The 446,760-nt window shown below is 60.2% G+C and carries 464 protein-coding genes, 6 tRNA genes and 4 pseudogenes (2 of these 474 cut by a window edge); 238 read left to right on the top strand and 236 right to left on the bottom strand.

The window, feature by feature from the left end; genetic code table 11:
* Together HALTADL_RS05700 and HALTADL_RS05695 are read right to left on the bottom strand one after the other, a co-directional pair.
* A protein-coding gene (locus HALTADL_RS05700; protein WP_089671181.1) for a (R)-citramalate synthase crosses the window boundary here: on the bottom strand, positions 1-844 show its 5' portion. 683 nt of this gene lie to the left of the window's left edge; only the first 844 of its 1,527 coding nucleotides appear in the window; it begins with the start codon at positions 842-844; its stop codon lies off the left edge, out of view.
* Positions 845-1,040: 196 nt separating this feature from the next.
* Positions 1,041-1,409 (bottom strand): DUF192 domain-containing protein, encoded by a 369-nt coding sequence (locus HALTADL_RS05695; protein WP_089671182.1) that lies wholly within the window; start codon positions 1,407-1,409, stop codon positions 1,041-1,043.
* A 50-nt stretch (positions 1,410-1,459) separates the two neighbouring features.
* Between HALTADL_RS05695 and HALTADL_RS05690 the strand changes: the two genes are divergently transcribed.
* Positions 1,460-1,969 carry a DUF7097 family protein gene (locus HALTADL_RS05690; protein WP_089671183.1) on the top strand — a complete coding sequence of 170 codons (510 nt, stop codon included), beginning with the start codon at positions 1,460-1,462 and terminating at the stop codon, positions 1,967-1,969.
* Positions 1,970-2,031: 62 nt separating this feature from the next.
* On the opposite strand, the gene HALTADL_RS05685 is transcribed toward HALTADL_RS05690, so the two are convergent.
* Together HALTADL_RS05685 and HALTADL_RS05680 are read right to left on the bottom strand one after the other, a co-directional pair.
* The gene (locus HALTADL_RS05685; protein WP_089671184.1) at positions 2,032-2,454 is read right to left on the bottom strand and encodes a DUF2391 family protein; all 423 of its coding nucleotides are present in this window, start codon (positions 2,452-2,454) and stop codon (positions 2,032-2,034) included.
* 60 nt (positions 2,455-2,514) lie between these two features.
* Positions 2,515-3,054, bottom strand: a complete 540-nt coding sequence (locus HALTADL_RS05680) for a COG1361 family protein (RefSeq protein WP_089671185.1) — start codon at positions 3,052-3,054, stop codon at positions 2,515-2,517.
* Between the two features lie 227 nt (positions 3,055-3,281).
* Between HALTADL_RS05680 and thiL the strand changes: the two genes are divergently transcribed.
* Positions 3,282-4,148 (top strand): thiamine-phosphate kinase, encoded by an 867-nt coding sequence (gene thiL / locus HALTADL_RS05675; RefSeq protein ID WP_089671186.1) that lies wholly within the window; start codon positions 3,282-3,284, stop codon positions 4,146-4,148.
* 25 nt (positions 4,149-4,173) lie between these two features.
* On the opposite strand, the gene HALTADL_RS05670 is transcribed toward thiL, so the two are convergent.
* From HALTADL_RS05670 to HALTADL_RS05660, 3 genes are all read right to left on the bottom strand, one after another.
* Positions 4,174-5,319 (bottom strand): site-2 protease family protein, encoded by a 1,146-nt coding sequence (locus tag HALTADL_RS05670; protein WP_100190870.1) that lies wholly within the window; start codon positions 5,317-5,319, stop codon positions 4,174-4,176.
* A 129-nt stretch (positions 5,320-5,448) separates the two neighbouring features.
* A complete protein-coding gene (locus HALTADL_RS05665) occupies positions 5,449-5,718 on the bottom strand; it encodes a DUF7123 family protein (protein ID WP_089671188.1) in 270 nt (89 codons plus the stop codon).
* A gap of 318 nt (positions 5,719-6,036) precedes the next feature.
* On the bottom strand, positions 6,037-6,849 hold the full coding sequence (locus tag HALTADL_RS05660) for a molybdopterin synthase (RefSeq protein ID WP_089671189.1): 813 nt from the start codon (positions 6,847-6,849) through the stop codon (positions 6,037-6,039).
* 141 nt (positions 6,850-6,990) lie between these two features.
* Between HALTADL_RS05660 and pyrH the strand changes: the two genes are divergently transcribed.
* The 4 genes from pyrH to HALTADL_RS05640 all read left to right on the top strand — a co-directional run bounded on the left by pyrH (position 6,991) and on the right by HALTADL_RS05640 (position 10,641).
* Positions 6,991-7,710 (top strand): UMP kinase, encoded by a 720-nt coding sequence (pyrH, locus tag HALTADL_RS05655; protein WP_089671190.1) that lies wholly within the window; start codon positions 6,991-6,993, stop codon positions 7,708-7,710.
* Positions 7,707-9,374 (top strand): lysine--tRNA ligase, encoded by a 1,668-nt coding sequence (gene lysS / locus HALTADL_RS05650; RefSeq protein ID WP_089671191.1) that lies wholly within the window; start codon positions 7,707-7,709, stop codon positions 9,372-9,374. Before pyrH ends, lysS begins: the two co-directional genes overlap by 4 nt.
* Positions 9,375-9,415: 41 nt before the next feature.
* A complete protein-coding gene (locus HALTADL_RS05645; protein ID WP_089671192.1) occupies positions 9,416-9,610 on the top strand; it encodes a DUF7573 domain-containing protein in 195 nt (64 codons plus the stop codon).
* A 152-nt stretch (positions 9,611-9,762) separates the two neighbouring features.
* Entirely contained in the window at positions 9,763-10,641 is an 879-nt protein-coding gene (locus HALTADL_RS05640; RefSeq protein WP_089671193.1) for a NosD domain-containing protein, read from the top strand.
* Between the two features lie 78 nt (positions 10,642-10,719).
* On the opposite strand, the gene mutL is transcribed toward HALTADL_RS05640, so the two are convergent.
* Positions 10,720-12,381, bottom strand: coding sequence for a DNA mismatch repair endonuclease MutL (gene mutL, locus HALTADL_RS05635; RefSeq protein ID WP_089671194.1), 1,662 nt, complete (start codon positions 12,379-12,381; stop codon positions 10,720-10,722).
* Positions 12,382-12,444: 63 nt separating this feature from the next.
* Positions 12,445-15,261: a DNA mismatch repair protein MutS gene (gene mutS / locus HALTADL_RS05630; protein ID WP_089671195.1), complete on the bottom strand. Its 2,817-nt coding sequence runs from the start codon at positions 15,259-15,261 to the stop codon at positions 12,445-12,447.
* 260 nt (positions 15,262-15,521) lie between these two features.
* Here mutS and yciH (HALTADL_RS05625) point away from each other — a divergent pair, with 260 nt between their 5' ends.
* Both yciH (HALTADL_RS05625) and HALTADL_RS05620 read left to right on the top strand, forming a co-directional pair.
* On the top strand, positions 15,522-15,815 hold the full coding sequence (gene yciH, locus HALTADL_RS05625; protein WP_089671196.1) for a stress response translation initiation inhibitor YciH: 294 nt from the start codon (positions 15,522-15,524) through the stop codon (positions 15,813-15,815).
* A gap of 121 nt (positions 15,816-15,936) precedes the next feature.
* Positions 15,937-17,703 (top strand): hypothetical protein, encoded by a 1,767-nt coding sequence (locus HALTADL_RS05620; protein ID WP_089671197.1) that lies wholly within the window; start codon positions 15,937-15,939, stop codon positions 17,701-17,703.
* Between the two features lie 15 nt (positions 17,704-17,718).
* Here the strand turns inward: HALTADL_RS05620 and HALTADL_RS05615 are convergent, their stop codons facing one another.
* A complete protein-coding gene (locus tag HALTADL_RS05615) occupies positions 17,719-18,072 on the bottom strand; it encodes a rhodanese-like domain-containing protein (RefSeq protein ID WP_089671198.1) in 354 nt (117 codons plus the stop codon).
* 164 nt (positions 18,073-18,236) lie between these two features.
* On the opposite strand from HALTADL_RS05615, the gene HALTADL_RS05610 reads away from it, so the two are divergent.
* Positions 18,237-18,764, top strand: coding sequence for a universal stress protein (locus HALTADL_RS05610; protein WP_089671199.1), 528 nt, complete (start codon positions 18,237-18,239; stop codon positions 18,762-18,764).
* 2 nt (positions 18,765-18,766) lie between these two features.
* Here the strand turns inward: HALTADL_RS05610 and HALTADL_RS05605 are convergent, their stop codons facing one another.
* Entirely contained in the window at positions 18,767-19,327 is a 561-nt protein-coding gene (locus tag HALTADL_RS05605; RefSeq protein ID WP_089671200.1) for an NUDIX hydrolase, read from the bottom strand.
* Complete coding sequence (locus HALTADL_RS05600) at positions 19,324-19,728, bottom strand: hypothetical protein (protein ID WP_089671201.1); 405 nt, start codon at positions 19,726-19,728, stop codon at positions 19,324-19,326. The genes HALTADL_RS05605 and HALTADL_RS05600 overlap by 4 nt, the downstream gene beginning before the upstream one ends.
* 80 nt (positions 19,729-19,808) lie before the next feature.
* On the opposite strand from HALTADL_RS05600, the gene HALTADL_RS05595 reads away from it, so the two are divergent.
* A complete protein-coding gene (locus HALTADL_RS05595) occupies positions 19,809-20,765 on the top strand; it encodes a DUF5787 family protein (protein WP_089671202.1) in 957 nt (318 codons plus the stop codon).
* Positions 20,766-20,803: 38 nt separating this feature from the next.
* Here the strand turns inward: HALTADL_RS05595 and HALTADL_RS05590 are convergent, their stop codons facing one another.
* Together HALTADL_RS05590 and HALTADL_RS05585 are read right to left on the bottom strand one after the other, a co-directional pair.
* On the bottom strand, positions 20,804-21,169 hold the full coding sequence (locus HALTADL_RS05590) for a hypothetical protein (RefSeq protein WP_089671203.1): 366 nt from the start codon (positions 21,167-21,169) through the stop codon (positions 20,804-20,806).
* 73 nt (positions 21,170-21,242) lie between these two features.
* Entirely contained in the window at positions 21,243-22,028 is a 786-nt protein-coding gene (locus HALTADL_RS05585; protein ID WP_089671204.1) for a phytanoyl-CoA dioxygenase family protein, read from the bottom strand.
* A gap of 134 nt (positions 22,029-22,162) precedes the next feature.
* Between HALTADL_RS05585 and HALTADL_RS05580 the strand changes: the two genes are divergently transcribed.
* A complete protein-coding gene (locus HALTADL_RS05580) occupies positions 22,163-22,507 on the top strand; it encodes a four-helix bundle copper-binding protein (protein ID WP_089671205.1) in 345 nt (114 codons plus the stop codon).
* Positions 22,508-22,735: 228 nt separating this feature from the next.
* On the opposite strand, the gene HALTADL_RS05575 is transcribed toward HALTADL_RS05580, so the two are convergent.
* The 3 genes from HALTADL_RS05575 to HALTADL_RS05565 all read right to left on the bottom strand — a co-directional run bounded on the left by HALTADL_RS05575 (position 22,736) and on the right by HALTADL_RS05565 (position 26,766).
* On the bottom strand, positions 22,736-23,842 hold the full coding sequence (locus HALTADL_RS05575) for an agmatinase family protein (protein ID WP_089671206.1): 1,107 nt from the start codon (positions 23,840-23,842) through the stop codon (positions 22,736-22,738).
* Positions 23,843-24,004: 162 nt separating this feature from the next.
* A complete protein-coding gene (locus tag HALTADL_RS05570; RefSeq protein ID WP_089671207.1) occupies positions 24,005-25,054 on the bottom strand; it encodes an AbrB/MazE/SpoVT family DNA-binding domain-containing protein in 1,050 nt (349 codons plus the stop codon).
* 146 nt (positions 25,055-25,200) lie between these two features.
* Positions 25,201-26,766 carry a sodium:solute symporter family protein gene (locus HALTADL_RS05565; RefSeq protein WP_089671208.1) on the bottom strand — a complete coding sequence of 522 codons (1,566 nt, stop codon included), beginning with the start codon at positions 26,764-26,766 and terminating at the stop codon, positions 25,201-25,203.
* 456 nt (positions 26,767-27,222) lie between these two features.
* Here HALTADL_RS05565 and HALTADL_RS17200 point away from each other — a divergent pair, with 456 nt between their 5' ends.
* Positions 27,223-27,435, top strand: coding sequence for a hypothetical protein (locus tag HALTADL_RS17200; protein WP_162551675.1), 213 nt, complete (start codon positions 27,223-27,225; stop codon positions 27,433-27,435).
* 198 nt (positions 27,436-27,633) lie between these two features.
* Here HALTADL_RS17200 and HALTADL_RS05555 read toward each other — a convergent pair.
* Together HALTADL_RS05555 and HALTADL_RS05550 are read right to left on the bottom strand one after the other, a co-directional pair.
* Positions 27,634-27,707, bottom strand: a tRNA-Ile gene (locus HALTADL_RS05555).
* Between the two features lie 172 nt (positions 27,708-27,879).
* Entirely contained in the window at positions 27,880-28,455 is a 576-nt protein-coding gene (locus tag HALTADL_RS05550) for an FxsA family protein (protein WP_089671210.1), read from the bottom strand.
* Between the two features lie 417 nt (positions 28,456-28,872).
* Between HALTADL_RS05550 and HALTADL_RS05545 the strand changes: the two genes are divergently transcribed.
* Both HALTADL_RS05545 and HALTADL_RS05540 read left to right on the top strand, forming a co-directional pair.
* A complete protein-coding gene (locus tag HALTADL_RS05545; RefSeq protein ID WP_089671211.1) occupies positions 28,873-30,513 on the top strand; it encodes a DUF255 domain-containing protein in 1,641 nt (546 codons plus the stop codon).
* A 42-nt stretch (positions 30,514-30,555) separates the two neighbouring features.
* Positions 30,556-31,359, top strand: coding sequence for a TrmB family transcriptional regulator (locus HALTADL_RS05540; RefSeq protein WP_089671212.1), 804 nt, complete (start codon positions 30,556-30,558; stop codon positions 31,357-31,359).
* A 24-nt stretch (positions 31,360-31,383) separates the two neighbouring features.
* Here HALTADL_RS05540 and mptA read toward each other — a convergent pair whose 3' ends face one another.
* The 3 genes from mptA to HALTADL_RS05525 form a co-directional block, all read right to left on the bottom strand.
* Positions 31,384-32,316, bottom strand: a complete 933-nt coding sequence (gene mptA / locus HALTADL_RS05535; protein WP_089671213.1) for a GTP cyclohydrolase MptA — start codon at positions 32,314-32,316, stop codon at positions 31,384-31,386.
* A 112-nt stretch (positions 32,317-32,428) separates the two neighbouring features.
* The gene (locus tag HALTADL_RS05530; RefSeq protein WP_089671214.1) at positions 32,429-32,848 is read right to left on the bottom strand and encodes a DUF7124 domain-containing protein; all 420 of its coding nucleotides are present in this window, start codon (positions 32,846-32,848) and stop codon (positions 32,429-32,431) included.
* A 48-nt stretch (positions 32,849-32,896) separates the two neighbouring features.
* Complete coding sequence (locus tag HALTADL_RS05525) at positions 32,897-34,135, bottom strand: NAD(P)/FAD-dependent oxidoreductase (RefSeq protein WP_089671298.1); 1,239 nt, start codon at positions 34,133-34,135, stop codon at positions 32,897-32,899.
* 173 nt (positions 34,136-34,308) lie between these two features.
* Here HALTADL_RS05525 and HALTADL_RS05520 point away from each other — a divergent pair, with 173 nt between their 5' ends.
* From HALTADL_RS05520 to HALTADL_RS05495, 6 genes are all read left to right on the top strand, one after another.
* Complete coding sequence (locus tag HALTADL_RS05520) at positions 34,309-34,908, top strand: DUF6149 family protein (RefSeq protein ID WP_089671215.1); 600 nt, start codon at positions 34,309-34,311, stop codon at positions 34,906-34,908.
* 196 nt (positions 34,909-35,104) lie between these two features.
* Positions 35,105-36,631: a sensor histidine kinase gene (locus tag HALTADL_RS05515; protein ID WP_162551674.1), complete on the top strand. Its 1,527-nt coding sequence runs from the start codon at positions 35,105-35,107 to the stop codon at positions 36,629-36,631.
* Positions 36,632-36,655: 24 nt separating this feature from the next.
* Positions 36,656-37,186, top strand: a complete 531-nt coding sequence (locus tag HALTADL_RS05510; RefSeq protein ID WP_089671217.1) for a DUF5815 family protein — start codon at positions 36,656-36,658, stop codon at positions 37,184-37,186.
* A 145-nt stretch (positions 37,187-37,331) separates the two neighbouring features.
* On the top strand, positions 37,332-37,547 hold the full coding sequence (locus HALTADL_RS05505) for a hypothetical protein (RefSeq protein WP_089671218.1): 216 nt from the start codon (positions 37,332-37,334) through the stop codon (positions 37,545-37,547).
* 188 nt (positions 37,548-37,735) lie between these two features.
* Complete coding sequence (locus tag HALTADL_RS05500) at positions 37,736-38,284, top strand: GMP synthase subunit A (protein ID WP_089671219.1); 549 nt, start codon at positions 37,736-37,738, stop codon at positions 38,282-38,284.
* Between the two features lie 141 nt (positions 38,285-38,425).
* Positions 38,426-38,611: a hypothetical protein gene (locus tag HALTADL_RS05495; RefSeq protein ID WP_089671220.1), complete on the top strand. Its 186-nt coding sequence runs from the start codon at positions 38,426-38,428 to the stop codon at positions 38,609-38,611.
* Positions 38,612-38,732: 121 nt separating this feature from the next.
* Here HALTADL_RS05495 and HALTADL_RS05490 read toward each other — a convergent pair whose 3' ends face one another.
* The 7 genes from HALTADL_RS05490 to HALTADL_RS05460 all read right to left on the bottom strand — a co-directional run bounded on the left by HALTADL_RS05490 (position 38,733) and on the right by HALTADL_RS05460 (position 42,051).
* A complete protein-coding gene (locus HALTADL_RS05490; RefSeq protein WP_089671221.1) occupies positions 38,733-38,975 on the bottom strand; it encodes a DUF3194 domain-containing protein in 243 nt (80 codons plus the stop codon).
* Positions 38,976-39,365, bottom strand: a complete 390-nt coding sequence (locus tag HALTADL_RS05485) for a prefoldin subunit beta (RefSeq protein ID WP_089671222.1) — start codon at positions 39,363-39,365, stop codon at positions 38,976-38,978.
* 95 nt (positions 39,366-39,460) lie between these two features.
* Positions 39,461-39,727: a KEOPS complex subunit Pcc1 gene (locus tag HALTADL_RS05480; RefSeq protein ID WP_089671223.1), complete on the bottom strand. Its 267-nt coding sequence runs from the start codon at positions 39,725-39,727 to the stop codon at positions 39,461-39,463.
* A 4-nt stretch (positions 39,728-39,731) separates the two neighbouring features.
* Positions 39,732-39,866 (bottom strand): DNA-directed RNA polymerase subunit P, encoded by a 135-nt coding sequence (locus tag HALTADL_RS05475; protein WP_089671224.1) that lies wholly within the window; start codon positions 39,864-39,866, stop codon positions 39,732-39,734.
* Between the two features lie 8 nt (positions 39,867-39,874).
* Complete coding sequence (locus HALTADL_RS05470; RefSeq protein WP_089671225.1) at positions 39,875-40,141, bottom strand: eL43 family ribosomal protein; 267 nt, start codon at positions 40,139-40,141, stop codon at positions 39,875-39,877.
* A gap of 100 nt (positions 40,142-40,241) precedes the next feature.
* Positions 40,242-40,973, bottom strand: a complete 732-nt coding sequence (locus tag HALTADL_RS05465; RefSeq protein WP_089671226.1) for a DUF2103 domain-containing protein — start codon at positions 40,971-40,973, stop codon at positions 40,242-40,244.
* A gap of 106 nt (positions 40,974-41,079) precedes the next feature.
* Positions 41,080-42,051, bottom strand: a complete 972-nt coding sequence (locus tag HALTADL_RS05460) for an aldo/keto reductase (protein WP_089671227.1) — start codon at positions 42,049-42,051, stop codon at positions 41,080-41,082.
* A 108-nt stretch (positions 42,052-42,159) separates the two neighbouring features.
* Here HALTADL_RS05460 and ndk point away from each other — a divergent pair, with 108 nt between their 5' ends.
* A complete protein-coding gene (gene ndk / locus HALTADL_RS05455) occupies positions 42,160-42,615 on the top strand; it encodes a nucleoside-diphosphate kinase (protein WP_089671228.1) in 456 nt (151 codons plus the stop codon).
* Positions 42,616-42,630: 15 nt separating this feature from the next.
* On the opposite strand, the gene truD is transcribed toward ndk, so the two are convergent.
* Positions 42,631-44,001, bottom strand: coding sequence for a tRNA pseudouridine(13) synthase TruD (gene truD, locus HALTADL_RS05450; RefSeq protein WP_089671229.1), 1,371 nt, complete (start codon positions 43,999-44,001; stop codon positions 42,631-42,633).
* 210 nt (positions 44,002-44,211) lie between these two features.
* On the opposite strand from truD, the gene yciH (HALTADL_RS17645) reads away from it, so the two are divergent.
* The gene (yciH, locus tag HALTADL_RS17645; protein ID WP_245708367.1) at positions 44,212-44,508 is read left to right on the top strand and encodes a stress response translation initiation inhibitor YciH; all 297 of its coding nucleotides are present in this window, start codon (positions 44,212-44,214) and stop codon (positions 44,506-44,508) included.
* An 82-nt stretch (positions 44,509-44,590) separates the two neighbouring features.
* A complete protein-coding gene (locus HALTADL_RS05440) occupies positions 44,591-45,070 on the top strand; it encodes a phosphate-starvation-inducible PsiE family protein (RefSeq protein ID WP_089671231.1) in 480 nt (159 codons plus the stop codon).
* Between the two features lie 4 nt (positions 45,071-45,074).
* On the opposite strand, the gene pth2 is transcribed toward HALTADL_RS05440, so the two are convergent.
* Positions 45,075-45,413, bottom strand: a complete 339-nt coding sequence (gene pth2 / locus HALTADL_RS05435) for a peptidyl-tRNA hydrolase Pth2 (protein WP_089671232.1) — start codon at positions 45,411-45,413, stop codon at positions 45,075-45,077.
* Between the two features lie 107 nt (positions 45,414-45,520).
* On the opposite strand from pth2, the gene dcd reads away from it, so the two are divergent.
* The 3 genes from dcd to HALTADL_RS05420 are packed head-to-tail and all read left to right on the top strand — an operon-like array spanning position 45,521 to position 47,784.
* A complete protein-coding gene (dcd, locus tag HALTADL_RS05430; protein WP_089671233.1) occupies positions 45,521-46,165 on the top strand; it encodes a dCTP deaminase in 645 nt (214 codons plus the stop codon).
* On the top strand, positions 46,162-47,070 hold the full coding sequence (locus HALTADL_RS05425) for a thiamine-phosphate synthase family protein (RefSeq protein WP_089671234.1): 909 nt from the start codon (positions 46,162-46,164) through the stop codon (positions 47,068-47,070). The genes dcd and HALTADL_RS05425 overlap by 4 nt, the downstream gene beginning before the upstream one ends.
* Before the next feature lie 39 nt (positions 47,071-47,109).
* A complete protein-coding gene (locus tag HALTADL_RS05420; protein WP_089671235.1) occupies positions 47,110-47,784 on the top strand; it encodes a class I SAM-dependent methyltransferase in 675 nt (224 codons plus the stop codon).
* 47 nt (positions 47,785-47,831) lie between these two features.
* Here the strand turns inward: HALTADL_RS05420 and glpR are convergent, their stop codons facing one another.
* The 8 genes from glpR to HALTADL_RS05380 form a co-directional block, all read right to left on the bottom strand.
* Entirely contained in the window at positions 47,832-48,623 is a 792-nt protein-coding gene (gene glpR, locus HALTADL_RS05415; RefSeq protein WP_089671236.1) for an HTH-type transcriptional regulator GlpR, read from the bottom strand.
* 204 nt (positions 48,624-48,827) lie between these two features.
* Positions 48,828-49,007, bottom strand: coding sequence for a hypothetical protein (locus tag HALTADL_RS05410; protein ID WP_089671237.1), 180 nt, complete (start codon positions 49,005-49,007; stop codon positions 48,828-48,830).
* The gene (locus HALTADL_RS05405; protein ID WP_089671238.1) at positions 49,004-50,134 is read right to left on the bottom strand and encodes an ABC transporter ATP-binding protein; all 1,131 of its coding nucleotides are present in this window, start codon (positions 50,132-50,134) and stop codon (positions 49,004-49,006) included. The genes HALTADL_RS05410 and HALTADL_RS05405 overlap by 4 nt, the downstream gene beginning before the upstream one ends.
* A gap of 6 nt (positions 50,135-50,140) precedes the next feature.
* Positions 50,141-51,061 (bottom strand): carbohydrate ABC transporter permease, encoded by a 921-nt coding sequence (locus HALTADL_RS05400; protein WP_089671239.1) that lies wholly within the window; start codon positions 51,059-51,061, stop codon positions 50,141-50,143.
* Complete coding sequence (locus HALTADL_RS05395; protein WP_089671240.1) at positions 51,058-51,996, bottom strand: carbohydrate ABC transporter permease; 939 nt, start codon at positions 51,994-51,996, stop codon at positions 51,058-51,060. The genes HALTADL_RS05400 and HALTADL_RS05395 overlap by 4 nt, the downstream gene beginning before the upstream one ends.
* Before the next feature lie 23 nt (positions 51,997-52,019).
* Positions 52,020-53,318 carry a sugar ABC transporter substrate-binding protein gene (locus HALTADL_RS05390; RefSeq protein ID WP_089671241.1) on the bottom strand — a complete coding sequence of 433 codons (1,299 nt, stop codon included), beginning with the start codon at positions 53,316-53,318 and terminating at the stop codon, positions 52,020-52,022.
* A gap of 296 nt (positions 53,319-53,614) precedes the next feature.
* Complete coding sequence (locus HALTADL_RS05385; RefSeq protein ID WP_015911512.1) at positions 53,615-54,169, bottom strand: metal-dependent hydrolase; 555 nt, start codon at positions 54,167-54,169, stop codon at positions 53,615-53,617.
* 82 nt (positions 54,170-54,251) lie between these two features.
* On the bottom strand, positions 54,252-55,181 hold the full coding sequence (locus HALTADL_RS05380) for a sulfide-dependent adenosine diphosphate thiazole synthase (protein WP_015911511.1): 930 nt from the start codon (positions 55,179-55,181) through the stop codon (positions 54,252-54,254).
* Positions 55,182-55,302: 121 nt separating this feature from the next.
* On the opposite strand from HALTADL_RS05380, the gene HALTADL_RS05375 reads away from it, so the two are divergent.
* On the top strand, positions 55,303-56,313 hold the full coding sequence (locus HALTADL_RS05375; protein WP_089671242.1) for a glutathione S-transferase family protein: 1,011 nt from the start codon (positions 55,303-55,305) through the stop codon (positions 56,311-56,313).
* Between the two features lie 12 nt (positions 56,314-56,325).
* Here the strand turns inward: HALTADL_RS05375 and HALTADL_RS05370 are convergent, their stop codons facing one another.
* The 5 genes from HALTADL_RS05370 to HALTADL_RS05350 form a co-directional block, all read right to left on the bottom strand.
* Positions 56,326-58,443: a hypothetical protein gene (locus HALTADL_RS05370; RefSeq protein WP_089671243.1), complete on the bottom strand. Its 2,118-nt coding sequence runs from the start codon at positions 58,441-58,443 to the stop codon at positions 56,326-56,328.
* Between the two features lie 84 nt (positions 58,444-58,527).
* Positions 58,528-59,277, bottom strand: coding sequence for a 4-phosphopantoate--beta-alanine ligase (locus HALTADL_RS05365; RefSeq protein ID WP_089671244.1), 750 nt, complete (start codon positions 59,275-59,277; stop codon positions 58,528-58,530).
* A 61-nt stretch (positions 59,278-59,338) separates the two neighbouring features.
* Positions 59,339-60,190 carry a pantoate kinase gene (locus HALTADL_RS05360; RefSeq protein WP_245708370.1) on the bottom strand — a complete coding sequence of 284 codons (852 nt, stop codon included), beginning with the start codon at positions 60,188-60,190 and terminating at the stop codon, positions 59,339-59,341.
* A 124-nt stretch (positions 60,191-60,314) separates the two neighbouring features.
* Positions 60,315-61,619 carry an aspartate--tRNA(Asn) ligase gene (gene aspS / locus HALTADL_RS05355; RefSeq protein WP_089671245.1) on the bottom strand — a complete coding sequence of 435 codons (1,305 nt, stop codon included), beginning with the start codon at positions 61,617-61,619 and terminating at the stop codon, positions 60,315-60,317.
* 86 nt (positions 61,620-61,705) lie between these two features.
* Positions 61,706-62,125 (bottom strand): CBS domain-containing protein, encoded by a 420-nt coding sequence (locus tag HALTADL_RS05350; protein ID WP_089671246.1) that lies wholly within the window; start codon positions 62,123-62,125, stop codon positions 61,706-61,708.
* 205 nt (positions 62,126-62,330) lie between these two features.
* On the opposite strand from HALTADL_RS05350, the gene HALTADL_RS05345 reads away from it, so the two are divergent.
* Entirely contained in the window at positions 62,331-63,533 is a 1,203-nt protein-coding gene (locus tag HALTADL_RS05345) for a DUF418 domain-containing protein (RefSeq protein WP_089671247.1), read from the top strand.
* 7 nt (positions 63,534-63,540) lie between these two features.
* Here HALTADL_RS05345 and HALTADL_RS05340 read toward each other — a convergent pair whose 3' ends face one another.
* Positions 63,541-64,269, bottom strand: coding sequence for a phosphoglycerol geranylgeranyltransferase (locus HALTADL_RS05340; protein WP_089671248.1), 729 nt, complete (start codon positions 64,267-64,269; stop codon positions 63,541-63,543).
* A gap of 202 nt (positions 64,270-64,471) precedes the next feature.
* Between HALTADL_RS05340 and HALTADL_RS05335 the strand changes: the two genes are divergently transcribed.
* The 3 genes from HALTADL_RS05335 (at position 64,472) to HALTADL_RS05330 (ending at position 68,542) form a co-directional block, all read left to right on the top strand.
* Positions 64,472-67,756, top strand: a complete 3,285-nt coding sequence (locus HALTADL_RS05335) for a bacterio-opsin activator domain-containing protein (RefSeq protein WP_089671249.1) — start codon at positions 64,472-64,474, stop codon at positions 67,754-67,756.
* Between the two features lie 69 nt (positions 67,757-67,825).
* A complete protein-coding gene (locus HALTADL_RS17195) occupies positions 67,826-67,978 on the top strand; it encodes a hypothetical protein (protein ID WP_162551673.1) in 153 nt (50 codons plus the stop codon).
* Between the two features lie 192 nt (positions 67,979-68,170).
* The gene (locus HALTADL_RS05330) at positions 68,171-68,542 is read left to right on the top strand and encodes a DUF2237 family protein (RefSeq protein ID WP_089671250.1); all 372 of its coding nucleotides are present in this window, start codon (positions 68,171-68,173) and stop codon (positions 68,540-68,542) included.
* A gap of 17 nt (positions 68,543-68,559) precedes the next feature.
* Here HALTADL_RS05330 and HALTADL_RS05325 read toward each other — a convergent pair whose 3' ends face one another.
* Entirely contained in the window at positions 68,560-71,079 is a 2,520-nt protein-coding gene (locus tag HALTADL_RS05325; RefSeq protein WP_089671251.1) for a DNA topoisomerase I, read from the bottom strand.
* A 121-nt stretch (positions 71,080-71,200) separates the two neighbouring features.
* Between HALTADL_RS05325 and HALTADL_RS05320 the strand changes: the two genes are divergently transcribed.
* The 3 genes and pseudogenes from HALTADL_RS05320 (at position 71,201) to HALTADL_RS05310 (ending at position 73,700) form a co-directional block, all read left to right on the top strand.
* Positions 71,201-71,482 carry a hypothetical protein gene (locus HALTADL_RS05320; RefSeq protein ID WP_089671252.1) on the top strand — a complete coding sequence of 94 codons (282 nt, stop codon included), beginning with the start codon at positions 71,201-71,203 and terminating at the stop codon, positions 71,480-71,482.
* A 79-nt stretch (positions 71,483-71,561) separates the two neighbouring features.
* Positions 71,562-72,215, top strand: coding sequence for an NAD-dependent epimerase/dehydratase family protein (locus tag HALTADL_RS05315; protein ID WP_089671253.1), 654 nt, complete (start codon positions 71,562-71,564; stop codon positions 72,213-72,215).
* Positions 72,216-72,297: 82 nt separating this feature from the next.
* Positions 72,298-73,700: pseudogene (locus HALTADL_RS05310) on the top strand (MATE family efflux transporter).
* An 11-nt stretch (positions 73,701-73,711) separates the two neighbouring features.
* On the opposite strand, the gene gatB reads toward HALTADL_RS05310, so the two are convergent.
* Entirely contained in the window at positions 73,712-75,202 is a 1,491-nt protein-coding gene (gene gatB / locus HALTADL_RS05305; protein ID WP_089671254.1) for an Asp-tRNA(Asn)/Glu-tRNA(Gln) amidotransferase subunit GatB, read from the bottom strand.
* 207 nt (positions 75,203-75,409) lie between these two features.
* Between gatB and HALTADL_RS05300 the strand changes: the two genes are divergently transcribed.
* The 4 genes from HALTADL_RS05300 to HALTADL_RS05285 all read left to right on the top strand — a co-directional run bounded on the left by HALTADL_RS05300 (position 75,410) and on the right by HALTADL_RS05285 (position 80,791).
* Complete coding sequence (locus tag HALTADL_RS05300) at positions 75,410-75,757, top strand: DUF7518 family protein (protein ID WP_089671255.1); 348 nt, start codon at positions 75,410-75,412, stop codon at positions 75,755-75,757.
* A gap of 67 nt (positions 75,758-75,824) precedes the next feature.
* Entirely contained in the window at positions 75,825-79,451 is a 3,627-nt protein-coding gene (gene smc / locus HALTADL_RS05295) for a chromosome segregation protein SMC (protein ID WP_089671256.1), read from the top strand.
* Positions 79,444-80,346 (top strand): segregation and condensation protein A, encoded by a 903-nt coding sequence (locus HALTADL_RS05290; protein WP_089671257.1) that lies wholly within the window; start codon positions 79,444-79,446, stop codon positions 80,344-80,346. The genes smc and HALTADL_RS05290 overlap by 8 nt, the downstream gene beginning before the upstream one ends.
* A gap of 55 nt (positions 80,347-80,401) precedes the next feature.
* Positions 80,402-80,791, top strand: coding sequence for a pyridoxamine 5'-phosphate oxidase family protein (locus HALTADL_RS05285; protein WP_089671258.1), 390 nt, complete (start codon positions 80,402-80,404; stop codon positions 80,789-80,791).
* Here HALTADL_RS05285 and HALTADL_RS05280 read toward each other — a convergent pair whose 3' ends face one another.
* The 4 genes from HALTADL_RS05280 to HALTADL_RS05265 all read right to left on the bottom strand — a co-directional run bounded on the left by HALTADL_RS05280 (position 80,792) and on the right by HALTADL_RS05265 (position 84,556).
* On the bottom strand, positions 80,792-81,487 hold the full coding sequence (locus HALTADL_RS05280; RefSeq protein WP_089671300.1) for a phosphoribosyltransferase: 696 nt from the start codon (positions 81,485-81,487) through the stop codon (positions 80,792-80,794).
* Positions 81,488-81,533: 46 nt separating this feature from the next.
* Positions 81,534-82,541 carry a histone deacetylase family protein gene (locus HALTADL_RS05275; RefSeq protein ID WP_089671259.1) on the bottom strand — a complete coding sequence of 336 codons (1,008 nt, stop codon included), beginning with the start codon at positions 82,539-82,541 and terminating at the stop codon, positions 81,534-81,536.
* Positions 82,541-82,972, bottom strand: coding sequence for a histone (locus tag HALTADL_RS17920; protein ID WP_089671260.1), 432 nt, complete (start codon positions 82,970-82,972; stop codon positions 82,541-82,543). Before HALTADL_RS17920 ends, HALTADL_RS05275 begins: the two co-directional genes overlap by 1 nt.
* Positions 82,973-83,065: 93 nt before the next feature.
* A complete protein-coding gene (locus tag HALTADL_RS05265; RefSeq protein WP_089671261.1) occupies positions 83,066-84,556 on the bottom strand; it encodes a single-stranded DNA binding protein in 1,491 nt (496 codons plus the stop codon).
* A 278-nt stretch (positions 84,557-84,834) separates the two neighbouring features.
* Between HALTADL_RS05265 and HALTADL_RS05260 the strand changes: the two genes are divergently transcribed.
* A tRNA-Arg gene (locus HALTADL_RS05260) sits at positions 84,835-84,907 on the top strand.
* A gap of 138 nt (positions 84,908-85,045) precedes the next feature.
* On the opposite strand, the gene HALTADL_RS05255 is transcribed toward HALTADL_RS05260, so the two are convergent.
* On the bottom strand, positions 85,046-85,504 hold the full coding sequence (locus HALTADL_RS05255; protein WP_089671262.1) for a hypothetical protein: 459 nt from the start codon (positions 85,502-85,504) through the stop codon (positions 85,046-85,048).
* 158 nt (positions 85,505-85,662) lie between these two features.
* On the opposite strand from HALTADL_RS05255, the gene dpsA reads away from it, so the two are divergent.
* On the top strand, positions 85,663-86,211 hold the full coding sequence (gene dpsA / locus HALTADL_RS05250) for a DNA starvation/stationary phase protection protein DpsA (protein ID WP_089671263.1): 549 nt from the start codon (positions 85,663-85,665) through the stop codon (positions 86,209-86,211).
* Positions 86,212-86,318: 107 nt separating this feature from the next.
* Here the strand turns inward: dpsA and HALTADL_RS05245 are convergent, their stop codons facing one another.
* From HALTADL_RS05245 to HALTADL_RS05235, 3 genes are all read right to left on the bottom strand, one after another.
* A complete protein-coding gene (locus tag HALTADL_RS05245; RefSeq protein ID WP_089671264.1) occupies positions 86,319-86,549 on the bottom strand; it encodes a hypothetical protein in 231 nt (76 codons plus the stop codon).
* A gap of 61 nt (positions 86,550-86,610) precedes the next feature.
* Entirely contained in the window at positions 86,611-87,375 is a 765-nt protein-coding gene (locus tag HALTADL_RS05240) for an ABC transporter permease (protein ID WP_089671265.1), read from the bottom strand.
* Positions 87,372-88,361 carry an ABC transporter ATP-binding protein gene (locus HALTADL_RS05235; protein WP_089671266.1) on the bottom strand — a complete coding sequence of 330 codons (990 nt, stop codon included), beginning with the start codon at positions 88,359-88,361 and terminating at the stop codon, positions 87,372-87,374. The genes HALTADL_RS05240 and HALTADL_RS05235 overlap by 4 nt, the downstream gene beginning before the upstream one ends.
* 254 nt (positions 88,362-88,615) lie before the next feature.
* Between HALTADL_RS05235 and HALTADL_RS05230 the strand changes: the two genes are divergently transcribed.
* Positions 88,616-89,632 carry an aldo/keto reductase gene (locus HALTADL_RS05230; RefSeq protein WP_089671267.1) on the top strand — a complete coding sequence of 339 codons (1,017 nt, stop codon included), beginning with the start codon at positions 88,616-88,618 and terminating at the stop codon, positions 89,630-89,632.
* 45 nt (positions 89,633-89,677) lie between these two features.
* Here HALTADL_RS05230 and HALTADL_RS05225 read toward each other — a convergent pair whose 3' ends face one another.
* From HALTADL_RS05225 to HALTADL_RS05215, 3 genes are read right to left on the bottom strand one after another with little or no spacing between them, the layout of a single operon-like run.
* Complete coding sequence (locus tag HALTADL_RS05225; protein WP_089671268.1) at positions 89,678-89,914, bottom strand: SelT/SelW/SelH family protein; 237 nt, start codon at positions 89,912-89,914, stop codon at positions 89,678-89,680.
* A gap of 34 nt (positions 89,915-89,948) precedes the next feature.
* The gene (locus tag HALTADL_RS05220) at positions 89,949-90,629 is read right to left on the bottom strand and encodes a DUF7546 family protein (protein WP_089671269.1); all 681 of its coding nucleotides are present in this window, start codon (positions 90,627-90,629) and stop codon (positions 89,949-89,951) included.
* Positions 90,626-91,972 (bottom strand): heme o synthase, encoded by a 1,347-nt coding sequence (locus tag HALTADL_RS05215; protein WP_177171901.1) that lies wholly within the window; start codon positions 91,970-91,972, stop codon positions 90,626-90,628. The genes HALTADL_RS05220 and HALTADL_RS05215 overlap by 4 nt, the downstream gene beginning before the upstream one ends.
* A gap of 203 nt (positions 91,973-92,175) precedes the next feature.
* On the opposite strand from HALTADL_RS05215, the gene coxB reads away from it, so the two are divergent.
* Both coxB and ileS read left to right on the top strand, forming a co-directional pair.
* Complete coding sequence (gene coxB, locus HALTADL_RS05210; protein WP_089671270.1) at positions 92,176-93,063, top strand: cytochrome c oxidase subunit II; 888 nt, start codon at positions 92,176-92,178, stop codon at positions 93,061-93,063.
* Between the two features lie 117 nt (positions 93,064-93,180).
* A complete protein-coding gene (gene ileS / locus HALTADL_RS05205) occupies positions 93,181-96,339 on the top strand; it encodes an isoleucine--tRNA ligase (protein ID WP_089671271.1) in 3,159 nt (1,052 codons plus the stop codon).
* A 15-nt stretch (positions 96,340-96,354) separates the two neighbouring features.
* On the opposite strand, the gene HALTADL_RS05200 is transcribed toward ileS, so the two are convergent.
* Positions 96,355-98,115 (bottom strand): DNA mismatch repair protein, encoded by a 1,761-nt coding sequence (locus HALTADL_RS05200; protein ID WP_089671272.1) that lies wholly within the window; start codon positions 98,113-98,115, stop codon positions 96,355-96,357.
* Between the two features lie 98 nt (positions 98,116-98,213).
* Between HALTADL_RS05200 and HALTADL_RS05195 the strand changes: the two genes are divergently transcribed.
* On the top strand, positions 98,214-98,687 hold the full coding sequence (locus tag HALTADL_RS05195; RefSeq protein ID WP_089671273.1) for a DUF7575 domain-containing protein: 474 nt from the start codon (positions 98,214-98,216) through the stop codon (positions 98,685-98,687).
* A 104-nt stretch (positions 98,688-98,791) separates the two neighbouring features.
* Here HALTADL_RS05195 and HALTADL_RS05190 read toward each other — a convergent pair.
* A pseudogene (locus HALTADL_RS05190) lies at positions 98,792-98,968 on the bottom strand (arsenic resistance protein); the annotation flags it as partial.
* A 94-nt stretch (positions 98,969-99,062) separates the two neighbouring features.
* Positions 99,063-99,491, bottom strand: a complete 429-nt coding sequence (locus HALTADL_RS05185) for a DUF371 domain-containing protein (RefSeq protein WP_089671274.1) — start codon at positions 99,489-99,491, stop codon at positions 99,063-99,065.
* Between the two features lie 603 nt (positions 99,492-100,094).
* Here HALTADL_RS05185 and HALTADL_RS05175 point away from each other — a divergent pair.
* Both HALTADL_RS05175 and HALTADL_RS05170 read left to right on the top strand, forming a co-directional pair.
* Positions 100,095-101,006 carry a coiled-coil protein gene (locus HALTADL_RS05175; protein WP_089671276.1) on the top strand — a complete coding sequence of 304 codons (912 nt, stop codon included), beginning with the start codon at positions 100,095-100,097 and terminating at the stop codon, positions 101,004-101,006.
* A gap of 80 nt (positions 101,007-101,086) precedes the next feature.
* A complete protein-coding gene (locus HALTADL_RS05170) occupies positions 101,087-102,187 on the top strand; it encodes a DUF373 family protein (RefSeq protein ID WP_089671277.1) in 1,101 nt (366 codons plus the stop codon).
* A 22-nt stretch (positions 102,188-102,209) separates the two neighbouring features.
* Here HALTADL_RS05170 and HALTADL_RS05165 read toward each other — a convergent pair whose 3' ends face one another.
* From HALTADL_RS05165 to HALTADL_RS05150, 4 genes are all read right to left on the bottom strand, one after another.
* On the bottom strand, positions 102,210-102,401 hold the full coding sequence (locus tag HALTADL_RS05165) for a DUF7333 family protein (protein ID WP_089671278.1): 192 nt from the start codon (positions 102,399-102,401) through the stop codon (positions 102,210-102,212).
* A gap of 45 nt (positions 102,402-102,446) precedes the next feature.
* A complete protein-coding gene (locus HALTADL_RS05160; RefSeq protein ID WP_089671302.1) occupies positions 102,447-103,157 on the bottom strand; it encodes a hypothetical protein in 711 nt (236 codons plus the stop codon).
* A 129-nt stretch (positions 103,158-103,286) separates the two neighbouring features.
* Positions 103,287-104,123: an aldo/keto reductase gene (locus tag HALTADL_RS05155; protein ID WP_177171899.1), complete on the bottom strand. Its 837-nt coding sequence runs from the start codon at positions 104,121-104,123 to the stop codon at positions 103,287-103,289.
* 101 nt (positions 104,124-104,224) lie between these two features.
* Entirely contained in the window at positions 104,225-105,598 is a 1,374-nt protein-coding gene (locus HALTADL_RS05150) for a geranylgeranyl reductase family protein (protein ID WP_089671279.1), read from the bottom strand.
* Between the two features lie 189 nt (positions 105,599-105,787).
* On the opposite strand from HALTADL_RS05150, the gene HALTADL_RS05145 reads away from it, so the two are divergent.
* Both HALTADL_RS05145 and dph5 read left to right on the top strand, forming a co-directional pair.
* On the top strand, positions 105,788-106,486 hold the full coding sequence (locus HALTADL_RS05145) for a DUF6517 family protein (RefSeq protein ID WP_089671280.1): 699 nt from the start codon (positions 105,788-105,790) through the stop codon (positions 106,484-106,486).
* Between the two features lie 51 nt (positions 106,487-106,537).
* A complete protein-coding gene (gene dph5, locus HALTADL_RS05140; RefSeq protein WP_089671281.1) occupies positions 106,538-107,347 on the top strand; it encodes a diphthine synthase in 810 nt (269 codons plus the stop codon).
* A 41-nt stretch (positions 107,348-107,388) separates the two neighbouring features.
* On the opposite strand, the gene artA is transcribed toward dph5, so the two are convergent.
* The 3 genes from artA to HALTADL_RS05125 all read right to left on the bottom strand — a co-directional run bounded on the left by artA (position 107,389) and on the right by HALTADL_RS05125 (position 112,047).
* Positions 107,389-108,405, bottom strand: a complete 1,017-nt coding sequence (gene artA, locus HALTADL_RS05135; protein WP_089671282.1) for an archaeosortase A — start codon at positions 108,403-108,405, stop codon at positions 107,389-107,391.
* An 84-nt stretch (positions 108,406-108,489) separates the two neighbouring features.
* Positions 108,490-108,930 (bottom strand): universal stress protein, encoded by a 441-nt coding sequence (locus HALTADL_RS05130; protein ID WP_089671283.1) that lies wholly within the window; start codon positions 108,928-108,930, stop codon positions 108,490-108,492.
* A 162-nt stretch (positions 108,931-109,092) separates the two neighbouring features.
* The gene (locus HALTADL_RS05125; protein WP_089671284.1) at positions 109,093-112,047 is read right to left on the bottom strand and encodes a BGTF surface domain-containing protein; all 2,955 of its coding nucleotides are present in this window, start codon (positions 112,045-112,047) and stop codon (positions 109,093-109,095) included.
* A 620-nt stretch (positions 112,048-112,667) separates the two neighbouring features.
* Here HALTADL_RS05125 and HALTADL_RS05120 point away from each other — a divergent pair.
* Positions 112,668-113,945, top strand: coding sequence for a COG1361 S-layer family protein (locus tag HALTADL_RS05120; protein ID WP_089671285.1), 1,278 nt, complete (start codon positions 112,668-112,670; stop codon positions 113,943-113,945).
* A 27-nt stretch (positions 113,946-113,972) separates the two neighbouring features.
* Here HALTADL_RS05120 and HALTADL_RS05115 read toward each other — a convergent pair whose 3' ends face one another.
* The 3 genes from HALTADL_RS05115 to HALTADL_RS05105 form a co-directional block, all read right to left on the bottom strand.
* Positions 113,973-115,103 (bottom strand): tubulin/FtsZ family protein, encoded by a 1,131-nt coding sequence (locus HALTADL_RS05115; RefSeq protein ID WP_089671286.1) that lies wholly within the window; start codon positions 115,101-115,103, stop codon positions 113,973-113,975.
* Positions 115,104-115,178: 75 nt separating this feature from the next.
* A complete protein-coding gene (locus HALTADL_RS05110) occupies positions 115,179-115,973 on the bottom strand; it encodes a VOC family protein (RefSeq protein ID WP_089671287.1) in 795 nt (264 codons plus the stop codon).
* Positions 115,974-116,110: 137 nt separating this feature from the next.
* A complete protein-coding gene (locus tag HALTADL_RS05105) occupies positions 116,111-119,512 on the bottom strand; it encodes a carboxypeptidase regulatory-like domain-containing protein (protein WP_162551672.1) in 3,402 nt (1,133 codons plus the stop codon).
* Positions 119,513-119,821: 309 nt separating this feature from the next.
* Between HALTADL_RS05105 and HALTADL_RS05100 the strand changes: the two genes are divergently transcribed.
* Positions 119,822-120,226 carry a zinc ribbon domain-containing protein gene (locus HALTADL_RS05100; RefSeq protein WP_089671289.1) on the top strand — a complete coding sequence of 135 codons (405 nt, stop codon included), beginning with the start codon at positions 119,822-119,824 and terminating at the stop codon, positions 120,224-120,226.
* Positions 120,227-120,257: 31 nt separating this feature from the next.
* Here the strand turns inward: HALTADL_RS05100 and HALTADL_RS05095 are convergent, their stop codons facing one another.
* The 4 genes from HALTADL_RS05095 to HALTADL_RS05080 form a co-directional block, all read right to left on the bottom strand.
* Positions 120,258-121,523 (bottom strand): hypothetical protein, encoded by a 1,266-nt coding sequence (locus HALTADL_RS05095; protein WP_089671290.1) that lies wholly within the window; start codon positions 121,521-121,523, stop codon positions 120,258-120,260.
* Positions 121,524-121,919: 396 nt separating this feature from the next.
* Positions 121,920-122,795 (bottom strand): hypothetical protein, encoded by an 876-nt coding sequence (locus HALTADL_RS05090; protein ID WP_089671291.1) that lies wholly within the window; start codon positions 122,793-122,795, stop codon positions 121,920-121,922.
* A 57-nt stretch (positions 122,796-122,852) separates the two neighbouring features.
* Complete coding sequence (locus HALTADL_RS05085; RefSeq protein ID WP_089671292.1) at positions 122,853-123,344, bottom strand: TIGR04206 family protein; 492 nt, start codon at positions 123,342-123,344, stop codon at positions 122,853-122,855.
* Complete coding sequence (locus HALTADL_RS05080) at positions 123,341-124,450, bottom strand: OBG GTPase family GTP-binding protein (RefSeq protein WP_089671293.1); 1,110 nt, start codon at positions 124,448-124,450, stop codon at positions 123,341-123,343. Before HALTADL_RS05080 ends, HALTADL_RS05085 begins: the two co-directional genes overlap by 4 nt.
* Positions 124,451-124,608: 158 nt before the next feature.
* Here HALTADL_RS05080 and HALTADL_RS05075 point away from each other — a divergent pair, with 158 nt between their 5' ends.
* From HALTADL_RS05075 to HALTADL_RS05020, 12 genes are all read left to right on the top strand, one after another.
* A complete protein-coding gene (locus tag HALTADL_RS05075; protein WP_089671294.1) occupies positions 124,609-124,812 on the top strand; it encodes a VNG_1110C family protein in 204 nt (67 codons plus the stop codon).
* A 62-nt stretch (positions 124,813-124,874) separates the two neighbouring features.
* Complete coding sequence (locus HALTADL_RS05070; RefSeq protein ID WP_089671295.1) at positions 124,875-125,252, top strand: DUF7541 family protein; 378 nt, start codon at positions 124,875-124,877, stop codon at positions 125,250-125,252.
* A 41-nt stretch (positions 125,253-125,293) separates the two neighbouring features.
* Positions 125,294-125,698, top strand: a complete 405-nt coding sequence (locus HALTADL_RS05065; protein ID WP_089671296.1) for a DUF6684 family protein — start codon at positions 125,294-125,296, stop codon at positions 125,696-125,698.
* Positions 125,699-125,818: 120 nt separating this feature from the next.
* Positions 125,819-127,582, top strand: a complete 1,764-nt coding sequence (locus HALTADL_RS05060; RefSeq protein ID WP_100190898.1) for a cbb3-type cytochrome c oxidase subunit I — start codon at positions 125,819-125,821, stop codon at positions 127,580-127,582.
* Between the two features lie 177 nt (positions 127,583-127,759).
* Positions 127,760-128,284: a preprotein translocase subunit SecD family protein gene (locus HALTADL_RS05055; RefSeq protein WP_143054194.1), complete on the top strand. Its 525-nt coding sequence runs from the start codon at positions 127,760-127,762 to the stop codon at positions 128,282-128,284.
* A 157-nt stretch (positions 128,285-128,441) separates the two neighbouring features.
* Positions 128,442-128,822: a DUF7520 family protein gene (locus HALTADL_RS17930; RefSeq protein WP_321166919.1), complete on the top strand. Its 381-nt coding sequence runs from the start codon at positions 128,442-128,444 to the stop codon at positions 128,820-128,822.
* A gap of 333 nt (positions 128,823-129,155) precedes the next feature.
* Positions 129,156-130,130 (top strand): NAD-dependent epimerase/dehydratase family protein, encoded by a 975-nt coding sequence (locus tag HALTADL_RS05045; RefSeq protein WP_089673831.1) that lies wholly within the window; start codon positions 129,156-129,158, stop codon positions 130,128-130,130.
* Positions 130,127-130,747 carry a glycosyltransferase family 2 protein gene (locus HALTADL_RS05040; RefSeq protein ID WP_162551671.1) on the top strand — a complete coding sequence of 207 codons (621 nt, stop codon included), beginning with the start codon at positions 130,127-130,129 and terminating at the stop codon, positions 130,745-130,747. Before HALTADL_RS05045 ends, HALTADL_RS05040 begins: the two co-directional genes overlap by 4 nt.
* Positions 130,737-132,533, top strand: a complete 1,797-nt coding sequence (locus HALTADL_RS05035) for an ABC transporter ATP-binding protein (protein ID WP_089673833.1) — start codon at positions 130,737-130,739, stop codon at positions 132,531-132,533. The genes HALTADL_RS05040 and HALTADL_RS05035 overlap by 11 nt, the downstream gene beginning before the upstream one ends.
* 174 nt (positions 132,534-132,707) lie before the next feature.
* On the top strand, positions 132,708-133,454 hold the full coding sequence (locus HALTADL_RS05030) for a GNAT family N-acetyltransferase (RefSeq protein ID WP_089673834.1): 747 nt from the start codon (positions 132,708-132,710) through the stop codon (positions 133,452-133,454).
* Between the two features lie 63 nt (positions 133,455-133,517).
* A complete protein-coding gene (locus tag HALTADL_RS05025) occupies positions 133,518-134,441 on the top strand; it encodes a MinD/ParA family ATP-binding protein (RefSeq protein ID WP_089673835.1) in 924 nt (307 codons plus the stop codon).
* 61 nt (positions 134,442-134,502) lie between these two features.
* Positions 134,503-134,730, top strand: a complete 228-nt coding sequence (locus tag HALTADL_RS05020) for a hypothetical protein (RefSeq protein WP_089673836.1) — start codon at positions 134,503-134,505, stop codon at positions 134,728-134,730.
* 22 nt (positions 134,731-134,752) lie between these two features.
* Here HALTADL_RS05020 and HALTADL_RS05015 read toward each other — a convergent pair whose 3' ends face one another.
* The 5 genes from HALTADL_RS05015 to acs form a co-directional block, all read right to left on the bottom strand.
* Positions 134,753-134,971, bottom strand: a complete 219-nt coding sequence (locus tag HALTADL_RS05015) for a hypothetical protein (protein WP_089673837.1) — start codon at positions 134,969-134,971, stop codon at positions 134,753-134,755.
* A gap of 16 nt (positions 134,972-134,987) precedes the next feature.
* Complete coding sequence (locus HALTADL_RS05010; protein ID WP_089673838.1) at positions 134,988-135,452, bottom strand: universal stress protein; 465 nt, start codon at positions 135,450-135,452, stop codon at positions 134,988-134,990.
* Between the two features lie 2 nt (positions 135,453-135,454).
* Positions 135,455-137,158: a sodium:solute symporter family transporter gene (locus HALTADL_RS05005; RefSeq protein ID WP_089673839.1), complete on the bottom strand. Its 1,704-nt coding sequence runs from the start codon at positions 137,156-137,158 to the stop codon at positions 135,455-135,457.
* A complete protein-coding gene (locus HALTADL_RS05000; RefSeq protein WP_089673840.1) occupies positions 137,155-137,616 on the bottom strand; it encodes a DUF4212 domain-containing protein in 462 nt (153 codons plus the stop codon). The genes HALTADL_RS05005 and HALTADL_RS05000 overlap by 4 nt, the downstream gene beginning before the upstream one ends.
* A gap of 100 nt (positions 137,617-137,716) precedes the next feature.
* Positions 137,717-139,708: an acetate--CoA ligase gene (acs, locus tag HALTADL_RS04995; RefSeq protein WP_089673841.1), complete on the bottom strand. Its 1,992-nt coding sequence runs from the start codon at positions 139,706-139,708 to the stop codon at positions 137,717-137,719.
* 249 nt (positions 139,709-139,957) lie between these two features.
* On the opposite strand from acs, the gene HALTADL_RS04990 reads away from it, so the two are divergent.
* From HALTADL_RS04990 to HALTADL_RS17190, 3 genes are read left to right on the top strand one after another with little or no spacing between them, the layout of a single operon-like run.
* Positions 139,958-142,756 carry a PAS domain S-box protein gene (locus tag HALTADL_RS04990; RefSeq protein ID WP_162551670.1) on the top strand — a complete coding sequence of 933 codons (2,799 nt, stop codon included), beginning with the start codon at positions 139,958-139,960 and terminating at the stop codon, positions 142,754-142,756.
* Positions 142,719-143,657 (top strand): transposase, encoded by a 939-nt coding sequence (locus HALTADL_RS04985; RefSeq protein WP_015911568.1) that lies wholly within the window; start codon positions 142,719-142,721, stop codon positions 143,655-143,657. The genes HALTADL_RS04990 and HALTADL_RS04985 overlap by 38 nt, the downstream gene beginning before the upstream one ends.
* Positions 143,658-143,667: 10 nt before the next feature.
* The gene (locus HALTADL_RS17190) at positions 143,668-143,814 is read left to right on the top strand and encodes a sensor histidine kinase (RefSeq protein WP_162551669.1); all 147 of its coding nucleotides are present in this window, start codon (positions 143,668-143,670) and stop codon (positions 143,812-143,814) included.
* 22 nt (positions 143,815-143,836) lie between these two features.
* Here the strand turns inward: HALTADL_RS17190 and HALTADL_RS04980 are convergent, their stop codons facing one another.
* Positions 143,837-144,475: an FAD-dependent oxidoreductase gene (locus tag HALTADL_RS04980; RefSeq protein WP_089673342.1), complete on the bottom strand. Its 639-nt coding sequence runs from the start codon at positions 144,473-144,475 to the stop codon at positions 143,837-143,839.
* A gap of 274 nt (positions 144,476-144,749) precedes the next feature.
* Here HALTADL_RS04980 and HALTADL_RS04975 point away from each other — a divergent pair, with 274 nt between their 5' ends.
* Together HALTADL_RS04975 and HALTADL_RS04970 are read left to right on the top strand one after the other, a co-directional pair.
* The gene (locus tag HALTADL_RS04975) at positions 144,750-146,510 is read left to right on the top strand and encodes a 2-oxoacid:acceptor oxidoreductase subunit alpha (protein ID WP_089673341.1); all 1,761 of its coding nucleotides are present in this window, start codon (positions 144,750-144,752) and stop codon (positions 146,508-146,510) included.
* The gene (locus HALTADL_RS04970) at positions 146,507-147,370 is read left to right on the top strand and encodes a 2-oxoacid:ferredoxin oxidoreductase subunit beta (RefSeq protein WP_089673340.1); all 864 of its coding nucleotides are present in this window, start codon (positions 146,507-146,509) and stop codon (positions 147,368-147,370) included. The genes HALTADL_RS04975 and HALTADL_RS04970 overlap by 4 nt, the downstream gene beginning before the upstream one ends.
* A gap of 21 nt (positions 147,371-147,391) precedes the next feature.
* Here HALTADL_RS04970 and ppsA (HALTADL_RS04965) read toward each other — a convergent pair whose 3' ends face one another.
* The 6 genes from ppsA (HALTADL_RS04965) to HALTADL_RS04940 form a co-directional block, all read right to left on the bottom strand.
* Positions 147,392-149,767: a phosphoenolpyruvate synthase gene (gene ppsA / locus HALTADL_RS04965; RefSeq protein ID WP_089673339.1), complete on the bottom strand. Its 2,376-nt coding sequence runs from the start codon at positions 149,765-149,767 to the stop codon at positions 147,392-147,394.
* Between the two features lie 103 nt (positions 149,768-149,870).
* Positions 149,871-150,350 carry a PTS fructose transporter subunit IIB gene (locus HALTADL_RS04960; RefSeq protein ID WP_089673338.1) on the bottom strand — a complete coding sequence of 160 codons (480 nt, stop codon included), beginning with the start codon at positions 150,348-150,350 and terminating at the stop codon, positions 149,871-149,873.
* Positions 150,347-152,053: a phosphoenolpyruvate--protein phosphotransferase gene (ptsP, locus tag HALTADL_RS04955; protein WP_089673337.1), complete on the bottom strand. Its 1,707-nt coding sequence runs from the start codon at positions 152,051-152,053 to the stop codon at positions 150,347-150,349. Before ptsP ends, HALTADL_RS04960 begins: the two co-directional genes overlap by 4 nt.
* Positions 152,050-152,331, bottom strand: coding sequence for an HPr family phosphocarrier protein (locus tag HALTADL_RS04950; RefSeq protein ID WP_177171946.1), 282 nt, complete (start codon positions 152,329-152,331; stop codon positions 152,050-152,052). The genes ptsP and HALTADL_RS04950 overlap by 4 nt, the downstream gene beginning before the upstream one ends.
* On the bottom strand, positions 152,331-152,795 hold the full coding sequence (locus HALTADL_RS04945; protein ID WP_089673335.1) for a PTS sugar transporter subunit IIA: 465 nt from the start codon (positions 152,793-152,795) through the stop codon (positions 152,331-152,333). Before HALTADL_RS04945 ends, HALTADL_RS04950 begins: the two co-directional genes overlap by 1 nt.
* A 66-nt stretch (positions 152,796-152,861) precedes the next feature.
* Positions 152,862-154,013 (bottom strand): PTS fructose transporter subunit IIC, encoded by a 1,152-nt coding sequence (locus tag HALTADL_RS04940; protein WP_089673334.1) that lies wholly within the window; start codon positions 154,011-154,013, stop codon positions 152,862-152,864.
* Between the two features lie 413 nt (positions 154,014-154,426).
* On the opposite strand from HALTADL_RS04940, the gene pfkB reads away from it, so the two are divergent.
* Positions 154,427-155,347, top strand: coding sequence for a 1-phosphofructokinase (pfkB, locus tag HALTADL_RS04935; protein ID WP_089673333.1), 921 nt, complete (start codon positions 154,427-154,429; stop codon positions 155,345-155,347).
* A gap of 18 nt (positions 155,348-155,365) precedes the next feature.
* On the opposite strand, the gene HALTADL_RS04930 is transcribed toward pfkB, so the two are convergent.
* From HALTADL_RS04930 to HALTADL_RS17185, 3 genes are all read right to left on the bottom strand, one after another.
* Entirely contained in the window at positions 155,366-156,244 is an 879-nt protein-coding gene (locus tag HALTADL_RS04930; RefSeq protein ID WP_089673332.1) for a class 1 fructose-bisphosphatase, read from the bottom strand.
* 201 nt (positions 156,245-156,445) lie between these two features.
* A complete protein-coding gene (locus tag HALTADL_RS04925) occupies positions 156,446-156,979 on the bottom strand; it encodes a hypothetical protein (protein WP_089673331.1) in 534 nt (177 codons plus the stop codon).
* A 46-nt stretch (positions 156,980-157,025) separates the two neighbouring features.
* Positions 157,026-157,508 carry a DUF456 domain-containing protein gene (locus HALTADL_RS17185; protein WP_162551668.1) on the bottom strand — a complete coding sequence of 161 codons (483 nt, stop codon included), beginning with the start codon at positions 157,506-157,508 and terminating at the stop codon, positions 157,026-157,028.
* An 82-nt stretch (positions 157,509-157,590) separates the two neighbouring features.
* Here HALTADL_RS17185 and HALTADL_RS04915 point away from each other — a divergent pair, with 82 nt between their 5' ends.
* Positions 157,591-159,246 (top strand): phospholipase D-like domain-containing protein, encoded by a 1,656-nt coding sequence (locus tag HALTADL_RS04915; RefSeq protein ID WP_162551667.1) that lies wholly within the window; start codon positions 157,591-157,593, stop codon positions 159,244-159,246.
* Between the two features lie 9 nt (positions 159,247-159,255).
* On the opposite strand, the gene HALTADL_RS04910 is transcribed toward HALTADL_RS04915, so the two are convergent.
* Positions 159,256-161,154: a DHH family phosphoesterase gene (locus HALTADL_RS04910; RefSeq protein ID WP_089673328.1), complete on the bottom strand. Its 1,899-nt coding sequence runs from the start codon at positions 161,152-161,154 to the stop codon at positions 159,256-159,258.
* 135 nt (positions 161,155-161,289) lie between these two features.
* Here HALTADL_RS04910 and HALTADL_RS04905 point away from each other — a divergent pair, with 135 nt between their 5' ends.
* The 5 genes from HALTADL_RS04905 (at position 161,290) to HALTADL_RS04885 (ending at position 164,988) form a co-directional block, all read left to right on the top strand.
* Complete coding sequence (locus HALTADL_RS04905) at positions 161,290-161,769, top strand: Mov34/MPN/PAD-1 family protein (RefSeq protein WP_089673327.1); 480 nt, start codon at positions 161,290-161,292, stop codon at positions 161,767-161,769.
* Positions 161,766-162,203, top strand: a complete 438-nt coding sequence (locus HALTADL_RS04900) for an adenylyltransferase/cytidyltransferase family protein (protein WP_089673326.1) — start codon at positions 161,766-161,768, stop codon at positions 162,201-162,203. Before HALTADL_RS04905 ends, HALTADL_RS04900 begins: the two co-directional genes overlap by 4 nt.
* A gap of 67 nt (positions 162,204-162,270) precedes the next feature.
* Positions 162,271-162,972 (top strand): type I 3-dehydroquinate dehydratase, encoded by a 702-nt coding sequence (locus HALTADL_RS04895; protein WP_089673325.1) that lies wholly within the window; start codon positions 162,271-162,273, stop codon positions 162,970-162,972.
* Positions 162,973-163,098: 126 nt separating this feature from the next.
* Entirely contained in the window at positions 163,099-164,538 is a 1,440-nt protein-coding gene (locus HALTADL_RS04890; RefSeq protein WP_089673324.1) for a sulfatase-like hydrolase/transferase, read from the top strand.
* Positions 164,539-164,988, top strand: coding sequence for a GtrA family protein (locus HALTADL_RS04885; RefSeq protein ID WP_089673323.1), 450 nt, complete (start codon positions 164,539-164,541; stop codon positions 164,986-164,988).
* A gap of 26 nt (positions 164,989-165,014) precedes the next feature.
* Here the strand turns inward: HALTADL_RS04885 and HALTADL_RS04880 are convergent, their stop codons facing one another.
* The gene (locus HALTADL_RS04880; RefSeq protein ID WP_162551666.1) at positions 165,015-165,305 is read right to left on the bottom strand and encodes a UPF0058 family protein; all 291 of its coding nucleotides are present in this window, start codon (positions 165,303-165,305) and stop codon (positions 165,015-165,017) included.
* Between the two features lie 225 nt (positions 165,306-165,530).
* On the opposite strand from HALTADL_RS04880, the gene HALTADL_RS04875 reads away from it, so the two are divergent.
* Together HALTADL_RS04875 and HALTADL_RS04870 are read left to right on the top strand one after the other, a co-directional pair.
* On the top strand, positions 165,531-166,886 hold the full coding sequence (locus tag HALTADL_RS04875) for a protein kinase domain-containing protein (RefSeq protein WP_089673321.1): 1,356 nt from the start codon (positions 165,531-165,533) through the stop codon (positions 166,884-166,886).
* Entirely contained in the window at positions 166,883-167,635 is a 753-nt protein-coding gene (locus HALTADL_RS04870; protein WP_089673320.1) for a hypothetical protein, read from the top strand. The genes HALTADL_RS04875 and HALTADL_RS04870 overlap by 4 nt, the downstream gene beginning before the upstream one ends.
* 22 nt (positions 167,636-167,657) lie before the next feature.
* On the opposite strand, the gene HALTADL_RS04865 is transcribed toward HALTADL_RS04870, so the two are convergent.
* Both HALTADL_RS04865 and HALTADL_RS04860 read right to left on the bottom strand, forming a co-directional pair.
* Positions 167,658-168,806: an acyl-CoA dehydrogenase family protein gene (locus HALTADL_RS04865; RefSeq protein ID WP_089673319.1), complete on the bottom strand. Its 1,149-nt coding sequence runs from the start codon at positions 168,804-168,806 to the stop codon at positions 167,658-167,660.
* Between the two features lie 63 nt (positions 168,807-168,869).
* Entirely contained in the window at positions 168,870-170,492 is a 1,623-nt protein-coding gene (locus tag HALTADL_RS04860) for a KaiC domain-containing protein (RefSeq protein ID WP_089673318.1), read from the bottom strand.
* Between the two features lie 159 nt (positions 170,493-170,651).
* Between HALTADL_RS04860 and HALTADL_RS04855 the strand changes: the two genes are divergently transcribed.
* Positions 170,652-171,479, top strand: a complete 828-nt coding sequence (locus HALTADL_RS04855) for an NAD(+)/NADH kinase (RefSeq protein ID WP_089673317.1) — start codon at positions 170,652-170,654, stop codon at positions 171,477-171,479.
* Between the two features lie 208 nt (positions 171,480-171,687).
* Here HALTADL_RS04855 and carB read toward each other — a convergent pair whose 3' ends face one another.
* Together carB and HALTADL_RS04845 are read right to left on the bottom strand one after the other, a co-directional pair.
* On the bottom strand, positions 171,688-174,909 hold the full coding sequence (gene carB, locus HALTADL_RS04850) for a carbamoyl-phosphate synthase large subunit (RefSeq protein WP_089673316.1): 3,222 nt from the start codon (positions 174,907-174,909) through the stop codon (positions 171,688-171,690).
* Between the two features lie 123 nt (positions 174,910-175,032).
* Positions 175,033-175,416, bottom strand: coding sequence for a hypothetical protein (locus HALTADL_RS04845; protein ID WP_089673315.1), 384 nt, complete (start codon positions 175,414-175,416; stop codon positions 175,033-175,035).
* A gap of 224 nt (positions 175,417-175,640) precedes the next feature.
* Between HALTADL_RS04845 and HALTADL_RS04840 the strand changes: the two genes are divergently transcribed.
* The 5 genes from HALTADL_RS04840 to HALTADL_RS04820 all read left to right on the top strand — a co-directional run bounded on the left by HALTADL_RS04840 (position 175,641) and on the right by HALTADL_RS04820 (position 179,265).
* On the top strand, positions 175,641-176,681 hold the full coding sequence (locus tag HALTADL_RS04840) for a lysylphosphatidylglycerol synthase transmembrane domain-containing protein (RefSeq protein WP_089673314.1): 1,041 nt from the start codon (positions 175,641-175,643) through the stop codon (positions 176,679-176,681).
* 81 nt (positions 176,682-176,762) lie between these two features.
* On the top strand, positions 176,763-177,218 hold the full coding sequence (locus HALTADL_RS04835; RefSeq protein ID WP_089673313.1) for a 30S ribosomal protein S19e: 456 nt from the start codon (positions 176,763-176,765) through the stop codon (positions 177,216-177,218).
* Positions 177,219-177,279: 61 nt separating this feature from the next.
* Complete coding sequence (locus tag HALTADL_RS04830; RefSeq protein ID WP_089673312.1) at positions 177,280-177,636, top strand: DNA-binding protein; 357 nt, start codon at positions 177,280-177,282, stop codon at positions 177,634-177,636.
* Between the two features lie 4 nt (positions 177,637-177,640).
* Positions 177,641-178,237: a DUF7411 family protein gene (locus HALTADL_RS04825; RefSeq protein ID WP_089673311.1), complete on the top strand. Its 597-nt coding sequence runs from the start codon at positions 177,641-177,643 to the stop codon at positions 178,235-178,237.
* 149 nt (positions 178,238-178,386) lie between these two features.
* On the top strand, positions 178,387-179,265 hold the full coding sequence (locus HALTADL_RS04820; RefSeq protein ID WP_089673310.1) for a DMT family transporter: 879 nt from the start codon (positions 178,387-178,389) through the stop codon (positions 179,263-179,265).
* A gap of 56 nt (positions 179,266-179,321) precedes the next feature.
* Here the strand turns inward: HALTADL_RS04820 and HALTADL_RS04815 are convergent, their stop codons facing one another.
* A complete protein-coding gene (locus tag HALTADL_RS04815; RefSeq protein WP_015911568.1) occupies positions 179,322-180,260 on the bottom strand; it encodes a transposase in 939 nt (312 codons plus the stop codon).
* A gap of 121 nt (positions 180,261-180,381) precedes the next feature.
* Positions 180,382-180,813 carry a hypothetical protein gene (locus HALTADL_RS04810; RefSeq protein ID WP_089671601.1) on the bottom strand — a complete coding sequence of 144 codons (432 nt, stop codon included), beginning with the start codon at positions 180,811-180,813 and terminating at the stop codon, positions 180,382-180,384.
* A 222-nt stretch (positions 180,814-181,035) separates the two neighbouring features.
* Between HALTADL_RS04810 and hisS the strand changes: the two genes are divergently transcribed.
* The 4 genes from hisS (at position 181,036) to glpK (ending at position 186,298) form a co-directional block, all read left to right on the top strand.
* Entirely contained in the window at positions 181,036-182,334 is a 1,299-nt protein-coding gene (gene hisS / locus HALTADL_RS04805; RefSeq protein WP_089671602.1) for a histidine--tRNA ligase, read from the top strand.
* A 62-nt stretch (positions 182,335-182,396) separates the two neighbouring features.
* Positions 182,397-183,911 carry a TrkH family potassium uptake protein gene (locus tag HALTADL_RS04800; protein ID WP_089671603.1) on the top strand — a complete coding sequence of 505 codons (1,515 nt, stop codon included), beginning with the start codon at positions 182,397-182,399 and terminating at the stop codon, positions 183,909-183,911.
* A 103-nt stretch (positions 183,912-184,014) separates the two neighbouring features.
* Positions 184,015-184,413 carry a universal stress protein gene (locus tag HALTADL_RS04795; protein WP_089671604.1) on the top strand — a complete coding sequence of 133 codons (399 nt, stop codon included), beginning with the start codon at positions 184,015-184,017 and terminating at the stop codon, positions 184,411-184,413.
* Between the two features lie 346 nt (positions 184,414-184,759).
* Complete coding sequence (gene glpK / locus HALTADL_RS04790; protein WP_089671605.1) at positions 184,760-186,298, top strand: glycerol kinase GlpK; 1,539 nt, start codon at positions 184,760-184,762, stop codon at positions 186,296-186,298.
* 73 nt (positions 186,299-186,371) lie between these two features.
* On the opposite strand, the gene sufD is transcribed toward glpK, so the two are convergent.
* From sufD to HALTADL_RS04770, 4 genes are all read right to left on the bottom strand, one after another.
* Positions 186,372-187,580: a Fe-S cluster assembly protein SufD gene (sufD, locus tag HALTADL_RS04785; protein WP_089671606.1), complete on the bottom strand. Its 1,209-nt coding sequence runs from the start codon at positions 187,578-187,580 to the stop codon at positions 186,372-186,374.
* Positions 187,577-189,004 carry a Fe-S cluster assembly protein SufB gene (sufB, locus tag HALTADL_RS04780; RefSeq protein WP_089671607.1) on the bottom strand — a complete coding sequence of 476 codons (1,428 nt, stop codon included), beginning with the start codon at positions 189,002-189,004 and terminating at the stop codon, positions 187,577-187,579. The genes sufD and sufB overlap by 4 nt, the downstream gene beginning before the upstream one ends.
* A gap of 51 nt (positions 189,005-189,055) precedes the next feature.
* The gene (locus HALTADL_RS04775; RefSeq protein ID WP_089671608.1) at positions 189,056-189,970 is read right to left on the bottom strand and encodes an ABC transporter ATP-binding protein; all 915 of its coding nucleotides are present in this window, start codon (positions 189,968-189,970) and stop codon (positions 189,056-189,058) included.
* Positions 189,971-190,105: 135 nt separating this feature from the next.
* A complete protein-coding gene (locus tag HALTADL_RS04770) occupies positions 190,106-192,835 on the bottom strand; it encodes a DNA-directed DNA polymerase (protein WP_089671609.1) in 2,730 nt (909 codons plus the stop codon).
* Between the two features lie 140 nt (positions 192,836-192,975).
* Here HALTADL_RS04770 and HALTADL_RS04765 point away from each other — a divergent pair, with 140 nt between their 5' ends.
* The 3 genes from HALTADL_RS04765 (at position 192,976) to HALTADL_RS04755 (ending at position 194,135) form a co-directional block, all read left to right on the top strand.
* On the top strand, positions 192,976-193,149 hold the full coding sequence (locus tag HALTADL_RS04765; protein WP_177171912.1) for a DUF7331 family protein: 174 nt from the start codon (positions 192,976-192,978) through the stop codon (positions 193,147-193,149).
* A gap of 101 nt (positions 193,150-193,250) precedes the next feature.
* Complete coding sequence (locus tag HALTADL_RS04760) at positions 193,251-193,670, top strand: DUF7322 domain-containing protein (RefSeq protein WP_089671611.1); 420 nt, start codon at positions 193,251-193,253, stop codon at positions 193,668-193,670.
* Between the two features lie 27 nt (positions 193,671-193,697).
* Positions 193,698-194,135: a DUF7346 family protein gene (locus HALTADL_RS04755; protein WP_089671612.1), complete on the top strand. Its 438-nt coding sequence runs from the start codon at positions 193,698-193,700 to the stop codon at positions 194,133-194,135.
* Here HALTADL_RS04755 and rad50 read toward each other — a convergent pair.
* The 3 genes from rad50 to HALTADL_RS04740 all read right to left on the bottom strand — a co-directional run bounded on the left by rad50 (position 194,132) and on the right by HALTADL_RS04740 (position 198,438).
* Positions 194,132-196,831 (bottom strand): DNA double-strand break repair ATPase Rad50, encoded by a 2,700-nt coding sequence (gene rad50, locus HALTADL_RS04750; protein ID WP_089671613.1) that lies wholly within the window; start codon positions 196,829-196,831, stop codon positions 194,132-194,134. The two genes, HALTADL_RS04755 and rad50, sit on opposite strands and share 4 nt — an antisense overlap.
* Positions 196,828-198,069, bottom strand: coding sequence for a DNA double-strand break repair protein Mre11 (gene mre11, locus HALTADL_RS04745; RefSeq protein ID WP_089671614.1), 1,242 nt, complete (start codon positions 198,067-198,069; stop codon positions 196,828-196,830). Before mre11 ends, rad50 begins: the two co-directional genes overlap by 4 nt.
* Before the next feature lie 108 nt (positions 198,070-198,177).
* Positions 198,178-198,438: a MarR family transcriptional regulator gene (locus HALTADL_RS04740; protein ID WP_089671615.1), complete on the bottom strand. Its 261-nt coding sequence runs from the start codon at positions 198,436-198,438 to the stop codon at positions 198,178-198,180.
* 174 nt (positions 198,439-198,612) lie between these two features.
* On the opposite strand from HALTADL_RS04740, the gene pan1 reads away from it, so the two are divergent.
* Complete coding sequence (gene pan1, locus HALTADL_RS04735; RefSeq protein WP_089671616.1) at positions 198,613-199,827, top strand: proteasome-activating nucleotidase Pan1; 1,215 nt, start codon at positions 198,613-198,615, stop codon at positions 199,825-199,827.
* A 51-nt stretch (positions 199,828-199,878) separates the two neighbouring features.
* Here the strand turns inward: pan1 and HALTADL_RS04730 are convergent, their stop codons facing one another.
* Positions 199,879-200,118 carry a DUF2061 domain-containing protein gene (locus HALTADL_RS04730; RefSeq protein WP_089671752.1) on the bottom strand — a complete coding sequence of 80 codons (240 nt, stop codon included), beginning with the start codon at positions 200,116-200,118 and terminating at the stop codon, positions 199,879-199,881.
* Between the two features lie 158 nt (positions 200,119-200,276).
* Here HALTADL_RS04730 and nth point away from each other — a divergent pair, with 158 nt between their 5' ends.
* On the top strand, positions 200,277-200,963 hold the full coding sequence (gene nth / locus HALTADL_RS04725) for an endonuclease III (RefSeq protein ID WP_089671617.1): 687 nt from the start codon (positions 200,277-200,279) through the stop codon (positions 200,961-200,963).
* 120 nt (positions 200,964-201,083) lie between these two features.
* On the opposite strand, the gene HALTADL_RS04720 is transcribed toward nth, so the two are convergent.
* On the bottom strand, positions 201,084-201,566 hold the full coding sequence (locus HALTADL_RS04720; RefSeq protein WP_089671618.1) for a DUF7321 family protein: 483 nt from the start codon (positions 201,564-201,566) through the stop codon (positions 201,084-201,086).
* A 72-nt stretch (positions 201,567-201,638) separates the two neighbouring features.
* Positions 201,639-202,697, bottom strand: a complete 1,059-nt coding sequence (gene dph2, locus HALTADL_RS04715; RefSeq protein WP_089671619.1) for a diphthamide biosynthesis enzyme Dph2 — start codon at positions 202,695-202,697, stop codon at positions 201,639-201,641.
* Between the two features lie 118 nt (positions 202,698-202,815).
* On the opposite strand from dph2, the gene HALTADL_RS04710 reads away from it, so the two are divergent.
* The 7 genes from HALTADL_RS04710 to HALTADL_RS04680 all read left to right on the top strand — a co-directional run bounded on the left by HALTADL_RS04710 (position 202,816) and on the right by HALTADL_RS04680 (position 207,093).
* A complete protein-coding gene (locus HALTADL_RS04710) occupies positions 202,816-203,706 on the top strand; it encodes a DUF7319 domain-containing protein (protein ID WP_089671620.1) in 891 nt (296 codons plus the stop codon).
* Positions 203,707-203,770: 64 nt separating this feature from the next.
* Complete coding sequence (locus HALTADL_RS04705; RefSeq protein WP_089671621.1) at positions 203,771-204,403, top strand: halocyanin domain-containing protein; 633 nt, start codon at positions 203,771-203,773, stop codon at positions 204,401-204,403.
* Positions 204,403-204,792 carry a DUF7318 family protein gene (locus HALTADL_RS04700; protein WP_089671622.1) on the top strand — a complete coding sequence of 130 codons (390 nt, stop codon included), beginning with the start codon at positions 204,403-204,405 and terminating at the stop codon, positions 204,790-204,792. Before HALTADL_RS04705 ends, HALTADL_RS04700 begins: the two co-directional genes overlap by 1 nt.
* Positions 204,793-204,795: 3 nt before the next feature.
* The gene (locus HALTADL_RS04695) at positions 204,796-205,590 is read left to right on the top strand and encodes a cytochrome b (protein ID WP_089671623.1); all 795 of its coding nucleotides are present in this window, start codon (positions 204,796-204,798) and stop codon (positions 205,588-205,590) included.
* Positions 205,591-205,594: 4 nt separating this feature from the next.
* A complete protein-coding gene (locus tag HALTADL_RS04690) occupies positions 205,595-206,368 on the top strand; it encodes a cytochrome b family protein (RefSeq protein WP_089671624.1) in 774 nt (257 codons plus the stop codon).
* Between the two features lie 46 nt (positions 206,369-206,414).
* Entirely contained in the window at positions 206,415-206,825 is a 411-nt protein-coding gene (locus HALTADL_RS04685; RefSeq protein ID WP_245708393.1) for a DUF7315 family membrane protein, read from the top strand.
* Complete coding sequence (locus HALTADL_RS04680) at positions 206,818-207,093, top strand: DUF7314 family protein (RefSeq protein ID WP_089671625.1); 276 nt, start codon at positions 206,818-206,820, stop codon at positions 207,091-207,093. Before HALTADL_RS04685 ends, HALTADL_RS04680 begins: the two co-directional genes overlap by 8 nt.
* A 283-nt stretch (positions 207,094-207,376) precedes the next feature.
* Here the strand turns inward: HALTADL_RS04680 and HALTADL_RS04675 are convergent, their stop codons facing one another.
* The 6 genes from HALTADL_RS04675 to HALTADL_RS04650 form a co-directional block, all read right to left on the bottom strand.
* Positions 207,377-207,817: a DUF7313 family protein gene (locus HALTADL_RS04675; RefSeq protein WP_089671626.1), complete on the bottom strand. Its 441-nt coding sequence runs from the start codon at positions 207,815-207,817 to the stop codon at positions 207,377-207,379.
* A 68-nt stretch (positions 207,818-207,885) separates the two neighbouring features.
* Entirely contained in the window at positions 207,886-208,596 is a 711-nt protein-coding gene (locus tag HALTADL_RS04670) for an NAD(+)/NADH kinase (protein WP_089671627.1), read from the bottom strand.
* An 83-nt stretch (positions 208,597-208,679) separates the two neighbouring features.
* Positions 208,680-209,303 (bottom strand): DUF420 domain-containing protein, encoded by a 624-nt coding sequence (locus HALTADL_RS04665; protein WP_089671628.1) that lies wholly within the window; start codon positions 209,301-209,303, stop codon positions 208,680-208,682.
* A 57-nt stretch (positions 209,304-209,360) separates the two neighbouring features.
* Complete coding sequence (locus HALTADL_RS04660; RefSeq protein WP_089671629.1) at positions 209,361-210,416, bottom strand: NAD(P)-dependent glycerol-1-phosphate dehydrogenase; 1,056 nt, start codon at positions 210,414-210,416, stop codon at positions 209,361-209,363.
* Between the two features lie 80 nt (positions 210,417-210,496).
* Complete coding sequence (locus HALTADL_RS04655; RefSeq protein ID WP_089671630.1) at positions 210,497-211,171, bottom strand: metal-dependent transcriptional regulator; 675 nt, start codon at positions 211,169-211,171, stop codon at positions 210,497-210,499.
* Positions 211,172-211,246: 75 nt separating this feature from the next.
* Positions 211,247-212,440: a threonine synthase gene (locus HALTADL_RS04650; protein WP_089671631.1), complete on the bottom strand. Its 1,194-nt coding sequence runs from the start codon at positions 212,438-212,440 to the stop codon at positions 211,247-211,249.
* Between the two features lie 134 nt (positions 212,441-212,574).
* Here HALTADL_RS04650 and HALTADL_RS04645 point away from each other — a divergent pair, with 134 nt between their 5' ends.
* Together HALTADL_RS04645 and HALTADL_RS04640 are read left to right on the top strand one after the other, a co-directional pair.
* A complete protein-coding gene (locus HALTADL_RS04645; protein ID WP_089671632.1) occupies positions 212,575-213,537 on the top strand; it encodes an alpha/beta hydrolase in 963 nt (320 codons plus the stop codon).
* Positions 213,538-213,594: 57 nt separating this feature from the next.
* Complete coding sequence (locus HALTADL_RS04640) at positions 213,595-214,866, top strand: NAD(P)/FAD-dependent oxidoreductase (RefSeq protein ID WP_089671633.1); 1,272 nt, start codon at positions 213,595-213,597, stop codon at positions 214,864-214,866.
* Positions 214,867-214,872: 6 nt separating this feature from the next.
* Here HALTADL_RS04640 and HALTADL_RS04635 read toward each other — a convergent pair whose 3' ends face one another.
* Positions 214,873-215,913: an NAD(P)-dependent alcohol dehydrogenase gene (locus tag HALTADL_RS04635; protein WP_089671634.1), complete on the bottom strand. Its 1,041-nt coding sequence runs from the start codon at positions 215,911-215,913 to the stop codon at positions 214,873-214,875.
* A gap of 108 nt (positions 215,914-216,021) precedes the next feature.
* Positions 216,022-216,714 carry a metallophosphoesterase gene (locus HALTADL_RS04630; RefSeq protein ID WP_089671635.1) on the bottom strand — a complete coding sequence of 231 codons (693 nt, stop codon included), beginning with the start codon at positions 216,712-216,714 and terminating at the stop codon, positions 216,022-216,024.
* Positions 216,715-216,800: 86 nt separating this feature from the next.
* Here HALTADL_RS04630 and HALTADL_RS04625 point away from each other — a divergent pair, with 86 nt between their 5' ends.
* Positions 216,801-217,586 carry a DUF7839 domain-containing protein gene (locus tag HALTADL_RS04625; protein WP_089671636.1) on the top strand — a complete coding sequence of 262 codons (786 nt, stop codon included), beginning with the start codon at positions 216,801-216,803 and terminating at the stop codon, positions 217,584-217,586.
* A gap of 29 nt (positions 217,587-217,615) precedes the next feature.
* Here the strand turns inward: HALTADL_RS04625 and HALTADL_RS04620 are convergent, their stop codons facing one another.
* Entirely contained in the window at positions 217,616-218,350 is a 735-nt protein-coding gene (locus tag HALTADL_RS04620) for a PHP domain-containing protein (protein WP_089671637.1), read from the bottom strand.
* A 160-nt stretch (positions 218,351-218,510) separates the two neighbouring features.
* On the opposite strand from HALTADL_RS04620, the gene HALTADL_RS04615 reads away from it, so the two are divergent.
* The gene (locus tag HALTADL_RS04615) at positions 218,511-218,819 is read left to right on the top strand and encodes a DUF7565 family protein (protein WP_089671638.1); all 309 of its coding nucleotides are present in this window, start codon (positions 218,511-218,513) and stop codon (positions 218,817-218,819) included.
* A 101-nt stretch (positions 218,820-218,920) separates the two neighbouring features.
* On the opposite strand, the gene HALTADL_RS04610 is transcribed toward HALTADL_RS04615, so the two are convergent.
* The 4 genes from HALTADL_RS04610 to HALTADL_RS04595 all read right to left on the bottom strand — a co-directional run bounded on the left by HALTADL_RS04610 (position 218,921) and on the right by HALTADL_RS04595 (position 222,332).
* The gene (locus HALTADL_RS04610) at positions 218,921-219,358 is read right to left on the bottom strand and encodes a transcription elongation factor Spt5 (RefSeq protein ID WP_089671639.1); all 438 of its coding nucleotides are present in this window, start codon (positions 219,356-219,358) and stop codon (positions 218,921-218,923) included.
* Positions 219,358-219,531 carry a protein translocase SEC61 complex subunit gamma gene (locus HALTADL_RS04605; RefSeq protein WP_089671640.1) on the bottom strand — a complete coding sequence of 58 codons (174 nt, stop codon included), beginning with the start codon at positions 219,529-219,531 and terminating at the stop codon, positions 219,358-219,360. Before HALTADL_RS04605 ends, HALTADL_RS04610 begins: the two co-directional genes overlap by 1 nt.
* 163 nt (positions 219,532-219,694) lie before the next feature.
* Positions 219,695-220,873: a cell division protein FtsZ gene (gene ftsZ / locus HALTADL_RS04600; protein WP_089671641.1), complete on the bottom strand. Its 1,179-nt coding sequence runs from the start codon at positions 220,871-220,873 to the stop codon at positions 219,695-219,697.
* A gap of 79 nt (positions 220,874-220,952) precedes the next feature.
* Positions 220,953-222,332, bottom strand: coding sequence for a D-aminoacyl-tRNA deacylase (locus HALTADL_RS04595; protein ID WP_089671756.1), 1,380 nt, complete (start codon positions 222,330-222,332; stop codon positions 220,953-220,955).
* Between the two features lie 106 nt (positions 222,333-222,438).
* On the opposite strand from HALTADL_RS04595, the gene HALTADL_RS04590 reads away from it, so the two are divergent.
* The 7 genes from HALTADL_RS04590 to HALTADL_RS04560 all read left to right on the top strand — a co-directional run bounded on the left by HALTADL_RS04590 (position 222,439) and on the right by HALTADL_RS04560 (position 228,590).
* On the top strand, positions 222,439-223,242 hold the full coding sequence (locus tag HALTADL_RS04590; RefSeq protein WP_089671642.1) for a shikimate dehydrogenase: 804 nt from the start codon (positions 222,439-222,441) through the stop codon (positions 223,240-223,242).
* A gap of 66 nt (positions 223,243-223,308) precedes the next feature.
* Complete coding sequence (locus HALTADL_RS04585; RefSeq protein WP_089671643.1) at positions 223,309-224,115, top strand: helix-hairpin-helix domain-containing protein; 807 nt, start codon at positions 223,309-223,311, stop codon at positions 224,113-224,115.
* A 73-nt stretch (positions 224,116-224,188) separates the two neighbouring features.
* On the top strand, positions 224,189-225,763 hold the full coding sequence (locus tag HALTADL_RS04580; protein ID WP_089671644.1) for an anthranilate synthase component I family protein: 1,575 nt from the start codon (positions 224,189-224,191) through the stop codon (positions 225,761-225,763).
* The gene (locus HALTADL_RS04575) at positions 225,760-226,416 is read left to right on the top strand and encodes an anthranilate synthase component II (protein WP_089671645.1); all 657 of its coding nucleotides are present in this window, start codon (positions 225,760-225,762) and stop codon (positions 226,414-226,416) included. The genes HALTADL_RS04580 and HALTADL_RS04575 overlap by 4 nt, the downstream gene beginning before the upstream one ends.
* Positions 226,409-227,320: an aminotransferase class IV gene (locus HALTADL_RS04570; protein ID WP_089671646.1), complete on the top strand. Its 912-nt coding sequence runs from the start codon at positions 226,409-226,411 to the stop codon at positions 227,318-227,320. Before HALTADL_RS04575 ends, HALTADL_RS04570 begins: the two co-directional genes overlap by 8 nt.
* 64 nt (positions 227,321-227,384) lie before the next feature.
* On the top strand, positions 227,385-228,083 hold the full coding sequence (locus HALTADL_RS04565; RefSeq protein WP_089671647.1) for a hypothetical protein: 699 nt from the start codon (positions 227,385-227,387) through the stop codon (positions 228,081-228,083).
* 87 nt (positions 228,084-228,170) lie between these two features.
* Complete coding sequence (locus tag HALTADL_RS04560) at positions 228,171-228,590, top strand: Rieske (2Fe-2S) protein (protein ID WP_089671648.1); 420 nt, start codon at positions 228,171-228,173, stop codon at positions 228,588-228,590.
* Between the two features lie 64 nt (positions 228,591-228,654).
* On the opposite strand, the gene HALTADL_RS04555 is transcribed toward HALTADL_RS04560, so the two are convergent.
* Positions 228,655-229,914 (bottom strand): RNA-guided endonuclease InsQ/TnpB family protein, encoded by a 1,260-nt coding sequence (locus tag HALTADL_RS04555; RefSeq protein WP_089671649.1) that lies wholly within the window; start codon positions 229,912-229,914, stop codon positions 228,655-228,657.
* A gap of 125 nt (positions 229,915-230,039) precedes the next feature.
* Positions 230,040-230,114: transfer RNA gene (locus tag HALTADL_RS04550), tRNA-Met, on the bottom strand.
* A gap of 186 nt (positions 230,115-230,300) precedes the next feature.
* Here HALTADL_RS04550 and HALTADL_RS04545 point away from each other — a divergent pair.
* A complete protein-coding gene (locus HALTADL_RS04545) occupies positions 230,301-231,284 on the top strand; it encodes a YeiH family protein (RefSeq protein ID WP_089671759.1) in 984 nt (327 codons plus the stop codon).
* 72 nt (positions 231,285-231,356) lie between these two features.
* Here HALTADL_RS04545 and HALTADL_RS04540 read toward each other — a convergent pair whose 3' ends face one another.
* Entirely contained in the window at positions 231,357-231,623 is a 267-nt protein-coding gene (locus tag HALTADL_RS04540; RefSeq protein WP_089671650.1) for an HAH_0734 family protein, read from the bottom strand.
* Positions 231,624-231,785: 162 nt separating this feature from the next.
* Here HALTADL_RS04540 and HALTADL_RS04535 point away from each other — a divergent pair, with 162 nt between their 5' ends.
* The 7 genes from HALTADL_RS04535 (at position 231,786) to HALTADL_RS04505 (ending at position 235,761) form a co-directional block, all read left to right on the top strand.
* A complete protein-coding gene (locus HALTADL_RS04535) occupies positions 231,786-232,070 on the top strand; it encodes a 50S ribosomal protein L44e (protein ID WP_089671651.1) in 285 nt (94 codons plus the stop codon).
* 2 nt (positions 232,071-232,072) lie between these two features.
* Positions 232,073-232,246, top strand: coding sequence for a 30S ribosomal protein S27e (locus tag HALTADL_RS04530; protein ID WP_089671652.1), 174 nt, complete (start codon positions 232,073-232,075; stop codon positions 232,244-232,246).
* Positions 232,247-232,278: 32 nt separating this feature from the next.
* Complete coding sequence (locus HALTADL_RS04525; protein WP_089671653.1) at positions 232,279-233,079, top strand: translation initiation factor IF-2 subunit alpha; 801 nt, start codon at positions 232,279-232,281, stop codon at positions 233,077-233,079.
* An 11-nt stretch (positions 233,080-233,090) separates the two neighbouring features.
* Positions 233,091-233,273, top strand: a complete 183-nt coding sequence (locus HALTADL_RS04520) for an RNA-protein complex protein Nop10 (protein ID WP_089671654.1) — start codon at positions 233,091-233,093, stop codon at positions 233,271-233,273.
* Between the two features lie 4 nt (positions 233,274-233,277).
* Positions 233,278-234,045: a proteasome assembly chaperone family protein gene (locus HALTADL_RS04515; RefSeq protein ID WP_089671655.1), complete on the top strand. Its 768-nt coding sequence runs from the start codon at positions 233,278-233,280 to the stop codon at positions 234,043-234,045.
* Between the two features lie 148 nt (positions 234,046-234,193).
* Entirely contained in the window at positions 234,194-235,360 is a 1,167-nt protein-coding gene (locus HALTADL_RS04510) for a thiolase domain-containing protein (RefSeq protein ID WP_089671656.1), read from the top strand.
* Complete coding sequence (locus HALTADL_RS04505; protein WP_089671657.1) at positions 235,357-235,761, top strand: Zn-ribbon domain-containing OB-fold protein; 405 nt, start codon at positions 235,357-235,359, stop codon at positions 235,759-235,761. The genes HALTADL_RS04510 and HALTADL_RS04505 overlap by 4 nt, the downstream gene beginning before the upstream one ends.
* A 1-nt stretch (position 235,762) precedes the next feature.
* Here HALTADL_RS04505 and HALTADL_RS04500 read toward each other — a convergent pair whose 3' ends face one another.
* Together HALTADL_RS04500 and HALTADL_RS17630 are read right to left on the bottom strand one after the other, a co-directional pair.
* Complete coding sequence (locus tag HALTADL_RS04500) at positions 235,763-236,737, bottom strand: alpha/beta fold hydrolase (RefSeq protein WP_089671658.1); 975 nt, start codon at positions 236,735-236,737, stop codon at positions 235,763-235,765.
* A gap of 67 nt (positions 236,738-236,804) precedes the next feature.
* Positions 236,805-236,975 carry a hypothetical protein gene (locus HALTADL_RS17630; protein ID WP_177171913.1) on the bottom strand — a complete coding sequence of 57 codons (171 nt, stop codon included), beginning with the start codon at positions 236,973-236,975 and terminating at the stop codon, positions 236,805-236,807.
* 295 nt (positions 236,976-237,270) lie between these two features.
* On the opposite strand from HALTADL_RS17630, the gene HALTADL_RS04495 reads away from it, so the two are divergent.
* The 5 genes from HALTADL_RS04495 (at position 237,271) to HALTADL_RS04475 (ending at position 240,832) form a co-directional block, all read left to right on the top strand.
* A complete protein-coding gene (locus tag HALTADL_RS04495) occupies positions 237,271-237,636 on the top strand; it encodes a DUF555 domain-containing protein (RefSeq protein WP_089671659.1) in 366 nt (121 codons plus the stop codon).
* Between the two features lie 108 nt (positions 237,637-237,744).
* A complete protein-coding gene (locus HALTADL_RS04490) occupies positions 237,745-238,284 on the top strand; it encodes a CBS domain-containing protein (RefSeq protein WP_089671660.1) in 540 nt (179 codons plus the stop codon).
* Positions 238,285-238,376: 92 nt separating this feature from the next.
* Positions 238,377-238,955, top strand: coding sequence for a (d)CMP kinase (cmk, locus tag HALTADL_RS04485; RefSeq protein ID WP_089671661.1), 579 nt, complete (start codon positions 238,377-238,379; stop codon positions 238,953-238,955).
* A 33-nt stretch (positions 238,956-238,988) separates the two neighbouring features.
* Entirely contained in the window at positions 238,989-239,897 is a 909-nt protein-coding gene (locus tag HALTADL_RS04480) for an RNA-guided pseudouridylation complex pseudouridine synthase subunit Cbf5 (protein WP_177171914.1), read from the top strand.
* 83 nt (positions 239,898-239,980) lie between these two features.
* Complete coding sequence (locus HALTADL_RS04475; RefSeq protein WP_089671663.1) at positions 239,981-240,832, top strand: UbiA family prenyltransferase; 852 nt, start codon at positions 239,981-239,983, stop codon at positions 240,830-240,832.
* 9 nt (positions 240,833-240,841) lie between these two features.
* Here the strand turns inward: HALTADL_RS04475 and HALTADL_RS04470 are convergent, their stop codons facing one another.
* Positions 240,842-241,324, bottom strand: coding sequence for an NUDIX domain-containing protein (locus HALTADL_RS04470; protein ID WP_089671664.1), 483 nt, complete (start codon positions 241,322-241,324; stop codon positions 240,842-240,844).
* Between the two features lie 409 nt (positions 241,325-241,733).
* Between HALTADL_RS04470 and HALTADL_RS04465 the strand changes: the two genes are divergently transcribed.
* Both HALTADL_RS04465 and HALTADL_RS04460 read left to right on the top strand, forming a co-directional pair.
* A complete protein-coding gene (locus tag HALTADL_RS04465; RefSeq protein WP_089671665.1) occupies positions 241,734-242,042 on the top strand; it encodes a lycopene cyclase domain-containing protein in 309 nt (102 codons plus the stop codon).
* Positions 242,043-242,124: 82 nt separating this feature from the next.
* Positions 242,125-242,195 (top strand) — tRNA-Pro (locus tag HALTADL_RS04460).
* 74 nt (positions 242,196-242,269) lie between these two features.
* On the opposite strand, the gene gvpM is transcribed toward HALTADL_RS04460, so the two are convergent.
* From gvpM to HALTADL_RS04420, 8 genes are read right to left on the bottom strand one after another with little or no spacing between them, the layout of a single operon-like run.
* Positions 242,270-242,713, bottom strand: a complete 444-nt coding sequence (gvpM, locus tag HALTADL_RS18000) for a gas vesicle protein GvpM (RefSeq protein WP_089671666.1) — start codon at positions 242,711-242,713, stop codon at positions 242,270-242,272.
* Positions 242,697-243,527, bottom strand: a complete 831-nt coding sequence (gene gvpL / locus HALTADL_RS04450) for a gas vesicle protein GvpL (RefSeq protein ID WP_089671667.1) — start codon at positions 243,525-243,527, stop codon at positions 242,697-242,699. Before gvpL ends, gvpM begins: the two co-directional genes overlap by 17 nt.
* A complete protein-coding gene (locus HALTADL_RS04445) occupies positions 243,524-243,910 on the bottom strand; it encodes a gas vesicle protein K (protein WP_089671668.1) in 387 nt (128 codons plus the stop codon). The genes gvpL and HALTADL_RS04445 overlap by 4 nt, the downstream gene beginning before the upstream one ends.
* Complete coding sequence (gvpJ, locus tag HALTADL_RS17995; RefSeq protein ID WP_089671669.1) at positions 243,897-244,373, bottom strand: gas vesicle protein GvpJ; 477 nt, start codon at positions 244,371-244,373, stop codon at positions 243,897-243,899. Before gvpJ ends, HALTADL_RS04445 begins: the two co-directional genes overlap by 14 nt.
* A complete protein-coding gene (locus HALTADL_RS04435) occupies positions 244,370-245,374 on the bottom strand; it encodes a hypothetical protein (RefSeq protein ID WP_089671670.1) in 1,005 nt (334 codons plus the stop codon). Before HALTADL_RS04435 ends, gvpJ begins: the two co-directional genes overlap by 4 nt.
* Positions 245,367-245,894, bottom strand: coding sequence for an Hsp20/alpha crystallin family protein (locus HALTADL_RS04430; protein ID WP_089671671.1), 528 nt, complete (start codon positions 245,892-245,894; stop codon positions 245,367-245,369). Before HALTADL_RS04430 ends, HALTADL_RS04435 begins: the two co-directional genes overlap by 8 nt.
* Positions 245,891-246,142, bottom strand: coding sequence for a gas vesicle protein GvpG (gvpG, locus tag HALTADL_RS04425; protein ID WP_089671672.1), 252 nt, complete (start codon positions 246,140-246,142; stop codon positions 245,891-245,893). The genes HALTADL_RS04430 and gvpG overlap by 4 nt, the downstream gene beginning before the upstream one ends.
* The gene (locus HALTADL_RS04420) at positions 246,142-246,774 is read right to left on the bottom strand and encodes a GvpL/GvpF family gas vesicle protein (RefSeq protein WP_089671673.1); all 633 of its coding nucleotides are present in this window, start codon (positions 246,772-246,774) and stop codon (positions 246,142-246,144) included. The genes gvpG and HALTADL_RS04420 overlap by 1 nt, the downstream gene beginning before the upstream one ends.
* A 261-nt stretch (positions 246,775-247,035) precedes the next feature.
* Between HALTADL_RS04420 and gvpA the strand changes: the two genes are divergently transcribed.
* Together gvpA and gvpO are read left to right on the top strand one after the other, a co-directional pair.
* Positions 247,036-247,320 carry a gas vesicle protein GvpA gene (gene gvpA, locus HALTADL_RS04415; protein WP_089671674.1) on the top strand — a complete coding sequence of 95 codons (285 nt, stop codon included), beginning with the start codon at positions 247,036-247,038 and terminating at the stop codon, positions 247,318-247,320.
* A 73-nt stretch (positions 247,321-247,393) separates the two neighbouring features.
* Positions 247,394-248,056 (top strand): gas vesicle protein GvpO, encoded by a 663-nt coding sequence (gvpO, locus tag HALTADL_RS04410; RefSeq protein ID WP_089671675.1) that lies wholly within the window; start codon positions 247,394-247,396, stop codon positions 248,054-248,056.
* A 9-nt stretch (positions 248,057-248,065) separates the two neighbouring features.
* On the opposite strand, the gene HALTADL_RS04405 is transcribed toward gvpO, so the two are convergent.
* Genes HALTADL_RS04405 through HALTADL_RS04390 form a run of 4 tightly spaced genes read right to left on the bottom strand, consistent with a single transcriptional unit; the run spans position 248,066 to position 250,869 of the window.
* Positions 248,066-248,827 carry a hypothetical protein gene (locus HALTADL_RS04405; protein WP_089671676.1) on the bottom strand — a complete coding sequence of 254 codons (762 nt, stop codon included), beginning with the start codon at positions 248,825-248,827 and terminating at the stop codon, positions 248,066-248,068.
* 2 nt (positions 248,828-248,829) lie between these two features.
* Positions 248,830-249,474, bottom strand: coding sequence for a hypothetical protein (locus HALTADL_RS04400; RefSeq protein ID WP_089671677.1), 645 nt, complete (start codon positions 249,472-249,474; stop codon positions 248,830-248,832).
* 34 nt (positions 249,475-249,508) lie between these two features.
* Positions 249,509-249,853 carry a hypothetical protein gene (locus tag HALTADL_RS04395; RefSeq protein WP_089671678.1) on the bottom strand — a complete coding sequence of 115 codons (345 nt, stop codon included), beginning with the start codon at positions 249,851-249,853 and terminating at the stop codon, positions 249,509-249,511.
* Positions 249,850-250,869 carry a hypothetical protein gene (locus tag HALTADL_RS04390; protein WP_089671679.1) on the bottom strand — a complete coding sequence of 340 codons (1,020 nt, stop codon included), beginning with the start codon at positions 250,867-250,869 and terminating at the stop codon, positions 249,850-249,852. The genes HALTADL_RS04395 and HALTADL_RS04390 overlap by 4 nt, the downstream gene beginning before the upstream one ends.
* A gap of 259 nt (positions 250,870-251,128) precedes the next feature.
* Between HALTADL_RS04390 and tmcA the strand changes: the two genes are divergently transcribed.
* Positions 251,129-253,405 (top strand): tRNA(Met) cytidine acetyltransferase TmcA, encoded by a 2,277-nt coding sequence (tmcA, locus tag HALTADL_RS04385; protein WP_089671680.1) that lies wholly within the window; start codon positions 251,129-251,131, stop codon positions 253,403-253,405.
* A gap of 80 nt (positions 253,406-253,485) precedes the next feature.
* Here the strand turns inward: tmcA and HALTADL_RS04380 are convergent, their stop codons facing one another.
* Positions 253,486-254,559 carry a glycosyltransferase gene (locus tag HALTADL_RS04380; protein ID WP_089671681.1) on the bottom strand — a complete coding sequence of 358 codons (1,074 nt, stop codon included), beginning with the start codon at positions 254,557-254,559 and terminating at the stop codon, positions 253,486-253,488.
* A gap of 82 nt (positions 254,560-254,641) precedes the next feature.
* On the opposite strand from HALTADL_RS04380, the gene HALTADL_RS04375 reads away from it, so the two are divergent.
* Positions 254,642-256,468 (top strand): S9 family peptidase, encoded by a 1,827-nt coding sequence (locus HALTADL_RS04375; protein ID WP_089671682.1) that lies wholly within the window; start codon positions 254,642-254,644, stop codon positions 256,466-256,468.
* A gap of 29 nt (positions 256,469-256,497) precedes the next feature.
* Here the strand turns inward: HALTADL_RS04375 and HALTADL_RS04370 are convergent, their stop codons facing one another.
* Together HALTADL_RS04370 and HALTADL_RS04365 are read right to left on the bottom strand one after the other, a co-directional pair.
* Positions 256,498-256,890, bottom strand: coding sequence for a hypothetical protein (locus HALTADL_RS04370; RefSeq protein ID WP_245708396.1), 393 nt, complete (start codon positions 256,888-256,890; stop codon positions 256,498-256,500).
* A gap of 1 nt (position 256,891) precedes the next feature.
* Positions 256,892-257,158 carry an amphi-Trp domain-containing protein gene (locus HALTADL_RS04365; protein WP_162551665.1) on the bottom strand — a complete coding sequence of 89 codons (267 nt, stop codon included), beginning with the start codon at positions 257,156-257,158 and terminating at the stop codon, positions 256,892-256,894.
* A 155-nt stretch (positions 257,159-257,313) separates the two neighbouring features.
* Between HALTADL_RS04365 and HALTADL_RS04360 the strand changes: the two genes are divergently transcribed.
* Positions 257,314-258,825 (top strand): DUF7289 family protein, encoded by a 1,512-nt coding sequence (locus HALTADL_RS04360; protein ID WP_143054126.1) that lies wholly within the window; start codon positions 257,314-257,316, stop codon positions 258,823-258,825.
* A gap of 720 nt (positions 258,826-259,545) precedes the next feature.
* Here HALTADL_RS04360 and HALTADL_RS04355 read toward each other — a convergent pair.
* Positions 259,546-259,620 (bottom strand) — tRNA-Val (locus tag HALTADL_RS04355).
* Positions 259,621-259,871: 251 nt separating this feature from the next.
* On the opposite strand from HALTADL_RS04355, the gene trpD reads away from it, so the two are divergent.
* The 4 genes from trpD to trpG are packed head-to-tail and all read left to right on the top strand — an operon-like array spanning position 259,872 to position 263,798.
* Entirely contained in the window at positions 259,872-260,897 is a 1,026-nt protein-coding gene (gene trpD, locus HALTADL_RS04350) for an anthranilate phosphoribosyltransferase (RefSeq protein WP_089671685.1), read from the top strand.
* The gene (locus HALTADL_RS04345) at positions 260,897-261,544 is read left to right on the top strand and encodes a phosphoribosylanthranilate isomerase (RefSeq protein ID WP_089671686.1); all 648 of its coding nucleotides are present in this window, start codon (positions 260,897-260,899) and stop codon (positions 261,542-261,544) included. The genes trpD and HALTADL_RS04345 overlap by 1 nt, the downstream gene beginning before the upstream one ends.
* Positions 261,541-263,148 carry an anthranilate synthase component I gene (gene trpE / locus HALTADL_RS04340; RefSeq protein ID WP_089671687.1) on the top strand — a complete coding sequence of 536 codons (1,608 nt, stop codon included), beginning with the start codon at positions 261,541-261,543 and terminating at the stop codon, positions 263,146-263,148. The genes HALTADL_RS04345 and trpE overlap by 4 nt, the downstream gene beginning before the upstream one ends.
* On the top strand, positions 263,145-263,798 hold the full coding sequence (trpG, locus tag HALTADL_RS04335; RefSeq protein WP_089671688.1) for an anthranilate synthase component II: 654 nt from the start codon (positions 263,145-263,147) through the stop codon (positions 263,796-263,798). Before trpE ends, trpG begins: the two co-directional genes overlap by 4 nt.
* Here the strand turns inward: trpG and HALTADL_RS04330 are convergent.
* Positions 263,791-263,994 carry a hypothetical protein gene (locus HALTADL_RS04330; protein ID WP_089671689.1) on the bottom strand — a complete coding sequence of 68 codons (204 nt, stop codon included), beginning with the start codon at positions 263,992-263,994 and terminating at the stop codon, positions 263,791-263,793. The two genes, trpG and HALTADL_RS04330, sit on opposite strands and share 8 nt — an antisense overlap.
* 408 nt (positions 263,995-264,402) lie before the next feature.
* Between HALTADL_RS04330 and HALTADL_RS04325 the strand changes: the two genes are divergently transcribed.
* Positions 264,403-267,549 (top strand): adenosylcobalamin-dependent ribonucleoside-diphosphate reductase, encoded by a 3,147-nt coding sequence (locus HALTADL_RS04325; protein ID WP_089671763.1) that lies wholly within the window; start codon positions 264,403-264,405, stop codon positions 267,547-267,549.
* Between the two features lie 59 nt (positions 267,550-267,608).
* Here the strand turns inward: HALTADL_RS04325 and HALTADL_RS04320 are convergent, their stop codons facing one another.
* On the bottom strand, positions 267,609-267,881 hold the full coding sequence (locus HALTADL_RS04320; RefSeq protein WP_089671690.1) for a DUF7123 family protein: 273 nt from the start codon (positions 267,879-267,881) through the stop codon (positions 267,609-267,611).
* 186 nt (positions 267,882-268,067) lie between these two features.
* On the opposite strand from HALTADL_RS04320, the gene HALTADL_RS04315 reads away from it, so the two are divergent.
* Positions 268,068-268,718, top strand: coding sequence for a bifunctional 4-hydroxy-2-oxoglutarate aldolase/2-dehydro-3-deoxy-phosphogluconate aldolase (locus tag HALTADL_RS04315; RefSeq protein ID WP_089671691.1), 651 nt, complete (start codon positions 268,068-268,070; stop codon positions 268,716-268,718).
* Here HALTADL_RS04315 and HALTADL_RS04310 read toward each other — a convergent pair.
* The 4 genes from HALTADL_RS04310 to HALTADL_RS04295 all read right to left on the bottom strand — a co-directional run bounded on the left by HALTADL_RS04310 (position 268,715) and on the right by HALTADL_RS04295 (position 272,646).
* Positions 268,715-270,526, bottom strand: coding sequence for a PH domain-containing protein (locus HALTADL_RS04310; protein WP_089671692.1), 1,812 nt, complete (start codon positions 270,524-270,526; stop codon positions 268,715-268,717). The genes HALTADL_RS04315 and HALTADL_RS04310 overlap by 4 nt on opposite strands.
* Positions 270,523-270,981 (bottom strand): PH domain-containing protein, encoded by a 459-nt coding sequence (locus tag HALTADL_RS04305; protein ID WP_089671693.1) that lies wholly within the window; start codon positions 270,979-270,981, stop codon positions 270,523-270,525. The genes HALTADL_RS04310 and HALTADL_RS04305 overlap by 4 nt, the downstream gene beginning before the upstream one ends.
* 78 nt (positions 270,982-271,059) lie before the next feature.
* The gene (locus HALTADL_RS04300) at positions 271,060-271,851 is read right to left on the bottom strand and encodes an inositol monophosphatase family protein (protein WP_089671694.1); all 792 of its coding nucleotides are present in this window, start codon (positions 271,849-271,851) and stop codon (positions 271,060-271,062) included.
* Between the two features lie 99 nt (positions 271,852-271,950).
* Complete coding sequence (locus HALTADL_RS04295; RefSeq protein WP_100190868.1) at positions 271,951-272,646, bottom strand: hypothetical protein; 696 nt, start codon at positions 272,644-272,646, stop codon at positions 271,951-271,953.
* Between the two features lie 471 nt (positions 272,647-273,117).
* Between HALTADL_RS04295 and HALTADL_RS04290 the strand changes: the two genes are divergently transcribed.
* Positions 273,118-274,227, top strand: a complete 1,110-nt coding sequence (locus HALTADL_RS04290; protein ID WP_089671696.1) for a S26 family signal peptidase — start codon at positions 273,118-273,120, stop codon at positions 274,225-274,227.
* Here HALTADL_RS04290 and HALTADL_RS04285 read toward each other — a convergent pair.
* On the bottom strand, positions 274,218-275,279 hold the full coding sequence (locus tag HALTADL_RS04285) for a DUF5305 family protein (RefSeq protein ID WP_089671697.1): 1,062 nt from the start codon (positions 275,277-275,279) through the stop codon (positions 274,218-274,220). The two genes, HALTADL_RS04290 and HALTADL_RS04285, sit on opposite strands and share 10 nt — an antisense overlap.
* A 353-nt stretch (positions 275,280-275,632) precedes the next feature.
* Between HALTADL_RS04285 and HALTADL_RS04280 the strand changes: the two genes are divergently transcribed.
* From HALTADL_RS04280 to HALTADL_RS04260, 5 genes are all read left to right on the top strand, one after another.
* Positions 275,633-276,745 carry a hypothetical protein gene (locus tag HALTADL_RS04280; protein WP_143054127.1) on the top strand — a complete coding sequence of 371 codons (1,113 nt, stop codon included), beginning with the start codon at positions 275,633-275,635 and terminating at the stop codon, positions 276,743-276,745.
* 83 nt (positions 276,746-276,828) lie between these two features.
* Positions 276,829-278,235 (top strand): DUF7504 family protein, encoded by a 1,407-nt coding sequence (locus tag HALTADL_RS04275; RefSeq protein WP_089671699.1) that lies wholly within the window; start codon positions 276,829-276,831, stop codon positions 278,233-278,235.
* 71 nt (positions 278,236-278,306) lie between these two features.
* Positions 278,307-278,726, top strand: a complete 420-nt coding sequence (locus HALTADL_RS04270) for a response regulator (RefSeq protein ID WP_089671700.1) — start codon at positions 278,307-278,309, stop codon at positions 278,724-278,726.
* 88 nt (positions 278,727-278,814) lie between these two features.
* Positions 278,815-279,009: a methytransferase partner Trm112 gene (locus HALTADL_RS04265; protein ID WP_089671701.1), complete on the top strand. Its 195-nt coding sequence runs from the start codon at positions 278,815-278,817 to the stop codon at positions 279,007-279,009.
* 47 nt (positions 279,010-279,056) lie between these two features.
* Positions 279,057-279,629 carry a DUF7524 family protein gene (locus tag HALTADL_RS04260; protein ID WP_089671702.1) on the top strand — a complete coding sequence of 191 codons (573 nt, stop codon included), beginning with the start codon at positions 279,057-279,059 and terminating at the stop codon, positions 279,627-279,629.
* Between the two features lie 52 nt (positions 279,630-279,681).
* Here HALTADL_RS04260 and HALTADL_RS04255 read toward each other — a convergent pair whose 3' ends face one another.
* Entirely contained in the window at positions 279,682-280,818 is a 1,137-nt protein-coding gene (locus HALTADL_RS04255) for a DR2241 family protein (RefSeq protein ID WP_089671703.1), read from the bottom strand.
* The gene (locus tag HALTADL_RS04250; protein ID WP_089671704.1) at positions 280,819-281,697 is read right to left on the bottom strand and encodes a CbiX/SirB N-terminal domain-containing protein; all 879 of its coding nucleotides are present in this window, start codon (positions 281,695-281,697) and stop codon (positions 280,819-280,821) included.
* A 102-nt stretch (positions 281,698-281,799) separates the two neighbouring features.
* On the opposite strand from HALTADL_RS04250, the gene HALTADL_RS04245 reads away from it, so the two are divergent.
* Positions 281,800-282,342, top strand: a complete 543-nt coding sequence (locus HALTADL_RS04245; RefSeq protein ID WP_089671705.1) for a DUF7523 family protein — start codon at positions 281,800-281,802, stop codon at positions 282,340-282,342.
* On the opposite strand, the gene HALTADL_RS04240 is transcribed toward HALTADL_RS04245, so the two are convergent.
* Complete coding sequence (locus tag HALTADL_RS04240) at positions 282,336-282,740, bottom strand: DUF5788 family protein (RefSeq protein WP_089671706.1); 405 nt, start codon at positions 282,738-282,740, stop codon at positions 282,336-282,338. The genes HALTADL_RS04245 and HALTADL_RS04240 overlap by 7 nt on opposite strands.
* 159 nt (positions 282,741-282,899) lie before the next feature.
* On the opposite strand from HALTADL_RS04240, the gene HALTADL_RS04235 reads away from it, so the two are divergent.
* Both HALTADL_RS04235 and cysS read left to right on the top strand, forming a co-directional pair.
* Entirely contained in the window at positions 282,900-283,190 is a 291-nt protein-coding gene (locus HALTADL_RS04235) for a DUF7521 family protein (protein ID WP_089671707.1), read from the top strand.
* 55 nt (positions 283,191-283,245) lie between these two features.
* Positions 283,246-284,724 carry a cysteine--tRNA ligase gene (gene cysS, locus HALTADL_RS04230; RefSeq protein WP_089671708.1) on the top strand — a complete coding sequence of 493 codons (1,479 nt, stop codon included), beginning with the start codon at positions 283,246-283,248 and terminating at the stop codon, positions 284,722-284,724.
* A gap of 25 nt (positions 284,725-284,749) precedes the next feature.
* On the opposite strand, the gene HALTADL_RS04225 is transcribed toward cysS, so the two are convergent.
* The 6 genes from HALTADL_RS04225 to HALTADL_RS04200 all read right to left on the bottom strand — a co-directional run bounded on the left by HALTADL_RS04225 (position 284,750) and on the right by HALTADL_RS04200 (position 290,872).
* On the bottom strand, positions 284,750-285,034 hold the full coding sequence (locus HALTADL_RS04225) for a DUF357 domain-containing protein (protein ID WP_089671709.1): 285 nt from the start codon (positions 285,032-285,034) through the stop codon (positions 284,750-284,752).
* A gap of 63 nt (positions 285,035-285,097) precedes the next feature.
* Positions 285,098-287,161, bottom strand: coding sequence for a type II secretion system F family protein (locus tag HALTADL_RS04220; RefSeq protein ID WP_089671710.1), 2,064 nt, complete (start codon positions 287,159-287,161; stop codon positions 285,098-285,100).
* Entirely contained in the window at positions 287,161-288,894 is a 1,734-nt protein-coding gene (locus tag HALTADL_RS04215) for a type II/IV secretion system ATPase subunit (protein ID WP_089671711.1), read from the bottom strand. Before HALTADL_RS04215 ends, HALTADL_RS04220 begins: the two co-directional genes overlap by 1 nt.
* A 153-nt stretch (positions 288,895-289,047) precedes the next feature.
* Complete coding sequence (locus HALTADL_RS04210; RefSeq protein WP_089671712.1) at positions 289,048-289,407, bottom strand: DUF7344 domain-containing protein; 360 nt, start codon at positions 289,405-289,407, stop codon at positions 289,048-289,050.
* Between the two features lie 120 nt (positions 289,408-289,527).
* Positions 289,528-290,331 carry an HD domain-containing protein gene (locus HALTADL_RS04205; RefSeq protein WP_089671713.1) on the bottom strand — a complete coding sequence of 268 codons (804 nt, stop codon included), beginning with the start codon at positions 290,329-290,331 and terminating at the stop codon, positions 289,528-289,530.
* A 52-nt stretch (positions 290,332-290,383) separates the two neighbouring features.
* The gene (locus tag HALTADL_RS04200; protein WP_089671714.1) at positions 290,384-290,872 is read right to left on the bottom strand and encodes a redoxin domain-containing protein; all 489 of its coding nucleotides are present in this window, start codon (positions 290,870-290,872) and stop codon (positions 290,384-290,386) included.
* A gap of 105 nt (positions 290,873-290,977) precedes the next feature.
* On the opposite strand from HALTADL_RS04200, the gene HALTADL_RS04195 reads away from it, so the two are divergent.
* Genes HALTADL_RS04195 through HALTADL_RS04175 form a run of 6 tightly spaced genes read left to right on the top strand, consistent with a single transcriptional unit; the run spans position 290,978 to position 294,051 of the window.
* A complete protein-coding gene (locus tag HALTADL_RS04195) occupies positions 290,978-291,541 on the top strand; it encodes a tRNA (cytidine(56)-2'-O)-methyltransferase (protein WP_089671715.1) in 564 nt (187 codons plus the stop codon).
* Positions 291,542-291,598: 57 nt separating this feature from the next.
* On the top strand, positions 291,599-292,123 hold the full coding sequence (locus HALTADL_RS04190) for a transcription factor (protein WP_089671716.1): 525 nt from the start codon (positions 291,599-291,601) through the stop codon (positions 292,121-292,123).
* Positions 292,123-292,800: a DUF2110 family protein gene (locus tag HALTADL_RS04185; protein ID WP_089671717.1), complete on the top strand. Its 678-nt coding sequence runs from the start codon at positions 292,123-292,125 to the stop codon at positions 292,798-292,800. Before HALTADL_RS04190 ends, HALTADL_RS04185 begins: the two co-directional genes overlap by 1 nt.
* Entirely contained in the window at positions 292,793-293,290 is a 498-nt protein-coding gene (locus HALTADL_RS04180) for a LabA-like NYN domain-containing protein (protein WP_089671718.1), read from the top strand. Before HALTADL_RS04185 ends, HALTADL_RS04180 begins: the two co-directional genes overlap by 8 nt.
* Complete coding sequence (locus tag HALTADL_RS17180; RefSeq protein ID WP_162551664.1) at positions 293,291-293,461, top strand: hypothetical protein; 171 nt, start codon at positions 293,291-293,293, stop codon at positions 293,459-293,461. It abuts the gene before it with no gap.
* A 56-nt stretch (positions 293,462-293,517) separates the two neighbouring features.
* A complete protein-coding gene (locus HALTADL_RS04175) occupies positions 293,518-294,051 on the top strand; it encodes a PUA domain-containing protein (protein WP_089671719.1) in 534 nt (177 codons plus the stop codon).
* A 61-nt stretch (positions 294,052-294,112) separates the two neighbouring features.
* Here HALTADL_RS04175 and HALTADL_RS04170 read toward each other — a convergent pair whose 3' ends face one another.
* The 4 genes from HALTADL_RS04170 to HALTADL_RS04155 all read right to left on the bottom strand — a co-directional run bounded on the left by HALTADL_RS04170 (position 294,113) and on the right by HALTADL_RS04155 (position 296,891).
* Positions 294,113-295,093, bottom strand: coding sequence for a presenilin family intramembrane aspartyl protease PSH (locus tag HALTADL_RS04170; protein WP_089671720.1), 981 nt, complete (start codon positions 295,091-295,093; stop codon positions 294,113-294,115).
* Between the two features lie 48 nt (positions 295,094-295,141).
* Positions 295,142-295,369, bottom strand: coding sequence for an H/ACA ribonucleoprotein complex subunit GAR1 (locus tag HALTADL_RS04165; protein ID WP_089671721.1), 228 nt, complete (start codon positions 295,367-295,369; stop codon positions 295,142-295,144).
* Positions 295,369-295,644, bottom strand: coding sequence for a signal recognition particle subunit SRP19 (gene srp19 / locus HALTADL_RS04160; RefSeq protein WP_089671722.1), 276 nt, complete (start codon positions 295,642-295,644; stop codon positions 295,369-295,371). Before srp19 ends, HALTADL_RS04165 begins: the two co-directional genes overlap by 1 nt.
* 62 nt (positions 295,645-295,706) lie before the next feature.
* Positions 295,707-296,891 carry a PGF-CTERM-anchored ABC transporter substrate-binding protein gene (locus HALTADL_RS04155; RefSeq protein ID WP_089671723.1) on the bottom strand — a complete coding sequence of 395 codons (1,185 nt, stop codon included), beginning with the start codon at positions 296,889-296,891 and terminating at the stop codon, positions 295,707-295,709.
* A 59-nt stretch (positions 296,892-296,950) separates the two neighbouring features.
* On the opposite strand from HALTADL_RS04155, the gene btuC reads away from it, so the two are divergent.
* Entirely contained in the window at positions 296,951-298,048 is a 1,098-nt protein-coding gene (gene btuC / locus HALTADL_RS04150; RefSeq protein ID WP_089671724.1) for a vitamin B12 ABC transporter permease BtuC, read from the top strand.
* Positions 298,045-298,842: a heme ABC transporter ATP-binding protein gene (locus HALTADL_RS04145; RefSeq protein ID WP_089671725.1), complete on the top strand. Its 798-nt coding sequence runs from the start codon at positions 298,045-298,047 to the stop codon at positions 298,840-298,842. The genes btuC and HALTADL_RS04145 overlap by 4 nt, the downstream gene beginning before the upstream one ends.
* A gap of 19 nt (positions 298,843-298,861) precedes the next feature.
* Here the strand turns inward: HALTADL_RS04145 and HALTADL_RS04140 are convergent, their stop codons facing one another.
* Positions 298,862-299,140 carry a hypothetical protein gene (locus HALTADL_RS04140; RefSeq protein WP_089671726.1) on the bottom strand — a complete coding sequence of 93 codons (279 nt, stop codon included), beginning with the start codon at positions 299,138-299,140 and terminating at the stop codon, positions 298,862-298,864.
* Between the two features lie 95 nt (positions 299,141-299,235).
* Between HALTADL_RS04140 and HALTADL_RS04135 the strand changes: the two genes are divergently transcribed.
* Together HALTADL_RS04135 and HALTADL_RS04130 are read left to right on the top strand one after the other, a co-directional pair.
* A complete protein-coding gene (locus HALTADL_RS04135) occupies positions 299,236-300,249 on the top strand; it encodes a class I SAM-dependent methyltransferase (RefSeq protein WP_089671727.1) in 1,014 nt (337 codons plus the stop codon).
* 31 nt (positions 300,250-300,280) lie between these two features.
* Positions 300,281-300,820, top strand: coding sequence for an MOSC domain-containing protein (locus tag HALTADL_RS04130; protein ID WP_089671728.1), 540 nt, complete (start codon positions 300,281-300,283; stop codon positions 300,818-300,820).
* Positions 300,821-300,999: 179 nt separating this feature from the next.
* On the opposite strand, the gene HALTADL_RS04125 is transcribed toward HALTADL_RS04130, so the two are convergent.
* The 3 genes from HALTADL_RS04125 to HALTADL_RS04115 form a co-directional block, all read right to left on the bottom strand.
* Positions 301,000-301,239 (bottom strand): UPF0058 family protein, encoded by a 240-nt coding sequence (locus HALTADL_RS04125; RefSeq protein WP_089671729.1) that lies wholly within the window; start codon positions 301,237-301,239, stop codon positions 301,000-301,002.
* A 292-nt stretch (positions 301,240-301,531) separates the two neighbouring features.
* Entirely contained in the window at positions 301,532-301,717 is a 186-nt protein-coding gene (locus HALTADL_RS04120) for a DUF7836 family putative zinc-binding protein (protein ID WP_089671730.1), read from the bottom strand.
* An 83-nt stretch (positions 301,718-301,800) separates the two neighbouring features.
* A complete protein-coding gene (locus tag HALTADL_RS04115; protein ID WP_089671732.1) occupies positions 301,801-302,796 on the bottom strand; it encodes a transcription initiation factor IIB in 996 nt (331 codons plus the stop codon).
* A 412-nt stretch (positions 302,797-303,208) separates the two neighbouring features.
* Here HALTADL_RS04115 and HALTADL_RS04110 point away from each other — a divergent pair, with 412 nt between their 5' ends.
* The 5 genes from HALTADL_RS04110 (at position 303,209) to HALTADL_RS04095 (ending at position 306,418) form a co-directional block, all read left to right on the top strand.
* Complete coding sequence (locus HALTADL_RS04110) at positions 303,209-303,640, top strand: universal stress protein (protein ID WP_089671734.1); 432 nt, start codon at positions 303,209-303,211, stop codon at positions 303,638-303,640.
* Positions 303,641-303,663: 23 nt separating this feature from the next.
* Positions 303,664-305,328, top strand: a complete 1,665-nt coding sequence (menE, locus tag HALTADL_RS04105) for an o-succinylbenzoate--CoA ligase (RefSeq protein ID WP_089671736.1) — start codon at positions 303,664-303,666, stop codon at positions 305,326-305,328.
* Between the two features lie 55 nt (positions 305,329-305,383).
* Positions 305,384-305,851, top strand: coding sequence for a bacterio-opsin activator domain-containing protein (locus tag HALTADL_RS04100; RefSeq protein ID WP_218143654.1), 468 nt, complete (start codon positions 305,384-305,386; stop codon positions 305,849-305,851).
* Positions 305,788-306,057 (top strand): helix-turn-helix domain-containing protein, encoded by a 270-nt coding sequence (locus tag HALTADL_RS17615; protein WP_218143655.1) that lies wholly within the window; start codon positions 305,788-305,790, stop codon positions 306,055-306,057. Before HALTADL_RS04100 ends, HALTADL_RS17615 begins: the two co-directional genes overlap by 64 nt.
* 67 nt (positions 306,058-306,124) lie before the next feature.
* Complete coding sequence (locus HALTADL_RS04095; protein ID WP_089671738.1) at positions 306,125-306,418, top strand: HalOD1 output domain-containing protein; 294 nt, start codon at positions 306,125-306,127, stop codon at positions 306,416-306,418.
* Between the two features lie 18 nt (positions 306,419-306,436).
* On the opposite strand, the gene HALTADL_RS04090 is transcribed toward HALTADL_RS04095, so the two are convergent.
* The gene (locus HALTADL_RS04090; protein ID WP_089671740.1) at positions 306,437-308,284 is read right to left on the bottom strand and encodes an ATP-binding protein; all 1,848 of its coding nucleotides are present in this window, start codon (positions 308,282-308,284) and stop codon (positions 306,437-306,439) included.
* A 97-nt stretch (positions 308,285-308,381) separates the two neighbouring features.
* Between HALTADL_RS04090 and HALTADL_RS04085 the strand changes: the two genes are divergently transcribed.
* Entirely contained in the window at positions 308,382-308,594 is a 213-nt protein-coding gene (locus HALTADL_RS04085) for a hypothetical protein (RefSeq protein WP_089671742.1), read from the top strand.
* 59 nt (positions 308,595-308,653) lie between these two features.
* Here HALTADL_RS04085 and HALTADL_RS04080 read toward each other — a convergent pair whose 3' ends face one another.
* On the bottom strand, positions 308,654-309,220 hold the full coding sequence (locus HALTADL_RS04080; RefSeq protein WP_089671744.1) for an NUDIX hydrolase: 567 nt from the start codon (positions 309,218-309,220) through the stop codon (positions 308,654-308,656).
* A 76-nt stretch (positions 309,221-309,296) separates the two neighbouring features.
* Positions 309,297-309,710, bottom strand: a complete 414-nt coding sequence (locus tag HALTADL_RS04075; RefSeq protein WP_089671746.1) for an Lrp/AsnC family transcriptional regulator — start codon at positions 309,708-309,710, stop codon at positions 309,297-309,299.
* A gap of 96 nt (positions 309,711-309,806) precedes the next feature.
* Here HALTADL_RS04075 and carA point away from each other — a divergent pair, with 96 nt between their 5' ends.
* Entirely contained in the window at positions 309,807-310,871 is a 1,065-nt protein-coding gene (gene carA / locus HALTADL_RS04070) for a glutamine-hydrolyzing carbamoyl-phosphate synthase small subunit (protein ID WP_089671748.1), read from the top strand.
* Positions 310,872-311,015: 144 nt separating this feature from the next.
* On the opposite strand, the gene HALTADL_RS04065 is transcribed toward carA, so the two are convergent.
* Entirely contained in the window at positions 311,016-311,693 is a 678-nt protein-coding gene (locus HALTADL_RS04065) for a hypothetical protein (protein WP_089671750.1), read from the bottom strand.
* A 92-nt stretch (positions 311,694-311,785) separates the two neighbouring features.
* On the opposite strand from HALTADL_RS04065, the gene HALTADL_RS04060 reads away from it, so the two are divergent.
* Positions 311,786-312,178: a DUF5778 family protein gene (locus tag HALTADL_RS04060; RefSeq protein ID WP_089671751.1), complete on the top strand. Its 393-nt coding sequence runs from the start codon at positions 311,786-311,788 to the stop codon at positions 312,176-312,178.
* 102 nt (positions 312,179-312,280) lie between these two features.
* A pseudogene (locus HALTADL_RS17610) lies at positions 312,281-314,692 on the top strand (ATPase, T2SS/T4P/T4SS family); the annotation flags it as partial.
* Between the two features lie 21 nt (positions 314,693-314,713).
* Here HALTADL_RS17610 and HALTADL_RS04050 read toward each other — a convergent pair.
* From HALTADL_RS04050 to HALTADL_RS04040, 3 genes are all read right to left on the bottom strand, one after another.
* Complete coding sequence (locus HALTADL_RS04050; protein WP_015911568.1) at positions 314,714-315,652, bottom strand: transposase; 939 nt, start codon at positions 315,650-315,652, stop codon at positions 314,714-314,716.
* Complete coding sequence (locus HALTADL_RS04045; RefSeq protein ID WP_100190867.1) at positions 315,615-317,015, bottom strand: carboxypeptidase M32; 1,401 nt, start codon at positions 317,013-317,015, stop codon at positions 315,615-315,617. Before HALTADL_RS04045 ends, HALTADL_RS04050 begins: the two co-directional genes overlap by 38 nt.
* A gap of 78 nt (positions 317,016-317,093) precedes the next feature.
* Positions 317,094-318,191, bottom strand: a complete 1,098-nt coding sequence (locus HALTADL_RS04040; protein WP_089672825.1) for a M20 family metallopeptidase — start codon at positions 318,189-318,191, stop codon at positions 317,094-317,096.
* Between the two features lie 167 nt (positions 318,192-318,358).
* Between HALTADL_RS04040 and HALTADL_RS04035 the strand changes: the two genes are divergently transcribed.
* Together HALTADL_RS04035 and citZ are read left to right on the top strand one after the other, a co-directional pair.
* The gene (locus tag HALTADL_RS04035) at positions 318,359-320,206 is read left to right on the top strand and encodes a PINc/VapC family ATPase (protein ID WP_089672824.1); all 1,848 of its coding nucleotides are present in this window, start codon (positions 318,359-318,361) and stop codon (positions 320,204-320,206) included.
* 175 nt (positions 320,207-320,381) lie between these two features.
* On the top strand, positions 320,382-321,518 hold the full coding sequence (gene citZ / locus HALTADL_RS04030) for a citrate synthase (RefSeq protein WP_089672823.1): 1,137 nt from the start codon (positions 320,382-320,384) through the stop codon (positions 321,516-321,518).
* Positions 321,519-321,575: 57 nt separating this feature from the next.
* Here citZ and HALTADL_RS04025 read toward each other — a convergent pair whose 3' ends face one another.
* Entirely contained in the window at positions 321,576-322,679 is a 1,104-nt protein-coding gene (locus tag HALTADL_RS04025; protein ID WP_089672822.1) for an aminopeptidase, read from the bottom strand.
* Between the two features lie 142 nt (positions 322,680-322,821).
* Here HALTADL_RS04025 and HALTADL_RS04020 point away from each other — a divergent pair, with 142 nt between their 5' ends.
* Entirely contained in the window at positions 322,822-323,544 is a 723-nt protein-coding gene (locus tag HALTADL_RS04020; protein WP_089672829.1) for a lipoate--protein ligase family protein, read from the top strand.
* Here HALTADL_RS04020 and HALTADL_RS04015 read toward each other — a convergent pair.
* A complete protein-coding gene (locus HALTADL_RS04015; RefSeq protein ID WP_089672821.1) occupies positions 323,541-323,747 on the bottom strand; it encodes a PLDc N-terminal domain-containing protein in 207 nt (68 codons plus the stop codon). The genes HALTADL_RS04020 and HALTADL_RS04015 overlap by 4 nt on opposite strands.
* A 161-nt stretch (positions 323,748-323,908) precedes the next feature.
* Here HALTADL_RS04015 and HALTADL_RS04010 point away from each other — a divergent pair, with 161 nt between their 5' ends.
* Positions 323,909-325,237 (top strand): dihydroorotase, encoded by a 1,329-nt coding sequence (locus tag HALTADL_RS04010; RefSeq protein ID WP_089672820.1) that lies wholly within the window; start codon positions 323,909-323,911, stop codon positions 325,235-325,237.
* Positions 325,238-325,306: 69 nt separating this feature from the next.
* Positions 325,307-326,689, top strand: a complete 1,383-nt coding sequence (gene serS / locus HALTADL_RS04005; RefSeq protein WP_089672819.1) for a serine--tRNA ligase — start codon at positions 325,307-325,309, stop codon at positions 326,687-326,689.
* Between the two features lie 247 nt (positions 326,690-326,936).
* Here serS and HALTADL_RS04000 read toward each other — a convergent pair whose 3' ends face one another.
* Positions 326,937-327,305, bottom strand: a complete 369-nt coding sequence (locus tag HALTADL_RS04000; RefSeq protein ID WP_089672818.1) for an Hsp20/alpha crystallin family protein — start codon at positions 327,303-327,305, stop codon at positions 326,937-326,939.
* A 162-nt stretch (positions 327,306-327,467) separates the two neighbouring features.
* Here HALTADL_RS04000 and gap point away from each other — a divergent pair, with 162 nt between their 5' ends.
* The 6 genes from gap (at position 327,468) to HALTADL_RS03970 (ending at position 333,716) form a co-directional block, all read left to right on the top strand.
* Positions 327,468-328,520 carry a type I glyceraldehyde-3-phosphate dehydrogenase gene (gene gap / locus HALTADL_RS03995; protein WP_089672817.1) on the top strand — a complete coding sequence of 351 codons (1,053 nt, stop codon included), beginning with the start codon at positions 327,468-327,470 and terminating at the stop codon, positions 328,518-328,520.
* Positions 328,521-328,599: 79 nt separating this feature from the next.
* On the top strand, positions 328,600-329,820 hold the full coding sequence (locus HALTADL_RS03990; RefSeq protein ID WP_089672816.1) for a phosphoglycerate kinase: 1,221 nt from the start codon (positions 328,600-328,602) through the stop codon (positions 329,818-329,820).
* 72 nt (positions 329,821-329,892) lie between these two features.
* Positions 329,893-330,285 (top strand): hypothetical protein, encoded by a 393-nt coding sequence (locus tag HALTADL_RS03985; protein WP_089672815.1) that lies wholly within the window; start codon positions 329,893-329,895, stop codon positions 330,283-330,285.
* A gap of 57 nt (positions 330,286-330,342) precedes the next feature.
* Entirely contained in the window at positions 330,343-330,846 is a 504-nt protein-coding gene (locus HALTADL_RS03980) for a metallophosphoesterase (protein WP_089672814.1), read from the top strand.
* Positions 330,847-330,900: 54 nt separating this feature from the next.
* Positions 330,901-331,734 (top strand): aldo/keto reductase, encoded by an 834-nt coding sequence (locus tag HALTADL_RS03975; RefSeq protein WP_089672813.1) that lies wholly within the window; start codon positions 330,901-330,903, stop codon positions 331,732-331,734.
* 113 nt (positions 331,735-331,847) lie between these two features.
* Positions 331,848-333,716 (top strand): carbon starvation CstA family protein, encoded by a 1,869-nt coding sequence (locus HALTADL_RS03970; RefSeq protein WP_089672812.1) that lies wholly within the window; start codon positions 331,848-331,850, stop codon positions 333,714-333,716.
* 23 nt (positions 333,717-333,739) lie between these two features.
* Here HALTADL_RS03970 and HALTADL_RS03965 read toward each other — a convergent pair whose 3' ends face one another.
* The gene (locus HALTADL_RS03965) at positions 333,740-334,342 is read right to left on the bottom strand and encodes a hypothetical protein (protein WP_089672811.1); all 603 of its coding nucleotides are present in this window, start codon (positions 334,340-334,342) and stop codon (positions 333,740-333,742) included.
* Between the two features lie 76 nt (positions 334,343-334,418).
* Here HALTADL_RS03965 and HALTADL_RS03960 point away from each other — a divergent pair, with 76 nt between their 5' ends.
* Positions 334,419-334,637 carry a hypothetical protein gene (locus HALTADL_RS03960; protein ID WP_089672810.1) on the top strand — a complete coding sequence of 73 codons (219 nt, stop codon included), beginning with the start codon at positions 334,419-334,421 and terminating at the stop codon, positions 334,635-334,637.
* Between the two features lie 19 nt (positions 334,638-334,656).
* Here the strand turns inward: HALTADL_RS03960 and HALTADL_RS03955 are convergent, their stop codons facing one another.
* Positions 334,657-334,875 carry a hypothetical protein gene (locus HALTADL_RS03955; protein ID WP_089672809.1) on the bottom strand — a complete coding sequence of 73 codons (219 nt, stop codon included), beginning with the start codon at positions 334,873-334,875 and terminating at the stop codon, positions 334,657-334,659.
* Positions 334,876-334,932: 57 nt separating this feature from the next.
* On the opposite strand from HALTADL_RS03955, the gene HALTADL_RS03950 reads away from it, so the two are divergent.
* The 3 genes from HALTADL_RS03950 to HALTADL_RS03940 all read left to right on the top strand — a co-directional run bounded on the left by HALTADL_RS03950 (position 334,933) and on the right by HALTADL_RS03940 (position 335,990).
* On the top strand, positions 334,933-335,250 hold the full coding sequence (locus HALTADL_RS03950; RefSeq protein WP_089672808.1) for a hypothetical protein: 318 nt from the start codon (positions 334,933-334,935) through the stop codon (positions 335,248-335,250).
* Between the two features lie 52 nt (positions 335,251-335,302).
* On the top strand, positions 335,303-335,707 hold the full coding sequence (locus HALTADL_RS03945; RefSeq protein WP_089672807.1) for a polyketide cyclase: 405 nt from the start codon (positions 335,303-335,305) through the stop codon (positions 335,705-335,707).
* Between the two features lie 79 nt (positions 335,708-335,786).
* Complete coding sequence (locus HALTADL_RS03940) at positions 335,787-335,990, top strand: hypothetical protein (RefSeq protein WP_089672806.1); 204 nt, start codon at positions 335,787-335,789, stop codon at positions 335,988-335,990.
* On the opposite strand, the gene HALTADL_RS03935 is transcribed toward HALTADL_RS03940, so the two are convergent.
* On the bottom strand, positions 335,991-337,175 hold the full coding sequence (locus tag HALTADL_RS03935) for a CobW family GTP-binding protein (protein WP_089672805.1): 1,185 nt from the start codon (positions 337,173-337,175) through the stop codon (positions 335,991-335,993). It abuts the gene before it with no gap.
* A 93-nt stretch (positions 337,176-337,268) separates the two neighbouring features.
* On the opposite strand from HALTADL_RS03935, the gene HALTADL_RS03930 reads away from it, so the two are divergent.
* Together HALTADL_RS03930 and HALTADL_RS03925 are read left to right on the top strand one after the other, a co-directional pair.
* On the top strand, positions 337,269-337,565 hold the full coding sequence (locus HALTADL_RS03930; protein WP_089672804.1) for a hypothetical protein: 297 nt from the start codon (positions 337,269-337,271) through the stop codon (positions 337,563-337,565).
* Entirely contained in the window at positions 337,565-338,542 is a 978-nt protein-coding gene (locus tag HALTADL_RS03925) for an ArsA family ATPase (RefSeq protein WP_089672803.1), read from the top strand. The genes HALTADL_RS03930 and HALTADL_RS03925 overlap by 1 nt, the downstream gene beginning before the upstream one ends.
* Here HALTADL_RS03925 and HALTADL_RS03920 read toward each other — a convergent pair whose 3' ends face one another.
* Both HALTADL_RS03920 and HALTADL_RS03915 read right to left on the bottom strand, forming a co-directional pair.
* Positions 338,543-339,481 (bottom strand): LamG-like jellyroll fold domain-containing protein, encoded by a 939-nt coding sequence (locus HALTADL_RS03920; protein ID WP_089672802.1) that lies wholly within the window; start codon positions 339,479-339,481, stop codon positions 338,543-338,545.
* Positions 339,482-339,590: 109 nt separating this feature from the next.
* Positions 339,591-340,883, bottom strand: coding sequence for a glucose-6-phosphate isomerase (locus tag HALTADL_RS03915; RefSeq protein ID WP_089672801.1), 1,293 nt, complete (start codon positions 340,881-340,883; stop codon positions 339,591-339,593).
* 120 nt (positions 340,884-341,003) lie between these two features.
* Here HALTADL_RS03915 and HALTADL_RS03910 point away from each other — a divergent pair, with 120 nt between their 5' ends.
* Positions 341,004-341,540 carry a hypothetical protein gene (locus HALTADL_RS03910; RefSeq protein WP_089672800.1) on the top strand — a complete coding sequence of 179 codons (537 nt, stop codon included), beginning with the start codon at positions 341,004-341,006 and terminating at the stop codon, positions 341,538-341,540.
* Between the two features lie 72 nt (positions 341,541-341,612).
* Positions 341,613-342,089, top strand: coding sequence for a DUF5812 family protein (locus HALTADL_RS03905; RefSeq protein WP_089672799.1), 477 nt, complete (start codon positions 341,613-341,615; stop codon positions 342,087-342,089).
* On the opposite strand, the gene HALTADL_RS03900 is transcribed toward HALTADL_RS03905, so the two are convergent.
* Entirely contained in the window at positions 342,090-342,620 is a 531-nt protein-coding gene (locus tag HALTADL_RS03900; RefSeq protein WP_265472942.1) for a metal-dependent hydrolase, read from the bottom strand. It lies immediately after the preceding gene.
* A 39-nt stretch (positions 342,621-342,659) separates the two neighbouring features.
* Positions 342,660-342,854, bottom strand: a complete 195-nt coding sequence (locus HALTADL_RS03895) for a hypothetical protein (protein ID WP_089672797.1) — start codon at positions 342,852-342,854, stop codon at positions 342,660-342,662.
* A 613-nt stretch (positions 342,855-343,467) separates the two neighbouring features.
* On the opposite strand from HALTADL_RS03895, the gene HALTADL_RS03890 reads away from it, so the two are divergent.
* From HALTADL_RS03890 to pyk, 5 genes are all read left to right on the top strand, one after another.
* Entirely contained in the window at positions 343,468-344,625 is a 1,158-nt protein-coding gene (locus HALTADL_RS03890) for a sensor histidine kinase (RefSeq protein WP_089672796.1), read from the top strand.
* 218 nt (positions 344,626-344,843) lie between these two features.
* A complete protein-coding gene (locus tag HALTADL_RS03885; protein WP_089672795.1) occupies positions 344,844-346,085 on the top strand; it encodes an RNA-guided endonuclease InsQ/TnpB family protein in 1,242 nt (413 codons plus the stop codon).
* Positions 346,086-346,209: 124 nt separating this feature from the next.
* Positions 346,210-346,611 carry a hypothetical protein gene (locus HALTADL_RS03880; RefSeq protein ID WP_089672794.1) on the top strand — a complete coding sequence of 134 codons (402 nt, stop codon included), beginning with the start codon at positions 346,210-346,212 and terminating at the stop codon, positions 346,609-346,611.
* A 77-nt stretch (positions 346,612-346,688) separates the two neighbouring features.
* Positions 346,689-347,090 carry a hypothetical protein gene (locus HALTADL_RS03875; protein ID WP_089672793.1) on the top strand — a complete coding sequence of 134 codons (402 nt, stop codon included), beginning with the start codon at positions 346,689-346,691 and terminating at the stop codon, positions 347,088-347,090.
* A gap of 228 nt (positions 347,091-347,318) precedes the next feature.
* On the top strand, positions 347,319-349,076 hold the full coding sequence (pyk, locus tag HALTADL_RS03870) for a pyruvate kinase (protein WP_089672792.1): 1,758 nt from the start codon (positions 347,319-347,321) through the stop codon (positions 349,074-349,076).
* Positions 349,077-349,125: 49 nt separating this feature from the next.
* Here the strand turns inward: pyk and HALTADL_RS03865 are convergent, their stop codons facing one another.
* Positions 349,126-349,521, bottom strand: a complete 396-nt coding sequence (locus HALTADL_RS03865; RefSeq protein ID WP_218143672.1) for a DoxX family protein — start codon at positions 349,519-349,521, stop codon at positions 349,126-349,128.
* A 342-nt stretch (positions 349,522-349,863) separates the two neighbouring features.
* Between HALTADL_RS03865 and HALTADL_RS03860 the strand changes: the two genes are divergently transcribed.
* The 5 genes from HALTADL_RS03860 (at position 349,864) to HALTADL_RS03840 (ending at position 354,459) form a co-directional block, all read left to right on the top strand.
* Positions 349,864-350,421 carry a hypothetical protein gene (locus HALTADL_RS03860; protein ID WP_143054148.1) on the top strand — a complete coding sequence of 186 codons (558 nt, stop codon included), beginning with the start codon at positions 349,864-349,866 and terminating at the stop codon, positions 350,419-350,421.
* Positions 350,422-350,494: 73 nt separating this feature from the next.
* On the top strand, positions 350,495-351,316 hold the full coding sequence (locus tag HALTADL_RS03855) for an IS5-like element ISHli1 family transposase (RefSeq protein WP_076611425.1): 822 nt from the start codon (positions 350,495-350,497) through the stop codon (positions 351,314-351,316).
* 316 nt (positions 351,317-351,632) lie between these two features.
* Positions 351,633-352,502, top strand: a complete 870-nt coding sequence (secF, locus tag HALTADL_RS03850; protein ID WP_089672789.1) for a protein translocase subunit SecF — start codon at positions 351,633-351,635, stop codon at positions 352,500-352,502.
* Complete coding sequence (locus HALTADL_RS03845; protein ID WP_089672788.1) at positions 352,499-354,064, top strand: preprotein translocase subunit SecD; 1,566 nt, start codon at positions 352,499-352,501, stop codon at positions 354,062-354,064. The genes secF and HALTADL_RS03845 overlap by 4 nt, the downstream gene beginning before the upstream one ends.
* Before the next feature lie 104 nt (positions 354,065-354,168).
* Entirely contained in the window at positions 354,169-354,459 is a 291-nt protein-coding gene (locus HALTADL_RS03840) for a hypothetical protein (RefSeq protein WP_089672787.1), read from the top strand.
* A gap of 16 nt (positions 354,460-354,475) precedes the next feature.
* Here HALTADL_RS03840 and rnhB read toward each other — a convergent pair whose 3' ends face one another.
* Together rnhB and HALTADL_RS03830 are read right to left on the bottom strand one after the other, a co-directional pair.
* Positions 354,476-355,135, bottom strand: coding sequence for a ribonuclease HII (gene rnhB, locus HALTADL_RS03835; protein ID WP_089672786.1), 660 nt, complete (start codon positions 355,133-355,135; stop codon positions 354,476-354,478).
* Between the two features lie 3 nt (positions 355,136-355,138).
* Complete coding sequence (locus HALTADL_RS03830) at positions 355,139-356,419, bottom strand: tRNA pseudouridine(54/55) synthase Pus10 (RefSeq protein ID WP_089672785.1); 1,281 nt, start codon at positions 356,417-356,419, stop codon at positions 355,139-355,141.
* A 192-nt stretch (positions 356,420-356,611) separates the two neighbouring features.
* On the opposite strand from HALTADL_RS03830, the gene HALTADL_RS03825 reads away from it, so the two are divergent.
* The 4 genes from HALTADL_RS03825 (at position 356,612) to HALTADL_RS03810 (ending at position 360,832) form a co-directional block, all read left to right on the top strand.
* Positions 356,612-358,483 carry an L-aspartate oxidase gene (locus HALTADL_RS03825; protein ID WP_089672784.1) on the top strand — a complete coding sequence of 624 codons (1,872 nt, stop codon included), beginning with the start codon at positions 356,612-356,614 and terminating at the stop codon, positions 358,481-358,483.
* A gap of 98 nt (positions 358,484-358,581) precedes the next feature.
* Complete coding sequence (locus tag HALTADL_RS03820; RefSeq protein ID WP_089672828.1) at positions 358,582-358,977, top strand: ArsR/SmtB family transcription factor; 396 nt, start codon at positions 358,582-358,584, stop codon at positions 358,975-358,977.
* On the top strand, positions 358,974-360,026 hold the full coding sequence (locus HALTADL_RS03815; RefSeq protein WP_089672783.1) for an ABC transporter ATP-binding protein: 1,053 nt from the start codon (positions 358,974-358,976) through the stop codon (positions 360,024-360,026). Before HALTADL_RS03820 ends, HALTADL_RS03815 begins: the two co-directional genes overlap by 4 nt.
* Entirely contained in the window at positions 360,023-360,832 is an 810-nt protein-coding gene (locus HALTADL_RS03810) for an ABC transporter permease (protein ID WP_089672782.1), read from the top strand. The genes HALTADL_RS03815 and HALTADL_RS03810 overlap by 4 nt, the downstream gene beginning before the upstream one ends.
* Before the next feature lie 86 nt (positions 360,833-360,918).
* On the opposite strand, the gene HALTADL_RS03805 is transcribed toward HALTADL_RS03810, so the two are convergent.
* The 6 genes from HALTADL_RS03805 to HALTADL_RS03780 all read right to left on the bottom strand — a co-directional run bounded on the left by HALTADL_RS03805 (position 360,919) and on the right by HALTADL_RS03780 (position 365,257).
* Positions 360,919-361,203 (bottom strand): hypothetical protein, encoded by a 285-nt coding sequence (locus HALTADL_RS03805; protein WP_089672781.1) that lies wholly within the window; start codon positions 361,201-361,203, stop codon positions 360,919-360,921.
* Between the two features lie 36 nt (positions 361,204-361,239).
* Complete coding sequence (locus HALTADL_RS03800; protein ID WP_089672780.1) at positions 361,240-361,983, bottom strand: beta-ketoacyl-ACP reductase; 744 nt, start codon at positions 361,981-361,983, stop codon at positions 361,240-361,242.
* 236 nt (positions 361,984-362,219) lie between these two features.
* Positions 362,220-363,761, bottom strand: a complete 1,542-nt coding sequence (gene phaC / locus HALTADL_RS03795; protein ID WP_089672779.1) for a class III poly(R)-hydroxyalkanoic acid synthase subunit PhaC — start codon at positions 363,759-363,761, stop codon at positions 362,220-362,222.
* Between the two features lie 8 nt (positions 363,762-363,769).
* Positions 363,770-364,324, bottom strand: coding sequence for a poly(R)-hydroxyalkanoic acid synthase subunit (locus tag HALTADL_RS03790; RefSeq protein ID WP_089672778.1), 555 nt, complete (start codon positions 364,322-364,324; stop codon positions 363,770-363,772).
* A 23-nt stretch (positions 364,325-364,347) separates the two neighbouring features.
* A complete protein-coding gene (locus HALTADL_RS03785) occupies positions 364,348-364,938 on the bottom strand; it encodes a hypothetical protein (RefSeq protein ID WP_143054147.1) in 591 nt (196 codons plus the stop codon).
* A complete protein-coding gene (locus tag HALTADL_RS03780; RefSeq protein ID WP_089672776.1) occupies positions 364,931-365,257 on the bottom strand; it encodes an AbrB/MazE/SpoVT family DNA-binding domain-containing protein in 327 nt (108 codons plus the stop codon). Before HALTADL_RS03780 ends, HALTADL_RS03785 begins: the two co-directional genes overlap by 8 nt.
* A gap of 173 nt (positions 365,258-365,430) precedes the next feature.
* On the opposite strand from HALTADL_RS03780, the gene HALTADL_RS03775 reads away from it, so the two are divergent.
* The 5 genes from HALTADL_RS03775 (at position 365,431) to HALTADL_RS03755 (ending at position 367,937) form a co-directional block, all read left to right on the top strand.
* On the top strand, positions 365,431-366,060 hold the full coding sequence (locus HALTADL_RS03775; protein WP_218143671.1) for a MaoC family dehydratase: 630 nt from the start codon (positions 365,431-365,433) through the stop codon (positions 366,058-366,060).
* A gap of 150 nt (positions 366,061-366,210) precedes the next feature.
* Entirely contained in the window at positions 366,211-366,684 is a 474-nt protein-coding gene (locus HALTADL_RS03770) for an HTH domain-containing protein (RefSeq protein ID WP_089672774.1), read from the top strand.
* A gap of 218 nt (positions 366,685-366,902) precedes the next feature.
* Positions 366,903-367,163 (top strand): hypothetical protein, encoded by a 261-nt coding sequence (locus HALTADL_RS03765; RefSeq protein WP_089672773.1) that lies wholly within the window; start codon positions 366,903-366,905, stop codon positions 367,161-367,163.
* A 55-nt stretch (positions 367,164-367,218) separates the two neighbouring features.
* Positions 367,219-367,815: a tRNA (pseudouridine(54)-N(1))-methyltransferase TrmY gene (trmY, locus tag HALTADL_RS03760; RefSeq protein WP_089672772.1), complete on the top strand. Its 597-nt coding sequence runs from the start codon at positions 367,219-367,221 to the stop codon at positions 367,813-367,815.
* A 49-nt stretch (positions 367,816-367,864) separates the two neighbouring features.
* Positions 367,865-367,937 (top strand) — tRNA-Pro (locus tag HALTADL_RS03755).
* A gap of 39 nt (positions 367,938-367,976) precedes the next feature.
* On the opposite strand, the gene HALTADL_RS17605 is transcribed toward HALTADL_RS03755, so the two are convergent.
* On the bottom strand, positions 367,977-368,111 hold the full coding sequence (locus tag HALTADL_RS17605; protein WP_265472941.1) for a hypothetical protein: 135 nt from the start codon (positions 368,109-368,111) through the stop codon (positions 367,977-367,979).
* A 231-nt stretch (positions 368,112-368,342) separates the two neighbouring features.
* Between HALTADL_RS17605 and HALTADL_RS03750 the strand changes: the two genes are divergently transcribed.
* Complete coding sequence (locus HALTADL_RS03750; RefSeq protein ID WP_089672771.1) at positions 368,343-368,852, top strand: hypothetical protein; 510 nt, start codon at positions 368,343-368,345, stop codon at positions 368,850-368,852.
* A 61-nt stretch (positions 368,853-368,913) separates the two neighbouring features.
* Here HALTADL_RS03750 and HALTADL_RS03745 read toward each other — a convergent pair whose 3' ends face one another.
* The 3 genes from HALTADL_RS03745 to HALTADL_RS03735 all read right to left on the bottom strand — a co-directional run bounded on the left by HALTADL_RS03745 (position 368,914) and on the right by HALTADL_RS03735 (position 371,976).
* Complete coding sequence (locus HALTADL_RS03745) at positions 368,914-369,975, bottom strand: trypsin-like serine peptidase (protein ID WP_089672770.1); 1,062 nt, start codon at positions 369,973-369,975, stop codon at positions 368,914-368,916.
* Positions 369,976-370,244: 269 nt separating this feature from the next.
* Positions 370,245-371,768, bottom strand: a complete 1,524-nt coding sequence (locus HALTADL_RS03740; RefSeq protein WP_089672769.1) for a sodium:solute symporter family protein — start codon at positions 371,766-371,768, stop codon at positions 370,245-370,247.
* On the bottom strand, positions 371,761-371,976 hold the full coding sequence (locus HALTADL_RS03735; protein WP_089672768.1) for a DUF3311 domain-containing protein: 216 nt from the start codon (positions 371,974-371,976) through the stop codon (positions 371,761-371,763). Before HALTADL_RS03735 ends, HALTADL_RS03740 begins: the two co-directional genes overlap by 8 nt.
* 181 nt (positions 371,977-372,157) lie before the next feature.
* Here HALTADL_RS03735 and HALTADL_RS03730 point away from each other — a divergent pair, with 181 nt between their 5' ends.
* Together HALTADL_RS03730 and dnaG are read left to right on the top strand one after the other, a co-directional pair.
* Entirely contained in the window at positions 372,158-372,898 is a 741-nt protein-coding gene (locus tag HALTADL_RS03730) for a sugar phosphate isomerase/epimerase family protein (protein ID WP_089672767.1), read from the top strand.
* 139 nt (positions 372,899-373,037) lie between these two features.
* Complete coding sequence (dnaG, locus tag HALTADL_RS03725; protein ID WP_089672766.1) at positions 373,038-374,495, top strand: DNA primase DnaG; 1,458 nt, start codon at positions 373,038-373,040, stop codon at positions 374,493-374,495.
* A 9-nt stretch (positions 374,496-374,504) separates the two neighbouring features.
* On the opposite strand, the gene HALTADL_RS03720 is transcribed toward dnaG, so the two are convergent.
* Both HALTADL_RS03720 and HALTADL_RS03715 read right to left on the bottom strand, forming a co-directional pair.
* Positions 374,505-374,978 (bottom strand): GNAT family N-acetyltransferase, encoded by a 474-nt coding sequence (locus HALTADL_RS03720; protein ID WP_245708419.1) that lies wholly within the window; start codon positions 374,976-374,978, stop codon positions 374,505-374,507.
* A 1-nt stretch (position 374,979) separates the two neighbouring features.
* The gene (locus HALTADL_RS03715) at positions 374,980-376,293 is read right to left on the bottom strand and encodes a DUF92 domain-containing protein (protein WP_089672765.1); all 1,314 of its coding nucleotides are present in this window, start codon (positions 376,291-376,293) and stop codon (positions 374,980-374,982) included.
* A gap of 183 nt (positions 376,294-376,476) precedes the next feature.
* On the opposite strand from HALTADL_RS03715, the gene HALTADL_RS03710 reads away from it, so the two are divergent.
* The gene (locus HALTADL_RS03710) at positions 376,477-377,082 is read left to right on the top strand and encodes an undecaprenyl diphosphate synthase family protein (RefSeq protein WP_245708418.1); all 606 of its coding nucleotides are present in this window, start codon (positions 376,477-376,479) and stop codon (positions 377,080-377,082) included.
* Positions 377,083-377,086: 4 nt separating this feature from the next.
* A complete protein-coding gene (locus tag HALTADL_RS03705) occupies positions 377,087-377,524 on the top strand; it encodes a hypothetical protein (protein ID WP_089672763.1) in 438 nt (145 codons plus the stop codon).
* Positions 377,525-377,530: 6 nt separating this feature from the next.
* Here the strand turns inward: HALTADL_RS03705 and uppS are convergent, their stop codons facing one another.
* Positions 377,531-378,505 carry a polyprenyl diphosphate synthase gene (gene uppS, locus HALTADL_RS03700; protein ID WP_089672762.1) on the bottom strand — a complete coding sequence of 325 codons (975 nt, stop codon included), beginning with the start codon at positions 378,503-378,505 and terminating at the stop codon, positions 377,531-377,533.
* 160 nt (positions 378,506-378,665) lie between these two features.
* The gene (gene icd, locus HALTADL_RS03695) at positions 378,666-379,928 is read right to left on the bottom strand and encodes an isocitrate dehydrogenase (NADP(+)) (RefSeq protein ID WP_089672761.1); all 1,263 of its coding nucleotides are present in this window, start codon (positions 379,926-379,928) and stop codon (positions 378,666-378,668) included.
* A gap of 232 nt (positions 379,929-380,160) precedes the next feature.
* Between icd and HALTADL_RS03690 the strand changes: the two genes are divergently transcribed.
* Both HALTADL_RS03690 and map read left to right on the top strand, forming a co-directional pair.
* Positions 380,161-380,496, top strand: coding sequence for a HalOD1 output domain-containing protein (locus tag HALTADL_RS03690; protein WP_143054146.1), 336 nt, complete (start codon positions 380,161-380,163; stop codon positions 380,494-380,496).
* A gap of 80 nt (positions 380,497-380,576) precedes the next feature.
* Positions 380,577-381,482 carry a type II methionyl aminopeptidase gene (gene map / locus HALTADL_RS03685; RefSeq protein WP_089672759.1) on the top strand — a complete coding sequence of 302 codons (906 nt, stop codon included), beginning with the start codon at positions 380,577-380,579 and terminating at the stop codon, positions 381,480-381,482.
* A 32-nt stretch (positions 381,483-381,514) separates the two neighbouring features.
* On the opposite strand, the gene HALTADL_RS03680 is transcribed toward map, so the two are convergent.
* Positions 381,515-381,715 (bottom strand): DUF7835 family putative zinc beta-ribbon protein, encoded by a 201-nt coding sequence (locus tag HALTADL_RS03680; RefSeq protein WP_089672758.1) that lies wholly within the window; start codon positions 381,713-381,715, stop codon positions 381,515-381,517.
* A 124-nt stretch (positions 381,716-381,839) separates the two neighbouring features.
* Here HALTADL_RS03680 and HALTADL_RS03675 point away from each other — a divergent pair, with 124 nt between their 5' ends.
* The 3 genes from HALTADL_RS03675 to HALTADL_RS03665 all read left to right on the top strand — a co-directional run bounded on the left by HALTADL_RS03675 (position 381,840) and on the right by HALTADL_RS03665 (position 384,023).
* The gene (locus HALTADL_RS03675) at positions 381,840-382,385 is read left to right on the top strand and encodes an HIT family protein (RefSeq protein WP_089672757.1); all 546 of its coding nucleotides are present in this window, start codon (positions 381,840-381,842) and stop codon (positions 382,383-382,385) included.
* A 45-nt stretch (positions 382,386-382,430) separates the two neighbouring features.
* Positions 382,431-383,276, top strand: a complete 846-nt coding sequence (locus tag HALTADL_RS03670) for a TatD family hydrolase (protein WP_089672756.1) — start codon at positions 382,431-382,433, stop codon at positions 383,274-383,276.
* A gap of 165 nt (positions 383,277-383,441) precedes the next feature.
* Complete coding sequence (locus tag HALTADL_RS03665) at positions 383,442-384,023, top strand: DUF2150 family protein (protein WP_089672755.1); 582 nt, start codon at positions 383,442-383,444, stop codon at positions 384,021-384,023.
* Between the two features lie 89 nt (positions 384,024-384,112).
* On the opposite strand, the gene HALTADL_RS03660 is transcribed toward HALTADL_RS03665, so the two are convergent.
* Complete coding sequence (locus HALTADL_RS03660) at positions 384,113-385,366, bottom strand: hypothetical protein (protein ID WP_089672754.1); 1,254 nt, start codon at positions 385,364-385,366, stop codon at positions 384,113-384,115.
* A 345-nt stretch (positions 385,367-385,711) separates the two neighbouring features.
* Here HALTADL_RS03660 and hmgB point away from each other — a divergent pair, with 345 nt between their 5' ends.
* Positions 385,712-387,052: a hydroxymethylglutaryl-CoA synthase gene (gene hmgB, locus HALTADL_RS03655; protein WP_089672753.1), complete on the top strand. Its 1,341-nt coding sequence runs from the start codon at positions 385,712-385,714 to the stop codon at positions 387,050-387,052.
* A gap of 54 nt (positions 387,053-387,106) precedes the next feature.
* Complete coding sequence (locus tag HALTADL_RS03650; RefSeq protein WP_089672752.1) at positions 387,107-387,481, top strand: thioredoxin family protein; 375 nt, start codon at positions 387,107-387,109, stop codon at positions 387,479-387,481.
* Here HALTADL_RS03650 and HALTADL_RS03645 read toward each other — a convergent pair.
* Positions 387,478-388,185, bottom strand: coding sequence for a helix-turn-helix domain-containing protein (locus tag HALTADL_RS03645; protein WP_089672751.1), 708 nt, complete (start codon positions 388,183-388,185; stop codon positions 387,478-387,480). The two genes, HALTADL_RS03650 and HALTADL_RS03645, sit on opposite strands and share 4 nt — an antisense overlap.
* Before the next feature lie 147 nt (positions 388,186-388,332).
* Entirely contained in the window at positions 388,333-388,770 is a 438-nt protein-coding gene (locus HALTADL_RS03640; RefSeq protein ID WP_089672750.1) for a pyridoxamine 5'-phosphate oxidase family protein, read from the bottom strand.
* Positions 388,771-388,971: 201 nt separating this feature from the next.
* Here HALTADL_RS03640 and HALTADL_RS03635 point away from each other — a divergent pair, with 201 nt between their 5' ends.
* A complete protein-coding gene (locus tag HALTADL_RS03635; RefSeq protein ID WP_089672749.1) occupies positions 388,972-390,447 on the top strand; it encodes a replication factor C large subunit in 1,476 nt (491 codons plus the stop codon).
* A 116-nt stretch (positions 390,448-390,563) separates the two neighbouring features.
* Here HALTADL_RS03635 and HALTADL_RS03630 read toward each other — a convergent pair whose 3' ends face one another.
* Positions 390,564-391,502: a transposase gene (locus tag HALTADL_RS03630; protein WP_015911568.1), complete on the bottom strand. Its 939-nt coding sequence runs from the start codon at positions 391,500-391,502 to the stop codon at positions 390,564-390,566.
* Positions 391,465-394,590: a PAS domain S-box protein gene (locus tag HALTADL_RS03625; protein ID WP_100190866.1), complete on the bottom strand. Its 3,126-nt coding sequence runs from the start codon at positions 394,588-394,590 to the stop codon at positions 391,465-391,467. Before HALTADL_RS03625 ends, HALTADL_RS03630 begins: the two co-directional genes overlap by 38 nt.
* A 178-nt stretch (positions 394,591-394,768) precedes the next feature.
* Here HALTADL_RS03625 and HALTADL_RS03620 point away from each other — a divergent pair.
* Positions 394,769-395,344: pseudogene (locus HALTADL_RS03620) on the top strand (TIGR03557 family F420-dependent LLM class oxidoreductase); the annotation flags it as partial.
* 238 nt (positions 395,345-395,582) lie between these two features.
* Here HALTADL_RS03620 and HALTADL_RS03615 read toward each other — a convergent pair.
* Positions 395,583-396,311 carry a helix-turn-helix domain-containing protein gene (locus tag HALTADL_RS03615; protein WP_162551663.1) on the bottom strand — a complete coding sequence of 243 codons (729 nt, stop codon included), beginning with the start codon at positions 396,309-396,311 and terminating at the stop codon, positions 395,583-395,585.
* A 120-nt stretch (positions 396,312-396,431) separates the two neighbouring features.
* On the opposite strand from HALTADL_RS03615, the gene HALTADL_RS03610 reads away from it, so the two are divergent.
* The 3 genes from HALTADL_RS03610 to HALTADL_RS17600 all read left to right on the top strand — a co-directional run bounded on the left by HALTADL_RS03610 (position 396,432) and on the right by HALTADL_RS17600 (position 397,873).
* Entirely contained in the window at positions 396,432-397,094 is a 663-nt protein-coding gene (locus HALTADL_RS03610) for a DICT sensory domain-containing protein (RefSeq protein ID WP_089672832.1), read from the top strand.
* A 59-nt stretch (positions 397,095-397,153) separates the two neighbouring features.
* On the top strand, positions 397,154-397,621 hold the full coding sequence (mobB, locus tag HALTADL_RS03605) for a molybdopterin-guanine dinucleotide biosynthesis protein B (RefSeq protein ID WP_089672833.1): 468 nt from the start codon (positions 397,154-397,156) through the stop codon (positions 397,619-397,621).
* Between the two features lie 78 nt (positions 397,622-397,699).
* Entirely contained in the window at positions 397,700-397,873 is a 174-nt protein-coding gene (locus tag HALTADL_RS17600; RefSeq protein WP_177171927.1) for a hypothetical protein, read from the top strand.
* 13 nt (positions 397,874-397,886) lie between these two features.
* Here HALTADL_RS17600 and HALTADL_RS03600 read toward each other — a convergent pair whose 3' ends face one another.
* Entirely contained in the window at positions 397,887-398,600 is a 714-nt protein-coding gene (locus HALTADL_RS03600; protein ID WP_089672834.1) for a TenA family protein, read from the bottom strand.
* Complete coding sequence (gene tenA / locus HALTADL_RS03595) at positions 398,597-399,256, bottom strand: thiaminase II (RefSeq protein WP_089672835.1); 660 nt, start codon at positions 399,254-399,256, stop codon at positions 398,597-398,599. The genes HALTADL_RS03600 and tenA overlap by 4 nt, the downstream gene beginning before the upstream one ends.
* Before the next feature lie 458 nt (positions 399,257-399,714).
* On the opposite strand from tenA, the gene HALTADL_RS03590 reads away from it, so the two are divergent.
* The 5 genes from HALTADL_RS03590 (at position 399,715) to HALTADL_RS03570 (ending at position 404,868) form a co-directional block, all read left to right on the top strand.
* Positions 399,715-401,268 carry an alpha,alpha-trehalose-phosphate synthase (UDP-forming) gene (locus HALTADL_RS03590; RefSeq protein ID WP_089672836.1) on the top strand — a complete coding sequence of 518 codons (1,554 nt, stop codon included), beginning with the start codon at positions 399,715-399,717 and terminating at the stop codon, positions 401,266-401,268.
* A complete protein-coding gene (gene otsB / locus HALTADL_RS03585) occupies positions 401,252-402,112 on the top strand; it encodes a trehalose-phosphatase (protein WP_089672837.1) in 861 nt (286 codons plus the stop codon). The genes HALTADL_RS03590 and otsB overlap by 17 nt, the downstream gene beginning before the upstream one ends.
* Before the next feature lie 96 nt (positions 402,113-402,208).
* Positions 402,209-402,637, top strand: a complete 429-nt coding sequence (sufU, locus tag HALTADL_RS03580) for a Fe-S cluster assembly sulfur transfer protein SufU (protein ID WP_089672838.1) — start codon at positions 402,209-402,211, stop codon at positions 402,635-402,637.
* Between the two features lie 171 nt (positions 402,638-402,808).
* Entirely contained in the window at positions 402,809-403,642 is an 834-nt protein-coding gene (locus HALTADL_RS03575; protein WP_089672839.1) for a phosphoenolpyruvate hydrolase family protein, read from the top strand.
* Positions 403,642-404,868 carry a Tm-1-like ATP-binding domain-containing protein gene (locus HALTADL_RS03570; protein WP_089672840.1) on the top strand — a complete coding sequence of 409 codons (1,227 nt, stop codon included), beginning with the start codon at positions 403,642-403,644 and terminating at the stop codon, positions 404,866-404,868. The genes HALTADL_RS03575 and HALTADL_RS03570 overlap by 1 nt, the downstream gene beginning before the upstream one ends.
* A 10-nt stretch (positions 404,869-404,878) precedes the next feature.
* Here HALTADL_RS03570 and hemB read toward each other — a convergent pair whose 3' ends face one another.
* The 3 genes from hemB to HALTADL_RS03560 all read right to left on the bottom strand — a co-directional run bounded on the left by hemB (position 404,879) and on the right by HALTADL_RS03560 (position 406,999).
* Complete coding sequence (gene hemB / locus HALTADL_RS03565) at positions 404,879-405,865, bottom strand: porphobilinogen synthase (RefSeq protein ID WP_089672841.1); 987 nt, start codon at positions 405,863-405,865, stop codon at positions 404,879-404,881.
* Between the two features lie 62 nt (positions 405,866-405,927).
* Positions 405,928-406,092 (bottom strand): DUF6757 family protein, encoded by a 165-nt coding sequence (locus HALTADL_RS17595; RefSeq protein ID WP_177171928.1) that lies wholly within the window; start codon positions 406,090-406,092, stop codon positions 405,928-405,930.
* A 91-nt stretch (positions 406,093-406,183) separates the two neighbouring features.
* Positions 406,184-406,999: a PHP domain-containing protein gene (locus HALTADL_RS03560; RefSeq protein ID WP_089672842.1), complete on the bottom strand. Its 816-nt coding sequence runs from the start codon at positions 406,997-406,999 to the stop codon at positions 406,184-406,186.
* A 116-nt stretch (positions 407,000-407,115) separates the two neighbouring features.
* Here HALTADL_RS03560 and HALTADL_RS03555 point away from each other — a divergent pair, with 116 nt between their 5' ends.
* Positions 407,116-407,400 (top strand): DUF5789 family protein, encoded by a 285-nt coding sequence (locus HALTADL_RS03555; RefSeq protein WP_089672843.1) that lies wholly within the window; start codon positions 407,116-407,118, stop codon positions 407,398-407,400.
* Positions 407,401-407,417: 17 nt separating this feature from the next.
* On the opposite strand, the gene HALTADL_RS03550 is transcribed toward HALTADL_RS03555, so the two are convergent.
* Positions 407,418-408,467 (bottom strand): DUF5784 family protein, encoded by a 1,050-nt coding sequence (locus HALTADL_RS03550; RefSeq protein WP_089672844.1) that lies wholly within the window; start codon positions 408,465-408,467, stop codon positions 407,418-407,420.
* A gap of 128 nt (positions 408,468-408,595) precedes the next feature.
* Here HALTADL_RS03550 and HALTADL_RS17590 point away from each other — a divergent pair, with 128 nt between their 5' ends.
* Positions 408,596-408,769 carry a DUF5786 family protein gene (locus tag HALTADL_RS17590; RefSeq protein WP_394327359.1) on the top strand — a complete coding sequence of 58 codons (174 nt, stop codon included), beginning with the start codon at positions 408,596-408,598 and terminating at the stop codon, positions 408,767-408,769.
* 44 nt (positions 408,770-408,813) lie between these two features.
* Here HALTADL_RS17590 and HALTADL_RS03545 read toward each other — a convergent pair whose 3' ends face one another.
* The gene (locus HALTADL_RS03545) at positions 408,814-410,496 is read right to left on the bottom strand and encodes an ABC1 kinase family protein (RefSeq protein WP_089672845.1); all 1,683 of its coding nucleotides are present in this window, start codon (positions 410,494-410,496) and stop codon (positions 408,814-408,816) included.
* Complete coding sequence (locus tag HALTADL_RS03540; RefSeq protein ID WP_089672846.1) at positions 410,497-410,859, bottom strand: Hsp20/alpha crystallin family protein; 363 nt, start codon at positions 410,857-410,859, stop codon at positions 410,497-410,499.
* A 146-nt stretch (positions 410,860-411,005) separates the two neighbouring features.
* Between HALTADL_RS03540 and HALTADL_RS03535 the strand changes: the two genes are divergently transcribed.
* Complete coding sequence (locus HALTADL_RS03535) at positions 411,006-412,238, top strand: molybdopterin molybdotransferase MoeA (RefSeq protein WP_089672847.1); 1,233 nt, start codon at positions 411,006-411,008, stop codon at positions 412,236-412,238.
* Positions 412,235-414,154, top strand: coding sequence for a molybdopterin biosynthesis protein (locus HALTADL_RS03530; RefSeq protein WP_089672848.1), 1,920 nt, complete (start codon positions 412,235-412,237; stop codon positions 414,152-414,154). The genes HALTADL_RS03535 and HALTADL_RS03530 overlap by 4 nt, the downstream gene beginning before the upstream one ends.
* Positions 414,155-414,167: 13 nt before the next feature.
* Here HALTADL_RS03530 and HALTADL_RS03525 read toward each other — a convergent pair whose 3' ends face one another.
* The 3 genes from HALTADL_RS03525 to HALTADL_RS03515 all read right to left on the bottom strand — a co-directional run bounded on the left by HALTADL_RS03525 (position 414,168) and on the right by HALTADL_RS03515 (position 416,668).
* Positions 414,168-414,494 carry a hypothetical protein gene (locus HALTADL_RS03525; protein ID WP_089672849.1) on the bottom strand — a complete coding sequence of 109 codons (327 nt, stop codon included), beginning with the start codon at positions 414,492-414,494 and terminating at the stop codon, positions 414,168-414,170.
* A 69-nt stretch (positions 414,495-414,563) separates the two neighbouring features.
* On the bottom strand, positions 414,564-415,409 hold the full coding sequence (locus HALTADL_RS03520) for a cytochrome B (protein ID WP_089672850.1): 846 nt from the start codon (positions 415,407-415,409) through the stop codon (positions 414,564-414,566).
* Between the two features lie 116 nt (positions 415,410-415,525).
* The gene (locus HALTADL_RS03515; protein WP_089672851.1) at positions 415,526-416,668 is read right to left on the bottom strand and encodes a CBS domain-containing protein; all 1,143 of its coding nucleotides are present in this window, start codon (positions 416,666-416,668) and stop codon (positions 415,526-415,528) included.
* Positions 416,669-416,856: 188 nt separating this feature from the next.
* Here HALTADL_RS03515 and HALTADL_RS03510 point away from each other — a divergent pair, with 188 nt between their 5' ends.
* Together HALTADL_RS03510 and HALTADL_RS03505 are read left to right on the top strand one after the other, a co-directional pair.
* On the top strand, positions 416,857-417,762 hold the full coding sequence (locus HALTADL_RS03510) for a universal stress protein (RefSeq protein WP_089672886.1): 906 nt from the start codon (positions 416,857-416,859) through the stop codon (positions 417,760-417,762).
* A gap of 222 nt (positions 417,763-417,984) precedes the next feature.
* The gene (locus tag HALTADL_RS03505; protein WP_089672852.1) at positions 417,985-418,269 is read left to right on the top strand and encodes a hypothetical protein; all 285 of its coding nucleotides are present in this window, start codon (positions 417,985-417,987) and stop codon (positions 418,267-418,269) included.
* A 254-nt stretch (positions 418,270-418,523) separates the two neighbouring features.
* Here the strand turns inward: HALTADL_RS03505 and HALTADL_RS03500 are convergent, their stop codons facing one another.
* Positions 418,524-419,912 carry a permease gene (locus HALTADL_RS03500; protein WP_172404562.1) on the bottom strand — a complete coding sequence of 463 codons (1,389 nt, stop codon included), beginning with the start codon at positions 419,910-419,912 and terminating at the stop codon, positions 418,524-418,526.
* 7 nt (positions 419,913-419,919) lie between these two features.
* On the bottom strand, positions 419,920-420,279 hold the full coding sequence (locus HALTADL_RS03495; RefSeq protein WP_009488263.1) for an SHOCT domain-containing protein: 360 nt from the start codon (positions 420,277-420,279) through the stop codon (positions 419,920-419,922).
* Between the two features lie 739 nt (positions 420,280-421,018).
* On the opposite strand from HALTADL_RS03495, the gene asd reads away from it, so the two are divergent.
* Both asd and HALTADL_RS03485 read left to right on the top strand, forming a co-directional pair.
* The gene (asd, locus tag HALTADL_RS03490; protein WP_089672853.1) at positions 421,019-422,059 is read left to right on the top strand and encodes an aspartate-semialdehyde dehydrogenase; all 1,041 of its coding nucleotides are present in this window, start codon (positions 421,019-421,021) and stop codon (positions 422,057-422,059) included.
* A gap of 113 nt (positions 422,060-422,172) precedes the next feature.
* A complete protein-coding gene (locus tag HALTADL_RS03485; RefSeq protein WP_089672854.1) occupies positions 422,173-422,577 on the top strand; it encodes a CBS domain-containing protein in 405 nt (134 codons plus the stop codon).
* Here the strand turns inward: HALTADL_RS03485 and HALTADL_RS03480 are convergent.
* Positions 422,574-423,524 carry a D-2-hydroxyacid dehydrogenase gene (locus HALTADL_RS03480; RefSeq protein ID WP_089672855.1) on the bottom strand — a complete coding sequence of 317 codons (951 nt, stop codon included), beginning with the start codon at positions 423,522-423,524 and terminating at the stop codon, positions 422,574-422,576. The genes HALTADL_RS03485 and HALTADL_RS03480 overlap by 4 nt on opposite strands.
* Before the next feature lie 187 nt (positions 423,525-423,711).
* Positions 423,712-424,239, bottom strand: a complete 528-nt coding sequence (locus tag HALTADL_RS03475) for a PAS domain-containing protein (RefSeq protein WP_089672856.1) — start codon at positions 424,237-424,239, stop codon at positions 423,712-423,714.
* Positions 424,240-424,366: 127 nt separating this feature from the next.
* On the opposite strand from HALTADL_RS03475, the gene HALTADL_RS03470 reads away from it, so the two are divergent.
* On the top strand, positions 424,367-425,761 hold the full coding sequence (locus HALTADL_RS03470) for an NAD(P)/FAD-dependent oxidoreductase (protein ID WP_089672857.1): 1,395 nt from the start codon (positions 424,367-424,369) through the stop codon (positions 425,759-425,761).
* 164 nt (positions 425,762-425,925) lie between these two features.
* On the top strand, positions 425,926-427,836 hold the full coding sequence (locus HALTADL_RS03465; protein WP_089672858.1) for a PAS domain-containing protein: 1,911 nt from the start codon (positions 425,926-425,928) through the stop codon (positions 427,834-427,836).
* A gap of 68 nt (positions 427,837-427,904) precedes the next feature.
* Here HALTADL_RS03465 and HALTADL_RS03460 read toward each other — a convergent pair whose 3' ends face one another.
* Genes HALTADL_RS03460 through cofD form a run of 5 tightly spaced genes read right to left on the bottom strand, consistent with a single transcriptional unit; the run spans position 427,905 to position 431,402 of the window.
* Positions 427,905-428,090, bottom strand: a complete 186-nt coding sequence (locus HALTADL_RS03460; protein WP_089672859.1) for a 30S ribosomal protein S17e — start codon at positions 428,088-428,090, stop codon at positions 427,905-427,907.
* Between the two features lie 45 nt (positions 428,091-428,135).
* Positions 428,136-428,735, bottom strand: coding sequence for a DUF447 domain-containing protein (locus HALTADL_RS03455; protein WP_394327360.1), 600 nt, complete (start codon positions 428,733-428,735; stop codon positions 428,136-428,138).
* A complete protein-coding gene (locus HALTADL_RS03450) occupies positions 428,732-429,604 on the bottom strand; it encodes a triphosphoribosyl-dephospho-CoA synthase (protein ID WP_089672860.1) in 873 nt (290 codons plus the stop codon). Before HALTADL_RS03450 ends, HALTADL_RS03455 begins: the two co-directional genes overlap by 4 nt.
* Positions 429,601-430,407: a tRNA-dihydrouridine synthase gene (locus HALTADL_RS03445; protein ID WP_109561561.1), complete on the bottom strand. Its 807-nt coding sequence runs from the start codon at positions 430,405-430,407 to the stop codon at positions 429,601-429,603. Before HALTADL_RS03445 ends, HALTADL_RS03450 begins: the two co-directional genes overlap by 4 nt.
* Positions 430,404-431,402, bottom strand: coding sequence for a 2-phospho-L-lactate transferase (gene cofD / locus HALTADL_RS03440; protein WP_089672861.1), 999 nt, complete (start codon positions 431,400-431,402; stop codon positions 430,404-430,406). The genes HALTADL_RS03445 and cofD overlap by 4 nt, the downstream gene beginning before the upstream one ends.
* A 68-nt stretch (positions 431,403-431,470) precedes the next feature.
* Here cofD and HALTADL_RS03435 point away from each other — a divergent pair, with 68 nt between their 5' ends.
* Positions 431,471-432,418: a biotin--[acetyl-CoA-carboxylase] ligase gene (locus HALTADL_RS03435; protein ID WP_089672862.1), complete on the top strand. Its 948-nt coding sequence runs from the start codon at positions 431,471-431,473 to the stop codon at positions 432,416-432,418.
* On the opposite strand, the gene HALTADL_RS03430 is transcribed toward HALTADL_RS03435, so the two are convergent.
* The 8 genes from HALTADL_RS03430 to HALTADL_RS03395 all read right to left on the bottom strand — a co-directional run bounded on the left by HALTADL_RS03430 (position 432,415) and on the right by HALTADL_RS03395 (position 442,430).
* Complete coding sequence (locus HALTADL_RS03430; protein ID WP_089672863.1) at positions 432,415-432,936, bottom strand: universal stress protein; 522 nt, start codon at positions 432,934-432,936, stop codon at positions 432,415-432,417. The genes HALTADL_RS03435 and HALTADL_RS03430 overlap by 4 nt on opposite strands.
* Positions 432,937-433,328: 392 nt before the next feature.
* A complete protein-coding gene (locus tag HALTADL_RS03425) occupies positions 433,329-433,751 on the bottom strand; it encodes a transcriptional regulator (protein WP_089672864.1) in 423 nt (140 codons plus the stop codon).
* A gap of 167 nt (positions 433,752-433,918) precedes the next feature.
* Positions 433,919-434,848: an HhH-GPD family protein gene (locus HALTADL_RS03420; protein WP_089672865.1), complete on the bottom strand. Its 930-nt coding sequence runs from the start codon at positions 434,846-434,848 to the stop codon at positions 433,919-433,921.
* A 566-nt stretch (positions 434,849-435,414) separates the two neighbouring features.
* Entirely contained in the window at positions 435,415-437,742 is a 2,328-nt protein-coding gene (gene ppsA / locus HALTADL_RS03415) for a phosphoenolpyruvate synthase (protein ID WP_089672866.1), read from the bottom strand.
* Between the two features lie 693 nt (positions 437,743-438,435).
* The gene (locus HALTADL_RS03410; RefSeq protein WP_089672867.1) at positions 438,436-438,837 is read right to left on the bottom strand and encodes a universal stress protein; all 402 of its coding nucleotides are present in this window, start codon (positions 438,835-438,837) and stop codon (positions 438,436-438,438) included.
* 51 nt (positions 438,838-438,888) lie between these two features.
* Entirely contained in the window at positions 438,889-439,656 is a 768-nt protein-coding gene (locus tag HALTADL_RS03405; protein ID WP_089672868.1) for an IclR family transcriptional regulator, read from the bottom strand.
* Between the two features lie 58 nt (positions 439,657-439,714).
* Positions 439,715-441,067: an MmgE/PrpD family protein gene (locus tag HALTADL_RS03400; RefSeq protein ID WP_089672869.1), complete on the bottom strand. Its 1,353-nt coding sequence runs from the start codon at positions 441,065-441,067 to the stop codon at positions 439,715-439,717.
* 79 nt (positions 441,068-441,146) lie between these two features.
* Positions 441,147-442,430: an MFS transporter gene (locus tag HALTADL_RS03395; protein WP_089672870.1), complete on the bottom strand. Its 1,284-nt coding sequence runs from the start codon at positions 442,428-442,430 to the stop codon at positions 441,147-441,149.
* Between the two features lie 180 nt (positions 442,431-442,610).
* Here HALTADL_RS03395 and HALTADL_RS03390 point away from each other — a divergent pair, with 180 nt between their 5' ends.
* From HALTADL_RS03390 to HALTADL_RS03375, 4 genes are all read left to right on the top strand, one after another.
* Positions 442,611-443,411 carry an SDR family oxidoreductase gene (locus HALTADL_RS03390; protein WP_089672871.1) on the top strand — a complete coding sequence of 267 codons (801 nt, stop codon included), beginning with the start codon at positions 442,611-442,613 and terminating at the stop codon, positions 443,409-443,411.
* Positions 443,412-444,509: a zinc-dependent alcohol dehydrogenase gene (locus tag HALTADL_RS03385; protein WP_089672872.1), complete on the top strand. Its 1,098-nt coding sequence runs from the start codon at positions 443,412-443,414 to the stop codon at positions 444,507-444,509.
* Between the two features lie 74 nt (positions 444,510-444,583).
* Positions 444,584-445,711: a mandelate racemase/muconate lactonizing enzyme family protein gene (locus HALTADL_RS03380; protein WP_089672873.1), complete on the top strand. Its 1,128-nt coding sequence runs from the start codon at positions 444,584-444,586 to the stop codon at positions 445,709-445,711.
* Positions 445,712-445,826: 115 nt separating this feature from the next.
* On the top strand, positions 445,827-446,760 hold the 5' portion of the coding sequence (locus tag HALTADL_RS03375) for a tripartite tricarboxylate transporter substrate-binding protein (protein WP_162551662.1). 116 nt of this gene lie beyond the right edge of the window; only the first 934 of its 1,050 coding nucleotides appear in the window; the start codon lies at positions 445,827-445,829; its stop codon lies beyond the right edge, outside the window.

Genomic DNA, 446,760 nt, shown 5'->3' with positions numbered 1-446,760 from the left:
CCTTGTTCGGCGCCAGCGGGATGCCCGTCGCTTTGCTGACGGTGGTCGCCAACTCGTAGACGGCCGGTAGGTTCAGCGTCTCGATGCCGTAGCAGTGCTTGAGGGCGATGGCAACCTCCTCGATGGCGACGTTGCCGGCGCGCTCGCCGATGCCGTTGACCGTTCCGTGGACGAAGTCCGCGCCAGCACGCAAGCCAGCGTGGGCGTTGGTCATCCCGAAGCCGAGGTCGTCGTGGGTGTGGACGCTGGTCGGCCCCAGCTCGGAGAGCTTCGAGACCATTTCGTAGGTGTGTTCGGGGCTCGCGTGGCCGACCGTGTCGGCATAACAGAACCGATCAGCACCGGCCTCGTGGCCCGCCGCCGCGAGGTCGACGAGGAACTCCGGATCGGCGCGGGAGCCATCCTCGCCAAGCAGTTCGACCCACAGATCGTGGTCGACTGCGTACTCGACTAACTCGACGGATTTCTCGATGACTTCCTCGCGCGTCGAGCCGACCTTGGTCTCGATGTGTTTGTCCGACGAGGGGACCACGAGGGTGATCCCGTCGACGTTACAATCGAGTGCGTGGTCGATATCGGATTTGATGCCACGCGCGAAACTCGTGACCGTCGCGTCGAGTCCGAGATCGGCGACGCGGCGGATACACTCGCGCTCGCCTTCGGAGGTACAAGCACTCCCGGCCTCGATGACGTCGACGCCCGCTTTTTCGAGGGCGTGGGCGATGTCGACTTTCTCGTCGGGGGTGAGCGAGACGCCGGGGGCCTGCTCGCCGTCCCGAAGCGTGGTATCTAGTAGCTGTACGTCGTCTACAGGAATCGATTGAGTTGAGTGGTCACTGTACAACTCAGTGCTTTTGTTTGAATTCACGACTAAAGATGACTCAGCAGGCAATTTCACGGCCAGCCGGGTTGCCCCGACTTACTCTATCCTCGCTGGAGTGTGGGTGCTCCATTGTACCAATTGTTCACACATACAGGGAAATAAAGCTGCCGTCTCTCTCGTTGTGTCGACTGGCCTGAGCTACTGGTCGACTATTTGGTTATTCGTCGACTAACTCGACCGTATCGCCCGGTTCAATGTCATCTGCGGCCCCTGCCGGGAGTTCGATAACGGTGTCAGCTACGTTGTGGCCGAGCCCGATCCACGGTCGGAGTCGCTTGACCGCGGTAACTTCGGTACCGACGAGCCAGACCGCATCAATCGCAAACGGGACGAACACCATATGCAGATCTCGGTCTTCGGGCGTCTCGAACTGAAACACGAGCGCGTAGTCGTCGGGGATCGACCGCCGAAACATGAGCCCCCGTGCTCGGGAGAGAAACGAGTCGGCGATCTCGATTTCGGTGGCAATCGTTCGCTCCTCGGGCGAGAGGTCGTCCGGCGGACCGCGGCGGTGAACGAGACGCACAGCGTCGGATTAGTCGGCCACTATTTATATATGTAGGTCCGAGCAGAGATATGGAGCGAACGCCCGAGGGGACGCCCGTCGGCGTCGACGACCCCTACGAGATCGCCGGCGTCTGCGATCATCTCACCGGCGACGGTCGGTGTCGGCTCGCACTCCAACACGCGGGCGTCGACCACGAGTTCGCTGCCGAACGGGCAGCCGACGACTACGCGTGTCACGTCGGCGAACAGAGGGAGTGGCAGGAGTGTCGACACTATCGGTCGACGACAAACGAGCGAAACTGCGAGCGGTGTGGCCTCGAAGAAGTTCGGGTAGCCCACGACGAACGTCGACCGCTGCTCGAAGAACACCACCTGTCATACGCCGATGGCGAGGGAACGAGCCACGAGATCACGGTCTCGTTGTGTCGGTGGTGTCACGCCAAAGTCCATCAGTCGTTTGGGCGCGTCGATGACGATGCCAGCCCGGACTCCGAAGCAATCGCCGAGCGGGAGACGCGACGTGCCGCCGAGAATGAGGAACTAGGCTTTCAGTCGGCCCGAGACCGATCCGAGAAGTAACGCTCCGTCGACCGGGCGACGAACAGCGAGGGAGAAGACAGCCGGTTCGATCCACCCGGTGTTTAAAATAGACTATCGGTTGTCACCGCGCCGACGACACTGAACACCGCGCCGACGCTCAACGCACGGAACGTGACAAAGTGGCGCTCAGGTCGGGAGACGTCAGTCAAAAACAGATCGGGGGCGGTGATCGAGAACGCGAGAACTCCGACAGAGCCGAACGCAACGATTATTACCGAGATGAACCGGACGGGAACCCCAGCGACTGCGGCCTCGTAGCGGGGGTTTCGGTCGTTGTCGGCCCCGTAGAGGCCACCGTAGCCGATAGCCATGATGGCACTCACGAGAAACAGACTGTGGAACATGGTCATATTCTGTGCGAGCATCCACACCTCTTGGGTCACGACGAACGGCCCCGACAGCAGAAACCCACCCACGATCTGCTGGGCCGTGTCCGCGAGTTCGTGTTTCCGGCGTTCTTTCATATCCGTACGTCTATACTCATCACAATACCTGTTGGGGTCACCCGAGGGTCGTCGACTCGGTTAGATCACCTGTCTGGTCCGCTGGAACGTGGTGGTGTGTTCTGCTGACTCGACTGTGGTTTGAATGGTGATCCAGCCATCGTTCTCCTGAATCGTGGCTGCATCCCCGAACGAAAGCTCGATCCGTTCGGTCGTCGTGGAGGACGCGCCAGATTCGAGCGTGCCGATGGTCTCGGTTTCCTCCCAGATCCGTGCCTCGCTGTCAGTGCTGTTCTCCCCAGCATAGAGGCTGGTCGAGGCCCGGACGTCAGTTGCTGTTTCGTTTCCGGAGTTGGTCACCGTTGCGGTCACCTCTCGACAGGTCGACCCACAGCGCTCGACGTCAGCTACGCTGAAGGCGAACGCCGGCTCCGTGGCTGTCCGCTGATCGTAGGCCGGTTCTGTCGACTCTCTGTCGACCGCTCCATTCGATTCGCTCTCGCCATCCGAGTCGACGTCGCCCACGTCGACCGCGGGTTGCTGTCCGGTGCTGAGATACGTAATTCCCCCGAGAGCCACCACGACAACGGCAGTCATGACCACGATGTAGGTTCGCCTCATTAGGTGTCATTATAACTATAACAACTGTTGTAATCAAGCCTCTTGGCCTCGGTAGCGACTGTACTAATAAATTGACACTTCTTCTCAGTCTATCGGCTGGTGTCGACTGACTGTCCGCATGACACCGGTCGGTTCTGCCGGTCGCGTTCTTGGTGTCCCGCTCCCGTGGAGCGGGCGAGGATGTCGCATGCTTTTATTCACGAGGTCGCAAGGAACGGTAGAAATCGATGGACGAACGTGAGGCCCTTCGACTGCTCGCTTCGGATCTCCCACACGCCGGCGATGATGCCGCAGTCGTCGGCTCGACAGCGATTACGACCGATATGCTTCACGAGTCGACCGACTTTCCGGTCGGCACAACCCGATACACTGCGGGGTGGCGGTCGGTCGGGGCCTCGCTGTCGGATCTGGCGGCGACGGGAGCCGATCCGACCGCCGCCGTCGCCGCCTACGCCGACCAGTCGTTCGTCGACAGCGAGCTCCGGGCCTTTGTCGACGGCGCAAAGACGGTGTGTGCGTCGGTCGGGGCTGACTACGTGGGTGGTGATCTCGACAACCACTCCGAGTTCACGGTGACGACCACCGCTATCGGTGAGGTCGACCAGCCCGTTTCCCGGTCGGGAGCCGAACCGGGTGATCTGGTCTGTGTCACCGGCACGCTCGGTCGGAGTGCGGCGGCCCTCGCACTGTTCGAACAGGGTGAGACCGACCGAGCCAACGAACTGTTCCGGTTCCCGCCGCGAATCGAGACCGGTCGACGACTGGCTGGAACGGCGACCGCGTTGATGGATTCCAGCGACGGTCTTGCCCGGTCGCTCCACCAGCTCGCCGAGGCAAGCGACTGTGGCTTTGCCATCAACCGTGACAGCGTTCCGATTGACGCGAGCGTCGAAACGCTCGATCTCGACCGCTGGGAGGCCGGAGTTCATTTCGGCGAGGATTTCGAACTCGTCTGTACCGTTCCCAAAGCGGCACTCGAAGCGGTTCAGACCGACTCACCGACACCGCTGACGGTGATCGGCGAGGTTACCGACGCTAAGGCGGGCGTCACTGTCGACGGTGACCCACTCGCTGACCGTGGTTACACCCACTGAGAACCGCTGTTTCTGTCCGACCACCTCAGCCTTGTACCTGAATCGGGACCAGCATGAAACACAGCAGGCCGATCCCGAACGTGAGGAGGCCAAGCAGCAGCCGGGGCAGGCCAATCGAACTCTCGTCGACTGGCTCGGCGGGACCCTTGTATGCGATTACCAGCGCGATGCCGCCCCAGATGGTCCAGAGTATGACCGAATCGTTAAGCGACAGCTCCCGGACGAAGTAGAGATAGCCAGCAATCCCGAACAGCGCTGTCGGGACGAGGGCGGCAATCGTCTCTTGACGCTGGCCGATCATCGCCCGGACCATGTGGCCACCGTCAAGCTGGCCGACCGGCATCAGGTTCAACAGGATAAAAAACATCCCGACCCAGCCGCCGATGATCACGGGGTGTGGATTACGTGCCGGGTCGCTGTAGCTCGTTTGCTCGCCGAGTAGCGAGGCAATAATATCGAGTAGGGGCGGATTATTGAAGACGATTGAGGCGCCGGACTGGCTCCGTTCGACCACTGCGGCCGGAATCTCTATCGGCCCCAGCGAGAGGCCGATGATCGTGACGACGACGGTCGCAACCAACCCCGCAACCGGCCCGGCGACGCCGATATCAAACAGCGCTTTCCGGCTCGGCATCCGTCCGCTCATTTTGATCACTGCACCGAACGTTCCGAAATAGGAGGGAAACGGGATCACGTAGGGCAGCGAGACGTCGACGTCGTGGTACCGGCCCATCACGTAGTGGCCGAGTTCGTGGGTCAACAGGACGCCCAGCACGGAGGCTGTAAACGGCCATGCTTGTAACAGTGTGAGGGGACTTGAAAGAACCTCGTCGAGTGGCACGAAATACCAAGCGGTGGCACCGACAAACAGCGTCGACAGCACCGTGGCCGCGAGGAGCGCGATGTGTGTCCATGGGACGCCACCGGTGTCTGTCGTCTCTTCGACCGGGACCGCAACCAGTGCAGTCCCGACGCTCTGGTCGGACTGTGCGAGTTTGAGTTCGTAGCCAACGTCTTGAAACGCTGGCCAGAGCTCGTCGAGAAGCCGACGCTCGGGGATCAGCGGCTCGCCGTAGTAGATAATCCGTCCGTCCTCGATCCGAACATTAGTGAGGTGATACCATGTCTCAAGATTGTCTGGACGAGGCACGTCGGCCTCCGAGTCAGCCATCGCCCGTGCTACGTGGTCGACCCTGATAAACGCTCGTCGTCGTGAGCTGATACGCCCGCCATCGCTGTGGCTCGCGGTTTGGTGAAACGAAAGGAGTGTGGTAGTGTCGTGCCGCCTTGTCACGGCGACTTAGGCGGATTCGGTCGGTTCAACACGCCACGTGGTCGCACCCGTGTAGGACCACGGTTCGATTGAAATGTCGGTCGCTGATTCTTGAAGCCGAACGATCAGCGCGCCGATCTCTTTCGGCGACAGTTCCACATCCTTGGCGATGAACTTACTTTTAAAGTACCGGTCGCCGTCTGCAGCACGCTCACAGAGGTACTGTCGAAGGCGTTCTGCTTTCGGGTTCCCGTCGACTGGTGTCTGGCATGCGTCTGGGGGTGTGGTTGCGCTCATGGTGAACCTCATCCCCTGCTTGTTCACTGTATCCATTATATAAGGCAGACCGTTGTGGGTGATTTACCCCGATTTACCGCTGCAACGGTTCAAAATGACCGAAAAACCGATCATTCAAAACTGCCCCAAAGATTATTAGAACTTTCACAAACAGTTCTAATAGTATATTTCAGACATCTAAGACTGAGTTATACGCGCCGTATTCAGCCGCTGTTTTACCGGTCAGACGGCTATTTTTGTCGCTTGTGTCGACAGCCTGGCCGCTCGGCCGACCAACTGACTGTGGCGCGCGCGCCAGTTGGTCGACAGATGCGAGGGCTACTCGGTTTCGTGGAGCCAGAACTCCTCGTCAGTCGTCGTTTCCTTTTTAAATATCGGCACCTCGTCTTTGAGCCGATTGATGCCGTCTTCGACCGTCCGGAACGCCTCCTCGCGGTGGCCCGCCAACACGACGACGAACACGATGTCTTCGCCGTCTCGCATCAGCCCGACACGGTGGTGTAGCAGGACTTCAAACACCCCCTCTCGCTCGGTTAACTCCTGCCTAATGGCGTCGAGTCGCTGTTCGGCGACGCCCTCGTACGTCTCAAAGGAGAGATGCTTGGTTCGGGCATCTTCGGGACTATCCTTGGCGCGGACGCGACCGGTAAACGTCGCAATCGCCCCCGACCGCTCGGCCTTCGGCGAGGCTTTGGCTCGGTCGACGAGCGTTTCGAGGCTCACGTGTGGCTCGAAGCTGTCGATCCGGTCGACAATCGACTCGATATCAAGATCAGCAGCGGTCGGTGCGCTGGCGACGATGTCGGCCGTGGGTGGCGTTTCTGCATCGCCAATTACGACCGTCGGCAGGCGGTGGTGGGCCAGTCCGGCCACGACTGCGTACTCGTAGTCGGTCCCAATCGAGTCGAGGAGTTCGGTGACCGAGCGCCCGGTTCCGGTTCCGGTCCACTGTCCGTTGCTGTCGACGCGGAACGTGCCGTCGGTGTCGGATACGGCTTCGTCCTCCGCCGCGAGATCCTCAGTCGTGTAGTCGACGGTCGCAACTCGTCCCTCGCGGCTGTCGGTCAATCGCTCGACGACTGTCTGGACCGTCGATAGACACCCCTCGCCGATGATACAGAGTGTTTGCATGGATGAATAGGCGAGTTAGTCGACCTTTAGTGTTGTAGTCACTCCCTATTTTTCGGTCAGTTGGCCGTTGTTCGGACGGTGTAGGTAGCAGAGGTGGATGGTTGACAACGCTTAAGGTCAACTCGGAGTTAGCCCGTTGCAATGAGAGTCGTCATTTCGATTGGTGGCAGTATTCTGGCTCCGGAGCTTGATTCGGACCGTGTGGCCGCCCACGCGGAGGCTATCGAATCGCTCGCCGGGGAGGGCTGTGAAATCGGGATCGTCGTCGGTGGCGGTGGCGTCGCCCGCGACTATATCACGACCGCGCGGGAACTCGACGCAAACGAGGTCCAACTCGACCAGCTTGGCATCGATGTCACCCGGATTAATGCCCGCCTACTTATTTCGGCCCTCGATGTGCAGGTGAATTCAGCTCCAGCAACCGACTACGACGGGGCTGGCGACGCCCTCCAACGTGGTGACATCTCGGTGATGGGTGGCATTACCCCCGGCCAGACGACCGATGCGGTGGCTGCGGCCTTTGCCGAATACATCGATGCAGATCTGCTCGTCTATGCGACAAACACCGACGGCGTCTACGATGCTGACCCCGCGACCGATCCCGAGGCGATCAAGTATACGACGATGTCGCCGTCGGAACTCGTCGACATCATCGTCCCGATGAGCCGGGATGCCGGGGCGTCTGCCCCGGTCGACATTCTGGCGGCCAAACTCATCGAGCGCTCGGGGATGCGCTCGATTGTCTTGGATGGCTCCGATCCCGAGAACATCGAGTCCGCAATTCTCCGTGGGGACCACACCGGCACTGACATTATCCCGCCGGGAAGCAACGAGCCTGCACACTGGGTCGACAGCGAATGAGCGACGAGACCGAGCAGTCACCACATACTCTTTCGGCCGATTCCGAGGCCGAGTTGACCGACACACACCACGCTTTCTGGGCCGAGAAAATCGCCGACGAGATAGAGACCCGTGACCCGGACGAACCCATCGTCGTCAAAGGCGGCGTCTCGCCGTCGGGTGTCGCCCACCTCGGCAATGTCAACGAGATCATGCGGGGCTACTTCGTGGCGGCTGTCCTCCGGGGTCGCGGCCACGAGGTCCGCCAAGTGTTCACCAGCGACGACAAAGACCCACTCCGCAAACTCCCCCGAAAGCTTGCCAACGCTGACGGCGAAATCGTTGGCTTGGGTGAGGTCGACGCGGGCGCACTCGGTCGAAACCTCGGCAAACCGTACACCGAGATTCCCGACCCCTTCGGCGAGGCCGACTCGTATGCGGCCCACTTTGCGGCCCTTCTCGAAGCCGATGCCGACCGACTCGGCGTCCCCATCGAGATGCACTCCAACACCGAGCTGTACGCCGATGGCACGTTCGACCCCGTCGTCTCCCACGTCCTCGCGAACGCCGACACCGCCCGCAAAGTATTGTCCGAATATCAGGCCAAAGTCGACGAGGACTACGTCCCGTTCAACCCCCTCTGTGAGGAGTGCGGCAAACTAACCGAGACAGTCACGCACATCGATCTCGATAGCGAAACCGTCGACTACGTCTGCACGGATATGGAGGTCGGCGGCGACACCATTGAGGGCTGTGGCCACGAGGGAACCGCCACCTTCCGCGAGGGGAAACTACCGTGGCGCTTCGAGTGGCCCGGCCAGTGGCAGGTTCTGGGCGTCGACTTCGAACCGTTTGGCAAGGATCACGCCGAAGGCTCGTGGCCCTCGGGCGTCGACATCGCCGAAAACGTTCTGGACATCCAGCCACCCGTGCCGATGGTCTACGAATGGTTCACGCTCAACGGCGAGGCGCTCTCGTCGTCGGCTGGCAACATCGTCACCGTCACTGAACTCCTCGAACTGTTGGAACCGGAAATCATCCGCTACTTCTTTGCTCTCGATCCGAAGAAGGCACGAGACCTCGATCTCTCGCGGCTCGACCAGTTAGTCGACGACTTCGACCGGTTTGAGAGAGCCTACTACGAGGGTGTCGAGGATGAATCAATCACTGAATTCGCCGAGGCGGCGTATCTGTATGTCGTCGACGAGGTGAGCGACGACCAGCCGATCCGATTGCCCTACACCTTTGCCGCCGTGCTCGGAATGGTAGAGGAGCGCGACCTCCGTATCAAACTCGCCCGTGATGAGGGCCACATTCCCGAAGATGCCGACGAGTCTACCGTTGAGGCCGCCCTCGCCCGTGTCGAGAAGGCACGCAACTGGGCCGAGCGGATGGACAATGCGTACAACTACCGGCTCCAGACCGATCTACCCACCGTCGACCTCAACGAGTCGGTTGCTGTAGCTCTCGATGCGCTGGCCGAGGTCGTCGAAGCTGGCCACTCCGGCGAGGAGATCCAGTCGGCGATCTACGACACCGCCCGCGAGTACGATATCGAAATTAGTGACCTGTTTGAGGCTGGGTACCGCTTGTTCTTCGACGAAACGCAAGGTCCCCGGCTCGGCGAGTTCCTTGGCGAACTCGAAACCGAGTTCGTCGTGGGTCGACTCCGTCGGGAACGCTGAGCGACCGGTCGCTTTTATTGGAGAACCACCGAAGAGCGAGTATGAGCGAGGACCAGCCGTTGTCGGAGTTTTCGTCGACCGATTCGACTGCAAATGGCGACACCGCCGAGCCAGCGACCGTCACCTACCGCTGGCAGTCGGATGGCGCAGTCTGTGAGCAGTGTGAGACGTCGACTGAAAAACAGTGGCTCGACGACGCTCAGTTTGTCTGTCCGGACTGCAAATCGTGGGACTGAGTGGGCTGTCTGAGATCGTACGCCCGTAATTTGATGGGTCACACTGTCACGTCGAATACTTGTTTTAAGGTACCACATATGTACACATGTAGATATTATACAACTGTTGTTGAAGAGTAACAAAACGGGGTATCTCCATTTACTGGGATGCAATGCTACCTGACAAAACAACTCGTAGACGATATCTACGTGCTACTACCGCGCTTGGAGCACTCACGCTGACAAGTGGTGTCGCAGCTGCCGGAAACGAACCCCTTGACGACCGCAAAGAAATGGTCGACGAGATGGAAGCCGACGTAGAGGCTACCGACCCGGACGATCCAACAGAGATCAACGGCTGTACCACAATCACCGAACCCGGAGACTATGTACTCGTCGAGGATCTCGATGTCGATCTCGACTCCAACGAGGCCTGTATCGAGATCGAGTCGAACAACGTAACGTTCGACGGCGATGGATACAGTATCACTGGGTCCGGTAGTGGGCGTGGCATTGAGCCGACAGGAGTCTCGAACGTATTGGTCACGAATGTCTCGCTTGATGATCTCGATGTCGGGATTTCCGCCGAAGAATTCGTTCGCGGGCAGCTAAGCCGGATTGCTACCAGCAACTGCAGAGTAGGTATCGATGTGACCGTTTCGCGGTCAAACGTCATCCGGTTTTGTACCATCGAGGATGGCTCCATCGTCCTCGATGATTCGGCAAACGACATCGTTGTCGAAAATCAGGTGACTGGATCGCCTCGAAGCGGAATTGCTGGCTTTGAGTCGTTTGCCAACTATTATGTCAATAACGTTTCCTCGGGGAATGCGGTGGCTGGACTTCGACTCAGCGAAGCTGACCGAAACGATATTGTGAGAAACACACTCACAAACAATGATGGACCAGGACTCGATCTGATAAGTGCCGAGCAGAATCGCTTCACCGATAACGACCTGAACGATAATGGGGACGGTCCCTGCGCTGTCGACGATGATTCAGCCGATAACGTTTTCCAACTGAACGATCCCGAGTGTGAACCGGACGAGTAAGCCGACTACTCACAACTGTATCGAACACTCACAGGGTGTCCCGATCGGCGCGTCGACGCTGTCGCTGTCACCCCTGTGTCACCGAAACCGCGTCGACCCACGTTCGAACCCGGCCGCGAGTGTCGACTCATCGAGCGAACAAACGGTTGGTCGACCATGCGGGCAAGCAAACGGCTGTTCGCATTCGCCCAACCGTTCTAATAGTGCCTCGGCGTCGGCCTTCGTGAGACGATCACCTGCCTTGAGTGAGGGGTGACAGGCCAGATCCGACAGCAACTCGTCGCGCTGATCGCCCGGCTGTTGGCCAGCAGCGAGCTTATCTAGCGTTTCGACGAGCAGGTCGAGATCGGCAACGCGGCCAAGCGGAGCCGGAACCCCCGAGACGCGGAGCGTTCCACCACCGAAGCGGTCGACATCGAACCCGAGTTCGGCGAGAAGATCGGCATGCGTTTCGGCGGCTGCCGCGGCCGCAGGCGACACCGAGACTGTCTCCGATGGTTCGACCGACGCGGTTGGCACCCCTTCTTCTGCGAGTGACCCACGAAGTCGCTCGTAGTTCACCCGCTCGTGGGCGGCGTGCTGGTCGACGACAAGGAGCTCGTTGCCGTCCTCACAGAGCAGATATAGATCTCGAAACGGACCGATGACCCGAACCTCGCCAAACGGGTCCGAGCGGTCGACAGCAGCGAGTTCGGTCTCGAGGTCAGTTGCTGCGTCCTCTGTTCGGCGAATATCGGCTGTCGTCAGCGCCTTCGAGACGGCTGTTTCGACGCTTTCCTCGATTTCCTCACGGGCCGTGAGTCCAACCTCCTGTTTCGCTGGATGAATGTTGGGGTCGACCGTGCGAGCCGGTGGCGCGATATCGATTGCGGCGACCGGATACCGGGTGCCGGCGATCAGCGAGCCGTAGCCTGCGACTACCGCCCGACGGAGGCCACTGTCGGTGACCGGACGCCCGTTGACTGAGACGCGAACGTGGTCGCGGGTCGACCGGGTAACCGATGGATAACAACAGATGCCCCGAACCGAGAGCCTGCCGTCGCCGTCGACTGTCGTCGCATGCTCAATCGTGGTCGCACGGCTGGCAGTTTCGGCGTTGTAGACGCCAAGGAGAGCGTCCTGAAACCCGCCGCCGCTCGTCGAGAGTGTCTCGTTGCCATTGTGGGTCAGCGAAAATCGGACTTCAGGGCGAGCCAGTGCGTATCGGGCGACTAATTCGCTGATCCGGCCGAACTCGGCGGCTTGACCCGCCAGCGACTCCCGTCTGGCGGGGCGGTCCGCAAAGAGGTCAGTCACTGTGACGGTCGTCCCCTGTGGTCGACCTGCGTTTCGAACGGACAGATCGCCGTCTTCGACACGGAGTTCGGTACCGACAGCCTCGCCGTTGTTGGTCACCAGTTCGAGGGTCGCACAGTCGGCGATTGCTGCCAGTGCTTCGCCCCGGAAACCAAGCGTCGAGACGCCCGTCAGGTCGGTGTCGGTTCCAGTCGGGAGTTTGCTCGTCGCATGGCGTTCGATGGCGCGTTCGGCGTCGGCCTGCGAGAGGCCACAGCCGTCGTCGGCAACCCGGATTCGTTCTGTCCCGTCGCCGTCGACCGTGACATCGATCCGCCCGGCTCCGGCATCGAGTGCGTTGTCGAGAAGTTCGGCGACGACACGGGCCGGGCGCGTGATCACCTCTCCGGCGGCAATCCGCGCAACTGTCGCCTCGTCGAGTCGGTGGATCGTCGGCGCGGACATCGTAGTTGAAGCCAACGCCCCAACCCGTTTAGCGTCTTCGGGCTAGTAGGCGGTGACTAACAGCTACTCTAGTTCCGACCGCAGTTCGTCCAGCGTGTTGAGTGCTTCCAGCGGTGTCATGCTCGCAACATCGAGTGATCGGAGCGCGACGGCGACGCGGACCATCGACTCCTCGTCGAGCGGTGCGTCGACCGCGGGGTCCGGCGTTCCACCAAAGAAATCCTCTTCGGGATAGGAGGAACGGTCGTCGGCGGCGTCGTCGTTGGTCGACTCGGTTTCGAACTCTTCTTCGGGGTAGGAGACGCGGTCGTCGTCGACCGCACTGGTCTGGTCACTGTTTCGGTCGTCTGCTGTGTCACGGCTCGTCTCCGACTGTGTGTTGCTGGTGTCTGTCGGCTTGGAGTTGGGTAGCACCGTCGGCTCACCGGTTGGTCTGTTCTGGCCTTCGGTCCCATCGACAATCGACCGCGCGCGGTCGACGACCGTCTCGGGAACCCCGGCCATCCGGGCGACCTCGATCCCGTAGGACGCCGAGGAGGCCCCCGGTGCGATCCGGTGGAGGAACGTTATCTCGTTGTCCTCGCGGGTGGCCGCGAAATGCAGGTTGAACACGCCCTCGCGTTCGTCGGCGAGCCCCGTCAACCCGTGGTAGTGGGTCGCAAACAGCGTTAGTGCGCCCAGTTCGTCGTGGATGAACTCGGTGGTGGCGCGGGCAATCGCCAGCCCGTCGGCGGTGCTCGTGCCCCGCCCGACTTCGTCGAGCAACACGAGGGTGTTGTCGGTTCCATCGTGGAGGATTTCGGTGAGTTCGGTCATCTCACGCATAAACGTCGACTGGCCGCCGGCGATGTCGTCGCTGGCACCGACTCGCGTAAAGATGCGGTCGAGAACCGGGAGCTCGGCGGCCTCCGCCGGAACGAAGCTCCCGATCTGGGCCAGCACGCAGGTCAGTGCGACCTGCCGCATGTAGGTCGACTTCCCGCTCATGTTCGGGCCGGTGATGATCGCTACCTCGCCGCCTGAGAGGTCCGCATCGTTCGGCACGAAGGACTCCTGGGTGGTTTCGACGACCGGATGTCGACCGCCCTCGATGTCGATTCCGGTATTTGTTGCATCGGTCGACTCCTCGGACTCCGAATGGAACGTGGGTCGGATGTACTCGCCTTGGTTGGCGGTGATTGCAAGCGAGCAGATCGCATCGAGTTCAGCGATGGCGGTTGCCAGTGCCTGAATCCGCTCGGTTTCGGCGGCTACCTGCTGTCGGACCGAACAAAACAGGTCGTATTCGAGACTGTCAGCGCGCTCTGCGGCTCCGAAGATCTCGTCTTCTCGCTCCTTGAGTTCAGGTGTGTAGAACCGTTCGGCATTTTTGAGTGTCTGTCGACGCGTGTAGTCGTCGGGCACCTTGTCGAGGTTCGGGTTCGTCACCTCGATGTAGTAGCCATGGACCTGATTGTGGCCGACCGACAGCGAGTCGATACCGGTTCGCTCCCGCTCGGTCGCCTCTAAGTCGGCGACCCACTGTCGACCCTCTGTTTCGGTCGTCCGAAGCGCGTTGAGGTCGTCGTCGAACTCGGGACGAATCACGCCGCCCTCTGTGAGTTCTGTCGGTGGGTCAGCCACGATAGCGTCGTCTATGAGTTCGGCAAGCTCTGCCAGTTCATCGAGTCGCTCGCGATAGTCGGCGAGCGCGTCGAACTCCGAGAGGGCCTCCTTCAGCTCCGGGACAACCGACAGCGTCGACTGTAGCGACCGGAGGTCCCGCGCATGCGCTCGTCCGCGTGAGATGCGTCCGACGAGCCGTTCGAGGTCGTAGGCCTCTTTTAAGAGGTCGTGAAGCTCCGTTCGGGCCACCGACGCGTCGGTGAGTGCTTCGACGGCATCGAGTCGGGCCTCGATTTTATCTCGGTCGACCAGCGGGCGGCGGAGCCACCGTGTGAGACAGCGTCGACCGAGCGCGGAGGCCGTCTCGTCGATGACGCCGAACAGCGTGTCGCCAGCACCCGGCCCACGGTTCTCGAACAGTTCGAGGCTGCGGAGGGCCGCGGCATCGAGGCGGAGTTGGCCCCGTGGATCGTAGCGGCGGATCCGGGAGACGTATTCGAGGGTGCCATCGTCACCTTGCGTGTACTCGGCGTAGGCCAACACTGCGCCACAGGCCCGGAGTTCAGCGTCGTTTTCGACGCGCCCCACGGGATCCGAAAGGTAGCCAGCCAGACAGTCGACGGCGGCCGCACGCTCGAAGCACGCGGGGTCGACCTCGCTTTCGAGCCAGCCCGCGGTCGCGTTCGCCGGTGTGATCGACGGCATCTCGGGGCCGACCAGGAGTTCGGCGGGCGAGATACGGTCGAGTTCCTCGCTGACGTCGGCGGTGGTGGGGACGCTCGTCACGGAACATTCGCCGGTCGAGACGTCGACCGCGGCAACCCCGAACTCGTTTTCGTCGCGGACGACGCTTGCGACGTAGTTCGTGGTGCCGGCTGCCAGCAGTTCGTCTTCGACGACAGTGCCCGGGGTGATAACGCGGGTAACAGCCCGGTCGACCAGCCCGGTCGCGTCGGCGGCATCCTCGACCTGATCGGCGATGGCGATCCGGTAGTCGGCGTCTACCAGTCGCTTGAGATAGGAACTCGCGTTGTCGATTGGAATCCCAGCCATCGGATAGGTGCCGGTCGAATCCTCACGCTGGGTCAGCGTTACCTCACAGATACGGGCAACCTCCTCGGCGGCCTCACAGAAAGCTTCGTAGAAGTCACCGACCTGAAACAGCACGAGGGCATCGGTGTGAGCCTCACACAGCTCCAAATACTGGCTCAACATCGGCGTCAGCTCATCCTGCTTGTCGGCCATCGTTGATGGGGGCCCGGTCACGGTTGTCATTAGCGGTAGGGAGTCCCCAAGCGACATAAACGACTCGCTAATATCAAGAAATCGAGATATACTCGATCTCCGATATAGGCTCTCAGTTGGTAACAGGAGAACAACGTTTCTACTGTCGACTGTCTGGTGTTCGGGACGGTAACTAACCAGAGACTACCGCTGGTAGTGATTGATAAGCTGGTTCTACCAACCACGACCGGAGATGTCCACCGAGAGTTCCCGACACTGTTTAATATACCCGTCTTGTACGTCCGGATGTAATGTCGGAAGTCTGCTCGACGTGTGGATTGCCTGATGAACTCTGCGTCTGCGAAGACGTCGCTAAGGAGTCTCAACAGATCAACATCCGCATCGACGAGCGCCGCTATGGAAAAGAGGTAACGGTCATTGAAGGATTCGACCCCCGAGACGTGGACATGAGCAGTCTCTCGTCGGATCTCAAATCGAAGTTCGCCTGCGGAGGGACGATTGAGGACGATTCAATCGAACTCCAAGGCAACCACCGCGGCCGCGTGGAGGACTTCCTCCGCGACAAAGGCTTTACAGTCGCGTGACCAGCACCTAACTCCATACGTCGGGTTGCCGTTGTTTGTATTCTCCCGAGCGACTGCGTTGCTTTCGAATACCTATCAGATACCCTGAAAAGCTATCAGTGGCGCGTCCTTCGCTCCCGGTATGCGACGTCACGTTGTCACCGGATTCATTGTCGTGCTGGTTGTCGTCAGCGCGGTTGGGGTTCCGCTGGCCACCGCAACGCCGGTCGACCCGACTGCCTCCACCGCCGAACAGGTCGTTACATCGACTGGCACAACACAGAGTGTCGACGACGAGATCCGGATGACGACAACGCTCGACCGGACGCCAGACCGGACCGGTGAGATCACCGCGACGGTCTCGTTTCGGATACCCGGCCGTGTCTCAGAGCTGACTGCCCGGCTTCCTGAGGGAGTCGGTGTAACCGATACGGATGGGTTTGAACGGGATACCGAGACGGCCTACGAGTGGGACGAACAAACTGACCGGCCTTCGGTGACGTTCCGCGTCGACGCCGATAGACTCACCGACGGTGAGGGGCCGCTGGCCGAGGACGGACGGTATCTGTTTGCCGACACCGAAGAGTGGTCGCTCGTTCGGATTCCGTCTGTCGGTCTCGGGTGGCGATACACCGGGAGCCCGGGGCCGACGGTTACCCGTGAGACCGCGGTCGACGGCGACGGTGCAGTGGGCGACCGGATGGCGTTTCTCGGTCCCCACGAGGTCAAGACCCATACCGCTCATGGCCAAACGTTCCGGCTCGTCGTGCCGGATGCGGCTGATCTCACTGAATCACCCGACGATATCTTCGACTCGTTGAGCCACGCCTCCGATTCGCTCCGTGTCGGTGACCGGGATTCGGATGTGCTCGTGGTTGCTGCACCGACTGACGCCGTCGACTGGGGTGTCCGTGGCCTCCAAGTCGGCGAGAGTGATATGTGGATCCAAGACAGCGAGCGACTGGATGTTGCCACAAACGTCTGGATTCACGAGTACGTCCACACGAGACAGGCCGCTCAGCGTCCGGCCGCCGAGACACGGTGGCTCACCGAGGCAACTGCGAGCTACTACGCGGCGTTGCTCACGCTCGAACAGGATCGAATCGAGTTCGACCAGTTCCGCCGCGTGCTCGAAGAGGGCACCGTCGAGCCGCAGTCGACCGCGGTACTGAGCCAGCCCGACAGCTGGGAAAACAACGCCAACTACTGGAAAGGGTCGCTCGTCGTTGGCGAACTCGACCGACAGATTCGACTGGAAACCGGGAGTGAAGCGAGTTTCGAGACCGTCTTCGGCTCACTCAACGACCATGCCGAGAGCTCTGTCGACGATGGGACTCTCACCGCGAGCGATTTCGAGCGATCCGTCACAGCCGCCGGGGGTGACGACGTGGCAACTGAGTCGACTCGCTACACCACGACCGACGCCACGCCAACGATGTGGGACGCCGAGACACACGGCGAGGCGTTCGGACAGCGTCCGGCCCGGTTCAGTTTCATGCTCGCTGACGACGATCCGATCCGAATCTCCGGCTCCAACGGCACCAAACCGCTTGCCGGCACGTCGGGAACGCTGACCGTCGGCGAGACACTCATCGTCGACATGGTCGCCCAAAACGTCGGTGGCACAGTCGGCTCCTACGAACTCGTGTTCCAAGTTAATGAAAGCCAAACGACCGCCACGGGGCGGCTCAGGCCGAACGAAACGTCGACCCACCAGTTTAACCACACGTTCTCCGAGCCGGGACAGTACACGGTCACGGTTGGTGACGAACAGTGGGATATCCGTGTCGAAGAGCCGGAGACAGCCTCGGAGTCGCTCCCGGTCGACGTCGAAACGCCGGGATTCGGTGTGATTCCGGCAGTTAGTGCCTTCCTACTAGGGGGGCTCCTTGCGCGTCGACGGTGCTAGAACCAACCCACGGCGTCAGAACGGGGCGTCGGGTCCTTCCGTGGCGTCGGTGGTCTCGGTATCGAACTCACCGTCCCATTCGGTCAGGCCGCCGTGCATGCTCTCGACGCGTGCCGTGTCGGTCCCTTCGTAGGAGCCGATTAACCGGGCGGCCTGCACGCTGGCCTGCCCATGCGGACAGACAGTCACGATTCGGTCGGCCTCGGCCAGCGACTCGACGCGCTGTGGGAGTTCGTCGAACGGAATGTTCTCGCTCCCGGGAATGTGGCCCCGCCGAAAGGCGGCAGGTGAGCGAATGTCGACGATCCGTGGTGCCTCGGCTGTCTCCAACAAGGATTCGACCTCCGACGGGCTGATTTCGCCGTCCATACCCATCCTGACCGTCGAGTCCAAATAAGTCCCTCGTCGTATCTGTGCGACGACGATGCAGTGGTCGACCGTTCAATTCGGAACGCCGGACTGTTTGGTTAAGCTGAGAATAGACAGAACACTTATATAATTATCGTTCGTACTAGAAAAGGACGTGGTACCCCATGTACGATAACATCCTCTATCCCACAGACGGGAGTAAAGGGGCCGAAGCAGTGGTGGATCATGCTCATGACCTCGCATCCAAGTACGATGCGACGCTACACGTCCTGTTCGTCGTCGACGCCGAACACATCCAGTCAGGGATGGTGCCCCGGCATGAACGGGGCGAACATGGAGAGGGCGAAGAGCGGGTCACGGGGATGATGAAACGCGACGAGAAGACCGCTGGCGAGGGCCACATGTCGCGGCACAATGACGAGTTTTTGGAGGCGATCAAAGAGCGGGGCCACGAACTGACAGATGCGGTCGCCTCGGAGTTGGCCGAAGGAGGCGTCGATACCGTCACCGCCGTCAGGGAGGGTGAACCGCATCAGGTGATTACGGAGTACGCCGAGGAAGCAGACATCGACCTGATCATGATGGGCACCCACGGTCGACGTGGAATTCGGCGTCGACTAATCGGCAGTGTCACCGAAAAGGTGGTCAGAATCTCGGATCGACCGGTGATGACTGTCCGGCTCTCGGAGTAGCCCTACAGCAGTCCATCGTTTTTTGCCAGTAACACACCTTCGATAGTCGCATCGTTGGTCGGGTCGGCCCGTGCGACCGACACCGCCTCCTCGACGGGCACCGTCCGTGGAACGAGAAACTCGTTGGAATCGAGTTCGCGGTCGACAGGCGACAGCCCCTCGGCAAACACGAACCCACGGCGATGTCTGAGCAAGCCTGTCGAACACCAACACTCCTCGATTAGCGACGTCGAGTCGGGGTCGAAGCCGGTTTCCTCCCGGAGTTCGCGGGCCCCCGCTTCGCAGAAGCCTTCGCCGGGTTCGACGATCCCCGCTGGAAGCTCTAGCTGTGTCTCTCGAACCGTTGGCCGGTACTGCTCGACGAACAGGAGGTTGTCGTCAGTGACCGCAACAATAACGACCGCGGGCGCGAGTTCCGCCCAATAGTATTTTTTCGTTGATCCGTCGGGCTGGTCGACCAGATCGTAGCCGCCGGTGTACCAGCCGGTTTCGTACTCGGTGACCGACTCGATCACCGACCACTTCGGGTCGGCCAGTTCGGCGAGTGGGTGGGGGTCGCTCATTGAGTGACTCCCGACTCATTGACGATTGCCACGCTGTAGCGCTCTTCGTCCAGTTGTATAATCACACGGTCGCCACTGTCGCGAGCGGCCCCCGGTTCCAACTGCTGGAGCGCGCTGTGCTCGTCGAACGGGGTATGGGTAAACGCCTCCTTGAAGCCGCCGAGTCCGCGCTGGTAGCCCTCCGAGCGACCATCATCGGCAGCGAGGGCCGTCGTGAGATACGGATACCGTCGTTCGCTGATATTTCCGACGTCGACTGCCGTCTCGGTGTCGTCGGTAGCGCTGACTTCGAGATAGTACTGCTGGCCCGAGCCGAGATAGCTGGGGAGTGCCCCCAGCGCCAACAGCACGACCACTACCAGCCCGACCGCAATGAGGGCGTTTCGCATGATTCGGCGCATACCAGCGGTAAGGGCCCTTTTGGAATAGGAATTTCGACAGGAGTCGACCGGTTTATTCTGGTTGCACTCTGAGACCAACCATGGAGTTCCGGTTCGAGGTTGCGCTCTGTAGCTGGCTCGAAGCCACCACCGAGTGGCTCGTCGCCCGCCAGCTCGGTGGTGCGGTTGCCTCGCCCGGCAGCCGAATCGTCGACGTCTGCTGTCTCGAACCCGGTCCCGAGTTCGACCAACGAACCCGAATCACGAGTCAGGAAATCCCGTCGCTGGCAATCGAAAGCGATGTCGGTCTCGGGGAGGCCGTCTTCTGGCGGGATGCCTTCGACTGCAGTGCCGACCACGCCCGGAGCGTCATCGAGCGTGCGGTCGACTGCGGCTTTTTCGAGACCGAGTACCGCAACGGTCGACAGTACGTCCGCCAGACCACGCGGTACCCCGACTGGATCGGTCGACTGGTCGGCATCGAAAACAAACCGGATCTCGGTAGGCCGGGTGATCTCGACCGACAACTTCGGCTCGATGTCTCGTTGGGGCTGTTCGACGAGGTAATCCTCGCCACCAAGAGCTACGTCACTCGTGCCCATCTCAACCGACTCCCCGAGGCGGTCGGCGTCTGGCGGTTCGACCCCGATTCTGGGGAGCGGACGGTGGTTCGGGAGTCGACACCGTTGTCGACTGCGGAGCCGGGCGTCGAACTGCTGGAATCGAAGCCATTACGGACGGATATCGAGTTCGTGACGCCCGCCCAAAAGGAGGAAAAACAACGCCGGATCGCCGAACGGGCCTACGGCAAGGGGTGGCGAAATTACGAGTTCCCGGCCTGCCAGCGAATGACGGCGACTGATGACGGTCGACCTCACTGTTCGTGGTTTGACTGTGTGGTCAACCCCGCGGTCGACTGTGGGTCGAACTGCGAGGGATTCGAATCGGGTGCGTCGCCAGCAGTGGATCTCGAAGCGCTTCGAGACAGCCGCAGCCGGTGGGTCGCTGATCCCGAGGGCGTGAGTCGCACCCAAAGCGGTCTCGACCGGTTTTCGTAGCTCGTAGGAACAGCCTACCGAAGCGTCGCTCTCAGTAGTTAGGGACTATCGGGGGTGACGACGGTGTCGATCTCGTCGGCCTCGTAGGTGAGTCGGACCGGATGGCCGGTGTGGCGGGCGTGGGTTTCGGCCCAGCGTCTGGCTGGGCGTTCGTCAAGATAGGCGTCCTCGTCGCGGCACTGCTGGCAGTCGACGACCCACGGGGAGATGTCGTCGGGAAAATGGCCCGTGTGTCGTTTGTGATCGAGAGCAAACTGCTCGAACGCCTGATTGCCCGCATACAGCGTTTCGAGTTCGTATGTTAGTTCCCACGACTGGTCGCACCGCGAACAGCTGATCGTCGGCGTGTCGTCGACTGCGTCGACGGTTGGCGCGTGGTCGGTATCATCTGGCGAAGTCGGCACAGCCTCCGGTAGCGCCGCCGAACGTATATCTCTACTCACCTGTGGTCGTGGCCCGGCTTCGATGCCACCGGTCTCACACGCAGCCGGGGAACTCCTCGCCCCGAATGTGGACCGCGTCGACCCACGCTGGGAGTTCCTCGTCCGACTTGGTGAACCGCGAGCGGGCATCCATGTAGGACATGATCAGCGCCCGTCGCCACTGGTCGGTCGTGTTCGGTGCGGTATAATGTGGGGTTAAACAGTGGGTAAACAGCACACTTCCGGCGTCCATCGGGATCTCGACGAGATCTTCCTCCGAATAGTCGGTGTCGTTGATCACGGTATCGGTATCGTATTCGACGGCCTCGTGGGTGAGAATGCCGTCCTTGTGTGCGCCCGGAATGACGGTCATACAGCCGTTTTCGGGGGTCGCGTCGTCGAGTGCAATCCACGCCGTGAGGTGATCCATCGGCTGGATGGGATAGTAGGCGGCATCCTGATGGAGGCCCTTCTCGCTCCCCACGGAGGGTGGTTTGAACATCGCCGCGCTCCGCAGGAGTTTGAGGTTCGGTCCCAGAAGCTGGGTGGCCACCTCGGTGATCGTTTCGTGGTTCGCGATCTCTGCAAAGACGTCGTCTTCTTGGACCATGCCGAGGCCCTCGAACTTTCGGACGGCGTCGCCCGGTTCGTCGACGTCCAGTTCGCCGCGTTCGACGCGTGGTTCGAGCTGCTTGTTGAACGTCTCGGGCTCACGGTCGCCGTGGGTGTACTCGCGGAGGCGTTCTTTGACGCGGTCGACGGTCTCTGGAGAGAGGGCGTCGTCGTCGACGAGATAGCCTTCGGTCTGGTACTGTTCGAACTCTGCATCGGAGAGTTGCATACTGAGTACGAGGTGGTATTTCCAACTAATAGTTTCTGTCTCAGTCCGTGCATAGTCAGCGACCGTCGACTGTAGCTATTGGCATCCATCTCGCCATAACGCCTGTGATCGCATCCGTGGATGTATGGTCTGCGATGGCAATTCAACAGCTCCAACAGCAAGATAGCGACATCAGCGAGTGTATCGATCTCTGCTCGGAGGCTGCCCAAGCCTGCGAGATGTGTGCGGACGCCTGCGCCGAAGAGGGCGAGGAGATGGCGCGGTGTCTCCGCCTCTGTCGGGACGTTGCCGACCTCGCCTCACTCCACGCCCGGTTTATGAGTCGTGAGTCCGAGTTCCACGCCGAACTGGCCGGTATCTGTGCCGATGCGTGTGAAGCCTGCCGCGACGAGTGCGAGCAACACGACATGGACCACTGCCAGACCTGTGCCGAAGTCCTCGAACCCTGTATCGAAAGCTGTCGATCGATGGCTGCCTAAGATCTGGACCGTGTAGTAGCCGACTAACAATTACTTTCGGTCCGGTTTGTCAGGGTGCGCGACGGTGGTGTAGTAGAATCACACGGTCGTTCCACGACCGTAACGCAGCGTGCAACTCCTGCCCGTCGCATCGGTCGACTTCGCCGTCGACGTCATATTTTGTCGGACAGTTCGAAACCAGCAGCTGCCAGCTTTACAAACAGACTCTCAAAAAACTGAAATAATGCGTTAGTCGTCGGCCGGCTGGACCGGTTCTGTCGGACCGAGCGGCTCTTTCGGTTTGATCGGTGAGCCTTCTTTGAGTCCTTTTTTAGCGAGTGCCATGCTTCCCATGACCTCGATAATGAGACGATTGGCGAGCCCACTGGTGACACCGCCGTTGTACGAGTTCGAATCACTCGTGTCGTAGGCCGGTGAAACCTCGACCACGTCGAAGCCGAAGTTCTCGGGATCGAGTGCTTTGACGACCTCACGAACCATGTAGATCGCCTCACGAGGAACGAGTCCACCGGGTTCGGGTTCACCAGTTCCCGGTGCATAGGCAGGCTCCATCACGTCGACATCGAATGAGACCCACACTGCGTCGGTGCCATCAGTCGCACGCTGGACTGCATCGGCGACGATGTCATCGAGGTCCATCCCAGCGACCTCCATTGAGGTGTACCACTTCATGTCGGCCTCGCGCATCTCCTCGTAGGTGTCGGGACCGGGCCAAAAGCCACGCGGACCGATCAAGGTGTAGTTCTCGCCACCCATGATCCCCTCGTCGTAGACTCGCTTGACCCACGCGCCGTGATCGTACTCGAAGCCGGTCAACCCTTCGTCGCCCGTGTCGGCGTGACAGTCGAAGTGGATCAGGCCGATATCCTCGTAGCCGTTGGCCTCGGCCCAGCCCTTGATATCCGGGTAGGAAATCGAGTGATCGCCACCGATGACGATCGGGGTTGCCTGCTCGCTTACCTCGGCGACAGCGTCCTCGATGTTCAGTTGACTCTGTCGGGTATCACCGGGCGACACCGCCGCATCGCCAGTATCGGCGACTTGGAACGTATCGAATGGGTCGACGCCGGTTTCGATGTTGAAGTGTTCGTACGGCGGCGAGGGAACTGTCGAGGCCGCACGAACCGCACGTGGCCCGTAGCGAGTGCCCGGACGGATCGTCGTCGCAGTATCGAGCGGGGCACCGATAATCCCGATGTCGACGTCCTCCTCGCTCAGCTGATCACGGTCGACTTCCGGGAGCTTCAGGAAGGTTGGAATCCCACTAAAGATGGGTTCGTTCGATTCTTTGTACTTGTCGCCATACATCTCTTCTCCAGATTTTTCGTCGCTCATGTGTTTGTTTATCCGCTTTTAGCGCGTTTTTGAGTATGTTCGAGCTCTTTTGCGCTTATTTAATCAAAATACGAAGAACATACTAAAGGCTTTCTTGGGGGTGGTTCAAGTCCTACCGAGGAGTGAGTGTACGTTCGAGCAGTACCAGTATCCTAAAACACCTTAATGATGATTGTGGGTGACAACATCGGGACTCTCTCGAAACGCGAGATGGGTCGCCACATCGAGGGTGTCGCGAGCGTGGCATGCGCTTCGCTCGAAAAGGAAGTGAATTCGACAGAGCGAAACAAGTGGTTCGGGGCGTTCGTTCTGGAGGCGGTCTGTGACTGTCGAAGAGCGTTCATCGAACTGTGCGAGGCTCTCTCGGGCAGCAATTACTTGCTCATAATCCGGCTCAATCACCGCCTCACGGACCGTTTCGGCCGCTGTATCGAGTGCTTCGTGGACCAACTCGATGTCGTCTCTCACCGCCGGTTCGAGTGGCTCAGTTACTTGCTCGGCAGCGATCGTCGCAATATCATCGGCGATGCCGGCCATCAGCGAAATGTCTTGGGCTGCAGACCGGTAGCCGATAAGTGGGAACCCCGTCCCGACTCCTACTGACTGATTGAGCCGGGGGTTCCGATAGGTCGTAAAGACGAGCCGCAAAAACAACGAAAACAGTTTTTCGAGCTGTGGACTCCGGTTGCGTACCCGACGGGCTGCCTCAGAGTTCCCATCCAACAGGGCCTCGACAGCGCTCGACCGGATCGTGGCCTCTGTACGTCCCAACCGACCGAGGAGGGTTGGAAGGTCGAAGTCGTCGGGGTCGACCGAACAGCGAATCGTGATATGGGTCGAAGACTCTTCGACGATTCCAAGCCCCATCAGGCGGCGTTCAGCGTCGAGAATAGCCTCATAATGAGTCGGATCAAGCGTCTCTGTGGCCTCGATACGGACGAACCCACGCCCGAGAACGTACTGGGTGACGACCGCCCGCGAAAGGGCGTCGGCGCGCATTGAATCAGCAGTAATGACTGTTTCGGCGTCGTTGCGTGTCGGTTGGTCAGGGGTTATCAAAAGCGAGTTGCCGTTCTCGTCGCGTTGGACGACCAGATCGTCTCCCTTCGAGAGCTCGTGGCGACGAGCCCACTCGGCGGGTACCGTGACTGCGAGTGTCGACGAACCCAACTTCTGGGCTTTCCGGCGGATACGCAGGTCATCTCCTTTCATCGACGATACCTCGAAAGTTGAGTAACCGAAACCATATGGACAAATAACGAGACGTTCCTTGCCCGTATAAACATGTAGGTGCTGTTTCAGTATGTATGTGCGGATAAAAGAAAACAATACCCACAGACAAAAGAAAACAGAACTTGCTATTCGTCTTCGCTGTCGCCGCCCGCAACGATCGTCCGTCGACCGTCTCGGGTGAGCGTCCGAGCGCTGTAGGAGTCCTTTGTGGCATAGGCGACCGCAACGAAGGTTACGAGACTCACTCCTGCGGCGATGAAGGTCGGGAGCCCATCGAAGGCCGCCGTGAAGATGTTGTTCGGGATGTACAATAGGGTGTTTTCATACGCGTACGTCGTCGGGACGAGCACGAACAAAATGAGACGGGTCGCCGATCCAGCGACCATCGAGGAGAGTGCCGCAGGTGTGTTTGCCATATCCGACCAGTAGAGCCCTAACACCAACGGCACGAACGCACCAGCAAGCATAATATCGAATGCTAACACGAGCAGCATCCCGGTCGCAGAAATACGGAGCGCAAAGAAGATTCCAAGGAGTGTGATCGGCAGTGACATCAACCGAGTAACAGTAAGTAGTTTATCACTGTCACTGTTGGTGTCGAAGAGCCCTCCTTGGTCCACACCACCGTCAGTCGTTACGGAAGTGCTCTCGTCGACGCGGATGCCGCCAATGTTCCGTGCGAGAACTGAAGAGGTACCCAGTATCGCACCGTCGCTTGTCGAGAACGACGCGGCGAGAATGCCCGCGATGACGAGTGCCGCGAGCCATGGTGGGACTGCATTCTGCAACAGCGAGTAGAGAACTGCTTGATTGCCGGCTTCGACGCCTAACGACGCGAGGATCGGGTTCGCTGAGAGGGCGATAATCGAAAACGGGATCCCGATAATAAGGGTCCCCGCGGAGCCGATAAAACAGGCTTTCCGGGCAGTTTCGGGGCTGTCGGCCGCAAATACCCGCTCCATGAAGTCGATGGCAACGATATCACCTAAGCCGAGAGCAACAATGGTAGCGAGATTGATATATGCACCCTGGCTTGGATCGGTAAGCTGTCCGAGATTTGTCGGGCCCATTCCCGCAGGGATCGTGATCCCGTACTGTGATGTCACAAAGATAATGAGTGCAATCGAACCGACGAACGCGACACCAGCCTGAAGGAAATCAGTATATGCGACCGCAAACAGACCACCAGCGACGGTATACGAAAGCACGAGGGCGGCGATAATCACAACTCCGAGTTCGAAACTCGTCCCAACAAAAATCTCGAACAAGAAGCCACCAGCGACAAGGTTGCCTGCCAACAGGAACGCGTAGGCAACCGACATAATGACGCTTGCAAGTACTTCAGCAGTCCGACCGTACTTTCGGCGGTAGAAGTCGGGAAGCGTTGTGAGGTTCATTCGATTCATCGGCTTGGCAAAGAACAGCCCTGTGAGGAACAAACAGAGTGCCAGCCCAACAGGCAGTGCGGCCCCAGCCCAAAAGCCGAACGAGGAGACCAGATCCGTGTTTCCGAGCGTCGCATTCGAATCGAGCGATTGAGCCATTAGCGTCGCCGCAGCCAGCGGGAGAATCAGTCCGCGGCCTGCGACGATGTAGTTGATGCTGTCGCCTTTGATTTTCCGGGAGACGTAAAACCCGATAGCTAACATCGTAATGATAATCGCCGCGATACCATAGACGATTATACTCATTGTCTATCCCCACCTATGTGACCGATTATTAGAGCGCGTTTGTCTACTGTTTCGGTAAAGAGGCGTTCTTTCGTTTGCATATTATCGACAAAGTTTGAAAAACAGTCGGTAATGAAAAGTCCTGGCCTGTATTTGTATAATTCAATTGTGCAACGGGAATGTGCGTACGAACAGTATCTGTTCGTAGATAAATGTATATACAGTATGTACAGTATATACGTCGCCAACTGTCGACAGATGCAGTCGACTCTAAGAGCGGATTACTAGTCAGAGACGTGCAAGCCGGGTTTGGTCGGTACTCGTTTCGAAACGGATTTCATGCCAACGGAGTAGTCTGCGTTTGAACCCACGATAGCTGAGTACTGTTCGGTGGGGTGCAAAAACGACGAGTGCGAAGGGTTCCGGAATAGATCGTTTGTCGACCCGTGTGAGCCCGGAGGGAGAACTCGCGCTCGTATGCGAGTGGTAGAACACTCGCGGCGGTGGTGGCACACGGTCGTCGACAGTCGTCTCGAAGCGGCGTTTTGGGGTCGACGATTCGTTCGAAAGCCGAACGTGATGGGTCGCATACAGTCGGTTCCCACGGCGGACACATTTAAGAAAGCCACCTGCTTCCCGTGGATGATCGGCAGCGACGTGGCTGGTGATCGAACGGCGTATCTCTGGTGAGATGACAACCGCCTGTATCGGCCACGGGAACATGGTCACACATATCACGAACCGCGACGCCGATACAGTCCTTTCGGCTCACAAACGAATGAATTGCTCCGAAAAAAGCCTCTCTGAGTGTTATTGAAAGCGCGAAATTAGTTGGCTGGGGAGGCTGCGCCGTGATTTCGAACGACCGTAGGCCGCCGAATTCTGAAGTGGGCCGACACGGATTTGAACCGCGGGCCTCCCGGTTATCAGCCGAGCGCTCAACCTAACTGAGCTATCGGCCCGGAGTGGCGCATTTCCTGATAACCGCGGGTTCTGTTTAACAGTTTCCTTTTGCCACCGTTGCGTCAGTCGATTCCACGGTGCAGCATGCCAGTCGACCTGGTGCTAGCTCCCCATTCCAATTACCCAGAGCGTCGACCAACCGAACACCGCTTAAAAACAGAACTGTAGGCCTTACGAATCCGAACGCTCGTCCTCGTCGGCGCGTTCGAAGTCGACGTCGACGATATCATCCTCACTCTGATCGCGCTGGCTCTGTTGGGTTTGCTGGGTCGTGCCGCCAATATCGAAGCCGTTCCCACCGTTGCTGGCCTGCTCGGGGTCGGGGAACCCGAAGGTCCAGACCTTCCCGGTGCCGAGGCCGCCGGTCTGCTTGTCGATGTAGGGAATGACGACCCAGCGCTTGAGCGCCGCGCGGATTGGATACCGTGTGATCGGGATCGCCAACAGGAAGCCGATCAGGTCGGTGACGAGGCCGGGCGTGAGCAGGAACGCTCCGGCGGCGATCAGCAGTCCGCCGTCGAGCAGCTCATCCGTTGGTGGCGACCCGGAGGCCAGCTTGCGTTGGAACCGAGCCAGTGTGTTGCGACCCTCCGCACGGACGAGGATCATCCCAAGCAGGCCAGTCAGGACGACCAGTGCGACCGTCTGGAGCAACGTCAACAGCCCCCAGCCGACGATTGCCACGAGGACAAACGAGTCGACCAGCGGGATGAGAAGCAACAGCGCGATCAGATAGCGCGTTCGCATGCATACTCGTTGTTGGCGACCGTCTATAATCTCTTCCGTCGACTGACGCTGGTATGTGGGGGTGGTGGTGGCTACTGGAGTGGGATTGAATACGAGATCGTGGTCTATTGCAAGAGTGGAAACGTGAACGCCCAGAAAGCCCCGGCAGGCTCCAGTCGAGGGCTTCGCTGCGGTCCTCGGCCTTCGGCCTGCGGTCCTTGTGTCAGCCGTCTTCCCGGAGCCTGCCGCCCCTTTCAGTCCCGCCCGATAGCGGGTGGTCCACCTGCTGTGGGTGGGGCTTTCTGGTTGTTCACAGCCACTATTCTGTGCCCACACACGCATACAGTCGACCCCGCAAACTCAGACACACTACCCCATCCAACCACTCTCACAACCTAGTGCCGAAGGTCTTAGGCAGAGCCGCCTCCCAGCCCATATATGAACGAGTCGACCCGAGTCGAGTGGCGGTCGTGGGGGCCCGACGCCTTCGCGGAGGCCGAACAGACTGCCACCCCCATCCTGCTCTCACTCACCGCAACGTGGTGTGGCGAGTGCCACGAGATGGATGCCCGCACCTACGCCGAGCCAGCTATCGCCGCCAACATCAACGACAGTTTCGTCCCGATCCGCGTCGACGTCGACCGACACCCACGCGTCCGGGAACGCTACAACATGGGCGGCTTCCCGACCACCGCGTTTCTCACACCGCAGGGTCGCCTGCTCAGCGGCGCGACCTATCTCGGTCCCGACGGGATGCGACAGGTCGTCGACCGAATCCGTGACGTCTGGGCTGAAAAAGGATCGAGCGCAGGTCGCGTTCCCCGCGCACTTGCCGACGAACCGACCCCCGCGGGCGACCTCGATAGCCGAATCGAGGAACACATCGCCGGCCAACTTACCGAAAAGTTCGATCCACAGCACGGCGGCTGGGGGACCGACGCCAAGTTCCCCATGCCGCGAACCATCGAGTTCGCGCTCAAACGCGAACAGGGACAGGCGATCCAGACGCTCGACGCTATCGCCCAGCATCTCCACGACTCGGTCGACGGCGGCTTCTTCCGATTCGCCACCAGCCGCGACTGGTCCGACGTGCGCTACGAAAAGGTTCTCGACACCAACGCCGCACTCCTGCGGGCGTTCGCCAACGCCTACCTCTACACCGGCGACGAGGCCTACCGACAACCCGCGGCTCGCACCGTCGACTACCTGACCGACACCCTCTGGACCGGGATTGCCATCGGCGGCAGTCAGGGTCCCGGCCAAGGGGCGGCCTACTACACCCTCTCGGCCGACGAGCGAGCCGATCACGAACAGCCACGTACTGACCTCACAGTCTTCGCCAGCAGTAACGCCCAGGCCGTCGACGCGCTGCTCACCTACGCCGCCTACACCGACGACGAAACGGCCACCACGTACGCTAAGCGTATCATCGAGGCGCTCGAAGGCGAGTTGGTCGACACCGACTCCGGCGTCGTCACCCACTACCGCGCTGGCGACGAAACCGGCGAAACCCACCTCCTCGAAGACGCCGCAGCGGTTCTCAACGGCTGGACTCGCGCCCATCAGGTGCTTGGAGATAGCCGATACAGCGAGGTCGCCCAACGCGTGGCCGACGAGGCTATCGATACCCTCCAAGACGATGGTGCGTTCCGCGATGGCCCCGCTCGCGGCGAGGGCCTCTGCGACCGAGCGCTGTATCCCATCGATACCGGCGTCGAGTTCGCCGACGGGCTCCTCGATCTCGCAGTGCTCACCGACGAGCCACGCTACCGCGAGGTCGCCACCGAAGCCATCGAAGCCTTCGCCGGCGCGTGGGATCGGATCGGCGTCCAAGTCGCTGGCTACGGCAGCGTCGCCGCCCGACTCATCAATGGGGATCTGGTCGTCGACGTCGGCGGCGAGGCTGGCTCCGATCTCCATCGAGCGGCCCTCCGAATCGCCGACCACGAGACTGTCGTCGTTCCCAACGCGCCCGGCGTCGACGCTGGCACCGCTCACCTCCGGGACACCGACCAGCCGCCAGCAACCGACCCAGAGACGCTTATGAGTCAGGTCTCGGCGACTGTCGACGACGAATAAACGTCCGATACGTTTTTATCAACGGAATAGATATTTCTCTGTATGCCAAGCCTCCGCGATCTTGGTCTCTCCGAGTACGAGGCCCGGTCTTATCGGTCGCTCCTCCAGACAGGGCCGACAACGGCCAAAGAGTTGTCCCGAACGAGCGAGGTGCCGATGGGGCGGATCTACGACGTGTTGAACGGGCTCGAACAGCACAGTTTGGTTCGGAGTCAGTCGGCTGGTCGACCAAAAAAATACGTTGCCGTCGAGCCGGAGGTTGCCCTCGACCGGCTGTTGGAGGCGAAGAAGCGTGAGCTCGACGAGCAGGCCAAACAGTACGAGGAGGTCGTCGACACGCTCGTCGATGATATCGACACCGGTGAGCCGGTCGACGACCAGTTTTGGACGGCTGCCATCGGTCCGGACGAAACGCTCGAACTGCAGCTCGAACGTATCTCGGCGGCCGAAACCGAACTGATCTACGTCGCTGGCTCCCCCGCCTCGGAGATCGACCTCCAGAGCGTTAGCGACCGCGTCACCGAGACACTCGAAGCAGCCCTCAAACGCGGCGTCGACATCGATCTGTTAGTGACGCCGGAGCTGGTCTGCGACCTCCCCGACCAGAGCGCTGAGCAATACCACTCTCGACTCACACAGTACGACAATTTCGAGGTCCGGATGCTCGACTCGGTCGACGGCACGTTCACACTGATCGATGGGGTCGAGGTCTGTATCGCAGTGCCGAACCCGCTCGATCCAACCGAATCGTTTGCGATGATCAATTTAAAAGACCAACCGTTTGCCGCCGATATCCGCGAGGAGTTTACGCCGCGGTGGGAGCGGGCCGAGCCGCTGGATCTCTGAGCGTCGGCGGTCGTTGCCGACCGATCAGGCGTTGCCGTTGAGTTCGGCTCGAAGCTGGCCGAGCGTCACTTCGCGTTCGGCGTGGGCGTTGTGCTGGTGGATCGACTCGTCGTTGGACTGTTTGATGTGGACCACCGCTGAATCGTCGAGGTGGTCGAACTGCTCGACTGCCCCCTCGGCGAGGGCTCGGACACAGTCCTCGACGAACTTGGCGTCCGAGTGGGCCTCGAAGGTCATGTGGTCCTCGTCGGGCCGTTTGGCCAGATTGTAGATCCGGGCGCTCATCGAGTCCCGAGCGATGTCGATAATGTCTCTGAGGTCGACCTCGGGACTTCCCTCGCTTGTGACCGTGAGGGTGGCGTGGCCGCGCTGGGAGTGGCCCGGCTGTGGCACCCGGTCGAGGAACTCGTCGATCACGTCGCGGTCGACATCCAGATCCTGCAGTTCGTCGCGGGCACGCGATTCGGACATCCCCTGTGAGCAGGGACAGACCGTCATTCCAGTGACTTCCGCGCCGATCTCGGCGTGGGTTGCCTCTTCGGTGGCAGTAGCGCTGGCGATGATCGTCGCGGTGTTTTGGGTCTGCTTGTCGCTGGCTGGGGTTTGTTCCTTCGTAATTAGCTCGGCGGTCATCTTGACCTCGGCGGTCGAGGTGTAGTCGTGTTTCGACAGGAGTCGTTCGGCGGTCTCCCCGCAGACGTCCTCGACCCGGTAGGCTTCGGCCTCGGTGGTCTCTTCGAGGATCTCGTCGATGACCTCCATATTGCGGCTCATGTCGATTCCCTTGCGGCCACCCGGCAGGTCGACGAAGACCTCGAACTCCGCCATCAGGACGATTGGGCGCTTGTCCTTGCGGGCGAGTTTGACGAGTTTTTCGACGCCTGTGACACCGACTTGGCTAAGCCCGACGGCGACCTCGGGTCGACTGGCTTGGACGTCGGGAAGCTGATGACTCATTGCGTTCGGTAGGTGTGTGTGCTAATTAGGACTTTCGGTCGGCGAGACACCTGCGGCTATCTGTGTTCGTCTGAAACAGACAGCCCGCGATCAGGCGTCGAGTCGACCAGTGTTACGGCCAGTCGTCGCGTGTCTCGGCTTCGAAATACTCCTCGTCGCTGTCCTCGCCAGCCAACTCCCACTCGGCGGCTTCGGCAGCCTGTGCTAAGGGGAGATACTCCCAGCCGGTTTTCTCGGCGATTTCGGCGTCGGCCTCGGAGGTACCGATGAAGACGTGGCGCTCGGTGTCGAACTGCTCGGCGACGTTTTCGAGGCTCTCGTCGACACCACGCGGGCCGGAAAAGAAATCTTGGCGGACGCGGTGTTTCCGTGTGAAGTTCGTCACGACGTAGGTCGGTTTCTCGCTGACGACGCCGACGTATTTGGTCCACTGTCGGGCATCGTTGAAGACGACGTTCGGGTTCGCCAGCGACTGCAGTGCTTCGAGTTCGAACGCCAACGTCATCTCGCCGGTGTCGCTTCCTCCATCCATAGATGATCTACTTCAGGGATGCCGAAAACCGCTTCGTTTGTGGGTCGACTACTGCTCTTGGGTGGCCGCAATGTCGTCAGCCGAGAACTTCTCCTTGAGGAGGGCCTCCTTCTGGTCGCCGACAAAGGTCTCCTCACGCATGAGCTGTTTGTAGCCGCTCTGGGGGGCCAGATCCCCAATGAGGACGCCGCCGACGATCTTGCCGTCCTTGATGGCAAGTCGACGCCACTCGGTCTCGGAGTACTTTTTCGACACCGAATCCTCCCCGAGGGTCGGATGCCCGAACGAGAGGAACGGGAAGTCGAAGTGGGTAATCGAGTACGACGACACCCAGCGGAACTCGTCGGTTTCGGGGTCGATCATATTCTTCGCGGCAATCGTGCCCTGCTCTTTGGCCGATCCCCACGAGCCGTTTTGAGCGTGTTCGCCGAGAATCACGTCGTAGTATCGGGTCAGGTCACCAGCCGCGAAGATGTCCTCGGCGCTGGTTCGCATATATTTGTCGACCACAACACCGTCGTCCATCTCGATCTCGAAATTCTGGAGCAGTTCGAGATTGAAATCAAGGCCGATGGCGATGCCCACGAAGTCGGAATCGAACTCCTCGCCGTTGGGGTCGACCGTCGTCGTCACGTGACCGTCGTCGTCGGTCTCGAAGTGGTCGACGCCGCTCTGGAAGACGGGCGTCACGCCGCGTTCGCGCATCGCGTCGTGCATGATATCAGCGCCTTCCTGATCGAGTGCGTAGCGCCACCAGCTGTCGCCGCGCATGAGGTAGTTGCCGTCGACCTTTTGGGCCCCGCAGATGGCCGCCAGATCGATGCCAAGCAGCCCTGCACCGACGATAGTCGCGGTGTCGGCCTCTTCGATGTGTTCGCGGATGTTGCGGGCGTCTTGGAACGTCCAGAAGTGGTGGACGCCGTCGGCATCCGAGTTCTCAACAGGGAGCTGTGTGGGTGTGCCACCGGTGGCGATCAGGAGTTTGTCGTACTCGTAGGTCTCGCCGTCGTGGGTCGACACCGTGTGGCCGTCGGGGTCGATGTTGGTGACCAGCGTGTTGAGTTCCAGTTCGATGTCGCGGTCGTCGTACCAGCTTTCGTCGTGAATCGAAATCGGCGCTTCGGGGAGTTTGCCTTTGGCGAACTCCTTGATCAGGATGCGGTTGTAGAGGGCTTCGCCTTCATCAGTGATGACGGTCACGTCGGCCTCGGGGGCTTCCTCACGGAGTGTCTCCGCGGCGGAACTTCCCGCGATCCCATCGCCGATGATCACGTACGACTGGGTCATACACACGCGTTCGTAGTCAGGGGTAAAGTCGGTTGCTATCGCCGAAAACATTCCTCTAGGTTTCAGTCCTCCCTCGAACACCCCGTTGAGGCCCAGTGAGCCGGTGAGAGCAACCCACCGTTCCGATTCGACGTCGTGGCCTTCAAGAGAGTCGACACCCAACAGTCAGTACGATGAAAATCCGTCAAAATCTGCGTCACTGGGCCGCAAAAAAGGCGCTGACGACGCCAGTCGTCGGCGATGTGGCCATTGATAAGCTGGTCGACATGCACACCAAGATCTTCCTCGACAAGGCCGACGAGGACTCCCGTGAGGAGCGCCGGGCCCATCTCGACGGCTTCTTCGATGCGACGATGGACACCTACGTCGCCGCCCTCGAAGCCGGCCACACCGAGGCCGAGGCCCGCGAAATCACCCACATCCAGGCCAACTTCGACTTCTTCAACCACGGCTGGACCGAGATGATGGAGATCCCTGCCGCGGAGTTCGAGGAGCATTTCCGGCGCTACGAGCAGTTCTTCAAACGCTACGGCATCTCGGTCGACGACCCACTCGGCGAGTTCGCACCCCCTCAGGGTGTGCCACCCGCACCGGACACGCCCGAAAAGCGCGACCAGCCGAGCTACGAAAACGCCATTGCCGGGTTCGCAGACGACGTCTACGTCCAAGACGACACTGGCACGATCACCCCCGGTGGCCAGACCGACGAGCCAGCGGATGTCGACCCAACTGACGCTCCCGGCGTCGACGATGCTGATACAGCCGACAGCTAATCGGCTCTCGCTGGTCGATGTGACCCAGCATAGATCGTTCGCTGTACTCTTCGCGATACTGCGCACGGTTCCGTGCGTGATTTATCGGATACTACAGTTCGGTAATAGATACAATACAGCTATATGTCTAGTCGATATATCCTACGTAATTCGGGCAATGAGACTGATTTCGATTACCTGCTGGGTGCCAGACAGATTGCCAGCGCACCACGATGAGACGAGGGCACGACCGGTTCGGACCGCCACCTCTCGGAGCTATCGCTGCGTCACGGATGGCGGAACGAACCGTTCCGACCACGCCACCGATATTTCTCACAGTGCCCTCGGCCAGTCGACCGCTCTGTTCGCGGTCTGCGCCGACAATCGGCTCACGACCGTCACCGAGCCGCTGTCGGAGCTGGTCGGTAGGTCGGGGCTCTCGGGTCAGCATCTCTCGTCGCTGCTGGCGGTTCCGGACGGCGATTTCACGGCCCATCTGGACACCGCTCGTCGACGACTTCGGGAAGGGGCCTCGACCGTTCGGTCGACGGCCTGTCTACTCAGAACCCCCGACGGTCGACAGTCGGTAATAGTCGAGTTCTCGACCCATCCAGATGCGGAATCGACCGCCGAGCGGCTTGTCGGTGTTGTCCACGAGAACGTGGTCGAGATCGGTGGACAGCAGCCACAGCCGTCCGATGTGGGCCCGGATCGGTTCAGAGCGCTGTTCGAACAGCTTCCCGATCCGGTTGCCGAAGTCCAGTTCGTTGCGGATGTGCCGATTGTCACCTCGGTGAACCCGGCCTTCGAGGACACGTTCGGTCTCGACCACACCGAACTGGTCGGCGAACCGCTCAACGAGCATATTGTGCCCGAGGAGGCCACCGATGACACCGAACTCGACCGCGAGGCCGCAAACGGAGAGTGGACCTCGGCGGAGGTCATCCGCGAGGCCGTCGACGGGCCGCGACTGTTCATCTTTCGGAGTATCCCGTTTCGTCACGATGGCGAGCAACACAGCTTCGGCGTCTACACCGATGTTACCGACCGTGAGAGTCAACAGCGCTACCACGAGGTGCTCAACCGGCTGCTCAGACACAACCTCCGCAACGATCTCAACGTGATTTTGGGGCTCGCCGATCAGTTGGCGACCGAACTCGACGCCGCGAACACCGAGATGACGGCTGTCGGCGACCGACTCAAACAGCGGGCACTCGACCTCATCGAGACAACCCGCCGGGCCAGAGAGCTCGAATCGGTGATCGACCGCTCGGAGACCGACAGCTCGCCGACTGCCATCGCCGATCTCGTTGCGACGGTCGTCGACGAACTCGGCGAGACGTATCCGAACGCGACGATCACGACCACGGTCGACGGGCCTGCGGTCGCGATTGGGGGCCCCGAACTCCGTGAGGCAGTCGTCGAACTCGTCGAAAACGCGGTCGAACACACGCCGGTCGACCCGACGATCCAGCTACGGGTCGCCTGTCCTGACACCGAGACAGTCGTGATCACAGTCGCCGACGACGGCCCCGGCATTCCGGCCGACGAACTGGCAGTCGTCGACGGCTCCCAATCGATCACGCCGCTGGACCACTGCAGCGGCCTCGGGCTGTGGCTGGCCAAATGGATCGTCGAAGCCTACGGCGGCGAGCTCACCTTCGCCGGCCCCGATCCAGAACTCGGCGGGGCGGCGGTCGAACTGTGCCTTCGAGCGCCGTCCACCGAAGAACACGACACTTAACGGTCGGGCCGACCAAAGCCGGCTATGGCAGAACCACGCGTCCCGGGCGAGCCCAGCGAGGCGCTCGAACTCCCCTGTGGCGAGCAGGTCCCAATCGGCGAGTTCGACCTCGGCATGCGGGAGTTCGACTGCGACTGTGGGTCGACCCACGGCGTCGTGATGGACGTCCATCCACCCGACCGGTTTCTCCCGGAGTTTCTCGTCGAAGTCCTCCAAGAGGCAATCGAGACCACCAGCGCCGAGATGCCGGAGTTCGGCACGCCCCACCTGCTGGGCATCGTCCTCGAAGAGTTCCCCGACCAAGTGGCCTCTCACGACGCCACCGAGGACCAAGACGTCGGCTTTGCGATGCTGTGGGTGACTGATTTCGATTCGCAAAAGCTCCACGAACTCATCGTCGAACTCGTGATTGAACTGATGGAACACGCCGTCAGTCACGCCGAAGACACCACCGCCCTCACCGAGTTCGAACAGCAGATGCACGAGTTCGACGTGGCCGAATTCGTCGACCAGTACCGCTCCCAACGCGACCTCAGCGAACACGACGTCTACTAACGTCGGATTTTTACGGGATATATATGCCAACAATCAGTTCCGCGTCGTCCGATTTTACTGCCTTGAGGCCGTCTCTGTAGGATATTTGGACTGTCTGACAGAGGTCACACATACACATAAACCGGACGACGCACAAACAAATTGTATGCGCACCACACACAGTGATCTCGACCGATTACAGGGTGTGCTTGCTGCTGCCGAGGAGCCGCTGACCGCCCGCGAGATTTTGGCCGCACTCGAAGCCGAGAGTGAGACGGCCTTCGAGAGCCCACACCAGATCGCGACCGTCCTCGGTCGGTGGGCAGACCGCGGTGACATCACCGTCTACCGGCGACAGCCCTACGAGTACTACCTCGATTGAGCCGTCGACCGTTTTTCCAACGTCTCTGCGTCAAGTTGTCCCGCGACATCCATAGGGAGACGGCTGTTGTGTATCATCACAACCAGAGCAGTTCGGTATCACTGTCCGATTGGGAGGGTCGTTGCACGAACGCGCATAGTTCGGTCCCGATCCGGTTTGCTTTTGAGCCTGACCGTCCAACACCGCTCATGACTCGCATTGTCGTTATCGACAACCATGGGCAGTTTACGCATCTGGAGCACCGTGCGCTCCGGGATCTCGGCGTCGACACCGAGCTGATCGACAACGATGTCGACCCCAGCGAGGTCGACGCAGACGGGATCGTCCTTTCCGGTGGCCCGGATATGGATCGCGCCGGTCGCTCGGCGGAGTATCTCGACGGCGACGTCCCCGTTCTCGGCATCTGTCTCGGGATGCAACTCATCGCCGAAGAACTCGGCGGTACCACCGGCTCCGGCGAATACGGCGGCTACGCCGACGTCACCGTGGAGATCCTCGACGACGACGACCCACTGATCGGCTCGCTGGCTCCCGAAACCCGCGTCTGGGCCAGCCACGCCGACGAGGTCAAAACGCTTCCTGATGGCTTTACGCATACTGGGACCTCAGACGTCTGTGGTGTTGAGGCAATGAGCGACACCGACCGCGATCTGTACGGTGTCCAGTGGCATCCCGAGGTTATTCACACCGAACAGGGCGAAGAGGTCTTCGAGAACTTCGTCGACATCTGCGAGTAGTCGACGCGATTGCGGTCTCTCCGTTCTCGGCTGGTTCAGTACGACTCGTTTTACCGAGCGCTAGTCGTTTCGGCGTACATACAGCAACCCGCCCGGTGTTATATCAAAACAAGAAAGTGTTTCAAACGTACAGTTCTTGGTATGTCCGTAACAGACGACCGGATCAAAGATATTCTCCTGATGGCGTTTGCCATTCAGTTGTCTATTGTTGGGACGGCATCACCCGATGGCTCGTTACAGCCATTGTTTTTCATCGGCATACTACTCAGCGTGTTCGTGATTCTCAGGGAAGCCACCCGACACGTAGCCGAGTCAGCGACTCGATAGTAGCCGATCTCATTATCCGGCTGATCTCTGTCTTCGACACACGATCCGGTAGAGAAACAGCTCAACGGGTTCAGCACTGCCGCTCACGAATGTAAAAACGACCTCAGCGGCAAGGTGCCGCTCAGGCAAACAGTTCGTCGACGGCTTCCTCGGCTGCCTCGATGGCTTCGTGGGCCACGTCGTCGGGGTCAGCGTCGGTGTCGTCGACGGTATTCAAGTAGACGTCGACATCGAGAATCCCGTCATCGAATCCGACGGTGATGTCGAGGTCTTTGACTGCACTGTTCGCAAATCGGGCAAAGACGAGACCTTCAGCGGCCTCGGCGGCCGTCTGAACGACGGTCTCGTCAGTCGGCTCCGACATTTAGGCGCCTGCGCCGCCGGGGCCCTGCGGACCACCGGGGCCGCCTGCACCGCTGAGCATCTCCTGAAGCTCTTCCTGAAGGTCCTCGAAGCGTTCTTGGACGCGGGTTTCCTGTTTGGTGAGCTGCTCGACGCGGACTTCGAGGCTCTCCTGTTTCTCTTCGAGGTCCTCGGCGGCCTCGTCGTAGTCGGTCTGGATCAGCAGTTCGCCGACCTCGCGGTACATAACCGAGTCATCGTCGACGCCTTCGAGGGCTTCGAGGGCGGTCTCGGTGTCGTTGAGCTGGGTCTCGGTCTGCTGTTTCTGTTCGGCGACGTTCTGTGCTGTCTCTTGAAGATCCTGGAGCGTTTCGAGCTTCTCCTGGGCTTCTGGCGGCAGATTACCCTGCATACCTTCCGAGTTGGTCGCCACACCCAAAAACCCCCGCAATTCCGATGGCCACCTGTATCGAACGCCTCACAATTCAACACGGCTGATTACGGTGGTTACGAGTGCCGTGTCGACTCACAGCCAGCCACCTGTTCGGCCACCGAGAGATACCGAAGCCAGCTGTTGAGCCCCGCCCGAAGCGCGACCAGATCGTCGGCCGCAATGTCGACCTCGACCCGCGTATTGGTTCGGCTCACACCAGCCGTCGACCGGTCGGCGTCGAGTTGGTCGACTTCGACGCGGACGCTCCGCTCGATGAGTCGTGCGGCCGCGGCGGTCGGATACTCGAAGCAAAGAGCTGCAGTATGAACGTGCGGGGACACCGGGTTACTCGACGGGGACTTCTTTGATGCCGCCGCCGCGTTCCTTCAGCAGGACGCGGTGACCGCAGTACGGACAGCGAACGCCGCCGTACTCGTCGAGCGTCACGTCTCGTTTACAGCGGGAACATTTGTAGCTCATCGGGTGTGTTATTCGTCTTCGGAGAGTGCCGCGCGGATCGACCGTCGGACCTGTCGTCCACCGGGCGTCTCTGGCTTGTAAGCCCCGCCAGCGAACTTCTCGCCGGTCTCTTCGTTGACCCAGATGCCGGTGCCGACGCGTTTGACGCTGTCGCCGTCGACCTCGGCGTTCTGCATTCCCGCTTCGATCTCTTTGACCCGCTTGCGTGAGACGCGTCCGTACCGTGCGCCAAATCGGCCAGCGCTGCCGGTAGATCGTGCCTTGTTTTCGGCCATAGTAGCAGGTGCTACTGCCAGTATAGGTAAAAAGCTGTTGTGTCGAGCCTACTGTGTGAGCCGCTTTCAGGATGCGGTTTCGGCTCTCAGTCGACAGCGCCTACTGCAGATCTTCCTCGGCCAGCGCCTCGTTGAGATCTGTCCGTACTCGCTCGCCGGTTTCGAGATCCATCGCGGTCGTCACCAGTCGGTTTTCCTGAACGCTTGAGCCATCCCGCAACAGCATTCGCACGTTGCCGTTGGTATCTGCCCGTGTAATCTTCGCCCGGAGTCCCTTCTGGGAGCCGATTCCCCCGGCATCAATCGGGCCGGGAATGATTTTCTTGATGTGTGGATGGTCCGCAACCACGCTGATCGCTTTTCGTCCTTGCCGGTCGCCAATAATGGTCGAGTGGCTGCCGCCGATTTTCTCGCGTGGCGGGATGTCGACGACTTCGAGGGCTCGATTCCCCCGCCGATCAATAACTGCCTGCACGGAGTTGTCCTCTGGAACGCGATAAAACTCGTAATGGAGCTGTTTGCGCGTCTCTCGAAGGGGTTCGCGCTCACCGGCCGCAAACACGGTTTCGGGGCGCTTGCGCTGGATCTCGTCGGCGACCCGTCCCGCGAAGTTGCGGAGTTCCATCACGGCGTTTCGGTCGTGGTGGTCATCGTCCGGTTCGGGAACGGTTGTGATCGTGGTCTCGCCGAGGATGTCCTCGTCGTCGAGCATGGTGAGGGTGGCCGCCTCGCGGTCGAACTCGACGACGACCCCGTCGCAGTTGGCAGTGTGACAGACCAGACAGTAGTCGCCCGGTCGGTCGAGGTCCGCGTGGCACTGCCCACAGTGCATAGCGGAACATGAGGGCCAGCGATTAAAACGTCATCCGTTCGGTACGGTCCCAGTCGACTCGTTGTCTCAGTTCCAGAGAGCCACGCTGAGCGCCCCGCATGCCTTCTCACTCGTGACCGCTGATCCGAACCGGCTCGTACGGTTCTTCGAGATACGACAGTTCGTTGTCGGACAAGTCGATAGAGAGCGCTTCGACGGCGTCTTCGAGGTGGTCGACGCTTGAGGTGCCGACAATCGGTGCGGTGACTGTCTCCTTGTGGAGATGCCACGCCAGCGCGATCTGGGCCATCGACCGGTCCTTTTCGGCTGCGAGTTCTTGGACGCGTTCGTTGATCGTCTCACCGCCACCCTCGCGGTAGGGTCGACCAAGCGACGTTTCGTGTTCGCCCCGATCGGTGGCATCGTCCTGCTCGTAGGGGCGGGCGAGATAGCCCGCCGCGACCGGACTCCACGGAATGACGCCGATTCCCTCCTTCTGGCAGAGCGGCAGCATCTCGCGTTCCTCCTCGCGGTAGGCCAGGTTGTAGAGGTTCTGCATTGTTTCGAACCGTTCGAGACCGAGTCGCTCGCTTGTCTGTAGCGCCTCGGCGAACTGATGTGCCCACATCGATGAGGCTCCGATATGTCGGACCTTACCGCGCCGAACGGCGTCGTCGAGCGCGCGAAGCGTCTGTTCGATTGGGGTGTCGTAATCCCAGCGGTGGATCTGATAGAGGTCGACGGTATCCATCCCCAGTCGTTCGAGAGAGTTGTCCAGCTCCTGTTCGATGGTCTTGCGCGAGAGACCCGCCGACTGTGGGTTGTCGCCCATTTCGAACCGTACTTTCGTCCCCACAGTAAACCGGTCGCGGTCGTACTCGCTGAGGACATCCCCAAGAATCTCCTCACTTTCGCCCTGCGAGTAGATGTTGGCAGTGTCGAAAAACGTGATTCCGAGTTCGATGGCCCGCTCGATGAGTTCGCGGCCGCCCTCCTCGTCAAGCATCCACTCGTCGCGGTTCTGCTTGCCGAAGCTCATACAGCCCAGACAGAGTCGACTGACCTCGATGCCCGTTGTGCCCAGTGTGGTATACTCCATACGATATCGTCAGCAAGCAGTGTGAAATACTCGGTGGTGACTATGTTTCAACTGACTGTCGTTCGTTTCGTCAAAAAACCATAGATGGATGCCCACACACCACATACTATGTCGCACTCCGAACGCACACTCGTTTTAGTCAAGCCCGACGGCGTCCAGCGACAGCTGGTCGGTCAGATTCTCGCACGGTTGGAAGCGGCGAACCTCTCGATCACCGCCCTCGAACTCCGCTATCCCGAACAGCGCCACGTCGAACAACATTATCAGGAACATCAGGACAAGCCGTTCTTTGGGCCGCTCGTGGAGTACCTCACTGACAGCCCAGTCATCGCCGCGGTGCTTGCGGGTGAGGATGCAATACACACGACCCGGCGGATCATCGGCGACACCGACCCAGCCAACGCCGACTCGGAAACGATCCGCGGCGAACTCGGCGTCGACTCGATGGACCAGGCCGACGACGAGGGGCGGGCGTTACGAAACCTCATCCACGCCAGCGCGGACCCCGAGGACGCTGGCCGAGAAATTCCACTCTGGTTTCCGGACCACGAGCCTGCCGAGTAGCTTCCGTGACCGTCGCTACAGGTCCAGCGGCCCGCGTTTTAAATACTCCCGCATGAGGGCGGTCGCATACGACCCGCTCGGCAGCGCGAACTCGAAGGTCAGTTCGTCAGGGTCGACGTCCAGATCGGTCCGAACCAAGATTGCCCGCCGCGTCCCGGTCGACTCGAAACTCCCCGGTAAATCAAAGTCAGCCGGATCGAGATCCAACTCGTCGAGAATCTCGCGTTCGATCTCGCCGGGTTCACCCTCGGCTAACTCCGTCTCAGTGCCGATTAGGGGGGCCGTAACGAAGGCCCGCCCGCGCGAACAGTGTCGTTCCATCACGTCGACGCGCTTGCCCGAGACGTTCTGCAGTCGGTCGGTGTCGGGGGCATAGAGTCCATCGGGAGCTTCGCGGTCGACGAAACAACAGACGTCGCCCTCGACTGGTCGGTCAAACGGAATCCCCCGACGGAGTCGCTCCGAGAGGATTTGGTTGAAGAGATACGACTGGGCCGCATTGACGAACAGTCGCTGGAGGTTCCAGGGGACGGCTTCGAGTGCGTTGCGGAAGTCCGCGGGCGTTTCGGCTCCGTCTTCGATCAGGCGATGGAGCATGGATCGCTCGTAGCCGAGATAGCCCGGAATTTGGTCGAGGCAGGCCTGCCAGTCAGGATCATCGGAAGCGGCCTCGTCCGCGACGAACTGCCGAGCGCTCTGTGTCCCTTCGCGTTCGGTCTCAAAGGGGTTGGCGACGTACGACAGCACGGCCTCGCGCCACTCGCGGCGGACGATGTTGAGTCCGACTTCGTGGGTAACTGGTCGCTGACTGCCGAACCGCTGTTGACCGAACCAGTTCGGGACGCCAGCGGTCCCTTCGGTGCCGCCACTATCGAGACTGTCGACGAACTCCCGGAGCGCGGCGGTCGTTTCTTTGGTTCGTTCGGGGGCATCGGAGTCGGCATCGCGGACCCGGATCACGAATCGGTTGCCGTGGAGATCGCCAAACGAGATCGAGCGCCCGGTTCGGCCCAAGACTTCGATCTCCGCGCCATTGACATCCAGCGCGTCGACAGCTTCGGGGTCGACGTCCCGAATCGAAAACAGCTGTGTGGTGACGGCGTGTTTGTCCTTGGTCCCGGCCCACGCGACGCGCTCGCGGCTGATCCCCATCGCATCGGAGATCCGGCCCGCGAAATCGTTGGTGTCCCACTTTCGAAGCGTGGCTCGCAGGAGGATTTCGGGGTACGCACCGGGATCGGCGTCGACTGGTTCGGGATCGAAATTCTCGATTTCTGTGACCTGAAAGTCATCGGGCTCGGTGCGAAGTTGGCCACCGATGCCGTCGGCGTCGCTCACGTAGTAGTCAATGCCGACTGCCTGTTCGATGGGGTGGGACTCACGCACAGCGGCTCACCTCGTCTGGGTGGCCGACTGGTCGACCGAGAGATGGATACATACCTCCGAGTTGCGGCCCACGTACATCGGCCTGTCCCTTCGCCGCAGTCACGCTGGGACCGGCTGGACTGGTCGACCTGCAGTGTCTCTCAAATCGGTCGACAATCGGCCAAACCGGACGGAACCAAGACGTATGTGCTGGAGTCACGTACTCCGATTGTGGTTGATGACATCACCGGCCTTCCGGACGACCTTGACCTCGATATCGAGGAAGACCTCGCACGCACAGAAACCGTCCTCTCGGTTCGCATGGAGTCGCGTCGCTACGGTAAACCGATGACCATCGTCGAAGGATTCGAGGACACGACCATCGATCTCAAGGAGTTGGCCTCGGGACTCAAACAACGACTCGGCGCGGGCGGCACGGTCGAGGGCGAGACGATAGAGATTCAGGGCGACCACCAGCGTCGACTGCCCGAACTCCTCCGCGAAGAGGGGTTCGCCGTCGACGCCTGATCGACACGGTCGACGATTCGGATGGTCGACTCCCTGCCGCAGCCAACCAGACGAGCGACGAGTCACACCTGCTTGTGAATCCATGAGAGATGACGATTCGTCTACGCCGTCGCTGTCGGAGCAGTATTCGCTGCTCGTCGAGCGGTTCGTCCACGGTGTCGAGTTGGCTGCCGCGACGGTGTTTGCGGTCCTCTTTGCGGTCGGCGTCGTCGACTTGATCCTCCAGATCGGCGGTGCGGTTCAGACCGGGAGCATCACCGACCCGCTTGTGGTGATCGGATTCATCGATACTGGCCTGTTGCTGTTGATTATCGTCGAAGTCTATCAGACAGTGCTGGCCTACGTCGAGGAGAACAACACCCGGCGGATCGTCCAGCTCGTGATCTACACCGGCGTGATCGCGATGGTCCGAAAGGCGATCATCTTTCGAACCGGTGAGTACGCAACCCTTCAGGACGCACTACTGGCTGCCGGTGCCTACACACTGCTGATTCTCGCGCTGGTGGCGCTGCTGTTCGCCGAGCGGGTCTATGGTGGTGAGTCCCCCCTTCTGTCCGACTGAAAAATCAGTATAGCGAGAGATCGCCCGTCACGCGGTCGACCAGATTCTCCTTGCCCGGCCCAATGGCGACCGCTGTCGGCGTCCCCGGTTCGAGTTGGGTGTGGCCTGCATCGCGGATGATCGCATGTGGGAGGCCGTCGCGGCGGGCTTTGTCAGCGAGTTCAAAGAGAGTCGACTCATTGGGCGCTTTGACGACGATCTTCTTCTGGCCGCCACCTTTCCAGGCGTTGCGTGTTTTCGGGTCGGTGTCTTCGTAGGCCGACAGCGAGGCGTGGGCGACTTGGGCGGCGAGTTTGCCTTTCCCCATGCCGATGTCAGTCCGGGCGGCGATGACCTGTTTCATACCTGTCTGTTGGATGGGATCGCTAAGAGAGTGTGGATTGGCGATATGGGTGTGGCCTGTCGGGTCAATGGCTGGGTTTTTACCCCATCCGTCGAACTCAGCACACGATGATCCTATCGGACACCGACCTGCTCGAACGGTTGGGCGAGGGCGATCTCGTCGTCGACCCCATCGACGACCTCGATACCCAGGTCCAGCCCGCGAGCATCGATATGCGGCTCGGCTCTGAGTTCCTCGAATTCCAACGCACCAACATTCCTTGCATCCACCCGAATCGCGCCGACGAGGTCGACGAGTACGTTCGGGAAACCTACGTCGAAGAGGGCGACGAATTCATCCTCCATCCGGGCGATTTCGTGCTCGGCACGACCAAAGAGCGCGTCGAGATTCCCCCGGATCTCGTTGCGACTGTCGAAGGCCGATCATCCTTTGGCCGTCTTGCGGTTGTAGTCCATGCAACGGCGGGGTTCATCGATCCCGGATTCAAGGGCCAGATCACGCTCGAACTCTCGAATCTTGGGGCTGCGCCGGTCGCGCTGTCGCCGGGGATGCGGGTCTCCCAACTCGTCTTTACCGAACTCAAATCGGCCTCGACCCGCCCCTACGGCAGCGAACGCGGCTCGAAGTACCAAGATCAGGCCGGGCCACGGGCTTCGAAGATTCAAGACGACCCCGAGTTCGATCTCGCGGTCGACGCCGAGACCGACGAATCCAAAGCCAAGCCATCCAAAGGGACCGACGATAGCCAATGAAATTCATCGAGGAACTCGTCGTCGAGGAGTTTCTGCCCACGGTGCGGTCGATGCTAGCCGAATCGCTCCGCGCCCGCGATCTGACCCAGCGAGAGGTCGCCGACGTGCTCGGAATTAGCCAGTCGGCGGTCTCGAAGTACGCCCACGGCGAGGTCGCCCGCAACGACCGGATCGCGGGCGACGAGCGGGTCGTCGACCTCGTCGAACAGGTCGCCGATGGGCTGTCGACCGGCGACATGAGCCGTGTTCAGGCGCTCGTCGAGATCGAGGTGCTGATCCGCCAACTGGAAGACGGCGACCTGCTGGCCGACCTCCACGAGGCGGCGATGCCCGCACTCACCGAGGCCGATATCGACTTCTCGATCCACGACCCCGACAGCCGCATCCGAACCACCGAACAGGTCCGGTCGTCGGTTCGCCGCGGGCTCCGTACCCTCACGAGCATGGGCGACTTCGCTCGACTGATCCCGAACGTCGGCTCGAATCTCGTCGAGTGTCTCCCGGATGCGACGACCGTCGACGACGTCGCTGGCGTGCCGGGCCGGATCTTCGATATCAAGGGCCGGGCGACCGTCCCCTCCGATCCGGAGTTCGGCGTCAGCGAACACGCCGCCTCGGTCCTGCTGGCGGCCCGGAGCCACGCGGTCGACGTCCAGGCCGGACTGAATATCACCTACGACGCCGAGCTGATCGCGCAGTTCGAGCAGGCCGGCTATACGACCATCGAGTTCGACTCCGAGGCCAGCGAGGAGCTTGAGACGACGATTGGCGAGGCTCTCGCCGAGGCATCGCTCACCGATACGTTCGTTCTGTATCAGACCGGCGGCTTCGGTATCGAACCCATCTCCTACGTGCTCGGCCCCGATGCGCCGACAGTCGCTTCGGTTGTCCGATCAGCCACGTAACTGTCGACTGTTTTATACGAGGCACCCGGTAGGCTCTGTATGAGCGAGCCGATTGGTCCGACACAGCAGTTTTACACGCGGTGGGCACGGCTCTACGATCTCGTCGCCGTCCAGACGCCCGGAATCGGCTCTATTCGGACGGCGGCCGTCGACTTGCTCGACCCACAGCCGGGTGACACTGTCGTTGAGATGGGCTGTGGCAGTGGCGCGAACCTCTCGCTGTTGCGTGACCGAGTCGGTCCCGAGGGTCGGGTGATCGGCGTCGACGTCAGTCCGGGCGTCCTCTCGGTCGCCAGAAAACGAGTCGACCGCAACGGTTGGACGAACGTCCACATCGTTCGCAGCGACGCCACACAGCCGCCAGTCGACAGTGCCGACGTCGACTGCCTGTTTGCATCGCTGGTCGTCGCCATGTTCGATGCTCCGGCCGGGGTTGTCGACGACTGGGCCGAACTCGTTGGTCCGGGTGGACGCCTCGGTCTCATGGATCTGGCGCGGAGCAGTCACCCCCGAGCGCGAGTGCTCAACGGGCTGTTTCGGCGGTTCGTGACGTATGCAAATCCACGATCAGTCCGGCAGTCGACTGCGCCGCTGTCGACGCTAGATCGCCGGGTGGCGGCGGCTCATAAACGACTCCACGAGCGATGTTCGGACGCCCAGTCCGAAACGCGAGCTCTCGGATTCGCTCGGCTGAGCGCTGGGACTGTCGACTAACTCGACAATGGAGAGCGACGTACTAAATCGAGAGACGCGGCGGAGCGCTACGGGACGAGGTCGTCGACGATCTGTACGTCAGCCCGGGTAAACACGTCGCGCATCTCACCGTCCAGAGGGAGATCGGTAATGAGCATATCAACCTCATTGATTGTCGCAAACTCGCGGAAGCTCTGGGTACCGAGCGTGCTCCCGTCAGCCACGAGAACGACGTGCCGGCCACCCTCACACATCAGCGATTTCAGTCTCGCCTCGTCTTCGTTCGAGACGGACAGATCGCCGTTTGTGTGTATCCCGTCGGCCTCCAGAAACACCACGTCGAAGTTCGTCTTCTTGAGATACGACTCCCCGCTGGACCCGACGAGCGCGTCGGAGGTCTGTCGCAGCGAATCGCCGACGAGCTTCACCTCGCCGCACGGTCTTCGAAGCTCGAAGGCGTTCTCCGGGGAGTTGGTTGCGACAAGCAGCGAGAGCGACTCCGGGATGGCTCTCGCCACCTCCAGTGTCGTCGTCCCGGTGTCGAACAGCACCGCATCGCCGTCGCTCAGCTCCTCGACGGCCCGGTTGGCGATCGCACGCTTCCCTGTCGGGTTCGTGACGGCCTTCTCGATCAGTCGACGTCTCCGACCGCCCGACGCGGCACCGTGTCGACCGTTGTCCGAAGCTGGGAGCGCGCCACCGTGAAACCGCTCGATGAGTCCCTCCTCCGCGAGCGAGGCGAGGTCGCGCCGGATCGTCGGCTCCGAGACGTCGAACTCCTCGGTTAATCCTTCGACTGTTACTCTGTCGGATTCGTTGACCTTCCGAACTATTTTTTTCCGGCGTTCTTCGGGCAACATCTTTACCTGTGACACATTCTTCAATTACTCCGTTGCAGATACCTACGCCAATCTCTGTTATATGTTTGTATATCGCGAGGTACGCGGCGAGACCACGTGCGTCGCTCTACGGACGACAATCCGCCCGGAGAGGGAACGCTTGTTGGGGGCTGACGATTGCTCGTCAGCGTCCAGCACAGCGGTGGTTCCGTCACGTCTCGGATCTCATTCAGTTAGCAGCCCGAACAGCGTCGCGATCATCACGCCGACCCCGCTCACGATCGCGCCGCCGTACACGCCAGTACTGAAGTTGTACGCAGCGAGTACCGCGAGCAGAAACGCCGCTCCAAACGCAACAACTGGCGCGGATGCGATGTCGCGTTCGTCCTGCATGCTCGCGGTCATGGGGTTACCTTCGGCGTCGTCTTCAGATCGTAGATGATCGACGTGCCGGATTCGGGGTCGAAGTAGTGCAGCGAGTCGCGGTCAAATCGGAGATTCACCTCGTCTCCCGTTTCGACAGCCATGTCGGGGGCGATGGCGGCTTTGATGGTCTGCCCGGTTTCGAGTTCGACCTCAAGCACCGTTTTCTCACCCTGTGGTTCGACAACTGACACCACTCCCGGATGGACGTTCGCCGCGACCCCGCTTTCGCTCAGCGACACGTTTTCCGGACGGATCCCGAGGATGACCTCCTCGCCGAGCCGGTCCCGTAGCCGGTCGGCGTACTCGTCGGGGATGTTGTGCGTGTGTGCTCCGAGATCCATCTGTAGGTTCCCGGTCTTCGCCTCTTCGAGGTTCCCCTCGATGAAATTCATGCTCGGAGAGCCGAGGAAGCCGGCGACGAACATGTTGCGAGGGTTCCTGTAGACGCGCGTCGGTGCGCCGACCTGCTGGATCTGACCGTCGTCCATGACTGCGATCTGGTCGGCCAGCGTCATCGCCTCGACCTGATCGTGGGTGACATACACTGTCGTCGTCGACAGTTTCTCGTGGAGCTTGTTCAGCTCGGCGCGCATCTGGACGCGGAGCTTCGCGTCGAGGTTACTGAGCGGTTCGTCCATCAGGAACACCGCCGGGTCACGGACGATAGCACGCCCGAGAGCGACACGCTGCTGTTGACCGCCCGAGAGCTCGGCGGGCCGTCGGTCCAGCAGCTCTTGGATCTGCAGGAGTTCAGCGGCGTCTTCGACCCGCTCTTGGATCACGTCCTCCTCGGTGTCATGTTGTTCGAGTCCGAACCGCATGTTTTCCTGAACGGTCTTGTGGGGATACAGCGCGTAGTTCTGGAACACCATCGCGATATCCCGCTCGTAGGCTCGACTGTCGTTCACCATCGTCTCGCCGATGCGGATCTCCCCGTCGGTCGCGCGTTCGAGCCCGGCGATGAGCCGGAGCGTGGTTGTTTTCCCACAGCCCGAGGGGCCGACCAGCACGGTGAAACTCTCGTCGGGGATCTCCAAGGAGATCCCGTCGACCGCGGTGACGTCGTCGAACTTCTTTACCAAGTCGTTGAGGTCTACGTTAGCCATGTTGAATCACTCCTTGACAGCACCTTGTGTCAGTCCGCTCACGATGTACCGCTGGAAGAACAGCCCGAAGAGAATCCCCGGCAGCGCGGCGATCATGCCGCCGGCCGCCAGATGTGCCCAGTCGACGAAGTCGTCGGCGACAAACAGCGAGACGGCGATGGGCAGCGTCTGTGAGACCTCCGAAGAGGTGAGCACGAGCGCGAAGACGAACTCGTTCCACGAGAAAATAAACGTGAGAATCGCGGTCGCCGCGATTCCCGGTTTCGCCATCGGCAGGATGATCTTGACGAACGCTTCCCACGTCGAACAGCCGTCGACTTTCGCCTGTTCGTCGAGCGACATGGGTACCCCGTCGAAGTAGTTTTTCATTATCCACACCGCAAACGGGAGGTTGAAAAACGTGTACGTGAGTATCAACGCGAGTCGCGTATCGTAGAGGCTCCCGGTGATCGCGCCGATCAGCGGCGGGTTCGACATGATCTGGAAGAACGGGACGATGAGCGCAATCGGTGGGATCATCCGCGCGCCGACAATCGACAGCAGCAGCGCTTTGTTCCCCATGAAGTCGAACCGCGAGAAGCTGTAGCCAGTGAGTGTCCCGAGCGTGATACAGACAAGCGTCGTCGTGCTCGCGACGATCAGGCTGTTGAACGTGTAGCTTTCGAACGGTCGATCCGCGAAGATGTCCACGTAATTCTGTATCGTGGGCTCTTGGGGAATGAACGTGACCGGCAGCGTCAGCACCTCGCTGGACGGTTTGATGCTCGTGATGAAGATGTAGTAGATCGGGAACCATATCACGAGGATGTAGACGCCCAACAGCCCGTAGGCGAGCAGTCGCTCGCGAGCCACCGTGGGCCATTCGTTCTGTGTGTCAATGCCGAGCGACGTCCGGATCCGGTTGAGTGTCGACTTATCTGTGCTCATGCTTGGTAGGGTGATTCGCCGAATATCTTGTAGAGGACAGCCACGATGGCGAACGTCGTAGCCAGCAGGACGACACCGAGTGCCGCACCCGATCCCGGCTCGTTGAACACCTGTGCAGTGCGGTACAGCCACGAGGCCCATACCTCGGTGGATTTTCCGGGACCGCCGCCCGTCATCACCCACACCAGATCAAGCGCCCGGATGTCGAAGATGATACGGATGGTAAGCGCGACCAGTATCGAGGGTTTCAGGAACGGATAGGTGACGTTCCAGAACCGCGACCAACGGCTCGCGCCGTCGACTTCGGCGGCATCGTACAGCTGTTCGGGGACGTTCTGTAGCCCGGCCAGCAGGATGATGATAATAAACGGGGTAAAGACCCACACGTCCGCGACGATCAGTGCCATCATCGACAGCGTGCCGTCCGAGAGGAACGGGATGCTATCCGAGATAACCCCAATCCGCATGAGAATCGCGTTGAGTGCCCCGTAGTCGGTCTGGAACATCCAGCGCCACATCAGCCCGCTCATCACGTAGGGCATGATCCACGGGACAATGACTGCGGTTCGCAGCCAGCCTCGACCCGTGAGATCCTTGTTGAGCAACATCGCGATACCCAACCCAAGGAGGAACGAAATAGTGACACTGAACCCGACGTACACGATCGTGTTCGTCGTGAACGAAACGAAGTTGGGGCTGAACACTCCTAACACGGCATCGCCTCCCTCCCGGGCGAACAGGAGCCGCCGGAAGTTCCGAAGCCCGACGAACTCCATCTCGCTGGTGACGGGGTTCCGGAACTGCAGGCTACTGAGAAGCAGCTTAACCGTCGGGTAGACGATGATCGCCGCTATCCAGATGAGCGTCGGCCCAACGGTCAGCGGTACGAACAGCCTGTCGAGTTTCCGACGCAGGTCATTTTTTTCTACCGACATAATAAATATAAAAGTATTTGCCCTTAGATCAGGCCGATGTCTTGGTAGAGGCGTTCGATGTTGGCGTAGGCATCTTCGAGTGCGGCTCGGGGTTCTTTATTACCCAGCAACGCCTGAGTGATCTGTTCGTTGAGGTAATCGTCGACCTGTGGCTGAGCCATGTAGTTCTCGCCCTGCGCGTTTTCGAGATTGAACCGCATGTCATCGAGCAGTTCGGAGGGGTACTCTGCCTGAATCTCGTCGTCCTCGTAGACGTCCGGGACGACGCTGGGGTTCCCTTCGACGAGCATGTTGTTTTTCGACGAACTGCGGGTGGTCATGAACCGCGCGAACTCCTTGGCAGCGTCCTTTCGCTCGGAGAACGCCGAGACGCTGATCCCGTTCGTGTCTTGGAACGTGGCGCGCGACTCGGGCCCTTTCGGCGGTCGTGCGCTCCCGAGTCGACCGTCTTCCCATTCGCTGATCGCGCGGGAGCCGAGCGGCGTCCACGATTCGACCGTCGCGTACTGACCGGCGACGAAGTTGTCACCGATCCCACCCTCGCCCAGACTGGACATGCCGTCGGGGATGATGTTCCGCTCGCGGAGTTGGTCGAAGAACTCCAACACTTCGACGCCCTCCTCGACGAACGTTGGTTCGTTGCTGTCGTTGAACAGCTGCCCGCCCGCCTGATACAGGAACTGCTTGAACGTGAACACTGACTTATCGGACCACGTGAACGCGAAGCCCGCCTTGCCGTCGCCCGCGAGCTGTTCACCTTGTTCGAGCACCTCGTCCCACGTGTCCGGTGGTGATTCGAATCCCTGTTGTTCGAGATACTGCTGGTCGTAGAGGTAGCTGCCCCATTTGCCGAACTCCGGGGCCATATACGTCTGACCGTCGAACTGAACCAGATTCGTGAGCGAATCCGGGAACTTGGACATGTGATCATCGCCGAGTCCGAGCGGTTCGAGCCATCCGGAGCTGACGAAGTCGGCGAGCCACCACGTCGGACCGTTGAACGCGTCGACCTTGTTGTCCTCGTTCCGCCAGATCGTGGTGAGGCTGGTTTTTAGATTGCTCCACGGAACCTCGTTGACCTCCACGCTGATTCCGGTCTCTTCTTCGAACCGTTCGATGTTCGCTTCCGTTCCGGGGTCGAACTCCAGTGACCCGGAGTTGTAGAACACGATCTCATCGGCCATCGATTCGGATCCGGAGCCCGCTGTCGCGCCGGACGAGCCGCTGTCGTTGGAATCAGTACACCCTGCAAGCGCAACTGCACCGGTCGCTCCCACGCCGGTGATGAACCGACGACGAGTTTTGTAGTGTGTATCTTTCATGCAAATAATCATGCTAAACCCATACATAATAAATCCTGTGGATTGTTTTTCGTATACAATCATCGTCTGCGATCTTGAATAATCGCAAAATGACGTTTATAGCCGCTATAAGTCCTTTTTAGCGGCATTTAGAGTATTATCTACCGTAACTGGTATCGATCATACGACCTCGCATCTATCTCATTTTGATTGTTTCCGATCATCATTCTGCGTAAGTATAGAGGGGCCCCGTTGCTGGCGACACCGTCACTGAATCGTCGACAGAGGTTTCAGTAGGGTTCAGTTACTACTCGGGGTTACGATCCACATCCCAAACAGCCGACAACTACCCGCTGTATACTTTCATGACTGCCTGTCGCAAGTAGCGTCAGTGTTAGGATCACGACGCCAGCCGCGAAACAGAGTCGGTTCGCCCGCGGATTTTTCGACGGTGTCAACTCTGCTGTATAGTGCCACGCTGAGAGCGGGCGAAACGGCCAGACACCCATCGGCGTGAGCATATCTCCGGCCAGATGGCCCAGCACCGTGAGCGTCGACACCGTGCCGAACCAACCAGCCACCCAAACCGGTGGTAGTGAGTGGCTACTCCCGACGATAGCACCGCCAGCGACCGCGCTAACACCGGCGACGAGAGCAGTTACGAGACCGACACCGAGAGCGAACCAGACGGTGTGGGTCGGGCCGCGATGGTCGAGTCGGTCGGTGTAGGTGTCGAGATCCGGTAGTGGCGCGAGCACGATCATCAGCAGTCCGGTAAGCGCTGCCACCGCTGGCTGGCCAGTCGACAGCAACAGCCACGCAAGCGGCGCGTACAACAGCAGCGAGATGCCGACGTGGCCCAGCACGTACATACGGCCCGTTGGCTCGCAGTCGACAAGAGCGGTTCGGCAACGGGAGGTGGGAGGGAGAGTGCGTGGGGGGAGCAGAAGGGAGTTAGTCGTCAGCAGGCGACGGGGCGACCGAGAAGTCGACCGCCGAGCCGTCTTCGCCGAGTTCGTCAAGCGCGATGGAGGCAGCGCGCTTGCCGGACAGCAGCATGGCACCGAACGTTGGGCCCATCCGCGGCAGGCCATGGGTGGTCGCCGTGGCAAGACCGGTGGCGATCACGCCGTCGTGGACTTTGCCAGTCTCCTCGACGACGACGTCTTCGCTCTCGGTGATCCACATCGAGTCGTGGCCCGGCGAGTCGTGACCGGGCGCACCGTATTCGCCGTCCTCGCTCTGGTCCATCCCGGTGTTGTGCTCCTCAGCGTGGCTGATTCCTTTCGCGTCGAGGACGCCACGTTCCTGGAGTTTCGAGACGACGACGGCCTCGTGGCCGGTGGCGTCGATAACGAGTTCGGATTCGACGGCGATTGGGTCGACACACGTGAGCTCACGTGGGAGGGCGTGGACTGGCGTCCAGTTCATGACAATGCCAGCGACGCGGTGGTTCTCTCGAACGACGATGTCGGTGAACTCGGTCATGTTCTGGATTTTGGCACCGGCATCGCAGGCCGCGTTGATAAGCGCCGAACAGGCGTGGGGGCCTTTGGCGGTGTGGAGCCCCTCTACCTCCTCGCTTTCCTGATGCGGCACGTCGAGTTCGTCGAGCACTTCGTCGGCCGGTTCGCGGACGGTGAGCGTGTTCATCAGGAAGCCACCGAGCCAGAAGCCGCCGCCGAGATAGTTGTTTTTCTCGACGACCATGACCTTCACACCCTGTTCGGCGAGCTCCTTGGCGGCCATCAGCCCCGAGGGACCGCCACCGACGATGATGACGTCGCTTTCGGTGTAATCCATGAACTCGTCGGCGAACTCTTCGGTGATCGCTCGCGTGACTTCCGCCTCGCCTGCTCTGCTGAATCCGTTGAACTGTGTCATACCACTTAGTGATATCTCCCGGTGGTACAAGTGGTTTGTGGTCGGTCGGTTTCTCGGAGTGGTAACACTGACACAACCGCGAACAACCCTTTTGAGCGCTGCTCTCCTACTATCGGTACTAATGAATATGCTCGTCGACGGCGAGTGGCGAACCGACATGTTTCAGGCGACCAACGAGGAGGGGGCTTTCGAGCGGCAGACGACCCCGTTCAGGAACTGGATTGCTGGCTCCGACGTGCCGGAGCACATTGAGGCCGAACCGGACGACCGCTTCGAGGCTGAGGCCGGTCGCTACCACCTCTACGTGAGTTATGCCTGTCCGTGGGCCCACCGCACCCTGCTCATTCGGGCGCTGATGGGACTTGAAGACGCCATCGACATCTCGGTAGTCGACCCCTATCGCGACGATGACGGCTGGCAGTTCACCCCCGAGAAGGAGGGGTGTACCGAGGACAAACTCTACAGGAGCGACTATCTCCGTGAACTGTACGTCGAGGCCGACCCCGACGCCACCTGCCGGGTGACCGTCCCGGTGCTGTGGGACACGAAAGAAGAGACCATCGTCAACAACGAGTCACGCGAAATCATTCGGATGCTCTCGACTGGGTTCGGCGACGTGGCCGAGCGGGACGTCGACCTCGCGCCCGAAGCGATCCGCGAGGAGGTCGACGAGATCATCACCGATATCTACGAGCCGATCAACAACGGGGTCTACCGGGCCGGATTCGCGACCAAACAGGGCCCCTACGACGAGGCCGTCGACGAACTGTTCGACGCCCTCGACCACTGGGATTCGGTCCTCGAAGACCAACGGTTCCTCGCTGGCGACCAGTTGACCGAGGCCGACATCTGCATGTTTACGACCCTCATTCGGTTCGATCACGTCTACCATACACACTTCATGTGTAACGTGCAGTACATCCACCAGTATGAGAACCTCTGGCCCTACCTCCGTGATGTCTACCAGCAGCCCGGGGTTGCCGAGACGGTCGACATCAGCCATATCAAGGAACACTACTACACAACCCATCCCGACGTGACGCCCCACGGCATCATCGCCCAAGGGCCCGACCTCGACTTCTCCGAACCACACGACCGCGACCGACTCGCAGCCGCCGCGGACCCACAGTAGCCTCTTTCTAACTCATAGTTTTTCTGCTGCCCGTGCCTGCTCGGAGCGTCGACGCGACTGATCGAGTCGACGCTCGGTTGCGGCTTCGAGGTCGTCTGGCAGGTCGTCGCTGGCCTCGGCGAGCCGCGTTGCTGCTCGTTCGAGGCGATCTTGGACGTTTGCGAGGCTTTGGTCGGCCTGCCCGCGATCACCCGCGGCGGCCCGTTCGGCAGCCCGGCGGGCAGCCTCGGAAATCGCCGCCAGTGCCTGCGAGAGCCCTCGAACGGCGTTTGCCGACCCGCCACCGCTGGCACCGTTTCCGTTCGTATCGTCGTCATCGTCGTCGGAATCGCTATCGCCCTCCTCGTCGACGGCTGCCACAGCTGTACTCGTCTCGTCGGCCACATCAGCGAGATACTCCGCGAGCGAGCCTTTGCCCGTCGACGGGTTCTCAATGCGAACCCCCTCGTTGTCGGTGGGATTGACGCGCTCGGCACCGATTTCGTCGTCGCTATCCCTGACCTCTGTCGTGTAGGCCCCGCCGCGATGGACGTACACCGCATCCTGTCCCGAGAGTGGGGCGTCGTAGATTCGCCCGGCGAAATCGTCCTCGACGGCGAGATCCGTGATCTCGCTGTCGGAGCCTTCGGCGTCGACTTCGAATTTCGTCGCGTTCTCGCGGGCAACCACCGGGATTCGCCCGTCGACACCGGCGGCGGTCGGGCCACTGTCGCTGTCTGCGACCGCGACCGTTTCGCTGTGTGGCTCGACACCAGCGGCGTTGACCGTCAGTCGGTGGTCGCCCTCCGGCACGTCCTGCAGCACTGCAACGCCGCCGAACGTCGGGACGGCCTCGGGATCGCTTTCGAGCAGCGCAACTCCTTCGGTCGACAGCGTCTGTGTTGTCAACCCCTCGTCTTCGGGCGCGTCGTCGGAGGCCACTGCCTCCGAGATGTTGGCAATCACGCTGTTGACTGAGGCTGGCTCGCCGATGACATCGTACCGCTCGGCCAGTGTGCCACGGTGGTTCGAATCGGTGATGTCGGCAGCTGGCTCCTCGTATCGCGGTTGGTTCCATGGAACACCGGTGGTCGTGATGTGGCCCGCCAGCGCGTCCTCGGCGAACTGCGGGACGTCGAACTCGAAGCTCAGCTGTGGGCCGGTAAAGGCCGTGATGTGGTCGACCTCGCTGGTCGAGACGAGATTGTACTCGACGTCGACGGTATCATTGGTCTCACCGCCCGCGTGCCCGAAGACGAGCCCGGTCGCTCGCGTTGGGAGATCCGATGGTGGCGATGTAAGATCGGCAAACGAACTCACCGTGAGGGCATCTGTGATCAGATCCTCGCGGTCGACCGAGGGGAGTCGGTCGTGGTCGTAGATTGGTGCGCCATCGAGCTCTGGAATCAGATACGGCAGCCGCGACCCCTCGTCTCTGGGAAGCCCGTAAGCAATCGGAATATTTGCGATGTCTTCGAGCGTTTTGATGGCGCTGTTGGTGATATCTGCGAACGTGCCGTCTGCCGAGAGTCGCTGGAACCGGTCGGCGATGTCGTTGATCGACAGCGCACTCGAATGCGAGCCGAGTTCCGACAGAATCCGTGGCTGCTGGTCGGGATCGGGGTCCAGAAACTCGTTGTTTGGCACGCGTCCGGAGTGGGAGCTGGCGACGTACAGCTGTGGCTCGCCCGAGTCGGTGTCGACGAAGGCGTGGAGCACTTCCCAGTCGTGCCAGTGGAAGTTGGTCGTAAACTGGTCGAACGCCGAGTAGTACCAGAACTGAACAACTGCCAGTGGCGAGTCGTCGTACTCGACAGCGTGGTAGAACATGGTCGGCTCCGGCGGCTCCTCGGAGTCGGTGGCGGCTTTCGTGTAGCCATCGAAAGCGTCGAACCCGTCGACGACGGTCTCGCCGTCCTGCTGGCTTTCGTAGCCCCGGGGATCGGTTGGGAACCACTTTTCGTTCTCATCGAAGTAGAGCGTCGGGGCAAACTGCTCGGCGAGGTCGCGGGCCGCCTCGTCGCTTAGTTCGGTTGTCCCGGAATCCGCGCCAGAGTCGAAGGCTGTACAGCCAGCCAGCGAGGCGGCTCCGCCTGCACCGAGCGATGCGAGCACAGTACGACGGTCGACTGGAAGGCGGTCGGCGTCCATCAGGGACTCACCGACCTTGCGAGCCCGGACTGCGAAAACATAGCCCGCCTTTTCTCGGGTCGAGTGATAGGTCTTCTGGACCAGTCAGTCTAATTCACCGGCTCGGATCGCAGCCTCAGCATCGCTGAGTGCCGCCGCCCCATCGAACGCGTCGACGATTGCCTCCAGCGTCTCCCGGTCTGCGGACTGCAGGTCGCGGGCGTGATCGGTCATATTTGGAACGGCCCGAATGATGTTGTCGACAATCGGAATTGCCGCCGTCTGGGCCGACCGCGACAGCGGGTTGAGATCGATCACGATTTCGGTTTTGCCCATCGCTGCCAGCGCCTCCGCCCGGTCGCCGTCTTCGAGTGGGACGACCACCACATCCGCCGATCCGATGCCGTCGGCGTCGACCTTTGCCCGCTCGTGGCTCAGGTTCGGAATCCGACCGTCAGCGGTGAGTCCCTTGACGTCTTCAGCGCCGTGCTCCCGGAGATGGGTCGCAATAGCCTCCATCCGCTTGGGGGTACGATTAAAGAGGTTGATCTCGATATCTGCATCGACAGCCGCCGCAAGGTCGACGATTTCCGGGGCCACGAGCGCAGCGACGTTCCCATTGACAGAGAGCACTGGCTGCTCAGCAAGCAACAACTGAGCCGCCGCGGCGCGTTCGGCCGCGTCGGCACTCTCGATTGTTTGTTCGCCCAATAAGTAGTCGAAGGCTTCGCCGCGGCCTTCGGCAATTAGGCCCTGTTTACTCGTGATTCCCTTATCGACGCCCGCCTCGATGCGATGTCTCGTCAGGAGTGACTGGTAGCGTGGGTGATCTTCCGGGAGATCGATCTCGCTCATTGGGGGGTGATTCGGCTCCGGCATCAAAACGTTCTCTTTTCGGGCGCATCGCCGACATCAGTCACGAATCCTCGACGTCGACGAGCCGTCCGCCGGCAGCGTCGGTGCGACAGACTGCGGGCTCGTAGCCAGCAGCCGAGAGCCCGGTTCCCAGTGCGAACACCGTCCGACCGAGCATCGCCATCGCGGCCTGCCCGCCAGCCTGCTCGACGGCCGTGATTGCATCCCGAACGTCGTCTGTCAGCAGTCCAGCGTCCTCGGCGAACGTCTTCGAGGATCGCAGGAATTGCTCGGCTGTCGGTTCGGCCAGTAGCTCGTCGAGTGCGGCTTCCCCGGCCGCCGAGAGCCGGTCAGTATCCCCTGCAAGAACGGTCTCGGTCGACAGTTCGCCGAACGTCAGATACTCGATCCGAGGCCGCGCCGGCAGGCCATCGAGCGCGCCGTGGCGCGGGCCGCCGGGTTCGAGCCGGATCGGCAGCCCGCCGCGGGCTTGGGCGACGACATCGCCGAGGCCGGTCCCAGCCTCGACCTCCGCGCAGTGAGCGATCTCGACCAGTTCGTTTTCGGTCCGGTGGCAGCCGAAGGCGGCGTTGGCCGCGAGTGCGGTTCCAAGCGCCATCGCTCCCGAGACGCCAAACCCTGCGCCGAGGGGGAGTGATGTCTCGGCGTCGACCGTCGCTTCGACACCGAGGTGGTCGATGACGTGGTCGACGGCCGCAATCTCGACCGAGTCGCCGTTGAGCCGGGTTCCAGCGCCGCGGCTGACGGTAACGGTGACGCCATCCGAGAGGGCCAGCCCCGCACCGCGGCTCCCGGCCGCGGCTGGCTCGGGGTCCGGATGCGTGCTGAAGAAGCCGGTGATGTGGCCCGGAACGAAGGCCGTCGTCATCGGTCGACCGTCCGCGTCGTTCATACGCTCACCACAAACAGCGACCGATTAACGCTTCTCTTTTTAGTCGTCGATTTATGGACTCAGCCGCTGTCGGTCTCGCGGGAACTGGGCGATTCCGAAGGAATCGCTTGCTCTCGCTCGCCGACTACGGCGAAAGCCGTTGTCGGTCTCGCGGGAAGAGAACGGCTTCTCGAATGTTGTCCAACCCAAGAAGGGTCATCACGAGTCGCTCGCCACCGAGTCCAAACCCGGCGTGTGGCGGCATCCCGTATTTGAACATCTTCGTGTAGTAGTCGAAGTCCTCTGGGTTGAGACCCTGTGCTTCGAAGCCCTCGATCAGGTTGTCGTAGCGGTGTTCACGCTGTCCACCCGAGACGAGTTCCATCCGTGGATGCATCATATCGAATCCGGTCGACAGCTGCTCGTCGTCTTCCTGATCCATGATATAGAACGGTTTGATCTCGGCGGGCCAGTCGGTGATGAAGTAGTGTTCGCCGACATCCTGTCCAAGCGCGTGTTCGCCCTCGGTCGGGAGGTCGTCGCCCCAGACGAGCTGTTCGTCGAGTTCGCCGGTGGCGTTGATGCGCTCGATGGCCTCCTCGTAGCTCAGGCGGGGGAAATCGCCTTCCGGAACCTCGAACTCCTCGGCGAGACCGAGGGCTTCGAGTTCGCTCTGGCAGTTTTCGTCGACTGCTTCGTAGACCGATTTGACAACCGCCTCGGCGACGTCCATCGCCTCGTGGTGGTCGCAGAACGCCCCCTCGAAGTCGATGGAAGTTGCCTCGTTGAGGTGTCGTGGGGTGTTGTGTTCTTCGGCGCGGAAGATCGGGCCGATCTCGAAGACCCGCTCTAAGTTCGAGCCAGCCATCAGCTGCTTGAACAGCTGTGGGCTCTGGTTCATGAAGGCCTCTTCGCCGAAGTAGGTGATCGGGAACAGCTCGGTGCCGCCCTCGGTCCCCGTGGCGACGATCTTCGGCGTGGTGATCTCCGTACACATCAGATCGCGGAACGTCTCGCGGGCCGCACGCTGGATCTCGGCGCGGATCTCAAAGATCGCTTGGACCTCCTCCTTGCGGAGGTCGAGCGTTCGGTTGTCGAGTCGGGTCGAGATCTCGGCGTCGACCTTACCGGAGGGGTCGAGCGGAAGCTCAGTATCGGCTTCGGCGATGACCTCCACGGAGTCGGGCGTCAGTTCGACGCCCGTGGGTGCGCGTGGTTCTTCGTCGACCGCGCCGGTCGCGGTGATCACGCTCTCGCGGGCCGCATTGAGACCGGTCTCGACGAGCTCGTCGTCCATCTCGTCTTTTTCGAATTTGATCTGGATCTTCCCGGTCGTATCTCGCAGGATAAGAAAGGCGATGCCACCGAGGTCACGAATCTCGTGGACCCAGCCGGCGACCGTGACGGTCTCGCCGGGTTCGGCGTCGGCAGTGTAGGTTCGGTTCTGCATACACTGGGGTTTCGGTCACAGCCCTTAAACTCGGCCGGTTTCGGTCGACCGTGACTCGCTGTGGCTAGGTTGTATCGCCTGCTGTGTTATTGTTCGTAAGGAGCCCGCTGGGCTTCGAGGACGTCGGAGAGCCCCTGTTGTTCGTCAGCGAGGAGTGTGGTCAGATCATCCGTCGTGAGGATTCCGACGAGTTCGTCGCCGTCGACGACCGGGAGCCGACGAATCCCGTTGTCGCTCATCAGGTCGACGGCCTCGTAGAAGCCAGCATCCGGCTCGATGGTCTTGAGATCTTCCGACATCACGTTGTCGGCGGTCTTGTCCGCTGTCTCGTCGGCCACACACCGGAGCGCCAGATCACGGTCGGTGACGATTCCAACTGGTGTTTCGTCGTCGACAACGACGACACTGCCGACGGTTTCATCAGCCATTGTCTGTGCGAGTTCTGCAACGGCTGTCTCTTTTGTCGCGGTGATGACGTCACTGCGTGCGAGATCTTGGATTGGCATTTTGAATCAACACAGTGCGATTCGCTCCCAGAGGGTTTGTACTTTTATACGCAAAACAGACGTGTAAGTTCAATCTACAGTAAGTAATATGCCAATTCGCGACCAGTAGGCGGGCGTGAGTTCTCTGGGTACCATCCGTGACGACCATGTCGACTGCAACCCGATTCAGGGAAGCTTTTGAGCATGCGAAAAAGACAGTTACCAAATGAGTTCGGGACCGAGTCCGACCGCTCCGTCGGATCGGATCGTCAGTTTGGATGTCCTCCGTGGAGTTGCCCTGCTCGGGATTCTCATCATCAACATACGGGTGTTTGCGATGCCGTTTGCCGTGTTACAGAACCCAACGGCCTACGGTGATTTCACCGGTGCAAACTACATCGCATGGCTGGTGGGCCACGTCTTCGCCCAGGAGAAGTTTATTACGCTGTTTACACTGTTGTTCGGGGCTGGAATCATCCTCTTCACTCGGAGCAAGGACGATGCCTCAGCGGATCGATTACATTACCGCCGGACGGCGATACTGCTCGGCATCGGACTGGCCCACGCCTATTTGTTGTGGTACGGTGATATTCTGGTGCTCTACGCGCTGTGTGGGCTGTTGGTCGTCTCGGTTCGTGATCTGGAGCCGGCGCTGTTGGCGCGGTTCGGGCTGTTGTTGATCGCCGTGCCGACCCTGATGGCGGTTCTTCAGGGGCTGTCGGTTCCACCCGGGTCGACCCTCCCCGGATGGTCGCCGTCGGATGCCGAACTCGCCTCGGAGATCGCGACCTACCGTGGTGGCTGGCTCGCCCAGTTTGACCACCGCGGCCCGACGGCGTTTCTCCTCCAGACACAGGGGTTCCTCTCCAGTACGCTCTGGCGGCTCAGCGGGCTGATGCTGTTGGGAATGGGGTTATTCAAATCAGGCATCCTCTCGAACCGTCGGTCGACGCGGTTCTACTGGAAACTGCTGGCCGGCGGCACGGTCGGCGGACTGGCGCTGATCCTCACCGGCGTCTGGTATATCGACAGCGTCGACTGGGCGGCCCGGGAGACGGCCTACTTCGGGACTCAGTTCAACTACTGGGGGAGTCTGCTGTTGGCGCTGGCCTACATCGCGGCGGTGATGCTCTACTGTCGGTACCGGACCAGTGGTTTTGAACTCACCGCGCTGTCGGCAGTCGGCCGCACCGCTCTCAGCAACTACCTGCTCCAGACCGTGCTTGCGACGTGGATCTTCTACGGCCACGGACTCGGGCTGTTCGGCACGATGAGTCGAGTCGAACTGCTCGGCGTCGTCGCCGGGATCTGGGCCGTTCAGATTCTGCTCTCGGTGGTCTGGCTCCGATATTTCCGGTTCGGCCCCGTCGAGTGGCTCTGGCGAACCGGAACCTACGGCAGTCGACAGCCGCTGCGAAAAGAGAGCTAGAGACCGATTATTTCGTCGGCGCGGAGGCCTTGTGGGCGTCCTTGACACCGTCGACCGTCTCGCTGACTGCGTCACAGCCTTCCTCGTGGAGCAGGTCGCCGACCACGACGACGTCGGCGTGTTGGCCCATCTCGTAGGCGTCGTCGTAGTCGTGGACACCGCCGCCGTAGAACAGCGTCGAGTCGTCGAGTGCGTCGCCTGCGGCACTCACGATCTCGGGGTCGCCAAACATGCCGGAGTACTCCAGATAGATGATTTCTTGGCCGAACATTTTCTCGGCCACGCGGGCGAAGGAGGCCACGTCGTCGGCCGACTGGTCGCAGTCGGCCTCGGTGTACTCGGCCACGGAGGCGTCGGGGTTCATCACGATGTAGGCTTCGGTGGTCGTCCGATCCCAGTCGAGGCCGTTTTCGATCCGCACCCACTCTTTGTGCGCGCCGACGATCCAGAACGGATCGCTCGAATTGAAGACGGTCGGAATGAGGTAGCCATCCAAGGCGGGCGAGTCGATGACGACCGAGGGGTTTGAGGGCTCCTGATACAGTGGCACGTCGTAGGCCGCACAGGCGTCGACGACCCGCTGCATTTTGTCCTCGGTCATCCCGAGAGTGCCGCCGATCTCGATTGCGTCGGTGCCGGTTTCACAGACGTCCTCGAAGGTCTCGCCGTCGACAAGCGGCTTGTCGGGGTCGATCTTGAGGATGTGGTCCCAGTCGGTCCACGGGCGTGTGTTCATCTTGCGTTGAGTTGTTTTGTGTGACAATAAAAAGGGTGCGGTGGCAGAGCTGTCGGCTCGACGGCATCTCTATCCGGGCGCTGATCGGAACGTGACAGACGCCCATCGGCTCGGCAGGCAACTACTGCGGTGTCCCGGACGGTCTTCACATCGATACTGTCACAAGGGATAAACGGCTGTCTCGCCTAGCTCAGTGAACCGAATGGCACAGATTCAGGTCCTCTATATCGCCCCCAACGACGAGGCTATCGAACAGATCGTCTCGGCGCTCGAAACGGCTGGCCCCGAGCTATCGATCTCTCACGTCGATTCTGCGTCCGCGGCGCTTGCGGTGCTCGAAACCGACCCCGTCGACTGTCTGGTTGCCGACCAGCTCTCGTCGGGCGAGACGTCCGCAGTCGTCGACGCTGCACGCTCGCGGACCTCCACCCTTCCGGTAGTGTGGGTTACCGACGAGCCTGCCGACCGTGTCGTCGACAGCTTTGACGGCCACACTGAGTACGTATACAAACAGGAACTGGCCGAACAGGGCGGGCTCGTTGCCCACCGGATTCGGTCGGTCGTCGGCAGTGCCACCGGATCGGCGGTCCAAGACACCGACTCAGAGGGCCAAAATACCGATTCGGATTCGGATGTCGACTCGGAGTGCACTCCGGCCGCTGACTCGGCGGCCGCCGATACAGACGAGCCGGCGACAGCGGCGACCTCCGAGGAGATCGTCGACCGGAGCCACGCGGGCATTCTCGTCTTCGACAGCGAGGGACGCATCACGCTGCTCAATCCGGCGGCCGAACGGATTCTGGGGCTGCCGGCAGCCGACGCAATCGGCGGCACCTGCGAGGCGCTGGATATGCGGACCGAAAGCGACGAGTCGTTACCACTGAGCAATCGCCCTGTCGCCCGGGTTCTGGAATCGGGCCAGCCTGTTGTCGACGAACTCGTGAGTATTCCCACAGATGGGGACCGACGATGGCTCTCGATCAGCGCCTCGCCACTGGCCGACGGCGAGGCAGTCGACTGTGTCGTCGTCACGCTGGATGACGTGTCGGCCGAGGTGGAGCTAGAGACCACCCTCGAAACCGTTCTCGCCCGGATGACCGACGGCTTCATGGCGTTCGATACAGACCTCAGATTCACCTACTGCAGCACGCAGGCGATCAACCCTGATCGGTATCCCGTCGACGAGGTTATCGGGTCGAAGCTGTCGGATCTCCACCCATTCCTCGGGCAGTACGAAGCCGATCTCCGAGCAGTGCTTGAGAGCCAGGAGGCCAAGACGACCGAGACCTACATCCCGGAGCCGACCGCCGCGTGGTACCGCGCGCGACTCTATCCCTCCGAAAGCGGGGTTTCGGTGTTCTTCCGGGAGATCACCGAGGAAAAACACCGCGAGCGTGAACTCGAACAGTACCAGACGATCATCGAATCGGTCCGCGACGGGGTCTGTATTCTCGACTCGACCCTCGATTTCGCCTTCGTCAACGATGCGTTTGCTGACCTGACGGGCTACCCGGAAGCCGAACTCCTCGGAGCGAATGCGTCGCTCGTCACCGACAGCGAAAAGCTACGGGAGCTCGATGAGCGCAGACAACAACTGTTTTCGGGTGACGACGCGGCGATGCTGACCGGCGAGATCATCACTGAATCCGGCCAGCGACTGCCGGTCGAGGCGTGGATGACGCCGCTGTGGCTGCCTGACGGCGAGCGTGGAACAGTCAGCGTTGTTCGTGACATCAGTTTTCGCAAGCAGACCGAGGCGACGTTCACCGCGCTGTACGACGCGGCTCACGATCTGCTTTCGGCCCGGTCGACCGAGGAGATCGCCGAGATCGGCGTCGAGGCCGCGGCCTCGGTGCTCGGGTTTGAGGATGCAATCGTCCTCAGCTACGACGAGGAGCTGAACGTCTTTCATTCGCTGGCGTACACGGAGTCGGCCGAAGCACATCTCCCCGCACCCCTGCCGATCAGTGCCAGTGACTCCAGTATCGCCGGTCGGGCCTTTTTCGACGGTGAACTCGTCGCCACCGACGATATGAGCGAACTCCCCGAGGCGTACAACCCCGAGACAGCCTACCGCCGTGCCATGTTCGTCCCGTTCGACGAGCACGGGGTGCTGTTCGTCGGTGACACTGAAACCGGGACCACAACCGAGCAGACACGGACTGTCGCGGAGCTACTGGGGGCGACGCTTGCGGCGGCGTTCACCCGGCTCTCCTCCGAGCGCCGGTCGGAAGCCAACCAGCAGACGCTGGCCGAACGGACCGCGGAACTAGAGACGCTGGCACACACTAACGAGTTGGTCGAGGCACTCGGCGACCGACTGTTCGATGCGTCGACCCGCGAGGAGGTCGAAGAGGCCGTTTGTTCGATCCTCACCGATTTCGACCGCTACAGCTTTGCCTGGATCGGGGCGGTCGAGAGCCGGACCGATACTATCGTTCCCCGGGCTGCGGCGGGCACCGAACAGGGGTATCTCGACTGGCTCGCCGACCATATCGCCGAGGCAGGCTGTGGGTTGGTCGACGAGCCGACCTGCCGGGCACTCACAGCCGACAGTCCTGTCTCGGTCGACCGGATCGCCCGTGACTGGCAGGACGCACCGTGGCAAAAGGAGGCGTTATCCCGCGGCTACCAGTCGGCGCTGAGCGTCCCGCTCACTCACAACGGGATTAATCACGGCATACTGTCGATCTACGCCGGGACGACCACAGCCTTCGACGAGTATACCAAGACGGTGCTGACCGAGTTCGCTCGGATCACCGCCTACGTGATCGCCAGCACGGAGACCAAACAGGGATTGCTGACCGACCAGCGGACCGAGGTGGAACTCGAACTCACCGACGGCGACGACGTGTTGAGTCAGTTGGCAGCACGGCTCGGCACGCAGGTCGTCTTTGAAGGGTTCGTCCCCCAGAGTGAGCATTCGCTGCTGTATGTCTCAGTTACCGGTGTCCCGACCGCCACTGTCGAGACGGTAGCCGCAGAGATATACGGCATTGAGCGCCTTCGGGCCGTCGCCGACCGAACCGAGATCGCGGTGTTCGAACTGGCGGTTTCGGGCCCTGTGCTCGCGGCCACACTCGTCGACTGTGGGGCGATCCCGACCGAGATCGAGACCGATGGGACGTGCCAGCGGGTCGTGGTGACGGTCCCACAGACGACCGACGTTCGGTCGTTCGTCGACCGGCTGGTCGCCGAGTATCCATCAACGACTGTCGTCTCCCGACAGGACGCCGACCGAGGCGTCAAAACTCCCGAAACATTCCAGATGGAGCTGCTCGACCGGCTCACCCAACGCCAAGAGGAGACGCTTCAGGCGGCGTACTTCGCCTGCTACTTCGACTCGCCGCGCGGCAGTACCGGGACCGAAGTCGGCCACTCGCTCGGCATCTCACAGCCGACGTTCAACCACCATCTGCGAGCCGCGCTCAAAACCGTCCTGACACTGCTGTTTGAGGACGCTCACAACGAGCCTCTAGATAGATAGGGGCAGTCGCTGCGGAACTCACTATGCATAGCAGAGATAGTTTTACTCATACGTCTCCTTCGGTCGGTTGTGGTAGTAGACAGCCAGTGGCTGTCGCCACCGACATTTCGGTGGGACGTCCGGATCTCGCGCGCCAGCGCGGTCGACGCCAGCCCGTTCGGGGGAGCGGGCTCGTCGGGAGTCATTGGGGGATGGCTCCCGACCGTCGACGCATTCGGATGACTGCTGCCATACGGTTCGACAGGAGGGTCGTTCTGCTGGCGGACAGCGAGACGACTCGGCTGTCGAGACACTGTCGGTTTCGATGCAACGGCACCCGCTATGGGGGTGGCATGCCGGGCACCGACCCGCCACCACACGTTTTTCGATTATTTTGACCCAATAGCTATACCCTCCGTCTTCGGATGTCGACACATGCCATCGGACGAACTGAACGTCTTCGGCGATCCACTCGAACCCTGTAGTACGACTCCCGAAACCGGGTTTTTGCGCGATGGAAACTGTCGACACCTCGACCGTGATCCCGGTCGACACGAGCTCTGTGCGGTAATGACACAGGAGTTCCTCGAATACAGCCGCGAGCAGGGCAACGATCTGGTCACGCCGCGACCGGAGTTCGACTTTCCGGGCCTACATCCCGGCGACCGCTGGTGTGTCTGTCTCCCACGCTGGATCGAAGCCCGTGAGGCCGGTGCCGCCCCACCAGTCGTCTTGGAAGCAACAACCGAGGGTGTCCTCGACGAGCTTTCGGTCGACGAGCTTCAGGCGTACGCATACGAAGCGTAGGCACTGACTACGCCGGTTCAGTCGGCGTTGGCCTGCCAGTTCCGCACGGTGTCGGCACCGACGCCCTCGACCGCATCGGCCAAAGAGTCGGGATCGGCGTCTTTGAGTGCCGAAACGTCGTCGACGCCCGCGGTTTTCAGCTTGGCGGCGGTCTTTTCGCCGATTCCGCTGATGGTTTCGAGCTCAGAGCCGTTCTGTTCTGCCTGAAACTCCCGGTAGTTACAGATCGGACAGCCGAGTTCCCACGGCTCGTCGCCGCTGTGGACGATGAGTTCGGGGAGGTCGTGTTCCTCACACCGAGCGTCGGTGACTTCGATCTCGCCGCGGCGCGGCAGGGGCAGTGAGTAGTCACAGTCGGGATACCGCGTACAGCCGACGAGCCGCGAGCCGTTTCGGAGTCGCTTGATCGCCAACTCGCCGTCGTGTTCCCCACCACAGTCCGGACACACCCCAATAACGAGATCCTCTTCTTCGTCGGCCTCATCGGCCTTACACTGCGGACAGCCGTGGGTGAACGTCTTGCGCCCCGCGAGCATCTTCACCTCGTGGAGCTCGTGGTCCTCACACTCGTCTTCGAGAATGAGCGGTTTACCGGTCGACGGCAGCGGAAGCGTATACGTGCAGTCAGGGTAGCCGTTACAGCCGACGAAGTACGAACCGTGTCGACTCTTCCGAACCAAGAGGTCGTCGCCACACTCCGGACAGGGACCGAGCGTTTTGTCGGCTTTGAGGGATTTCTGGATGTGGTCGCCGACCGCCTCACGGGAGTCCGTGAGTTCGTCGAACACTAACTCCAACATCTCCTTGGATTCGGTTGTCACCTCGTCGTACCCCTTGTCACCGGCCGCAATCGCCTGCATATCCGCCTCCAGCTGGGCAGTCATATCCTCGCTGACGATCTGGTCGGCGTACTCCTCGGCGGCTTCGACGACCGCACGAGCAAGCATCGTCGGCCGCGGCGGATCGCTCTCGATGTAGCCTCGGTCGTACAGTTTCTCGATGGTGTGGTGACGCGTCGACTTCGTCCCGATCCCCATTTTCTCCATCGTTTCGATCAGCCGCGACTGACCGTAGCGCCGCGGCGGCTGGGTCTGTTTGTCCTCGATACGCGTCTCGGTGATCGCCAGCGATTCGCCCTCCTCGACGTCCGGAACGTGGGTTTCCTGCTGATTGAAATAGGGGTAGACCTCGTGGTAGCCTGCCTCTACCAACCGCTTACCGTTTGCTTTCAGTCGGAGGTCGTCGACGTCTGTGGTTTCGGTGGCTATCTCGGAGACGACTTTGAGGTGTTCCCACGTCGCATCGTCGGCAACGGTTGCGAAAAACCGGCGGACGACGAGTTCGTAGATCTCCCGTTCGTCCTCGGAGAGTTCGCCGCGGTCCGGTCGCTCGCCGGTTGGGTGGATTGGCGGGTGGTCAGTCGTTTCCTTGTCGCCGGCAGTTGGCTCGATTTCGTCGGCTTCCAGCAGGGATTCGGCATCCTCGCCAAAGGTTCGGTCATCGAGGTACGCTTCAAGAAGCTCTCTGGGGTCGAGATCCTCGGGGTAGACCGTGTTGTCGGTTCGCGGGTAAGTGATATAGCCCGCGGTGTACAGATCCTCGGCCATGCTCATCGCCCGCTGGGCCGAGTAGTTCAGCGAGCCAGCCGCCCGGATGAACTGGGTGGTGTTGAACGGCGCGGGTGGTTTGTCGGTTCGGGTCCGTCGACGCACCGAGTCGACGGTCGCGGCGTCAGTTGCGGCTAACACCTCATAGACGGCCTCCGCACGGTCGCCGTCCCAGACGCGCTCGGCCTCGTTGCCATCCTCGTCGCGGTAGAAGTACTGGGCCTCGAAGCCACCCTTGTCGGCCTTTTCGAGGTCAGCAAACAGTTCCCAGTAGTCTTCGGGATCGAAGGCGTCGATCTCGCGTTCCCGGTCGACGATCAGTTTGAGTGTCGGCCCTTGAACCCGACCAACCGAAATAAAATCGTCACCGAGCTGGCGAGCAGAAAGCGAGAGGAATCGAGTGAGCGCAGCCCCCCAGATGAGGTCGATCACCTGCCGGGCCTCGCCAGCCGCAGCGAGGTCGAAATCGAGTTCGTCGGGGTTGTCGAAGGCCTCCTGAACCTCGCGGTCGGTGATCGACGAAAAGCGAACGCGGTCGATCTCGACGTCCTCGTTGACCTCGCGGACCAGCTCGTAGGCTTCCTTGCCGATGAGTTCGCCCTCGCGGTCGTAGTCAGTTGCAATCGTGACCTGCGAGGCGTGTCTGGAGAGCGTCCGGATCGCCGAGACGATATTTTGCTGTGTGGGCTGTTTTTCGATGGGCGCGTCGATCAGTTCGACCGGTTCGACGTCCCGCCAGTCGTTGTACTCGGCGGGGAAGTCGACGCCGACGACGTGGCCGGAGAGACCGATGCAGCGTTTCCCGCCCCATTTGTAGACGTTGACGCCGTTTTCCCGGGTTGAATCGGCGGTGTCACCGCTCAAAATCTCGGCGATTCGCCGGGCAGCGTTGTCCTTCTCGGTAATGATCAGTGCGGGCCCGCGACTCATTAGCCCGGAGTACGCCGCTTTGTGGCCTAAAGCTTTCGTGCGAGTCGTTCATCCCCTCTCTGACTCACTGTTCGCTGTCGACCCCGCGAACTTTTTATCGCTCCCAACCAACTATTTGAGTATGCTGAAACTACTTATCGGACTCGTCGGTCTCGTCGAAGCGCTGTATCCGGATCGGTTTATTAGCACTCTGACTGATCTCAGCTACGACTACGAGGGTGAACCGCCGACAGCGAAACCGTGGGTCGTCACCGCTGCCCGAATCGAGGGCGTCGTACTGCTCGGCGTAGCGATTCGCGCGGCGATCAAAGCCGACTGGGCAGCCAAAGCCGATGCGGCGTCGACCGACACGGACGACTCCGACTCAACAGCGGAACCGTCGGGGACAGTCGACCGAATCTGATTGGTAGTCGATTCGTAACTCGATACAAACACACCCAGTCGACCACAACTCCCACGTACCTACCACCCCTACTGCGAGTATGGCACGGCTTCTCGTTGTTGGCGGAAGCGGATTTATTGGACGTGCGATCTGTCGACAGGCGGTCGCAGCGGGCCACGAGGTTCGAAGCGTCTCCCGGAGCGGACGTCCCGAAATAGCCTCGGGCCGCTGGGTTGAGGCGGTCGAGTGGACCAGCGCGGATCTGTTTAGCCCGCATGCGTGGCGCGACCGGCTCCGCGGTGTCGACGCCGTTATCCACAGCGTTGGCATTGCCCACGAAAAGCCAAAGCAAGGAGCGACTTACGAGCGATGCAACGGCGATTCGGCGATTATCACGGCGCTGGAGGCCGAACGCGCTGGGGTCGAAACCTACGTCTTTCTGTCCTCGGCGGCCAACTATCCGACCGCCCGGCGGGCCTACCTCCGGTCGAAGCGACGGGCCGAACGCGCCGTCGAAGATCTCAACATGGAAACGGTCGTGCTGCGGCCGGGTGCGGTCTACGGCCCCGGACAGCCGCATTTTCCCGAGCCGTTCAACTGGCTCTGTCGACTCGTCGCGGAGATCGAGCCGCTCGCCGAGCGACTCGGCGACAGGCGTCCGCTCTCGGTCGACCGGGTCGCTGACGTCGCCCTTGAGTCGGCGGTCGACCCCGACACACGACTGCTGACTGTCGAGGATATCGCACGCAAGTAGCGTCGCAATCACATATAATCAAATATGATGTGGGTTCGATCCAGCAGAGGTGGCTATCGTGAGTAAGAGTTCGCCAGTCGACATGACGACGGGGGCGATCACGCCGCGGCTGTTCTCGTTAGCGTGGCCGCTGGTGTTGGGGAACCTGCTGCAGACGTTCTACAACCTCGCGGATATGTTCTGGGTCGGCCGTGTCAGTGGCGAGGCCGTCGCCGCCGTCTCGCTGATGTTTCCGTTGTCGTGGATGTTCGTGTCGACGGCGATGGGGATCACGGCGGCGACGATTGCGCTGGTCTCGCAGTACATCGGCGCGGGGAATAGACGGGAGGCCGACCGCGTCGTCGGCCAGACAGCGCTGTTGACGACCGCGGTTGCTACTGTGTTGCAGGGGTCGGGCTGGCGTTTCGTCAGCCGCTGTTGTCGACCATCGGCGCGCAGGGCCAAGTGTACGTCGAGGCGCTCGGGTATATCGAGGTCATCTTTCTGTCGCTGCCGCTGATTTTCCTGTTTTTCGCGTTTCGGGCGGCCCTGCAGGGTGCTGGCGACACCAAGACTGCGATGTGGTTGATGCTCCTTTCGGCGGGGTTGAACGTCGTTATCGACCCGATCTTCATCCTTGGCTGGGGGCCGGTCCCGGCCCTCGGCACGCAGGGAGCGGCGATAGCGACATTTATTGCTCGCGGCGCGGCAGTGGTCGCTGGGATCGGAATTCTGCTCACCGGTGGGTATGGCGTCCGGCTCCGGCTCAGTGATTTAAAACCCGACTGGAAACTCCAGCGTCGACTAATCGAGATCGGGACCCCAGCGACAATTGATGGCTGGGCTCGGAGCTTTTCGTCGGTCGTGATGGCGGCGTTCGTCGCCCAGTTCAGCGTCGCCGCCATCGCCGCTTACGGGATCGGCCTCCGATTGATGTCGATTTCGTGGACTGTCGCCGGTGCCGTCGGACAGGCCACCGCCACCGGTGTCGGCCAGAACCTCGGAGCCAACACGCCGGACCGCGCCGCCGAGGTGGTTTGGAAGGCGACCGCCGCAACGATGGCGGTCCTGTTTGCGGCGGCGGGGCTCGTTGTCACGTTTCCGGCAGTTGCCATTGGGATCTTCATCGACGATGCCGCGGTGATCGCTGAGGGGATCGTCTTCCTCCGGATCGTCGCGCCCTCGTGGGCCTTCTTCGGCGGCGTCATGGTGATTCAGGGTGGGTTCCGCGGGGCGGGCGTGACGAAAGTCGCCATGGTGTTGTCGTTCCTCTCGCGGTGGATCTTCCGGGTGCCGGTCGCGCTCGTGTTGGCGTTCGGCTGGGTCTACACGCTCCCCGGCGGCCTCACGGTCGCGGCTTTCGACTGGGGCGTCGACGGCCTCTGGTGGGCCTACGCTGTCGGCGCGCTCGGCTCGTTTGTCGTCGCTGTCTTCTGGTTTCGGCTGGGTACGTGGAAAGGTGGCGTGGTCGACCGTGAGGAACCGACCCCGGCTCCAACCGATTGAAAAGGGTCGGCCTACTCGGCCAGTTCCGCACGGAGCAGTTCGTTGACGCTGCCGGGATCGGCCGACCCCTGCGATTTCTGCATCACTTGGCCGACGAGGAAGTTCAGTGCGCCACCCTCGCCGTTGTGGTAGTCCTCGACGGCGTCAGGGTTTTCCTCGATAGCTTCGCTGACGAAGCCTTCGATCTCGCCCTCGTCGGCCTTCCCGAGTCCTTCGCGGTCGATGATCGTCGCTGGGTCGTCGCCCTCGTCGAGCATCTCCCGGAGCACGATCTCCTCGGCGTTTTTCGTCGTGACTTGGTCGCTGTCGACCAACTCGATCAGTCGCTCGAACTCGTCGAGCCGGTCTTCGACGTCGGTGATTGCCATATCGCGATAATTCAGCTCGCCCAGTAGGTTGTCGGCGACCCACGTCGCAGCCAGATCAGCGTCGAAGCTCTCGGCGACCGCCTCGAAGAAGTCCGCCACGGCCTTCGTCGAGGTGAGTTTCGAGGCCGACTCGCTGTCGAGACCGTACTCGCTTTGGAACCGTTCGCGGCGGGCATCCGGCAGTTCGGGAATCGATATTTCGTCCTTCCAGTGGGCGACTTCGAGCGGCGGCAGGTCGGCTTCCCGGAAGTAGCGGTAGTCGGCCTCGGACTCCTTCGAACGCATCGAGACCGTAATTCCACGGGATTCGTCCCAGTGGCGGGTCTCGGTTTCGATCACGCGACCGCGGCGGACCGCGTTCTTCTGGCGGGTGACCTCGTAGGCGAGTGCCTTCTCCGCGCCTTTGTGGCTCGAAATATTCTTCACCTCGGTTCGATTGGCATCCGCAAGGACGTCATCAGATATCGAGCCGTCTTCGTCGACGTCCTCGGCCTCAACCAGCGAGATATTGGCGTCGACACGGAGACTGCCGTCGCGGGTGGCCTCGAACACGCCCAAATATTCGAGGACGCCTTCGAGTTTGGCGAGGAACGCCCGGGTCTCCTGTGGCGAGCGGAAATCCGGCTCGGTGACGATCTCGACCAGTGGCGTTCCGGCCCGGTTGTAGTTGATCAGCGAGTAGTCGGCGGTGTCGATGCTGCCGCCCTCGTGTTGGAGGCTGCCGGGGTCTTCTTCGAGATGGGCACGCGTGATGCCGATCTCGCGGCGCTGGCCCTCAACGGAGATTTCGAGGCTCCCCTGCTGGCAGATCGGGGCGTCGTACTGCGTGAGTTGGAAGTTTTTGGGGAGATCGGGGTAGTAGTAGTTTTTCCGGTGGAAGGTGGTCCGTTCGGGGATGTCGGCGCTGAGTGCTTTGCCGATCTTGACGGCGGCCTCGACCGCGCCCTCGTTGAGGACCGGGAGTGCGCCGGGGAGTCCCAGACAGACGGGACAGGTGCGGGTGTTGGGCTCTTCGTCGTCGACGGCGGTGGTCGAACAGTTGCAGAAAATCTTGGTCGACGTTTCGAGCTGGACGTGAACCTCCAGCCCGATTACGACCGCGTGTTCTCGGTTTTCGGCGGCCTGCGCAGTCATTACCCGGGATTTGCTACCCGGCGGCTAAAGGCTAACGGAGCGTAGCCTCGGCGCTGTCGTCTTCGTCGACCGGTTCTGGCCCGCGTTCAACGACACGTACGGCAGCGCCGTCTCGGTCACGGGCTGCTGATCTCACTCCTCTCATCTTTCAGCTGTCACACACGTGTCTGACACAGCTTTATGAGTCCGTGGGAACCTTCAACAATCATGACTAATCGAGTCGACGATCTCGAAAGCGAGATCGCAGAGCTCCGTGCGGCGGTCAACGGCCTGACCGAAGAACTCGTCGAGACCAAAGCCCGGGTCCGCGAACTCGAAAACGAGGCCGACGCCGAGCCCGAACCCGAGGAATCGACAGCAGAGACCGACTTCGTCGACGCCGATCCGGTCGCACCGACGTCCGAGACGACCAAAAGTGACGACCACGTCGAGGTCGTCGAACAGGAGCCGAGCAACGAGGAGGGTGCGACCTCATTCGAAGCTGATAACCCCGACGAGACGAAGGAGTCGACAGAAGACGACGAGACCGTCCAAGGCGACATTATCGTTGCCTGAGGCGGTTGCGAACCCGATATCCGGACGCGTCTCGCTCCCCGGCGGTCACAGCCGCCGACAGTAACTCATGCACATTTCAGCCCTCGTCTTAGACGGTTTCAAAAGCTTCGGCAGACCGACGCGCATCCCCTTCTACGAGGATTTTACGGTCATCACCGGCCCTAACGGGTCGGGCAAATCGAACATTATCGATGGTGTCCTCTTTGCACTCGGACTCGCCCGCACTCGCGGCATCCGCGCCGAGAAGCTCACCGATCTCATTTATAATCCCGGCCACGACGGCGAGGAAGACGCTGGGGGTGGCACCCGCGAAGCCAGCGTCGAGGTCATCCTCGACAACAGCGACCGTACCCTCTCCCGTGAGCAGGTCGTCACCGCCGCCGGAAGCGACCGTATCGGCGACGTCGACGAAATCACGATCAAACGCCGGGTCAAACAGACCGAAGATAACTACTATTCGTACTACTATCTCAACGAACGCTCGGTGAATCTCGGGGATATTCAGGACTTGCTGTCGCAGGCCGGAATCGCCCCCGAGGGGTACAACGTCGTGATGCAGGGCGACGTCACCGAGATCATCAACATGTCAGCGTTCCAGCGCCGCGGCATCATCGACGAAATCGCTGGCGTCGCGGAGTTTGACCAGAAGAAGGAGGCCGCTTTCGAGGAGTTGGAAGCGGTCAAAGACCGAATCAACGAGGCCGCTCTCAAGATCGAAGACAAGGAAAACCGGCTCGAACAGCTCGCCGACGAACGGGATACGGCGCTCGAATACCAGTCCCACCGCGAGGAAAAATCCGAGTATGAGGGGTATCTGAAGGCCGCCGAACTCGAAGACAAACGCGAGAGCCTCGCCAACACCGAGGCCAAGATCGAAGAGTGTGAAGCCACGCTCGAAGACCGACAGGCGACGCTCGATACCAAACAGGGTCGACTCACCCGACTCGAAGACGAACTTGAAGACCTGAACCGCGAGATCGAACGCAAGGGCGAGGACGAACAGCTTGCGATCAAACGCGAGATCGAGTCGGTCAAAGGCGAGATCGATAGACTCGAAGGCCGGATCGAAACCGCCGAGGAGCGCGTCGAGGAGGCCGAAAACGAGCGCCGCGGTGCGTTCGTCGAACTCGATCGCAAGCAGGAACAGGTTGAGGAACTCGAAAGCGAGATCCGCGATCACAAGGTCAAGAAAGCCTCGATCAAGGGGACCGTCCAGACCAAGCAGTCCGAACTCGAAGAGATCGAAGCCGAGATCGAGAACGTCGACACCGAGTTCGACGAACTGAAAGCCGAACTCGCTGCGGAAAAAGAACGGCTTGAAGGGCTCAAATCGGATGCCAACGAGGCCCAGCGCGAGAAGGACCGCCTGTTGGACGACGCGAGGCGGCGATCCAACGAGGTCACTGAAGCCCAGAACGATCTCGAAGCCGCCCGTGAGGATCTCCCCGACCTGAAGGCGAAACTCTCGGAACTCCACAGCGAACTCGACAAAGCCGAGAAGAACGCCGAGAAAATCGAGTCGACCATCGAGACGCTCCACGAGGAGCGAACCGAACTCAAAACGGAACTCGACGCGGTCGACGACGACCTCCGCGAGAAACAGTCGGAGTACGCCGAACTCGAAGCCCGCGCCGACGACAGCGGCGACACCTCGTGGCCCCGCGCCGTGACGACGATTCTCAACGCCAACAAGCGCGGTGTTCACGGTGCAGTCGGCGATCTGGGGAGCGTCGACGGCGAGTATGCGACTGCCTGTGAGACCGCCGCCGGTGGCCGACTCGCAAACGTCGTGGTCGACGACGACGGCGTCGGCTCGGACTGCATTGATTTCCTGAAATCCCGGAACGCAGGCCGGGCGACGTTCCTCCCGATCACGAAGATGGACGACCGGAGCTTGCCGCGGTTGCCGAACGATCCGGGCGTCGTCGACTTCGCCCGCAATCTGGTCGACTACGACTCGAAATTCGAGTCGATCTTTTCGTACGTCTTGGGGTCGACGCTCGTCGTCGAGGATATGCAGACCGCCCGCCAGTTCATGGGCGATTTCCGGATGGTAACCCTCGACGGCGATCTGGTCGAACGCTCGGGGGCGATGACCGGTGGCTCCGGCGGCGGCTCACGGTACTCCTTTTCGCACTCCGGCGGTGGGAAAATCGAACGGATCGCCAAGGAGATCGCCAAACTGGAGGACAAACGCCGCAGCCTCGATTCGGAGATCCGGGAGTTGGAAAGCGATATCGACGATGCCCGGGACCGCAAATCCGACGCCACCGAAACGGTGCGCTCGGTCGAAACTGATCTCGAACGCACGCGTGAGGAGATCGACGACACCGAAGCCACAACCGAGCGGCTCGAAGCTCGCCTAGAGGAGATCGAAGCCGAACGCGAGGAGGTCACCGAGGAGATGGAGAGCGTCGACGACCGGCTCGACGAACTCGAAACCGAACGCGAGGCCGTCGAGGAGACCATTTCCGAACTGGAAGCCGACCTCGCGGATTCGAAGATCCCCGAACTCACCGCTGAGGCCGACGAGATCAAATCGGAGATCGACGACCACAAAGACCGAATGGAGAAGATCGACGGCCGGATCAACGAAAAACAACTCGAACTCCAGTACGCCGAGGAGGCCATCGAGGAGCTCCACGACACGGTCGAAACGGCCCAAAACCGGAAGGCAGAGGCCAAAGACCGGATCGCGGAGCTGGAGGCCGAAATCGAAACCAAAGAACAGACGCTCGACGACAAACGCGAGGCCGTCGAGGAACTCGAAGCCGAACTCGTCGACCTCAAAGCCGCCCGTGAGGATCTCAAAGCCACCGTCAAGGCCGCCAAAGCCGAGCGTGACGAGGCCCAAGAGGCCGTCGCCGAGATCGAATCCACACTCCAGACTCACCGCGAGACGGTCGACCGGCTCGAATGGGAGATCGGCGAACTCGAATCGGCAGTCGGCGACTACGACCCCGAGGAGATACCCGACCACGACGAGGTCGAATCGAAAATCGAGACACTGGAAGCGAAGATGGAGGCACTCGAACCGGTCAACATGCTGGCCATCGAGGAGTACGACGAGGTCGAAGCCGAACTGGAGACGCTCACGGAGGGTAGGGACACCCTAACGGAAGAACGAGACGGGATTCGTGACCGCATCGATCAGTACGAATCCCAGAAGAAGTCGACGTTCATGGAGGCCTTCGAGTCGATCAACGATCACTTCACGGATATCTTCTCACGGCTCTCGGCGGGGAGCGGCGAACTCGTGCTTGAAGATCCCGACGACCCATTCGAGGGTGGATTGACGATGAAAGCCCAGCCAGCCGACAAACCGATCCAGCGACTGGCGGCGATGTCAGGCGGCGAGAAATCGCTGACCGCACTGGCGTTCATTTTCGCTATCCAGCGACACAACCCCGCGCCGTTCTACGCGCTCGACGAGATCGATGCCTTCCTCGATGCCGTGAATGCCGAACGCGTCGGCGAGATGGTCGACGATCTGGCTGGCGATGCCCAGTTCGTTGTCGTCTCTCACCGCTCGGCGCTCCTTGAACGCTCCGAGCGAGCGATTGGCGTCACGATGCAGGACGACAACTACAGCGCCGTGACCGGGATTCAGTTCAGCGAGGACGACGCTGCGGAGGGTGAGGATGGCTCGGATGACGACCCCGACGCAATCGAGGAGGCCACAGCCGATGACTGAGTCCCCGGAGATCGCGGGGCTCGGTTCGGCCCCAGCTGACGTGTCGCCGCCCGACGAGGTCGACGACGATGACGTCGAGCCGGTCGAACTCTTGGTCCAACTGGCCGAAGACGGCGAGATCGATCCGTGGGATATCGATATCGTCGACGTGACCGATGCGTTCCTCTCGAAGCTCGCCGAGACGGACCTTCGGACGAGTGCGCGTGCGCTGTTTTACGCCAGCGTGTTGCTCCGAATGAAGGGCGATCAACTGCTCGCCGATCCACAGGAGGAACCTGAGCCGGAACCCGAGCCGTGGGAACAGGCGATGGATGCGGCTGGCGACGAGGAAATGGAGCCCGGATTCGACCCTGTCGACGCCCTCGAAGACGAAATGGACCGTCGACTCGACCGGAAAAGCACGCGTGGCTCGCCCGAAACCCTCGATGAGTTAGTCCGCGAGCTTCGGGAGGCCGAACGCGACAACTGGTGGAAACGCCGCCGGGAGTACGACACCTCCGACTCCCCACAGGGGTTCAGCCGTGGCACCCAGACGGTCGACTACCGGTCGGCTGACGAGATGCGTTCCGAGGCCGAGCCGACCGAAAACGACGTGACGGGGACCACACACACCGAAGACATCGATCAGGTCATCGACGACGTAATTGGCGTTCTCCAGCCGCAGTTCGACAAGGGACGGGCCGAGCTTCTGTATACAGAAATTAAGACGGCGGGTGGTCGACCATTTATGACCTATTTAGCGCTCCTGTTCCTCTCTCATCGCGGCCGCATCCGACTCCAGCAGGACGACCTGTTCGGTGATCTGTGGGTCCAAGACCCCGAAGCCGTCGAAGAGAGCGACGATGACGATCCAACTGTCGACACTGAGCCGGAAGCCGAGCCAATCGCCGACTGACTCGTTGGCCACAGCCGCCAGTTCACTTTTGCGAACGGCACTGCTCTAGTAGGGAGTGACTACGACCGTCCCCGACACTGTCGAATCCCTCCTCACATCCGAGCGACTGATTGGGCATCTGGCGACCAGTCTCAACGACCGCCCCCACGCGGCACCTGTGTGGTATTACTACGAGAACGACACTGTCGAAATCGTCACCGGCGGTCGCAAACTGGCCAACATTCGCGAGAACTCGCGGGTCGCGCTCTCGATTCAGCAAGACGACGGTGGCCACACCGAATGGATGGTTTCACTGCTCGGCACGGCGACGGTGGTCGGCGATGAGGCGGCGTTCAAAGCCGCAAACCGCCGGATCAACGAGAAGTACGACGCCGACGAGAACGCCTACGACGAAAACACGCTCGTTCGAATTTCAATCGGCTCTGTGAACTATCGGACGTATTAGCTACGAGGAGAGCATCCACTCGTCGTCGCCGACCGGTTCGATCAGCTCTCGGTGGACCATCTCGTCGAGCACTTCATCGAGGCGATTGGGTTGGGCGATCTCCATCTCGATCCGACCGATGTCGAACTGTGTTTTCAGTTGCTGTCTGATCGTCTCACGGCTCACCCGCTCAGCATCGACTGTCGACATGGCGCGCTGGATCAACTCCGAGAGATCCTCGATGAAGTTCCACGGATAGACGACCCACGTCCAGTCTTCGAGCTGTTCGCCGACGAAATCCGGCTCGAACGAACTGGTCTGGAGCAACTGTAACGTCGCGGTTCGAACCTCGCCCGCGTTGCGGTCGGTGACGTACTCGTATGCCCGTTCGATTGAGCCCCCGGTGTCGGCGATATCGTCAATAATGAGCACGTCCTTGCCGTCGACGCTGCCCTCGGGCATCGGATACCGAACCTGTGCCTCGTCGGTCTTCTCGCCGGTACCGACGTAGTGTTCCATCTTCAGGCTCGCCAGATCATCGAGGCCGAGAAAATCACAGAGACAGCGGCCGGCAAACCAGCCGCCGCGCGCCAGAGCGACGACGACATCGGGTTCGAACTCCGCGGCCCGTACCTGTCTGTTTACGTCCCGACAGAGCCGGTACAGATAGTCCCAATCAGTGATTGTACAGTTGAACGTGTCGTTGGTGTCGACCATATCGATCCGATAGCTGTCGACGGTTGTAAACAACAGGATACCCGAATTAGTCGAGGCCTAACGTCTCGCGGAGCGTTTCGGTGATCTCGACGGCTGGCTCGTCGGGCTCTTCGTCGCAGGCAATTGGCTCTCGGCCATCAAACGTTTCGTGGACGGCTTTGACACCATCCGAGAGCGTATCGAGCCCGTAGCCACCTTCTAACACAAATGCCAGTGCGGCGTCGTTGCGGTCGGCAATCGCTCGCATTCGGTCGGTCATCAGCGCGTAGCCTTCGGTCGAGATCCGATGCCGAGAGATCGGGTCGTGACGATGGGCATCGAACCCGGCACTGACGATCAACAGATCAGTATCGAACTCAAAGAGCGCCGGATCGAGGGCTTCGTCGATGACATGCAAGTAGTCCGGATCGCCAGCACCTGCCGGGAGTGGGGCGTTGAGTGTCGTTCCCTCACCGCTCCCGGTGCCGATCTCGTCGACATCGCCCGAACCGGGGTAGATTCCCTCCTCGTGGATCGAGGCGTAAAACACGTCGTCGCTGTCGTAGAAGATGTCCTGTGTGCCGTTGCCGTGGTGGACATCCCAGTCGAAAATCGCGGCGCGGTCGATGTCGCCGGTGTCGATGAGTCGCTGGGCGGCGACCGCGACATTGTTAAAGAAACAGAATCCCATGGCGTCGTCGCTGACGGCGTGGTGGCCCGGCGGTCGACCCAGCGCGAAGGGGGTCTGTCTCCCATCTGCGCCGTCGACTGCGGCTTTGGCCGCCCAGCGTGCAAGGCCAGCACTCTGGCGGGCGGCATCCCATGTGTCCTCGCAGGCAACCGTATCTCGGTCCCAGTTGCCGCCACCGTCCTCACAGAACTCCTCGAACTCCTCGACGTAGTCGTCGGTGTGGACAGCCGCGACAGCCTCACGGGAGGCTGGCTCGGCGTCCCGGTACTCGACACCGTGTTGCTCCTTGAGGCCGCGTTTGATCGCCCGCAGACGGTCGGCCGTCTCGGGGTGTCGCTCGCCGGTATCGTGCGTCAGACAGACGTCGCTGTATCCAAACTGCATTATTCAAAAAGGGCAAAGTACATCTCGATATCGTTTGCTTGGACGGTGCGTCTGTCGGCGTGGCGGGCGAGTTTGACTGCCGCGGCGGCGACGTTGTCGGCGTAATCTTCGAGAATATCGGCCAGCGCGATTCGGGCGTCCATCGACACCCGGTAGCTGTCGTCGATGTTGAGTCGTGCGATTCGGTCGACCGGCGCGACGGGGAGTTCGAGACTCTCGCGGTCGACGACCTGATGAACACCGAAGTCAGATGCCATCAGGGTTTTGCGCCCGTCTTTGGTTGCCGTCTCGGCGGCCTCGACGGCCAGCGCCGCCCCGCGGCGTTGAACGCGCCGTGCCAACTCTTCGGCGGCATCGGCACTCACCCGGAGAGACTCCGCGTTGCGCCGGATAATAGCATCTACCGGGGCGAACGGCAACTCAACACTCATACCCAAATACGTGGGTGTGTGTCGTATAATGCTTTCCGTTACGCTCGCTCAACGGCCGCTTAGTTGTCCAGTTCGAAACGGAATTTCCGCCAATTAGAACAGTTCGTCGGCGCTGATCGTTCCGTCCATCTCGGGCCCACGGACAGTCACTTCTTCACCGAGTCTCAGGCTGTCGCCGGTGTCGACGCTCCGCGTTTCGCTCCCGTTGTCGAGAATCACCGGGTTGCCGGTCTGGACAACTGTCCCAGTGAACTCGACGATCTCGCCGGAGTCGGACGTAGTCTTGGTCGACTCGCTGTCGTCGTTCGCATCTGTCTCTGCTGTCGCAGCCGATTCGCTTGCTCCGCCCGAGCCGCCGTCCTCAAATGCCGACAGTCCACCAGCGGCAGCGGCCGCTTCGGCCTCACGGTCGGTTGCCTCCGTCGGCTCGTCGTCTGATTTGTCGGTGCTGACGCCGGATTCGAGGATACTCACCGTCGACTGCCAGCCTGCGCTGGCTTCGAGTTCGTCCTGCCAGCCGTCTTGGATCTCTGCATCAGTGACCAAGACGTGATCGGCGAGTTCGATATCCTTGTCGGCTTTGTCGCCCCAGAGGGCAACCCGAATGTCGCCCGTCTCGTCTTTGAGCCGGACGTTTCTGACTTGGCCCTCCGAGCCATCGTCGCGGTCGAAGGTGCGTTTCCCGTCGTCCTCGATCACACCGCCCGAGATGTCGACTGTCTGGCCGATTTCGACCGAACCGATATCGGTCGTCTCGGGGACGTATTCGATCTCCTCGTCGAGTGGTTCGACCGCGCCGCGGGAGCCGACGTGGAGTTCGAGACTCCCGTCGCGTTCCTTCACGTAGCCGTCGACGATTTCGACCGACTGATCGGCAGTGAGCTCGTCGACGAGATCAGCCTTCTCGTCCCACAGCGTCACTCGAATCCGGCCGGTCGGATCGCCGACCGCGAGGTTCGAGACACGACCTTCCGAGCCGTCGTTGCGGTCGAACGTGCGGACGGTTCCGACATCGAGAATCCGGCCCTTGAGGTTTACATCCGAGAGGCCGAGTGAGAGGTCTTCGACGCGGTGGACATCGAGAACTTCGACATCGACCTCGGCCTCGGAGTCGGGTTCGGCCTTGTCGACGCTGACCTCGACGCCGTTGTAGCCGTCCTTCGGTCGACCGGCGATCCGGAGGACATCACCAACGTCAAGCTGGCCGTGCTGTTCGCCTTCAGGATCGCCGACCGCCGAGACCGCAAGTTGGTCCCACATCGAGATGCGGATGCGGCCGGTGCTGTCGGCGACTTCCATGTTGACGACGTAGCCGTCTTCCTCGTCTTCGCCGTCGCGCTCGAAAGTTCGGAGTTCGCCGACCGAGACGATCTTGCCGAGGAATTTGACCTCGTCCATCCCGGGGTCGATGTCGGCGATCCCGTTTACCTCCTCGTCTTTCAGTTCGTGTGCGATGAGCATGGCCGCGGTCTCTTCGTCGGCCAGCCCGCCCATCTGTTCGACCTTGTCTTCGACGGCCTCCCGGAACTCTTCGAGCGGAACGTCGGTGTCGAGGTCGTCGTAGACGTCGGCTATGACACCCATGAGTATACACTGAGGCAGGACCAGACCGCGCATAAGCGTTGTCCTTGCGCCGGTTGGGCGGGGCTATCGAGGCCGCTCGACAGTCGTCGCTTCGACCGCAATTTCGGTCGACACGGTTGCATAGCGGTGCTGCGTCGGGATCGGATAAAAAGCTCCGGAGGATTAGGTTGGTCGACCGTCGACCAGTTCTGAGACCGGTGGAACGGTCCGTGTCGACAGTCGTCACGGGACCGCTGTACCGTAACCGTCTTAAGTAAACCGAGGGTAACAAAGAATGAGTCCCGTTAGGGTAGTGGACTATCCTATTGGCTTGCGGAGCCAGTGACCGGAGTTCAAATCTCCGACGGGACGTTCGTTCTTTCGGACTGCTTCGCTTCGCTCAGCAGTCGCTCAGTCACTCACGTCCCGTCTTGCTCCACGCTCGTGTTCACTCGCGTGGAACTCCGACGGGACGTTTCTACCGACAATACTGTTTATTTTACACGCCGACTACCACGACACTCCAGCCGCCAACAGTCCGGCGTCGACGAGCAACAGCAGTGCGACGGCCCCTGCAGCCAGAAAGATCGGCCGTGTCGACTCGACTCCCGTTGCCACGGTGTCAGCGGCTGCCGACCCGCCGAGCCGTTTGCAGCCGATCTCGACGAGAGCAGTCAACACGAGCCACAACACCAACATCGCCACCACGAGTTGCCCGCGACCGGTGGCAAACAACGACTCGGCGGTGTACCCCGTTCCAGCCAGATGGCCACCGGTCGTCACGAACACAACCGCACTGATGCGTGTCAGCCACGCCAGTCTGGTCGTGATTGTCGACATCGCCTGCTTGGAGATCGATCCGGCAGTCGACGCCGGAAGCACGGCCCCAACTACGAACAGCACGCTTCCAGTCCAGAGACCGGCAAACAATACGTGGACAACCTGCATGATCGAATCAATCGCTTCCATGACAACACCATCGGACGTCTGCCTGATATATGCTGGCGGTCTCCGCCGATTGTGTGATCCTATAGGCGGTTGTTTGGTAAACATATCTTTCCAAATCCCAAAAAAGCGTTTTCACAAGCTCAATCTTTAAGTGGGTGGCGACGGTATAGATAGTTGTTATGAGTACGCAGAAAACCGTCCGACAGCAGGCTGGCGAAATCGAAGAATCCAGAGCCCTTCGGCTTGAAGAAGACAAAGTCGAACAGATCGTCGACGCGCTGAACACCGATCTGGCCAACGCCTACGTTCTCTATCACCAGATTCACAAACACCACTGGAACGTCGAGGGCGCGGAGTTCCGCGACCTCCATCTGTTCCTCCAAGAGGCCTATGAGAACCTCGAAATGGGTGCTGACCGAATCGCCGAGCGAGCACAGGCAATCGGTGGCGTCCCGGTCGCTGGTCCAGCGAATCAAGAAGAGCGTGCCACAATCGAATTCGAGGGCGAGGACGTCTACGACATCCGGACCTCCCTTGAGAACGATATGGAAGCCTACGGTGACATAATCGAGGGCATGCGGGACCACATCCAGCTAGCAGCCAACCTCGGTGACCCAACGACCGAGCACATCCTCAAGGAGATCCTGACGCAGGTCGAAGAGGACGCCCACCACATCGAGCACTACCTCGAAGACGACAGCCTCGTCCTCGAATCGTCGACGAAATAGGGTTCGACAGCCAGCGTCGGGAGGACGGTCGACACTGTACCGATCCGAATTTTACTTTTTAATCATAACTAGCCACGGCTGGTCGACGCTCCGTTCCAACAGGCCGACTACAGTTTCTTGCGGAGGTCGTTCGCCGTGAGCGCGCCCTGAATCAGATAGGAGGCACCGCTGTACTTTGGTGCGATCAGTGCCGCGCCGAACAGCAGTGCTGCCCGCTGCTCGTCGCCGTTTTGCATGGCCTTTCCGGCTTGAACGAGCAGCGAGGCAGTGTTCAACTGTTTGAGTCGACTCTCGTTGAGGAGGGTCTCGACCGGCGTCGTGTTGGGGAGGGCACTCATTACAAGTCGACCTCCGTCTCGACAGCAGAAAAACCGCAGGAGCCGTCAGTGTTGAGAATACTCAGTCCGTTCTGGGAATCGCATACGCACCAGCCACAAAGAAGCCCACTGCGAGCACCGTGAGGATCAGCAGGTTCCCGAGATACGGCTCGCCAGCCGCCGGTGGGTACGTGATCGCTCGGACGCCACGAGCGAAGTAGGTCAGCGGCGAAAGTTCGACCAGCGGGCCGAACCAGCCGGGCAACTGATCGAGCGTGATGAACGTATCCGAGAGGAACAAGAGTGGCAAAGCGATGGTGTTGCTCGCGGCAATAACGCCGTCTTGGGAGTCGGCTACGCGACCCAACACGGCCCCAAAGCCACAGAACAGCACGACTGCGAGCACAATGAAGGGGATGAGCATTGCTACCGACCCCGAAACCGGAATCGTCGCCGTCGTCAACAGCAAGACGAGTCCGAGAATCAGGAGGCTGGCGAGTCCGATGATCGCGGTGTTGACGAGCGTGTGGGCGACGAGCCACTCGGTTCGAGTCAGCGGTGTCGTCGCCAGCTTTTCAAACCGGTTGTCGTCGCGGTGGCGAGCGATTTCGCTCCCGACCCGCGATAGCGGCGTAAACAGCACCACCGTCGCCAGATAGCCGGGGATGTAGTAGGCCGCCGGCTCGGCGAACAGTCCACTGTCGGCCGGCTGGGTCCGCACCAGCGCGCCGAAGATGACGACCAGAATGACGGGGAAAAAGAACGTAAAGAAGACTGCGGTCCGGCGGCGGAGGAACGAGTGCCACGCCGCGACCGCCTCGGATCGAATCCGTCGACTACGACTCATTTTTCGCCCCCAGTCGCTGCACTGTCGACCGATGGAGTGGGTGACTCCGTCGACTCCTCGGAAACCACGCTCGCGCCCGGTGTCGCTGCGCCCTCGAAGCTCTCACCGGTGAGTTGAAGATAGACGTCTTCCAGGCTGGGTTCGGTCCACGTCAGCGAGTCGTAGCTGATTCCGGCCGCTGACAGCACGTCGACTGCCTCGCCGATGTCGACCGGTGAGACGCCGTCGACGACGACCTCTGCTTGACTGGCGGTTGCCGAAAAGCCAGCCGTCCCCAGCGCCTCGGCTGCCGCGTGGCCCGTCTCGGTGCCGATCACCAGTCGACTGGTGCCGCCGTGGTCAGCGATCAGCGTCGATGGCGTGCCGACAGCAACTAGCTGGCCGTCCTGCAGGAGGCCAACCCGATCCGAGAGTCGCTGGACCTCGGCCATCGAGTGGCTGGTGAGGACAACCGTTGTCCCGCCAGCCGCCAATGACTCTAGGAGTTCCCACAGCGAGCGTCGACCGGCCGGATCGATCCCGGTTGTTGGCTCGTCCAGAAAGAGGAGATCCGGATCGTTGACCAGCGCGGTGCCGACACAGACCCGGCGCTGTTGGCCGCCCGAAAGCGTTTCGTACCAGCTATCGGCGTCCTCGGAGAGACCCACATCGGCCAACACAGCCTCTGTGTCGCGGGCCGTCTCGTACAGTCCGGCGTAGTAGTCGATCAGTTCGCGGGCGGTGAGCCGCGCGGGCGGCGAAAACGACTGTGGGAGCAGGCCGATCCGGTCGGCGTCGACCGCAGCCGGTTCGCTTCCAAACACCCGAATCTCACCGGTCACCGGTGTTGTGCCGGTGAGTGCCCTGATAAGTGTCGTTTTGCCAGCCCCGTTCGGGCCGATCAGGCCGAACACCTCGCCTTCGGCCACCGTGAGGTCGACCCCATCGAGCGCGACGGTGTCGCCGTAGGTTTTGCCCACCGATTCGGCGACGACTACCTCGTTCATACTCCCACTGGGGGTGGTTTCGGCCTAAGGATTCTGTTTTATCGCCTCCGAGAGCCGAATCAGCTATACTGCTTCGTTACAAACGGGGTGATGATGGACCGTCGGGGAATACTGTCGACTGTCGGCCTCATCATGCTGATAGTCATCGTTATTGCGGTTGGATTCACTGTCGGCCTCGCGATATTCCTGTAGCAACAGTAACCATCTGTCTCCGCATTACGTACGTTTTTTTGCCTTCCTCACGACGATTTGCTATGGAGTACCGACAACTCGGGTCGACTGGCACACGCGTTTCAGAACTCTGTTTCGGCACGTGGCGGTTCGGGCGCAAAACGGGCGACGTCCTCGAAACTGACGAGGATCAGGCCCACGAACTCCTCGACACGTTCGCCGACCACGGCGGCAACTACATCGATTCGGCCAACGTCTATGGCGATCCAAACGGGACCAGCGAATCCTATATCGGCAACTGGCTCGAAGATCGTGACCGCGAAAAGTTCGTCCTCACCTCGAAGGTCTACTTCGAGTACGACGAGGACAACCCCAACGGTTCGGGGCTCTCCCGTACGCACATCCGCAATCAGATCGACAAAACACTGGAGAACCTCGGCACCGACTATCTGGACGTCTACTACATCCACCGTTGGGACGAAAACACCCCCATCGAAGAGACGCTGTCGACGTTGGATCGCTTAGTCGAAGAAGGGAAAGTCAACTATCTCGGCGCCTCAACGACGGCGGCGTGGCAACTCACGAAGGCGCTGTGGAAATCAGATGTCAACGACTACCAGCGGTTCGACGTCACTCAGCCGCTGTTCCACGCGGGCTACTACAAAGATGTCGAGGACTATCTCGACGTCTGCGCAGATCAGGACCTCGCAGTCTCTCCCTACTCGCCGTTAGCCGGCGGCTTCTTAACAGGCAAATACGAGCGCGCCGACCCGGACGATCCGAAATCAGTTCGGGCACCCGACGGCTCCCGCGGGAGTTTCGATGAACGATTCGAACGATTCTACCTCTCCGAACGGGGCTGGAAGGTCCTCGACGAGATTCGGGCTGTCGCGGACGAAATCGATGCGTCGCCCGCCCAAGTCTCGCTCCGATGGCTGATCCAACAGCAGGACTTCACCTGCGTGCCAATTGTTGGCGCGCGGACCACAGAGCAACTCGAAGAAAACCTCGGGGCGACTGAGATCGAACTCAGTCGCGACCAACACGACCGGATCACCGATGCTCGGTTCGACGAAGACGGTCGACGCTGGGGCCACTAGTTACTGCCCACTGCACATTATATTTAATTAAATACACTTAGAGAGCTATGAACCGACGTGCGGTTTGACCCGCCGAACGATTTCGTCGACGTCGAACCCGTCTTCATCCTTGTCGAAGATCTGTTCGCCGTCGACGCGGACAACAAAGATTCCATGATCGCCCGTCACGAGCGAGACACGCTCCAGTTTGTCGCCGAACTGCCGTAGAATCGACGCTTCGACGTTCAGTGCGCGCTCCAACATTCCACAGGGGACACAGTATTCGATTTCGACAGTAGTCATAGTCTACCTTCGGGCTGGCGGTAGAAAAGCCCGGCTACCGCCCACGGAAGCGAGTCAACCAATCGGTTGGGCGCCAGTAGAGCAGGGCGGCAGTGAGGACGAACACCGCGGTCGACAGGCCATACGACACTTGGAGTGCCGAAGCGACGAGGATCGAATTTCCGCCAATCACAGCCGAGGCCAGCGAGGCGACGATTGGCCACGAACAGGAGACACACGAAAACAGCCCGATGATACCGGCGGCTGCCGAGCCAGCAGTATCGATGACGGTGACATAGACCAGATATGCCAACGCGCTGTAGCCGAGCAGATAGATCGGAATCAGGTTAATCGTGACCAACGCGCCGCTGTACAGTGCTGCCGGTCCAAACCCGAACGGGAGCCACGCAAACCGAAACCCGGTTGCCGCATCGCCGATCCCGACACCAGCGACACCGCCAGCAAACAGAAGCAGCCCGAAGTAGCCAGTGGCTACCAGTTTGGCCCGTCGACGCACACCGGGGGTCGACGGGTTCGGTCGACTGTTGACGATCACCCACGTCGAGACGTTGAGCCAGATCAGTCCGTAGCCGATCAGCCGCGGCGACGAGAGGTTCGCGGGGGTCAGCAGGACGTAGACCGCGAGCGCCAACAGCTGGCTATTGAAAAACAATCCCCAGTAGAGTCGACTGCCAGCCGGCACCGGAATCGAGAGCCCAGTCCCTTGTTCGCTCATAGTGCAAGGCCTTCGACGACAATCGCCAGCAGGACGAAGCCGAGGTAGGCGTTCGAGGCGTGGAACGCTCGAAGCGCGGCGGCCTTGGTCTGCTCGTAGTGGAGCCGAACGACCATCCAGAGGAAGAGCCCACCGAAGGCGACGCCTGTCAGGACGTAGAGCCAGCCTAACGTCCCGCTGGCTGCGAGTGCGGCCCCCGCAAGCAGGGTGGCACCCAGATACCAGACGATGTGTCGACGGGTCGCGGTCTCGCCGCGGACGACCGGCATCATCGGGAACCCACCGCGGGCGTAGTCGTCCTTGTAGGCGAGTGCGAGGTTGTAGAAGTGGGCGGGCGTCCACAGGAAGATGAGCGTCGCCAACAGGACGCCGCCGAGCCCAATCGAGCCGGTCACTGCCGCCCAGCCGATCAGAGCGGGAAGTGCTCCGGCCGCGCCGCCAATGACGGTGTTTTGGACTGTGTTGGGTTTGAGGATCAGCGTGTAGACGACGCTGTAGAAGACGATGGCGATCAGTCCAAGAGCTGCGGCCAGCCAGTTGATCGTCGCAAAGAGGCCAACCGAGATGGCTGTTAGGAGGAGTCCAAACGCGACCGCGTTACGCACGGGTACTAAATCAGTTGCGAGCGGTCGGTCGTTGGTTCGGGCCATCCGGCGGTCGATATCCCGTTCGAGGACATGGTTAAACGTGCCCGACGCGCCGATAGACAGCGAGCCAGCGACGAGCGTGGCTGCGACGGTGTACGGTGTGAGTCCGGGACCGCTCGCAAGTGCCATCGCCGCGGCGGCGACCAGACACAGCAGCCACATCAAGCGTGGTTTCATCAGTCGGAAGTAGGCAAAGAGGGTTGCTTTGGCTCTCTTGAGGGGGTCGGTCGGAATCGGGGGCCGTTCGGTGGGATCGAGCGGTTCGGACAGTTCGGGTCGACTCTCCGGCACGTCGTCGGGGTCGCCGGTTTCGGCCTCCAGCCACCACGCGAGGGCGGCCAGCAAGCCGCCGAAGATCACGACACCGGTGGCGAGATGGATCACCGACAGCCTCTGGGTGCCGCCGGTCGTCGCAACCAGCGCGCCGAGTCCGGCTTGGACCGGATACAACAGGAGCGCCAGCGTGAGCGCCGCTCGGACGCGTCGACTGGTCTCAGTTCGCCATGCCAAAATCATCGTCGTCAACACACCCAGCCCGACGACAAGAGCGGTGATCCGGTGGCCGAAGGCGATCCAGCCGTCGAGACTGGTCGGAAGCGACCAGCCACCGCCGCAGGCTGGCCACGCCGTGCAGGCCGAAACCGCATCGGTGAGCGCGGTCGCCACGCCGACGACGAGAAGTAAGTAGACACCCATCGTTGTCGCCGCCAGCAAACCGGGAAACCGATCCGGTGATCGGATACTCGAAGTCACTACCTATCGATTGGGTTTCGGCATATATAGGACCCCCGTTTCGGCGCTCGGAGTAGTTAGCATACTGAACAAATAGATCACTGTACAGCGTCGACAGCCAGCGAGTCAGTAGGTATTTAGGCCGGCCACGCAAATTTTGAATCAGCATGAACGCCAAGCGTTTCGCACTCGCTTCGTTGCTGTCGGCGGCCGTGTTGGCCCTCTTGGCCGATCCGGTTGCCGCCCAGTCGACTTCGGCGAACCTTATCAACGAGTTGAATATCAAGCTACTGTATATTGCGCTCCCGATCACGCTGCTGGTCGAGGTGATCCTCGTCTATGCCGTGCTTCGGTTCAAGGATAACGACGATCCCAAGCCGACAAAGGAGAACCGACGGCTCGAAATCACGTGGACAGTTGCCACGGCCTTTATCCTGCTGTTCGTCGGTGTCGCCTCCTATGGCGTGATGGCAGATCCCGCTGTGACGTTCGGCGCGGGAGATCAGGAGGTCGCCCCGGATGACGGCGACGTACTCATTCAGGCCGAGGCCTTCCAGTGGGGATGGACAATGACCTATCCCGACGAGGGTATCACCGCCCCAGCCGGCGAGAACGGGCCGCGGATCGTGGTGCCGGAAGGCCAAGACGTCTACATCGGTGTTACATCCCAAGACGTGATTCACGCGTTCCACGTCCCGCAGCTCGGACTGAAGATGGACGCGCTCCCGAATCAGGTCCAGTACATCCAAACCAACGCAACCGAGACGGGGACCTATCAGGGCTACTGCGCTGAGTACTGTGGCCTCGCTCACTCCCAGATGTACTTCACCGTCGACGTCGTTGATCAGGAGACCTACGACCAGTTCATCGCCGAGCAGACTGAATCTGGCAGCGGCGGTGCAGCAAACGAGACGGCTGGCAACGAGACCGCAACCGGTAACGAGACCGCAACCGGCAACGAGACCGCAACCGGCAACGAGACCGCAACCGGCAACGAAACAGCAGCCACCAACGAAACCGCAGGCGGTAACGAAACCGCCAACGCATCCGCCTAACGTCGAAACCGCTTCGCGTTCTTTTCGGTTTTACTCCAGTCGACCAGCCGGTGGTGAGTCGACACTCGTCGGGGCAGGACCACCGTTTTGATATACACCGGTAAACACCCTTGGAGTATGGATGATGTCACCGACCAGTATTCGCCCGCCGATGTCGAAGCGGCGGTCGACGCCTACTGGGACGACCACGACGCCTACGAGGCGACCAAGGAGGCACACGCCGAGGACCCGACCTTCTTTTTCGTCGACGGGCCACCGTACACCTCGGGCCAGATGCACCTCGGAACGGCTTGGAACAAAACTCTCAAAGACGCCGTAATCCGCCAAAAGCGGATGACCGGCCATCAGGTCACCGACCGACCGGGCTACGATATGCACGGCCTCCCAATTGAGGTCAAAGTCGAGGAGAAACTCGGCTTCGACAGCAAACGCGACATCGAGGAGTTCGGGATGGAGGCGTTCATCGAGGAGTGCATGGAGTTCGCTGAGTCCAACCGCGTGGCGATGGATGATGACTTTCAATCCATTGGCGCGTGGTTCGACTGGGACAACCCCTACAAGACCGTCAACCCCGAGTATATGGAAGCCGCCTGGCACGGCTTCAAACAGGTTGCCGACCGCGACCTCGTCGAGCAGGGCAAACGTTCGATTTCGCAGTGTCCGCGGTGTGAGACCGGCCTCGCCAACAACGAAGTCGAGTACGATCAGGTCGAAGACCCCTCGATCTACGTGAAATTCCCGCTCGCCGACCGCGAGGGGAGCCTCGTCATCTGGACGACGACGCCGTGGACGATCCCCGGCAACACGTTCGTCGCAGTTGGCGAAGAGCTGACTTACAACAAGGTTCGGGCAACGAAGGGTGGCGACGAGGAGGTTCTCTACGTCGCCAGCGAGTGTGTCGACCAAGTCCTCGGCAAGGGCCGATACGATGACTACGAGATCGAGGATGAACTCAGTGGCCAAGATCTCGTCGGCTGGGAGTACAATCACCCACTCGTCGACGAGGTCCCGGAGTACCCACAGTTCGAGGGTGCAGGCCAAGTGTACACCGCCGACTACGTCGAAGCCGACCGCACCGGCCTCGTCCACTCCGCGCCCGGCCACGGTGAAGAGGACTTCCACCGCGGCCAAGAACTCGGTCTCGACGTGTTCTGTCCGGTTCGCGGCGACGGCACGTTCACCGAGGCAGGCGGCAAATACGAGGGTGCGTTCGTCCGCGATGCGAACGACGAAATCAAAGCCGATCTCGACGCTGCTGGCGCACTACTCGCCAGCGAAACCTACCAGCACTCCTACGGTCACTGTTGGCGCTGCGATACCGACATCATCCAACTCGTGACCGACCAGTGGTTCATCTCGATCACAGATATCAAAGACGAACTGCTGGACAACATCGAAGATGCCGAGTGGCATCCGGAGTGGGCTCGCGAAAACCGGTTCCGGGACTTCATCGAGAACGCCCCCGACTGGAACGTCTCCCGACAGCGCTACTGGGGGATTCCGATCCCGATCTGGGTTCCCGAAGACGCGCTTGAATCCGACGATGGCACCCTCGACGAGGAGATGATCGTCATCGGCAACCGCGAGGAGTTGGCCGACCGCGTCGACCAGTCTATCGACCCCGACGAGATCGACCTTCATCGCCCAACGGTCGACGACCTCACGATTACCGAAGACGGAACTACCTACCGCCGGATCGAGGACGTGTTCGACGTCTGGCTCGACTCCTCGGTGGCGACGTGGGCGACACTCGGCTACCCCGGCGAGACCGAGGATTTCGAAGAGCTGTGGCCTGCTGACCTCATCATCGAGGCCCACGACCAGACACGCGGCTGGTTCTGGTCCCAACTCGGGATGGGTACCGCCGCGTTTGGCGAAAGCCCATATAAAGAGGTCCTGATGCACGGCTTCGCCAACGACAAAAATGGGCGAAAAATGTCGAAATCCGTCGGCAACATCGTGACGCCGGAGGAGGCCATCGAACGCGCCGGTCGGGACCCACTGCGGGCCTATCTGCTGAGCCACGACCAGCAGGGCGTCGACCTCTCGTTCGACTGGGACGGCCTCGGCAGCATGGTCGGTCGACTCAACATCTGTTGGAACGTGTTCCGCTTCCCACTGACCTACATGGATCTCGATGGCTACGACCCCGCCGACCCCGACCTGAGTGAGGGCGAGTTGACGACCGTCGACGAGTGGGTGCTTTCGCGGCTCCAGAACGTCAAGCAGGAGGCCACCGAGGCGTGGGACGACTACCGCGTTCATGACGCGCTAAATACCGTTCTCGACTTCATCACCGAAGACGTCTCGCGGTTCTATGTCAAGGCGACCCGCGAGCGCATGTGGGACGACGGCGACTCGGCCTCGAAACTCGGGGCGTACGCCACCCTTGCGACAGTCCAAAACGAGGTTATTCGGCTGCTGGCTCCGTTCACGCCGTACATGGCCGAGCAGATGTACCAGATCCTCGACGGCAGCACAACGACGGTTCACGCCCTCGACTGGCCCGAGGTCGACGCTGACCTCCACAAGCCGGATCTGGAGACCGATATGGCGGTCCTTCGAGATGTCGAAGAAGCCGCCGCAAACGCCCGCCAGCGCGGCGGTCGAAAGCTCCGCTGGCCCGTCTCACGTATTGTGGTCGAGACTGACGACGAGACGGTTGCCAGCGCAGTCGACAACCTTGCTGATCTCCTCAGTGAGCGTGTCAACGCCCGCGAGATCGAGATCGTCGACGAATTCGGGGAACTCGAAGAGTTCGCCGAGCCACAGATGGGCAAGATCGGTCCCGCCTTCGGGGCTGATGCCCAAAAGGTGATGTCGGCAGTCGAGGGAGCCGCCCGCGCGGATGTCGAGGCCGGCATCGAGGTCGACGGCGAGACAATCGAGTTGGACGACGAGATGGTCGAGTACCGCAGCGAGCCACCGGAACACGTCACCGGGACGGATTTCGAGGGTGGAACGGTGTACGTCGACACCACGCTCACTGAGGACCTCGAATCGGAGGGCTATGCCCGCGACGTGATCCGGCGGATTCAGGAGATGCGCAAGCAGTTGGATCTGGATGTCGAAAGCGAAATTCGGGTCGGACTCACGGTCGACGACGAGCGTATCGAGGGCTTCGTCGACGAACACCGCGACCTCATCGCTGAGGAGGTTCGAGCCGCCGAGTTCGTCGACGATCCCGAAGATGCGGGCGACCGTGTCGAAGACTGGGAGATCGAGGACGTCGACGTGACGATTGGCGTTGCAGTTGTGGCCGAGCAGACGGTCTAAATAGAGTCTGACGTTTTATTTTTCATCCCACTGCGCATCCGACAGCGTCCGTTGCACTGCTTCCTCACCCACTGCGGCGGCCAGCGATTCGAACCCTGCTCGCTCGGCGCGGTCGTTGGCGTTGGCGACCAGCCGCGAAACGATGAACTCCGGCGTCGACTTCCCGACGGTCCCGAACCGTGGCTGATAGTCGACTCTGAGTTCCAAATCGGGGGTCAGCCCTTCGGCGAAAATTCCATCGATACGGGCCGTCTCGGGCAGTGGACTCAGGTCATCGGCGAGATGGGTGACATACACCCCGAGGGCCGACTGGTCGACCGAAAGCGAGACCAGACCATTCAGCAGATCGGCGGCGCGTCCCGGTTCGGTGATCGCCTCGAACTCGTCGACCAACATTAGTGCCTTCCCCTCAGTTGTCAGCGGCGGCACGATGGATTTGAGCGTCGATTCGAGGACGCCTGCATTAAACGAAGCGTGGCGTCGATGGAAGACAATGGTCTCGAACTGGCCGACTGCGGCCTGCTCGGCGGGGACTGGGAGGCCCATCGCCGTGAGCAGGGCGACCTGACTCAGTGTTTCGAGCAGCGTCGTCTTTCCGCCGGAGTTCGCGCCCGTGAGAACGGTCACGCGGTCGCCAGTCGGCGGCGCAACTGCCCGCGGGGTATCTGTAAGCGCGTGGTTCCCGACTCCGTAGGTGATCGGCTGGACCTCACCGTCGAGAAAGAGGTTCCGTGCGCCGACCACCGCCAGTCCGTCGTCGACCAGCGTCGGGCGCTGGAGATCGTACTCGGCGGCAAATCTGCCCAGCGAGAGCGACAGCGCGATCTCGCTAACCGCGTCGACCGCAGCCTCAACGTCGGCTTCGGCGGTGTCGATCCGCTCGCGGAGGTCGGCGGCGACAGTTTCCTCGTTGGCGTCGACCTCGCTTTCGAGGTCGGCAACGAGATTTCGGAGTGTCGCACTCACGAAGTCGGCGGCGTCGACGGCCTCGTCAGGGGCGGCCGACCGGATCGTATTGTGGGGAATCTCGGTCTCGCTGGCGACGTGGTCGACGACGCCGCTCTGGAAGGCTTGCATATCCCGAACGCCGCCATCACGGACTTTGTCGATGATGTCGAAGGCCGCGTTGTTGCGTTTCTGTGCCGCATCGAGTTGACTCCGGAGGCGGTCGAGTTCCTCGTCTGCGCCCTCAATGACGGTCGGCCCGTCGTCAGTCTCTCGAATGTAGCCCAGCGCGCCCGCGGCCTCGGTGAGTGCTGCTTCGTCGATCCGTTCGAGGGCCTCGAACGTCGACCCTTCCAGTCCGACCGCCCGGAGTTCGAGCGCAGTCTCAACGGCCGCGCGGTCGGTGCCACCGGCCTCGTCGTAGTTCGCGAAGGCAGCGAGCACGCGCTGGCGGTCGACTTCGCTAAGGTCCTGCCAGACGCCCTTGGCTGCCAGCACGTCATCGAGTCGACTGGTGATTGCCTCGCGGTCGGTCAGCGGTGTCATGACGCGGATTCGGTCGGCGGCGTGGTCGGCGACCGCGTAGCTGCTGGCGAGTGTCAGCAGTTCGTCGTAGACGCTCCGAGTATCGCTCGTGCCGAGGACGTCGATGCCTGCGGTGCCGTTGGCTCGGCGCAGGATTCTGACCGCTCGGCCGCGTGGGACGCCAGCCTCGGCCAGCGTGCGGATGTCGGCGGCCTCGATAGCGGTGATGGCCGCAGTTTCGCCAATCGACTCCCGCAGCAGGTCGGCGGTTTTCGGTCCCACACCCCAGTAGGCTTCCAGTCGCATACCGGAGTCAGAACAGCCGGTAGTTTAGTCGTTCCCACTCAGCGAACAGAACCAATCGAAATACTGGCGTTTAACACGGTCTTGGTCGTACTGTCGGTATGAGCAATCCACGACGGCAACTGCTGCTAACTGCGGCGTTCGCGCTTGTTGGTGCAGTTGTTGGCATCGCAGGGACTGGACATGCCTATCTTCGGCGCTGGCGACGATCCGTGCTGTGGTTTCTGCTGACAATCGGGGCGAGTGTCGCACTCACGTCCGTCTACGTGAGTGATCCGGCGGCGCTTGAGACACAGGTACTTCTTTCATATCCGACCGAAATCGTGGTCCCTGTGTATCCGATTGAAGTCGTCATCCCCGTGTTGGTCATCATCGGGTTCAGCGTCGTCGACGCACTCGTGGTCGCTGTCCTCGATCAGCGCGAGGCGGCGATGGCACCCAGCGTGGAAGCCGACGACGAGGCCGACGCGGGTGTTTCCTGTCCTCACTGTGGCCAGTCGACCGATCCGGAGCTCGATTTCTGTATGTGGTGTACCGAGTCACTGCCAACGCTGGAGAACCACGACTCGAACTGAGATCACATCGGTCGGCGTCCCAACGGCTGCTCTCGGTTCTGTCTTTTACGAGGCGTTTTACAGCCACACAGTAGCGATCTGCGAATCGCTTTGTCGACCGGCTTTCAGTCGTCGCTCGGCGCTGGAGTCGGGGCGACCGCTGTGGTGTCGGGCACGAGCCAGCCGGGAACCAACCGTGTCAGAACGACCATCCCGGCCAGTTCGACCAGCGTCTGGGTGACGACGACTGCTGGTGCAAGCGCGTAGCTCGACGGCAACGCGAGTGCCAGCGGCATGCCGACTTGATTGTGCTGTATCCACTGCTTTGAGAGCATCTCTCCACGACTCGTTGTCGACAGTGTTCCTGCGGGGCGGGGTGTGCGTTCCGATACTGGACTATTCGTCGACCGTCACTCGCAGTTCAAGCGTGAGATCGGCACCGTCAGCGAGGGCCGCGACGAGATCGCGGTCGACGCTCTCGGCGGCTCCCTCCGCGCCGACCATGATCGTTCGGTCGTCGACGTAGTCGCTGGTCCGACCCACGGCGCTGCGGTCGCCCTCGTATGTGAGATCAGGATGGCCACGGCCCGTGATAGTGTGAGTGTGGTCGTCGGTCGACAGCGTGGCCGTGATTGTGGCCTCGTGAGATTGGGCGGCGTCGACGAACGCCTCACTGAAGTCTGCAGGGGTGCGGTCGGCCTCGATGGCGAGAATACAGTCGCCTGCGGGCGTCAGCCAGTCGTCGCTTGTGACTTCGAAGGTGCTGGCGTGGGTCGACTGGACGTGTTCGTGCCCGCGTGCGTGGATGAGTTCGGTGTGTTCCATATGCTGTCTCTCTGAGCAGGCCGAAAAGATCACTCGATTCTGTCTGTTTCACGAGAATCAGTAGGTCGACCCAAATAGTTATATTGCTGACGTGTGTGGGTTCTTTACTAATTGGATGTCCCAGAATGAGAACTCACTGTTGGACGAGGTCACCAACACTATCAGTGTCGCGATACTGATATATCTCACTGCATTCGTGACTTTTGCCGGTCTAGATGCGCTTGGTCTTGATTTTAGTATCAATCCAGTATTCGGTATTTTCATTCCGATGGGGATCGTCTTCGTTGCGTTCACACTGTATTACTACAGAGAATACGAGTGATTCCTGATGCGTATCACCCACTGACTGTCTCAACCTTTTATATACTTTCGCAAGTCATGTGGATCACTCGCATACGTCGAAATCAGGCGGTATGGTAGCTCTTTCCACAGTCACTGTCACCGAAGTATTTATATTAGGTGCCACAGTATGTACGGGTACCAGAACGCCTCCGGCGCTGGTGGCATCGCACGCAGAATGATCGGGAACTCTTATCCACGGTCGGTCGCACAGTGGCAGGCCACTGCCATGTCCGGAGCAACAATGGTACCGAGGTTTCAACTATGAGCGTAGTGAACGAATACGAAATTGAAGAGCTCAACGACTCCGATAACGTTGAGCTTACTGACGAACGGCTCGAAAACGGCTCGAAAGGCAAACTCATTAAGCTGGCAGGCCAGCTTCGAGACCGACGAAACGAACTCAACCAGATGGCTTCCGAGCGCGCCTCCAAGCGCGACGACCTCAACGCCGAAACACGCGAGAAGGTCGACGAAGCCCAAGAACACCGCGAAGAGCGCGACTCTCTCAACGAGCAGGTCCAAGAACACAAAGAGAGCCGCAACGAGCTCAACGCGAAGGCCAACAAACTCTTTAACAAGGTCGAGGAGATGAAAGAAGATCTCGAACTCGACGATGGCAAACCCATCGAAGAGCTCGAATCCGAAATCCAAGACCTCGAGTTCCAGCAGCAGACCGAGGTCCTCTCGACCGAAGACGAGCGCGAGCTCATCGAGAAGATCGAGGCCAAACGCGAGGAACTCTCCGAGAAAAAAGAGAAAGTCGACGACACCGGTGAACTCGACGAACTCGTCGAAGAGGCCGAAGAAGTCCGCTCGGAGGCCTCCCAGCACCACCAGAAGGTGACCGAGCTCGCAGACAAGGCCCAAGAGCATCACAACCAGATGATCGAGGCCTACCGCGAGGCCGACGAGATCCGAGACAAGGCCGACGAGATGCACGAGCTGTTCGTCGAAGCCCAGGAAGCCGCCGACCGCCATCACAACGACTTCGTCCGCGTCCAGAAGCGCCTCCGCGAACTGGACAAAGAGGAAGAAGAAGAGCGCAAAGACGAGCGCCAGGAAAAGATGGAAGAAGAAAAGCAGGAAGCCGAGGACATTTATCAGAAATTCAAAGAGGGCGAGACCCTCGACACCGAGGATCTGATGAAGCTCCAGAAGACCGGCCTTCTGTAGTTCGGCTAAGAGTTTCTGTTTTGCGGTTTTTCGGCGCGACACCGACGGGATTTTTACCCACTGGTGTGCTTTGAGCGGCTGTGACGACGCTCGTTGTCTGTGTCGACCGCGACAACGACATCGGCCGGAAGGCCGGTGTCACACCACCCATCACCGGCTGGGAAGCGGTGCGCTCGCTTGTCATCGACGTCGGGCTCGCCGAGCCGGAGGCAACCGGCGTCAACAGCCTACTTGAGTCCCTGCGCGTGACGCGTGAACTCCGCGACGAGGGCGAGGAGGCGGTAGTCGCCGTACTCTCCGGCAGCAGCGAGAACGCAATCACTGCCGACCGAGCGATTGCAGCACAGGTCGACACACTCATCGAACGCTACGAGCCAACCCAGAGCATCGTCGTCATCGACAGCGTCGACGACGAGCGCGTGGTGCCGATCATCGAGAGTCGGCTGCAAGTCGATGCGGTCGACCGGGTTATCGTCCGCCAAACGCGTGATATCGAGTCGACCTACTACCTGCTCAAACAGTTTTTGGCCGACGAGGAGCTTCGGACTACGGTTCTCGTTCCGCTCGGCATCGGCCTTCTGTTGATTCCGATCTTGCTTTTTTGGTTCTCACCAGCGGTCGCCCTTGGCGGTGTGGCCGCGCTGTTGGGACTCGGGGTTCTGTATAAAGGACTGGGCGTCGACGAGCAGATCGGCTCAATCTCGGAGTGGAGCCGCGAGCTCCTGTACTCCGGGCGAGTCGCGGTTGTGACCTATGTGGCCGCCCTCGGGTTGACCGTGGTCGGGCTGTTCGTCGGTGCGTTGGGCGTCTCGGAAACGGGTGGGACCGATCCGGGACTGTTCGCGGTAGCAGCGTTCGTTCACCACAGTATTCCGTGGCTCGCCTTGGCGGCAGTGACCGCCGGTACTGGTCGACTGCTCGATGAACTGCTGGTGGCCGAAACCGTCCAGACACCGTATCTGAACCTCCCGTTCGGCCTGCTGTCGGTTGGGATCGTTGTCCGAGGGTTTACTGGCTACGTCTTCGAGAGCCAGCTTGTCGTCGGCTCGGCGGTGCTGACGCCAGCCCAGCGACTCGTCTGTTACATTATCGCGGGTGTCGTCGTGAGTCTGATCGGTGTTCGGGTGACGACACTGCTCGAACAGTGGACGATGCGAGGGGCCGTCGACCAGCAAAATTAGGAATCGGGTCGAGCTATCGGCTTTATCGGGTCGACTGGTACTGGCCGTGTTTGAGGCCGATACCGAACGTGATGAGTCCGAAGGCGACCATCGACGGCAGCACCATCATCAGCACGATCTGCATCGGCATCACTTGCATTGCGATCAACGCGAGCGTCCCGATGGCGATGACAGCAACGAACAGTCCAATCGTCGTCGTTCGGTCGAACTCCATACCGAAAAGAGACGCTCCGAACCCCTAAACGCACCGAAACAGTAGTTAGTCGTCTTTGGGTCGGATGAGGTTTGCAAACGTCACGAGTACGCCCAGCCCCCAGCCGAGCGGGACTGCGAGACCGAACCACATCAGCGCGTAGTAGACGCCTTCGAGAGCGAACCGCTCGCGCAGGATCTCGTTGATGCCGCCGACCGCCAACACCGAATCCAGAATGAAGATCGCCAACTCCTCGCTGTTCGGGAAGATGATGCTCGCGAGGGTTGGCGAGTAGAGCGCCGCGACCACCGGCGGGAGGAACAGCGCCGTCATCGCCGAGGGGTAGGCCAGCAGGATGCTGGTGAATCGCCCACCGATCTTGGAGAAAAACACGGCTGCGGCTGCTGCGACCGTGGCGACGCCACTCGCCGCCAGTACGGCGAGAAAGCCCTCGAAGGAGAGTTGGAAGCGGGCGACGACCGACAGCCCACCCCAGACGACGACCGACAGCAGTATCGCACCAACGATTCCAAGCCGAGTCGCCGCGCTGTCGAGTTTGCCGGCGTAGTATCTGGTGCCGAACCCGACCAGCAGGAGTGGGTAGCCGATCAACACCGGCAGCGCGCCGAGTAGTGCCCACAGATAGTAGCCCATCTTCTGGCCGCCCGTCTCCGGTTTCCACTTGCCGAGTACGTGGCCCGGGTTGAGTTGGCGCGGAAAGATAACCTCCATCCACGTCTCGTGAAGCCGCAGCATATCGATACGGACTGCGCCCAACAGTCCTGGTGACCGACGTTCCATTTACCTACACTGATAGGCGCGAGAATGTGAAGTTTGTGTTCGGCTACTGATCGATCCCGTCGTTTTGGTGTGGTTTCTCCGAGTCGCTACTGTGTTGCCGAGTCGTTACTGGTTCCAGGGACCGAAGCCGGGGTCGACGCGTCGACCGGTCTGTTCAAGTTCCTGGATTCGGTCGATCTCCTCGTCGCTAAGCGTCACCGACAGCGACTGCCAGTTGTCTCGGATGTGGGGCTCGCTGCTGGCTTTCGGAATCGCCGTGATACCCTGCTGGCGGAGCCACGCGAGGCTCACCTGTGCGGCACTGGCGTCGTGGTCGGCGGCGATTTCTTGGAGGGTGTCGTTTTCGAGCACGTCGCCACGGGCTAACGGCGAGTAGGCTACGAGCTCAACGCCTTCTTCTTCGCAGACCTCTCGGAGCTCCTCCTGCTGAAGGAACGGATGGCACTCGACTTGGTTGGCGACAATCGGTGCGTCGGAGATCTCGATGGCCTCCTGGAGCTGATCCGGTTCGAAGTTGCTGACGCCGATTCGGTCGATTTTCCCGTCGTCGTACAGTTCGTTGAGCGCGCCCAGCGTTTCTTCGGCGTCGTAGGTACGGGACGGCCAGTGGACGTACATGAGGTCGACGCTGTCGACGCCGAGGCGGTCGAGGCTGGCCTCTGTGGTCTCGATCACGTCGTCGGCCGCGAGGTTGTCGATCCAGACTTTCGTTGCCAGAAAGATCTCCTCGCGGTCGACGTCAGCCGCGGCGAGCCCCTCGCCGACATCCGCCTCGTTGCCGTAGGCCTGAGCCGTGTCGATGTGCCGGTAACCCATTTCGAGGGCGGTTGCGACCGACTCCGCACAGGCTTCCGGATCAGTGTTCTCCCATGTGCCGAGACCGAGCATTGGGATATCGCCGCTGTACGGACAGTCGTCTACCGCTGGATCGTTATCGGACATACGGCATGTGTTCGGCCTATCACCGAAAAGGGGTTGTGATAGGCCGGTAATTGAGCCGGTTGTGATCGTCCGTCGGTCACGAGGTGATGGTCGACGATTACCTAGTACTTCGGCTCGGCACCGGAAATATCGTATATCTCGTCCATAATCTCGTCACGGACCGACTGCCACGCCGGGAAGCCGCTGGGGGAGGCGGGATACCGGTCGTAGTGGTCGGCCAGCTCCGCGGCTTTGCCACGGACCTTCACTAGCTGCATGAGTTTCTCCCAGTGGCCGAAGGTGTCGACGATTGTTCGAAGCTTCAACGACAGCGGCATTGGACCGGTGTTTTTGCCGGCCATCGCGTCGGCAAGATGTTGGGCCGGAACCGACGAGACGATTTCAGTCAGTTCGTCGACTGCGTGGGCTGTCCCCCAGATGTTGAAACAGTCGATGGCGGCGAAATGCTTGCCGAAGTCGGTCATCACATCGCGGTTGTACTCCCAGAGCGCTGCCTCGCTGACGTCATCACGCTCGATAGCATCGATGGCTCGCAGTGCCGCCCAGTGAGCCGACTGGGCCGCGCCGGGAATCCCACCGCCGGTCGTCGGATTCACGTGGCCTGCAGCGTCGCCGACCGCCAGATAGCCCGGTGCGACTGCCGAATCGTAGGGTCGACGCGTGGGGACGGCCGCGCCGAGTTTGTCGACGACCTCCGGATTGACGAGCTCCGGCCGCGACTTCATATCCGTCTCAATTGCCGAGATCATTTTCATCTCGGGTTGATCCATCTGGAAGCCGACGCCGACGTTGATCGTCGTTGGCGAGCGTGGGAAATACCAGAGATAGCCCAGTTCCTCGGTGGGTTTGAACACGAGGGCGTCGTCCCAGTCGACCGGTTCGTCGACCTCGACGACCTCGCGGTAGGCCGAGCAGAACTGCGAGTATCGAACGTTGGTATCGAAGAAACTGCCGTCGAACTCGGCTTTGTCCTGCAGGATAGAGAGTGCGCCTGCGGCATCGATCACGATCTCGGCGTCGTAGGCAACGGCTTCGCCCTTCCGTTTCCCGGTCACGCCGGTTATGGTTCCATCGTCGTCCTGAACGACGTCTTGAACGACCGTATCGTAGTGGATTTCGGCGCCGAGGCGCTCGGCCTCTTCGAGGATGACCTCACCGTACCGTTTCCGGTCCAACACCGCACCCGGTCCGCGGAAGCCGATTTCGATATCGTCGTCGCTGGAGGGGTTCTCGAACACCGCGCGGGTAATCGACTGATTGGTGAACGCCTCGTCTTTGAGATAGTCGAGATCCATCACATCGGGGAAGGTGGCTGTCCCTTTGATCGCATCGCCACAGGCGATGTGGCCCGCTGCCTCGGCAGGCTTTCGCTCCAGAATAACTGCGTCGAGACCCGCAGTTGCCGCGGTCGCCGCGGCAAACGCACCGCCGGTGCCACCACCGACGATAACGATATCATATGACTCGGCTGACATAGATCGTCTTTGCTGGCGATGATAAAAAAGGTCATCATCTGCCGACCAACGAGTTACATCTCGAACAGTATTTTTCAGTACTCCTCCGCGTCGTGTTTCACGCCTTTTCGCTGCCGCCATCGTCGGATATGTATAAAATATAATAATTATAATCGAAACAAAAATGTGTAATCGCTATCTGTAGCTGGTATGGACCGTCGACGGGCACTAACGCTTATTGGGGGAGTAGGACTGACCGGCGTGGCTGGCTGTGTCGGTGACGATGGCGGGATCGATGCCACCGCGTCGGCAGCGACGATCCCGGAGGAACAGCGACAGGGATACGAGGCCGATGGGCCGGAGGCCATCGAGATCAACGAGACGATCGAGGTCAGTGGTGTCAGCCGTGATGTCTCGGTCAGTACGTGGTCGGTGACCTACTCTGCACCGGCGGATCAAACAGCCATGTTCCTCTTTAGTACGCCGAACGTGGAGGCTCTCGGTGTCTCGGTGAACCCGCTGGCCCGCTTGAGTGGCGCGGATCTCATCGTCCGGCTTCTCAACGAAGGACTCGGACGTGCTGGCGAGGATATGGCGGTCGAAGGGGTCGAACAGGAAACCGAACTGACGGCCGCAGTCCTCGGCGAGGAGCGAACGATCCCCGTGTTCTCTGCCACCCTCGACACCGGATCGAGCGGGAGTGCCAGCGGTATCGAGGGGGAGCAGAACGGTGAGGTCGAGATTCGACTCTATCTCCTCTCGATTACCCACGAGGAAGACGTCTTACTGGCAGTCGGCTTCCATCCCGAGTCGGTGTCGGCCAGCGACGACATCACGTCGCTTATGGAGTCTATCGAGCATCCCGTCGAGGTCGATGCCGAGTCGACGACGATCTCGAGTAGCCAGTAACGCCAGTCGAGTCTGACAACTGTTATTCGGTCCGGGTGACTCGGTCGACCCATGCTTACGTTCATCGGACTCGGGCTCTACGACGCCGACTCGATCACCTGCGAGGGCCGCCACGCCCTCCGTGCGGCCGACCGTGTGTTCGCCGAATTCTATACCAGCAGTTTGCTCGGAGCCACAGTCGCGGATCTCGAAGCCGCCCACGACGTCGACATCGACGTTCGTGAGCGGGCGGGCGTCGAACAGGACCCCGAGGTGATCCTCTCGGCTGCCGAAGCCGAGGACGTCGCCTTTCTGACCGCCGGGGATACGATGATCTCGACGACCCATTCGGATCTCCGCATCCGGGCCGAAGATCGTGGCATCGAGACACGGGTCATCCACGGCGTGACCGCCGAAACCGCCGCCAGCGGGCTGACTGGTCTCCAGAACTACAGATTTGGAAAGGCCGTCACGCTTCCGTTCCCGTTCGTCCACGGGGCCGGAGACGTCCCGCCGAGCGTGATCGAGTCGGTCGAGGCCAATCAGGAGCGAGGGCTCCACACCCTCGTCTATCTGGATATCAAAGTCGACTACCACAAGCGCCGCGGCGGGCCTGATTTGGATGATCCGTATATGACCGCGAGCTACGCGTCGGAGCTGTTGGCTGCCGAGTGGGACGAGGATGCTCTGGCGGTCGTCGTCGCCCGCGCCGGAAGCCCCGAGCCGTTGGTCGCTGCCGACCGGCTGTCGGCGCTGGCCGACCGCGAGTTCGGTGAGCCGCTCCACCTACTCGTGATCCCGGGCGACCTCCACCACGTCGAGGCCGACGCGCTGGCAGCGTTGGCAGACGCGCCCGCCGAGTTGGTCGAAGTCGACGACTGAGTGGGAGTCCGATAATTGAACCCGGTGCCGACGAGTGAGGGTTAGTCGGCCCGCCGGGCTTCGGGCTGTTCGACCGCGGGCTCTCGTGGGAGGTCAAGGGCGTCCTGGAGGTCGTGTTCCTCGCCGGTCAGCACGTAGAGGATGTCTTCGAGCACCGTCAGTAGCTCGGGGAGCTGGCGGGCGACGAGATAGGTGATGCCGATGAGCGCGACGACCGCCAGCAGTTGGCTGATGACCCGGTCGGAAAGCAGAAACGACACCCGGTAGGCGTTGGTCTCGCCGAACATGAACAGGACGACCTCTGGGAACCAGTGCATCAGTTGGTTGCCGGAGACGATCGAGATGAACGCTGTCCGAAAGACATTGAGGACGAAGATGATCGGCACTGCCACGGCGAGTCCGCGGAGCTTCCGACTCAGTGGGGCCCGCACCGCACCGATGAGGCCGCCGAAGATGGCGATGCTGCCCAGGCCGGTACAGGCCAGGACGATAGAAACGTTGTAGCGATGACCGTCCTCCAGGATCCACTGATAGGTCGCCATGTATCCCTCAGGGCTCTCGACAAGCGCCGGCGAGTAGCCGAACAGGGTGATGATCTCGCCGGTCAGCATCGTCACGAACTCGATGAGGAACTGCCGTGGGGCGGGGAACGTTGTGCCACCCAGTGTGAACGCCGGGATCGTCTCGAAGGGGAGATAGATCACTCCCATCACCGCGACCGCCCGCGAGAGGACGAATAGTGTATCACGGCCGTCGTAGAGGAGTTTTGCGACATAGAGGCAGGCCGGAAAGCCGACGAGACTCAGGATCCCCTCGACGTAGCTCTGGTGTTCGAAGGCGAAGGCCGGAAACAGATTCAGCCAGAAGATCCCGAAGCCGACCCACGCCGCGACAGCGATGGGGCGGGCGGTGTCCATCAGGTCAGCGTCGGTCCGGCGGCCGTACCACTCGACGGCTCCGGCGAGGACGAACAGTCCGATGACGACCCACGCCAGGGCGTCCGACAGTGGCCCCACGGTAAACAGTTCGCTGCGAAGCCACTCAGTCGCCGTTTGCATGGGTGATAGGTCGACTACTGGTCATAAATCCCTTGTCGTTGTGTGCGAGCGCGTCGTCACAGCGTCGGTGTCGAGCTGCCCTCGCTACTCGTCGGCGGGCGATTTGACCGTCGTCACTGGGACATCGGTCGTCTGGATCACCCGTTCGGCAACGCTGCCGAGCAGGAGCCGATCCATCCCGGTCCGGCCGTTGGTTCCCATGACGATCGCGTCGGCCGCAACGGTGTCGGTGTAGTCGGAGATCACGTCGGCGGGTGCGCCCTCACGAATGGCCGTCGTGGTTTCGAGTCCGGCCGCCGCGGCCCGATCGGCGATCTCGCTGGTGGCCGTTTCGCCTTCCTCCTGGAGCGTTTCTTTGATGTGGTCAGTACCGAGTTTGGGAGCCATCCGGCTGACCCGCTCGTGGTCGACGACGTAGAGCACGTGAATCCCGGCGTCGTGGCGGTCGGCGAGGTCGATCGCGTGGACCGCGGCCTCGGTTGCGGTCTCGCTTCCGTCGGTCGGAAACAGCACGGTATCGTACATAGTTGGCCCTTGTACTCAACCGTAGTGAATGGATCGCTTAGGTAGTGTTTATAATGGGTATCGAAACCGACTGCTGTGGCTCAACGGCTGAAAAAATGAAAAGGGGCCGGCACGAGGCCGGTGGTTGGAACGGCGTGCAGTTACTCGCGATGCGTCGTCAGATTAGTTCTGACGTCGGGTCGCGAGGAGTGCTGCGCCGAGGACTGCGACGAGTGCGACGATGGCGCCGAATCCGGGCGTCTCCTCGCTGGAGGAGTCGTCGGATTCACCGTCGTCGGACGCGCTGTCGTCGGACGCGCTGTCGTCGGATTCACCGTCGTCGGACGCGCTGTCGTCGGATTCACCGTCGTCGCTCATATCGTCTTCAGACTCGTCGTCTTCTTCAGGGGCATCGTCTTCGAGAGTGCCCTCTTCGACGAGGATGGAGCTGACAGAGTCAATGTCCGAGCCGCCAACGCGGAAGCTGGTGTCGAACTCGTCGTCGACTTCCTGATCGCTGAAGTCGAATTCAGCCGAAATTTCTCCGTCTTCGCTGATGTTGACGCTCTGTCCGTTACGGAACGAGGTCGATGCATCAGTTGAGGAGACTTGGATTTCGCCGTCCGTACCGGGTGCGACGTTCGTCGTTCCCGAGATCTCAGCGTCTTCGATGTTCTCGGCTTCGAGATTGCCGTCAACATTCACGTTGTCGAAGTTGACTTCCGGTGCGACAATATCGAACGTGGCCTCGCTGGTCACAGTGGAGTCAGCCTGGAAGTACGGGTAGGCTGGACCTCCCTCGTCATTGTCTGCTTCACCATTGTATGGCTCTACTGGGCCATCGGCGAATGCGTAGCGGTCGTCTTCGTCGGTCTCGTATTCCATCTCGGCGGTGAACGTGTCACCGTCGTCGATGGAGCCGCTGAAGACATCGTCTCCTGCACTGGTGTCAACTACGACGAAGAACTGACCGTTGTCTTCGTCGAAGACGACGAACGCTTGGCTTTCATCATCGTTTTCGAGATCAAGTTCGGTTGCGTCCTGGTTGCCAGTTGCGTCATCAGCTTCGACGTTGAAGTTGATGCCTTCGCTGGCCCAATCTGCATCCTCACTGTCGTTGATGATGCCATTGAATTCGGCGAGGGTCATACCGTCTTCGAGCGAATCGAAGTCACCGGTACTGTCAACAAGTGCACCCTCGAAGCCAGTTGCTTCAACTTGGATGACGAGTCGGTCATCTTCTGCGATTTCTTCGCGTGGGGTGACCGAACCGAGGAGATCTTCAACGTTGTCGTCTTCGTCAGCATCAGCTGCAGAAGCGACGTGCGTTGTGAGATCACCGATTGTAGGTGCTTCTAGTTCGAGAAGCGCTGCGCTGAGTTCTTCGTTTGCTTCTGCTTCGTCATCAGAGTTGACACCGAATTCACCTTCGCCTTCGTCGGCGAAGTCAGCGGTGATGATGTCGTACTCTGCTGGCTGGAGTGGACGGGTAAGCTGCTCCTGTGCAGTCTCGTCCGCAACGTCGATCAGATCGAGTTGATCGAGGTAGACCTCGAAGTCGCTGTTCGTATCTGGGTTATTGCTTGCATTCAGCAGGTTGTCTTCGTCGTCATCGTAGAACTCAGCACCCGTATCATCGCCGTGGACTTCACTGTTGATGATATCGTCTTCTGAGTCGTAGACTCGCTCGGTGTCAACGGCCGTACCGAGTGTTCGCGTGTTGACCGTAAAGGTCACTTCGCCATCATCGTCGTCATCTTCGACGTGAAGGAAATCAACGAAGCCAACATCCTCGTCACCGATCTGGATGAAGGTCTCGCTAGCGTCTTCCATTTCGACGGTGAACTCAACGAGGTCACCAGCAGCCGACGTGGTGACGTCTTCGGTGAATTCAGCGTCGACGTCTTCTTCGGTCACGCTGATCGAAGCCGAGTCGCTGGCTGCCGTGTCAGAGACATCGAACTGGAAGTCGTATTCTCCCATGTCAATGTCGCTGAAGTCGGCTGGGCCGTTTTCATCGTCCGTGTCAAGGTCGCTGACGTCTCGAAGAACGACTGCGTCCTCCTGATCGAGGTCGTAGTCGTCGTCGAGGTCGTCAACCTCGCCTGAGTCAAGGGTCAGATCGAGGGTGTAGTCAGCGTCGGTGTCATTGAAGATCGTTTCGAAGTCCTCGTCGTCGAGGTCACCGTTTGCGTGGACGACAACGTCCGTGGTACCACGGTTCGTGTCGAGGTCGAGGTACGTCGTTTCACTGTCGTCGACGTTCTCGTCATCGAAGGCGACACTCAGCGACTGCTCAGTGACTTCGAAGCCAGCATTGTTTGTGTCTGTACCGGAATCTGTAACGGTACTGTTTGCGATTCCGTTCTCGAAGACGATCGCGGTACTACTGTCATCAGCCGGCGTGATCACGTAGTCGCCGTTGAGACCTTCACTGTCGTATGACAGTGTGCGGTCATCGCTGTCGATGCTAACTTCTTCTACAAGCCCTTCGATGGAACCTTCTCCATCGTTGGCCGTAGTGTCTAGCTCACGAACCTGGTAATCGGTCGTGTCATCGACATTAGATCGGATGAACAGGTCAAGGTTCTGTCCTTCCCAGAATGTTGCCCCACTACCGAGGTTGGCATCTCCACTACCGCTAGAGGTGATGTCGAACTCGGCAGTCTGATCGCTGCCACTGTCACTTTCGAGATCGTAAGTTCCGGAGGCAGCAGTAGTACCGGATGGATCTACCTCTGCGTTGACGGTGATGTCAACTTCAGATGCAGTGACTGTGTTGACTGCGTCAACGGTAACGACAATGTCACCATTATCAACTTCTGCAGTAACACCATCAACGCTGTCAACACTGACATTGTCGAAGGTTAGATCCGCAACGGGTGAGATGGTGATTGTACCGTTGGCTGATGTGCCGTTGTTGTAGTCCCCATCGCCGGGCTCATTTTCTGCTGTAAAGCTAATTTCTTGAGTCTGTACGCCATCTGTAACATCTACATCTTCCGCACTAGGTGCGGGATCAGCTGGCACTGCGGCCGCTCCACCGGAGAACGCCATAGCCCCTCCGAAGACGGAGGTGACCATGATGAACGCCAGGAAGATGGCGCGCAGTTTGTTGCTATAGTTTTCGTTTGTCATAGTTTATTTCGTTCTGCACTGCGTCGGCATCCACATCTTTCCTCCATCCGCTCGTCCACTGCCGGATGAACGCCGGAGTACTCACGTGTGAACACCCTGGGTAGGGGTGTTTGGAACACACGGGCATTCTGATATATACTTTGTGTTTGACAGTCGTGATGGATGCTTAATACTTAGTTACCATTCGGATATGGATTTTGCTGTAGTATCGATTTGTAACGTCTATAACGAGGGATTAGCAGATCTTCTATGTTCCATGTCGTCCGTGAGCAGTTACCACGACAACTATTGGTTTAGATATCGTCTGCACTGGTCGGTTACTGCCTGTGGAATAACAATTCCCTTCATATAACGCAATTCAATCTAATCTCGATATACAGTCATAACAAACAGAAGTAAACAGATTAAAAATTGCATAATCACTTTAAACGAATAGATCACTACTTTCACCAGACATACATGCGACCGTATACCTCGGAATACCACTTTATTAACCGACAAGAGGTTGTCCAACCAACGGGCGATCCTCGATTCAATCGGAATCCAACTGCCAGGCCTGTTTTACTGGAGTCATCCGCTGAGAGAACAAGAAACCGAACTACCAACAGGATCACCACTCCATGAATGTCCGAACACTCCTTATTGGTGCGGTACTCATGATGCTGCTTCTCGCATTCGGTGGTGTCGCAACCGGACAAGAGGTGTTCGTCCGTGGTGAGCCGGACATCGAGGTGTATTCTCCCGATAATACGGTTGCACCCGGACAAGAAACCGAGTTCATACTCCAACTTGATAATGAAGGAGATGTCAGTCAGGGACAGGGTACGAATCGTGAACTCGTAACGACTGCCCGCAACGTGATCATCGAGGCTGAGATGGACGATGACGATGCCCCAATTACGATCACCTCGGGAAAACAATCAGTCGGCTCCGTTCCGGATAATCAACCCACAGACGTACCGCTCCAGATCGAGGTTCCGAATGATGCCGAGCCCGGCACCTATGATATCGATGTCGAAATCGACTACCGATGGAGTTCCAAAGTCAGTCAAAACCGTCGCGGCGGTGGCCCACCAACCACACACGAGCAATCCACCTCGAAAGACTACACCGTTGAAATCGAAGTCGACGATAGCGCCCGCTTCCGTGTCACCGACATCAATAGTACTCTTCGCGTGGGCGAGGAAGGCGACATCACCGGCGAGATCGAGAACATCGGAGGTGAGGACGCCACTAACGCCGAAGTCCAGTTCCCGACCGACGCCGAGAACCTGTTCCCACAGGAAACGGCTGTCGCCGTCGGTGACATTGAGGCCGGCGAGTCCGCCGAGTTCCGCATCCCAATCGAGGTCGGCAGTGAGGCCGAAGCCGTCCCCAAACGCTTCGACCTCCCAGTGTCATTCCGCGACGAAAACGGCATCCGACAGACCGATGACGACCCCGAGTTCCTCGCCGACATCGCCGCCGAGCGCGACGCATTCACTATCGAAGCCGCCGACCGTTCGATCACCGCCGGCAGCAGTACCACCGTCGACTTCACCATCACCAACAACCGCAACGAGACGGTGACTGACATCGAACCGAAACTGTTCGCCGACACACCGCTCAGCAGTAGCAACGATGAGGCGTTCGTCCAGTCGCTCGATGCAGGCGAGTCGACAACGATCAGCTTCGATCTCGCGGCGAGTGCTACAACGCCGAAAACGTATCCCGTCACGGTCGACATCCGGTATAGAGATGCCGGTGGTGACAGCCAGATCACCGACAGCTACCGACTACCGATTGACGTCAGTCAAGCCGAAGAGGGTGGGCTGTTGGGTTCGTTCGGTACCATCATTGTCTCAATCATCTCGCTGCTGACAGTCGGTGGCGGCTACGTCTGGTATCGAAATCAGTAGTCGTCGACTGAAAACGAAATCCGGGCGCTACTCTGTGTTATTTGCGGCTGCTGCACGCAGTTCCGAAACTCGCTGGCAGTCACCGACGCCAGCCAACACCACGAGCGCAACGATTGTATCGGTGTCCGGTGTCGGAATATCACCGCCACGAATCTCGACGCTGCCGGTTTCTTGGGCCAGCCACGACCGGGCGTCGGCGATGGCTTGGCGATTGAGCCATTCGGGTGGCCCGCCGGTCACCAGCAGCCCACGCTGGACCGACCCTCGGTTGATGTCGACGGTGAGTTTGCCATTGACAGCGCGTCTGACTGTCGTCTCGATGGCCTTGATCGCTGTCGTCTCGTCGAGTTCTTTGTCCTGCATAAACAGCCCAAGCCCGAACCGGGATTCGGTCGGTCGGTCTACCTCTTGGCTCGCGTGGCCGAGACTCACGATTCCACCACTACTGAGCGTATTGATCACCTCGCTTGCGTCGACCACGCTTTCGGCGACCCGGCCGCTGCGGTCGATTTCGCCGGCCTCGAACAGCGCCGTGACGCGGGTCACCAGTGTCTCGTTGAGCCGCGTTCGGACCGCCGGCTCGGCGTCCGTTTCGGCTGTCTTGGTCCACAGCGCATTGTCGAACAGCAGTAACGAATCGGTTGTTTCGGTAACGGTATCGATAGCCAGCCCTGCATTCGCTGCTCGGTCGACCTGCTTGCCTGTCTCGTCGCTCCCGTCTTCATCCGCCGTGGCGTCCACATCCGGTAGCACACCCAGCCCGTAGATCGGGATCTCGTAGACGCTCCGGAGTTTGGCTGCGAGGTGTGGCAGCAGCGTCGCGCCAGTGGCTCCGGCGAGGCCGGCACACAGCAGAAAGGCATCACCACGGGATGTTTGGAGGTCGTCGACCGCCCGAAACAGCTCCGTGAGTTCCTCTTCGGCGACCTCTTGGCCTCGTTTTCGGTGGCCATCCAACCCCCGCCCGGAGCTTTCGAGGACGCCGTACAGGTGGCGGTGGTCGTCCGAAATCTCTTCGAGCTCTCCCAGCGACCCCTCGTCGGTATCGAGGGCGACACTGTCGACGACCGCGGATCGCTGGCCGCGACTGTTGGCCGCTACAAGGCCCTCGGCAAGTCGACTGCCCGCCCCACCGAGTCCGCAGACGATCAGTTGCATAGCAACTGCTGGGAGCCATATCACAAAAAGTGTGTGTTCTATTCGGTACTTTCTGGTGCCGCGAGACTGGGTAAGCTAGAACGGGAACAGTGACTCAGCGTCGAGGTCGCGCTCGATGAGTTCGATCTCGTGGCCGTCCTGATCCTTGGTGAAGGCGTACATGTTGTCGCAGGCGTCCGGATCGCGGTAGTCGTCGGCCTCCCGAAGCATCAACTGGTCCCAATCCTCTTGGAGGTCGTCGACGCGAATCCCGAGATGGCCCCACGCGTCGCCCATCGTGTAGGAGCGCCCGTCGTAGTTGTAAGTGAGTTCGAGCCACATCGACTCCTTCGCGCCGTCTTCGGGGGCCATGAAGTAGTTCGCAAAGGAGCTGGCCTCCCAGCGGGAACGCGGTTCGACGTACTCGAATTTCCGGGTCCAGAAGCCCAGCGCCTCGTCGGCGTCCTCGACGCGGATCATCGTGTGGTCGAGCGACCAACGTGCGCCGTAGTCGCGCTGGACGATCTCGACCTCGTGGCCGTCGGGGTCTTTGACGAACGCATAGCGCCCGCCACAGGATTCGGGATCACGGTAGTCCTCAACGCCTTCGTCCATGAGCTGCTCGTAGTGGGCTTCGAGTTCGCCCTCGGGAACCCGAACGGCGATGTGGCCCCACGCATCACCGACTTCCTCGGTGGTCTCGCCGTGGTTGGAAGTGAGTTCGAGCATTGCGCCGTCGTCAGCCATTCCTTCCGGCCCGAGATAGACGATGCTGAAATCGTCGCCCTCGTGGCGGTCTTTCTCCTCGTAGCCCAGATGTGTCCCATACCAGTCGACCGACGTTTCGAGGTCGTCGACGCGCAGCATCACGTGATCAATGGTTCCAGTCATACATAATCGATATTGAACGCTGGGTCGAAAAGGATACCGAAGGCTGTCGAAACCACTGGTTCGGTGAGGCGTCGACGCTCCGGATCGACAGTCCTCACAGCCGGGCTGTACCGGAGGTGTATATTGATTCGTGGCGTTCAGGTCCACTGGCCGAGAAGGTGCATCGCACCGGTGACTGTCGCCGCGACCGCAACATCCCGGCTTCGGATGCCAAATATCCCGAACAGCCCCTCTGGGTCGGGTTCTGACGGATCTCCGGATCCGGGTGCCTCACTCTGTGTCGGCCCTTCGCTGTCGATACTGTTTATTTGTGTTTCATTCTCGGAATCAGGTTCGGTAACGGTGAGCTGGCCGGTCCGTTCGTCGTCCTCGGTCCGGACAGTGTAATTGTATTCGCCGACCGGAAGCACGACGAACTCTTCGGACAGATCCAGTGAGGCTGCTTCGCCACCGTCGAGTGTCACCGATTGGTCCCTGATCGTCTCACCGTTGAGATCGAATTCGACCAGTTGTCGATCCGCGATCTCACCGCTGTTGACAATCGTCGTTTCGATTGCCGAGAGTCGCTGGCCGCGAACGACCTCCGCCTCATCGGTCAGCGATTCGATCTCGAAGTTCGAGGGGTTGTCGAGATCGTCGACGACTCGCACGCCGCGTCTGTCGATGAGTCGGTTGTCGATGAGCCGCCCCTGTGAGTAGAACTCGACTTCGACTCGTTCGCCCGGCTCGAACGCCGAGAAGTCCTCTGTCACCTCGAAGCTGCCGTCCTCGCTGATTTCGACCTGTTCGATGGTGATCGTCTGTGGATTCGGACGGTTGCTTGCGACCAACTGCATCTCGACCTGTGAGCCGGGCGCGATGTTCGTCTCGCCCGCGATGACGCTTCCCGCTTCGGCGGCGACGATCAGCTCACCATCCAGTGTGGTCTCGCCGTAATCGATGTACGGATCCTCGAAAACGAACGAATTGCTGGCACGTTCTGTCGTGTCGCTTGCCCCGTAGTACGGGAAGTGTTCGACCCCGTCGACTTCGCTTACGGCGGGATCAAACGGATCGGGTGGGGTGCCGAAGGAGTAGTCCGGATATGTGTATCGTTCATCCGGCGGTGACTCGTAGGCGATATCAAACGTCAGTTCGTCACCATCCTGCGGCTGATTATTGAACGGGTCGCTTCCACGTGTATCGATAACGATGTAAAACCCGCCAATGAGGGGATCACTACCCAGCGTGTCGGTGTTGTCCCACAGATCTGCAGTGTCGTCCGGTAACACGCGGAGATCACTGCTGTCGACGTTGTCGAACTGGAGCGTCGAGCCGCCGTGGTTCGGGCCACCGAACTCGGTCGTCGTGAGCCCAATATGGATGCCTTCGTGACGTTCAAGGAGCGTGTTGATCTGTTCGAGCGGGATGTTGTCGACATCGCCGTCGGCTACTGCGGCCTGCTCGCTGGCTGCCTGATCGAACAGTGCGCCGTACATCCCGCTCGACTGCACCTCGATGAGGATCCGATCACCCCGAGCGATCTGATCGGTCTCGGTTGCCTCTCCGAGTAGTGATCCGATATCACCGGAGCCGATGGGTTCGCCCCCGTCTTCGAACTGGTCGACTTGATCTGCCGGCCCCGGGGGAAGCGTGTAGATCGTCACATTGCCGACCTCCGGTTGGGTCAGTACGAGATTCGACCGGGCAATCGGCTGGCGGAAATCCGGAATCCCGTCGTTTCGGTCGATAACCGTCCCGCTTCCCCCAGCGACGAGTTGATACCGATTAGCCTGAAGTGGGCTCCCCATCGGAGACACGCCCTGTTGCGTTCGGAACTGGGCAAGCGTTGTGGCGATCTCGTCTCCGTTTTCGTTCTCGAACGAAACGTCTTCGAACTCCCCTGTGGGTTCGCTGTCGGCCCCAATCGAGTGGGCGTAGCTCGTGACATCCCCATTGATAGGTATGTAGACATCCTCAGAATCCCGATCACTGCCGACGAGTCGGGTATTGATGACGAACGTAGCGTCACCTGAAACGCGCAGCACGTCGATGTGGTTCTCGAAGTTGCCGCCGTTGGCATCCTCATCGCCGCCGATCATCACATAGGCCTCGTCGAGGTCACCGCTCGAAATACTCACCTCAACGAAGTCACCAGCTGGTGACTGGTAGTCCGTCTCGGAGAACTCCGCCTGTTCGGAGTCGAAGACGTTCGAGACCTCGAACGATTCGGTTTGGGTCGCTCCGAGTGCCGAGAGTTCGACGGTGTACTGCCCATCGTTGATCTGCTGGCGTTCGGGGACGGTGAACGTCGTCTCGCCTTCGAACGTCCCGTACTCGGTGTCGAATGTTCTTTCGGAGACGATCCCGTCGATGTTGAAGTCGACTGTATCGTACACGGTTTCGTTGAACGAGTATTTCACGGTCACTTCATCACCAGTCTGCCAGAAGTCTGGCGAGACCGAGTCGATACTGAGTTCGATGTCGGTTGTCCGCTTGATCGCGAAATCGGCTTGCGCCGTTTCCCCCTGTTTGATTTCGATCTGTCGACTCGTAGCCTCGTAATCCTCGTGTTTGACCGTCATCTTGTGGGTGCCGAACGGAAGTTCCTCGAACGTGTACGTCCCGTCCGGGTTGGTCTCAACCGACTTCTCGCCCTCGACCGTGACCGTAATTCCATTTAGCGGGATATTATCGTTACCATCCACAGACTGTGCGACGGTTCCGGAAAGCGCTCCATCGGTATGCTCTAGTTCGAAGTCGACGGTGTTGCCGCCGTTCGATATCGTTCGAGATTCCTGTTCAGTGACGAACGTATCCGCCGAGGCAATGATCGTCCGTGTTTCTTCGGGTGAGGTCGTACTCACGGGAACCGAGTCAATCGTGTACGCACCGTTCGAATCAGTCGTGTCGTTCAGCGGCCCCAGACCCGGCCAGATATCCGACCCACCGTCCTCCAACTCTTCGATCCTGACAGTTGCGCCCCGAACCGAATCGGAACCAGTGTTCTCAACTGACCCCGAAACTGTTGTGAGATCCTCCTCCATATCGGGGTCGACAGTGGTCGTACTGTCTTCGGTCACCGTAACTGTGGTCGGTCCGAACTGTTTGAACCCGTCTTGTTTGGCCGTGAGTTCAACTGTTCCTGTCGGCACTTCGATCTGGTAGGAGCCGTCGCTACTGGTTGTCTCGGCAGATGATAGATCCGTTTCATCATCGTCAATTAGCCGCTGGTCTTTACTGTTGTCGTGGCTAATTTCGATATCGACATCGGGAATATTCCCGTCGATTTTACCGGACGATGAGGCTGTTCCCGAAATCGTTCCGGTGGTTCGCTCTAGGGTCACGTCTTTTGTTACTGGTGAGTTGGTCGTTGAGATAGAAACTGAACTGGTAATGTTCTCGTATTTTGCCTGCGTGACTGCAATTTCCTGTGTGTCGTATGGTACATCCCGAAGTGTGTACTCCCCGTTCGAGTCAGTCGTCGTGCTAAGATGCGTCCCGTACCCAACAATCTCGACGTTTGCGTTCTCGATCCCTTCGCCGGCTTCGTTCGTCACTGTTCCTCTGACATCGCCACTAGCTTCGGCATCGTGGTTGGCGATGACGCCACCAGTCAGTAGTATGCTTCCCGATAGAACCAACAGCAGCGAAAAAACAGCGACTCGACGATATCGCCCGAAAACTAAGGATCTCATGATTGTGGAACGGATATGCAGTAGATATTAGTTGATCTCTCTAGAGGTATATAATCTTCTGGCTACAATTCTCAGTTTGGATAATTTGTGGCGTTGCCGGTCGACGGGAGATCGATCCACACACAGATGGAAGGCTTGATGTGGTAACCTTTCATTGAGCCACCAACGAGCATGCCGGAGTGTACAAATTGTGGTAACCAGGTAGAGGAATCGGACAACTTCTGTTCGAACTGCGGGGAGCCACAGAACGCGACCGCTCAAAATCAGCTTGATCAGAAAATAGCCACACGGGCGAACCAACAGGCCGGATCGAGTCAGTCGACGAGCCAACGGAGCCAGCGAGACGAGATCATCGAGCGCGCGAGCTATGCCGTCGGCTTTATTTTCGTCGTCTCGGCGATCTCAGTGCTCCCGAGTCTCGGTGGCGTGTTCACGCTCCTCGGCGGCATCCTGCTGTTTCCCCCCGTCCGGCAGCTCTCTGCGCGAGTATTCGGCTCACCACTCAAAGTCGAGTTCAACGCAGCTGTCGCAGTGGTTCTGATGCTTCTCGGTACTGCGATTCATTACCTCGTATAAATCGTCGCTACAAGTCGTCTGCTGTCGCTGCCTATCGCCGCCGCCAGACGACGAACGTCGCCAACGAGAGCACGGTCATGACGGCCCCGATAATCGCCTGTGGATACAGCACTCCAATAATCGTGCTGACGATCCCGCCGTCGCTCCCGTCGTTTTCGTTGGTCTCGGGCTCGGAGCCTTCGACCGTGACCGTTCCCTCGACGCTGTCGCCCTCGGTGCTGACGACGTAGGCGACCTCACCCGGCTCTGTGGGGGCTGGAAGCGTCATCGACACTGTGGTTTCGTCCCCGCCGTCGAGCTGTGTTTCGACCGAGGAGCGGGACTCGCCCAGCTCGAAGACGACATCTCGTCGCTCGGCAGTCGACCACTCGTTTTGCACTGTCGCAGTGATAGTTACCGATTCGCCGGGGTCGACGCGGTCCGAAATGTCGAGTTCCGAGATCGTAAATGGCCCGCTTTCAGAGGTACTACTCGGCAGACCCGCAGTTTCGGTACGGCCGGTGTCGGTCACCTCAACAGTGATTGCGTCAGGGAATGTCTCGATGGTGCTGAAATCAGTCTCCAGAGACCCATCGCTGAACCCACGGAGCACGATAACGCCCTCGTCTTCGTAGGCATCGTACATTCGGTGGCGTTGTTCGAACGGCTTCCGGTCGGCGAACGGTCTGTTGTGTTCTCGGAGCGTTCGATCACTCATGAACACCTGCTCTAACTCGCTGTAAGAAAGCGACGGACTGCTCACGTTGACGTTGTACCGGACGCGGTTCGACGTTAGTTCGATTTCCCGATCACTCTGGGATGTGCTGGCTGAACCGGCTTCCCACTCCACGGTCAGCGTCTGTTCGACTACCTCGAAGGGAGTTGCGTTTTCGATGGTGGCAGTGCCAGTCACAGCCCCATCGTCGACGGTAACGGTCGTCTCGCGACTATCGCTGGGGACTAGTACGTACGTGTCATCGAGGTCGACCGTCTCAACGGTTGTCCCGCTGCTGTCGAACTTGATCTCGCGGACGACTGTTCCGAGTTCGTCAGCTTCGGTATCGTACTCCCGAACGAGGAGTTGCTCGGTGTCAGTCTCGTTGTGAGGATCACCAAACCATAGCGTCTGACCCTGCCAGTAGAGTCCGCCGGAACTCAAATGTTCGTCACCACCGTTTCGGTCGCCGTCGTCCGTATGAGAAAACAGCACCGACTGGTCGGTAGTCGCTGCCGATGCACCCACAGCACCTACACTCGCGGCCGCCCCAAGCACGGCAAGAACTACGACACACACCACGACCGACATGCGCTCATCCATACTTCACCCGTTGAAACCGGCTGAAACGGAGCTGAGCGATTGATTCGGGTAGTCGGAGTGTGGCTGGTTCATACCAATCTTCTGTAACGCGGATGTATTATACCCATCGCAACTACCCATTCTTTTTCTCGATATGTTGGTGTTGCTACTCACGAATTCCGCTCCGCTGCTATCAGTCGACCTCCAAGCTACTATCAGTCGACCTCTAAGACGGCCGTGGCTGCCTGCCTGCGTGCCCCGACGTGATTTACAAGAAACGACGTCGTCGCAGCGATAGTCTCCGAGTCGACGTCAGTGTTTATTGCCAACAGTACACAACGCAGTTCAGCTGCTAGTTTTGTTTCGGATGCTGTGCGGTGTTCGGGTTTCTTTTTATGAATTTGGACCCAGTGTCGGCTATATTGACTCCATGAATTCGGTCTGGAGACGCTGGGTGTCGACCGTCGAAAGCGCCGTCGAGACGTGGGCGGCCAGAATCTCGAACAGATCGATGTTCGTCTCGTCGACGTCGTCGATATCGTAGTAGACCGCCACGAGGACGGCGGTGGCATCACCGGCTGGAATCCGGATCGCAATCGTCTCACCCGGCTGTTCGTTACGAATCTTGTCGAATCCAGCGCCGTCTATCACCGTGTTGAGGGCTTCGGTCTCGTGTAACTCCCGTTTGGCCCGTTCAAGATCACCGGTATCGATGTCCGGCAGCGTCGTGTCGACGATGTAGGCCTCATCGTTCTCAGCAATCACGAAGGTTGCGCCACTGCCGTCGAGGACGAACTCGACGACCTCGATACAGAGCGCGCTCACCGATTCGATACCGGTCGACTGGTTGAGCACTTTGCCGTAGTTGTTGAGCGTCTCTAATTTCTGGGCGAACTGCTCGACGGTCGCCAGCGTTTGGCGGTTTTGGGTATCGTACAGCCCGACGAGCAGCCCCGCCAGCATCCCGGCACTCCCGGCGTCGACGGCTCCCAACAGGAGCGTCAAGCCATCCTGTGTACTGGTGCCGGTCAGCAGCGTAAACACGGCCACGAAGCCGACCGCGCCACCGACCGCCCACGACACGATAAGCGTTGCATACTCGTCGTACTCCTCACGGATCGCAATTGTGACTCCTGTGTAGACGATTGCTGCCGCGACGAAAATGAACGGCACCGTATTCAACAGGACGACGGCAGCGGTTTCGGGAAACCGAACGTACTGGAGCGCTTGCAGCGTCCCGAGGAGGACACCACACACGACGAGTCCCCCGCCGATAACTGATCTGTACTCCATTTATGATTGATAATACTGGGTCGGAATATAAAACTACGGTCGACTGAGAGATGATCATTAGTCGACCGGTCGACGGCCGGTGCCGAGTCGCCGAAGCGCTGGCCAGTAGAACCACCAGACGACGATTCCGGTCGCCACCGCGCCGACTGGGGCCGTTCCGGAGACGCCGCTGCCAGCCAGCCTCTGCCAGACGATCAGCGAGCCAACCGCCGACAGGACGAGGAGACCAGTCGTGAGCCGTGGATCTTCGCGGTCGACAATCACCCCACTGGCCGCGCTGACGAGTGCGCCACAGTAAAAGCCGAGACTGATCGGCCACACCTGGAGCGACCACGGCAGGCTCCCGAACCCTCGTGCTGCATCGAGATAGCTTGGGAGCCAAAAGGCGTGCCACGGGTTGGTATTGACGAGCCCCCACGACATAATGAACGTCAGATCGCCACTGGAGAGAACGATCCATGGCACGACAGCAAGCAAACAGACCGCCAGTAGCGCCGCTGGCGTCGACGTTCGGTCTCCCGTGTGATCCGCACCAGGGGTTCGGCTCACCGTGTGATCGTAATCCGCAGGACGTCTTCGTCAGCGAGTGTGTGCTCCTCGCCGACCTGCTGGTCGTCGTGTTTCGCACTCGGGCCGCTGACACGTGCAAACCGGAATCGCTCTTCGAACTCGCCGCCGAGTTTGACCAGCGCATCACCGATTGTGGCCCCCTTTTTGAGCACCAGCGGCTCCTCGTAGTCGACGCCCTTGCTCGGGCGATCCATATAAATGCGGATCAGGCCGAGTTTCTCCCAGATCCGTTCTTTGAGCGCGTCGAGTCCCTTCTCCTTCTCGGCGCTGATAAACGTACACTCGTCGGGATCAATGTCGTGGGACCTGAGTTGGTCTTTCACCGTCGGGACGTAGCTCGGGTCGACCAAGTCGGTCTTGTTGACCGCGACCATCGAGGGGATGTAGATGCGGTTGTCCATCATGCCGTCGATGACTTCGTCGATGGTTGGGTCGCCGCGAACGGTCACTTCGGCGTTGACGTAGCCGTGTTCTCGGAGGACGCCCTTGATCGTCCCCTCGTCGAGACTGACGCTGTCGCTTTTGTTGACCTGAATCCCGTTTTTGTGTCGTTTGCGAATGTGGAGGCTCGGCGGCTCGGTATCCAGTCGGATCTTGTTGTAGTACAGCTCCTTGTCGAGCCGTTCGTACTGGTCGATCTCGAACACCGACAGCAGGAAGACAGCGAGATCAGCAGTTCGGACCACAGACAGCACCTCTTTGCCGCCACCGCGACCGTCGGCCGCCCCCTCGATGAGGCCCGGGACGTCGAGAATCTGGATGTTGGCCCCGCGATATTTGAGCATGCCGGGGTTGACATCCAGCGTCGTAAACTCGTAGGAGCCAGTCTCGCTGTCAGCATTCGTGAGAGCGTTGATCAGCGTCGACTTCCCGACGCTGGGAAACCCCACGAGCGCGACCGTGGCATCGCCGTGTTTCTCGACGGAGTAGCCACCGCCGCCGCCCGCAGACGACTGGTTTTCCAGTTTCTCCTTTTTTTCCGCGAGTTTCGACTTCAGCCGGCCGATGTGTGCCTCGGTCGACTTGTTGTATGGCGTCGAACTGATCTCTTCGCGGATCGATTCGATCTCCTCCTCCAATCCCATTATCGGTCACTGGGCTATCGCCGTCGAAAAAGCTGTTCATTCGGCGGGTTTCATCGCTCGGCCGGGCTGTCGACAAATCACTGCCTTCGGCACCCAGTCGCCGAAACCAACAATTCGACACGGTTTTACATGACGTAGCTTACCTGTCGACTACCGATATGCCGGACCCCTCCCATCTCCGCGATAGCACGCAGATCGAACTCCCCGCAGAGACGCTCAATGGGTTTCGAGACCAGCTCGAAGCCGAGTTTACGGTGACGATCCTCCAGGATGATTCGACGCAGTGCCGGATCGTCGGCAGCCCAGTCGAGATCAAGGCTGTCAGTGGCTTTTTGAGTCGACACGGCGTTGCGCTTCGGTGAGTCTTCGCTGATTTTCCCGACGTTCCGAAGCGTTTCTTAGGCTGGGTATCCTCTGTCAGTGTATGGAAGAGACCCCGGGACTCAGCGACCAGTATCGGAAGGCGAGTCCGTGGCCGGTGTTTATCGCCCTCGGCGTGCCGATCTCCGAACTCGGACTCGTGTTCAACGTGTTCCCGGTTGCGGTCGCCGGACTGCTGTTGTTCTGTGGCTGTATCGCCGGGATGCTTCAGGAATCGGGCTACGTCGACGTCCCGTGGTCGGCTCTGGGCGTGATGGCGCTGCTGTTGTTCGTCTTCGGTGCCGCGGTGCTGTATCTGAACCCACTGTCCCGCGTCGACTTGACACTGCGCGCGTACGCGATGATTGCAAGCGGCGGGATCTTGGTGTCGGCGGTGGTTGCGGGCAAACTGTTCGTCCCGAAACAGCAACTAGCCAGCTAAAACTAGTAACCTATTTGGGCGGCCTCTCCCACGGTGTGGGTATGGAAACCGAGATCTTCGACAAGGAGACGATCCTGGACCTGATGGTCAACTTCATTCCACTGGGGATCATCCTGTTTTTCTTCGGCGTGTACAGTATCTACGCTCCGTGGGGGTTCGACCTCCTGCCGTCCGGACAGATGTATGGCATTATGGGAATCATGTTTGTCGCACTGTTGATACTGACCTACATCTCGGCGAAGGCCATCGCCGGCGACGAGAAGCGAGCGGCCGTCTACCCGCAGGGCCAAGCTGGCCTCGATGGTGCAAAGACCGTCGACGAGATCGAACACGGGATCGAAGCCGATGAGGCTGGCGCCGAACCGGAGAGCGCTGCTGCAGAGGCCGACGAGACCGCTGGTTCTGATGCCGAATCGGAGACCGCTGAGTCGACGAAATCCGAGTAGATCCCCAATCGATACCACCGTCAGCAGGCGGGCCGCTCGGCGGCCACCCGAATCTTTCTTTACCCTGCAATACTGAATCTTGGTATGGATATTAGTGCGCAGATCAGTCTGACGGTGCTGATGGGGGTGTTTCTCGTCGCCGTCGCCACGTGGCTCACTCGGGTCGAGAACTGGCGATCCTACACGCCAGTCGGCGGTGGCTCATTCATCGACAAGTCGGGTTACGTCGACGCTGAGAAACCTGCGGGAATCATTCGCTGGCTGACGACGGTCGACCACAAGGACATCGGCATCCTCTACGGACTCTACGGGATATTTGCCTTCGCGGTCGGCGGGCTCATGGTCACCGTGATGCGGTTGGATCTCATCACGACCGAATCGATTCTCGGAACTGCAACCTACAACGGTCTCCTGACGAGCCACGGAATCACGATGCTGTTCCTCTTCGGAACACCGATTATCGCAGCCTTCGCAAACTACCTGATCCCGATACTCATCGGTGCCGACGACATGGCGTTCCCGCGAATCAACGCCATCGCCTTCTGGCTGTTGCCGCCCGCGGCACTCCTGATCTGGGCGGGCTTCTTCGCCAAGCCGCTCGGCCTGTTCGGACCCGCACAGACGGCGTGGACAATGTACACGCCGCTGTCGCTGGGGGCGGCTGGTGGGAGCGGTGATATGGTCGGCGGGGCTGGCGTCGACCTGCTGTTACTCGGATTGCACCTCTCAGGGGTCGCCGCGACGATGGGTGCGATCAACTTCATCGCGACCATCTTCACCCAGCGCGGCGAGAAGGTGACGTGGGCGAACCTCGATATCTTTTCGTGGACAGTCCTCACTCAGTCGGGGCTCATCCTGTTTGCCTTTCCCCTCCTGGGCAGCGCGCTGGTGATGTTGCTGGCTGACCGGAACTTCGGCACGACTTTCTTCCTCTCGGATGGCGGCAATATACTATACCAGCACCTGTTTTGGTTCTTCGGCCACCCCGAAGTCTACATCCTCGTGTTGCCGATGATGGGGATCATCAGCTACGTCCTCCCGCGGTTTGCGGGCAGACAGCTGTTCGGCTTCAAGTTCGTCGTTTACTCCACGCTCGCAATTGGTGTGCTGTCGTTCGGTGTCTGGGCTCACCACATGTTCGCGACCGGCATGGACCCACGCCTCCGAACCTCCTTTATGGCGGTGTCGATGGCGATTGCGATCCCCTCCGCGGTCAAGACGTTCAACTGGATCACGACGCTGTGGAACGGAAAGATTCGCCTGACGACGCCGATGCTGTTCTGTATCGGCTTCATCTCCAACTTCATCATTGGCGGCGTCACCGGCGTCTTCCTCGCGTCGATCCCGGTCGACCTCGTGCTTCACGACACCTACTACGTGGTCGGTCACTTCCACTACATCGTGATGGGTGCGATTGCGTTTGCTGGCTTCGCGGGCATCTACTACTGGTTCCCGCTTGTCACCAACCGAATGTATCAGGCCAGTCTCGGCAAGGCCCACTTCTGGCTGACGATGATCGGGACGAACATCACGTTCTTCGCGATGATCCTGCTGGGCTACGGCGGGATGCCGCGGCGATACGCGACCTACCTGCCGCAGTTCGCCAGTCTTCACCAGATGGCCACGGTCGGTGCGCTGATCATCTTCGTCGGTCAGCTCATCTGGTTCTGGAACATGGTGTCGTCGTGGTTCGAGGGCAAACGCGTCGAAAGCGGTGATCCGTGGAACCTCGCCGACGACGGCGTCAACACCGTCGAATGGCAGTGGTTCGAGAGCAAACTCGAGACCTCGCTGGCCACTGACGGTGGCGATGAAGACGCCGACGTGGCGACCGACGGTGGACAGCCAGTCGACGAGACGGCTGAGACGACCGACTCGGAGTAGCTTTTTCCTTTTTCCTTTTCCCTTTTTTCCCTTTTTTCCCTTTTTTCCGACGTTCAAAGGATGTCGACGGAGTCGACTGGCTGACGTGTGTTTCGTATCCAACCCACCGACGAACTGATTGTCGCCAGTTCTGTCAGTGGCCTATTTTTATATCACTGCATCTGAGAAACACGAACGATGACACTGACGAGACGCCGAGTGGTGCTGTGCTGTGGAACCGCGGGTGTGGCTGGCATTGCTGGCTGTCTGGGGAGCGTCGGAGAGAACGGCGATTCACCAACCGGTGAGTCGACTACCGAGTTCACCGACATCAACACGACCGTCGACTTTCGGGCGACACTCCATCTCGGCACCGAGCGTCTGCTGTTCACCGCGAGTGATATCGCTTCGATTGGTGCCGTCTCGGTGAGCGAGCGGATGGGACCAACCGTCCCAGTCGAACTCACGAGCGACGGAACGACCGGCGTCACCGAGACGGCCGAGACGGTACGGTTGGACGAAACGTATGGGAACGCAGAAATCGCCATTATGCTCGATGGCGAGGAACTCAATCGGTTCGGGATCGCTCCATCGTTGGCCTCGGAAATGGCTGCCGGCGAGTGGGACGGCTCGTTTATTCTCACCTTCGAGAGTCGGACGCAGGCCGAGACGTTCCACGACCGACTCACCGACACTGACTCTCCCTCACGCGAGGCTACATAATCAGCACGATACCGGTCGTAAACATCATGAGGGCGATTCCGGCGAGGACCAGCCCAAGCAGGTCGCTGTCTTCCATACAGGGTGTTGGCCGCCGCAGTGCAAAACGGCGTCGGTCGACAGACGAAACGCCTAATTTCGTCCCGCCTCGAATGTAGGTGTGTCCTCCGGACTGCGCGGCCAACGAGTCGTCGTCGGGCTGTATCTCATCATCGTCGCCTTCACCGGTTTCGCTGGCTACATGACCGCTTCCGTCGTCGACCAGATCAACCCGCCACGGTTCCTGTTTCTTATCGAGTTTCCCCCGACACCGCTGGGGCTGGCGGCGTTCGGCGCGCTGACTATCGGCCTCCTGCTTGGCATCCTACTGCTCGCAGTCACTGCGGTCTCCACCCGATTCGATGACGCCGATCCCGGTTCCGAGGAGTCGACTGAGTCGACAGATTCAGCAGCACAGCCGACCAGTTCGACACCACAGTCGACCGACTCCGTCGAGCAGTCAACCGAGTCGACCGAGTCGACCAAGTCGACCAAGGACTGAGTTCCACACCGCTCAGCGGTGGTCGCGAATGTGACCGCCTCTCACACAGCCCCATACTGTCAAACAGCACTCGCATCTCTCTTAGCTGTACGTCATCTACGTACATTTAATTAAGCGTGCTTACTGGTTAGATCGTCTCTATTATTCGAACCCGTTAGATTCGGATTCGAGACCGTCTGTCTGGATATAAATAGCATTACGTGTAATTCCCTAGATAGATGCCGGTTGGTGTGGTGTCCTAGGAGGAGACGCTATGGTGTCCCCTCCACACACCAACCGACGAGTACAACCAACACCGACCACTCGGCAGCCGCAGACTGACGGGGGTGGTGTATGAACCAGTCCGACCCAGCCCTCACTGATAAGCGAGTGCTTATTACCGGCGGCGCTGGGTTCATCGGCTCGAACCTCGCGAACTATCTGTCGACCGCCAACGACGTCATCGCCGTCGACGATCTGTATCTCGGGACGGAATCGAACCTCGTCGACGACGTGACGTTCAAAGAACGGAGTGTCCTCGATGACGATCTCGACGAAGCAGTCGGTGACGTCGACGTGCTGTATCATTTGGCGGCGCTTTCCTCCCGCCAGATGCACGAGTCGAACCCACAGCAAGGGGTTCGGGTGAACGTCGAAGGGTTCGTCAACACCATCGAGTCCGTTCGTGAGACGTGTGAGTCAGTCGTCTACGCGTCGACGTCATCGATCTACGGGGATCGAACGGAGCCGTCTCCGACCTCGATGGATGTGGAGGCCGAAACGGGCTACGAGGCATCGAAACTCGCCCGGGAACGGTACGCCGAGTACTACAGCAACCACCACGGGCTGAACATCGCGGGGCTCCGGTTTTTCTCGGTGTATCAGGGGTTCGGTGGCAACGAGGCCCACAAAGGCCAGTTTGCGAACACGGTCGCCCAGTTCGCCGATGCAATCGCCACCGGCCAGCAGCCGGAACTGTTCGGTGACGGTAGCCAGACGCGTGACTTTACGCATGTCGACGATGTCGTTCGGGCGCTCGATCTGACTGCTGCCGAGCAGCTCACAGGCGTCTACAACGTCGGCACCGGGGAGTCGTACTCGTTCAACGAGATGGTTCGGCTCATCAACGACGCTCTCGGGACCGACGTCGAGCCGATCTACGTCGACTGTCCGTTCGATGGCTACGTGAGCGATACCCTCGCCGACACATCGACGTTTCGGGAGTCGACAGGATGGACGCCGCAGGTCGAGTTCGAAGAGGGAGTCCGACGAGTCTGTGCACCGTACACTGCGCCGGAGGCAGTCGAAGGGATAGAGGTGGAGGGATGAGTGACCGAGAGACCGACAAAACGGTCTCGGTTATCATCGCCTCACACACCTGGGGACGATACGGGCTGTTCAAAGAGGCGATCCAGTCGATCCAAAATCAGACCTACGATGATATCGAGCTTGTCCTCCCACTCGATGGCGACCCGGATATGGTCGAGACGACTGAGCTACTGACTGATGGCGGTGTCGAGATCACGTATAACCCGGAAACGACGGGGTTAGCTGAAGCTCGGAACCGTGGCGCAGACAACGCCAGTGGCGATATCTATGCGTTCCTCGATGACGACTGCGTTGCGGCTCCCGACTGGGTTGCTGAACTCGTCGACGCCTTCGAGGATGGAGCCATCGCGGCTGGCGGTCCAGCGATACCCGAATGGCCCGCTGAGAGACCGATACACATCCCGCGTGAGTTCGACTGGCTGATCGGTGGCGGTCCATACCACGACGAAGCAACAGAGATCAGAAACACCTACGGCTGCAATATCGCGTTTCGCGCCGACATCTTCGACGAGTTGGGCGGCTTCGACACGGCCCACGGCAAAAACGGGAACATGGCCCAAGCAGAAGAGACTGAGCTGTGTATCAGGAAACATAAATCAGGCTCGAATGAACGATAGACAACACGATATTTCGTGGCGGGAGAAGGCGGCTGCGATACGCAACGTCGTTGCGTTCCGACCGCGGTTCCTCGCTGGACTCGTCGTCTTAGGTGGGTGTACCGCGTTTCTCGAAGGAATCGGCCTCAGCTTCATTTATCCGATTATGGAGGTCGCCCAGTCGGATGGCGAGACGCTGCCCTCGGGTCCGATCATGGACGGCTTTCTCACGGTTTACGAGATAGCTGGCGTTCCGTTCGAGTTGGGCTATTTGGTGTTGGGGATCAGTGGGGTGATGATCATTCGGTTTACCTCCTCGTTCCTCGTTGCGTGGCTGCGGTCTATCCTGGAGATGAGTTACCAAGAGGAGCTACGGACCCAAGCGTTCGACTCCACGCTCGATGCTGACGTCGGCTACTTCGACGACGCGGGATCGGACGACATTCTGAACGCGATTATCACCGAAACGCGGTATTCGGGACGTGTGATTCGGCGCGGCGTCGAAGCGATGGAGACGCTGTTTTTGATGCTAATTTACCTCGGTATCATGCTGTTTATCGCCCCGCGGATGACGCTGTATGCAATCGTCTTGCTCGGTGGGATTACCTATCTCCTCCGCAACGTGATCGAACCGGGATACACAGTCGGTGATCGTGTCGCCAGCGCGAACGAGGCGATCCAGCAGTCGGTGCAAGCCGGCACACAGGGCATTCGTGACGTCAAACTGTTCGGTCTCGGTGAGGAACTGTTCGCGGAGTTCCTCCAGTCGGTCCGACAGTACACACGGTCGTCGATCAACTTGGAGCGGAACAAAGCCGCACTGCAGAACGGTTACGATCTCGCGGCCGCGCTCTCGCTTTTCGCGCTGATCTATGTCGGCTTTAGGTACTCCGGACTCTCGCTGGGCGCTCTCGGTATTTTGCTCTTTGCGATGTTCCGTCTCGCCCCACTCACGAGTCGACTGAACAGTCATGTGTATCAGGCCGAGGGAAACTTGTCGCACCTCATTCGAACCCAATCGTTTGTCGAACGGTTACAACAGCAGGTCGAAGACACCGGCGAGCGGCCGGTCTCCGAGGTTCGCCACATTCGATTCGATGGGGTCTCGTTTTCGTACGACAAGGACGAACAGGTACTCTCCGGGCTCTCCTTCGAGATCGAGAAAGGCGAGTTCATTTCGTTTGTTGGCCAGTCGGGGGCCGGGAAGTCGACAATCGTCTCGCTTCTGGCCCGGATGTACGACCCCGACCGAGGCGACATTCTGGCCAACGGGGTTCCGATTGCCGAGTACGACCTCACAGCGTGGCGCGAGCGAATCGCCGTGGTGCGCCAACAGCCCTACATCTTCAACGACACGCTAGCAAACAACGTGACGATTGGCAACCGCGAGGCGACCAGCGCCGACGTCGAGCGTGTCTGTCAAATCGCAAAAGTCGACGAGTTCGTCGACGGTCTCCCGAACGGCTACGAATCTCAACTCGGTGATGACGGGGTTCGGTTATCGGGTGGCCAACGACAACGGTTGGCACTCGCTCGGGCACTGCTGAAGGATGCGGACTTCCTCGTGTTGGACGAGGCCACGAGTGACCTCGATTCGAGCTTAGAGCGCGATGTACAGGCCGCAATCGAGTCGATGAATCGAGAGTACGGGATCATCGCTATCGCACATCGGCTCTCGACAGTGCAGAACGCGGATCGCATTTATACGGTCGACGACGGCGAGATCGTCGAAACCGGCACCCACCACGAGCTCCTGACCGACGATGGCGAGTATTCGAAACTGTATACGATCCAGTCACAGGGGTAGAGACGGTCGACGCTACTGCCGAGGGGTGATCGAACAGTAGTCAACTGTTCAATTTTAGACCGAAATATGAGTTGTTATACTGCTACTGCAATCTCAAACACGATTTTAAACCCTAACTGGAGATATTTCTGATCAGTCACTGGTTTTTAGTGGCAGTCTATGGTAACAGTACACATGGAAATCCGGCCAGCAGCAGCGACCGACCACGAGGCGATCCGCGATGTGGCCGAGGCATCGTTGGATGCCTCCTACAGCCACGCGGTCGACGACGACACCCGCGAGCAGGCCCTCAAAGCGTGGTACGACCCCGACACCGTTGCCGACCGCCTCGACGACGACGCCACGGCGTTCATCGTCGCCATCGAGGACGGTTCGGTCGTCGGCGTCGTTCAGGGTGAGGTCATCGAGGGACCGGATCTCGTCGGGCGGATCGACTGGCTCCACGTCGACCCCAAGCGCCGCGGCGAGGGGGTCGGGAGTTCGCTCCTCAGTCGAATCGAACAGCGACTCCGCGAGCAAAGCGTCGACGTGATCGAGGGTCGGGTGCTGGCAGCCAACACCGCTGGCGGCGACTTCTATGTGTCCCATTCGTTCAGTGAGACCACCGAGCGAACCGTCGAGATCGGTGGCCGAGAGTTCACCGAGCGGCGATACCGGAAACGGTACGATGGCGAGGAGCCGACCCTCTCATCGTTCGAGACCGACGCCGAGCAGTTGTATATCGCCACCGACGAACGCGAGCGGGGGTCGGCTGGCCCGTTTTATCCGGCCTACACCGACACCGACCGCAACGACCGCTATGGCTACGTCTGCGGGCCCTGCAACAGCACCGACGTCGGGATGGACCCGATGGGTCGACTCGAATGTAGCGACTGTGGCAACGCGCGGAAACCCACCCGGTGGGACGCCGCCTACCTCTGATCTATTCTCAGCCGTGATTTTCACAAACGTGGATTTATCATGTTGTCCCCATGATGGCATCGTATGGCAGACGGGCGCGTCCTCGCGGTCGCCGGAGCGAAAGGCGGCGTCGGCAAGACCACCACAGCGGTAAATCTCGGCGTTGCGCTCGCCGAAGCAGGCGAGACAGTCGCCATCGTCGAGATGGATCTAGCGATGGCCAACATCGTCGACTTCCTCCAGTTCGAACCCGACAAAACCCTCCACGACGTACTGTCCGGAACCGTTACGACAACTGAGGCACTCTATGCTATCGAAGACCGACTCCACGTGCTCCCGGCGGGCACCGAACTCGCGGATTTCAACGCGATCAACGTCGCCGCACTTGCGCCGGTCGTCCGCAGCCTGCGACCGGCCTACGACTGGATCATCCTCGACACCGCCGCGGGCGTGAGTCCAGAGACGATCTACCCGCTTCGACTCTCCGACGAGGTGATTATCGTCTCAACGCCGCGGGTCGCCTCGATCCGGGATGCGAAAAAGACTATTGAGCTGGCCGACCGCGTCAACGGGACGGTCGGCGGCGTCGTCTTCGTCCGCGCAGGCACCGGCAAGGCACCCCCGCCGGAGCGATTGGCGGGCTTTCTCGACGCCGACCTGCTGGGCTCGGTGCCGAACGATCCGACAGTCGCCGAGGCTCAAGATCGGAGCCAGCCGGTCTCGTCGTACGATCCAGAGAGCCCGGCGGCCGAAGCCTACCAGCAGATCGCCGACAACCTGATTCTCTCGGCACCCAACTCGGGCGATGACAGCGAGGAAGTCCTCGGCACCGGCGGCGTGAGCGACCTCCAGAACGCCGAGAAGATCGCCGAAAGCGCGGCCAACGCCGACCCCGACAACCTCGATGGCTCGACCCGACCGCTGGAGGACGACGAACTGTCGACCACCGACGCCGCAGACGATGACAGCGGCTTCGAGTTCGTCAAACGCAAAGGCGACTCGAAGTAGCCTGTAGCCTCCTCTCTCTACTGGGCGAGCTTTTTACCGACAGTCGACCGAAGGGGTAGCTATGGGAAACGAATCGAGACGAGACGGTGGAAGCGCGTTTCCGGATGGATTTGCGATTCCGATTACGGGACTGCTCGCGTTTCTGTTCGCGCTGATGGCCGGGATGAGCGTGTATCCGGCACTCTCTGGTTCACCCGGGGATATCGCGCTGCCGATTGTGTTCGGTGCTGCGAGCATCATCTCGTTTCGTCTCAGACAGCGGTATATCGCTGCACAGGACGCTCCGTAAAAGCGACCCAGCCGGTCGCAGGTTACTGCTTTGTGGCCTGTCCGAGCGAAAAGAAGAATCCGAAGTAGGCCGGGATTCCCGCGACCATGAACAGATAGAATGCCCATGTGGGAGCGGTCACGAAGACGAGATCGAACAGGAGCGACACGAGCCCGACCCAGACGACCGCGAACATCAGGTCGTGGAGCATCCCGGTTCTGTTCTCGCTGGCATGCTCACGAAGCCGGTCGACGAGGCTCATGTGGACTCCTGATCGGTCATTCGTCGTCTCGTAGGTAGTCGACCACGAGGACGGGGACGTGGGTCGACCGGAGCGTGCGTTCGGTGACGCTGCCGAGCAGTGCGCGTCGGACGCCCGACCGGCCGTGGCTGCCCATCACGATGAGGTCGACGTCGTACTCGTCGGCGTAGTCGGCGACGACGGCGTGGGGTCGACCGCCGGCGTGATGTTCGACCACCGAGACGCCGAGTGGCTCTGCCTGCTCTCGGACGTAGCCGGTGGCCGCCTCGGCGTCTTCGCGGAGATCGGTCATCCCCCCGAAATTACCTTGACTGATCCGGTCGAGCTGTTCGGTGCCGAGACCGTAGCTGACGGCGTCGACGTCGGCGACGAACAGCGCGTGGAGTTCGGCGTCGTACTTTGCGGCGAGGTCGACCGCGTGGTCGACGGCTGCCTCGGCGACACTACTTCCGTCGGTTGGGACGAGTATGCGGTCGTACATTGTTAGTCGTCTGCGGGGGTTCGGTTGTTGTTACGCTTTTCGGCAACCACATCGGCCGCCGTCTTGTCTTTCGGCATCGGATCGGGGCTGTGACACTGTCGGACCATCATCTTCGTGTCGACCGGTGGTTCGTCGGTCACCGCCGAGACGGCGATCACGATACAGAAGACGATTGGCGTTGCGATGAGCGCCGAGCCGACTGCTGGCATCCACGTCGCAAGGAACTCGATGCCCCACCCCTCGCCACCGTTAACGATCCCGAAGTTGCCCTCGTTGAGCATCGGAATGAACCAGAGGACGAGCCCCGAGACCATCCCGGCGAGTGCGCCCTGTCGGTTGGCGTTTTCCCACCAGAGTCCAAGGAAGAACATCGGGAACAGCACGATGGCGGCCAGTGAGAACGCAAAGCCGACGAGTGCGGCAATCGGCTGCTGTGGATCGAGCGCGAAGACGATTGTCAGCAGGCCGATGGCGATGATGCTCAGTCGACCAACCAACACCTGCTGGCGCTGGGTCGCGTCCTCGTTGATGATGTTGGCGTAGATGTCGTGGGAGATCGCCGAGGAGGCGGCGATGAACAGTCCCGCGACCGTTGCAACTGCGGCGGCGATCCCGCCGGCGGCCACCAGTCCGACGAGCCACGTCGGCAGCCCGGCGAGCTGTGAGGCCAACACGACGATCACGTCGCCGGCGGCACTACTCATTCCGGGGTCACCGTACACCGCCCCGATCTCGCGGCCGTACAGCGCGGTTCCGAACGCCGCGAAGGCGGGCGCGCTCAGGTAGAGTAGGCAGATGAAAAACAGGCCCCAGGTGCAGGACCAGCGGGCGACGCGCTCGTTTTGGACCGTGTAGAACCGCACGAGGACGTGCGGCAGCCCACAGGTTCCGAAGACGAGGCTGAAACAGGTCGCAATCCACAGGTAGTAGCTCCCGCCGGCGAACGGCGCGGAGAACTCTGCACTGAGTTCGCTAATCAACATACCGTACTCGATCTGCGGGAGGACCGTCGAGAACCCCGCCGACCAGCCGGTGACGAGTAATCCGATCAGGAACGCACTGATCAGGATGACGAACTGTAACACCATGTTCTTGGTCGCCCCCAGCATGCCTGACAGCGCTAAGTAGCCGATGGTGACGACCATGAACAGGACCATCATGGCTTGGTAGGCGCTCAACCCGGCCAGCGGAACGACGTTCGTGATATCACCGAGGATGTACATCCCGACCAGCCCCATCCCGCGGGCCTGACCGAGTGCGTAGACGAAGCCGATAAGGAACGTGGTGACCGCCGCCAGCGCGCGAGCGGCATCCGAGTTGAATCGGTCGCCGACGAAGTCCGGGGCGGTGTACTTGCCGAACCGTCGCATCTGGGCGGCTAGGAAGATGAGCAAAATGAAGTACCCCGTCGTCCAGCCGACGACGTAGGCCAGCCCGTAGACGCCCGACAACGCGATGAGGGAGGCCATCCCGAGGTAGGAGGCCGCCGACATCCAGTTGGCTCCAATTGCCATTCCGTTTTCGACGTTCCCGATTGAGCGGCCAGCAACCCACATGTTGCCGGTGTCGGCGACTTTGTAGAAGTAGCCAACGCCGAGGAACGACAGCATCATCGTCACGACGATGATTCCCGGCAGGAGTTTGAACGAAATGTTGAGTCCTTCCGGCAGCAGTTCCTGTTGGAGCACGGTCGCACTGAGGCTCATCCGTCGACACCCCCGTCAGTCGCCGCAACGTCCTCGCTGCCGGTCGTCTCTGTCGTCCCCATCTCCTCGGCGCGCATCTGGGTGATGCCGTACTTCTCGTCGATCTGGTCGCGTTTGCGTGCGTACCACACCGACAGCAGCAACGCCGACGATGGGGCACCGATTGCAATCAAAAAGTAGTGCAGCGGGAAGCCGATTACCGGCATCGTCGACGTCATCAACTCCGGCGCGATGCGGGTCAGCGTGATCGGGCCGAACGTGGTGAACGTCCAGATCGCGAACCCGATCCAAATAATCTTCAGATGATCCCGCATGAACGGGGTCGCCGGCTTGAGGAGATTGATCTCCACGTCGAGGTACTCTGTTTGTCGCTCTCGTTCTACATCCGTCATGCCGCCATCCGTTTCGATGCCGTCGGAGACCTCGGATGAACGACCGTGCGTGTCAGTATCTTCCATTGTGTTATTTACTTTTAATCATTATAGTTACAGCCAAGCCATCCCCCCTCGTCGGAGTAGATGAACTGGCGCGGCTGGAGCAGCCGCGAGTAACTATCGGTTAGTCGTTCTGTGCTTGCTGCTGGATGTCGGAGACGACATCCGGGTTCCGCAGGGTGCTGGTATCGCCGAGTTCGTCCTCGTTGGCGATGTTTTCGAGCAGTCGACGCATGATCTTTCCAGACCGCGTCTTCGGCAGCTCAGGCGTGAAGATCACGGCTTCGGGTCGGGCAATCGGCCCGATAGCGTCCTCGACGCCCTCGATGATCGCCTCCCGGAGCTCCTCGTTTTCTTCGTAGCCGTCCTCGGTGATGACGTAGGTGTAGACGGCCTCGCCCTTGATATCGTGGTCGCCGCCGACGACCGCTGCTTCGGCGACGCCCTCGACGCCGACGATCGCCGACTCGATCTCCATGGTACCGAGGCGGTGGCCCGAGACGTTGAGCACGTCGTCGACACGACCCAGCACGGTGATGTAACCGTCCTCGTCGATCTTCGCGCCGTCCTCTGGGAAGTATACCCAGTCCGACGAATCGTCGCTGTCGACGTCCGAATACTCCCGCCAGTACTCGTTGATAAATCGTTCGTCGTTTTTGTAGAGGGTGCGGAGCATGCCGGGCCACGGCTTGTTGACAACGAGGTAACCGGCCTCACCGGCCCCGACGGGGCTACCGCTCATGTCGACGACGTCGGCACTGAGCCCCGGCAGCGGCGGCCCGGCCGAGCCGGGTTTCATCTTGCCAACGCCCGGCAAGGTCGTGAGCATCATCCCGCCAGTTTCGGTCTGCCACCAGGTGTCGATGACCGGGCACTCCTCGTCGCCGATATGTTGGTAGTACCATTTCCACGCGCGCGGATTGATTGGCTCGCCCACTGTTCCAAGCAGTCGCAGCGAGGAGAGATCGTGGCTGTCGGGGTACTCTTCGCCCCACTTCATGAAGGCTCGAATCGCCGTTGGCGCGGTGTAGAGCTGATTGGCTTCGTACTCCTCGATGATCTCCCAGAGGCGGTCGCGGTCGGGGTAGTCGGGTGTTCCCTCGTACATCATCGTCGTCGTGCCGAGCGCGAGCGGGCCGTAGACGATGTAGGAGTGGCCAGTGATCCAGCCGATATCCGCCGCACAGAAGTAGGTGTCGTCGGGTTTGATGTCCAAGACGGACTGAGAGGTCCACGCAGCCCACGAGAGATAGCCACCCGTGGTGTGTTTGACACCCTTCGGCTGGCCGGTGGTTCCCGAGGTGTACATGAGGAACAGCATGTCCTCGGCGTCCCGGTCGACCGGCTCGATCGTTTCGCCCTCGTGGTCGTCGACGAGGTCGGCGTAGCTGTGCTGTGTGTCGCTCCGCTCGTGGCCGAACGAATCGTCGTCGGGCAGGCGGTCGACGACCACCGTGTCGGTCCCGTGGTCGACGCCATCAAGCCCCTCGTTGGCTTTTGATAGGTGGTCGAGGGGGTCGCCACGGCGGTAGTAGCCGTCACAGGTGACCAGGTATTCGGAATCGGCGGCGTTCATCCGGGTGGCCAGTGCGTCGGCCGAAAAGCCGGCGAAGACGACCGAGTGGGGGGCACCGATCCGGGCACACGCCAGCATGGCGACCGGGAGCTCCGGGATCATCGGCATATACATCGTCACCACGTCGTCCTCTTCGACGCCCATATCGCGGAGCGCGGCGGCGAACTCGTTTACCTCGCGGTGGAGTTCGCCATATGTGTAGGTTCGGTTCGCCTCGTCGACTGGTTCGCCGACCCACTCGATGGCGGCTTCGTCGCTCCGCTCGTCGAGATGGCGGTCCAGACAGTTCTCGGAGGCGTTGAGTTCGCCGTCGACGAACCATTCATAAAATGGGGGATTACTGTCGTCGAGGACTTGGTCGTAATCGCTGTTCCAGTCGAGGAGGTCGGCGGCGGCCTCCCAACACTCCGGCCAGTTGTTCTCGAACTCATCGTAAATTGAGGGGTCGGAGACGTTCGCCTGTTCGACAAACGATTCGGGGGGTTCGAACGAGTCCTGTTCGGCCAATCTGGCCTCAAGGTCGACATCTGTCTCAGACATACGTACCGATTGTCTCTATTGACAATGATAAATCTATGCCAACAACCATCATGGGAAAAAAGTCTGTTTGCGAAATAAGTTGGATATTATCGGTCGACGGAGCCAAGCACGATATCCAGCCTACCGAGGTCGACAGAGTGTCCGGAGCCACACCCCATGCAGTGTCGCTGTGAACCATGTAATCGCATCAATGGGTTTATTCTGACCCAAACCGTCACACCCAGAAGAACACGTCCGACGAGAGTAACGATGATTGAGACACAGACTGACAGAGATCCGATACTCGTCTACGACCCGGCGAGCGACGCCGTTGGATCCTACCAGTCTGATTTCTATACATCGCTGTGGTCGACGTTCGATGTCGACCACACGGATACCGTCGAGACGCTCAGCGAGGAGTCGACCGACAGCCGGTATGCTGCGGTGGTCTACCGCTGGCGGACCAACGCCATCGAAGACGTCGAATCGGTGCTTGCGGCGCTTCCGGAGTCGTTTTCTATCCCGCTTATCGTCGCCGGTCCCGACAACCCGACAGCAGTTCGGAACGTGCTCGTGACCCAAGCAGACGGCTATGTGCCGGCCGGCGAGGAGAGCGCCGCGAAGCTCGAAGCCCGAATCGGCACCGAGGACCCGGTCTCGAAGACGGCAGGTGCGGAGACGGTCGACACCTCGGCGCTCCACGAGGCGATTGTCGAGCAGATGCAGGACGCCGCGTGGGTACTCGACTCACAGCTCCGGATCAGCTACGTCAACAACCGGCTCGTCGAACGACTCAACCTCACAGCCAGCGACCTCATCGGCCAACCCCTCCGAGATATTTTCAAGGGAAAGCTGCTCGACTGTTCGGAGTACGAGACTTTCGAGCAGGGGCTGACCGACCTTCTCGACGGCGAGCGCGCACAGTTCCGGAGTCAGCTGACGCTCGACCCAGACAACGTCGCCACCTACACGACCGATATTCTTACCCGCCCCTACAGGGACGACAGGGGTGAAATCGTCGGCATCGTCGGCATCGGTCGGGATGTCACCGAACAGTTGGCCGAACAGCGCCGGATGGAGCGCCAGAACGATCTGTTCCGGCAGGCCCAACAGCTGGCCGACATCGGCGGCTGGGCGTGGGATCTCACTGACGACACCGTCGAGTTCACCGACGAGGTGTATGCCATCTACGAGGTCCCCGAGGACTTCCATCCGACGATCACCAACATCCTCCAGTATCACCCCGACCCAACGGGCGAGGTCAGAGCGGCCTTCGAGCAGCTGCGTGAGGGCGAGCCAGTCGACCTCGAAGCCCGATTGCGGACAACTGACGGCACCAAAAAATGGGTCCGGATACACGGCTCGCCGAAGCGAACCAACGGCAAGGTCACAGAGATCATCGGCTCGGTACAGGATATCACCGAGCGTCGACGGCTCGAAACCCAGCTTCGAGAAAACGTCGACTCGCTGCGACGGCTCTATCAGCTGTCGGCCGACACCTCGCTGTCGTTTCCCGACCGGATCGAGCGCGTGCTTGCGCTGACTTGTGACCGGCTCGGCCTCAGCTACGGCTTTTTGACGACAGTCACCGACGACCTCCAGCAGATCGTCTACGCCCACGGCGACCACGAGCAGATCGAGCCGGGGTGGAGTTCGCCGCTGTCCGAAAGTTACTGCCGGAAAACGATCCAACAGGAGTCGCTATTCACGCTCGAAGACGCGACTACCGAGGGGTGGAGTGACGATCCGGCCTATCAGTCTCTCGGCCTCGACTGTTACCTCGGCGGCAAGATCAAGATCGACGGCAGGCTGTATGGGACGCTGTGGTTTGCCGATGACAACTGTCGGGAGCGGCCGTTCACTGACACCGAACTCGCCTTCGTCGAGGTGTTGACCAAGTGGGTGAGCTACCAGCTCGAACGCCGGTCGACCGAGTCGAAACTCCGTGAACTTCAGGAGACCACACAGGCGTTCCTCACTGCCGACGACGAGGAGGCCGTTATCGAACTCGCCATGGAGGCCGCCGCCGACATTCTCGAACTCCCACTGACCGCGTTGTGGCGGCACGACGGGGACGATGATGCACTCCTGCCGATGGCCCAAACCGATCAAGCTGTCCTTCATTTCGATAACCAGCCCCGCTTCGAGTCGGGTGACGGCCTCGTCTGGAAGGCGTATGCGATGAACTCGGTGGTGGTCGTCGACGACGTCCAGTCCGAACCGGATCGGTACAACGACGACACCGAGACCAAATCCGAGATCATCGTTCCGGTCCAATCCTACGGCGTGTTGGTGAGTGCGACGCTCGAACAGCGGTCGTTTTCGGATCTCGAAGTCGACCTGTTGCGAATTTTGGCTGCCAGCGTCAGCGCGGCGATGGTACGGGTCGAACGCGAGGCCGAACTCCAGCGGCAGAACGACCGGCTCTCGGAGTTTACCGGCTATGTCTCCCACGACCTGCGGAACCCACTGAGCGTGGCTCAGGGCTACGTCGACCAAATCAAGTCGACCGGCAACACCGACACGCTGGCGGCGGTCGAGCGCGCCCACGACCGGATGCAGACGCTGATCGAGGATATGCTCCTGCTCGCTCGCAAAGGCGAGATCATCGATATGGTCGGCCCGACCAACGTCGAGACGGTCGCCCAGTGGGCTTGGGAGTCGGTCGACTCACGGGACGCCGAGTTCGTCATTGAGGGCGAGTTGACCGTCGAGGCCGACGCCCCGCGGCTCCAGCAGGTCTTCGAGAACCTGTTCCGGAACTCGGTCGAACACGGCGGTCCCGACCTGACGATCACCGTCGAATGCCACGACGACCGGTTTATCATCGCCGACGATGGCCACGGCTTCGAGGATGAGGAACCACCACAGCTCGACAGCGAAACCCACGAGTCCGAATCCGGGCTTGGGCTGTCTATCGTCGAGGGTGTCATAGAAAGCGTCACACACGAAGACGCAGGATGTTGGAACTGTGTCTACGAGCGCCAGCATCCTGCAAGAGGAGACTTCTATCGACGAGTTCTTCAATGTAATGGCGACCGAGACGCTCGCGTTGTTCGAGCATCTTGAGTTCGACTTTCTCGAAGAATTCGATGTGTTCGCCCCCGCTCGCCGGGGGCGAACACGAGATCATCACCCACCAGCACTCTTCCGAGCGTTCCTGCACTGCTACTACAAGAACGTCTACGGCATCCGTCCAGTCACGCGAGAACTCCAGAACACGGTCGTCTGGCTCAGCTGTGGCTTCGATCGACCGCCGTCGAGAGACGCGGTCGATCGCTTCCTCACCGACCTCGAACACGTCGTCGACGAGGTCTTCGACCGCCTCGTCGAGCAGGCCGCCTGCCGCGGCCTGCTCGACTTGACCTACTCCATCGATTCCACCGACGTGAGGACGATGCCCGCCGACCAAGACGCGTCGAAAGGCTACGATCCAACCGCCGAAGAGTACTACCACGGCTACGGCTGTACGATCGTCTCGACCGGGCAAAAGATCCCGATTGCCGCGGAGTTCACCGAGAGCAAGCAAGCGCCAGAGGAGACGGCGATGCGCGTCACGTGTGACGCGCTCGCCGTCGAGAAACCGATCTGGATGCTTGGAGACAGCGCCTACGACACGCTCGGCTGGCACGACCACCTGCTGGCCGCAGGGGTCGTGCCAGTCGCTCCGTACAACGCACGAAACACCGACGATCCGAAAGACATCGAGTACAGGGTCGAAGCCCGCATCGACGAACACAGCGAGGACGTTCAGCTGAAGCAATCGACGCTAGACGAGACGTACAACCGCCGGAGTGGAGTCGAACGAACCAACGACGCCGTCAAGGACTGCGGCCTCGGGCACGTTCGCGCCCGAGGCCGCGTCCACGCACGAGCACAAGTGTTCCTCGCGCTGTGCCTTCGTCTCGTTATTGCGATCACCAACGACGAACGCGGAGACAATCCAGGAAGCACCGTCATCACGCTATGAGAACTATTCTATGACACCCTCTATCGTCGCCAAAATCGTCGAGGCCCACGGCTGGACGATTACCGCACGGAACGGTGACGACGGTGGCAGTCAGTTCGAAATCACTGGCGTCGAGCCAGCCGAGAAACCGACCGTCGACGCCGAAGACGAAGCGTAGCTGTGTTCTGTTCGCCGTCGCGTTAGCCGAAGTTCTCGACTTTCATACCGTCGGGGTCGACACCCGCGGCCTCGATGGCCTTGGTTGCCTCATCAAGGAATGTCGCAAAGCCGTAGACGAAGATCTGTTCGTCCTCCTGACCGGTGACCGCAGCGTCGACGGCCTCGGTGATATCGCCGTCAGTGATCGCGACGCTTGCGCCCGCCGCATCGAGTTCGGCGAGTCGGTCCTCGTGAGCCGGTGTGTCGTCTTTATAAACGACCGCCAGTTCGCCGCCGTCGTTGATGACGCGCTCGCCGATGCCGACTGCGGGACCGATGCCGGGACCACCCGCAAGGACGACCACGCGCGCCTCGCCCTCGTAGTAGTCCGAGCCGAACGGGCCGCTCATTGCGATTGTGTCGCCCGCCGAGAGATCGGCGAGATGGTTACTGAAGGGACCGCTCGCGTCGGGATCGATCTCGACTGTCACTTCGAAGTCCTCAACCATATCCGGCGAGGAAATCGTATAAAACCGGGCGTATCCGTCGCCGTCGATATCGGCGCTGAGTTTGACGAACTGGCCGGGTTGGGCCTCGAACCCCTCGGGTGTCTCGAAACTGATCGCAACCGTGTCGGGGCCTACTGTCTCGCTGTTGGTGACCGTAACCGTCGCGTCCATAGGCTGTGTTCTTGCCGTGGACTAATACGGTTTATTGTCGGCAGTCCTCACTCGACCGCCCACGGTGGCGGTCGAACGGGAGCCGTCTACAACAGACCCCAAAGGTCCTTCTCTCCACTTGATCCATGGTATGCGACTACATACAGCACACCTTTACAGATAAATTGAATATTCATCCATTATTGCCCGGAAACAATCACATAATGACCAGAAAAGACGGCAGGGTGCTTTTCAGAAGCCTTTTGATTTGCCGTTCAAAAGGGTAGTCCATAGCATGCCTGCGGACTTCAACTGGGCTGTCGGCGGCGAGGCCGGCGACGGCATTGACTCTACGGGAAAAATCTTCGCTCAGGCACTCTCGCGGGCCGGTCGACACGTGTTTACCTCGAAGGATTTTGCGTCGCGTATCCGCGGCGGGTACACGGCCTACAAGATCCGCACCTCTGTCGAGCAGGTCCAGAGTGTCGTCGACCGTCTGGACGTCCTCATCGCGTTGACGCCCCGGACCATCGAAGAGAATCTCTCGGAACTGCACGACGGATCAGTCATCATCTACGACGGCGAGCGGACGACGATGCAGAACGCCACCATCCCCGAGGAGATGGTCGGTCTCGACGTCCCACTCAAAGCACTGGCCGAGGAGGCCGGTGGCGCAATCATGCGCAACGTCGTCGCCCTCGGCGCGGCCTGCGCTGTCGCTGACTTCCCAATCGAAAACCTCGACAGCGCTCTCCAGAAACGGTTCGGCTCGAAGGGACAGAAGTTGGTCGACAACAACAAAGAGGCCGCCCGCGCGGGCCGGGACTACGTCCTCGAAAACTTCGACCACGAGTTCAACTACGAACTGGAGACGACCGACGAGGATTATGTCCTGATTAACGGCGACGAGGCCATCGGAATGGGTGCCATCGCGGCTGGCTGCCGGTTTTACGCGGGCTATCCGATTACCCCGGCAACCAACGTTATGGAGTACCTAACGGGGCGAATCGAGAACTACGGCGGCCACGTCGTCCAGGCCGAGGACGAGCTGTCGGCGATCAACATGGCCCTCGGCGCGGCACGAACTGGCGCGCGGTCGATGACCGCCACCTCCGGCCCCGGAATTGACCTCATGACCGAAACCTTCGGTCTCGTGGCGACCACCGAAACGCCACTGGTTATCTGTAACGTGATGCGTTCCGGTCCGTCGACGGGGATGCCCACGAAGCAAGAACAGGGCGACATCAACCAGATGCTGTACGGTGGCCACGGCGAGATTCCGCGGTTCGTCCTCACGCCGACGACCATCGACGAGTGTTTCTGGAAAACGGTCGAGGCGTTCAATCTGGCCGAAAAGTACCAGCTCCCGGTCTACCTCGCGGGCGACCTTGCCCTCGCGGTGACCGAACAGACGTTCCCACCCGAGGCGTTCGATATGGACGCCGTCGAGATCGACCGCGGCAAGGTCGTCGACGAGGAAACACTCGACGAGTGGCAAAACGAGAAAGGGCAGTTCCAGCCCCACGCCATCACCGAGGACGGCGTCAGTCCGCGGACGTTCCCCGGAACGACTGACGGGGCTCACATGACCACGGGCCTCGAACACGACGAACTCGGTCGACGAACCGAAGAGGGAGAGATGCGGATCGAGCAGGTCGACAAACGCAATCGAAAAGTCGAGACCGCCCAGGCCGAAGAGGACTGGAGTCCACGCGAGTTCGGCGACCCCGAAAGCGACAACCTCGTCATCTCGTGGGGCTCGAACGAGGGCGCGATGGTCGAAGCGATTGATCTGCTGGCTGAAGAAGACATCAGCGTCCACTTCATCTCGGTGCCATACATCTTCCCACGACCGGATCTCAGCGACGAGATCAACAGTGCGGATGACGTGCTGGTGGTCGAGTGTAACAACACCGGTCAGTTCGCGGATATTCTGGAACACGACGCGCTTGCTCGTGTCCAGCGCGTCAACAAGTACAACGGTGTCAGATACAAAGCCGACGAGCTAGCCGACGAAATCAAGGCTGCGCTCGGCCAAGAGGAGGTAACCCAATGAGCTCAGACGTTCGATTCACGGATTTCAAATCCGACAAACAACCGACTTGGTGTCCCGGCTGCGGTGACTTCGGGACGATGAACGGCATGATGAAAGCACTCGCCAACACCGGCAACGACCCCGATAACACCTTCGTGGTCGCCGGGATCGGCTGTTCCGGAAAGATCGGCACCTACATGCACAGCTACGCGCTCCACGGTGTCCACGGCCGCGCGCTGCCTGTCGGCACGGGTGTCAAACTCGCCAACCCGAACCTCGAAGTGATGGTTGCGGGTGGCGACGGTGACGGCTACTCTATCGGTGTGGGCCACTTCATCCACGCCGTCCGGCGCAACGTCGACATGACTTACATCGTGATGGACAACCGGATCTACGGCCTCACGAAGGGGCAGGCCTCGCCAACGTCGCGCGAGGACTTCGAGACCTCTACCACGCCCGACGGCCCGAAACAGCCACCCGTGAATCCGCTTGCGCTGGCGCTGTCTGCGGGAGCCACGTTCATTGCCCAGTCCTTTTCCTCGGATGCGATGCGGCACGCCGAGATCGTCCAGGAGGCAATCGAACACGACGGGTTCGGCTTCGTCAACGTCTTCAGTCCGTGTGTGACGTTCAACGACGTCGACACCTACGACTACTTCCGCGATTCGCTCGTGGATGTCGCAGACACTGACCACGACCGCAGCGACTACGACGCCGCCAAGGAGATCATTATGGATATGGACAAGGAGTATCAGGGTGTGCTCTACCAGAACGAGGCCGCGGACTCCTACGAGCAGTCCCACGGCGTCACCGAAAACACCGCCGAGATTCCCGACGGTGCACCGGAGGGCGCGATGGATCTCGTCCGCGAGTTCTACTGATCGTCGACTGCTAAGTTATTTTTAACGGACTGAGTCCAGCAGCAGTTTCTGTTCCATCCGTTTGACTTCGTGTTGGACATCCCGCACCGCGTCGATATTCGCGCTGATCGAACTCACGCCCTGTTCGACGAGGAAGTCGACCATCGGGGGTTTCGAGGCGGCTTGGCCGCAGATACTCGTGTCGACGCCGAGTTCGCGGCAGGTCTCGATGGTCGACTCGATCAGCTTCAGCACGCCAGGGTGGAGTTCGTCAAACCGGTCGACGACGTGCTGGTTGTTGCGGTCGACCGCCAGCGTGTATTGGGTGAGGTCGTTGGTGCCGAAGGAGACGAAATCGATGCCAGCGGCGGCGATTTCCTCGATCAACAGCGCGCTGGCGGGCGTTTCGACCATCACGCCCCACCGGACCTTCTCGGGGTCGATGCCGACGTCTTCCATCAGCAGTTTCGCCCGCTCGACGTCTTCGGCGTCGTTGACCAGCGGCAACATGAGTTCGACGTTGTCGTAACCCACATCGAACAGCCGTTTAAAGGCGGCCAGCTCACACCGGAACGGGTCGGGTTTGTCGAGGCTGCGACGAATCCCCCGGTAGCCCAACATCGGATTGTGTTCGTGTGGTTCGTCGGTGCCGCCCTTGAGTTCACGGAACTCGTCAGTTGGGGCATCGAGCGTCCGTGCGCGGACTGGCCGGGGGTAGAACTCCTCGGCGACCGTCCGAATCCCGTCGACGAGTTCGCTGATGTAGGCATCCTCGCCGTGATCTTCGATATACTGCTCGGGCGTCTTGCCAAGCGAGATCACCATGTGTTCGATTCGCAGGAGTCCCACCCCATCAGCCCCGGTTGCTTCGGCGCGCTCGGCGGCCTCGGGAATCGAGAGGTTGACTTTGACTTCCGTGGCGGTCATCGGTTTGACCGGCGTCTGAGGGCGGACTGATTCGACCGGGTCGGGCTGGATCGCTGACTCGTCGTCTTCCTCAGCAGGACCACCCTCACGGACGACGCCCATATCGCCGTCGACGGTGACCAGTTGGCCGTCTGTTAACACCTGTGTCGCATCGCGGGTGCCGACGACTGCGGGGACACCCATCTCGCGAGAGACAATCGAGGCATGAGAGGTCATCCCGCCCTCGTCGGTGATGATTGCCGCCGCGCGCTTCATCGCGGGCACCATATCCGGCATCGTCATCTTGCTAACGATGATGTCGCCGTCGGTCACCTGGTCGAGGTGGTCGAGTTTTTTGATAATTCTAACTTCACCCGATCCTTTACCGGGGCTTGCGCTCACGCCACGAACGAGGACCTCGTCGGCTTCCTCGGTCGACTCCTCCAGTGCGGCCGCCTGCTGTTCGTCGCTGGAGAGGCCGCCGTCGACGGTTGGCGCGTCGGCCGTCTCCGAGACGCCCTCCCGTTCCGGGCCGGTGTCGATAGTCGTGATCGGCCGGGACTGGAGCATGAATACTTCCCCATCAACGATGGCCCACTCCACATCTTGGGGCTCGCCGTAATGATCTTCGACAAGCCTGCCGAGTTCGATCAGTTGTTCGATCTCTTCGTCGGTGACTACACGAGCCGTTCGCCGCTCGGCGTCGACCGGCTGGAGGGCGGTTTCGCCCGTCTCGGGGTCTTTGATCATCTGCTGTTTCTTGTCGGCGATGGTCGACTCGACGATTTCGGCCGTGTCGGGATCGATGACGTAGTGGTCCGGTGAGACGGCCCCCGAAACGACGGCTTCGCCGAGTCCCCACGCGGATTCGATGATCATCTGTCGGTCGCCCGTCGAGGGATGGCAGGTGAACATCACGCCGGATTTCTCGGCGTCGACCATCTGCTGGACGACGACCGCAATGTCGACCGACGCGTGATCGAACCCGTTGTTGTTTCGGTAATGAACCGCCCGCTCGGAAAACAGCGAGGCCCAACACGCTTTGACGCGTTCAACGAGGTCCTCCTCGGTGACGTTGAGGAACGTTTCGTGCTGGCCGGCAAACGAGGCATCGGGCAGATCCTCGGCGGTCGCCGACGAGCGAACGGCGACGAACGGCTCGCTGCCCTGCCCATTGGTCTCGCTGTCGGACTGCTCACCCAGTTCCCTGTAGGCGGTGAGAATGTCCTCACGAACCGTCTCCGGGAGCGGGGTGTCCCGAATCAGGTCGCGGGCTTCGGCAGCGGCGGCCGCAAGCCCCGCCGAATCGTCGGCGTCGACCGCTAGGATCTCCTCGAACAGCTTCGTCTCGATCCCGGCGGTTTCGAGGAACGTGCGGTACGTCTCGGCGGTCACGACGAATCCCGGCGGTACGGGCAGCCCCGCATCGGTCAACTCGCCCAGCGAGGCTCCCTTCCCGCCGACTGTCTCCAGATCGGTCGACCGCGTGTTTTCGAGCCATTGTGTCGTCATTGTCTGTACCTGTATGGTTTCAGCGTTCGACGCAAGAATCTATTTTCAATAATCATGAAGATAATCTGTGTACTCCGTTGAACGATCACTGTTCATCGACTGCTCAGGAGAACAGCCGCCTGAGACGGGCGATCACCCCGGTGTCGTTGTCGGACGCCGAGTCGGGTTCTGTCGCCGAGTCGGGTTCGGCGGGGTGGTCCGTTTCCTCCGTCTCTGCTGCGGTCGACTCGGTGGAAGCCTCATCCGCCGCGTCCGTTGGGTCGGCGGCTGTGGCACCGTCCTGAACGCGCTCGACGGCCTCATCGATGAGGCCGCCGGCGTCGTTGACGCCGTCTTTGACCGTTCCCTTGACGACGATATGGTTCCCGAAGCGATCCTGTGAGACGCCGGTGTCGGCGGCAATGATCACGGCGTCAGCAGCCGCAAGAGTATCGTCCGAGATCTCGTTTTCAGTTCCCATCGCGCCGTGGATTTCGACGTGGATGTCGTGGCCTCGCTCTTCGGCCGTATTTTGGAGGTTTTCAGCAGCCATCTGGCTGTGGGCGATTCCGGTTGGACAGGCGGTGATTGCAACGAATTTCATTGGTCTATGGTGTCTGTGACGTGCTGTTTCGTCGCTGCCGTGAGCGCCTGATCGGCCACGGCAGCAGCGTCTGTGCTGTCGATTTCGGTTATGTTGGCTTTGACCGCCGGGACGGTGACCGCACTCATCGAGAGTTCGTCGAGTCCGAGGCCGACCAGCAGTTCCGTCGACGCCGGATCACCGGCCATCTCGCCGCACATGCCGATCCACGCGCCATGCTCGTGGGCGGCTTCGACGCTCCGCCGAATCGCCCGCAACACGGCTGGCTGTTGTGGATTATGCAGGTGGGCAACGGCGTCGTTCTCGCGGTCGGCAGCCATCACGTACTGTGCGAGGTCGTTGGTGCCAATCGAGAGGAAGTCGACGCGCTCGGCGAACTCCTCGGCCATCATGACGGCCGCGGGCGTCTCGACCATCACGCCGAGTTCGGGAACCGCATACTCGGTGCCTTCATCAGCGAGGTCCTCGGCAACGCGGTCGACCTCGTCGAGTGCTGCAGTGAGTTCGTCGACGGTCGCAACCAACGGGAACATGACTGATAGCGTCCCGTCGGTTGCTCCTGCAGCACGCAGCAGCGCCCGGAGTTGGCTCTCGAAGAGATGGGCGTCGTCGCCGAGCGAGCGACGAATCCCACGATCACCCAAGAAGGGGTTTTCCTCTTCGGGAAGCTCAAGGTAGGGAATCGGTTTGTCGCCGCCGATGTCGAGGGTGCGGACGACGACCCGGCCCTCGGGGAAGGCTTCGAGGGCGTCGACGTAGGTTTCGAACTGCTCGTCCTCGTCGGGCGGCGACTCGCGGTCGAGAAAGAGAAACTCGGTCCGGAACAGCCCGACGCCGTCGGCTCCCTGCCCGATTGCGCCGTCGATTTCGGCCGTCGTCCCGATGTTTGCAGCGACCTCGATCTCTTTGCCATCCCTCGTTTCGACGCGTTCCTCGCGGACAGTCACGTCGCGGCCAGCAGTGACGCGTTCGCGGACCTCTTCATCGGGGTCGACGACGACCGATTCGTTCTCGGCGTCGACAGCGACCGCCGTGCCCTCGGGGATGTTCAACAGATCATCGCCAGCACCGACAATCGCGGGGATGCCCAACGAACGGGCGAAGATGGCGACGTGTGAGGTTCGACCTCCGGTAACGGTGGCAAACCCGGCTACTGCCTCGGGATCGAGCTGTGCGGTGTCGCTCGGCGTGAGTCGCTCCGCAAGCAGGATCGTCCCCTCGGGGAGGGCTGTCAGATCGATTCGCTCGCCGCCCGACAGCAATCGGAGCAGTCGGTCCCGAATATCTCGTAGGTCGTCGGCGCGTTCGGCCATGAGACCGTCCATCCCTTCGAACTGTTCGATAGCGTCGCCGTACGCCCGGTCGACGGCCAACTCCGCGGCCTCGCCCGCGTCGATTTCGTCGCCAATCCCCTCGATGAGTTGGGGGTCTTCGAGGAACTTGAGGTGGGCATCGAAGACGGCGGCCTCCTCGTCACCGACTCGCTCCGCGGTACGTTCCCGCTCGCGTTCGAGTTCGTCACGAGCCAGTTGGCGGGCATCGTCAAACCGCTGCTGTTCCTCCTCGGGAGAGCCAGCCGAGGCGTCTTCGGGACTCGGATGTCCTTCGGGCCGGTACCAACGGACGGTTCCAAGTCCAGACAGCGGCGTGACGCTGACACCCGAGACCGACTCCGGCGTCGACTGTGTCTCGTCGACAGTCATTGCTCCTCACCGTTGTCGCCGTGTTCTGGAGTGGTTAGTATTTCTTCAAGATCGTCGATAGCAGCCTCCTCGTCGGGGCCGTCGGCCGTGATGTCGACCTCGTCGCCGGGACCGACACCCAGCCCAGTTACTGCGAGCATGCTGGCAGCGTCGACGCCATCGCTGCCGGCTGGGCCGACAGTGACCTTGCTCTCGTAGCTGTTTGCGGCTTCGACGACTTGCGAGGCGGGCCGGGCATGGAGACCGTCTTCGGGGACGACAGTGATCGTTCGTTCGATCATTGTTCGACTGCCTCCAGAATGATCGATTCGACGCGTTCGGGCGACTCGGCCTTCTGCAGGGCGGTTCGTGTCTCCTCGTGCATCAGCGACCGCGAGAGCGAACTGAGCATCTGGAGATGTTCCTCGCCACCCGCCGCGGGGACCAACAACATGAAGATCAGCGTTGCTGGCTCGTCGTCCATCGCGTCGAAATCGATTCCCTCCGACGAGCGCGTGAATGCAATCGTGGGGGCCTCGACTGCACTGCTCTTGGCGTGGGGGATGCCGATTCCCATGCCGACGCCGGTGGTCGCCTCTTTCTCGCGTGCGTGGAGATCTGTAAGCGCCTGCTCGCGGTCGTTGACGCGGCCTGCGTCGACTGCAAGGTCGAGTAGCTGTTCGATAGCTTCGGGTTTGGTTTCCGGTTCGTGGTCGAGATCGATCAGGTCGGTCGTGAGTGGTTTGTGGTCGTGGTGTGCCATTGGGGGATATCTGGTGTGAAATGGGGAGTATGTGGTGGCCGGTGTACTCCCGTGGTTAGCGTCGAGTTAGGCGGTCTGACTCGACGATGTGGTTGTTGTTGCTTCGGTTTCGGTGTGGTCCGGTTTGAGCAGCGTGACCAGAACGGCGGTGACGGCTGTTCCGAGTGCAATCGCCCCGAGGAAGCCGAGGATGCTATTCGAGAGGATGACAACGAAGATGCCACCGTGGGGGGCTGGCATCGTCACACCGAGTGCCATTGCGGTGGCTCCGGCGGTCGCACTGCCGACGACGATGCTCGGAATCACACGCAGGGGATCGGATGCCGCAAACGGAATCGCGCCCTCAGTGATAAAGGACAGTCCCATCGGCACGGCGGCGACGGCGCTCTCTCGCATCTGGTCGGGGTACTTGTGTGGCGCGATGAAATACGACAGGGCAAGTCCGAGCGGCGGTGTCATCCCGGCGATCATCACCGCCGCCATCGGGCCGTAGATCCCGTCAGCGACGAGCACAGTTCCGAACACGTAGGCGACTTTGTTGACTGGCCCACCCATGTCGAAGGCCATCATCGCACCGAGGATGAGGCCAAGGAGGGCCGCGTTTGCGCCCTGCATTCCTTCGAGTGTCGCCGTTAGCGCGCTGTCGACCAGCGCGATGGGGACCCCGAGGGCGAAAACGACCACCGGGATGAGCAGTGCAGTCGTGATGATCGGAATCACGAGAATTGGCATCATCGGCTTGACGACGGTGGGGACACTCCATCCTTTCATCCACCGAGCGACGTAGCCAGCCAGCAACCCGGCGACAATCGCACCGAGGAAGCCAGCGACAGCTCCTTCCGCGTTGACGCCGACGAAACTGCCCGCTGCGTCGATAATCTGGGGCTGTTGGATCGTATACGAGAGGATGAACCCCGGTGCGAGACCGGGCTTGTCCGCAATCGAGTAGGCGATGAACGCGCCCAAGATCGGGATCATGATCGTCAGTCCGAGGCTCCCGATCTCCGCGAAATACCACGCCAGCGAGCCGGTGGTCTCGAAGACAGTTTCGGTATCTCCGGGGGTAAACGGCAACTCGGCAACCATGAACCCCAGTGCGAGGAAGATCCCACCAATCGTGACAAACGGGATCATATACGAGACCCCTGTCATGAGGTCTTCCTTTACTGATGTGAGATCTGACCTGAGTCGGGTTTTTGCTTGTTCTTTTGTTGCCATTGTAATCCACCATGAACTACCGTGACAGATAGGATAGGGTCTTCGAGTTTGATTATTTCTGTATCCTTTAGAGAAATTTATATTTTGTCAATCACGATAATAGAAAAATAACACATCGTGTATATTTAATGATGATAAATATGTCGGAGAAGGGCCCATAATTTGACAGCCGACGCCACATATCGGTGCGCTACTGAATTCATGCCTCTTATTTTGCATTATTAATACTTTCAAAATGATTGTCTTTGTTCAATTAGTGTATTTTTTGTGTCTTAGATTAAATTTCGAATAGATACAAACGATATTTTTCAGTACCACTATTTGGGAGCCACGAGAACAGTCTCTACTGAGTCGCCCATGGTCCCTGAAGCACGGCAACGAGGGATCGTCGAGGTCGTTACGAGGTCTGACCAATGATACTCACCGTTACACTCAACCCAGCCGTCGACCACACGATCCAAGTCGAATCGCTGCCAGCCCCCGATACTGTCGCCCGAACCGACACCGCGCAGTTCGATGCCGGCGGGAAAGGCATCAACGTCTCCCAGAACCTCTCGGCCCTCGGCGCTGAGACGCTGGCGACCGGTCTCGTCGGCGACTTCCTTGGCGACTACATCACACGGGCGCTGCGAGCTGAGGGCCTTGATTTCGAGTTCGTCGACATCGATGGGCAAACACGACTCAACACGACGATTCTCGACTCCGAAAACGAGGTAGAGTATAAAATTAACCACACCGGACCGACGGTCGACGCCGGAGCGATTGCTGCTGTTATCGAGATCCTCATCGAACACGACCCCTCGATGGTGCTGGTGGCGGGGAGCCTCCCGCCGGGACTCGACTCCCACGCAATCGACCGCATTGCCGAGGCTGGACCGTGGGAGACCGTCGCCGACGTTGGCGGCGAGCGTCTCGCCCAACTCGACGCCGACTACGCGCTCTGTAAACCGAACCGGCCCGAACTCGAAGCCGCCACGGGGCAGAGTATCGACTCACTCGATGACTGTATCGCGGCCGCCCACCAGCTCCGGTCGACCGGCTTCGACCGCGTCGTGACCTCTCTCGGTAGCGAGGGCGCGCTGCTGGTTGGCGCGGACGAAACGCTTCACGCTGAGGCGCTCGCAGTCGATGTCGTCGACACCGTCGGTGCGGGTGATGCGATGGTCTCGGGTGTCCTGCTCGAACTCGCCCGTGGCAACGACGCCCGTAGAGCCCTCCAGCGTGGGGTCGCTGTCGCCTCCCGGATGGTGACTGTTCCGGGCACCAAACTCCCAGCGGTCGACGATCTCGACGATCTCACGGCGCAGGTCGAGATCACTACCTATGAGCAGTAACAACGAATCCAGCCGCGTTCACGCGTCGGCTGCGAGTCGATCTTCGAGTTCGTCGATGAGCGACTCGGTGCCGAAGTAGGTCGGCACGCGCTGGTGGCGTCCCTCGGGTTCGAGATCGAGGATTCGCTGGCTGCCGGTCGACCCAGCGCCGCCGGCACACTCGACGGCGTAGGCAATCGGGTTCGATTCGTACTGGAGTCGGAGCACCCCATCGGGCTTGGTCGACCGTGCCGGGTAGCCAAGCAGGCCACCGTACGAAAGCAGCATCCTGACGTCGGCAATCATCGCCCCGGTGTACCGGAGTTTGTATCGTTCGCTCAGTGCCTCCTTGTAGGATCGCAGTGCGGGCGTCCACTCGGTCGGCTGTCCCGAAAAGCTCCAGATGCCATCCTCCGCAGGCATCGTGAGTTGTTCTGCCTCGATGATCTCGCCGTCCTGAATGATGTACTCGACGAGTTCGTCGTTGGCCGCAACCCCAACCGTCGTCAGTGGCCCGAACACCACGAAAACGCTCGCAATTAGATCACGTCCGACAGCGGGCAACGGGGCGTCGTAGACGCCGATGATCGTCCCGACGGTGGTGTTCGTTTGGATGTTCGAGGAGCCATCGAGCGGGTCGGTCGCAATCGAGAGCCCCGAGCCGATCTGTTCGATCTCTTCGCGTTCTTCGCTGAGGAACTCTCCGAAGCCGTCGAGGTCGACCATCGCATCGAAGAGGAGCTCGTCGATCTTGTCGTCAGCGACTTTCTGGGTATCGCCACTGGGATTTGTTTTCCCACTGGTCCCGCGCTCTCTCGCCAGTATGGTCTTGATCTCCGGGAGTTGCTCGATAACCGTCTCGACGAGGTGGGTGATTTCGCTCCGCGTTTCCGGCCCTTGAGTAGCCGATAGTTCCATACGTGTGTGTCGGTTAGGGCTCACAAACAGCTGCTGAATAGCTTTGTTTCTGACTGCTGGCCCTGTGTGAATAGCTGACCTGTGCAGGCGTATACCCACATGTCGACGACTGTCTGTATCGCTACCTACTGATCAGCGATCAGCACCGACACCGAGTTCGCTACAGATCGTCGACCAGCATCCACTTGGTCGAGCACGATCTCACAGGGTAACTGACCAGTCGAGTTCGATGTCGTCGTTCCGTCGGAGCTCCAACACTACCGTCGACGCATTCGTTGGGATCGTAAAGACGAACCAGCCAGCGAGTTCCTCGTCGGGGCCGATTTCGTCGCCTGGCGGAAATAGGGGTCCCGAAACCGGGTCGGTCAGCGGCGATTCGATACCGTCGATGAGTTCGGCATACTTCACCTGCAGCGGATCGTGTTGGGAATCACCGACCATCAGCGAGAAATCGTCGGCCGACGGCATCGCTATCGCCGACTCAGTCGTGTTCGTTGCGACGAGATGCAGCAGGACGAACTGAATCCTGTCGCTCTGACCAGTGATCGGACTCTCCTCGCCAAACCAGACTCGCCCGCCTTGTTGTGTCTCGACCTGATCGAGCGTCAGATCAATACTATCGTCGGTACTGTAGGTCTGGCCGACTTCGTCGTTCGAGAAATCACCACCCGTAATCGCCGAACAGCCCGATAGCATCGTCATACCTACCAGTCCGGCATACAGTCGTCGTTTCATACTGGTTTCGACAGGTGACTCCGATATATTCTTTTGGGATAGTGAGTCAGAAGACGACCACGAACAGCACGAAGGCACCGAGCATCGACAGCGTCACTAACACCTGCACGACTGATGAGGCGAGCACGCCGACAGTGGTGTACAGCGCGCGCTTCGTGGCGATATCCATCTCGCTACCGTTTCTCAGTTCGAGCAGGAAGACGGTGCCGACGACGCCGACGATGATCCCAATCGGTCCCAACACGAGTAGCATCACCAGTCCACCAATCGTCGACGCGATCATCGTTTCGGTCGAGGCGCCGCTGGCGCGGGCCGCAATCGGCCCGGCGAAATGATCAAAGAGTACCGCCGCGATCCCCGCCAGCGTCAGGCTCACCACCACGAACACCCCGACTGGCTCGCTGCCGAACAAGACGTATGTCCAGACTCCCGCGAGCGAGACCAGCCCCGAGGGTACCAGTGGCAGGACACTGCCGACGACCCCGACAATGAGGAGCACCACGGCGACGACGAGCACCAACTCAACCATACTGGTTTCACGTTGTACCGACCAATAAGTGCCATGTCCATCCGCCCGGACGTTTTTATAGGAATATGGGACCACCCTCTCCGTGGTCCCTCGCATCTCCGTCGACTCACGGTTCCGACAGGCCCTTGTCATCGGCTGCTGGCTCGCCATCGTCGGTGTTGCCATCATGAGCGGCACGGCTGTCGCCCACAGCACTGGAAACCACCAGTCGACACACACCGCAACTGAGGCCGCCGATGGCCGAATCGTCGAACTGTATCCCAACCCAACGACCCCACAGAACCACGGCGAATTCGTAACAGTCGACATCGACAAAGCGGGCAACTGGACGCTCTCCGACGGCGAGGGAACTGCCCGTCTCCCCGACGGAATCGGCGAGTTCGCGATCACTCGCCACCCGGACAAGACGGCCACTCACACGAACGCGACGGTCGTCGAGACCTCGGCCAATCTCCAACTCGCGGTCGGTGGCGAACGCCTCGAACTGCGGCGGGATGGCCAACTTGTCGACCGCGTCAGCTACGAGGATGCCCCCGAGAGCCAGCGCTGGCACCGCGACCACGAGTCACACTGGTTGCCGAATGGGTTCCAACCGCGGGAGCCAGCGACCATCAACTCGACGCCGGTCGAGGCGTTCGTCCTCCCCGACAGCCCCGACGCGCCGCTTGCAGCCATCGAGGGAGCCGACCAGCGACTGTATCTTGCGGCGTATACGCTCACGTCCCAGCGCGTAGTCGACGAACTGATCGCCGCCCATGAGCGTGGGACGACCGTGCGAGTACTCGTCGAGGGCGGGCCAGTGGGTGGGATGTCGACCCAGCAGGCCGACCGGCTGAACAGGCTCACCGAGGCAGGTGTCGACGTGCAAGTGATGACCGGCGAGCAGGCCCGATTTCGCTATCATCATCCCAAATACGCGGTGGTCGACGACCGCGCGGTCGTCCTCACCGAAAACTGGAAACCCTCGGGCACCGGCGGCCGCGAAAACCGCGGCTGGGGGGTGACCGTCGACTCACCGAAAACGGCCGACGAACTGGCGGCGGTATTTACCCACGATGCGACGTGGAACGACACCGTCTCGTGGAGCAAGTTCCGGTCGACGGCCGAGACTACAGAAGTGGAGGCCGCAACCGGCTCCTACTCACAAAACCAGCCGCCGATGACTGCCACTGCCGATGCAGTCACCGTTCTTACTGCGCCGGACAACGCCGACGAGGAGCTTATACAGCTTATAAACAGCACCGACGACCGACTGTTGATCGTCCAGCCGTCGATTGGCGACCGCGAGTTTCGACTGCTTCGGGCCGCGCTTCGGGCGGCCGACCGCGGCGTCGACGTCCGGATTCTGTTGGGGAGTCGCTGGTACAACGAAGAGGAAAACAAGGCATTGGCGTCGACGCTCCGCGAGCGAACCGGGCAGTCCGAGACGTTAACCGTACGACTGGCGGCGGGCAACGGCCGGTTCGGCAAGATTCACGCCAAAGGCATCGTTGCTGATGATACGGCTGTTGTCGGGAGCATCAACTGGAACGAAAACTCGGTCGACAACAACCGTGAGGTGGCTCTTGCTATCGAAGATGCCGAGGTTGCCGACTACTACGCCGCGGTGTTCGACGGCGACTGGTCCGGCGGCGGAGCTGACGACCTCCCTGTCGGCATCCTCGTCGTCGCTATCGGTGTCGCTGGTGGGGTTGTGTTGGTGTTGAACCGTCGACTCACCTTCGCCGAAAAGAGATAACGTCAGCGACTATTCGAGGGGCGCGGCCGTCGACAGCGACTCGTCGAGGTCGGCTTCGGCCATCTTCTCTACGAGAAGGTCGATGACGGACTCACGTCGACCCTTGACGAACTTGATCGAGCCGACAACGAGGTGACCGCCGCCGGAGACACCGGCACCGGGGAGCTCCTCGTTGAGTTCGGTGACCATCCGCGGAATGTCGAGTCGGACTCCATCGCTCCGGAGGACGGCGAAATCCGGCCCGTAGCCGATGGTGATGACGGGTTCGCCGGTCTCAGTGACCTTGCGGTCGTGGAGATTGCCGGTGGTCTTGCCCGGCGCAGGGTAGGTGAATCGGTGGGCGAAGTTGTCGAGGTCGACGCGGTAGAGATGCGCATCCGAATCAAGTCGCTCGTGTTCGACGTGGGGTTCGACCGCGTCGAGTTGGCGGTCGATATCCCGCTCGGCGCGCTCCGAGAGGAACTCGATGAGTTGCTCGTGGCGCGCTGGGTCGTCACAGCCGACGTCCAAGACATCAGTCACGAGGGTTTTGCCCTCGCTGTAGCGGAGCCAGTGGGCGGCGTAGTCGAGTGCTTCACCAATGTCTTCGAGGTGCGAGCGGTCGTAGCCGGCCTCGTTTGCGAGGTCGACGTAGTCGGCCATCACATCGGCTTTCGAGCGATCCGAAAGCCCCGCAACCGCCGGCACGTGTTCGAGATCCTCGCTGATCGAGGGATCGATCAGGCGAGCGAGTTCGACACACATCATCCCGGTGGTGATGCGGTAGTCCTCACCGTACAGATACGGGTTGACGTGGGCATCGAGGAGCGGCTCGACGGCCTCGGGATCCGGATGGTGGTGGTCGATCACTGCGATTGGGATATCGTAGTGAGCGAGGTTCTGATAGGCAGGCACGTCCTCCTCAGTCGACCCGTTGTCGAGCATGAGGAGGAATGGAAGCTTCTGGCCGTGTCGCTCCTGTCCTTCGAGGGCGAAGTTCAGGTCACGAGTGACGTCCTCCATCTCGTAGTAGGGGGCCTTGCTCGGCAGTCGTTTGAACAGGTGGCGTGGGGCCTCCGGGTCGCCGTGAACGTCGGCGATCAGGTTTTCGAGTGCCAACTGGACCGGTGCGGCCGCACACATGCCGTCACCGTCGGCGTGGTGGCGGACGCGCAGTGGTCGACCCTCAAGGACGGTCTCCCGAAGCAGTTGGGCGACGTCCTTGAGTTCCTCGAAAATAGGCTCGAAAGCGGGCCACTCGATCAGCGGCTCGATGTCGGCGGCGGCCGACCGCTCGTCGAGTTCCGACTGCAAGGACGCTTGGGCGTCGACTTCGGTCTCGCCATCGAGGACTGCAAGCGAGTCGACTTCGATCTGCTGGACGTCTTGGTGGGTTTCGACACTGCCGCTGACCCGAACCATGTCGTCGATTTCGGCCTCCGGGTAGGCCCGGACGCCGGCGGCCTCGAAGGCGGCGGCGCTGACGATGCCGGTGCCGTCGTTGATGTGGAAGATCGTCGGCCCGCCGGTCTGTTTGATCTGGACGACAGAGCCTTCGATGGTCGACTCGCTGCCGGTCTGGAGGTCACCGATTGGCGTAATGTCGGGTTCGTGGTCGACGACCTCGGTTCGGTAGTTGTCGATGTCAGGGACGTCAAAGGCGACGTCACCGTTTTCTTTGAGCTCTTCGAGTTCGACGACGAGGCGGTCGCCGACGCTGTAGTCGTGGTCGAGATTCGATTCGTGAACGAGGCCGGAGACGGAGTCGGAGATGTCAACGAAAACGCCGTAGGCAACAACACCGTTGACGACGGCGTGATAGTTCGCACCCTGCTCGATGTCTGCAAGTGTGCAGTCAGGCGCGAGGTCGAAGACAACGGGACGCGAATCATCCCGCTCGCCGGACTCCCCGGCGGTATCGTCTGTCATACAGACCCGTATGCGTGACCCACGTGTTAAGCTTATTATCTCGTGCCGCCAGCCGAGTGGGGGAGTCGACCGTTCGGAACTCGGCTGAGTCGACAGTTCGGAAACCTTAGATGGTCGCCCACCCGAACACCGACAATGCGGCTCTTCAGATCGAGCGAGATTCTCGGCATCGCCCGCGACACCCTAGAGTTCGCGCTCGAAGCCTCCGAGGAAACCCATCCCAACGAGTACATGGGCTTCCTGCGGGCCGAAGATGCCCGCAAACTCGGTCTCGAAAAAGAGGGCCAGGTCATCACCGACGTGCTCGTGATCCCCGGCACGAAATCGGACCCGATGAGCGCGACCGTCCAGACCAACATGGTCCCCAACGACATCAAGGCCGTCGGCTCGGTCCATTCGCACCCAAACGGCGTCCTCCGACCGAGCAACGCGGATCTCGGCACCTTCCACAAGGGCGATGTCCACATCATCATCGGCGCGCCCTACGACTGGGGCGACTGGCGCGTCTTCGACAGCAACGGCGACCCCCGCTCGATTGATGTTCTCGACGTTGATCTCCCCGAGGAGACCTTCTTTGATTTCACCCAGGAAGACATCGACGAGGAACTCTCATGACTCGACCAACGCGTGCGGTCGCCCAAGGCACGTTCGACATCCTGCATCCGGGCCACGTCCACTATCTCGAGGATGCCGCGACCTATGGCGACGAACTCCACGTCATCGTCGCCCGCTCAGACAACGTGACGCACAAAGCACCGCCGATCCTTTCGGATCGCCAACGACTCGACATGGTTCAGGCCTTGGCGGTCGTCGACGTCGCCCGACTGGGCCATCCCGATGACATTTTCGTCCCGATTGAGGAGATCCAACCCGACGTGATCGTTCTCGGCTACGACCAACATCATGACGCCGACGGTATTCGAGCAGCATTGGCCGACCGGGGGATCGACTGCCGGGTCGAGCGCGCGAGTGCCCGCGACCAGCAGTATCCCGACGAACTGCTCTCAACCGGGTCGATTGTCGACCGTATTGTCGACCGACGCGGATAGCTGCGAGACACCGAGAGCCAGCAGGGCCGAACGGTGCTGTTTTGCGGGTCGCCGAGAATCGCCCACTATGACCAGCCTCGATTTCGACTCGTTCGTGCTTGCGGCGGCGACCGACGACCTCTCGGCGGAGCCTGCGGCCCGCGATCATGCAGATGCCGTGGAGTTCCGGCTGGATCTCGCCACTGATTCACTCACCCAAATCGACGCCTACAGCGGCGACCTCCCGCTGATCGTCACCAATCGCGCTGCATGGGAGGGCGGCGAGGCCGACGACGAAGCCAGTCGACTCGACACCCTCAATTCGGCACTCGATCACGAGGCGGTGGCAGCGGTCGACCTCGAACTCGGTGCACTCGACGGCAGCGTCTCCGAAGCGGCAACCGATCAGGCACGCGAACTCCGAACGACCGCCCGCGAGGCTGGCGTTAGTGTCATCGCCTCGGTCCACGACTTCGAGTCGACGCCATCGGTCGACGGGATGATCGATCTCTTAGCTCACGCAAGCAACGAAGGTGATGTCGGCAAACTCGCCGTGACCGCTACTGACCGGAGCGACGCTCTCGCCGTGCTGTCGGCGACACACAGTGCGGTCGAGGCGGGACAGACCGTTGCCACGATGGCGATGGGTACAGCGGGTCAGCATACCCGAGCAGTTGCGCCGGTCTACGGCTCGGCAATCGGCTACGCGCCAGTCGACCCCGAGGGGGCGACCGCGCCCGGCCAGTATGACCTCGAAACGCTCCGCGAGCTGGTCGACCGACTCCAGTAGCCACGCCGATAGCGACGACGTGGGGTCCAATATGTGAACAAATGGGAACTTTCTGTCCAAATATAAGCGACTAACCGAAAATATCAAGCGGAGTCACATCTCTATTCAGTACACTCACAACCAATCATGGATCGTTCTAGAGACGTGTCAAATGTTGTTCTTATTACGGTCGACTCGCTCCGAGCGGATGCTGTCGGCGCATATGACGAGAGTCGACTCACGCCGGTGATGGATTCGCTCGCCGAGTCGGGAACCCGCTTCGAGCGAGCGTTTGCGAACGGCAACTGGACGCCATTTTCCTTTCCGTCGATTCTCTCTTCGCGGCCGGTGTTTGCGGATTCCGACCGGGTCGGGATCACCGAGTCACGCGCACTCGCCTCGGTGCTTTCGGAAGCAGACATCTCGACCGGTGGCTTCAACGCCGCCAATGGATTTCTGACCTCTCACTGGGGGTACGACGCTGGCTTCGACGAGTTCGAGCCCTTTGTCGCCAGCGTGGGGTCGAGTATCTATAGTAAGTATCTCGCCACCCATCCGACCGTCGAGGCTTGGATTCAGTTGGCCACCTCCCCGCTCCGCCGGGCGGGGTCGTGGCTCCGCGGGAACTCCGACGACCGGCCGTTTCTCGACACCTCCCGAATGTTCGATGTCGAACATGCCGCCACGTCATTCCTCGAAGACGCTGATTCGCCGTTTTTTTGCTGGGTCCATTACATGGATGCCCACACGCCGTACGTTCCCGCGCCGCGCTACATCCGGGAGGTTTCGTCGAACCTGTTTGGGACCCATCGCATGCTTCACGCCCACACCCGAACCGGACTCGGACTGGAGGTCGACGAGCGGACGCTCACTGAACTTCGAACGCTGTATCAGGCGGCCGTCCGACAGGTCGACGCCTCCATTGGTCGACTGCGCGACGCCCTCGAAGCAAACGGACTGGCCGACGACACCGCGATCATCATCGCTGGCGACCACGGCGAGGAATTTCAGGAACACGGCCATCTCGCCCACTACCCCAAACTGTATGACGAACTGATTCACGTCCCCTTTATTATCGACGTGCCCGGCGAGGACCCACGCTGTGTCGACCCACAGGTGAGTCTGGCCGATATCCCGCCGACGGTGGCCGATCTGCTCGGCGTCGACCCTCACCCCGACTGGGTGGGTCACTCGCTCGTCTCGGCGGTCACCTCCGGCCAAAATCCGGTCGACGAGCCGATTGTCTCGGTGACTGTCCGTGGCGAGGAGGTCACCTCCCAGCCGATCCCGCGGTCGCTGTCGGATGGAGAGCTCCTCGTGAGTGTCCGTGACCGCGACTGGACATACATCGAGAACGTCGACACCGGCAAGGTCGAACTCTACGACCGACCCTCGGACCCGACCCAACAGACTGATCTCGCGGCCGACCCGACCACAGAGCAACAGGCCGTGATCGACCGATTCAGCGAGCGCGTCGAGGAGCATCTCACGCTGTTGGCCAGCGACCAGTCGACAGCGACGGCTGCGGCCGACGACGCTGTCGACGAGGACCTCAACGCCCGCCTCGAAGCCCTTGGCTACAAATAGATGTTCAGATCCTTTCTGCGGAATCTCACCCATGGTCCACTTGTCACACTCCTACGGCGGTTCGTTATCGTCGGCGCGCTCACCGCTGGTGTCCAACAGTTCTTGTTGTGGCTGTTTCTCGATTGGGGCGATCTGAACTACCTCTTGGGAGCCTTGATCGCTATCGAACTGACGATCATTCTCTCCTATATTCTCAACAACGCGTGGACGTTTGAGCAGTCCCAAAATACCGGTACGGTCGCGTATCTGATCGGCCTTTTAAAAACAAACCTCGTCCGTGGCTCGGCGATCCCGATCCAGCTCGGAATCCTCTACGTACTCGTCGAATGGCTTTTGATTCCATACTTGGCTGAAGACGGGGTTGCCATCGTCTTGGTGGGCAACGGGGTTGCTATCGTTATCAGTGGTATCTATCGGTTCGTCCTCGATTCGAAATGGACGTGGGGGTAACCGACCACTTCGGGGGAGATGACCGGCTACGACGACGGTGCCGAAGAGTGAGACGACGGCGTCGAATCCGATTCGGTGCGGATGGTCTCGACATCTGGTGGTGGCTCATACTCGTCGCTCACTGCCGCCGCCAGCAGTGCCGCCAACAGGAGCACGGCCTCCTCGTGGCGGTCGCGGCGCGCCCGAAAGGAAACCGGCGTGACGTCGAGCTCAGCGTAGGGCTCGAAATACGAGCGGTCGACGATTCCTTGGTCGACGACCCGCTCCGAGAGGAGCACTAAAAGTGCATGCAGGTGAACAAGCTCGGTTTTTTTCACACTGTGCCATTGGCTCTCAAGACGGGTAAATCCTCGGTGGTAGTTGGCCACTAGTCTTTGGTTAGGAATTCTCTACTCTCCGAATTCGCGGTATTTCTCTCTGTCGACAGCCGATACAAAGCGGGTGTATTCGGCCGGTGGCGGCGTCGGGATTGGCTCCCGTCTGACGGGCTGTAGCTCTCTATTCAGAGAAATTATATGGTAGAAAACTAAGTACGTAGAATAATGGATGGATCGGGGACAGAACAACGGGCCGCAGAGACGGTCCTAAACGCGGCGATCACAGAGCCTGAGACGTTCGACTCAAAGGAGTTGAACCGGATTCTCCATCTCTTCGAGAGTACGGACAAGACAGTCCGGCTCTCGGCGTCGTGGGCACTTGGTCTCGTCGTGTCGGCCAACCCCGAGGCCGTGACTGGCTCCGTTCGTGCACTCGCCTCACTGCTCGAAAGCGAGCCGGAGTCGGTTCACGAGGACATTATTCGTGCACTGGGTTACATCGCCGCGGAGTATCCAGAGCTCGTCAGAGACGCTATCGAGGATCTCGATCTCCGGGACGACGTCCACAACAAACAGCTGATCGCGTCGATCCGTGACCGCGAACTCTCGGGGTCGGTGACGACGCTCACCGGTGAGGCCTCCGAGTATCAGGGACTCGGCACTGCCGCCGAGGACGATGAGACCGTCGAGGAGCCCCCAGACCGCGAGGAGCGCGGTCGACCTCCAACTGAGCCACCGCCGACCCCGCCGCCGGTCGAGGCCAGACGTGAGGCGTTCGACCCGATCAAATCCCGCGGCTCGGGGAGTCACGTCGACCTCTGGTTGGTCCGGTACTCGGACAGAGAGAGAACGCACTCCGCGCTGCTCACCCAGATTCAACACCGCGCCCCCGCTGAGTTCGACACTGAGTTCACCGAGACACTCAACGAGTGGCAGTCAGTCGACGATCACGACGCCATCGTGCCGGTTGTCGCCCACGGCACGATCCCAAAGCCGTGGTTCGTCGTCGAGTATCAGGAGGGCCAACGGCTCAGCGACCGTCTCGGCTCACTGTCGGATCGAGAGGCTCGCTGGATCATCGACCGCATCGTCGACGCCGTCTGTCATGCCCACGGCTCGGGTGTGATCCACGGCGGGCTGACGCCACGGAACGTGATCTTCAGCCGGACCTACGATGGCAACGTCTGGCCCTATCCCAAGATTAGCAACTGGGGTATCTCGCAGTTGCTCTGTCAGCTGTCGGCGCTGCCGATGGGAGTGCCGCCGATGTATGCGGCCCCCGAGCAGGTCAAGCCCGACCAGTTCGGTGGCGTCGACGCCTCGACCGATATCTACCATCTGGGGCTAATTGTCTACGAACTCCTTACCGGGCGGTTGCCGTTCGACGGCCAGCCGGGAGTCGTGCTGCAGAAGGTCGTCGAAGAACAGCCACCGCCGGCCAGCCAGTTTACCGACGAGCTTTCGGATGGCGTCGACACGGTGCTCGCGAAATGTTTCCGGAAGTCCAAACTCTACCGCTACAACACGGTACAGGATTTCCGGACCGAACTCAGACAGGCACTCAGCGGGGGGGCAATATGACACTGTTGGAGAATCCGGAAGGGACTGTGATCGTCACTCGGCTGACGGCCTATATGCTGCTGTTCGTTGCCTCGATCAGTTTGACCTATTACACGATGCAGAACTCCAACCGGCGGACGATCAACTCGGAGATGTGGGAGTACGTCATTCTGGCTGGGATCGTCGGCGCGTTGTACGCCGTGACAGGCACTGCCGAGGTAATCGCGGCGGCGGATATCGTTCCGGCCAGCGCCGGCTTCGTCGGTTCGATCCGGCGGCTCTGCCAGCTGTTCGTTATTATCTTTTTCGCGCTGGCGATGCGGGAACTGTACTTCGAATCGCCACAGCAGACCGAAGACAGGGGGGTCTCGATGCCGATCTCAATCGAGAGTATCCGCTGGATCGAGGCGGGGTTTCTGTTCATCGCCTTCATCCAGTTCATGATCATCATCCTGCTTGGATTGAATAGCGTGACCCTTGTCGTCCAGCTGGCCGCGAGTATTGGCTTTACGCTGTATGGCGTCTCGTTTGCGGCACGGATCAAAGGAGCCGCAATGTCGAGCCGAACGGTCCTCGATACGATGTTGACCTACATTATCGCCATCCTCCTCAGCGCAGGCGCTGCGAGCGCGGTCGAGGTCGGCGTCCTCGTCGGGGTTCAGTCCGCCCTCGTCGAGTCCATTAGTATCGTGCTGACGATCATGTTCATTACGTTCCTGCTCGTGCTCACGACCCGACTCAAACAGAACGTCGCCGACGTCTCGGTTTAAACAAGCGTTCGATCCGTCGACGCTACGGTCGATGGCGGTAGATCAGGTTTCGCTGGATCTCGTTGGCCCCTTCATAGATGGCCGGAATCCGCACGTCACGATAGACCCGCGAGATGCGTCGATCCGCAAAGATCGACCGCCCGCCGTGAAGCTGCATTCCCTGTTCGGCACAGAAGATCGCCGCCTCGGTCGCGTGTGTCTTGGCCAGCGCCGCCCAGTAGCCCGGGTTCTCGCCCTCGACGACCTTCCGGCAGGCCCGCCACGTGAGCGCTCGGGCAGATTCGAACTGGAGTCGCATATCCGCCAGCGTATGCTGGACGGCCTGAAACTCGTCGACCGTCCGCCCGAAGGCCTCACGCTCGTGGACGAACGCCTCGGCTTCCTCGATGGCCGCCGCCGCCAGACCCAGTCCGTGGCCGCCGACGATCACTCGGCCTTTATTAAAGAACTCCGTGAGCATGTAGAAGCCGCCACCCTCGGTGCCGATGAGGGCTTCCTCGGGGACGAAACAATCATCCAACACGATGTGGCCCTGTTTGGAGGCCCGCATGCCGATTTTCTCGGGGACGTGTTCGGCATGGTATCCCTCGCGGTCGGTGTCGACTATGAAAATAGAGAAATTACTGTACCGGTCTTCCCGGTCACCCGTTTTTGCATAGAGGGTGAGCCAGTCGGCCTCGACGGCGTTACCGACCCAGTACTTCTCACCGTTGAGTCGGTAGCCACCGTCTACTTTTGTCGCTTCAGTCGACATTCCGGCGAGATCCGATCCTGTCTGCGGTTCGGAAACCGCCAATCCAGAGATCTGATCATTGGCTGCGATAGGCCGGAGGTAGGCTTCTTTCTGTGACTCGGAGCCGTAGCGTTCGATCATCTCACAGCCGAACCCGGCCAGTTGGAGAGTCAGCGCAATGCCAGCGTCGGCTCGGAAAAATTCCTCGGCAGTTGCCAACAGCTGATAGAGGTCGTACCCCTCGCCGCCGTACTCCTCGCTGATCTCTTGGGCGACAAACCCCTCGTCCATTGCAGCCTCTAGGACGTCCCACGGATAGTCGCCGGAGGCGTGGTAGTCGGCCGCAACCGGGCTAATCTCGTCGGCCGCAAACGCCCGAGCCGCCTGTTTCCGTTCCCGTGCGTGCTCGGGGACAATGCTGTCATCGAATAGCTCCATACGCGTCTATCGCAACGAGTGGTGAAATAACACCGGTCAGACCGAGTTGTGAACTCTTGGCGGTCAGAAGATGTTGGCCTGTCGGTGGACGCTCATCCCCTCGTCGGTGAGGTCGTAGGGTTTCGTCGCTCGGGAGTGGTTTGCATCCCGGATCTTCTGGATCTCGATGGCCAGCCGGGTTTCCTCGAAGTTCGAGGTCCGGACGTACCGCAGGACGAAGAAGGCATCCGTGAGGTATTCGACCGCGCCGTAGCGAGAGGCATGCGAGGAGTCCTCGCTGGCCTCGGAGGTCAGCAGTGTCGTCACCCCGGCGTCTTTGAGCGAGCGCGTGAAGTCGAACACTTCGCTCCGTCGCTTGGCTGGATGGTCGTACATCATCTCAAGCAGGGATACGGAGTCCAGCACGAGCCGCGAGGCACCGAACTCGCGGATCAACCGCGAGATATCGCTCCGAATCGTTGCCAGACTGTTTGCCATCTCGACTGGGTCGAGGACGACGACTGCGAGTTGGTTGTCGTCGGCGTACTCCCGGAACGGCCACCCCTTCTCCTCGGCGGTCGACAACACGGCCTCTTCGGTCTGTTCGAGCGTGATGAAGACCGCGCGCTCGCCGTTTTCGAGGGCTTCGTTCAAAAACTGGAGGGCGAAGGTGGTTTTCCCGGTCCCGGCCCCACCGATGATACCGATCAGCGACCGCTCGGGGACGCCGCCGAGGATCATCTCGTCGAGTCCCTTGATCCCGAGATCGATCCGGTCGATATCAGATTCGAAATTCTCCTCGTCGAAATCCTCGGGGCTCGATGGGCTCGGTGCGCCGCCACCACCGCCACCGCCACCGCCGCCGCTGAACCCACCGAAGCCGAAATCGTCGTCATCAGAGTCTCCCATCCCGCCACCACCGCTACCACCGCTACTTCCGCCGCCACTGTTGCCGAAGCCGAACGGATCGTCCGATGGCTCCGAATCAGGCTCCGGCGTCGACGCCTCGTTGGTATCTGGTGGTGGGTCGGTTGAGGTGGCCGTCTCGTCGCCTTCATCTTCGATACTGAAGCCGAACTCCTCGGGGGATTGGGCCGTCGATGGCCCAGCCTGCTCGCCGGCGTCGACAGCATCCGACGCCACTGTGTCTGTCTCCGTCTGATCGATGCCTGCGTCATCCGTACTGTTATCGTCAGTCTCGGATGGGGGTACAGACGGCTGTTCGTCCGTACTGTCAGCGTCGAACTCGTCGGCACTGCTGGTGGCTTCTCCGTCGGCCGTGTCGACTGGGTCATCGGTCGGTTCAGTCGGTTCCTGTTGGTCGACCGTGTCGTTGCTCCCGTCGACCTCGTTTACTTCCAGTTCGGGATCGTCGGCACCGAATCCGAACTCGTCAGTCGACTCGTGCGTTGCCTCGGTTTCATCCCCGGCGGCATCGGCCTCATCGGGCTCATCAGCCGAGAACCCGAACACATCGGCTGCTGACTCGTCGTCAGTCGCCTCTGCAGCCGCCGGCTCGTCATCCGGCGCTGCTGGTGTGTCAACGTCTGAGTCGGCTGTTTCGGTGTCGTCCTCAGAATCTTCGGTCTCGCTATCGCTGTCGAGATCCTCGATCTCACCGTTTTCTTCTAACGCTTTGAGATCCTCGTCGTCCAACTCCTCCTCGTCGAGTTCGCTGATGGCCTCCTCGAACCAGTCGCCACTCATCGGCTCTCACCCACCTGACTGCGAACTCGCATCTCGCGGGATGCGACCGTCCATCGCAGTGGTTGATGATTCATACCGACTCAAGAATATCCGTAAGTATGAATGTTCCCGTCGAAACGGTGACGGAGGGCTTTTGCCCTCGGCTCTCAATCGGCGTGCATGGAGGTCGGAATCGTCGCACAGCGGGGCAACAGCCGGGCAACAGCACTAGCTGCCGAGATCAGAGCCACACTCGGTGCGGCGGGCGTCGACTGTCGGCTCGACGAGGCGACCGCCAGCACGGTCGACGCGCCCGCGGCTGGCGCGGACGTCGACAGCTTTGCGGAGTGTGATCTCGTGGTCAGCATCGGTGGCGACGGCACGTTTCTGTTCGCCGCCCGCGGGGCTGGCGGTACGCCGATTCTGGGCGTCAACCTCGGCGAAGTCGGCTTTTTAAATGCCGTCAGGCCCGACGAGGCCATTGAGGCCGTCCGCGAGGAGGTTGAGTCGCTCCGCGAGGGGAGACAGGAGGTCCGGGAGGCCCCACGGCTCACTGCCAGCTTCGAGGAGTGGGAAAGCGTCCCCGCAGTCAACGAGATCGTCGTCACCGGCCCGCGGCGCGGCCACGGCGGCGGCGCAACGTTCGAGGTCGAGATCGACGGCTCACATTACACCAGCGGCCACGCTGATGGTATCCTGATCGCCACCCCAACTGGGAGTTCAGCCTACAATCTCAGCGAGAGCGGGCCGCTTGTCCACCCGTCGATCAACGGCCTGATCATCAACGAGATGTGTGGCACGGAGGCAATGCCACCGCTGGTGGTGGCTGGCGACTGCGAGGTCACCATCTCGGTTGCGGACGCCGATCACGTGGTGGTCGTCAGCGATGGTCGACGGCCACACGAACTCGATGTCCCATGCGAAATCACGGTCTCGCGGGCCGAACCACCGGTTCGACTCGCTGGCCCAGTCGCCGATTTCTTCGAAGCACTCGGCAAACTCTCCTGAGTTGTCGACTTATAAATATAGCTGCCTTACAAAGCAGTCTCAAAAATATGCTTATAAATATCGGTCGTATTTCACAAACGACTACAGCGACTGGTTTTATATTACCCTTCCAGAACCATTCAGATATCCTCTCATAATCGACGCGAGTAATCACCACCAACACGTACAGAAAAATCAGTCGTCGTCAGTTAGCGACCGTTGTCGTCGACTACCGGCCCCACTGGGCGATGCGTTTCGGACGGTCCGCAATCGAGACCACGTCGAGTGGTTCGTCAGCCGCGCGGATTGCTTCAAGCGCGGCGTTTGCGCTGGCCGCGGTCGAGAAGTAGGTAAGGTTCTCCTCGACGGCGACCTCAAGCAGGTTGCGGTCACGGGAGATGATCAGATCTACGTCACCTTTGCGGGCGGCATCGACGAGGTCGACGGCCTCACAGAATTCGAAGAACTCGCCGAACCCATCGACGAGTTCCTCGCCAGCCTCAGTATCGGGGTCCGGGAACGCATCATCGGAGAGATCGATTGCGACGACACCCGACTGTGGGATCGATTTGTTGGTGGCGTCTTGGGCTTTGGCGTAGGCCTTGCCGAACGTGTCGGCACTGCCCATCACTTCGCCGGTGGATTTCATCTCCGGTCCGAGACGCGGATCGGATCCCTGCAGGCGGTCGAACGGCAGGACGACCTCCTTGACGCTCGTCTGTTCGGGGATCTGCTCCTCGACCGCGAGTTCGGCGAGCGTTTTGCCGGTCATCACCTTGGCGGCGATTTTGGCAATCGGAACGCCCGTGGCCTTCGAGACGAACGGAACCGTACGTGAGGAACGTGGGTTCGCCTCCAAGACGTACACCACGCCGTCTTTCACCGCAAGCTGGACGTTCAGCAGGCCGACGGTTTCGAGGGCCTCAGCGATGCCTTCGGTGACGTCGCGCACGCGGGCCATCGTTGCGTCGTCCAGCGAGCGCGGCGGGATCATACACGCCGAGTCGCCGGAGTGGACACCCGCGCTCTCGACGTGTTCCATCACGCCGCCGATCAGGACGTTTTCGCCATCCGAGACGGCATCGACATCCAGTTCGACCGCGTCGTCGAGGAACTGGTCGACGAGGATTGGCTTGTCCGGTGAGACACGCACGGCCTCCTCGATGTAGTGTTCGAGCTCCTGATCGTCGTGGACGACACGCATCGCACGGCCACCCAGCACGTAGCTCGGACGCACGAGAACGGGGTAGCCGATCTCGTGGGCGAGTTCCAGTGCTTCAGTTTTCGAGGTCGCGGTGCCACCCTCTGGCTGGGCGATGCCTAGCTCATCCATGAGGGCGTTGAACCGGTCGCGGTCCTCGGCGAGGTCCATCGCCTCGACGGTCGTCCCCAGCACCTCACAGTCGAGTCCACGGCGGTCGATTTCGGTCTGGAGCGGCTCGCCGATGTTGACCGATGTCTGGCCGCCGAACTGAACCATCACACCGTTTGCGCCGGTGGCTTCGATCACGTCGGCGACCTCTTCGGCCGAAATCGGATCGAAGAAGAGTCCGTCGGAGGTATCGTAATCAGTAGAGACGGTTTCGGGGTTGTTGTTGACGACGTGGGCCTCGATATCTAGGTCACGCAGTGCCTGAATCGCGTGGACCGAACAGTAGTCGAACTCGACTCCCTGTCCGATTCGGATCGGACCGCCGCCAACGACGACCACGCTGTCGACCTCTTTGTCGACACGCAGTTCACCCGCAGCGGCGTCGCCGAGAAGCGGGCCTTTCTGGAACTCCGGCAGACGTGCGGAGTAGTAGTACGGGGTTTCGGCAGCGAACTCGCCCGCACAGGTGTCGACCTGTTTGTAGTTGCGGCCGGGAACCTCTTGTTCGACAGTGCCGACATCGGTGCCGCCACCGGCGACGGCAGCGATTTCGGCGTTCGTGTGACCGGCGACCGCGGCCGGGGTGAAGTCGCCGTTCTGGGCCGCGGTCACCGACTCAGCCACGCGGCTGAACCGCTCGACGTACCACTCTTTGATCCCCGTGAGTTCGATGATCTCGTCGACCGTGTAGCCGCGGTCGAAGGCCTCGAACATGGCGTACGGACGGTCCGGCGTCGGTTTCTCGATGTATTCAGACTCTAGGGTCTCGTCGTCGATCTCGTCCCAGTCGGCGGCGGGGTCGTACTCCGACGACCGGAGTGCCTTCAGGAGCGACTCCTCGAAGGTCGAACCGATGGCCATCGCCTCTCCGGTGGATTTCATTGCCGTGCCGAGTTCGAAGTCGACATCGTCGAACTTGTCTATCGGCCAGCGTGGGACTTTCGTCACGATGTAGTCGATGGCTGGCTCGAAGGCGGCGGTCGTCTCGCCGGTAATCTCGTTTGAGATCTCATGCAAGCGTTTGCCGAGTGCGACCTTCGCGGTGACACGGGCAATCGGGTAGCCGGTGGCCTTCGAGGCCAGTGCCGACGAGCGGGAGACACGCGGGTTGACCTCGACAACGCGGTACTCGCCGCCGGTCGAACCGTCGTCCCGCCACGCGAACTGGATGTTACAGCCGCCCTGAATGCCCAACTCTCGAATGACATCGAGTGCCGCCGTGCGCATATCCTGGTGGCCATCGTCGGGGATGACCTGCGAGGGGGTGACGACCGTCGACTCGCCGGTGTGGATCCCCATCGGGTCGATGTTCTCCATATTACAGATGATGATACAGGAATCGTCGGCGTCGCGCATCACCTCGTATTCGAGTTCGACCCAGCCAGCGATGGACTCGGTGACGAGCACTTCGCTGTTGCGCGAGAGGCGGAGCCCTTTGCGGACGCGCTCGACGAGTTCGTCCATCTCGTCGACGATACCGGAGCCGGAGCCACCCAGCGTGTAGGTTGTTCGGGCGATGACAGGCAGGCCACCAACGTCGTCGACGGCCTGTTCGACGCGGTCGCGGAGCGCGCCCGAATCGAAATCAGTGACGGATTCGCCTTCGTCAAGCGAGAGCGTTACGGATTTCGCAACCGGCTGGCCGATGTTCTGCATCCGCTGACGGAACAGGTCGCGGTCCTCTGTTGCGTAGATGGTGTCCAGCGGCGTCCCCATGATCTCGACGTCGAACTCTTCGAGAACGCCCTCCTCGGCGAGTTCGGCGGTGACGTTGAGGCCGGTCTGGCCACCGAGGCCGGCGATGACGCCGTCCGGTCGCTCCTGTTCGATGATGTCGGCGATGGCTTCGGTCGTGATCGGCTCGATGTAGACCTCGTCGGCCATCTCGGGGTCGGTCATGATCGTCGCCGGGTTGGAGTTGACCAACACGACCCGCGCGCCCTCCTCTTGGAGTGCTCGGCAGGCCTGTGCGCCCGAGTAGTCGAACTCAGCGGCTTGGCCGATCTGGATCGGTCCACTGCCGATGAGCAGGATTGTACGGTCTTCCTGCGAGCTCCCCGAACTGCTCTCAGTACTCATTACACGGGCGAAGTACGCTCATCGTAATAAGGCCGACGATAAATTGCGAGATCCGTAGCGATTTTCCGAATTTCGAAAGAGGTACGCTACCACAACGCATACTGTCGACTGATCCGACGGGAGTTACTCGGATTTCGTCCGCGACGGGTCGGTCGATGAGCCAAACAGCCGCACGGGGGGTGTACGTTGGCCGAACCGCCAGTCGTACAGCAGGAACGAAACACCGAGTGCCGCAAGCGAGAGGAACACGAATACGATAAAGTTCTCTCGAACAAACGGCTGATCAAGCATATGATGAAAAAAGAACAGGTCGGCGACTCCGCTATCATGAAGCGCCTCGAGATTTGCTGCCAGATCTCCGTCGACGATTTTACGCATATCCGGGAGGAGCGCCCAGACCCCACCCAGAAACGCGCCTGTGAGACGATAGCGGGTGATCGGTAGTAGCCAGAGGATCATGAGCACAGTCACGAACCCAGCAGTGAAATGAACGATAGCAGGAGCCATGATGTGGCCCTACACAGTCGACGGTTTTCGTTAGGAACATCGTACCCATTGTGATCGACAGTCGACACGCGCAGGCAAGATCAAACGTATAGTTAAGACCCTCATACCGACAGAGTTGGTTCGATGACGCTGGATAATCCTTGATTACTGGCGGACTCTCTGGACCGCAAGTGTCGTCGAGAGCTGATCGGTGTGTTCTTTTGGATTCAATTCATGCTCCCGCTATGGATAGCCGCCAGCTCCGAACGACAGCACTCGGATTCCTCCTTGCGGGGGTCGTGTTGGCTGTTCTGGGCTGGCTCGTTGGCGTCGACGAGGTCGTGGCGATCCTTCGGCAGGCCGACAACCGCGGTGTTGGGCTCGTTGGACTGCTGATCTGTGGCTGGGTTGCCGCATGGGGGTTCGGTATTCGAGACGTTCTCAGAGCGTTGGACACCCCAACCTCGTCGGTAACTGGTATCTTACTGTCAGCAGGCGCGGGGTTTGCTAACAACGTCACGCCGTTCGGTCACGCCGGTGGGGAGCCGCTGACGGGACTGTTAATCGTCGACCGAACTTCAGCCCCTTACGAGCGAGGAATCGCGGCGATGGCGACCGTCGACACGGTCAACGTCTTTCCATCTGTTGGGTTTGGACTGGTGGGCCTCGGCTGGATCGCGGTTGACAGCTCGCTTAGCCACCAGCTTACTATTGTTGCCGTGGCTGCTGTGGTGGCCACCGTCGTCGGCTCATTGCTCGGTGTGGCGGGCTGGCGTCGACGGAGCGGGCTTGCGGCTCGTCTCGCTGCCGGTCTCTCCCATATTGCTCGCCCGATTGGGAGCGTTATGCCACGATTAACGCCGCCGAGTCGGGCCAAATTGACCGCCCGCATTGAGGGGTTTGTTGCTGATCTCGAACTGATTGCCGGGAGTCGACGGACACTGACTGTTGTCTTCGGCTACTCCGCAGTTGGGTGGCTGTGTCAGATCGCTGCGCTCTGGGCCGCGTTCGAAGCTATCGGCGCGCCGATCTCGTTCGCGGCTGCGCTCGTCGTGGTCCCGATTGGATCCGTGGCGGCGGCCCTACCCTTGCCGGGCGGTGCGGGTGGGATCGAGGGGCTGTTAGTCGGGTTGCTCGTCGCGACACCGCTGTCGACGCTTCCGGCGGCGTCGGTGGTCGCTGGCGTCGTGTTGTTCCGTGGGGTGGCGTTTTGGCTGCCGACCGCGACCGGCGGCATCGTTTTTGCGGAGTCCGCAGTCAGACAGCGTCGACAGCGTGACTCGTAGCCCTTCGGACGCTACCGATCCGCATACGCCGTCCGTCGGCAATACGATGGCTTTAAACGCGGCAATCCGGAATACGCTCTCATGGTAACTCTCTACGACGTCCCGGCCGAGGAGTTCATCGACGAACTCGCCGACCGGCTCGCCGACCGCCTCGAAGCGCCTGACTGGGTCGAGTTTACGAAAACCGGCCAAGACCGCGAACTGCCACCACAGCAGGAAGACTTCTGGGAGACACGCGGTGCCAGCCTCCTCCGGAAGGTCGCGATGAACGGTCCAATCGGTGTCGAGCGACTCGCTACTGAGTACGGCGGTACCAAGGACGGCTCCAACCGGTATTCGGTTGCGCCGGCCAACCACGTCTCGGGTTCGAAAAAGATCATCCGCGAGGTTCTGATCCAGCTCGAAGACGAGGACCTGCTCCAGACCGCACAGGGCGAGGGTCGACGGACCACCGCCGAGGGCGATTCGTTCCTCGATGAGGTCGCACAGGACGTCTTCGAATCCCTCGACCGGCCGGAACTCGAACGCTACGCGTAGATCTTCTTCGACTGTCGACCGCTCCGAAACCGTTTTTGGGACTGCACGGAAACACGTAGGTATGAGCAACAGCCCTGACGACGACCGGCTCGAAGAGCTACGCGAACAGAAGCGCAAAGAGCTCGAACAGCGCAAGCAGGGCGGATCGCCACAGGACCAGGAGGCCCAAGAGGCCGCCCAACAGCAGGCCGAAGCCCAGAAGGAGGCGATGTTGAAACAGCATCTCACTGATGGGGCCCGCCAGCGACTCAACGCCGTCCAGATGTCGAAACCACAGTTCGCTGAGAAGGTCGAACAGCAGATCGTCGCCTTAGCCCAGAGCGGCCGGATTCAGGACCGAATCGATGAAGACCAGATGAAGGCCCTCCTCAAGGAGCTCCAGCCCGAATCGAAATCCTTCGATATTCAGCGGCGATAACCCAATGGAGCTCGCGTTGCTGTACAGTGGCGGCAAAGACTCCTCGCTTGCCGCGCTTGTTCTCGATGAGTTTTACGACCTCACGCTTGTGACCGCCACCTTCGGGCTCACCGACGACTGGCAACACGCCCGGAGCGCCGCCGAGGCCCTCGGTTTCCCGTTCGAGACCGTCGACCTCGATCCGACGATCGCCAAGGAGGCCGTCGACCGAATGGCCGAGGACGGCTATCCCCGAAACGGGATTCAACAGGTCCACGATCACGCGCTCGAAACCGTTGCCGCACTCGATGTGGCGGCCATCGCCGACGGCACCCGACGAGATGACCGTGTGCCGAACGTTTCGCGGGCCACTGCCCAGAGCATCGAGGATCGGTATGACGTCGACTACATTGCGCCCCTCTCGGGGTTCGGTCGCCACGCGGTCGACCAGCTCGTCGAGGCCATCTTCGAGGTCGAGGTCGGACCAAGCGAGGAGGTCGAAAAGGCCGACTACGAGGACGAACTCCGAACGCTGTTGACTGACCGCCACGGTATTGAGGCAGTCGCCGAGGTGTTTCCTGCCCACGAGCAGACCTATGTCCACGGTCGACGTGATCCGTAGCACTACGCAGTAACGCGGTAGTTGGACTGTAATATAGTGGTAGAGACAGATTAACGGTCGATTCGTGCTCCAACCCCGTGTGACAGCTATCTAATTGTTTGCCTATTTAATCGAATAATTAATAACTACTGTAGTAATTAATTTTTATAATGGAACGGGGTATCGGCTATGCAGTCGTTGCTGCAGTCGTCTGGGGCCTGTATCTCTTCTATCTCAAACGGGCGTTTCGGGGGTATACGGCCTCGACGCTGACGGTTTTAGTAAATGCGTTCGCACTGGGCTGGTATCTACCAATTCTCGGCGTCTCGTTCGGCTTCGGTGACGCAGCAGACGCACTTGTTGGCTTCGGCGCAGACGACGTGGGCGTGCTCGCACTGACAGTCGTCACGATTGCTGGGGCGAACGTCGCTTTTCTGCGGGCGCTAGCGATTGGTGATGTATCGTACGTTGCGCCGATCAACAAGGTCGTCCCTGTCTTCGTCCTCCCAATTGAGGTACTTTTCCTTGGGCAGTTTCTAACACCGCTGCAAATCATTGGCGTGTTCATCGCTACGGTAGCCGTCTACGTCGCCAATTTTCAGGGGGGATCGCTGCTCGAACCGCTCCGGCGGGCGGCCAGTTCGCGGGCTGCACAGCTCGCGCTACTGAGTGCCGTGTTTTTTGCGGTGAGCGATGTCGGTAAACGGGTTGGACTCCAGGAGCTTGCGATTCCGACGACACTGTGGGTACCACTGTTGTTCGGCGGCGTGATCGTCGTCCTGCTTCCCTCGGTTCTCCGGTCTCCTCCATCGACTATCCGCTCGGATCTCCCACAGTTCGTCGTCGCTGGAGGCTTTGTCGCCGTCGGTGAGTATATTACGACACTGGCGTTCTCGCTCGTTCCGGCGAGTATTGCTTCTCCAATCATCAACGCCCAAGCAATCGTTGCGGTTATTCTCGGTGGTGTACTCCTCAAGGAGCAGTATTTCGGTATGCGAGTCGTGGCCGCAGTGCTCGCCGTTATCGGTGTGACGCTGATTGCGATTTAACTAGTAGTTTATTCCCTGTGTTCTGTCGACGGTCTGAGGGTGTCATAGAATAGTTCTCATAGCGTGATGACGGTGCTTCCTGGATTGTCTCCGCGTTCGTCGTTGGTGATCGCAATAACGAGACGAAGGCACAGCGCGAGGAACACTTGTGCTCGTGCGTGGACGCGGCCTCGGGCGCGAACGTGCCCGAGGCCGCAGTCCTTGACGGCGTCGTTGGTTCGTTCGACTCCACTCCGGCGGTTGTACGTCTCGTCTAGCGTCGATTGCTTCAGCTGAACGTCCTCGCTGTGTTCGTCGATGCGGGCTTCGACCCTGTACTCGATGTCTTTCGGATCGTCGGTGTTTCGTGCGTTGTACGGAGCGACTGGCACGACCCCTGCGGCCAGCAGGTGGTCGTGCCAGCCGAGCGTGTCGTAGGCGCTGTCTCCAAGCATCCAGATCGGTTTCTCGACGGCGAGCGCGTCACACGTGACGCGCATCGCCGTCTCCTCTGGCGCTTGCTTGCTCTCGGTGAACTCCGCGGCAATCGGGATCTTTTGCCCGGTCGAGACGATCGTACAGCCGTAGCCGTGGTAGTACTCTTCGGCGGTTGGATCGTAGCCTTTCGACGCGTCTTGGTCGGCGGGCATCGTCCTCACGTCGGTGGAATCGATGGAGTAGGTCAAGTCGAGCAGGCCGCGGCAGGCGGCCTGCTCGACGAGGCGGTCGAAGACCTCGTCGACGACGTGTTCGAGGTCGGTGAGGAAGCGATCGACCGCGTCTCTCGACGGCGGTCGATCGAAGCCACAGCTGAGCCAGACGACCGTGTTCTGGAGTTCTCGCGTGACTGGACGGATGCCGTAGACGTTCTTGTAGTAGCAGTGCAGGAACGCTCGGAAGAGTGCTGGTGGGTGATGATCTCGTGTTCGCCCCCGGCGAGCGGGGGCGAACACATCGAATTCTTCGAGAAAGTCGAACTCAAGATGCTCGAACAACGCGAGCGTCTCGGTCGCCATTACATTGAAGAACTCGTCGATAGAAGTCTCCTCTTGCAGGATGCTGGCGCTCGTAGACACAGTTCCAACATCCTGCGTCTTCGTGTGTGACGCTTTCTATGACACCCTCTCGACGGTCTTTCTATCGAGTGGCGGCTGACTCTCGGCCTCTCTCCTGATGGGTGGCTGCGATCTCCGCAGCGGCTGTGATCGCCTCGGTCAGCGAGCCAACGGTGGTCCGATGTTGGCGGCTATCGAACGGTGAGCGACGCGTATACAGCTCGATTCGGTCGGTCGGAGCCGCTACGTCGACCGGTTTAAGCGTGATCCGGTAGCCGTCGCCGCTGTCGGTGAGCCGAACGACCTCCGCGAGCGATTCGTCGCCAAACTGGACCATGTCGCACTCGACGTGCCAGCCGTCAGGGAGTCGACTGGGGATGCTGTAGGGTTCGATATAATCGCCAACTGTGGCGATGGTGTCGACAGCATCAAGGGAGTCCGGTGTCTCTGTGAGCCACTCTCGGAGCCGCTGGAGTTCCGTCTGGAGGAAGGTACGAACGGAGAGGTCTGTCATAGATGGGGGGGACGGTCGGTCGACTGGCTGACCGACCGCTGTCTACTGTTCAGATCTGCAGAATTGCATATCGTTATACAGCCACTTGTCACCCGGTTTGGCAGTCACTACTCTCTGCTAGTGACATCCTACGCCGACACAAACCGTGGTAGTGCTGTCGACTGGACGGCTGCCAAACGACAAAAGACAGGTTTCAAGCGCGGCCTCCGCAAACCCATCCCCATGTACGACCGACTCAAAGGGTTTCGTGATTTTTACCCCGACGAGATGACCGCCCGCCGGGAGGTCATCGACACTGTCGAGGATGCGGCAGCCCGCTACGGCTTCCGTGAAATCGGGACCCCGACCCTAGAGGCAACCGAGCTGTACACGGACAAATCCGGCGACGAGATCGTCGACCAGCTGTACAACTTCACCGACCAAGGTGGCCGCGAGGTGACGCTGACGCCCGAACTGACGCCGACGGTCGCCCGGATGGTCGTCGCGAAAAGTCAGGCGCTGTCGAAGCCGATCAAATGGCGCTCGACGCGACCCTTTTGGCGCTACGAGCAGGTCCAACAGGGTCGCTTTCGGGAGTTCTATCAGACTAACGTCGACATCTTCGGCTCCAGTGAACCCACCGCAGACGCCGAGATCCTCGCCTTTGCAGCCGACGCCCTGACAGATCTGGGACTGACCCGCGATGACTTCGAGTTCCGAGTCTCTCACCGCGATATTCTGGGCGGACTCTTGGAGGCGTTCGACGCCGACGTCGACACCGAGGCCGCGATTCGGGCGGTCGACAAATCGGACAAAATCGAGGACGCCGAATATTACGATCTGTTAAACGAGGCCGGGCTCCGGTACGATCAGGCCGAAACCTTTGACGATCTACTCGGCACTGACGACCTCGACGATCTGGTTGCCTTCGCCGAAACCGACCGGGTTACCGACGCTGTCTCGAACTTGCAGGCCGTCCTCGATGCGGCCGAGGACTTCGGCGCACGCGAGTACTGCGAGGTCTCCCTTGAGACTGCCCGTGGGCTGGACTACTACACGGGTGTCGTCTTCGAGTGTTTCGACTCGACGGGCGAGGTCTCCCGCTCCGTGTTCGGCGGCGGCCGCTACGACGACCTCATCGAGAGCTTCGGTGGCCAGCCAACCCCCGCAGTCGGCGTCGCCCCCGGCCACGCCACCCTGCAGTTGCTCTGTGAGCGGGCCGGTGTCTGGCCCGAGGAGGCTCCGTCGACCGATTACTACGTGCTGTCGGTTGGCGACACCCGCGCAGTCGCCGCCGCTGTGGCCCGGGAACTCCGCGAGTTGGGCCACGTGGTCGAAAGCGACGTCTCGGATCGGAGCTTCGGCGCACAAATGAGCTATGCGGACTCGATCAACGCCGAGACGGTCGTTATCGTCGGCGAGCGCGACCTCGAAAACGGCGAGATCACGCTCAAGGAGATGGCAACCGGCGACCAGACGACCGCACCGATAGACGACTTCCCCGGCAACCTCACCCGGCCGACCTACGACGACTGGGAGTAACCTAGCCGTCGGTGATAGTCGGCTTTAATTGGCAGCACAGACAGTAACAGATACATACCTAAATGAGCATTCGGGTTTCGTGGCGGTACAGTCTCAATTTGACTGGTACTATCGTCAAATGGCTGGCTGTCCCGCTGTGTTTTCCGCTGCTGGTGGCGCTCTACTACAGCGAGCCAGTTGCACCGTTTTTGGTCACGATGGGTGTGACTGTACTGTTCGGCTGGCTGCTTGAACAGCTCGATGGCGACGACCGCCTTGGTCCACGGGAGGCACTGCTGATGGTCTCGCTGACGTGGCTGTTTGTCGGACTCCTGTGTGCGATTCCGTTTGTCGTTGCCGGACGTGGGACGATTGCCCATCCGATTAACGCAGCCTTCGAGGCGATGAGTGGGATCACGACAACGGGCGCAACTGTCCTTCGGGAGTTCGATATTCACAGTCGGTCGATCATGATGTGGCGACAGCTCACGCAGTGGCTCGGCGGGCTCGGAATCCTGATTCTTGCGACAGCTATCCTCTCGCAGCTGTCTGTCGGTGGTGCACGGCTGATGGAGACCGAAACCCAGTACGACAGCGTCGACAAGCTCACCCCCCGTATCGAAGACACGGCCCGCCTCATCGGCAAACTGTATCTCGGCTTCACCGTCGCGACGATTGCAGTTCTGTACGGGCTGTATCTCGGTGGCCTCGCACCGAATATGCATCTGTACAACGCGGTCGCCCACGCCTTCACGAGTGTGTCGACGGCCGGGTTCTCCACGGAGCCACTCAGCATCGAGGCCTTTGCCCCAATCGTTCACTGGGTACTCATCGTCGTGATGTTTCTGGGGTCGACCAGCTTCGTGCTCATCTATTTCGTTCTCAAAGGGAACATAGAGCGACTCCGCAACAGCGAAGAGTTCCGGTTCTATCTCGGCACTGTCCTCGTCTTTTCGGGGCTGATCGTTTCGATTCTCTTGCTCAAAGAAAACCCGACTGGGACCGGCTTTCCCGAAACGTTTCGGCAGTCGGTGTTCAACGTCGTCTCGATCATTACGACAACGGGTTACGCCAACGCGAATTTCGATCTCTGGTCGCCGTTCGCCAAACATCTGCTGTTCATGTGTATGTTCCTCGGCGGGATGGCGGGGTCGACGACCTGTTCGATCAAATCGCTCCGCTGGCTGGTGGTGTTCAAGGCGTTCCGTCGGGATCTGTTTACGGTGATTCATCCCGAGGCGATCCGGCCGATCCGACTCAGCGGGACCACAGTCGACGAGGACACGATCCGAGACATCTACTCCTACACGCTGATCGCCGTCGTCGGCGTCTTCTTCGTGACGGTACTGATCGTGGTCAATGGCGCACGGACCGGTCTCTATGACATCGCTCTTGGCTTCAGCGAGTTTGACGCGCTGGGTGCGGCCGCGTCGACGTTCCTCAACATCGGTCCCGCCTTCGGCGCGGCCGGTCCCTACGGCACTTACGACGTGTTTTCGATGTCGACCAAAGCCGCGATGGTAGCCATCATGTGGATCGGTCGGATCGAGATCATCCCGGTACTCGTGTTGTTCACACGCTCGTTTTGGCAGTCGTGAGTAGATCCTACTCCAAAGGCGGTCGCTCAGTCGGTGAATTTCTGCGTATCAAATCCGATTTTGTAAGAGCAATATAAATATACCAGCCGAACTACTATCGGTCGTGACAACCACGCTCGTTTCGGTCCGGTACCCGCTCACCGAAGACAGCCATCGGACGATCACCCGTGGGCTTGATTATGTGTCCGATGACACGGATTCGCTGATCGTCCTCCACGTTTCACTCCTCCAAAACGGTGATTCACTCACCCGACAGGAGCTCCAGACGGCCGTCGAAGCCGAGTTCAGTGACATCCGGGCCCACTACATCGTCCGGCAGGGGTACGTCCTCGAAGAAGCCATCGTCGACGAGGCCGCCAGACAAACGGCCGACCGCGTGATCGTCGGCAAAACCAAACGCGGGCGAATTCGACGTCGACTCGGCCAGCTGTTCGGCCTCTACCCTGATCTCGAAGCCGAACTCACTGGCAGTCTCAACACGACACTCGAAGTCGTCGAGTAGTCCCTCCGACTCCGAAATCAGCGAGTAATGTTTGCCGTCTCCGGGCTGTCGAACCGCTGTTGGCCTCTACGGGTGTGATCGGACTCGTTCTCGGGATCTCGGCCCGTAACTCGCTGGGCAACTTCTTCAGCGGGATTTCGCCTCTACAGTGGGAGAGCGAACGCTTGCCGTATTCGATTGACTATACCGAGATTTTATAAAAATTATCAGTACAATGATAATACTTATTGTATGAATCAATGATTACTACTCGTGGATCAGGTAGTGATTACTCACTGTTCAGGAGTTCTAGGCTGTCCTCAGCGAACAGTACGTCATTCACTACCTCCACAGCTTAGTGATAAATATGGCAACTGATACATATGTTGGTTCCGTCGACCAAGGGACCACAGGGACACGGTTCATGGTCTTCGACCATGGCGGTAACGTTGTAGCGAGCGCCTACGAGAAACACGAACAGATCTATCCAGAGCCCGGGTGGGTCGAACACGACGCGATGGAGGTTTGGGAGAACACGAAAAGCGTCATGAACACCGCCCTCGACAAGGGTGGCCTCGACCCAGAGCAGCTCGAGGCAATCGGTGTCACCAACCAGCGTGAGACGACGCTGCTGTGGGATGCCGAAACCGGTGCGCCAATCGCCAACGCCATCGTCTGGCAGGATCGCCGGACCACAGACCGGATCGAAACTCTCGAAGACGAGGGGAAAGCCGACATGGTCCAACAGAAGACCGGGCTCGAACCCGACGCCTACTTTTCGGCGACCAAAGCCGAATGGCTGCTGGACAACACTGATCCGATCAAACTCCAGCGCGCCCGCCCGCAGGACGTTCGGGAACGCGCCGAGGCTGGCGATCTCATGTTCGGGACGATGGACACGTGGGTGATCTACAACCTCACCGGCAACCACATCACCGACGTCTCGAACGCCTCCCGGACGATGCTGTTCAACATCCACGACATGGACTGGGACCAAGAACTCCTCGACGAGTTCAACGTCCCTGCCGAGACGCTGCCCGAAGTGCGACCCTCCTCGGACGACGAGACCTACGGGTCGACCGACGCTGGCGGCTTCCTCGGTGCCGAAGTGCCCGTTGCGGGTGCCCTCGGCGACCAGCAGGCCGCCCTCTTCGGCCAGACCTGCTTTGATTCTGGAGACGCCAAAAACACCTACGGCACCGGCTCGTTCATGCTGATGAACACCGGCAACGAGGCCGTGATGAGCGACCACGGCCTGCTTACCACCGTGGGCTTCCAGCGCTCCGGTGAGCCGGTCCAGTACGCCCTCGAAGGCGCGATCTTCATCACCGGCGCAGCAATCGAGTGGCTCGAAGACATGACGTTGATCGACGACGCAATGGAGTCCGAAAGCGTTGCTCGGAGTGTCGATTCGACTGACGGCGTTTATCTCGTTCCCGCATTCACCGGTCTCGGGGCTCCACACTGGGATCAGCGCGCACGCGGCACCATCGTCGGGATGACCCGTGGCACCCGACCAGCCCACGTCGTGCGTGCGACGCTTGAGGCAATCGCCTACCAGACCAAAGACGTCGCCGAGGCGATGGTCGAAGACGCGGATATCGACCTCGCGGACCTCCGTGTCGACGGCGGCGCGGTCAAAAACAACTTCCTCTGTCAGCTCCAGGCCGATATCGTCGACACGAACATCGTCCGGCCGGTAGTCGACGAGACCACAGCACTCGGTTCTGCCTACGCCGCCGGTCTCGCGGTCGGCTACTGGGAGACGGTCGACGAACTCCGTAAGAACTGGCAGGTCGACCGCGAGTTCGAACCCAACGAGGATGCCGACTACAGCAAAGAGTTCGAGCGCTGGCACGACGCCGTCGACCGGTCGATGGGCTGGGCCCAGGACGACGACGAGTAGTCGACGCGGTAGCAATCGCTCACCAATCTTTTATAAAACGGTAGAACAGCAGAACGGCGGGTCGAGCAGCGCCTCAGTCGAGCCGTGCGATGATGAGGTCCGAGAGATCATCGCGGAAGTCTTCGACGTCGATCTCTTCGAACACCGGCACGAAGAAGCCCTCAACGAGCATGTTGCGGGCCGTGTTGGGGTCGATAGATCGGGAGGTCATATACAGCAAGTCCTCCTGGTCGACCTGCCCCACAGTCGCCGAGTGGCTGGCTTCGGTGTCGTGGTTCTTGATGATCAGCTTTGGCGAGGCGTCGGCTTCCGAATCATCCGACAGCATCAGCGTGTTCTCACGCTGGTAGGAACTCGTGTTCCATGCGCCTTCGCCGACGTCCTGGACACCCTCGTACACCGAGCGTGCGACATCGTCGAGTACACCACGGGTGACGAGGTCAGCGGTCGTGTGTTCGGCACGGTGCCAGACTCGGGCGTTGACGTCGAGGTGCTGGTCTTCGTGGCCGAAGAACGCACCGACGATCTTCGTCTCCGAGCCGTCGCCCTCGAGCTGCGTTTCGACGTCCGAGCGGGTGAGCCGTGAGCCGATGTTGCCCTCGATCCAGTTGGCGTTGGCGTAGGTGTCTGTCACCGCACGCTTGAGCGTGACGTGGTAGGTCTCCTGATCGAGGTTCTGGAGCGAACCGAACTGGACGTAGCTGTTCTCGCCGGCCACGACTTCGACGATATTGCTGAAGTAGCGGTCTCCCTCGACATCCTCGCCTGATTCAATCGACTCTAGGATCGTCGCGGAAGCGGATTTCTCGGTGATGACCAGCGTCTGGCTGAACAGCGACCGGGAGTTCATTTCCGCGCGGATTGTGATATCTTCGGCCTCGACGCCCTCTGGGACGTAGACGACCGTGCCGGTCGTGAACAGGGCTGCCGACAGTGCGGTCAGATAGTTCTCTTCGGGGTCGACAATCGAGCCGAAATGCTCGCGGACGAGCTCTTCGTGCTCGGCAAGTGCGTCGACAAACGAGAGCACGGTTGCGCCCTCGGCTTCGACGCGCTCGGTTTCGTCGGACTGGTCGAGGGGGTCGACCAGCGCTTCGAAGTCGAGGCTTTCGAGATCCGTCCAGCGTCGACCCGGCGTCTTGATGACGTCCGGGAGTTCGAGATCGTCGAGCGCGTCGAGTGCTGCGAGACGCTGTTCGAGGAGCCACTCGGGCTCGTTGCGCTTCTCGGAGATCTCTCGGACCGTTTCCTCGGAGATGGTTGCTGGTACCTGCACGCTCATCCGAGCGAGCCCTCCATTTCGAGTTCCACGAGGCGGTTGAGTTCGACCGCGTACTCGATTGGCAGTTCTTCGGTCAGTGGCTCGATGAAGCCCGAGACGATCATCTGCTTGGCGTCGTCGTCGTCGAGACCCCGGCTCTGGAGGTAGAAGATGTCCTCGTCGCCGATCTTACCGACGGTGGCCTCGTGGGCGACGTCGACTCGGGACTCGTTGATCTCCATATACGGCATCGTATCGGAGGTCGACTCGTTGTCGAACATCAGCGCGTCACACTCGACTGCGGTCGAGGAGTCGTGAGCGCCGTCTGCGATGTGGACCAGTCCACGGTAGTTGGTCCGGCCACCGTCTTTCGAGATCGATTTCGACTCGACTGTCGACTTCGTCTCGGGAGCGTTGTGGTAGACCTTTGCACCGGTGTCGATGTTCTGGCCCTCGCCCGCGAAGGCGATGGTGATGTGGTTGTCCGACGCGCCGCGACCCTTGAGGATCGACGCCGGGTAGAGCATCGTGGCCTTCGAGCCCATCGAGCCCGAAATCCACTCCATGCGGCCGTTCTTCTCGACGATGGCGCGCTTGGTGTTGAGGTTGTAGGTACTCTTCGACCAGTTCTGGACGGTCGAATACTGAACGTGAGCGTCTTCGCCGACGAAGACCTCGACGCCGCCCGAGTGGAGGTTGAACTCGGAGTATTTCGGGGCTGAACAGCCCTCGATGTAGTGAACCTCGGAGCCCTCCTCAGCGATGATGAGCGTGTGTTCGAACTGGCCCATGCCTTCCGAGTTCATTCGGAAGTAGGCCTGAATCGGCATGTCGACCGTCGTGTCTTCTGGAACGTAGACGAACGAGCCGCCCGACCAGATCGCGCCGTGAAGCGCGGCAAACTTGTTGTCGCTCGGTGGGACGCACTTGTTCATGAAGTGCTCGCGGACGATCTCTTCGTGGTCACGGACTGCCTTGTCCATGTCACAGAAGATCACGCCTTTTTCCTCCCACTGCTCCTGCATGTTCTGGTAGACGATTTCGGACTCGTACTGGGCACCAACGCCCGAGAGGGCGTTCTTTTCGGCTTCTGGGATGCCGAGCTTGTCGAAAGTGTCCTTGATGTCGTCCGGCAGGTCCGTCCAGTCGTCGACGCCGCCGCGGACGTCGATGTCAGGTCGGATATACGGAACAATCTCGCTGACATCGACCTCCGAGAGGTCCGGGATCTCGGGCCAGTTGGTCGGCATTGGCATGTTCTGGAAATGCTCGAGGGCGCGAAGGCGGCTCTGGAGCATCCACTCTGGCTCGTCTTTGTCTTCCGAGATGACCCGGACGGTCTCCTCGGTCAGCCCCTTTTCGCTCTTGAAGGCGGATGCTTCCTCCTTCTTGAACTCGAACCGGGACTCAGTGTCTGTCTGTTTGATGTGTTCTTCGGAACTCATGTATGGTGTTTGGTGTTGGTTGCTTATAGTGCTGTGCGTAAACGGCTCTGGTTACGCGGTCTCGTAGACGTCCTCGCGGACCCAGTCGTAGCCCTTGTCTTCGAGTTTCTCGGCCAGCTCGGCACCGCCGCTTTTGGCGATCTTGCCGTCGAGCATGACGTGGACGTGGTCGGGTTCGACGTAGTCGAGGATTCGCTGGTAGTGGGTGATCTGGAGGACACCAGTGCCCTGTTCGTCGCGAAGGGCGTTGATGCCTTTCGAGACGTCCTGCAGGCGGTCGATGTCGAGCCCGGAGTCGATCTCGTCGAGGACCGCAACACAGGGTTCGAGGAGTGCGGCCTGGAGGACCTCGTTCTGCTTTTTCTCGCCGCCGGAGAAGCCGGCGTTGAGATAACGGTGCATGAACTTCTCGTCCATGTCGAGCAGCTCCATCTTCTCCGAGAGGATCTGCTGGAACTCGGCGACGCTGACCGCGCCATCGTCGGCGGGACCTTCCATCGGCGAGGTGTCGTAGCCTTCGTCTTCTTCGTCGGCTGCCTCTTCGTCTTCGTCCTCGAACAGTTCCTCGCGTTCCTCGGCTTTGGCGTTGAGCGCCTGTCGGAGGAAGCTGGTCATGGTGACGCCTTCGATCTCAGCGGGGTACTGGAAGCCGAGGAAGATACCGAGCGCGGCGCGCTCGTTCGGCTCCAGTTCGAGAAGATTCCACGTGAGATCGTCGTCGTCGAGATCCTCATCGATGTCTTCGACGTCCTCGTCGTCGAGGTGAAGGAGGATCTCGCCGTCGGTGACGCGATAGGCGGGATGGCCGGCGATGATTTTGGCCAGCGTCGACTTCCCGGAGCCGTTGGGACCCATCAGCGCGTGGATCTCGTTCGAGTTGACTTCGAGGTCGACGCCCCGAAGAATCGTCTCTCCATCCTCTTCTGCGACTTCTGCGTGTACGTTTTTGATTTCAAGTGTTGCCATTGTTGATTCGTTGCCTCGTATGAGTTACGTGGGAGGTTACGCACATAATGGTTACGCATTCACCCCCCGAAATCTGCTAATGGGGAAAGAAAAATTTCTTAATCGAAAAAGACCGGGCGTATAGTGATGTGATTCCTACCAGTATTGTTCGAGTCCGGTCTGGGTTTGACCCGTTTTAATCTCTTCCCACGACATGTCGAGCGCCTCGATTACGCGTGAAATTGGCCCTTTGAGGGTTTTGTCAAGCATTTTTTCAAGGTCGACTTCGAACTCTTCGGGGAGTTGGTCGGCATACTCGAAGCAGATCACATCCGGATCCCGTTTGAACTCGCCGTAGAGGGGGTCGCGCTGTGGATCGAGCCCGTTCTCGTCTTCCATCCGTCGGAAGAAGGAGGGATGAACATTCTCCAGATACAGTCGCTTGGGTTTCGAACCGCGGTCGAAATTGGTGCCCAACATGAGGTTGGCGTACTGTGCCCCACGAACTTGGGCCGTCGGTGTCTCGTAGGCGTCGAGTCGCTTGCCGATCCCGCCCGGAATCCCGATCTCGTCGACGCTCCGATCATCGTTCAGGAACTCCTCGATAACAGTTGTCAGATAGGTTCTGACTTCTTCGAGATCGTCGTCGATCTCCTCGCCAGTGACAATCGTCTCGATAACGTCTTTTTGGACGCGTTTGGTGATCGGGGCGATATCCGAGCGCTTGTACTCGAAGCCGGTGATGTCGATGTCGTCGACGTCCTTGCCCTCTTTCCAGATAATGTGACCCGCGTATCGCTTCTTGCGACCGGCTTGGAAGAACCGCCGGTAGAGCTTCTCAAACTCGATCTGAAATCGATGGTTGTCTGCGTTGAGTTCTTCGCGCGCGAAGTCGTCATACCGGCCGTTGATGTACTCCTCGATCTCGAAGGATTGGTCGATAGCGTCGGCCTTCTCGATGTCTTGTCCGAGTTCGAGCATTACCGAGTCCGTATCTCCGTATGCGATCTCGTAATCGAGTTCGTTGGCCGCCGTTGCGGTGAAATCGATCACTTCTCGACCTGTGGCGGTGACCGCGGCTGCGCCCTCCTTGTCGTAGAGTCGAAACCGATCCCACCCCGTAACGCCGTAGAGCGAGTTCATGATAACCTTCACAGCGGCCTGCTGGGTGTCGTAAATGGCGTATTCGGAGCTATCAGGACTGTGCTCGTTGCGGAGTTTCTTCTTTTCTTCTCGTTCGGTCAACAGTTCGTCGACCATCTCCCGCATGATCCCGTCGGGCTGCTTGCGGAACCGACTCCCATTGGGCGCACGGTAGGTTTCGCCCTCGAAATCCTCGTCGACCTTGGTCTCTGGGCCTGCGTTGATCGTCACCATACACATCGGGTAGAGTGACTTCAAGTCGAGCACGGTGACGTTTTCTTTGACGCCGGTAATCGGATCGAAAACAGCCCCGCCCTCGAAGTCCTCGGACTCCTGTTTGCCCTTGGTTGGGAGCGCGAACTTGCCGTAGGCCTTGTGAAGGACGTACTGGTCGACTGCATCCCCCGGCGTTGGGGCGTCTTCGATCTTACAGCCGACGAACTTGCGGACCTCGTCCCAGAAGGAAATGAGGCCCTGCTTGGCGTCGATCTCGACACAGAGTTCGACATCTCGAAGGTTGTATTCGAGGAGTCGCGTCGGATCGTCCGTCCAGAGATCGCCGATGTCACCAGCATACCGCTCCTTGCCGATATCGAGTTCTGTCTCACCGACTGCATCGAGTCGATACGAATCGAGTTCGGTGAACTGGGTTCGTTTGTAGCCATACAGCAGGTCGAAGACGACCCGGCCTTTGATGTCGGGACCACCCCAGCCGGATCGCCAGACCTCATTCACGCGGGAGAGCCGGTCGATAGACAGGTCGTGGTCGGTGCCATCATCCAATTCTTCGAGTCGATCTAGGAAGTATGGTGCGTCGAAATCCTCGAAGTTCCAGCCAGTAAGAATGTCTGGGTCAGTAGTCTCGATATAACTAATAAAGGCATCCAGCATCGCCTCTTCGGAGTCGTAGCTGCGGATGTCGACCGAGAGTCCGTCCTTGTATGGCTCGTAGTTCGGGAGTTCTTCGGGAATCTCTCCGTCACCCTCGGGAGCTTCGTAGAGCCATGCCACGTACTCATCGTCGAACGAATCGTAGCTCGTCAGACAGAGGATTGGCTCCTCGCCGTCTTCGGGAAATCCGTTCTTGTCGTAGACCTCGATATCGAAGATATTGACCCGCAGGTCGGTGTCGACCTCGGCGGGGACAACCTCGGTGTGGGGGACCTGAATCGAGCCGCTATCGAGACGGCGTTCGGAGACCCGGACGCCACTGTTGATCGCTTTGTCGATCAAAAACCGATTCGGAAACAGAATGTCGGCCTCGTAGTGGTCGAACTCATCGCGGACCTGCCCTACGTCGCGGGGTGTTCGGCCGATGATTTTGGTCAGTCGCTCGCCACGAATACTTTCGAACGATTCGCCGTCGGCGTCGACCTCGCGACTGTCGACGAGTCCGTCGTAGGCTTCTTCGGGTGGGGATTCGAGGGAGTCCGTTGGCACGTAGAAGTAGGGCTCGAAGCCAAGGACTTGGACGTGTTCGTGGCTACCGTCTGCGCGCCGACCGAAAATGTGGATTACGGGGTACTCCTCGCGGCCACTGCGTTCGATGGTGTAGTCGACCTGTGTCACCATCAGTTCGACTGTCCCGGTCGAATCAGGGAACTGTGCATCCTCGATGTCGACGACCTCGCTCACTCGGCCTCCACCGTTACCCGCGACGACGGCGGCGGCTTCGGCGGCGTCCGAGGCCTCCTCATCGTCGGCTTCGGCAGCTGAGAAAGATGAGAGCTTCGGCTGTGTCATAGCGACTGCTTGGGCCGTCCAAATAAAAAGACCGGCCTTTCGACCCCTCAGCGGAGGGGACACAAAAATAGGGTGTGGTGTGGCAACGATCAGCGCAACAACAAGGTATATACTGTGTCAAACGTTACCATGTAATGATTATGTCCACCCACGTAGACGATACGCAGTGGGATCGTGCGGACGCATCCGAACCAGATGGGATCGCGACCGTCGAGTCGTATGAGGTAGATGGAGGTGTGGTCTTCTACGATGCAGAAAACCCGCTTGCTTGGGTTGAAACGACAGAGGCTGTCACGCTTAGCGAACTCGCCTGAGCCGACGCCAATACTACTCTCTTGGCCACCGCAGTTGGGGGAGATACGGTGGCTAGCGACCAAACGCGAATTCTTTTGCACACTGTAACCGACTACCGAGTGTGCCCGGTGATTCAGCGGATATCGAGGATGACGACGAAAGCCTCGTCGACCGATGGGCCGACGCCGAACAGCCGTTCGGTGATCCCGAGGAATCGGGGCTAATTCCTGAGGTCACCAGCTCCGAGCCGGAAGAACCCGATACTGAACAGCTCAGCCGCGACCTGTCGGATGTCGACGGCGACCTGCTCAATACCTTTTCTGTCTGTGTTCTGCTCACGAATCTCGGTGTGCTGCTTGTCAGCGTTGGTGCCTTACTCGCCGTCTTTCGTGGCCAACTCCAGATCGGTGGTGGACTTGTTGTAATTGGCTTGCTAACGTTGTTCCGGGTCTCCCAACACTACCGATCATACAAGCGCGACCGCGACAGCGCTGATTCAGACGAATCAGCGGATGCGACCGAGTCGGGACACAACCGATAACTCCGTCGAACCCATCTTTCCTACTGAATGCGAACCGTGTCAGATGTCGACGGCAACCGCTATCTGCTCCTGAAGCAGTCTAGCGACGCAAGCCTCGTTCGAGACCCCGAGACGGGCACCGAACAGTACGTCGACAACGGCCAACTCGAATCGCTTGACGGCGAGTCACCACTCGTCACCGCCGCCGCGGCTATTGACTCTTCGGTGCGCCGGCTGCTGACCGCAACCCACAACGACCGCTCGTTGGGACTCCTCGTCGAGTTGGTCGACCGAGGCCCCTGCTCGACAATCGAACTCCTCAACGGCTACGGCCTCTGTGAGAGCGACCTCCACGGCCTACTTACAGAGTTTCGGGCTGCTGGGCTGGTCGAGGAGGCAACCAGCCACGGTGAGCGGGGATACGACGCGACCGACCTCGCCGAGACGGCAGTGAACCGACTTCGGACACCTTCCACAGAGAGTTAGTCGTCGCCTACCTGCCCGAGGATAGCGAGATCAGCCTCATCCGTCTGGCTGACTGTCGACTGATTGGTCGTCGGGTTCTTTTCGACCGTAATCAGTTCGTCGGCCGCACCCACGAGTTCGTCGTCATGACTGACGATGAGGATCTGCCGGACGCCGAAGCCACGCATCTCTTCGACGAGGTCGACCAGTCGACCGACGTGGCCCGAATCGAGGAATACCGTTGGCTCATCCAGAATGAGGGGTGGGGTCGGTGCCGATCCTTCGATCCCCTCGGCGAGAAGTCGATAGATCGCACACCGAAGACTCAGATTGAACAGCGCGCGCTCGCCGCCCGAGAGCTGTTCGGGCTCCAGCGGTTGGTCGTCCTTCTGGTAGACCGTCAGTTCGTACTGGCCATCGAGTTCGATGTGGGAGTAGGCGTCGTTGCCGTAGACGAGATCGAACGTTTCGTTGAGCATTCGTTCGAGGCTCTCGACGTTCCGTCGCCGGAGTTCGGTTCGGAGTTCGCCGTACATCGCTTCTAACTGCTCTGTTTCTTCGTGGACCGATTCGAGCCGGTCGACGCGGTTGCCGATCTCGCTATGTTCCTCGCGGAGGGTTTCGAGCTGTTTGATATCAGCTTTGATGCCGCCGATGGCGTTCTGTAGCTCATCCCGATTTGCTCGAAGCGTAGCCAGCTCGTCGCCGACGTTATCGAGGTAGTTTTCGGCCCGCTGCTTATCAGCACGCGCGTCCTCGACAGTCGACTCGTCGAAGGCTTCCCGGAGTTCGTCTCGTTGGTCACGCTTGTCGGCCAGCCAGTTGCGTCGTTCCTCGTTGCGCTCGGCCAACGATTCGCGTCGCTCGGTAAGTCGGTCAATCGTTGTCGAGAGCTTGTCGATCTCGCTTTGCATCTCAGTGATCGTTTCGAGTCGTTCGATTGCCTCGGTTATCTCGGCACGACGCTCGGTGGCGGCATCGATCTCCTCGCGGGTGTCGACTGCCTCCTCACGTTTCTGTTCGGCTGCCTCTCGCCGTTCAGCAGCCTCCTCGCGCTTCGTCTCGGTTTCGGATCGTTTCTCTTCGGCTGCTTCGCGCTTCTGCTTGGCCGTCTCGCGGTGGGTTTCGATCCGGTCGGCAAGTCGTTCGCGCTCGGTGTTGAGATCCGAGAGTTTCGATTCGGCCTCCACGAGTTCGGTTGCTGTTGCCAGCTGATCGTCGACATCACTCCGTTTCTCCCGGCGTTCCTCGGCCGTTGCTTCGAGGGCTTCGATCCGCTCGCGCTTTTCGTCGATCCCAGTCACGTGCGGCGCGTCTTCGACTGGCTGTCCACAGGTCGGGCAGTTCCCCTCGGCCAGTAGCTCCTCGGCTTCCGACAGCGATTCACGGACGCTGTCGAGAGTGGCGTTGGTTTCGGCGACCCGCTCGCCGAGTTCCTGTCGACGCTCCTGCAGTTGCTTGCGGTGGGCAGTCGCCTCGCCGACTTCGACCGACGTCCCCTCAAATCGAGCGCGGAGCGTCGACTGCTCGTCGGCGAGTTCGTCGCGTTTCGTCTCGGCGTCCTCGGCGGCTGTTTCAGCTTCTTCTGCTTCCGATTCGGCCTCTTCTGCGGCCGTTTCGGCCGTTTCGGCCTGCGTGTCGAGATCGTCGGCTGTCGCTTCGAGATTCTCGGCTTGGTTCTCGAAGCCGGTGGCTTTCACACGGAGATCGGCGATCTCCTCGCCGAGTTCTTCTTGGCGGTCGACTACCGTCGCTTTTCGGTCAGCAATCGCCTCGGCTGAGGCCGTCGCGAGTTCAGTCTCGGCGACGTGGTCGGTGAGATCTAATTCGAGTTCCTCACGTTTTTGACGTGCCTCACGACGCTCGGTGCCGAGATCCTCTTTGGTCGAGGCCGCCCGGCTGATCTCGGCTTCCATTTCCTCTATTTCGGCCGCCAGTTCTTCGATCTCGGCCTGATGGTCTTCATACTCCGAGAGCACGTCTTCGGCGTCTTCGAGCGTCGACTCGGCCTCGGACTGCTGGTCTTCGTAGTGGCTGATTTTGTCTTCAATCTCAGTACGGTCGGTTTCACGCTCGTTGAGTCGACTGTGGAGGTTCTGTGACTCCTTGTCCTCGATTTGGTCCGTAATCGTCTCCAGCGAACCGCGGGCGGCAGTCAACACGTCCTCGACACCGAGTCGCGCCTGTCCGGCCCGGTCGCGGTAGGTTTCGAGCATTCCCAACTGGAGCAGGTCGTCGATCATATCTTGCCGCTGCTGAGGCGTGGCGTTAATCAGTTTATTAACCTCGCCCTGCCGGACATAGGCGCAGTTGACGAACGCCTCGGCATCCATCCGCAGCAAGTCGGTAACGAAGTTCCGGACTGCACGCGCGCCGTCCCGAGAGATGGGTTCACCGCTCCCATCGTCTCCTTCGAGCACACATTTGCTCGTGGAGACGCGCTCGCCACTCCGGCGGAGTTGCCGCTCGATACTGTAGTCGACGCCTTCGTGGGTGAACCACAGCTCAATCGAGGCGTCGTCTTCGCCGTTCCGAATGATATCGCCGAGCGTGCCGGGGAGGGCTTTCGAGCCATAGAGGGCGAAAAAACAGGCCTCAAGCAGCGAGGATTTCCCGCTTCCATTGAGGCCATGGATCACGGTCACGCCGTCCCGAAACCCGACGTCGACGTCACCGTACGGTTTGAAGTTCGAGAGCCGGAGTCGCGTGAATCTCATTGGAGATCCTCCAAGGAGAGCTGTCCGTCGGTGGCAGGATCCGAGCCGTCGGTCTGATCTTCGGCGGTATCTGTCTCGGGCTGCTCGTCTGCTGGCTCGTCTGCTGTCGACTCGTCGTCGGTCGGCTCATCATCAAATGCACCATCAACGAGCTGTTCGACCTGCTTTCGGACGTTACTGTCGGCGATTTTGCTCGCTCGTACTGTCTCGTCGATGCCAAGGGCGGTCGACGAGAGCCCGAGGTCGCGGACCTTCTCGTCGACTGCCGCATCCGGATCGGCGAAACTCACCGAGAGTTCGGTTTCGGTTTCGATCTCTCGGCGGTCGGTGACGCGGGCGATCAGCGCGCCGCGGTCGAGGGCGAACTCCTCGATGCTTGCGGGTGTGACCTGCTCGCCGTCCCCGAGTAGTTCGACACTAACTACCGCATCCGTGAGCTCGTGTTGGCGGACTTGCTCGCGAACACGACTGCTTCCTTCCCCTTCGGCGAGGTCGACGCTCACGAAGACGAACGGGCGTGTCGACAGTGAGCGTTGGCGGATGTCGACGCCTGCGGTCCCGGCCATCTCAGCGTCGAACTCGACGACATTGTATCCTCGTCCATCGCGTTCGCTCGCGCTTGCGCGCTCGGTCGACCCACAGTAGGTCACCCACGTCCCGTCGACCTGTTCGACGCCTGCCTCGTGGTTGTCGCCGAGGAGGACCGCGTTGAACTCGATATTTGATTCCTTGAGCACGGTTTCGGTCTCCCAGTTGGCGTGGGCAAACGGCGTAAAGAGGCCGTGGCTGACGAGGATTGATTTGGACGTGTCGTCGCTCGGTGGTGTGAACTCGTAGTCCAGATCCTCACGCCGGGAGACGGGCACGTGGTCGAGACCATAGATCGCAACCGAGTCGACCACGACTGGATCGGGACCGAGACGGGTCGCCAGCCCCATTTGCTCGAAGAGATCCAACCACTGGCCGCCGCGTGTCGACTCGTGGTTGCCGACGACCGCGAGAAACGGGATGTCGGCTTCTGCCAAGCGGCGGAGCGCGGTGAGCGTGCCCAGCAAGTCGGGGAGTTCGGGGCGGCGGTCGTGGAACAGATCCCCGGCGTGGATCACCGCCGCGACATCCATCTCGATAGCGTCGTCGATCACCGCCTCGAAAGCGTCCAGAAAGTCCTGTCGACGCGCCGCCGAATGGTACTGTTGGTAGCCGATATGGGTGTCGCCGGTGTGTATCACCCGTGTCATTGGGCGTCTGTTGTTGCTCGTGTGGTATATCGGTTCCGTGGCTGATCGAGTGTTACGAACAGACCGAAAATAGAGTCAGTGTACTGCAGATCGAACGCAGAAACCGAACTATATTTTGAGACTGTAAAGCCGCTTGCGGGCATCGGAGAAGGAAAACCGGGAGTCGACCACGTCGGCGTCTTCGAGTCGACTCAGTGCGTAGCGCACCGTCCGTGGCGGCAGAAGCGTCTCGTCGGCGAGTTCGCTCTGGGTGAGCGTGTCGTTGTACTCTAATACCTTTGCGACGAGCTTTGCGCTCGGCGGCAGATCACGGACATCAGCCCAACGGTCCACTGATTCGTCGGCGGAAACAGTCTCTGGCGTGCTCATGGATACGCCTAGTCTCGAATGCTGTATGATAATACTTGGTATTAAGCGCTATTACCTTTGGACATGGTGTAACTCCTGATGAATGTGCTGTGAAAATGTATTTCTAATATATCACGCGTGGCGACACAGGCCACGACCCGAAACCTCTTATTAATCACCGCCTTAGTGCCGTCGATGACTGACACCGTGGACGACGTCGAACTACCCTATGAGGAGACGGCGTCCCGACAAGACAAGATCGAGGCCCTGCAGGAACGCCTTGGCGTTATTGAGTCCCAAAACGAGGAGATGCGGGACAAACTACTCGACGCCAACGCGGAGAACAACAAGTACAAACAGAAATTAGAGCGACTGACCCACGAGAACAAGAAGCTCAAGCAGTCGCCGCTGTTCGTCGCCACCGTCCAAGAGATCTCCGACGAGGGCGTCATCATCAAACAGCACGGCAACAATCAGGAGGCCCTCACCGAGGTCACCTCCGAGATGCGCGAGGATCTCGAACCCGACTCCCGTGTCGCGGTTAACAACTCGCTGTCTATCGTCAAGCAACTTGACAACGAAACTGACGTGCGGGCCCGCGTGATGCAGGTCGACCACAGCCCCGACGTCACCTATGAGGATATCGGCGGGCTCGACGACCAGCTCCAAGAGGTCAGAGAGACCGTCGAGATGCCGCTCGATAGGCCAGAAATGTTCGAAGAGGTCGGCATCAACCCACCGTCGGGTGTCCTGCTCTACGGCCCACCCGGAACCGGCAAGACGATGCTCGCCAAGGCGGTCGCCAACCAGACCAACGCCTCGTTCATCAAGATGGCTGGCTCCGAGCTGGTCCACAAGTTCATCGGTGAGGGCGCGAAGCTCGTCCGAGACCTCTTCGAGGTCGCCCGCGAGAACGAGCCTGCGGTGATCTTCATCGACGAGATCGACGCCATCGCCTCCAAGCGAACCGACTCGAAGACCTCCGGCGATGCCGAGGTCCAGCGAACGATGATGCAGCTACTCTCGGAGATGGACGGTTTCGACGAGCGTGGTGATATCCGCATCATCGCCGCGACCAACCGCTTCGATATGCTCGACGAGGCCATCCTTCGCCCGGGCCGGTTCGACCGCCTCATCGAGGTGCCGAAACCCGAAGCCGACGGTCGAGAGATCATCTTCAAGATCCACACCCGGAACATGAACGTCTCCGACGACGTCGACTTCCACGAACTCGCCGAGACAGCCGTCGACGCCTCGGGTGCCGACATCAAGGCCGTCTGTACGGAGGCCGGGATGTTTGCGATCCGTGACGACCGAACCGAGGTCTACCGTCAGGACTTCGTCGACGCTTGGGAGAAGATCCGACTCGACAACGACGAGGACGTTGGCAGCTCCTTGGCCTTCGCCTAACGCCCAGTCGCCTCGATTTTCCGTCTTTTTGACACCGATAGCGGTGGCCTCTCAGTTCGGCTGTGTGAGACCCCACGTGATGTGGTCCCACGTTCGCTCGTAGACGTAGTAAGTCACTGTTTTGAGCAGGTTCGACACGAGCCCAATGCTAAGTGCAGCCCCAACGTTGCCCACAACAGCCCACGCGACGACGACTGTAATCACGATCATAAAGAACCGATAACAGAGCGTTTTGACGATGGCGCGTTTCCGCTCTTGGATGGTCGACCGCGACAGCACGTCCTCGAACATACGGTAGCTACCGGGCAACAGCATATAAGTAACTGTTAACTCTGTCAATCTTGCCGCTTTGAAACTTCAACCAGTTTCATTTGTCCCAAAGCTGGCCCGTGGGCGGCTGTCGGCCACAACTCCGAACCACTCAACAGGCACCCACTCCAGCAGGCAGTATGGGCAGCACACTCGACACTCGACACGACCAGACCCTCGAAGTAATCGACAGGCTCCACGACGCCTACCCCGACACGACGATCTCACTGAACTTTTCGAGTCGACTCGAACTTCTGATTGCGGTGATGCTGTCGGCCCAATGTACCGACGAGCGGGTCAACAAAGTGACCGCCGAGCTGTTCGAAAAGTACGACGGCCCCGAGGAGTATGCTGCCGTTGAGCAAGACGAGCTTGCCGACAACATCTCCTCGATCACCTACTTCAACAGTAAGGCTGACTACATCCGGTCGACAGCTTCGACGCTCATCGAGAAACACGACGGTGAGGTCCCCGATACGATGGACGAGTTGACTGATCTCAAGGGCGTCGGCCGCAAGACTGCCAACGTCGTCCTCCAGCACGGCCACCAGATCGTCGAGGGAATCGTCGTCGACACCCACGTCCAGCGCATCTCCCGTCGACTCGGCATTACCGAGGAGAAACGCCCGGAGGCAATCGAGCAGGATCTAATGGGGGTCGTCCCTGAGGACGACTGGCAGTGGTACACACACCTGATGATCACCCACGGCCGAGAGACCTGTACCGCCATCAACCCCGACTGTTCTGACTGTCTGCTCGAAGATATCTGCCCATCTTCGAAAGTCGACAACGACGTCGACCTCGCCTCCGGCGAAGCGTGGGATTAGTTGTCGTATTCTGGTAGCAAATATCATTTGCTGGTATCAACTGTCATCTGATGGAGTCATATGTTATCTACTGGGAGCAACTGCCACTTCGCTCCTGTCAACACTGATTGTCGACTCCTCTCAGCCGACTATGTACCGAATAACGAACCGATAGAGACCGGTCGCCCACGCCGCAAGCCAAAAGAGCGTATAACCGAAGACGCCGACTCGGAGTCGGGCGCGCCACGCACCCATGTTTTCGTGGAGGTCGTTGAGGTCGACGTCCTGATCGGGATTTTTGTACAGATCAGCGTTCCGCTTGGCCTGAAAAATACGGACGATACCGGTGAGACCGACAACCAACAGTGCGTAGGCCTGCAAGCCGAGGAAGGCGTGGAGTGCCGACAACCCACCGAGTTGATCGAACAGCCGCGGCATCATCCAGCCGACCATCGGCACCGTCGTCAGTGTGAGGCCGACCGCGATGAATTTGAGATGGTAGATGAGGGTGTCCCACGTTACCGTCTCGGCGTCGAGCATGATCCACGCGCCGTAGATGAAGAAGGGAAAACTCGCGGTCACCGACAGTGCCGTGAGCGTCGCCATCGTCACGTCTTCGACCATTATCGTATGTTGACTGTCGACCGTCTAAAACATCTGCATTTAGCTGTGTGCTGCCGCCACCGGACCGCGCCGTTACCAGGTGCCGTGGAAGGTGTCGAACTCCAGATCCTCAAGCGGTTTGTTCCCCATTGCGATTTCGTACTCGCCGGGGGTCACCATCGGCTTTTTGAACCGCGGGCCGTCGTCGGTCGTGATCCGTGGACAGCCGGTGTTGACGAACGCATCCATATCGAAGTTCAGCAGTCGGTCGGGGGTGACCTCGTCCATTGTGATCAGGTAGGCGTTCTCGTTGTTGTCGAGGATCTCCTCGGCGATCTCCCAGCGACCTTGGCCAATTTTGGTACAGAAGATGACGCCCCACTTCTCGGCGTCCATTGCCTTGTGAACCGTAGCGTATCGCTGTTTGAGGAACTTGTCGGGATCGGCAATCGTCACGACGTTGTTGACGGGGTCGGCAATGACGACATTTTTCTCCTGGTACTCCATGGCCAGTCCCATCGGGTGGAACTTGCCGCCGCCGACGTAGAGTACCTGCTCGGCGTCGATGTCCGCAGAGGCGTAGTTACAGCCTAACACCTGTCCTTCGGAGGTCAGGCGGTCGTCGCCCTTGCGCGTATGGACTTCATACCCTCGCTCTTCGAGCCAGTCGACCATCTCGTCGAAGCGGTTCATATGCTGGGCGGTCGTGACGAGACCGACCGCCGGATCGTCTTCGGGATCTTCGAGTTCGTCCAGCGAGTCTTCGAGGATCGGGAAAGGGTCGACGTTCGAAAACAGCGGCACGTAGATGATCTTGTCCGACTCCTTCATCGGCGAGTGGCCGAAGTGGACAAAGACGTCCGTGCGGCGCATCAGGAACGTATCGAGATCACAGGCTCCGTAGCAGGGCTGGCCCGAAAGCATGATCGTGATATCGTCGTCGACGACTTCGCGGAGATCGTCGGCGACCGCCGGGCCGCGGCGCTTGAGGCCCTCGGGGAACTGAAGGCCGACCTTGGTGGCGTCTCGTTCCTCGATTTCGTCGACGATTCGTTCGAGTTCGTAATCCCACTCGCGGTCATGTCTCAGGTTCATCCCCGTGTTTCGGAGGTCGCCCTCCGAATACTGCTCGTCAGAGGCTTCGTGGCTCATTACCCGGTATTCCCACCCGAGACGTAAAACCACGACGTTCCATCCCGTCGTCACAAATGTCCCACGTCGCGTGCGAAAATCGCTACCCTAACAATGCTTCCGACCACTATTTGAACCAATGAGTGACCCGTCGGACGATCAGACGCGCCAAGAGGCAGACGGTGACGCTGAGTCGCAGGCGGGCTCGGACGATGTGCGTGACTCGGACGCTGAGCTCGACGCGCTCCGCGAGCAGGTCGACGCCAAATACGACTTCGAGAACTTTTCGCCGGCTGACATGGCCGAGATGACCGCCGAGGAGTGGGAGGCCGCCTTCGACGCCGAGACGTGGATCACCGGGCCGGAACTGCTCGACCGCCTTGAGAAGGATCTCAAAAACAAGATCGCCAGTCGGGACGTGTTTGGCGTGCTCGAACGGGAGACCGTCGACGGTGTCGAGCGCCTGCTGGTGTACTCCGATGAGGGATACGTGACGGTCTCTCCCGACGGTACTGTTGAGGGCGAGGGTGGGATTCTCCGAGATGTCGAACCGATGGTCGCGCTGTGTTCGATGGAGGAGTACGAAATTCCCGAGCCGCCCGAGAGCTACCAGCTCCCGTCGCCGGAGGCCGTACCCGAACAGACCGGCGAACTCGGAAATCTCATGATACAGATCATCGCCGGGATGCAGTTGCTCGGTGGGCTTGGGCTGATCGGGGCGTGGCTCCTCACCGATATTGGCCTCGTCGCGCCAGCGATTGGCGGCATCTTTCTGGTCGTCGGTATCTTCCTGTTTTCGCTCGTGGCCAACGCGCGGCTCTCGGATCGGTTCCGGGCCGAACAGTACCGAAACCGGCTACGAGCCGTCGAAACCGACGGCTTCGAGCGACCGGAGGGACTTGACGGCGTCGAGCGGCCGGCGGAAATCGACGGCGCTGAGCGATCAGATCTGTCGTCCGAACCCGCCCCGGAGTCGACGGCTCACGAGGACGGACAAGAAAGCCGAGATCACAAGACTGAGGGGGCGTAGCTGGCCGTATCTTCCGACCGTTAGTCGGTGGGTTTAAGCACGGCGCGTGCTGATTTATGGCTGTATGAAACGGCGGGATTTTATCCGAACAGCGGGAGGCTCTGCTGCCGCCACCACAGCCGTCGCCGCAAGTAGCGGGACGGCCGCAGCCCAGACGGTACAACCGGATTTTACCGAACTCGAGGGCATTGATGGCGGCATCGAGGACCTCCGTGGCCAAGACGAAGTCACCGTGCAGGTCGGTGCCAGTGGGAACGGCGGAAACGTCGCCTTTAGCCCGGCCGGTATCTGGGTCGACCCCGGAACAACGGTCATCTGGGAGTGGACCGGCGAGGGCGGCGACCACAATGTCGTGACGACCGACGGTCCAGCATCGCTCGAAAGCCCACTCCAGGCGGATGGTAGCTACGAGTTCGAGTTTACCGAGGAGCACGCTGGAATCACGAACTACCAGTGTGCGCCACACGCCTCACTCGGCATGTTGGGCGCAGTCGCTGTCGGCGAGGACGTGCCAACCGTCGAAGTCGGTGGCAGTGCCGGCGGCTGGCCCGAAGATCTCGCCCACGAGGCCGGCGTGCCGATCCAGAAACATTATGTCGGCATCGCTAGCTTCCTCGGCATCGCGGTGAGCCTCGTGTTCACCTTCTACGTGCTGAAGTACGGCGAATCGCCGAACACTGGACAGGGTGGTGCCTGATGTCGTCGTCAGGCAGTACGTACGGTGACATTCACCGCTACGAGCCGGCCAGAGAGTCGACGGCGGCGGCTATCGGGATCGTCCTGCTGACGATCATCGAAGTCGTCTTCGTCTTCTTTTTCATTTACGCGCTCGTCGCTGGCTTGGCCGGCACCGAGTTCGGCAACATGTTCCTCGGTGCGATCCTTGGCTTGGTCTTCATTGATCTCGCCTTCATCCTCGCGCTGTACCGCAAGGAGTTCCTTCCGGACGTCATGATCGTCAAGAAACGTCGACGCAAGTGGGAGGACCTCTACATCGACAGCGATCAGGCCGACGGGGTCCAGCTCGGCAGCGAGCAGGCATGGGACACCGTGAAACGAGCGATCTACCCCTACTACAAACGATAAGTTATGAGTTTAGAAAAGAAAGACGACTTCGACCACAACGCGTGGCTCAAAAAGAAGGACCTGACCCCGATTGAGACGGTCTTTCTGACGGCACTGGTGTTCCTTGACCGTCGACTCCGGATCGTCGACTATCTGGAACTGTTAGAGGACGCCTACTACAAGGTTAACCTCCAGATGCCGAAGAGCCACACCGAGCAGTACGACCTCGACAACAAGTTCTGGTACTGGTATCCGCTCTACTCGCTGGGATTCTTCTCGACGCTGGCGTACATCGTCGCGGCAGTCTCCGGCGCGCTGTTAGGCTTCTACTACGAGCCGTCAGCAGTGGGTGAGCCGAGTGTCGCCTACGCCTCTATCGAGACGATCATGACCGAACTCCAGTTCGGATTCGCGCTACGGAGCATCCACCGGTGGGCCGCCCAGATCATGCTGGCGGCAGTGTTCCTCCACATGCTGCGAGTCTACTTCACCGGCTCCTACAAAGAGCCGCGTGAGCTCAACTGGCTGCTCGGTATCATCCTGATCAGCCTCTCGATGGTCTTCGGCTACACGGGCTACCTGCTGCCGTGGAACCAGCTTGCGTTCTGGGCCGGTCAGATCGGCGTCGAGATGGCGCTGGCAACACCGATTGTCGGAGAGTGGGCCGCCCAACTGTTGTTCGGCGGCTTCACGCTGGGTCAGGCAACGATCATACGAATGTACATCCTGCACGTGTTCGTCCTGCCGTTCGTGGTGACTGCGCTGATCGCGCTCCACATCGGCATCGTCTGGGTGCAGGGCATTGCGGAGCCACACTAAGACAATGAGTGAGACAGACAACACTAACGACGAGGCTCGCACGGATGGGAGCGGGGAGACGGGCATCGTCGCCCCGGACGACGAAACGCCGACGTGGAGCGAGCGAAAGGCCAGAAAGTCGGGGCTCTCCCGGCTGACCTACGAGTATTTCGAGCGCTCTCGCCGCGAGGACCAAGATCTCCGAAACGAGTCCGACTACGTCGAACGTGACGTGCTTGGCTTCCCGACGTGGCCCCACGAGATCATCCGAAACCTGTCGATTTCGATGTTCTTTGTCGGGATGATCGTCCTGATCGCTGCGGCACTGCCGCCGAGCCTCGAAGCACCGGCCGATCCGAGTTCGACGCCGTCGATCATTCTGCCCGACTGGTATCTCTACTGGTCGTTCGGCCTGCTCAAGCTCAACCCGATCAACCCCGGACTCGCGGTGCTGGGCGGCGATAAGCTGATGTCCGATCAGCTGTACGGCGTGCTCGCAAACGTCGTCGTTGTCGGTGCGGTCGCGCTGCTGCCCTACCTCAACAAGGGGAGTGCCCGTCGACCGGTTGAACAGCCGTTCTGGGCAGCTATCGGTGTCGGTGGCGCGGTGTTCTCGATCACCATCGCGGGGCTGGCAGTCCAGAACCTGATTCCGCTGCCGCTGGAACTCCAGCTCAACATCGTGTTCGTCTTCCCGGTCGTTGCGGGGATCATCGCCTACACCGTCCTCAAGACGATGCGCGAAGGGTACATGTACGGGCTCAACCGCCGGTACTACATGCTTCGCCCGCCGAAATAGCGCGGATAACGCCGGATAATTATACTGCTCGGCCCGTTTTTCTTGTATGAGCGATTCTGACGCCGCCAGTGAGTCGACCGTCCCTGATGCTGCTGGTGAGTCGATCCCCAGCGAGTCGACCGAGACGGGTGGTCGACGGGATGTCGTCGTCCCACTGCGGTTGTACAAAACGATCACCGTGTTCTCGACGCTGATCGCGGCGCTGAGTATTCTGGCTGGCTTTATTCTGTTGGATGCAGCGACGCTCCAGATGAGTGTGCTCCGGCGGCTGATCGTGACGGCCGTCGAAGCCATCGGTGTCACACCGAATCAGGAGCTATTGGGTGGGCTGTTGGCGGTCGGTGGGCTAAGCCTGATGGCGCTCGGATCGGGCGTGTTCATCCTCAGTAGTCGGTTTCGGGCCGAAGGAATGGGAAACAGTCAAGAGGACGCCGACGAAGAATCAACTAATGGCTGATGAGTTCATCAAAGGGTTTGGAATCCTGACCACGGCAGGGCTTGTCTGGATGACACTCGCGGGCTGGTATCAGACGCCGTCGTTCTTCATGACCAACCAGCTGATCGCGCCGCCGCCGGAGCCCGGCAACGTGTTCGATGCGATCTCGATCTTCCTGATCGACGTCTTCCTCTGGACGGCACTGCTTGGCGCGCTGACGTTCTGGATCCTGATCCCGGCTGGCCGAGAAATCGCTGCCGCAGTCGAAAACCGGCGCGAATCAACCTAAGGCCGGTCTTTTTGTTTTCGTTCCACTCCATCTCTGAGTGGCGACACGCTCTCCCGAAGCGACATCCACGTTTGGGCCTGTTTTCGCCGATGGCTCGGTTCGAGCGCCGAGACTGTCGACGATCCTGCTTGCTGGCGGCCAGTTGGGCGCTGCCCTACTGAATGGAGAAACAGGTACGTGCATTGGATTGACCACAGTCGACATTGGGGCGCTGCTTTCCGGTTTCGCTCCGGCAGTCGTACGGCTTCTGGGTCAGAAACAGTCGCTAAAACAGGACCGACGATTAGGCGAAGATCATATCGAGAATCGGCGCGTACAGCGGCGTGAGCGCGTAGTACATCGCATAGATGAGCGTGAGGCCCGTCGCGCCCAGCGTGGCTTTGGGCCACTCGAATTCGAGCCCGTTGTCGGCTTCGACCTGTCGACCTTCAAACTCGAAGACGTCGGCGACAAACAGCCCGAAGATAGCGATCATCATGATCATCCCGCTGATCGGCCTGTACACCGTAAACAGTAGCCCGAGCGTGACGATCCCCATCGTCGTGAACGTGTTGAGTGGGTGCCGCGTCAGCGGCTCATCGTTTTTGGCTTGGTATGCTTGTCGGCGATTTTCGAGGATTCGAGTCCCGATGTTCGCGACGACGAGCACTAAGATCCCGATTGGAACGATTGGTCCGATGGTCTCGATCCAGCCAAGCGGAACGAGAAACTGCAGTGGGTCCATACATGGAGATGGGGAGACGACTCATTAGAGTTTTTCCAATTGCTACGGCGATTTCGGACGTCGACCAGTTACCGGCAGTCAGGGAGGTAACGACAGTCGACCAGCGACAGCGGCTGGCCAGTGGTAATGTCGACGGTGAGTTCCGACCGACCCGTGGCGAGTTCGGTCGTGTCGGCGAACACTGTCACCGAGTCGTCGCGTTCGACACTCACCGACAGCGGCGGCTCCAACACCCACGTGTCGGCAATCGTCGCAAACGGCGCAATGGGAACCACCGCGAGGCCGGTGCCGAAATCCAGCGTTGGGCCACCCGCCGCGCGAGCGTAGCCACAGCTCCCCAGTGGGCTGGCGACGACGACGCCATCCGCACGGAACGTGTCTCGACGCCCGTCGACCGAGACGCCGTACTCCGAGATCCGCGCCGGCTCGCTGGTGATGAGCGTGGTGTCAAAGGCGGCCGTCGACTCGTCGCCGTCGACCGAGACGACAAGCGGGGCAGCGTCGACGGTCGGGAGCTTTCGATCCGGAAGCTGCCCGAGTACGTCCGGCAGCGCCTCGGGATCGACACTCCAGTCGGCCTCGATCCCGACCGGCAGAATCGGTCGCTCCTCGCGGCGGGTCGCACAGTCACCTAGGGGCTGCTCGCCGACTGTGATCACGAGGTCAGCGGCCTCGCTGTCGACTGTCTCGGTATCGATCCCGTCGACGCGGTCGATGGCGGCTGCCACCGCCGTCGAGAGCTGGTCGTCGCTCCCATGGATTGTGACACGCATCGTCATCTCACGACCCTCCGGTTAGTCACAGGCTACCTCCGGCACTGACCACCAAAAATCTCCTGAGAGTGGTCGACAAACGTGCGGCATCAGGCAGTCACGAACTCCCAGCTGTACAGATGGTTCAACAGGAGGTAGGTGACGACGCCGAGGACCAGCGAGAGGATCCACGATCCCGCGGCGATCCGGCCAATACGTCGGTGGGGGGTCTCGGTTCGAAGCTCAGTTGGGGTGTGGGTCAGTCCGAGGACGAGCGCGTACAGCACGAGCGGGACCGCAAGTATCGATAGCACGATGTGGATTGCGAGCATGAGCAGGTAGGCCGGGTAGATCCACTCCCAGAGCGGGACCCAGCCGTAGGCGGAGGCTAACACGAACTCCTTGGTGCCGCCGCCGGCGACTTTCGGGAGATACATGCTGAGAAACAGCAAAATGAGAACGAACGCGGTCACCATCGCGTGGGCGTGTTTTTCGACTTCGTCGTTTCTGATCCAGTACCAGCCAGCACAGAGCACCACTACTGTCACCGAGTTCACGGCGGCAATCGCATGTCCGAGCAGGTTCACCTGCGCGAGGCTCAACTGTGGAAACAGTGCTTGGACCGAAGGGACGACGAACGCACCGACGACCGCGGCGTAGCCGACAATCGACAGCAGTGCAGTGACGGCCTTCGGGTGGTCCCGAGCCGGGCCGTCGACCAACGGAGTGTCCATACAGAGTATACGACTGCCAGCCTATCGGTCTTCGGATTTCAGTCGACGCTCTGGACCTTAGTCTCGCTCGATGACACCCGTGACGGTGGCGGTCTGGTAGGCGGCATCGAGGTTGACACCGTTGCCGAGGATCGTGTACCGATCCCTGATCTCGTGGGCGGTCGTTAGTGCTTCGAGCAGATCGTCGTCGCTGATTTCGAGTTCGGCCGCGGTGGTTGGGGCGTCAATACTTTTGAGTGCCTTCCGGATCGCTCGCCACTGGCCGTCGTTGCCGCTGTGGAGGTATTCAGTCATGATTGAAGCGACCCCAACTTGATGACCATGGAGAGCCTGATTCGGTGCGATCCGGTCGAGTTGGTGCGAAATGAGGTGTTCGGCTCCCGAGGCTGGGCGTGAGGTGCCCGCAATCGACATCGCAACTCCCGACGAAACGAGGGCTTTGACCACGATCCACGCGGACTCTTCGAGGTTGGGTTTGATCGAGTCGGCGCTGTCGACCAGCATCTCAGCGGTCATCTCCGAGAGCGCGCCGGCGTACTCGGAGTACTCGACGTTTTTGAGCCGGTTGGCCAGTCGCCAGTCCTGAACGGCCGTATAGTTCGAGATAATGTCCGCACAGCCCGCGGTTGTCAACTCCCACGGCGCTTTGGCCATGATCTCGGTGTCGGCCACGACTGCAAGCGGCGGATCGGCGGCCACGCTGTGGCGGGTGTCGCCTTCCGGAATCGAAGACCGCCCCGAGACGAGACCGTCGTGGCTGGCGGCAGTCGGCACCGAAACCAGTCCGCAGTTGATCTCGTCGGCCGCCATTTTGGCAATATCGATGGGTTTGCCGCCGCCGAGGCCGATGAGGTAGTCGGCCTCCTCGGCCTGTGCCGTTTCGATAACCCGCTCAATCGATTCGAAACTGGCCGTCTCGACGATGATCGTTTCAGCCCCCGGAACTTGGGCACGAACCCGGTCGCCGGCCAACTCGTTGGGCGTTGGACTCGTGATAATCAGCGGGTCGCCAGTGAGATGCAGATCAGCAATCGTCTCCCCGAGTTCGTCGATGACGCCGTGGCCGACGACGACGTTGCGGGGGAGTTTGATCCACGTCGACTTGTCGAACATGTGCACCCCAACGCGGGCCGCCCGTGAAACTGTTTGTGTCTGTGGCGGCTCGGACGGAAGTTAGGGAGTGCCTTCGATTGTCAGGCAGTCTCTTCGACCGCCGGTTCGACACGAATCGAGCGCGCAACCGACTCGGGGAGGCTCTGTTCGCGGTCGTCGGGTGTCCGGACGGTGACCATCCCGAAGGGAGCGATGTCGACGATCACGAGTTCAGTGCCCGGCGTAATACCTGCGTCTTCGAGATACGAGAGTTCCTCGTCGTTGCGGTCGCTGACACGGGTAACGATGACGTGGTCGTCTTCCGCAAACTCGCTGAGCCGTATCGACTCGTCTTCGCCGAGTGGTGTGAGATCCGCGTTCGGGATCGGATCGCCATGGGGGTCGACCGTGGGGTAGTCGAGTGCCTCGGCGACGCGGCGTTCGAACTCCTCGGAGATGTGGTGTTCAAGCCGGTCGGCCTCCTCGTGGACTTCGCTCCAGGAGTAGTCGAGCTGTTCGGTGAGATAGGTTTCCAGCAGACGATGATGGCGGATCACTTCAAGGGCGACGGTTTCGCCTTCGGTCGTGAGCTCGACGCCCTTGTACTTCTCGCGGTCGACCAGCCCGTGGTCTTCGAGCTTGCCGACCATGCTGGTCACTGTTGGCGGCGTTTTGTCCAGATACTCCGCGATTGCCGAGGTCGAAACGGGCGGATCACCCTCGGCCTGAAGCACGTAAATCGCCTTCAGATAGTCCTCCATCACGTCGCTAAACATATGCCTAGGCTTCCTGTTTAGGCGGCAAATACCTACCGGGTCGGTCGACGAAGGAGCGCTGATCTATCAGTCGACTCAGACGCCTTGGCCCATCAAGTGACTCCGCAAGATGTCCGGCGTTTTGACCCCGGACTCGGTGTTGAGGACGACGACTGTCTCGTCGCCGTCGAACTCGCCGGCTTCCGACCAGTTCCACGCGCCCGCGGCGGCCGCGCCACCCGCCGCACCCATCTCGATCACCTCGTGTTGGGCGACTGTCGTCGCCGCATCGAGACTGTCGCTGTCGTCGACGGTGACCACGCCACCATCGTGCTGGCGGAGCGCCGCAACTGCCTGCCCACCACCGGCTGGATCGGGAACCTCGAGCTCGCCGATGATTGTATCGGGATGCGTCCATGGCTCGGGCGTCTCTAGGCCGCGGTCGAAGGCGGCTGTAATCGGGCAACAACTGGTCGGCTGAACGGCAACGAGAGTTGGCGTTTCCTCGGTGAGACCGATCTCGGTTAGCTCATGGAATCCTTTGGCGATGCCAGCGACGAGTTCACCCGTACTCGTGGGCACGAACAACACATCGGGTAGCTCGCCGAGATCAGCATACAGCTCGAAGGCAACTGTTTTGGCCCCTTCGTGGCGGTATGGGGTGGTAAACTCCTGTAGCGAGTAGTAGTCGGTCGCTAACTGGTCGTCGACCGCGTCGGCGGCATCGGAGTACCGGCCACCGACGACTCGCATCTGGCCGCCGTGGACGTTGATCATCGCCTTGTTGGAGAACGCCGACCGCGAGGGGACGAAGGCGTAGGATCGAACGCCGAGTCGACCGACGTAGGCCGCAGCCGACTGGCCGCTGTTGCCGGTCGAGGCGAGTGCGAGCGGTTCGAGTGTCGAGAGGTCGTCGTGGCCGCTGAGCGCGGTCACCGCGAGGCTCATCCCCCGGTCGTAGACGGTGCCGGTCGGGTTCCGGCCCTCGTCTTTGATGTAGACCTCGTCGACGTCCAGTTCACTGGCCAGCCGGTCGGCAGGAACAAGCGGTGTCGACCCCTCGGCGGCCGTGATGGCGCTGTCGCGCTGAAACGGGAGGAGGGCGTCGAACTGCCACTGTCCGGAGCCAGTCGTTGAGGGACCGAAGCAGTCGTCCGGGTCGATCTCATCGTAGTCGTAGGTTGGCTCCAGCGGGCCCTCGCAATCCGGGCACCCCTGGTCGACAGTGTGGGCAACGACCGACCCGCAGTCAGTGCATGTGAGTCCCTCAAAACCTGCACTCAGTTTCATACACTTTGTTACGACGGAACTAACTAAGCCCTTCCCGTCTCCGCCGGTGGCGTCTCCAACTGATCTCTATCCTGCGTTACCAGTATTAATAATTTGACACAAACAATTATATAATCGCTACAGATGGTGAGCGTATGGACTCTTCGCCGACGCGACGGCGAACGTTACAGCTCGGCGGCACAGCTATCGCTGCTGGGCTTGCTGGCTGTCTCGGTGAGGAGCCGCCCGAGGGAACGTTAGATTTCGACGGGCTGGATCGAATTGACGAGTCGACGCTGCCGAAAAAACAAAAATACGCCACATCGGATCGGCCGTTCCCGACATATCGGCGGTACGACGCCGACGATGCCGACACAGTGGTTGTGCTCCTCCATTCCGCAGGATTTGATAGTCGACTGCTGCAGCCACTGGCCACTGCGATCTCCGAGGCAAACGTTGCACATGTTGTGACGCCGGACCTGCGGGGCCACGGTTCCGATCCCAAAACACGTGGCGATATCGATTACATTGGTCAGTATGAAGCGGATCTTCAATACCTGATACGGAACCTCGGAAAGGCGTATCCCGATGCGAACGTCGTCATCGGCGGTCATGGAACCGGCGGCGGGATCGCCGTTCGATTCGCCTCCGGATCGTACGGCAGCCTCGTCGACGGCTATCTCCTGTTGGCACCCTATCTCGGCCGAAAGACGTCGACCACACGGAGGGCACTCGGCGGCTGGGCGAATTTCTATACGGATCGGATCGTCATGCTGCGTGTGTTCACCGGATTCGGGCTTGAGAGCTACAGCGATATGACAACTGTCGAGTTTGATATACCCGAGTCCGTTCGTGACGGGACCAGAACACCTGCACACACCTACCGGCTCATGGTGTCGTACACGCCACAGGAAGACGATGTCAGTGAGATGGCTGCTGTCCCCTGTCTCACGGTCGTCGGCACGGCCGACGAAACGGCCCATCCCGACGCCTATGAGCCACTGTTTGCTAGCCATACCGACGCCGGAGTCGAACTCGTCGACGATGCCTCGCATCTCGATGTTGTCCTCACCGACGTCGCCATCGACCCAATCGTCGACTGGCTCGGTGGAATCTGACTGGGTAGTGGTCCGATAGTAGCAGTTTCTTTGTATCGGCCGGTCGAACCCTTTGGTATGAGTCGTTCAGTTGTCGTTGTCGGCGGCGGCGTTGCCGGACTCGTTGCGGCACGACATCTTGCCGAGGGAGGAGCGGACGTGACCGTCTACGAGCAACGGGAGACTGTCGGTGGCCGCGTGCGGTCCCGACAGACGAAGGGCTGTACCCTCGACTACGGGTTTCAAGTCCTGTTTACCGCCTATCCCGCAGTCCGCCGCGAGTTGGATCTCGACGCTCTCGACCTCCGAGCGTTCAAACCCGGAGCCGTGATCGCTCGTCCCGGCCAGCGGTCCGTACTCTCCGATCCGCTCCGTGATCCGAACGCCGCCGTCGAGAGCCTGACAAACCCCGAGGTCCCGATGGTCGACAAGCTCCGGACCCTCGCACTACGTCGGGATCTCTCGGTTCGAGAGTACGAATCCCTGTTTGAGCGTCCCGACAGCTCGATCAGGGCGTCGCTCCGGGAGTGGGGCTTTTCCGAACGCTATCTGTCGAACTTCATCGCGCCCTTCTACGGCGGGATCACCCTTGACCGCTCGCTCGGTACCTCCAAACGCGTCTTCGAGTACACGTTTAAAGCACTCAGCGAGGGCCGGACTGTGGTCCCCGCGGGCGGAATGGGCGAAATCGGTCGACAGCTCGCCGACAGCGCCGAGGCCGCGGGTGCAACCATCGAGACCGGTCACGCAGTGACCGAACTCAAACCGAAGCGTCGACACGCGGTCGTTGTCACCGACGAGGACCGGCGGGCAGTCGACGCGGTTGTCGTCGCTACCCCGCCGACGGTCGCCGCGAGACTCACCGGCAACGACGACATACCAACCGAGGGGATCGGCTGTGTCACTCAGCACTACCGTCTCCCTGACGGTCCACCGCTCGATACCGGCAAGCGACTGCTGTTGAACGCTGCTGGAACCAAGCCGAACACTATCGTCCCGATCTCAGAGGTCGCTCCCGAGTACACCTCCGGCGACGATCTCCTTTTGAACGCGACGTTCCTCGACGAGGATCTGTTCGATACGTCGAGTAAGCGATTGGCCGAACTCACCCGCGAGGCGCTCGACTCGTGGTATCCCGAACGGAGTTTCGAGGACCTCGAACTGCTCGAAACCGACCGGATTCCGTTTGCCCAGTTCGCCCAGCCGCCGGGAGTTCACGACTCGCTGCCCGACGTCCGGGATGGTGGTCGACGGACCTATCTCGCTGGTGAGTACACCGAATGGTCATCGATTCAGGGCGCGATGAAAAGCGGCCGCGAGGCCGCAAACGCGGTGTTAGAAGATCTATAACTCCAATTAGGGGGTGATTACGGCCCGGCCTTCGATCTCGCCGTGTTCCAGTTTTTCGGCAACCTCGTTGATATCGCCGAGATCGTAGCGAGTGGTGTGCAGGTCGACGGCTTCGCGTTCGACCAGCGCGACCAGTTCCTGGAGTTCGGCGTAGCGACCGACGATGTTGCCGACGAAGGAAAACTCGCCGTTGACCAGCGCCTGTGCGGGTTCGTGGATGTGGCCGCCGTAGCCGATGATGTGGTGGTCGCCACCGGCCGCACAGATGTCGGGCGCCAGCGCTGTCGTCTCGTCGGCCCCGACGAAATCGAGCACTTGGGCTGCGCCGGTCCCGTCGGTGATATCGCCGATGGCGTCGGCGACATTCTCGCTTTTGGGGTCGACGGTGTAGTGTGCGCCCAACTCGTCGGCGAGGTCACGGGCGGACTGCTTGACATCTACCGCGATGATGTCCGCGGCGCTCATCGAGTCGACACACTGCAGGCCAATGTGGCCGAGGCCGCCGATACCGATGACGACCGCGGCATCACCGGGGTTGAGCCCAGCGACGGCCTTCTTTGCGGCGTGGTAGGCGGTGATCCCCGCGTCGGCGTGCGGCGCGATGTCGGCCGGGTCGATGCTATCGGGCAGCGGGATGACCGACCGCTCGCTCGTGTGGAGTTCGTCGGCGAACCCCCCATCGGTGGTGAGGCCGTTGAACGCGTCGTTCTCACAGTACATCGTCTCGCCCTGCCGGCAGGGCCGGCAGGTGCCACAGGTCTGGACCGGATGGCAGATTACTTGGTCGCCCTCCGAGACCAACTGGACCTCCTCGCCGACCTCGACGACGGTTCCGGCGTTCTCGTGGCCCAGTGTCATCGGGAGCGGCTGGGGAACGTACTGTTCCCACATTCCCTCGATGATATGATTGTCAGTCTGACACCACCCTGCCCCTTCGACCTCGACGATGACGTCGTCGCTGTGCTGTACCTGTGGTTTGTCGACCTCGTCAATTGATAGCCCATTCGACATGTCATCCGTATACTCGTGGAGTCTAGCTGCGCGCATAATGCAGTCTTACTGTTTGGCACAACATGCATTATAGTTAATTATAAACAATTTCACACAAAATTCTGGATCGTACGTACCTTACAGACAGCTGTTATTACGGCTACCTCAGAGCAGTCGACGGAACTCACCAAGCGGGGGGAATTCGAGTGCGTTCTGACGGTCGTGGTCCCAAACAATCGGCTGGAGGGAGTCGACCGACGTAATCAGTGGTGACTGCAGCGTCGACGCCTGCGCGTGGTTGAGTTCGACGCCACCGGCCAGTCGCGTAAACGCGGGGAGCACGATCAGTTCACTATCGCGGTAGCCGGAGGCGTCGACACAGCAACAGGGTCGTTTGACCCCCTCAATCGTAATTGCAGGATGGTCGTGGCCGATGAGATACCGCGTTCCGCTCAGTTCTGGTTCCTCGTGTCCGTGGCAGATGACGGTCCCGTCGTCGAGTTTGACTGCCGAGTCGACGGACCGGGGCCAGACGGTATCCAGCAGTTGGTCATGATTTCCTTCGATAGCGACCACACTGGCTCCATCGTCGACACAGTCCTGATACAGCTGGTCGACTGTCTCGGCGACTCCATCGGGAACCGTCGAAAAACTGTGAAGTAGATCACCCGCAAACACGATCTGTGCGGGTTCGAACGCTGAACGGAGCGTCGACAGCCGATCCAGCAGGTCGCCGCGCTCGCCAAGTGGTGCCGAGACGTTCGCGGCCGCCTCGCGGCCGATATGGAGATCGGCCACCACGAGCGTCTCGGTTGCTGGGAGATAGACCGCTCGATCTCGGAACGCGATGTCCTCCACGCCGTCTTTTTAGTAGCCACTGGCTAAAACGCCACTGTCGCCGTCTGCCCGCGGGGCTTTTAATGCCTCCGGACGGACCATTGGCTATGAGCGATGCGCTGGCCGACAAGCGAACCGCCACCCGGTTCCGTGTCCTCGTCGAGATCGCCGACCGCCAGCCGGCGGTCAGTCAGGGTGAAATCGCCGATGCGGTCGGCGTCACCAGTCAGGCGGTCAGCGAGTACATCCGTGATCTGGTCGACGACGGCCTCGTCACCAAGGAGGGTCGATCCCGCTACTCAGTCACCAAAGAGGGCGTCGACTGGCTATTCCAAGAGGCCAAATCCCTCCAACGGTTCGCCGAACACGTCACCGGAGACGTACTGGGTACTGTCCAAGAAGACACCGCCATCGCAACCGCCCCTATCGAGGCGGGTCAGGCGGTCACCATCTCGGTTCAGGACGGCCTTCTCCACGCCTCACCGGGCGAATCAGGACCTGCAACCGGCGTTGCGACGACCGACGCTGCCAAAAGGACCGACGTGAGCGTTACCTCGTTTGAGGGCGTCATCGATATGACCGCTGGCACGGTCACCGTGGCCCAAGTCCCACCGGCCCGTGAGGGCGGCAGTCGGGCCGTCGACGCCGATGAACTCGACGATACCTGCATGGATGCTGATCTCATCGTCGCGGCGGGCGTCGAAGCCGTCGTCTCGCTGCGGGAGGTCGACCGTGAGCCCGCAGTCACTGTCGCTGCCGGAGAGGTTGCGGCAGCCGCAGCCGCCGTCGGCCAGCAGGTTGTCGTCGTCGCCTCGACTGACACCATCGGCCGAGTGACTGACGCGCTCCGGGATGGCAACGTCTCTTACGAGGTAACGAACCCGGTAGCCTGAGACTACTATCCCGAAAACACTCTCACCGTTCAGTAAACGCTGACGTCATCGAACCGCCCCTCGTAAACGAGGTTCCGGGGATGGGTAGGTTCGTCGCCGGACAGCAGGAGTCGGTCGACTTTCTCCCACGTGTTTTCGTACAGTAGATGCGAGAACTCTAGCCCACTGCGTGCCCGATGGCCGATTCCGCTCCGGTGTTGGACTCGCCGTGGAGCCGCCGTTTTGAGTGCCTCGACGAGCGCGTCCTCGCTATCGCTATCGGTCTCGAACAGTGTCCACGCCTCACCGACTGTCGACGGGAGATGGGCGTACGAGGAGCCGACACCGGGAATATCGAGATCGGCGGCGATGCGCTGGCCCCGACGGTTCTGGTGGGGAAACAGCTTCGCGTTGTAGGTTTCGATGGCGTCGATCCGGGCGGCGTGAGCACGGATCTCCGGCCACGTCAGACTCACATTCATAAACGAGGGGTGTGGCACCACCACGGCCGCTCCTTGTCGGTCACACTCGGCCATCGCAGCCTCGAAGGTGATGAAATCCGCAACCGGTTCGGAGAGTCCAACGGCGAGGAGGTGTCGACGGTTGTTCCAGTCGCCGGTGAACAGTTCCCGGGCCGGAACAACCAGTAGGTCGTCGTCAGTGTAGTTGGCCGCTGTCCGCCGAATCTCCGGTAGTCGAGTGAAATGGGGTGCGTACACCAGCACATCGATCCCCCGTCGTTTCGCCCGCGAAACGACCTCGTCGTTGAGGATCTTGACGTGCATGTCGACGCGCGTTTGCTGGCTCCCTGTCACAGCAAACGGTTACGACTCCTCGCATTAGTGGATGCCGTTTTCCGGTAGACTGGCAGCGGTGAAGGTCGACTACCGGGGGGCTGTCTGACGCACAATAACCGTTATACGTCCTGCGGGTGAGTTTGCTTACATGTCCGGATGGCGCTGTGGGATCGGTGACTGTGAACAGGGATTCGGCGATGTCGAGTCGCTCATCATTCATCAGACGACCGAACACGAGAAACACGAGTGTCAGGTCTGTGGGACGCTGATTCCGGACGGCTACTTCGCGATCCGGCACGTCTTCGACGAGCATACTCGTGCCCAGTACGTCCGGGCCTACGACGCCGACTCCGCGGCCGTACGCCGCCGCGAAGCGATCCAAAACGAGATCGAATCCGAAGCCGACCTCAACGCTGTCGTCGACCAACTCGATAGACCGACCGACAGCGCCGAGTAAAAACAGGCTACTGTTCGTTAGGAACTGCTTGCTAGTTTTTTGACTGAACTACCGTTCCTCACTATCTGCTCGCGGCTACGCCGCTCGCAAGGCCCGAGGAGCTATCTCTCCTCGCTGTCCAGCACGCGGATCTGGTCGCCACGGACGGTGACCGGAATCGGAACTGTCGCCTCGTAGAGTTCGACTGTGACCTGATCTTTCCCTTCGTCGATCCGCTGGACGCGAGCCTTCTCGCCTTGGAACGGACCGGCGATGAGTTCGATGATGTCGCCTTCGGCGATTCCCTCGACGTCCGGGGTCGGCGAGAGGAAGTGTTCGACCTCCGCGATGCCGGATTTGCCGGGGACAATCGAGCGGGCATGGGGGATCTCATCGAAGAGCCGTTCGAGGGCGGCCGTTCCGTCGGCCTCGACCATCACGTAGCTGGTCAACGAATCCGGCGAGAGAACGGCGTGAATCTCGTCTTCCTCCTTGGTTGCGATCATGTCGGCGACGGTTCGTTCCTGTCGCGCTGTGGTTTTGACGGCGAAAATACCCATCAGACACCACCGGGGATGAAACTCATGATTGCGAAGATGACGAAGCCGATGAAGCCGATCAGGATGATTCCGGCACCGGCAATTTTCGAAACCTGCGAGAACTCGTTCCACGAGGGCGTACTCGCCAGCTTCAGTACCCGAATGTAACTGTTGAGATCGTACGGGACGTTCATGTTAGCCGGTCGTTCGGTGCCGGGCTTTTTCTATCTATTGGTACTGCCCCGGCATTTCCCACAATCAGAGAGCTGCCACTCGTCGACTTAAAACCGGCTAAATGGACTGAAACAGTGTGTTACCCGAGCGTAGTCGACCGAAACCCGGCGGGGCAGCACACGATTATTCGACGTAGTCGATATCGTCACCCTCGTCGACGGCTTCGGGTTCACTGGCTGGCTGTTGGTCCTGCGAGCGTGCCTTGACGGTCTCGCTGCTCCCGTAGATCTGTGGGGAGTCGACGCCGGTGACGACGATCATCGTCCGCATGCTGCCTTCGAGTTCTTCGTCAATCGAGGTCCCCCAGATGATACGCGCGTCGGGATCGATGCGATCATAGATCTCTTCGACGACACCTTCTGCCTCCTCGATAGACATATCGTTGCCACCGGTGACGTTGACCAGCGCGGAGTTCGCACCCGAGATGTCGACATCAAGCAGTGGCGACCGGAGCGCGCTTTTGACCGAGTCTTGAGCTTTGGATTCGGAGTCGGACTCACCAAGGCCGATCATGGCGACCCCGCCTTTCTCCATGACTGTGCGCACGTCAGCGAAGTCGAGGTTAACAAGCCCGGGCTTTGTTATGAGCTCGGTAATGCCCTTGACCGAACGCATCAGCACTTCGTCGCTGACCTGGAACGCCTGCTTGACCGGCATCTTCCCGACCGCATCCAGCAGGCGGTCGTTGGGAACGACGATTACCGTGTCACTAACGTCCCGAAGCCGTTCGAGTCCGGCCTCGGCATTGGTGCGCCGGACCTCACCCTCGGCGGTGAACGGCGTGGTGACAATCGAAATGGTGAGTGCGCCCGAATCTCGGGCGGCTTTGGCGACGACCGGCGCGGAGCCAGTCCCGGTTCCGCCACCGAGGCCAGCGGTGACAAAGACCATATCCGAGCCTTCGATGGCATCGTAGATCTCCTCTTGGCTTTCGAGGGCGGCCTCCTCGCCGACCTGTGGGAGCGAGCCAGCACCGCGACCCTGGGTTTTCTGTTGGCCCATCAGGATCTTGGTGTCGGCCTCGATGTTTACAAGATGTTGCACGTCGGTGTTCGCGGCGACCAGCTTGGCACCGTGAATCCCCTCTTGATGCATGCGGTTGACGGTGTTGCCGCCACCGCCGCCACAGCCGACGACCGTAATATCGGTCTGCAGGTCCTGAAGAACGTCTTTCAGTTCGTCATCGGTCATTGTTCCAGACTGCGGCGTGCCGCCGGAGGGGCTGTTCCCGTTAAATTCCTCGGATGCCTCGCCCTCGCCATCCTCGGCCTCGTCAATCGCGTCCTCAACGATAGAGTCCATTAGTATAACCGTGCCTTGCGGACCAAGCGTAATTATCTTTCCCCATTTGTCAGACAGTCGTCCGACTCTATCTGTCGTGTTAGTTACTTTCGGACCGCGAGAGGGGGAATCGGTCGACTTGTTTGCTTTCGACGACGTGGGGTTCGACGGTTTTGCCGTTGAACGTCACTGGCTCGCCAGCCGCGAGTTTCCCGAACTTCGGCCCTTCCGGAACGCCGAGCGTGGCGGCTTTTCCCGGATCGAAGCTGGTCTGCCGCGCACGAATCTCTCGGTCGCCCCGTTCGACGCTTTCGTATTTCGATTCGAGCAGCTCAATAAGTCGGTCGACGAGCCCGTCGAAATCGTCGACTGTCGCCACCGCGGCCTGTCCCGCAGGAAGTGTCCCACCTTCGACCGTCTCGAAGGCAACTGTGTGGTTGGCGACGGCCTCCCAGACGGCGTCGGTGTCGATCCCGTTTGCGGCCCCGATCAGTTCCTCTGGGAGGTCGACGGTGTGCCAGTCGTCTCTCTCACCTGTACCGATTTCGACGCGACCGAAGCGGAGGCCGTCTTCGACCGTCGACAGCTCGGTTTCGAGCGCCGAGACGACAGTTAGGGGTCGACTACCAACGGTCTGGAGCCACGTCTCGGAGACGACGTGGTAGCCGAGGTCCCTGATGACTGCTTCGAGATCCGGCTGCTCGCCGTCGACGACCGCCAGTTCGGCCGCACTGGCCTCGAAGGCGGCTGCTATGACGTCGCGGTTGGCCGCCGGATCGCCCATCGCATCCAGTTGCCACGCCGAACCGATGTGACCGATGGCCCACTCGCTGTCGACGACGAGTCGGGTACAGCGCGGCGTGTAGTGGCCACCACCGAAGCCGACGATGTGGCGGGGGCCTTCGTCGTCGACTGGTTGATGGTCGGCCGAGACGCCATCGAGGTCGAGGACGCTGTCGGCGACTGCTCGTGCGCCCTCGCTGTCCTCCCACTCGGTTTTGCTGCTACCGAGTTCGACGAACAGCGAGGGGATCGAGGGGGCTGTGGGACCGTGGTGAGTACACTCGATGCCGATATCGTATCCCTCGGGCGCGTGGCGGTCGAGTGCTGCAATAACGGCCTTCTGTGCGCCCGGTGCGGCCCGAGCGAACGCCCCCGGTTGGCCGCCGTAGTCGGCTGGCCCGAAGTTGCCCGTGAAATGTGCAGTCAGGAGTCGACCAGTCTCGCCGGCGTGTTTGGAGACAAAGACGAGATAATCGAGAGCATCGGGCTCCGAAAAGGCAGCTTCGGGCGAATCAAGTTCGACGTGGATTGGTTCAAACACTCTGAGCTCGAACCCATCTCGCTGATGGAACTCCCCGCCACCGTCGGCCTCCGAGCGGCTCTCGTCGGTGTGGCTGGTCCACCCATCGCGGTCGAGTAGCTGTCTGCCGATGTGGGCTGATGCTTGGTCGGCCCGGCTGACGACGATCCCTATCACACCTTCCTCTCGGCGGTCGACTCGCAAAACGCCACCGTTTGTCCCGGCCACCGGACCGGCTGATTCGACTCGGGGTATTTAAGAATGAACCGGCTAACAAACTCATATGGACGTGTATGGACTGGTCGGCAACCCCGTCGGCCACTCGGTGTCGCCGCCGATGCATGAGGCGGCCTACGAGGAACTCGGGATGGAGGCCTCGTATGTCGCCTTCGAGCCGGCGGTCGACGAGATCCGTGCGGCAATCGGCGGCGCAGACACGCTGGGTATCGCGGGGCTCAACGTCACGATCCCGTTCAAACAGGACGTGGCGGAGCTTGTCGACACCGATGACGTCGCCGAGCGAATCGGCGCGGTCAATACTATCGATTTTCGTTCGGAGGGAGCACCGCGCGGCTACAACACGGATGCCGCGGGTGTCAGACGAGCCTTCGAGCATCACGACGTCGACCTTGCTGGCGAAAAAGCGGTCGTCGTCGGAGCCGGTGGTGCTGGCCGGGCGGCGGCGTTCGCGCTGTCGGATGCTGCAGCCGAGATCCACATCGCCAATCGGACCGTCGACCGGGCCATCGATCTCGCCTCGGATGTGCCCAACGCCTCCGGCGGTAGTCTGGAAACCCTCGACTCCCAGATCAGTGATGCGACAGTTCTGGTCAACGCAACGAGCGTCGGTATGGAATCCGAGGAGACGCCGGTTCCAGCAGCACTACTCCACGGGGATCTCACGGTGCTCGATGCGGTGTATGCACCACTTGAAACGCGCCTGTTGCGGGAGGCCAGCGAGGCTGGCGCAACGACGATTGACGGCGCGTGGATGCTCCTGTTTCAGGGTGTCGAGGCGTTTGAACAGTGGACCGACCGGGAGGCTCCGGTCGACGTAATGAACCGAGCGCTTCGGGACGAACTGTAGTCGGAACCCTCCAGCCGCGGCAATAGCTTGCAATCTTTAAATACAGTCGTCATCTACGTATACCAAATGGCCCTGCTGAACAAACTGAAGTCGATTCTCGGTATTGGAGGAGGTCGTGATGGGGACGACGAGCGGACCGATACCTCAGTGACGGTCGAACGCGAGGCCAGCGATGCGGTCGCCTCCGACGAGTCGTCCGATGCCGATACCGACACGGCGGTGCCTTCTGATGTCGACGAGGCAGTCGACGAGGAGACCGACAGCGAGTCAGTCGCAACCGAGACGGATGCGTCGGCCTCGACGGGCTCGATGACCGAGATGGACGACTCCGAAACCGAATCTGCCACCGAGCCGAGTGAGGCGGTTGGTCCACCAACTGACTCGGTCGACGAGGAGCCGGCCAACCGTGATATCGAAGACGTCATCGACGAAGCCGAAGACGTCGACGAGAGTTCAGACGCGGACGAATCGGTTGCTGCTGGCACGGATGCGTCGGCCTCGACCGGATCGGTCACCGACACCGACCCCGAGCAGGCCGCCGAGCCAAGCGAGGCAGCCGGCCCGTCGACCGACAGTGTCGAAGAAACTGCCCCCAATATCGAGACTACTGAGACGCTTGACGAATCAGAAATCGACGAATCTGAGGACGTCGACGAGACGGCGGACCCCGACCCAGTCGACGAATCCGAAGACACCAGTGCTCCAGTAAAGAGTATCAAGGGCATCGGACCAGCCTACTCGGATCGTCTCAACGATGTCGGAATCACCTCGGTTGCAGAACTTGCTGCGGCCGATGCCGAGACGTTAAGTGAGGAGGTCGACGTTTCTCCGAAAATCGTCGGCGACTGGATCGACCGCGCCGCAAACCAGTAGGGCCTCGTTCTGTTCTTTTCGCCGGCCAACAAAACGCGAAACTGTTACCCGCTGGGGGCGACTCTCATCGCACATGCGAACACCGACCGTCGTCACCGACCGGGCAACCTTTCGGTCGGTGGCTGCCGACGCGCCACCGAGTGCGCGTATTCCAGTCGAGGTCCAAATCGACGTCAGGGACCCCTTCGACGCCTACCGAAAGGCCCGCGATGGCCCCGGTGGCGTCTTCTTGGAGACGACGGGCGGCCAGTCAGGCTGGGGGTATTTTGCCACAGAACCGGTCGACCGACTCACCGTTTCTCCCTCGGCTGTCGTTGCCGATCCCGATTCTACTGCCGCCACGAGCGCGATGGGCGACTACCAACGCGACACCCCATCGCTGGCCGCCCTTGACGGCCTCCTCTCGGGGGAAACGCTCGTCCGTGGCCCCTGCTCGGTTCCCTACCCTTGCGGCGCGTTCGGCTGGCTCTCCTACGATATCGCCCGCGAACTCGAAGATCTCCCCGGTGAGGCCGTCGATGACCGCCAACTCCCACGAGCGCAGATCGGCGTCTACGACTGTGTGGCCGCGTGGTCCGAACCACGCGAGGATTCAGTGACGCTACACGTTACCTGCTGTCCGAAACTCCCCGATACGGCACAGATCGACGAGTCGACACTCGACGAGATCTACGATGACGCACTTAATCGGGCGACAGAGCTTGCGAGAGCCGCTGTCGGCGGTGACCCTGACGTGGGTGCGCCGCCAGTCGACGCTACCGAAGCGGAGTTCGAGAGTGACTGTGGCCGAGCGGCGTTTGCCGACCGAGTCCGCCAGATCAAACAGTATATCCGCGACGGCGATACGTTTCAGGCGAACCTCTCGCAGTGCCTGACCGCGCCCGCTGCAGTCCACCCCGTCGAAGCCTACGACGCCCTCCGGCGGGTCAATCCCGCGCCTTACTCCGGTCTCCTAGAATTCTCGGGTCGTGGCAAGAATCGGTGGAGTGGGCTTGACCTCGTTAGTGCCAGCCCCGAACTCCTATTAGAGCGTGATGGCGACCAGCTACTGACCGAGCCTATCGCTGGAACGCGCTCCCGTGGTCGGACGCCAGAGGCTGATAAAGCGTTCGAGACGGATCTTAGATCGAACGACAAGGAACGGGCCGAACACGCGATGTTGGTCGACCTCGAACGCAACGATCTGGGAAAAGTAAGTACGTTCGGCACCGTCGACGTCAGCGAGTACCGGCGTGTCGACCGCTACTCGGAAGTCATGCATCTCGTCTCGGTCGTGGAGGGTCGACTCCGCGAGGATCGGTCGCTGGCCGACGCTATCGCCGCCACCTTTCCCGGCGGGACGATCACCGGCGCACCGAAACCGCGGACGATGGAAATCATCGACGAACTGGAGCCGACCCAGCGCGGTCCCTACACCGGAAGCATGGCGATGTTCGGATTCGATGGGCGGGCAACCCTCAATATAATTATTCGGACCCTAACGCGGCACGACGACCGCTATCGGCTCCGTGTCGGCGCGGGGATCGTCCACGATTCCGAGCCCGACGCCGAGTACGACGAAACGATGGCCAAGGGTCGAGCGCTTGTCACCGCGATTGATGAGGCGCTGACCGCTGGCCGCATGACAATCGAGGAGGCCGCGGAATGACCGCGGCTGAATCGGAGCCACAGCAAGAGCGTGCGGCGGGAGGTGTGGCTGGCAACGTCGACGGTGGTCCCCGAATCCTCGTGATCGACAACTACGATTCGTTCGTCTACAATCTCGTCCAGTACGTCGGCGAGTTTGCCGGCGAGGTGGCCGTCCGGCGCAACGACATGGTCGACCTCGATTGGATTCGTCGACTCGATCCGGATGGAATCGTCCTTTCTCCGGGTCCCGGCACCCCCCAGTCAGCGGGAATTTCGATGGACGTGTTCGACCTCGAGTGCCCGATATTCGGCGTCTGTCTCGGCCATCAAGCGATGTGTGCGGCCCTCGGTGCGCCGGTGGGCCACGCGCCGGATGTCGTCCACGGCAAACCCTCGTCGATCAGCCACGACGGCCAAGGGTTGTTCGAGGGCCTCCCTGAGAGCCTTCGGGTCGGCCGGTATCACTCGCTGTGTGTCGACCGCGAGGACCTACCCGACGAACTGATCGAAACCGCCCATACCGTCGACGAACGCGAGGTCGTCATGGGGGTCCGCCACCGCGAGAAACCCCAGTTCGGCGTCCAGTTCCACCCCGAGAGCATTCTCACCGACGACGGGAAACGGATGGTCGAAAACTTCGTCCATCGGTGTGAGGAGGCCAGCGATGAGTGATCAAGGGCTGTTGTATCACGTCGACGGCGACCTCGTCCCAGCTTCGGAGGCGACCGTCAACGTCCGGGATCGCGGCTTTTTATACGGCGATGCGGCCTTTGAGACGATGCGGGCCTACGGCGGCAAGGTTTTTGAGTGGAATGCCCACATGGATCGGCTCCGAGAGACCTGCGAAGTGCTCGACTTTGACCATGGACTGAGTGACGCGGAGCTTCGAGAGCGAGTCGACGACACCCTCGCGGCAAACGAGTTAGCCGAAGCCTACGTCCGGCTTTCAATCACTCGTGGTGTCCAACCGGGGAAACTGACTCCAGATACCGAGGTCGACCCGACGGTCGTGGTCATCGTCAGTCAACTCCCCCGCGGCGGCCGCGGTGATGAGTCCGTGTGGGACGGCCCGGCAACCCTCCAGACAGTCAAAACCAAGCGCGTCCCCGACGAGTCGATTCCATCTCAGGCAAAGACGCACAACTATCTCAACGGCATTTTGGCTCGGCTCGAACTCCGGGTGAGCGATGCCGACGAGGCCGTGATGGTTGACGTCGATGGCCACGTCACCGAGGGCGCGACAAGTAACCTGTTTTTTGTTCGGGACAACGCGCTCCGAACCCCGAGTCTCGATGGCCCGGTGCTGCCGGGGATCACGCGACGGGTTGTCCTTGAGTTGGCCGCCGAGGAGGGGATTCCAGTCGAAGAAGGCCAGTATACGCCCGAGGAGATCCGAAACGCTGACGAGGTGTTTCTGACCAACTCGACGTGGGAGATCCGACCCGTCGAGACCGTCGACGGGCTCTCAGTCGGTGACGACGAGGACGACGGGTCGACCGAGACGGCTGCTGGACCGGTGACGACGCTGTTGTCGCGGCTGTTCGACGCCCGCGTTGAGTCGACCCACTACGAGTGATGTGGTTTCGGTACCGGATCTCAATTCCTGAATGATTATACAGTCGTCTGATAGTTAGTTCGGTATGAGTCTCCGTTCATCGGTCTGGCCACCGACTCAGCGACAGCGAGTCGGCGTTGGTTTGCTGATCGCGTTTCTGCTGCTCTCGAATCCGTTGTATCTCCCGCTGCTCAATCTCGATCTCTCATCACACACCTACTCCGTTGAACCAGTAACGGTCGAAAACGATGCCATCGAGGTTGCTGGTGACTCACTGTGGGACCAGTCAGTCGACGGAGTCGCCTGTTCCGGTTTGCGTCCGACTGCGGCGTGTGTCTCCGAACGGGAACGCATTCAACAGGGCGATCTCGAACTCAATATCACTGAGACGCCGGTTCAAATCGAAACACGGTACGCATACCATCCGATAGACGGTCGGCCAGCCTACTACCGACGTACTGTCGACGATTCGATCCTCCCGAAGACGCTTCTGTTGGAGCCAGTCGCTCCCGAAACGGTCGTCGAATCGCTCGCTGTCTCGCCGGATCAGATTTCGTTCCGTGGCCGGCTCGCGCTGACTTTCGGTTGGATACAGACTGATCGACCGCTCCGGGATGCAAACCGACTCATCGACACCGATGATGGATATATGATGGTGGTTGAGACGCGGAGGCGGAGCCTCAGCAGTGGGGATACTGTGGAAGCACTCATCTCTGCGGTTCTGGTTGCCCTCGGCCTTCTACTCTTCGGGAAAACCTACAGACAGCTTCCAGTCAAGTGGTGAACCCAATTCTTATTACCATTACTTGTGCTCTCGTCGGACCGATCTCGAAACATACTATTAAAAACTCACAGTCGACTTCCTTTCACAATGAGTTCCGCGAGCCGAATTACGTCGGTCGACGAAGTTCCCGAGGAGACGACCTTTCTATTCCGAGTGCAACCAGTCGACGGCGACGAACAGAAGGAGGCCATCTTAGTCCGGGACGACGAGGGCATCATCAGCTGGCTCAACTACTGCCAGCATTACACCCACATCAAACTCGACAAAGGCTCGGGGGCCGAGCTCCGCAACGGCGAAGTGGTCTGTACGAATCACGGCGCGTACTTCGAGGTCGACAGCGGTCGGTGTTCGTTTGGCCCGTGTGAGGGTGCGTTCTTGAATGAGATCGATATTGAGGTCGAAGATGGCGAGGTGTATCTGGTCGACGTCGACTACGAGTTTGTTGGAATCGGTGAGATCGAAACTGCAGACGACGATCTGGGCTCGAAATCGAACTACAAGTTCTAAGCTCGGGAGCCGATCTGAAATAGCGGAAAGTAGATATCAACTACCCCTCCCTATTCGCTCGGGGTCAGGCCCGCTGGCTTTGTTGTGGGGAGGGCTTGTCCGTGGACTCGGCTGGGTATGGTGTGAATCCCTGATCTGGGCTCACTGTCCCGGATTTCAGGGCGTATTGACTGACGCCCCTCCGACACGAAGACTGTTGCTCGCGTCGGAGATACATTTCGGCAACATTCTTGGCTGCATTGTAATCGGCGTGGTTTCGCGTTTCACAGTTCTGACAGTCGAATCTGTCGCGGCTTGGCCGGTTAGCGCCGTGAACGAATCCACATTCGGCGCATCGTTTTGATGTGTTTTTCGGGCTCGTCGTATCGACAAATAATCCTTCACTTTCGGCTTTGTACTGGACATATTGATACAGCCGATCAAATGCCCATTTCGAGTGCCATGCCGCATTCGGCAACCGCCTTCGGATACCGTCCAACTCCTCAAACACGATACCGTCGCAGTCGTAGTTGAGTGCTTCCTGGAGTATTCCGTTGGCGACTGCGTGCAAGACGTGAGTTACGTACTCGGTTTCTCGACCACGCATGGATTCGAGCGTTCGGTGTGCGTTCCGAGATCCATGCTCTTGGAGATCGGTACGGACTCGCTTGAACTCCCGACGGTCGTGATTCAGTTGTCCAGCCGAAAAGAATCGCGCCGTGCTGGTGACTGCGATTTCGTTCACACCGAGGTCGACCCCGAGAACCGTTCCGTTCTCGGTTGTCTCTGTTTTATCGGCATGTGGTCTGTGTTTGCGGAATCCGAGGTGTAAGTACCACTCTCCGTTGCGATAATGGAGCGTCGACTGCGTCGATTCCCACGCCTCCGAAGAAACATACTGATGTTGGTAGCCATCGTCGTCATCGGGGAGAACGAGGTCAGCCCGCACCCGTGAATGGTTGCCATGGGTAGTCAGTGACACCGCTTCTTTTTCGGGAAAGACTGTCATCGTCCGGCTGTCGTAGGTGATCGTCGGACTCGTATACGTGGGTTTTCCGGCTTTTCTCCCATCTCGACGGCATGAGATACAGGACTTGATGTTGTCGGCGGCCTGATGACAGGCGAGAATCGCATGCTGACTTCCAAGCGTGGTTTGCTCGCGAATGTCGTCGTAAGCGAGTTGCTGCACGTCTGACTTGGAGTGACAACACTCCCATGCCTTGTCCGACGCGATCTGACACCCTTCTTTCCATTCGCTGATCGTTTCGCGGAGCAGTGACTCATCGGTCGGAGACACTGAGAGGCGTGTGATAGCAGTTCTGCGACAGTATTCGTCGCCCGACACAGTTCTACATAAAGCATTACAGCCAATTAATGGTTTTCAGATGTCATTTATTCTTATAAAATCCAGTATATGATACTGCACAGAGGAGGTTAACCGGTTAGTTTCAAGTGAAATTGTAAAAAATATAGCGGGAGGAAGATTTGAACTTCCGATCTCCGGGTTATGAGCCCGGCGGAATCTCCTGGCTATCCCATCCCGCTATCATGTCGAAGGCCACAGTTACGGTTAAGGGTTATGATTCAAGCGCCGTATGGCAGTTTTGACCGAGTCACAAGCTCCCACGAACGCGCACTCGTTGCCTGTCGACCACACAATCGATACCCATTACTGACACCGTGAGTGAGCCGAGATAGATGTCGACTGAGCACCGGTGGTCCTGGATCATACTGCGGCTCAAACGGCTGCTTCCAGGAGTCGGTGTCCTCTGTATTGGGGCGATACTCGCACGAGCTATCGCCTCTGTTACTGGCGTTACTGCGCTGCTTGTCGCAATCGCACTCGGAGCGATCCTCGTCAACGGGCCTGGCGTTCCGGACCGATTGCTTCCGGGGCTTGCAACGCACAATATCTGGCTCGGTGCCGGAATCGTGCTGATGGGTGCCTCGCTCACGCTAGAGACTGTTCGTGAGGCAGGTCTCGTCGTTCTTGTGGTTGTTGTGGCGGTAGCTGTCCTCACCATTGTCGGTATCGAGATTCTCTCACGGAGCGTGTTCGGTCTCGACGACAAGCTGGGATCGCTGCTTGCGGCGGGGGCTGGGATCTGTGGCGTCTCGGCGGTCGTCGCGGTGGGTGGTGCTGTGCGCGCACGGGAAACACAGATCGCCTATGCGGCGGCCACGGTGCTACTGTTTGATGCGGTGACACTCGTTGTCTACCCGATTGCTGGCGAACTGCTCGGCCTCTCGGATGTCGTCTTCGGCATCTGGGCCGGTGTCAGCATGTTCTCGACGGGACCGGTTGTCGCCGTCGGCTTCGCCTACTCGGAGGTTGCCGGACAGTGGGCGACGCTGACGAAACTCACTCGCAACGCGCTGATCGGATTCGTCGTCCTTGGCTACGCAGCCTACTATACACGGGCAGAAACGGAAGGTCGACTCTCCGTGCGGACGCTCTGGGAGGAGTTTCCGACGTTCGTGCTCGGATTTATCGCCCTCTCGATTGTCGGGAGTCTCGGCATTCTCTCACCAGCACAGCTTACTACCATCGACACCGCCTACAGCTGGCTGTTCAGTGTTGCCTTCGTCGGCCTCGGCACCGAAATCGATCTCGGGAAGCTCCGAAACACGGGGATCCGACCTGTCGTGGTCGTGCTGGTGTCGCTGACTATCGGGAGTGTGCTGTCGCTGGCAGTGCTGACGATACTATTCTGAAAAACCGTTCTGCCGAGTCATGTCGACGAATACCGCGCGCAGAAGCGCGATCAGGCCAGCGCTGAACCGTAGTTAGACAGAGAGTTCGCTGCGGGCTTTGACGACATCGAGGGCGTCGGCGTCGATGGTGTCGACCTCCAGCCAGTGTGGGACGTAGGACCGTTTTTCGTAGGTTTCGTGTTCGTCTTCGGTGCCGATGGTACACCACAGCTGGACTTCGTCAGGGCCGTGCCAGTCGCCCTGTCGCTGGATGCCGAAACAGATCTGTTCGTTCCCATCGTAGTTGATGATCGCGCCCTTGCGGATGCCGGGGTCCCCCTTGACGATGAGCTGTTGCATGTCTCCGAGTTCGACTGGTTACCGCTTAATGGCTTCGGAAACTGCCCTCCAGATCGGCGCGTGTATGCCATCGCATCCCACAAAATCAGCCGGAGGCCGACGCCTTCGAACCAAACGGGTTTTAACGGGCCATACCAAACCACCGCCAAGGTAGATCTCACTATGGAAATGCCACGCCGAATGAATACGTACTGTCCGCACTGTGACTCCCATCAAGAACACGAAGTCGAGAAGGTCCGAACGGGCCGCTCGACGGGGATGAAGAAGGTCCAGGATCGGCAGCGACGCCGCGCCAAGTCGACCATCGGGAACGCAGGCAAGTTCTCGAAGGTGCCGGGTGGCGACAAACCAACGAAGAAGACGAACCTCACCTACCGCTGCAGTGACTGCGGCAAGGCCCACATGCGCAAAGGATGGCGTGCTGGCCGACTTACATTCCAGGAATAACAATGGCAGGAACATACGTCCGCGTGAAATGTAGTGATTGCGAGAACGAACAGATCGTCTTCGGCAAGGCCGCCACCACCGTTAGCTGTGCGGTCTGCGGGACGACCCTCGCAGTGCCAACCGGCGGCATGGCCGAAATCGATCACGAAATCGTCGAGACTGTCGAAGCTCGATAATTTCTCCCCGACTGAAGGAACTTACATACCAAATGAAATACAGTGGCTGGCCCGAGACGGGCGACCTCGTCGTCGGTAAAGTCGACGAAATCACCGATTTCGGGGTCTTCGTCGACCTCGATGAGTACGAGAACAAACGCGGGCTCGCCCACATCAGCGAGGTCGCATCCGGCTGGATCAAAAATGTCCGCGACCACGTCCGCGTTGGACAGACGGTCGTTGCCAAGGTGCTCGACGTCAACGAGAGCTCCCAGCAGATCGATCTCTCGATCAAGGACGTCAACGAACACCAGCGCAAAGAGAAGATCCAGGAGTGGAAAAACGAGCAGAAGGCCGACAACTGGATGCTGCTTGCGCTCGGCGAGGAGGTCGACGACGAGACCTACGGTGCGGTCGCAAACGGCCTGCTCGCGGAGTACGAATCGCTGTACGACGCCTTCGAGCAGGCGGCAATCCACGGCGGAGAGGCGCTCGAAGACACCGATCTTAGCGACGAGGAGATCGAGTCTATCGTCGAGACCGCCCGCGAGAACGTCTCGGTCCCGTACGTCAACGTTACCGGCTATGTCGACCTCGAATGTCCGGCTCCTGACGGCGTCGACGTCGTCAAAGAGGCGCTGAAGGCCGCCGAAGGCAACGGCGAGATCCCCAACGAGATCGAACTCTCGGTGTCCTACGTTGGCTCGCCGGAGTACCGGATCAAGGTCCGTGCGCCGGACTACAAAACCGCCGAGCGAGAGCTCGAATCGAGTGCTGACCGCGCCAAAGAAGCCATCGAGGCTGCCGGTGGTTCGGGACACTACCACCGCGAGCGCAGCGAAGAAGACGAGTAGGACGAGTCGCGATGAAATCCGATATTCGTGTCTGTGCGGACTGGGAGTCCGAACATGACCGCCCCGTCTACAGTCTCGGTGATTCCTGCCCGGACTGTGGCGGGTCGACCGAAAACAGCGCACCAGCGCCGTTCAGCCCTGAGGACCCCTACGGTGAGTACCGACGGTCTCTTAAGCGGCGCGAACGCGAATAACTCCATGGACGACATCGATATCGAACACGTTGCGGAGCGTTCTCTCTCCGATCCCGTTCTTATCGAAGGATTGCCGGGTGTCGGTCACATCGGCAAACTCGTCGCCGAACACCTCGTCGAGGAGTTCGACAGCGAGTGTGTTCGCCGCGTCTACGCCGACGAGTTCCCCCCACAGGTAACGGTCGACGACGAGGGCGTGACCGAGCTCACCGCGGCCGAATTCCACGGTATTCAGACGCCCGGCGACAGTCCGGATCTCCTCGTACTGACAGGTGACCATCAGGCCTCGACAAACGCTGGCCACTACAAACTCACTTCGGCGTTTCTCGACGTTGCCGAGAGCTTCGGCGTCGACCACGCCTATGCGCTCGGCGGCGTCCCCACCGGCGAACTCGTCGAGGAATACACGGTGCTGGGAGCCGTGACGAACGCAGATCTCAAAGAGACTTTGGAGGCCGCCGATGTCGAGTTCCGTGCCGACGAGCCTGCCGGCGGCATTGTCGGTGTTAGTGGCCTCCTACTCGGACTCGGCGAGCGACGTGGCATGAATGCCACGTGTTTGATGGGCGAAACCAGCGGCTATCTGGTCGACCCGAAAAGCGCACAGGCTGTTCTTGAAGTCCTCCAAGAGGTCATCGGTTTCGAGGTCGACTTTAGCTCCCTCGAAGACCGCGCCGAGGAGATGGAGGAAGTCGTCGGCAAGATACAGGAGATGCAGTCCCAACAACAACAGCAGGTGATGGGCGACGACGATCTCCGATATATCGGCTGACTACTCCTCGTATTCTCTCATTACCGTTCCGGTAGCCGTCGACTATGTCTCCCTGTTGTATCGGCACACGCACCGACTAGTCAGGCGTGTAGTCACACCAACCGAGGAGTGAGCCAAGCTTTTACCACTCTCAGTGCGACCCACCGGTATGACCACTGTCCGAATCGCTGGTGTCGGGCTGACTCCGTTCGGTGCCCATGGTGACCGTGCTGGCCGGGAGCTGTTTGCGGCGGCCGCGCTGGCGGCCTTCGAGGACGCTGGCGTCGACCGCGATGCGGTCGACCAGCTCAACTACGGCAACTTCATGGGTGCCCTCGCCGAGCATCAGGGCCATCAGGCCCCGCTGATGGCCGAAGCCGCCGGACTCAGCTGTCCGGCCACTCGCTACGAGGAGGCCTGTGCTTCAGCCGGTGTCGCTGTCCGGGAGGCTGTCCGGTCGATTCGCTCCGGCGAGGCCGATGTGATTCTCGCCGGCGGGATGGAGCGAATGACGACTCTCGACACCGGTCAGGCGACCGCCGCGCTGGCGATTGCGGCCGACGAACTGTACGAGGTTCGGGCTGGCGTCACCTTCCCAAGCGCCTACGCGTTGATGGCACGGGCCTACTTCGACCGATTCGGCGGCGAACGCGAGGATCTAGCCCACATTGCGGTCAAAAACCACGCCAACGCACTGGAAAACGAGTACGCCCAGTATCAAAAGGAGATCAGCGTCGACCAAGCCCTCGATAGTCCACCTGTCGCCTCCCCGCTCCACCTGTATGATGCCTGTCCGATCACAGATGGTGCGAGTGCTATCCTTCTGGTCTCCGAGGAGTATGCCGAGGAACACGGCGTCGAGGCTCCGGTGTCGATCACCGGCAGCGGACAGGGCGGCGACAATCTCGCTCTCCAAGACCGCCAGCAGATGGCCCAGACGCCGGCAACCGAAATTGCCGCCGAGGAGGCGTATGCCGATGCCGAAATCACGGCCCAAGACGTCGACTTCGCGGAGGTTCACGACTGCTTTACCATCGCCGAAGTACTGGCAATCGAGGGTCTCGGGCTGTTCGAGCCGGGCGAGGGAATCTCCGCAGCGCGCGAGGGACAAACGACCCCCGACGGCGAGACACCGATCAACCTCTCAGGCGGCCTGAAAGCCAAGGGCCATCCGGTCGGCGCGACCGGCGGGAGTCAGATCGCCGAGATCACCCGTCTGCTCCGTGGTGACCATCCGAACAGTGACGCCGTCGACGACGCCACTGTCGGTGTCAGCCACAACGCGGGCGGGACGGTTGCCAGCGCAGTTGTTCACGTTCTGGAGGTCGACCAATGACTGACCACGCGGCACCAACCGACGAGCTACAGCCAGCCACCTACGACGAGTGGCTCGACGCCATCGACGCCGGGGAGGGGTTCTATCTGGAATCACCCGAGGGCCATGGTTCGCTGCCGCCACGGCGGGTCTGTCCCCATTCGGGGTCGACCGACCTCTCCGAGGAGCCGCTGCCCGAGACCGGCAACATAGACACCTACACCGTCGTCCACGTCGCCGCCGAGAAGTTTGCCGACGATACGCCGTACGTGAGTGCGATTGTCGACTTCGGTCCGGTCGCACTCACTGGGATCGTTCGCGGCGTCGACCACGAGACAGTCGACACAGGCGACGAGGTCGGGGTCACTGTCGAAACCCGAGACACAACTGAGGACCGACTCGTCGTCTTCCGGCCTGCCTGAGTTAGTTTGCGGTTGTGTCAGTCGAGGCCACCGCACTATCGGCGTCGATCCAGTTGTCGACGACTGCGAGGAACTCTGCGGGGAACTCGACGTGCGGCAGAAGATATGCCTGATCGAAGACGACGAGCGTCGCATCCGCCTCGTCGGCGAGTTCCCGGCCCTCCGAGAGCGGTGTGATGTCGGCGTCTCGGCCCCAGACGATTGTCGTCGACACGTCGAGGGACTGAATCGCCGCCGCGAGATCGATGTCGCTGTTGAGGTAGCCACTGATAAACGAGGCCGGAGCGAACCGAGCGTTCGACTGGTGGGCCGTCTGCCACTCATAATCCTGCCATGCTTCGGTCACCTTCGTTGGATCGTAGTAGCCGTGGTCGGCGTTGAAATACCGGATCGAGGGTTTCGACGCGATGAGATTGTACAGTCCCTCGCCGATCACAGGGGCGCGAATCAACTCCCGGAGCCACTGCTTCGGTGGCTCGGGACCGGCGATGGCGGTCGGACAGATACAGAGCAAATCGCTGATTGCGTGGTCACTGCGGCCCTCGGTCAGTGCGGCCAGCGTGTAGGCACACGTCAGCGAGGAGGCGATGACTGCAGGCGACTCAAACTCGGCGAGAAAATCGTCGACGAACTCGGTATATAAGGTCGAAGAGTAGTTGAGCGGTGGGCGGTCGGAGCGTCCAAAGCCGGGGAGATCAGGGGCAATGACGTGGTACTCCTCGGCGAGGTCGGCGAACACCTCGCGGAACTCGCCGCTGGAGGCCGCAGCGTTGATTCCGTGAAGCAAGACGAGGTTCGGATCGTCGGGGTCGCCAGCCTCGGTGTAGGCGACGTCCATGCCACGCCACCGATACTGATTCTGGTTGCCATCGAGTGCTGGTGGTAGCTCCCCAGCGCGAGCACGGAGTCGACGGTTGAGCGCGACGAGGCCACCGACGCCAGCGAGAGCCGAGCCGAGTAGTTTTCGAACTGACATACCCCTAGTTGGGCGAGGATGAATGTAGTAATTTGTGGGACAAACAGTCGTCGTTCCGCTCTGGAAGTTAGTTAGCCGTCTGGGCGTAGGCCGAATCCAACCGCTCGATGAGGTCGCCGATTGGGAGCTGAATCCCGAGTCGACGGGCTGCAAATGCAACCGGCAGCAGGAGGATACCGAACATGACGGTGAGCTGGTACAGGGCAAACACGGTGAAACGCGTAACCGATTCAATCATAACCGTACCTGTGTGGCTCTGCCCCTCCTATATAAATGTGCCTCCTGGGCAGGTCCAGCCACCCCTCCGCTGTCTTGCGATTCAACTAGAAATGTTCGAACTGCAAGTTGCATAGTGCATCCTCGGGATGTCGGGTGTAAACAGCGTGGCTAACCCGAGAGGTAGCCATAACTTATGGGAATCTAGTGGCTTCCTTGCGCCTATTTGTGGCGGTGACTGTCGTGTCGACTGACAGCGCGTGTCGTGGCGCAACCGAACCACAAGACACGAAACCCCAGAGCCCCCAGCCTCTACAATGAGTAACTATCTCGTTGCGATGGAGGCGGCGTGGTTGGTGCGCGATGTCGAGGATATTGACGATGCTATCGGGGTCGCGGTGAGCTCTGCGGGCAAGCGGCTCAACGAGAAGGGCAAGGAGTACGTCGACGTCGAGGTCGGCGTCACCGGCTGTCCGGCCTGCGGCGAACCGTTTGACTCGGGATTCATTGCGGCCGACACCGCCCTCATCGGTCTCCTGCTGGAGATCGACATCTTCAATGCCGACAGCGTCGAACACGCCTCCCGAATCGCCAAAAGCGAAGTCGGCGGTGCGCTCCGTGACGTCCCACTGTCGGTGATCGACGTCATAGAGACCGACCCCGACGAAGACGACGACCAGTAACGCGGCTTGCTGCTGAGAACCTACCAGTAACGACCAGTCCGGTCGGTTCAGCCGACCGTCGACTGCCTCTGACGAAAGCTTTTCAAATAACTTCGAGTAATAGGCGGTATGGAACTGCCGACGCCACAGGATCTCAGGGAGCGACGGACCGCCCTTGGGCTCACTCAGAGTTCGCTCGCCGAGTCGGCTGGCGTCTCCCAGCCGTTGATCGCGCGGATAGAGGGTGGGGATGTCGACCCGCGGCTGTCGACGCTCCGCCGGATCGTCAACGCCTTAGATGAGGCCGAAGGCGAAGTCGTCCGCGCCGCGGATCTAATGCACGAAGCCGTGATCAACGTCGCGCCCGACGACTCGGTTCGGGAGGCTATCGAGACGATGAAGGCCGAAGCCTACTCCCAGTTGCCGGTCCTCCAGAGCGGGATCCCGGTCGGTTCGATCAGCCAAAGCGACGTGATTCGGGCCGGTGAAGACGTGGGTGATCACCCCGTGAGTGAGGTCATGAGCGAGTCGTTCCCCACGGTGGCGACCGATTCGACCGTCGACGAGATCCGGAACCTGCTGGAACACTACAAGGCAGTCATGGTCACCGAGGGCGGCGAGACGGTCGGCATCATTACCGAAGCCGATATTGCGGCCCAACTCTCCTAACTCAGTTCGACCCGTCGCCGTATGCGACGCCACCACAGCCCATGGCGGTGCCGAAGGACAATCTCTTTTAGCCGGACCCCAAGAGAGGTAGTATGTTACTAACCGTCTCTGGGCCGCCCGGCAGCGGCAAGAGCACGAACGCCGCTGCACTCGCCGAGCGATTCGGGCTTGCGCACGTCAGCGGCGGCGATATTTTTCGGGAGCTTGCCGACGAGCGGGGCTACACCCCCGTCGAGTTCAACGAGTTGGCCGAAGAGGACGAACAGATCGACCGCGATCTCGACCGTCGACTCCGAGAGATCGCCCTCGAACGCGACGATCTCCTTCTCGAGTCTCGCCTCGCTGGCTGGTTGGCCGCCGATCACGCCGATATCAAGATCTGGCTCGATGCCCCTCGGACGGTTCGCGCCGAGCGCATCGCCGACCGCGAGGATAAACCGGTTGAGGTCGCCCGCCAAGAGACAACACGCCGCGAAAACAGCGAGGCCCTCCGGTATAAGGAGTACTACAACATCGATATTGCGGATCTCACGATCTACGACATCACCTGCAACACGGCTCGTTGGGGACCGAAATCGATGCAGAAAACGCTCGCTACCGCCGTCGAGTCCTACGACTACGACACCGACGAGGGCAAAGAGCCAGTCGAAGGCGTCGTCTACGATTTCTAACTATGACAGGTCGACTTCTCACTGATGACTGATCTGCTTCGTGCCCCGCCCGAGGAGCGTTCGGCCGCTGAACTGCTTTCGTTTGGTGTCGTCAACCTCGACAAGCCCGCCGGTCCGTCGGCCCACCAGGTCGCTGGCTGGGTCCGAGATCTCACAGCGGAGGCTGTCGCAGACCTCGATCCCGATATGCCACCTGTCGACCGTGCGGCCCACGCCGGAACCCTCGACCCGAAAGTTACTGGCTGCCTACCGATGCTCTTGGGCGATGCAACCCGGATGGCCCAAGTGTTTCTCGAAGGCCGCAAGGAGTACGTCTCGGTCCTTGAACTCCACGCACACGCCCCCACGAACCTCGAATCGGTGCTTGACGAGTTCGAGGCTCCACTGTATCAGAAACCACCGCGAAAGAGCGCAGTGAGTCGTCGACTGCGCGTTCGAGAGATCCATGAGTTGGAACTGCTCGACCTAACAGATCGACAGGCGCTGATTCGGATGCAGTGTGAGAGCGGGACGTATGTCCGAAAGCTCTGTCACGACCTCGGACTGGCTCTTGGCACTGGCGCACATATGGGGCATCTGCGGCGGACCGCGACCGACCCCTTCGACGACAGCTCGCTCGTCAACCTCCAGTCGTTCACCGACGCGCTTACCTTTGCGACAGAGGATGGATATGAGGATCTCCTGCGAGAGATCGTGCAGCCTGCCGAGCGTGCACTGAGACACCTCCCCAGTGTCGAGATCGCACCCTCCGCGGCCCGCGAGGTTGCCACCGGTGCACCGGTGTATGCACCGGGTGTGATCAGTGCCGATTCCGAGATCGATGACGGCGCGCTTGTCGCCTGTTATACGCCCGATGAGAGTGCTGTCTGTCTCGGGACGATGGTCGGCGATCCCGATGCCGAGAGTGGGACGGTCGTCGACCTCGAACGCGTGTTGGTCTGACCCTCACGCCACCAGTCAGGTGAGCCGGATTCCTCGTTCGATCCGGCAGAACACTCTTTGCTGATATGCGTGATACGTAGCATATGTCACTCGCCCGCCATGGAACCGGTCCGGCTGCGGCTTTCGACGCCTTTCTCTCACAGATCCATCCAGTGTTTATGTTGCCGCCAGTGGCCGCCTCAGCCTTTGGCGCGGTGCTGGCAGTCGACTTCGCGCTCCCCCTTGCGGTGCTCCATATGGCGACGGCCTTCTGTGCGCTGTACGTCGCTCACGTCAAAGACGGCTACGTCGACTTCCACCTTCGGGGCGAAGACGACGACCATCCGCTGTCGGCTCGCGGCTGTCGAGTCGGCCTCGTTGGAGCCTCGGCAGCGTTTTTCGCTGGCTGTGCCGCGCTCTGGTATCTAGTCGACCCGATTGCCGCCCTGATTACGGTGCCGGGGTGGCTGATTGGCTACAATCACGCCCCGCAGTTGGATCTCCACCCTGTGGGCGCGACCGCGGGCTACCCTGCAGGGATCGGCATTGCCCTGCTCGGCGGGTTCTACGTCCAGACGTCGACGCTGACGCTCCCTGTCGTCGCGTACGCGCTGGTGTTTACGACGATTCTGTGTGGGATCAAGACGGTCGACGACGCCACCGACTACGCCTACGACAAATCGATCAACAAGCGAACGGTGGCGGTGGTGCTTGGTCGACAGCGGGCCAGACAGGTGGCCCACTGGTTCATGATCGCTGGGATGGCGGCGGTGGTCCTCTTGGCAGGGCTCGGTGTCTTCCCGCCGACTGCCGCGCTCGCGCCGGTGGCGTTTGGCGCGGTGTTTGTGGTCTCGCGTCGGGCCGCCGAAAAGCAGGCGACGATGCTGCTAATTCGGGGATCGTACGTGTTTTTGGCCGTGCTCGTGGCTGCGGCGTGGTTCCAACCTCTGAGGTAGGGGTGACAACTACAGCAGGTCATTGTCGCGGAGATACAGCTGTACGTACTCGTGGAGATCCGGTTCGATGGTCGTCAGAAACCGAGAGGCCGAATGCTGGTTGTCTAACTCGATCTCGTAGGACTCCGTCGACGGTGTGACGTGGTAGACCGTGTTGACGGTGTGTCGACTCGGGGCCCCATCGGCCGGACTGGAGTTCCAGAAATGTGTGTATGGGCCATACTGATCGTCGATCCGAACGTCAATCCCTAACTCCTCGTCGGCAACCCGATGGGCGGCCGCCTCCAGCTCTTCGCTTTTATATACTCTGCTGCCGGGCCAAAACCAGATGTCGGGGTCAATCTCCCGCTTGGCGAGCAGGATTCCCTCGTTGGTCTCCACGATCAACTCGACACACACCTGTGGCATCGTGGCCAAGAACTCCGAAAACAGCTCTTCGGGAACGAACTCGTCGTGAATCTCCATCTCATATGGGTCGACGCTGTTTGTCATCAGTGCCCAGTTCTGTTGGGACTGAAATAAATCTCTGTTCGACTGTTTCGGCGATATTTAGTTGGCAGATTTTAGCCACGAACGCTCAAAAAGCCCCTCTGTCGTAGCTGCGTATCTGACCACTGTAATATATAAGTTATCGAACAAAATCTTTATATTGTCGTGTGAAGCAGTACCGTATAAGATGGAAGTTAAAGATCGAACCGTTTCCACTGGATTGGGCACTGAGTCAAGCACAGATACACCAAAAAAGCTCATATTTGAGTCAGAATTGTGGTCTGAGCGTCCAAAATACAAATAATCACTTGCGGCCCCTCATCCTCGCTGTCCGTTGGTCTCACTGTTCGTTCGGTCTTAGTGTGCTTCAAAGTGTCCGGAGTTTTTTCCGGCTGTGTCGACCTTTCGGTGTATGAACCGCGATATTTCGGTGTTCGGCGACTACACCTACCTCGTGACCGAGCTGCTGTGGGGGCTGGTCGCCGCCGTGTTGCTCCGCCGTAGCGGCTCGGAACGCCGCGCCGCCCGGACGATCCTCGCGCTGTATCCCCTCGGCTACCTCTGGGATCGCTACACCCTCGACGTGGGCGTCTTCGAGATCCCACTTCGGACTGGCGTCGACATCGCTGGCATCCCCCTTGAGGAACACCTGTTTATGATCGTCGTCCCCTCGATGGTGATCGGGGCCCACGAAACGATCTGTGAGTGGTTTGGGCGATAGGTTACAGTGTGCAAACCGCACGACAGGGGCGTCCTCAGCGAAGCGAAGGGCTTAAACAACTCACTCGCGTTTCGATGCATGCGGGACTGTGGGGTAGTGGTATCCTCTGCGGATGGGGTCCGTAGGACCTGAGTTCGACTCTCGGCAGTCCCATTCCATTTTTATATTGGTTAGCTTCAGCGTCGACTTCTCTTGATGACCAACGAGTGCCATCACTCTCAATCGAACTACTTCTCTCGGTCTGTGTCACCGCTCCTGTCGAGAACTCCCTTATCCTCACCAGTGACTGACTCTTCCTCAGCCGGACTACCAGCCGGTCGACGACTCCCTGCTGATCGATCTCCGTGACGTGGTCGACTGCTTCCCTCAGGCCGTCCACCGCGCGTCTGCGCCTCCTCCCGCGGCCGCTGTGGATTCGGTCGACCAGTCAGCGACCCACCGGGCTGCAACGCATGCGAACGCCGCTGTCGACGCTGTTGGAGATCCCACTCCTCGAACATGCCGTACTCCCGCATCGTCGTCAGCCCGGCAATCGCCGCCCGGAGTTTGATCCCCACTAGCGGAATGTCGGCAATCCCGATGACGACATCGGCCTCAAGCACGACGCCCTTCTGCAGCAACACATCCAGCAGGTCGACGATCACGTCTTCGGACTCAGCTGTTGGCTCCATGTCCACCTCCGCTGTCGATCTCCGGGGCGAACGTGTAGGGTGGCCACGGCCCGGTGAACCGGACCTCGACACCCGGCTCGGCGGCGATCTCGTCGAGTTCCTCGCCGAGCGCCTCGGCTCCCTCGTCGGTCGCCAGCACCGCAAACCGGGCAATCGGCTCGGTTTCGTCATCCTGCCCGGTTTCGATTCCGACTCCCGTCGACCGTCGTTTGCCAAGCGATTCGAGGGCCGAAACGTGGGGGGCGATCCGGTCGGCGACCGACTGGGCCTGCTGGTGGCGGTGCTGGCGGAGTTGCTTTTGAAGCTCCTTTTCGTACTGCTGTTCGAGCAGGTAGGCGGTCCCCGACTCGGCGTCGTCGATCTTCGTCTGGAGCGTCGACAACTCCTCGTCGGCCTCGCTGAGTGCCGCACGGGCGTCTTCGTGATGGGTGATCTCGACGCGGTACTCCCAGTGGCCCGACAGCGCCGACAGTTCGGGTTCGAGTCGCTCGGATTCGGACTGTAGCCACTCGCGGACCGACTCGTCACCACCGGTCAGGATCGTGTCGAACTGGAACGGGATCGGCGTCCCGAAGACCTCGCCTGCCTCGTCGACGACCCCCTGATGACTCAATAGCCACCCCTGAATCGTCTGGGGGTCGTCAGTGTCGTACAGTGAGTCACAGGGATGAACGACTGCGCCAACGTCTCCGGCAGTGATGACCGACACCGGCTCGTCCTCGATTCCCTCGGTCGACCACTCGGGGTTGGCTGGGTCGACACCGGGCGTATACACCAGACAGTACAGATACCGCCCCTGCTCGATGTCGGTCATTCCGGCTCCTCCGGCTGGTCGGTCGACCCAGCGGCTGGCTGCTCCGGCGACGGCGCGCTCACATCGTCGAGAAACGCGAATCCGGGGTGTGGCTCGTCTTCGTCGACGCGTTCGAGAGCGTCCTCGACGAGATCCGAGAGGCTGGTCCGAAGCTGTGAGACGTCGTCTTCGATACCACTGTCGGCTTTGAGTTGGTCGATTTCCTCGTGCAGCGCGGCCAACTGCGTCCCGAGGCGCTCGATCTCCTCGTCAGTCAGTGAGCCGGACTCCATCCGGCGGATGGCCTCCTGTTCGAGCGCTTCGATCAGGAGTTCGACAATCGCGATCACCAACGACAGCAGCCCGTCGCTGGCCTCGTTGCCGTCGAGATTAATCGCCTCCATCAGCCTCCTCCGTCGACGCTGTCTCCGTCTCGGATTTCGACCCCGACTCACCCGCGTCAGTAGCTTCGGATGCCGCCTCGTCCGATTCGTCGTCCGGAGTGAGTGATGATTTGCCGTCGTCGTCTTCGCGGACGACCACCGGCGGCCGGACGGTCCACGTTGCGGTCTCGTCGTTCTCGTCGACGATATCCGGCTCACCACCGGTCGCCTGAATCGTTTCGAGATGGTTCCGTCGACCCGTGACCTCCTCGATTCGCTCAGTGTCAGTACCGTCAGGGAACTCCAGGCCGTACTCGGCGGCCGTCTCGAAGGAGGCGATTGCGGCCCGGAGATGGATGCCGAGGAGTTCGGTTTCGCCGATGGTGACGATGATATCGGCGTTGACGACGATCCCCTTGTCCAGCAGCATCTCGACGACATCCGCAAGGCTGTCTTTCTGTCGCATTGGGCCACCACTACTCATCGGTCCTCACCTCCCTTTTCGGCCGCTTCTTCGTCGACTGGGTCGCCAGTCGTCTGCTCCTCACGAGCGGTCTCTTCGTTGACCGGTTCCTCGTCAGTCTCGGCGTCGTCGACTGTTCTTTGTTCAACCATGCGTGTAAACCGTCGACCGTAGATCCGGCGTCGACTCGGCCCTGTTGAGTGCCGAACGTTTCGTGGCACTGTCGAGGTCCGGGAGGCGTCTTTCGGCGGGCCACGGTGTGTCGTGATTGTCGAGACAGCCGTGGGGTTCCGCGAACTGGGCTGGTCGACGCCGTCGAACCGGGCCTGATTGGCTTCCCGAAGTTCGTCAAGTCGGGCGTGCGTTTCGATCAGTAGATCCCGAAAGCCATCGATTGCACTGTCGAGTTGGGCCTGTGTCGCCGCCTGGATCATCTCTGGGTCCGTGAGAGCACCCAGTTCGCCGTCTTCATCGCCGCCAGTGATATCTCCCAGCTCCAGATTACTGAACAGACCGCCCTCGCCCTCCTCGTCGTCGCCAGTCAGTACGCCAACTGTGTCGGTGATTTCGTCTTTCGACCCCATGAGTTCGGTGAGGTCGACCGCATCCCACAGCTGGCCAAACTCGATGAGTTTACGCAGATTTTTGAGTTCGATTGCATCGCCAACATTCCCGGATTCGAGCGCCTCCGGCAGCGAGTCGAGGTCGACAACCGAATCGAGTTCATCGAGGTCGACGGTATCGAGCAGTTCGTCGGTATCGGTCGTCGTGAGAACGCCTTGGATGAGATTCACTAGGTGAAGGAGAGCCTGTAGTTTCCCTGCTGATGGATCATCCTCGCCTTCTGTCATCGATTCAAGGAGCGATTGTGCCCCCTCGACAAGCGGACCAAGCTGCGTGAGATCGAGCTCACTGGCGTCCGGCAGCTCCTCAGTATCGAGTTCGTCGACGCTGTCGAGGTCGTCGAGGTCAAGATCGTCGACCGCTTCCACATCGAGCAGGTCGTCGTCCGACTCAGTCATCGACGATCACCTCCGAGTCGCTGTCTGCCAGCAGGATCTCCAAGACGCCGTTGTTGTAGGTGGCAGACCGGACCGTGTAGTGATCCTCGGGAAGCGTGACACGCGCCAGTCGCTCGTCGTCGGCCGCTACCACGAGCCGTCGACCAGTCACTCCTGCACGGAGCGTCTCGGGGTCGACCGCCGGAAGGTCGACTGTCACACTCGCTCCATCGAGCGTTTGTTGGACACTGACGGGGTGGTCCGGCTCAGTGGCTGGGGCCGTGTTGTCGGCTGTCTCAGCCTCTCCGAGACCCATATTGACACTGTACTCATACTCAAACGCGGTGCTACCGGAGCGTCGACGGCCCTGACCTTGCTCGACTGAGCGTCCGCCCTCGTCGAGTCGTTGGATCGTTTCGAGGAGCTGTCTGAGCAGTCCCGAGACGCCGCCTCGTCTGGAGTCTGGGTCTCCTGATCGGGGCTGGTCTGGCTGATCGGACTGGTCGGTATCTCGGTCGCCGGGTGGTGGGGTGTCTGTCATCTCATGACCTCGACTTTGCCGCGTGTCTGTTCGTGTGCCTCGCGCGCGATTTCGAGCTGTGCTTCGAGGTCGTCGTTCAGCCGTTCGTACTCGGCTTCCGACCGCTCGCCGAGTTCGTACAGCAGTCTGTTTTCCTTGATTTCGTTTTTGATCTCGGTGGTGTCGTACAGCTCGCTGATCGCCATCGAATGAACTGCCTCCATAATCGAGACAAAGGGGTTGATAAGTAGGTCGTCTATAACGAACATCAGCGACCCTCCGTGCCGATCTCGATGTCGACGAAGTTGTAGGGGGCCCACGGCCCGTTGTACTGGACGTGGAGATCGTCGCCGTACTCAGTCTCGATCTCGCTTACGATATCATCGAACGCGGTCTGGTCGTCCCGTTCGACAAGATACGAACGGTTGAACACCAACCGGTCGCTGTACAGATCGTTACCCGCTTCGGTATCTGCGGCCGCGCGGAGTCGCGTGGCGACATCCTCGACGACTGCCGGTCGGTCGACGGTCGACCCCTCTTTTGTGACGAGTTTCACGCCGAGTTCAACCATCCCGTCGAGATCATTGAGCGAGCGTCGGAACGCCACCCGCCCGTTTCTGAGGATGTTTTTGAGCGCGTTCTCAGTTTTAAATACCATGCCGAACCGCATGGGGACGACTGTGCGGCCACCATCCGACTTGAGGACCGCCCGCAGCACCTCATCGTGGGCGGTGGCGTTCTCGTCGGTTCGTTCGGGGTCCATCTCCTCGATATCGCTGACAACCGCCGACAGCGAGCGGTAGTCGACGGTTCGGATCGGCTCGGAGCCGTTGACTCCTGTGACGTCGACATCGAGTGATCCCTGCTCGATGACGCCGTAGGTGTAGCGGTTCGAACTCATGGTCAGTCCCGCCGAGCAACCCGAGCGATCAGTCGACAGTACAGGGCGTTTTCTGGGGGGAACCATTCGTGTCTCATCGGTTTCTCGTAAACTGTAGAACCCCGACGTGCTAAATAGTGACGGGGAACTGGTATGAAGTGGTGAATAAAGCCTTTTCTGAACAGTCTAAAAATGTGTTTTTCCGGTAGTATAGGTGATTGAAACGGATATTCGACTTCTGTGGCCACGATACCTAAATACCTGACAGGTGTTCCTTGTAGTATGGCATCAGACCGACCCGGAGCAGACAGTTTGGCGGACGTACTTGACCGCATCCTCGACAAAGGTGTTGTCATCGATATCTGGGCACGGATTTCAGTTGTGGGGATCGAAATTCTCACGGTCGAAGCCCGAGTTGTGGTGGCCTCGGTCGACACGTTCCTCCACTACGCCGCCGAGATATCGAAACTCGAAGAGGTGACCGAGGAGGGAACACTGGAGGACCTCCAGGACCTCGAAATCCGGCGAACGCCAGCCACCCAGGCACAGTACCCCGAAGCAACGTAGACCACCGGAGCGACGCCTTACGCAAGCGGTCCCCGTCACCAGCACATCGGTTTTGATATTACATACACGAACCATGGTACACGATTTCACGGACGATAGGGACGAATCCAACACGCACAGAACCAAAGTACTACTCACAGATGGCGGGGCCGAGCAGGAAGCCTCCGACGAGAGCGACAAAAGCGAAGAAGCGAGCGAGGCCGATTCTGATTCCAATCCCGATTCTGCTTCGGACTCCGGGTCGACGTCGACTGATAAAAGCGAGGCGGCTGCTGAAAACGACGGCGACGAGCAGGAAGCCGCCGACGAAAGCCAAGCACAAGACGCAGACGAGAGCCAAGAGCACGAAGAGACGCCTGAAGAGCCTGCCACAATCGAAGCCGACGACGAGGCCGTCGCCGAACAGACGGGCGATATCGGGGTCGACCCCCAAGCAGACGAGTCGACGCCCTCACTTGACGGTGAGGGTGACACGGCGAGCATTATCGAGGTTCGGAATCAAGTCATCGAGCTGTCGACTGACGTGATCGGCCGCGGGCTGGACGGCATTATCGAGGTCTCACGGAACGACGACAACTGGCGCGCGGTGGTCGAGATCATCGAACGCCGGTCGGTTCCCGACACCCAAGACATCCTCGGCCAGTACGAGATCGAACTCGACGAGTCCGGTGAGGTCATCGGCTACCGTCGACTCGAAAAATACCGACGCAGCGACACCGGCCCCAGCCAGCACTGATTCTGTCGCTTACCGTTTCGAGACTGTCGACCCACGCACCGAGGAAAACCGCCCCGGTCGTCGACCGATGTCTCGTCGACGGGAACTGGGAACTGTCGAATGGGTCGTTCGCTGTTTGCCGCCGCCGGGCCGCCAGCGTGTGCCATCGCTGTTTCTGGTCGACTGCTCGTCATCTCGTCTCTCGTCCTCATCGGCAGTCTCCGTGTTCTCGTCGTCCTCGTCGAAACCGCCAGTGAGCGCCTCTAGGTCCGGAATCTGATCAAATATACTGTTGGTCTCTTCGAGTTGAGACTGGAGGAGCTCTCGGATCGGAGACGACTCTTTGTCACTCTCAGCTTCTGTCTCGGTCGCCGCTGTCTCCTCGTTGGTAGCAGTAGTCGTCTCAGCTACGTCTCCAGTGTCGTTGGTCGTTTCAGCCGCAGCCGGTGGCTCACTCTGTGTCGTCTCCACGAGCGACTGCAGCTCGTCGACGAGTTCCTCGCGGTCCTCGTCGGCAGTCGACAGCTTCGAGGCCGTCAGGAGCGACCGGAGCGCGGCGACGTTTTCCGGCTCTCCGTCGGCGACCGCCGCTGGCAACGACTCGGGACGCGCATCCTCGTTGCCGATACCGGCTGCGGCAAGGAGCGTTGTGAGATCGGTTGTCGACACGATCTCGTCGGCTCGGTCGACAAGCTCGTTGACCGTCTCCGGGTCGGGCTGGCTGTCCTCGACGAACGCCGCTGCGAGATCAGCGAGCAGGCCGTCGACCTGCTGTTGGGTGTCGTCGGCCATCGTTAGGACTCGGATTCTGTTTCGGTGGATTCGGTCCCCTCGTCGCCCTCCTTCCGCTCGGCGAAGTGGTCGACGATGTCGTCGACGATCTCCTCGTGGCTCTGGTTGGCTTTCACGCCGACTTGCTTGGCCGTCGATTGGAGCTCACGGTAGGACATCACGTCCAGCAGATCTCGGATCGTCTCCTGCCGAAGTTGGTCGGCGCTGGCGGGGAGTCCCGGAACCGACTCTGCACCCTCCGAGACCGTGTCGCCAGCAGTCTCTCCGGCTTTTTGTGCCCCCTCAGCGGCCGTTTCGCTCCCCTCGTCTTTCGTCTCCGTAACCATCGATCTGAGCTCCGTTTTGAGCTCCGTTTTGAGATCGGAGACGACACCACCCGGTGAGGTTCCGCCTCGCAGCGCGTGGAGTATCGCTGCCGGGAGGAATGTGAGTGCGTCTTTCAGTGCACGACCGACAGTTGTACCGGCGTTGAGCCGCTCCCGAAACCGTTCTTCGACCTCCGCACCGACCTGTTGGCCGACCCGTCGACCGGCCTGCTCGCCGTAGCTGCCGCCGACCTGCGTGGCCAACTCGCTTTCTTTCAGTTCGTCACGAAGACTGTCCGGAAGGTTCTCTTGGATCAGATCGAGTGTCTTGCTGCCACTCATGGTGTGTCACTCCTGACTGTGGATTCGAGGGCGCTCATTCGGTCTCAGCCTCCGCAGTCTCTTCGTCCGAACTCGCTTCGTCCGTGGTCTCCTCGCTGTTGGTTGATTCCGTTGATTTGTCGCCACCATCGCTCTGGCCGCTCGCTTGGTCGTCCTCCGGCCCCCCGAATAGCTCGTCGACGAGCAGTTCTTGGGCGACTTCTCCGAGTGCCATGCCGACAAACCGACCGAGGATCGCCCCGAGCCAGCCGCCGAGGATACTGCCGAGTCCGTTTTCGGTGTCGGTGTACTGTTCGAATCGCGTCCCCTCGAAGGCAGTCCCGAAATCGATATCGCCGACCAGTCGACTGTAGTCGATCCGCCCGTTCGTGTCGCTCATGACCCCTCACCGGAGGCTTCCTCGCCGGATTCCTTTTCGGGGGATTCGAGCAGCTGTTTGATCACCCCGGCGATGACCTCGATCAGGAGCTGTTTGACCGGCAGGCTGGGAACCGACTCCCGAATGCTACTGGCTGTCGACGAGAGGAACCCACCGGACTCCTCGCCTTCTTGGCCTTCTTTTCCGTCTTGCCCTTCTCCTTCTTCGCTCTCGCCGCCCCCACCGAGGCCGAGCGTGTTTTTAATTTTGTCTCCACCGGGGAGCATCCCTGAAAGGCCGTCTTCCGGCATCATATCCGACAATCCACTGGGAAGCAGATCTCCGTCACCGAGGCCAGCAACTCCCGATAGGAGATTCCCCAGCAGGTTTCCGTCGCCTTCGGTCGCAAACACATCCAACACGAGTTGATGAAGCTGGATTTCGAGGCCAAGCAGGTCGAGATCCAGCCCATAGAGGTCGAGGAACAGCACCGTCGTGCTCTCGTCTTCTTCAGCACCTACGCTTTCGACATCGCTCTGGGGGACGTCGACGGTTTCTTCTACCTCACTTTCGGCTTCCTCACCTTCTGTTTCGACTTCCGGTTGCTCTTGTTCCGTTGCCTCCTCGCCTTCTGCTTCGGGTTCTTCACCTGCTTCACCCTCACGTTCGGGCGGGGCCATCTCCTCGTCACCTTCTTCAGTCTCTTCTGCTTCTTCAGCCTCTTGTCCTTCTTGTTCCCCTTCCTCGGCCTCTTGTCTTTCTTCGTCCTCGGGTTCTTCACCTGCTTCACCTTCCTGTTCGGGCGGGGCCATCTCCTCGTCGGCTCCGTCGCTCTCGCTGTCCTCGTCGTCGGACTCCGACTCGCCACCATCCGTGAGCAGTCGACCCGAACCCGTTGGGGAACCGCGCGACCCGTCGCCCGCAGTCGGCTGGTCAGTTGGACCGTTCTGCTGTGAATCAGCGACAATTGCCTTGGGAGCGGTTGCCCACTGTGTCGGTACTGCCCGCCGCAGTTTTTCTGAGAAGTTGTAACACATGTGTCAGTCAAATAACGTTGCCCACGCCCAGCCGAAAAGGCGTTTGGGCCACTCGTAAGCCACTAATAACTAGCTTTCTGCGATGTCGACTGCTCCACATAACTATTTTCACCACTTTACGTACATATGTTTCCATATGGCTGAAACTACGTACGACAGTTCGGCTCTCAGTGGTTGATCGGCCTGATCCACCTGTCGAGCGATGGCCGTGGGCCGTCGACAGGGAAAGAGCCTTGTTTCGGCTATCAAAACCCCTCGTATGACACTCGCCGCGCTCGTCGGCGACCTGCACGCGGAAGCCCGCCGGACCAACGAGCGTCGACTGCTGGTGTTGGCCGGGAACCGCGAGGCGGGGATCGATGCCGCCTACTCCACAATCGAGTCGACCGATATCGACTCCGAAGAAGTCAGTCTCGTCACTACCCGCGAGGGGTTCCGCTACCCTCGCCTGCCGCCCTCGAAAGCCGACGAACTGCTCGGCACCACCCGAGAAATCGTTGTTCTGGATTGCCACGAGGACTTTTCGGCCAACACGCTCGGTCAGGTCACGGGCGCGGTCGACGGCGGCGGCCTCCTCGTTGTCCTCACCCCGCCGCTCGATGAGATCCCCGACCAACTCGATGCGCTCGTCGACCAAGTTGCGGTCCCACCGTTCGACCGCAGTGCAGTTGGCAACCGGTTTCGCCAGCGGTTGGTCGAGACACTCACGACGCATCCGGGTATCGCCATCGCCACCGTCGAGACCGACGGTACTCCCGAGGCGTCGCTATCGGTCACCGTCGAGCGTGATGGGCTCAGCCACCCGGCCATCGAGCAGTCACGGTCGGCACCCAACCCATCCACCAGGACTGACACCCCGTTCCCGACTGTCGCCTTCGAGGCCTGTCTGACCGCCGATCAGGCCCGTGCGGTCGCCCACCTTGCGGCGCTCTCGGAGCCGGGCCACGCGGTCGTCCTCGAAGCCGACCGGGGACGCGGAAAATCGAGCGCGGCCGGACTGGCCGCTGGCTCGCTGGCGGCGGCTGGCCGGGATGTGCTAGTCACGGCTCCCGCCTTCGACAACACTGCCGCGCTGTTCACGCGTGCCGAGCGACTCCTCGACCAACTCGGCGTGCTGTCGACCGCCGCAAACACGGCCCAACCGCGACTTTCGACTACCACTGACGGTCGCATCCGATTCCGGACGCCACCGGAAGCAACAGCACTCGCCAGCGAGGTCGACATAGTCATCGCAGACGAGGCCGCCGCGATTCCGGTCGACCTGCTTGAAGACCTACTGGCGGCCCCATCGGTGGCGTTCTGTACCACTGTCCACGGCTACGAGGGAACCGGCCGTGGTTTCGACGTTCGGTTCCGCGACCGGCTGGCCGAGAGCGAGCACACTGTCGACGCCATCGAACTCCACGAACCGATCCGCTATGCTCGCGGTGATCCCGTTGAATCGTGGCTGTTTCGGACACTCCTGCTCGACGCCCAACCGCCGGTCGACCAGCTTGCCGCCGGGGCGACCCCTGAAAGCGTCAGCTACCGACAGCTGACTGCCGACGAGTTAGCCGACGACGAACAGCTCCTGCGGTCAGTGTTCGGCTTATTAGTAGTCGCCCACTACCGAACGGAGCCGACCGATCTGGTTCGACTGCTCGATGCGCCCAACCTCCAGATTCGCGCACTCGAACACGACGGCCACGTCGTCTCGGTTGCTGTGCTGGCCCGCGAGGGCGGGCTCGATGCCGACCTGCGTGCTGCAATGTACGAGGGCCAACGCGTCCGTGGCAATATGCTGCCGGACGTGCTGACGAGCCAACTCAGAGACGAGGCTGCCGCCGAGCCGGTGGGCTACCGTGTGATGCGGATTGCCACCCACCACGCGGTCCGCTCTGGAGGGTTGGGCTCGCAGCTTCTGGACCGTTGTTACGAGGAGTTCGGCGAGACGGTCGACTGGCTCGGCGTCGGCTACGGGGCGACGCCGCAACTGCTGGATTTCTGGCGATCCAACGGCTATCGGACGGTCCATCTCTCGATCACGGCCAACGACCGGAGCGGTGAACACTCCGCGCTCATGTTGCGGCCCTGTTCGGCGGCGGGACAGGCACTCACGGATCGTCACGTCGACTGGTTCCGTGACCGGATCGGGACCATGCTGAGCGACATGCTGTCGGACCTCGATGCGGCTGTCGTTCGGGAGGCGCTGGCGGCAACCGGTTCGTCTGGGGGCGACATCGCCGAGACGTTCGACGACAGGGAGTGGCAACTCATTGCGGGTGTCGGCTACGGGCCGGGCACCTACGAGGCTGCCCCGCACCTGTTCCACAGACTGGCGATGGCCCAGCTGTTCGAGTCGGCGGCTGATCTCTCGGATCGTCAAGAACGACTGCTCGTTCGGAAAGTGGTGCAAGGTGAGCCGTGGGAGTCAGTGGCGTCAGATCTCGATTTTGCCTCGACGAGCCAGTGTATGCGGGAGATGGGGGCGATTGCCCGAGCGTTCAGTGAGTTGGGTGGCGATGTGGTCGACGCCGAGCGCAAGCGATACGAGTGAGGTTCGGCTGAATACGCTTCGAGAGAAGCGCGTAGCCATCGACTACCAGATCGAGTCACCCGGTAAAGACCGATTACCCGTTAAAAGAACCCGTAGTCTTCTATCGCGGCCTCGTAACACTCGAGATACTGGTCGATGATCGGGTCGTGGTCGTACTGCTCGTAGTTGGGATTGACCGTCTCGTGGTCCATCATTTCGGCGGCGATGATTTCGTCGGCCAGTTCTTGGGGCGTCGACACCAGACTGCCGCGGGTTCCGGGGAGTCGGGATTTGTGTTCGATTAGTTCGTGGGCCGCCGAGTCGACCTGATACTCGGAGATGCCGACACAGCCACAGGCCAGCCCCCAGAGCAGTTCAGCCGCAAACGGCTCGTGAGTGGCCGTCTGTGCGAACACCTGCGCGCCTTTAAAAATCGGGACGCGTTCTGCCTCGGGGAGTTCGCCGAGGAAGGCAATTCGGTCTCCGATTCGGAGGTCTTTGGCGGTGCGTTTAGCCCCTTCCAATGCTGGGCCGGAGCCGATGACGGCGGCGCGCCACTCGCGGGTGCGGAGTTCGGCCAGCGCGAGCAGAAAGGTCTCAACGTTGGCATCGGCGTCGAGTCGACGGCTGTAGACGTAGTCGAACCGGTTGTCGACGTCGCTTGACTCAACCAGGTCGAAATCGATACTCGGTGGGATCACCGAGATGGCGTCCTCCGGTCCACCGTGTTCGCGGACGATTGTTTTGACGGTCTCGGAGGGGGCGACGATCACGTCCGCGCTGCGGGCGAGTTTTCGGTAGTCGCCGTCGGATTCGTCGATTTGGTCGGCCCACCAGTCGACGACCAGCGGGACGCGGAGCAGCCGGCAGGCGGCCTTCGCCGCCCGCCCGTGGCCGACCGGGCTGTTCGGAACGTGGACGATATCCGGCTTGGTTCTGCGGAGTGCAAACGGGAGTTTGGAGACGAACAGGCGCGAGGAGAAATCCCCGTCGACCGCTCGATAGGTGATGTCGTCCTGTTCGAACGTCGGATGTGAGCCGTCCCACCACCGGCCACAGAGCACGTGGACGTCGTGGCCCCGGTCGGCCAGCAGGCCCGACAGTCGTGCCAGTCGGCGGGTCACAGAGGTGTCACGCGTGTGAAGCGTATACATCGAGACAAACGCGACACGCATTGTCCTGCCCGAGGGATGCGGGCAGTAAAAACCCCCCCGATACGACCCGAAACGGTTTGTCGACAGCCCCCAACAAACGCCTGTGTACGACATCGAACGCTATCTCAACGTCCGCAGCGCCTTCGGGGCGAGCTTCGGCCCGGAGGGCGACCGGCTCTGCTTCCGGCTCAACACGACCGGCACCCCACAGCTCTGGAGCCTTACCTCGCCTCGTGGCTGGCCCGACCAACACACGTTCTTCGAGGAACGGGTCACCTTCGGCTCCTACTCGCCCGAACGACAGGAGATCATATTCGGCAAAGACGTCGGCGGCAACGAACGCACCCAGTTCCACCGGCTCGATCTCACCGACGGCCAGATCGTCGACCTAACCCAGCATCCCGACGCCAAACACCGATGGGGCGGCTGGAGTCACGACGGCGAGCAGTTCGCCTTCACGTCGAACCGCCGCGAGGAGTCGGTGTTCGACGTGTATATACAGGACCGTGACGCGGTCGGCGACGAGGCCGAGTTGATCTTCGAGGGCGACGGCTGGCTCAGCCTCGCCGGCTGGAGTCCCGACGACAGTCGACTCATCGTCCAACAAGCCTACTCCGGCTACGATCAGGACCTGTACGTCTTGGATATCGACTCGGGAGAGATTGATCACCTGGCGCCCCACGAGGGGTCGGTTCGCTACAGCAGTCCCAGTTGGGGACCGGATGGCGAGAACATCTACTTGGTCACCGACCGAAACACCGACACGCTTCGACTCGAACGCCTCGCCGTCGACTCCGGGGAGTTCTCCGTCGTCGAGACCGAACGCCGAGAGCATCACACCGGCGACGAGTGGAACGTCGGCGGACTGGCGGTCGACGAGGACAGCCGTCGAATCGTCTACGGTCGCAACGTCGAGGGCTACACCGAGTGGACCACCGGCGAGATCGTTGCTCCCGATCGGATCGATCCGTTTCCCGATCCGGACCTGCCGGAGGCTGTCTCCGGCGGCGTCAGTTTTGGCCCGGAGGGCGACCAGTTTGCGGTCACCGTCACGGGCGACACGGAGAACGCGAACTTTCACGTCGTCGACATCAAGTCCGGCGAGACCGAACGCTGGACCGATGCGCCGACCGCGGGGATACCCAGAGACACCTTTGTCGAATCTGAGTTAGTCCACTATCCGACGTTCGACGGACGAGATATTCCGGCGTTCTTCTCGCTGCCCAATACGGACACCGGCTCGGGCGAGACACCAGTCATCGTCGACATCCACGGCGGTCCAGAATCCCAGCGTCGACCCTCGTTCAACAGCGTTAAACAGTACCTACTGGCCCACGGCTACGCGGTGTTCGAACCCAACGTTCGGGGGTCATCGGGCTACGGCAAATCGTATGCGTCGCTCGACGACGTCGAAAACCGGATGGATTCGGTGGCTGACATCAAAGCTGCCGTCGAGTGGCTTCACGATCATCCCGCGGTCGACCCCGACCGGATCGTCGCAATGGGTGGCTCATACGGCGGCTTCATGGTACTGGCGGCGATGACCGAGTATCCCGAGCTGTGGGCCGCCGGTGTCGACATCGTCGGCATCGCCAACTTCGTGACGTTCCTCGAAAACACGGGCGACTGGCGGCGCGAGCTCCGGGAGGCCGAGTACGGTTCGCTTGCGGCGGATCGGGAGTTCCTCGAATCTATTTCGCCGATCAACAGGGTCGAAGCAATCGACGCGCCGCTGTTCGTCCTACATGGGGCGAACGATCCACGGGTTCCGGTCGACGAGGCCGAACAGATCGTCGAGAAGGCCCGCAAGCAGGGTGTTCCGGTCGACAAACTCGTCTTCGAGGACGAGGGCCACGGCATTACCAAACTCGAAAACCGGATTGAGGCCTACCGCGCGGTCGTCGACTTTCTCGAAACCCACGTTGAGTGAGACCGTCGGGCGAAGCCGGTTGCGGCTTTCTACGTCGGCACGCCGAGTGCCTCGAAGCCGACGACCCCGAGGCTCCCGAGGACGACCAGTGTGGCCACGGCCACCAACCACGCGATCAGGCCGATTCCAGCGGCGGTGCCCCAGCCGCCGGGGTACTGCCAGTTGATGATGCCGATCCACGCCACGAGCGTGAGCAACGGTCCCAAGATCGGAATGAACCCGAAAAAGAAGCTCACGAGAGCCCACGCAAGCGCCCCGAGAAGGGCGGTTACGGCCGCCCGACCGATTGCGGTATCGGCGTCAATGATGAGCCGGGCACCGGCGTAGATCGCAATCGTCCCGATGACCAGATTGACGAGCAGGACGATCAGCGAGCCAGTGAGCTCTGCTTGGAGCACCATCGCTTCTGCTTGGAGTACCATCTCAGTCACCCCCTTCGGCCGACTCGCCGCTTTCTTTCCATCTCAACTCGACGGTTGTCGACGTGATATCGTCGCCGAGCATCCGCGAGCGCTCGTCGACGGTTGTCTCCACGGTGATCTCGTCATCGGGCTGGATCTCGACACGTTTGTTCCCGACCGGCACGGTCCAGGACCCCGACTCGCCGGCGAGCGTCGCTCCCAGCGACCGAAGATACTCCGCGGCATCTGCCCGCGACAGTGTGGTCTCATTGTGCGTTTTGTCGGCCATATCCAGTTGCAATACCACAGCCAAACTAATCAACATATTGGCAATTTCTGTGTCTGTCTTTGATTTCGATATACCGCCCCCGGCTCCCACCGTCCATTCTCAGTATCGATAGGTTCGTGAGAGTGTTTATCAGGATCGAGACTGTATCGGTCGTTATGATATCCCGTCGACTCGCCAGTTGCCTCGCGGCGATGGCCAGCGATGGGTCGACGGAGCGGGATTTTCCACGTGGTCGAGGGCGCTCCCGGCGGTCGGATCGTGGCCAGTCCGAACTGGTGGGAACCGTGTTGATTCTCGGCCTCTCGATGGCGGTGATCGGGACGTCGGTCGCGCTGGGCGGGGTCGCACTCGGGGACCTCGTCTCGACGGCCGAAGCCAACAACGTCGAAAACGGGATGTCGCATCTGAGTTCGAAACTCAGCCTTGTTGCGCTCGGTGATGCGGACTCCCAGCGGTTCAGCCTCGGACTGATGCAGGAGGGGTCTGTGTCAGTGCAGCCGGATGCGGGGCGTATCACGATTTCCAACGTGACAAACGACTCTCGGACGGAGCTGTTCGACTCCGATTTGGGTGCGATTGTCTACAGCGGCGAGAGCCGTGCGGTCGCCTATCAGGGCGGTGGGATCTGGTCGAAACAGGACGGCACTAGCCGTCTTGCCTCGCCACCGGAGTACTACTACCGCGGGACGACGCTCACGTTCCCGATCATTCAAGTCACCGGTGAGGGTACGGTTGGCGGCCAGCCTACCGGTCGAATCACTCCCGTTGGTGTAGCCACTGACGCGGTCCCGAACGTGTCGACGCCGCTAGATAACGGCACTATCGAAGTGAAGATTCGGAGTGCGTATTACGAAGGCTGGTACGAGTATTTCAACCAGCGGACTGACGGCGAGACACTGATCTACCACGCAAACGAGACTGTGGTGTCGCGGCTCACTGTCCCCGACGAGATACAGCTCGATACTGCCGTCTCGACACAGTCTGAGTACAATCCGGGGAATGGAAACGGAAACGGGAACGGAAACAGTGCGGATATCGATGGCTCCGTCGAGGATAACGTCGCCCATCGCTCAGCCAAGCCCCTCATCGAACAGCAAGTTAGCGACGCACGCGGTTCTGGGAGTGGTTGTCTCAACGATGATGGGTGTACACTCACCAATGGGACCTATTTTTACGATGGTGATCTCACGCTGACTAACGATACCAAAATCGATACCAGCGGCGGTGATGTCACAATCGTCGTCGACGGAACGGTCGACCTCCAAAACCACGATATCCGCGTCACTGATACAACCGACAACGGCGTGAGCTACTACATCAACGGCTCGTTGCGCGCGACAGGCAACGCCGAGGTTGGGACTACGAGTTCGGAACCTGAAGCCGAGCGAAACGTGTTTTACGTCGCCGATGGATTCCTCGATAGTAGCTCTGGGACCGGTACCATCAATTTCGATGCGGTCATCTACGCTCCTGATGCTGCTGTCGAAGCGACGGGGAACGGCCAGATCAATGGGGCGCTCGTCGCCAACAGTCTTGACGGCGGCGGGAGTTTCGGTATCGACTACGACGAGGATCTCGCAGGCACCACCATCGAACTCACTGGAGCAGCCGACCTGCTTACCTACCTCCACGTCAGTCACAACACCGTTCGGGTCGACCTCAACTGACTGGCGTCGGGCTGCTCGCTCCGGCCGAGACGCTTTGTCCATGGTGCTTTGCTGTCGACTGTTCAGTTTTGGAGCTGACCGCCTACAGTAGTGGTGAAACACACGGTCTGATTTATTGATAATTTGTGTGAATATGAGTTCCTTTCTGGTTGTACTCTAGACACTGATCTGCAGAGACAAAGGGGAGCGATCCAAAGCGGAGGTCTCTGCAAAAGCTGGTCACTGTGGGGGCCGTGACCAGTGTTTCGAGGGGTACTGGTGGAGTTCCTTTCTCTTCGCATTCCGGGGAGAAAGCCTCGTCAGTAGGGAAAACGACGGTAACACACCGTGTGTGGGAACTAACTTCGTGAACTGGATCGGGGGCTTCCAGTTCAGATACCACATCAATGGGGGAAACTGGTGTGGCAGGGGGAGGGTAAGAACATCAACGGTGGGGGCCGCACCCGCTGATGATCTTGTAGTAGTAGGTAGTTGCTTGCCGGTAATGAGTTGTGGCCCTCACAGATTTGGGTATCAGTTACCTCTTATTTTTGCTGATGAGAACCCGGCTCAGCAGGACTGTCCTCGAAGCAGTCGACTTCACTCTCGGACTGGTTGAACAACACCAACGCCAATAGCTGCCTCACTCTGCTCACTACGCTCGCATAGCTCACGGCTTCGCCGTTCGCTTCGAGATCGCAAGCGATCTCGCGTCGCTCGTCGTTGCGAGAAAGTAGAGAATGGGTTTGGGCAGATTTGAACTGCCGGCCTCCTCCATGTCAAGGAGGTGTCATAACCAGACTAGACCACAAACCCGATCTGGTGTCGCTGTCTGACGCAACTTATCGTATCCGGGGGAGATAATTGAAGGTTTCGAATCTCCGCTTCGGCTGGTGGTTTCTGCCATGGTGCCACACCACGTCGACAAACCTACCTCCACACCCGACTCACAGCCCTCTAAGTCATGTCGACTGCCACCGTTTCACAAACACTCACAACGCCGACAACGTTTTACCAATGTACAGAGTTGTACATCACAAGACGAACTCATACACTGGTGACTAACAATGCAGGATTACATACAGCGAGTGACCGACGGCGAGGACTTGACACTGGACGAGGCCCGCGATGCGGCGCGGCTCGTCTTCGAGAACGCCACCGAGGCCCAGATCGGCGCGCTGCTGACCGCCCTCAGAGCAAAAGGCGAAACTGAAACTGAGATCGCCGGCTTCGCACAGGGGATGCGCGATGCCGCCCGGACCATCGAGCCCGACCGCACGCCGCTGGTCGACACCTGCGGCACCGGTGGCGACGACTACGACACGATCAACGTCTCGACAACCAGCGCCATCGTCGCCGCGGGCGCGGGCGTTCCAATCGCCAAACACGGCAACTACTCCGTCTCCTCGTCATCGGGCAGCGCTGACGTCCTCGAAGTCGCCGGGGTTACGGTCGACGCCGAACCACCCGCCGTGCAGGACGCCATCGAGGCCGACGGTATCGGGTTCATGCTCGCGCCCGTTTTCCACCCCGCGATGAAAGCCGTCATCGGCCCGCGCAAGGAACTCGAAATGCGGACCATCTTCAACGTGCTCGGCCCACTCACCAACCCCGCGGGAGCCGACGCCCAAATTCTCGGTGTCTATAGCCCCGAACTCGTCCCCATCATCGCTCGCGCACTCACCAAGATGCCAGTCGACCGCGCACTCGTCGTCCACGGATCCGGGATGGACGAGATCGGTATCCATGACGAGACTACGGTGGCTGAAGTCGACGGCGAGGAGATCACCGAGTACACGCTCACGGCCGACGATCTGGGCCTCGATTCGGCCCCAATCGAAGACGTCGCTGGCGGCACTCCCGAAGCAAACGCTGCCGATCTCGAAGCCATCCTCATCGGTGAGGAACAGGGCCCCAAACGCGATCTCATTCTCGCCAACGCTGGCGCAGCCATCTACATTGCAGGCGAAGCCGAGTCGCTGACTGAGGGTGTCAAAGCCGCCGCCGAGGCAATCGACAACGGCGGTGCAGCAGCCAAACTGGCCGCCCTCCGCGGCGAACCCGCCGAGACCGAGACGGACGTGGAGGCCTAATGGCCCGCGTCAAGATCTGTGGACTCACCGATCCCGCCGACCTCAGAGCGGCAATCGAAGCCGGTGCTGATGCCGTGGGGATTATCTCCTCGGTCTCGGTCGACACCCCACGGGAGGTCGACCGTGGCACGGCCGCCGAACTCGTCGCCGAGGTGCCACCATTCGTCACCGCAACCCTCGTGACGATGCCCGAAGACGCCGACCACGCGGTCGACCTGATCCGAGCGATCCGCCCCGACGCGATCCAACTCCACGGCGAGTTCGACAGCGACGATATCGGCTACATTCGGGCCGAGACCGGGATCAAGGTCATTCCAGCCATCGACTACACCGACACCGAACGTGCCCACGAACTCGACGCCGCGGCCGACGCGATTTTGGTCGACTCGACAACCGAGGATGGGGCTGGCGGAACGGGCGAAACCCACGACTGGGAGTCGACCGCCGACCTCGCCGAAACCCTCACCTCACCAGTCGTGCTGGCGGGTGGCCTGACCCCCGACAACGTCGCCGAGGCGGTGCGAGTCGCCGCACCGTTTGCGGTCGACGTCGCCTCCGGTGTCGAACGCGAACCGGGACAGAAAGACCACACCGCGCTGGCGACTTTTGTTCAGAACGCAGGCCGAGAGCTGGAGGTGCCGGTGTGAGTTCCGGTTCCGAACTACTGACCTTTGATCGAGACCGCGAGGCGTTCGTCGACCTGATCGGCAAACCGGATGCGCCGGTCGTCGCTCGCGTTGCAGTCACGCTTGACGTCGACACCTCGCCGCTGGCGACCTACGCCGCGCTGGCCGACCAGAGCCCGTACAACTTCTTGCTGGAAAGCGCCGAAAAGACCGCCTCATCGGACCCGGACGGCGCGTTCGCACCCGAGACGGATGCTGAACGCCACGCCCGCTACTCGTTTGTGGGCTACGACCCCGAAGCCATTGTCTCGGTCTACCCCGACCGCACCGAAGTCGACCGTCTTGGTCCGGCGGCCGATCTGCTGGTCGAGGCCTACAAAGGCGATGCCGCAACCGACGGCGACATACTGGACCGACTCCGGCGCGGTCTCCCCTCAATTGAACGGCTGGGATTCCCGGAGACGACCCGTCGACAACTTTCCGGCGGACTCGTCGGCTTTCTCGCTCATGAAACCGTCTACGACCTCGTCTTAGAGGACGTGGGACTGGACCGCCCCGACAGCGAACTCCCCGACGCGCAGTTTGCACTCACGACTCGAACGGTCGTCTTCGACGACGCCGAGGGAACCGTCAAGTTGGTGTTTACACCCGTGTTGGATGGGAGCGACGACCCCGGCCAGCGGTACGACGAGCTACGGAGCGAGGCCGTCGACATCGCCCAAACGCTCTCTGAAGCCAGCGAGCCCGAACCGGGTGGCTTCCACCGAACTGGCGAGACCGCAGGTCCGCAGGACGAGTACGAAGAGGCGGTCCGGACTGCCAAACAGCACGTCCTCGATGGTGATATTTATCAGGGCGTGATCTCTCGGAAGCGGGAACTAACGGGAGAGATTGACCCGATTGGCCTCTACGAGGCCCTTCGCGATGTCAACCCCTCGCCGTACATGTATCTCATGGCCCACGACGATCTCTCGATTGTGGGTGCGAGTCCCGAAACCCTAGTTTCAGTTCAGGATCGAGAGATCGTTTCGAACCCGATTGCGGGCACCTGCGCGCGCGGCACCAGCCCGGTCGAAGATCGCAGGCTGGCCGGTGAGATGTTGGCCGATGGCAAAGAGCGCGCCGAGCACACGATGTTAGTCGACCTCGCGCGCAACGACGTGCGCCGGGTTTCGGAATCCGGTTCTGTCTCCGTCGAGGAGTTCATGAGCGTCCTCAAATACAGCCACGTCCAGCACATCGAGTCGACCGTGACTGGCCGAATGGCCGATGAGTACGACGTCTTCGATGCGGCGCGCGTCACGTTTCCGGCGGGGACTCTCACCGGTGCGCCGAAGGTCAGAGCGATGGAGATCATCGACGACCTCGAACGCACGCCTAGAGGAGTGTATGGTGGCGGCGTCGGCTATTTCTCGTGGAGCGGCGACGCCGAGTTCGCTATCGTCATCCGAACCGCCACCATCGACCACAGCGGTGGGGAGGATCGAATCACGGTCCAAGCAGGAGCGGGGCTGGTTGCCGACAGTGATCCGACCGCCGAGTACGAGGAGACCGAACAGAAGATGGACGGCGTGTTGGCCGCCATCGAGCAGATCGAAACTGAGCCACAGGAGGCAGAGCAATGAAGGTGCTCGTGGTCGACAACTACGATTCGTTCACCTACAACCTCGTCGAGTACGTCTCCGAAACTCGCGTCCCGGATGGCGACGGTGGGTTCCAGCCGATTGATGTGACCGTCCTCAAGAACACGGCGACACTCGACGAGATCCGAGCGGTCGACCCTGATGCCATCTTGATCAGTCCCGGTCCGGGGCATCCGAAAAACGAGCGTGACGTGGGCGTGACGATGGCCGTGCTACGGGAGATCAGCACCGAGGTGCCGACCCTCGGGGTCTGTCTCGGTCTCGAAGCCGCGGTCTACGAGTACGGCGGCACGGTGGGCCATGCGCCCGAGCCAATTCACGGCAAGGCCTATCAGGTCGACCACGACGGACAGGGGGTCTACGCTGGCCTCGATCAAGGGTTTCAGGCCGGTCGCTACCACTCGCTGGTTGCGGAACTCTCGGAGATTCCCGATTGCTTCGAGATTACGGCAACGACCGACCACAAGGGCGAGGAGTTGGTGATGGGTGTTCGCCACCGCGAGTACCCCATCGAATGTGTCCAGTTCCATCCCGAAAGCGTGCTGACGGCTGTGGGGCACGATATCATTCACAACTTCCTGTCTGGGGCCGCGGCGGTCGCCGAGACGAACGAGGCCGCGCAGCCTAAATAAGTCCGAACTGCGTCAGTACCAGTGCTGCGCCGACGACAACCACGCCGATGGTCACGAGTCGCCACGCGATTTTCAAGAAGAGACGGCCAACGACGAGGACAACCAACATCCCAACGAGGACGATCAGTAGCTGTCCGAGTTCCGTCCCGAGGAGGCCTGCCTGTGCGAGGGTAGCCGGGAGTCCATCCAGTAGCATACTGGGTGCCAATCGGTGAGCGAAAATAAACGTATGGAATGGTGATGTATCAATAACACTACTTTCACCACCGGAGAGCTCCGTCTATCTCCAGTCGACACCGACCTGTGGCCATCTGGAGCAGGTTCAGTGAGATTTTAGTTTCACTTCGCTTCGGATACGCTTATGCTCGTCCCAACCGTAGCGAAACCAACGACCGGAAGTCGACAACTGTCGACGTGATGGTCATTTCGCATTACCCGCCAGCGACCGCGTTGGCGAATGACACACCCGTTTCCAATACACCAACCAAAGCTGTTATGAGGGTTCCGTTGGTACAACATTCCCGTCCCAAATGAGTGTTCAGAATATGAGTACATCGACTGGAAGTGCCGCCCAGCGCGGCGTAGACGCCATGGAGTGGTCTGCGTGAGCCGACCGGAGCTCTCTGCCGACGAACTCGAAATGCCGATCAAACGCACTGAGGGTGAGACCATCGAGGACCGTCTCACCAGCAATGCCTACAACAACATCCTCCCCGCTCGGTATCTCCGAAAGGATGCCCAGGGGAACCCGAACGAAAGCCAAGAGGAGCTGTTCACCCGTGTCGCCCAGAACGTCGCTCTCGCAGAGGCCGTCTTCGAGGCCGACAATCTGGATCTCGAAATCACGGTCACGCCACAGCAGATCAAACCCGACCACCCTCGCCGCGACGAACTCGCTGAGGAAGTCTTCGGTACCGGCACGACCGCCGACGATCAGGCCGAAACCGAGCTGTCGGTCTACAACGTCAACAAGTTCTCCTACGAGAGTATCGTTCCTGACCTCCCCGACGAGGTCCGGAGCCACGTCGAAGACGTTGCCGACGAGTTCGAGGATCTGATGACCCAGCTCTCCTTTATGCCGAACTCACCGACGCTGATGAACGCTGGCGACGAACTCCAGCAGCTGTCGGCCTGTTTCGTCGACTCCCCGGGCGACGACATCTCCGATATCCACCAGACCGCAAAGGAGGCCGCCGAGGTCTTCCAGTCCGGCGGTGGCATGGGGTATGCCTTCTGGAAACTCCGTCCCTACGGCGACTCTGTCGGGTCGACTGGCGGTATCGCCTCCGGCCCGATCACCTTCATGCGAACCTACGACCAGATGTGCGAAACCATCGCCCAGGGTGGTGCGCGGCGCGGTGCCCAGATGGGCGTCATGCGCGTTTCGCATCCTGACGTCATCCAGTTCATCCACTCGAAGAACAAGGACGTCTCGCTGGCCCACTCGCTGCGACTCAACGACCCCGACGACTTTACGCATAACTCCTTTGCAGATGCGCTCGAAGAGGCCCGCGAACTGATCGACGAGGAGGGGAAAGTCCCCAAACACCTCCGCAACGCAGTCGAGGGCCACCTGTCGAACTTCAACATTTCTGTCGGCGTCACCGACGACTTCATGGACGCGCTGTTCAACGAAGAGGAGTTCACCTTCACCAACCCCCGAACCGAAGAGCCGCACATCGCAACGCCGGAAACGAAGGAGATCTACGACCTCTACGACCTCGGCGAGCACGTCGAAGTCGGCGAGGAGCTTTCGATTCCCGCCGAAGAACTCTGGGAACACATCGTCAACGGTGCCCACGAGAACGGCGAACCCGGAATCATCTACCTCGAACGCGTCAACAAGGAACACTCCTTCGACGTCGACGAGCACCCGGACCACGAAATTCTGGCTACCAACCCCTGCGGCGAACAGCCGCTCGAAGAGTACGAGGCCTGTAACCTCGGCCACATCAACCTTTCAACACTAGCTGACAAGGAAGCGCCTGACTGGCGTGTCTGGTACGACAACCACGGCGACGACTACAGTGACCTCAACGCCGCGGCCGAGGCGTTCATTCAGGAGGCCGTCGACATGGATGCGTTCAACCGGAGAATTGAGTCCGGAACGCGTTTCCTCGAAAACGTCGTCACGATGTCCGACTTCCCGGTCGACAAGATCGAACAGAAGGTCCGCGAAATGCGGAAGATCGGGCTTGGTGTCATGGGACTGGCTCAGCTCTACATCCAGCTTGGGATTCGCTACGGCTCGGACGAAGGGAACGCGGTTGCCCGCGAGCTGATGACCCACATCAACCACGAGTCGAAGTGGGCCTCTCACGAACTGGCCCAAGAGCGTGGGCCGTTTGCCGACTACGAGGATTCGAAGTACGCCAACCCGACCGACTACCGCGAGTGGTTCGAACACCACACCGGCGAGGACGCCGACGAGTGGGCCGAGGGCTTCCCAATCCGGAACCACAACACCACCACGATTGCGCCGACCGGCACGACATCGATGATCGGCAACACGACGGGTGGCTGTGAGCCGATCTTCAACGTCGCCTACTACAAGAACGTCTCCGACGACGTCCAGGGCGACGAAATGCTCGTCGAGTTCGATGACTACTTCCTCCGCGTGCTGGAGGCCAACGACATCGACATCGACGAGGTCAAACAAGAGGCCCAAGACCAGATGGCAACCAACGAGTTCGACGGCGTCGACGGCCTCGAAACCGTCCCGAAGGCCATCGGTGAACTGTTCGTCGTCACCTCGGATCTGTCGGGTAAGGACCACGCCAGCGTCCAGTGTGCCTGTCAGGCCGGCGTCGACTCGGCGATCTCGAAGACCTGTAACTTCCCGAACAGTGCGACCAAGGAGGATATGGACGAGGTCTACCGCTACATCTACAACAACGGTGGCAAGGGTGTCACCGTCTACCGAGACGGCACGCGCTCGAAACAGGTGCTGACGACGCGAGCCAAAAACACCGAGTTCGCCGACGACGGCGAGGCAGCCGAGCAGATCACCGCCCAGATCGAGGCGGTCTTCGGCGGTATCGAGGACTTCCTCGACAACGACGAAGTACGGGCCCAGATCGGCGCGGAACTCGATCAGCTGTTCACCCAGCCCGAGCGGAACCAAGAGGGCCTCGGCAAGAAACGGCCACGACCAGATGTCCTCTACGGTGTAACCCAGCGCATTGACACGGGCTACGGCAAGGTCTACGTCAACATCAACGAGGACGAAAACGGACAGCCGTTCGAACTGTTTGCCAATATCGGCAACTCCGGCGGCTTTACGGCCTCCTTTACCGAGGCACTCGCCAAGACGATCTCGACGGCGCTTCGGTCGGGCGTCGACCCCGAGGAGATCGCCGACGAACTCAACGGGATTCGGAGTCCGAAGGTCGCTTGGGACAAAGGCGAGCAGATCAACTCCATCCCGGACGCCATCGGAACGGCCCTGCGTCGCTATCTCGCTGGCGAGATCGACAACCCGTATCCGAAACAGCAGAACCTCTCGGAGCTTGCTGACGACGAACCCGCAGCGGCTCACGAGACCGACGGCGGCGCAGTCTCCGACGACACGACCGCCAACGGTGCGACACCCGGACCGGCCGCACAGCCAGAGTCTACCGAGACGACCGACGCCACCGACGATCTGCTGGCCGCCGGTGAGTCGCCCGAATGCCCTGAATGTGGCAGCATGTCGCTGTACTTCTCGGAAGGCTGCAAGACCTGCGAGTCGTGTGGCTGGTCGGAGTGCTAAGTCGACTGACTAACTGAGAGAACTGCGTTCGACCGAGCGATTTTCCGTTCTTTTCGCGGTTAGGCCGTTACCATCCACGTCGTCCCCGATGAGTAGCCCCATTTTTCGACCGACAGATCGATATCACCCTCGACCAGCGGGGTCATGTTCGCGCCGACCTCTTTGGCGCTCATATCGAGTTCGTCAGCGATGAGTCGGGATTTAAAATAGGTCTGGCTGTCGACCTGTGCTCGAAGATAGTCGAGAATCCGCCGCTGTTTCGCGGTGAGGTCCGACGTGGAATCAGTCGACAGACTGGAAGATTGGGGTTCGGTGGTCGGTGAGGTGCTCATACCTATACTGTGCGTGTATCTACTAATAGGGGATTTGGTACGACCGGTTAACACGCCGGAGTCGTGCGGTTTGGGGCTGTCTGTCGCAGGCGGCTCACCCCGCGGCTCCCGATTCAGGTACGGTCGCCTAACACTGTGGCCGACTCACACACGCCTTTTTAATATGTCCGGATTGAACGGTTGGATATGCACGCAAAAGCCGAAACCTACGGGCAATTGGTCGACAGCGGCGTCGTCGCAGTCCTGCGCGGTGCCGATCCGGACACACTGATCGATATCACCGATGCGCTTCTCAAAGGCGGCGTAACGGGAATCGAACTCACCGCTGACACACCCGGTATCGGTGATATGTTGTCGGATCTCACCGGTTCCTTTGGCGACGAGATCGTCGTCGGAACCGGGACGGTTCTCGATTCGGAAACGGCTCGGACAGTGATGTTGGCGGGTGCGGAGTTCGTCGTCAGCCCAAGCCTCCACGAGAACGTAATCACGACCTGTAACCGCTACGGGACGCTGGTCGCACCGGGTGTGATGACGCCGACCGAAGCGATTCGGGGGTACGAGGCCGGTGCCGATCTCGTCAAGGTGTTTCCGGCCTCCTCGCTCGGACCGGGCCACCTGAGCGCGATCAAAGGCCCCTACAGCCAGATCCCGCTGATGCCGACCGGCGGCGTCGACCTCGACAATGCGGCCGACTACATCGAGGCCGGAGCCGAGTGTGTCGGCGTCGGTGGCGCACTGGTCGACTACGAGGCGGCCGAACGCGGCGAGTTCGAGACGATCACTGAACGGGCCCGCGAGTTCACGTCTGTTGTCGCGGCCGCCCGCGAGGACTAATCTCGACGCTCCGACTCGTCGGATCGGTCGACATCCTGCCCGTTGGCTGTCACGTCAGTCGACGCATCGTCCTCGTCTGCCTCCGGCGGCTTGTTGCTGTTTTCGGGGCGGTCTGTTGGGGCCTCACCGTTTTCAGTTACGTCCGATACATCGTCGTTTTCGATACCATCCGGCGTCTCAGCACGCTCGACCGTGTCGGTCGATCCCGTCCCGTTTTCAGAGACATCCGTGGACGGTTGGTCGCTTTCTTCGTCTCCGGGGGTCGTCTCAGTGTCAGTCTCTCGTGTCTCGCGTGTCTCGCGTCGACGCTGACGACGGTCTGCGACTGCGGTTCGGAGCCGGTCGGCGAGTTCCGCGCGGAGTCGGTCGGCGTCCCGCTGGTCGATGTCGACCGCGGCCGCACCCGTGCCGAGAATTGACAGCGAGCCTGCAGTATCGGCGATGACTGTCGCTACGTTCCACCGACGCTGGAAGATCGTTCGTGTGTCGATCACCGTCTGAATCCGGTAGTATGCGATCCGTTTGGTCTCCCGCGACCAAAAGCCGTTTCGGGTGACCAGATGCTCCTCGCCGAGCCAGTAGCCGCGGTGACGCCACTTGAAGTGGGCCGCAATCGGCGTCAGCAGTACGCCGACCGCGGGGAGATACCACGGCATCTGCTCGGCGACGTCGAACAGCGTCGCAACCCCGTAGACCAGTCCTGTCAGCGCGCCGAGTGCCAGCAGGTAGCGGAGAAGATAGCGTCGACGAACCCGTTTGGGTGGTCGTGTGAACGTCGGCTCTTCGGCCGAGGTGATCTCGTGGGTGAGCTGGTCGACTCGCTCGCGGCTCCCGATTGGAATCGCCGCCTCACTTCCCCGGCCGTCGCTCTGTCCGGGAGCGTAGCCCGCGGTTTCGACCACAAGCGTCGCATATCTCGTCAGCCGCTTGAGCGGGTTGTCGGTGATCGTGATCGCCTGAATCTTGTCAAACGGGATCGTCCCGCTGTAGCGCTGTAACAGCCCGCGTTCGTATCTGAGTTCCTCCTCGGAGCGGGTGAGTCGAAACCCCCAGTAGTTGAGAACTGCCGAAATCGCTCCGACGACCCACGCCAACACGATGCCGACAGCGAACAGCGCCGCGAGAATTCCGAGAACGACCAGTGGCGGTGCCTCGACCGGAATGATCGGCGAGATGAACGGTATCGAGCCACTGAACAGGGCGATGATCGCGCCGGGCACCCGCGGATCGAACGAGAGCACTCCTGCCAACGCCAACTCTGATGGAGCGATCTTGAACAGCAGTTCGTCATCGTCGTGGCTCTCGACGCGACGCTCGTCGACGACCCCACCTTCGACGCCCGGCTGTCCCTCGTCAGCGTGTGTTTCGGGGGACTCGCCACGCTTGTACCGGCGGAGATCCAACTGGAGCCGCTTGGCCTCGAAGGCCGTCACGTACTGGAGGGTTGCCTCAGTAGAGCCGCCGCCCGCGGTCTCGATATCGAGTTCCGAGAGACCGAACAGTCGCTGGAGGATGTTGCGTGTAATGTCGACGTTCTGGATTCGCCCGTAGGGGATCTCCCGCTTGCGACGGTTGAACACCCCTGATCGAATGTCGAGGGTGTCGTCGGTGAGTTCGTACTCGAAGCGCCGGTAGTAGGCGATCTCGTAGACGAGCATCGCGAGGAAACTGGCGACGAGTACGGCCAGAAACTGTGGCGGGCCGAACTCGACACCGATCCCAAAGGAGACGATGAAGATCGCCGAGATGACAAGCGTTGTCGTCTTCTGGAGGGCGCGGTAGGGAACGGCTTTCAACGCGAGTTTCACACGGCGTCCTCCCCGTCGGTGTCGATGACGAGTCCTTTGAGTCGTTTGCGGAGGCCGTCGGCGTCGTCGGGCGTCAGTCCCGGAATCGTCACGTCCGCGCCGCGCGAGCCAGCCGTGTAGACGACCGTACTTGCCAGCCCGACGAGGCGTTCGAACGCCGACCGCCGGGAGTCGACGTGTTGGATGCGGACCAGCGGGACCTCGGTTCGGACTTCGGTGAACACGCCGCGTTCGAGATAGATGGCGTCCTCACCGACCACGTACGCCCAGTTCCGGTAGCGGACGATGGCGTGGAGCACGCCAGCGATTACAAGGACGACTGCGACGCCGACCGGAATCAGCCGGGACTGATCGAAGAAGGTCGCCACGCCGACGCCGAGAGCGCCAACGACGAGGGCGGTGATGATCGCCCGGAGGATCCACACCACTCTGATCCGTGGATTGAGTTTGTTCATCGTCGTGCCTCCGGTCGACTGCGACGACAGCGAAACATACCACCTCTAGCGGCGGCGGTGGTATAAGTCCCAATATCGTTAGAGACTGTCCATGACCGTCTCGTGGAGCCGCTGGGTCGTTTCGGAGTTCGGTGCGCCGACGTACAGTCCATCGTCGTCGACCGTGTCGACTGCTTTGACCGCGCTTTCGGCCGCCAGCAGGCTCCCGGCATACTGCTCGTAGCGCTCGGGGTGGAACGCGACGAGCCCATCAATCGCGCCACGAGCCAGTAGGCCCCAGTCGACACAGGGTGCCCACGTCGCCACCACCCGTTTACACTGGTCTCGAAGCGCGAGTTCGAGCGTCTCGGCCTGCTGTGCCAACGCCGAATTCGTCACTGCCGGGAGACCGATAACCAGCGCGACCGTCCCGTGTTCGAGCGGGTGTGTCGAGCCATCGGTCACTCGGATCGGCCTGCCGTCGACTGTGGTGCCCTCGCCACGCCGGGCGAGATACTGTGTCCCGGTGAGTGGCTCGTAGATCGCCGCAACGACCGGCTCGTCGTTGTGGAGGACCGCCGCCGCCGTGGCGAACTTCGGATAGCCGCTGGCGAAGTTGTTGGTACCGTCGAGGGGGTCGACCACCCACCGATACGCGTGGTCGGAGTCGCTCCACTCGGATTCCTCGCCGTCGAAAGCGTGGTCCGGGTAGTGCGAGTCGATCACCGACCGGACTTGCCGTTGGGCCTCGCGGTCGGCGACCGCCTTCACGTCGGTGGTGTCGTACTCGCCGTCGACGGCTCCGTTTCTGAACGCCTCGCGGAGGTAGTCACCGCTTGCCCGCACGGCATCGCTGGCGACCGCCGCGAGATCGTCGGTCGACTGCTCCATAGAGTGCTCTCGGCGTCGCTTTGTATGATCCCATCGGTCGGACTGTCTGGGCGGCGGTCGTGATGCTAAAAAATAAATCCGAACGTCGAAGCAGCCGGGTTAGGCGTTCGGGTCGAAGTCGACACCGACTTCGATGCTGTCGAGGAGTCTGATACTGCTCGTGCTCGCTGGACTGAACGCGGTCGCATCGGCCTGCGCTTGGATCGTCTCGTATGCCTCGGCATCGATGGCGATTTCGAGACCGACGATTGCGACCTCTCCTGCACCGATTTCCACCTGATTAGCTGGTTCGGTCGTGGTACCGCTCGTTGGGGAAACCTTGGTCCCATTGATTCGGAAGTTGAACATGTCGGCGACGTCACCCTCCGAAAGCTGTTCGGTCGCACCGACGTTATCCCCGTTGTAACCGAACGTGATCCCGACGGTTTCCGGCGTCTCACCCACGTTGGCGATTTCGAAGAAGCCCCACTCGTCGTCGGTGCCACCGTTGTCCATATACGCGGAGTAGTTCGTCGTGTTCTGGTTGTCGAACGCGAGCTGTGCGCCCAGCTCACCGTTTTCCGTGTCGTTGAGATGTGCAACGACGCTGTTGTTAACGTTATCCTCGTTGGTCACGTTCCCGAAGTCGTTGATCTCGGAGCCGTTCCACGAGGCATTGCCTGACGCCAAGCTACCGTACGAACCGACCTCAGTTTGCAGTCGTCGAACGACGAGCGCTGACGTCTGCGGAACGATCTGGAAGTTGGTCGACGGATTAACGCTGTCGTTGAACGAAGCTGCCGTCACTGATGCCACACCACTTATGGTCGCGACTGTCCCAAGCCCCACCACGAAATTACGCCTGTTCATGCTACGTTGAATGTCATTGTAATCTACATATATAATATCTTCTATTGATAATTATAGTTTGTCAATCACACTATCTAACAGTACTGCTCAGTACTGTGCCAGTAACTACTTTGCATACAAATGTGATTTGGATGTGTGTTCTAAATTACAGTACGTAGTATTCTGTTTGGCTGGTCGACACGCTTTCGACTTGCACCCACTGACGCGCCGAGCGTGTGTCTCGTAGTCGACTCGGTCATATCGTCGCCGTCGACCGTACCGTTCTGTCGCAGTCGGCGTGGCCGTGTTTAGTTGTGGTTGTTCTGAATATCTGTACTAAAAACCAATCGGAAGATACAGTACTCCCGAGAAGGTATTCAGCTGTGGAACGAATAAGCGACGCCTGCATCTCGTCAGTTTCGGAGTAACCGACACCCAATGGATACACTCTCAGTCATTCAAAAATCCATCACGGCGTTCTTGGTTCTGATAGCAGTTGCGCTGGTGGCCGGCCAACTGCTCGGCCAGCCGCTGTTGCTCGGCTACGTCGCAACGGGTAGTATGGACCCGACACTCGCAGTCGGTGACGGGTTCGTTGCGATTCCACCGTTCCTCGCAGGCGGTGTTTCAGCGGGTGACGTGATAACCTACGAGGCCCAATCGCTCGATGGGGGTGGCCCCACGACACACCGTGTGATCGAGACGACGTCTGAGGGATATGTTACACAGGGAGATGCCAACTCGTTCACGGATCAAGCCGCCGGAGAGCCGCCCGTAAACGACGTGCAGGTGCTTGCTGTCGCCCTCCAGATCAACGGAGAGGTCGTCGTTATTCCATCGCTTGGGTCGGCTGCAGCAGTTGTCCAAAACGGTGTCCGGTCGGTGACCGGAGCCATCGGTGTCGGCAGCGGTGCCCAAATCGGTGTGATGACGACCGGCTTCGGGGTGGTGTTGATTGCTTTCACACTGCTTTATGGATTTTTCACCTCCGACAGCCGTCGACAGACCGAGCGGTCGACGAGTCGGAGCGGCGTCGTGAGTGGACGGCTCGTTGTGGCCGGTCTCATACTGGTTTTGATCCTCCCGATCATGACGAGTATGGTGCTTCCGAGCGGCACAACGACGGCCAATTTCCTCAGTACGTCTCCGTCAATCGCTTCGGATAACAGTGCACGTGTCACCGCTGGCGGCTCCATGAATATCTCCTACACCGTGGAGAACTCCCAATATCTACCGAAGGTCGTTGTTATCGAACCGGCGAGTTCGGGGCTTGCGGTCACCAACGGAACCGCTGTCGTTTCGCACGGAGACAGCAAACAGGTGCAGCTCACAGTGACTGCACCGGACGAAACCGGGGCGTTTTCGCGATCCTATTCAGAAACCCATTACCTCTATGGCCTTCCGTTACCAGTGATTCGGCTCCTGCATGCGATCCACCCGGTTGTCGCGATGCTAACGATCTCGTTGAGTGCCACACTGCCGGTTGTCGCTGTCTACCTGTTTTTCTTCGGACTCAGGCCGATCTCGGTCCGCCAAACTCACCGTTGATCGGTCTCCGAGGAGCTGCCGACGTTCGCCCACAGTTCGATGTTGGTCGGCTCTCTGGCGAAGTAGTAGATCAGGTCGTTGTCGACGACGACGAACGCTTTGAGATCCGTATCATGGATCACTCGCTTGTCGGCATCGATCCCGATGTCGACGAGGTCGCCCAGCGAGTTGACATAGACGTACTGTCTGTCGGGGTCGACGACGAGCTCGCCCTTGGAGATCCACTCGCTGTACTCCTCGTTGTACACCTCGATCTGTAGCTCCTGTGGGTCGAGGCCCCGTGACTTCACGACGACCACCCCACCGAGACCGAGCATCCCACACCCACCGAGGACCAACAGGAGGACCCTGACGTAGTTGGGTGGCTGTTGGACCGGATCCGGCTGGCTCAGTCTGGTTTCGGTGTCGCTGTCGGATCGCGAGCCCGAAAGCCAGTAGGCGTTGTCCGTCGAGGAGGGAGTCAGCGAAAGCTGCAACTGGCCGGCGTACGACTCGCCGTTGACCGGCTCGGTTTCGTAGCTCGTTTCCAGACGAAGCTGGGTGTTGATACTCGACACCGATGAGATAATCTCTGCAACGTCCTGTTGGTTCTCTGCAAGGCTATTCACATCGAGCGTAATGTTCGTTCGGCTCCGTCCGTCGGTGATCGTCTCCTCGTTCGTCGTCACCACCCGTTCGCGGCTCCAGAGTTCCGAGCCACTTCTCGTTGCCCGCTCGCTGAGGACGAGCCGCTGGTCGATGTCGACGTCACGGTCGCTGTTGGTGTCGACGACGACCGACAGCGTCAGCTCCGGTGTGATATTTGCGAAATACACCGGCTTTTGAATCCGCGTTCCCTGCTCATACAGCGGGTTTTCGGTCTGGACAACCGCAGTTTCCGACAGCCTGAGATCGATATCGAACCGGTCGACCTCTTGGGGCTCCGGCTGGACGACAGCCGGCGACGTATACACCTGCCCGGCACCAGCGAACAACAGCAGTCCAACCACGACACAGACCGCCGCCAACACCAGCCCGTTTTTCGCAACCAGTAGTTTCAGTCGTGCGTTCATCTCACAGCCTCACAATCGGTCGACCGAGTCGGGTCAGACATGTTTCTGATTGCCTGAGATTCCGACCCGAAACTGATTCGGTGTCTGGCCCGGACCAAATCGGTCTCTCGTCGTCACTGCTACCGCTGTATGGCTACCACGGATATAATGATGATGGTTTTTGGATCTTTTCATGTGACTAGTCAGTGTGATTGTATGATTATCTAGATAATTCTACTATACTTACATTTCAATAGCCAACACTCGGCCAGTATGTTGTTCAGGTGTCATATCAGGTTCTGTTTTAATCAAATATCCCGAACATTTAACAGTAAAGAATCGCTACGAACTACAAGTAACTTCCCTGAACAAATATGTCGAACGACTCTTCTCCTGTTGGTGGTACTCATGGGTTTGATTCCGATGCATTAGAGCAGTGGGTGGCTGAAACTGCCAGTCAGAAAGGCGTTTCAAAGCAGAAACTGCTCGATGAGATCCTGTCGTCGTACTGGGTTCTCGAAGAGCTGTCAGGCGTTGTGTCGGATTCGGCAGTCACGAACAACTCACCACAGCCCGACGAGGGGACAGCAGCCGACACCGTCGACCACGGGCGAGAGACGGTCAGTCAGGGGGCCGACATCTCGCAGACCGACCGGTCGACCGCGGAGTTTTCGGAGCTCAAATCCGAGCTGCAGGGACTTCGGACCGCAATCGAGGAGCTCTCGCAGGATCAGCATGACGAACCACAGCACGAGGAGGCGGCCGAAGACGGGTTTTCGGTGCTCGAAGGGCAGCTCGATGACCTTTCGTCGGCGGTCGTCGACCGGCAGACCGAGACCGACGAGACTATCGACGAACTCTCCGAGCGGATCGAGTCGGTCGACAAGCGACTCGCGGGAATCGAATCGCGGCTCGACGACGGGATATCGCTGGCCGAACTCGAAGCCGCCGTCGAGCAGAACAGCGCGGACTACGCCGAACTCCAAGCAACTGTCGAGGCCAACAGTACCGACCACGCGGAGCTCGAACAGCAGCTCGAATCCGAGTTCGATAGCATCGAACAGGTGTTACAGCATCTGTTGGATACCACCGACAACATCGAGTACCGCCTCGGTGCGGTCAGTGACTCCCGACAGGAGGCGCTGCGACCCCTCCGTGAACGGAACGCACAGCAGGATGCGCTGACGGACCTCAAACAGGAGGCGATTCGACATGGGGTCTCGAACGGTGTCTGTGGTAACTGTGACCAGAAGATCGATCTCGGACTGCTCGAAGTACCCGAATGTCCCAGCTGTGAGCAGCGGTTTACCGGCATCTCGAAAGGCGGTTGGAACTGGATCCCGTTCTCTCGGTCGACGATCAACACCACCGACCGGCCACAGCAGTTCGACTCGGCCGATTCGTCGCCCCGGCAGAGCGACGCCGGTGATCGCCCACCGTCGACCCACAAAACGGGTGGCCAAGACAGCTATCAGACGGACTGGTGATTGGTGGATGTTGGCGTCGACACTGATCGGTCGCTTTGGGTATCCATCCCACCGTCCACGCAATCGGCAGCTCTCAGAAAACTATGACTGATGATTCACAGACCGATGCCGAGACAGCCGATGGCGCTGTGGCCGACGAGGAGTCGACCGACGACTCCCGAATAGACGAGTTCTTGGAGCGGATCGAAGACGACCAGCAGCCGGAGTCGATCTCACCGGAGTCATCTGGTGGAATCTCTGCGCCATCCGACTCTACCCCATCGGAGCCATCAGACTCCGCCCCATCGGAGCCATCAGACTCCGCCCCATCGGAGCCATCGAATGTCTCTCCATCCCAGACCGACACCGATGGCTCACAGAAGCGCGGTCGACTCTGGGACTCCTTTAGCGCCGACCGAGCAGCCGACGCGGAGCCGACGCCCTCCGATCCGGCCACAGAGTCACCTCAAGATCCTGCAGTCGACGTCGACGAGTGGACCGCCCGAGACGAGACCCACGAGTCGACACCGCCCGACTCGACGGCTGCGGCGTCGGCCTCACCCCCGCCCACTGCCGAGCCAGCCGCCGATCCCGACGCCAAGCCAGCCGCCGAGCCCGACGAGAAATCAGCAACCACGGACGCCGACGAGAGCAACGGGCGGTCATCGTTCAGAACGATCCTCGAACGGATCTCACATCGCATCGGGAGCGTCGGCTCCAGTTCGGCTGCCGAGGACGCCGAGGCCGCCGAGGCAGCGTCGACAGCTGGGTCGACCGAGGCGTCCACGTCCGACGCTGGAGCGGCTACCCGGACCACACCCAACGCAGAATCAGCCACAAGGGGAGCCAACGGTGGTCGGTCGACAGGGTCGACACGCTCGGATACCATCGACGAAATACTGAACAACATCGACCTGTTCGGGCGAGCGACCTCCTCCTCACAGGTGCTACTGTTGAGTCCGACAGCCCACTCGATCACCAACGACATCTACTCGCGGTTTCTGTTGCCGACCGACGGGGCCGGACAGAACATCCTCTACGTCTCGGCGACCCAGTCGGCCACCGACCAGCTCGCAGCCGCCCGGAACATCCCCGACTGGCGGGAGGGCAACACCGCCGTTATCGAGGTCGGACAGAGCACGCTGAGCCCCGGTCGACCGGGCACGGGAGCCGACGTTACCAAACAGCTCGACATCTACAAGCAGATTTCGAACCTCAAGCATCTCGCCAAGCTCGGCATCAACATCAGCCATATCGTCTCCAAGTGGGACAACAGCCGTCGACCGACCGTCGTCGGCGTCCACACCCTGTCGGCGATCCAGCAGTACGTCGGCAACGAAACCATGTTCCAGTTCCTCTTTACCCTCAAAGGCCAACTCAACTCGATGGGCGTGATGGGCTTTTACCATATGGACCCCGCGGTCCACACCGAAAACGAGATCAGCACGATCCAGTCTGCGTTCGACCTCGTTATCAAGGTCTCCTCGGATGGCTCGGTCGACATCCTCTGATCTCTCGCCCCTAACTTCCTTTTCGATTGAATGTTACAGTTATATGTGGGTGTAGTCCAGATGGACGCCAAATGACCACACCTCATATCCTGCTGGTCGAGGACAGCAACTTCATGGCGACCAAAGTCGTCGAAACCCTCGAATCGGCCCACGAGTTCGTGATAACCACCGTCAGCACCGCCGTCGAGGCCCGAAGCGCGCTTCAAAACGGCTCCTACGACTGTATCATCTCGAACTACGAACTCCCGGACGAAAGCGGCGTCGAACTGGCCGAATCGCTCCGCGGGGACGATTCGATCCCCTCGGTACCGCTGATTATTCTAACCGGGCGGTCGCTCGAACCGCTCGCAAAGGACGCTATCGAGGCCGGCGTCACCGAGTTCGTTTATAAAGGCGATCAGGCAACCGGTGATATGGACGTGTTGGCCAACCGGGTTCGGATCGTCCTGCAGGCCCACCGCGAGACGTCGACGACGGAAGTCGACTCGTAGGAGGGATCGATGTCCGAACTCGACATAGTGGGGTCGACACTGTTCGGAACCCGTAGGCTTTTGATCGATCCGCCGTGAATACAAATCAATGAAGGAGTCGCTCATGGAGATCGTCTGCTGTCCGATTGATAAACACGACCTCGATCTCGAGGTCGACACCCGCGACGACGACGACATTCTGGAGGGAACGCTCACCTGTACGGACTGTGGCGAGGTCTACCCCATCGAAGACGGGATTCCGAACCTCCTGCCGCCGGACATGCGAGACGAGGCCGCCGCGTAATTCAGGCTAGCCTGAAGCTTTTTGATGTATGAGAGCGAGTCACGAACGTGGCTCGTCTCTCAGTCGACCTCAACCGCGATGGCCTCCATCAGATAGCCACGCCATCCGGCTTCGAGACCGACGGGCCCTTTGAGATCCACCTCCGCAACCACGGCGAGGCGATTCACGTCCATCTCAACCTCGACGACGAGCTGTCGACCGTCGCACACCTCGGTGAGGGCAACCACTACGTCGAACCCTACAGCAGTCGCTCGGTGGGGATCGACACCCGATCAATCAGTAGTTCCGTCACCGGGCGGCTCAAAATCGTTACCGGATACGGAAACGAATCTGCCTACACCGACGTGACGATCTCGCCACCCGGAACGGTCACCGACCACGTCGAGGTCGACGAGCGGCTGGCGAAACCACAGCGCAGCGAGCCTGAGCCGTCGACGCCCCGCGAGCGGCTCCAAGCAATGGTTACCGACCTGTCGCCACGGGTTGCTACCGCTGGTATGCTCGGAATCGGTGACGCACTGGCGATTGCCGCGTTCGCACAAAATACAGCTTTGGTTCTCGGCTTGATGGGTGTCATCGCTGGCGTGTTCACCGCACTGGCACTCACACGCCGTGCGTAGCCGCCTGTTGGCTCTCGGTTTACTGGCAGGTCAGTCGTGGCAGTGTCGACGATCAGTCGTGGTCGTCGTGATCTTCGACACTCCCGCCATCGTCTTCCGGATGGGTCGGCGTTCCAGAGAGGTTGCCGTGGTCGTCGACCCGTTTTTCGCGGAGATACCGAACCCGGTACCGATTGGCTCCGTTTTTCACATCGGCCTCTCGGATCTCATCGGTTTCGTCGTCCGCAACGACATCGATGATTGCTTCGAGCTGTTCTTTTTCACTGGGCGTCAGCTCGAACTCGTAGGTTTGGGTGTCCTCTCGTTCCAGTTTGGCCCATTCCCGGCCCGCAGCGACAACCATCGAGCACGGTTCGCGGCAGGGGAACACGCCGTCGCCGCCCTCGGCGTCCAGCGGTTCATCCTCTGAAAGCTCCCATTCACGTCGTTTGAGACACTGTGAATCGTCACAACAGGCCGCAGCCGCCCAGTCGACGGCCTCGTCCGGAAGGACGGTAATGAGATTGTAGATGCCGCTCTGTCGGTCTTGTTCGTCCCGCCAGTGGTCGATATCGAGCTCGCCTCGCTGTTCACGATGCCAGTTGACGACCGTCGCCGGATAAAAGGCCTCGACGGCTTCGTACACCTCATTTGCGCTGAGATCCGGGAATATCCAGCCGGAGTCGAGCGAGGGCGCTGTTCGGAGCGGGCGGTATCGACCGTCCGGATCGAGGGTCCCGATATCGCGGGCGTCAAACGGGTCGGTGTGGGTTGTCAGCGAGCTGGCCTCAGCGTCACTGTCGTCGACGTGGCGAACCTCGTAGTGTCGCGTGCCGTCGGCTGCAACTGTCGCGGTGATGCTGAGTTGGCCCCACTCGCGGTCGACGCCGGATTCGAGCGCGGTGTAGCGGTCTCCAACTGGGTGTTCGTCTGCCAGTTCGAGCCACTGACAGAACGCTTGGGTGACCTCACTGCCGACCTCCTGCGTGTAGAAATACCAGTTCGTGATATACGCCGCCTGCTCGGCGTCGACCGTGTTGAGTTCGTCGGCACCGACACTTGTCTGCTGGTCAGGTGTCTCGATGTGATAGGTGTCCTCGTCGACGTCGTATTCGGCAGCCAGCCCATCGTGATCGATTGCCCCATCTGCAAGCGTCTCTCTGAACGCCGCCAGCTGTGTCTCCGAAAGCGCAGGTTTGACAGTCGACATCTAATCGCCCGCCGCCCCTGTCGTTGGTTTGGTTCGCTGACGGACCCGTTCTATCGCGTTCCCGATATCCGCACCGGCGTCGGCAGCGCGTTCGAGAATCACGTCGGCAGTCAGTTCCTCGGTGCCGACCGCGCCGCCGTACCAGATCCGGTGGCCGTCGACAACTGCGGGCACATCGTAGCCGGTCCGGTAATCATCAGTGAGCCCCATATCTTCGGGAATATCTTCCTGCGTGTGGAACCCGTCGGCGATAAACAGCGGGACGACGATGATATCCTCGCTGTCGAAATGGTCTGCGACGTCGTCGACTTCCGGCTCTTCGTCCATATACAGAGCTTTGACTTCGTCGAACCGACCGGTCTCTCGGATGCGCTCGGTGTGGTACTCGATTGCTTTGGCACTGTTTTCGTTGCGCTCAGTCCCGTGGCCGACGACGGCGAAGCCGAACCCTTCGCCGACGTTCTCGTCGCCGGTGACCGAGACAGCCCGACGGATCAACACGTCGGTCATCGCTTCATGCGTGCCGACGGGGCCGCAGTAGTGAACCGCTTTGTCGATGTCGCTGGCAACCAGCGTGGCGGTATCCGCTGAGATCCCATCAGACTCCCAGAGGTCGGGGTCCCACCCCTCCAAGCGGAGTTCGCGGGGGATGACCCGCTCGGTGAAGTAGCCTTCACTGATGAACAGTGGGACGACGTACACCTCGTCTCCCCGCGCGGTGCGAAGCACTTCACGCAACGAGGGTTCCTCCTTCCAGAAGCCGGTTCGAACCTCGTCGAACGCACCGGTTGCCCTGATGGTATCGGCATGGGTGTGTGTCGGCGTCGCAGAGTCGGGGTTGAGATGCGACCCGTGGGCGACGATTACCAGCGATTGCATATCTATGACAAGGAATGGGACGGCCTTATGGACTTCGGGTCTCGGCTCGCTGGTGGGCGTTCGTGGCGAAATAATCATGTGATCTCGGTGTGCCTACTGGGTATGTCAGTCGCCGCCGCCACCCGCGAGGTCGTCCGCAACCGGCCCGTATTGTACGACGCGCTTCGTGCCGGAGTCGTCAACTACACCGCCGCCGCCGACTCGCTCGAACTGGAAGGCGACCGTGAGGCGATTGCGACTGCGCTCCGTCGGTTCGCCGCGGAGCTCCGTGAGGAGCCAGCCCAAACACAGCCGACCGGGCGCGATATCACGGTTCGACTTCACAGCGATATCGAATCCGTCGACGCCACCGATACACTACTGGCAGTCGACGAGGTCGGCGTTGGCCAGCCCACAGGTACGCCCTCGGGCAACGAGGAGGCTGTCGAAACGGAGGGCCGGACCGCACTCCGTGTGACCGGGGATGTCGACGCCCGCCTGCTCGCGTCGACGCTCGACCGGCTTCGGATCGCCGAGATACCGGTCACTGCGACTGGGCTTGCTGCCGGAACGATGGTACTGGTCGTCCCGCGAGGGGATGGGCCGACTGCGCTCCAACTGGTCGAGGCTACTGCCGATTATATAAAAGAAGGCGGCGACTACTGAACTGCCTCTAGGAAGCCGAGCCATCGCTTGTGGTCTTCGATGGTCGACGAGTGAGATTCGTCGCCGAAGTCGGGATGTCGAATCGTTTCGAGGGCGTTCAACGCGCGGTCGATCCCAACGATCTCGTCGGCGAGCTGCTCGGCTTCCTCACGGTCCAGTGGATCCGACTTGAGCCGGTCGACCCGCTTGGCGCGTTCCTCCCGAAACACCCGTTTGGCCGTCGAGACGATCTCGCTCGTCTCGGCTGAGATCCGGTCGACCTTCCGTGTCTCGATCAAAAACTCTCGAAGCTGAAGCTCCTCGCCGTGGATCGTCACCGTCTCCGGAATCGTCGCGCCCACCGTTGCGCTTTGTCGATTCACCTGCTGAAGTAGCTCCGTACGCTCCGAATCATCCATACTGAAGCCAAGACTGTCAGCCTCAAAAGCATTGGTCGCTGATCGGTTCGACGAGTCGCTGGCGTTTCAGCCAGACAGCGAGTATATATCAGTTGTGGGGATACTCACAAAGCGGTAACAACACGGAAATATTATTATCCTCACATAGGAACGGATGGTATGGTTCATTCCGAGGCCGATCCCATCCTCGCACTCGTCCTCCTCGTGGTCAAAGCACTCATGCTTGTCGCGGGTGGCTCGGTGCTCTTCTACGCAGTCAAAGCCTACCGTCGTACCGAAGACAAGTCGTTGGGCTTTCTCGCTGGTGGGTTCGGATTGGTGCTGTTCGGCTCGGCAGTCGGCGGTCTGGTGTACGAACTCATCGGCTCCCCGCTCGCGGTCGGAGTGATAATCGAAAGCGTGTTCGTCCTGTTGGGCTTCGTTCTCATCGCGTACTCGCTCAAGCGGTAGTCGACGGCCTACTTCGACGGCTTCAAATTGCCTCCCCGACTGGGTTTGCTCAACGATGCCCCTCTCGGTGACCAATACGCTAACAGGCGACCGCGAAGCCTTCGAGCCGACTGGCGACGATGTTCTGCTCTACGTCTGTGGGTTGACGGTCTCTGACGACCCCCATCTGGGCCACGCCCGACTCTGGACCCACGCCGACGTGATCCACCGCTGGCTCGATGTCGCGGGCTACGACGTCACCCACGTTGAGAACTTTACCGACGTCAACGAGAAGATCGCCGCCCGCGTCGGCGAACGACCCGAGTGGGAGACCGAAGCCGATGTTGCACAGCACTACATCGAAAAAGTCGTCGACTACATGCGCGGACTCAATTTCAAACGCGCCTCGGTCTACCCCCGCGTCTCCGAGCATATTCCCGAGATCATCGAGTTAGTCGACCAACTAATCGAGTTAGGCCACGCCTACGAGACCAATGGCTCGGTGTATTTCGATGTCACCACCTTCGACGAGTACGGTAAACTCTCGAACCAACGCCTCGAAGACCTCGAATCACAGGGCGACCCAGAGGAGCGCTCCGAAAAGCGGAACCCCGCCGACTTCGCGCTCTGGAAGGCCGGCGGCGTCTCAGAGACTGCCATCGAAGAACACGCCAAACATGACCACGGCGACGAACTCCCCACCGGCCAAACGTGGGATTCGCCGTGGGGAGAGGGTCGACCGGGTTGGCATATCGAATGCTCGGCGATGTCGATGACTCACCTCGGCGACACCATCGACATCCACGTCGGTGGCCACGATCTCGTCTTCCCACATCACGAAAACGAAATTGCCCAAAGCGAGGCCGCCACCGGTCAACAGTTCGCCAACTACTGGCTCCATACTGGACTCCTCGAAACCAAAGGCGAGAAGATGAGTTCGAGTCTGGACAACTTCTTCACTGTCGAAGCGGCCTTAGAGGAGTTCGGGCCGAACGTGATCCGGACGTTCTATCTCTCGACGGAGTACGGTTCGAAACAGACCTTTTCGGAGGATGCGATGACCGAAGCCGAACAGCGTTGGGAGCGTCTCGAACGAGCCTATGAAACGGCGGTCGACGCACTCGACTCAGTTGCGGCCCGCTCGAAAGCGGTCGACGAGGACCTCCGTGAGGCAGTCGCAGAGACCACCGAGGAGTTCCGGACCGCGATGAACGCTGATTTCAACGTTCGGGAGGCAATGGCCGCACTGCTCTCGCTGACGACTGCGGTCAACAAACACGTCGACGAGGCCGAACAGTACGATTATCATGGACTCAAAGGGGCCGTCGAAACGTTCGAGCGACTGGGTGGCGACGCCTTCGGGCTTCAGTTCGAGAGCGTCACTGAAGGTGATGTCTCGATTGCTGGTGATCTGGCCGAACTCGTCCTCGACATTCGGGAAGACGCCCGCGAAGCCGGGGAGTACGAACAGGCCGACGAGCTTCGTGACCGTCTGGAGGCACTCGGCGTTGAGGTCGAAGACAGCGGCGATGGGTCGACGTTCCGCTTCGAGTAGCGAGTAGTCGGCGGCTACTCGTCGACTACATTGTGAATAGCTCTGTGTCCTCCGGAATCGAGAACAGTCCCATCCGCACCCCGGCATCCAACCAGCCATAGCCATACGAAAACGAGGCCAAGGCGTTAACGAGGTCGTCGTTCTCTCGAAAGTGTCGACCGTCTTTTAAATACGATGTGGCCATCACCCGGCAGTCGGTGGCCGCCTCCGCGAGTGGTGTCTCGGCGGCCGGTGTCTCCTCGGCGGCGTCCAAGGCGTCGGCCAACATCCGTTCGTATCGGTCGGTTTTCTCGGCGAGATCCGCAGTCATACTGTGGTGGTCTCTACGCGCGCTGAAAGTGATGTCGGGTTCTGTGGCCGAAGTAGTCGACGATTAAATGAACGTAAACATGATGTAGGTGATGACTAACATCGCCGTGCTGTGTTTCACACCGTCCTTAATCGAGCCTTGCCCGAGCTGTCCGGCGACCAGTCCGGAACAGGTCGCTTGGACGAGGGTAACGTGGAAGAAGATGGTCTCGTAGCCGGAGATGTTGACATCGCCCGCACTGCCTGCCAGTCCGAGCCCCCCACGTGGGGCCGCGCCACCGGAACCGGAGGTGCTTTCGGCCATCTGTGCCATCACGTCTTCGATTGCGGGAATGAACGAGATCATGAGTGCGGCCATGATCCCGAGGAAGACGAAAAAGGCGATGTAGATAACGACGAGATAGGTCAACATCGTCTGCTTGCGCTGTCTGTTGAGTACGTGCGTCGACCGCGCCTCGTCGGCGGCGATCTCCAAGACGGGCGCAATGTCGTCGCTAGTCTGCATCGCGTTGGTCGACAGCGTTACTGCTCGGGTTACGACGGGCGAATCAATTCGTCTATCCATCCGTTTGAGTGCGGTCTCGACGTCCGACCCCCACTGGATGTCTCGCCATGTGCGTTCGAGTTCGGGGGTGAGTCCGCCAAGATCGCTGTCTTTGACCCGGCGGAAGCTCTCGATGATCGTCATCCCGGCGTCGTTGACGCTGGCAAACCGTTCGAGAAAGTCCGGAATCGCCTTCTCGATGCTTCGTGCCTGCCGCTTGCGGAGGTCGTAGACGACTGCATACGTGCCGAGAATGAAAATGCCGGCTTCAGTTACTGGTGGAACGACGGTTTCGAGAAAACTGAACAGCTCGATGTCGAACTCGCCGATTGTGAACGCCACCCAGAGGAGACCGATGGGAACGGTGATGAGAAACGTCAGTGGTGGTCGGCCGAGGATGATCTCACCCGGCTGTGTGACCCACGTCAGCACGCGATTGAGGCTGTCGTAGGTGTCCAGTGCTTCTCGTTGTCGCAGCCACCGATCTTGGATGGTCCCGCCATCAGTGGCTGTCTGTCCCTGTTGGCCCGAAGCCATGGTTTCGATGTCGTCATGTTCCGTCTCGCCGGGTGTTCCGGTCGACTGGGTCACGCTGTCGACGTAGACAATAAATGCAAGCGTCGCCAGCGGGATTCCAACGTACGTTATGATCCGCATAACCGGCAGTGTATCCTGTAACACGAGTCCGATCACCGCCAGCGTCGTGATGATGAACAGCGGCCCCGCAACCAGCACCGTCACGTAGGCTTCGGCTAACGTCGCCAGGAGTTCGAGATACTGCTCCTGTTGGGCCTCGGCTTCCTCCTTGTAGCGCTCGTACTGTGACCGGAGATACGTCGAGAGGCTCCGCCCGCTGCCGAGGACGCTGCCGAGGTTCTCGCTGAGTTCGGCCATATTGTCCGACGGCGTTCGCTCACCCATGTCGTTGATGGCGGTCTGGAGGTCGACGCCGAACAGATCCATCTGCCGAACCGTGGCGTTGACTTCATCGGCAGCCTCACCGTACACCGCCCGGTTGTCAGCGAGCGTCCGGAGCACCTGCGTGAACGCCATCCCGCTCCGCGAGAGCGCGTACATGAACGCCACCGTTCGGGGGAGCGTAGCGTCGATCTGGGAGCCTCTGGCGTAGGCCTGCTGGTCGATGACGAACCACCGAAGCCAGTTGGCGGTGAGGCCGACGATCACAGTCGCAGCCAGACTGCCGAACAGAGTGATCAGGAGCCGTGGCAGCAGTTCGAAGACGCCGAGCGCCGCAAGCCGCCCGACTGGCTCGACTGAGTCTGCCAAGCTGCTGACGAACGACAGTGTGACCCACAGTACAGTCAGCGAGATCAGTCCGGCAGCCACGGCAGCCAAAATCGAGTAGAGGACGGTTTGAGAGCTAAACGACCGGTGTGATCTGGGAATGTGGGCTGCCTCCATCTTGGGGAGTTGCTCGCGCCGTCGGTCGTTGGAGCTGACTGTCTCTCCCAGCAGTGCCTGGCCGATGCCGTCGAGCACGATCTCCGCACGGTCGTACAGCTGTGACAACAGGAGCAACCCGAACAGTCCAACGCCAACCAGAAGCGGGATATAGCGGAACATTAGCTGTCGACTGGCTGTTCGATGGTCGGATCGTCAATTGAGTTGTCGTCTGCGATGCGGTCCAAGACACGTCCCTTGTCGGCGTAATACTCGTTGATGAGCGCGGTGAACTGCCGGTAGTCGCTGATCCCCTTCTGTTGGAGGTAGGCCAACACCCGCCGGCGGTTCCGCATCTCACTGAGCAGTTGGTTACGGCTCCAGCCACGTTCCTCTTGAATCTCGCCCAGTAGCTCGCTGTCGTTGCTTTTGAACGTGTCGTCGTTGGCATCCCAGTTGAACGCCGAGGCGTAGTCGAGTTCGCCGGTTCGCTGGTCGATACCGCGGATCTCGCCGATTACCCGCGACCGCCGAACACGCTGTTCGTCGATGCGTGCTTGGGTCTGGATCGAAAGCATATCCAGCGATTGAACCATCGCCCGCGGGACGTTGATTGGCTCGTTTTCCAGCCGGTTGATCACCGTCTCGATGGAGTCGGCGTGCATCGTCGAAAACGTGGTATGACCCGTGTTCATCGCTTGGAACAACGTCACGGCCTCTTTTCCGCGGACCTCGCCGACCAGAATGTATTCCGGCCGATGCCGGAGTGCCGACCGCAGCAGGTCGTACATGTCGATATCCGATCCCTCGCTGAGCTGTTCGCGTGTCACCGACGACAGCCAGTTGTCGTGGTACAGCGACAGCTCCCGTGTGTCTTCGATGGTCAACACCTTCGACCGCGGCGGAATGAACATCGACACCGCGTTCATCGATGTCGTTTTGCCTGAGGCGGTCCCGCCGGCGAAAATGAGACTTTTGTTGTTCTCGATACAGAGCCAGAAGTAGGCCATCTGCTCGATACTGAACGTGTTGTAGTTGATCAGGTCAATCGGCGTAAACGGATCGTCGGCGTACTGCCGGATGGTGAACGCCGAGCCACGGGGCGTGACCTCACGGCCGAGAGACATTTCGGCACGAGAGCCGTCTTCGAGCGTCGCCTCGACCATCGGATCGCCGACGCTGATATGTTGGCCCGACTGCTGGGCCAGCCGGATGACGAAGTTGTCGAGTTCTTTTTCTTTGAACGAAATGTTGGTCTCGATATCCGTGTAATCGTCATGGTAGACGAAGATCGGGAGTTCATAGCCGTCACACGAGATATCCTCGATATGGTTGTCGTTCAGTAGCGGATCGAGTTTGCCGAAATCGCGGAAATCGCGTTTGAGATAGTAAAACAGCGCATAAAACGTCCCCATTCCGACCTCGATCCCATAGGTCTCCAGCAGTCGACTCAGCTCCCGTACCAGTGCTTCTTCGGTGGTTTCGTTACCGGGCGACTGATACATTAGCGGCGCTCTAATGTCGGTTTTGAGTCGGCCTAACAGCTGCTGTTCGAACGCATCGAGATCCGGTTCGACCGCGTTGTAGTAGCGCTCGCTTTCGACGTCGTCGTAGGTGATGACGACGTAGGCAAACGGAGCGTTGACCCAGTAGCGGTCGACTTCCTCCTCACCGTCGGGGATCTCGAAAGAGGCCAGCTGACCGTCCTCGGCTGGACGGTAGGGACGGACGACGACCGACGAGCCGCGAATGATTTTGGCGACCAAATTCAGCCGGTGACGAAGCTCTTCGAAGCGTGCTGTGGCCGTCTCGAAAAAGCCCTCGCTGTCGGTGGTCGCCCGTCGTTTACCGCTTGAGATGCTGGCGTTCTCACGACTGGAACCGGGAATCTCGCCTGAAGAATCGGAGTCGGACATGATACTGGGTCGGGTAGCTGTGGTATCTGTTCGCACCACTTAATAATCAATCGGATATTCACGTATAATTAAAGAAATATATCTGATATGTTCGGGCAAGCCGACGCTCCGAGTCGGGGTTCGAGGGGGACAAACTCGTGGGTCGACCGCCGGTCAGTTCGTGACCGTCACGGCTGCACGCGGGTTTTGTTGGCCGTCGGAGACAGCCGCCAGTGCCTCGCGGCCCGCATCAGTTATCGAGACCGTTCGCATCGACTGGTCGTAGGTGACCAATCCGTAGTCAGCGAGCTTGGGGAGTTGATGGTGGTGGAGTTGAATCAGTTGTTGCTGTCGCTGGTCGGGCGTGATCTCGTTGGCTGGCGTGTCGAGACACCGCGCTGCGAGTTCGCCTGCCAGATCCCGTTCCGACACGGGTGGGTCCGGATCGGTGAGAATCGAGCAGATCCGTCGACGAATCGTGTCTGTGAGTAGTGTACTGGCGTCCGTCTGTGTGGGGGGATGAGAGTTGGACATTGGAGGGGACTGTCTGGGACTGTTCGTATTTATAGTTAGGTACCAGTGGGAAATAAGAACGGGGCCTAATATATTGGGTCCAGCGTTTGACGTGTCGTACTTATCGCCGCGGCCAAACAGCTACAGCTCAATTCGTTCGACCAACATATCGTCGGCTTTCGTGTTGATCGCGACGATCCGCACCTCCTCTTCGAGCAGCGAGTCTTTGAGTTTCGCCTTCAGGAGACTGTCGACCTGATAGACTCCGGCGGCGTTTATCATCTCGATCTCGACGAGGACCGGGGTTTCATCTCCTTCGACGAGGCGGACGTTCTGGATCGCCTGACTGGAGAGGGTATTGATCCCGCGACCACCGCTCTGGTAGGGAATTCGTGAGCGCCCGCGTTCCATATCGAGGCCGTCGGCGATGCGAATAATACCAGCCTCCTTGGTGAGTGGGGTCTCCTCGGTGTGGTGACAGAGGATCGCGTGGAGCACCTCGGCTTTGACCCGAACGGCCGTTTCGGTGCCGTAGAGGTCCGGCAGCAGTCGGTCGAGTATGTCGGCAGCCAACGGGATCGAGTAGTAGGAGTGGCTGTCCCGGTGGACGACGTGACCGATGTCGTGGAGCGTCGCCGCAAGCACGATAATCACTGGCTCGAAGGATTCATCCAACCCCTGTTCGAGCGCACCGTTGAACTCGACCCCACCCTGTTTAAGCAGTTCGTACAGTCGGATCGCGCGGTTCCGAACGATCTCGATGTGTTTGGGGCCGTGGTCGCTGTACTGTTTTCGGGTGACAGCGTTGACGTTTTGGGCCGAGAGATAGGTGATGATCTCGGGGTCGGAGGTCACAATCGGGAGTATTTCGTTTACCCGCTCGTCGGGATACGGATGGTCGGCGTCGGGATCGTACTCAAACGTCGACTGCTTGGCGTCGGTCATTCGGCTTTTATTGCGCCCCACTCGGCAAAAACACTCGGCTTGTGTTGCCCGATTAGACCGCCAACTCCGCGACGGCCTCGACCACTGCCTCGTAGTCGGGCTGTTGTCCGGGGTCGTCGGCGATCCAGACATACTGGACGGTGCCTGCCTCGTCGACAATAAATACCGAGCGGGTGGCAACCCCCTTCATACCTTTATACGCGAACGACTGGTCGTCGACCAGATCGTAGGCCTCGATGATCGCGCCGTCGTTGTCGCTGATCAGCCCGAAGGTGAGGCCTTCATCCTCGCGGAACTGTTCGAGCGCATACGAGGTATCGGTGCTGATGCCGAACACCGTCGCCTCGAGATCGGTAAACTGTGAGAGATTGTCGCGGAACGTACAGAGTTCGGCCGTACACGTGGTCGACCACGCCGCCGGAAAGAACGCCAAGACGACCGGTCCCGACCCGAGCTGGTCGGTGAGCGTCGTGGCTTCGGTCTCGCCGTCAGTGACCAACGGTGCAGTGAAATCGGGTGCCTGATCGCCAACAGATACCATACAGTAGCCAGTTACTACTGCTGGGTAAAGAGTGTGGTCGACCCAGTAGGCGTCGACTAATACAAAAACGAAACCCACAGGCCAGTTGGCCGAGTCGACGGCAGTATGCAGGAGACACACGAGGTCGTCGTCGTTCGCTACGGCCACCGTCCCGGCCGTGACGAACGAATGACGACCCATGTCGGACTCACTGCCCGCGCGCTCGGTGCCGACCGGGTGATCGTTCCCGACAACGCGGGGCAATCCGTCGAGACGGTCAAAGATATCACTGATCGGTTCGGTGGTCCTTTCGAAATCGAACAGAGCGACAGCCTCGGGGCGATCATTCGCAACTGGGAGGGCAACGTTGTCCATCTCACGATGTATGGCCTCCCGGTCCAGGAGATCGAAGCCGACGTTCGAACCGCCCTCGACAGCGAACCACTGATGATCGTCGTCGGTGGCGAGAAGGTACCGTTCGAGATCTACGAATACGCCGACTGGAACGTCGGGGTGACCAACCAGCCACACTCGGAGGTCGCAGGACTGGCTGTCTTCCTTGACCGCCTCTTTGCGGGTCGGGAACTCGATCAACAGTGGGTCGACGCCGACAATCAGGTCATCCCCCAGTCGACCGGCAAAAAAGTGGTCGACGGGGACAACGAGCCGGATCGAACAAGCGATTCCTAACGCGACCATAGGGGCGGTTCGGTGCTTTTAACCGAGTACACCGCCGAATGTCGTGTAATGGCTTTTGAGGATCTGCTGAACGACCCGGTTATCCAGAAGTACCTCCACGAACTGGTTGGACCGGAGGGGATGCCCGTGGCGGCGGCCCCGCCGGATGGCGAAGTAACGGACGAAGAGCTGGCAGAGCAGTTGGATCTCGAACTGAACACGGTTCGCCGTGCGCTGTTCATCCTCTACGAGAACGATCTGGCCTCCTACCGTCGGCTCCGCGACGAGGATTCGGGCTGGTTGACCTATCTGTGGACGTTCCACTACGACAACATTCCCGAGAACCTCGAAGAGGAGATGCACCGCCTTCTTGAGGCAATCGAGGAGCGCGAAGAGTACGAACGCATGCACGAGTTCTATCTCTGTGAGGTGTGTTCGATCCGCTTCGAGTTCGGTGAGGCGATGGACTTCGGCTTCGAATGTCCGGAGTGTGCCTCCCCGCTCGAATCGATGGACAACGACCGACTCGTCGACGCCTTGGAGGACCGAGTCGACGCCCTTCGTGACGAACTCAACGTGGACATTCACGCCTAATGGTTGTTCTTGCCACAAAGTGTTATGTCGAGGGCGATGCCCGCGAACGCGCACTCAAGAGTCTCGGTTCACTGATCGAAAACGACATCCACCAACTCAGCGTCGACGCCGAAATCGGTGTCCGCAGAGACGACTTTGTTACTGTTACCCTAACCGGCGACGACGCAACCGCTGCCCGGAACGTGCTGGGCGAACGCTGGGGTGAGATCACCGACCACTTCACCGAAGGCGAAACCTACGTCGGAACCCTTGAATCGTGGGACGAAGACGGAATCACTCTCGATGCCGGTGAGAAAGTTCGGATTCCGGCCGACGAACTCGGACTCGGACAGGGAACGCCCTCTCAGATCCGCGAGCGGTTCGGCCTCGTCCAGCATCTCCCGATGACGTTCGTCTACGGCGAGCCTTCGCGGCTGGCCGACGAGGAAGTCGACCGACTGTACGACTGGAGTCGTGGCCGCGGTCGCGTCAACGTCAACAGCGCCACACGCGGTGAGGTTCGGGCGACAGTCAACCGCGCCGGTCACGCTCAGGATATCGTCACCGTTGAGCGACTCGGCCTGCTCGAACAGTCCATAATCTGTGGCGACGGTACCGACGCGCCGGGACTGCTCGCTTCGATTGGCGAGTACATGCGCTCGGAGCTACGCTGTGTCATCGGCGAGGACAATGACTGATATTCACCCGAACCAACGGGTCGCCGTGCTGGCCGACTCACAGAACCTCTACCATACTGCACAGAGTCTGTACTCCCGGAACATCGACTACTCCTCGCTGCTCAGCGAGGCCGTTTCGGACCGCGAACTGACGCGAGCGATTGCCTACGTTATCCGGGCGGATTCTCCTGAAGAGGAGAAATTTTTCGATGCGCTGATCGACATCGGCTTTGAAACCAAGATCAAGGAGATCAAAACGTTTGGCGATGGGTCGAAGAAGGCCGACTGGGACGTTGGGATGAGTCTAGATGCAGTCACGCTGGCCAACCACGTCGACACGGTCGTCCTCTGTACGGGCGACGGCGACTTCTCGCGGCTCTGCTCGCATCTCCGCCACGAGGGCGTCAAAGTCGAAGTGATGGCGTTCAAATCCTCGACCGCCGAGGAACTGATCGAAGCGACCGACGAGTTCACCGATCTCTCCGAGGAAGAAGACACCTACCTCTTATAAATGGTTTCCCCCGAACAGATCGAAGCGATGGCGATCCCGTTCATTTTCGGCGGTGCAGTCGGACTCGCTATCGGTCGGGTTGTTCTTAATAGTACACTGGCGGGGATCGTGATCGGGCTCGTTCTGTTCGGGCTTCTGCTGGCGCTCCGCAGTTGGATCGTTCCGAACTAACCGGCCGCCACCGGCCGAATCAGCTTGTTTTTGTGTGCTGACCCGAACCAGTTGATATGAGCGACGACTCCGTGTCGACTGCGGTTCCGGACGCCGACGCCACCGATGACAGTGGCGACAGCAGCCCGGCCCGTGATATCGATGAGCTACGTACTATCGCGGACTACCAGTTCGGTGCGGGGGCCGGAACGTCGCTGTTCCCGACCGACGAACGCTTCGAGGTCCGCCGGTCGTCCGGTGGTCGACCGCGGCAGATCCACACCGACGACGCACGACTGGTTTCCTACGGCGTCGACGGCCGGTTTCGGCTCGCTATCGCCGGCGGGCGTCGACTCCTCGATGGGCTTGCTGCCCCGGCGAATCGGGTGGTCGTCGGCGATGAGTCCGAGCCGTTCGTTCGAGACGGGAAAAACGCGTTTGCGAAGTTCGTCACCGACGTCGACTCGGAGATTCGACCGGGCGATGAGGTGTTAGTTGTCCACGAGCGGGGCGACCTCTTGGCAGTTGGCCGAGCCGAACTGTCAGCCGACGGCATGGCTGACTTCCACAGCGGGATGGCGGTCAAAATCCGAGAGGGCGTCGACGACTGATCGGTCGATGAGATCGGCGGAGACCCGTGTGGTGTCGGACGCCGGTAGCAGGCGACTACTCTTATATGAAGCCGGTCAGTCCCAGTGTTTCGAGCAGTGAGATCCCAGCCAGCAACGACCCGATGAGATAGCCACCGATTGCGCCACCGTTGAGCAGCGGGAGCCCGGCGTGGGCTCTGCCTTTCATCACCATCCCCATCAACACGATCAGCCCGCCAATCGTGCCAATCAGCGCGAGCAGTGCCGGAAGGTTGAGTTCGATTATCGGCACCGCAAACTGCGGGGCTGGCGAGAAGAAGGCGGCACTGGCAACGAGTACGCCCGGAATCACCGCATCGCCGAGACCGATGAAAAACACATCTCGGTCGTCGTCCTCGTCGGTGTCGACCGCCTGCTCGGTGGCGTCATCGTCTTCGATATTAGCTGTCTCGTCGGTATCGTCGGCTGTCGCACTCATCTTCGTGTCTTCGTCAAACAGTGAGTACGACAGCGTGAGCGGGATCACGAGGATCGCAGGAATGCGGAGGTCCATGACGCCGTCGGCGAGATCGAGCATGTGTTCGGTTTTATAAACGCTGATCGCGTCGTACACCGCCAGCACCGACAGCAGGACCAACGCGGGGAGGAGTCCGAAGGTGATGCCGAACAGCCCGGCCGCGCCTGCACCCATCAACACCCCGGCGGTGTCGACAACGTACCACTCGGGGTAAACCCACAGCGCGACGGCGACTATCGACCCCAGTGCGACCGCCACCACCATCGGGAAGATCGCGCTGAAGACGTACCACGACAGCAGTCCGCTGGTGGCGACGATGACGACGCGCACGATCCAGTCGAGATCGTATTTAAAAGCGGCCAGAAAGCCGAGTGTCGCCAGCAGGATGGCACCGATGTACAGCAGACTGTTGGTTGGATCGTCGGGGTTTTCGACCGCCTGATACCCCTGTTCGAAAAAGGTCTGGACCAAGGCGAGTGAGCCAAGCTGGATCAGCAGAAACAGCAGGACAGCACCCGCGACACCGCGGTACTCCCGGGGAAACATATCGTCGGCTTGGTGCGAGGGGGGTTTGGGCGTTGTGTTTGCGGCTGGTCAGCGAGCGTACAGTTTCGTCCCGACCAGTTCGGTGAGTCCGGTCGACGAGGTCGGCGTGATCGCCACATAGGGTCCATCGACGGGGCCGAACACGTCGACGATCCGGCCGACGGTCGTCAGTGACTCGTTGATGACCATCAGGCCGATGTCGGGGACGTCGTCACTGTCGACGTTCACGATGGCGAGTCCCTGTGCCGTTCGGTCGACGGTGCCAATCCGGCGCATTAGTCTCGGAGCAGTTCGACGTAAGCGCCGATTGCTTGGACCAGATCGTTTTTTGTGTCGTCGGCACCCTTGACAAGCACCCGACCGCGTGGCTCGAACTCCCGTGAGTAGGTTTTGTCGCGTTCGATGATCGCGTCGTAGCCGACCTGCTGGACGGCTTCGGCCACCTCGTCGACCGTTGGTTCGTCGACTGCGAGATCCATCGGCACCCGTCGACCCTCCGACCGCGTCAGCCCGGCATCGAAGTAGGCGGGCCACAGCACGTTTTCGACCATATGAAGGACAACGGCGGCGCTGTGGTAATACCGTTACGACTGTCTTTGGTCGCTTGGCCGCCTCACGTCGTGCGACGGCGCGCCAGCAGGCTCCCGCCGATCAGCGACACCACCGCCACAGTCACGCCGAACCCGGGCGTCGAAACCCCGGTTTCGTCAGCCGCCGAATCACTGGTCGTATTGTCTGGTCCGGTTTCATCACCCACCGAATCACTGGTCGTATTGTCCGGTCCGGTTTCGGTGACGTTGGTCTCGACATCCTCGGATTCAGTATCCGTCTCGGTCGACAGGGTCATATTGGCCGCGGCCTCGCGACTGACGAAATCCGACTCGTTGTACAGCCCCGGATGGAGCTGTGCGGTCAGGTTCCGTGTGGAGTAGACGAGGCTTCGCGGGGCCGGTTGGTTGATGTAGTTGACCTCAAGGAACACCGATTGGTTGGTCTGCCCAGCGGTTGTCAGCGAGTAGGGTTCGGCTGTGAGAATCCTCCCTTCTGTCTGGTCAGTGACGATCACGACCTCCGGATCAAGCGTGATCACTGTCTCGTCGCTGACCATCTTGTAGCCGTCAAACTCTTCGGCGGCAACGTTCTCGGCACCTGACGCACTGATAATTTCGTCGATAAAGGTGCCACCGCCGACCGCGAAATCACTCAACAGGGGGTACATGAGTCGGGGACGGTCAGCATCCGCGGTCGCAGCCGACACGGCTTCGACGTTGGCGTCGACCCACCTGTTTGTCTCGACGGCCGCCTGCTCGTTGCCGGTCAACTGCCCGATTGTCAGCGTCTTGGATTTGACGTCCGCGAAGTCGGTCGCCTCCGGGAAGTGGTACACCGTAAGTCCAGTCTCTCGCAGTCTCTCGACGGTCTCCGTGCCGGTTGAGTTCGGTGCCAGCACGAGATCCGGCTCAGTATCGACGACACGTTCGATACTCACGCCGAAATCAGTCGAGGAGACGTTCTGTCGACTTTCGGCCCCATCCAGATAGTGAGCGAACTTCGAGAGCCCGACGACCTGTGATTCGGCGTCGAGTTCCCACATCACCTGCGCGGCGCTCGGATTGGTCGTCGTGACACGCTCGGGGCGCTCGGTGATCGTCACCTCGGTCCCGGTCGCATCGGTGAGCGTGATCGGAAATTCAGTTTGGTTGGTATCGGTCGACTGGCCCGCGACAGTCGCCGGCACGACGCCGACAGCAGCAATGACAACGAGAAGGAGTACGAGAATCCGCGACGATTGTCTCATTACATCTGTTTCGGTGGGAAGTCAATAAGTATTTGACTACTGCAAGGTGGCTTTCATTCATGGATGTGCGAGGGCGTGCGGTGGGCTGGTCGGGATGGTTAGCCGCCGCGCTCGCGGTCGTCATTACGGTGGGTGCGGGTATCGGCCCGATCTCGATCCATCCCCTCGAAGTGTTACAGATACTGCTCAACGCAGTAGCGGTGCCGACCGGTATCGAGTTCACCGGGACGTCGGTGGCTGGCATGCTTCAGCTGCCGACCCCGGGGCTGCAGTGGTATTCACCGTTCGCCTATAGCGTCGACGCTACACACCAACTCATCGTCATGCGGGTCAGACTCCCCAGAATCCTGTTGGCGGCGCTCGTGGGCTTCGCACTCGCGGCCGCGGGTACCGTCATGCAGGGGTTTTTCCGGAATCCGATGGCCGACCCCTCGATCATCGGCGTTTCCTCGGGCGCGGCGGCCGGTGCGGTCGCGTTTCTGGTTGTCACGATGGCGATTCCGTTCGGACTCGGGCTTCAGGGTGCGGCCTTCATCGGTGCTCTGTTGGCGGCGTTCGGCGTGTATGCGATTGCCACCGAGAGTGGCCGGACACCGGTTGCGACGCTCCTGCTTGCGGGGGTCGCTATTCAGGCGTTTCTCGGCGCAGTGATCGCTTTCTTGCAGCTTCACAGCGGTGACGGGCTCCGAGCGGTCGTCTACTGGCTGATGGGTCATCTCGGCAACGCTGGCTGGGCGGATGTCACGACTACGCTCCTCATCGTCCCGATACTGTTCGGCATCCTGCTCGCATATGCGCGCGATCTCAACGTCCTCCTGCTCGGCGAGGAAGCCGCCCACGGACTCGGTGTCGAAGTCGAGCGCACCAAGCGAATCCTGCTTGCGGTGTCGGCGGTCCTCACCGCGGCGGCGGTTGCCGTCTCCGGCGTCATCGGGTTTGTTGGGCTGATCGTTCCACATATGGTCCGGCTCGTCGTCGGCCCCGACCACCGGGTGCTGTTACCCGCCGCTGCACTGGCGGGCGCGTCGTTTCTCGTTCTCACTGACACGGTTGCCCGAGCGGGTACAACTGAGATTCCGGTCGGGATCGTCACTGCGGCAGTAGGCGCTCCCTTCTTCCTCTATCTACTTCGGAGCCGGGAGGTCCACGAGCTATGAGCAACCCGGTGCTTGCTGTCGACGATCTCTCGGTCGACCTCGGTGGGACCGAAATCCTCTCGGACGTCTCGATGACCGCCGAGACAGGCGAACTCGTCGGACTTATCGGTCCGAACGGAGCCGGAAAAACGACGCTACTCCGGGCGATTCGAGGGAGCGTGCAGCCGACACGGGGAACCGTCACTGTCGACGGCCAGCGGGTCGACGGGCTCTCGGCGCGGGAGATCGGTCGACTCGTTGCAACAGTGCCACAGGAGACACGGCTCTCGTTTTCCTTCTCGGTCGAACAGGCGGTGGCGATGGGTCGGAACCCCCACATTAGTCGGTTCGGCACCGCAAGCGAGACGGATCGAAAACTGGTCGCGGATGCCATCGCAGAAACGGAGCTCTCGACGTTCAGGGAGCGACCAGTGACCGACCTGAGTGGTGGCGAGAGACAGCGTGTGTTGCTCGCACGGGCACTCGCACAGGATACCCCGCTGTTGTTGCTCGACGAGCCGACAGCGAACCTCGATATCAACCACGCAATCAAGACGTTGGATCTGGTTCGGTCGACTGTCGACGACGGGACGGCGGCGGTGGCGGCGATCCACGACCTCAACCACGCGGCTCGATACTGTGACCGACTGGTGGTGCTCGCCGATGGAGCAATCGTTGCCGCCGGGAGCCCAACGTCGGTACTCACAGAGGAGACGCTTAAACAGGCGTTCGATGCCCGAACGGTCGTCTCGGAGGACACGACAACCGAGTCACCGCGGGTGACGGCACTCTCCGACAACCCTGTCGACGACTGAGGACGACCCCCACAACGGATTACGTCTCGGTGTCGAGATATCGCTTATAAATTTGATCCGCAATGAGCGTGCCGAACAGCCCCGAGATAACGACGAACGAGCCAGCCGAGACCATGAGAAAACTCACCCACTGCGTTACCGGCTCGACCGGCGGCCACAGAAACGGACGCGACTGGACGAGAAAATCCCAGAAGACGACGATCTGGAACACTGCAACACCCCCACTACAGGCCAGCCGAACTCGCAACTGCTCCCACGATGGCCCGGGTTTGGGCTCCGGAAACTCCCCATCTTTCATTGGTCGACCGTTCGACACCGGCGGCCTAAAACACCCCGTTGTCGACACCGCGCCGAAACGTCACCCTTACTCATACCGCCCGCCGACTAATCCGTATGGAGGTTCCCTGTATCGCCGTCCTGCCGGAAGACGGCGAGGAGAGTCGACAACTGCTGGCCGAAGCGGGTGTGCTCGACGACGACCACCAGATCGTCGCTGAGGACGACACGCTCTACATTCCGGTGACGACCGTCGACGGCGTGCCCGACCGCTTCGAGACACAGTTCCGCGACCTTCCAGCGCGCCGAACGGTCCAGACCCCGGCCGATAGCCTTGGCTACGAGCCCTCGCTCGAACGGCTGGGCGATGTCGTCATCGTCGACGAGGACGATCCCAACCGCGCAGCCGAGATCGCCGAGGCAGTGATGGAGTCGGATCTGCCTGCCCGCTCGGTTCTCAACCGGGCCTCGAAGATCAAAGGTGAACTCCGAGTCCGCGACTGGGAGGTGTTGGCCGAGCGAGAGACAGACGAGACCGTCGACCGGTCGCCGACCGAGACCGTCCACCGCGAATACGGCCACGAGTTCCTGCTGGATCTCGCAGCAGTCTACTTTTCGCCACGATTGGCGACCGAGCGCCACCGTGTCATCGACCAAATCGAAGCGGGCGAACACGTCTTGGATATGTTCGCCGGTGTCGGCCCGTTCGCGATCCCGGCGGCCAGCCGGGGGGCCGAAGTCGTCGCCGTCGACCTCAACGAGACGGCCATCGACTATCTCCAAGAGAACGCCCGACGAAACGGCGTTAATGAGTCTATAACAGCAATCTCGGGCGACGTGAGAGCGGTAGTCGACGACTACCGCGGGTGGGCCGACCGGCTCGTGATGAATCTCCCCCACTCGGCCGACGAGTTCGTCGAGACCGCCGTCGACCTCGCGGGCGAGGAGTGTGTAATTCACTACTACGATATTCAGCACGATTCGGACCCCTTCGGTCCCGGGATCGAAGCGATTCGGGCGGCGGCCGAACCAACCTACGAGGTTACGGTCGAAACTGAACACGTCGTGAAATCCTACGCACCGCATGAGCTGAACGTCTGTCTCGACGTTCGGCTCACTCGCTCGGCGTGAGAGTTACAGCGTGACGGGTTCTACACCAGCTATGGGAACGGTTGCACAGCTGTATACGACTCCGAACGAGGGTGAGCCGATGGAGTCACACGAGTCAGTCGAAGCAGTCGACGGCGGTCTCGTGGGTGACCGCTATCTTCAGGGAACGGGCTACTACTCGCCGTACGACGTGTGTGAGATAACGCTGCTCGAAGCCGAAGCCATCGAGACGATCCATGAGACGTTCGGGATCGATCTCTGGGATGGTCGACATCGCCGTAACATCGTTACTCGTGGCGTGAAACTCCATGATCTGCTTGAGACGACGTTTCGCATCGGCACTGTCGAACTCCGTGGGACGCGACCACGACCACCCTGTAGGCACGTCGAGCATGTTGCCGACGAGGGGGGTGTTGCCCGTGCACTCGGCGAGGATCGCGGTGGGATCTGTGCCCGCGTCCTCTCTTCGGGGACGATTACCGTCGGCGACAGTATCGAGATTACCGAAGCCGATCCACGGACCATTGGCTCGGAAATCGCCGACCGACTTCAGTCGGGTGTCGACACCGACTCGGATTCGAACGGATCGTAATCGTATCCGTGTGTCTGGTTCAGGTCGTTCTCAGCCGGCGTAGTCACCGCCTACCGTGCGTCGAAACCTGCATTTGGGGACGGTGACGAATAATCAGCGATCCCGATTCGCCAACTGACTCGTTTAACAGAATAGAGCCGCGGCTCAGTGGCTAAAAGCTGTAGAAGACTGTTGGAGTGTTAGTCCGCGTTGGGAGCCAGCGGTTCGGATTCCGCTTCGGCCTCGGCCATCGAGGATGTGATTCCCTTTGCCAGTTTGAAAACAGCTGCTTTGTGATCGGTCTTTGACTTGTGGATCGAAGTCGGCTTGATGCCAAGTGTTTCGTATTCAGTGAGTGTGAAATCGCCTTCCCACGCCTCACACTGAGTACGTACCTCGGCAAGCAGGCCGTGTAGGTGAATGAGCTCCTGCTTCTTCATGAGCAAACTCTCGTAGCGACCGAAGGGTTATAGTACTATCTTGAGACGAGTTAACAAGGAACTCATATATGGAGTCTATATACCCGAATATCGGCCGTTTCGATACTAAAGAATGATGATGTTCCCTTGGATTACGGTCTCAATCTGGTGTAAATAGCCATCGGTTTGCTTGCGCGCACAGCCTCTCCACCGGTCATCGTAGGCGTCGACTACTGGCTGTCGGTGTGTGAGACTGGGCTGTATGAGGGCTCTCGAACTGGGGCCACTATGCGAGTAGGAGCCACCTACTGGGTCAGGCTTCTTGGAACTGTTTGACCGTTTCGAGGTCCCGCTCCGTTCGAAGGAACTCCGCGAACCGACGGGTCCCATGACAGTTCGGACAGCTGAAGTTCGACCGTACGTCCGGTAGGCCAGTCGGTGTCTTCTGCCAGTCTTTTCCACACTCCGAACAGCGGAGCCGAACAAAGGCTTCCGTCATGGTCTATGACAACGTGTGCCACTCACAAAACGTTGTGTGTACGTGTCACACATCAGATACCATCGGAGAAGGGGCGCACTGTATTAGTTGAACAGTTCGCTGTGGTCGACTTCCAGCAGCTCTTTGTACCGGTTGCGGATCGTCACTTCGGAGATGTCGGCGACGGTGCCGACCTGACTCTGGGTTACCTTCTGGTTGGTGAGCAGTGCGGCGGCGTAGACAGCTGCGGCGGCAAGTCCGACCGGTGATTTGCCGCTGGTAATCCCTGCTTCCTTTGCGCCCCGCAGCAGCGAGCGGGCCTCGCGTTCGACCTCGTCGCTGAGTTCAAGCCGCGAAACGAACCGCGGGACGTACTGTTCGGGGTCGGCGGGTTTGACTTCGAGTTTGAGTTCGCGGACCACATAGCGGTAGGTCCGGGTCATCTCCATTTTTTCGACTCTGGAGACGGCGGCAAACTCATCGAGGCTGCGCGGGTTGCCCATCTGGCGAGCTGCAGCGTACAGCGATGCGGTCGCCACACCTTCGATGGAGCGTCCCGGCAGGAGGTTCTCGTCGAGCGCGCGGCGGTAGATCACCGAGGCGGTCTCTCGGACTGCTTTCGGCAGCCCAAGGGCGCTCGCCATGCGGTCGATCTCGCCGAGTGCCTGCTTGAGGTTCCGTTCTTTCGAGTCACGGGTGCGGAACCGTTCGTTCCACGTGCGGAGCCGCTGCATCTGTCGACGCTGGTTCGAGCTGAGGGCCTTGCCGTAGGCGTCGCGGTTCTGCCAGCCGATATTCGTGGACAGCCCCTTGTCGTGCATCATCTTTGTCGTCGGTGCCCCCACACGCGACTTCGAATCCCGCTGTGAGCTGTCGAAGGCGCGCCACTCCGGCCCGCGGTCGACGGCATCCTCTTCGACAACGAGCCCACAGTCGACACAGACGGTCTCGCCGTGTTCCTCGTCGGTGATGAGCTGACCGGTACACTCCGGACAGCTGAGTTCCTCGTCGGCCTGCTGTTCGTCAGTCTGCTCGTCGGCCCGTTGTTCAGTTGTCTGTTCACGACCCCGGTCGTAGCTTCTGATAGATGTTTCGTTCATTGTATCCCCCGGATGATCCCACCAAGCCAGAAAAAGAAGAACGGCCGGTGAGGCTCCTAACATGTAGTAATCGTCCTAGGTATATAAATGTTGTGTGGATCGCGTCAGCGAACCGCATGACGTGGGCCGTATCCACCGAAATGAGATGTACGTGATAGCAGAACGGTCACAAGGCTTGTATATAAGAAGTTGACGGCGAGTGGATACCGATGTTAGTGTCACATTACGAGTGGTTGCTGCGATTATTGACATACTAACTGTCAACAGACAGCGTCACTATCCACAGTTGTCGACAACCTCTGAATGACGGACCGGTTGAGTCTCTCCTTCAGTCAGGACCCTCCCGCTATCGACTGTGTCGGATCGACACTGCCCAAGGGATTATGTACAGCCGGAGAGAGCCTTTAGGCAAATGTATCGTGAGATCCTCCTCCCGACCGATGGGGGACCAGCTTCGGAGGCAGCGGTCTCGCAGGCCGTCGACCTCGCCGAGCTTTCGGATGCCCGACTGCATACGCTGTACGTCGTCGACACGAGCGCCTATCCCTCGCTCGATGCGGGCGCGGAGACGGTGATGGGCGCGCTCAGAGAGGAAGGGCAGTTGGCTCTCGACGAGGTGAGCGAGACCGCCGAGGCAGCCGGTGTCGATGTCGTCTCGGAAATCGTCTCGGGCACGCCACACAGGCGGATCCTCGACTACGCCGAAGCCAACGAAATCGACCTGATCGTGATGGGGACCCACGGTCGAACCGGTCTAGATCGCTACCTCCTCGGGAGCGTTACCGAACGTATTGTTCGAAGCGCAGAGATGCCTGTCCTCACAGTCCGCGCGGAGGACGAATGACGACCCGACGGAGGCGCAACTGAATGCACGACTGGCTCACCCACCGAGTGACTGCGACCCCCGAGGATCTCGCCCTGATCGACACTGACACCGACACGCGGTGGTCATTCAGCGGTCTCGACGCCGCCGTCGACGAAACCGCCGGTCGACTCGCTGCCCTCGGGATCGAGACCGGCGACCACGTCGGAATGCTCATGTCGACACAGCTGCTGTCGGTCTGTCTGGTCCATGCCGCCCAGCGGTTAGGTCTTCGTTTAGTTCCATTTAATGACCGATTAACAGCCACGGAACTCGCCGGACAGATCGAACACAGTGATCTCTCGGTGCTCGTCTGTGGGGCCGACACCGAACAACTTGCCGTCGAGGCCGCCGGCTCGACGCCCGTCGCCTCGGTCGACGATCCCCAGTGGGCGGAGGTCCAGTCGTTTCGGTCTGTCGAGCCCGAGCCCGTCGAGCCGGTCGACTGGGAGTTCGACGATCCGCAGCTAATGGTGTTTACCTCGGGGTCGACGGGCGATCCGAAAGCGGTCGTGCTCACGATGGGGAATATGCTCGCGAGTGCGACCGCCTCGGGGTTCCGTCTGGGGGTCGATCCCGACGACCGCTGGCTCCTGACGCTGGCGCTCTACCACGTCGGCGGCCTCGCGCCGGTGTTGCGGTCGACGCTGTACGGTACTGCCGTCGTCTTGCGTTCGGGGTTCGATCCCGGCACGGTCGCCGACGACATCGAGCGATACGATATCAGCGTCGTCTCGCTGGTGCCGACGATGCTCTCGGAGATGCTCGAACGCCGTGGGACGCTGTCGGACTCCCTACGGGCAGTCCTGCTCGGTGGCGCACCCGCCCCCGAATCGCTGATCGAACGCTGCCGGAACTACTCGATTCCCGTCTTTCCGACCTACGGGATGACCGAAACCGCCTCCCAGATCGCGACCGCTCGGCCCCAGCAGGCCTTCGACCGCGACGGGACGGTCGGTCGACCGCTGTTGTGGACTGAACTGACGCTTGTCGACGACGACGGCCAGCCGGTCGAATCCGGCCAGCGCGGCGAGATCGTCGTCTCCGGACCGACCGTTACCGCCGGCTACTACGGCGATGTCGACGCCAACGTCGATGCGTTCTGTGAACACGGGCTTCGCACGGGTGACGTCGGTTACACCGACGAGCAGGGGTATCTCTACGTCCTCAACCGGCTCGACGACCGGATCATCAGCGGCGGCGAAAATATCGATCCCGGCGAGATCGTCGAGCTGCTTCGCTCCCATCCCGAGGTCGACGAGGCGGCGGTCGTCGGGATTCCTGACGAGACGTGGGGCGAGCGGGTAGCCGCCCTCGTCGTCCCGAAACGCGAGACGCTCTCCGAGGAGTCGGTCGAAACGTTCTGCCGTGAGCGACTCGCCGGCTACAAACTCCCGCGGCTGATCGCGGTCACCAACGCACTGCCCCGCACCGCCTCCGGCACGATCAAGCGACCGGCGGTTCGCGATCAGCTTTCGGCACTGGCCGAGGCTGACGGCGATGACTCGACCGAGGTGATTTCGGTGGCATCCGAAACGGATTCGGTCGACGCCATCCCTGCGGAGTCCGGACCCGACGCGGAGTCGACTGGGGATCGACAGGACGAACAGTCGACTGGGGATGCGACCGACGAGCAGCCCGCCGATTCTTCAGAGACAACGAACGAGTAACTGGCGACTACGTGGTGAGAACGGCCTTAGCCGACGGTACCGTTACTGACTAGCGATGCGATTTATCGCCGAGCTACTGTTAGAACACCCAAAACTCGTGTTGACGCCGACTATCGAGCGATGTCCCGGGATGGATATCGAACTGGAGTACCAACTGATCGCGACTGAGGGGAGCTATATTCTGTTGTTTCATGTCCGCGGCGATGACTTCGAGGCGTTCGAAACAGTCCTCGCCGAGGATCCGACGGTGACCGACATTTCGACCATGATTTCGACACCGGCGTTTCGAGTGTATCGGACACATCTGGTGTCGACGGAGTATCTGGTGCTTGCGACGGCCGTCGAGATGGGGCTGCGACTTATCGAGGCCGTCAGCGACGAGGGGGCTGGTATGCCGTTCTCGAACTCCCGAATATGGACGCCCTCCAACAGTTCCGAGACTACTGTTCGAACAAGGGTGTGGGTGCTAGGATTCGCAAACTCTATCGGATCGATGACGGCGTCAGCCAAGCGTACGGACTGACCCCCTCCCAACACGAGGCACTCACAACCGCCTACGAGGCCGGCTACTTCAATCAGCCCAGAGACACCTCGCTACAGGGTGTTGCCGATCAGTTGGAGATTTCCTCGTCAGCGGCTGGCGGTCGACTCCGCCGTGGGCTGCGAACGCTTGTCGAAAAAACGCTGTACGACCATCCGCCAACGGAGAAACTGTCTGCGAACTACTGAGATGATTATAAAGGCGCGTATATAACGGGCGCATGTTCATTGCCGTTGCGGTCGTTCCGTCTTTTGTATGTCTAATGCAGCAGTCCAGGGGGAGGGGGAACTCCACTATGTTACGCAGTACAGTCCAGCACAGAGCAGATCGATCACCGAGGTTGTTATCGAGGCACTCGCCGCCGTTAGCGGCGAAGACCCACTCGACCTCCCGCCGCTGTACGAGGCCGTCGACCCCGACGCCCTCGAACTGATCGTTCGTGAACCGAACGCCGCACCACAGCGGTCCTGTTTCATCGGGTTCTCCGTCGGCGACTGGGGCGTCATCGTCACCGGCTCCGGCGAAATCCAGGTCTACGCCCAGCGGTAAGCCAATCGGGGGATTCGCTTATCCGTGGCGCGTGAGACACGTCGACAGTCCGATCAACTCCACCGGTTCGGAGTTGTCGGGCGAGTAGACGACGAGCTGGCCTTTTTCCATATACGGCACCTTCGACGAGAGTGTCGACGGAATATTCACACTGTTGATCGCGTCCTCGTCACCGAGATTCAACACCAGCTTGGTGTTCAGTTGTTTAAATACCGCGTCGGCGATATCCTGTGGGTCCTGCGTGATCAAAAACAGGCCGAGCCGTTCCTTTCGACCCTGTTTGGCAGCCTCGGTAAACTTCTGGATCACCTTGCGGGCCTGGACGGTGTCGCCCTCGTCGAGGAAGTTGTGGGCTTCGTCCATCCCGAGAACGATTGGGGTCTCCTTGATTCGGTCGCTGTCGGGCGTATTCGAGAGTTTGTCGTCGATCAGATACGTTGAGACCGCCAGCACGAACAGCTCCTTTGCGCGGCTTGAACTCAGATGGTAGGTCGGGATGACCGTCAGCCCGCCCGGCCGGACGAGCTGGTGGTCGAGTTCGGTGATCGGTTTGGCCGACTGATCGAAGATCCCCGACGGCATCGATAACACTCGACGTTTGACCGCGTCGAACGTCTTCTCGTGGACGCGGCCCGACTCGTCGAGTTCCTCTCTAAGCGCAGGATCGTCGAGGAAATTTTTGAACTCTCTGTAGGTGCCGCTCTTGCCGTGTTGACTGAAAAAGCGGTTTAAAAGCTTTCTGAGGGCTGGATACTGGTTTTCGTTGAGACTGCTTCCAGCGACGAGCCACGGCCGTTTTTCGGTCATCGAGAACGGAATCGTGAACTCGATGCGTTCGGCGCGGTGGTTCTCGCCACCGTAGCTGGTGCCGTCTTCCTTCGGGACGAGTGCGATGGTGTCGTCGACGCCGCCGTAGGCGATGCCTTCGCGGTCCAGCCTGCGGGCGTAGTCACTGCCTAACTCGGGGTTGTCGTCGTGCATCTGGGCGTACTCGTCCTGTGGATCGAACTGGACGACCGCCGGTTGAACCGTTCGGCCATCGTCCATCGGGTAGGCCCGATCCTCGCTCAAATACTGCCGGAGGATGTTTTTCGAGGCGTGGGTTTTCCCTGAGCCAGTGCCACCGGCGACGAGTGTATGGCGGAAGACGAGCGGGTCGCCGGAGTCGTAGTCGTCCTTGAGTCGGTAGTCGATAGTTGGCGGTGTGGCACCGGTTCTGACTTTCTCGCCACCGACCGAGAGATGGCCGAGGAAGACGCCGTCTTCGGGGATTTTGAGTCCGGTTTTGATTTCGGCGCTGTCGGTGGCTTCCGTGACGATGGCTCCGGGTTTGGGGACCCGGTCGGTCATCCGGCGTTTGAGTTCCGCCTCGCCGTTCTCGTCGTAGTCTTTATAAAGGACGGCCACCGGTTCGAGTTCGGCCATGAACTTGTAGTCCCGTTCCTCGATCCCCGATTTACGCATCATGCGGCGGGCGTGGATCTCGGTGGCGTCGTCGGACTGGAACTCCTGGGCGTATTCGAGCCCGACAATTCGGCAAAACAGGGTTTCGTCGTCCGGATACGGGACGAGCAGATATTTGCCGAGTCGGACCGACTCGCGGTTGCCCGCCGTTACGAACGCCCGGAGGATCGTGTCGTCGGACTCCTCGCTGACTCGGAGCCCTTGGGCGACCGACAGCGCGCCGAGGCCGACGTCCTCGCCGTCGACGGTCACCGAGTACTCCTCGAATCCGTCGTCGTTCGGCTCCGGGTCGGGGTTGGGAGCCGTTTCGGCAGTGTCGTCGCCACCCGGATCGGTATCGGTCGACGCCTCGCGGTCGCCGTCGGCCTCCTCGTCGACATCGGTGAAATCCTCCAAACTCATATGTATTCGACGTTCAGCCGTGACGGTAAACGCTTTCCCCTCCTGACAGCCCGTCTGTATGAGTCAAGTATAACAGACGATAGCTGTATCTGCGTGTATGGCCGTCATCAAATACGAAACGCCGGACGGACCGGTCGAGTACAGCGTTGCCAGCTCAGATATTTCCTACGAAGACGACACCGACCACTGGCGGGTCAAAGCCGGTGAAGAAGACGGCCGGGACGTCTACGAACTCATCCCTCGCGAACGCGTATTTTCGGTGAAGGTCGTCGGGAAGCAAACAGGAACATCGGTAACGCGAACAAAATAGCAATCCGTACCGGTCGACGACTGCGATATTCGAAACCCAATCGTCTCAGTAAGCCGTTTTTATGCGAAGTCCCGACGCATGGCGATCTCGAACCACGGACAGAGACGGAGTTGACGGTACCACTGCGGGTTCTCGTGGAGGTGGTCGTAGTCGACCCACAGTAGGCCGGCAATTTCGTCTTCGTCAGGATTGAGCGTCGTATCGTCGAGGGTGACTTTCAGCACTGCACAGACTTCCCACTCGACGCCGGCGTTCTCGTAGTAGCGTTTGTACTCGAAGCGGTCGGTGACCTCCACGTCGCCGTACTGGTCGGGCGTGATGCCGAGTTCCTCTTCGAGTCGCTGGATGGTGGCGTCTTCCTGGCTCTGGCCCTCGACGGGGTGGGAGGCCACGGTGCCGTCCCAGTGGGTGTCCCAGAGTCGTTTGTCGGGGCTCCGCTGGGCCAACAGCAGGCGGCCCTCGCTGTCGAAGACGAGACAGGTAAAGGCGCGGTGGCGGATGCCATCACCGGTGTGTGCGTCGAGTCGGTTGACGAGTTCCTGTTCGGTGTCGTCAGCGTCGACCGCGATTACGTCCTGTCCGGCGTTTGCGTGGCGTTCGCCGTCGGCGGCGTCGTCAGCACTCATATGTTGGCTATATCACAGTGGCATAAATAAGCGTTCGATACGTCGCGCGACTGTCCGTACCCGAATTCCACGGGAGTCAGCCGAGTCGCTCGTCGAGAATCAGCCGCGTCGTCGTCCCTTTGACCTCCTCCATCTCGCGGGCCTGCGAGATGAGATCGTTCACTGCCTGCGTGTCGACACAGTCGACGACAAGGACGATATCGTCCTCGCCCGAAACCTGCCAGACGAAATCGACTTCCTCCCAGTCGGCCATCCGCCCGGAGATTTCGCTCGTGTTGACGTTCATGTCGACCGATACCTCGATCATCGCTTTGACGTTCCCCGTTCGCGTCGTCACAGTAAAGCGTTCGATGATCCCCTCGCTGGTGAGGCGGTCGACGCGGTTCCGCACCGTTCCTTCCGAGGTGCCGACCCGGTCTGCGATCTCCGTGTAGGGCGTCCGGGCGTCCCGTCGCAGAATATTGAGAATCCGCCGGTCGAGGTCGTCCATACAACCCGGTGTGGATGGGAGGGGTTAGGGATTACGAATTTCGTAGCTGAGCTTCGAACGACGCACTTAAGAACGAAGAACGATACGTAACTCGTAATGTCGGACGCCTACATCGCTCTGGCCGACGGCCGCGTGCTCGAAGCCCGCTGCCGCGCGCCGGGCCGTACACGCGGAGAACTGGTTTTCACAACCGCCTATACAGGGTACGAAGAAAGTCTCACCGATCCCTCCTACGAGGAGCAGGTCCTGACCTTTTCGTACCCCCTGATTGGCAACTACGGGGTCCGGGCCGACCGCTTCGAGTCGGGTCGTGTTCACCCCCGTGCCGCCATCGCCCGCGAGTTCACCGAGTCGGTGGCGACGTGGCTCGAAAGCGAGGGTGTGCCAGCCATCGACCACATCGAAACCCGAGATCTCGTCACCTCAATCAGGGAAGAAGGGGCGATGAAATGCGGTATCGTCGCCGGAGAAGACGTCACGCCGGAGGACGCCAAGGCCGAACTCGCCGAGTGTAAGGCGATGAGCGACCACGTCGACATCGGCTCGCAGGTCACCACGCCGGAGTCGACGACCCACCTCGGTGACGGCTCCTACGATGTGGCGCTCATCGATTGCGGAGCAAAAGGATCGATCATCAGCTCGCTCAACGAGCGCGGTGCTGACGTTCACGTGCTCCCCTGTACGGTTAGCGCCGAGGACGTCGCAGAAATCGATCCCGACGTCCTGTTCATCTCGAACGGACCCGGCGACCCGGCCAACTTCACCAATGCCCAGTCGTTGGTCGAGGAGTTCGCCGGCGAACTGCCGATTGCAGGCATCTGTCTCGGCCAGCAGATCGTCGCCCGCGCCTTCGGCGGCGACACTGAGAAGATGGCCTTCGGCCACCGCGGCGTCAATCAGCCGGTTCGTGATCTCGATAGCGGGCGTGTCGTGATGACGACCCAGAACCACGGCTACACGGTTTCCGAGCCCGGTGACCTAGAGGTCAAACAGATCAACGTCAACGACGACACCGCCGAAGGGCTGGCCAGCGAGGAACTGGGGATCATCACCCGCCAGTACCACCCCGAAGCCAACCCCGGCCCACACGACTCGTTGGACTTCTTCGACGACGTGCTGGCGATGGCCGAGGCAAGCGAGCCAGTCGCTGCCTCCGACTAACTGCGCTGTCGGCGTCCCCTTTCGCTTCCGTTTTAACCGTTCGGTCGACCTGACAGTCTTCAACTCGTTTCCCGCTGAGTCCCCCAGCCACCGATAGATCGATTGCCGGGTTCCCGACCGGCCACACGCTGGTTCATTGAACAGTCACTCGTCGACCGTCTCGGTGTCGCTCGATAGCTGGTCGGTCGGCGTCTCGGGGTCGACGCTGTCGGGGTGTCTGAGTTCTTCGACGGTGATTATATCGGCGTAGTCGACGAGCCGCCGGATCACCGAGCCGGTGAGGAAGCCTGCGATCCCAATCGTGAAGGTGAAAATCAGACTGAAGACGAGTGCGACCCGGAACCGATTGAGGAGACCAAAGCTCTCGGCGATCCCGTAGGGTGCGTTGATCATATACCCCAACACCGGAAAGAAGACGACCGACAGCGAGGCCAGCGCGCCGTCATTAGCGTAGGCCGACAGCGCGACGAGGATCCCTAAAAAGATCGCTGGACCGATAAAAAAGACGAGTTGCAACTCGGTAACGATACCAGTAACGCCGTAGCTTGTGAATACCACGAACACGGCCGCAGTCGGCACGTAGGGGTTGATATCGGCGGTTTTCGAAACCACATACACCGCCGCAATTACCGACAGCACGAAGCCGACCGCTGCGGCCAACTGCATTGTCTCGGCACCGCTGGGCGAGACGTACTCCGCCCAGACCGTTGGCACCGCGAGCGTCCCAAAGGCAGCGACAGTCAGTACCGCAGAGATACCCAGAATCCGCCGCGTTACCGTTCGGTCACGACCCACGACGAACCGTCGGACCGACTCGGTCATACATAAAGGTGTAATAGATCAGTAATAAACCTTTGTACCGTTTCCTATCGCTGTATCGGTAGTCGTTTACTGGTCGACGTTCCAGAGCCTATATGAGCGACACACTCGATTCGGACCTCTATCAGCGAACCAAAGCACTCCTCGAACCCGGCGAGATCGAACTCGTCGGGCTGATCGTCCACACCAATCTGACGAGTGATCAGGATCTCGAAATGCACGAACTCACCGTCGACATGAACGAGATCATTGCCGACCACACGCACAAAGGCGAGACCTACATCTATGCGGGCAACGACGACACCGACTTCGCGTCGAATCAGTTCCATGGCCTGACGGTCGACGACGAGGAGTTTGTCTGGGAGTGTCAACAACTGCTCCGCGAGGGCACCTTCGACCTCGTTTTCTACTACGAGGCGACCGCCGACCACGAGGAGATCATCGACGCCGTCGAGGAACTAGGCCACACGGTCACAGCGGTCCCCTAACTGCCGAACCGAGCGTCGGTATCGGAATCTACTACTTCCGCTTCCGTATTTAGAACAGCTGCCGTTAGTTATCATGTCTGATACTACTCCCCAGAACTATATATGCAAACAGAAGTTACGACGCGTATGGCAGTTGACGATGCCGAAAATGTCTCTGAAGAGACTACTCAAGTCGATGATGAGTCGACCGCTCAGGCGTCGTCAGACACCACCGACGCTGCGACCGTTGGTGAGTACACATGGGCAGAGTATGTAGACGAATACGGACCATCCGGAGCCGCCGGGAAGCTGTCGACGGAATCGCAGTCCTCAACGGCTCCCCCGTCCGAAGCCGACTGGGAGCGAATCGAGGCTCTCGGCATGGATATCGAGGCGCTGGCGGGGATGCATCCGCTGGCCTTTGAGACGGCCATCGAGACGGCCGTCGACCGCGTCGTCCATTTAAATAGATTTTTTGAGGAATTCTGCAATCCCGAGACGACACCCGTCGTCAAAGATACGTGGCTGTGGGAACACCACAAGCGGCAGTACTACTACGAACCCGACGGCAGTCGACCCCGGACGGCCGAGAGCGCTCTCATTCCTTTTGATAGGGGCGAGGCACTGGAATTTGATCCGAACTCCCTCGATTCGATGCTCGCTGGCGGGGCCGACACCGCCGAGCAGTTGGCCGACCTCGTCGCGGAACGCACCGTCGACATCCACAACGAGATCGACGAGGACGACTTTTTCACGACCGACGAGGGGGCGACGACACTGGCCAACCGCTACGATCTCGAAAAGGCAGTGCCGATGGCAAAAAAGACCCACTTCACCGAGATCGAACGCTACTGGGTCAACGAGCCCTACTCCTTTGTGATCATTTTCCGGTCGACGAAGGAAAACGAGACCAAATACTACGTTGTCGAACCCTACCGAAACGAAATCGAAGAAGAGATCGCGACCTATCTCACCGGCAAGCTCAGAACAGCGATCAAGTACGGCGATCAGGGTTCCGAAGCCACAGACAGTGACGCTCGGCGGGAGGTTATCGAGGCCGAAACCTACCGACTGTTGGCCCGCTACGATCTGTACGACACCGCCACCGAGTCGACGCTGAGCGAGCAGCTGGCCGCACTCCCGCCGAAGTTCGCCGGCTACACAAACGCTCTCATCGAGCGATTCGAAGGTCTCGTCGAGCGATTCGAAGGTCTCGTCGAGCGATTCGAGGAGCCTGCCGCACAGCTCGAAGCGATGTTCGACGAGTTGGAAGACGACGACACCGAGTCGACCACGAGAGCCGCAGGCACCCGCTACGGCGAGTATCTCGACTCGCGGGACTCCTCGACCGACGGGGACGACCGACCACCGCTCCACCAGCGACTCGTCCCCGACCGGCTCGATCCCGACGAGTACAGACTCGATCCCGATCCCGACAGCGAGTTGGGGGAGTTCTTGGCGAGTTTCGGCTTCGATCTGGAGACGGACACCGAGACAGTGTCGACTGATCAGGAACTCAACGGGATCTCTGCCCGGCCGGAGCCAGTCGTGCTTGCGGAGAACGCCGAGACGCTGACCGAATACCAGGTCGAAAAACTGCTCTACTACCTCCAGCGGGACTTCCTCGGCTACGAGCGGATCGACCCGATCAAACACGACATCAACGTCGAGGATATTTCCTGTGACGGTTACAACTCACCGGTCTTCGTCTACCATTCGGGCTACGAGCAGATCATCACCAACGTCGTTCACGGCGAGAGCGAACTCGACGACTTCGTCGTCAAACTCGCCCAGCGCTCTGGGAAGGGTGTCTCCAAACGCAGTCCGCAGGTCGACGCCACGCTCCCCGATGGCTCCCGTGCTCAGTTGACGCTCGGCAAGGAAGTCTCGGATCACGGGACCAACTACACGATCCGGCAGTTCAAGGAGGTCCCCTTTACGCCAATCGACCTCATCAACTGGAAGACGTTCTCGCTCAACGAGATGGCCTTTTTGTGGTTGGCCATCGAGAACGACAAATCCCTCATCTTCGCTGGCGGGACGGCCTCGGGGAAGACGACCTCGCTCAATGCGGTGTCGCTGTTTATCCCATCGAACACGAAGATTGTCTCCATCGAGGACACCCGCGAGGTCGAACTCCCACAGCGCAACTGGATCGCCTCGGTCACCCGGCCCTCGTTCACCGAGGGCGACAAGGGCGACATCGACGAGTTCGACCTGCTGGAGGCCGCCCTCCGCCAGCGGCCCGACTACATCGTGATGGGCGAGATCCGTGGCGAAGAGGGCCGGACGCTGTTCCAGGTCATGTCGACCGGTCACACCACCTACACCACGTTCCACGCCGATTCGGTGGGCGAGGTGCTCAAGCGGTTTACGACCCAGCCGATCAACGTCTCGAAGACGATGTTCTCGGCGCTGGATCTCGTTTCGATCCAGACCTCAACCCGCGTCAAGGGCAAGAAGGTCCGGCGGAACAAGTCGCTGACCGAGATCAACCATTACGACGCCGAGAACGACGAGATCAACGTTCAGGATGAGGGTGTCATAGAATAGTTCTCATAGCGTGATGACGGTGCTTCCTGGATTGTCTCCGCGTTCGTCGTTGGTGATCGCAATAACGAGACGAAGGCACAGCGCGAGGAACACTTGTGCTCGTGCGTGGACGCGGCCTCGGGCGCGAACGTGCCCGAGGCCGCAGTCCTTGACGGCGTCGTTGGTTCGTTCGACTCCACTCCGGCGGTTGTACGTCTCGTCTAGCGTCGATTGCTTCAGCTGAACGTCCTCGCTGTGTTCGTCGATGCGGGCTTCGACCCTGTACTCGATGTCTTTCGGATCGTCGGTGTTTCGTGCGTTGTACGGAGCGACTGGCACGACCCCTGCGGCCAGCAGGTGGTCGTGCCAGCCGAGCGTGTCGTAGGCGCTGTCTCCAAGCATCCAGATCGGTTTCTCGACGGCGAGCGCGTCACACGTGACGCGCATCGCCGTCTCCTCTGGCGCTTGCTTGCTCTCGGTGAACTCCGCGGCAATCGGGATCTTTTGCCCGGTCGAGACGATCGTACAGCCGTAGCCGTGGTAGTACTCTTCGGCGGTTGGATCGTAGCCTTTCGACGCGTCTTGGTCGGCGGGCATCGTCCTCACGTCGGTGGAATCGATGGAGTAGGTCAAGTCGAGCAGGCCGCGGCAGGCGGCCTGCTCGACGAGGCGGTCGAAGACCTCGTCGACGACGTGTTCGAGGTCGGTGAGGAAGCGATCGACCGCGTCTCTCGACGGCGGTCGATCGAAGCCACAGCTGAGCCAGACGACCGTGTTCTGGAGTTCTCGCGTGACTGGACGGATGCCGTAGACGTTCTTGTAGTAGCAGTGCAGGAACGCTCGGAAGAGTGCTGGTGGGTGATGATCTCGTGTTCGCCCCCGGCGAGCGGGGGCGAACACATCGAATTCTTCGAGAAAGTCGAACTCAAGATGCTCGAACAACGCGAGCGTCTCGGTCGCCATTACATTGAAGAACTCGTCGATAGAAGTCTCCTCTTGCAGGATGCTGGCGCTCGTAGACACAGTTCCAACATCCTGCGTCTTCGTGTGTGACGCTTTCTATGACACCCTCGAAACTGCCGTGGCTCCAGTGGATGTCCTGCAGGCAGCCCATCGCGTCCGACGGCGGGGTGATGCCGAGATACTCCTCGTAGAGTTCGTTCCACCGCTCGGGGACCGCGTCGACCGCGAGATCCCCGCTGATGAGTTCGCGTTCGATCTCGAACCGGACGATAATGTGGAGATGGTAGGTGAGTTCGTCGGCCTCGACGCGAATGAAGTTCTCATCGTACACCTGATTAGCCGCCTCGTAGGCCGCCCGGGAAGAGAGATCGTCGGCCTCTGGGAACGCGTCTTTGAACTTCGGGAGAAGCAGGTCCCAGAACGCCTCGGATCGACCGATATGGTTCTCCCAGAGCCGCGATTGGGATTCGTGGACCGAAAGATTCCGGTGGTCACCAAGCGGCGTTCCGAACGCCTCGTCGGGCAGACCGAGGGTGTAGTAGGCGTGGCCGAACTCGTGGATCGTCGACGTCAGCGCGCCAATCGGATCGCGTTCGTCGAACCGCGTCGTCACCCGGCAGTCGAACTGATTGCCGGAGGTAAATGGGTGGGTCGAGACGTCGAGTCGACCGCGGCCGAAGTCGTAGTTCAGCAGTTCCAGCACCTCTCGGGAAAGGTCCTCTTGGGTGTCGGTGTCGTAGGTTCCCTCGAAGGCATCGGTCGCGAGATCGACCTCGGAGGCCCGGATATCCTCAATGAGCGGAACCAGCGTTTCGCGGAGTTCATCAAGGATCGACTCGGCCTGCGAAAGGGGTAGCCACGGCTCGTAGTCGGCGAATAACACGGCGTAGGGGTCGGCTTCCGAGTCGATATGTTCGGCATACTGGCGTTTGAGATCGACCAGCCGTCTCAAATGTGGTGCAAACTCCTCGAAGTCGTCGTTTTCGCGGGCCGACTCCCACGCGCCGAGGGCCTCCGAGGTGGCTTCGGAGATTTCCTCGACCAGTTCGCTGGGGACGCGCTCGGCGCGAACGTACTGTCGACGCACTTCACGGACGACTGCTTCTTGATCGTCGGTCAGCGACTCGTCTTCGAGTTGGTCGAGCAGGTCGCCAACAGGCCCGTCGACAAGCAATTCGTGAGAGAGCGACGAAAGAGTCGACAGCTGTTTCGAGCGGGCGGGGGTCCCACCTTCGGGCATCATCACCTGCTGGTCCCACGAGAGAATCTCGCTGGCGCTCTCGATAGCGTTGACCTGTTCGATTTCGTTGAGGAGGTCTGCATACGCTTCCGGCGTGTCGACTGCGCTCGCCTCTGTTGCCATATCCCACCATTCGCGTGCGGACGTATCAACGCACTGCTGGCGGCGGTCTCCGTGACTGCTGGAAGCAGTCTGTTGGCGTTAGTTACCCACCGGCAACTCAGCGACTATCCGGTAGATATCGTAACACCGGTCGACCACCTCAAGCGAGACGCTCTCAGTTGCGGTGTGGGCCTCACCCGGTTCGGCCGCGCCGCAGACCACGCAGTCGGTCCCGGCCGCAGCGAGCCAGCCCGCGTCGGTGGCGTGGGGTTTGGCAACCTGCTGTGGTTCGCCCGACTGGGTGTCGGCCGCCGCCGCCAGCACGCGGTCGGCAAACGCGGGATCATCACAGGCCATCGGCGGCAGGTCCTGATCGACCTCCCACTCGATGCCTTCGATTTCCTCGGCCTGCGCAAGGTCGACTCGCTCGCCCGGGACGGTACGTTCGTCGACAGTCACTGAGCAGCCGTCGGGAATCACGTTCCACGCCGAGCCACCCTCGATTTCGGTGACGGCGACGCTCCCGCTCAGTTCGGCACCGAGCACCGTCGTTTCGGGAGCCTCTAGGGACCGAATGAGGTCGACCGCATCACAGGCCCGATAGATCGCGTTTTCGGCGTCGGCGGGTCGACTGGCGTGGCCAGCCGTTCCCGTCGCGCGAATCGTACTCCCGCGCCGCCCCTTATGAGCGACTGCCACGTCGGTCACACCCGGAGCCGAGTAGCCCGTCGACCCCTCAGTGACCACCGCCCACGTGGGCGAAAATCCTTCTTCGATGGCTGCTTGTGCGCCGATGCCGCCCTGTTCCTCGCCGACGAAACTCGCAAATACGAGGTCGACCACGGGCTCGGCATCCCGGAAGGCGACCATCGCCGCCGCCAGTGGGCCTTTCATATCTGCGGTGCCACGACCGTAGAGGCGACCCTTGCGCTGGTCGAGGACGTAGTTGCCGTCAGCGTCGACTTGGGAGTCGGCCGGTGGCACCACGTCGTGGTGGCCGACCAGTGCCAGCGAGTCGTCGGACGATCCCTCAACGGTTCGCCGCGCGATAACGTTGCCCACCTCGTCACGGGTGACTGTTGCGTCGGTCTCTTTTCGGAGCCAGCTCTCGATTCGGTCGCCGACAGTCGTCGGATCGTCGTGGCTTGGAATCGACACTAGCGTCTCAGTTAGTTTTCGAACGTTGTGGTGGCTCATACCGATCCATTTCGCCCGGTGTCCAAAAGTCCCGTGCGGTCGATCTTTCTCGGTGGGCGTATCAGTCGACCGGAGTACGACAGCCGTCGACTCGCGTACCTGAGTGTCAGTATACTGCGTTCCGGAATCGCATCACCCTTATCAGTGCCCCCCGACTACTGAGCAACATGAAATTAGTGCCGGACACGAGCGCGGTCATCGATGGTCGCGTGTCCGAGCGAATTGCAGACGGCAGTTACAAGGAGGCCACCGTACTGGTCCCGGAGGCTGTCGTCGGTGAACTCGAATCACAGGCGAACGCGGGCTACGACAGCGGCTGGAACGGGCTCGAAGAGCTCCAGAAACTCACTGGCTTTGCTGACGAGGGGACAATCGAACTCGAATACGTCGGTCGACGCGCCAGCGGCTCCGAACAGGCTGGCGCGAGCGAGGGCGATGTCGACGCCATCATCCGGGACGTCGCCGAGGACCACGAGGCAACGCTGCTGTCGAGCGATATTGTCCAGTCGGAGGTCGCCAAGGCCAAAGGACTCAGCGTCGAGTACGTCGAACCCGAAGTCCAGAGCGACCAGGATCTCCCAATCGCGCAGTTCTTCGACGACGAAACGATGAGCGTCCACCTCAAGACCGACACCAAGCCAAAGGCCAAACGCGGCGCGCTCAGCGGGATGAGCTACAAAACTATCGACGAAACGGTCACCTCCGACGAGCAGATGGACGAGTGGGCCGACGATATCGAGGCGCTGGCCCGGACCAGCCGCGAGGGGTTCGTCGAACTGAGCGAGCCGGGGATGACGATTGTCCAGTACCAAGACTACCGGATCGCCGTCGCTCGACCACCGTTCGCCGACGGAATCGAAATCACGGCCGTTCGACCCATCGTCAAAACCACACTCGACGACTACGAGTTCGCCGACGACCTCAGGGATCGGCTGCTCGAACGCCAGCGCGGCGTCCTGATCTCGGGGGCTCCCGGAGCCGGGAAGTCGACGTTCGCCCAGGCAGTAGCAGAATTCCTCAACGACAACGACTACGCGGTCAAAACGATGGAGAAACCACGGGACCTCCAGGTCGGCCCGGAGATCACCCAGTACACCGCTCTCGCGGGCGACATGGCCAAAACTGCCGACTCACTCCTACTCGTTCGGCCAGATTACACGATCTACGACGAGGTCCGGAAAACCGAGGACTTCAGCGTGTTTGCGGATATGCGACTGGCAGGCGTCGGGATGGTCGGTGTCGTTCACGCGACACGGGCCATCGACGCCCTCCAGCGACTCGTCGGCCGCGTCGAGCTGGGGATGATCCCACAGGTCGTCGACACCGTCGTCTACATCGAGGCCGGTGAGGTCCACACCGTCTACGACGTGACGACCGAGGTCAAGGTCCCCGAGGGGCTGACGGCCGAAGACCTTGCCCGGCCCGTGATCCAGATTTCGGACTTCGAGACCGGCACCCCGGCCTACGAGATCTATACATTCAACCGACAGGTGGTCACGGTGCCACTCAAAGACGGCGAGAGTCAGGATACCGGCGTCGACCGGATCGCCAAACAGGAGATCGAACGCGAGATTCGCTCCGTTGCGCGCGGCCACGTGGCGGTCGACCTCAAAGGCCAGAACAACGCAGTGGTCTACGTCGAAGAGGACGACATCTCGTATGTGATCGGCAAAGGCGGCGGTCGGATCACCGACATCGAGGACCGACTCGGGATCGATATCGACGTGCGGACGCTCGACGAACGACCCGGCTCCCCTAAGCCGAGTGGCTCGGGCGGCGAAGAACTTCAGCCCGCGGGCGAGGTGGTCCAGCCGGAGATCACCGCCCGCCACGTCGTGATTCGCCTCGACGAACACGTCGGCGAAACTGTCGAGGTGCAGGCCGACAACGAGTATCTGTTCACCGCAACGGTGGGTCGCGGTGGAGATATTCAGATTTCGCGTGGCTCAGCCATCGCCGAAGAGTTGGAAGACGCAATCGACCGCAAACAGCAGATCACGGTTTCGACGGCCTAAAAAGCAGTTTTTGGGCGTCTCAGTCCGTCAATTATGACGGTTACAATTTCTTAGAGGCACACACAATAAAAAGAGAGACGTACAGTTTTGGAATACAGAACCCCGACACTGTCGAAACACACCGGTTGCTTCCTAAACGATAACGCTTTTTTGAGGCAAACAAAAACGTTGAGGTATGTCTACTGAGCTGAAGCGTGGGCTTGAGGGCGTGGTGGTCACCGAGTCCGACCTGAGCTACATCGATGGCGATATCGGACGGCTGATCTACCGCGGCTACCCTATCGAGGAACTCGCCCGACAGGCCAGCTACGAAGAGACGCTGTATCTGCTCTGGCACGGCGAGTTGCCCGACAGCGAGCAGTTGGCGTCGTTCGCCGAGGAGATGGTCGCGGCCCGCCAACTCAGCGATGGCGTGCTCGAAATCGTCCGCAACCTCGCCGAAGCCGACGAGGAGCCGATGGCCGCGATCCGGACAATCACCTCCGCGCTGGCCGCCTACGACCCCGACGCGGATGCGGACGTCACGAACGCCGCGGCCAACGACCGCAAGAGTCGACGCATCACCGCCAAGATGCCGACCGCGCTCGCGGCGTTCAACCGTATCCGCAACGGCAAGGAGCCCGTCGAGCCACGCGACGATCTGGACCATGCCGCGAACTTCCTCTACATGCTCAACGACGAGGAGCCCGACGACGTGCTCGCGGATACCTTCGATATGGCACTGGTGCTGCACGCCGACCACGGGCTCAACGCCTCAACGTTTTCGGGGATGGTCACCGCCTCGACGCTGGCGGATCTCCACAGTTCCGTTACCTCGGCTATCGGCACGCTGTCGGGCAGTTTGCATGGCGGCGCGAACGCCAACGTGATGAAGATGCTCCAAGAGATCGACGACTCCCAGATGGACCCCGTCGACTGGGTTGTCGACGCCATCGACCGCGGCGAGCGGATCGCTGGCTTCGGCCACCGTGTCTACAACGTCAAAGATCCGCGTGCGAACATCCTCGGCGAGAAAAGCGAGGAACTCGGTGAGGCCGCTGGCGACACCAAATGGTACGAGATGTCGGTCGCCATCGAGGAGTATATCGCCGAGGAGAAAGGTCTCGCACCGAACGTCGACTTCTACTCGGCGACGACCTACTACCAGATGGGGATCCCGATTGATCTCTTTACGCCGATCTTCGCGGTCTCCCGCGTCGGCGGCTGGATCGCCCACATCCTCGAACAGTGGGAGGATAATCGATTGATCCGTCCACGAGCGAAGTACACCGGTCCCGAAGACGCCGAGTTCGTCCCGCTTGACGAGCGATAGGCGACGCCAAACACTCGCCCATCGCTCGGTAGCCCGCGTTTACTGCTTTTTTATTGTTCAGGTTCCCCCAGCGAAGCCACTCTCCCACCGGAACGTTCCATCCCGCTGGATTACCTCACCGTCGACCGAGAGCGTCGACTCCTCGCTCATATCGGTGATGAGGTCAGTGTGGACCGCCGACTGATTGCCGGACTCGCCCTCTGGGAGACAGGCATCGTAGGCTCTGCCTACCGCGAGATGGACCGTCTCGCCCATCTTTTCGTCGAACAGTATGTTATCCGTAACACGGTCGATGCCGCGGTTCATCCCGATTCCGAGTTCGCCGAGTCGACGCGCACCTGCGTCGGTTTCGAGGATCTCTCGGAGCACCGCCTCGCCCTGCTCGGCTGTATAGTCGACGACCTCACCGGACTCAAATGTGAGCTGGACATCCCGAAGCCGGGTAGCGTCGACCGTCATTGGAATATCGAAAAAGACGGTGCCCTCTGCATCCGCGGGAGCGGTGAAAACCTCGCCTGACGGGAGGTTATGGGAATCATAGACAACCGACGCAGCGCTGTTGACTGCGGTTCGATTCTCGATGGAGAGCCACAGATCGGTCTCGCTTTTCTCGATGTGGACCTCGCTTCCCTCATCGAGGACTGTTTTGAGCTGGGCCATCTCCTCGGCCAGCGACTCCCAGTCGCGGAGAATGGCGTCGTAGACGAACTCTTGGTAGGCCTCGAACGACATGCCGGCCTGTTGGGCCAGCGACCGGGTGGGATGGACCGTCGACACCCAGTCGGTATCCATTCGGGCCTCACGGATCTCGGTGCGGGCGCGGCGATAGGCCTGCCGTGTGGGACTTGGAACGTCGGCGGTCGCAGTCGTGTTGCGGCCACCGCCGAGCCGGAGATAGACGTCGGCGTTCTCCACGAGCGCCAGTTCGTGGGCTGGATTCGAATCGAACTCGCCATCGTGACCCCGGAGATACGCCCGGGCGAGTTCCTCGGAATCGTAGGTTGCCACGAGGTTCGCGCCGCGCTCGCCGACGGCTTCGGCGACTGCCACCGCGAGATCGTGTGCGCCTTCGGCAACACTCAGTACAACGTTGTCACCGGCTTCGATGCGGGCACTCCAGTCGACGAGAATCTCGGCATGCTCGTGTACGCGTGGGTCCATAACAGAACCACTGACCCCGGACCGCTTAAATGTCAGCCGACAGTCGAAATAAAAGCAGTCGACGGGGGAAACCGGTTGACCAAACTCAGCCAATGGACAGCGGAACCGCTTAGCCGCCGGGGACCCAGCTTTCGGTATGGATATTCGGGTGTATCGTGGTCGAGCCGACGATCCGGCGGCTGATCGAGCCGTAACTGCCAATCTGCTCACACAGACAGCCGAGACCGGTGTTCCTGCCGTCCGGGTCTGGCGACCACACCGGCAGGTTGCCTTCGGTCGACGCGATAGCCATGCTGATGGCTACGACGCCGCCACAGAGGCGGCCGAAGCTCGTGGCTACCACGCCGTCGACCGGCGCGTCGGCGGCCGTGCGGTCGCCTACACCGGCCGGACGCTGGCGATTGCCCACGCAGTTCCAATCGATGATATTCGACAGGGGATGTGCGACCGCTACAGCGAGACCAGCCAGCTACTCGTCGACGTGCTGTCCGATCTCGGAGCCGACGTAACGCGGGGCGAGCCAGCCAACGCATATTGTCCGGGAAGCCACTCGGTGAGCAGTGTCGACGGGGGTGAGCCAGTTGGCAAAGTTGCCGGCGTCGCCCAGCGCGTCCAGTCGGGAGCAGCACTCATCGCTGGCTGTCTCACGGTTGCTGAAGCAGACGAATCCGAACTGAGTGCCGTGTTAGGCCCCGTTTACCGCAAGCTTGACATCCCGTTTGATCCCGACTCGGTCGGGAGCGTGTCGACTGCTGGTGGCCCGGACGATCCCGGAGTGATCGCAGAGGCGGTCGAAACGGCGCTGGTCGGCACTCGGTCTCCAACGGTCAGTCACGCAGGAACGACCGAGACGCAGGGTAACTAGGCGTTGCGGCCGAGAATGAGGTAGGCGATGATGCCGAGCACCGACGAGAGGAACACGACAAATGCCCAGAGAAAGGCGGGATGGCTACTGTTCTTTTGGGCGTCCGTGTACGTCCAGAGAACCAACGCAATCTGGATGAGAAGCGTCAACACCCCAACCACATTCGGGGCCGAAGCACCCTGTAACAAAGCTGTAACAATCACAGTTTGTAGACTGGTTTATCTGGTAAATCGATTCCGGTACTGAAACGCTGTTATAGGCTCGTGTCGCTGGATCGGTAGCATGACTGTCATTCTTGGAACGTTCGATCAGTTGTCCACCCAAACCCACGACACTTAGGACCATCCCCATCTCATGGCAGGATATGTTGATTACTACCGCCGAACTCGCCGACGGTCGCACCGTCGACGTTCGCATCTCGGGAGAGCAGATTGAGACGGTCGACGCGGACCTCGCCGCTGAGCCGGACGAAACCGTGATCGACGCCGATGGCAAACTCCTGCTGCCGGGCGCAATCGATGCCCACGTTCATTTTCGGGAGCCGGGGTACTCGCACAAAGAGACGTGGGGCACGGCCACCAAAAGCGCAGCCGCTGGTGGGGTGACAACTGTTGTTGACATGCCAAACACGAATCCACCGACGACTTCGGCGGCCAACTTCGATGCCAAAGCCGAGTATGCGAGCCACGCACGCGTCGACTACGGGATCAACGGTGGGGTGACCGGCGACTGGGACCCCGACTCACTGTTCGAGCAGCCGATCTGTGCGCTCGGCGAGGTTTTTCTGGCGGATTCGACCGGCGATATGGGCGTCTCGCTCGACCTGTTTGCCGATGCTGTCGAGGCGGCTGCCGACGTCGACCTGACGGTGACGGTCCATGCTGAAGACGAGACACTGTTCGACGAGTCGACCCGCGAGGCCGACGCTGGCGGGGTGGGCCGCGAGGCCAACGCCGAGTTATGGAGTGCCTACCGGACCGCCGAGGCCGAGAAAGCTGCGGTTGAACGGGCGACCGAGGTTGGTCAGGAAGCGGGTGGCACGATCCATATCGCTCACACCTCGACGCCGGAGGGGATCGATGCTGCAGTGGAGGGTGGGGCGACCTGCGAGGTCTGTCCACACCATCTGTATCTCTCTCGGGACGATCTCGCTGACCTCGGGACCTACGGCCGAATGAACCCACCACTCCGGAGTGAAAAACGACGGAAAGCAGTCTTTGAGCGTGTCGCAGATGGGACGGTCGACATGATCGCCACCGACCACGCGCCACACACACGCGAAGAGAAAGAAACCAGTCTTTGGGAGGCCCCTAGCGGGGTTCCCGGTGTTGAAACGATGGTCCCGCTCCTTCTTGAATCGGCTCGGCAGGGTGAGTTGAGCTACGAGCGCGTCGAAGAGCTCGTCGCACACAATCCAGCTGAGATCTTCGATCTCGATTCGAAGGGTCGGATTGAGGAGGGCTACGACGCCGATCTGGTGCTCGTTGACCCCGACGAGGCCCGCGAGATTCGCGGTGCAGACACGCATACGAACTGTGACTGGACTCCCTTTGAGGGTCGACTCGGTGTCTTTCCCGAACTCACGCTGCTTCGTGGAGAGGTCGCCTACGAGCGGACACCCGGTGAGAACGCAGACCGGAGCAGTGACGCCGAACAGTTTGGCGAGACTGATGGTCGGAACGTCCGCGTCTGAACCGGTAGCCTCACCGCTCGCAACGCAGACCCGACACGGTTTTCTGAGAGCCGGGAAAACCCATCTGCAATGCTGAGTAGACAGTTCGTCCGGGAGAACCCCGACGCCGTCCGTGCTGCCCTAGAGACGAAAGGCGTCGACGTGGATCTCGACCGGATTCTCGACATCGACGAGGAGTGGCGCTCGCTGAAAAGCGAGGGCGATGATCTCCGACACGAACGCAACGAGGTATCGCGAACAATCGGCCAGCTCAAACAGGATGGCGACGAGGAAGCCGCCCAAGACGCAATCGAGCGGTCGACTGAGTTGAAGGAAGAACTGCAGGAGATCGAGTCCCGTGCCGACGAGTTGGAGGCCGAACTCGAAGCCGCACTGCTGACCCTCCCGCAGCTGCCCGACGACTCGGTGCCCGTGGGAGCCGACGAAGACGACAACGTCGAGCGTCGACGCGAAGGGTTCGACGACCTCCGTGAGATCCCCGACGAGGTGACGCCCCACTACGATTTGGGTGAAGAACTCGAAATCCTGGATTTCACTCGCGGTGCAAAAGTCTCCGGCGGCGGCTTCTACTTTTTGAAAGGCGACGGCGCGAGGCTGGAACATGCCCTCATTCAGTTCATGCTGGACGTCCACCGCGAGCAGGAGTATATGGACGTCTTCCCGCCGATCCCAGTCAACAGCGCCTCGATGCGCGGCACCGGCCAGTTCCCCAAGTTTACCGAGGACGCCTACCGACTGGAGGGCGACAACGAACAGCCCTACTCTGACGACGATCTCTGGCTCCTGCCGACCGCCGAAGTACCAGTGACGAACCTCCACCGCGATGAGATCCTGCTGGACGACGATCTCCCGCTCAAATATCAGGCCTACTCGCCGAACTTCCGGCAAGAAGCGGGCGAACACGGCACCGAAACCCGCGGCATCGTCCGTGTTCACCAGTTCAACAAGGTCGAACTCGTCAACTTCGTTCGACCCGACGAAAGCGACGACCGGTTCGAGGGACTGGTTTCGGAGGCCGAATCTGTTCTCGACCGACTCGGACTTCCCTACCGAATCCTAGAGATGTGTACCGGTGATCTCGGCTTCACACAGGCCAAAAAGTACGATATCGAAATCTGGGCACCCGGCGACGATATGGAAGACGGTCCCGCGGAGGGTGGCCGGTGGCTGGAGGTCTCGTCGGTCTCGAACTTCCGGGAGTTTCAGGCCCGCCGGGCGGGAATCCAGTACCGGCCCGAGCAACACGAGTCCGCCGACTACCTCCACACGCTCAACGGCTCGGGGGTTGCGGTGCCGCGTGTGATGGTCGCCATTCTGGAGTACTACCAAAACGACGACGGCACGGTAACTATTCCCGAGGCGCTCCGTCCGTACATGGGTGGCCAAGAGTTGATCGAGGGCCATGCGTCGGTCGGTGAAACTGCGGTCGGTGACGGGCCAAACGACGAATAGAGCTAGTAGGAACTGGCTACTACGGTTAGTCGACTCTTTTTTCACCGGCAGATTGCCGTCATCCACTCGGTTTGCAGCACCGTCGACAAGCGCCCAGTGCGTGTTGCTTGATAGGTATCTCTCTCGGAGTGACGCGACTCTCTGTCGCGATGGACCGTTTGAGACTGTGTTCATCGGATGGAACGCTGACAGCGAGAACAGGGAGACGATCAGGGTAGGGTAGTTGTGTCGCGCGGGAGGGGCGGGACTACTCGACGTCGATGGCGGCAGTGTCGTCGGCGCGTTCGAAGGTGACGTTCAGCACGCCGTTGTTGAACGTGGCCTCGGCGGAGTGTTCGTCGACGCCGACCGGGAGGCGGACGCGTTCGTCGTACTCTCTGCGGTCGCTGGCGGCACTGATCGTGAGCGTTTTGCCGTCACACTGAAGGCTGAGTTCGTCTTTGTCGATGCCCGGCAGATCCGCGACGAGCCGGACGAGGTCGTCTTCCTCGTAGACGTCGATATGTGTTTCCGTGCTGAACCCCGCGTCGTCCATCCCGCCAGTCATGCCCTGCATCATGCGCTCGATCTCGTCGAAGATGTCGCCGAACGGGTCGTCGCGGTCGTCTCGTCTCATACCTCGCCGTATGTGAGGATGGCTCAAAAGGTTTCTGTCCGGGCGGGTCGACCCATAGAAATCACATATCTTGCCTACAATCGGTTCTAACCTTCTGTATGTCGTGTTTTTCGTGAATTGCTTTCAGGCTATTTTAAGTGCCTGTAGTACACTCATTCGGTTATGAGTAAATCCTATCTGGATGCAGGTGAGGAGGTCGACGAAGACGACGTAATTCGTATCGGACTGAACGGATTCGGCCGAATCGGTCGGAGTGTCTTCCGAGCAATCATGGACAATCCGCGACTCGAACTCGCGGGAATCAACGACGTGATGGACTTCGAGGACATGGAGTACCTCGGCAAGTACGACACCATCATGGGTCGACTCGACGGTCTCGAACTCGAAGAGGATCAGCTCTCCATCGCCGGTAGCTCGGTTCCGCTGTACAACGTCAAAAGCCCCAGCGAGCTTCCGTGGGGCGACCTCGACGTCGACGTCGCCTTCGAGTGTACGGGCATTTTCCGCACCAAAGACGAGGCGAGTCTCCACCTCGAAGCCGGTGCTGACAAGGTCGTCATCTCGGCACCGCCGAAAGGTGACAAACCGGTCAAAACGATGGTTTACGGCGTCAACCACGACGAGTACGAGGGCGAGGACATCGTCTCCAACGCCTCCTGTACGACCAACAGCGTCACGCCGGTCGCAAAGGTGCTCGACGACGAGTTCGGCATCAACACGGCGACGCTGACAACCATCCACGCCTACACAGGTAGTCAGACACTCATCGACGCACCGAAAGCGAAACAGCGCCGTGGTCGCGCGGCCGCCGAGAACATCGTTCCGACCTCGACGGGTGCCGCACAGGCCTCCACCGAGATCCTGCCACAGCTCGAAGGCAAGATCGACGGGATGGCGATCCGTGTCCCGATCCCGAACGGCTCGATCACCGAGCTGGTCGTCGACCTCGAAGCCAACGTGACCGCCGACGACGTCAACGACGCCTTCCGCGATGCCGCCGACAGCGGCCCACTCGCTGGCGTGCTCGGTTACACCGACGACGAGGTCGTCTCCTCGGACATCGTTGGCCTGCCGTTCTCCTCGTACGCCGACCTCAACTCGACGAACGTCGTCGGCGACGGCGGCCTCGTGAAGATCCTCACGTGGTACGACAACGAGTATGGCTTCTCGAACCGGATGCTCGACGTCGCCGCGTACATCGTCGACGAAGCCTAACGCGTCCACCCACACCATCTTTGATGGCCCGTTGCAGCGCTTTTTGAATCCCCCCGAACATACCCCGTACGACAGACCCATGACATCTTTCAACACGATTGACGATCTCGAAGCCGAACAGCGCGTCCTCGTCCGTCTCGACCTCAACTCCCCCGTCGAAGACGGCGCAGTCCAGGACAATCGCCGCTTTAGCCGCCATGCCAAAACGATCAAAGAACTCGCCGAGGCCGGCCACCGCGTCGTCCTGATGGCCCACCAAGGCCGACCCGGCAACGACACGTTCGTCTCGCTCGACCAGCACGCCGAGATCATGGCGGGCCACATCGGCCGTGACGTCCAGTTCGTCGACGACATCTACGGCGAGAAGGCTCTCGATGCCATCGACGCGCTCGAATCCGGCGAGGTCCTGCTGCTCGAAAACACCCGGATGAGCGACGACGAACTCCCCGAGGAAGACCCCGAAGTCAAAGCCGAAACCGAGTTCGTCCAGACGCTTGCCCCGCATTTCGACGCCTACATCAACGACGCCTACTCGGCGGCCCACCGGAAACACGCCTCGCTCGTCGGCTTCCCGCTCGTGCTGCCAGCCTTTGCTGGCCGCGTGATGGAAACCGAATACGAGGCCAACACCGCGATTGCGAACCGGGAGTTCGACGGGCAGGTCACGATGGTCGTCGGCGGCACCAAAGCCACCGACGTGATCGGCGTGATGAACACGCTCGGCGACAAGATCGACACCTTCTGTCTGGGTGGCATTGCGAGCCATCTGTTCCTGCGAGCCGCAGGCTACGATATCGGCTACGACCGCCACGAGAACTTGGATCTCTACGACACCCAGTGGGAGAACAACAAGGAGATCATTCAGGAGCTGTACGAAGAGCGCCGCGATCAGATCAAACTCCCCGAAGGGCTGGCCTACGAGGATGATAACGACGAGCGCGCCGAACACGACAACGAGGAGCTCAACGCCGCCGACTACGACTACATGGACATCTCCGAGGAGACCGTCGACAAATACGATCCGATCATTCGGGATTCGGATGCCGTCTTCCTGAAGGGCGCACTTGGCGTCTTCGAGGACGAGAAGTTCGCGGCCGGGACGGTCGGTGCGGTCAAAGCCATCGCCGAAACCGACTGCTTCTCGGTGATCGGCGGTGGCGACACCTCACGGTCCATCGAGATGTACGGGATGGATGAGAATGCCTTCGACCACGTCTCGATTGCTGGCGGCGCGTACATCCGCGCACTGACCGGCGACGATCTGCCGGGTATCGAACTGCTGATCGACGCCGCTCAGTAGTCGCCCGGTCGACGGTGCGTTTCCGCCTGTGGATGACACACCTTCTTTGTTCAGTAGGCTGACTGGTTACGCATGGCCCTCGTCGACCCGTACTTTCCGAACCGGCCCCCGACGTGGAGCGAACTACTGATGATCGTTCTCGCCGCAGGAACACTCCTCCCGAACATGATTGCCGATATCGATTCGGTGCCAACGGTCGCTATCGCGTTCTTCTTGTCGACTGCCGCACTTGCGACCGAGAGAATCGAGGAGTGGTTCCACCGTATCGGGACCAGCGGGCGTGGCCTCCTCATCTTGAGTGTCTTTCTCGGAACGTTCCTGATTGCATTGCTGGCCCCCGGTCTGTACACGCTCTTCAACGACACTGTGACCGGGATGTTGCTGGCAACGATCCTGTATTTCGGGGCGTTCCTCGCCCGGGAGCGGACGGTCTCCGGCTGGACGACGCCGGATGCGTTCGAGTGATTCGACCGCCCGACAGCACGGATGGGTTTCTTAGGGCTTGCAGACGACCGCTGTGATATGCAACTCGGCATCGTCTCCGATACCCACGACAATCTCGATCACGTCGACCAAGCCGTCTCGTTTTTCGAATCCGAAGACGTCGACCGCGTTATCCACTGCGGCGACATCGTCGCCCCGTTTTCGGCGACCCCCTTTGACTCCGATTCCTTCGAGTTCTACGCCGTTCGCGGGAACAATGATGGCGAATGGGCACTGTCAAACGTGGTCGACGAGTTCGGCACGTATCTCGGCGAGTGCGGCCAGTTCACCGTCGATGGGGTCTCCATCGCTGTCTATCACGGCACCAACAAACTGCTCCGAGAAGCACTGGTCGACAGCGGCGAGTACGACTACGTGTTCCACGGCCACACCCACGAGCGAGCTATCGAAAGCCGCAATGGGACTGTCCGCGTCAATCCCGGTGGGCTGCCGATTCCCGGTGCTGACGACGCGTTTTACGTCGCTACGCTTGACACCGAGCAGTCGGGTGTCGACGCGATCACGCACCACAAACTGGGGTAGTTGGTCGTCAGGTGTGGCCCCTACATTCAAGCAAGCGCCGCGTCGACAGGGCGTATGTCGACTGTGCCGACACGAACACTGCCGAGCGGCGACGAACTCCCACTGGTCGGATTTGGTACCTACGACATCGACCCGGGCACCACGACAAAGGCTGTGCGAACAGCTCTTGAGGCGGGCTACCGCCACGTCGACTGCGCAGAGGGATACGGGAACGAACGCGAAGTCGGCGAGGCCCTCGCGGAGTACGACCGCGAGGAGCTGTTTGTCACCTCGAAAGTCGTGCCGAAACACCTGCACTACGAATCCCTTATTTCAGCCAGTCATGATTCGCTAGATCGATTAGGCACCGACTACCTCGATCTGTATCTGATCCACTGGCCGAACCCCGCGATTTCGCTGCGCGAAACGCTGTCAGCGATGGCCCATCTCGTCGACGAGGGTCTCGTCCGTAACATCGGTGTGAGCAACTTCACCGCCTATCAACTCAGGTTTGCCCGGCAGATTGCCGACGTGCCGATTGCGACGAACCAAGCTGAACTTCATCCGTGGTTCAAACAACCGGAACTCCGGGAGTATGCCGCCGAAACCGATCTCCAACTGACTGCGGCGGCCCCGCTGGCCCGAACAAAGGTGTTCGATGACCCCGTTGTTCAGGATCTCGCGGAGAAATATGGCAAAAGCCCAGCACAGATCGTCATCCGTTGGCAAATTCAAAACGGGATCGCGACGATTCCGCGGTCGACCACGCCTGCACACATCCAATCAAATCTGGCAGTCACTGACTGGGAACTGACGGCCGAGGATGTCGACCGAATCAAGACGATTGATCGCCGGGAGCGACAGTATATGGTCGACCCAACTCATCCACGGTACGGTATCTCAAAATAATATATAGACGTTGAACCGTCTTGCAAACTTTATTTTGCCTTCCATCTATAGATAATAATTAGCTAATCATTAAGTAATGATTGTTCATTCTGAATAGTGGAGCGTACGCAATAATGGCAACACAGGTAATTTGGATCATCGCGGCAGTGTTAGTAACGTTCACCGCTGGGTATATGTGGTACTCACGATACCTCTCACAGTTCATCGGACTGGACGAGGAGGCAGAAACACCTGCTCATAAGTACGAGGACGGACAGGAGTACGTCCCTTCGAAGAAGCCGGTTCTGTTAGGCCATCACTATTCGAGTATTGCGGGCGGTGCACCGATTGTTGGCCCAATCACAGCAGGCGCGGTGTGGGGATGGGTGCCCGCGCTGTTGTGGATCGCCATCGGCAATCCGCTAATGGGTGCGGTCCACGACTTCGTCTCGCTGTCGGGATCGCTCCGTCATGAGGGGAAATCGATCGGCTACATCGTCGGCGAGTACGTCGGTGAGGGGGGCAAAAATATGCTGCTGTGGTTCGCCTTCCTTACGATTGTCCTCGTCGTGGCGGTCTTCGCCTTAGTCGTCGGGATCGTATTTAACGCCTATCCCGAAGTGTCGACGGCCTCTTCGATCTATATCGCATTGGCACTCGTCTTTGGGGTGTATCTCTACCAACTTGATGGCCCGTTCCTTCCCGGCACTGTCGTCTTCGTCACCGGTGTATTCGCGGCCGTCTGGGTCGGAATCAACTACCCAATCGCGCTGTTCGAGCCAACCGCCGAGCGGACTGCCGATATCGGGGTGACAGTGTTGCTGAGCGGTGCTGGCGACTGGGTGCCCGGTGCGGCGGCCCTCGGTGCGAACACCGCAGCTTGGATTCCTATCGTCATGGTGTATGCGAGCATCGCCAGCGCGCTCCCAGTGTGGGTGTTGCTCCAGCCGCGAGACTACCTGTCGTCGTTCCTGCTGTACACCGGAGTCGGCGGCTCTGTCGTGGCGATCATCGTCGGGACGATCTTCGCCACCTCATCGGAACCACTGGTGATCGACTCCTCGATGGGGGCGTTCAACGGCTTCTGGGGCGTTGAAGGCGTCTTCCTGCCGCTGTTCCCACTGCTGTTCGTCACCATCGCCTGTGGAACGATCAGTGGGTTCCACTCGCTGGTTTCGTCGGGAACGACTGCCAAACAGTTGAACAAAGAGACTGATGCCCGGCTAATCGGCTACGGCGGCATGCTCGGCGAGGGCCTGCTTGCGGCGGTCGCACTGTCGACGCTCGCGGTGTGGGGCTTTGCAGACTCCGCGGGCGGGATCGGCACTGCCCTGCCAAACTTCGCCTCCGGCGGCGGCGTTATTCTCACCAGTCTTGGCATTCCTGAAACAGTGGGTGCGGTGTTCATGGCGCTCGTCCTCGTGAGCTTCCTGCTCACCTCTACTGACACCGCAGTTCGACTCGGTCGGTACCTGATGGAAGAGATCGTCGGCCTGCCTGCTGGCCAAACCGATACGGGGCTCAACGCCGACATCGGCTCGATTGCCCGTGGTCGGTACACCAACCCACTGATTCAGGTCATTCCGGCCTACCTGCTTGTCGTCTCCGGCCAATGGGTGACGCTGTGGGCGCTGTTCGGCGGTGCCAATCAACTGCTGGCAGCACTGGCATTGTTGACCGCAACCATTTGGCTCGCCAACTGGGACGACGCCAAACAGCTGGTGTCGACCGGCGTCCCAATGGCGATTATGACTGTTACGACCATCCTCGCGCTTGCATGGCTCGTCTTCTACGAAAACCTCTATGCGAACCTCTATCTCAACTTCACCGGCGCGCTCGAAGAGCCACTCGCTGGCGAAGCAATCGCCTCCTCGATTGTTCAGGCGGCCTTGGGGCTGGTCCTGATTGGACTCGCACTCGGGTTGGTCCGGCTTGGCTACTACAACATCCGTGAGGTCCGGTATGACTCGGACTCACCGGCTGTAGAGCCGAGCGACGACTAAGTTCGCTGCTGCTGTTTTTATCGCTACTGCCAGAACCGCTTGGCGAACCGTGAGAGAACTCCCTCATCGGGCGTCGACACGTCATCCCACAGCTGGAAGGCGGCGGCAACGTCGGCGACCTCGCTTGCGACAGACTGCTCGGCGTCGGGGGCGACCACGACGAGATTCACGTCGTAGTGGCCGTAGTAGCCGAATTTGAGCAGTGTTCGGTCCCGGAATCCCTCGACGTAGTCGACGACGGCGTCTGGAATCTCCTCGGAAATGAGGATGAACGTGATATCTGTGCCGTAATGTTCCTCGTCGGCGGTGATCCACTCGTCGGCGAGGTCGTGGCCGAGATCGACTAGTCGATTGAGTTCGTCGACTGTTGGGTGGTCCGACCGGCGGACCAGCAAATACTCCTCGGACTCGTGGTCGCCGTAGCTCAGGGCGGGATGGAAGAACTGCTTTTGGCTTTTTACGCGCATCTCGCCGTAGAGGGCCCACTGCTCGCCGTGGAGCGTGTAGTCTTTCTGGAGATCGTAGTTGTACAGCAGTCGACCGGCGACGCGGTCGAGATACTCGTCGTCGAACTCGGGGACCGACTCCCGAATTGCAGCCGGTAGTTCCTCGGCGTCTCTGCTCACAGTTCGCCATAACAGCAGGTGGGTTAAAAAGGCCAGCGGGTGATTTTAAGTTGTTTTCGAATAAACACGTATATTAATGACCGAGAAACAGACCGAGGCCTGTGGCCGCTGTTCGATGTCGACGGTGGTCACTGCGGTCGGTGACGAGGAGGCCGCCGACGAGCGGGACCCATTCGGCGAGAGCCGGATCGAAGTCGAGGAGTCGGAACTCCGGCGGATCTCACCGGAGGCATGGATGGGTCGACTCACGTCACGTCTCAACGAAATCGCCCGCAAACTGACCTACGGTCGGTAACCGTCTACAATAAACAGTATCAGGACATCGTTAGCAGATACGTCAGCGAGAAGATCACGATGGCGGCCGTCGCGACATTGATAGCGTCGAACGCCACCACATCGAGAAACGAGAGCCCGCCGACAATCGTCCACCCGAACATCGTCGACAGGATCGCGTTGATCGCAAGCAACACACGAGGGTCGCCATCCGAGGCGGCGGCTCCCTCGCTGAATCCCTCGGTGTCACCATCGCTCATAGGTCATGGTCTTTTTACCAACACTTAGTTTTTGGCGCTGGCAGGCCAACCGCCTGTGTGCAACTCCCCAACCGTGACGGCGTGGCCGTCGACCCGGTCCCGTTTGTCGTCATCACCGGACTGGCAGCCCTGTTGATGCTGTCGTTCGGTCCCCTCTATGGGCAGGCCCTCGGGCTCTCGCTGTCGACTGCAATCGCTGGCTCCGTCTGTCTCTCGGTTCTTGCCGCGGTGAGTGCCTACTACCAGCAGGTGTGGACCGCCCGCCCCGATATGGTGGGCGAACTCCCCGCCGGAGCGCGTGGCGAACGCCTGTTTTATCTGATGGCTATCCTCGTGGTTGTTATCGTCGCGCTTGCGATTCCGCTTTTCATCTGACCACCTGCTACTGCCGGGTGGAGTTATACCGCGCTGGACCAATTGGTCAGTCATGCGTGAGGTAGCACGATCACGGTTCGTCTCGGCCACCCCGGCTGAACTCGATCACCTACTCACTCCGCGGCGACTGGTCGAGTACGAAGGGAGTTTCAGCGTCGACTCGGTCGACGAGCGCAACGGTGAGACAGTCGTCACTGCGAGTGGTCCCGGACTCCAGTTTCAACTCCGGTTCGAATCACGGGCCAATGGCTACTACTACGAACAGGCTGGCGATCTGGGGCCGTTCGAGGCGATGGAAACGACTGTTACTGTCGACCGCGAAAACGAGGGCTCGCAAGTCACGATGGAGTCACGGGTCGCGCTTTCGCTATCGATTCCGTTTGCCGACCGGATCGCTGGCTGGAAACGCCGCGGCGAACTCGACCGGGCACTCGATACCCTCGCAGCTGAGTGCTGAGAGTAGCCGCAGACGGCTGTGCGTCGCTGACACACAGCACTAGCGGGATTTGTAATGGTTGAGAATGATACTGTCAGTCATGGGATTGATCGATTCAGTAACGGCGGCGTTCGAATCCCCATCGCCGAGCGACCGCCCCGACGACGGCTCAAAGAGGGCCTACTGGTGTGATGACTGCAACAATCGGATTCGGGATGTCGACATCAACGGCGAGCCTGTGTGTCCGGACTGCGGCGACGAAATGCGGTTCGAGCGGTCGACCGGCCGCGACTGTGCCTGCTGATCAGTAGTGGCGGATGACGGTCTCCTCGCCAGCCTCAGTCGGGAACAGGTCGTCGACTGACTGTTCGCTCTCACCAGTAGCGAGTGCCTCGGTTAGTGCATCCCGGAGGGCTTCCTCGTCGTACTCCGTCCCAATGAAGACGAGTTCGCTTCTTCGGTCGCCGTGTTCGTCATCCCACTCCAAGTCGGGACGGTTCGAACGGTACATCTTCCGGTCGACTTCGGGGAGGCTAGCGATCCACGGCCCTTGGGCGGTGGCTCTGATCGACGGTCCAGCCTGACTCATCGTGATCCGTGTTTCGCAGCCAGCAAGCCAGACAGTGCCTTTCGCGCGGACGATTTCGGGCGGGAGATTCTGGAGAACGTCGGCGAACCGTTCGGGGTCGAACGGGTGGCGTCGACGGTAGGTAAACGAAGAGACGTTGTACACCTCGTCCGGGTGGTGGTGGTGGTCGTGGTGATCGTGATCCCCGTTTGCCGCGTCAAGTGCACGTTTCCACCCCGGTAGATCCGCTACTGCGGTCTCCTCGAATCGGTCGACGCCGAGCAGGCGGTCGAGGTCGACTGCCGAAAACTCCGTCCGAATCGTCTCCGCGTCAGGTTGGAGTGCCCCGACCAGCGACTTGGCCTCCGCAAGTTCCGACTCGGTACACTGGTCAGCCTTATTCAGCAGGACGATATTCGAGACTTCGATCTGTTCGACCAGCAGATCCGACAGCGGGCGGTCCTCGTCGCTTCCCTGTCGCTGGGGCGCGGAGTCGCCGCTGAAGCAGTCCAGAAAGCGGCGCGTATCCAGCACGGTGACGAGGGCGTCGACATCGTACAGCGCAGCCACGCGGGACTCGGTGGTGAACAGTCGGGCGACGGGGGCTGGCTCGGAGATGCCGGATGATTCGACGATCAGGTGGTCGAACGACCGGTCTTGGGCCAGTCTGACAACCGCGGTTTCGAGATCATCCTGTAGCTCACAGCAGATACACCCATTGGAGAGTTCGGTCACGCCGTCGTCGAGATCCAACTCCGAGCCTTCGGCGACCAGATCGGCGTCGACGTTGACCTCGCCCATATCGTTGACTAACACGGCGAGATCGCGGTCGCCCGCGGTCGACAGCAGCTGGTTGACCAGTGTCGTCTTTCCCGCGCCGAGACTCCCTGAGAGAATAGTCACCGGGATCGATCCGCTCATAGGCGACGTTCGGACCACTATCAGTTAAAATACAGTCACAAATCGGGGTTCCGCCGCGATAGGTTTTACATGCACTCATCCGTGTGACAGTATATGACACTCGCCGAACGGATCGAATCATTTCGCACAACGCTCGAAGAGTGGCTTCGGGGCCTCTACCACGGGATGATCACCCACCCGGCCTACGAAAAGATCGAAAAGGAGGCCGAAGACACCGAGGATGCGTTCATGCTGGCGTGTTTCCCCGATGCCTTCGGGATTCCCTCGCCAGTGTCCTACTACACGGCTGAACTCTTGCCCTACCTCGAAGACGAGTTTGAGGCGTGGGAACGTCGACTCTGGGACCGAGGGTCGTACGTCGAACGCAAGGGCCAGCAGTACCACTTCTAATGGAGCCGTTCGTCTTCTTCGGCGGCAAAGGCGGCGTCGGCAAAACGACCGTCTCCAGCAGCTACGCCCTCAAATGCGCCCGCGCGGGTCACAAAACGCTGGTCGTCTCGACTGACCCCGCCCACTCAGTTTCGGATGTATTCGACCAGCCGTTCAGTGACGATGCCCAGTCAGTCGACGGAATCGAGAACCTCTGGGCGATGCAGATCGATCCCGACGAAGAGGTGACCCGTCATTTAGATGAGCTCCGGCAGGGGCTCTCCGAGCAGGTCTCAACGGCGATGGTAAACGAGATCAACCGTCAGTTGGAGATGGCCCACGGGACGCCAGGAGCCTACGAGGCCGCCCTCTTTGATCGGTTCGTCGACGTAATGCGCAACGCTGAGCCCTACGACCGGGTCGTTTTCGACACCTCGCCGACCGGCGGCACACTCCGCCTGCTCGGGTTACCGGAACTGTTGGAAGACTGGGTCGACCGCCTGATGCAGAAACGCAAGGTAAGCATCGACCTCTTCGAGAAGGCCGCCGTCGGGAACAACGAAGCGCGGCGTGTGATGGAGGGCGACCCGGTGCTCGCACGGCTCGAAGAACGCAAAAACTTTTTCGAGTTCGCTGGCCGGACCCTCCGGGAGGACGCTGCCTTCTTTCTCGTGTTGAACCCCGACGAACTCTCGGTCAACGAGACGGCCCGTGCCATCAGTCAACTCGACCAGAAGGGATTGGCAGTGCGTGGCCTCGTCGCCAACAAACTGACGCCTGCGCCCGACCCCGACGAGAGCGGTCGCGGGGCGCGCTATCTCCGGGACCGGATCGAGACCGAAACCGAGCGACTCGACCGCGTCCGAAGGGAGTTCGAGCCGCCCTTGGTCGCCGAAATCGAAACGAGGGTTTCAGAGATCAAAGGTGATTTTTTGGACGAACTCGCGGACGAGGTCGACATCGAGACCACGGTCGAGGTACCGACACAGACCCAGTAATCAGCAGGCATCGAGATCGACGACCGAGTCGTGTTTGGCGTCCATTGCACACTCGACGATATTCCGATTGGCCGTCGACAACTGTTCGTTGCTGACAAAGTATTCGGCGACGTAGCCGTTGAATGCCCGACTCGATCCGGCCGCACCGATCCGCACCTCACTCCCGAGTTCGGCGACACCATCTCCATCCGAGCCGCGGTTCTCACCATTTATAAAGACGGTGCCGCGCTCGCCATCGGTCGTATGGGTGATGATCGCCCACTCGCCGTCGGTCGTTATTTTGGCTGCCGGGCCGGGATCGGCGTGCCACTCATCCGCCCGGGAGCTTTCTCGTGGCTCGTCGGACTGCCGTATCTCGATGGCCGAGTCGGCTCCATCGGCTGCGCCAATCGCGTACAGGCCGCCGTCTCGGTGATTCTTGTCGACCACATACACCAACATCGTCACCGTCAGTCCGGAGTCGTTGCGTACCGACATTGCATCCGGCGTCGCGTCGATCGTCAGTGCGGTGTGTGAGCTCCCAGAGAACCGGACTGCCTCAACGCCGTCGACGACCGCCCACTCGGGAGCCTCGTCGGTTGGCGTCGCTGCGAAGCCGTTGCTGCTTTTGTCCTGCCACCTCGTGACGGGCTCGCCGGGAGCGAACCCACGGCTCTGTGAGGCATCGAGCCACAGCACACAGGGGAATGTGCCGTCAGTATACCGTTCGTTTGCGGCTCTGTCTTCGGCGAATTCGGCCACATCGCGGGGGTCGAACTCCAGCGAGTAGCTGCACTCGCCGTCGTCCACAGGCACTGTCGTCGACTGGCCAACCAGATCGATGTAGCCGAACGCGACCGCGCCAACGATCAGGCCGATAATCACAACGAATGCGAACAGAAACGTCGTCTCCAGCGGGACGGCCGCCCGTCTCTCATCCCGAACTCTTGGCCCAGTCATGCGTATTCGAGTCGGGTCATTGGAGTTCCAGCAATATCACTGTGAGCAGCATAAATAAGTTGTTATGAATACCCGGCTCGACGCCTGTTTGTGAGATGTGTGGGCCGAGTTACTCGATGGTGAACTCGCGTTTGTCGGCCACGGCGTCGGCCTCCTCGAACTCGCCGCCGCCGAGTAGGCCGCGGGCGGCCTTTTTGCCCCATTCGACTGCTGGCTGGGTGAACGTCGACACCCCGGCGAGTTCGCCATACATCACGGTGGCGGCCTCCATCGCGTACATCAGTTCGCCGATGCCATGTGCGTCGACCGCGTCGACTTCGATTCGGATATTCGGTCGGTCCTCCGCGGCGAGACTGGCCTCGGTGGCCTCGAACTCGGCATCCAAGAGGTCGCCGAGTCCAGCGCCGCCGAGATACGACAGGCCTTCGAGATCAGTTTCTGGAATGTCAATATCCTCGCGCTCGCGGGGTCGCACGAGGGTGACGAGTTTGTCGCGTGGGCCAGCGCGGTAGAGCTGGAGTTGGGAGTGCTGGTCGGTCGCGCCGAGTGCGCGGGCGGGAGTCTGGCCCAGCCCTTCCTTGCCGAGGCTCTCGGCCCACAGTTGGGCGAACCATTCGGCGAAGTATTCGAGGGATTCGGCATACGGCATCATCGCGTTGGTCAGCGCACCGCGCTCGGCCAGCGCGTAGGCAACCGCGCCGTAGGCATACCCCGGTGAGTCCTCCAAGGACCCCGACAGCTTGTCCATCTCGCTTCGGGCCCCTTCGACGACGCCTTCGATGTCGATACCCTGTAGTGCGCCGCAAGCGAGGCCGACAGTCGACAGTGCCGAAAACCGACCCGGAACACCATCGGGGACTCTGAGCGACGGGAGGTCGTGTTTGTCGGCCAGATTCCGTAGGTTGCCCTCGTCGCCAGTCGTGACGAAGGTCTGTTCGGTCCAGTCGACGCCTGCATCCTCCATCGCCTCACGGACGACGAGGAAGTTCGCCAGTGTTTCGGCGGTTGTGCCGGAGCGAGAAACGACGTTGAGAACCGTTTCGTCGAGAGGGAGTGAGTCGAGGAGCGCCGCGGTGTCTTCGGGGTCGACGTTATCGAGGAAGTGGGCCTCGACGTCGGTCTGGTCGGCGAGGGCGTCGGAGATGGTGGCCGCGCCGAGGGCGCTGCCACCGATCCCGACCGTGAGGACGGCTTCGGGAGTTCCGAACGGTTCGAGTGCGGATCTGATTTCGTCAGTGTCGACGGTCTGGGGGAGGTTGAGGGCGGCGTAGCCGTGTTCCTCGGCCTCTCGACCCTCCTCGATTCGGTCGTGGGCGATGGCCACGCGGTCGTCGAGGCGGTCCAGCGTTTGCTCGGTGATGCCGGGACTGGTATTCAACACGTTTCCAATATCCAGATACATACGCATATGCCCGTTCGGCTACCGTAAAGTCGTTACCGTCTGTCTAACCAGTCGACTGTCGTTCTGAACCACAAACAGTGATCCACGATGTTTAATTTCGGTGACCACCTATCGCCACCAATGGCAGATGGCTATCGCGGCCTGTTCGGCGCGTTTCCCTACGCGTTCAGACACGGCGACTCGCGCATCTTCAAACTGTACGTCATCTTCGGCGCGCTTGGAGCAATCTTCATCGGCGGCCTGTTTACGCTCAGTCTGGTGGTCTGGATCGGCCAGACAGCCAGCAGTCCCGGCGGCTCGCTGACGCTCTCACGGACGTTCATTGCGGTTGTTGGCCTCTTTGCGGCCGGGCCGCTGCTCGCGCCAATTCTGCTCGTCGCTCGCAAACACCGTCGGGGATTTTCGTACCACCCGCGGTACGACACAATCATGGCACTGCTGGGCGTCGGCTTCCTGCTGTCGATCTACGTCGCCGCCATCATCTCGATTCCGGAGTGTTTCGAACTCGATGGCGAGCAGATCTGCCGTGACCCCGCCAGTGGCCTCTTTGGCCCGATTGTAAACATCCTCTATCTCCTGCCGCAGATTGCCGCAGTTGGCCCGCCAGCCATTATGATGGGCGTGATGGCTCTCGGTCACTACCTGCTGTCGCGCTGAGCGCTGGGTACAGCAGCAGAATACGCAGCCAGATGACGAAACGCCGAAAGCCCTCCACCACAACCATCCTGTATGACTGACGACGAACAAAAAGAAAGCACGTTTCTCGTAACCCACGCCGACGACGAGTCGGCGGTGGTGAAAGACGTCCACGACGGACAGGTCCACACGCTGGCCTCGAACCCCGGCGTCGACGTCGACGACGCTATCGAGGGCACTGTCGCGCCGGCCCCACCGCTTGAGCTGTCGTGGCAGTTGGTCGACATCGAAGAACGCAGACCCCTCTTAATCGAGGAAAGCGAGGAGCCGCCGACGGTCCAAGAACGAGAGCTGGCGGCCGACCAGCCGGTCGGCGAGCTCACACGAGAGCCACGGGCGGGAATCGGTGAAATTCACGTGGTGACCGTTCCTGAAGACGGGACCACCGAGGCAGTTGCAGATATCGTCGACGACCGCGAGGGAACGCTGTCGCGGGCGGCGCGACTGGGTGTCAACCGCGTCGAAATTCGGTCCGAACCCGGCGTGGTGAGCATTCGATATCTGCCGTAGTTAGTCGCTGTTGGTGACCGCTGCTATCTGACTGCTGTCTCTTTTGTAAACAAACAGTCCCACGTTGACGAAAATCCCGGCGGCGAGTAACCCCCAGTTGAACCACGCCGCGTTGTACCAGACGAGATCGAAGCTGATTGATTCGAAATACAGTGGCCAGAACGGCTCGACCGCTTGGGCGATGTCGGGGGCCGACAGCATATCCGCAAAAATGTGGCTGAGTCCGGCGATCCAGACAGCGAAGAAACCGAAGCGATAGCTGTCACGTGTCTCCTCGATTCGGAACCAATCGCTCCCCCCAACCACTCTCTCAAGGAGTGTCCCGACAACTGGCCCGACAATCGTAGCGAGAACCGTCACCGCGAGGACCGTATGGAAGATCCCGTGATGTCTGATCGTCCGAAAGAGTCGACTGAAAACGAGATCCAGATCCGGTCCGAGCCCGAACGGGAGCCCTGCGAGTACGAACGTTGCTGCGGGTTTTGTCTGGTCGAACACAAGCCACGTCGGAGCCAGCCACAGCAGTGTCATACCCAAATGGCCACTGATGTCGACCATTGGAGTGTTGCGTTATCGAAATCGCCGAATAAGCCGAAGCAGCAGCGACGTTGCGGTTCCGATCCCGGGAATACGAGACGACAGCACGGCGGCTCCGAGGAGGACGAGTCCACTCTTTGGTCGACCACGAGCGAACGCGAGGGCGGCGTCGACGAGGGTCGAGACGATGCTGATTTTGTTTACCGATTGGAAGGAAGCGGTAGTCATGAGGGATACAGCATTGGGTGTCGAGACGCAAAAAGATGGTCCCGCAGTCATGTTCGTCGACAGGTAGATATCGTTGAGTGATTCACCGTCCACGCCGCAGAGATGGGTCGGCTACCACACAGTTCGATCAACACGTATATACGACCGACGACGCCATGTCTATATGCGAACGTCATGCTGCCGGTCAGGTTTCGATAACCATGCGGTCTAACCGCACACTGAGCCTGACCGTAGCTGATGACGTTCTCACTTCTATACCAGTGAGCGACGGCTTCGTCGACTCGGTTTAAATACTACGCCTATCTCTCAGGCTGCTCGACATGCCGCTCCCAGAAGGCATCTTGCATAGATCTACCGTAGGCACCCCGATAGCCCCGAAGCTGGGCAATCGGCCCCAGTACAGCAGTTAGTGGTTTGGAGAAATCCGTGTTTATTTCGGTGAAAACGGTGTTCCCATTGAGTCGACGCGCGATGGCTACCTGCTGGAGTGGATTTGATGAGTTTCGCTAGTTGTGTTATAAACTCGATCCGGGTGACAGTTGATCGGTGGGGACCTGTGTAGCTGCCTCACGTGGGACACCAGATATAACACAGTCTGTTGTAATGATTTGCCATGTCACGAGAGAGGGCACAGTGGGTAGGGACGCCACTGCTTGTCGGGCTGTCGACGCTCTCAGTGTCAATCTCGATCTACCACATCCTGACCCACGAGGCTCCACTCCTGCCGACGATTCTGGGCCAGTGGTCACTGTTGGCGCTGTCACTGGCGCTCTGTGGGTCGGTGTACTACGCGCTCACCGAGACCGAGTCGAGAGCCGAGTCTCTCGTGGTCGGGCTTCGAGCAACTGCCGTGTACGCGGTCGCAGCCGTGGCCTCCAGTGGATATGCGTTCCACCAGTATCTGACGCCGGAGGCGGATCTCCCCTTCGAGGCCATCGTGTTTCAGGCTACCTTCGTGGCCGTTGCCGGTGGTATCGCGGGCGTCTTTCTCGGGCTGGAGAGGGTCCGACGCGACCGGACAGTCAGTGAACTTCGGTCGACCACCCAGCAACTGGAATGGACTGTCGACAAACTCGACCAGTCCAACGAGCAGTTACAGGAGTTCGCCTACGTCGCCGCACACGACCTCCAAGAGCCCGCCCGAATGGTCGCCACCTACGTCGACTTGCTGGCATCCGAACCGGACGACGGCGAGTCGACCGCGGAGTATCTGGAGTTCGCCGAAGACGGAGCCCGCGAGATGCTCGCGATGATCGACGCCCTCCAGAACTACTACGAAACAACCGCACAGGAGATGACAGTCGAGACTGTCGACACCGCTGCAGTCGTCACCGACGTTGTAGACACACTGGAGCCACAGCTTCGGGATGCAGACGTCACCGTGAAGACTGAGAACCTGCCGACAGTCGAAGGCGACGCCACACAGCTCGAAGCAGTGTTCGAACAGCTGCTGGGAAACGCACTCGAACATGGAACCGACGTCAGCGAAATCCGAGTGTCCGCAATCCGGGGCGACGACGAGTACCGATTCAGCGTCGTGGACGACGGCTTGGATCGTATTGCGAGTGATACCGAGAAACTGTTTCGCATCTTCGGAGATGCAGGCGAGGCTACCGACGGTCCCGGCGTCGGGCTGGCAGTGTGTGAACTCGTCGTCGACCGACATCAGGGAGAGATCTGGATCGAATCCGAAGCCGGGGAAACGACAGTCCAGTTCACGATTCCAATGGCCGAGACGCGACCGGAACCGCTGGTCGCCACGCGCGGCTGAGTGTCGACTGAGAACGTACTGTCATCAAATCTATGGTATTATCTATCATGCAACACCAACTAAACATGAGACTGAGTGTTCGGTCGACATATCGCTGGTCAGCCGCGTTTTTATACTGGTTAGCGAGGCGAATACCCCGACCCACCGTGGTCGGGGATGAAGCCGACAACTCGTGATACAAATCATTAAGTGAACACATCTGTAATCAAGAGACAGAGATGGAATACAGTCACCGCTACCACGCTTACCCAACACAAGAGGTAGCGGCTGAACTGGAACAACATATAGACGTTCATCGCCAGCTCTACAACCACGTCCGATGGGACTACACGAACAGTCCCGAGGACGACAAACCGAGTGAGTACGACCAGAACAACAAACTTCCTGAGTGGAAACGAACGTGGTCAGTGTTCAGTGAAATGCACTCGAAGGCCGCACAAGCCACCGTCGCTCGCTTCCACCGCAACCTCTCAAACCTTCGTAAAAAGAAAGAGAAAGGATACAACGTTGGTCGGCTCAAACGGCAAGCACCCACTGAATACCGGAGCGTGACGTACAACCAGTCTGGTTTCGACCTCGATGAAAAGAGGGGCCACGACAAGTACGCCTACGTTCGATTCAGCAAAATCGGCTGGGTGAAAATCCGGTATTCGCGCCCACTTCCTGACCGCGCCAACATCAAAGAGGTCACGTTCAAGAAGGAGACAACCGGTGAATGGTTCGTCTCCTTCGGACTGGAAACCGACGACGCCAACCTACCCGAGAAACCCAACGTTGATTCACTTGATACAAGCAACAGCGTCGGGATTGACCTCGGCATCCAGAACTACATCCACACCACCGATGGCAAAACCGTGGATTGGCTTGACCTTGAAGACGATTACGAGCGTCTGCGCCGCGAACAACGCAAATTGTCTAGCAAGGAGAAAGGCTCGAACAACTACGAGAAACAACGAGTCGAAGTTGCTAACGTCAAACGCCATATTCGTCGGAAGGTGCTGGACTACCAGCACAAGATTACGACGTGGCTCGTCCGTGAGTACGACGCCGTGTTCGTAGAAGACCTGAACGTCCAAAGTATGCTTCAGGGCGACGGGAACGCTTGCAACAAGCAGGATGCGGCGTGGAGACAGTTCATCACCCTCCTCGAATACAAAGGCGACCTGTACGGCTGTCACGTCAAACAGGTCGAAGCAAGAGGGACGACGAAAGAATGCGCGTCGTGTGGTGTGGAGACCCCGAAGCCTATCTGGGTCAGGGAACATTTGTGTCCGTCGTGTGGGTTCAAGACGGACAGGGACGCAAACGCGGCGATGAACGTCTTGCAGAGAGGGTTTTCTGAGTTAGGGTTGGGATGGCCCGAATCAACGCCTGTGGAGACTGTGACCGCTACGGACACCGCTGGTTTCCAGCGTGTGTCTGCAAGTCACGTCTTAGAAACAGGAAGTCTGCCCTCGTGAGAGCAGGATTCCCCGCGCCACCGTGCGCGGGGTAACATTCAAACGTTGTTCTGGAGAACGACTCGTCGACACCAGCCCGAACCCAATCACTTACTTGTCAGCCACACGATTACGACAGTATCCTATGGGATCAGAAAACGGACCAGCGACGCCAGTCGTTTCTGGCCCGACGTGTTCGGACTGTCAGGCTGCACTGCAATCTGCCGGTCGACACGCGGTCTCGTTTCTGCTGGTAGCGACACTTACGGTGCCGGTTGTCGGCTGTGATGAGCATCTTGAACAGTTCCGCGCGATTTGTGACCACACGACCGACGATGCGGCGAAGCTCCTGTCGCATTATCCGGCCGGTGGCATCCAGTGTCCGGGCTGTCGACGCGCCCACAATACGCATGAGCATCCGGTCATTCAAGTCGAAGACGGGGTCGCCGGTGTCTTTGCGTGTACAACCCACGAGACCGAACTGATCGACCGCTTCGAGACCGGGCTGGAGACGCGTCGACAGTTGCATGTCGATGGGCCACTGTAATCGGTCCTGTCGCTATTCGAGAACTGGAATCCAGCGTCGACACCATCACTTACGTATCGGCCATCTAATGGGACGCTATGGTCTCGGAGGATTCAAACGGCGGGCCAGTCGGGCCAAGCCCATCGTGTCCGGATTGTCAGGCTGCGTTGGACGCTACTGGACGTGATGCCGTCTCGTTTTTGCTGGTCGACTCCCTTACGGTCCCGGTTGTCGGCTGTGAGGTGCATCTCGAACAGTTTCGCCTGCTCTGTGGGCTCACGGCCGACGAGACTGCGAAACTGCTGTCGCACCGTCCAGCCGGTGGGATCCAGTGTCCGGGCTGTCGACGGGCCGACCAAACGCTTGAGCATCCCGTCGTTCAAATCGGGCACGGAGTGGCTGCTGTGTTAGCGTGTGAAACCCACGAGTCCGACGTGATCGAGCGCTTCCAAGCAGGGTTGCAGGCTCGCGGGCAGTTGCCCGATGGAAGGCCATTGTAGTCGAGATTGTATTCACGAGTCCCGTGAATAGGGCATGGCTACAGACGTGATTATAAATGGTCTGTCGACTGCAGAGCAATTATAAAGACATATTCGGTGGTACAGAACCAGTAATTTAATTCAACATTTTTTGAAATAGCCTATTCGATTTTTATATGTGCCAATCGACTGTTACAATGTGGATAGACAGCAACTCACACACAGCCGAGTAGCAGGGGAGACCTACTAATGCGAAACGCAAAGATCGTCTGTACGATTGGCCCGAAATCGGATTCACCGGAGACACTCGAAGCACTCGCAGAGGCTGGCATGTCGGTCGCTCGGATGAACGCGAGCCACGGTACGCCCGACCAGCGTCGTACGGTGATCGACAGGGTCCGCGAAGTCGACGCAAAAACCGACCGGCCGGTCGCAGTGATGCACGACCTGCCCGGTCCCGAGATTCGAACCGCCCCAATCGAGGAGAAAATCCGGCTCGAAGCAGGCTCTACCGTCCGGTTTGTCGAAGGCCAAGAGGCAACCCCCCAAGAGGTGGGGGTCTCACACAGTCTGACCGCCGTCGAACCGGGTGATCGGATCCTGCTCGACGATGGCCGTATCGAGACGACAGTCCAATCCGTCGATGAGGATTCGGTCACTGTAACAGTCGGGAACGGTGGCGAACTCGGCGGGCGAAAAGGCGTCAACGTGCCGGGTGTCGAACTCGGGTTGCCTACCGTCACCGAACAAGACCGGCGCGAACTCGAAGTGGCCGCCGACAAGGAGGTTGATTTCGTCGCCGCCTCGTTCGTTCGGGACGGCGAGTTCATCTACGAGATCAGCGATGCGCTGGAGGAGTTGGGGGCGGACATTCCAATTATCGCGAAAATCGAGCGAGATGTCGCGGTCGACAACATCGATAGCATCATCGATGCGGCCTACGGCGTGATGGTCGCCCGCGGCGACCTCGGCGTCGAGATGCCGCTCGAAGACGTGCCGATGACCCAGAAACGAATCATCAACAAATGTCGGAACGCCGGTGTGCCGGTCATCACGGCGACGGAGATGCTCGACTCGATGACCGAAAACCGTCGACCGACCCGCGCCGAAGCCTCCGACGTGGCCAACGCGGTTCTGGATGGCACTGACGCAGTGATGCTGTCGGGCGAAACAGCGATGGGTGCCCATCCGCCGCTCGTCGTCGAGACGATGGATCGGATCGTTCGGGATGTCGAACGGAGCGACGAGTACAACGAAATCGTCGAACAGAACGTCCCGGAGGCCGACGTGCCACAGACGGATGCGTTGGCCCGGTCGGCCAGATACCTCGTCCGCGATATCGACGCGGATGCCATCGTTGCGGCGAGCGAATCCGGCTACACGGCACAAAAAGTATCCAAGTTCCGCCCGTCGGTTCCCATCGTCGGGTCGACGCCGAGCGACGAGGTCCGCCGCAGGCTGGCCCTGTCGTGGGGTATCATCTCCGAGACAACGCCCTACACCTCGGAGGGCGCGAGTGCCGTCATCGAAAACGCGGTCCAGACGGGACTCGAAACGGAGGCCGTCGACAGCGGTGATACGGTCGTCGTCCTCTCGGGAATGATGACCGAACTCGACAGTACGAGTTCGTCGAACACGCTGAAAATCCACGTCGCCGCGGAGACGATTGGCTCCGGCGAGTCGGTTGTCGACGGCGTGGCTGTCGGTGCGTTCCACTGGGTCGACTCCGGCGATCTCTCGGAGATCCCCGAGGGCGCTATCGTCGGAGTTCCAATGGAGTTCGACGGAGAGTTGAGCGGTGATCTGGAGGGCATCGCGGGAATCGTCGACTGTCACGGTGAGCTGGCAAGTACGGTCCGGACTGTGGCACGCGACCAGGATATCCCGACGATCACCAGTGGGGATCTGACCGGTGAGATCAGTGATGGGGAGATGGTGACACTCGATGCGGAACGCGGCATCATCTACCGCGGTGAGGTCGACCAGCTCAGATCGGACCTTCGGTAACGTCCTCGCTGCCGGAGGTGTTCTCGCCCATCTACTCCAATACGGAAGCTCATCGAGTATACCAGAGTGCCCACAGAATCAACACGCCCTGCAGTGGGAGTCGACCCCACCGAACCAACTCGGAGGGGTTGCCACCACCCGGCATCCCGTCGATGACGACCCCGTGGGTGGCCATATAGACGTTGGCTGGAAAGATTGCTATCAATAATGCGACTGTCGACCACGCTGCGAGCTGTTGCGTGCGGGGAATCAAGAGGCCGATCCCAACGGCGATTTCGGCAACTCCAGACAGATAGACGAGGAAAAGTGGTGCCGGAAAGATCGGTGGGATGATTTGGACATACAACTCCGGCACGACGAAATGCAACACGCCTGCGACGACAAACGCCGGACCCAATACGTACAGTAGTGGACGCTTGACTCGGTCTAAAACGTCAGTCATCATCGAATATACATCTCACAGAAGTGAAACGGTTTCGCTCTCACAGAACTCCGTTGGGTGAGAGGTCAGTGGTATATTTGGGATCACTGTCTCAAAGAAATCAGTACAGCATTCACAGAGTAGTTTTGGAGGGCTTATGTCTCAAATACGACTATTTTATTGTGTGGTGTCTCCATCGAAGCAGTCTCGTACTAAAACTGTGCCTCGCCGAGGGCATCGTGGTCGTCATCCTGATGCCACCCACAGTGGAACGGTACATTTGCATCCGCATGAACGATTTCTCAAGTTGTTCACTGTGCAAGTGGTAACAAGAGTTAGTCATGATTACTATGTATGTGATAGTGTATGTCTCACAAGATCCGATCAAAAAAAGACGATGCAGAACATACGACGTTGAGATGGCATGAAACGGTACAAGGCCTACGAATACTCGCTATTGGTTCGTTTGTCATCCTCTGTATACTGTCGGTTGCAGTAAATGGTGTAACAGCAAGTACGCCAACAGACCAGTTGCCCTTAACACAGCAAACTGATGATGAGCTCTCAGAAGAGCAAATCTTAGTTCTCTTTGAGACGGTTATCGAAGACCAAGGGATCGAATTACAGACCGTCGAAATCGATGAGGAGGAAAACATTCTTTCTGTCGAATACTATTCAACAGGGACGACAGAGCAACAAGTGGTCGAAGATATGGGGACCATAACAGGTGTCTATGCTGGTGCCATCGACCAAGGTGTCACGACAGATCGAATGGAAGTTACTGCACTTGATCCTGTCGACGATAGTGAAACAGCCTCTTGGTATGCCGAAACTGAATGGGCTGAATCGTACAATGCTGGTGAGATGACCGCTGATGAGTTCTCTATGCGTGTGTTACTGACTCTCGAAGAGGTGGAGAACTAAGGGCTCTGTAGTTTCGCTAGACGTAACGGCAAAAGCTCCTTTATTGCTGTAGAAAGCGAAGAGACAGATCAGTTTGATATCGGAAATCCGTCTCCTCACCCGTACTGCAGTCACGAAAGCTAAACTAGTTGTCGCTAACCCCGACGAACCCGCCGACCCCCGTGGGGGTCGCGGGTTCGCTGAATGGGCGATGCTCACGCTCCATGCACTCCGTATCGAGCTGGGCAAATCATATCGTGGAACGATTGATTTGCTCAGCGAAATGCCCGGCATCCTCGAAGAAATTGGTCTCACAAGACTCCCTCACTACACCGTTCTCCGCACCTGGTTTGGCCGGATCTCGATGAAGACGTGGCGTGCGTTTCTCGGCCGTTCAGCCGAGAAACGCACAGGTCACGCCTCTATCGATGCAACAGGCTTCGACCGCGATCAGCCCAGCAGACACTACGCCAACCGCACCTCCTACCGCGTTCGTGCGTTGAAAGTCACCGCCTTGGTGGATGTCGAAACGCTGTACATCACCGACATCCACTGCACAACGACAAAGAAGCACGACGCAAAGATTGGCCCGCAGGTCGCCCGCAGGAATGCGGCCGACCTGCGTTCGTTGGCTGCAGACCGTGGCTATGACTCGAAAGCCTTCAGAGACGAACTCCGTGGATACGGTGTTCGTCCCCTGATCAAGCATCGAATCTATTCTTCGCTCGATCACGCTCACAACGCCCGCATGGACAGTGATCGGTATCACCAACGCTCGATGTCTGAAACCGTCTTCTCATCGATCAAGCGCACGCTCGGCTCCGCCGTGCGTGCGCGAAGTTGGCACTTAGAGTTCCGAGAAATGGTGCTCAAAGCGGCTGTCTACAACCTTCGACGGAGCGTCCGATTTCCATGAAATCGACCGCCGTATACCGAAACTACAGAGCCGAACTAAGCACATGAGACATCCACCTGTCTATCTGTCGGGGCGAGTGTTGCTGGAGTTATGCTGTTATGCGTGACGAACGAGTGGTATCGATCACTCGGGGAAGGCCCAGATAGCCACACATGGGACATTCCATAATTTTAGTCAATGGGACGTCATCATTGGTTTGACTCGATGTCTGATTCGTATTTTCTCTCCAACCACTTATAAACAGATAATTTACATATGTGCGCCTACACATTGGTCAACAAGAAGGCTTATTCAAGGCTGAGTCAGACGAAACCGTATGGTAGAGATAGCGGTACCGGAGGTCGACTACACCCGGTACACGAACCGACAACTCGTGGCGGTGCCGCTGGCGTTGCTGGCAATAGCACTGCTCGTGATTGTCGGCTGGTACGTGGTGACGGGTGCCCCGGCAAATATGGGCCTCGAATTTACAGGTGGGACTGAGCTACGAATCGACGCGCCCGGCGAGAACCCTCGCCAGCAGATCGACGAGGCGTTTTCGGCGTCTCCTGAGTCGGTCCAGCAGGTCGCCGTCGACGGCTCGTTCGTCGTGACGTTTGCGAGCGGTGAGGCCGCGACCACACAGTTAGAACAGGAGGCGAATGCGGCGGGCTTCAACATACGGACGATTGACTCGGTATCGCCGAGTTTCGGCACCGATACTGGACTGCTCGCCCTCGGCGGTGTCGTCGTCGCCTTCGTCGGCATGAGTCTGCTGATCTTTCTGATGTTCCGATCCTTTGTACCATCGATTGCAGTCGTCATCTCGGCGTTTTCGGACGTGATCATTCCGCTTGCGATGATGAACTTGCTTGGAATCGATCTCACGCTCGGGACGATTGCGGCACTCCTGATGTTGATCGGTTACAGCGTCGACTCGGATATTCTGCTGAACAACAGCGTCCTCCGTCGGTCGGGGGACTTCTACGAGTCGACGCGCCGGGCGATGCGGACCGGTGTGACAATGACGGTCACCTCGATTGCGGCGATGGCCGTGATGACTGTGCTGGCCTACATGTTTGGCATTCAGATCATGACCGCGATTGGACTGATCTTGGTGCTCGGACTGATGGCTGACCTGATGAACACCTATCTGCTCAACGTGAGTCTGCTTCGCTGGCACGTTCACAAGGGGGTCAAACGATGATCGACCGAATCAAATCCAACTGGCGGATCACATTGCTGGTCATCGTTGTGATACTGTCGACGGTCGCGCTGGTCTCGCCGGCGCTTGGCGGCGGCGAGGAGGAGTTCGGCAACCAGTCCGAGCAGGCAGACAGCCTCACCAACCTCAAGTTCGGCCTTGATCTGGCCGGTGGGACGCGGATCAGAGCGCCACTGATCGGCATGACCGCCGAGAACGTCGAGTTCGGTGACGATAGCCGGGCCCAGGTCGCGGCCGCGGTCGCAGGAGAGCTCCCCGACACGGATACGACTGATGTGATTACCCGACAGGGCGGTCCCGAAACGGCCGCGACTGTCGAGATGGTCAACCCCGATATTACCGAGTCACAGTTCGCTACGGCGATGGACGCCGCAGGCTACGAGTACGGTGAAATCCGCGATGGGGTCACACAGGCCACCCGCGACGAGGCGATTGCAGTGCTCTCCGGGAAAGTCAATCAGGCCGGACTCTCCGGGAGTACCGTCCAACAGGTCTCCAGTGCCGCCGGTGAGTTCTTCATGCTCATCGAAGTCCCCGGACAGGATCGACAGGACGTCATTTCGCTGATCGAGGAACGCGGGAACGTTCGGGTCGACATCTATCATCAAAACGACGGTGGGGAGTACGTCACCGAGCGGGCCGTGCTCACGGGTGATGACTTCCAGAGTGTCAGTACTGCAACCCAAGACGACCGACGCGGGCCACACGTGCCGGTAACGGTGCGCCAGAGCTCCGCCGACCAGTTCCGGCAGACGGCCGTCGAAACCGGGCTTGCAGGAGAGGGCGGCTCTCGGTGCACATACAACCAGAACCCCGAGTCGACCGAGCCATGTCTCCTGTTGGTCGTCGACGATGAGGTCGTCAACGCCTTCGGGATGGACCCCAGCCTCGCACAGAGCATCGCAAACGGCGAGTGGGCGAAGGATTCGAGCTTCATCCTGACGACGACCTCCTTCGAGGAGGCCCAGCGCGTGGCGATCAACCTGCGTGCCGGTGCGCTCCCGGCCAACCTCGATATCGACGGCGGGACGACCTCGTTCATCTCGCCGACACAGGGTGAGAACTTCCGGGCCAACTCGCTTATTGTCGGGATCCTCTCGGTGTTGGCGGTCGCAGGAGTCGTCTTCCTGCGCTACCGCGAGCCGAAAGTCGCCCTGCCGATGATCGTCACTGCCTTCTCGGAGGTGGTGATCCTGCTCGGCTTTGCGGCCTATCTGGGCTATCCACTGGATCTAGCAGTGATCGCTGGTTTCATTGCGGTGATCGGTACGGGTGTCGACGACCTGATCATCATCGCCGACGAGGTGATGGCGGAGGGCGATGTCTCCAGTCAGAAGGTCTTCGATTCGCGGTTCAAACGCGCCTTCTGGGTGATCGGTGTCGCCGCCGCAACGACGATCCTTGCGATGTCACCGCTGGCAGTGCTGTCGCTCGGTGATCTCCGTGGGTTTGCGATCTTCACGATCCTCGGCGTGCTCGTCGGGGTGCTGATCACCCGCCCGGCCTACGGTGACATCCTGCGGTATCTGATGACCGACCGCTAAGCGGGCTGTTCACTCGGCTATTTTTGTTGTCAGTTGTCGACGCTGTCTGACGGTCGTCTGACCGAACCGATGAGTTTTGTATCTGGTAATAAAAGGGGAGACAGATGGCATCCGACTCACGGGCAGACGACGCTGCCACGAGCAGCGTTCGACGGGCGGTCGGACAACTGGCGGCAGCACTCTCGAAGGCCGTCTTCGGGGTGTGTGCTGTCGCTGTCGGCGCGCTGGCACTGCTGTTGGCGGCCGGAAACAACACGGGCGAGTCCGCCTCCCTCTTGGTCGTCCTCGGGATTGCGGCGATGCTGGTCGGGTTCGTTACGATCCGTCGACTCCCCAAACCCGACGAGCCGACCGAAACCGACGCCGCTGACACAGCGCGTCAAAAGGTCGACTAAGAGAACCGGCCCAAATTCAGAAATCGCCGAGTGCGGCCTGTTCAGCCGCGGCGAGCACGTCTTCACACGTCGACCACGACCGCCGAGCGCAGGCCGGAAGCTCTCCATGGTGGTCGACATAGCCCGCCAAAAAGTCTCGCGTGGTCGAATCGCTGGGATAGCCACTGCCGACCGGCTGGGCGTACTCGGCCCCAATCGTGGCGATGCGGCTATCACGGTCGACTTTTGCGATCACACTTGCGGCTGCGGCCAACTGGTAGCTGTCGTCGGCTCCATGCTCGGCAGTCAGTTCGATCTCGATCCCCTCTCCAGCAACGCCCTCCGTGACCCGGCGGGCAAAGCGTGATTCCGAGACGTCGCCGGCGTCGACGATGGCGTTGTCGTCACTTTGTGCGATTGCCGCAATCGCCCGAACCTGCGCAGCAACGGTGAGACTGTTCATATCGCTCTCCGGATCGTCGATCTCCGCAACCGTGATGACGCCAATTCCGATGTCGACGTCCTCAGTGGCTCGAAGCCGCTCGGCCAGCGACTCCCGTTTTGTGGCGGTGAGGCGTTTGGAATCCGCGAGTCCGTCGGGGAGATCGCTCGGTGCCGCACGGACTGCGGCCGCGACCATCGGTCCCAACACGGGGCCTTTGCCCGCCTCGTCGACGCCGATCCGGAACTCGGTCATTGCTTATAAAAAGAAATCCTCGTCCTCGAACGGTTCGTCGATGCCTTCGACAGCCGTCACATCAAGAGCCGTGACGACTGCTGGAATACCCAGCAGTCCCGCAAGGCTTGGCTCGGTGCGGTCGTTGTCGCCCGAGATGAGTTCCTTGATATACAGGCCACCCTCGCCGTGGATCTCGACTGTGGCGTGAGTAAGGTCCTCAAATTCAGCACTGGCTGAATAGACCTCTCGAACACGAGTCAGGCCTGCGCGGCGGTGGTCGACGCGCTCGGGCGTGTACTGCTCGATAGTCGACCCATCGAGTTCCTCGATGGCCGCCTGCAGGTCGCTCTCGGTCACATCCTCCTCAAACTCTACGGCTGCGCGATAGGTTTTCGAGGCGTCGAGTCCCTTGACGCGTTCGACCATCTCGTAGCTCGCCAGCCGCAAGCCTTCGACTTCGACTTTTCCCTCGGCGAAGGCATTGATATCGCCCTCCAGTCGTTCGGTGTCGACAGTCCGGCGGTATGGCTCTTCAACTTCGATCACGAACGGTCGACCAGTGCCCAGCATGCGGGCGTCGACGTCCTCTCGACCCGCCCCGTGGAAGGTGGCCTCGGTGCCGTCCATCACGTCCATCACGATGGGCGCAGATAGCTGTTCAACGCTCTCGGGGTAGAGATACCCCTCGCCGTCGCAGTGGTCACAGGTGCGCTTGCCCTGTCTGCCGCTCCCGTGACACTCCCGGCAGGGCCACTCGGTCTGAGGAATATCCCGCTCCAGTTTGCGGTAGCGGCCGTATATAAAGGCGGAATTGATTTTGGTTTCGACACGGTCGTTTTCGATGTCGAGGGTGATCTGGACGTCCGGTCGACCGAACTCGACCTCGGTATCAGTAAGCTGGCCGATTCGCTTGCCGACCTCGCGGTTAAAATTGGATTTGAATAGTTCGCCGCGGTCGGCGTCGAGTCCGGCGTCCATCCGGAGCAGTTCGTCGTTTTCTTCGATCAGCGGCGGGGTTTTCGTGCCGACTTGGTAGGTCGAAAACTCGGGGTCACCAACTGCGTCGACCGCGCGCTCGGCCCATTCGTCGAACCGGCCGCACTCGCCCTCACACACCCAACAATCGACGGGGTCGACTGATTCGTAGGGTTCGTCGTCATCGAGCGCAAGCGAGATTCGGAGGCTTCGGCCGCGGTCGACGTTCGAGAGGCCGAAACTCCGGTCGGCGAACACCCGGCCGACACAGCTATCACAGACCGGGCCAGCCTCGATGACCGCCCGGGCTTCGGCAAGCAGACTCATACCCGTTCATCCCACGGCGGCGATAACTGTCTTGCCTTTTCGGTGTTTTGGGGAAGCTTGACGGGAGCCGTCCCTCGAAGATTCAGTCGACACAGTACGGATTTGGTTGTCGACTACTCCCCTCGCGCGAAGCCTTCAAGCGGCTCTATCCCTTATATACTAACAGAGGCGTTTCGGCGTTTCACCCCTCCAATGAGCCAGTATACAACCAGTTCGATCTACAGCGACGCATCGGCTTCCGACCACGCTCAGTCGACTCCCACCGATATCGAATACGAGGAAATCCACGTCCCCGTCCTCGTCATTGGAGCCGGTGCAGCCGGGGCACGGGTCGCTATCGAACTCAAGGAGCAGGGAGTCGAGCCGCTCGTAATCGGCAAGCGCGATTACGGCGACGCTCACACGACGTGGGCCGCCGGTGGGATCAACGCCGCCCTCGGCAGCCGCGACCCCGAAGACGACTGGCGAATTCACGCCGCCGACACGCTTCGAGAGGGCCACTTCCTCAACGACCCCCACGCGGTGGAACTCGTCGCCCGCGAGATGCCCAATCGGATTCGTGAACTCGTCGACTGGGGGATGCCCTTTGCCCGGACCGAAGACGGACAGATCCAACAGCGATATTTCGGTGCCCAGTCGTTCCGGCGAACCTGTTTTGTCGGCGACCATACCGGCGAAGCGATGCTCGAAACACTGGTCGACAAAGCCCAGTCGCTGTCGATCCCTTACCGCGAGAACGTGATGATCACCCGCCTGCTGTCTGATGGCGACCGCGTGGAGGGCGCGGTCGGCTTCGATATGGAAACCGGCGACAACCTCTGTTTCGTCACCGATCAGGTCGTCGTCGCCGCCGGAGGTTCAAGTGCGATGTACAACCGCCACTCCTCACGCGACGAAGAAAACAACGGCGACGGGCCGGCGCTCGCACTTGATGCGGGTGCGGAACTCCTCGATATGGAGTTCGTCCAGTTCCATCCCACCGGGATGGTCGGCGACCGCTACGGCGAAGAGTGGGATGGTCGACTCGTCACCGAGGCCGTTCGTGGTGAGGGTGGTCGACTGTACAACGCCGAAAACGAGCGATTCATGGAGCGCTACTCGCCGGACCAGATGGAACTCGACGCCCGTGACGTGGTCGCCAGAGCGATCACTCAAGAGATTCGCGAGGGCCGCGGCACAGCCAATGGCGGCGTCTATCTCGACATTTCTCATCGTGATGACGACTATATTCAGGACCGACTGCCGGGGATGGTCGACCGGTTTGGGCATCTCGGCGTCGACATCACGAGCGATCCGATGGAAGTCGCGCCCACCGCGCACTACACGATGGGTGGGGTCGACATCGACCCGCACACTGGCGAAACCGGCGTCGACGGGCTGTATGCTGTCGGTGAGTCCACGGCGGGCGTCCACGGTGCAAACCGACTTGGCGGCAACTCGCTGGCCGAAACCGTGGCGGTCGCCAAACCGGTCGGTCAGCATATCGCCGCCGAAGTCCAACCGCGTGGGTTCGCTACAGATGGTGGCTCCGGCGATGTCGACGTTATCACCGAAACCAAGACGCAGCTTTCGCTCCGCATGCGTGCCCAAGCCGAGCGGGAGTTCGCTGGGCTCACGCAGCTCGAAGCCGCCGACGGAGCAACGACAGCCGAGGAACTACTCGATGATCTCGGTGAACTGCTCTGGCGAGACGCCGGGATTATCCGAGACGAAGCGGGACTCCGGGAGGCGGTCTCGGAACTCGAAACCCTTCGGGACCGAATCAGTGAACTCCGGATCGAGGGCGACCGGACGACGCGATCCTTCGAGTTGGCCGTCGACCTCGGCTTTTCGCTAGCGGTCGCCGAGGCAACGCTTCGAACCGCACTCGAACGTACCGAATCACGGGGTGCCCACTACCGCTCTGACTACCCCGAGATGGACAACCAGTTCCGGGAGAGCCTCATCGTCTCGGATGGCAAACGAGGGATAGCGATCCGTCGACGGCCAGTTGCCGAACCCAGCAAACCGGTCCAAGCGGCGCTCGACGAACACCACGAACTCGACTACCACCATCTGGAGTAACTGACTGGTAGTCCCTCTCGTGGCAGTGTGACACACTGCCAGTATACGGCCCGACCACGCAGTATTTAGGCGGCTGGCTCATATTGGACTACTACGATATGACCGAGTCTACCGCGTCGACAGGTGAGCTTCCGGACTCCCTTACTCGACTCTACGACGACCCCGAAGCGGAGGCGGCAGCGCTCCGCGAGCGGGCGGGCAACGCTGCGGTCGCCGACCGGGTGAGCAGTCTCTGTGCAGCGCTCTCGAACCCCCTGCGGCTGCGCTTGCTGTGGGCACTGCGTGACGGCGAGTGCTGTGTCTGTGAGCTACAGACTGCCGTCGAGGCTCCCCAGTCGACGGTCGCAACCCAACTTAAATGTTTGACTGACGCCGGGCTCGTGACCACTCGCAAGGAGGGCAAATGGAGCTACTACAGCGTGGCCGATACGGAGATTTTTGAGTTGATCGACCACGCAACCGAGTTTGTCGACCCAGTGGAGGCGACCGAATGAGCCAGTCGACGCCGGCCCTCGAAATCGAAGATCTCACAAAAGAGTACGAGGATGTGACGGCCCTCGATGGGGTCTCGCTGACCGTCCCCGAGGGGAGTTTCTTTGGCCTGCTCGGCCCGAACGGCGCGGGCAAAACGACGTTTATCAACACGCTCGTTGGGCTCGTCAGAAAGTCCGGCGGCACCGCCCGCGTCTTCGGCCACGATGTCGAAGACGACTACCGGGAGGCCAGAAACGCCATCGGCCTCGCGCCACAGGAGTTCAACGTCGACCGCTTTTTCCCGATCCGTGAGGTGCTTGAGCACAAGGCGGGCTACCACGGAATTCCGGCCAGTGAGGCCAAAGCACGCGCCGACAAGGTGCTCAAACAGGTCGGCATCTACGACAAGCGCGATACTCGATTCGACTGGCTTTCGGGCGGGATGAAACGCCGGTTTTTGCTGGCTCGCGCCCTGATTACCGATCCGGACCTGCTGATTCTCGACGAGCCGAGTGCGGGCGTCGACGTCCAACTCCGGCGGGACCTGTGGGATCTCGTTACCGAACTCAACGAGCAGGGGACGACAATCCTGCTGACGACCCACTACATCGAGGAGGCCGAACGCCTCTGTGACGAGGTCGCCATCTTGGATTCGGGATCGATTCGAGCGGTCGCCACCCCTACAGAACTCAAGGGTCGCGGTGCCGACCGAATCATCGTCGAACTCCGGGACCCGCCCGCAACGCTACCTGATCTGTTGGCTGACGACAGTCGGGTCGAATCGGTCGACCTCGATGGCCACCGGTTGACAATCACCGCCCGCAAGGGTGGACTGGTTGCGCCGGATCTCGTCCGCGAACTGGACCGGGCCGGGTTGGAGATTGTCGACCTCGAAATCGCCCGGACCTCACTCGAAGAAATCTTCGTGGAGATGACCCGCACTGACGAGAGCGACGCCTCACCCGAGGAGCGCGCTACTGATTCAGTCGACGAGACGGAGGAACCCAGTGAGGAACAACCGGTGGCTCCCGATGGCGGACAGCCAGCGGCTGAGGGAGGTCGACAATGAGCGTTGTCGACCGCGCAGCTGCTGCGGCAGGGATCCCGACTGGCTTCTACACGCTGGTCAAACGAGAGATTCTGCGCTTCGTGCGTCGACCGCAGAACACCTTTGTTCCGCCGTTTATCACCAATGTGCTGTACTTCTCTGTGTTCGGGGTCGTGCTTGGAACACGTGTAGGCGACATCATCGGTGTCCCGTACATTCTGTTTATTCTACCGGGGCTAGTGGTGCTCGGGGCGGTCTCGAACGCCTTCGAGAACGCCTCGTTTTCGATCTTCCACGGGCGGTGGAACGAGTATATCGACGAGACGCTAACCTCGCCGCTGTCCTACAGTCAGATGGTTTGGGCCTATCTGCTGTCGTCGGCCCTGCGAGGCGTCCTCGTCGGGACGCTCATCTCGGTGTTGGGTGTCGTCATTATCGGCGGGCTCTACCAGCCAGTCCCAATTGAGCAACCGTTGTTCCTCGTCGCGTTCATGCTCGTCATCACCCTGCTGTTTTCGAGCCTCGGCATCGTCGGCGGGCTCGTCGCTGACGATTTTGACGATCTGACGATGATGAATCAGTTCCTGCTCCGACCGCTGGTGTTCTTCGGGGCCGTATTCTACTCGCTGCAGGACCTGCCGCCGATGCTCCAGACGGTTTCGCTCATGAACCCGATGGTGTACATGGTCAACGGCGTCCGCTATGGATTCCTGGGCGTTGCGGAAGTCGACCCACTGACCTCGCTGGCGGTGCTATCTGCCGGAACAGCCGTCGTGGTTGCGATGAATATCGTGCTGTTCAAACGCGGTTACGGGCTGACCGACTAACCGGGGCGATCCACTCAGCAGCCTTCTTTTAAAATGGATGTGCGAGGGTTAGCGATGAATCAACGTTGATAGCCCAGCTATCCTAGCTAGGAGTCCGGTTCGTCAGCGTCCGTATCTTTCTCGTGATAAACGCCGACCGGGAGATCGGTTTCGTCGGTTTCGGGATCACCGAGTTCGACGACGGTGGTACCGTCGTCGGCTTCGTAGACGCCGACCGGAAGTTCGGTCGCTGGTTCGTCGGCCAACTCGCGGGAGCGGGCCTCCGCGGCGAGTGCGGCGAGTTCAGCGGCCGGAGACGAGTCGTGATCACGGGTGCGCTGGCTGAGCCACTCGAACAGCTCCTCATCGAGGTCGACGCTCACTGTTGGCATCTCAGTTCCCGGTTCGGGGGCCACCTATAAGTAAGATTACCACTCCATCCCACCGTTGACGCCGAAAACCTGCCCGGTCATATAGCTCGAATCCTCACTGGCGAGGAACCGCACGATGCAGGCTACGTCGTCGACCTCGGCAAACCGGTCGAGCGGAATCCGTTCGAGGATCTTGTTCTGGACGCGTTCGGGCACTTTATCCAGCATATCGGTCTGGACGAACCCCGGCGAGACGCAGTTGGCGGTCGTTTCAGTGTCGGCGAGTTCGAGCGCAATCGTCCGGGTAAAGCCGAACAGCCCGCTTTTGGTGGCCGCGTAGTTGGCCTGTCCGTAGTTGCCCTGCTGGCCGACGACGCTCGAAATGTTGATCAGTCGACCGTGGTCGGCGGCTTTCAGATCGTCGAAAAAGGCGTTGGTGCAGTTGTAGACGCCGCCGAGATTGACATCCATCACTGCATCCCAGTCCTCACGGGTCATGTTATCGAACTTCTTGTCGACGGTGATACCAGCGTTGTTGACGAGCACGTCGGTCGGACCGAAGGCGTTCCGGACCCGGCCGACCATCGCTTCGACCTCGTCTTCTTCGGTCACATCGGCCTGCACAGCGATTGCTGTGCCGCCGTCGGCTTCGATCTCGTCGACAACGTCGTAGGCTTCCCGTTCGGAGTTTCGGTAGTTGACGACGACGTTTGCGCCGTGGGAGGCGAGTTCGGTTGCAATGCCTTTGCCAATACCGCGTGACGAGCCGGTAACAACGCACGTTTGGGAATCTAATTTCATATTGCGGGGAATGGGCGGCAACAGTGGATGTGGAAAACACCCCCCGTTGTGGAGAGCTGTCGGCTCAGTGGCTGATGGACTGCAGACAACCGCTGGAGGGAGTGGCGGACACACCGTGTCGACCGCTTGTCTACTGGTGTGTCGAATCCGCCATTAAGTCTTGTTGCAGTACTCAGTACGGTACGGCTATCAAAAAAATCCGCCAGCAGCACAGCCGACGACAAACCGCTTCGAGACTACTCCGACTGGTACTCTGTCGCGTTGTCGATCCACTCTCGGACCTGTTCAGTGGAGGCCGTGACGCTCTCGGTCACCGATTCAGCGTCAGCGTCGGCGAGTGCGCCGACACTGTCGACGCCTGCACCACGAAGTTGTTCGGCGTAGTGAGGACCGATTCCGTGGATTGACTCCAGATCATCGCCACCGACTCCTTTCGAGAACGTCGACTCGTCAGTGTCGTCGAGTTCGTCGACCTCCGCAGTTTCGTCGGGCTCGTCGGCGGCCACAGCGTCCTCGTCACCCGTTTCGGCTTCGTTCGTTTCGGCTTCGTTCGTCTCGGGCTCGATATCACGCGGCTCGGCCTCACTGCCGGTCGACTCCGTGTCGTCAGGCTCTGTCTCAGCCTCGGATTCCGGTTCCGGTTCCGTGTCCGGTTCGGCTTCGGCCTCACCTTCTGTCTCCGGATTGGATCGCTCGCCGAACCAGTCGGCGACGCTGGGCCACAGCACCTCGTGTGAACTCGACGACACCGAGAGCCCGATGTGGCCGGTCGACGCATCGATTGTCGTCACATCGTCGCTCGCCACCAGATCATTGAACTGCGTGCTCGACTCCGGCGGGATCAGATGGTCGTAGTCGCCGACCACCTGCACGATTGGCATCTCGATGTTAGCGAGGTCGACGTGTTTGTCGCCGAGGTAGAACTCGTTGCGCGCCAGTTTGTTGTCCTGATAGATATCCTCGATGAACTGCTGGTAGGTCTCACCGGCAACGTCGATCCCTTCGTCGAGCCAGCGTTCCATTCGGGCGAAGTTCTCGACGAACTCGTCGTCGTCGACGTTGTCGTAGAGCCGCAAATATTTGCTTACGTAGTTCGACACCGGGTCCATCAGCGCGAAGCCGACATCGAGGAAGTCCGCCGGGACGTTGCCGAAGGTGTCAGTTACCTGCTCGGCGTCGTAGTATTCTTCTTCGCCCCAGAGTTCGAGCACGCCACCGGTATCGTCGAAGCAGAGGCCTGCGGCCATCAGGCCGAGGTTCCGGACTTTGTCGGGAAACAGCGAGGCGTACATCACGCTCATCGTCCCACCCATACAGTAGCCGAACAGGTTGATCGACTCCTGACCGGAGCGTTCGCGGACGACGTCGACGCAGTTGTCGGTGTACCGGGTGACGTAATCGTCGAGTGTGAGGCTCGAATCAAGCCGTGAGGGCTCGCCCCAGTCGATGAGGTAGACGTCGAACCCAGCTTCAAGCAGTCGACGGACGACGCTTCGATCCGGCTGGAGATCGAGAATGTAGGGCTTGTTGATCAGCGCGTAGACGATCAGGATCGGTATATCGTGTGTCGTCTCCGGCTCGATACCCACCTCCGCTGGCTTGTAGTGGAGCAGTTGCAGCTTGTTTTCCTCGTAGACGACTTCGCTGGGAGTCATTCCGACGTCGATATCGGAGACCCGTTCCATCTGTTCGGCGAGTTTGGGAGTTTTTTCGAGGAACTCCGCGGTCGCCTCAAAGCCGCGCTGCTGGGCGTCGATTGTGGCGGTGAGGGGGTTCATGAAATGGTTCAGTCCTCCTCTTGCAGTTCGATGAGACGGTCAATCTTCTGTTCGACCGCATGCTGTCGACGTTCGAGTTCGACCAATCGCTCGCCGATTTCCTCGATGTCACCCTCGGTGGCAAAGCCCATCGAACGGAGGGTTTCTTGGCTTGCGTGATCGAGCTGTTCGCTCGCCTCAAGCATATCGCCAATCGTCTGGCCGGTCGCCGCCGCAAAGGCGCTCGTTCCCATCACCTCTTTGAACGCCTCGTTCGAGGCGTTGAGCCAGAGATCTCGGAACTCCTCTAGGTCGACGTCCTCACCGCGGAGCGACTCGGCAACGAGTTCGTACTGGCTTTCGGCGGCCTCCATCCAGACCTCGTAGGCCCGGCTGGCTCCGGCCATTCCCTCGACGGTGGTCTCGTCGATGTTGCTCTCTCCGAACGACTCCCGCCACGAATCGAGGAACTCCGACTGCATCTGCATGTTCTGCTCGAACGCCTCGAAGAACGACTGGTTCAGCTCCTCGGCGTACTCGCTCCACGGTTCGTCACCGGCGGTTGCTTGGGTTGTATCTGACATCGGAGGCTCTCGTAGTCGACCGCTCAGGCCGTCTCTTCGTCGTCGATGTCGACGTCCATCCGGCTGGTCCCAACCGACTGGTCGGTCTCGGCCTCGACGCTGAACTCGATATCCTCGACATCCGACTGGACGTCCTCAAGGGAGTCGACCAAGGCGTTGACCGACTCCTCGGTCATCGACGTGGACTGGTCGACGAACTCGGCGTAGTTGTCGGCGTTTTCGTCGAGCTGCTGTTCGATGGAGTCCCACGTCTGGTCGCTGATCTCGTCGACGGCCTCGAACTGATCTTCGACCGCTTGGTGGAGGCTCTCGAAGGCCTCGTGCTGTCGTTCGGTGGCATCACTGTCGTCCTCGTCGACCATCGGTTGGTCGCTCGGGATGCTCGCTTCCATCATCTCGACGATGCTTTTGGCGACGCTGCGAGAGGCTTCGAGCCCCGTTTTCTGGACCGACCGCTGGGACTCCATTGCGTCTTTCCAGACGCGGGGGGCCTGCTTTTGGGCGTTCATGCTCTGCTGGAGGACCTGCTGACCCTGCTTGATCGACTGTCGCTGGAATTCGAACATCGATGCCATCGGGTTGGACGCTGTGTACTGCTGTTCTGTGTTACTCATTGGTATCACTGGAGGGCTGCGTGATTGGGATGACGAACGTCTGGACGATATCTCCCTCGTCGATACCCAACACCTCGCGTTCGGTGTCGGGAATACTGATTCGGCCGCCGCTCTGGACACGGGTCTTGAACATCGCCATCCCCGTGCCGAGCGAGGCCATCCCCGCCGGATCGAACCCCGACGGCCCACTGTCTGTACTCGAAGACAGGAGTTCGGTGAATGCCTGCATCTGCTGTGCGGTCATCTCTTGGCCAGCCTCCTGCAGTTGTGTTGCAAACTGCATCGGCGACCACGCCATCTCGTCTGAGCCGTTCGTCATCTCGATTACACCTTCGGTGGATACTCACTTAGTGTTTGTCGCCAGATACCAACACATACCATTCAATGGCAACAAATGGTAAATGAGGGTACACCGTAGCTAGGAGTCGACCAGCGGGTGGCTGACCGAAACCGATAAGGCAGGTACCCACCGAGTTCCGAATATCACTAATCATGAATGGTGAAGAATCTACGGCGGGCATTGAAACTGTACCGTACAACATGGCGGATGCATGGGTCCGGGCGACGGGACATCTCGTCAAGAGTGCCGTCGAAGTCAACCGTGCGGCGTTGGCTGCCTACGGCGTTAGCGACACCGACCGAACGAGCGGGGGACCGTCGGTCGCCTACGCCCGCCCCGAGTGGGAGCTCACCCGAGAGAGCGACGAGCCGGGCGTACTGTCGGTCGGCGACCGAATCACGTTCTCCAAAACGTTCAGCGACGAGGACGTGGGGGCGTTCGCGGACATTTCGGGAGATACCAATCGCCTCCATCTTGAAGACGAGTTCGCCGAAAAAAGTCGTTTTGGCACCCGAATCGCCCACGGCACGCTCGTCTCGGGGCTGATCAGTGCCGCCCTCGCACGGCTTCCCGGATTGACGATCTATCTCTCTCAGGATCTGTCCTTTCTCGCGCCCGCCTACATCGGCGACCGACTCACCGCTACCATCGAGGTCATCGATGATCTCGAAGACAACAAATACATCCTGTCGACCGACGTCCATGACGACTCCGAGACACAACTCATCAAAGGTGAGGCCGTCGTCCTGATCGACCCCGTTCCCGAATCGGACGACGAGTAAGACGCCGACCTGACGCTACGACTCACGATAGTCGACAGGTCCATTTGGCCGACTGTCTTTTATTCCGAATTCGACTGTGTTAGCGTACTGAACGTCGATACTGAGATCGTGAGGTCATTATATACCCGTGGTTCGCGTACCTCTCCGACAATGATCGCAGAGAGTCATCCGAAGCAGCGCACTGTCAAGCTCTTTATCCGTGCAGGTCCGGAGTTAGGCTGTGAGCGGCGCAAACAGGCGGTGTTGGAACGACTCGCCGACCTCGATGACGCCGACCGGATCAAGGAGTACGACGTCCAGATCTGGGCCAAAGAGATCCGCATTTCGGGCCCGCTGGAAGGGACCTCGTACTATCAGCGCGTCTTCGACCATTTCACCGCGTTCCAGCAGTGGGCCAACGCCGAGTCGGTCGGGCTTCATTCGGCGTTCAAGATTCAGTCGCTCGACTGTGAGATCACCGACGAGAACTACCGTGTGGTGACACTTCCCAGCGTCTGTCTGGCCGTCTACGAGGAAGCGGAACTCAATGCCGTGTATCCCCACGTCGACGATGGAACCGTGCAGACGGTTGGAAGCTGTCTCGACAGCCTCGAAGAAACGAGTCAGTTGGAGTATGCCGACTGAGTAGTTCGCTGGCCGAACAGTCTGCCACAGGCTGTTTTAATTGTTTTACCATTCCCGTAGACATCCAATTTCACCCCACACAACAGCTATTAGGCAAGCCCTACTCTTCGATAGGTGAAGCGCCCGGCGAGGTCGACTGTGGATCGTGATCGGCAGTCTGCAGCGAGCGACAGCACAGTCACCCCCCTCCAGTCCTCGTCTGCGCACACCCAATTACCATGAGTAACCCACCCACGGAATCCGCATCAGACCAGTACGGTCCAGCAGATCCCGAGTCGGTTTCGGTCCCCGCCGAACTCAGCTCCGATGGCACGAAACTCGTCTACCTCTACCTCCGGGTCAGTGGTGAGTCGACGCTCAACGAACTCAACCAGTCATTGGAGATGAAAAGCATCTCGCTGTTACCGATCCTCAACACGCTGATGACGAAGGATCTCGTGGATCGAGACGGCAACAGCTATCTGCCGACCGCCGCCTGAAGATCCCTCCGCAGCGAATCAGTACCAACTTAGCCAGTGCCCGCTATTGATCAGTATGCGTCAGTTCATTGTTCTCGGTCACGAGGCCCCGACGACATCGGAGTTTTCGCTGTCGGATCTCAGCGGCGGCGCCGGTCGACTCGACGTGCTGTGTCGCTGTGTGAACGCCGGCCTATTTGTCTCCCACGGGATTCGAGAGGACGTACGCGTGCATCTCGTACTGAACGACGAGTACACCGTTCGGTTCGATGGGTCGACGGCCAAACATCTCTATCCCGACGAGCGAGCGGTCGCCTCCCGGATTCGCGGCGCGCTCGAAGCCCGCGACGACGCCATCGGCCACCAGCCAGCCGACGTCTCGCCGGGTGTGAAGCTCTACCGGATGGACTTCGAGTCGACGCTCGACACCGTTGCCCGTGATGGCACGGTTGTCGAACTCCACGAAGACGGTGAGTCATTGGCCGAGGCCGCGCCGCCGGAGAACCCGATTTTCGTGCTGTCGGACCACCACGATGTCACTGATGACGAAGCCGAGCTACTGGCCGAGCAGGCCGACCAGCGGATCAGTGTCGGGCCGGAGATTCTGCATGCCGACCAGACGATGACGGTGGTGCAGAACTGGCTCGATACCGCAGGCTATGAGACGTACTGAGTCGACAGACCATAATCGTTAAACTCGGCGACGGTGTCTGGTCGACTGCGGGCCGGTGGGGTAGCTTGGTATCCTTCGGCCTTCGGGTGGCCGTAACCTCAGTTCGAATCTGAGCCGGCCCACTTCTCCCGCACTCACTGAACGCCGAGCGGGGCGTGGCGCTACGCGCCATGCATGCGAACGGCGTAGCCGTGAGCGACAACGAAGGCGTTCCGAGTGCGGGTGTATGGAACACGCGAAGATTCGAGCCAGCGAGTCGCAGCGACCGAACGGAGTGAGGTCGACCGTCTCGCCATGTTCGAATCTGAGCCGGCCCATTTTTACATCTCATCTACTTCCGCCGGGCAGAGCGTGGCGCACTGCGGTTTAAATATCCCTGATTGGTCGTACTGATCGAGGATCTCGTAATGAAATACAGTAGCTAGTCGACCATTACTGTCGGCTCACATGATATATAATCGGCTGTCGGTGGCTCCTACGACGAGTAGAGACACACTACTTTTTAAACGGGAGGCTGTGCCGTCCCCATGGCTCGCTATTCGCGCCGTCGACTCCTCGGTAGTCTCGGTCTCGTTACCGTCGGCACGCTGGCAGGCTGTAGCGGCACCGCAGCAGACGAGTCGGCTGACGGCAGCTCCACCACGTCGACCGACGGGTCGGGGACGGGGCTCAATCTGCAGGAGGCAAACGTCGTCGGTGTGGAGCTCACACAGCAGGAGACGGCCGTAGAGTTCGCCGTCACACTGCATCACGACGACGAGGGAGAGGACGGCTACGCCAACTGGTGGCAGGTCGAAACACTCGATGGCTCGGAACTCGGTCGACGCGAACTCACTCATGCACACTCCTCCGAGCCGTTTACCCGGTCCGAGCCAATCGAGGTTCCCGACGACGTCGACTGTGTCATTGTCCGCGGCCACGACCAGACCCACGGCTACGGCGGGCAAGCGATGCTCGTGAGTCTCGGTTCGGGCACAACAGAGGGCGTCGATCAAGGTCCGGAGCCGGATTCGTTCGAAGGCGTCGACTGTCCCTGATGCTGTCGGGTCAGAGGTCGTCTTTCCAGTCGTCGACCGAGCGGGCTTCTGTTGAGTGGGATCAGTAGAAACTGATTCCAAGGCTGTCGAGAATCGAGCCGACGAACACTGCCCGTCGTTGGCTGCCGACAGACCGAACGCCCTTATGGATTCCTGCGACGAGCAGTCCCTCGTCGGTCGAAATGAAGTAGGGACCGCCGGAGTCGCCGCCCGCGCTGTGGATGTCGACGCCCAGCTCCCGATAGCCGCTGTCTGACTCACTGAGTTCGGTGATCCGGCCCTCACAGCGGCCGGAGACCGCGCCCTGTTTGTAGATCGGTCGTCCTTCGGCGTGGTAGGCTTCGAGGACCGACCAGCTTGCGGTGCCCACAATCGGCTCGTCATTGTAGCTGTTGCCGCCGGGGGCGGCGAGATACCGGCTGGGGTAGCTGTCGGTGTCGACGGCGACCGCCGCGGCGTCGACGCGCCCGTCGATTGCGTGACACCGCCCGACAGAATGGGGTCGTCTGGACTGATACAGTTCGGCACCACGGAGCTCTGCGGGAGGTTGGTCTTTGTTGGTCTCAAATGTATGCGCAGTTGTCACGATGACCCCCCGACCGTTGCGGAGTCCACGGAACCCCGTTGAGGCGATTTTCCCGACCGTTTCGCTTCTGGCTGCGGCTCCCATTGCGATCCCGTTGGTTCGGTATTTGGCATCCGCAAACCGGCCGAAGCTGCGCTGGCAGTCGACTTCGAGACGTTCTGTCGGGCGGTTCCGAACCTGTATGTCGACTGTTTCGACGTGGTCGGGAAGTCGAGATTCGAGAGACTCGGAGCCAAGCTGATCAATAATTCGCTCGACGGTGGAATCGATCCGGCCGGTGTTGGTTCCGGGTGGACAGTCGACGAACAGCCGGAGTCCGTCAGCGGTGGACTGTCTGCTCACGCTCACAGTGTGGGTGCTGGAATCAAAATCCAGTTGCGTGCCGGCGAGTTCATTGAGTCGGCCGAGCAGTTCGGCCGACAGCTCCCGGCCCGCCGTGATTTCGTCGACAGTTTGGGAGTCGACTGCGACCGTCTCGGAGTTGTACGACGGTGGTGTGTCGGGGATGGTTCCGTCGTCATACTGTGCTTGGTTCACAACGCGTCGACCGCGTTCGACCGGAACAGTGGCTGACTCGGAGCCAGTGGTCGCTGTTCCATCCGCTTGATGTGCACTCGCGCCATGGATAGACGCAGCAACGCCGCCCGGGAGAAGCCCACTTACCGTACATGCCCGTAAGAAATTTCGTCGGTTCATCATCAGGTAGTTGCACATACATTCAGCTACGTTTCACATAGCTGTGATTGGCTCTCACAGTGAGTGTCTGTGAGGGCAATCAGTTGGGTTGATCGGTCAGTAGGCGGTCCCTAATCGGCACCGACAATCAACCGACTGTCGTCTTCCTCGTCCGCTGGTGTCGTCAGCAGCGAGACACCGACAGTGAGCAGCGCGCCGAGAGCCATCCCGGCGAGTGCGACATCCCACCCGCCGTAGCTTCTAGCGAACAGTGGAATCGTCCTGCCCGCGAGGTCGACGGTCACCGGGGGGATGAAGACGTGTGTGAGGTACAGCAGTTGACTCCCTGCGATGCCAGCGAGCATCCCGTTGCGGGTCGTCCCGCGCCAGTAGAGTGCGACCATCACCGGAAGCGTCAACTGAGCAAACCCACCGAAGGCGGTGTTACCGACCTCGATGAGGGTGCCGGGTCGACTCAGACTGGCGACGAAGGTCGCTGTCGCAAACACGGCCACGCCGATGCGGGCGAGCCACGCCTCTCGGGTCTCGCCCAGCGTCGGGTCAATAAAGGGTCGGTAGAGATCCCGAATGAAGTACGACGAGCCGGACAGCAGCATCGAATCCGACGACGACATCATCGCCGCCAGCGCGCCGGCGATCACGAGCGCGGCGAACCACACTGGCGTATACTCAGCGAGTAGAACTGGGAGGACATTCGACCCCTCGGGAACCGTGATGCCGAGGCCAGCCGCCCACGTGCCCAGCAGGAACGCCGGGACGAACAACAGGAGGACCAACACCGGCCAGAGCACGAACGAGCGTTTGAGGACGCGGTCGGAGCCGGCGACGAAAAAGCGCTGATTGATCTGGGGGAACATCGTGACGCCGAAGGCGATCACGACCGCCGTCGAGATGATGTACGCTGGCGTGTAGAAGCTGCTCCCGAGGCTGAGAAATTCGGGGTTAGTCGACTGCAGGGCCGCAGTCGCCTCGGTTGCTCCACCGACCGCTGACAGGACCCACGCGACGGCGATCCATATCACCGAGAGCATGAACAGCCCCTGAATCGTGTCGGTCCACGCGACGCCACGCATCCCCGCGATCACGACATAAAGGATCATAAACGCCGTAATAAGCGCCGCACCGGCCCAGTATGGGACCGCCCCACGAGTCAGGCCGGTAATCGCTTCGCCAGCGCCCATCTGCTGGAGCATGACGTACGGGAACAGCCAAAACAGGCTGATGCCAGCCACGAGGCCGCGAAGTCGCGTCGACCCGAACCGATCACCCAACATCTCCGAGAGCGTGACGTACCCCTCTTGTTGACCGATGAGCCACTGCTTGTAGCCGATGAGATACCACAGGATGGCGAACAACACCCCATCCATCACGCCCATGACGAGAATCCATTCGGGGCCTTGGGCGTAGGCGAGGTTCGGCCCGCCGAAGAACGTAAAGGCCGACAGCAGCGTGGCAAACGTCGTAAACAGCAGCACCAGCGTCCCAATCGACCGATTGGCGAGATAGTAATCCTCGGCGACGTTGGTCGACACACGATAGGCGACGAGCCCGATCACTAGGGCGAGTAGCAAATAGCCGACGACGATACCGAGTTGGAGCGGCAGTTCCCCGAGTTGGAGCGGCAGTTCAGACATCGCTCACCCCCATATATCGATCCCAATCCGTACGTGTGAACAGGTAGAAAACGGTGCTTGCGAGCCCCATCCAGCCGATATGCCACCACAGCCAGAGTGGGAGACCGGCGGCCGTCCGTGAGTCACCCCAGAGGAACCACGGGACCGAAAAGACGACCAGCACGGTGAACGTCACCACCCACAGCAGGGTTCGAAGACGGACTGTCATTAGCGTTGGTAGTCGACAGACGCACCTAAATATTACTAACTACCCTCAGAACAGCCCATTGAAGAAATAAGTTCTTCAATAATTCGCGTCGACACTCCCGGCTGAGAGTGTCGTATCGGGAGAGAGTCATGGTATCCGATCAGTCACGAGCTATAATCTGCTTCGGTGCAAACGCTCAGCCATGAAAACTGCTGTCCAACTGTACACGATGGAAGCCTCATCACTGTCGGTGACAGCCCAGCTCGAGGCGGTTGCCGACGCCGGATTCGACGGCGTCGAGTTCGCGGGGCTGGGGATTGATCCGGTGGCGATTCGGTCGACGCTTAATCAGTTGGGCCTCAGTGCGCCGAGCGCCCACATTCCACTGTCGACGCTCGAAGCCGGCGTCGAGAGCGCGGTCGAACCCTACCGCGAGCTCGGTGTCGAGACGGTCGTGATTCCATATCTCGACCGAGAGCGGCTCCAGACCGGAACAATTCGCGGCGCGGCAGCAGCGATTGACAGCGTTGCCGCAGACCTCGATGCGGCAGGGTTTGAGCTGGCCTATCACAACCACGACGCGGAGTTCGAGATGGTCGACGACACGTTCGCCTTGGACGTGTTGCTCGACGAAACCGGCGTCGGGCTGGAACTGGATGTGGGGTGGGCGGCGGCCGCCGACGCCGATCCGGTCGGACTCATTGATCGGTATGCCGACCGACTGACGGCGATCCATCTCAAGGATATGCGACTGGATTCGACCGCCCCCGGTGGTGGATTGGCCGTCGACCTCGGGACGGGAGACGTGGATCTCGATGGCTGTCTGGATGCAGCTGCCGACGCCGACGTGGAGTGGATTATCTTCGAGTACGACGCCCCACCCGAACCGCTGGTCTCACTTCGGACGGCCAGCGACTGGCTCGCTGGAAAAATCGATAAATAACGGCTCGATGACGCTACCGTGACTGATTGTGTCGTTTTCGAGTGGACGACAGCTATTTGGGACCACAGTCTTTATAAAGAGTGTTAGAGCAGTTGCGGATTCAGAGTCATCACCATCATTTCCCCAAAGGGAACACACCATGGACGATACAGCAAAATACCTTATTCACGCCCGGATCGCCGCCGAGGGCGTCGTCGAGCGGAGCGACGTCGTCGGCGCGGTCTTCGGCCAAACTGAAGGCCTGTTGGGCGACGAGTTGGATCTCAGAGACCTCCAGCAGTCTTCGAAAGTCGGTCGCATCGATGTCGAGATTAGTTCGGAAAACGGCCAGTCGTTCGGCGAGCTCACGATTGCGACGAGTCTCGACAAGGCCGAAACGGCAGTCCTCGGCGCATCCTTGGAGACAATCGAACGCGTCGGCCCATGTCGAGCCACCATCGAAGTCACCTCTATCGAAGACGTTCGGGCCGCCAAACGACGCGAGGTCGTCGACCGAGCCAAGGAGCTCCTCGCGACCGCCTTCGACGAGACCGCGATCTCCAGCGAGGAGCTACTGACCGACGTTCGGGAGTCGGCCCAGGTCGACGAGATCGCCGAGTACGCCGGTCTCCCGGCCGGACCCAGCGTCACCTCCTCGGATGCGATCATCATTGTCGAGGGGCGGGCCGACGTCCTCCAGCTGTTGAAACACGGCATCAAGAACGCAATCGGCGTCGAGGGGACGAACGTCCCCGACGCCGTGGCCTCGCTGACCGCCGAGAAGACAGTCACCGTCTTCGTCGACGGCGACCGGGGCGGCGAACTCATCCTCCGAGAGCTGCTGCAGGTCGGCGACGTCGACTACGTCGTCTTCGCGCCGGCGGACCAATCGGTCGAAGACCTCTCCCGCGAGGAGGTCCACTCGCTGCTCCGCGAGAAGATCGCCGCCGACCGCCTCGGGGACGTCCAAAACATCCGGGAAACCATCGCTGGCCTCGTCGAGACCGGGGACACCAATACCGCCCCATCCGAAACCGACACCGAGAATCAGCAGAGTGCCGCGACTGAGACGACCACGTCGACGGACGCCGATTCGGAGTCACCCACCGAGGTCGAAGTGATCCCGACGAGTTCGACTGAAACCACCGAACGGTCAACGGAGCCGGTCGATCCAGCTTCGACAACCGATCCGGAGTCGACGGGCGCTGATTCGGAGCCGACAGTCGACACACCGACAGCCGACGAGACGCCGGATGGCGAGGCGGTAGCCCACGAGTCTCCGACCGAAGCCGAGACGGAGACACCCGCGACGCTACAAAGTCACGTGCGTGAGGTCATCGACGAGGGAACTGGGACCGCCCGGCTCCTCTCGGAATCGTTCGAGCTACTCACAGAAGTCGACCTCGAGGAACTGGTCTCAGCGCTCGAAACCAGCGACGACGTGTTCGCCCTCGTGTTCGACGGCGAACTCACCCAACAGATGCTGGATATCGCCACCCAACGCGATCTCGACCACATCGTCGCTCGGTCGACCGGCGAGTTCGTCAAACAGCCGGTCGATACACGCGTGCTTACGGCCGAACAGCTCCGGACGGCCGAACTCGATGTCGAAGTCTGATCGGTAGCCTCAGTCTACTTTCGTAGACGGATCATACACCAGCGTTAGTCCGTCACTACGCTCGAATAGCTCCGACGAGCGACCCTGCTCGACGAACCCAACCCGCCGGTAGAGCGATAGCGCGGGTTCGTTGTCCGCTGCAACGTGAACCGTCACCGGCTCCGTCGCGTTCGTACAGATCTCCTGTAAAAGAGCCGTCGCCCGATTTTCTCGGCGATGGTCGGGGTCGACCGCGAGTTCAGCGATATGTGTCGACTCGCCGCCGACTGCGAGCAGATAGCCGACCGGCTGGTCGGTGCTGTCTGGACTTATAAGCAGCGTCGACGTTTGGAGCGCGCTCGCTGACCCAATGGAAGCAGTCGACCGTTCGGCGAGGGCGGTCGACAGCAGTCCGGGACTCGGCTCCGAGAGGAGCGACTGGAGTTGTTGGAGTACAGCCCCGTCGTCCGAGCGAGCAGGTCGGATGGGTGGCTGGGGTGTCATCTCAAAGGAGCCAGATGGCCAGTCCGGCGCTCGACAGCCCGCCGCTGAGTGTTGCGAGGAAGTTGACCCATTGGTTGCCGAGTCGGCCGCCTTCGAGGGTTGCCCCCAGCAGGCTGTCGACGGTCATCCCGACGAAGCCGCCGAACGCGACGATGCCAGCGGCGGGCCACATCGCCCCCAGCGGAAGGACGACCATCGACAGCAGGCCGGTGAGACCGGTTCCGGCGAGGCCAGCCAGTTCGCCCTGCCACGTGATCGCGCCGTCGGTGCCGGGCTCGACGCGTTTGAGCGTCGTGATGAGCCGCGGGCAGTCGAACAGCCCGCCGATCTCACTGGAGAGTGTATCGCCGAGCGCTGTCGCCACCGAGCCGCTGAAGGCGAATAAAAAGGCCACCGCCAGCGGGCCGGTTCCGTCGACGATGGCGAATCCTAATACGGCGACGAGCGCGACCGCCGCGTTCGCCAACACGTTGCCAGTGCCGCGGGCTCCATCGTTGTCCTCGGCGACGCCGCGCTGTTCCTTGTCGCCGTAGCGGAACTTCGAGGAGAGCCCACCGATACCGAAAAACGCAATCAACACGGCGAACCAGCCGAAGCCGCCGAGAACGATCATCAGCACGCCGAGCAGGACGCCAGTGAGCATTCCTGAGACCGACGCGGTGCCCAACCCGTAGGAGATAGCCCCGAGGACGACCGTGACTACGAGGGCGGCGACGAGTTCGACCGGCGGCATCGTCCCGACGAGTTCGGCGAACAGCCACAGTACGAGCCCCACCGAGAGCAACACCAGCGGGTCGTCCCGCTCGTAGAGGAGTTCCCGGAGCAGGGCGGCGATCAGCGCGCCGACGATAGCCAGAAACGTGATCAACGACCACGCGACCGGTGTGGCCTGCTGGAGGTCGACCAGATACTGGCCACCGATCCCGGCCAGAAAGCCAGTGGCGACGAAACCAGCGACTGTTAAAAACGGCTCGCTGGTTTGTGTCCGGACGGCCTCCATCCCGAGGTTTCCGAAGCCGAGTATGAATAGCGTCCCGACGAAGATACCGACTGGCAGTGGAGTTTGGGGAACGGTCGCCAACAGGGCGAGGGCCGCCGCGGCAAGCGAAAAGCCAGCCAGCCCGTTGAGTCGACCGTCCTCCCAGTCACCGGGGCGAGCAAACAGGTCGAATAGCGGGCCGTCGGTGATGCCGACGGCCGCAACGAGAGCGATCACTGCGAAGGGGATTGCCGTCGACGGGCCGAGCGCTGGAGCCGCCAGCGCGAGGCTGGCGACAGCGGCGAATCCACCGGCGCGTCGGAACCCATCTGTCACACAACGCCGTATCCCCGAGACACACTTAACGGTCCCGACATGCCGAAACGCCGTCTGATACTGGTTGTTGTCGGATGTTCCCGTCTCGACCGCCCACCGGGTGGCAGTCGAGCGGGAACCGTCTCCAACAGACCGAATGTCGCTGACAGCGAGTTTTTACCGCTCCGGGCAGAGTGTCCGGTAGTGCTGTACGACACTTATCTCGCCGTCCGGCTCCGTCGACAGTCCGAAGACCCCCCACGCCACGTTGCGGTCGTCATCACCGAGCGAGACCTCCTCGAACAGGGAGCCTACGAGACGCTGGCCGCGTTTTTCGAGTGGGCCGTCGAATACGGTGCCGAGCGAATCACCGTCTCGGTTAGCGTGCTCGACGAGGCAGTGATCCCGACGCTCCGCCGGGAGCTTGCGGAGCTATCGGTCCCTCGACCGATGGCCGTCAGAGGTCCCGACGACACCGAGCAGGCCGAGGAGCCAATCCAGATTTCGATTGGGCTTGGCGGGAAACGGGAGTTCACCGAAACCGTCCGACAGCTCGCAGAGGCCGTCGACGCGGGCGACCTCTCGCCCGACGAAATCGAGGCCGAACAGATCGACAACCGGCTCGTGTTCCGGGAGGAGCCGGATCTGGTTATCAAAACCGGGGCCGAACGGCTGTCGGATTTTATGATCTGGCAATCGGTGTACTCCGAACTCTACTTTACCGACGTCAACTGGCGGGATTTCAGAAAACGTGACTATCTCCGGGCGTTGCTCGACTACGAGGACAGACAGCGGCGGTTCGGAGCCTGAGACAATGACCGTTCCTCATTCCAACCGGCGGTTACTACTGGCTCTGCTCGTCGGTGTGAGTCTGGCCGGCGGCGGCTGTCTGGCGACTGCGGAGTACGAAACGACAATCGGTGAGCCGACGACCGGGGCCGTGATCGAAAACGTCTCGGTGTACGATATCAACGATATCGACGGAGCTAGATATGAACTCGACTACCGGCTCCCCAACCGCACTGGCAGCTACCAAATCGAGGCCTACGAGCGGACGAACGGATCGAACAAGCGGATCTCCTCGGGCGGTCGACTCGGTCCCGAACCGACATATAAAAATGAGCTTCCGCCGCCGTGGAACGACGGAGACGAGCGAACCTACGAGCTTCGTGTCGTCCAGACCGACAGTGAGACGGTTGTCGACTCGGTCACGATCACGGTCAGACGGGTCGATGGCTCGGGTCTCTTCTGAGGCGTGTTAGTCGGCTGAACTCGGTGAGGTGGTCTCCGACAGTTCCGTCTCGGTGGCCGATTCGGTCGACCCCTGGGCCTCTAGTTCGTCGGTCACCGCCTGGACGCCAGCCTGCGGGAGCTGTTCGCGGAGTCGTCCGGCCACACGACGGGCCTCTTCGAGTTCGAGGCTCCCGAGGGCCCGGACGAGCGTGACCGCACGGTCGACCTTGCTCTGTTGCCAAGACTGCTCGCGGGACTCGTAGGTCCGAATACCACGGAGAAAGTCGACTTTCGAGAACTCCGGCCAGTAGGGTGCACAGAAGTAGACCGCGGCCTCGTTGCCGTTGGCATGCCACGGCAGGAAGTTCGAGGTTCGCTCGTCGCCTCCCGTGCGGATGATGAGGTCGACGTCCCGGATCGGTTGGCGGTAGAGTCGCTGTTCGATGGTCGAGACATCGATTTCGTCGGCCGAGAGGTCGCCCGCCTCAACCGCTGCGGTGACCTCCCGGGCCGCCCGGAGCAGTTCGTTGCGACCGCCGTAGGCCAACGCGATGTTGAGCCGGAACCCGTCGTAGCCCGCGGTTTCGGTCTCGGCGTACTCGATGGCCTCACGGACACGCTCGGGGAGCCGGTCGATCTCGCCGATTGCCCGAATACAGACCTCCCGGTCGTGGAGCCGGTCGTTGTCGGCGAGTTCCCGGAGTTTGGAAGCGATCATATCGAACAGCGGCTCGTTTTCTTCGGCGGGGCGATTGAAGTTCTCGGTCGAAAACGTGTACAGCGTCAGCTCCTTGACACCCAACTCCTCACACCAGTTGAGGACTTGTTCGGATGTTTCGGCACCCGCACGGTGGCCGTCCGGCGCGTCGTCGCCCTGTTTGCGGGCGTAGCGCCGGTTTCCGTCTTGGATGATTGCGACGTGTGTCGGCCCGTCGCCGATCTCGCGGCGGAGGAGCCGCTCGTACGTCTGTTCCAATCGTCGACTGACCCACGAATACATCTACTGCGTATCTAACTGGCCGATGGTATGTGTCTCTTTTTATCTAATTATGTCATAAAACACGATATACCACACGTCGAACCCGTATCCACAACGTAGAGAGGTTGGTCGACGACGTCAAAAAAGAGCAGTGTGAGTGGTCGAGACGCCTCGCGTGGCGTTAGGCCAACTGGTCGATATTCTCGACGACGGCTTCGGCGAACTCGCTGGTGGCGAGTTTCTCGCCGCCCTCGATCTGCCGGTGCAGATCGTAGGTGACCGTCCGGTCGACAATCGTCTGTTCGACGGCGTCACGCACGAGTTGGGCGGCGTCGTCCCAGCCGAGGTAGTCGAGCATCTCTCGTCCGGAGAGGATCATCGCGGTTGGGTTGACCTTGTCCTCGCCAGCGTACTTGGGTGCGCTGCCGTGGACTGGCTCGGCCAGACAGCGGCCGTGACCGTAGTTGGCTCCGGGAGCGATACCGAGGCCACCGATCTGTGCACCGGCGGCGTCGGACATGTAGTCGCCGTTGAGGTTCATCGTGGCGATCACGTCGTACTGATCCGTTCGCGTCAAGATCTGCTGGAGCATGTTGTCGGCGATGCGGTCCTGAACGACCACGGTGCCCTCGGGCTGCTCGCCGTCGTGCTCGTCCCAGAGTTCGTCCTCAGTGAGAACGTCCTCGCCGTACTCCTCCTCGGCGACCTCGTAGCCCCAGTCACGGAACGCGCCCTCGGTGAACTTCATGATGTTGCCCTTGTGGACGAGCGTGACTGTTGGTCGGTCGTTGTTAATGGCGTAGTCGATGGCCTCGCGGATGAGGCGTTTCGAGCCGAACTCGGTGATCGGCTTGATACCGATGCCGACCGGCCCATCGTGGATCGTGTTGTCGAAGCCCATATCCTCTTCGACGAACTCCTTGACCTCTTGGACTTCGTCGGTGCCGGCTTCCCACTCGATGCCAGCGTACACGTCCTCGGTGTTCTCCCGGAACGTGACCATATCCATCGCGCCCGGATTTTTGACCGGCGATGGAACGCCGTCGAGATGGTAGGTCGGTCGGACGTTGGCGTACAGATCCAGCTTTTTCCGCAGCGCGACGTTGAGCGAGCGGAAGCCCGCGCCTACGGGGGTCGTTAGTGGGCCCTTAATCGCGACTCGGTGTTCGCGGATCGCGTCGACGGTCTCCTGTGGGAGGTTCTCGTCGTATTTCTCTCGGGCGGAGCCACCGGCGTACAGTCGCATCCACGAAATCGAGCGACCGGTCGCCTCAGCGGCGGCATCGAGCACTTTCTGGGCGGCTGGGCCGACATCCGACCCGATCCCGTCACCGTAAATAATCGGAATAATTGGCGTCTCCGGAACGTTTAGCTCCCCGGTTTCCTCGTCGGCAAGCGTGATCTGCTCGCCCGTCTCGGGAACCTCAATCTTATCGTAGCTCATAGACGGTCACGGGTTTCTAAGGGAACCTAAAAGTCCTGCCGTTCTCGGTGTCACCGGAATAATTATGAGTAATCCTAGGCAGAGTACAATATTGCTGTATCTCTCTGGGAATAACTCGATAGATGACCAGTTCTTCGACCCACCGATTGATACACCGTCTCCGGGTCGACAGTATCACCGCTGAAAATCGGAGCGAGATGATTAAGTTCTTTCATGTCATAGTGTATCACGGATGACTGTATCAGCGTCTGACTCACACTGTGTCGACGACCAGATGTATCGAACGATGTTTGATCCGTCGACACAGAACCCCTGTACGGCGATTGTCGAGGCAATCGAAGTCACAACAGGGTCGACAGAAGTTCCAGTGCTCGCAGAGAGCATCGATCCGGATACGCTGCTGCAGTTGTACCGTGACGATGGTTCGGAGTCGTGGATGTTGAGTTTCGATCACGCTGGTCTGGAGATCACCCTTTGGGGAACTGGACGGCTCCATGTCGACGCGAGTTCGACCGCCAAGCCAGCCGGGACAGGAGACCGGACGGTCGGTCCCGACACTCCGCAGTAACCGGGCGGTCCCACAACACTGTCGTCCCATGTTCGTCGCGGTCGGAACCTCTTTGCGGACGACCTCCTATAGGGCCGTGTATGAGTATCGGACCCCTTGATGACGACGCAGTCGACAGCTATCGCGAGGCCGGCGAAATTCTCGTCGAGACGATGACCGAGGCCCGAGCGATGATCGAACCGGGCGTCACCCAACTCGAAGTCGCCGAATACGCCGAAGACGCCATCCGAGAGTCGGGTGCCGGACTGGCGTTCCCGGTCAACATCTCGATTGATGAGGAAGCCTCGCACGCGACGCCCGCCCGCGACGATGACACCGAGTTCGGCGACGAGATGATCTGTCTGGATATCGGGGTTCACGTCGACGGCTACATCGCTGATGCCGCCGTGACGGTCGACTACACCGGTAACACGGAGCTGGCTGAAGCCTCCGAGCAGGCCCTCGAAGCCGCCGTCGACGCAGTCGGTCCCGGAGTCGAAGTCGGTACAATCGGCGGAGAAATCGAGGCCGTCATCGACGGCTACGGCTATACGCCAATTCTCAATCTGACGGGCCACGGCGTCGAGCGGTACGACGCCCACACGGGGCCAAATATCCCGAACCGCGCGGTCGACCGAAGCGTCGAACTCGAAGTCGGCCAAGCCATCGCTATCGAGCCGTTCGCTACCGACGGCCGCGGGAAAGTCGGCGAGGGTGGTACCGAAGAGATCTACGAACAGGTGAGCGATGGAAACGTCCGAGATCGGCGTGCTCGACAGGTACTCGACGAACTGGAGGCGTTCGATGACCTGCCGTTTGCGGGTCGCTGGCTCGACAGTTCACGGTCGGAGATGGCGCTCCGACGGCTCAAAATGGCCGACGTCGTCAAAGGCTATCCCGTACTCAAAGAAGCCGACGGTCAACTAGTCAGCCAAGCCGAACACACGCTTATTGTCACCGAGGATGGCTGTGAGGTAACAACCAGCGGCATCCACGGCTTCGACTGATCGCAGTGTCGTGGGCTGGCGTTGAGTGGGGACTAGGCGTTGTTCATGCGCATCGTCGACTCGGATCCGCAGTCGACACACCGTGTGAGGCGGTACGGCTCCCGAGAGAACTCCGCGTTCTCCGTTTTCTGGCTCTCAGTTCGGATCTCGACGCGAACGACGTGGGAGGTCTCTCGGCCACAGTCTGAACAGTACTCAACGGTGTTATCCGGGGTGGAGGGCGTTGTGGCCATGTGTCGTGTGGTAGGCCACACACGAGAATAAAACCAGTAGCCAACAGCGCTGACAGTCACCACAATATGATAGTAGCCACTGCCTAACGGGTACGATTATACGGGGCTACTGACTGTACTGTGTATGGACCAGATTTTCGCTCCGTGGCGAATCGAGTGGATCGAACGCGAGGACAAAAACGCCTCGCTCGATGGCTGTCCGTTCTGTGTCCTCCCCGAAGCCGACGACGACCGGTCGAATCTGATCGTCGCCGAAAGCGAGTCGACGTTCGTCATCCTGAACAACTACCCGTACAACCCCGGCCACGCGATGGTGATCCCCCGTCGACACGTCGGACGGTACGAGGATCTCACCGAGGCCGAACTGGTGGATCACGCCCGGCTCAAACAGGTGACGATCCGGGCACTCAAAAGCGGGCTTGGCCCGGATGGATTCAACACGGGGATGAACCTCGGCGACGGCGCGGGCGGCTCGATTGGCGACCACATCCACACCCATATCGTCCCGCGCTGGCGCGGCGACACCAACTTCATGCCCGTCATCGGCGAGACAAACGTGATCGTCGAAGCCGTCACCGAAACCTACGACCGACTTCACGAGGGGTTCGCCGATCAGCCCGGCGCAACCGTCGTCGACGCTGAAACTGCCGTCCAGTTTGCCTTCGAATAGGACGAGACCTGCCGACTTTTTGCGTCCCCACTCGAATCCTGAGCCATGGAGGAGTTAGCAACGCCAGTTCTCGACAACCATCTGCATCTTGATCCCGAGCGGGGACGCGGGATGGAAGCCGTCGACGAATTCGCACGACTCGGAGGTACCCACCTCATGATCGTCAACCAACCATCGTGGAAACTTGGCGTCGACTCAACCGATCCCGAGGATTTCAGGTCCGTCTTCGAGACCACAGTCGAGATCGCCGCCGACGCAACTGAGCGACTCCCGGGACGCGCGTGGCCAATTGTCGGTGCCCATCCCGGCCTAATTAGTCGACTCATCGAGGATCGCGGCTGTTCGCCAGCCGAGGCCCGCGACTGCATGCAGGGCGTGCTCGATATTGCCGCCGACTATGTGGGCGACGGGCGGGCACTCGGTCTTAAATCCGGTCGACCGCACTACGAGGTGAGCGACGCTGTGTGGGATGCTTCGAACGGCGTGATGAAACACGCCTTTTCACTGGGAGCCGAAGTCGACTGTGCGGTCCAACTCCACACCGAGGCCAGCGAAGACCTGACCGAGATCGCTGACTGGGCCGAAGAGCGAGGGCTTGCGCCACACAAGGTCGTCAAACATTACGCGGGCGGTCGACTGGCAGGCCCGACGCCGAGCGTGATGAGTAACAAAGATTGGATCGAAACGGCCGCCGAGTCGGGCGACTCGTTCCTGATGGAGACCGACTTCATCGACGATCCCGACCGACCCGGAGCTGTGTTGGGACCGAAAACCGTCCCGCGTCGCGTCCGATGGCTCAGCGAGCAGGGGTACGACGAGGCAATCCATCGCGCACACGTTGAGACTCCCGAGCGCGTCTACGGAATCGACACCGAGTCGACGCTCTCGTGAGTCGTCAGTGATGGAGTCGTGATCCGTCTGTCAGCAGTTGGCTGAGATTATACTCTGGCTACTAAAGCGTTAGTCAACGGCTATCATCCGGGTTGTGACCAGCTATCGCGGTCGATAGTCGAACGATAAGAAAGGCATTTGAGTCCCCACCCAGAGTAATGACGTATGACAGATGAGCCCGCCGAGACGTTTTACTCCGAAGATCGCTGGCAAAATTGGCTGACACGGGTCGAAGACGAGGAACTCGACCCCGAAAGCGAGGACTTCGCTCGCCTCTACTTTAACCTCCAAAACGACACCACAATCGCGATTGCGAAGGTCATCTCGGCGGCCAAAGACGGTCGCGTCGACGAGGAGACCACCCTCGAAAAGCTCGAATTTATCAACGAAGTCGTCATGGCCGAACCGGAGTTCGACGGCGAGGAAGCACTGCTGTTGATCGACAGCGTCCAGACCAGCCTCGTTCCCGTGTTCTATGCGGCCGAGGAGTACATCATCGGTGGTCCCGTCGAGGAGTACTCGGTTGAGGAGTGTATCGACGCGGCCATCGAGGTCGCCACCGACGAAGAGGATGTCGACGCGGCGCTCGCATATCTCGTGCAGGCTGGCACCCAGATCATCGACGGCGCAGAGTTCGATGGGACGGAGGTCGACGAGATCGAGTCATGGATCGTCTCCGAATGGTTGAACGGCTTAGATAGTCTCCAAGATGCGTTTGCGGATCCGGAAGTTATCGACGAAGAGTAGCTATCAAATCTCGATTAAAACTAGCTGCTGAAATCTGATTTGATTTTAGTCATATAGCGGTCGTAAAATGGCTATATTGAATGTTGCGATTATGTAAGTGTGACGGGGTTTCCTCCTCCTGATTTAGTGATCCGCCCAGAACGAGAATCTATCACGGATCCACTAGAATCTAGCAATATTATTTCGACATCAAGGTAGGTATTATCATTTCCGGTAAATTTATCTGATAATGCATCTCCGTGAGATTCGTTGACGGATTCTGGACTATCGGCATTTGGGATTAGCCGGTTACTTGACCCCCCAGTCGCGTTTCGAACACCAAGCCTAATCTGATAATTTACACCGTCTGGGTTTGACACTCCAAAATCAAACTCTACCCCTGTCACAGGATTATTATTAATTGTTTTGACTGTAGGTAATCCAGCGAATGAAAGAGACCCATCGTCAGTTACACTACCACCACTGTCTCCGCCACCGCCACCGGTACCTTGTGGCTGTATGTTTTTCGCTGGACCTTCATCAGGTTCTTCACGAATCCCGACTGTATTCACTTTCAGATCGCTCTCATTGACGCTTAAATTGAGCTTATAGACGTCATCAGAGACGGGATACGGGTCGACATCCTGATAAATACCACCGGTCTCTCCCAGAGCATCATCCCAGTATTCGTCTTCATTTAATCGGGTAGGAATCGTAACTGTGAGATTTTCGCCCTCAGCCGCTGGGAAATCATCTGCGCTCAATTTATCTTGTGGATACAGTTCGAGTGTTACACGCCCGGTGCCAGTCTTTTCGAACTGGTTTTGCAGGGCGGTGATGCGCACTGTCCCGTCTTTGACGATGTTTTGCTCTTCGATGATACTCACGCCACCGCGATCTCGCTCGTCGAGGTACAACACTGAATGCTCGTACCACGTCGACCCGATAGAGATCTCACGGTAGCCCGGTTGGTACTCGATAAACCGGGTCGAGATGTTCATTTGTGATCCGGATGCGTTCGCAATCGTGATATTGTATGGCTTGCTTGTCTGGAGCGTCCCGGCTGGTGGGGGTGGATTGACCGTCACGGTTCGCGTCCGGTAGTTCGTTCCGAGTGTGACACTCGGGAACTGCGAGACGTCGGTCTGTCCGGCGGTTGATATCGAATTTCGAAGCTCGATCATCTCGTTTCGAACGTCCTCAAAATGCTGGAACTCAGCCTGTGCGTTCTGTTGCGGAACAATCGCTGCTTGATATGTCGAGAGTGCGAGGATGAGAACCGCAAATACCAATATAAAACCGACAACCTCCGAGACACCACGCGTGTCGTCGACAAACGAGACCTTGCTTTTCGAGTCAGACATGGGCTATATCACTGATCTGTTCCGACTGTGACTCTACAGCAGTGCCAATCCGCTCGGGGTCGGGATGTCGACACAGCAGTTGTCCGGACACCCGGTTCGACGCGTCGCTATCCATCGAATGGAGCCGTTGGTAGAGAACCGTGTGACTAAGAAATGTACCAATACCAAGAAAAATGCGAGAGACCAAACTAGACCTATACATCGGATACTGACTAGTTAGTTTTGAGGTACATAAATACGTGGCTGTAGTGTAGGTTGTTTGTTATTGCTGTGAGAGTATAGGGTTCGACAGTCGACGTATATAGCATCGACACACCCATAAGCCCACTCTCGCAATCGGTCGGTATGACACCTGTCGGTATTGACGCGGTCGAGATCTGGACCGGAAAGCTACAGCTCGACCTGCCGGAGACGTTCGCGCCCGCCAAAGACGAAGACCCCGATAAGTATCGCAAAGGGATCGGTCTCGAACACTCCTCGTTCCCTGACGTCTACGAGGATATCGTTACCATGGGCGCGAACGCGGCCAAACGCCTCATGGAGCGCAAGGGGCTGACCCCCTCCGACATCGGTCGGATCGACGTGGCCACCGAGTCGGCGTTCGACAACTCCAAACCCGTCTCGACCTACATCGCCGGCTGTCTCGAACAGTACTACGAGGAGGACTTCCGCCACGCCAACAAGGGCGAGCGGAAGTTCGCCTGCGTCGCCGGCACCCAGTCGGTCGACGACGCCTACAACTGGATCCGCGCCGGTCGCAACCGTGGCCGCGCAGCGCTCGTGATCGCCACCGACACCGCCCTCTATGCCCGCGGTGACCCCGGCGAAGCAACGCAGGGCGCAGGCGCGGTCGCCATGCTCGTCGACGAAGAGCCCGATCTGGTCGAGATTTCGACCGAGCAAGGGTATGGGAGTATGGACGAAACCGACTTCCTGAAACCGAACCAGCAGTTCCCCTCCGTGGATGGCAAACGGTCGATGCAGGTGTATCTCGCCCGGATGCGCGAAGCAGTCCAGGACTTCGAATCCGTGGCATGGGATATGCATCCCGACGATTTCGCCTACATTCCGTTCCACACCCCGTTCCCGGGGATGGTCCGGAAGGCCGCCCTGCTTGGCTACCGGCATATGAGCCGGGATACTGAGATCGAAGAGGAACTATCGGGTGAACTCGGCTACCAACCGCGTCAGGACGAGTACACCTCGTGGGACGCCTACGAGGATGCGATCCGCGACTATATGGACGAGTTGAAAGACACCGACCAATACCGCGCGTGGTACGACAAGACCATCGAGCCGACACTCGGTATCTCGCGGCACGTCGGCAACTGGTACACCGGCTCAGTCCATCTCGCCCGGATCGCCGCGATGAAATATGCCGCCGACAACGGCCGCGATCTGACGGATGAAAAGCTCCTCATTGGCTCCTACGGATCGGGTGCACAGGCCGAGATTCACGCTGAGACTGTGCAAGACGAGTGGCGCGAGGAGATCGACCAGCTCAACATCGACGCCCAGATCGCCGCGCGCTACGATCTGACCTACGAGGAGTACGAGCAGGTCCACGACAGCCACAACTACGAAAAGAGCAATGTCGACCTAGAGGAGTTCACCAACCCCTCCGACGAGTTCGTGTTCACTGGCTGGGGCCGAATGAACGAACGAAAGTACGACTACGTCGAGTAGTCGACCGTCGGCTGGGCGCAATCGGTTTCCGCTCGGCCCGCGTTGTCGACACCAATGACCGAGCAGACCTCCGAGTCGACACCGAACAAACCGATTCGACTCGCCGACCGAGACGAACTGGTCGACCTTCTTCAATCCCGATCACCAGTCCTCATCGAGTTCTACACGAAGGGCTGTACGCTCTGCCAGTCTATCGAACCAGTCTTGGGCAACGTCGCCCGCGCAACCGGAATTACGGTTGGCATGATCAATCCGCAGTTCGATCTCGATCTCGTCGAGGAACACAATATCAAGAGCGTGCCGACGCTGATCGTCTTCGATGACGGCGCGGAAGTCGGTCGACTGGCTGAGGGCTTTCAGGGGACCGATGCTGTTGTCGACTTCATCAGCGACCACACGGACGGCGTCGACACCTCAACCGAGAGCTAGGCCAGCGCCTGCAGATCGTCGAGCGCATCATCGAGGTCCCGCGTCGACACCGCCAGCGAAAACCCGTCGACGTTGGCTAGATCTCCGGCATGTTCCCACAGATCGTCTTCTTCAATGCCGTGCAACACGACCGCATTCGGTGTCGGCGTCACGACACGCATAGCGACCAGCGGCGACTCGCCGCGAGTCACGTCGGTAAACACCAGCGCGCGGTCGGTGCTTTGGCCATAGAGCCGATAGAACTCTTCGTTTGTCAACCGAGTAATCGCCTGAATGCTGTTGATGACGGTGTGGCCGTTGACGTAGTCGCGGTCCCCGCGAACGATCTCGGTCGCATCGAGTGCCTCGTAAAAATCCTCGATAGGGAGGGCAGTCGAATACTCCCGGAGGTCGTAGACGATATCACCGTCGAAGCCTGCCGACAACACCCGCCCGTACTGGCGAATCCGGCTCCCACCGCGGGCCTCGTCGACATCCAACAATGCCGTCACGAGCCGACGGACGATGCCGATGCCCGGACTCTCGCGTCGACCGCTCTCATAATCCGAGATCACCGATGACGAGACATCCAAGTTCGCGGCCAAATCGGTCTGTGAGATATCGAAATCCGTTCGCCACTTCCGGAGCGTGGCACCGGGGTCCTCGCTGAGCGTGATCTCACCTGCGATCCGATGGGCCAGATCCTCACGAATCGATGAAGTCATCGGCTCCTCTCTGAAACCTGTGTCATACCTGAATCCCGTCCCTTGCAAGCAAAAGCATACCGAAACCGAAGTTCGACAGTTGACGTATACCGTGCGACTGTCGACCAGTATGGCGCTGCCTTCGACTGGGTAGGCGGCTCCTACCGATCAGCGTTCCCGTCGACCGGTGATCGAGTCGGGTTCGAGTCGGAACAGTTCGAACTCCAGTTCGCTGGCGCGTTTGTCGTAGATTGTCACGAAGGGAATGTTGATTTTCCGGACACTCTCGGCGGCCTGTGAGTCGAGTGCCATTTCGGTGACTTTGTGGAGCGGACCGCGAGCGACAACGCTCTGCCAGCCGTCCATCGATTCGGCCATCACGACCAGCGAGGCTGTGACGCCGTCGTCGATGAACTGACGTTTCTCGCTGTTATCGGCGAAGCCGAACCGAACGTATAGACACTCAGCGTTCGAATCGTAGCCGTAGGAGACCGGAATCGAGTACGGTTCGTCACCGTCGGCAAACGAGATCACGCCGATACCGCCCGTACCGAGCAGTGAGTCGATCTCCGCATCGTCGAGTTCGGTCGATTGGACCCGTGACATGCCTTCCTATTTTGTGGATAGCCGAATGAAACCACCGGAAAACCCTGTTTTTAAATAATGTCTCCGACTCGGTCAGCAGCAGTCGACGTGTAGTCACACCCTACTCGGTGGCACGTCTCGAATCCCGTCGACGAGCTGTTCGCTGTGAGCGGTGCCGACGGCTCCGCAACCACTAAGCACCGGACTGACCTTGCTCCGATAATGGTTGATTGGACCGAAAGCTACCGCCCACGGAGTCTCTCGGAGCTCCGGGGGAACAACAAGGCCCGCGACGCGCTCCAGAAGTGGGCCGACACGTGGGACGACCACCGGGAGGCGGTCATCATCTACGGCTCGCCGGGCGTCGGGAAAACGTCGGCAGCCCACGCGCTGGCCAACGATATGGGGTGGGAGACGGTCGAACTCAACGCCTCCGACCAGCGGACCGGCGACGTGATCGAGCGGTTCGCGGGGCGGGCGGCGATGAACGCTACCCTCTCGGGCAGCGCTTCGGGTGGCGGCGCAGCAGGCGCGGATACGGCCAGTCGACAGCTCGTCGTCATGGACGAGGCTGACAACATCCACGGCAACTACGACCGCGGCGGCAAGGCCGCAATCACCGACCTCGTCAAGAACTCCGGCCAGCCGATCATCCTGATCGCCAACGAGTTCTACGATATGAGCCGCGGCCTCCGAAACGCCTGTCAAGAGATCGAGTTCCGCGACGTTGGCGCACGCTCTATCGTCCCCGCGCTCCGAGACATCTGTCGACACGAAGGAATTGAATACGAACAGGACGCCCTCGATGCAATCGCCGAGACAAACAGTGGTGATCTGCGTGGCGCAGTCAAAGACCTTCAGGCCGCCGCCGAGGGCCGGGATTCGATCAGCGAAGCCGACGTAGTCACCGGCGAGCGGGACACCTCGATGGACATCTTTCCGTTCTTGGATGCGGTTTTCAAAGAGGAATCGGCCGAAGAATCCATCCAGTCGGCCTATCGCGTCGACGAGACACCCGACGACCTGACCAAGTGGCTCGAAGACAACATGCTGGGCGTTTACGACGCCGACGAGGCCGCGCGGGCCTACGATTTCCTCGCGAACGCCGATATCTGGCTGGGTCGCGTGCGGGCCAGCCAGAACTACAGCTACTGGCGGTATGCAACGGATAACGCCGCCGGAGGTGTTGCCGCGGCCCGAAATGGAACGAAAGGCGGCTGGACGCGCTACGGTCGACCCCAGTTTTGGCCCGGCTCGGACAAAACCGCCGACGAGGTGTGTCGACGGATTGCCGACCGCGGCGGGATGAGCATGGCCATCGCTCGCCGAGCCGTGTTGCCGTTCCTCTCGGCGATGACCCACCACTGCAAGCCGCGGGAGTTGACGGTGGCGATGGCTGCGGCCTACGACTTCGACGAATCGCAGGTCTCGTTCATCACGGGGAGCGGCGAGTCGACCAAGAAAGTTGGCTCGATTGTCGAAGACGCCGAGGCAGCACGCGACGATGCAATCGAAGCCCACGCTGGCGACGCGTTTATGCAGCGAGAAAATGATGATGCGGAGTCTGATGGGACTGAAAACGAGTTCGTTGAGACGGCAAACGACTCGTCGACAGCGAGTGTCGACGACCCACCAGAGGAGGACGAACCGGACGACGGTGACGACGAGGATCAGGCGGGGTTGTCTGATTTCGTCTGAGAGGCGTTAGTCGTCGGCTAACGGGAGTTGGATCGAGATCGAACTTCCCTCGCCCAAACAGTGGTAGGTGAGATCGCCGCCGTAGCCTTCGGTTAGAGGGTGTCATAGAATAGTTCTCATAGCGTGATGACGGTGCTTCCTGGATTGTCTCCGCGTTCGTCGTTGGTGATCGCAATAACGAGACGAAGGCACAGCGCGAGGAACACTTGTGCTCGTGCGTGGACGCGGCCTCGGGCGCGAACGTGCCCGAGGCCGCAGTCCTTGACGGCGTCGTTGGTTCGTTCGACTCCACTCCGGCGGTTGTACGTCTCGTCTAGCGTCGATTGCTTCAGCTGAACGTCCTCGCTGTGTTCGTCGATGCGGGCTTCGACCCTGTACTCGATGTCTTTCGGATCGTCGGTGTTTCGTGCGTTGTACGGAGCGACTGGCACGACCCCTGCGGCCAGCAGGTGGTCGTGCCAGCCGAGCGTGTCGTAGGCGCTGTCTCCAAGCATCCAGATCGGTTTCTCGACGGCGAGCGCGTCACACGTGACGCGCATCGCCGTCTCCTCTGGCGCTTGCTTGCTCTCGGTGAACTCCGCGGCAATCGGGATCTTTTGCCCGGTCGAGACGATCGTACAGCCGTAGCCGTGGTAGTACTCTTCGGCGGTTGGATCGTAGCCTTTCGACGCGTCTTGGTCGGCGGGCATCGTCCTCACGTCGGTGGAATCGATGGAGTAGGTCAAGTCGAGCAGGCCGCGGCAGGCGGCCTGCTCGACGAGGCGGTCGAAGACCTCGTCGACGACGTGTTCGAGGTCGGTGAGGAAGCGATCGACCGCGTCTCTCGACGGCGGTCGATCGAAGCCACAGCTGAGCCAGACGACCGTGTTCTGGAGTTCTCGCGTGACTGGACGGATGCCGTAGACGTTCTTGTAGTAGCAGTGCAGGAACGCTCGGAAGAGTGCTGGTGGGTGATGATCTCGTGTTCGCCCCCGGCGAGCGGGGGCGAACACATCGAATTCTTCGAGAAAGTCGAACTCAAGATGCTCGAACAACGCGAGCGTCTCGGTCGCCATTACATTGAAGAACTCGTCGATAGAAGTCTCCTCTTGCAGGATGCTGGCGCTCGTAGACACAGTTCCAACATCCTGCGTCTTCGTGTGTGACGCTTTCTATGACACCCTCTTCGGTTACCCATCGGACCAGCCAGAGGCCGAGTCCGCTGCCGTGTTCGAGCTGTGAGATCTCCTTGTCGCCGGTGACGACCGCCCACTCCTCGGGTGGAACTCCCGGCCCGTTGTCACTGATCGTTACGGTGGCTGTTTCGGTGTCGACCTCGACGCTGATCGAGACGCGCGGTGAGTCGGCGTCGTTGTGTTCGATAGCGTTTTCGACCAGCTCAGCGATGGCGGTTTCGAGATGAGGTCCTGCCGAGATAGCGATCTCCGGGAAGTCTTCGAGGAAGATCTCGGCATGTTCGTACGACTGGGCACAGCTTTCGACCGTCGACCGAACGAGGTCGCCGATAGCTATCGGCTCGCGGCTCAGGGAGCGATGACCGGCGACCGCCTCGATTGTTTTGGCGGTCTCGCTGAGTTCGGCCAACTGCGTGGCGTTGGTGTGGATGTGGGCGGCGAACTGCTGGTGCTGTTCGTTGTCGAGTTCGGTTTTCAGCATCTCCGCGAACCCTTCGATAACGTTGAGATCGTTCCGGAGGTTGTGTCGCAGGAGGCGGTGCAGTACCTGAAGCTGGATCTCTCGCTGTTTGAGCCTGGTGATGTCGGAGTAGATCTCGAACCCACAGAGCTCGTCGTCGAGTTCGTAGGGGATACTCCGATAGAGGAAGTATTTGGTCCCCTCGTTCGTCGAGAGTTTTAGCTCGCGGTCGTCCTCCGAGCGGAACTCGTCGGACAGCGACTGCCCGATCTCGCTTTCGACGAGCCGTTCATCGAGTGCAATCGGTGCCGCGTGGCTGTCGGCCGAGAGACCGGGATCAATGTCGACCGGCTCGCCGAACTGTGTCCGAAACGCACTGTTGACACCTTTGATCTGGGGGTTGTCGCCAACCCTGATCTCGTCGACTGGATCGGTGAGGTTCTCGAACAGATAGGTAAACCGCTCGCGCTCGGCGGCGGCGGCCTCCTTGGCCGAGATCAGATCCGAGATGTCGTGGATGCTGACAACAGCCTCCGGTCGACCCTCGACGTGAGGGAGTTGGGAGGCTTCGACACTGACCGGCACTGGCTCGTCGTCGCCAACGGCCAGCTGATCTTTGAACGTGATATCTGTCGCCGACTGCGCCTCGAAGAGGTCTGCCAACGGACCGTTTTGCGGATCGGTTTGGGATTCGGTGAGCAATGTCGAAAGCTGTTGGCCGACCAGCTGTGACCGGTCACGGTCGAGCCGTCTCGCCAGTGGATCGGTGAGGAGTTTGATCCGCCCGGTGCTGTCGACGACACACATCATCTCCTGGACGGACTCCAGAATCATCTCGTAGCGCCGGAGCGTCTGTCGACGCTGGGTGCGGTTGAGTGCCTCCTCGGCGTTCGCGGTCAGCAGTTGAATGAATTGTCGGTCGGAGGCTTCGAACCCGTCGCCTTCGCTGGCACCGACTGTCAGCGTCCCGTAGGAGCCGAGCGGGACACTCATCAGCACGTCGGCCGTCCTGTACTCGGCACCGGCTGCCTCGCTCGGCTCGTAGAGCTGTGTAGATCCCAATTCGAAAACGGAGCCGACCGGTCCCTCGCTGACGTCGACGGAACTGAGGGTGTCGACCGCCCTAGAGACGGTTTCGGTGGCCGCCTCCGGGCGGAGACGGGTCGTCTCCTCGTCGACCAGATGGACGATTGCCCGGTCGTATCCCAGCACGTCCGAGACGGCCTCGACGACGAGATCCGCGACATCCCGCGTGGTCTCGGCGGCCATCAGTGCCCGCGTCACCGTCAGCAGTCCACTCAGTGTCTGCTCGCGTTCCTGTTGGGCGCTGACATCCCGGAGCACCCCGACGCTCCCGCGGAACTGGTCGTCGAACGGCAGCAGCGCAATGTGGTCCATACACGGGATCGCCTGCCCATCGGCCGTCTCGATCTCCAGCTCCAGCGAGATATCACTCACCGTCTCGGAATCAGTTTGGGCCCGGTCGATCTGTTCACGAACGGCTGTTTCGGCCCGTTCGACCGTCGACTCGCTTTTACAGATGCTGACGTGGGAGCCGAGCAGTTCCGACCGACTGTAGCCGGTGAGGTCGGCCAACCCCTGATTAACGTAGGTGAACTGTCCCACCGGATCGAGCGCATAGACGCCATCCGAGACCGTATCGAGGATCTGTTCGTAGCGTTCGACCTCCTCGGCCATCGCTAGTTCGGTGTCGTCAGTGGCTGTGACGTCGTCGACCACTGTGGGTCCGTCGACGCCCGCCGAATCGGTCGCTATCGCGCCCACGACGGTTATCCGGTCGACCGCTGTTGGGGACGCTCCGTTTGTGCTGGTTCCAGAACCGCCAGCAGTAACCACGATCAGGTCGCTCGCGTCGGCGGCTGTGCCGACAGTGGCGGGCCGACCCGGTGTGGCGAGTGCCGCTTCGAGCGCGCTGTCGACGGCCTGTTTCGAGGGTGCCCACGGCAGCGTCCAGAGCGCTGGCTGGTCGTCAGGGTGAGCTGTATTCTGACTCCCCCCAGCCAGCTGTCGAACGGTCCCCTCGGTGTCGACTGTGGCTGCCACCAGTCGCTGGAGTGTCTGTTCGGGCCCCCTCGCCTCGGTGGCGTTGATCGCGGCCTGAACTCGTGCAGTGAGGGCGGCCGTGTCATCGGTCTCACGGCGCAGATGGACCGCGGTAAACCCGAGTTCGTGTGCCGAAGGCAGTGCCTCGCTCGATGTGAGGTAGGCGACCCGTGGGAGATTCGGGCGGGCTTTCGCCAGTAGTTCGTACAGTGCTTCTGTTGCAGCTGTCGTTTCGGTACCGTAGTAGCAGACGAGACAGTCGGTCGTCGACTCCGTCAACGTATCCACAAGACCAACCGGATCGGAGGCGGACCGGATGGTCGTCTGGGAGGTAGTTGCATCAAGCCGGGAGTCGAGTCCATCCTGCGGGGGGTCCGACGTCTCGTACACCACAATCTGTCGCTGTGGTTGGCTTTGGTTGAGTGTCGTATCCCGGCTGCTCATGTATTCTACGGCGACATTCCCTTCTTCATTAGTTAAATCTCTGTTTTAAATTATCATGTGTAGTAATTCATCGGGAGACAGTCTCACGCGGCAATGTATTGGTCGACCACGAAGGCCGTTTTTGGGTCGACTGGCCGTAGTTCGCGCCTGTGCCGTAACTCCACGGTAGGCCCCACCAATGACCCAACTCGGCTACACACTGTCCAGCGAGGAGCATGGTCTGACCGAACTCGTCGAGTACGCCCACTGCGCCAAGTGCGTTGGCTTCGATTTCTGCTCGATCTCAGATCACTATCATCCGTGGACCTCCCAGCAGGGCAACGCACCGTTCGTCTGGGATGTCCTTGGTGGGGTTGCGGCCACAACCGAGGAGATCGACCTCGCTGTCGGCGTTTCCTGTCCGACGATGCGGATTCATCCGACTGTTATTGCTCAAGCCGCCGCCACCACGCAGGTCATGTCGACGGGTGAGTTCTACTTCGGCGTCGGTACCGGCGAGAACCTCAACGAGCATATTATCGGCGACCACTGGCCGGAACACAGCGTTCGTCTCGACATGCTCGAAGAGGCCGTCGACGTTATCCGGTCGTTGTGGGCGGGTGGTCAGCAGAGCCACCGCGGCGAGCATTACACGGTCGAAAACGCCCGGCTGTTCACGCTTCCTGACGCTCCACCACCAGTGGTTGCCTCGGCATTTGGTGAGATCACCGCCCGAGCGATTGCCGACTGGGCCGACGGGTTTTGGACGGTCGGTCTCGATCAAGCGTCGTTTTTCGAATGCTACGACTCAGAAGTGTTGCCGCCATTATAGATCAGCCAGTCAAAACAGTCGACACGTCGACACTGTCCCCCAACAGTGTCGATACGCAACCACCGTCCCCCAACGGTGGCGGCTTGGATGTCCGAAAGAGCGGAACTCTCCACCCACAACTAACATGAGTCCACCGACGGGCCTGAAGATTCGGACGAACAGTGAGGCCCTTTATATACACCTATGGGATAATCTGCGAGAGGAGTTTCCGAATGACGATCCGGAGATGTTCCGATAGCGTCGACTTCGAGATATCCAGTGCGTCGGCGGTCTCCTCGGCAGTCGCTCCCGTCTCCTCGAAGTATCCCATCTCGATAGCAACCGTCGCGACCTCCCGCTGTCTGTCGGTAAGTACCGAGAGATCAACCATCGACAACATCGGGAGTTCATCGAGCAGTGGAACCGACGTGCGGTCGCTCTGGACCACCTGTCGGAGGTCGACATCGAACGCCGCCTCGCGGAGGTCGCTGATTGTCTCCCGGAGTTTCGGATACGCAGTTGTGACGAAATGGAGTTCAAGCCACCCATCCGAGAGCTGAACTGCGACCGGTGCCACGGGGAGATGCCCAAACCCGTACAACACCATTCCGCAGTTAGGGTTCCGAGAGTCAGGGGGTGGCTGGTTCTCTGTGGTCGATTCTCGTTTCGGGGGTGTCGACTCGCAGTGTCGAAGCAGACAGACCACCCGGTCGCCCAGCCAAATGGTCTGCTCGATGGAGTCTGCGTTCAGCGAGTTGCCTTCGGTCTCGGTCGCTGGCTCAACGAGTACCTGTGGCCGGTTCCCGTCGGGTGTTCCCGGCATATACTGCTGGACAACGTGTTCTTCAGAAAGCTGACGGAGAATACACTCCCGAACCGGTCGAACTCGTATTCGGGCGTACAGCCCCTTCGCTCTACGGGATTCAGTCACTACCATGGAACTACGTGCCACACATACAAAGCAGTTGCACCCGTACTGTGAGACATCGTCGACGCCAACTCGTTCCACGAACTCATCGAGGCTGTCCCGCAGGGGTCCAGAGAGCTACAGGTGTCCGTCGACGAGCCACCTGCCGAGGCTGTCTCCGATATTGCGGCGTTCTTCGATACTCCACCTACAGCAGTGAGTGTCCACGATGCCAGTGAGACCAGACCGGAAGTCGTACTGAGAGTCGACGGCGAGGAGCTACTGACAGCATCGATGGCAGAACTATGGGAGGCGGTGACGACCACTGCGGAGGTGATTCGGACCGAACCCGATCCCATTTCGATGATCGACCGGCTCGATACCGTCACGTTTCGCTCCCAGAGCGTGCCACAGCTGGTCGTTGCCTCACGCTATGTCGAACGCCGGGCCGAACGACAGGATGAGGGGACGCTGTATGCCTGTTTTCAGCATCTCTCACGGGTCAAACGTGATCTCCGGACGATGCTCTACTACAGTGTCCTCGGCCGAAGCAGCCTTGAAATCCATCTGTTCGGGCTTCCGGACACCGATCTCCTCGACACCGACGGGCTGACCGTCCACGACGAGTCGAGCGAGGAACTCGCCCGGACGTGGCTCGTCGCCTACGACGGTAACGGAGACGACGACCTGAAAGCCGCGCTGGTCGCCCAAGAGGTCGGCCCACGTCAGTACCATGGGTTCTGGACCGTCGACCCGGATCGCGTCGACGAGATCATCTCACATCTCACCGACACCTATTTTTCTTGAGTTTCTCGCGCGTGGCCTCACGTCGGTCATGTTTTGGTCGACCGGCCGAACCCACAGCCATGCCCACAGTCTGTCTCGTTGGTCCCAGCGACAGCGGGAAAACCACCCTCATGGAGTCGCTGGTCGACACCCTCGGCGCACACGGCACCGTTGCGACGATCAAATCCATTCACCACGATATCGAGCCCGACACGCCCGGTAAGGACACCTATCGCCACCGCGAGGCGGGAGCCGACACTGTCGTCGGTCTCACGCCGTCGCTTGCGTTTCAGATCACACCGGGTGGTAAGGCGGCGGCTCCCAGCGAGATGGCACTGCTTGAACAGACCGTAGAGAGCCTCACAGCCGATGGTTACGACTTCGTACTCATCGAGGGGTTCCACGACTCGCCGTATCCCAAAATAGAGGTTGGCGAGCGCGATGACACCGAACCACCGATTGTCGCCAGCGGAACGGTCGACACTATCGATATCGAGGCGGTGGCGACGTCGATTGCTGATGGGACGCTGTTCGAGGGTGTAGAATAGTAGTCATCGGATAACCGAGTCGACAGTGGCACACTGACAGACGAGGAAGCTATACGAACCGCCACCGATACAACTGGTATGAGCGATGAGGGCCCGTACTGTCGACGGTGCGGCGAAATGCTTCTGCAGGGAGTCGTCGCCACAGAACAGCGGGCCTGCTGTCTCAACGCGACCCCAATCGTCGGCATCTGCCCGACTCACGGCCCGCTCGGCCCCCACCACAACGTCGACTCACCGCCAGATATCGACTAGGTAGTAGCGGTCCTTACTGAGCGTCGTAGGCGGCTTCGAAGAAGTCGACTTCTAACGCAACAGTTCGTTCGAATAGCCGAGCCACGCGCCCTTGCTGGCGGGGCGAAAGCGTCGGGCCGACCGAATCCAACTGCCCGCGGAGCCAGTCGACAAAGGAAACGAAACCGGGGTTTACGTGGAGGTCGATCCACTCACTGAAATAAAACGCGTCGGGGCGGTCGTCGGCCTCGGCGGTCGCCCACGTGAGGTAGACCCATTCAGCGGGGACGAGTACCGCAAGCGTCTCGGCGTACCCACCCTGATTGGCTGCCGCCGTCAGCAGATCGGTCATCGCTTCGGTCGTATCGGTCAGTTCCGGATCGGTTCGCTCCGCAACTGGCACGTCAAGGGCGTCGAACGAGCGCTCGAAGAACGCGTTTTCGTCATCTGTAATCACGTCCAGAAACTCGATCAGTCGACGCTTTGCAGCCATCGTGGGTGCTTGGCCAACCGCGTGGCCAAAGACGCCAACGAGGGTGTCGACGAAGGCATAATCTTGTATTAGGTACCGACTAAAGACCGCCTCGTTGAGCGTGCCAGCACCCAACTGTTGGGTAAATCGGTGACTGGTGGCAGCAGTCCACTGTGGCTCCGACCGCTCGCGGAGCCAATCAGTGAACCGCGGTTCGGTGGTGGAAGCGGCGTAGGCCTCGTAGGTGTCGGGAGTCGCTGGTCCGTCGCCGCTCATAGTCCCCAGTCCTCCTGTGTGTAGGCCATCTCCCAAAACCGGTATTCGAGTTTTGCGCTGGTGAGAAATGCGGCCTTCATCGCCTCGTGTTCGCCGGGATTGGTCTCCCAGCAGTGGTCGACGAACTCACGGCCCCACTGCACGTCCTCGCGGAACTCATCGCTCGTGTAGGTCTCGATGAATTGGGTATACTGGTGGTTTTCGTCGGCCAGCTCGGTCATATGATCGGCAATGTCGAGATACCCCTGCATACAGGGGTAGAGCGCGGCGGCGATTTCGGCGAGACTCCCCTCGTAGGCAGTCCGTAACAAAAAGTTGGTGTAGGCCACGCAGGTCGGTGCCTTCTCGGTGGCTTCGAGGTTGGCCTGCGAAATACCGTAGTCAGCTGCAAACGACCGATGAAGATCCATCTCGGTATCGAGAATACTGTGGGCAATGGCCAACAGCCCGGTCATCGTCTCCTCATCTCGGGCTTTGGGTCCCGCAATCGCAAACAGGCGGGCGTAATCTTGGAGATACCGATAATCCTGTGTAATCCAGTGTTCGAACGCCGCCGGATCAAGCGTTCCTTCGGCGAGTTCGACGACGAACGGATGGGATTTCTGTGCTTCCCAGATCTCCGTGCCTGCTTCCAGCAGTCGCTGGCTTCCTGACATAGCTCACTGGTCGACGACAACCGATATATAACTTGTTGATATCACTCAGTTATGAACCTAGGTCGCTGCCGATCAAAACAAGCCGCTGAGGGGTGACGGGAAGGGACTGACGGCGAACCGGTAGACAAGTAATCAGCATGTTTTTGGTATGTTTGGGGCCAGCGGTTGTCGACCGTTTGGCCAACAGGGACATTATTACAGCCGTTGTGTTGCCGCCACGGCGGTCTCGCTTTCATCCGAGTCGGGTCGCCGTCGATGATCACCAGTCGACGAACCTCCGGCTGGTCCTGCGAGACGTGCAGAGACTGCCATGAGCATACGACATCCTCCACCAACGCGGCTGAGTGTCCCGCTGTCTCGGCGTGCCAATCGGCGACCTCACCGCATCATACGACGCCATGTATCGCCCCGCGAACGAACGCCCATCTCCGGCCAGCCACGGCCGCGGAGGCCACACCATGGCTGAGTCGACCCAACAATCCCTCGACGACACACTATCAGTACTCGAAAACTGGGATTTGATCGTCGTCTCGAACCGCCAGCCCTACCGTCACACCTTCGACGACAACGACGAAATCGCTGTCGACCGACCGGCTGGCGGACTCACGGCTGGGCTCGACCCGGTCGTCCAGCAGACCGACGGCACGTGGGTCGCGTGGGGTGACGGCGACGCCGACCGGGAAGCCACCGACGATGCCAACTCCGTCCGTGTCCCGCCGGAGGATCCGGCCTACACGCTGAAACGCGTCTGGCTCTCGGAGTCCGACGTCGCCGACTACTATTACGGCTTCAGTAATCGAGTCCTCTGGCCGCTGTCTCACAGTCTCGAAAATAAAGTCACCTTCGAGGACCGCCACTGGGAACGGTACCGCGAGGTCAACCAGCAGTTCGCCGACAGCGTGGTCGACAGCGTTGCCACAGACGACGGCAGCGTCGGGACGGAGACCGACGACAGCAACAGCCTCGTCTGGTTTCAGGACTACCATTTCGGACTCGCACCACAGTTCGTCCGCGAGGAAGTCGGCGACGAGGCCCTGCTGAGCCACTTTTGGCACATCCCGTGGCCCGAACGCGAGGTGTTCAGGGATTGTCCCCACCAGACCGAACTCCTCCGTGGCCTGCTGGCTAACGATCTGTTGGGATTCCATATCCCGGACTACTGTGCCAACTTCCTCGACTGTGTGGCGACGATCCTTCCCGAGGCCGCAGTCGACTGGGAGTCGTGGACCGTCGAACGCGAGGGCCACGAGTGCCGAGTTCGGTCGTTCCCGATGGGCGTCGACACCGAACGGATCGCCGAGTATGCGGCCGCGCCCGACGAGGGGTTCTGGGCGGAGTTCCGCGCCGAATACGGAATTCCCGAGGATCAAGCGGTCGCAGTCGGGATCGACCGTCTCGACTACACCAAGGGCATCCCCGAGCGACTGGCCGCAATCGAACACCTGTTGGAAACCGAACCCAACTGGCTCGGCGAATTTACGTACGTCCAGAAGGCGACACCGAGTCGAACCGAGATCCCGGAGTACCGCGAACTCGGTCGACAGGTCGACCGGGATATCGAACGAATCAACGAGCGGTTCGGCACCGACGACTGGCAGCCAATAATCGAGATCGAGGACTATCTGACCGAGGAGGCGCTGTACGGCCTCTGTCGACACAGCGATCTCGCTATCGTCAGCCCGCTGGCCGACGGGATGAACCTCGTCGCCATGGAGTACGTCTCGGCCCAGATCGACCACACCGGCGTGCTGCTTCTCAGCGACCGCGCCGGAGCCGACGACCTCCTCGGTGATGCCGCAGTCACAATCGATCCAACCGACACCGAGACGTTCGCCTCCCGGCTCGATCTCGCTCTGTCGATGCCCGACGAGGAACGACAGCGCCGGATGCGCGCACTCCGGTCTGTGGTCGCGACCACCAACATCCAGTCGTGGATGGCCGACGTCTTCGACGCGACGCTCGCACTCGAACAGCAAGTCGACACTACAGAGACCGATGTCAGATCACACTAACTCCTCACAGACCGCCAGTGCCGAATCGACGGTCGAAACACCACTCGTCTGGGACCATCTCTCGGACGTGCGAACCCGCCTTCACCAAGCCGATGGCCTGCTGTTCGGAACCGATTTCGATGGGACGCTGTCGCCGATTGAAGAAAATCCCGATTCCCCCGAACCGACCGAGACGAATCTCCGGTCGCTGCGGGCGTTGCGCGACCATCCGCAGGTCAGCCCCGCAGTTATCAGTGGCCGTGGGCTGGCGGATCTCCGGGAGCGCGTCGGCATCGAGGGCGTCGACTACGTCGGCAATCACGGCCTCGAACTCGGCATCGACGGCCAACGTGAAACCCATCCCGACGCCGAAGCCGCCGAGCCAGTAATCGAGGACATTTGCCAAACGCTCGGGGACCGGCTCGCAGGTATCGACGGCACAGTCGTCGAAAACAAGGGTGTTACCGCGACGATCCACTACCGAATGGTCGACCGAGAGGAGGTCAAGACGGTCCAAAACCACGTCAAGGAGGTAGTTTCGGAACTCGGCAAGGACGAGGTCGAGATCCACGACGGCAAGGAGAGCCTTGAACTCCGACCGGCCGCTGACTGGGATAAGGGAACGGCGATCAGCCAACTGCTGGCGCATACTGAGGTATGGCTCCCGCTGTATATCGGCGACGACACGACCGACGAGGCAGCTTTTGAGGAGATCAGACCCGACGGAATCACGGTCCACGTCGGCGATAACCACAAGACGGCTGCTGACTACCGAGTCCGGACACCGGCCGAAGCCGAGGTGTTTATCCGATGGGTTGTCACCGACGGACTGGCACTGGTTGAGTCGACTGACGACACGAGGTAAGCGATACCGAATCAATAGCGTGAGCGAGTGGCGAACGCCCGTGTGATGTTGTTTCCCGGAACCCTTTTGAGAACAACACCCCTACTCTGTTCCACTATGGGAATGGGCTCGGATATGTATCGCCAGCAGATCCTCGACCACTACAAAAGCCCCCGAAACTACGGGGAGTTAGAGGATCCAACGTTTACACACACTGGAGAAAACCCCTCCTGTGGCGACACGATCCAGATGGACATTCGGCTCGAAGACGACGACGAGACAATCGAATACGTCAGCTTCACCGGCGACGGCTGTGCGATCTCACAGGCTTCGGCCAGCATGCTCTCCGAACGGCTGGTCGGGATGACAGTCGACGAGCTACAGGACTTAGAGACTGAGGATATCACCGATATGCTCGGCGTGACGATCTCACCGATGCGGATTCCATGTGCCGTGCTCGGCAATCAGGTCGCCAAAGACGGCGCGAAACTCCATCTGGGCGAGCTCGATCCCGATGAGTACGGCGAGACGATTACTGAAGAGTAACGCACCCCCCGTGGTGGGAGTGTCCACCTCGATACATCGTTCTGTTTCTACTGTTTTCGACAGCGTCGACGCCTTCTACTAGCTCTCTTCTGAGAGCGGTCGACGAATTCCTCGTCACAATGTCTTATATTTTAACATAAAACTGATAAGATATGCAATGAACAATTATGTATGAAGTTCCAACGAGAAGAGTCACTCGGTCGATTGCGAGAGACAGCCTCGAACGACGAGCCGATTATCGGTGCCGGTGCAGGAACGGGTATCTCGGCCAAATTCGCCGAGCGAGGTGGCGTCGACCTGCTGATCATCTATAACTCCGGACGGTACCGGATGAACGGCCGCGGCTCGCTGGCCGGACTGCTCCCGTATGGCGATGCCAACGAGATTGTCGTCGAAATGGGCAACGAGGTAATTCCAGTTGTCGAAGACACGCCGGTACTAGCGGGCGTCAATGGCACTGATCCGTTCAGGCAAATGGACGTCTTCATCGAGGATCTCAAGCGACGCGGCTTTTCGGGTGTCCAGAACTTCCCGACCGTGGGTCTGATCGACGAAGATAGTGGCTACCGGCAGAACCTCGAAGAGACCGGGATGGGGTACGACAAGGAAGTCGACATGATCCGCGAGGCGTCGAATCAGGACATGTTGACCTGTCCCTACGTGTTCAACGAGGATCAGGCCCGCCGGATGACTGAGGCCGGAGCCGACGTGATCGTCTCCCACATGGGACTGACGACCTCCGGCGACATCGGCGCGGAAACCGCCCTCGATCTCGACGGTGCCGTCGAGCAGGTTCAGGCCCACCACGACGCCGCCAAAGAGGTCAACGAAGATGTCTTGGTCATCTGTCACGGCGGCCCAATTGCGTGGCCGGATGACGCCGAATACGTCCTCAACAACACCGAGGGCGTCGTCGGCTTCTTCGGGGCCTCCAGTATCGAACGGCTCCCCACCGAGGAGGCCATCCAGAATCAGGCCCGTGAGTTCAAGGAGATTGACTTCTGATGAGCGTCGTCATTATCGGGACGCTGGACACGAAAAGCGAGGAAATCGGCTTCGCCCGAGACGTGATTCAGTCACAGGGCGTCGACGTCCACGTCGTCGACACCGGTGTCGTCGGCGAACCGGGATTCGAACCCGATACATCGGCCAGCGAGGTCGCCGAGGCCGCCGGAACCTCACTTGAACATCTCCGAAAGAACGCCGACCGTGGCGAAGCGATGGAAGCGATGGGTGAGGGAGCCGCCGCCATCGCCCAGCGCATGCACGACGACGGTGATTTAAAAGGTATCCTAGGACTTGGCGGCTCCGGCAACACCTCGATTGCGACGACCGCGATGCGGGCGCTTCCGGTCGGCGTGCCCAAGTTGATGGTGTCGACGGTGGCCTCGGGCGATGTCGAACCGTATGTCGGTATCAAGGACGTGATGATGCTGTACTCGGTCGCCGATATCGAGGGTCTCAACCAGCTCTCCCGGCAGGTGATCGCCAACGCCGCCCTTGCGATGGTCGGGATGGTTGCCAACGAACCCGACGTCTCCGTTGCGGCGAAACCGACCATCGGAATCACGATGTTCGGGGTGACGACCCCCTGTGCCAAGACTGCGCGGGCGTATCTCGAAGATAGAGGCTACGAAACTATCGTTTTCCACGCGACCGGCACCGGCGGCCGGGCGATGGAGAACCTCATCGAGGAGGGCGTCATCGACGGCGTTCTCGATATCACGACGACCGAATGGGCCGACGAACTCGTCGGTGGCAATCTCAACGCCGGTCCGGAGCGACTCGATGCGGCCGGCGAGCAGGGAGTTCCGCAGGTCGTGTCGACCGGCGCACTCGATATGGTCAACTTCGGCCCACGGGATTCGGTCCCCGAGGAGTTCGAAGGTCGACTGTTCCATATCCACAACCCACAGGTAACACTGATGCGGACGACACCGGAGGAAAACGCCGAACTCGGTCGCATCATCGGCGAGAAACTCAACGCCGCAACTGGGTCGACCGCCCTCGCCTTGCCACTCGGCGGCGTCTCGATGCTCGACGTAGAGGGCGAGGATTTCTATGATCCCGAAGCCGACGAGGCGCTATTTACTGCGCTCCGAGAGACAGTCGACGAACAGGTCGAACTGATCGAGCGGGAGACCGACATCAACGACGAGCAGTTTGCAGAAACGATGGCCGAAAGGCTTGACGAGTATATGCAGGAAGCCGGTCTCGGACCGACCGAGTAGCAAGCGGGCCTTACAACTTCTCGGCTAGATCTTCAGCAAAGTAGGTCAGAATGAGGTCTGCGCCGGCCCGTTTGATACTTAACAGGGATTCGTATGCCGTCGCTTCGAGATCAAGCCACCCTTTGTCGGCGGCGGCATGGAGCATCGCATACTCCCCGGAGACGTTGTAGGCCGCTACCGGTTGGTCGAACTCCCGGCGCACATCGCTGACGATATCGAGGTAGGGAAGGGCAGGTTTGATCATCAGCACGTCCGCACCCTCCTTTACGTCCTGTTGGACCTCGCGGAGTGCTTCCCGACTGTTGGCGGGGTCCATCTGGTAATGTCGACGGTCGCCGAAGGCAGGCGCACCGTCTGCGGCATCGCGGAACGGCCCATAAAACGAGGACTCGTATTTGGCGGCGTAGCTCATGATCGGAATATGCTCGAATCCTGCCTCGTCGAGGGCCGTGCGGATCGCACCGACCATGCCGTCGGTCATGCTAGACGGTGCGACCATATCAGCTCCAGCCTCAGCTTGGGAGACTGCTGTCTGGGCCAGTAGGTCGAGCGTCTCGTCGTTTTTGACCGTCAGCGTTGGATCATCCTCCGCGTGGGGTTCGAGCACGCCACAGTGACCGTGGTCGGTGTACTCACAGAGACAGACGTCACCGATGATGTAGGCGTCGGTGTTGGCGCTGATTTCGCGAATCCCGCGCTGGACGACCCCATCCTCGGCGTAGGCTTGACTGCCGACCTCGTCTTTCGAGTCGGGAACCCCGAAGACGATGACGGCCTCGACGCCCGTCTCGCGGATCTCCTCGACGCGGTCGGCGGCCTCGTCGACCGGGACGCGTTCGTGACCCGGCATCGTCTCGATTGGCAGTCGCTCGTCGATGGTTGCGTCGACGAAGACCGGCGCGATGAGATCCTGTGCGTCGAGGGTCGTCTCACGGACCAGCGGCCGAACCCCGTCGGTTCGGAGCCGTCGCGGCCGGTCAGTGGGTTTGAATGGCATACCACGAGTTCAACACGCGGTATCTAAAGGCATATCGCTCTCAGAGAGCCAACAGCAGGTAGTTAGTCGGTTCGGGTGACGTCGAGCTGTTCTTCGAGCGAGGCAAGCTCTTCGGAGTCGCTGATGAGTTCGAGTCGCTCACGGAAATGTTCGGTGCAGAGCCCAACTTTGACACCACCCTTCTCGGCCGCAAATGTGGCCTCCTCGTCGCAGTAATGACAGCGCATAGTTGCTGTATGGGTTCCAGACGGTTTAACCGTTCGGCAACCGACGTTCACTGTCCGCAAGAAATTGTTTGTAAAATGAGTAACCAGACTGTTACAAGTTAGTTGGGAGACCGACTGTTCGGTCGAGTCGACGCCGAAACGCCTCGAAGGCTTCGCCATCGAGTCCTGCCCGGCCCAACTCCGTATCGTGGGCGTCACTCCCGCCAGTGATGAGGAGTTCCCGTTCCTCGCAGATCGGATCAAGCGAGAACGTCTCTTCCCAGTGGTCGTAGGGATAGTGGTATTCGACTGCATCGAGATCGGCAGTCAGTTCGAGAGCTGCCTCGGGGTCGGGGTAGCGAAACGGATGGGCGAGACTGACGAGACCACAAGAGTCCGACAGCAGGTCGACCCCGCGGTCGACCGGCGTGATCGAGCGGGCCACATAGCAGGGACCGTCCTCGCCGATCAGGTCGGCAAACGCACCGCTGACATCGTAGGGCGCGTCGCTGTCGGCGATTGCGCGAGCAATGTGTGGTCGACCGATTCCAGATCGCGGTTCGATATCGAGGTCGACGCCGAGATGGGATTCAACCCGGTCGATAATACGCTGGCCGCGGTCGCGGCGGTCGTCTTGGAGGCGTGTCAGTTCGGACGCCAACTCGGGTGTGGGATCGACGCCGTAGCCCAGCAGATCGACCGTCAGCGGCCCGGCGTCGACGCGGAGTTCGATCCCGCGTACGACGGTAATTCCATCGTGAATGGTGACGGGAGCCGACAGCTCCGGGTGGACGATGTCGTGGTCGGTCACCGCAACCCAGTCGACACCCGCTCGACGAGCGGCCGCCGGAAGCGTCTCGACGGTGAGCACGCCATCCGACGCCGTCGTATGAAGATGGAGATCCGCGACTGGAGCCGTCGTCGTCATGGAATCCGGTTGGAGACGGTCCCTCAAGATCGTATCGGGTCGAACCACCCACACATAATAACACCTAGTATACATAATGGACAATCATTAACTATACGGAGTGCGGACGGTGGTGTATGCGACTGAGTGAAACAGCCCACATGTTCGTCGACCACAGGTATCCAGCAACAACTACAGAACTAATCGCGGCCTACGGTGACAGCGAGATTCAGCTCCAGAACGGCACAGAAACTATCGGCGACATTCTTGGTCGACTGGGCGAGGAGACGTTCGACGATCCGGCGGCTGTCAGAGACGCACTGATGGGCGGTGTGAGCCACAAGGCAATCGGTCGACGCTTCTACAGCGACCGCGACCAGTATACGCCGGGAGAACACGGTCCAGACCCGGTTTCGTTTTAAGTAGTCGTCGACTACTTTTATAAGAAGCTAACCGCATCGTCCAGCGATAACGGGAGCTGTCCCTTTTTATACCCCTCGATGGAGCCATTGGGGCGAACCCGGAAGACGACCGCCGGGCGATGTCGCACGTCGGGCTGTTCGCTGGCGATCACTCGCCACTCGTCGTCGGGGAACGACGAGCAGTCGACGAAGAGGACGATGCCGCCCGCATGCGCATCGAGTTGGCCGTCAGTTTTGGTTTTAGCCGTCTCACGAACCGCCGTTAGCGGCGAGTCGGCTGCTCGCTTCCCCGGCGGTAGTGGGCGGGTAACTTCGACAAGTACAGCTTGCCCACCCTCCGAGTCGGGTGGATCGGCCCGATAGTCGATGGAGTGACCGGTCGTCACTTCGATTTCGGGAGTGATCTCGTAGCCAGCGTCTAAGAGGAGTTTCGCTGCGTTGAACTCACCCATCGCGGCGGCCATTCGCGTCAAGTCAAGATACGAGGAGGTGCCGAGCTTGCCGGACATCTCCGACTGATAGGGGTCGAGCGCGCCGGTGTGGAGCACCGATTCGTAGTAAGTGAGTGCCTCGTCGGCCGAGGCATCCGGAAACCCGGCTGCGTGGTCCTGAAAGAACTCGCGGGTCGTCTCTCGGCCGTCCTTCGAAAGAAAGACGGGCAGAAAGAACCACGAGAGATGCGGGTAGGGCTCAAGCCACGGCGACTCCATGTGGAGCTGTGCCAGCAGCTCACGTTCGGCCCACCGCCGAACCGGATACGGAACCTCGTCGAGCCCGTATTTCTCGGTTCGCCAGAGCGAACTCGGCGTTTCGGTGTTGCCGAGCCAGTAGCCACCGGGACCGCCGTCGGTGCCGGTCGGTCCCTCATCGCCCGAGGTCCAACAGAACAGTGCAATGTCGCCGTTGTCCATTTCGAATCGCCGGGCGTCGTAGCTCGGCGGCGACTGAAACCACGGCTCACGCATCTCAGCGCCGAGGTTCGAATCCAGTGGCTCCAGGATCGCCGACCGAACACGACTGACTGACCAGCGGTCAGGGGCGTATCTGAAGCGGAGCGGTCGTGCCACACTCACGGAGAGACGACGGTGGTAGTTACATATTCTGATTGTCACAGTCGACCGGGATCGATACGGGCGACATCATATCTGAACAATCGTTAAGTATAAATCGAAACCATTCCAAGGTATGGTATACCATGTCTATGGGTGCATACGATGACGCCGAACACGAGCGTCGCGAAGAGAAAGCCTCGACTGTCGACGCGGATTTCGACCAAGAGCGGTCGGAGTTCCGCGGCACGGTGACGTATGATTCCGGCGAGTCGGCCGACGAACTGCTCGATCAGTTCCAGAAACTCAACGACACATAGCCGTGAAGCTGCTTTTTGACGGGATAACAGAGTCGACAGCGGTGCTACTCGTTACCAGGACCGCGCTTTTCACGCAGGTTCTGTCGGGTGAACTGTGGTCGGGCCCGAAGCCCACGCGGCTCTTTGAACGACCGATAGAGGAAAAAGACCATTGGCGCGGTCAGCCCGAGAATCGCGACTGAGATCTGCCATTCGTTGGCAAATGCGTAGATGATCGAGGCCGACAGCAGGCCGACCGCGACGATAATCGAGTAGGAAATGCGTTTGGCGAGTTTGTCGAGGACGTGGTTTTCGTCGTCGATCTGGACGTTGACCGTGAGATCCTCGCGTTCGATAGTATCGAGTACGCGGTCGAGTTTCGGCGGCACCGTAAACAGCGCCTGTGCGGTCTGCTGGACCTGCTGGCCGCCCTCCTCGAACAGTCGTTTGGCGGTCTCCTCGCGGTAGCCTTCCTCGGTGAGGTAGTCGGTAGCGACCGAGATAAAGTCGAAATTCTGGTCGAGAGTGACACAGACGCCTTCGACGACCGTCGCCACCCGGAGCACGAGCGCGAGGTTTCGGGGGAGCCGGAGCGGGAACTCGTAGATCGTCGACTCCACCTGTTCGATGATCTGGTTGACCCGGTACTGTTCGATGTCGTCACCCCGGGCGTCGGCAATCGCGAGTTCCATCACCTCGCCCATCACCTGTCGGTCGGCGGTCGGGCTGAGCGTCCCCATATCGATCAGGGTATCGAGAATGGCGTCGATATCCTGGTTGGCGACGGCGATGTAGAAATCCACGATCTTGTCCTGAATGAAGGAGTCGACCGTGCTAGACATCCCGAAGTCGTAGAAGATGATCGAACCGTCCTCGGCGACCGCGAGATTGCCGGGATGGGGGTCGGCGTGGAAGACGCCATCCTGGACGATCATCTGGAGGTAGATGCGCTGGAGTTTGGTCGCAAGTTCGGTGCGGTCGAGCCCTATTTCGTCGAGGGTGTCAATGTCGGTGATCTTGACGCCCGGTAGGTACTCCATCGTCAGGACACGTGGGCCGGAAAGCTGGTTGACGGGTTCGGGAATCCGGATGTCCCGGCTCTCGTCGAAGTTCCCCCGGATCTGTTCGAGGATGTTCCGTTCGCGGCTGTAGTCCATCTCTTGGCGGATGGTTTTCGAGAACTCGTCGGCCAGATTATCGAGCGAGAAGGCCCGGCCCTCGCCGATGAACCGGACGAGGATGGGGACCGACCATTTGAGGACTCGGAGATCGGCCTCGACCAGCGACTCGATGTTCGGTCGACGCACCTTGACGGCGACCTGCTGGCCCTCGTAGGTTGCGAGATACACTTGGCCAAGACTCGCGCCGCTGATCGGCTCGGTGTCGAACTCGTCGAACACCTCCTCTATGGGACCGATCTCGTCTTCGAGGACTCGTTTGGTTTCCGGCCACGGGGCTGGCGGGACATCGTCCTGCAGGCTCGATAGGACGTCGATGTAGGCCTTCGGGAGAATGTCGGGCCGCGTCGACAGCAGCTGGCCGAGTTTGATGAACGTCGGGCCGAGTGTGAGCAGGGTATCCAAGAGGACGTCGGCCCGGTCGAGTTGCATGTCGGTGGTGACGCGTCTCGGACTGCCGAAAAGGATGTAGCGTCGACGGTCCCGCAGGTAGGCGACGAGCAGCGGCGAAAACCGATAGAAGACGACGACGAACCGCCAGTAGGCACGGAGAGAGACCAGAGGAATCACCTACTCCGCGGCATCGTCGATTGGAATGGGTTGGCCGTCCCCGTCAGTTGTCTTCGGCAGCGTGATTTCCAACACACCGCGGTCGATGACCGCGGTCGCCTCCTCGCCGTCGGCCTCCCGTGGGACCGGCAGTTCGGCGTCGAGAAACAGCGGTCGGTCCTCGCGGATGTACCGGAACTCCCCGGGAACGGCTTTTTCGCGTCTCGCTTCGATGGTCAGTCGGCTGCCGTCGGCGACGATCTCGGCGGTGTCGGCGGTGACGCCCGGCACGTCTAAGACGAGTCGGTAGGATTCATCGGATTCCAACAGATCCGCAAACACCGCGTCTGGGAGTTCTCGGAGCGCATCGCGCAGTGCTGACATACACTGGTGTATGAACGCAAGGTCGAAAAACCCCGCGGTCGGTGAGCGTCGTCGACGAGCAGATGGGCGGCCACACCGTGGCCCGAGAGCTGGCTCCCGGCTCGATACCGCGCGGGCTTATCAGGGTGGCACGACAACAAATAGCCATGACCACAGATCACAGACAAACATCCGGGTTCAAACATCGAACCCGGCTCGCTGCCGCAGTCGACACGTTGCTGTCGGCGGTCGAGCCACACGAGCGCACCGAGCGGCTCCCGTTAAATATGGCCGACGGTCGGGCGGTCGCTTCGACGATCACCGCGCCGAACCCCGTCCCGAACTACGACCGAGCCGCGATGGATGGCTTTGCCGTCCGGGCCGCAGACACCTTCGGCGCTGGTGATCGGTCGCCGAAGATCCTCGATACCGTGCCGCCCGAAGACGAGATCACGCCGGGAACTGCGATCCCCGTCAACACGGGGAGCGAACTCCCCGAGGGAGCGGATGCGGTCGTCATGATCGAGACCGTCGACGACAACGGCGAGACAATCGAGGTCCACGAGGCAGTTGCAGCGGGCGAAAACGTCGGCGATACGGGCGAAGACGTCGCTGAAGGACAGATGCTGTACGAGCCGGGGCACCGACTCCGGCCCTCGGATCTGGGGCTTTTGAAATCGGTTGGCCGCTGGAAACTCGACGTCTACCAGAAGCCGACCGTCGGCGTCGTTCCAACCGGCGAGGAGTTGGTCGAAACCGACCCAGATCCCGGCGAGATCATCGAAACCAACGGCCTCACCGTCGCCCAGTATGTCACCCGCTGGGGTGGCGACGCGACCTACCGCAACATCGTCACCGATGACGAGTCCGCGCTCCGGGCGGCGATTCAGCGGGACCTCACGAAGGATATTATCGTCACCACCGGCGGTTCGTCGGTCGGCGAACGGGATTTGATTCCCGAGGTCGTCGACGACCTTGGCGAGATACTGGTCCACGGTGTCGCGATCAAACCCGGCTACCCGGTCGCCATCGGTCTCGTCCAAGAGACGCCGGTGCTCATGCTACCGGGGTATCCAGTCTCCTGTCTGGTCACGGCGGTCCAACTGCTCCGACCGTTGCTCAAAACGATGGGTCACCTCCCAACCGAGCCGCTGCCCGCCCGCGAGGCAACTCTGACGCGAAAGATACCAAGCGAGCCCGGAACGCGAACGTTTGCTCGGGTTGAAACGGGCGTCGACAGTGAGAACGGTGAACTCACCGCCACGCCGACTCGTGCCGGTGGAGCCGGTGTCCTGTCGAGCGTGGCACTGGCCGACGGCTGGGTGGTCGTCTCCGAGGACCGCGAGGGGTACGCCGAGGGTGAGCGCGTCAACGTCGAAGATTGGGAGGCTCAGCCATGAGCCGCAAACAGTTTCGCACGCTGGCCGACCCCGACGAAGCACGGGAGACGATTGACTCGCTGGCGCTCGGCGGCGGCACCGAAGTCGTCGACCTCACCGAGGCCCACGGTCGCGTGCTGGCCGAGCGCGTCGACGCCGCTGTCGACGTGCCGGGATTCGACCGCGCCGCGATGGATGGTTACGCAGTCAAAGCGAGAGATACCTTCGGCGCAGACGAGTCCGATCCGGTCGAACTCGATCTCGCTGGAACAGTCCACGCGGGCGAAGAACCGAATGTGACAGTCGACTCGGGGTCCTGTGTCGAAATCTCGACGGGCGCGGTGATGCCGCCGGGAGCCGACGCGGTTGTGGTTGTCGAGCGAACCGACGAAACAACGAGACCGGATGGCGAGACACGAATTCGGATTCGGACGTCGGTGACGCCGGGTGACAGCGTGATGGTCGCAGGGGCGGATATCGCCGCCGGAGCGCGGGCCTTGGGTCCGGGACGGAAGATCACCCCCAGAGAGATCGGCCTGTTGTCGGCGTTGGGCGTCGACAGCGTGTCGGTCGTCGCCGAACCCACAGTGGGAATTATCTCGACGGGCGACGAACTCGTTCGGCCCGGAGAGGAATTGAATAGCAACCGTGGGGAGATCTACGATGTCAACAGCTACACCATCGCCGCAGGCGTCGAGGCCGCTGGGGGCGAGGCGGTCGTCTACCCGCACGCGGGCGACGATATCGAGGAACTAGAGCGACTCCTTCGGCAGGCTGCCGACGAGTGTGATTTGGTACTCTCCTCGGGGTCGACCTCCGCCAGCGCGGTCGACGTGATTTATGACGTGATCGAAGACCGGGGCGAACTGCTGCTGCACGGCGTCTCGGTCAAACCCGGCAAGCCGATGTTGGTCGGTCGACTCGACCAGAGCAACGGCGGGCAGTCGGCCTACATTGGGCTTCCGGGGTATCCGGTGTCGGCGCTGACCATCTTCCGGACGTTCGTCGCCCCGGCGCTCCGCGAAGCGACGGGACAGCCGGAGCCAGCAACCGCGACGATGGCGGGCGAGATGGCGGTCGAAGCCCGCTCCGAAGAGGGACGGTTGCGACTCCTATCAGTCGGCGTGCTCGAAGACGGGAGCGGGAGTCGGTTGGTGTATCCGGTTGATAAAGGATCAGGGGCGACGACCAGCCTCGTCGAGGCCGACGGCGTGGTTGCGATTGACCCCGACACCGATTATCTGAGTGCTGGCGAGTCGGTGACTGTCCAGCTGTTTTCGCCGGACGTCGAGCCGCCCGCACTGCTCGGCATCGGTGAGGACGATCCGGCACTCAACGAACTGCTGGACCACCTCGGGCCTGTCCGGTATCTCTCGCCCGGAAGCCGTGAGGGACTACGCAGGCTCCGCGATGGCCTGCCGGATCTCGCGGTCGTCGCTGGCCCGGTCGACCGAGATGTCGAAGCGGTGTCGGTCGGCGGCTGGCACCGCGAGTGGGGGCTGCTCGTTCCCGAGGGGAACCCGGACAATATCGAAGAACTGGAGGATCTGGTCGACCGCGACCTTCGGTTCGTCAACCGAGACACCAACTCCGGGCTCAGAACCAGTCTCTCGAACGCACTCGCGGAGGTGGCCGAGGAGCGCGACATCTCACGCCACAGTCTCGTTGAGGCCATCGATGGTTTCGAGGCCTCGGTCAAGGCCGTCGAGAGCCCGGCCCGGCGAGTTATCGAGGGGCGTGCGGCTGTCGGTCTCGGCCTCCGGACGACCGCCGACAAACTCGATCTCGGCTTTGTCTCGCTTGGCGACCAGTCGGTCGACGTGCTCGTCAATCCGGAGCGTACCGAAAAGGAAGCGGTCGACCGACTCCGGAGCGAACTCGACGACCTCCCGGATCACTGTTCGTCGCTTTCGGGCTACCGATTCGCTGGCGAGTAGCAGGTCGACCTCGTTACGTATCGGACTCGCTGTCGACGCTTTCGTCATCATCTGGAGCTGTCACCGGCAACTCTTCGAGTTGGGCGGCGACAGCGGCGGCATCCGCCGCGACGGTGTCGTAGTCGACGCCGGCTTCGGCGGCGACTGCACGGATATGGGTGGCTAACAGCGAGAGTGCTTGGAGCTCTTCTTCGGTGTCGGTGTCAGTTCGGCGGGAGGCGACGGTGTCGACCGTCTGGTCGTCGTGGATGACGCCGACGTGAACGGCAGTGAGATCCTCCGCATCGAGCAGGGCACGGGCACGGGCGAGTTCCGTCTCGAAGCCAGTTGATTCGGCCATACGGCTACTCGGATGAGAACGCGGAAAAATTCGGGGGTCGACCGCTCGGAGATCGTGGGCGGGAGACGACTACTCGGTCGGGCGTGGTCGGGAGATGTAGAGTGCAGTAACGATGGAGAATGGGTCGTACACCGACTGGTGGCACGCACAGTACACCTTGTCTGCGGCGTTGTATCTGGGCGCGTCAGCGGCGGTCTTGAACGTTGGCACACAGCAGAAGTGGGTACACTTGTTGAGCCACGCGATGACACCCTGATCGGTGCTGGCGGCCAGCCACTCGTTGTCTTGGGCGGCCTCTTCGATAGTTTCGGATCGCAGGATTGTCACCGGCATGGGGTTTTCCGAATCGCCGGATCGCCAGATAGCCGAGCCAGCCTTCCCGACACCGGGGCTCCCGATACCGGCATCCGACTGCCACTCGGTGTAGTCGTCGAACTCGGAGATGTTGAACCGGTCGCCCTCGGATTTGTCTGACTGCCACTCGTAGCCAGCCGCGGGGTCGGTGATGAAGTAGTTATCCGACTCGTAGCTCGGATCGAGTGCGTTGTTCGATTCGAGCCCACAGTACTGGAACCACTCTTGGGAGTACGTTACCCCGCCGATATCCTCTCTGGCGATTTCGACTTCGACACCTTCGACGGTTTCGGTGGTGATCTCGGGCCAGACGCCTTTGATGAATCCCTCGTCGTCTATCTCGATGGGAATCTGGGGCATCCCACGCGGGGCGGGACCGCCCGTGTTTTCGATTACCATCGCTTCGACCGGTCCACCACCCGCACCGGACGAACTCGTTAGTGTGTTCATCGACACTGCGCCGGTGGCTCCCACACCAGCGAGTGCCGCCCCACCGACAACACCCTTGACGAACCGTCGACGACCGGACTCCGCGGGATACTTGTCCTCGTCTGCGCTCATGGTCAGTTTTGGAAGGGACCGCTCAAAAGCATGACGAAGTGGACGGTTCGCACACCAAAAAAGTAACCAGACCGCACAGAACGGGGGCTGCTCGGGAGCTCCCTCACTCTATCGTCTCAGATCTCGTTGAGTTTCCGCAGCAGCTGGCCGCGGTACTCCTTGTCTGCGTTGATTCCCTTCAGCTCCAACACGTTGCGTTCGAGTTTGTCGAGCGCGACGTGGAAGGCGTGGTTCGCGCCGTAGCCTTCACCCGAGCCAGCCAACTGGCCGTGGCTGGTTCGGAGCCGAATCTGGGCCTGAATCAGCGGCGTGCCGCGGAGTTTCTCCTTGTGTTCGTGGAACCGAACGTGGGCGTGCATCACGTTCATCTCCTGGTATTTGTCGACGACCTGTGTGATCGAGTCGACGATCTCCTCTCGCTTGATCGTATCAAGGAGTTCGACATTGGTGATCTGAACGTCCATCGTCTCCTCTTCAGTGAACGTCAACGCCCGGAGCACGTCGGTTTTGGTGACGACACCGGCGACCGCCTGCTGGCCCTCGCCAGCCGTCACGACGAGTCCGGAGATTTCGTTGTCGAACATCCGCTGGACGGCGACCTCGACGCTCTCGTCGGGCGTCGCGGTCACGACCGGACTGCTCATCAGGTTCTCGACGGGGAGATCCAGCATGCGGTCGCGGTCGCCGCTTCGGTCGCCTTTGTGCTGGCGCTCGTGGTCCCGAACCACGAAGTCGACGATGTCGTGAGTCGTGATCACGCCGTCGAGCGAGCCACGGTCGTCGACCACGGGAAGCCGCGAGATACCGTGTTCCCGAAGCCGATTGATGGCTTGGCCGACCGTCGATTTCGCGGCGATGTTGATGACGTCCTCGCTGTAGATCTGTTCGACGATCAGTGCATCGAGGTTCTCGAGGACCGCAGTGAGAATCGCGTCGCCCGTGATGATGCCAGCAAGGGAGTCACCGCGGAACACCGGCGCGATCTGGACATCGCCCTCGACCAGCAGTCGGGCAACCTCACGGATGTCCTCGTGGTGGTCGACCCGGGGAGCCGACGTCATCAACACGCTCGCTTTGGTGTCGTCCTGGATACGGGATTTGACGAGTTCGGACTCTCCGATCACCCCCTCGTAGGCGCCGTCGTCGGTGACGATCACCCCACGGGGGTTCTGCTCGTCGAACTTCGCCCGCACCTTGGCGAGTCGCTCGTCGACATCCACCTCGACGAACTCCGTCATAACAATATCAGTTATATCCATAGTCCAATCAGTATATACATCGCCGGGGGTATTGAACCTTGTTGCACAATAGCATGGTTTGCCGGGAAATATCATGTGATCGGCGTCAGTCAGTGAGACCGTCGCGGTAGCTGGTCGCTCTACGGAGACTGTACGGGCTGCTGGCAGTACGCCAAACGATGAAGACGGTTGGGGTCGAACAGGGGCCCATGTACGACCGTCTCCTCTTGGCTGTCGACGGGAGCGAAGAAGCCAGACACGCCGCAAGACGTGGTCTCGAACTCGCCCAGCGGTTCGCTGCTGACGTCGACGTGCTTCACGTCGTCCCACAGAAGACACTGCGTCTCGCAGTCTCAGGCGACGAAAAGACGCAGCTCCGAGAACGAGGTCAGACAGCACTCACCGCAGTCGAAAACGACGCCTCGGATCGTGAGTTTGGACAACAACTCACGACCTCCCTCAGAGAGGGAACGCCCGCCGTCGAGATCAGCGAGCATGCAGCCGAGCAGGACGCAGATCTCATTGTCCTCGGTCGACAGGGTGTGACAGGCCTGAAAACGAAACTCCTCGGCGGCGTCACCGAACAGGTACTCCACCGCGCTGGGAGTCCCGTCTTTGTCGTCCCAAACGAGGAGCAGCCGACCCCGACTGCACAGTCATACTCCAAGCTTCTCGTTCCGACCGATGGGAGCGACAACGCCGAGGCGGCCACACTCCACAGCATCGCGGTCGCAGCGAGCTATGGGTCGACCGTCCACGTGCTAAACGTGGTCGACCTCCAGGATGCAGGCGGCATGTTCAGTGCGGGCGGTCTCGATATGCAGTTCGTCGACCGACTCGAAGCGAGTGGACAGACAGCCGTCGACAGGGTTGCAGACGAGATCACCGCAGCCGACGTTGCGCTTGATGTTGAGACAGCTGTCGAACGAACGGCGTCGTTCAACGGGGTTGTTGCAGGGGTTCGTGAGTACGTATCGGATACCGATATCGACCTCATCGTGATGGGGTCTCATGGGCGGTCAAATCTCAAACGCCAACTGCTCGGGAGTGTCGCTGCGAGCGTCCTGCGGAGCGTCGACGTGCCCGTGCTCGTCGTCAACCGCCAGCAACAGTAGCAATACGCGTCCCTCATCGAAACCTACTGGGAACACGTCGAAACGGCCGACGCAACGCTAGTTGCCGAGGTCGACCCGCCTCGAATCGCTGCAGCACAGACACAAGCGATTTGAGGCTCACCGGCAGACGATACGTATGGCGAACGTAGGGTGCTGGACACACGCGCTGTCTCCGAGAATCGGGAACCACAAAAGCCTGCACAGAACGTCTGGAGGCAGCGAATGATCGATCCGCTGTCGCTCACAGTCGGGGTCGTCATCGGTGCTATTGTCGGTATCGGTGGGAGTATCTGGTTTGTGAAGCGGAAACTCCAGAAAATGCAAGACAATATGTTCGGTGGGATGGGCGGCATGATGCAGGACCCACCAACACAACAGGATCAGCCCGACATGGAAGCCGTCATGGGAGATATGATGGATATGATGGAGAACCAAGAGGCAGATGAGGGTGGGCTTGACGCCGATGATCTCGAAGTTGATGACGAGGACGTCGACTGGAAGACGTGAGTAACGAATCTCTGAGTGGTATGTAGATGATGCTTCGTTTTCTCTCGGTTTTTATTATCCTACGTAACTAATTGGCATAGCTACACAAATATCAATAAAATAACTATATATAGTTCGAAATGTTACCCGGAACACTACCAGTCGACGATCTACTAGTAGGGTCTGTAAAACTGAAATCAATAGTGCAACCCGTATCAGCAGCACAAACTGTTACTAATTGAATTTCGATAAAGAAGGATTGCGTTACCGATTTATCAATGGTGATCGTGAGCGCCCGAGACTGTTGGATCGATCATAGCGAACTCCTCGGGTGTCTCCTCGAAGGCTCGTCGACACGCCTTCGAACAGAAATGGTAGGTATCACCATCGTGGATGACGGTTGGACCATCCTCGCCGGTTCGCATTCCACAGACAGGATCCCGGTACTGACCGGGTGCTCCCAGACCGCGTCGGTACACGTAGAGAAGGAATCCTGAGAGTGCGAACGCGATCAGATTGAGGTAGAACGTATAGTTCAGTTCGAAATAGGTCTGCTCGCTCGCAGTCATGCCACCAGCGAGATCGGGGACGATCCCTAACACACTAAATAGCTGTTCCATGAGAAACCCCGTGAATGCCATCGTCACGAAGAACACGCCGAGGATATACAGCATCACACTCCAGCCGTAGTACTTCCGGTAGACGTTGAGCACGGGGACTGTAATGAGGTCGGCATAGACGAAGGCGATCACACCGGCGAAGCTCACACCGCCACCCCAGAGCGCAACGGCGAACGGGACGTTTCCCATGCTACCGACGAAGCTAATAACAGCGATAGCCACGCCCATGACTGCGTTCTCAGCGCTGACAAGGATGCCGTCGCCCTGCAAAAACAGCGTGTTCCAGACCCACTGTGGGACGAACACGATGACGAATCCAGAGATCAGAAAGCCCGCTATCACGTCCGTGTAGAGCATCGACCACTCCTTGCGATACTGGTTGCCGACCTTGTACCAGCCACCCCACGACAGGAGTTCGTCTCGCCAGCTCCCACTGCTGGCCACCTCCTGCTGATAGGTCTCCATACAACCCTCCGAACAGAATTTCAGCGTCTCGCCACCATCCGTGACGAGCGAATACTCGTCTCGCCCCTCCATTCCGCAGGTCGGATCCTCGGTCACGCCGTGGTCGTGATCTCGCTGATTCAGTTCGGTGCGAACCTCCTCAAAGAGGGTTTCTGGAAGCGTCAACTGGACGATCACTGCCATCACTGCGATGAGGATGAGACCACCGAGTAACTCGGCAACGAGGAACTCCCAGCCCAACAGGATCAGGATCATCAATCCGAGTTCGACGATGAGGTTCGTCGACGCGAACATGAACGCGAGGAAGTTCACGACGTGGGCACCCTTTTTGAAGAGCCCCTTCCCGATGGCGACCGCACCGAAGCTACAGCCGCTGCTGGCAGCGCCGAACAGCGTGGCCTTCGTGACACCGGCCATATCGGCATCGCCAAGCACGGCAGCCATTCGTTCTTTCGAGACGTAAACTTGGACGAGACTGGTGATCACTAATCCCATGATGATCGCCCAGGCGGCTGTCCAGAGGAAGCCGATCCCGATCCGGAGGGCCTCGGCAACCGCTGGTCCCAGTGGTGCTAACATCATCGGTTTACGGTTCGGTTTCGAGTCGGTCCCGCCGTCGTTCGTACTCCTCGTCGCTCAGGTCGCCACGTGCGTAGGCAGCCCGAAGCTCCTTGACTGCAGGGTCAGATGAGTCATCCCCCTTGCGTGTCGCTCGATAGCCGAGGTAGACGGCCCCGGCAATGACGGCGACGAAGAGGAGTTGCATCCCCACGCCAATGATGAGCATCCATCCAGACATGCCATCTGCACCCCACATTCCGGTACCCCACATCCCACCCATCATCGGTCCGGCCCACATCATGCCGAACAGGGGAACGATAATCAGGGCAGCGATGATTGCGAGGACGACCCAGACGAGTTGTCGATCAATTGTATTGGTGGTCATGATAGTATCCGAGAGTCGCGTCAAAACGCGATCTCAATCTAAATATACGGGTACATCGTTCAAAGTCGTTTCGCTTACGATTCCAAAGCAAATGGCGCTCAAATTCTTAGCATGCAATCCGTTTTGTGATTGAGTGAATGATCCCGATCCGAACACGGCGCTAATCGGAGGGTTCTATCCGATGTCGACAACTGGCAAGCGTTTACATCTGAAACTGCCATCGAAACAGTCCGTGCGTACCTACGCAGGATGGAGACGTACTCTGTGTAACTTCGGAAAATGTTACCCGGAACACTAACGCCCGACCTCATTCAGAGGCGGCATGCCACGTCGGTCGGGAAACCCTCGTGCCGGGCAGCTGTCTGTTACGGTCGACAACGAACCGTATATCACGTGCCTGGGTTCTCCGGACGATCATCGCTCCCAAGTAGGAGTACTCCGCCGGGGACTAGGGCACGTAGGTCAACATACCACCGCCCATAGTTTACACCTTCTGATGAGTCGCCCAGTAGCCAGCGATCAAACGACTCGGAGTTGAAAATCACGAACCAAACCACGCCATGTAATGGACAGACACAATCATCAGTCGACTCTCATCGTACTTTTATATCAAACATGCAGATAGAACCTGACAGTTCCAGTCGCGAATCGGGAGGTAGCGGCCGTATTCTTCCTGATTGTTCGGGGAACTGCGTGGCAATCCGACCCACTTATGTGTATGAGACTGCACCCCACGGTAATGGCAGTACAAGTTGGCATTCTCGGAGCGACGGGCGCAGTCGGTCAGCGGTTCATTCAGCTGCTCGACGGCCACCCGACGTTCGAGATCGCCGCACTCACCGCAAGCGAATCGAGCGCCGGAAAAACCTACCGCGAAGCCGCCAAATGGCGAGTCGAAACCCAGATTCCAGAGGAGATCGCTGAAATGGAAGTCGGCGCGACGACCCCCGAGGCGGTCTCGGATGACGTCGACCTCCTGTTCTCGTCGCTCCCCTCGTCGGTCGCCAGCGAAGTCGAACCCGAATTCCTCGAAGCGGGCCACATTATTTCTTCGAACTCCTTAAACGACCGGATGGCCGACGACGTGCCCCTCACGATTCCGGAGATCAACCCAGACCATCTCGGCCTGATCGAGGTCCAGCGTGACAACCGCGGCTGGGACGGTGCACTCATCAAAAACCCCAACTGCTCGACGATCACGATGGTGCCGACGCTGGCCGCACTCGACGAGTTCGGTCTCGACCGCGTCGACGTCACCACCTTGCAGGCCGTCTCGGGTGCTGGCTACTCCGGGGTCACCTCGATGGAGATCATCGACAACGCGATTCCCCACATCGGCGGCGAGGAATCCAAGATGGAGTCCGAATCCCGCAAACTGCTCGGTGGGTTCGACGGCGCAGAACTCAGCATGCACGAGTCGACGGTCAACGCCTCCTGTAACCGAATTCCAACGCTCGACGGCCACCTCGAAAGCCTCTTTGTCGACCTCGCCGACGAGCCGACCCCCGAAGAGGCCCGGGCGGCCATGCGAGAGTACCCCGGTGCCGACCTCCCGAGCGCACCCGAGCAGCTGATCCACGTCTTCGGCGACGACGAACCCGACCGCCCACAGCCCCGGATGGACCGGAGCCGCGAAAACGGGATGCAGATTTCGGCCGGTGGCGTCGCCTCGACGGACTCCGGACTCAAATACAACTGTCTCGCCCACAACACCATCCGCGGTGCCGCCGGCGCGAGCCTACTGAACGGCGAACTGCTGGTCGAAGGAGGCTGGATTTAACGCCACCTCCTAAACGGCTGGTCACATTTTTGCGACTGCAGAAAGAAACCGAAACCGAGTCGACTACCCCATCGAGTACCAACACTTTTCTATGCGAATGTATACCAATAACCATGACAGACATATTTGTAGGTCGGTTGATGTCCTCCCCGGTTGAGTCGGTATCGCCAGAGACGCCCGTCCAAGAGGCCGCAGCGAGACTGCTCGACCGCGAGATTAGCTCGCTGGTCGTCACCGACGCGGACAACGCGTTGGTTGGAATTCTAACGACGACTGATTTCGTTCGGATGACCGCTGATAGGGCCGACGCCGCCGAGACGACGGTTGCGGATTATATGACGGAGAACGTTGTCACCGTCACCGCAAACGATGCGGTCACCGAGGTCGCAGAGACGATGGTCGACCGGGGATTCCACCATCTCCCGGTGGTCGACGAGGACTCGGGGGTGATCGGAATGCTGACAACGACCGATATGACGGCGTATCTGTCCTACTCCGAACCCCGACAGATCGCCTAAACGACCTGATTTTCGTACTCGGTCTCTCCCTGCCTGTAGCGTTCGACGTTCGTTGCCAGAATTTCGGCCGTTCGTTCGTAGTAGTTCGGCGTATGGCCCGCGTTGTGGGGTGTGATCGAGACCGTATCAATGTCCCACAGTGGGTGGTCGTTCGGCAGTGGTTCGGGATCGGTCACGTCGAGTGCGGCACCCGAAATCCGGTTGGCCTGCATCGCGGCCACCAGCGCGTCGGTGTCGACCACGCCACCACGCGCAATGTTGACCATGAACGCGTCCGACGGCAGAGTAAGGAACGCTTCGCTGTCGATGAGACCCCGTGTTTCGTCGGTCAGCGGACAGGCGAGGACGAGGTAGTCGGTCCGAGCCAACGCGTCTTGGATCTCGTCGAACCCGAGTACCTCGTCGGTTGGGCCACCCTTCTCTGGGGTGTAGCGCACGCCGATGGTGTCGACGCCGAACGGGTCGAGACGGTCGACAATGGCTTGGCCTATCGAGCCAAGCCCGACGACGGTGACCGTGCTCCCCTGAAACTCGCGGGCAGGGTAGGACCGCCACTCGTTACGATCCTGCTGTCGCCACGCCTGTCTGAAGCCGCGGACGTGGGAGAGAATCGAGCCGATGACGTATTCGGCGATGTTGGGGCCATGGACACCGGAGGCGTTGGTAACCGCCGTCCCGTTGGCTTCGAACGCGTCGAGATCCAGATGGCCGACGCCGGCGTAGACACAGGCGAACAGATCCAGGTTCGGGGCCGCCTCGACCTCGTCGGGTGAAAGTTCGAACCCGGTTGCAATCGGGACCTGTTCCAAGAGTTCCCGTTCCTCGCTGGGCGTCTGGGCGACCGCAATCTCGGTCTCCGGCAGTCGAGACCGCAGGGCAGTCGCGTAGTCGTCAGCCGATAGGCCGTGAATTTTCTGTCGTAAAATTGCAATCTCCGGATCACTCATACACGGGTATTGACGTCCACCCACATGAGTTTGCGGCACTCTGGTAGGTTCGATGTCATTGTCGACACCTCCGGAACCACGTCTCACACGGCAAACAAGAACAGCCATTCGAAGAGATCAACGACGAGGCAGAGAAACGACGAGATCTACCGGGAGTAGGCAGTTAATACTGGCTGGTAGGCTGTCCCTATGACCGCCTGTCGGTGATATCCTCTTGAAAGCCGACCCAATTGCTGACCGTCCCGGTTACGTCGACAATCGGAGCCAGCGCGAGGCGGTTCCAGAACTTGGTGCCGTCGTTGCGGTAGTTCCGGAGTTCGACAATTACCGGAGCCCAGATGTCGAGGGCTTCCCGGAGGTCGTCGACCGGGTCGCTGGCCGTCTCCGGTCCCTGAAGGAGTCGTAGGTTCTCGCCGATCAGGTCGACCTCCGTGTAGCCCGTGATCCCCTCGAACTGATCGTTGACGTACGCGATTGGGTTGTCCTCGTAGGCTGGCCCCGAAATCGCCATCCCGATCGGCGCGGTGTCCATCGCGGGCGTGTTCCAGTCAAGCGTCGACTCCGCATCGGTCCTGTAGCTATCGGGGTTGGCACTCGCACGAATCTCACCGAGCGTGTCGGCGAGCTGTTCCAACACGGCCATCGAGGGAATGAGAGGGCCATCCGACTTGGTTTGGGCCTGAAAAATCCGTTTGAGATCGGCGTCGACGGACATACCGGTATCTTGGGGACCGTGTTATATACCGGTTTACGATTCATTGTGGGCTGGTAGTCAACGCCTTACATTGAGTTGTGGACCACAAGTTCAGTGGCTTTAATATCAACTCGGGGCGGTAACTGGTATGGAACGCGTAGACGTGGCTATCGTAGGTGGTGGCCCCGCGGGCACGGCGGCGGCACATGCCGCGGCCAGCGGTGGTGCCTCGGCGGTCGTCTGTGAGAAGGGCGTCCCGCGGGCCGACCGCGAGGGACTCGGTCCCGATTCGACCGACGCGGCGGGCATTCTCGACTACTGGGTCGACATCATGGATATTCATCCGGATGAGTTCCCCGACGATGTCCTCCTCCAACACCTCGACCGCGCGGAGTTCATTGGCCCCACGGAATCCTGCACGCTGAGAAGTACCGGTATCGAATCGTCGTACGACCATTTCGGCTACACCTTCAATCGCGCTCGGTTCGACGACTGGATGCGCGAGCGCGCCGAGGACGCCGGCGCGGAGTACCGGCTCAAGGTTCGCGTAACCGAGGTCGACAGCGACCTCGATGCAGACGGCTCCGCGGACGATCCGCGGCACGTCGTCTCGCTGGCCAACGGCGAGGAAATCGGGGCTGATTTCCTAATTCTCGCGGATGGCCCACAGCGTACGGTTACTAACCGAGTGCTCGATAGCTATCTCCCCGACGACACCAAGGCCTCGGAACTACTGGCCTCGCCGAAAGCCAACCATATCGCCTATCAGGAGTACCGACGGTTCCCCGAGGAGGTCTTCGAGGAACTCAAGACGTCGATCAAATTCTGGTGGGGCGTGATGCCCGGCCATACGGCCTATCCGTGGGTGTTCCCGAACGACGCGCGGGTCTGCCGGGTTGGGTTGACGATGCCAATCGGGCTCGACATCGATGCCGTCGACGACCGAGACGAGTACGAACTCCTTCGGCCAGACGACGACAGTATCCCACAGGGGAGCACCTACATTCATCGACTGCTTGAGTGGCAGTGGGGCGACGAGTACGACATCGAGACCGACTTCCCACTGGTTGAAGACCGCGGCAAGCGCGACGGTACCGAAACTTACAGTATCTCCTCGACACAGCCAATCGAGTCGCCCGTCGACGCTGGAATCGCGGTCGCCGGTGGCGCAATGGGGACGACCTCGGCGTTCCACGAGGGCGGCGACCACGTTGCCGTTCGGACGGGAGCGATTGCTGGCGAGTTGGCGGCGAAAGGCGATCTGTCGACGTACAACAACCGATGGGACGAAGCCATCGGTGACGAACTACTCCGCAACGTCACCTTTGCCGAACTCTGCCGCGGCTATGGGCCGAGCGACTGGGATCGAACATTTAAATCAGTTCGTGGGATGCTCGCGGCGGATGGCTCTAACCTTCTTAAAAAGAGCACGCTCCGGTCGGGGCTCTCCGGCGCGAAGACCCTTTATAAATATAAAAAGAAAAAACGGTCGCTCAAAAAACAGGGCTACGTCCAGATTACTGAAGAAACGTACAGCTACTGAGTGGAAATAGCGGTCCGCTCATTGGGTTACTAGTCTTATTCCAACAGGTAGTTATTTGTTAACACAGGCCCATACTAATCACATTCAGAGAACTTTCTGTGAGGAAGATAGTAATAAACTGCTTCCAAGCGAACCTGCACCCTGTATGGCCGTATCCCCTAACAATGTCTGATACCACATACACTGCCCAAGAGGCGAGAAACGAACTGTATGAGATCATTCGTCGAGAGACGCCGTTCGAGACGAAAGCCGAGGACGCACTGCGGCTTGGCGCACAGTATTTGGGGGCGGACAACGGCCATCTAACCCGTATCAATCAAGAAACCGATCACTGGAAAACCATCGCCAGCACAGACCCAGCCAGTGGACAATTCCCACCGGGCTTAGAGCTTGATCTCGGGACGACATACTGCCGGCGGACAATCGAGAGCAACGCCCAGATTGCCCTCTCTGACGCGCCCAACCAGGGGTGGGCTGATGATCCAGCATTCGTAACCCACGGGTTGCACTGCTATCACGGCACACCGCTTATTGTCGACGGCGAACCGTATGGCACGGTCTGTTTCGTCGCTGACGATCCACGGGATGCCTTCAGCGACGGCGAGACGATGTTTACCGAACTGATTGCTCGACTGCTCGAACGTGAACTCGAACGCAAACAACATGAGGCCGAACTCACCAGGCAGGCCAACCTTGCGACCGTGCTCAACCGCGTGCTGCGACACAACCTTCGGAACGATCTGGCAGTCATTCGGGGACACACTGAGATCATGGCCGAGCAGTTGGATGACACACAAAGCGGTGAGACCGCACTCCGCAACATTGACAAACTCATCGGACTGGGCCAGAAAGCCCGCGAGTTGGAGCAGGTAATCAGCGAAACCGCCGACCGAAACCCAACCGATATCGCTGCGCTAATCGAGTACGTCGTCGAGAGAGTCACCCAGTCACATCCCAACGCGTCAATTTCGGTCGACTGTGACGACGACATCTCGGTGGCGGTGTTGGCAAACTTCGAGCGGGCGATCATGGAACTCGTCGAGAACGCCGCCAAACACTGCGGCGAGGCTCCGACCGTCACCGTGACCGTCGACAGCCTCCCAAACGCGCTCGAAATACACGTTGCCGACGACGGGCCGGGGCTCTCCGAGCAAGAACGTACCGTTCTCAGAGAGGGCGCGGAGACGCCGCTTGTTCACGGCAGCGGACTCGGGCTGTGGCTCACCCACTGGATCATCGACAGCCACGACGGCAGCGTCGAGACGACAGTGACCGACCAAGGGACGACGATGACGGTCTCGATCCCACGGCTTCCCGAGACGGGCAGCGAGTCGGGGATCACCGAACTCACGCGGGCCCGCGACCAGTATAAGGCCGCCTTCGAAGAAGCAACCGACGCGTTGTTGATCACCGATGACGAGGGCCGGATCGTCGATGCCAACGCGGGGGCAACCGCAGTGTTCGGGCTCGACAGGAAACAGTTACTCGGCCGATCACTCCAAGAGTTTCTGCCCGCTGAGTTCGATTTCAACAGCGAGTGGCAACAGTTCCAGACCGACACAGAGCGGCGTGATACAGTCACCATCCACGGGGCAGACGGTGTCGACCGCGCGGTCGAGTACGCTGGGGCAGCCAACGTCGTGCCGGGCCAACACCTCTTCGTGGCTCGGGATGTCACTGCCCGGAACCGCCGGGAGGCCGAACTCGAAATGAAAACACAGGCCATGGACGAAGCCCCCATCGGTATCGCGATCACCGATCCGACCCTCGATGACAATCCGATGGTGTATGCGAACGATCAGTTTTGTGAGCTAACCGGCTACGACCGTGCGGAGATTCTCGGCCGGAACTGTCGGTTCATGCAGGGTCCGGCGTCGGATCCCGAGACGGTCGACGAGATACGGCAAGGGATCGAGAGCCACGAACCGGTGTCGGTAACACTGCAAAACTATCGGAAGGATGGTACCCAGTTTTGGAACAAACTTGATATCGCGCCAGTCAGAGACGACACCGGCGAGCTTACCCACTGGGTCGGCTTCCAGCAGAAGCTCTCCGAATACAGTGACGACGAGTAGCCACTCCGGGACGCTATGGTTCCCACTATCTCACCCTCACAAACAGTCACACGACTCTCTTGTAGCAATTAGACCGTTGCGGCTTTCTTTCGCGTAATGTAGCCGGCGACTCGGTTGCGAACGCCTTTGGAGTCGACGGTAGTGAGCTTGGAGACGTTTTCCTTGTTGGTATCGAAATCGGTGTTGAATGCCTCGGGGTAGCGCTCAAGCAGGGTCGTTGCGAGCTGTTTGACGTACTTCGGTTTGATTGCCATACAGCCTCTTCGGTCGGAGCAACACTAAAACGATTCGTTCCGCACTCAGTACTCCCGCCATCCAGTCTCCTCGCTCAGTGTCTCGAATGCCTCATGCTCTCGTGGCCCACCACACTTCTCGACGGTCTCCTCGAAGTAGGCCAACCGATCACGCAGGGTTGCTGTCTCAAAGGCAGACACCTCAAGCCGCGAGGCCGCCACGGTGGCATCAATAACGGCGTAGAACCCGCGATTGATCGTTAGGGGACGACTACCTTCGACGATTCCCGCTTCGGTGGGTCGGAGTTCCCATTGCTCCCAACTGGTGCTGCCATCCTTTCCGCTGTCGACTGATGTCGCCTCGATTTCGACCCACGCGTCGGCGTTTGGCAACACTGGCTCGTCTTCCTCGCGGATCGTCACGGCGGCGTCGACGAACTCCCGCGGATCGGCCGTAAACTGCACCACGCCACCGCCCTGGCGGTGAAAGTTTCGTCGCGTCCGGGTGTTACCCCACGTCGTCGCTTCGACTGGCTCGCCCAACTCGTCAGGTGCGTGAAGCCCAAGAGCAGCCATGTTCCACCGGTCGTTGGGGCCGAGTGTAGCGACGATGGACTCGGTGACTCCACGGAGGTCGACGGGCCACTCGGAGCGCATATCAGTCATACCTCTAATCCCCGTTCGAGTGCGACAAACAGGGCCGCAGCCGTAATATCTGCGGTCGTCCCCGGGTTGTACCCCTCGTCGACGAACTCCTCGGCGAGCCGTTCGGCGGCCGCGAGATCACCGTCGACTGCGGCCGCACGCTCGGAGACCGACCGCGCAGTGGCCTCACCGTGGTTGATTGCGATTAACGTGTCGGGCTGGTCGGCCAGTAGCTCCAGAAAGACGCGAGCCGTCCGGTCACCAACTGGTCCCTCGTCGGCCACCAGCGAGTCGGCCGCCTCGAACGTTCGCTCGAAACCCGAGACCCACTCGCGGGCGTTGCCATCACCAAGTCGGTCGTCGGGATCGGCCGACAACTGCATGATGTCGTACAGCGAGAGCCCTCGCTCGCGGAGCGTTGCGGCGACCTCGCTGCCCCGTCGAACGTCCAATGCGTCGGCATCAGCTGGTGGCTCGTCGACCGCCACGTCGACGTGCTCGAAGGCCCGATAGAAGTCGACGGCGTCCTCAACAGTCGTCGCGTCGACCACTGACCGAACGCCATCCGGTGTGAGCGACTGGGTGGCGGCGGCTTTTATAAGTGGAACCAACAGCAGCAGGCAACCGAACTGGGTGTTACCGCCCTGTTGGTTCGACATCCCGCTGACCGCCTGCTCGAAGGCGGCCCCGACTGAATCGCCTGCGGCAGCACACTGGAGGCCGCTTCGGGCACCGACCGCCCCCGCAATGAGGTGCTCGAATCGGAGGTCATCCAGATCTCGGTGGCGGTCGACGTTGCCCGGTTTGGGGGTCCCCGACACTTCGAGTAGCAGCGCGAGTTGTGCGTTGTCAACAGTGGTTCGGCCAGTGGTCTCGCCCCAGCGACTCATCTGACTGGTACCTCCCACTGGTCGACCGCGGTGGCCACCCGTTGCATTACCGCGCCGGTCGGCTCCCGGCTCGGTCGACCCACACTGACCGCGTCGGCCCCATAGCTGAGATACTCTCTTACAGTCTCTTGATCCCGTACCTCGTTGTTGGCAATCACGAACAAATCGGACGCCGTAGCGACATCCCGGATCACAGGTTCAGAGTCCATCGCGTCGACGTGGATAATGTTGGCCCCCGCATCCTCGATTCGCTCGGCAACCGTCGACAGGTCGACGCCGGGAACCTCGGCACGAACCTTGACGCTCACCGTCGCTCCTTCGGCGGCGGCCGTGGAGACATTCTTTGTTAGTCGGTCGGTATCGGCCAGCAACGTCTCGCCACAGCCCACCTCGCAGAGTTCAGGCTGTCGACAGTGGGCGTTGATCTCCACGATTGCGTCGTGATCCGCACAGATTGCTGCGGCCCGTCGAATCGGCTCAAGGCGCGTAGCTCTGACGTTGACGCCCGGTTGAATCGGTACCGCATCGAGTGTCGACAGTTGATCGCTTATAAACGCCAGCGGATCATCTGGGAGAAACTCCTCGCGGTCCCGGTCGACGAGCGCGCGGGCAGCCTCCCGGCTCGGCTCGTCAAGGGCAACCCCACCTATAAAGGCTGCTCCGGCGAGTTCCGCCCCCGCGGCCGCCCACGCGGCGTCGGCCTCGCCGCTCAGACTCGCTAGCGCCAGTCGTGGTTTGAATGGTAGGCACCGGCTATTGCCCGCTGAGCAGCTGGTCGACCGTTCAGGCTCCCGCCGACTCATACGTTGATCCCCAACTCCGCCATCGCCTCAATCACGGCCTCCATCACTCGTCTGCTGTCTGCCTCGTCATCGATTTTCGTATCGGTTCGGACGACTGGTCGGTCGAGATCAGTCCCGTCCTCGGAGTCGAGGACGAAGGCGTCGACGAAGGGGTAGGCGTCGGCTACCCCTCGTGTACTTGGTTCCCGTCCAGTGCCGTCCATGAGTTCCGCGGCCGGTCCCGAGAACACCTCGTCTTCGATGAACGGCGAGACCGCAACGACCGGAGTTCGTTCGAGGGCCTCACGAATACCCGGTACCGCGAGCATTGGGCCGATACTTGTCACCGGGTTTGAGGGGCCGATCACGACCGGCGCGTCGAGGGCGTCGAGCACGTGGGTCGTCGGCTCGGCCTCCTCGGCCCCGCGGAACTCGACGCCCTGTACGTCGTGGTCAGCTGGACCGAGCCAGTACTCCTGAAAATGGATCGGCCCCTCCTCGGTTGCGATGATAGTCGCAACTGGATCGTCGGTCATCGGCAGCAGCGTGAGGTCGACGTCGAAGGCATCGGCGAGAATCCGGGTCGCTTCGGTGGGCGTTTTGCCCTCGTCAAGCAGGCTCGTGCGCGTGATGTGGACCGCCCGGTCGCGGTCGCCGATGGTCATGAACTCAGCGATGCCCGAGAAGCGTCGCCAGCGGGCAATCGGTCGACCGGCGGTCTGCTCGCGCGGCGGGAGGTACTGTGGGCCGGTGTCGAGGTCGGCTTCCTCGGCCAGTCGGTGGAGTTCGGCGTTGGTCTCGTGGGTGTCGTCCTCGATTCCCCACCATCGGTCGGTGTCTAAGACGTCGCCCTCGTGAAAGAGGACGGTGTCGACGTCCGGAGAGACGAGCAGGCCGCCAAGTTCGATATCGTCGCCGGTGTTGGCGACGACGGTGAGCCCGTCGGGGTCGAACTGGGCTGTGGCCCCGGCCAACAGCTTCGGCGTTCCCGTGCCACCAGCGAGAAACGTGATCATATCGTGACGTAGGCAGGGCGTGGCTTTGTATCCGACGGCTCTTTGTCGCCGAGTGCGTACTGCTGGCAATGAACGAAACTCGCCGCACGCTGTTGGCGGCTTTCGAGGAGGGACCGATCACGGGGCCTGAACTGGCCACGCGGCTGGATATCTCTCGGGCCGCAGTCTGGAAGCAGGTCGAAGCGCTCAGAGACGACGGGTTCACGATTGAAAGCACGGACGCGGGCTACGAGGTAACGGGTGTTCCGGAGTATGGTGCGGCCGCAATCGAATTTGGGCTGGAGGCACCGTACACCGTCGAGTACCACGACTCACTCGGCAGCACCAACGACCGCGCCCGAAAGGTGGCCAAATCCGGAGCCGTCGACGTCGCGGTCGTCGCCGACGAACAGACCGGGAGCCGCGGTCGACTCAAGCGGGCGTGGACCGCCCCCAGCGGCGGCGTCTGGTGTTCGGTCGTGCTCCAGCCGGATCTTCCGGCGGCTCACGTCCCACTGTCGGCACTCGCATCCGGTGTTGCAACCGTCGTTGCGTGTCGGGAGGCAGGCGTCGACGCTCACCTCAAATGGCCCAACGACGTGCTCGTCGGCGACGAGGGAGAACGCGGCGGCCAGAAGCTAGCTGGGATTCTCACCGAAATGGAGGGTGAAGCCGACCGGGTGTCGTGGCTTATTATTGGCATCGGTGTTAACGCCAACATCGACGCTGCCGAGTTGCCGGAGGGGGCAACGAGCCTTCGAGAACTGACAGGCGACATCGACCGTCGACTGTTCGTCCAACGACTGCTCGAATCACTCCACGAACAGCTTTCAAACCCTGATACAGTGCTTGATCAGTGGCGAGAGTACAGTTCAACGCTTGGCAGCGAGGTTCGAATCGAGACGTCGACAGGAGTCGTCGAGGGACGGGCCGTCGACGTGCAGTTCCCCGGCGCGCTAGTTGTCGAAACTGACACCGGCGAAGAAGTCGTCCACGCGGGCGACTGTGAGCATTTGCGACCTGCTGAAACCAGTTAACTGGTCCAGGAGTCGGCAGCCATCGGTCCAGTGTCAGTGTCCGGTTCGGCGGTCGACGGGCCACTGACCTCGGCGGGCTCCGTGCCGACTCTGACAGTCATCACCGGGACGGAGGCACTGCGAACGACTTTTTCGGCGACGCTCCCCAACAGTAGCCGGTTGATCCCGCCGCGGCCATGAGTGCCCATCACGATCAGGTCACAGTTGTCGACCTCAGCCGCCGTAATAATCTCCTTGCTCGGTGGTCCTTCGACGATTTCGGTCTCGACAGGAACGTCGTGTTCGGCACCCATGTCGACGACCTCGTCGAGTGCTGCCTGCGCGTTCGTGTCGAGCAGCGTCGTCACGTTCTTCCATGACGACTCCATCGGAATCCCGTTGTAACTCGCCGTGTTGATTACATACAGTGCAGTCACTGTCGACCCATGTGCCTCGGCAACAGCTATTGCGTGGGTAATCGCCCGCATACCCTCCTGTGAGCCATCTGTCGGGACTAAAATGCGGTTGTACAGTGACATGCTACCTTATACCATGGGTTGGTAGTGTGTTAATCGTTGTTACCAGATGTCGTGAGCAATCTCAAGACCACTAGTTGTTCCAAATACGACTTCTGTACTCAGACTGTACTGAATGATTATATAACAGATCTCAAAACAGTAGCGCAGTATTTATTTTAATAGTATGATGTCTACTGAAATAAATAATGAACCGTCGAGATTTCGCAGCCCTTTATTTAGGACTATTCTTGTCCGTGTGTAGATGTGTACAGATGGACAAAATAGCCCGGGTTAATGATCTACTCGGTATTATAGTTGAAAATAGACCCGAAAATACAGAGGTTATTGTATCTAAAAGTGATAGAATTAAGGACAAGATCGCAATTCAGAAAAAGTCCAACCAGCGTCGACAACTAGTCGGTCTCGTCCGGGAGTGGAGAAGTCTGTAACAGTTCGCGGATGCGGTAGGTTTCGACGATATCGTCAAGGAGGACGCTTCGGGGATCGGTCGCCGGATAGTGGGTGTCGATGAGGTCGCGGGCAGTATCGATCTCGTCGCGGATCGCGAACTGTCGGACGCGGGCGGCGATCTGATAGAACTCCGCGCCCGGTTCAGGGACGTTATCGGAGCCTCTTGCCGGAGCGGTGTCGGGGAATACCTCGTCGCGGACGTCGTCAAAATCCAGCATCTCAGGCTCGTAGTCGTCGATCTCCGAGAGGACGAACTCAACGGCAAACCGCTGGAACTCGGATTTGCTCGAAAACGTTTCTCCGGAGACGAGCTCCTCGACGCGGTCCATCACCGCCTCCGAGAAGCGAACTGTCGACTTCACCATTACTCCCAGTTGCGAGGGTAACCATTGTAAAACTATCTCTCACTGATCGGGTCACTATCCGGCTACAGCGTCGACTGATCGCCATCGTAGACTGTACTGATGGTCGCCAACTGGATCTGTCGTTTGTGCGTGTCGACCCGGAAGATGTGGCGCTAAAATAGCCCGCGTTACTGCTGTAATCGAACAACCGTCGACTCGCCGTCGTCTGTGACGTCAACTAATCCATCATCAGCGAGATCAGCGACCAACTCCCGAAGCCATTCTTTGCCAGTCTCGCCGCCGTAGTCGACTCGCACTCGCGGTCCCAGCTTATCCAGTGTCAACTCATCGTACTCGCCGAGCGTCCGAATAACGCGACCGCGCTTCTGCCGCCTGCTCCCCTCGAAACTCGGCTGAGTCGGCACGTCAGGGGCTGTAAAATCCCCTGTCTCGTAGGCCGTACACCACTCGCGCCACGGACAGCCCGCGGTGTCGCATTTGGGCGTCTTCTCGCAGGCAACCCCGCCGAGTTCCATGATGGCGTTGTTCCAGACCCGCGAGCGACCCTCGGGCATCAGCTCCTCGGCAGCAGTTTTGAAAGCGGCATCGTCGTCCGGAATATCAAATGCGCGATACAACACGCGTTTGACGTTGGTGTCGACCACCGCATCACCATTATTAAAGGCAAACGAGGCGACCGCGTTGGCGGTGTATGGGCCGACGCCCATCAGTTCCTTGAGTTCGCTGGGTGTGTCGGGGAACTCACCGTCGTAGTCGTCGACGACCTGATTGGCGGCCTCGTGGAGATATTTCGCGCGGTTGTTGTAGCCGAGGCTGTGGTCGCTCCAGAAGGCCACCACGTCGCCGCGGGGAGCCTCAGCCAGCGAGTCGACGGTGGGCCACTCGTCGAGAAAATCCGACCACGCCTCGACAACCCGGTCGAGTTGGGTCTGTTGGCTCATGATTTCGGAGACGAGAATGGCATATGGGTCGTCGGTCTCCCGCCACGGATACGACCGGTGGTCGGCCTCGTACCACTCGATCAGCGCGTCCTGAATCGCGTCGACCGTCTCGCCGTCAGGGAGTTCTGCGCTCTCCTTGGTGCCCGAATCACTCATTGTCGACTGTGGGATGGCGTCGGATTTAGGCATGGTGTTTGGGCACAGCACATCGGGACGAAAGGGACCACGTTTCAGTACGGACGCTCCCCAACAGCTTCGGTCCGCAGCGACCGAGAGGCTATCACAATCCTCACCGTGAGTACGATGACAGGAACGTGCTCCCAAGCTATCGGACAACAGACGGAGATACAAACATATTCTATTTAGTAGTTTCATATTCTTCTATTTTTACTGATGTTTCTATGACTCCGCTGTCAAACGAACACCGTACTGGCCGGTATACGTTGGTCCTAGTTGGCAGATACTCTATGTATGGTTTTAAATGGTATAATTTGGATTTCACTGGTATTAGACGGTTTTCTATGGTATTTTGGGACAACCAGCACTGTGTTCGTGATTTCTTTACAACACGCTATCAGACTTGCATCTCGGTAGGCGTCGACTAATTTATGCCCCTGTGTGGAGTAGCTGCAAGAACTATAATTTTTCAAATATACATTGAAATATTATAATTCAGCGTATGTAGAGTAGACACAGACGGTCAAGATCGACAGCGACATCTCTCAGCGAACCGAGTCGAGCAGCAGTTTCTGTTCGACCCGTTTAACCTCGTGTTGGACGTCCCGCACGGCATCGATGTTGGCACTGATCGAATTAATCCCCTGTTCGACGAGGAATTTCACCATCGCCGGTTTCGAGGCGGCTTGGCCACAGATACTGGTGTCGACGCCGAGTTCGCGGCAGGTTTCGATGGTCGAGCCGATCAGTTTGAGCACGCTGGGGTGGAGTTCATCGAACCGCTCTGCGACGTGTTCGTTGTTTCGGTCGACCGCAAGTGTGTACTGGGTGAGATCGTTGGTCCCGAAGGAGACGAAACCGACGCCGGTGGCGGCGATTTCTTCAATGAGAAGCGCGCTGGCGGGTGTCTCGATCATCACGCCCCAGCGGGCCTTTTCCGGATCGATGCCGACCTCCTCGATGAGGTGCTTGGTGCGTTCGATATCTTCGGCGTCGTTGACCAGCGGCACCATGAGTTCGACGTTGTCGTAGCCCATCTCGAACAGTCGACTGAAGGCTTTGAGTTCACAGCGGAACGGCTCGGGGTTGTCGAGACTCCGGCGGATGCCTCGGTAGCCCAACATCGGATTGTGCTCGTGTGGCTCGTTTTCCCCGCCTTTCAGTTCGCGGAATTCGTCGGTTGGCGCATCGAGGGTGCGTGCCCGAACCGGTCGAGGATAGAACTCCTCGGCGACCGTCCGAATCCCCTCAACGAGTTCCGAGATGTAGGCGTCCTCGCCGTGATCTTCGATATACTGCTCGGGCGTCTTGCCGAGCGAGAGCACCATGTGTTCGATACGCAGTAGTCCGACGCCGTCAGCGCCGGTCGCGGCCGCCCGGTCGGCGGCTTCCGGAATCGAGAGATTCACTTTGACTTCGGTGGCAGTCATCGGTTTGACCGGCGTCTGTGGGCGAACCGATTCGAGCGGGTCCGGCTGGACTGCTGGCTCGTCGTCCTCGGTGCCGCCCGCACGGACGATGCCCATATCGCCGTCGACGGTGATCTGCTGGCCGTTTTCCAACACCTGCGTCGCGTCCTGAGTGCCGACGACTGCGGGGACGCCCATCTCGCGGGAGACAATCGAGGCGTGTGAGGTCATCCCGCCCTCGTCGGTGACGATGGCTCCGGCCCGTTTCATCGCGGGCACCATATCCGGCATCGTCATCTTGCTGACGATGATGTCGCCGTCGGTCACTTGGTCGAGATGATCGAGTTTTTTGATGATCCGCACGGCTCCGGAACCGGTTCCGGGGCTTGCGCTCACACCACGGACGAGGATCTCGTCGCCACCCTCAGCTGTCTCACTGTCGGTGGCGTCAGTCGACTGTAATTCAGTGGGACCACCGTTTGCGGCCTGCTCGGTGTCGTCTCCCTCGCTGATGGTCGTGATCGGCCGGGACTGGAGCATGAACACCTCTCCATCCAGAATCGCCCACTCGACATCTTGGGGCTCACCGTAGTGGTCCTCGACGAGCTGCCCGAGTTCGACGAGTCGTTCGATCTCGGCATCCGTGATCACCTGTGCGGTTCGATCCGCCTCGGGCACCGGTTGGAGTGCGGTCTCGCCCGTCTCGGGATCTTTGACCATCCGCTGTTTTTTGTCCGCGATGGTCGACTCGGTGATCGTGGCCGTCTCGGGGTTGATCTCGTAGTGATCCGGTGATACCGTCCCCGAGACGACGGCTTCGCCGAGCCCCCATGCGGCCTCGACGATCATCTGTCTGTTACCAGTCGAGGGATGTCGGGTGAACATCACGCCGGATTTCTCGGCGTCGACCATCTGCTGGACGACGACCGCGATGTCGACGGCGTCGTGAGCGAACCCCTGATTGTTTCGGTAGTGGACCGCGCGCTCGGAGAACAGCGAAGCCCAACACTCCTTGACGCGCCGAACAAGCAGGTCTTCGGTGACGTTGAGATAGGTACCGTGTTGGCCTGCAAAGGAAGCATCCGGCAGGTCCTCGGCGGTTGCCGACGAGCGAACAGCGACGAACGGCTTGTTTTCCGCGTCACTACCCTCTCCGAGTGACCGGTAGGCAGTTATGATCTCGTCCCGAACCGACTCCGGGAGCGGTGTCTCTCTGATCAGCTCACGCCCAGCCGACGCGGCGGCCGCGAGCCCGGCGTCATCGTCGGGATCAACGTCGAGACCGGCAAACAGTTCCTCGTCGATCTCGGAGGCCTCGAGGAACGTCCGGTAGGTGTCGGCGGTCACGACGAACCCCGGTGGAACGGGGAGTCCGGCGTCGGTCAACTCGCCCAGCGAGGCTGCCTTTCCGCCGACCGTTTCGAGATCGGTCGACCGTACGTTGTCGAGCCATTGGATACTCATTGACTGTATGAACCCTGTTCAGGGGCTGGGTAATGAATCTATTGTTAACAATAATGTTGAATAAAACGACACTCAGTTCCGAGTAAGATGCCTATGTGGATGTCTGCCACGAAAATTTCGTTCACAACGAACCGTGAAGCCGTTTTCGTATCGCAGCCACGGCTGCTCTCTCCAGACTCGATCACTGTCGAACACTGCCAGCTGTTTCATTCCGAACTAATATTACACACATACGGTTGTAAAGATTAGCGCAATAAATTACTATCTACATCTAATCCCGAGTTCTGTTTTGTGCTAATATACGTCTATGTATGGAATTGATATTATTGACATATTCCACTGTGTGCCTCCGCAGAATGTATTACAACCATATGTATGTAATAAGATCTCTGGGGAATAATTCGTCAGGAACGAATTCGCGAATATCTGCTCTGTGACCGGGTTCGAACAGATTGATTCGGAGGAATCGATCTCGATGCCTCAGCCCGTTTCAAATCTATCATGATTTATCCTGTATGATTTGAATCCTTTCTGTCTTTGGGCCACAACAGGGTTCGTTATCAACGAACAGGGTCAACAGTCGACTGAACGGTTCTCTCGTCTCCGGATCGCTCTCGTGGACACTCCGGGGCTGGCGGTGTACTGCGTCGTATAAAATGGGCCAATTTCGCGGTCGACGATATGAGGGTACACTCAGCCCATGACGGTGACAACGGGCCGTTCTGCACCCAACAGTACCTTCTGTGTCGTGCTGCCAAACAGTGCCTTCCCGACCGGCGAGCGCTTTTGGCCGCCGATCACGAGATACCGTGTGTCGATCTCCTCGGCATACTCCAGGATCTCGGCTGCTGGCTGACCAATGAGACCGACTGGAACGACCGATCTGTCGACGTCTTCGACTGCGGCGGCTGCGATAGCCTTCGTCTGTTGTTTGACGGTCTTGTCGGTTGCATCCTGCTCTGTGTCCGAAAGCGAATCATAGGATCGGACGTGGACGACATGCAGTTCGTCGTCGAACGCGTCGGCGAGTTTTACTGCCTCTGCCAAAATCTGTTCGTCCGTGTCTGCATCACTAATAGCTGCGAGTACTACCATACATACTGTAGATGTGGTGCGTTGAAATAAGTGTATATGATGGTTGAAATGTTAGGAGTATGCAATGTTCAGTTCGAGTTCGTTTGCGGTGCCAAGCAGGAGGTCGACCATACTGTCATGGATTCGGTCGGCTTTCATGCGGTGTCGGGGTCCGGAGATACTAAACGCGCCGACCGGGAGTCCGTCCGGCCCCATCACTGGCACACCAACCGACCAGAGCCCACTAATCGATTCGGCCTTGTTCAGGCTGTAGCCACGGTTGCGGATTTCAGCCAGATCCTCGAACAACGATTCGCGCGTCGCATGTGTGTTGTCGGTCTCCTGTGGCAGCCCCCACTGTTCGATGACGGCCTCGATTCGCTCTTCCGGTAGATGCGCCAAGATCGCTTTCCCACCGGCACTCGAATGGAGATACCGCTGTTTGCCGACGCGGCGGTCGGCCTGAACGGCGTGTTCGCCCTGTTTCGTATGGACGTAGACGGCACGGCCGTGTTCTTCGGCGAAAAACTGGGCGCGTTCGCCAGTTTCGTCGGCGAGTTCTTCGACCAGCGGTTCGGCGAGTTTGTACGCGGGCTTGCGCGCGCGGACATACTCTTTTAGGTCAAGGAACTTGAGCCCCAACTGGTACTCCGTACCCTCTTGGACGACATACCCAATCTCACCGAGTGCCGACAGCTGCTGATGGACCGTGCTCTTCGCTAAGTCGAGATCAGCAGCGAGATCAGTGAGGCGTGCCCCGTCGCTGGCTTCCAGTGCCTCGATGATTCTGAATGTCGTCCGCGTCGACTTCACCGACCGATCCTTCGTGGGGTCGCTCATACACTGTTCGTTGTAAGCGAATAATAAAAAGGGTTCCCCGAGTTCGAGTTGCAGCGACCTACGGACGCAGGAGACCGATGAGGTCGTCGGCCGACCCATCGGTTTCGAGCGAAGCGATGACGTCCGCAAGCTCCGCGGTCTCGTCGTCGCTCAGCACGGTCAGCACGCATTCGTCGAACTTCGCCTGCAGTCGGTCCTCGCTGACCGGGTTGTTCGGACTGCCCGGATGGTGTTTGACTTCTTTGACAAGCGTCTCACCGTCTGCCGTTTCGACGGTGACGCGGGCCCCGTAGCTCGCGTAGTGGGCATCGAAGAGGTTCTCCTCGAACGAACGGTCGATTTTGGCGATGACCTCCTTCGTTTCGGGCTGGTTCACGTACTCATCGGTGAACTCGTGGATGCCCGCCTTCTGCTCGCGGAGGATTGCCGCGAGACAGAACTCGATGGAGAACTTAGCTTGGAGCGCGTCGCCCGGATCAGCGTGGTGGAGCATTTCGGAGGCCGCATCGTCGAGTGCGACCGTGATCCCGTCGACCGACTCGGGCGTGAGATCGTGGTCGATCACGAGCGTTCGGAGCGCATCCATCGCGGCGTGGGTAATGACGCCGGATGGGTGCGGTTTGAAGCCGAGATCGAGGACAGCCCACTCTTCGCCGAGATCCTCAGTGATCTCGCTCGGATCGTAGGAACCATCGGTAGTCATCACTTCGCCGTAGCCAATCGGCCCCTCCAAGATTGCGTCATCCGACGTAAAGCCCTCAGCCGCCAGCAGTGCCGACCGAACACCGATCTCGGCCGCATGGCCCGCATGCAGTGGCTTGGTCATCGTCCCGAAGTTCTTTTTGAGTGCCGAGGAGCCGGAAGCGACGATGCCGAACGCCGCAATCGTTTCGTCGACCGAGAGATCGAGCAGATGGGCTGCGGATGCGGCCGCGCCGAATGAACCAGCCGTCCCGGTGCTGTGCCAGCCGTTCTGGTAGTGATTCGGATACTGGCTGTGACCGACACGGAACGCCGCCTCAAGGCCCACGGTGTAGGCGGTGATCAGATCCTTGCCATCGGCGTCAGCGACCTCGCCAGCCGCGAGCGTTGCGCCGAAAACGGGTGAGCTTGGATGGATGACAATGGATTCGAACGTGTCGTCGTAGTCGATGGCATGCCCGAAGGCCCCGTTGGCGAGTGCGGCCCCCGTCGGACTCGCCGTCCCTCGCCCGATGACCGTCGACTCCTCGCCGCTCATACAGCGGTCGACGTAGCCCATGATCTGGTCGCCGACCTCGTGATGCGAGCCGTAGACGGCGACACCGAGGAAATCTCGAATCCCCTTCTTGGCGTGGTCGACTGTTTCTGTCGGAATGTCTTCGTATTCGATACTAACGGTGTACTCTGCAAGCGCTGCTGTCTCGCCCATACAGCTACTCTACGTGGAGACATACATAAATATACGTGTACGACTGTGAAAGCATAAAACGACTGTCGTGAAAACCAGCTTATCGCAGGACGACGATGAGGAGCCCGCCGCAAGCGAGGACACAGACGATCAGTCCAAAGGCGACGACGAAGCCGAAGACATCGGACAGATAGCCGATAACGACCGGCGCAACGCCACCGATAGCGGTCATCCCCGTTCTGACGATGCCGAGCGTGCCACCGCCGATTTCTGGCGGGATGAGATCCATCAGGTAGGAATCACGCACCGGCCGGAAGCCGTGGAAGCCGATTCCGGTGATCACAGTTAACCCGAGAATGAGGACGACCGAATCAGTGACCAGCAGCGCAATCAGCCCGCCGATCATGACGCCGAACAGGAGCAGCGAGATGGCGAGTTTGCCGACCCTGTCGCTTGCGCCGCCGGTCACCGTCTGGCTGACGCTGGCTGCAAACAGCAGACTGTACGCGATCCCCGCAACGCTCGGCGACAGCCCCTTTTCGTCGGCCAAAAACAGCGGGAAGAACGCCGAGAGTCCGTTCCACGAAAACGTAAACAACATCGTGACCGCCAGAAACAACAGGATTTTTCGGTCCGAGAAAATCGCGAGGTACGATGTCGCGTCATCCGGATCGTCGACTGTCTCGGTCTCGCTTGAGGTGTCAGGGGTCTCAGAAGTAGGCTGGTCGACATCGTCGTCGGGAGGGTGGTCGACAGCGCCCTGCTGGTCGCGTCGTTCGTACCCCTTGTTCGGATGGGCACGGTAGAACAACGCGGCAGCGAGAACGACACTCACCGCAGCGCCGATGAAAAACACGCTCTCCCACGGGAGCACACTCGCAAGCAATCCGACGACGACAATCGGCGCGAGCATGCCGCCGAACTGCCCGATGGTGTCCATGATCCCGAGGCTGAGTCCGGTTCGCTCGGGATACACACGCGAGAGATAGGCGATGGCGACCGTTTTGTGAATCCCAGTGCCGATACCGATCCCGACTGCGGCGACCATAATGAGGGTGAATGTCGGTGCAAAGCCAGCAAACACCGCGGCCAGCGCAAACAGGAGCGCGCCACCGGCCATCACAGAAACCTCGTGAAAGCGGTCCCCAAGCCAACCGCCGGGGAACTGCATGGCCGAGTAGCCGAACATCAACAGGGTGAACAACAACCCGGTTTGGGTGTTCGAAACGCCGTAGACATCCTGAAACGTCCCGAACAGCGGTGGGAAGATGAATCGGAGAAACTGCACCATAAACCAGAGAAACGCGACCAGAAAAACGAGATCGTAGGTTCTGAGGAACCGACGAACTGAGCCGAGAGATGGACGAGACAGTGAGAGGGACATACTCCCAGAATTCAGTCCACTGATTTATGCGTTTCAGTTGGGATTCGCCGCGAAACCTCATCGCCAATAGAGACCAACCTCGGTCGACAGGATCGAACGTAGGCGAATTCAGGAAAATAAACGCATTTTCGACAGTCTGTCGAGGCGTACATTTATGGGTACCTCGCTACAGCAGAGTGTATGGACCTCGACTTAGTCGACAGAACAGCGTTCGTTGCAGCCTCAAGCCAGGGCCTCGGCTTTGCGAGTGCGGCCCGACTCGCCGCCGAAGGCGCAAACGTCGTCGTCACCTCTCGGAGCGCCGAGCGAGCCGACGAGGCGAAGGACCGACTCTGTGAGGAGCAGCCAGCGGTCGACGACGACCAAGTGCTCGCGCTCCCCTGCGACATCACCGACCAAGCCGAAATCGAGGCCGCAATCGAGCAGACGGTCGACACCTTCGGCAGTCTCGACATCATGGTCAACAACCACGGCGGCCCACCGGCAGTCACCCTCGACGAGGCCACCGAGGAGCAGTGGGACGACTCCTACGAGGGCGTGATCAAGAGCAACGTGATGCTCTCGCAGGCCGCACTGCCGGAGCTGGTCGACAGCGATATCGGCTCGCTGATCACCGTCACGAGCGCGTCGGCCCGCGAGCCGCCGGAGAACCACGCCATCTCGAACGTGTTCCGGCTTGGGCTCTATGGCCTCAGCAAAACGATTGCCAAGGAGTACGCTCCCGACGTGCGAGCCAACTGCGTCACGCCGCGGTTCATCATGACCGAGCGAATCGAGTACAAGGTCGAACGCCGCGCCGAACACCGCGGCATCTCCATCGAGGAGGCCCTTCAGAGCCGAACTGACGAAGTGCTGCTCGACCGACCGGGCCAGCCCGAGGAGTTCGCCGACGCGGTTGCGTTCCTCGCCTCGCCGCGCGCGAGCTACGTCACCGGCGAAGTGTTCCGCATCGACGGCGGCTGGCTCGAAGGCGTGATCTAGATGCGAGCGGTCGTTTGTCACGATTTCGGCGAGGCCAGCGTCGAGGAGGTCGACCGACCCACTCCTGCCGCAAATGAAGTCCTCCTCGAAATCCAGCGCGTCCAACTCAGCGTGACCGAGTGCGCCCTCTATCAGGGCGAGTCGATTGCCCACGCCGAGGTGATCGCCGAGCGACTGGCAGATGGCCCGGCCCGACTGTTCGGCCACGAGTTCTGTGGCACAGTTGTCGACTGCGGCTCGGAGGTCGACCAGCTAGCTGTCGGGGACCGAGTGTACGCGCCGGGCAAGATCCCCTGCAACGAGTGTGGCTACTGCGAGTCGGGGTTCAAACGCTACTGTCCCTCGAAAACCTACATCGGCTACGATATCCCCGGCGCGCTCGCGGAGTACGCCGCACTGCCAGCCGAGGCGTTGCGGCCCGTGCCTGATTCACTCACCGATTCGGAGGTCGCGGCGCTCCAGCCGTTGGCGAGTTCGGTGCTCTGTGTGCGGGACAGCGGGATTCTGTCCGGCGACATCGTCGCAGTGATCGGCACCGGCGTGATGGGATACCAGTGTGCGCAACTCGCGCTCGCGGAGGGAGCCCAGCAGGTGTTGGTCGTCGACATCGACGCCGAGAAACTCGAACTCGCAGCCGACCGAGGACTTCACCCGATCAACGGAACCGAGTGTGACCCGGTCGACGAAATCATGGCCCGCACCGATGGAGTCGGTGCGGATGTCGTTTTTGAGGCTGTCGGCGGCGATCAGTCCCACGCAACCGATGGAAGCGATCCAATCGCACAGGCGATGGGCGCGGTCAAAGCCGGCGGAACAGTCGTTCAGGTCGGCTACATCATCGGCGACGTGACGTTCTCCGCGCGAGCGGTTCGCAAGAAGAGCGTCACATGGCAGAATCCGGTGACTGGAATCGCGCCGACCGGCCCCGGACGCGATACGGGGAACTTCGCGGCCGAACTCGTTGCCAGCGGTCGCGTCTCCATCTCGGAGTACACGACCCATGAACGATCCGGGCTCGATTCGTTCGAAGAGATCGTCGACATCACCACAAATAAGGCAAAATACGGAGCGAAAGGACCTGCACAGCTGAGTATCTGACATCGGGACAGATCGGGAACACATCCCTAATAATCGATAATTATTTTACCCTCGCCGATTGCGAACTGAGTAGGATGGAAATCACGAACGTAGAAACAGCAGTATTAGGCAGCGCTGTCGAGGCCGCCTCGTTGCCGGCCCAAGTCGGTGCTCGGGAGCTGGATATCAGCTCAGTCGTTGTCCGTGTTCACACGGATGAAGGAATCACCGGATTCGGGGAATCGTTCTACCGCTCGGAGGAGAACAACAAGTTCCTCGCCGAGAGTATCGATGCGATGTCCCGCCACATTGTCGGCAAAGATCCACAGGACGTCAAAGCGATCTGGCACGAACTGTATCTCCACGTCAAGCGGGCCGGAGCCTACGGCGCACTGTCGGCAATCGACGAGGCGCTCTGGGATATCAAGGGCAAAGACGCGGGCAAGCCGCTCTACCAGCTGCTTGGTGGCCAGACAAACGAAGTGAAGGCCTACGCGACGTTCCCGGCGGACAAAACCGCCGAAGAGCTGATCGACTACGCCGACTGGCTCTCGGAGAAAGGGTTCCAAGCAATGAAGATCGGCGCAGGGTTCGGTGTCGAGGAGGATCGTCACCGCATCAAGACGATCATGAACAACATCCCCGACGACTTCGGGCTGGCAATCGACGCCAACACTTCCTACAGCTACAACGACGCGGCGAAAGTCGCCAAAACCGCCAGCGAGTACGAGGTCGAGTGGTTCGAGGAGCCGATCTCTCACACCGATCTCGACGGCCAAGCCGAACTTAACCGGAAGTTCACCGTCCCGATCTCGGGCTACCAGACCCACACGCCACACTACCCGGCACTCGATCACCTCAAGGCCCGGTCGTTGGACATCTACCAGCCATCGGTCGACTACGTCGGCGGGATCACCGGCGCAATGCGTGTCGCAGGGCTCGTCGAAGCCTTCGACAAGGAACTCGTCCCCCACGCACTCGGTCCGGCGATCAACTACGCGGCCAGTCTCCACGTCGCCGCCGCGAGCAGACAGTGTCGACTGATCGAGTTCGCCGTGCTGGACGACGATCTCGAGGATCCCGGCACCTACATCGCGGGGCAGTACATCGAAAACCAGGATGCGATCCACGTCGACGACGGTGGCACAATCGATCCACCCGAAGAACCGGGCCTCGGCGTCCGCATCGACGAGGACGTGTTCGAAGAGTACCGCGTCGACTAACTCCCGACTGGCGGTTTGCGGACCGAGTCACCCTTTTTGACCGTAATGTTAGGTCAGATATATATCACCATTAATGGAAATATATATGTATGGTGGGCTATTTGATGAGTCTGTAATGGTTGATACCAATAGACGGCAGTTTGTGAAGTTGACTGGTGCAGGGATTGGAATGGCTGGTCTCGCAGGATGTCTCGGTGGAGACGGAGGCAATGGCGGGGGTGGTGGTGGCGGAGATGACTACCCACCGAGTTCGCTCACCTTCGTGAATGCGTACTCCGAAGGTGGCGGCGTCGACACTAATTTCCGACAGATTCAGGAGTATTTCGAGGACGCTCTCGGCGCGAACCTCTCTCCGGAGTACCGTGCCGGTGCCGGAACACGAACCGCAGCGACGACCGTCGCCCAAGACGAGGAACTGATGCGAATCGGTGGCACGCTCTCGCCAGCAACACCGGCGGCAGTCGCCGTCGACGAGGTCGAGGGCACCGAACCGCAGTACACACTCGACGATCTCCAGCCGCTCGGCACGCTTTCGGGTGAGGCAGCGATCATCCGTGTGCGGGACGACGAAGAGCGATTCCGAACGGTCCAAGAACTCGTCGACTACTCGGTCGACAACAACATCACGGTCGGCGCATCCGGCCCGACCAACCGGAATGTGCTGTCGATCATTCAGCTGATGGAGCAGACCGAGGCGGACTTCACCATCGTTCCGTTCGACGGTGGCGGTGCCACCCAAACCGCGCTCCTCCAGGGCGAGATCGACGTTGCAGCACGCAGTGTGTACAACAGTGCGAGTATCGCGGAGGACTCGCACTGTCTCTGTATTTACGCCGAAGAGAACCCAGAGCCCGGCCTCACTAACGACGCCCCACCGATCAACGACGAGCTCGGCACGGATATCAACTACGCGCCGTCGAACGGGACCCAGTTCTACTACGTCTCGGCTGCGGCCGCCGAGGAGTACCCAGACCGCTACGAGCAGGTCCAGCAAGCGTTCAAAACGGCCCACGAGAACGAAGAGTACCGAGCCGACCTCGCAGAGATCG

Origin of the sequence: Halohasta litchfieldiae (genome assembly GCF_002788215.1) — an archaeon.
GTDB lineage: Archaea > Halobacteriota > Halobacteria > Halobacteriales > Haloferacaceae > Halohasta > Halohasta litchfieldiae.
Note: the sequence above shows the minus strand (reverse complement) of the source record. Positions and strands in the feature narration are given on the sequence as shown.

Coding starts and splice junctions, on each gene's coding strand:
- HALTADL_RS03665 (WP_089672755.1), top strand. CDS start 383,442: ATGACAGATGAGCCCGCCGAGACGTTTTACTCCGAAGATCGCTGGCAA.
- HALTADL_RS05255 (WP_089671262.1), bottom strand. CDS start 85,504: ATGGAAGCGATTGATTCGATCATGCAGGTTGTCCACGTATTGTTTGCC.
- HALTADL_RS04140 (WP_089671726.1), bottom strand. CDS start 299,140: ATGAAAGATGGGGAGTTTCCGGAGCCCAAACCCGGGCCATCGTGGGAG.
- HALTADL_RS03390 (WP_089672871.1), top strand. CDS start 442,611: ATGGACCTCGACTTAGTCGACAGAACAGCGTTCGTTGCAGCCTCAAGC.
- HALTADL_RS04500 (WP_089671658.1), bottom strand. CDS start 236,737: ATGTCAGTTCGAAAACTACTCGGCTCGGCTCTCGCTGGCGTCGGTGGC.
- HALTADL_RS04080 (WP_089671744.1), bottom strand. CDS start 309,220: ATGAGTGCTGACGACGCCGCCGACGGCGAACGCCACGCAAACGCCGGA.
- HALTADL_RS05240 (WP_089671265.1), bottom strand. CDS start 87,375: ATGAGTCGTAGTCGACGGATTCGATCCGAGGCGGTCGCGGCGTGGCAC.
- HALTADL_RS05215 (WP_177171901.1), bottom strand. CDS start 91,972: ATGGGTGTCTACTTACTTCTCGTCGTCGGCGTGGCGACCGCGCTCACC.
- HALTADL_RS05195 (WP_089671273.1), top strand. CDS start 98,214: ATGAGCAATCCACGACGGCAACTGCTGCTAACTGCGGCGTTCGCGCTT.
- nth (WP_089671617.1), top strand. CDS start 200,277: ATGGGCAGCACACTCGACACTCGACACGACCAGACCCTCGAAGTAATC.
- HALTADL_RS04875 (WP_089673321.1), top strand. CDS start 165,531: ATGGATGGATCGGGGACAGAACAACGGGCCGCAGAGACGGTCCTAAAC.
- rnhB (WP_089672786.1), bottom strand. CDS start 355,135: ATGACCGAGTTCCGGATCGGCGTCGACGAGGCGGGCAAAGGCCCCGTG.
- gvpL (WP_089671667.1), bottom strand. CDS start 243,527: ATGACCGACATCGAGCAGGGGCGGTATCTGTACTGTCTGGTGTATACG.
- HALTADL_RS05035 (WP_089673833.1), top strand. CDS start 130,737: ATGAACGATAGACAACACGATATTTCGTGGCGGGAGAAGGCGGCTGCG.
- HALTADL_RS04820 (WP_089673310.1), top strand. CDS start 178,387: ATGGAACGGGGTATCGGCTATGCAGTCGTTGCTGCAGTCGTCTGGGGC.
- serS (WP_089672819.1), top strand. CDS start 325,307: ATGCTGAGTAGACAGTTCGTCCGGGAGAACCCCGACGCCGTCCGTGCT.
- HALTADL_RS05685 (WP_089671184.1), bottom strand. CDS start 2,454: ATGAAAGAACGCCGGAAACACGAACTCGCGGACACGGCCCAGCAGATC.
- HALTADL_RS04175 (WP_089671719.1), top strand. CDS start 293,518: ATGAGCGACGACTCCGTGTCGACTGCGGTTCCGGACGCCGACGCCACC.
- cmk (WP_089671661.1), top strand. CDS start 238,377: ATGTTACTAACCGTCTCTGGGCCGCCCGGCAGCGGCAAGAGCACGAAC.
- HALTADL_RS03650 (WP_089672752.1), top strand. CDS start 387,107: ATGACCGAGCAGACCTCCGAGTCGACACCGAACAAACCGATTCGACTC.
- HALTADL_RS03955 (WP_089672809.1), bottom strand. CDS start 334,875: ATGAGCGATGGTGACACCGAGGGATTCAGCGAGGGAGCCGCCGCCTCG.
- HALTADL_RS04085 (WP_089671742.1), top strand. CDS start 308,382: ATGGCCGTCATCAAATACGAAACGCCGGACGGACCGGTCGAGTACAGC.
- HALTADL_RS03645 (WP_089672751.1), bottom strand. CDS start 388,185: ATGACTTCATCGATTCGTGAGGATCTGGCCCATCGGATCGCAGGTGAG.
- HALTADL_RS05425 (WP_089671234.1), top strand. CDS start 46,162: ATGAAATTCATCGAGGAACTCGTCGTCGAGGAGTTTCTGCCCACGGTG.
- HALTADL_RS05525 (WP_089671298.1), bottom strand. CDS start 34,135: ATGACCCAGTCGTACGTGATCATCGGCGATGGGATCGCGGGAAGTTCC.
- HALTADL_RS04040 (WP_089672825.1), bottom strand. CDS start 318,191: ATGAGCCACCACAACGTTCGAAAACTAACTGAGACGCTAGTGTCGATT.
- asd (WP_089672853.1), top strand. CDS start 421,019: ATGGCAGTACAAGTTGGCATTCTCGGAGCGACGGGCGCAGTCGGTCAG.
- HALTADL_RS04650 (WP_089671631.1), bottom strand. CDS start 212,440: ATGAAACTGAGTGCAGGTTTTGAGGGACTCACATGCACTGACTGCGGG.
- menE (WP_089671736.1), top strand. CDS start 303,664: ATGCACGACTGGCTCACCCACCGAGTGACTGCGACCCCCGAGGATCTC.
- HALTADL_RS04925 (WP_089673331.1), bottom strand. CDS start 156,979: ATGAAACGACGACTGTATGCCGGACTGGTAGGTATGACGATGCTATCG.
- HALTADL_RS04165 (WP_089671721.1), bottom strand. CDS start 295,369: ATGCGCCGGATTGGCACCGTCGACCGAACGGCACAGGGACTCGCCATC.
- HALTADL_RS05290 (WP_089671257.1), top strand. CDS start 79,444: ATGACTGAGTCCCCGGAGATCGCGGGGCTCGGTTCGGCCCCAGCTGAC.
- HALTADL_RS03575 (WP_089672839.1), top strand. CDS start 402,809: ATGAAGTTCCAACGAGAAGAGTCACTCGGTCGATTGCGAGAGACAGCC.
- HALTADL_RS03500 (WP_172404562.1), bottom strand. CDS start 419,912: ATGTTAGCACCACTGGGACCAGCGGTTGCCGAGGCCCTCCGGATCGGG.
- HALTADL_RS04970 (WP_089673340.1), top strand. CDS start 146,507: ATGAGCTCAGACGTTCGATTCACGGATTTCAAATCCGACAAACAACCG.
- HALTADL_RS17180 (WP_162551664.1), top strand. CDS start 293,291: ATGGTTTCCCCCGAACAGATCGAAGCGATGGCGATCCCGTTCATTTTC.
- HALTADL_RS04225 (WP_089671709.1), bottom strand. CDS start 285,034: ATGACTGCGGATCTCGCCGAGAAAACCGACCGATACGAACGGATGTTG.
- HALTADL_RS05055 (WP_143054194.1), top strand. CDS start 127,760: ATGACACTGACGAGACGCCGAGTGGTGCTGTGCTGTGGAACCGCGGGT.
- HALTADL_RS05620 (WP_089671197.1), top strand. CDS start 15,937: ATGCGACGTCACGTTGTCACCGGATTCATTGTCGTGCTGGTTGTCGTC.
- HALTADL_RS05495 (WP_089671220.1), top strand. CDS start 38,426: ATGTCCGTAACAGACGACCGGATCAAAGATATTCTCCTGATGGCGTTT.
- HALTADL_RS04435 (WP_089671670.1), bottom strand. CDS start 245,374: ATGACTGAGTCGGACGACGACCTGCTCGATGTGGAAGCGGTCGACGAT.
- HALTADL_RS04465 (WP_089671665.1), top strand. CDS start 241,734: ATGAACCGCGATATTTCGGTGTTCGGCGACTACACCTACCTCGTGACC.
- HALTADL_RS04210 (WP_089671712.1), bottom strand. CDS start 289,407: ATGTCCAACTCTCATCCCCCCACACAGACGGACGCCAGTACACTACTC.
- dnaG (WP_089672766.1), top strand. CDS start 373,038: ATGGACGATACAGCAAAATACCTTATTCACGCCCGGATCGCCGCCGAG.
- HALTADL_RS04940 (WP_089673334.1), bottom strand. CDS start 154,013: ATGGCAACAAAAGAACAAGCAAAAACCCGACTCAGGTCAGATCTCACA.
- gatB (WP_089671254.1), bottom strand. CDS start 75,202: ATGACTGCGCAGGCCGCCGAAAACCGAGAACACGCGGTCGTAATCGGG.
- HALTADL_RS05490 (WP_089671221.1), bottom strand. CDS start 38,975: ATGTCGGAGCCGACTGACGAGACCGTCGTTCAGACGGCCGCCGAGGCC.
- HALTADL_RS04705 (WP_089671621.1), top strand. CDS start 203,771: ATGAAACGGCGGGATTTTATCCGAACAGCGGGAGGCTCTGCTGCCGCC.
- HALTADL_RS03940 (WP_089672806.1), top strand. CDS start 335,787: ATGGGATTGATCGATTCAGTAACGGCGGCGTTCGAATCCCCATCGCCG.
- HALTADL_RS03630 (WP_015911568.1), bottom strand. CDS start 391,502: ATGGCGACCGAGACGCTCGCGTTGTTCGAGCATCTTGAGTTCGACTTT.
- HALTADL_RS04290 (WP_089671696.1), top strand. CDS start 273,118: ATGGATACACTCTCAGTCATTCAAAAATCCATCACGGCGTTCTTGGTT.
- HALTADL_RS05360 (WP_245708370.1), bottom strand. CDS start 60,190: ATGAACGACGCGGACGGTCGACCGATGACGACGGCCTTCGTTCCGGGC.
- HALTADL_RS03640 (WP_089672750.1), bottom strand. CDS start 388,770: ATGTCACGGGTCCAATCGACCGAACTCGACGATGCGGAGATCGACTCA.
- HALTADL_RS04190 (WP_089671716.1), top strand. CDS start 291,599: ATGGCTTTTGAGGATCTGCTGAACGACCCGGTTATCCAGAAGTACCTC.
- HALTADL_RS03790 (WP_089672778.1), bottom strand. CDS start 364,324: ATGTCAGATACAACCCAAGCAACCGCCGGTGACGAACCGTGGAGCGAG.
- HALTADL_RS03765 (WP_089672773.1), top strand. CDS start 366,903: ATGAGTAACCCACCCACGGAATCCGCATCAGACCAGTACGGTCCAGCA.
- HALTADL_RS04395 (WP_089671678.1), bottom strand. CDS start 249,853: ATGAGCGACACGAACGGGCGGATCGACTACAGTCGACTGGTCGGCGAT.
- HALTADL_RS04720 (WP_089671618.1), bottom strand. CDS start 201,566: ATGGTCGAAGACGTGACGATGGCGACGCTCACGGCACTGTCGGTGACC.
- hemB (WP_089672841.1), bottom strand. CDS start 405,865: ATGCCATTCAAACCCACTGACCGGCCGCGACGGCTCCGAACCGACGGG.
- HALTADL_RS04960 (WP_089673338.1), bottom strand. CDS start 150,350: ATGAAATTCGTTGCAATCACCGCCTGTCCAACCGGAATCGCCCACAGC.
- HALTADL_RS05275 (WP_089671259.1), bottom strand. CDS start 82,541: ATGCAGTTTGGATACAGCGACGTCTGTCTGACGCACGATACCGGCGAG.
- HALTADL_RS03475 (WP_089672856.1), bottom strand. CDS start 424,239: ATGTCCGTCGACGCCGATCTCAAACGGATTTTTCAGGCCCAAACCAAG.
- HALTADL_RS05235 (WP_089671266.1), bottom strand. CDS start 88,361: ATGAACGAGGTAGTCGTCGCCGAATCGGTGGGCAAAACCTACGGCGAC.
- HALTADL_RS05315 (WP_089671253.1), top strand. CDS start 71,562: ATGGCACGGCTTCTCGTTGTTGGCGGAAGCGGATTTATTGGACGTGCG.
- HALTADL_RS05670 (WP_100190870.1), bottom strand. CDS start 5,319: ATGGCTGACTCGGAGGCCGACGTGCCTCGTCCAGACAATCTTGAGACA.
- mobB (WP_089672833.1), top strand. CDS start 397,154: ATGCCCACAGTCTGTCTCGTTGGTCCCAGCGACAGCGGGAAAACCACC.
- phaC (WP_089672779.1), bottom strand. CDS start 363,761: ATGAACCCCCTCACCGCCACAATCGACGCCCAGCAGCGCGGCTTTGAG.
- HALTADL_RS03890 (WP_089672796.1), top strand. CDS start 343,468: ATGTCACGAGAGAGGGCACAGTGGGTAGGGACGCCACTGCTTGTCGGG.
- HALTADL_RS05690 (WP_089671183.1), top strand. CDS start 1,460: ATGGAGCGAACGCCCGAGGGGACGCCCGTCGGCGTCGACGACCCCTAC.
- HALTADL_RS03740 (WP_089672769.1), bottom strand. CDS start 371,768: ATGTCTGAACTGCCGCTCCAACTCGGGGAACTGCCGCTCCAACTCGGT.
- HALTADL_RS03770 (WP_089672774.1), top strand. CDS start 366,211: ATGATCGCAGAGAGTCATCCGAAGCAGCGCACTGTCAAGCTCTTTATC.
- HALTADL_RS05155 (WP_177171899.1), bottom strand. CDS start 104,123: ATGTCCGATAACGATCCAGCGGTAGACGACTGTCCGTACAGCGGCGAT.
- HALTADL_RS04800 (WP_089671603.1), top strand. CDS start 182,397: ATGAGCATTCGGGTTTCGTGGCGGTACAGTCTCAATTTGACTGGTACT.
- gap (WP_089672817.1), top strand. CDS start 327,468: ATGAGTAAATCCTATCTGGATGCAGGTGAGGAGGTCGACGAAGACGAC.
- cofD (WP_089672861.1), bottom strand. CDS start 431,402: ATGATCACGTTTCTCGCTGGTGGCACGGGAACGCCGAAGCTGTTGGCC.
- icd (WP_089672761.1), bottom strand. CDS start 379,928: ATGAGCTACGATAAGATTGAGGTTCCCGAGACGGGCGAGCAGATCACG.
- HALTADL_RS03730 (WP_089672767.1), top strand. CDS start 372,158: ATGAAAACTGCTGTCCAACTGTACACGATGGAAGCCTCATCACTGTCG.
- HALTADL_RS05220 (WP_089671269.1), bottom strand. CDS start 90,629: ATGAGCGAACAAGGGACTGGGCTCTCGATTCCGGTGCCGGCTGGCAGT.
- HALTADL_RS05440 (WP_089671231.1), top strand. CDS start 44,591: ATGAGAGATGACGATTCGTCTACGCCGTCGCTGTCGGAGCAGTATTCG.
- HALTADL_RS04170 (WP_089671720.1), bottom strand. CDS start 295,093: ATGTTTCCCCGGGAGTACCGCGGTGTCGCGGGTGCTGTCCTGCTGTTT.
- HALTADL_RS17595 (WP_177171928.1), bottom strand. CDS start 406,092: ATGCGCTGTCATTACTGCGACGAGGAGGCCACATTTGCGGCCGAGAAG.
- HALTADL_RS04490 (WP_089671660.1), top strand. CDS start 237,745: ATGGAACTGCCGACGCCACAGGATCTCAGGGAGCGACGGACCGCCCTT.
- HALTADL_RS03810 (WP_089672782.1), top strand. CDS start 360,023: ATGAGCGTTGTCGACCGCGCAGCTGCTGCGGCAGGGATCCCGACTGGC.
- ptsP (WP_089673337.1), bottom strand. CDS start 152,053: ATGACTGTCGACGAGACACAGTCGACGCCGGAGTCGGTCTCGGGTGTC.
- HALTADL_RS05300 (WP_089671255.1), top strand. CDS start 75,410: ATGACTAATCGAGTCGACGATCTCGAAAGCGAGATCGCAGAGCTCCGT.
- ppsA (WP_089673339.1), bottom strand. CDS start 149,767: ATGACGACACAATGGCTCGAAAACACGCGGTCGACCGATCTGGAGACA.
- HALTADL_RS05645 (WP_089671192.1), top strand. CDS start 9,416: ATGAGCGAGGACCAGCCGTTGTCGGAGTTTTCGTCGACCGATTCGACT.
- HALTADL_RS05125 (WP_089671284.1), bottom strand. CDS start 112,047: ATGACAAACGAAAACTATAGCAACAAACTGCGCGCCATCTTCCTGGCG.
- HALTADL_RS05015 (WP_089673837.1), bottom strand. CDS start 134,971: ATGAGCCTCGTCGACCGGCTTCGTGAGCATGCCAGCGAGAACAGAACC.
- HALTADL_RS04075 (WP_089671746.1), bottom strand. CDS start 309,710: ATGGACGACCTCGACCGGCGGATTCTCAATATTCTGCGACGGGACGCC.
- HALTADL_RS05465 (WP_089671226.1), bottom strand. CDS start 40,973: ATGCACTGTGGGCAGTGCCACGCGGACCTCGACCGACCGGGCGACTAC.
- HALTADL_RS03435 (WP_089672862.1), top strand. CDS start 431,471: ATGAACGAAACTCGCCGCACGCTGTTGGCGGCTTTCGAGGAGGGACCG.
- HALTADL_RS04585 (WP_089671643.1), top strand. CDS start 223,309: ATGGCCCTGCTGAACAAACTGAAGTCGATTCTCGGTATTGGAGGAGGT.
- HALTADL_RS04905 (WP_089673327.1), top strand. CDS start 161,290: ATGCGGCTCTTCAGATCGAGCGAGATTCTCGGCATCGCCCGCGACACC.
- HALTADL_RS05380 (WP_015911511.1), bottom strand. CDS start 55,181: ATGACACAGTTCAACGGATTCAGCAGAGCAGGCGAGGCGGAAGTCACG.
- carB (WP_089673316.1), bottom strand. CDS start 174,909: ATGAGTACTGAGAGCAGTTCGGGGAGCTCGCAGGAAGACCGTACAATC.
- HALTADL_RS05040 (WP_162551671.1), top strand. CDS start 130,127: ATGAGTGACCGAGAGACCGACAAAACGGTCTCGGTTATCATCGCCTCA.
- HALTADL_RS03445 (WP_109561561.1), bottom strand. CDS start 430,407: ATGAGTCGGCGGGAGCCTGAACGGTCGACCAGCTGCTCAGCGGGCAAT.
- HALTADL_RS03485 (WP_089672854.1), top strand. CDS start 422,173: ATGACAGACATATTTGTAGGTCGGTTGATGTCCTCCCCGGTTGAGTCG.
- sufB (WP_089671607.1), bottom strand. CDS start 189,004: ATGAGTTCCGAAGAACACATCAAACAGACAGACACTGAGTCCCGGTTC.
- HALTADL_RS03670 (WP_089672756.1), top strand. CDS start 382,431: ATGGAGGAGTTAGCAACGCCAGTTCTCGACAACCATCTGCATCTTGAT.
- HALTADL_RS17600 (WP_177171927.1), top strand. CDS start 397,700: ATGAGCGATGAGGGCCCGTACTGTCGACGGTGCGGCGAAATGCTTCTG.
- HALTADL_RS04895 (WP_089673325.1), top strand. CDS start 162,271: ATGACCAGCCTCGATTTCGACTCGTTCGTGCTTGCGGCGGCGACCGAC.
- HALTADL_RS17190 (WP_162551669.1), top strand. CDS start 143,668: ATGACACCCTCTATCGTCGCCAAAATCGTCGAGGCCCACGGCTGGACG.
- srp19 (WP_089671722.1), bottom strand. CDS start 295,644: ATGGTCGAAAACGTGCTGTGGCCCGCCTACTTCGATGCCGGGCTGACG.
- HALTADL_RS04870 (WP_089673320.1), top strand. CDS start 166,883: ATGACACTGTTGGAGAATCCGGAAGGGACTGTGATCGTCACTCGGCTG.
- HALTADL_RS04510 (WP_089671656.1), top strand. CDS start 234,194: ATGACCACTGTCCGAATCGCTGGTGTCGGGCTGACTCCGTTCGGTGCC.
- HALTADL_RS05585 (WP_089671204.1), bottom strand. CDS start 22,028: ATGCAACTCTCCGATGCAGAGTTCGAACAGTACCAGACCGAAGGCTAT.
- HALTADL_RS03460 (WP_089672859.1), bottom strand. CDS start 428,090: ATGGCAATCAAACCGAAGTACGTCAAACAGCTCGCAACGACCCTGCTT.
- HALTADL_RS04520 (WP_089671654.1), top strand. CDS start 233,091: ATGAAATCCGATATTCGTGTCTGTGCGGACTGGGAGTCCGAACATGAC.
- HALTADL_RS03535 (WP_089672847.1), top strand. CDS start 411,006: ATGACCACAGATCACAGACAAACATCCGGGTTCAAACATCGAACCCGG.
- HALTADL_RS04270 (WP_089671700.1), top strand. CDS start 278,307: ATGACCACACCTCATATCCTGCTGGTCGAGGACAGCAACTTCATGGCG.
- dpsA (WP_089671263.1), top strand. CDS start 85,663: ATGAGTACGCAGAAAACCGTCCGACAGCAGGCTGGCGAAATCGAAGAA.
- HALTADL_RS04125 (WP_089671729.1), bottom strand. CDS start 301,239: ATGAAGAAGCAGGAGCTCATTCACCTACACGGCCTGCTTGCCGAGGTA.
- HALTADL_RS04195 (WP_089671715.1), top strand. CDS start 290,978: ATGCAGGAGACACACGAGGTCGTCGTCGTTCGCTACGGCCACCGTCCC.
- HALTADL_RS04620 (WP_089671637.1), bottom strand. CDS start 218,350: ATGCACGTCAAGATCCTCAACGACGAGGTCGTTTCGCGGGCGAAACGA.
- HALTADL_RS04275 (WP_089671699.1), top strand. CDS start 276,829: ATGACTGATGATTCACAGACCGATGCCGAGACAGCCGATGGCGCTGTG.
- HALTADL_RS04680 (WP_089671625.1), top strand. CDS start 206,818: ATGGCTGATGAGTTCATCAAAGGGTTTGGAATCCTGACCACGGCAGGG.
- HALTADL_RS04130 (WP_089671728.1), top strand. CDS start 300,281: ATGGGAACGGTTGCACAGCTGTATACGACTCCGAACGAGGGTGAGCCG.
- HALTADL_RS04370 (WP_245708396.1), bottom strand. CDS start 256,890: ATGGTACTCCAAGCAGAAGCGATGGTGCTCCAAGCAGAGCTCACTGGC.
- HALTADL_RS03520 (WP_089672850.1), bottom strand. CDS start 415,409: ATGAGCGCAGACGAGGACAAGTATCCCGCGGAGTCCGGTCGTCGACGG.
- HALTADL_RS04095 (WP_089671738.1), top strand. CDS start 306,125: ATGTCTAATGCAGCAGTCCAGGGGGAGGGGGAACTCCACTATGTTACG.
- HALTADL_RS05350 (WP_089671246.1), bottom strand. CDS start 62,125: ATGCCAATCCAAGATCTCGCACGCAGTGACGTCATCACCGCGACAAAA.
- HALTADL_RS05565 (WP_089671208.1), bottom strand. CDS start 26,766: ATGAGTATAATCGTCTATGGTATCGCGGCGATTATCATTACGATGTTA.
- HALTADL_RS03865 (WP_218143672.1), bottom strand. CDS start 349,521: ATGATGACTGACGTTTTAGACCGAGTCAAGCGTCCACTACTGTACGTA.
- HALTADL_RS05400 (WP_089671239.1), bottom strand. CDS start 51,061: ATGAGCACAGATAAGTCGACACTCAACCGGATCCGGACGTCGCTCGGC.
- HALTADL_RS05200 (WP_089671272.1), bottom strand. CDS start 98,115: ATGCGACTGGAAGCCTACTGGGGTGTGGGACCGAAAACCGCCGACCTG.
- HALTADL_RS04640 (WP_089671633.1), top strand. CDS start 213,595: ATGAGTCGTTCAGTTGTCGTTGTCGGCGGCGGCGTTGCCGGACTCGTT.
- HALTADL_RS04765 (WP_177171912.1), top strand. CDS start 192,976: ATGTCCACCCACGTAGACGATACGCAGTGGGATCGTGCGGACGCATCC.
- HALTADL_RS05175 (WP_089671276.1), top strand. CDS start 100,095: ATGAGCGTAGTGAACGAATACGAAATTGAAGAGCTCAACGACTCCGAT.
- HALTADL_RS05500 (WP_089671219.1), top strand. CDS start 37,736: ATGACTCGCATTGTCGTTATCGACAACCATGGGCAGTTTACGCATCTG.
- HALTADL_RS04770 (WP_089671609.1), bottom strand. CDS start 192,835: ATGACACAGCCGAAGCTCTCATCTTTCTCAGCTGCCGAAGCCGACGAT.
- HALTADL_RS04860 (WP_089673318.1), bottom strand. CDS start 170,492: ATGAGTGGCGACTGGTTCGAGGAGGCCATCAGCGAACTCGACGAGGAG.
- HALTADL_RS03980 (WP_089672814.1), top strand. CDS start 330,343: ATGCAACTCGGCATCGTCTCCGATACCCACGACAATCTCGATCACGTC.
- HALTADL_RS04975 (WP_089673341.1), top strand. CDS start 144,750: ATGCCTGCGGACTTCAACTGGGCTGTCGGCGGCGAGGCCGGCGACGGC.
- otsB (WP_089672837.1), top strand. CDS start 401,252: ATGTCAGATCACACTAACTCCTCACAGACCGCCAGTGCCGAATCGACG.
- HALTADL_RS03780 (WP_089672776.1), bottom strand. CDS start 365,257: ATGACGAACGGCTCAGACGAGATGGCGTGGTCGCCGATGCAGTTTGCA.
- ileS (WP_089671271.1), top strand. CDS start 93,181: ATGGATGATGTCACCGACCAGTATTCGCCCGCCGATGTCGAAGCGGCG.
- HALTADL_RS04525 (WP_089671653.1), top strand. CDS start 232,279: ATGAAATACAGTGGCTGGCCCGAGACGGGCGACCTCGTCGTCGGTAAA.
- HALTADL_RS05020 (WP_089673836.1), top strand. CDS start 134,503: ATGGGAAACGAATCGAGACGAGACGGTGGAAGCGCGTTTCCGGATGGA.
- HALTADL_RS05280 (WP_089671300.1), bottom strand. CDS start 81,487: ATGGTCGACACCAACGACACGTTCAACTGTACAATCACTGATTGGGAC.
- HALTADL_RS04515 (WP_089671655.1), top strand. CDS start 233,278: ATGGACGACATCGATATCGAACACGTTGCGGAGCGTTCTCTCTCCGAT.
- HALTADL_RS03690 (WP_143054146.1), top strand. CDS start 380,161: ATGACTGTATCAGCGTCTGACTCACACTGTGTCGACGACCAGATGTAT.
- HALTADL_RS03845 (WP_089672788.1), top strand. CDS start 352,499: ATGATCGACCGAATCAAATCCAACTGGCGGATCACATTGCTGGTCATC.
- dph5 (WP_089671281.1), top strand. CDS start 106,538: ATGCTTACGTTCATCGGACTCGGGCTCTACGACGCCGACTCGATCACC.
- HALTADL_RS05405 (WP_089671238.1), bottom strand. CDS start 50,134: ATGGCTAACGTAGACCTCAACGACTTGGTAAAGAAGTTCGACGACGTC.
- HALTADL_RS05060 (WP_100190898.1), top strand. CDS start 125,819: ATGGGGGTGTTTCTCGTCGCCGTCGCCACGTGGCTCACTCGGGTCGAG.
- HALTADL_RS04590 (WP_089671642.1), top strand. CDS start 222,439: ATGGACGTGTATGGACTGGTCGGCAACCCCGTCGGCCACTCGGTGTCG.
- HALTADL_RS04390 (WP_089671679.1), bottom strand. CDS start 250,869: ATGTGTTACAACTTCTCAGAAAAACTGCGGCGGGCAGTACCGACACAG.
- HALTADL_RS05600 (WP_089671201.1), bottom strand. CDS start 19,728: ATGCGCCGAATCATGCGAAACGCCCTCATTGCGGTCGGGCTGGTAGTG.
- glpK (WP_089671605.1), top strand. CDS start 184,760: ATGGCAACTGATACATATGTTGGTTCCGTCGACCAAGGGACCACAGGG.
- carA (WP_089671748.1), top strand. CDS start 309,807: ATGTCGGACGCCTACATCGCTCTGGCCGACGGCCGCGTGCTCGAAGCC.
- HALTADL_RS04445 (WP_089671668.1), bottom strand. CDS start 243,910: ATGGAGGCGATTAATCTCGACGGCAACGAGGCCAGCGACGGGCTGCTG.
- HALTADL_RS04675 (WP_089671626.1), bottom strand. CDS start 207,817: ATGGACCCACTGCAGTTTCTCGTTCCGCTTGGCTGGATCGAGACCATC.
- HALTADL_RS04700 (WP_089671622.1), top strand. CDS start 204,403: ATGTCGTCGTCAGGCAGTACGTACGGTGACATTCACCGCTACGAGCCG.
- HALTADL_RS04910 (WP_089673328.1), bottom strand. CDS start 161,154: ATGACAGACGATACCGCCGGGGAGTCCGGCGAGCGGGATGATTCGCGT.
- HALTADL_RS04900 (WP_089673326.1), top strand. CDS start 161,766: ATGACTCGACCAACGCGTGCGGTCGCCCAAGGCACGTTCGACATCCTG.
- HALTADL_RS04050 (WP_015911568.1), bottom strand. CDS start 315,652: ATGGCGACCGAGACGCTCGCGTTGTTCGAGCATCTTGAGTTCGACTTT.
- sufU (WP_089672838.1), top strand. CDS start 402,209: ATGGGAATGGGCTCGGATATGTATCGCCAGCAGATCCTCGACCACTAC.
- HALTADL_RS05245 (WP_089671264.1), bottom strand. CDS start 86,549: ATGAGTGCCCTCCCCAACACGACGCCGGTCGAGACCCTCCTCAACGAG.
- HALTADL_RS05605 (WP_089671200.1), bottom strand. CDS start 19,327: ATGAGCGACCCCCACCCACTCGCCGAACTGGCCGACCCGAAGTGGTCG.
- HALTADL_RS03910 (WP_089672800.1), top strand. CDS start 341,004: ATGGCAGATGGCTATCGCGGCCTGTTCGGCGCGTTTCCCTACGCGTTC.
- HALTADL_RS04060 (WP_089671751.1), top strand. CDS start 311,786: ATGAGCGACACACTCGATTCGGACCTCTATCAGCGAACCAAAGCACTC.
- HALTADL_RS04240 (WP_089671706.1), bottom strand. CDS start 282,740: ATGGATGATTCGGAGCGTACGGAGCTACTTCAGCAGGTGAATCGACAA.
- HALTADL_RS03915 (WP_089672801.1), bottom strand. CDS start 340,883: ATGTATCTGGATATTGGAAACGTGTTGAATACCAGTCCCGGCATCACC.
- HALTADL_RS03900 (WP_265472942.1), bottom strand. CDS start 342,620: ATGACACTGCTGTGGCTGGCTCCGACGTGGCTTGTGTTCGACCAGACA.
- HALTADL_RS03470 (WP_089672857.1), top strand. CDS start 424,367: ATGGAACGCGTAGACGTGGCTATCGTAGGTGGTGGCCCCGCGGGCACG.
- pyk (WP_089672792.1), top strand. CDS start 347,319: ATGCGAAACGCAAAGATCGTCTGTACGATTGGCCCGAAATCGGATTCA.
- HALTADL_RS04730 (WP_089671752.1), bottom strand. CDS start 200,118: ATGTTCGAGGACGTGCTGTCGCGGTCGACCATCCAAGAGCGGAAACGC.
- HALTADL_RS05385 (WP_015911512.1), bottom strand. CDS start 54,169: ATGTACGTGCTGGGCCACGTCGGCATCTCGCTGCTGTTGTACGCGCCG.
- HALTADL_RS17630 (WP_177171913.1), bottom strand. CDS start 236,975: ATGATTGAATCGGTTACGCGTTTCACCGTGTTTGCCCTGTACCAGCTC.
- pyrH (WP_089671190.1), top strand. CDS start 6,991: ATGAGAGTCGTCATTTCGATTGGTGGCAGTATTCTGGCTCCGGAGCTT.
- HALTADL_RS04530 (WP_089671652.1), top strand. CDS start 232,073: ATGGCAGGAACATACGTCCGCGTGAAATGTAGTGATTGCGAGAACGAA.
- HALTADL_RS04360 (WP_143054126.1), top strand. CDS start 257,314: ATGATATCCCGTCGACTCGCCAGTTGCCTCGCGGCGATGGCCAGCGAT.
- HALTADL_RS04025 (WP_089672822.1), bottom strand. CDS start 322,679: ATGGACCCACGCGTACACGAGCATGCCGAGATTCTCGTCGACTGGAGT.
- HALTADL_RS17590 (WP_394327359.1), top strand. CDS start 408,596: ATGTCTATGGGTGCATACGATGACGCCGAACACGAGCGTCGCGAAGAG.
- mutS (WP_089671195.1), bottom strand. CDS start 15,261: ATGACAACCGTGACCGGGCCCCCATCAACGATGGCCGACAAGCAGGAT.
- HALTADL_RS04810 (WP_089671601.1), bottom strand. CDS start 180,813: ATGACAGACCTCTCCGTTCGTACCTTCCTCCAGACGGAACTCCAGCGG.
- HALTADL_RS05070 (WP_089671295.1), top strand. CDS start 124,875: ATGGAAGAGACCCCGGGACTCAGCGACCAGTATCGGAAGGCGAGTCCG.
- HALTADL_RS04045 (WP_100190867.1), bottom strand. CDS start 317,015: ATGGCAACAGAGGCGAGCGCAGTCGACACGCCGGAAGCGTATGCAGAC.
- HALTADL_RS05075 (WP_089671294.1), top strand. CDS start 124,609: ATGCCGGACCCCTCCCATCTCCGCGATAGCACGCAGATCGAACTCCCC.
- HALTADL_RS05530 (WP_089671214.1), bottom strand. CDS start 32,848: ATGGATGGAGGAAGCGACACCGGCGAGATGACGTTGGCGTTCGAACTC.
- HALTADL_RS03970 (WP_089672812.1), top strand. CDS start 331,848: ATGGCAACACAGGTAATTTGGATCATCGCGGCAGTGTTAGTAACGTTC.
- HALTADL_RS05460 (WP_089671227.1), bottom strand. CDS start 42,051: ATGGAGTATACCACACTGGGCACAACGGGCATCGAGGTCAGTCGACTC.
- gvpM (WP_089671666.1), bottom strand. CDS start 242,713: ATGGAGCCAACAGCTGAGTCCGAAGACGTGATCGTCGACCTGCTGGAT.
- HALTADL_RS04655 (WP_089671630.1), bottom strand. CDS start 211,171: ATGTTTAGCGACGTGATGGAGGACTATCTGAAGGCGATTTACGTGCTT.
- HALTADL_RS03800 (WP_089672780.1), bottom strand. CDS start 361,983: ATGAAATTAGATTCCCAAACGTGCGTTGTTACCGGCTCGTCACGCGGT.
- HALTADL_RS04540 (WP_089671650.1), bottom strand. CDS start 231,623: ATGCAACAGCTCATCGTCAAGGGGGACCCCGGCATCCGCAAGGGCGCG.
- HALTADL_RS03705 (WP_089672763.1), top strand. CDS start 377,087: ATGACCGTTCCTCATTCCAACCGGCGGTTACTACTGGCTCTGCTCGTC.
- HALTADL_RS04010 (WP_089672820.1), top strand. CDS start 323,909: ATGTTGATTACTACCGCCGAACTCGCCGACGGTCGCACCGTCGACGTT.
- lysS (WP_089671191.1), top strand. CDS start 7,707: ATGAGCGACGAGACCGAGCAGTCACCACATACTCTTTCGGCCGATTCC.
- HALTADL_RS04400 (WP_089671677.1), bottom strand. CDS start 249,474: ATGAGTGGCAGCAAGACACTCGATCTGATCCAAGAGAACCTTCCGGAC.
- HALTADL_RS03400 (WP_089672869.1), bottom strand. CDS start 441,067: ATGGGCGAGACAGCAGCGCTTGCAGAGTACACCGTTAGTATCGAATAC.
- HALTADL_RS05545 (WP_089671211.1), top strand. CDS start 28,873: ATGAACGAGTCGACCCGAGTCGAGTGGCGGTCGTGGGGGCCCGACGCC.
- pfkB (WP_089673333.1), top strand. CDS start 154,427: ATGATACTCACCGTTACACTCAACCCAGCCGTCGACCACACGATCCAA.
- HALTADL_RS04145 (WP_089671725.1), top strand. CDS start 298,045: ATGAGCAACCCGGTGCTTGCTGTCGACGATCTCTCGGTCGACCTCGGT.
- HALTADL_RS03625 (WP_100190866.1), bottom strand. CDS start 394,590: ATGAGCAGCCGGGATACGACACTCAACCAAAGCCAACCACAGCGACAG.
- HALTADL_RS04090 (WP_089671740.1), bottom strand. CDS start 308,284: ATGAGTTTGGAGGATTTCACCGATGTCGACGAGGAGGCCGACGGCGAC.
- HALTADL_RS03680 (WP_089672758.1), bottom strand. CDS start 381,715: ATGGCCACAACGCCCTCCACCCCGGATAACACCGTTGAGTACTGTTCA.
- HALTADL_RS05375 (WP_089671242.1), top strand. CDS start 55,303: ATGAATATGCTCGTCGACGGCGAGTGGCGAACCGACATGTTTCAGGCG.
- HALTADL_RS05320 (WP_089671252.1), top strand. CDS start 71,201: ATGCTGAAACTACTTATCGGACTCGTCGGTCTCGTCGAAGCGCTGTAT.
- HALTADL_RS03840 (WP_089672787.1), top strand. CDS start 354,169: ATGGCATCCGACTCACGGGCAGACGACGCTGCCACGAGCAGCGTTCGA.
- HALTADL_RS05340 (WP_089671248.1), bottom strand. CDS start 64,269: ATGAACACACGCCCGTGGACCGACTGGGACCACATCCTCAAGATCGAC.
- HALTADL_RS05045 (WP_089673831.1), top strand. CDS start 129,156: ATGAACCAGTCCGACCCAGCCCTCACTGATAAGCGAGTGCTTATTACC.
- HALTADL_RS17185 (WP_162551668.1), bottom strand. CDS start 157,508: ATGGTTGAGTTGGTGCTCGTCGTCGCCGTGGTGCTCCTCATTGTCGGG.
- HALTADL_RS05325 (WP_089671251.1), bottom strand. CDS start 71,079: ATGAGTCGCGGGCCCGCACTGATCATTACCGAGAAGGACAACGCTGCC.
- HALTADL_RS03990 (WP_089672816.1), top strand. CDS start 328,600: ATGACATCTTTCAACACGATTGACGATCTCGAAGCCGAACAGCGCGTC.
- HALTADL_RS04885 (WP_089673323.1), top strand. CDS start 164,539: ATGTTCAGATCCTTTCTGCGGAATCTCACCCATGGTCCACTTGTCACA.
- HALTADL_RS04345 (WP_089671686.1), top strand. CDS start 260,897: ATGGCCCGCGTCAAGATCTGTGGACTCACCGATCCCGCCGACCTCAGA.
- HALTADL_RS05100 (WP_089671289.1), top strand. CDS start 119,822: ATGCCGGAGTGTACAAATTGTGGTAACCAGGTAGAGGAATCGGACAAC.
- HALTADL_RS05130 (WP_089671283.1), bottom strand. CDS start 108,930: ATGTACGATACCGTGCTGTTTCCGACCGACGGAAGCGAGACCGCAACC.
- HALTADL_RS03525 (WP_089672849.1), bottom strand. CDS start 414,494: ATGGCCGAATCAACTGGCTTCGAGACGGAACTCGCCCGTGCCCGTGCC.
- HALTADL_RS04845 (WP_089673315.1), bottom strand. CDS start 175,416: ATGGCTCCTGCTATCGTTCATTTCACTGCTGGGTTCGTGACTGTGCTC.
- HALTADL_RS05395 (WP_089671240.1), bottom strand. CDS start 51,996: ATGTCGGTAGAAAAAAATGACCTGCGTCGGAAACTCGACAGGCTGTTC.
- HALTADL_RS04635 (WP_089671634.1), bottom strand. CDS start 215,913: ATGCGCGCAGCTAGACTCCACGAGTATACGGATGACATGTCGAATGGG.
- HALTADL_RS05615 (WP_089671198.1), bottom strand. CDS start 18,072: ATGGACGGCGAAATCAGCCCGTCGGAGGTCGAATCCTTGTTGGAGACA.
- HALTADL_RS05030 (WP_089673834.1), top strand. CDS start 132,708: ATGGAAATCCGGCCAGCAGCAGCGACCGACCACGAGGCGATCCGCGAT.
- HALTADL_RS04990 (WP_162551670.1), top strand. CDS start 139,958: ATGATTGAGACACAGACTGACAGAGATCCGATACTCGTCTACGACCCG.
- HALTADL_RS03635 (WP_089672749.1), top strand. CDS start 388,972: ATGGTTGATTGGACCGAAAGCTACCGCCCACGGAGTCTCTCGGAGCTC.
- HALTADL_RS04695 (WP_089671623.1), top strand. CDS start 204,796: ATGAGTTTAGAAAAGAAAGACGACTTCGACCACAACGCGTGGCTCAAA.
- HALTADL_RS04180 (WP_089671718.1), top strand. CDS start 292,793: ATGACTGATATTCACCCGAACCAACGGGTCGCCGTGCTGGCCGACTCA.
- HALTADL_RS04825 (WP_089673311.1), top strand. CDS start 177,641: ATGGAGCTCGCGTTGCTGTACAGTGGCGGCAAAGACTCCTCGCTTGCC.
- HALTADL_RS05110 (WP_089671287.1), bottom strand. CDS start 115,973: ATGACTGGAACCATTGATCACGTGATGCTGCGCGTCGACGACCTCGAA.
- HALTADL_RS03880 (WP_089672794.1), top strand. CDS start 346,210: ATGGGATCAGAAAACGGACCAGCGACGCCAGTCGTTTCTGGCCCGACG.
- uppS (WP_089672762.1), bottom strand. CDS start 378,505: ATGTATTCGTGGGTCAGTCGACGATTGGAACAGACGTACGAGCGGCTC.
- sufD (WP_089671606.1), bottom strand. CDS start 187,580: ATGAGCGTGCAGGTACCAGCAACCATCTCCGAGGAAACGGTCCGAGAG.
- HALTADL_RS03675 (WP_089672757.1), top strand. CDS start 381,840: ATGGACCAGATTTTCGCTCCGTGGCGAATCGAGTGGATCGAACGCGAG.
- HALTADL_RS05330 (WP_089671250.1), top strand. CDS start 68,171: ATGCCATCGGACGAACTGAACGTCTTCGGCGATCCACTCGAACCCTGT.
- HALTADL_RS04605 (WP_089671640.1), bottom strand. CDS start 219,531: ATGAACGTCCCGTACGATCTCAACAGTTACATTCGGGTACTGAAGCTG.
- smc (WP_089671256.1), top strand. CDS start 75,825: ATGCACATTTCAGCCCTCGTCTTAGACGGTTTCAAAAGCTTCGGCAGA.
- HALTADL_RS04890 (WP_089673324.1), top strand. CDS start 163,099: ATGGATCGTTCTAGAGACGTGTCAAATGTTGTTCTTATTACGGTCGAC.
- HALTADL_RS05185 (WP_089671274.1), bottom strand. CDS start 99,491: ATGGAACACACCGAACTCATCCACGCACGCGGGCACGAACACGTCCAG.
- HALTADL_RS05080 (WP_089671293.1), bottom strand. CDS start 124,450: ATGGGATTGGAGGAGGAGATCGAATCGATCCGCGAAGAGATCAGTTCG.
- hmgB (WP_089672753.1), top strand. CDS start 385,712: ATGACACCTGTCGGTATTGACGCGGTCGAGATCTGGACCGGAAAGCTA.
- HALTADL_RS04945 (WP_089673335.1), bottom strand. CDS start 152,795: ATGGCACACCACGACCACAAACCACTCACGACCGACCTGATCGATCTC.
- HALTADL_RS05505 (WP_089671218.1), top strand. CDS start 37,332: ATGCGCACCACACACAGTGATCTCGACCGATTACAGGGTGTGCTTGCT.
- HALTADL_RS03380 (WP_089672873.1), top strand. CDS start 444,584: ATGGAAATCACGAACGTAGAAACAGCAGTATTAGGCAGCGCTGTCGAG.
- HALTADL_RS04250 (WP_089671704.1), bottom strand. CDS start 281,697: ATGCAATCGCTGGTAATCGTCGCCCACGGGTCGCATCTCAACCCCGAC.
- HALTADL_RS03785 (WP_143054147.1), bottom strand. CDS start 364,938: ATGAGTAACACAGAACAGCAGTACACAGCGTCCAACCCGATGGCATCG.
- HALTADL_RS04670 (WP_089671627.1), bottom strand. CDS start 208,596: ATGACGATGCGTGTCACAATCCATGGGAGCGACGACCAGCTCTCGACG.
- HALTADL_RS05265 (WP_089671261.1), bottom strand. CDS start 84,556: ATGGGTGTCATAGCCGACGTCTACGACGACCTCGACACCGACGTTCCG.
- HALTADL_RS04185 (WP_089671717.1), top strand. CDS start 292,123: ATGGTTGTTCTTGCCACAAAGTGTTATGTCGAGGGCGATGCCCGCGAA.
- pan1 (WP_089671616.1), top strand. CDS start 198,613: ATGACTGACACCGTGGACGACGTCGAACTACCCTATGAGGAGACGGCG.
- hisS (WP_089671602.1), top strand. CDS start 181,036: ATGTACGACCGACTCAAAGGGTTTCGTGATTTTTACCCCGACGAGATG.
- glpR (WP_089671236.1), bottom strand. CDS start 48,623: ATGTTGCCCGAAGAACGCCGGAAAAAAATAGTTCGGAAGGTCAACGAA.
- coxB (WP_089671270.1), top strand. CDS start 92,176: ATGAACGCCAAGCGTTTCGCACTCGCTTCGTTGCTGTCGGCGGCCGTG.
- HALTADL_RS04840 (WP_089673314.1), top strand. CDS start 175,641: ATGGATAGCCGCCAGCTCCGAACGACAGCACTCGGATTCCTCCTTGCG.
- gvpO (WP_089671675.1), top strand. CDS start 247,394: ATGGTACACGATTTCACGGACGATAGGGACGAATCCAACACGCACAGA.
- gvpA (WP_089671674.1), top strand. CDS start 247,036: ATGGCATCAGACCGACCCGGAGCAGACAGTTTGGCGGACGTACTTGAC.
- cysS (WP_089671708.1), top strand. CDS start 283,246: ATGCCCCTCTCGGTGACCAATACGCTAACAGGCGACCGCGAAGCCTTC.
- HALTADL_RS04475 (WP_089671663.1), top strand. CDS start 239,981: ATGTCACTCGCCCGCCATGGAACCGGTCCGGCTGCGGCTTTCGACGCC.
- HALTADL_RS05345 (WP_089671247.1), top strand. CDS start 62,331: ATGAGTTCGGGACCGAGTCCGACCGCTCCGTCGGATCGGATCGTCAGT.
- HALTADL_RS03425 (WP_089672864.1), bottom strand. CDS start 433,751: ATGGTGAAGTCGACAGTTCGCTTCTCGGAGGCGGTGATGGACCGCGTC.
- HALTADL_RS03480 (WP_089672855.1), bottom strand. CDS start 423,524: ATGAGTGATCCGGAGATTGCAATTTTACGACAGAAAATTCACGGCCTA.
- HALTADL_RS04470 (WP_089671664.1), bottom strand. CDS start 241,324: ATGACAAACAGCGTCGACCCATATGAGATGGAGATTCACGACGAGTTC.
- HALTADL_RS03600 (WP_089672834.1), bottom strand. CDS start 398,600: ATGAGCGGCGACGGACCAGCGACTCCCGACACCTACGAGGCCTACGCC.
- HALTADL_RS04625 (WP_089671636.1), top strand. CDS start 216,801: ATGAGCGATGCGCTGGCCGACAAGCGAACCGCCACCCGGTTCCGTGTC.
- pth2 (WP_089671232.1), bottom strand. CDS start 45,413: ATGAAACAGGTCATCGCCGCCCGGACTGACATCGGCATGGGGAAAGGC.
- HALTADL_RS05390 (WP_089671241.1), bottom strand. CDS start 53,318: ATGAAAGATACACACTACAAAACTCGTCGTCGGTTCATCACCGGCGTG.
- HALTADL_RS05165 (WP_089671278.1), bottom strand. CDS start 102,401: ATGGAGTTCGACCGAACGACGACGATTGGACTGTTCGTTGCTGTCATC.
- HALTADL_RS04100 (WP_218143654.1), top strand. CDS start 305,384: ATGCGATTTATCGCCGAGCTACTGTTAGAACACCCAAAACTCGTGTTG.
- HALTADL_RS17605 (WP_265472941.1), bottom strand. CDS start 368,111: ATGGCGAGACGGTCGACCTCACTCCGTTCGGTCGCTGCGACTCGCTGG.
- HALTADL_RS04380 (WP_089671681.1), bottom strand. CDS start 254,559: ATGCGTGTCGCGTTTGTCTCGATGTATACGCTTCACACGCGTGACACC.
- HALTADL_RS04855 (WP_089673317.1), top strand. CDS start 170,652: ATGGAGGTCGGAATCGTCGCACAGCGGGGCAACAGCCGGGCAACAGCA.
- HALTADL_RS04420 (WP_089671673.1), bottom strand. CDS start 246,774: ATGAGTTCGAACCGCTACACCTACGGCGTCATCGAGCAGGGATCACTC.
- HALTADL_RS04755 (WP_089671612.1), top strand. CDS start 193,698: ATGCGAACCGTGTCAGATGTCGACGGCAACCGCTATCTGCTCCTGAAG.
- HALTADL_RS05025 (WP_089673835.1), top strand. CDS start 133,518: ATGGCAGACGGGCGCGTCCTCGCGGTCGCCGGAGCGAAAGGCGGCGTC.
- HALTADL_RS04685 (WP_245708393.1), top strand. CDS start 206,415: ATGAGCGATTCTGACGCCGCCAGTGAGTCGACCGTCCCTGATGCTGCT.
- HALTADL_RS03815 (WP_089672783.1), top strand. CDS start 358,974: ATGAGCCAGTCGACGCCGGCCCTCGAAATCGAAGATCTCACAAAAGAG.
- HALTADL_RS04665 (WP_089671628.1), bottom strand. CDS start 209,303: ATGGACACTCCGTTGGTCGACGGCCCGGCTCGGGACCACCCGAAGGCC.
- HALTADL_RS03750 (WP_089672771.1), top strand. CDS start 368,343: ATGGCTCGCTATTCGCGCCGTCGACTCCTCGGTAGTCTCGGTCTCGTT.
- tenA (WP_089672835.1), bottom strand. CDS start 399,256: ATGTCAGGAAGCCAGCGACTGCTGGAAGCAGGCACGGAGATCTGGGAA.
- gvpJ (WP_089671669.1), bottom strand. CDS start 244,373: ATGAGTAGTGGTGGCCCAATGCGACAGAAAGACAGCCTTGCGGATGTC.
- HALTADL_RS05115 (WP_089671286.1), bottom strand. CDS start 115,103: ATGCAACTGATCGTCTGCGGACTCGGTGGGGCGGGCAGTCGACTTGCC.
- HALTADL_RS04155 (WP_089671723.1), bottom strand. CDS start 296,891: ATGAGACAATCGTCGCGGATTCTCGTACTCCTTCTCGTTGTCATTGCT.
- HALTADL_RS03530 (WP_089672848.1), top strand. CDS start 412,235: ATGAGCCGCAAACAGTTTCGCACGCTGGCCGACCCCGACGAAGCACGG.
- HALTADL_RS05510 (WP_089671217.1), top strand. CDS start 36,656: ATGGCAGAACCACGCGTCCCGGGCGAGCCCAGCGAGGCGCTCGAACTC.
- mptA (WP_089671213.1), bottom strand. CDS start 32,316: ATGAGTCATCAGCTTCCCGACGTCCAAGCCAGTCGACCCGAGGTCGCC.
- HALTADL_RS03985 (WP_089672815.1), top strand. CDS start 329,893: ATGGCCCTCGTCGACCCGTACTTTCCGAACCGGCCCCCGACGTGGAGC.
- HALTADL_RS05065 (WP_089671296.1), top strand. CDS start 125,294: ATGGAAACCGAGATCTTCGACAAGGAGACGATCCTGGACCTGATGGTC.
- HALTADL_RS03590 (WP_089672836.1), top strand. CDS start 399,715: ATGGCTGAGTCGACCCAACAATCCCTCGACGACACACTATCAGTACTC.
- HALTADL_RS03560 (WP_089672842.1), bottom strand. CDS start 406,999: ATGACGACGACGGCTCCAGTCGCGGATCTCCATCTTCATACGACGGCG.
- HALTADL_RS05485 (WP_089671222.1), bottom strand. CDS start 39,365: ATGCAGGGTAATCTGCCGCCAGAAGCCCAGGAGAAGCTCGAAACGCTC.
- HALTADL_RS04115 (WP_089671732.1), bottom strand. CDS start 302,796: ATGAACGAAACATCTATCAGAAGCTACGACCGGGGTCGTGAACAGACA.
- HALTADL_RS03405 (WP_089672868.1), bottom strand. CDS start 439,656: ATGAGCGACCCCACGAAGGATCGGTCGGTGAAGTCGACGCGGACGACA.
- aspS (WP_089671245.1), bottom strand. CDS start 61,619: ATGCAGAACCGAACCTACACTGCCGACGCCGAACCCGGCGAGACCGTC.
- HALTADL_RS03540 (WP_089672846.1), bottom strand. CDS start 410,859: ATGTCAGCACTGCGCGATGCGCTCCGAGAACTCCCAGACGCGGTGTTT.
- HALTADL_RS04315 (WP_089671691.1), top strand. CDS start 268,068: ATGCACGCAAAAGCCGAAACCTACGGGCAATTGGTCGACAGCGGCGTC.
- HALTADL_RS03455 (WP_394327360.1), bottom strand. CDS start 428,735: ATGACTGATATGCGCTCCGAGTGGCCCGTCGACCTCCGTGGAGTCACC.
- HALTADL_RS05640 (WP_089671193.1), top strand. CDS start 9,763: ATGCTACCTGACAAAACAACTCGTAGACGATATCTACGTGCTACTACC.
- ftsZ (WP_089671641.1), bottom strand. CDS start 220,873: ATGGACTCTATCGTTGAGGACGCGATTGACGAGGCCGAGGATGGCGAG.
- HALTADL_RS03885 (WP_089672795.1), top strand. CDS start 344,844: ATGGAATACAGTCACCGCTACCACGCTTACCCAACACAAGAGGTAGCG.
- HALTADL_RS04930 (WP_089673332.1), bottom strand. CDS start 156,244: ATGGAACTATCGGCTACTCAAGGGCCGGAAACGCGGAGCGAAATCACC.
- HALTADL_RS04505 (WP_089671657.1), top strand. CDS start 235,357: ATGACTGACCACGCGGCACCAACCGACGAGCTACAGCCAGCCACCTAC.
- HALTADL_RS05335 (WP_089671249.1), top strand. CDS start 64,472: ATGGCACAGATTCAGGTCCTCTATATCGCCCCCAACGACGAGGCTATC.
- HALTADL_RS03975 (WP_089672813.1), top strand. CDS start 330,901: ATGTCGACTGTGCCGACACGAACACTGCCGAGCGGCGACGAACTCCCA.
- rad50 (WP_089671613.1), bottom strand. CDS start 196,831: ATGAGATTCACGCGACTCCGGCTCTCGAACTTCAAACCGTACGGTGAC.
- HALTADL_RS04660 (WP_089671629.1), bottom strand. CDS start 210,416: ATGTTCGACAAGTCGACGTGGATCAAACTCCCCCGCAACGTCGTCGTC.
- HALTADL_RS05420 (WP_089671235.1), top strand. CDS start 47,110: ATGAGCGAGCCGATTGGTCCGACACAGCAGTTTTACACGCGGTGGGCA.
- HALTADL_RS05665 (WP_089671188.1), bottom strand. CDS start 5,718: ATGAGCGCAACCACACCCCCAGACGCATGCCAGACACCAGTCGACGGG.
- HALTADL_RS04320 (WP_089671690.1), bottom strand. CDS start 267,881: ATGAGCACCTCACCGACCACCGAACCCCAATCTTCCAGTCTGTCGACT.
- HALTADL_RS04740 (WP_089671615.1), bottom strand. CDS start 198,438: ATGAGCACGCCAGAGACTGTTTCCGCCGACGAATCAGTGGACCGTTGG.
- HALTADL_RS03805 (WP_089672781.1), bottom strand. CDS start 361,203: ATGCCAACAGTGAGCGTCGACCTCGATGAGGAGCTGTTCGAGTGGCTC.
- HALTADL_RS03925 (WP_089672803.1), top strand. CDS start 337,565: ATGGAGCCGTTCGTCTTCTTCGGCGGCAAAGGCGGCGTCGGCAAAACG.
- gvpG (WP_089671672.1), bottom strand. CDS start 246,142: ATGTTCGTTATAGACGACCTACTTATCAACCCCTTTGTCTCGATTATG.
- HALTADL_RS05230 (WP_089671267.1), top strand. CDS start 88,616: ATGGAGTACCGACAACTCGGGTCGACTGGCACACGCGTTTCAGAACTC.
- HALTADL_RS04255 (WP_089671703.1), bottom strand. CDS start 280,818: ATGTCGACTGTCAAACCTGCGCTTTCGGAGACACAGCTGGCGGCGTTC.
- HALTADL_RS03720 (WP_245708419.1), bottom strand. CDS start 374,978: ATGACACCCCAGCCACCCATCCGACCTGCTCGCTCGGACGACGGGGCT.
- HALTADL_RS04000 (WP_089672818.1), bottom strand. CDS start 327,305: ATGAGACGAGACGACCGCGACGACCCGTTCGGCGACATCTTCGACGAG.
- ppsA (WP_089672866.1), bottom strand. CDS start 437,742: ATGAGTATCCAATGGCTCGACAACGTACGGTCGACCGATCTCGAAACG.
- HALTADL_RS03920 (WP_089672802.1), bottom strand. CDS start 339,481: ATGACTGGGCCAAGAGTTCGGGATGAGAGACGGGCGGCCGTCCCGCTG.
- HALTADL_RS03430 (WP_089672863.1), bottom strand. CDS start 432,936: ATGTCACTGTACAACCGCATTTTAGTCCCGACAGATGGCTCACAGGAG.
- HALTADL_RS04690 (WP_089671624.1), top strand. CDS start 205,595: ATGAGTGAGACAGACAACACTAACGACGAGGCTCGCACGGATGGGAGC.
- HALTADL_RS04365 (WP_162551665.1), bottom strand. CDS start 257,158: ATGGCCGACAAAACGCACAATGAGACCACACTGTCGCGGGCAGATGCC.
- HALTADL_RS04200 (WP_089671714.1), bottom strand. CDS start 290,872: ATGGTATCTGTTGGCGATCAGGCACCCGATTTCACTGCACCGTTGGTC.
- HALTADL_RS03410 (WP_089672867.1), bottom strand. CDS start 438,837: ATGGTAGTACTCGCAGCTATTAGTGATGCAGACACGGACGAACAGATT.
- HALTADL_RS03555 (WP_089672843.1), top strand. CDS start 407,116: ATGCGACTGAGTGAAACAGCCCACATGTTCGTCGACCACAGGTATCCA.
- HALTADL_RS04305 (WP_089671693.1), bottom strand. CDS start 270,981: ATGAACAAACTCAATCCACGGATCAGAGTGGTGTGGATCCTCCGGGCG.
- HALTADL_RS04610 (WP_089671639.1), bottom strand. CDS start 219,358: ATGGGTATTTTCGCCGTCAAAACCACAGCGCGACAGGAACGAACCGTC.
- HALTADL_RS03515 (WP_089672851.1), bottom strand. CDS start 416,668: ATGGATATAACTGATATTGTTATGACGGAGTTCGTCGAGGTGGATGTC.
- map (WP_089672759.1), top strand. CDS start 380,577: ATGAGTATCGGACCCCTTGATGACGACGCAGTCGACAGCTATCGCGAG.
- HALTADL_RS05470 (WP_089671225.1), bottom strand. CDS start 40,141: ATGGCCGAAAACAAGGCACGATCTACCGGCAGCGCTGGCCGATTTGGC.
- HALTADL_RS05540 (WP_089671212.1), top strand. CDS start 30,556: ATGCCAAGCCTCCGCGATCTTGGTCTCTCCGAGTACGAGGCCCGGTCT.
- HALTADL_RS03825 (WP_089672784.1), top strand. CDS start 356,612: ATGAGCCAGTATACAACCAGTTCGATCTACAGCGACGCATCGGCTTCC.
- HALTADL_RS05610 (WP_089671199.1), top strand. CDS start 18,237: ATGTACGATAACATCCTCTATCCCACAGACGGGAGTAAAGGGGCCGAA.
- HALTADL_RS05095 (WP_089671290.1), bottom strand. CDS start 121,523: ATGGATGAGCGCATGTCGGTCGTGGTGTGTGTCGTAGTTCTTGCCGTG.
- artA (WP_089671282.1), bottom strand. CDS start 108,405: ATGCAAACGGCGACTGAGTGGCTTCGCAGCGAACTGTTTACCGTGGGG.
- HALTADL_RS03905 (WP_089672799.1), top strand. CDS start 341,613: ATGACTGACGACGAACAAAAAGAAAGCACGTTTCTCGTAACCCACGCC.
- HALTADL_RS04535 (WP_089671651.1), top strand. CDS start 231,786: ATGGAAATGCCACGCCGAATGAATACGTACTGTCCGCACTGTGACTCC.
- HALTADL_RS05410 (WP_089671237.1), bottom strand. CDS start 49,007: ATGACCGCGAGCATGCAGGACGAACGCGACATCGCATCCGCGCCAGTT.
- citZ (WP_089672823.1), top strand. CDS start 320,382: ATGTCTACTGAGCTGAAGCGTGGGCTTGAGGGCGTGGTGGTCACCGAG.
- HALTADL_RS04065 (WP_089671750.1), bottom strand. CDS start 311,693: ATGACCGAGTCGGTCCGACGGTTCGTCGTGGGTCGTGACCGAACGGTA.
- HALTADL_RS05120 (WP_089671285.1), top strand. CDS start 112,668: ATGAATGTCCGAACACTCCTTATTGGTGCGGTACTCATGATGCTGCTT.
- HALTADL_RS04205 (WP_089671713.1), bottom strand. CDS start 290,331: ATGACCGACGCCAAGCAGTCGACGTTTGAGTACGATCCCGACGCCGAC.
- HALTADL_RS04285 (WP_089671697.1), bottom strand. CDS start 275,279: ATGAACGCACGACTGAAACTACTGGTTGCGAAAAACGGGCTGGTGTTG.
- mutL (WP_089671194.1), bottom strand. CDS start 12,381: ATGTCCGCGCCGACGATCCACCGACTCGACGAGGCGACAGTTGCGCGG.
- HALTADL_RS04215 (WP_089671711.1), bottom strand. CDS start 288,894: ATGTCCGACTCCGATTCTTCAGGCGAGATTCCCGGTTCCAGTCGTGAG.
- secF (WP_089672789.1), top strand. CDS start 351,633: ATGGTAGAGATAGCGGTACCGGAGGTCGACTACACCCGGTACACGAAC.
- HALTADL_RS04830 (WP_089673312.1), top strand. CDS start 177,280: ATGAGCAACAGCCCTGACGACGACCGGCTCGAAGAGCTACGCGAACAG.
- HALTADL_RS03935 (WP_089672805.1), bottom strand. CDS start 337,175: ATGAGCGGATCGATCCCGGTGACTATTCTCTCAGGGAGTCTCGGCGCG.
- HALTADL_RS04980 (WP_089673342.1), bottom strand. CDS start 144,475: ATGGACGCGACGGTTACGGTCACCAACAGCGAGACAGTAGGCCCCGAC.
- HALTADL_RS03735 (WP_089672768.1), bottom strand. CDS start 371,976: ATGACAGTCCGTCTTCGAACCCTGCTGTGGGTGGTGACGTTCACCGTG.
- HALTADL_RS03510 (WP_089672886.1), top strand. CDS start 416,857: ATGTACGACCGTCTCCTCTTGGCTGTCGACGGGAGCGAAGAAGCCAGA.
- HALTADL_RS04580 (WP_089671644.1), top strand. CDS start 224,189: ATGCGAACACCGACCGTCGTCACCGACCGGGCAACCTTTCGGTCGGTG.
- HALTADL_RS05365 (WP_089671244.1), bottom strand. CDS start 59,277: ATGAGCGAGATCGATCTCCCGGAAGATCACCCACGCTACCAGTCACTC.
- ndk (WP_089671228.1), top strand. CDS start 42,160: ATGTCGCACTCCGAACGCACACTCGTTTTAGTCAAGCCCGACGGCGTC.
- mre11 (WP_089671614.1), bottom strand. CDS start 198,069: ATGACACGGGTGATACACACCGGCGACACCCATATCGGCTACCAACAG.
- acs (WP_089673841.1), bottom strand. CDS start 139,708: ATGTCTGAGACAGATGTCGACCTTGAGGCCAGATTGGCCGAACAGGAC.
- HALTADL_RS05000 (WP_089673840.1), bottom strand. CDS start 137,616: ATGGAAGATACTGACACGCACGGTCGTTCATCCGAGGTCTCCGACGGC.
- HALTADL_RS04560 (WP_089671648.1), top strand. CDS start 228,171: ATGAGTTCCGCGAGCCGAATTACGTCGGTCGACGAAGTTCCCGAGGAG.
- HALTADL_RS05595 (WP_089671202.1), top strand. CDS start 19,809: ATGGAGTTCCGGTTCGAGGTTGCGCTCTGTAGCTGGCTCGAAGCCACC.
- HALTADL_RS05475 (WP_089671224.1), bottom strand. CDS start 39,866: ATGAGCTACAAATGTTCCCGCTGTAAACGAGACGTGACGCTCGACGAG.
- HALTADL_RS03930 (WP_089672804.1), top strand. CDS start 337,269: ATGACACTCGCCGAACGGATCGAATCATTTCGCACAACGCTCGAAGAG.
- HALTADL_RS04865 (WP_089673319.1), bottom strand. CDS start 168,806: ATGGAGCTATTCGATGACAGCATTGTCCCCGAGCACGCACGGGAACGG.
- HALTADL_RS05010 (WP_089673838.1), bottom strand. CDS start 135,452: ATGTACGACCGCATACTCGTCCCAACCGACGGAAGTAGTGTCGCCGAG.
- HALTADL_RS17920 (WP_089671260.1), bottom strand. CDS start 82,972: ATGAGTGTTGAGTTGCCGTTCGCCCCGGTAGATGCTATTATCCGGCGC.
- HALTADL_RS04235 (WP_089671707.1), top strand. CDS start 282,900: ATGGTTCATTCCGAGGCCGATCCCATCCTCGCACTCGTCCTCCTCGTG.
- HALTADL_RS03660 (WP_089672754.1), bottom strand. CDS start 385,366: ATGTCTGACTCGAAAAGCAAGGTCTCGTTTGTCGACGACACGCGTGGT.
- HALTADL_RS03420 (WP_089672865.1), bottom strand. CDS start 434,848: ATGAGTGATTCGGGCACCAAGGAGAGCGCAGAACTCCCTGACGGCGAG.
- HALTADL_RS04405 (WP_089671676.1), bottom strand. CDS start 248,827: ATGGCCGACGACACCCAACAGCAGGTCGACGGCCTGCTCGCTGATCTC.
- HALTADL_RS03450 (WP_089672860.1), bottom strand. CDS start 429,604: ATGAGTCGCTGGGGCGAGACCACTGGCCGAACCACTGTTGACAACGCA.
- HALTADL_RS05090 (WP_089671291.1), bottom strand. CDS start 122,795: ATGGAGTACAGATCAGTTATCGGCGGGGGACTCGTCGTGTGTGGTGTC.
- HALTADL_RS04120 (WP_089671730.1), bottom strand. CDS start 301,717: ATGACGGAAGCCTTTGTTCGGCTCCGCTGTTCGGAGTGTGGAAAAGAC.
- HALTADL_RS04495 (WP_089671659.1), top strand. CDS start 237,271: ATGAGTAACTATCTCGTTGCGATGGAGGCGGCGTGGTTGGTGCGCGAT.
- HALTADL_RS17200 (WP_162551675.1), top strand. CDS start 27,223: ATGCGAGTGGTAGAACACTCGCGGCGGTGGTGGCACACGGTCGTCGAC.
- HALTADL_RS05550 (WP_089671210.1), bottom strand. CDS start 28,455: ATGCGAACGCGCTATCTGATCGCGCTGTTGCTTCTCATCCCGCTGGTC.
- HALTADL_RS04110 (WP_089671734.1), top strand. CDS start 303,209: ATGTATCGTGAGATCCTCCTCCCGACCGATGGGGGACCAGCTTCGGAG.
- HALTADL_RS04775 (WP_089671608.1), bottom strand. CDS start 189,970: ATGGCAACACTTGAAATCAAAAACGTACACGCAGAAGTCGCAGAAGAG.
- HALTADL_RS04245 (WP_089671705.1), top strand. CDS start 281,800: ATGTCAGTCGCCGCCGCCACCCGCGAGGTCGTCCGCAACCGGCCCGTA.
- HALTADL_RS03945 (WP_089672807.1), top strand. CDS start 335,303: ATGCGTGAGGTAGCACGATCACGGTTCGTCTCGGCCACCCCGGCTGAA.
- HALTADL_RS05680 (WP_089671185.1), bottom strand. CDS start 3,054: ATGAGGCGAACCTACATCGTGGTCATGACTGCCGTTGTCGTGGTGGCT.
- HALTADL_RS03385 (WP_089672872.1), top strand. CDS start 443,412: ATGCGAGCGGTCGTTTGTCACGATTTCGGCGAGGCCAGCGTCGAGGAG.
- HALTADL_RS04710 (WP_089671620.1), top strand. CDS start 202,816: ATGAGTGACCCGTCGGACGATCAGACGCGCCAAGAGGCAGACGGTGAC.
- HALTADL_RS05145 (WP_089671280.1), top strand. CDS start 105,788: ATGGACCGTCGACGGGCACTAACGCTTATTGGGGGAGTAGGACTGACC.
- HALTADL_RS03820 (WP_089672828.1), top strand. CDS start 358,582: ATGACCGAGTCTACCGCGTCGACAGGTGAGCTTCCGGACTCCCTTACT.
- HALTADL_RS04985 (WP_015911568.1), top strand. CDS start 142,719: ATGGCGACCGAGACGCTCGCGTTGTTCGAGCATCTTGAGTTCGACTTT.
- HALTADL_RS04220 (WP_089671710.1), bottom strand. CDS start 287,161: ATGTTCCGCTATATCCCGCTTCTGGTTGGCGTTGGACTGTTCGGGTTG.
- HALTADL_RS05150 (WP_089671279.1), bottom strand. CDS start 105,598: ATGTCAGCCGAGTCATATGATATCGTTATCGTCGGTGGTGGCACCGGC.
- HALTADL_RS05575 (WP_089671206.1), bottom strand. CDS start 23,842: ATGAGCGACGAAAAATCTGGAGAAGAGATGTATGGCGACAAGTACAAA.
- thiL (WP_089671186.1), top strand. CDS start 3,282: ATGGACGAACGTGAGGCCCTTCGACTGCTCGCTTCGGATCTCCCACAC.
- HALTADL_RS05660 (WP_089671189.1), bottom strand. CDS start 6,849: ATGCAAACACTCTGTATCATCGGCGAGGGGTGTCTATCGACGGTCCAG.
- dph2 (WP_089671619.1), bottom strand. CDS start 202,697: ATGAGCCACGAAGCCTCTGACGAGCAGTATTCGGAGGGCGACCTCCGA.
- HALTADL_RS03875 (WP_089672793.1), top strand. CDS start 346,689: ATGGTCTCGGAGGATTCAAACGGCGGGCCAGTCGGGCCAAGCCCATCG.
- HALTADL_RS04835 (WP_089673313.1), top strand. CDS start 176,763: ATGGTAACTCTCTACGACGTCCCGGCCGAGGAGTTCATCGACGAACTC.
- HALTADL_RS05370 (WP_089671243.1), bottom strand. CDS start 58,443: ATGGACGCCGACCGCCTTCCAGTCGACCGTCGTACTGTGCTCGCATCG.
- HALTADL_RS04280 (WP_143054127.1), top strand. CDS start 275,633: ATGTCGAACGACTCTTCTCCTGTTGGTGGTACTCATGGGTTTGATTCC.
- HALTADL_RS04035 (WP_089672824.1), top strand. CDS start 318,359: ATGAAATTAGTGCCGGACACGAGCGCGGTCATCGATGGTCGCGTGTCC.
- HALTADL_RS04135 (WP_089671727.1), top strand. CDS start 299,236: ATGGAGGTTCCCTGTATCGCCGTCCTGCCGGAAGACGGCGAGGAGAGT.
- HALTADL_RS04815 (WP_015911568.1), bottom strand. CDS start 180,260: ATGGCGACCGAGACGCTCGCGTTGTTCGAGCATCTTGAGTTCGACTTT.
- HALTADL_RS05570 (WP_089671207.1), bottom strand. CDS start 25,054: ATGAAAGGAGATGACCTGCGTATCCGCCGGAAAGCCCAGAAGTTGGGT.
- trmY (WP_089672772.1), top strand. CDS start 367,219: ATGCGTCAGTTCATTGTTCTCGGTCACGAGGCCCCGACGACATCGGAG.
- HALTADL_RS04265 (WP_089671701.1), top strand. CDS start 278,815: ATGAAGGAGTCGCTCATGGAGATCGTCTGCTGTCCGATTGATAAACAC.
- HALTADL_RS04570 (WP_089671646.1), top strand. CDS start 226,409: ATGAGTGATCAAGGGCTGTTGTATCACGTCGACGGCGACCTCGTCCCA.
- yciH (WP_089671196.1), top strand. CDS start 15,522: ATGTCGGAAGTCTGCTCGACGTGTGGATTGCCTGATGAACTCTGCGTC.
- HALTADL_RS03505 (WP_089672852.1), top strand. CDS start 417,985: ATGATCGATCCGCTGTCGCTCACAGTCGGGGTCGTCATCGGTGCTATT.
- HALTADL_RS05580 (WP_089671205.1), top strand. CDS start 22,163: ATGGCAATTCAACAGCTCCAACAGCAAGATAGCGACATCAGCGAGTGT.
- tmcA (WP_089671680.1), top strand. CDS start 251,129: ATGACACTCGCCGCGCTCGTCGGCGACCTGCACGCGGAAGCCCGCCGG.
- trpD (WP_089671685.1), top strand. CDS start 259,872: ATGCAGGATTACATACAGCGAGTGACCGACGGCGAGGACTTGACACTG.
- trpG (WP_089671688.1), top strand. CDS start 263,145: ATGAAGGTGCTCGTGGTCGACAACTACGATTCGTTCACCTACAACCTC.
- HALTADL_RS03570 (WP_089672840.1), top strand. CDS start 403,642: ATGAGCGTCGTCATTATCGGGACGCTGGACACGAAAAGCGAGGAAATC.
- HALTADL_RS04615 (WP_089671638.1), top strand. CDS start 218,511: ATGTCCGGATGGCGCTGTGGGATCGGTGACTGTGAACAGGGATTCGGC.
- HALTADL_RS03395 (WP_089672870.1), bottom strand. CDS start 442,430: ATGTCCCTCTCACTGTCTCGTCCATCTCTCGGCTCAGTTCGTCGGTTC.
- dcd (WP_089671233.1), top strand. CDS start 45,521: ATGATCCTATCGGACACCGACCTGCTCGAACGGTTGGGCGAGGGCGAT.
- HALTADL_RS04430 (WP_089671671.1), bottom strand. CDS start 245,894: ATGACAGACACCCCACCACCCGGCGACCGAGATACCGACCAGTCCGAT.
- HALTADL_RS03895 (WP_089672797.1), bottom strand. CDS start 342,854: ATGACTACCGCTTCCTTCCAATCGGTAAACAAAATCAGCATCGTCTCG.
- HALTADL_RS03495 (WP_009488263.1), bottom strand. CDS start 420,279: ATGACCACCAATACAATTGATCGACAACTCGTCTGGGTCGTCCTCGCA.
- HALTADL_RS04575 (WP_089671645.1), top strand. CDS start 225,760: ATGACCGCGGCTGAATCGGAGCCACAGCAAGAGCGTGCGGCGGGAGGT.
- HALTADL_RS05005 (WP_089673839.1), bottom strand. CDS start 137,158: ATGAGCCTCAGTGCGACCGTGCTCCAACAGGAACTGCTGCCGGAAGGA.
- HALTADL_RS03860 (WP_143054148.1), top strand. CDS start 349,864: ATGTCTCACAAGATCCGATCAAAAAAAGACGATGCAGAACATACGACG.
- HALTADL_RS03830 (WP_089672785.1), bottom strand. CDS start 356,419: ATGAGTCTGCTTGCCGAAGCCCGGGCGGTCATCGAGGCTGGCCCGGTC.
- HALTADL_RS04565 (WP_089671647.1), top strand. CDS start 227,385: ATGAGTCTCCGTTCATCGGTCTGGCCACCGACTCAGCGACAGCGAGTC.
- HALTADL_RS05520 (WP_089671215.1), top strand. CDS start 34,309: ATGAAAATCCGTCAAAATCTGCGTCACTGGGCCGCAAAAAAGGCGCTG.
- btuC (WP_089671724.1), top strand. CDS start 296,951: ATGGATGTGCGAGGGCGTGCGGTGGGCTGGTCGGGATGGTTAGCCGCC.
- HALTADL_RS04330 (WP_089671689.1), bottom strand. CDS start 263,994: ATGCTACTGGATGGACTCCCGGCTACCCTCGCACAGGCAGGCCTCCTC.
- HALTADL_RS05225 (WP_089671268.1), bottom strand. CDS start 89,914: ATGACTACTGTCGAAATCGAATACTGTGTCCCCTGTGGAATGTTGGAG.
- HALTADL_RS03775 (WP_218143671.1), top strand. CDS start 365,431: ATGAATGGTGAAGAATCTACGGCGGGCATTGAAACTGTACCGTACAAC.
- HALTADL_RS03960 (WP_089672810.1), top strand. CDS start 334,419: ATGACCGAGAAACAGACCGAGGCCTGTGGCCGCTGTTCGATGTCGACG.
- HALTADL_RS04645 (WP_089671632.1), top strand. CDS start 212,575: ATGGACTCTTCGCCGACGCGACGGCGAACGTTACAGCTCGGCGGCACA.
- HALTADL_RS04300 (WP_089671694.1), bottom strand. CDS start 271,851: ATGGAGCAGTCGACCGACGATCTCGCGGCGGTCGCCAGCGATGCCGTG.
- HALTADL_RS03465 (WP_089672858.1), top strand. CDS start 425,926: ATGTCTGATACCACATACACTGCCCAAGAGGCGAGAAACGAACTGTAT.